Source organism: Streptomyces sp. NPDC041129, from assembly GCF_055592265.1.
Genome location: NZ_JBVIYV010000001.1, coordinates 1 through 457,284 on the forward strand (window position 1 = coordinate 1; position 457,284 = coordinate 457,284).

Genomic DNA, 457,284 nt, shown 5'->3' on the forward strand with positions numbered 1-457,284 from the left:
GGCCTGCTCCGCCACCTCAACCCCGACACCACCCCCACCCTGGCACAACTGCCCACCGGACAGATCGGCTTCAACTACCTCGGCCGGTTCTCCGGTGCCGAGATGCCCGAGAGCCTGCGTGGTCAGGGGTGGGCGCCCGTCGCGACGCTGGAGGGCGTGTCCGCCGAGTTCGACGCCGACATGCCCCTCGCGCACGCCCTCGACATCAACGCGGTCGTCACCGACTCCGTCGAAGGGGCCTCCCTGCAGGCGACGTTCGCCTACGCGACCGGCGTCCTGGCCCGCGACGAGGCCCAGGCGCTCGCCGATCTGTGGGTGGAGGCGCTGACCGGTCTCGCCCTGCATGCCGCCGCCGACGGTGCCGGCGGACTCACGCCGTCCGACCTGCCGATGGTGTCCCTGTCCCAGCTGGAGATCAATGTGCTGGAGGCCCGCCACCAGGACGTGATGGACGTCTGGCCACTGACGCCCATGCAGTCGGGTCTGCTGTTCCACGCGATGCTTGCCGGCCGCGAACTGGACCCGTATCAGATGCAGTTCGCGATGCACCTGGACGGCGTGGTCGAGCCGGCCCGGATGCGGGCGGCCGGGCAGGCGCTGCTGGACCGGTATCCGAACCTGCGGGTGGCGTACGGGTTCGGCTCGGACGGGGAACCGGTGCAGATCGTGCCGGCCCGGGTCGAGCTGCCGTGGGAGGAGATCGACCTGCGGGACCTGCCGGAGGGCGAACGGGAGGACCGGCTGCTGGAGTTGCTGGCCGCCGACCGGCGGGACCACTTCGACGTGCTGGCGGCACCGTTGGTGCGGATGAAGCTGATCCGGATCGGCGAGCGGCGCTTCGAACTGGTGCTGATGGCCCATCATCTGCTCTTCGACGGGTGGTCCACTCCGCTGCTCATGCAGGACCTGATGGGCCTGTACGTCGAGCACGGGGACGGTTCGGCGCTGCCGAGGGCCCGGAACTACCGGGACTTCCTGAAGTGGCTGACCCGGCAGGACCGCGAGCTGTCCGCACGCACCTGGGCGGACGAGCTCGCGGGCGTGACGGAGCCGACGCTGCTAGCTCCCCGCGCCCGGCAGGCGGACACGGACGGCGGTATGGGCCGCTATCAGGTGGGTCTGTCACCGGAGAGGGCAGCGGAACTGATCCGGCGTGCCGCCGAGTTGGGCGTGACCGTCAACACGGTCGTGCAGGGGGCCTGGGCGATTCTGCTCGCGCAGCTGACCGGTCGTAGCGACGTGCTGTTCGGTATGACCGTCTCCGGCCGCCCGCCCGTCGTGCCGGGCGTCGACGCGATGGTCGGACTGTTCATCAACACGCTTCCGGTACGGGTCCGTCACCAGCCGGGTGACTCGTTGGCCAAGGTGCTCGCGGATCTGCAGGACAGGCAGGCGGCGCTGCTCGACCACCATCACCACGGTCTCGTCGACATCCAGAAGGCCACCGGCCTGTCCTCCCTGTTCGACACCATCGTCGGCTTCGAGTCCTACCCGGTCGACAAGGAGGCGCTGACCCAGCCGATCGGTGACTCCGGGCTCACCATCAACCGGTCGACCCCCGTGGACGGCACGCACTATCCGCTCACCCTGATGGCGGCGCCCGAGCCGCTGCGGATGTCGCTCCAGTACCAGCGGGCCGTGTTCGACCCGGCCACCGTGGAGCGGATCTCCGAGCGCTATGTCCGGGTGCTGGATCAGCTCATCACCGACCCGTCCGTGGCGGTCGGCTCGATCGACGTCCTCACCTCCGCCGAGCGCGTGCTCGTGGTGGAGGAGTGGAACGACACCGGGCGGCCGGGGGCCGACACCACACTGGCCGGTCTGTTCGAGGCCGTCGTGGCGGCGTCGCCGGACGCGGTGGCCGTCACGGACGGAGCCCGGTCGCTGACCTACGCCGAGCTGGACGCCCGTGCGGGCGTACTCGCCGCCGAGCTGGCCGAGGCCGGGGCCGGTCCCGACCAGGTGGTCGCCCTCGCGACGCGGCGCTCCGTCGACTACGTGGTGGGGCTGCTGGCCGTGGTCAAGGCCGGGGGCGCCTACCTGCCCATCGACCCCCAGTACCCGGGGCCGCGGGTGGCGTTCATCCTGGACGACGCCCGCCCGGTGGTGATCCTCACCGACCGCGAGACCGACGCGAGGCTGCCCCGGTCGGAGGTGCCCAGGCTCCACCTCGACGCCGAGCGGTCCGCCGAGTCCCGCCCGGGCGCGGACCGGCGCCCGGTCCCGCTGCCGGAGCACCTGGCCTACGTCATCTACACGTCCGGTTCCACCGGTGTGCCCAAGGGCGTCGCCATCACCCACCGCAACGCCGCCGACATGGCCCTGCACGGCTGGCCCGAACCGGGCGGCCGGACCCTGCTGCAGTCCTCCATCTCCTTCGACGCGTCGGCGTTCGAGACCTGGCCGGCCCTGCTGGGCGGCGGCACCCTGGTGATCGGCCCGGCCGACGCCGGTGACGTCGACGCGCTGGCCCGCGTCGTCGAGGAGCAGCGGGTGACCGCCCTGTTCGCGGTGCCGGCGCTGCTGGAGATGCTCGCCGCGGACGATCACGAGCTGGTGTCCCTGGAACGGGTCGTCACCGGCGGGGACGCGGTCTCGGCGCGGGTGATCGAGGAGTTCCAGCGCAGGCACCCCGGAGTCGACGTCGTCAACGCCTACGGCCCGACCGAGATCACCGTCGACGCGACGTACCACACCGTGTCGGATCCGGAGCGACTGCGCTCCGGGGCCGTACCGATCGGCGCGCCGCTGCCCAACACCCGTGTCTACGTGCTGAGTCCGGGACTGGTGCCGGTTCCGCCAGGTGTGGTCGGTGAGCTGTACGTCGCAGGTGCCGGGGTGGGACGCGGGTACCGGGGACGGCCGGGACTGACGGCGCAGCGGTTCGTCGCCGACCCGTTCGACCCGGCCGGCGGCCGGCTGTACCGGACCGGCGACCTGGTGCGCTGGAACGACGACGGCGAGCTGGTCTTCGCCGGGCGCAGCGACGACCAGGTCAAGATCCGCGGCTTCCGGATCGAGCCGGGCGAGGTCGAGTCGGTGCTCGCCGGGCACCCGGCCGTCGGGCAGGCCGTGGTGGTCGCCCGGGACTCCGAGGCCGGCCCCGGGACCCGGGACCTGGTCGGGTACGTCGTACTGGACAAGGAGGCCTCACTGGTCCGCCGGGAGACGGCGGAGGAGGAGTCGGTCGGCCAGTGGACGGAGGTGTACGACGACCTCTACGCCCACAAGGAGGCGTACATCGCCGAGGACACCGGACCCGAGACGGCGGCGCCGGAGGTCGAGTTCGGTGAGAACTTTCAGGGCTGGCACAGCAGTTACTCCGGTGCGCCGATCGCGCTGAGCGAGATGCGGCAGTGGCGGTCCGCGGCCGTCGACCGCATCCGGGCCCTCGCCCCGTCCCGGGTGCTGGAGATCGGTGTCGGTTCGGGTCTGCTGCTGGCCCCGCTGGCCCCCGAGGTGGACGAGTACTGGGCGCTGGACTTCTCGCGCGCCACCATCGAGTCGCTCAAGAACCAGATCAGGGCGCTGGACGCGCCCTGGGCGGACCGGGTCAGGCTGGAGACCCGGCGGGCCGACGACATCGACCACCTGCCGGCCGGGCACTTCGACACCATAGTCGTCAACTCGGTGGTGCAGTACTTCCCCAACGCCGGCTACCTCATCGACGTCATCGGCAAGGCCCTGAAGCTGCTGGCACCCGGCGGCGCCGTCTATCTCGGCGACATCCGCAACCACACGCTGCTGCGCGAGTTCGCCACCGAGGTGCAGTTGGCGCGCGCGGACGCCGGCACCACTGTGGGGCAACTGCGGGAACGGGTGCGGCTGGAGATCCTGGCCGAACGGGAGCTGCTGCTGGCCCCGGAGTTCTTCACGGCCCTGCCCCGGCTGCTGCCCGAGATCGGCGCGGTGGACATCCGGCTGAAGGACATGGACGCTGCCAACGAGCTGAGCCGGTACCGCTACGAGGTGGTGCTGCGCAAGGAACCTGCCGAGGTGACCTCGCTGGCCGGTGTCTCGCCGGTCGCGTGGGACGGGTTCGGCTCGCCCGAGGTGCTGCGGCGGTTCCTGACCGAGCAGGGCCCGGAGAGCGTGCGGGTGAGCGGCATCCCGCACGCCGAGGTGCAGCCGGTGACCGACACAGTCCACCGGCTGGACACCGCCGCGGGGCGGCTGCCCGCCGCCGAGGTCCAGCGGCCCGACGGCGACAAGGCGACGCTCACCCCGGGCGACCTGCGCCGGCTGGGGGAGGAGCTCGGCTACCGGGCCGTCGTCACCTGGTCGGCCGTGCCCGGCCGGATGGACGCGCTCCTGCTGCGGACGGGTGCGGAAATTCCGCTCACGGACGTCTTCCTGCCGGCCGGTCCGGTGACCGTGCTGTCCGAGCACGTCAACGACCCGGACGCCGCGGGGCGCGTCGACGACCTGCGCCGCTTCATGGCCGACCGGCTGCCCGACTACATGGTCCCGGCGGCGTTCGTCGTGCTGGACCGGCTGCCGCTGATGCCCAACGGCAAACTCGACAAGGCCGCCCTGCCGTCCCCGGTCATCACCGGCAACGCCTACCGGGCACCGCGCACCGTGGAGGAGGAGGTGCTCGCCGGTGTCTTCGCGGAGGTGCTGGGCGTGGACCGGGTCGGCATCGACGACGACTTCTTCGCGCTCGGCGGGCACTCCCTGCGGGCCACCCGGCTGATCGGCAGGATCCGGGGCGCCCTGGGCGTCGAGGTCCCGCTGCGCGCCGTCTTCGAGTCGCCGACGGTCGCCGGACTGACCGCGTACCTGCGGCCCGGAGCCGGTACCCGGAACGCCGATCCGTTCGCGGTCGTACTGCCGCTGAAGGAAGACGGCACCCGCAATCCGGTGTGGTGCCTGCACCCCGGCGGCGGACTGAGCTGGGCCTATCTCGGCCTGTCGGCGAGCTTCCCGGACCGGCCCGTCAACGGCGTCCAGGCCCGCGGCTTCGACGGGGTGACCCCGCTGCCCGAGTCCATCGACGCGATGGCAGAGGACTACCTGGAGCAGATCCTCGGCACCCAGCCGGACGGGCCGTTCCACCTGCTCGGCTACTCGTTCGGCGGCATCCTGGCGCACCTGATCGCGGTGAAGCTGCGCCGGCGGGGTCTCGAGGTCGGCATGCTGGCTCTGCTGGACGCCGCCCCGCGGGACGGCGCGGACGCCTACGAACGGGCCGACTACGAACGGCTCATGCGTGCCGAACTGGAGAGGTACTTCGGTGCCATGCGCGGCGGCGACGACTACCTGCAGATGATCGACGTCGCCACGGCGATCATCACCGACCATCACGAGAAGCTGCAGTCCTTCGTCTCCCCGGTGTACGAGGGCGACGCCCTGCTGTTCACGGCGATGCTCGGGCGTGGACCGGGCGACTCGACCGGACGGGAGAAGTGGCGGGCGCACATCACCGGCACCCTCACCGAGCACGAGGTGGCGTGCACCCACCACGACATGCATCTGCCGGAGAGCGCCTCGTTCATGGGCGCGATCATGAACAGGGAGCTGGACGGCCGCGCATGACGGGGTGAGCGCGGGGCGGTGAAGCGCGACGAGGTGGGCCGGACGCCCGGCCCACCTCGTTGAACCTCGCGCGGAGAGCACCGCTAGTTGGCGAGGCCCCTCCGCTGCCGCCTGAGCAGCCGGCGCTCCTGGGCCGGGGTCAGTTCGTGCACCACGCGGACGCTGCCGCAGACGGCGAGCCCGGTGACGTTGATCCGGTGCCTCGCCGAATATCCGGTGTTCACCCGGTCCTGTTTGAATCCGCCGAGGACGCCGGTGCCCTCGACATGCACCTCGACGTCGTCCGGGACGACGATGTAGACGGTGCCGATCCACGAACTGACGTGAATCTCGGTCTCCGACCCGGTGAATTCCGCCTCACGCAGATCGATCACTCCGGAACCGATGACGGCGGTGCCCCGGTATGAATCACCCACCGTCCAGCGTCCCTTGCGGACGAAATCACTGAGAACGCCGGTGTCCTTGCCGACGGAGGCCGTGCGGCGGCTCCACCGGACCGGTTGCAGATCCTTTACGACGGCGTCGAGTTCACTCCTGGACCGGGCGCTGTAGACCACTTCCAGACGCTGTTCCAGCTCGTCCGGCGAGACGCGTCCGTCGGCCGTGGCCTCCTGGAGGACGGCGGCGGCCCGTTCACGGTCGGCGTCCGAGGCCCGCAGATCCGGCCGGGCGGAAAGGGGCTTGCTTTCGGGAGAATCGTCACGCGATTCTCCGGAGGGCTGAGGGGAGTCCATGGATCGGAGCATACGCTTCCGCCGACGGCCGGAGGTGACCCTTGAACAGCTCTTACCCAGAAGGAAGTTGACGCCCGAACGACCTCGTCGTCCGCGTCCCGGCGCGCCCCCTAGTGAGGACGCGGGCGCCGTTCCCCGGCGGTCGCGGACCATCCTTGACCGCCGTCGCGGCCGGGTCCTACCGTGAACGAAATTGACGACGGGAGTAATGGTCCATGCGAGCTGACGGAGTAAAAACGCATGACGTGGTCGGAATAGGTTTCGGACCCTCCAATCTGTCGCTCGCGACCGCTCTCGACGAACTCGGCGGGGAATCCGGCGGCCCGGCGATCGACGCGGTATTCCTGGAGAAACAGCCTGCGCTCGGCTGGCACCGGGGAATGCTGCTCCCGGGCGCGAAGATGCAGATCTCGTTCCTCAAGGACCTGGTCACCTTCCGCAATCCCGCGTCGCCGTACAGCTTCGTCTCCTATCTGCACGCCAAGGGCCGGCTGGCCGCCTACGCCAACCGCAACGAGTTCTTCCCGAGCCGCCGGGAGTTCCACGACTACCTCGAATGGGTCGAGGCCAGGTTCACCAAATACGTGACCTACAACTCCGAGGTCGTCTCGGTGCAGCCGCTGCGCGACGACCACGGCCACGTGGACCAGTTGCGGCTGCACGTCCGGGAGACCGGCTCCGCGGACACCACCCGGGTCGTGCAGGCCCGGAACATCGTCGTCTCCACCGGCCTGGTGGCACGGATGCCGGACGGCATCGGACACGGCCCCGGGGTGTGGCACAGCTCCGAGTACCTCACCAGGTTCCAGACGCTGGACGCCGCCCGGGTGCGCAGCGTGGCCGTGGTGGGCGCCGGGCAGAGCGCCGCGGAGATCGCCCGGCACGTCTACGACAACCTTCCCGACGCCGACGTGTACGCGATCCTCTCCCCGCTGGGCTACACCGTCGCCGACAACACCCCCCTCGCCAACCAGGTCTTCGACCCGGCCGCCGTGGACGACTTCTACTTCTCCTCCGACCGGGCCAAGGACGCCGTCTGGCACTACCACCGCAACACCAACTACTCGGTGGTCGACGACGAGTTGATCCGGGACCTGTACGAGCGCCAGTACGCAGACGAACTCGGTCGCAGCACGCGGCTGAGGTTCCTCAACCTCAGCCGCGCGCAGTCCGCCGAGACCTTCCACGGCCGTACCCGGGTCGCCGTCCAGTCACTGCGCTCGGGCGAGGTGGACCAGCTGGACGTCGACCTGCTGGTGTGCGCCACCGGATACGACCCGATGGACCCCGCCGCCATGCTCGGTGAACTCGCCGGTCTCTGCCTGCGCGACGAGCAGGGGCGGCTGCGGCTCGACCGTGACTACCGCTTGGCGACGAGCCCCGAGCTGCGCTGCGGCATCTACCTCCAGGGCGGCTCCGAGCACACCCACGGCCTGTCGTCCTCGCTTCTGTCCAACATCGCCGTCCGCAGCGGCGAGATCGCCAACTCCCTGGCCCGCTACTGCGCACGCCCCGCGGCCGAGGCGGACGCCGTGGCCGGCCGCACCGATCTGTCCGGCGTGAAGGTGGTCTGATGCTGATTCCCCCGATGTACCGGCCGCGCAGGGCGAGCGACGTCGTCGAGACCGTCCGCCGCAACCCGCTCGCCCTCCTCGTCTCGGGCGGCGACCGCACCCCGTACGCCACCCACGCGCCGATCGTCGTCGAGCGGCTCGCCGAGGCGCCCGGAGCGGAGGAGCCGCTGGCCGGAGCCACACTGCTGGGCCACATGAACAGGACGAACGACCATTGGGGGGCGCTCCAGGACGGCGCGGACGTCCTGGCCGTCTTCCAGGGGCCGCACGCCTACGTCTCCCCGGCCGCCTACGACAAACGCCCGGCTGCCCCGACCTGGAACTTCATCACCGTGCACCTGCGCGGACGGCTCGAGCCGATCGCGACCGGAGGGGCGACCCTCGACGTCGTCACCGGCACCGTGCGGGAGTTGGAGAAGGTCGCCGGCACCGGCTGGGACATGACCGGCTCGCTCGACTACTTCCGGAAGATCCAGCCCGGCGTCCGGGCGTTCCGCGTGCACGTCGAGTCGGTCGAGGCCATGTTCAAGCTCAGCCAGGAGCACACCCCCGAGGTCCGCCGCTCGATACGCGACCACCTGTCGGCGAGCGGCACCGGACTGAGCCGGGAGCTGTCGCAGGCCATGTGGGACGAGGAGTTCGCGCCCGGCGACCCGGGCGACGGAGCCCCGCGCGCCTCCGGGGCCGGCGAGCCGGTGGGAGCGGCCGACCGATGACGGACCAGCACACGCCGTACGGCGAACTCCCCACCAGCCTCGGCGCCTTCGTCCGGTCACTCCCCGGCAGGGGGCAGGCCGTGCTGATCGACGACCTGAGCGCCGAACCCGTCGGCACCGAGGCACTCGCCGGGCACGTCGCCGCCCTCTGCGGCACGCTGCGCGCGGCGGGCGTCGAACCCGGCGCGACCATCGCGGTCCGCGTCGGCCACGACGCCGCGTCGGTCGTGGCCCTGCTGGCGGCGGCCGCCTACGGCGTGGCCGTCCTCGCCGCGGCGGACGCACCCGCACTGCCAGCCGGACCCTTCGACATCGCCGCCCTGCTCACCACCGTGCCGCCGGCCGGCGACGACGCACCCGTCACCGTCGACGTGTCCGACCTGACGGCGCTCAAGCCCGGCGACACCGACGCGGTGCCGGAGCGGAGCCCGCGGGACCCGGCCCTGCTGCTGTGCACCTCCGGCACCACCGGCGACCCCAAGTGGGTGCGGCTGTCCCAGCGGAACCTCATCGCGGCGGGCACCTTCATCGCCGGATCGCTTGCGCTGACCCCGGCCGACCGCGGACTGTCGATGATGCCGCTGCACCACGGGCACGGCATCACCGCCGGAGTGCTCGCACCGCTGCTCAGCGGCGGCGAGTTCGTCATCGTCGACTCCAAGGACCTGGTGTTCCTGCAGGAGGCACTGCGCTGCCGCATCACCTGGTACTCCGCCGCGCCCACCCTGCACCGGTCCATGCTCGTGGCCCGGCGCTCCTGGCCGGACTGGTTCGACGGCTTCCGCCCCCGGGTGATCCGCTCCACCTCCGAGGCCCTGCCCGCCCCCGAAAAGGCGGCCCTCGAAGCCGAGTTCGCGGCGCCCGTGATCGAGGCCTACGCGCTGACCGAGGTCCCCGGGCACGTCTGCACCCAGACCTACGGCACGCGCACCGAACCCGGCTGGATGCCCCCGCAGACCGGCGTCGAGGTGCGGACCGTCGACGCGGACGGGCGGCCCACCGAACCGGGCGTACAGGGCCGGATCCAGGTCCGCGGACCGAACGTGATGCTCGGATACGTCGGCCACGAACCGGTGCCGCCCGGCGGCTGGTACCCGACCAGCGACATCGGTGTGCGCCGCCCCGACGGCACGCTGGCCGTGCTCGGCCGCGACTCCGACGCCATCAAACGCGGTGGCGAGACCGTCGTACCGTCGGTCGTGGAGTCGCTGGTCGAACAGCACCCCGACATCGAGCGGGCCCGCGTCTGCGGCATGCCCGACGACAGCCTCGGCGAGCGGATCTGCGTGGCCGTGATCAGCGGGCGCGGCCCGTCCGGGGCCGATCTGCTCCTGCGGGAACTGCGCACCATGCTGCCGACCAACCTCACCCCGTCTCAGCTCCGGGTCGTCAAGGAGTTCCCCGGCAGCACCGGCGGGAAGATCAGACGGAGCGACCTGCGTCCGCTGTTCGCGGAGTAGGCCATGGCCCCACCGAGCCGGCGGCCCGGTCCGGCGCGCACCGCGCCGGGCTCGCTCGCCGACACCACCCGCGAGGTGCTGCGCCTGGCCGCCCGGCACGGCGACCCCGCCCGGCGGTCCACGGTGCTCGTGCTCAGCGACGGCTCGTCCGTCCTGAGCCGCGGCGACCTCGGCGCCCGCGCGGTGCGCCCCGTACTGGAACGCAAGTGCGCCGTACTGGAACGCGCCACCGGGATGAACGCCCTCCCGCTCGCGCTCGCCCGCGCCGAACCCGCCGCGTACGCGGACACCCTGCGCCTGCTGCGGCCGAACTACGACGCGATCCTCCTCGCCGACATCGCCGCCCCGCACTGCTTCGAACTGCAGCGGCTGCTCACCGCCCCGCACCACGGCTGCCCCGTCCTCCACGACGACCAGCACGGCACCGCCGTCATGACCGCCGCCGCCGTGCGCACCGCGGTCGCCCGGTCCGGCCGCTCCCTGGGCGACGTGTGCGTCGTGGTCGTCGGCGCCGGCGCCGCCGGATCCACCACCGCCCGGCTGCTGCACCACCTCGGCGCGGGCGAGGTACGCGTGGTCGACTCCACGGGCCTGCTGCACCCCGGCCGCGCCCGCCTCACACCGGAGAAGGCGGAGCTGGCCGTGCTGACCAACCCGGGCGGGCTGCGCGGACCGCTGGGCACGGCGCTGGACGGCGCCGATGTGTGCGTGGGCCTGTCCGGCGCCCCGATCGCGGCCGCGGACCTGGCGCGGATGAACCCCAAGCCGGTCGTCGTCCCGCTGTCCTATCCTGACGTCGAGGTGCGGTACGAGGACGCCGCAGCCCTCGGCGCGACCTATCTGCCCGCTCTGGAGAACGATCTGAGCAACAACCTGGCCACGCCCGGTCTGCTGCTGGCCGCCTGTCGGCTGGGACTGCGGCAGCCGGCGATGCGCGACCTGGCGACCGCCGCCGACTGCCTGGTGTCACTGTCGGCGGCCCGGCCGGACGCGCCACCCGAAGCCCCGCCGCTGTCCGGCGCGGACCTCGGGCGGACCGCGCGGGCGATCGCGCGCGCCATCGCCGACGACCGGGCCGCTTCCGCGGCCCTTCCCGAAAGGTGAGTACGTGACGATGCCAGCGCAGGACCTGTGGTTCCGCCGCTACCATCCGGCGCACGCCCCGCGGGCCACGCTGTTCTGCTTCCCGCACGCCGGCGGCTCGGCCAGCTACTACCACCCGATGTCCAAGGCCCTGGCACCCGAGTTCGACGTCCTGGCCGTGCAGTACCCGGGGCGCCAGGACCGCTACGGCGAGCCCCTGGTGCCCAGCCTCGACGCCCTGGCCGACGCGATCCACACCGCGATCACGCCGCATCTGCGGGGACCGGTCGCGTTCTTCGGGCACAGCATGGGCTCGGCCGTCGCGTTCGAGGTGGCGCGCCGCCTGGAGAGCGCCGGACACCCGGCCCCCGCGCTGCTGTTCGCCTCCGGGGGCCGGGCCCCCAGCCGGGTCCACGACGAAGGCGTGCACCGGCGCGGCGACGCCGGCATCATCGCCGAACTGCGCGCCATGGGCGGCACGGACGCCCGCGTGCTCATGGAACCGGACCTGCTGGAACTGGTGCTGCCCCCGCTCCGCAACGACTACCGCGCCATCGAGAGCTACCGCCGGCAGGCGGACGTCCGCATCGGCGCCCCGATCGTGGTCATGTCCGCCACCGACGACCCCCGGACCACCGAGGAGGAGGCGCGGGCCTGGCACGGCCACACGACCGCCGGCGGCTCCGTCCACCTGTTCCAGGGCGGCCACTTCTACCTGGAGAGCCAGGGCGCACGCGTCGTCGAGGTGATCGGCGGCACGCTACGGGACCACCTGGCCGGCCGGTACCGCCCCGAAGTACGTGCCGGACAGGGCGCCCTGGGACACCCCTAAGGGGCTGGTGCCGCCCCATGCGACGGCGCTAGACATGGGCGCCATGACAGCGACGGCCAAGGTGCCCAGCACCAAGGGACGGGTGCCCTTTCGCGACCACGCCACCTGGTACCGGATGACCGGCAGGCCCGGCGGCGGACGCCCGGCCCTGGTCGTCGTGCACGGCGGCCCCGGCAGCACCCACGACTACCTGCGGAGCCTGGCCGGGATCGCCGTGGGCGGCTGGCCGGTGGTGCACTACGACCAGCTCGGCAACGGCGGATCCACCCATCTGCCGGACAAACCGCCCGAGTTCTGGACCCCGGAGCTGTTCCTCGACGAACTCGACAACCTGCTGACCCGCCTCGGGCTCGCCGACGACTACGTGCTGCTCGGCCAGTCCTGGGGCGGCATGCTCGCCGCCTGGCACGCCGCCGGACGCCCACCGGGACTGCGCGGCCTGATCGTGGCCGACGCGCCCGCCTCCTACCCGACCTGGCGCAGCGAGATGGAGATCCTGCGCGCCGCGCTGCCGGCGGGTGTCGACGAGGTGCTGCGCGCCCACGAGGCCGCCGGGACCACCGGCTCCGCCGAGTACACCGAGGCGATGCGCGTCTTCTACCGCAGGCACGTCTGCCGGCTCGACCCGTGGCCCCGCGACTACGACGCCTCGTTCATGGAGGTCGTGAACGACCCGACCGTCTACGCCGCGATGAACGGTCCCAGCGAGTTCCATGTCACCGGCTCGCTGCGCGACGTCTCCATCGAGCACCTCCTGCCCTCGGTCGCCGTGCCCACCCTGGTCCTGTCCGGCCGGTACGACGAGGCGACCGAGGCCGTGGTCCGGCCGTACCGCGAACTCGTACCGGGCGCCCGGCACGTCGTCTTCGAGGAGTCCAGCCACCTGCCCCATCTGGAGGAACCGGAGCGGTTCTTCCGAGTGCTCGCCGAGTTCCTCCTCGGCCTGGAGAAGGGATGACCGGCATGGATGCCGAACGGACCGGCACCGCCGCGGTGTTCCCCGGCATGAACCCGGTGCGCTACGCCGACCTCGCCCGGTTCCTGGTGGTCAACCCGGTGGCCCGCCGGCTGCTCGCCGAGGCGGACGGCCGGCTCGGCCACTCGGTGCTCGACGGCCTGGAGCACGCGGAGGGCGACTACGGCGAACACGCCCAGGTGGCGTTCATGGTCACCTGCGTCGCGCTCGCCGAGTGGGCGCGCACCGAGCTGGGCGTCGAGCCGGACGCGGCCGCCGGGCCCAGCTTCGGCGGCAAACCCCTGACGGCGTTCAGCGGATCGCTGCCGTTCGAGGACGCCGTGTGGATGACCGCGGAACTCGCCCGCTGCATGGACGAGTTCTTCGCCACCCAGTGCCAGGACGTCGTCACCCACTCGTTCGTCCGGATCACCGCCGGACAACTGGAGGAGATCCGCACCGAGCTGGACGCGGCCGGCCAGTGGAGCGACATCGCCTGCCACCTGGACCGCACCATGTTCATGCTGTCGCTGCGGGAGCGGAACCTGGAGTGGCTGGACAAGAAGATCCGCAGCCTCGGCGGCATGTCGCTCTACACCATGCGCCCGCCCCTGCACTCGGCGTCCTTCGCCGGGCTGCGCCGCATGGCGGAGGACCGGGTGCTGGGCGGGCTGGAGTTCGCCGACCCTACGCTCCCGGTCGTCTCCGACCAGGACGGCGCCGTGCTGCGCACCGGGGACGCCGTCCGCGCGATGCTGCTGGACTCCGTCGTCCGGCCGGTCCACTGGCCCATCGCCGTGGACGCGCTGCGCGAACTGGGCGTCGGGCGGGTGTGCGTGTGCGGGCCGGACGGTCTGTTCGGGCGGCTCGCCCGCACCCGGGAGAACTTCGAGGTGATCGCCGTCGACCCGAGACTGGCGCTGCGGCCCCCGAACCGGCGCTGAGCGCGGCGCCGGCCCGGGGATCAGGCGGAGGCGGGGGAGTCGAAGGACGCGGAGAGCGTCTCCCACAGCACCGCCGGGGTCCGGAAGCTGTCCAGGCTCAGCGCCTCCTCCCGGAACCGGACCTGGAACCGGCTCTCCAGGGCGCCGAGCAGCTCCACGGTGGCCAGCGAGTCCAGACCGTAGTCGCGCAGCGGGGCGTCCGGCCGCAGCGGCTCGTCGTCCGGCAGGTACGGAAGGAACTGCCGGACCGTCTCCTCGAACTCTTCTCGCATGTCAACTCCAGGCTGGTCGGGCGCCCTCGGCGCGCGTCGGCTGCCGCAGCACGCTAGCCCGGCCGGCCCGCGCCTGCCGACCCCTACCCTCGCCGGCCGCGGCCGGCCGACCCGACGGAGGACCGCGATGAACCGACCGGAGCCCAGCGGCCTGTACGCGCGCTTCCTGCGCGGCCTCGAACGCTCCCCCGAGGGGACCGCCGTCCGGACGGCCGGCCTGCGGATCACCTACCGGCAGGCCCATGAACAGGCCCTGCTGTGGGCCGGGGCCCTGACCGGGCAGGGGGCGCGCACGGTCGGCGTGCTCGCCGGGAAGAGCCCCACCGCCTACACCGGTGTGCTGGCCGCGCTCTGCGCCGGAGCGGCCGTCGTACCGCTGCGTCCCGACTTCCCCGCGGCCCGCAACAGCCGCATGCTCACCGCATCCGGTGCCACCGCCCTCATCGTCGACGAGGAGGGCGCCAAGACCCTGGGGGCGCTGGCCGAGGCGGGCGGCAGCGCCCTGTCCGGCCTGCACGTCCTCGCCCCGGACGGCGCACCGGACGACCCGGCGCCCTTCGCGGTACTGGCGGCCGACCCCGCACACGCACTCCGCGGACCACGTGAAGTCGCTCCCGAGGACACCGCGTTCATCCTCTTCACCTCCGGCTCCACCGGCCGCCCCAAGGGCGTGGTGGTCACCCACGGGAACACCGACCACTACTTCCGGCTGCTCGACGAGCGCTACGACTTCACGCCCGACGACACGTTCTCCCAGGCCTTCGACCTGAACTTCGACTGCGCGCTGTTCGACCTCTTCTGCGCCTGGGGCGCGGGCGCGACGTGCCTGGCGATCCCGCCCGCCGCCTACCGGGACCTGCCCGGCTTCCTCACCGAACACGGTGTCACCGTCTGGTTCTCCACACCGAGCGCCATCGACCTGGTGCGCAGGATGGGCGGCCTGACCCCCGGCGCCCTGCCCGGCCTGCGCCGGAGCTTCTTCGCCGGGGAGGCCCTCCGGTGCCGGGACGCCCGCGACTGGCAGGCGGCGGCGCCCGGATCGGCCGTCGAGAACCTGTACGGGCCCACCGAACTGACCGTCACGATCGCCGCGCACCGCTGGGCGGGCCCGGACTCCGAGGCCCTGGCCGTCAACGGCGTCGTGCCCATCGGCACCGTGCACGAAGGCCACCGGCACCTCCTGCTCGGCGACGACGGCCGGCCGGCGGATGACGAAGGAGAACTGCTCATCACCGGGCCCCAGTTGGCGCGAGGTTATCTCGACCCCGCCGACGAGGAAGGCCGGTTCCTGTACCTGGACGGCACCCGCTGGTACCGCACCGGCGACCGGATCCGGCGCACCGGCGACGGACAGCTCGCCTATCTGGGCCGGCTCGACTCCCAGGTCCAGGTGGCCGGCTGGCGCATCGAACTCGGCGAGGTCGAGCACGCGTTGCGCGAGGCGGGCCTGCCCGACGCGGTGGCGGTCGGCGCCGAGGGGCCGGCCGGAACCGTCCTCGTCGCCTTCTACACCGGACCCGCGGTCGCCACCGCCGACCTCGTCGGCCGGCTGCGGCGGCTGCTGCCCGACGGCGCCGTCCCCCGGCGCTTCCACCACCTGGACGAACTCCCGCTGAACGCCAACCGCAAGACCGACCGCACGACCCTCACCACCTGGGCCTCGCAGCTTCTCTCCGGGCCGGGCCGATAGGGGTTCCTAGGGGGTGTGTCCGGCCGAATCGCCACGCTAGCTTCGGCCGACCCGACATGCGTGGCGCGAGAGGCGGACATGGAAACCTTTGACCCTTCCCCGCGCGGCCCCCTCGTGCACACCCTGCTGGACGACGCGGCGGCCGAACGGCCCGACGCCCGCGCGGTGCGGGACGCGCGCGGCGGATGGACGTACCGTGAGACGGCCCGCCACAGCCACGCCGTCGCCGCCTGGCTGCGCGGCGCGGGCGTCGGCCCGGGGGACCGGGTGCTGGTGCAGTGGCCCACCGACCGCCGGCTGGCCGCCCTGCTGTACGGCGTCAGCCGCGCGGGGGCCGTCCTGGTCCCGGCCAACCCCGACACCCGGCCGTACCAGCTCCGGGCCATCGTCGAGAGCGCCGAGCCCCGTCTCGTCCTCACCGCCGGCGAACGCGACGTGGTGTGGAAGGAGATCGAGGACCTGCTCGACGCCGGCCCCGTGCCGGAACCCGACGGCGTCACACCGGACGACCTCGCCTTCCTCGTCTACACCTCCGGCAGCACCTCCGTGCCCAAGGGCGTGATCGAGCCGCACGCGCAGGTCGTGTTCGCCACCCTCGCGCTCGTCGCGGAACTCGGCTACCGGCCCGACGACGTCGTCCTGTGCCGGTTCCCGGTGTCCTGGGACTACGGCCTGTACAAGGTCCTGATGTGCGCCGCCGCCCGCTGCGAGATCGTCCTGGCCGGCGAGGAGTCGGACCTGACCCTGCTGCGCCGGATGCGTGAGGTCGGCGCCACCGTCGTCCCCGTCGTCCCCTCCTTCGCCACCATGATCGGCAAGCTCGCCGACCGTGAGCCCGGGCCGGCCGGCGGCAACCGGGTCCGGCTGTTCACCAACACCGGCGCCGCGCTGCCGCCGTCGACCGCGGACCGGCTGCGCGAGGCGTTCCCCGGCGCCGTCGTGGTGCGCCAGTACGGGCAGACCGAGTGCAAACGCGTCTCCGTCATGCCGCCCGCCGAGGAACATGAGCGGCCCGAATCGGTCGGCCGCCCCATCCGCGGCACCCGGGTGCTGATCCTCGACCCCGACGGCACCGAGGTGCCCACCGGGGAACTCGGCGAGATCGTCGCCACCGGACCGCACGTCATGCCCGGCTACTGGCGGGCACCGGAGATCAGTGCCCGCACCTTCCGCACCGACCCCGCCACCGGCGCCACGAGGCTCCACACCGGCGACTACGGACGGGTCGACGAGGACGGCTACCTGTACTTCCACGGCCGGGTCGACGACATGTTCAAACGCAAGGGCATCCGGATGAGCACCCTGGAGATCGAGGCCGCGGCGATGGACATCCCGGGAGTACGCGCCGCCGGGGTCGTCCCGCCCTCCGCCGGCCGCGACCTCGCCATCTGCGTGGAGACCGACCTCGCCCCGCACACCGTGCTGCGCGAACTCTCCCAGCGTCTCGAGCCGTTGAAGGTGCCCTCGCTGTGTCACGTGGTCGACGCGTTCCCGCTGACCGCGCACGGCAAGAACGCGACGAAGGAACTGGCCGCCCTGCTGGACCGGGTCTTCGCGGACCGGGCCCGGCCGGGCTCCGGCGAGGCCGCCCCCCGATGACCGGCGCCGTCACCGCGGCCGCCGGCCGACCGGCCGGCCCCCGGAACACCACGGCAGGCACCCCCGTCGTCGTGGTCAGCAGCCTGGCCTCGGACGCCCACACCTGGAACCTGGTCTTCCTGCAACTCCTCATCGAGGAGGCCGGGTTCGACGTGGTGAACCTCGGACCGTGCGTACCGGACGACCTGCTGGTCGCCGAGTGCCGCGCCCGGCGCGCCGCGATGGTGGTGATCAGCAGCGTCAACGGACACGGCTACCAGGACGGGATGCGGGCGGTCGCCCGGCTGCGGGACTGTCCCGAACTGGCCGGGGTGCCCATCGTCATCGGGGGCAAGCTCGGAGTTTCCGCACACGGCCGCGCCGAGCGCGCCGAGGCCCTGCTCGCCGCGGGCTACGACGCCGTCTACGACGACACCGGCGGCACCGAGTCCTTCCGCGGCCTCCTCGCCTCGCTCACGGCGGTCACGGCGTGAGCTTCGGCGCGTTCGTCCGCCGGCACGCCGCGGCGGGCGAACTGGTCGTACAGCCCCGCACCGGCTTCGGCGACCCGGCCGGGATGCGGTCCTGCCTCGCCGCCGTGCGCGAGGCCCGCGCGACCACCGCCGGCACCATCACCCTCGACAGCTACACCCGTCTCGGCGACCTGGAATCCGCCGGCCGGGCCCTGCGCGAGGGCAACCCGCTCAACGGCTACCCGCTGCTCAACCACAGCACCGCCACCACCACCGCGATGCTCGACGGCCTCGCCGGCCCGGACTTCCCCGTCCAGGTACGGCACGGCTCGGCGAAACCGCTGGGCATCGTCCGCGGCATGATCCGGGCCGGGCTGTACGCCACCGAGGGCGGCCCGGTGTCGTACTGCCTGCCCTACGGCCGCACCCCGCTCGCGGAGTCCGTCCGGGAGTGGGCCACCGCCTGCGAAGTGCTGGCCGCAGCGGGGGAGCCGGGCACCGAGCCACAGCTCGAGACCTTCGGCGGCTGCCTGATGGGGCAGCTGTGCCCGCCCGGCCTGCTGGTCGCCGTCAGCGTCCTGGAGGCGATGTTCTTCCGCGCCCACGGCCTGCGTTCGGTGTCGGTCAGCTACGCGCAGCAGACCAGCACCGCGCAGGACGAGGAGGCCGTCCGCGCGCTGCGCCGGCTGTGCGCCGAACTGCTGCCGGACACCGACTGGCACGTCGTCGTCTACGCGTACATGGGGATGTATCCGCAGACCCCCGCCGGCGCCCTTGAACTGCTCGCCGAGGCGGCCCGCCTTGCGGTCGCCACCGGCAGCGAACGGCTCATCGTCAAGACGGTCGCCGAGGCGCACCGGCTGCCGACGGTCGCCGAGAACGTCGACGCCCTCGAACTCGCCGCCCGCGCCGCCGCCGAGGCCGCGCACGCCGGACCGCCGGCCGCGCCGGCCGGTGACGGCGGCGAGACCTACGAGGAGGCGCGGGCCCTGATCGACGCGGTGCTCGACTGCGCGCCCGGCATCGGCGACGCGCTGGTCGCCGCCTTCGGACGCGGGCTGCTCGACATCCCGTTCTGCCTGCACCCCGACAACGCGGGCCGCGCCCGCAGCTACCTTTCCGCCGACGGCCGCCTGCGCTGGTCCGACATCGGTTCCATGCCGCTGACCGGCGCAGTGGAACCCCGGCCCGGCGGCGAACGGCTGACCGCGCGGGACCTCATGGCGGCCCTCTCCCACGTCCAGCGGACGTTCGACGGAAAGGCGCTGGAAGGGCCCGACGCCCCCTCCGCCCTGACCCCGGCTCCCGACCGAGCCCCGACCACCTGGTGAGGATGACGAAGGAATGACCGAGACCGCCTCCACCGAGCAGCTCGTCGGGGCCCTGCGCCGTTCCGTGCTCGACAACGAACTGCTGCGCCGGGAGAACGAGCGGCTGACCGCCGCCGTGTCCGAACCCGTCGCGGTCGTCGGCATGGCCTGCCGCTACCCGGGCGGCGTCACCTCCCCGGACGGACTGTGGGACCTGGTCGCGTCGGGCACGGACGCCATCGGAACGTTCCCCGAGGACCGCGGCTGGGACCGGGAGGCGCTGTACTCGCCGGTGCCGGGCACACCCGGGACCACGTACTCCTGCGAAGGCGGATTCCTCTACGACGCCGCCGACTTCGACGCGGACTTCTTCGGTATCTCCCCGCGCGAGGCACTAAGCATGGACCCCCAGCAGCGGCTGCTGCTCGAGACCTCCTGGGAGGCGCTGGAACGGGCCCGTATCGTCCCGGCGTCCCTGCGCGGCAGCCGCACCGGTGTGTACGCCGGGGTCATGTACCACGACTACGGCCCCGGAAGCAGCGACGGCAGCCTCGTCTCCGGGCGTGTCGCCTACACGCTGGGGCTTGAGGGCCCCGCCCTGTCGCTGGACACCGCCTGCTCGTCCTCGCTGGTGGCCCTCCACGTGGCGGCCCAGGGCCTGCGCCGCGGCGACTGCTCACTGGCGCTGGTGGGCGGGGTCACCGTGATGACCGAGCCGGACATGTTCGTCTACTTCAGCGGCGAGCGGGGACTGTCCTCCGACGGCCGCTGCAAGGCGTTCTCGGCCCGGGCCGACGGCGTCGGCTGCGCGGAGGGCGCGGGCGTACTGGTGCTGGAGCGGCTGTCGGACGCGGTGCGGGCCGGGCGCCGGGTGCTCGCGGTGATCCGCGGTTCGGCGGTCAACCAGGACGGCGCCTCCAGCGGGCTCACGGCCCCCAACGGACCCGCGCAGCAGCGCGTCATCGCCGCCGCCCTCGCCGACGCCCGCCTGACCCCGGACGACGTCGACGCGGTCGAGGGCCACGGCACCGGCACCCGACTGGGCGACCCGATCGAGGCGCAGGCGCTGCTGGCCGCGTACGGCAGGGGCCGGGACGCCGAGCGGCCGCTGTGGCTGGGATCGGTGAAGTCCAACATCGGGCACACCCAGGCCGCGGCCGGCGTGGCCGGGGTGATCAAGATGGTCCAGGCGTTGAGGCACCAGGTGCTGCCCCGCTCGCTGTACGCGGACGAACCCACGTCCGAGGTCGACTGGACGTCCGGCGCGGTACGGCTGCTGGCCGACGCGGTGCCGTGGCCGCGAGGCGGGCGCCCGCGACGCTTCGGGGTGTCCTCGTTCGGGATCAGCGGCACCAACGCGCATGTCGTGGTGGAGGAGCCGCCGGGGGACGGGGCGGACCCCGACGTTCGTGAGGAGGGTGTCCCGAGAGGCGGCGCCGCTGAAGCCGGGCCGGCGGACGAGGTGTCCGCGTGGCTGGTGTCGGGACGTTCGGTGGCCGCCCTTGCGGGCCAGGCACGGGCGCTGGCGGACTGGGTGCGGGAGCGTCCGGGGTTCCCGGTGGCGGCCGGGGCGCGGGCGCTCGCCGCGACCCGGTCGGTGTTCGAGCACCGGGCGGTGGTGTCCGGCCAGTCCGCCGGTGAACTGCTGGCCGGTCTGGACGCGTTGGCCGCGGGGCGGGACGCCCCGGGCGTCGTGTCCGGGCGCGCCGGTGCGGCCCGGCCCGTGTTCGTGTTCTCCGGACAGGGCTCGCAGCACCCCGGCATGGGAGCGGGGCTCGCCGCCCGCCACCCGGTGTTCGCGCAGGCCTACGCCGAGGTCTGCGCGGCCTTCGACGGATTGCTGCCCCGGCCGCTGGCGGACGTCGTGGCCTCCGGTGACGGACTGGACGAGACGGTCTTCACCCAGCCCGCCCTGTTCGCCCTGCACACCGCACTGGCCCGGCTCCTGGAGTCGTTCGGCGTCACCCCGGCCGCGGTGGCCGGGCACTCCATCGGCGAGCTGTCCGCCGCCCATGTCGCCGGCGCCCTCGGCCTTGCGGACGCCGCCCGCCTGGTCGCGGCCCGCGCCCGGGTCATGCAGGTCCTGCCGCCCGGCGGCGCGATGGCGTCGGTCGCCTCGGACCGGGAGACGGTCACGGCGATGCTCACCGGTGGCACCGTTCAACTCGGCAGCGGAGGCGGCGTGGTGAGCCCGGGGTTCCCCGGGGCCGACATCGCCGCGGTGAACTCGCCGCGTCACACCACCCTCTCGGGCGCCGCCGAAGCCGTCGCGGCGGCGGTGGAGTTCCTGTCCGCGCACGGGGTGCGCACCTCGACGCTGCCGGTGTCCCACGCGTTCCACTCCCGGCTGATGGACCCGGCCCTGCCCGCCCTGGCCGAGGCGGCCGCAGCCGTCGCGTGGCAGGCGCCGGCGATCCCGGTAGTATCCAGCCTGACCGGACTCACCCTGACCACCGAGGAGTTGGCGGACCCCGGACACTGGACCCGCCACGCCCGTCAGGCCGTCGACTTCCCCGCCGCGCTGACGACGCTCACCGGCGCCCACCGTGCCACCGCGCTCGTGGAGCTGGGCCCCGACCGCACCCTGACCACGCTGGCCGGCCACTTCCTCGACACCGCCCCGGACCTCGACGTCGCCGCGATCCCGGTGCTCCACCCCGCACAGGACGAGACCGGGACCCTCACCACGGCCCTGGCCCGCCTGCACGTCGCCGGCGCCGCCGTCGACTGGCTCCCCGCCCTGCCCCGGGCCGGCGAGCCGGACGGCGCGGACCCGGCCCTGCCGACCTACGCCTTCCAGCGCCGCCGCCACTGGCTCGGCACCGCCCCCGCCCGCACGGCCGGACTGGACGCCACCGGGCACCCGCTCCTGCCCGCCGTCACCACCCTCGCCGGCGACGGCACCCTGCTGCTCACCGGCACGCTCACCCCGCACGCCACCCCCTGGCTCACCCACCACTCCGTCAACGGCGAGCCGCTGCTGCCGGGCACCGCGCTCGTGGAACTGGCCCTGCACGCCGCGGGCCACACCGACACCCCGCACCTGCGCGAACTGACCGTGCACACTCCCCTCACCCTCAACGAGGGCCGGCCCACCACCCTCCAGATCCACACCGGTACGCCCGACCCCGGCACCGGTGAGCGTGCCCTGCACGTGTTCTCCCGCCATACGCCCGAGGGCCCTTGGACCAGGCACGCCGAGGGAGTGCTGGCGCAGGGTCCCGTGCCCGGTTTCGCGGACGTCGAGGTCCACGCGCCGGGTAACTGGCCGCCCTCCGGCGCCCGGAGCGTCGACGTGAGCGAGGCCTACGCCGAGTTGGCCGCTCAGGGACTCGGCTACGGCCCCTCCTTCCAGGGCCTGCGGGCCGCATGGCACCTCGGTGACGACGTGTTCGCCGAAGTCGCCCTGCCGGACGGCGTGGACACCACCGGGTACGGCATCCACCCGGCGCTGCTCGACGCCGCCCTGCACGCCGCCGCCCTCGTGGACGACGACGCCCGGCCCGGACGTCCGCTGATCCCGTTCTCCTGGGACGAGGTGGTGCTGCACACGCCCGGCGCGACCACCCTGCGCGTCCGGGTGCGCCGCACCGGCCCCGGCACATCGGCGATCACCTGCACCGACGTCCTGGGCACGCCGGTGTTCTCCACCGGGACCCTGGTGGCCCGGCCGGCGCAGACCCGCCCGGGCGGCCCGGCCCCGGTGCCGAACCAGAACCTGCTGGAGGTGTCCTGGGTGCCGGCGACGGGGCCCGACGCCGTGGCCCCGGCCCCGGCCCCGCTCGGCCGGGCGGTCGTGGGCCCGTCCGTGCCGGCGTTCGCCGGGCCGGCGCACGTACCGGTGTATCCGACGCTCGCCGCTCTGGCGGACGCGCTGTCCGGGGGCGCGGCGGAGCCCGAAGTCGTCGTCGTCCCGTGCCTGACGGAGGACGCGGCCGCCGGTCCGCCCCCCACCGATCTGCCGGCCGCCGTCCATGAGGCGGCGCACGGCATGCTCGCCCTCGTCCAGGCGCGGATCGCCGACGAGCGCCTCGCCGGGTCGCGTGTCGCGGTCGTCACACGCGGCGCGGTGGCCGTCGCCGGTGGAGAGGCGCCGAGCGATCTGGTCGGGAGCGCACTGTGGGGACTGGTGCGCAGCGCGGAGGCGGAGAGCCCCGGGACCTTCGTCCTCGTCGACGTCGACGGGCCGGTGGACGCGGCGCTGTTCGACGCCGCGCTGGCCACCGGCGAACCCCAGGTCGCCGTGCGCGCCGGTCGCCTGCTCGTCCCCCGTCTCGCGCGTCCCACCGCCCTGGTGGCACCGCCCGGCACCGAGCACTGGCGGATCGCGGCGCCCTCCGCGGACGCGCCCGAGGGCGCGGCCCTGGTCGCCGCCCCGGAGACGGCGCTGCCTCTGGAGCCGGGGCAGGTGCGGATCGGGGTGCGCGCGGCGGGACTCGACGCGCCCGATGCCTCGGTGGGCGCGGGATACGTCGAGGAGGTGGGGCCCGGGGTGACGCGACTCGCCCCCGGCGACCGCGTCCTGGCGCTGCTGCCCGGTGGCGCGGGGCCCGTCGCGGTCGCCGACCAGGGGCTGGTGACCCGGCTGCCGGGGGAGTGGTCGTTCGCCGCGGCGGCGGGGCTGCCCGCAGGCCGGATCCGTACCCTGGCCGGGGACCCCGGGCAGCTGTTCGAACGCGCCGGCGCGGGGCCGTCGGCCCCGTACCTCGGAGATCTCGGACGCGCCGCCGACGCGGCGCCGGCCGAGGGGACGGGGAAGCCGGTGCTGCACGTCCCCCGGCGGTTCGGCCCGGACGACACGGTCCTGGTCACCGGCGGCACCGGAACGCTCGGCGGGCACGTCGCCCGGCACCTGGTGACCGCGCGGGGCGTACGCCGGCTGATCCTCGCCGGCCGCCGTGGGCACGACGCGCCGGGCGCGGCCGAGATCACCGCCCAGCTCTCCGCCCTCGGTGCTGAGGCGCGGGCGGTGGCCTGCGACGTGGCCGATCCGGACGACCTCGCCGCGCTGCTGCTCGCCATCCCGGCCGGACAGCGGCTCGCCGGTGTGGTGCACCTCGCCGGGGTGACCGACGACGGCGTCGTGGCGGCGCTGACCCCGCGGCGGATGGACGCGGTCCTGCGGCCCAAGGCCGACGCCGCCTGGCATCTGCACCAGCAGACCCGAGGCCTCGACCTCGACATGTTCGTGCTCTTCTCCTCCGGCGGCGGCACGCTCGGCGCCCCCGGCCAGGCCAACTACTCCTGCGCCAACGCCTTCCTGGACGGCCTGGCCGCCCACCGCCGCGGCCTCGGACTGCCCGCCCAGTCGCTGGCCTGGGGCCTGTGGACGGGCCAGGGCATGGCCGAGCGGATGTCCTCCACCGACGTCGCCCGTATGGCGGGCTCGGGCGTCGGCGGTCTCTCCGTCGAGGAGGGCCTGGAGCTGTTCGACCTCGCCCTCGCCGCCGGGGGACCCCAACTGCTGCCGTTCCGGCTGGACCTGGCGGCCCTGCGACGGCCGGACGCCCACGTCCAGCCGATGTTCCGCGCACTGGCCGGCTCACCCCGCCGGCCCGCGGCCGGCGGGGTGGCTCCCGGTGACGCCGCCGCCCGGCTCCGCGAACGCCTCGCGGGACTCGACACCCGGGAGGCGGAGCGGGCGCTCGCCGAACTCGTCCAGGCCCATGTGGCCGCCGTCCTCGGGCACGGCTCGCCGACGGCGGTCGGGCTCGACCGGCCGTTCAAGGACGCCGGGTTCGACTCGCTGACCAGCATCGAGCTGCGCAACCGGCTGGCCACCGCCACCGGGCTGCGGCTGCCCGCCACCCTGGTCTTCGACCACCCGAGCGCCGCCGACGTCGCCGCGCACCTGCGGAGCCTGCTGCGGCCCGACACCGGGCCGGAGCGGGAGCCGGACGGCGACGAGACCTGGCTGCGCGACCTGTTCACCCGCATACCCCTGCAACGGCTCCGCTCCAGCGGCCTGCTGGACGGCCTCATGGGCCTGGCCGGAGTGGCGGGAGCCGACCGGTTCCTGGTCGTGGACGACGCCGACATCGACGAGATGGACGCCGCCGAACTCATCGACATGCTGATGACCGACGACGACTGACCGGCCCCTAGGCACCCCTATCCGGGCGGCCGCCGCGGGTCCGCGCCCGACCGGTAGGGGTACCACGGCTTTTCGCCGCCGACCAGGATTCCCCCATGCCACGAGCCCGTGACGAAGTGCTCCACGCTCGCTTGGCCGCTGAGTACGGGACCCCGCTGTACGTCTACGACCTCGACGACGTCGCCGAAGCGAAGGCGGACCTGTTCTCGTCGCTGCCCGAGGGCGTGGACCTCTACTACGCGTTGAAAGCCAACCCGCACCCCGACATCGTGCGGACCCTCGGCGAGGAAGGGCCCGGAGCACCGGGCTGCTGCACGGAGATCAGCTCCACCGGTGAGCTGGCCGCCGTCCTCGCGGCCGGACTGCCCGCGGCCGGCTGCCTGTACACCGGACCCGGCAAGACGGCACGCGAACTCGACGAGGCGATCCGGCTCGGCGTCCGTCTGTTCTCCACCGACTCCGTGACCGACGTCCGCCGGCTCGACTCGGTGGCCGTACGGCGCGCGGTCCGGGTGGGGACCCTGCTGCGCGTCAACGCCGCCTCGGCGAGCGCGACCACCAGCATCCGGATGACCGGTACGCCGTCGCAGTTCGGCTTCGACAGCGAGGACCTCGCCGGCGCGCTCGACGAACTGCGCGGCGATGCCGCGGGCTCGGGCTGCCTCCGCGCGGTGGACATCACCGGGATGCACTTCTTCCCGCTGAGCAACACCACCGACGAGGACAACCTGGTCGGCGAGTTCCGCAACACCCTCGCCACGGCGGCGGAGTTGAGCCGCGTGCACGATCTGCCGCTGCGGTACCTCGACATCGGCGGCGGATTCAGCGTTCCCTACGGCGTCCCCGGCGGCCGTACCCGCTACCCCAAGCTGCGCACGGAGCTGGAGGCGGCGCTGGACGTGGAGTTCCCGCACTGGCGGGACGGCTCCCCGCGCATCGCCTTCGAGAGCGGCCGCTACCTGGCCGGCGGTTCCGGCACGCTGCTGGCCACCGTCACCAACGTCAAGATCAGCCGCGGCCGGAAGTTCGTGATCACCGACGCCGGTATCAACACCTTCGGCGGCATGTCCGGACTCGGCCGGCTGCTGCCGGTCGCGGTCGAACCGGCCGGGCCCGGCCGGCCGGTCCAACGCGCCTCGCTCGTCGGCCCGTTGTGCACACCGGGTGATGTGCTCGGCCGGGAGATCGAGCTGCCCGAAGTGGCCCCCGGCGATCTGCTGGCGATCCCCAACGCCGGGGCGTACGGCCCCACGGCCAGCCTGCTGATGTTCCTCGGGCGGCCCGCGCCGACCGAGGTCACGGTCCGCGACGGCGCCGTCCTCTCGGCCTCGCAGCTCGTGCACAGCCGTTCGCCGCGATGACTGACCGAACCGAAAGCGAAGCATGCCGATGAGTGGGCCGAAGCTGCCTGAGAACCTCGCCGACCTGACCGGGCTCACCGCTCCGGAGCAGCAGCGCCGGCTGGTCGAACTGGTGCGTGAGGCCGCTCGCGCCGCGCTGCGCCGGATCGCACCCGGGCAGCCCGGCGGCGAGGACCCCGCGGCGGACGCGGACCTCCCGTTCCGCGAGCAGGGCCTCGACTCGCTGGCCCTGGTCGATCTGCAGGAACGGCTCAGCGCCGCCACCGGCCTCGTGATCCCGCCCGCCGTGGCCTTCGACCACCCGACGCCGGCACTGCTGGCCGAGTACCTGCGCGCCGAACTGCTCGGCCTCGCCCCGGCACCCGCACACCGCCCGGACCCGGCCGGCCCGGGGACCTCCGCCGGCGACCCCGGCGACCCGATCGCCATCGTCGGCATCGGCTGCCGCTTCCCCGGCGGCGTCACCGGCCCCGAGGACCTCTGGACGCTCCTGGACGAGGGCCGCGACGTCCTCGGCCCGTTCCCGGCCGACCGCGACTGGCCCCTGGACGGGTTCTTCGACGCCGACCCGGACCGCACCGGGACCAGCTACACGGACCGCGGCGGCTTCCTCGACACCGCCACGCTGTTCGACCCGGAGTTCTTCGGCATCGGCCCGCGCGAATCCGTCGCCATGGACCCGCAGCAGCGGCTGGTCCTGGAGACGGCCTGGCACGCGCTGGAGGACTCCGGCATCGACCCGCTGTCCCTGCGCGGCAGCGACACCGGCGTCTACGTGGGCGCCGAGTCGCACGAGTACGGCGTGCACACCGTGGACGCGCCCGAGGGCCTGGCCGGTCATCTGCTGACCGGCAACGCGCCGAGCGTCATCACCGGGCGCGTCGCCTACACGCTCGGCCTGGAAGGACCGGCCGTCACCCTCGACACCGCCTGCTCCGGGTCGGCCGTCGCACTGCACCTCGCCGTACAGGCCCTGCGGCGCGGGGAGTGCTCCCTCGCCCTGGCCGGCGGTGTCGCCGTCATGGGCAGCCCCGGCGTCTTCACCGCGTTCAGCCGGGCGCGCGGGCTCGCCGCGGACGGCAGGGTGAAGGCGTTCGCGGACGCGGCGGACGGCACCGGATTCTCCGAGGGCGTCGCCCTGTTCGTCATGGAGCGGCTCTCCGAGGCCCGCCGGCGCGGACACCGGGTGCTGGCGCTGGTGCGCGGTACCGCGGTGAACCAGGACGGCGCGTCGAACGGTCTGACGGCCCCCAGCGGCCCGGCCCAGCGACGGCTGATCCGCCAGGCTCTGGCCGACGCCGGTCTGGCTCCCGCCGACGTGGACGCACTGGACGCCCACGGTACGGGAACCCGGCTGGGCGATCCGATCGAGGCCGGCGCGATCCTCGCCACCTACGGGCAGGAGCGGCCGGCGGACGAGCCGCTGTGGCTCGGCTCCGTGAAATCCAACCTCGGGCACACCCAGGCGGCGGCCGGCGCCGCGAGCGTCATCAAGATGGTCATGGCCATGCGGTACGGCCGGCTGCCGCGCTCCCTGCACATCGACGCGCCCTCCGGACACGTCGACTGGTCGGCCGGTGCGGTACGACTGCTGACCGAGCCGGTGTCCTGGCCGCGCGGCGACCGCCCCCGCCGGGCCGGCGTCTCGGCGTTCGGCGTCAGCGGCACCAACGCCCACCTCATCCTGGAGGAGGCACCGGAGGCACCGGAGGCACCGGAGGCACCCGAGGCACCGGAGGCACCCGAGGCACCGGTGGCACCCGAGGCACCGGAGGACGACGGGCCGTCAGCCGCCACCCCCGACGCCCAGCCGGCCGGCCCGGCCGGGGACGTCGTCCCCGTCGTCGTGTCCGCGCGCGGCGCGGCCGCCCTGCGGGCACGGGCCGAGCAGCTCGCCGGAATCGGCGCGGACCCCGCCGACCTCGCCTTCTCACTGGCCACCACCCGTGCCACGCTGGCCGACCGCGCCGTGGTGGTCGCCGCCGACCGGACGGAACTCGAACGCGGACTGCGCGCCGTCGCGGCCGGGCGGCCGGCCCCGCACGTGTTCACCGGCACCGCCGCGCAGGGCGCCCTCGCCTTCCTGTTCACCGGCCAGGGCAGCCAGCGCGCCGAGGCCGGACGCACGCTGTACCGGCGGTACCCGGTGTACGCCGAGGCACTGGACGAGGCGGCCGCCGAACTCGGCCTGCAACTGGAACGGCCGCTCACCGACGTCCTGTTCGCCGCGCCCGGTTCGGCCGAGGCCGTGCTGATCGACCGTACCGACTACGCCCAGCCCGCGCTGTTCGCGCTCGAGGTCGCGCTGTTCCGGCTGCTGGAGTCGTGGGGACTGCGGCCCGACGCCCTGGCCGGACACTCGGTCGGCGAGTTCTCCGCCGCCCATGCCGCCGGGGTCCTGTCCCTGCCCGACGCGGCCCTCCTGGTCGCCGCCCGCGGCCGCCTCATGCGGGACCTCCCGGCGGGCGGCGCGATGACCGCGGTGGAGGCCACGGAGGACGAAGTCCTGCCCCTGCTCGGCGAACTGACCGGCATCGCCGCCGTCAACGCGGACCGCGCCCTGGTCGTGTCCGGCGCCGAGGCCGAAGTCGTACGGATCGCCGACCACTTCGCCTACCTCGGCCGGCGGGTGAAGCCGCTGCGCGTGTCGCACGCGTTCCACTCTCCGCTCATGACACCGGTGCTGACGGAGTTCCGGCGCACCGCCCGCGTCGTCGACTTCCAGCCCGCTCGCATCCCCATCGTGTCCACCGTCACGGGCCTGCCCGCGTCCGCCGCCGAGCTTTCCGAACCCGACTACTGGGTACGGCACATCAGCAGTCCCGTGCGGTTCCGCGACGCCGTGCGCGCCCTCGCCGGCCAGGGCGTCACCACCTACCTGGAACTCGGCCCCGACGCCGTCCTGTCGGCGATGGGCCCGGCCTGCGTGGCCGACCCCGCGCCGCTCGCCTTCGCCCCGCTGCTGCGCGCGGGCCACGACGAGCGACGCACCGCGACGGACGCCCTCGCCACCGCCGTCGCCCGGGGCGCCGACGCCGACTGGGCCGCCCATCTCGCCGGCCGCGGCCCGCGCCGCGTAGCGCTGCCGCCGTACCCCTTCCAGCGGCGCCGGTTCTGGCTCGCGCCGAGGCGGCCCGGCGCGGACGCGGAGGCGCTCGGCCAGAGCACGGTCGACCACCCGATGCTCGGCGCCGCCATCCGGACCGCCGACGGCGACGAGACGGTGCTGACCGGCCGTCTGTCGTCGGCCGCGCTGCCCTGGCTGGCCGACCACACGATCGACGGCCTGGCCCTGCTCCCGGGCACCGCCCACCTGGAACTCGCCCTGCGGGCCGGGGCGGAGACGGGCTGCCCCCTGGTCGAGGACCTCGCCATGGAGGCGCCGCTGACCGTTCCGGCGACCGGCGCCGTCACCCTCCAGGTCCGGGTGGGACCGCTCGACGAGAGCGGCCGCCGCTCCGTGGCGGTGCACTCGCGACCCGAGGAAGCGCCCGCCGGTGCGCCCTGGCTGCGCAACGCCCAGGGCACCCTGCGGACTTCGGCCGATGCGCCGACCGAGCCCGCCCCGGCCCAGTGGCCGCCGGACGGCGCGACCCCCGTCGACATATCGACTCTCTACGGCCAACTCGCCCAGGGGGGTTACCAGTACGGCCCCGCGTTCCAGGGGCTGCGTGCCGTGTGGCGGCGCGGTGCCGAGGTGTTCGCCGAGGTCACCCTGCCCGAGGGCACGGACGCCCCCGGCTTCGCACCGCACCCGGCCCTGCTCGACGCGGCGCTGCACGCCACGGACTTCGCCTGGGGGAGCGGCCCCGACGGCCGGCTGCGGCTCCCGTTCGCCTGGAGCGGCGCCCGTGCGGCGGTGACCGGGGCGACGACGGCCCGCGTGCGCGTCGTGGCCGAGTCCGACGACCGGGCCGCGCTCTCCCTGTGGGACCCGGCCGGTACACCGGTCGCGACGATCGCGTCCTACCGGGTGCGTGAGGTCTCCGAGGAGCAGCTCAGGGCCGCGAAGGCCGCCGCCCGTGGCCCGCTGTACCAGGTGGAGTGGACGGCCGTACCCGCACGGCCCGCCGAGCGGGAGCTGCCCGCCGGCGGGGACGCCACCGCCCCGGGGCGTCCCGTGGCCGTCGTGCCGGCCGTTCAACCGACCGCGGACGCGGGCCCGGACGCCGTGCGGGCCGTCACGTGCCGCGTCCTCGACGCCGTGCGCGCCCATCTCACGGACCCGGCCGGGGCCGACTCGGTCCTCGTGGTGGCGACCCGCGGCGCGGTCACGGCCGTCGAGGGCGACGTCCCGGACCCGGCCCAGGCCGCCGTGTGGGGCCTGGTCCGCTCCGCTCAGGCCGAGCGGCCCGGCCGGCTCGTCCTGGCGGACCTCGACGAATCGCCGGAGGGCGCACGGCTGTTGGCCGCCGCGGTCGCGGGCGGCGAGTCCGAGGTGGCCGTCCGGGCCGGCCGGCTCCTGGTGCCCGGCCTCGCCTCCGTGCCTTCCGCCGCGCCCGGCGACGCGCGTCCGCTCGATCCGGACGGCACGGTCCTGATCACCGGCGGCACCGGCGGGGTCGGCGCGCATGTCGCCCGGCACCTGGTGAACGCCCACGGCGCCCGCCATCTGCTGCTGGTCAGCCGGGGCGGCCCGCACGCGCCGGGCGCCCGGGCCCTGGCGGCCGAACTCGCCGCGCTCGGCGCGGACGCCACGCTCGCCGCCTGCGACCTGGCCGACGCCCGGCAGGTGGCCGCGCTGCTCGCGGACATCCCCGCCGACCGGCCGCTCACCGCCGTCTTCCACGCCGCGGGCGTCATCGACGACTGCCTGGTCACGGACCTCACCGCCGGGCGCCTGGACACCGTGCTGCGGCCCAAGGCCGACGCCGCCTGGCATCTGCACGAACTGACCCGGGACGCGGACCTGTCGGCCTTCGTGCTCTTCTCCTCCACCGCCGCGCTCTACGACGCACCCGGCCAGGCCGGTTACGCCGCGGCCAACGGCTACCTCGACGCGCTCGCCGGCCTCCGACGGGCCGCCGGGCTGCCCGCCGTCTCCCTGGCCTGGGGGCTGTGGACCGGCACCGGCATGGGAGCCGGACTCGACGCCGCCGCACTGGCCCGTATCCACCGTTCCGGCCTCGCCCCGCTCGACGCCGCCGAGAACCTCGGCCTGCTCGACCTGGCCCTGCTCGGCGCGCCGCCCGCGGCGATACCGGTACGGATCGACACCCGCGCCCTGCGCGACCGCACGGGAGGCGTACCCCCGCTGCTGCGGAAGCTGGTCGCCGCGCCCGCCCGCACCGCCGTGGGCGCGGTACCGTCCGCCGCTCCAGCCGCCCGCGAGCTCGCCGCACTTCCCGCCGCCGAGCGCGCCGACCGACTGCTCGACCTGGTGCGCGGGCACGCGGCGACCGTCCTCGGCCACCAGGACGCGGAGGCCGTCGGCCGCAACCGGGCCTTCACCGACCTGGGCTTCGACTCGCTGTCGGCGGTGGAGCTGCGCAGCCGTCTGCAGACGGCCACCGGTCTGCCCCTGCCCGCCACCCTCGTCTTCGACTTCCCCACCCCCGACGCGCTGGCCCGCCACCTCGGGGAGTCCTTCCCGGGCATCGCCGGCGAGCGGCCGGCCGACCCGGGGCCGACGCGTTCCGTCACCCCGGCCGCTACGCCGGACGAGCCGATCGCCATCATCGGCATGGCCTGCCGCTATCCAGGGTCCGTCGGCTCGCCCGAGGACCTGTGGCGGCTGCTCGCCGACGGGGCCGACGCCATCGGGCCGTTCCCCACCGACCGCGGCTGGCCGGCCGACCTGTACGACCCGGCGGGCACCCGCGCGGGAACCAGCGTCACCCGCGAGGGCGGATTCCTCTACGACGCCGCCGAGTTCGACGCGGACTTCTTCGGGATCAGCCCCCGGGAGGCCCGGGCGATGGACCCCCAGCAGCGGCTGCTGCTGGAGGTCGCCTGGGAGACACTGGAACGCGCGGGCATCGACCCGCACGCGCTGCGCGGCAGCGACACCGGCGTCTACGCGGGCGTTATGTACCACGACTGGGGCCTGCGCCTCGGGCCGATGCCCGAGGAGATCGCCGGATACCTCGGCAACGGCGGCCTGGCGAGCGTCGTCTCCGGACGCGTGGCCTACGCCCTCGGCCTCGAGGGCCCGGCCCTGACCGTCGACACCGCCTGCTCCTCCTCGCTGGTCGCGGTGCACCTGGCGGCACAGGCGCTGCGGGGCGGCGAGTGCGGTCTCGCGCTGGCCGGCGGTGTCACCGTGATGTCGACCGCCGACACCTTCGTCGACATGAGCCGCCAGGGCGGGCAGGCCCCGGACGGCCGCTGCAAGTCGTTCGGCGCGGGCGCCGACGGCACCGGCTGGAGCGAGGGCGTGGGCCTGCTGCTGCTGGAACGGCTGTCCGACGCCCGGGCCAACGGGCACCGGGTACTGGCGGTCGTACGCGGCTCGGCGGTCAACCAGGACGGCGCCTCCAACGGCCTCACCGCGCCGAACGGCCCGGCGCAGCAGCGGGTCATCCGGGCCGCGCTCTCGGCGGCCGGTCTCGCCCCGCGCGACGTGGACGTGGTCGAGGGCCACGGCACCGGGACCCGGCTGGGCGACCCGATCGAGGCGCAGGCCCTGCTCGCCACCTACGGCCGGGACCGTGATCCCGGGGACCCGCTCTGGCTCGGCTCGGTCAAGTCCAACATCGGTCACGCGCAGGCGGCGGCCGGTGTCGCCGGGATCATCAAGACGGTGCTGGCGATGGAGCACGGGGTGCTGCCCAAGTCGCTGCACTGCGAGTCCCGTTCCGGCCAGGTCGACTGGTCGCGGGGGGCGGTGGAGCTGCTCACGGAGTCCAGGCCCTGGCCGGGGCGCGGCGGCACCCGGCGGGCCGCGGTGTCCTCGTTCGGCATCAGCGGCACCAACGCCCATGTGATCCTGGAACAGGCCGAGCGCCTGGACGCCCCGGAGCAGCCGGGCACCGCACCGGCACCGGCCACGCACCGCACCGTCGTGCCCTGGGTGGTCTCCGGCCGTTCCGCCGCGGCGCTACGCGAACAGGTCGGCAGACTGGCCGAGTTCGCGGCGGACACGGATCCGGACCTCACCGCCCTCCTCGACGCCGGTGCCGCACTGGCCACCGGCCGCGCGGCCCTCGAACACCGCGCCGTCGTCCTCGGCACGGACCGGGAGACACTGATCCGCGGTCTGGCGACGCCGCCGCTCACCGACACCGTCCGCGACGGCAAGCTGGCCTTCCTGTTCACCGGGCAGGGCGCCCAGCGCCCGGGCATGGGACGCGAGGCGCACGCGGTGTTCCCCGTCTTCGCCGAGGCCTTTGACGAGGCGGTGGCCGCCCTGGACCGGCACCTCGACCGACCGCTGCGCGACGTCATGTGGGGAGACGACCCGGCGCTGCTCCGGCGCACCGAGTTCGCGCAGCCGGCCCTGTTCGCCGTCGAGACGGCGCTGTTCCGGCTGCTGACCTCCTGGGGGGTGCGCCCCGACCACCTGCTCGGCCACTCGATCGGCGAACTCACCGCGGCCCATGTGGCCGGCGTCTGGTCGCTCGACGACGCGGCGAAGCTGGTGGCCGCGCGGGGCCGCCTCATGCAGGCGCTCCCCGCGGGCGGCGCGATGGCCGCGGTACGGGCGACCGAGGCGGAGGTGGCGGCCCGGCTCACCGGGAACGTGGGCATCGCTGCGGTCAACGGCCCCGCTTCCACGGTGATTTCCGGCGACGCGGCCGAAGTACGGCGCATCGCCGCCGAGTTCGGCGACCTGGATGTCGCGACGACCGAGCTGAGGGTCAGCCATGCCTTCCACTCGCCCCTGATGGAGCCGATGCTGGAGGCCTTCGGCGAGATCGCGGGCACTGTGGCCTACGCCGCCCCGGAGCTCGCCCTGATCTCCTCCGTGACCGGCGAGCCGGCGGACCCGGCCGAGCTGTGCACACCGGGTTACTGGGTGCGCCAGGTGCGGGAGACGGTCCGGTTCGCCGACGGGGTCGCGACTCTGGCCGAGCGGGGCACCGTCACCGCGCTGGAACTCGGGCCCGACGCGGTGCTGAGCGCGGCCGGCCCGGAGAGCGCCGGGGACAACGACATCGCGTTCGCCCCCACCATGCGGCGGACCGCCGGCGAGGAGGAGTCGATCGTCGCCGGGCTCGGCCGGGTGCACGCACGCGGCGGCCGGGTCGACTGGGCGGCGTTCTTCGGGGGGCGCGGGCCGCACCGGCCGTCCCTGCCGACGTACGCGTTCCAGCGCCGCCGCTACTGGATCGACCCGGCTCGGACCCCGGGTGACCCCGGCGCGGCGGGCCAGGACGCCGTCGGCCACCCGATGCTGGCCGCCGCCGTCGCCGTACCGGAACCGGACACCGTGGTGTTCACCGGCCGGCTGTCCGCCACCGACCCGTCCTGGATCGCCGGCCACGACGTGCTCGGCGGCGTGCTGCTCCCGGGGACGGGCTTCGTCGAACTCGCGCTCAGGGCCGGTGAGTACGTCGGCTGCGAGCGGATCGAGGAGCTGACGCTGGAACGGCCGCTGCCGCTGCCCGCCGGTGCGCTGCTGCGGGTGAGCGTCGGCGCCGCGGCGGACGACGGATCGCGCACCGTCGCCGTGCACTCCCGGCCCGAGGGCTCCGACGACGGCACCTGGGTCCGCCACGCCACCGGCGTCCTCACGGCGCGCGACGACGCCGACGACGAGCACGCGGCGTTCGACGCCCTCGCCGCCTGGCCGCCGCCGCACGCCGTCGAGCTGCCGGTCGCCGACGCCTACGACCGCCTCCTCGCCCGGGGTTACGACTACGGGCCCGCGTTCCAGGGACTGCGCCGCGCCTGGCGATCCGGCGACGACGTCTTCGCCGAGGTCGAGCTGCCCGCCGAGGCCGCGGCCGAGGCCGCCGCGTACCGGCTGCACCCCGCCCTGCTCGACGCCGCGATGCACGCCGACCTGGTCGCCGACGGCGGGGACGGCGCGACCCTCCTGCCGTTCTCCTGGAACGGGGTCACCCTCCGGTCCGCCGGCCGCGGCGCCCTGCGCGTGCTGCTGCGCCGGCTGCGCGGCGAGGAGGAGACGGAGATCGCCGCCACGGACGCCGCCGGCGACCCGGTGCTGCGCATCCGCTCGCTGACCAGCCGTGCCGTGCGCCCCGAACAGCTCGCGCCGCGTACCGGCGGCTCGCCGTACCGGCTCGACTGGCTCCCGGCCGAGGGCCCGAGGGGTACGGTCCCGCGCCACGAGGTGTGGACCGCCACCGCCGCGCCCGCAGACGGTTCCGTACCCGAGGCCGCCGAGACGCTCGCCGCCCGTACCCTGGCCCGGCTGCGTTCCTGGCTCGCCGACGACACCACCGACGGCACGCTGCTCGTGGTGCGCACGGTGCGCGCGGTCGCGGCCCGGCCCGGCGACACCGTCGACGTCACCCAGGCCCCGGTCTGGGGCCTGGTGCGCGCCGCGCAGGCCGAACACCCCGGCCGCATCGCGCTCGTCGACGTCGACGCGATCACCGGCACGGACACGGACCCGGACACGGATGCCGTCTTCGACCCGTCGGTGCTGACGCTCGGCGAGCCGGAGAACGCGGTGCGCGAGGGAGCCGTCCTCGTGCCCCGCCTCGTTCCGGTGGCGCCGCCCGCCCCGGCCGAGGACCGTGCCGGCGCCTGGCGGGGCACGGTCCTGATCACCGGTGGGCTCGGCGGCATCGGCGGTCTCCTCGCCCGGCACCTGGTGCGCCGGCACGGCGTCCGGCACCTGGTCCTCACCGGCCGGCGCGGGCCCGGTACGCCCGGCGCCACCGAGCTGCGGGCCGAACTCGAAGCGCTCGGCGCGGACGTCACCGTGGCCGCGTGCGACGTCACCGACCGGGCGCGGCTCGCCGCGGTGCTCGCCGCGATCCCGGCGGAGCGGCCGCTCACCGCGGTGATCCACGCCGCCGGCGTCGCCGACCACGCGCTGACCACCGACCTCACCGAGGAGCGCCTCAGGGCCGTACTGCGGCCGAAGACCGAGGGTGCCTGGCATCTGCACGAACTCACCCGGGACCTGGACCCGAAGGCGTTCGTGCTGCTCTCCTCGGCGGGCGGCACGGCGCTGGCCGCCGGACAGGGCAACTACGCCGCGGCCAACGTCTTCCTCGACGCCCTCGCCGCCCACCGTCGCTCCGCGGGCCTGCCCGCGCTGTCGCTCGGCTACGGCATGTGGGCCGCCGACACCGGGCTCGGCGCCGTCACCGACGCCGACCTGGAGCGCATGGCCCGACTCGGGCTGCCCGCGCTCGACCCGGACGACGCCCGCACCCTCTTCGACACCGCCCTCGGCCTCGACGAGCCCCACATCACCGTGGTCCGCACCGACCGCCATGCCCTCACCGCGCGCGGCGACCGGCTCCCGGCGGTGCTCCGCGCCCTGATACCGCGCCGCGGGGCCGCCGCCCGGCAGCCGGCCCGTGCCGCACGGTTCACCGGGCTCGCCGGCTTCGAGCGGCGACGCGCGCTCCTGGAGGAGGTGCGCGGCACCCTGGCCGCCGTCCTCGGCCACCGGGACGCGGACGGGATCGACCCGGACCGCCCGCTGCGCGACCTCGGCGTGGACTCCCTGGCGGCGGTCGAACTGCGCAACGCGCTCGGTACCGCGACCGGCACCCGGCTGCCGGCGACCCTGGTGTTCGACCACCCGACCGTCCGGGCCGTCGCCGCGTTCCTCGACGAACGCCTCACGGCCACGCCACAGCCCTCCCCGGCGCCTGAGTCCACCGTCGCGGAGCCCACCGTCGCGGAAACCACCACCACAACGCCCGTCCCCGATACGGACCCCGACGCCTCCCGCCCCGAGCAGCGCCCGGAGCACACCGACGACCCGATCGCGATCGTCGGCATCGGCTGCCGGTTCCCCGGCGACGTACGGGGCGCGGAGGGCCTGTGGCGGCTCGTCGCCGAGGGCCGCGACGCGATCGGCGACTTCCCGGCGGACCGGGGCTGGGACACCGAGGCGATCTACGACCCCGAGCCGGGCGTTCCCGGCCGGACCTATGTCCGGCAGGGCGGATTCCTGCACGACGCCGCCGACTTCGACCCCGAGTTCTTCGGCATCATGCCGCGCGAGGCCGTCGCCATGGACCCGCAGCAGCGCCTGCTGCTGGAGACCACCTGGGAGGCCTTCGAGGACGCCGGCATCGACCCGCACACACTGCGCGGCAGCCGCACCGGCGTGTACGTCGGCATCATGTACGCCGAGTACGGCCGCCGCCCCGGCACCGCCCCCGACGACCTGGCCGGCTATCTCGGCAACGGCAGCGCGGGCAGCATCGCCTCCGGACGCGTCTCGTACTGCCTCGGTCTGGAGGGCCCGGCCGTCACCGTGGACACGGCGTGCTCGTCCTCCCTGGTCGCCCTGCACACCGCCGTCCAGGCGCTGCGCGCCGGGGAGACCACCCTCGCGGTGGCCGGCGGCGTCACCGTGATGCCGACCCCCGAGATCTTCGTCGACTTCAGCCGGCAGCGGGGCCTGTCACCGGACGGCCGGTGCCGCGCGTTCTCCGACTCGGCCGACGGCACCGGCTGGAGCGAGGGCGTGGGCCTGCTCGTGCTGGAGCGGCTGTCCGACGCACGGGCCAACGGGCACCGGGTGCTCGCGGTCGTACGCGGCTCGGCGGTCAACCAGGACGGCGCCTCCAACGGCCTCACCGCGCCCAACGGCCCGGCGCAGCAGCGGGTGATCCGGGCCGCGCTCTCCTCCGCGGGTCTCGCCGCGCGCGACGTGGACGTGGTCGAAGGGCACGGCACCGGTACGCGGCTCGGCGACCCGATCGAGGCGCAGGCCCTGCTCGCCACCTACGGCCAGGACCGCACACCGGGACGGCCCCTGTGGCTCGGCTCGGTCAAGTCCAACATCGGCCACGCGCAGGCGGCCGCCGGCGTCAGCGGTGTCATCAAGATGGTGATGGCGCTGCGCCACCGCGAGCTGCCCAGGACCCTGCACGCCGACGAGCCCAGCCGCCAGGTGGACTGGACCGAGGGCGACGTCCGCCTGCTCACCGCGGCACGGCCCTGGGAGGCGGCCGGACCGCGCCGGGCCGCGGTCTCCTCGTTCGGGCTCAGCGGCACCAACGCGCACGTGATCCTGGAGGAGGCGCCCCAGAGCCCCGCGGAGACCGCCGGGCGGACCGCGCCGGCCCCGGTGCCGCTGCTGCTGTCCGCCGCCTCGGCACGCCAACTCGCGTCCCAGGCCGAGCGGTTGCGGACCCTGCTCGTCACCGATCCGGAGCTGCGGACGGACGACGTCGGTCACGCGCTGGCCACGACGCGCGCCGCGCTCGGTCACCGCGCCGCGATCCTCGCGGCCGGCCGCGACGAGGCGCTGCGCGCCCTCACCGCCCTCGCGGCCGAGGGCACCGCGGACCCGGCCGTGCCGGTCCACCGCCGGGTCGCGGACACCGACGGGCTGACGGCCTTCCTCTTCTCCGGCCAGGGCTGCCAGCACCCCGGCATGGGGCGCGAACTGATCGCCGCTCACCCGGTGTTCGGCGCCGCCTACGCCGAGGTGACCGACCTGCTGGACCCCCTGCTGGACCGTCCGCTCCGGGACGTCGTCGCGGCCCCGGACGCCACCGAGCTGAACCGGACGGTGTACGCGCAGACCGCCCTGTTCGCGCACGAAGTCGCCCTGTACCGGCTGCTGGAGTCCTGGGGCGTCCGGCCCGCGATGGTCGCCGGGCACTCGGTCGGCGAACTGACGGCGGCGCACGTCGCCGGTGTGCTGTCGCTGCCCGACGCCTGCCGCCTGGTCGCCGCGCGCGGCCGGCTGATGCAGGCGCTGCCGCCGGGCGGGGCCATGGCCGCGATCCGGGCCGCCGAGGAGGACGTCCGCCCCCATCTCACCCCGGGCGTCTGCGTCGCCGCCGTCAACAGCCCCACCTCGACGGTGGTCTCCGGCACCGAGGCCGAGGTGCTGGCCCTCGCCGCCCGCTTCCCGAGGGCCACGCGGCTGAACGTCTCGCACGCCTTCCACTCGCCGCTCATGGAACCGATGCTGGACGAGTTCCGCGCCGTGGCGAAGGGAGTCGGCCTCGCCGAGCCGGCACTGCCGCTGGTGTCGACCGTCACCGGCCGGCTCGCCGCCCCCGGCGAACTCACCTCGCCGGACTACTGGGTGCGGCAGGTCCGGGACACCGTCCGCTTCGCCGACGCCGTACGCGAGATGTCCGGACAAGGAGCCGTACGCTTCCTGGAGCTGGGACCCGACGCGGTGCTCGCCCCGCTGACCACGGCCACCCTGGACGGTCCTCGTCCGCTCGCGGTGGCCGCCGCCCGCAAGGGCGCCGACGAGACGCGCACCCTCACCGAGAGCCTCGCGCTGCTGCACACCGACGGCGCCGCGGTCGACTGGCGGGCCGTCCTGGCCGGCACCGGCGCGCGCCGGGTCGACCTGCCCACCTACGCGTTCGAGGCCCGCCGGTACTGGTTCAACCCGGAACCGGTCCTCGCGGGCGCCACCGCGCACGGCCAGGACGACGCCGCGCACCGGCTGCTCACCGCGGTGGTCGCCGCGCCGGAGACCGGGGGAGTCACCCTGACCGGCCGACTGTCGCACGCGGCGCAGCCCTGGCTGGCCGACCACGACGTGCTCGGCACCGTGATGCTCCCGGGCACCGCCTACGTGGAACTCGCGGTGCGCGCCGGGGAGGAGGCCGGCTGCCCGGTCGTGGAGGAGCTGACCATCGAGGCCGTGCTGCCGGTACCGGAGCGGGGCGCGGTCGCGATCCAGGCCGTGGTCGGCGGTGCCGACGAGCACGACCGCCGCTCCTTCGCCGTGTACTCCCGCCAGGAGGGCGCCGGGCCGGAGGTGCCCTGGACCCGGCACGCCACCGGCGTACTGGCCCCCGCCGAATCCCCCGCGCCACCGGTCCCCGCCGGGCCGGCCGCCTGGCCGCCGGAGGGCGCCGAGGAGGTCGACATCACCGACGTCTACGACTACCTGACCGGCCAGGGCTACCACTACGGCCCCACGTTCCGTGGGCTGCGCGGCATCTGGCGCCGGGGCCGGGAGGTCTTCGCCGAGGTGGCTCTCCCGGACGAGGCGGCCGGCGAGGCGGCCGAGTACCGCATCCACCCCGCGCTGCTGGACGCCTCGCTCAGCGCCACCGACTTCCTCGGCGACCGCAGGCCGCAGGACGTCGGCGCGACGATGCTGCCGTTCGCCTGGACCGGGGTGAGCGTGCACTCCCGTGGCGCCTCCCGGCTCAGGGTCCGCATCGACTGGGCCGGGGCCGGGGCCGGCGCCCAGGCCGGCTCGGACGCCGTACGGCTGGAACTGGCCGACGTCGAGGGGCGGCCGGTGGCGACCGTGGAGTCACTGGTGGTCCGGGCCGTCACACCCGAGCGGGTCGCCGCCGCGGCCGCCACCCTGGCGGGCGCCCGCATGCGGGACACCATGTTCCGGCTGGGCTGGGACTCGCTGCCGCTCGGCACCGCGAGCGCGGACGCCCACGGCTGGGCCGTACTGCGCCCACCGGGCGGCACCGACTTCGAACTGCCGGAAGTCCCCGTCTTCACCGGGCTTCCCGGGCTCCTGGCACACCTGGAGGACGGCGCGCCGGTGCCCCCGGTGACGCTCTTCGCGTGCCCCGCCGGACCGCCCGCCCACGACGACGTGCCGGCCGCCACCGGCACACTGCTGCACTCGGTGCTGGACCTGCTGCGCGCCTGGCTGACGGACGACCGGTTCGCCAGGTCCCGGCTGGTGGTCGTCACCCGGTCCGCCGTCGACACCGGCACCGTCGACCCGGCGCACGCGGCGGTGTGGGGGCTGGTCCGCGCCGCGCAGGCCGAGCACCCCGGCCGGATCGTCCTCGCCGACCTGGCCGGCCACCGGTTCCCGGCCGCCCTGCTCGCCGCCGGTGAGGCCGAACTCGCCGTGCGCGGCGCCGACATCCGGGTGCCGCGCCTTGCGCCGGTGCCCGCGTCGGCCCCCGAACGGCTCTCGCCCTGGGACCCGGACGGCACGGTCCTGGTCACCGGCGGGACGACCGGGCTCGGTGCCGTCGTCGCCCGGCACCTGGTGTCGGCCCACGGGATCAGGCACCTGCTGCTGGTGAGCCGGCGCGGCGCGGCGGCCCCCGGGGCACGGGAGCTGGCCGAGTCGCTGACCGCGCTGGGCGCCACCGTCGAGGTGGCCGCCTGCGACATCGCCGACCGGGCCGCGCTGGCCGCCGTACTCGCGGCGATCCCCGCCGACCGCCCGCTGCGCGGCGTGGTGCACGCCGCCGGAGTGATGGACAACGCCACCCTCGGCGACCTCACCCCGGACCGGCTCGACCGTGTCGTACGGCCGAAGGCCGCCGGCGGCTGGAACCTGCACGTCCTCACCAGGGACCTGGACCTGACGGCGTTCGTGCTCTTCTCCTCGGTCTCGGGGCTCGCCGTCGCGGCGGGGCAGGCCAACTACGCGGCGGCCAACCGCTTCCTGGACGCGCTCGCCGCCCACCGCCGTGCCACCGGCCGCCCCGCGACCTCGCTGTCCTTCGGACTGTGGACCGTCCGGACCGGGCTCGGCCGTGCCGCGGGCCTGCCGGACCCGGTCGAGGCCGAACGCGACGAGCGGCGGATGGCCGCCGCCGGACTGCCACCCTTCTCCGAGGCCGAGGGCCTGGCCATGTTCGACGAGGCGGTCGCGCTCGACGAGCCGGCCCTGGTGCCGCTGCGCGTCGACACCGAACGCCTGGCCGGACTCGACGGCGCCCTGCTCGCCCCGGTGCTGCGCGGTCTCGCCGTACGCACGGGGACCGCGCGGCGGGTCACGGCGCACACCACGGGCGGCGGCGCACCGGCGGCCGCCCACCGGCCGGGCGCCGACGCCGCACTGCGCCGGCGCCTCGCGGAACTGCCCGCCGAGGAAGCCCTGCGGACGCTGGTCGACCTGGTCTGCGCCCAGGCCGCCGCCGTACGCCACGGTGACGCCGGGGACGTCGATCCCGACCGCGGGTTCACGGACATGGGCCTGGACTCCCTGGCCGCCATCGAGCTGCGCAACGCCCTGCAGTCGGCCACCGGCATCCGGCTGCCGGCGACGCTGATGTTCGACCACCCCAACCCCCGCGCGCTGGCCGGTCTGCTGGCCGAGGAGTTCGGGCTGACACCGAAGCCGGAGGAGGCGACGGGCGAGGACGACACGGACGCCGAGGTGGCGCAGACCGTCATGGCGCTGAGCGTCGACGACCTGGTCCGGGCCGCGCTCGGCGGCCACGAGGACGACTAGACGTGTACGGGGCCCTGGCCGGAGCGTGCACCGATTCCGCTGGGACACACGGAAGGCAGAACTGACCATGGAACAACTCGACTGCGTCGTCATCGGCTACAACGAGGGCGACTTCCAGGACTACCGCGCCATGTGCGAGGGCAGCGGCGCCGGTTCGCCGACGCTGCAGATCTACAGCAAGGAGTACCTGGAGGTCGACGGCCGCCACCTGTCCTGGATGGACGGGCTCAGCACGCTGCGCAACAGGGTTACCGGACGCAACGACCGCTACCACGTGGGCGAGGTGCACAACCTGGCCGGCCTGTACCTGAGCAACTTCCTGCGCAAGGCGGGCCTGAGCGCCGAGGCCGTCTCGCTGTTCAGCGCCGAACAGGAGCGCCTGGCCGACCTGCTGGAGCGCGGGCCGCGGGTGGTGGCGGTGACGACGACGTTCTACGTCAACATCATGCCGGTGCTGCCCGTCATCGACTTCGTGCGGGCGTACGCGCCGGACGCGCACATCGTCGTCGGGGGCCCACTGGTCGACAACATCTGCCTGGACGGCGTCGAGGGCATGGCCCAGGACCTCCTGCACGGCATGGGCGCCGACAGCTACGTCGTGGAGTCCCAGGGCGAGGGCGCGCTGGTCGAGCTGGTGCGGGCGGTACGGCGGGACGGACCGCTCGACGGCATCGCGAACCTGGTCACGCTCTCGGACGCCGGCCGCTGGGTCGCCGGGCCCAAGAAGCCGGAGGCCAACAACATCGACCACGCGGCGATCGACTGGTCCGGCTTCAGCCCGGCGCTGATCGGCACCACGGCCCAGACCCGTACCGCGCGGTCCTGCGCGTTCAAGTGCAGCTTCTGCGACTACCCGATGCGGGCGGGCGCGCTGACCACGGCCTCCGTGGACACGGTCCGGCACGAACTGCGCTCGATGGCCGAACTCGGGGTGAAGAACCTGGTGTTCGTGGACGACACCTTCAACGTGCCGCCCAAGCGGTTCAAGGAGCTGTGCCGCATGCTGATCGAGGAGGACCTGGGGCTCAACTGGTACTCCTACTTCCGCTGTTCGAACGCGCGTGACGAGGAGACGTTCGACCTGGCCGCGCAGAGCGGCTGCCGCGGTGTCTTCCTCGGCATCGAGTCCGGCGACCAGGACATCCTCGCCGCCATGAACAAGCTGGCGCAGGACGCCCAGTACCGCAACGGCATCGCCCAGCTCAAGCAGCGCGGCATCACCACCTTCGCCTCGATCATCGTCGGCTTCCCCGGTGAGAACGAGCGGACGGTGCAGAACACCATCGACTTCCTCAACGAGACCGGTCCGACCTTCTGGCGGGCGCAGCCGTGGTGGGGCAACCCCAAGGCCCCGGTCTACCAGCGCAAGGAGCTGCACGGCATCGAGGGCGAGGCCTACAACTGGTCGCACCACACGATGAACTCCCGTGAGGCGGCCAACTGGTGCGACGTGATGTTCGAGAAGGTCACCGAATCGGTCTGGCTGCCGCTGTACGACTTCGACTTCTGGGCGCTGCCCTACCTGGACGGCAAGGGCCTCAAGGTCGAGGACCTGGTGCCGATCCTGCGCGCCTCGCAGGAGATCATGCGCGAGCGGGACCGGGCGACGCCGGACACCGTGCGGCTCACGTCCCTGAACGACGAGCTGTACAAGGCCGTCGCCGCCGTCGACATGGCGCCGTCGCGCTTCGGGTTCGCCACCGTGTGAGGCGGCCCGGGACGCCGGCGGACGGCGGAGGGCCCCCGGCGCGGTGCGCCGGGGGCCCTCACATCGCCGTAGGGGCGATGCCGGTACGGCCTAGCAGCCGAAGTCGACGAGGTCGAACGTGGCGTAGTGGTCGGAGGTGTAGTAGTCCTCCTGGTTCTCCTCGCCGGTGACGATCCGGCGTGCGCCGCGCGTGGGGGAGCCCGGCGTGATGACTGTGTACTCGTGGTAGTAGCCGCTCTGCTGGCTCGGCAGCACGTTCTCCCGGTTCTGGAAGACGGTCCCGTCCTGCGAGTAGGGGAACGGCCCGCCCTCGTCGATCAGGTCGAGCGTGTCGTGTGCCTGTGAGGGGAGGTCGCCGTAACAGATGCTGCCGACGGAGGCGGCCGCCGCGTCCGCCGTGGTGGCGGAGACGGTGCCACCCACGAGGAGGGCGGACAGCACAGTGGCGGCGACAGTGATACGAGATGCGCGTGGGGGGAATCTCATGCCTTCATGATGACGCGCGTAGAGCGTGGCATGTCAATGACAAGCTTGCGGAGTTTCCCGTGAAGTCACGTGAAGTTTCCGCGACTTGACGCGCCGTACGCTCAGGAGTCCTGGCCCTCCGCGACCGCGAACAGCGCGAACGCCAGCACCAGCAGCGCGACGCTCGCGTACACCTCGTAGCCGTCGAGGAGACCGAGCCGCTGCACGAACCCCACATGCCAGTGAGTGAACTCGTGCACCAGGCCCAGCACGCCCTGCACCAGGGCGACGAAACCGATCAGTTCCAGCAGCTTCTTCATGGGACCACCCTGGCCCGGCCGTCCCGCACCACGCATCGGGCGCGGGATGGCCGCCGCCCGTCGAAGGTCCGCCCGGACACAGGGCGGGACCGACCGAAGTCCACGGCGCCGCGACTTTGGTCGCCGATCCGGCGTCCGGGGCTTTCGGGCGGACCGGGCCTGCGTAGATTGGCCGACCGTGAATGATGAGCAACCGGCTGACCTGACAAGGGAGTTCGAGGGACCCCGGTGGCTGTTCCCGTCCGCCCTGGTCCACGAGCTGGACCCGGCCGCCGGGGCGGCCTCCGGCCGGCGGCCCCGGCGCACCGCACGCGACTGGGTCGTCGACTTCTCCTGCTTCCTGCTGGCCGTCCTCCTCGGCGTGGCCGCCGCCCAGGCGCTGCCCCGGGAGCCCGGCCTGCCGCACTCCGCCGCCGTCCTCGACCAGCTGCTCGGCGCCGTCGCCTGCGCCGCCGTCTGGTTCCGGCGCCGCTGGCCGCTCGGACTCGCCCTCGCGATGATCCCCGTCGGGTTCCTGTCCAACACCGCGGGCGGCGCCGACATGATCGCCCTGTTCACGCTCGCCGTGCACCGGCCCTTCCGGCACGTGGCCTGGATCGGCGGCGCGGGCCTCGCCCTGGTCCCGCTCTTCTACTGGCTGCGGCCGGACCCCGACCTGCCCTATGCCGGCATCGTCGTGTTCACCGAACTGCTCACCGTGTCGGTCATCGGCTGGGGCATGTTCGTCCGCTCCAAGCGGCAGCTCATGCTCAGCCTGCGCGACCGCGCCCGACGCGCCGAGACGGAGGCTCGGCTGCGTGCCGAACATGCGCAGCGGCTCGCCCGCGAGGCCATCGCCCGCGAGATGCACGACGTGCTGGCGCACCGGCTCACGCTGCTCAGCGTGCACGCCGGCGCCCTGGAGTTCCGCCCCGACGCCACCCGCGAGGAGAATCGCACGGGCGGCCGGGGTCATCCGGGAGAGTGCCCACGAGGCGCTGCAGGACCTGCGGGAGATCATCGGCGTGCTGCGCGCGGGGGAGTCCGACGACGCGGCCGGGGGCCGGCCGCAGCCGACGCTGGCCGCGCTGGACGCCCTGGTCGCCGAGTGCCGCGAGGCCGGCATGAGGGTCACCCTCGACCACCGCGTCACCGGGCTCGAGAACGCCCCCGCCTCCCTCGGCCGCACCGCCTACCGCATCGCCCAGGAAGCCCTGACCAACGCCCGCAAGCACGCCCCCGGCACCGAGGTCACCGTACGGGTCGGCGGGGCACCCGGCGAGGGCCTGACGATCACCGTCCACAACCCCGCCCCGGCGGGCGAGGCGGCGCCCGTCCCCGGCTCCGGCCAGGGACTGATCGGCCTCACCGAGCGTGCCACGCTGGCCGGTGGCCGCCTGGACCACGGGCCCACCCGCGAGAAGGGGTTCGAAGTACGGGGATGGCTTCCGTGGAACGGGAGTTGAGGTGCGGCGGACCGCCCGGCTCCGTGATTACGTGACACCCATGACCGCGACACACATCAGACTCCTCCTCGTGGACGACGATCCGCTGGTACGGGCGGGCCTGGCCCTCATGATCGGCGGGGCCGGCGACATCGAGATCGTCGGGGAGGCCGCGGACGGCGGTGAGGTCGAGGAGGCGGTCGAGCGGACCCGTCCGGACGTGGTCCTGATGGACATCCGCATGCCGTCCGTCGACGGAATCACGGCCACCCGGATGCTGCGCGCGCGGGCGGACGCACCGCAGGTCGTGGTACTCACCACCTTCCACGCCGACGAGCAGGTGCTGCACGCCCTGCGCGCGGGCGCCGCCGGATTCGTCCTGAAGGACACCCCGCCCGCCGAGATCGTCGACGCGGTGCGCCGGGTCGCGGCCGGGGAACCGGTGCTCTCACCAGCCGTCACCCGGCAGTTGATGCGGTACGCGGCCGGAGGCGCCGTGGAGGCCCGGCGCGCACGTGCGCGTGACCGGCTGGGCCTGCTGAACGACCGCGAGCGCGAGGTCGCCGTCGCCGTCGGCCGGGGACTGGCCAACGCCCAGATCGCCGACCGGCTCTTCATGAGCGTGCCCACCGTGAAGACCCACGTCTCACGCATCCTCGCCAAGCTCGGCCTCGGCAACCGGGTCCAGATCGCCCTGCTGGCTCACGACGCGGGACTCCTCGACGACGACGGGCACTGAGCGCGCGCCCCGCGCGTTCAGACTGCAGAAACCGCTCCGGGGACGTCCCTGGAGCGCCTCGGGGGAGTCCGGAAGGGGAGCGATGGGCAGGCAACCGGTGATCGACCTCAGGGAGTTCGGGGACGCGTTCCGCACGGACCCGCATCCGTACTACGCGAAGTTGCGCGAGCAGGGGCCCGTGCACCGGGTACGGCTCGGCGGTGCGGACACCGGCCAGTTGACCTGGCTGGTCGTCGGCTACGAGGAAGCGCGCGCCGCCCTCGCCGATCCCCGGCTGGCCAAGGACACCGACCGGATCGGCTCGCCCCTGCTGGACGAGGAGAAGATCGGCAAGTACCTGCTGGTCACCGATCCGCCCCAGCACACCCGGCTGCGCTCCCTGGTCGCGCGCGCGTTCACCATGCGCCGGGTGGAGCGGCTGCGCCCCCGGATCCAGCGGATCACCGACGACCTGCTGGACGAGATGCTGCCGCGCGGCAGCGCCGACCTCATCGAGGCGCTCGCCTACCCGCTGCCCCTCACCGTCATCTGCGAACTCCTCGGCGTCCCGGACATGGACCGCGCCGAGTTCCGCCGGATCTCCACCGAGGTCGTCGCGCCGACCAGCGCCGACACGGAGTACGACGCGGTCCTCGCCCTCGCCCGGTACCTCCGGGACCTGATCGAGGACAAGCGGTGCGCCGGCCCCACCGACGACCTGCTCAGCGACCTGATCCGCACCACCGCCGAGGACGGCGACCGGCTCTCCTCGCGGGAACTGAGCGGCATGGCCTATCTGCTGCTCATCGCCGGCCACGAGACCACCGTCAACCTCATCGGCAACGGCGTCCACGCCCTCCTCACCCACCCGGACCAACTCGCCGCCCTGCGCGCCGACATGGGCCTCCTGGACGGCGCCATCGAGGAGATGCTGCGCTACGAGGGCCCGGTGGAGACCGGCACGTACCGGTACGCCGCCGAATCCCTGGAGATCGCCGGCACGGTGATCGAGAAGGGCCAGTCGGTGATGATCGGGCTCACCGCCGCCGGACGTGACGGCGACCGCTTCGCCGGCCCGGACCGGTTCGACATCCGCCGCGACGCCCGCGGCCACCTCGCCTTCGGCCACGGCATCCACTACTGCCTGGGCGCGCCCCTGGCCCGCCTGGAGGGCCGTACCGCCATCGGCACCCTCCTGGAGCGCGCCCCCGGTCTCGCCCTCGACGGCTCCCCGGGCGAGTGGCTGCCGGGCATGCTGATGCGGGGGATGCGCGGCCTTCCCGTGCGCTGGTGAGCCGCGGGTGAGCGGCCCGGGTTCAGCCGTACGACGGCTGGACCCGGTCCTGGATCTCCAGCAGTCGCACCGGGCGGCGCTCCCGCCGGGACACCTCGCAGGCCTCGGCGATCCGCAGCGCCTGCAGAGCCTCCTGGCCGTCGCACGGGTTGGGCCGCTCACCGCGCAGCACCTCGACGAAGGCGCACAGCTCGGCCTCGTAGGCGGGCCCGAACCGCTCCAGGAACCCGGTCCAGGGCCTGGAGGCGGCCGGCGGCCCGGTCGGCTCGGTGGACGCGACCGGCGTACGGTCGTCCAGGCCCACCACGACCGTGTCCCGCTCCCCGGCCAGCTCCATCCGGACGTCGTACCCGGCGCCGTTCAGCCGGGTCGCCGTCGCCGTGGCCAGCGTGCCGTCGTCGAGGGTGAGCAGGGCACCGCCGGTGCTGACGTCCCCGGCCTGGCGGAACATCGGCGGCCCGGCGTCCGAGCCGGTCGCGTACACGTCCGTCACCTCGCGGCCCGTCACCCAGCGCAGCACGTCGAAGTCGTGGATCAGGGTGTCCCGGAACAGTCCGCCGGACAGCGGCAGCCACTCCGGCGGAGGAGGCGACTGGTCGGACGTCGTCGCCCGTACCGTGTGCAGCCGCCCGAGCCGGCCCGAGCGCACCGCCTCACGGGCGCCCGCGTAGCCCGCGTCGAAACGCCGCTGGAACCCCATCTGCAGCACCGTGCCCGCCGCCTCGACCTCGGCGAGCGCGTGCAGTGTGCCCGGCAGGTCGAGCGCTATGGGCTTCTCGCAGAACACCGGCAGGCCGGACCTGGCCGCCCGGCCGATCAGCTCCGCGTGCGCCGCGGTGGCCGTGGTGATCACCACCGCGTCCACGCCCCACCGGAAGATCTCGTCCACCCCCGGCGCCGCCGTCTCACCCAGCCGGTGCGCCAGCGCCTGTGCCCGCGCCGGATCGGCGTCGGTCAGGATCAGCGACCCGACCTCGCGACTGCGGCTGAGCGTGTTCGCATGAATGGTGCCGATGCGGCCCGTACCGATGACCCCGATGCGCATGGAAACAAAGTGAGGGCGGACACAGGGCCCTGTCAATCGCAATGTCCGGACAACCGGACTACACGACTTCCCGTCATCCGGGCACGGGGCTACGCTCGAGCTCGTGCCCAAACCAGTTGTGGACCCGACCGTGTCACTCGATCTCCGTGTGGACCGCAGTTCGCCGGTGCCGTTGTACTTCCAGCTCTCCCAGCAGCTGGAGGCGGCGATCGAGCGCGGCGGCCTCACGCCCGGCAGCCTGCTGGGCAACGAGATCGAGCTGGCCGCCCGGCTCGGCCTGTCCCGGCCCACGGTCCGCCAGGCCATCCAGTCCCTCGTCGACAAGGGCCTGCTGGTCCGCCGCCGGGGCGTGGGCACCCAGGTCGTGCACAGCCAGGTCAAGCGCCCCCTGGAGCTGAGCAGCCTCTACGACGATCTGGAGGCGGCCGGGCAGCGGCCCGAGACCAGGGTCCTGGTCAACACCGTCGTCCCCGCCTCCACCGAGATCGCCGCCGCGCTGGGGGTGCCCGAGGGCAGTGACGTCCACCACGTCGAGCGGCTGCGCCTCGCGCACGGCGAGCCGATGGCGTACCTGATCAACCACCTGCCGCCCGGCCTGCTCGACCTGGAGACCGGCCGGCTGGAGGCCACCGGGCTGTACCGGCTGATGCGCTCCGCCGGGATCACCCTGCACAGCGCCCGCCAGTCCATCGGCGCCCGGGGCGCCACGGCCGCCGAGGCCGAGCGGCTCTCCGAGGCGGAGGGCGCCCCGCTGCTGACCATGCGGCGCACCACTTTCGACGACACCGGCCGGGCGGTGGAGTTCGGCGACCACACCTACCGTCCGAGCCGCTACTCCTTCGAGTTCCAGCTCCTGGTACGCCCCTGAGCCACCGGCCCGGCCACCCTGATCGCCGGGCCCGTACGCCCTTGACCGCCCGGCCCGCGCCACGTCGCAATGTCCGGACAAGGTGAGGGGCGGAGGCTCCCCGCCGGTGTCATGGGTGTTCCCCGTGTTCGATACTGGAGCGTTGGGGGCCGCCGAGATGATCGCCGGCCCCTCGCGTACGGACGGACACGGCAAGAAGGGCACGGCCTCGTGGCACGGTTTCGGACCTGGGTAGGCATCGCGCTGGCAGGAGCACTCTCGGTGTCCCTGGCCGGGTGCAGCAGCACCGGCGGCAAACGGGCGGAGGACGCCCGCAAGGCCGCCGCGGCCCAGGGGCGCGCGGCGGTGAACACCCCCCGCTGGACCTTCGCGATGATCACCCACTCGGGAGACGGCGACACCTTCTGGGACATCGTGCAGAGCGGCGCCAAGCAGGCCGCCCTCAAGGACAACATCAACTTCCTGTACTCGCACGACGACGAGGCCCAGCAGCAGGCCCAGCTCGTGGACGCGGCGGTCGACAAGAAGGTCGACGCCATCATCGTCACCCTCGCCAAGCCCGACGCCCTCAGGGCCGCCGTCGCCCGCGCCGAGAAGGCCGGCATCCCGGTGATCACCGTGAACTCCGGCTCCGAGGAGTCCAAGGCCTTCGGCGCCCTCACCCACATCGGCCAGGACGAGACCGTCGCCGGTGAGGCCGTCGGCGAGGAGCTGAACAAGCGCGGGAAGAAGAAGGCCCTGTGCGTCCTGCACGAGCAGGGCAACGTCGGCCACGAGCAGCGCTGCGACGGCGTGGCCAAGACCTTCCACGGCACCGTGCGGAAGCTGTACGTCAACGGCACCAACATGCCCGACACGCAGTCCGCGATCGAGGCCAAGCTCCAGGCGGACACCTCCGTCGACGCGGTCGTCACCCTCGGCGCCCCCTACGCCGACACCGCCGTGCAGGCGAAGAAGGGCGCGGGCAGCAAGGCGGAGATCGACACCTTCGACCTCAACGCCAAGGTCGCCGCCGAGCTGAAGGACGGCACCCTCGGCTTCGCCGTGGACCAGCAGCCCTACCTCCAGGGCTACCAGGCCGTGGACCTGCTCTGGCTGTACAAGTACAACGGCGACGTCCTCGGCGGTGGCCGGCCCGTGCTGACCGGCCCGCAGATCGTCACCAAGGACCAGGCAGCCGCGCTGGCCGAGTACACCGAGCGGGGCACCCGATGAACGCCACCCTCGACCAGGCGTCCGACGGGAGACTCCTGGGCGGCTCGCCGCTGCGGAAACTGCTAGCCCGCCCGGAGCTGGGCTCGGTGGTCGGGGCGCTCGCCGTCTTCGTCTTCTTCGCCTTCGCCGCCGACGGCTTCCTGCGCGCGGCCAGCCTCAGCACGGTCCTGTACGCCTCCTCGACCATCGGCATCATGGCCGTGCCCGTGGCGCTGCTGATGATCGGCGGCGAGTTCGACCTGTCCGCCGGCGTCCTGGTGACGTCCTCGGCGCTCGTCTCGTCGATGTTCAGCTACCAGATGACGGCGAACACCTGGGTCGGCGTGGGCGTGTCGCTGCTGGTCACCCTGGCGATCGGCGCCTTCAACGGCTTCATGCTCACCCGCACGAAACTGCCCAGCTTCATCATCACGCTCGGCACCTTCCTGATGCTGACCGGTATGAACCTCGGCTTCACCAAGCTGATCGACGACACGGTCTCCACCAAGAGCATCGCCGACATGGAGGGCTTCCCCAGCGCCCACGCCGTCTTCGCCTCCACCCTCACCGTCGGCGGCGTCGACTTCAAGGTCACCATCCTGTGGTGGCTCGGCCTGGTCGCCCTCGCCTCCTGGATCCTGCTGCGCACCCGCGCCGGCAACTGGATCTTCGCGGCCGGCGGCAACCAGGACGCGGCCCGCGCGGTCGGCGTCCCGGTCGCCCGGACGAAGATCGGCCTCTACATGGGTGTGGCGCTCGGCGCCTGGATCTCCGGCCAGCACCTGCTCTTCTCGTTCGACGCCGTCCAGTCCGGCGAGGGCGTCGGCAACGAGCTGATCTACATCATCGCGGCCGTCATCGGCGGCTGCCTCATCACCGGCGGCTACGGCAGCGCAGTCGGCTCGGCGGTCGGCGCGCTCCTGTTCGGCATGACCAGCAAGGGCATCGTCTTCGCCGAGTGGAACCCGGACTGGTTCAAGTTCTTCCTCGGAGCGATGCTGCTCCTCGCGACCCTGCTCAACGCCTGGGTCCGCAAGCGCGCGGAGGCCAACAAGTGACTTCTCTCGTCGAGCTGACCGACGTCAGCAAGCACTACGGCACCGTCCGCGCCCTCGAAGGCGTCTTCCTGGAGGTCAACCCGGGGGAGATCACCTGCGTCCTCGGCGACAACGGGGCCGGCAAGTCCACCCTGATCAAGATCGTCGCGGGCCTGCACCGGCACGACGGCGGCACCCTGCGCATCGAGGGCGAGGAGACGACCCTGTCCTCCCCGCGCGAGGCCCTGGACCGCGGCATCGCCACGGTCTACCAGGACCTCGCCGTCGTTCCCCTGATGCCGGTCTGGCGCAACTTCTTCCTGGGCTCCGAGCCCCGCAAGGGCGTGGGCCCCTTCAAGCGCCTGGACATCGACCTCATGCGCCGCACCACGCGCGACGCCCTGCTCCGCATGGGCATCGATCTGCGCGACGTCGACCAGCCCATCGGCACCCTCTCCGGCGGCGAGCGCCAGTGCGTGGCCATCGCCCGCGCCGTCCACTTCGGCGCGAAGGTCCTGATCCTGGACGAGCCGACGGCGGCGCTGGGCGTGAAGCAGTCCGGCGTGGTGCTGAAGTACGTGGCGGCGGCACGCGACGAGGGCCTGGGCGTCGTACTGATCACCCACAACCCGCACCACGCTTACCTGGTGGGCGACAGGTTCGTCCTGCTGCGGCGGGGCACGATGGTGGGCAATCACACAAGGGGCGAGATCACCCTGGACGAGCTGACCCAGCAGATGGCGGGAGGGTCCGACCTGGACGCTCTCCGCCATGAGCTGCAGCGGAGTTGAGAGGGCGCGTCCGGCACCGGTTCCTCGCCCCCTCGGTCCCTCGCCCCGTACCGCACCTGTCCCCGCGGTGAGGCAGAATCGAGCAACGATGAGCACCTACCGCGACCTCACCGCCCCCATCGGCTCCCGCCGAGCCCCCGTGCTCCGCACGGTCGGGACACGGGAACGCCGCTCGCACCTGACCGCTCCCCGCGTGCCCACGGTCGGCATCGACATCGGCGGCACCAAGGTCATGGCGGGCGTGGTGGACGCCGACGGCAACATCCTGGAGAAGCTCCGTACGGAGACCCCGGACAAGTCGAAGAGCCCCAAGGTCGTCGAGGACACCATCGCCGAACTGGTCCTGGACCTGTCCGACCGGCACGACGTGCACGCGGTCGGCATCGGCGCCGCCGGCTGGGTCGACGCCGACCGCAACCGCGTCCTGTTCGCGCCCCACCTGTCCTGGCGCAACGAGCCCCTGCGGGACCGCCTCGCCAGCCGCCTGTCCGTACCGGTCCTGGTGGACAACGACGCCAACACCGCCGCCTGGGCGGAGTGGCGCTTCGGCGCCGGACGCGGCGAGGACCACCTGGTCATGATCACCCTCGGCACCGGCATCGGCGGCGCCATCCTGGAGGACGGCCAGGTCAAGCGCGGCAAGTACGGCGTAGCCGGTGAGTTCGGCCACATGCAGGTGGTGCCCGGCGGTCACCGGTGCCCGTGCGGCAATCGCGGCTGCTGGGAGCAGTACAGCTCCGGCAACGCGCTTGTCCGCGAGGCCAAGGAGCTGGCCGCGGCCGACTCCCCGGTGGCCTACGGGATCATCGAGCACGTCAAGGGCGCCATCGACGACATCTCCGGCCCGATGATCACCGAGCTGGCCCGCGAGGGCGACGCCATGTGCATCGAGCTGCTGCAGGACATCGGGCAGTGGCTCGGCGTCGGCATCGCCAACCTGGCGGCGGCCCTGGACCCGTCCTGCTTCGTGATCGGCGGCGGCGTCAGCGCCGCCGACGACCTGCTCATCGGCCCCGCCCGGGAAGCCTTCAAACGCCACCTCACCGGCCGCGGCTACCGCCCCGAGGCCCGTATCACCCGCGCCCAGCTCGGCCCCGAGGCCGGCATGGTGGGCGCCGCCGACCTCGCCCGGCTGGTCGCCCGGCGGTTCCGGCGGGCCAAGCGGCGCCGGGTGGAACGCCACGAGCGCTACGAGCGGTACGCGCAGGCCCGCCGCGACCAGGACACCGCATGACCACATCGCTGCCGCACCAGGCCGCGCCGCCGGACGAGCCGCGCCGGGCCGTCGAGAACCCCCGCCACCGGGCGAAACGCAGGATGCTCACGCTGCTGATCATCGTGCTGCTCATCGGCGTCCCCGCGGGCTATCTGGTGATCTCCGCCAACCAGAGCCGCAGCAGCGGCAAGGACAAGGAGGCGAAGTACTCGGCGACCGGCCTCAGTCCGGGCTTCCCCTCCAAGGTGCAGCGCCGCCTCTACCAGGTGGCCGTGCCGCACCCCGCCGACTACATCGCCTACTACGAGACCAACAACTGGAAGACCAGCCGGCTGTACATACAGTTCCGCACCAACAGTGCCGGCCTGGACAGCTTCCTGGGCGCCATGGGCGTACGCCGGGACGAGCTGAAGAAGGACGCCAAGCCGATCAGCGCCCGCGACCGGAAGGTCTCCGGCTGGAACTTCACCGGACCCGGCCCGTGGTTCGGGCTGGCCCATCCGCAGAAGAACCCGGCGCCCACCCAGGACGTCCTCGTGAACATGGCCGACCCGAACTTCCCGATGGTGTACGTCGTCTCCCGCACGGTCCCGTAGCGCGGTCCAGGCGGCCACCGGGCCCGAGGAACCGGTGCCGCCCGGCAGCCGGACCCGGTTGTCGGACCCCGCCCGTAGAGTCGAGGACGTCCGGTCGGACCAGGACCCGGGCGGGAGGTGGCAGAACGTATGAGCGGTGGCACGGCCGCGGTCGCGGGACCCGCGGGAGGGCCCGGCCGGACCGGGAACCCGGTACCGGTGCGCCTCGCGTCCGTCTACCTGCCCGCGCCCCTCCCGCGCGAGAGCCGGATCGCCTTCTGGGACCCCGAGGGCGGACCGCTGCCCGCCGACGACGGGACCGGAGCCCCCGACGGGACCGGCGCGCCCGCCGTCGAGGAGCTGACCGTCGTACGACGCCACGGAGCGGGTGCCCGCCGCCGGCAGGTGCCCGCGCTGACCCTCCCGATCGCCGAGGCACTGCCCCTGCTGGTACGGGCCCGGCACGACCCGGCCGCCCACCCGGCCACCGCCTGCTGGGGCGCCGCCGCGCTGCACGCCCTGCGCCTCGTCGCCCGTGGCCGCCTGCTGCCCGGCCTGACCCCGGACGGCCACGACGCCTGGCGGGCCGGTCCGCTGGAACCCGGCGACATCACCCACCTGCGCGCGGTGGCCGCCGCCCTGCCGCCCGAGGGCCACGCCGTCCCGCTGCCGGAACCCGGCCCGCTGCGGCTGCCGGAGCCGGAGGCGCTGGTCCGTTCCTTCCTGGACGCGGTCGCCGACACCCTGCCCCGCACCCCCGCCGCCGCCCACACCGCGGGCCGCCCCTTCGCCGCACGGGAGCCCCAGTCCCTGCCGCACGCCCACGACTGGGCCGCGGAGGTCGCCGCCGGCATGGACGCGGGCGTAAGGATCTCGCTGCGCCTCGACCTGTCCGCCTACGACGTCTTCGACGCCGGGGCCGTCGAGGGGGCCCGCGCCGCCGGGGCGGCGATCGTCCAGGTGCACAGCCTCGCCGACCCCACCCTGATGACCGACGCGGCCGCCCTGTGGGCGGGCGAGGCGGACGCGGGGTTCGGCCCGCGCGCCCATGTGGACGCCGCCCTCGCCGTACGGCGCGCGGCCCGGGTGTGGCCGCCGCTGCACCGGCTCACCGAGCAGGACGTCCCCGACGTCCTCGCCCTGTCGGAGGAGGAACTGGGCGACCTGCTCGGCGTGGCCACCGCGCGGCTCGGTGCCGCCGGGGTGGCCGTGCACTGGCCCCGGGACCTCGCCCGCGACCTCAGCGCCGCCGCCGTGGTGCGCCCGGCGCCCGGCTCGGCGACCGACGGCACCGGGTTCTTCGAGAGCGAGGAGCTGCTGCGGTTCGGCTGGCAGCTCGCGCTCGGCGGGGAACCGCTCAGCGAGGCCGAGATGGACGCGCTCGCCGAGGCCCACCGGCCGGTCGTACGGCTCCGGGACCGCTGGGTTCTGGTCGATCCGGCCCTGGTCCGCAAGGCCCGCAAACGCGAGCTGGGGCTGCTCGACCCGGTCGACGCGCTGTCCGTCGCGCTCACCGGCACCGCCGAGGTGGACGGCGAGACCGTCGAGGCCGTCCCCGCCGGAGCGCTGGCCGCCCTGCGTGACCGGCTCACCGCCGGCCTGCACCCGGCCGAACCGCCCGCCGGACTCGACGCCACCCTCCGGGACTACCAGTCGCGCGGCCTGGCCTGGCTCGACCTGATGACCTCCCTCGGCCTCGGCGGCTGCCTCGCCGACGACATGGGCCTCGGCAAGACGGTCACGCTCATCGCCCTGCACCTGAAGCGGGCCCGCACCGCGCCGACCCTGGTGGTCTGCCCCGCGTCCCTGCTGGGCAACTGGCAGCGCGAGATCACCCGGTTCGCGCCCGGCGTCCCGGTCCGCCGTTTCCACGGCCCCGACCGCACCCTGGACGGCCTGGCCGGCGGCTTCGTCCTCACCACGTACGGCACGATGCGCTCCACCGCCGAGCAGCTCGCCGAGCAGCCGTGGGGGATGGTCGTCGCCGACGAGGCGCAGCACGTGAAGAACCCGTACTCCGCGACCGCCAAGGCGCTGCGCACCATCCCGGCACCCGCGCGCGTGGCGCTCACCGGCACCCCGGTGGAGAACAACCTCTCCGAGCTGTGGGCCCTGCTCGACTGGACCACCCCAGGTCTCCTCGGCCCGCTGAAATCCTTCCGCGCCCGGCACGCGCGCGCGGTGGAGAACGGCGAGGACCAGGAGGCGGTGGAGCGGCTGTCCCGGCTGGTCCGTCCCTTCCTGCTGCGCCGCAAGAAGTCCGACCCCGGCATCGTCCCCGAGCTGCCGCCCAAGACCGAGACCGACCACCCGGTGCCCCTCACCCGTGAACAGGCCGCCCTGTACGAGGCGGTGGTGCGCGAGTCCATGCTCGCCATCGAGACCGCGGAGGGCATCGGCCGGCGGGGCCTGGTCCTGAAACTGCTCGGCGCCCTGAAACAGATCTGCGACCACCCCGCGCTGTACCTGAAGGAAGAGGGCCGCGCCGACCGGCTGTCCGCCCGCTCCGGCAAACTCGCCCTGCTGGACGAGCTGCTGGACACCGTGCTCGCCGAGGACGGCTCCGCCCTGGTCTTCACCCAGTACGTCGGCATGGCCCGGCTCATCACCGCCCACCTGTCGGCCCGCGCGGTCCCCGTGGACCTGCTGCACGGCGGTACGCCGGTCCCGGAGCGCGAGCGCATGGTCGACCGCTTCCAGAGCGGCGAGACGCCGGTGCTGGTGCTCTCGCTGAAGGCGGCCGGCACCGGCCTGAACCTCACCCGCGCGGGCCACGTCGTCCACTTCGACCGCTGGTGGAACCCGGCCGTCGAGGAGCAGGCCACCGACCGCGCCTACCGCATCGGCCAGACCCAGCCCGTCCAGGTCCACCGCCTGGTCACCGAGGGCACGGTCGAGGACCGCATCGCCGAGATGCTCGCCTCCAAACGAGCCCTGGCCGACGCCATCCTCGGCTCCGGCGAGTCCGCCCTGACGGAACTGACGGACCGTGAACTGTCCGACCTGGTGTCACTGCGGAGGCCCTCATGACGACCGGGGAGCACCGCCCGGGCGACGCCGCCCGCGAGGCGCTGCGCGCGGCACGCCGGCGCACCGAGGCCGCGCGCCACGAGACGGCCCCGGAACCGGAGAGCCCGCCGGCCACCACCGCGCCCGGCACCGAGCCCGGCGCGGAGCGCACCATCACGGCTGAGCCCCGCCCCGCCGACATCGCGAGGGCGGCACTGCGAGCCGCGACCGCCGACCCGGCCCACGCCGACGCCCCGCGGTCCGCCCTGCCCGCCGAGGGGCGGCCCGACGGAGGCACGGCGTCCGCCGATGCGCTCCGGTCGTCCGGTGCCCCGGTACCCGCCGACGGGGTCCGGCCCGCTGAGTCGGCCCCGGCCGCCGAAGGCCGGCCGTCCGCCGGTGAACCACGGTCGCCGACGGCGGCTCCGCCTGCTCCAGGGCAGTCGTCCGACGACGGTTCACCGTCCCCGCGAGCGGCCGCTCCCTCCGACGTGACCGCTCCCTCCGGCACGGCCCCGACCGCCGACGCGCCGCCGACCGCCGGCGTGGCCCCTTCCACCGACTCGTCCCCGGCCGCCGGAGGGCGTCCCGGCGATGTCGCGCGGGAGGCGCTGCGTGCGGCTCGACGGGAGGCGGCGCTCGCCCGGGCGTCGGAAAGCGGTGCACGGCGCGGGGGCAGCGCACCGGCGCGCCGGGCCTCCGAGCCGTCCCGGGCGTCCGCCGGCTCGGGGCAGCCCGACGACCGGCCCCGGGCCGCACGCGCCCAAGCCGTCCAGGACATGCGGCAGTTCCTGAACAGCGCCTTCCGCATGCCCTCCTGGACCGACGGCCCGGACGGCCCCGAGACCCCGGATGCGCCTGAGACATCGGAACCTCTGGGGACCAGGCACGAGCCGGATGACATCGGCGCCCCCGCCCGCCCGGACGATCACACGGCCGCGCCTTCGCAGGTGCCCGGCACCATGGCCACGCCGCACCGGGACTCCGAACTCCGCCGTACCTTCACGGCGTTCCCGCCCCGTGCGGTCCAGGACGAGGACTCCGCGTTCGCCGGGACCTGGTGGGGCAACGCCTGGGTCGACGCGCTGGAGCGGGGCGCGCTGGACGTCAAGCGGCTCGTCCGGGGCCGGGGTTACGCGGACGCGGGCAACGTGGACGCGATCACGGTGACGCCGGGCCTGGTGCTGGCGTACGTGCGGGGGAGCCGCCCGCGTCCGTACCGGGTGCAGGTGCGCCTGCGCACGCTGGAGAAAGGTGACTGGGAGCGGTTCCTGGACACGGCCGCGGACCGGCCGGGTCACATCGCGGCGCTGCTCGACAAGGAGCTGCCCGAGTCCCTCGCCGACTGCGGTGTGCCCCTGCTGCCCGGCCCCGGTGATCTCGCCCCGCGCTGCAGCTGCCCCGACTCCGGTCACCCCTGCAAGCACGCGGCCGCCCTCTGCTACCAGACGGCACGCCTGCTCGACGCCGACCCCTTCGTGCTGCTCCTGCTGCGCGGCCGCGGCGAGCGCGAGCTGCTGGACGCGCTGTCCCGCCGCAGCGCCGCCCGGGCGGCCCGCGCCGCCCAGGAAGGAGCGCCGCGATCCCTGCCCGGCGTCCGCGCCACAGACGTCCTCGCCCCGCGCCGGCTGCCGCCGCTGCCCCAGCCGTCGCCCGTGCCGCCGCACCCCGAGCAGCCGCCGGTGTACCCGGCGGCGCCCGGCGGCCCGGACCCCCTCGCGCTGGACCAGCTCGCCACCGACGCCGCCGCCCGCGCGCACGCCCTGCTCACCACCGGACACGACCCGGTCGGTGAACTCACGCTGTGGCAGGACGCCGTACGGCTCGCCGCGGCCCGTCCGGGCTCCGGTCTGACCGCCGCCACCCGCGCCCTGTACGCGTCGCTCGCAGCGGCCGTCGGCCGCACCCCGGCCGACCTGGCCCGCGCGGTCGCCGCCTGGCGGCAGGGCGGCCCGGAAGGGCTGGCCGTCCTGGAGGACCCCTGGGACCCGCCGGCCGGCCGCTTCGACCGGGCCCGCCCGCTGCTGCTCGCCGCCGACCTCCCGGCGTTCCGCCCCTGGCGCAACCACCTCACCCACCCGAGCGGCCATGTCCAGCTCCGCCTGGGCCGCGACGGCCTGTGGTACGCCTACGAGTCGGAGCCGGGGCAGGACCACTGGTGGCCCCGGGGCACCCCCGACCCGGACCCGGTGGGAGCCCTGACCGGCCTGGGAGCCCCGGACGGCCTGTAGGCCGCGCTCCGGCGATCCGGGACGCGGTCCGCAGTCTCAGGCGTCCGGCGCGCACCTGCCGACCGGCCGGGCGGCGGCGCGCGGGATCGCCGAAGCCGGCGGACCCATCGCCGTGAACGGCCTGCCGTCCGGCGCCCCGGGATCCGCGGCCCACGAGCGCGGCCACGGCTGCGCGCGCCCCTGGTGGAAGCGGACGTAGCCCCAGCGGTCTGGCTCCGGACGCCCTCGGCAGCGGCTTCAGTACCGCCTTCCTGGTCTGCGGTGTGGCGGCCGCCGTCGCCGCGGCGCCGTCCGCCTTCGGCATGATCGGGGCGGGCACCCGTCGCCCGGGCGGCTGCGCAGGCACCTCGACCTGACGTCGGGCGCCATGACCGCGTGCCTGGACCGCCTGGAGCGGGCGGGGCACGTCCGGCGCGTCCGCGCGGCCGACGACCACCGGGTCGTACATCTGCACTACGCGGATGCGGCCAGAGGCGTCGCCCGAGACTTCTTCCAGCCCCTGGCCCGCGGCACCGAGGCCGCGCGGCAGCGCTTCAGCCCCGCCGAACTGAGCGTGGTCTGCCGCTTCCTCGTGGATCAACCGGGAACTCGCCCTCCTGCGCAGCGGCCCCGACGCCCGCCCGTACCGTCGGTGACCTGCGCGGACGCGCGACGACCAGCCCCGCAGGCGAGGCCTGCGGGGCTGGTCGGTGGGCGGACGCCCGCTACGGGGCCGTTCGCCGAGCGGCGGGACCCGGGTTCAGCACTGGGCGGAGGCCGGGAGCCCGGCCCGCGCGTCTCCGCGCAGGTACACCGCGCTGACGTAGCCGTATCCGACTCCCGTGCCGCCGTACGTGTAGATCCAGATGTTGTTCCGGTAGCCGTTGTCCACGATCATTTCGCCGTAGACCCAGCAGTACGCCGTGTACGTGTGGCCGAACTGCAGTGTGCTCATCCACGCGTAGCCGCTGCCGGGCCCGTAGCGGAGATTCACCGCGGTGTAGGGCGCGATGGTGTACGCGTCGGACGCCGCGACCGGCGCGCGGACGGCGGCCGGCGCCGGGGGCGTCGCCGCAGAGGCGCCGGGAGCGGCCGCGAACAGCAGTCCGGCGGCGAGCAGCGCTCCGGCCGCGGCGGCCCTGGCCCTGGTCCTCAGGAAGGTGGTCACAGTGGGGCTCCCCAACTCGTCTCGACGTGACGTGTGATCAGCACTGCGCGGACGCGGGCAGGTTGGCGTACTCGTCGCCCTTGAAGTAGACGGCGCTGCTGTAGCCGTCGGCGAAGCCGATCCAGATGTCGTTCGTGTAGCCGTTGTCGGTGATGGTCTGGCCGTGCGTCCAGCAGTAGGCCTGGTAGGAACGGCCGGCGGTCAGGGTCGCCAGGTAGGCGCTGTCCTTGGTGGGCAGCTTGCGGACATTGACGGCGGTGTACGGCACGACGGTGTACGACGTCTCGGCCGGCGCCGCGACGGCGGCGGCGCCCGGTACGCTCACCGCGAGTGCGGTGGCCAGTGCGGCGACGGCGGCGGTCCTTCTGCGCATGACGATTCCCCCTGGAGTGTCGGCGACGGCGACGGCCGCAGCCGGTCCCCGTCGCCCGTCCGGCTGGTCGGGGCGATCATGCTCATGCCCCGGCAGGCGGGGCAATGCATTCGATCCTGGTCGAAGGGTCCCCCGCGGGCATCTCGGCGGCAGCCGCCGGCCACCACGCCCCCGTGCTGCGCAAGGCCAAGCTGATCACCACCGGACGGGAGGGCAAGGCGGTGCTGCACGTCCTCACGCCACTGGGCGCAGCCCTGCTGGAAGCGACCGGGCGGATCGGCCGGCGCCGGCATCGGCCACCGGAGTCATGCCTCCCGCTGGGCGTCGATCTCGGCGATCAGGACCTCGATACGGGTCCTGATCTCGTCGCGGATCGGACGGACGGCCTCGACGCCCTTGCCCGCCGGGTCCTCCAGCGCCCAGTCGAGGTACTTCTTGCCGGGGAAGACCGGGCAGGCGTCGCCGCAGCCCATGGTGATGACGTAGTCGGACGCCTGGACGGCCTCGGGGGTCAGGACCTTCGGCCTGGCCCTGGAGATGTCGACGCCGACCTCCCCCATGGCCTCGACCGCGGCGGGGTTGACCCGGTCGCCCGGGATGGAGCCGGCGGAACGGACCTCGATCCGGTCGCCCGCGAGGTCGGAGAGGAAACCGGCGGCCATCTGCGAACGCCCGGCGTTGTGGACACAGACGAACAGCACGGAGGCGAGCGGGCTGGAGGACATCGGTACTTCCTTCGTCAGTGGATCAACGGGGGGCCGAGAGCCGGGCCATGCCGATCGCGAGGCGTTCGTCAGGCGGGACAGGGGGCGGGGACGCGGTCACGGCAAGCCCCTTCGGGGCATGGTCCCGACTCGTGCTGGGATGCAGGTCCCAAGGATCAGCCCAGGCTGGTATCAGTCTTGAGTGATGTGAGAGTATCAGTCCATGCTGACGTCAGTCGACACTGATCTGTTGCGCGTCCTGGCCGACCCGCTCCGCCTCCGGATCGTCACCCTGCTGGCCGAGGAGACGCTCTGCTCCACGCACCTGGTCCAGGAGACGGGGGCCAGACAGACCAACCTCTCCAACCATCTGAAGGTGCTGCGCGAGGCAGGGATCGTGGAGACGGAGCCCTGCGGCCGGTTCACCTACTACCGGCTCAAGGCCGAGGTCATCGCCTCGCTCGCCGGTCAGCTCGCCGGCCTCGCGGAGACCGCCCGCGCCACCGCCGAGAACAACGTCAAGCGGTCCTGCCCCTGATCCTCCGGCGCCCGTCCATCGCCGTGCCCTGTCGCCTTTTCGAACGCACCGAGGAGTCCTGTTGAGCGCCACCGAGGCCACCGAACACGACAGAGACGGGGAATCCGCCATGGCGGCGGACACCGAGCCGCGGCCCGCCCCGGGGGCGACTCCGCCGCAGAGCCCTCCATTGGTGGCCAAGGCCGCCGCCGAACTGGTCGGCACGGCGGCGCTCGTCGCGGTCGTGGTCGGTTCCGGCATCCAGGCCACCGAACTGACCAAGGACGTCGGACTGCAACTGCTGGCCAATTCCACGGCCACCGTCTTCGGCCTCGGCGTCCTGATCGCCCTGCTCGGCCCGGTCTCCGGCGCCCACTTCAACCCTGCCGTCACCCTGGCCGAGTGGTGGACGGCCCGCCGTGGCGGCGCCGGCGTCACCCCGCGCGAGGCGGCCGTCTACATCCCCGCGCAGATCGCCGGAGCGATCGCGGGCGCTGTCCTGGCCGACGCCATGTTCGGCGAGCCCCTGGTGAAGTGGTCCACCCACGAGCGCTCCGCCGGGCACCTGCTCCTCGGCGAGGTCGTCGCCACCGCGGGGCTGATCCTGCTGATCTTCGGCCTGGCCCGCACCGACCGGCTCCGCTTCGCCCCCGTCGCGGTCGCCTCCTACATCGGCGCCGCCTACTGGTTCACCTCGTCCACGTCCTTCGCCAACCCGGCGGTGACCATCGGCCGGGCCTTCACCGACACCTTCGCGGGCATCGCGCCCGGGTCGGTCGCCGGCTTCATCGGCATGCAGCTCATCGGCGCCGCGGCCGGCCTGGCCCTGGCGGCCGTCATCTTCATGCCCGGCCGGTCGGCCGAGGAGCAGCCGACCGGCTGACGCGCGCCTGGCTCAGCCGAGAGTGCCGAGCATCTGCCCCATCGCGGCGACCACCGACGGCTCCACCCGGTAGTACACCCAGGTGCCGCGCCGCTCGGAAGTCAGCAGCCCGGCATCCTTCAGCTTCTTCAGGTGGTGGGAGACGGTCGGCTGGGAGACGCCGACGTCGGAGATGTCGCACACGCACGCCTCGCCACCCTCGTGCGAGGCGACCAGCGAGAACAGCCGCAACCGCACCGGATCGCCGAGCGCCTTGAACATCCGGGCGGTCTTCTCCGCCTCACCGGCGGTCAGCGGGCGCTCGGTGAGGGGCGGGCAGCACGGCGCTACGGCGGCCGAACCCCCCTGCTCCAGCAACGGCAGCACCTTCGTATTCGACATATGTCTATGTTGACACATGTCGAACCAAGCTGACGAGGGCGAAGCTTATTCTTCGATGGATGTCTATATTGACGTTTGCCTATCCAGGTGCCATGCTGGCCGCACAAGCCATCGACAAACGTCGAAGCAAAGGGGAGACCCGTGAACGCGCCCACCACCGACCAGCTGCCCGTCGTGGTCATCGGAGCCGGCCCCATCGGCCTTGCCGCGGCCGCCCACCTCGTCGAGCGCGGCATCGAACCGCTGGTCCTGGAAGCCGGACCGTCCGCCGGCTCCGCCGTCCGCGACTGGGCGCACGTGCGGCTGTTCTCCCCCTGGGCCGAGGTCACCGACCCCGCCGCCGAGAAGCTGCTCGCACCGACCGGCTGGACGCGCCCCGACGGCGCCACCTACCCCACAGGCGGGGGCTGGGCCGAGAAGTACCTTCAGCCACTCGCCGACGCCCTCGGCGACAGGGTCCGCTACGGCGCCACGGTCACCGGCGTCGCCCGGGCCGGGCGCGACCGAATCGTCGACTCCGGTCGCGACGAACAGCCCTTCACTGTCCACATCCGGCTCGCCGACGGCCAGGAGGAGCGCATCACCGCCCGCGCCGTCATCGACGCCTCCGGCACCTGGTCCGCCCCTGGTCCGTTGGGCGCCGACGGCCTGCCGGCCCTCGGCGAGAAGACGGCCACCGGCCGCATGTCCTACCGCGTCCCCGACCTGGGCGACCCGGCTGTCCGCGCCCGGTACGCGGGCAGGCGCACCGCCGTCGTCGGCTCGGGCGCCTCCGCCTTCACCGCCCTCGCCGGCCTCGCCGACCTGGCCGAGGAGGAGGACGGCACGCACGCGGTGTGGATCCTGCGCCGCGGTATCAGCGCGAACACGTACGGGGGCGGCGATGCCGACCAGCTTCCCGCCCGCGGCGCACTGGGCCTGCGCGCCAAGGCCGCCGTCGAGTCGGGCCACGCCGGCGCGGCCACCGGCTTCCGCACCGAGGCCGTCGAACGGGACACCGACGGCCGCCTGGTCCTGGTCGCCGAGGACGGCCGCCGCCTGGACCCGGTCGACGAGATCATCGTCCTCACCGGCTTCCGGCCCGAACTGTCCTTCCTCTCCGAAGTCCGCCTCGGCCTCGACGAACGGCTCCAGGCCCCGTCCGCGCTGGCCCCTCTGATCGACCCGAACGTCCACTCCTGCGGCACGGTCCACCCCTACGGCGTCAACGAGCTGTCCCACCCGGAGCAGGACCTCTATCTGGTCGGGATGAAGTCCTACGGCCGCGCCCCCACGTTCCTCGCGATGACCGGCTACGAGCAGGTCCGCTCCGTCACCGCCGCCATCGCCGGAGACCGCGAAGCCGCCGAGCGCGTCGAGCTGACCCTCCCCGAGACCGGGGTGTGCGGCGGCGCCGGCCTGTTCGACGGCCCCGAAGCCGCCCAGGAAGGCGAGGGAGGCGGGTGCTGCGCGGCCCCGTCCACCCTGCAGACCGGCATCGGCGCCCCCGCCTCCGGCGGCTGCTGAAACCGACACCCACAGGCGGTTCGCCATGTCCCGCGTGCAGCTCGCCCTCCGAGTCCCCGACCTCGACGCGTCCATCGCCTTCTACAGCAAGCTGTTCGGCACCGGACCCGCCAAACTCCGCGACGGCTACGCCAACTTCGCCATCGCCGAACCCCCGCTCAAGCTCGTCCTCATCGAAGGCGCCCCGGACGAGCCGACACGCATGGACCACCTCGGCGTCGAGGTCGAGTCGACCGAGGACGTCCACGCCGCCACCACCCGCCTCGGCGAGGCGGGTCTCGCCACCGACGTCGAAAACGACACCACCTGCTGCTACGCCCTCCAGGACAAGGTCTGGGTCCATGGCCCCGGACGCGAACCCTGGGAGGTGTACGTCGTCAAGGCCGACTCCGACACCCTGGCCAAGCAGCAGCACAGCACCTGCTGCGCCGGTCCCGCCGAGGCCGAGACCGGCGCGAAGGAACCGCTCGCCGCGGACGGCTGCTGCTGACCGGGACGACCGCCTCCACACCCGCGGGGCCGCGACCGAGGCAGGGAACCGGTCGCGGCCCCGCGACGCGCAGTCAGGCGATCAACTTGACGTCCCGGTGCCGCTGCCTGCCGGTTCGGTGGTCCCGTCGGGGGCGGGCCGGTGACCGCGGGCGTACGTCCGCTGCGTCCGGTGAGCGCAGCGGTGTCCGGTTCTCGCCGGTCCGCGTTAAATGCCTGGACTGGGAACCTTCCTCGAGGGGAGACTCCGACTTCCGAACCTCCGGGAGTGTGATGGGGACAACAGATACGCGAGGGCCGACGCCGGGCAGGAGCGCGGTCGTTCTGGCACTGCGCCGCTATGGCCGAGAACTGATTCGACTACGACGGCTGGCCCTGCCGGCGCTGCTGCTGCCGGCCGTGGGCAACATCGGCATCCGCTACGTCGCCCCCCTGCTGATCGCCAAACTCGCAGGACAGGCCGCCGGTGACAGCGGTCTCCGTCTCACCTCGGCGCTGCCGTACGTGCTGGGCTTCGGCGTGACGCTGCTGCTCGCCGAGGCTGTGTGGCGGGTCGGCCAGCACTGCCTGAACCGCGTGGACGCCCTTGGCATGGAACACCTGTACGTGAGCGGCATGGATGAACTCCTCGCCAAGGACGCGGCGTTCTTCCACGACAACTTCGCCGGCTCCCTGACCAAACGGGTGCTGAGCTTCGGCAAGCGTTTCGAGGACTTCGTCGACACGGTGACGTACCGGATCGTGGGCAGTCTCGTTCCGCTGGTGTTCGGTGCCGTGGTCCTGTGGAGCTACGAACCGATGCTCGTCGCCGGCCTTCTTGTGATGATCGTGCTGACGGTGGTATCGGCGACACCTCTCATCCGTCGCCGGCAGAGGCTCGTCAATGACCGTGAGGCGGCGGTCGCCCGGGTCTCGGGCCACGTGGCCGACAGCCTCATGAACATGGAGACCATCCGGGCGTTCGCGGCCGAGCGGCGGGAGGCCGACGAACACCGCAGGCGTGTCGCGGACTCCCGGCGCCTGACACTGAGGTCGTGGGACTACGGCAATCTGCGCGTCGACACCCTGATCGCCCCCATGTCCGTGCTGACCAACGTGCTGGGTCTGCTGGTCGTCATCGCCTTCGGGGGCTCGGGCCAGGGAGTGGAGGAGGTCGTCGTCGCCTTCACCTACTACTCCAACGCGACCCAGATCATGTTCGAGTTCAACCAGATCTACCGGCGTCTGGAAAGCTCGATGACCGAGGCCGCGCAGTTCACGGAGCTGCTGCTGGATCCGCCCACCGTGCTCGACCCGGCGGAACCCGAACCGCTCGCACCGAGGGACACCGGAATCCGCTTCGAGGCGGTGACCTTCGCTCACACGGGTGCGAAGCCGATTTTCCAGGCACTCGACCTGGACGTGCCCGCAGGCGCCCGGATCGGTCTGGTCGGCAGGTCCGGCGGCGGCAAGACCACGCTCACCCGGCTCCTGCTGCGGATGTCGGACATCGGCGACGGACGCATCCTGATCGGTGGTCAGGACATCAGCCGGCTGCGCCAGACCGACCTGCGCTCACTGATCGCCTACGTCCCGCAGGAACCCGCCATGTTCCACCGCAGCCTGCGGGACAACATCGCCTTCGCCCGGCCCGGCGCCACCGACGAAGAGATCCACGCGGCGGCCGCGGCCGCGCACGTCACGGAGTTCGCCGACCAACTCCCCGACGGCTTCGGCACTCTGGTGGGGGAGCGGGGGGTGAAGCTCTCGGGCGGTCAGCGCCAGCGCGTCGCCCTCGCCAGAGCCATCCTGCGCGACGCTCCGATCCTGCTGCTCGACGAGGCGACCAGCGCGCTGGACTCGGAGAGTGAGCTCCTAGTCCAGGACGCCCTGTGGCGGCTGATGGAGGGACGTACGGCCCTAGTGGTCGCCCACCGTCTGAGCACCGTCGCCGGCATGGACCGTCTCGTCGTCCTCGACCGCGGGAGCGTCGTCGAGCAGGGCACCCACGAGGAGCTGCTCGCGGCGAACGGTGCCTACGCCAAGCTGTGGCAGCACCAGTCGGGCGGCTTCCTCGGCGAGAGCACCGAGTCCGTCCCCGCACGCCCCGTCCTGGAAGCCGGTTCCAGCGGGCTGTCCGGACCGGCCGACCCGCCGCCGGGCGGGGACCACAGGACGTCGGCGCCCGCTCGCCTCCCCATGTGAACATCTCGACCGGCCCATTCTGTTCGACGAGCCGACGCGTTCCGGTGATTCCGTCGTCGTCCTGCGGAGCGGCAGTGGCGAGGGGGAGCTCGGGATCCCCGAGCAGGACATGGCCGCTGCCTGTATGCACCTGGCGGGCGAAGGCGGGGTCGTCGTGGACTGGGTGAGGGGCAACACGCCCGCGCTGATCACACCGACGCACGGGGGGATCCGGCGGATGGAGCCAGCAGAGGAAGGGTGTGGCTGAGCCGCCGCGTCGGCTTCACGGACCGAGGTGGACCTTCGCAGGGACTGTCCATGTCCGATTGGTCCCTTTGGGTGTAACGTGCAAAGCGGGTCGGCGCACGCTCACGTGCAATGACCCGGAAGGGCGGCTCCGGCGGGTATGCGCCGGAGCCGTTGCCTGTCCCCGGGACCGCTCGCGGGGAAGCGAGTCGCGATGGCCAGGGCCGTACGGGCCGGCAACGTCCGAGGCCGAACAGATCCTCGTCGATACGGGCGGTGACACGCCGCCTACGCCGACCTGAAACCTCCTTCGGTCGTACTCCCGTCATCAGCTGATGCCCGCAGGACGCGCGCGACAGGCGACCGTCACGAGTCCTTCCTGGTGGCACGGATCGCTCAGGCCGTGGTCGGGTCACGCCGCGGTGCCGGGCGCGGTGCCGGCCGGGCTGAGGGACTTGTCGGTGCGGCCGGTGCCGGCCAGTGGTGCTGCCGCGGCGGGTGCTGCGGCCGCACGGCTGTCGATACCGGCGGGAGTGGGCCGAGGGCACCGGGACAATTCATATGCCGGCTCCCGGACCGCTCTCCCGCACGACGGCTCGCGAGCCCGGCCCAGCACTCCTTGGCTGTGGGACGTGTTCCTCGTGTTCCGTTCAGGCCGTCGCTTCCCGCCGGTCCGCCGGGCGTCGGCGAGGAGTACCCTGGTGATTACCGAGAGCATCTCGTACACCGGCTTCCACGCCGGGTCGTCCTCGGCGATTCATGACAACCGGGCCGGCTGTGACCGGCCCGGGGTTGGGTCCGCGCCATGTCCGCGACCATTCCGTTCACACCCGCGGTCGGAGGCCGGGTCCTTTCTCCGTCACCGCTCCGACTCACGCTGGCGCCGGCCGGCGCCCCTCCGGCCCTGATCGACGGTGCCTGGTGGCCCCGTTCGCGCAACCTGACGGAGCAGCTCCCGGCGCTCGTCGAATGTCTCGACTCGCTGTGGGGGCGGATCACCCGGGTCGCGGTGAGCCGCAGGTTCTGGCCGGTCATCCCAGGAAAAGTGCCCGCCCACGGCCACATGGTGCGCGTCAGCTGGTCCAACGCCGGGCAGGACCCGCACAAGCTGTTGCTGCTGTCCTACACGTTCGACTGCTGGAACCTGCTGGTGATCCCGCCGGAGACTGGGCCGGCCACCGCGGCCCGGCTCATGGCCACGGCCGTCGACCTGTCGCGGAGTCTCACGGCGACCGGCCTGATCCATGAGGCCGAAGGTTTCCGGGCCGCGGCAGAGGCAGCGGCCGGCTCGAACTCGCTCCGGCAGGCGATCTGGGACTCCGAAGGCGGACACGACGCCCGCCGCCCCGCCGCACGCACTCCTGACGGACCTGCCACCGCTCACGTGCCCACCGCGGTAGGAGGAGTGTGAGAGACATGGGCCTTCGTGACTGAGTGTGCTCCTCGCGGTGATCGTCTTCGGCGTGATCGTGATTCAGCTGTTCACCGCGAGCTGTTCCGCACCTGCGCGCGCCTCAGCCGGCGCGACGGGGACGACGGGAGTCCGCAACTGCTTGAACCATCCATGGGACCGGTCGAGGAAGACTGGTCGAGGCGGAGTACCTCCTCTTCCAGCGCACGGAAATCTATACCCGCTGGAGTAGACATTGGCCGTCGGTGTGGTTAAGGTTTCTGTCATAGCCGAGATCAAGGGAGGCCCGGCAGAGATGAACTGCCGGGCAGTAGTACGCAGTTGCAGTTCGCAGGACGGTGCGGTGGTGGAGTTCCGAAGCCAGAGCAGACGCAGGACGGGCAACGGAGCTGACTGCCGAAGAGTGGCGCTGTTCGAGGCCACCAGCAGTTCGCAGTGCCAGTAGTACGCAGTTCCCGTTAGTGAGTAGTTGATCAAGAGGGAAGAACGGAGGAGCCGAGCGCCATCAGGATCGCCCGGGCGGAAGTCTTGGACCCGGGTACCGCAGGACATCGATAGTGAGGTGGTCTCCGGTCGAGCAACCGCGATCCCCGCGCCCCCGACAGCGTCTCGGTCGGGTCTGCGGAAACAGAGGGCCGGTGCAGTATCAGGGCCGGCAGATGGTGTAGTAGTTCCTTCGGGGCCCTGGTGCCAGTACGGCGCCAGGGCCCCTCAATGCGTGCCACAGAACAGAGAGGTGCAATGACAGCAGACGACATGTTCGGCCGTCTCGATGACGACGACTACCCCGCCTACACCATGGGCCGGGCTGCCGAGATGCTCGGCACCACACAGGGCTTCCTGCGCGCCATCGGCGAAGCCCGCCTCATCACCCCGCTGCGCTCGGCGGGCGGACACCGCCGCTACTCCCGCTACCAGCTGCGCATCGCCGCCCGTGCCCGGGAACTCGTCGACCACGGCACGCCCATCGAGGCCGCCTGCCGCATCGTCATCCTCGAAGACCAGCTCGAGGAAGCCCAGCGCATCAACGCCGAATACCGCCGCGCCACCGAGTCGGCGAACCAGACCACAGCAGCGTGAGATGAGCGCCTTCCACATGGAGTGGGAGGCGTTCACCTCCAGTCCTTGGGACGTATTTCCGATTACTCATCACGTGGACTGTCTTGCCGCCCCGGCTTCCTGGGGTGGCTGCTGACTTCCGTGCCCGGCCGCGATGCCGGCGAGACCGCGACCGGGGACCGTACTGCCGGGCTGTGGCTCAGGCGTCGATGATGACGGGGATGATGAGGGGCTTACGGCGGTGGGTGCGGAACGCCCAGTTCGCCACGGCGCGGGCGACGAGTTGTTCGAGCTGGTGGGCGTCCCCGACGCCTTCCTCGGCTGCGGTGGCCAGGGTCTTCTCGATGACGGGGATGACCGGCTCGAAGGTGGTGTGGTCGTGGACGAAGCCGCGGGCCAGGAAGTCGGGGGGCTCGGCGAGGGCGCCGGTGTCGGCGTCGACGATCGCCACCACCGTGACGACGCCTTCCTCCGCGAGGGTGAGGCGGTCCTTGAGGGACGCCTCGGTGGCGCCGCCGACTTCCATGCCGTCCACGTAGACGTTGCCGGCGGGGACCTTGCCGGTGATGGACGCGCGCCCGTCGACGAGGTCGACGACGACGCCGTCCTCGGCGATCACGACCCGGTCGGGGTCGACACCGGTACGGATGGCGAGGTCGCCGTTGGCCCGCAAATGGCGCCATTCGCCGTGTACGGGCATGACGTTGCGGGGTTTGACGATGTTGTAGCAGTAGACGAGTTCGCCGGCGCTGGCGTGTCCGGAGACGTGCACCTTGGCGTTGCCCTTGTGGACGACGTGGGCGCCCCACCGGGTGAGTCCGTTGATCACCCGGTAGATGGCGTTCTCGTTGCCGGGGATGAGGGAGCTGGCGAGCAGAACGGTGTCGCCCTTGCCGATGCGGATGACGTGGTCGCGGTTGGCCATCCGTGACAGCGCGGCCATCGGTTCGCCCTGGGAGCCCGTGCACACCAGCGTGATCTTGTGGTCCGGGAGCTTCTCCAGCTCCTTGGTGCTCACGACCAGACCGGACGGGACCTTCAGATAGCCCAGGTCACGGGCGATGCCCATGTTGCGGACCATCGACCGGCCGACGAAGGCGACCTTGCGGCCGTGCTGGTGGGCGGCGTCCAGGACCTGCTGGATGCGGTGCACATGGCTGGCGAAGCTGGAGACGATGACACGGCGCGGCGCAGTGCGCATCACCTGCTCGATCGCCGGGTTCAGCTCCCGCTCGGAGGTGGTGAAGCCGGGTACTTCGGCGTTGGTGGAATCGGTGAGGAACAGGTCCACGCCCTCCTCGCCGAGGCGGGCGAAGGCCCGCAGATCGGTGATGCGGTCGTCGAGGGGGAACTGGTCCATCTTGAAGTCGCCGGTGTGCAGCACCATCCCGGCCGGGGTGCGGATCGCGACCGCGAGGCTGTCCGGGATGGAGTGGTTGACCGCCACGAACTCGCAGTCGAAAGGCCCGAAGCCCCGCCGGTCACCCTCTCGCACCCGTACCGTGCGCGGCCGAATTCCGTGCTCCTTGAGCTTGGCCTCCAGGAACGCCAGCGTCAGCTTGGAACCGACGACGGGGATGTCGCGCCGCTCGCGCAGCAGGTACGGCACGCCGCCGATGTGGTCCTCGTGGCCATGGGTGAGGACGACGGCCACGATGTCGTCCAGCCGGTCCCGGATCGAGGTGAAGTCCGGCAGGATCACGTCCACGCCGGGCTGGGTCTCCTCGGGGAACAGCACACCGCAGTCGACGATGAGCAGCTTGCCCGCGTGCTCGAAGACGGTCATGTTGCGGCCGATCTCACCCAGGCCGCCCAGGGCGATGACTCGCAGCCCTCCTTCGGGAAGGGGAGGGGCGGCTTTCAGTTCGGGGTGCGGATGACTCATACCCCTGACGTTACCCGGAGAGCGGGACGGCATGATCCGTTGTCTGTGTGATCTCTGTGTGGCAGCGGGTGATACGGCGAGGCCCCGCCGAGGAACATCCTGACGGAACCTCGGTGCGACGTACTTTCCCGATGCGTTCAGGCGCTTCCCCGATCAGCCGGCCGGTCACGATACGGAGGGCCGTCGCGCGGGAACGAGGGTAAGTACGCAGCCGCAGACGCGGGCTACCGGGTCGGTCCTGACTACATCGAGGCCCACCGCACCTTCGTGGCCGTCGGCGCCGGCGCGCATGGAGGCCGGGGCCTCGGGTTCTACTCGCTGGCACGCGATGTGACCGGGGAGGTCCCGGGCCTCATGGCACGATGCCGTCCGCTGCAGGGCGCGCCCTTCGGACGCACCCCCACCAGGTGTCCCCGTGCGGGCGTGCCGCTCTCCAGCACGCCGTCCAGCATCGCCTCGACCTCACCGGGCGCGGAAAGGTGGAACCCGTCGGTGAGGTGCCGGCCCATGATCTGTTCAGGGGGCGCGTGCACGGCCGTCGTGCTGCCGTCGATCCCCAGGATCCGCAGCTTCGTGTCCAGGATCATCAGGTCTGTGGGGGACTGGTGGCAGAAGTACCGGCAGGCGGGGCTGACAGCTGGGGGCTGCAAGGATGCGGCCATGGAGCAGATATTGAGTCGGCAGGAAGCATCAGAGGCTGTCCAGGACTACGGGTGGCGCTTCTTGCTGGGCACTTTGCGAACGTCGGTCCGGGTCAGATCGCTGGCTCAGGCGATGGGCTTGGCGGCGGACGCTGTCGCGGTGTGCGGCGACGACGCCGACCGGCACCTTCGGGTCGATGTCCGCCCCGATCGGGTCGTCTTCACTCTGCAGTCGTTGGACCGCGCAGCGGTTACTACCCGGGATGTCGAACTCGCGCGTCAGATCTCCGCCACGGCTGACAGGGCCGGGCTTCTGGTAGAGCCCGAAATCGGAACGGGGGCACTACGGTCCGTCCAGCTTCTGGAGATCGCGATTGATGCACTGAACATCGCCGGGATTCGGCCGTTCTGGAAGGCGGTGCTGGGCTACACGGATGAGGCGGGTGCCGAGGGACCGGAGGATCCGCTCATCGACCCGGTCGGGCAGGGCCCTGCCATCTGGTTCCAGCAGATGGACCGGGCGCGCCCACAGCGCAATCGCATCCACTTCGACATCTGTGTCCCGCATGACGAGGCGCCCCGACGGATCGAGACCGCACTGGCGGCTGGAGGCCGGCTTGTGTCCGCGACCCGTGCCCCCGCTTTCTGGGTACTTGCCGACCTGGAGGGGAACGAAGCCTGCGTGACCACATGGCAGGGTCGAGACGGCTGAAACTTCCTTCGACCGTGCTGCTCACAGCCACTCGTTGATGGCTGCCACCAGCACGGTCGCCTCGGAGCGGACGGCGAGCTTGTCGTATCTCGTGGCGACCGCGCGGTGGCGCTTGAGGCGATTGATTCCACGAGCCATACCGCTCGGGCACATCCCGCCAGGGAGCACCGGCACGGGTGCGCCACCGTATGCCGTCCATCGACTGCCCACCAGACTTGCGGATTCCCCCAGTTGAGAGGCCGTCTGACCCGCACAGAACCTGCGGAAGTCGCTATTCCCGCCACAGGCTTGGCGGAACAAGTCGGCCGGAGTCGGATACGGCGGAGGATGAACACGGCACAGGGACCCTCGGTTGCCCGAAGACGAGACCCGCGACCGGGCGCACCACAGGTGCACCGGCTCTGCGGCGGCACCCCGCGCAGGGACGGAAGTACAGCCACAAGGCGGGACCAGACGGTGGATCCGCGCCATGGTGCAGCCTCGACGACCCAACGTGACCTGGGCTTCACGCCCTGTCCCGCGGTTGCACCGATGCGCTGCTGAGAGACGATGGGAGGCGGGTGGGTCAGCTGCATGTACCGCTACATCTGAGGCAGGAGGCGCACCATGCCCGCTTCTCGCTCCGCCGCAACCCCAGTCCTGGAACCCTCTGCCCGGGAGCTGACGGAGGCCACGTCGCCACATCCGCGCATCTACGAGGTCCCGCCGGAGAACGGCCGCGAGATCCTCGATGGTCTCCAGGAAGGGGAAGGGGTGGCCAAGCCGGCGGTGGACGAGGACTGGGTGACCATCGACGCCGGGCAGTACGGCAACGTCCGCACGCGTATCATCCGCCCCCGGGGAACGATGAAAACCCTCCCGGTGGTCCTGTACATCCACGGCGCCGGATGGGTGTTCGGCGACGAGAAGACGCATGACCGGCTGATCCGCGAACTGGCGGTCGGAGCGAACGCCGCAGTGGTCTTCCCCGTCTACGACAGGGCCCCCGAGGCGAAGTACCCGACTCAGATCGAGCAGAACTACGCGGTCGGGAAGTGGATCCTCCAAAACGGCGGGGAACAGAACCTCGATGCCTCACGGATAGCGGTCTGCGGCGATTCGGTGGGCGGCAACATGTCGACGGTCTTCGCGCTGATGGCCAAGGAACGCGGAGATGTGCAACTTGCCGCCCAGGTGCTGCTTTACCCCGTCACCGACGCGAACTTCGACACTCCGTCCTACCAGCAGTTCGCCGACGGCTACTACCTCACTCGCGACGGGATGAAGTGGTTCTGGGACGCCTACACCTCGGACCCCAAGCAGCGCACCGAAATCTATGCCTCGCCGCTGCGGGCCGACATCGAGCAGCTCCGTGGCCTTCCCACCACACTGGTCATCACCGACGAGGCCGACGTACTGCGTGACGAAGGCGAGGCCTACGCGGCCAGGCTCCGCGAGGCGGGAGTGGACGTCACCGCGGTCCGAGTGCTGGGAATGGTTCACGACTTCCTGATGCTCGACAGCCTCCGCGACTCCAAGGCGACCACGGTCGCGCGCACACTCGCCATCGAGGCGCTGCAACGAGCACTGCACCCCTGAAGCGTGTCGCATTACGCGTGAGGCGGATGAGGCCCTCCTGCGGTCGGCGGTAGAGGTCGCGATCCCCGCCGAAACCTGAGGGCCTCACCCATCACAGAACTCGGCCGCGTCCTCGAAAGATCTTGAGTGGGGGATCATGGTCGGGTGACACCTCGTCATGAACTGTCCGGAGTCGAGTGAGAGTTCCTCACGTCTCCATAACTGCTGATCCAGCTTTACGGGAAGAACTGGCCGGACTGGGCAATGCCGAACTCCTCCGTACGTGTGCCCGGTTCGCGGACGCGAGCAGTTGCGCGGAGGCCGGTGAGGAGTCGGTGCTGCAACCAACTCATGTTGGGTTGGCTGGCTCACCGGATCGGCCAGCCCTCCGCCGCGGACTGTGGCGCACGGCCGACACCCTGGTCGTCGAGGTGCAGGACCGCGGACGGCTCACGGACGCGCTCGTCGACCGACGCCGTCCCGATCCGCTGTCCCCGGCCGGCGGCCGTGGCGTCTGGATGATGCACCAGTTGTGCGACTTGGTCGAGATGCGCACCCCGCCGTCGGGCCTGATCGTGCGTATGCACCTGGCGCTGGACTGAGGGGTGCGCCGTGACGGACGCGGCGTCCTGGGCCCAATCTGATCCACGCCGATCCTCACCTGCGACCTTCGCGATGTACCACCGCACACCGCGCGCCCTCCAGGACCCCCACTTCGAACCCGAGCCGTCGGGTTCAAGCGGAAACGATGTCACAACCGAAGCCCGATCCGCTCATGGCGTCCCAGATGGAGCACAGCAAGGACAGGGCGGCCCACCGGCGCTTCGGCCGACCGCAGGACCAGACGCTTCCGGAGGCGCACGGCACTTCTGGTGGCTCGACGCGATCAGCTCAGGTTGGCAGAGGGGTTGGGAGAGCGGTCGCAGGTCGTGCGCTCTGCACCGATCGGTTCACCGGTCCCGCCGCCGCCGGAGGCGGGGGAGGTTGAGCTGTGCTCGCCTGTGTGGGTGTGTGGGCTGTCGGTCATGGTGGTGACTGCTTCGGTGACGGTGGCATGGACCGGCAGGACTGCATCGACGCCGGTGAGGACGAGCATCCGCATCAGGCGGTCGGGGATGTTGGCGAGTCGGAGTGCACCGCCCGCCGCCTGGGCGGCGTGCCAGAGGCCGATGAGCGCGCTCAGACCGGCGGAGTCGCAAAAGCCGACCTGCGACAGGTCCAGAACCAGGTGCGGGCACCCTTGCTCGATGATTCCCGAGGCTTCGTGGCGCAGGGTGTCCGCGGTGCGTGTGTCCACGTCGCCGACGACTGTGGCGATCGCGAGGCCGGGACGGGGGTGCTGGACGGTCAGCTGCAGCGTGTCGGTCACGTCGGTCATCACTCCTGGCCGAAGTGTTCGGGCGCGGCGGCGGTGCGGGCGGTGGCAGCGACACTGCCGTCGGGTGTGGTGTGAGGGTGGGGGACGGACAGGGCCAGCAGGGCCACGTCGTCGCTGGCTCCGTCGGGCAGCGAGGCCAGCAGGGTGATGCTGTCCTCGACCAGGGAGGTGGCGGTGACGAGCCCGGTGCGCTGGTGGAGGAAGCCGGTCAGGCCGTCGTCACCGAGCATGGCGCCCTCGGTGGTGCGGGCTTCGATCAGCCCGTCGGTGTAGAGGAACAGGCTCTCTCCGGCCGTCAGCAAGAACGTGGTCTGGGCGAAGGGCGCCTGCGGAAAAGCACCGACGAGCATCCCGCCCTTGGGGCGTACGGCCCGCACCCAGACGGCACCACTGTCGTCGGGGCGCACGTGGTAGGCCGGCGGATGGCCGCCGGTCGCGACGGTGACGGTGAAGCCGCCGTCCTCCCGGGGCTCCAGAAGGCCGAAGACGACCGTGCAGAAGCGGCGGCCGGCGGTGACGTCGGTGAGCAGCACGGTGTTGAGCGCGCTCAGCACAGTGACGGGGCCGGCGTCGATCTGGGCCGCGGCGCGCAGGGTGTGGCGGGCCAGGGCGGTGACGGTCGCCGCCTCCGGGCCTTTGCCGCACACGTCACCGAGGAAGAACGCCCACCGGCCGCCGTCGAGGGGGAAGACATCGTAGAAATCGCCGCCCACGTCGTGGGCGGAGGCGGTGCGGTAGTGGCAGGCCAGCTCCAAGCCGGGCACCACGGGAAGGGCCGGGGGCAGCAGGGTGCGCTGGAGGGTGGACGCGAACGCGGCGATCGCGGCCCTGTCCTGCTCCGCCTTCTCCCGCGCCGCCCGCTCCGCCTCGGCCCGCGCCCGTTCCGCCTCGGCGTGCCGCCCCTCCGCCTCCCGACGGGCCTGCTCGTCGCGCAGGGCGCGCAGCGCCGACAGCCGCAGCTCCATCTCGTCCAGCACGATCGCGGCGAGATCGGCCAGGGTGGCGGTGTCCTCCTCGGTGATCGAGCGCGGCCGGGTGTCGAGGACGTTGACCGTGCCCAGCCGGTGCCCGTCGGGGGTGATGATCGGTGCGGCGGCGTAGAAACGCACCCCCATCTCTCCGGCGACCAGCGGATTGTCCACCGCGATGGGGTCCTTGAGGGTGTCGGGGATGACCATCGTGTCATCACGCAGGATCGCCGAGCCGCACAGGCCCGGATCACGGCCGATCTCCGCGACACCCTGCAGGCCGTGGGCGGCCTTGAACCAGATGCGGTCGGTGTCCACGATCGTGACGGTCGCCACCGGCACGTCGAAGAGCCGGGCAGCCATCGCCGCCACCCGGTCGAACGCCCCGTCGGGCGGAGTGTCGAGGATGTCGTAGCGGCGCACCGCCGCGATCCGGGCCGCCTCCACATCAGGGTCAGGGACCAGCTCGGGGCGGCGCCCGGGAGCCGGGTCGGTGGCCGATGCCTGCTGCATTATCGGCTTTCCTCTCCGTCGATGGGCTGCCGCCGTGAACGGCACGAACCGACGCAGCCTAAATCGACAACACGCCCGGAGGCCAATGCCGCCGTCGGCCGGGCTCCCGGGCGCGGCCCCCGTGCGATGTGCCGGGTCGGTGTCGGTGGGTGGAGCGCCTCCTTGGACGGGCTTGGTCAGCCCGAGCCGCTGGCGTTCGTTCTGCATGGCCCGGATAACAGCGCGCGGCCGAGTGAGCCGCGAGGGCACCGGGACGGGATCGGGGACGGCGAGGTGCCAGGCGGGGATGTCGACGAGCGTGATCTCGTACCCGTCAGGGCACCAGCTTCCGTACAGCTCCTTCGTCTCCGGAATCCGTCCGGATCTGCGCGGCGGCGACGCGGGACGGCCACTTCTCCAAGCCGGGACCGCTACCGCTCGTGACGATCCTGCCGCAGGCCCCCGCGGGCTCCTGCAACAGTTGCTCCGTGAACGTCACACGAGGCTGCGAGGGAGGGCTTGGCTTTCGCTCGGCGGCCTGAGTTGCCTGCGCTCGCGGGGACCGGGTGCGTGGAGTGGCGGCCCGAGTCTTTTGCGGGCGTGATCCGCGGGGAGGGTACGTGCCGTGTGCCAGGTAGTGCCGACGGGCGTTTGTCAGGGCGACGCTCCACTGCCCGGCCTTCCGGGACATCGTCACCAGGCCCCGGTTCTGCAGTGCTTGACAGGTGGCTTGTAGGAGCTGGTCTCCCATCTGTCGGCAGGGCACCCGGCTCCTGGTCACCAACGCCGCCTGCTCCGGCGGCGCCCCAGCGGGCCTGCGGCTGATTCGGGATCATCGTCTGATCTGCGATGTCTCCGATCTGAGAAGGTCAACGCCGAGTGAATCAATATCTGTTCCCGAGGGATCAGTTTTTGGAGGGTCGCGCAGCTGGAGTTTTTGCCGCGAAGAGCGGAGTGGAATTATCCAACGCACACGGGCGGCTCCGGCGTGCTACTGTCTATCTCAGTTGCAGTTGTGGTTCCCAAAACTTCAAGTGCCCCCGCCAGGCTTCTGCCGGGCGAGAGGACTTTTGTATTTCCGGTCATATCCGGGCGGGGTAATCATCGCGGCGACATGGCGTTTGCGCAGTGCGGACGCCGATGCACTGCCCCAAAGGAGATATGACATGGCTGCTGGTACCGTGAAGTGGTTCAACGCGGAAAAGGGCTTCGGCTTCATCGAGCAGGACGGTGGCGGCGCCGACGTGTTCGCCCACTACTCGAACATCGCCGCGCAGGGCTTCCGCGAGCTGCTCGAGGGCCAGAAGGTGAACTTCGACATCGCGCAGGGCCAGAAGGGCCCGACGGCCGAGAACATCGTTCCGGCCTGACGCTCACGCGCAATCCGTAGCTGGGGCCCGCATCCCTCGGGGTGCGGGCCCCAGCTGCACGCGTATTCCGCAGCGGATTTCGCCCGCGGGACGACTCGTAGGAACCCGCAGTACCACCACAAGCGGTTCCTCCCCCAGGGCGCAGGCGCGTCCTGAAGCGCTGCACCGCAGCGGGCGCCCGGATCTCAAGGTCCCCATCGCGTCACCCATTTCAGCACCTGTGCCCACGGATGTTTCCGCCGGCCAGATCTGCTTTCTTTTGTCACCGGTCCATACTTGTAATTCTCCGTGCCATGCATAGCGGCGGGAATTCCTTGATATGTGCCACATCGAGGAAGGTTCCGCATGAACCGCACGTATACGAACGACCGCTCCGCCCGCGCCCGTGACGGCCGTGCCGATGCCGGAAGGGGCGGCAGCGGCTACGGCTCGCGGGCACCGCGTCGTACCGGCGGCCCCGTCCGCTCCGGCGGTTACGGCCGTCGGCCCGCCGCCGTGCAAGGTGAGTTTGCGCTGCCCCGGACGATCACCCCCGCGCTGCCCGCCGTCGATGGCTTCGCCGATCTCGGCATGCCTGAGCAGTTGCTGGCCGAACTCGGCAGGCAGGGTGTGACCGCGCCGTTCCCGATTCAGGGAGCGACGCTGCCGAACTCCCTGGCGGGCCGTGACGTCCTGGGCCGCGGCCGCACCGGTTCCGGCAAGACCCTGGCCTTCGGCCTCGCCCTGCTCGCGCGTACTGCTGGGCAGCGTGCTGAGCCCCGTCAGCCGCTGGGGCTGATCCTCGTACCCACGCGTGAGCTGGCACAGCAGGTGACCGACGCGCTGACCCCGTACGCCCGCTCCGTGCGGCTGCGGCTGGCCACGGTCGTGGGCGGCATGTCGATCGGCAGGCAGGCCGGCGCGCTGCGCGGCGGAGCCGAGGTCGTGGTCGCGACCCCGGGCCGGCTCAAGGACCTCATCGCCCGCGGCGACTGTCGGCTGAACCACGTGGGCATCACCGTGCTGGACGAGGCCGACCAGATGGCCGACATGGGCTTCATGCCCCAGGTCACCGCCCTGCTCGACCAGGTGCGCCCGGAGGGGCAGCGGATGCTGTTCTCCGCCACCCTGGACCGCAACGTCGACCTGTTGGTACGCCGCTACCTGACCGACCCCGTCGTGCACTCCGTCGACCCGTCGGCCGGTGCGGTCACGACGATGGAGCACCACGTCCTGCACGTCCACGGCGCCGACAAGCACGCCGCCACGACCGAGATCGCCGCCCGCGACGGCCGCGTGATCATGTTCCTGGACACCAAGCACGCCGTCGACCGGCTGACTCAGGATCTGCTCAACAGCGGGGTGCGGGCCGCCGCGCTGCACGGCGGCAAGTCGCAGCCCCAGCGCACCCGCACGCTGGCGCAGTTCAAGACGGGGCACGTCACCGTGCTGGTGGCGACCAACGTGGCGGCGCGCGGCATCCACGTCGACAACCTCGACCTGGTCGTCAATGTCGATCCCCCGACCGACCACAAGGACTACCTCCACCGCGGCGGCCGTACCGCCCGCGCCGGCGAGTCCGGCAGCGTCGTCACCCTGGTCACGCCGAACCAGCGCCGAGGCATGGTCCGCCTGATGTCGGACGCCGGAATCCGGCCGCAGACCACCCAGATCCGCTCGGGCGACGAGGCCCTGAGCCGGATCACCGGCGCCCAGGCCCCGTCCGGCATCCCGGTCGTCATCACCGCACCTGTGGTCGAACGCCCCAAGCGCAGCGCCACCTCCCGAGGCCGCCGTCGCCCCGCCTCGGCGACCAGGCGCACCCCTGGACGCCAGTCCGGCTTCGGCGCGGTGGCCTAGAACTTTCGTGATCAGGAAGCCGGCCCATCTATGCAGGAGGCACCTTTTGACGCTGATTCAGACACAGTCCCAACCGGCGGACGCCGACCCCGCGCACAGGACAGCGGTGGAGGCCATGGACGCGGCCGGACCGCAGGTCTGTGACGACATGAGCGTCGAGGTAGCGCTGGCCGTCATGGCCGCCGCCCGCACGGTCCGACTGGTCGTCTGCGACCAGGACGGCCAGTGCACCGGCCTGGTCACCCATGCCGAACTCGCCGCCGTCCGTGACAGCTCCGACTACACGGACCGTGTCCGCCTGCGCGACATCCTCGGCGACCACGGTTCGTTCGCCTCACCCGTGACCACGATGGCCGAAGCCGAGCACGCGATGCGCACCCGTCGGCTCGGTGTCCTGCCGGTGGTCGACGAGCAAGGCAGCGCCCTAGGCATCCTCGCCCTCTCCCGCTGAAACACCTCGCCCGGACCGTTCTTTCCCTTCTCCCTGTGAGGTCACATGCGCTGCGTCATCGCCCGCTTCCCCTTCGAGCTCACCAAGGGCGGCGTGCTGGAATCGATGAAGGGCATCAAGCCCGAACCGGTCACCGGTGAATCGGTGGTCATCGGCCGCCGCCACTACCCCGTCAAGCAGGTCGGCCAGGTCATCACGCGCCAGGACCGCCGTGACTTCAGCGCCGCCGAAGTCCTGCGGGCCATGGCTGCGCTCGGCTTCACCTGCCGAGCCGTTCCCAAGGCAGCGCCCCTGGGCATTCTCAGCCCGATGCAGCATGCCTCCGCGATGCTCGGCACCCCCGTCACGGCCTGATCGGGTTAAGAGACGCGAGCCGACACCTGAGCAGCAGTGTGGGCCCGACCGGTACGCCGGTCGGGCCCACACGGTGTGCAGCGGGTTCCCGTCTCCGTTGCCCTTCAGGACCCGGGCGACATGGAAATGCAGACGCGTGGGCGCCCCCGTCCTCCTTCACGGGGGCGTCGAGACGGCGGGTGAACTCGCCCGAGTGGGCGAAATCCCACGGCACAGCCGACACCCTCTGCCTCCACAGCGCTTCGGCTGCCGGCCGACCGGGTGACGGCAGCGCCACCGGTGGCCGCGGCCAGGGACTTCTGGTTGCTCTGGCCGGAATCCACCAGGGCGGCAACGACACCCGGCAACTCGTCGGGCTGCGGTATGAGGCGGACCATGTTCGTCGGCCATCCGGCTGCTTGAGCGGTGACGCTACCGGGCAAGGAGGGCGCTCACGGTCTTGCCGCCGGAGGCCCGGCGGGTGGGCGCCGTGGCGTGCTGCTCGATCATCCCGGGATCGTCGAGGGCGGCCCCAGGGCCTTCTGCCAGGCTCGTCAACGGCCGACCTGGGGGCGTCACGGCTGGAAACGTCCGTGCCGGTCGGTGGTGTTCTCACGAGACGCAGTGTTGGCCGGTGCCGCCGACGGTAGCCGCGGCGCAGGGGCGGCGACGTCACGCCCAGCCCGACATGCCACGCGGTGGTGGGTCACTGTGAGCGCCGGACAAAGCCTCGCAGCTGCTTGAACCATACATGGGTACCGGTCGAGGCGGAGCACCTCATCTTCCAGCGCACGGAAATCTATACCCGCTGGAGTAGACATTGGCCGACGGTGTGGTTAAGGTTTCTGTCGTAGCCGAGATCAAGAGAGGCCCGGCAGAGATGAACTGCCGGGCAGCAGTACGCAGTTGCAGTTCGCAGGACGGTGCGGTGGTGGAGTTCCGAAGCCAGAGCGGTTGCAGGACGGCGACGGGACTGACGACCGGACCGGGTGGCCCGCAGTGATCAGGGGCCGCCATGAGCAGTACCGCAGTGGCAGTACCAGTAAGTGAAGGTTCGCAGTACCCAGCAGTGAAGTCAGTGAGCAGTACCTCGGTGAAGGCGTCGGCTGCGGGCGCGCGCACCGGGAGGTTCGGCAGTGGGGTTCCAAGCCAGAGCAGACGCAGGACGGGCGACGGGGCTGACTGCCGAAGAGTGGCGCTGTTCGAGGCCACCAGCAGTTCGCAGTGCCAGTAGTACGCAGTTCCCGTTAGTGAGTAGTTGATCAAGAGGGAAGAACGGAGGAGCCGAGCGCCATCAGGATCGCCCGGGCGGAAGTCTTGGACCCGGGTACCGCAGGACATCGATAGTGAGGTGGTCTCCGGTCGAGCAACCGCGATCCCCGCGCCCCCGACAGCGTCTCGGTCGGGTCTGCGGAAACAGAGGGCCGGTGCAGTATCAGGGCCGGCAGATGGTGTAGTAGTTCCTTCGGGGCCCTGGTGCCAGTACGGCGCCAGGGCCCCTCCACGCGTTCCACAGAGAGGTGCAATGACAGCAGACGACATGTTCGGCCGTCTCGATGACGACGACTACCCCGCCTACACCATGGGCCGGGCCGCCGAGATGCTCGGCACCACACAGGGCTTCCTGCGCGCCATCGGCGAAGCCCGCCTCATCACCCCGCTGCGCTCGGCGGGCGGACACCGCCGCTACTCCCGCTACCAGCTGCGCATCGCCGCCCGTGCCCGGGAACTCGTCGACCACGGCACGCCCATCGAGGCCGCCTGCCGCATCGTCATCCTCGAAGACCAGCTCGAGGAAGCCCAGCGCATCAACGCCGAATACCGACGCGCCACCGAGTCGGCGAACCAGACCACAGCAGCGTGAGATGAGCGTGCCCCTCCGCGTCGGCGGGCACCGCACGCATGGTCTGCCGTGTGGTGTGATCGTTTCCTGTGGTGACGCGGCGTGCGGCCGTGTAGCGTCTGCGTCAGCTGTCGTGGTTCGGAATACCCTCTTGCCCACGCCTTCGGTGTGGGCGTTTTGCTGTGCTGTGCCGCAGGGACCAGGGCGATCACCTCTGCCTTCCACATGGAGTGGTAGGCGTTCATCGACTGGAAGGCATCAGACATGGCAACGGGAACTGTGAAGTGGTTCAACGCGGAGAAGGGCTTCGGTTTCATCGCCCAGGACGGCGGTGGCCCGGATGTCTTCGCGCACTACTCCGCGATCAACTCCACGGGATTTCGTGAGCTCCAGGAGGGCCAGGCCGTGACGTTCGACGTCACCCAGGGCCAGAAGGGCCCGCAGGCCGAGAACATCACCCCGGCCTGACCTGACATACCCGCCCGAGGGATCGCGCACACTGCGTCCGGTGAGCGCCGCCCGTGTGGGCTTTGCCGACCAGGCGAAGCGCCTGCTCTTGTGCAAGGCGTGCACGAACAGGGGCCGCGCAGCCATCGCTGCGCGGCCCCTGATCTGCTGAGACGGGTGTGACCTCGGCCGAACTTCCTGACCTCAGTTGCTTCGGGCGTCGTCCGGTGCGGGCGCTGCATGCCCTGCGCCTCTGTGCGCGCAGTTCGGAGCAGTAGACGATCAGGTGCTCGTCCAGGCGGCGAGGAAGGCTTGCCGTCCATCCGGATCGTCCCATCTGCGGTCCGCATGCAGAACGCGCCAGGCGGTGAGCTCGAGATCTCGGAGCCACAACTCGCCGATGACCTGTGTCTTGAGGTCGGGCAAATGGTCGGACTCGGCGAGAGCTTGACCGATCACCTCTCCGGCCGCCACGCGCTGGGGCGGAGTCATCTCATCGATGGCCGAGAGGATCTGCCTGGCCAGGGCGGTTCCCTCTCCTTCCAGAGAACGCAGCACCTGAGCCTTCATGTTGACGGGTAGCAGGTACGCGGTGCCCGACGACCTCCACAGGTCCGACCAGAAGCGTTCGCCTGCCTGGGTGGGGGCAGGCAGCGCGGCCAGCAGCCCGAGGAGATGGCCGGTGGCCGCGTAACCATCGGAGTGGGCGGCTGCGACGACTGCGATGCCGGCGACGCCCTCCACATCGAGCCGGCCGGCCTCGAGATGCGGAGCCAGGTCGAGTTGGTGTTCCAACTGGTCTGCGAGGGCGGTGGATACGTGAGGGCGGACCTCAGGAAGCATCGGCGATCCTTGCGCGTAGGCGAGCGGAGATGCCCGTTCGGAAGCCCTGATCTTTCCCATGGCCGGCCGTTCTACTCGGCTTGGGCAGGCCCAATCGGCGGGAGGGTTGACGGGGCTGGAGTTCACGCGGTGGCGCGCCGGCCCGGGCCCGGCGATGACCCTGGGGTCCTGGACCGACCTTTCATGAATGCTGCCGGAGTGAGATCTTTTAGCATCACCGCATTGCTGCCAGTGACGCCCAGTCGCCCGAGGGAGAACGCAAGCAGTGTCCCGTTATGCCGCTGAAGTCGAATACGGTCACGCCGCCTCAGCGCGTGGAGAGCGCCGTGAAGGCGGGCTACCCGACGGACCGCAAGGCGGACACGCAGGGGAGAAGGCTCACTCGGTCTCCGCTCTGGCGGAGTGGGCGGCCGACCTCGCCGAACCGATCAAGCCCAAATAGGCCCGGCCCCGGGCAGCGCCACGCTGCCGCCCGCCCCGACCGCCACGCCCACTTCCGCCCCCTGCCCCGCAGGAACGCCTACGGACCAGGGGGCGGAAGATGAGTGTGCTCCGAGTGATTCCACCGGGAATCCGGCTCGTCCCCTCGTGCCCGTCCGGTATCACCTGCGGCGCCTTGGCGCCGTACAGGTCTGCTGGGAGTCAGGCAGGCTGACGGAAGCGCCAAGCGGCGCAGGGCATGGTGAACCCGATCCGTACCTGCCTGACGCCCTCCGAGAAGTGCACCACGGGCTCGCCGAGCGGCGCCTCCTTGAGGCCCGCCGCGGTGGTCAGTGTCTCCTCCAGCACGTCGACGGTGGCGCGGGCCAGCGGCCACGGCTCGTGCTCGACCGGCGTCTCCCAGAGCAGGCCGAGCCGGCGGGTGTACGCCCGCCAGCGCGAGGTCAGCCACACGTCGCGCTCCGTCGGCTCGATCGGGTCGCCGCGCCGGACGCGCAGGCGGTAAGAGGCGTCGCTGTTCCATCGCGAACCGGAGTACGAGACCGTGTTCCCGTTCGTGGAGACGCTGAGCCTGCCGGGGTTGTACGGCGCACCGATGGCGCGGGCCGCCAGCATCGGGGGGAAGGCCACCTCGATGGACAGGAACCACAGTCCGTCGCGCCCGTCCGGGTGCCGGACGTAGGTCCGCAGGTTGGTCTCCGCGAACGTCGGGAGGCCGGGCAGCGTGGCGGGGACGCCGTGCAACGTCCGCCATGACTTCATGACGAGCCGACAGCGCAGCACCTCCTCAAGCACGGATCCTCCCGTTCGGCGCGAGGTCGTCCTCGGCGTGGACACGCACGGCGAGGTACATGTCGCCGCCGTGATCTCCCCTCTGGGGAAGATCCTGGGCACCGAGTCCTTCCCGGCGACGGCGGCCGGCTACCGGCAGCTGCTCGTATGGGTCCGCAAGCGAGGGCGGGTGCGCCGGGCCGGCGTGGAGGGCACCGGCACCTTCGGCGCGGGGCCTGTCCCGCTACCTGCTGGCGCAGCAGATCCAGGTGTATGAGGTGAACCGGCCCGACCGCTCGGCCCGCCGGCTGCTGGGCAAGTCGGACCCGCTCGACGCACTGGCCGCTGCGCGAGGCCGCGCCCGGGCCCGGGCCAAATCCGGCGACGGCCCGGTGCACAGTGCCCGGTTGTCAAAGCTCGCCAAGGACTCCCCGGTCAAGGCCCGCACTCAGGCGATCAACCAGCTCAAGGCCATCCTGGTCATCGCCGACCCTGCTCTGCGAGAACAGCTCTCCAGCTTGGGCAACCGTGAGCTGTTCCGCACCTGCGCACGCCTCGGCCCACCCGACGGTGGGGGAGACGAGGACGCGGTGGCCCAAGCCACCCACCTGACGTTGCGCATGCTCGCCGAGCGCATCGAGCAGGTCACCGGGCAGATCAACGAGTTGAACCAGCGCCTGACCCAGCTCGTCGAACGCCACGCCCCACAGCTGCTCGTGCCGGTGGGCATCGGCCCGGACAGTGCCGTCACTCTCCTGATCACCATGGGAGACAACCCCGAGCGACTGAACACCGAGACGTCCTTTGCTGCCCTTTGCGGAGTCAGCCCCATCGAGTACTCCTCCGGCCGGCGGAGCACACGTCGGCTCAACTACGGCGGCGACCGCCAGGCGAACGCGGCCCTGTCGCATCGTGCCTCAAACGATACGCTGCCCGCGAGGTATTCAACCTGGTCAGACCGGTTGCCCGCACCCCCGCGTTATAGGGGCGTCCGTGAGACGTGAGAGGGTCTGGGGCGTGAGTGAGACACCACCGAACACCCTGCAATACCGCTTTGACGGGCCGGAAGACGCTCCGGTCCTGATCCTGGGTCCCTCACTGGGTACCACCTGGCACATGTGGGACCGGCAGATTCCCGAGCTGACGAAGCAGTGGCGGGTCTTCCGGTTCGACCTGCCGGGCCACGGCGGCGCACCCGCCCACGCGGCCCCTTCCGTCGGCGAGCTGGCGGCACGGCTGCTGGCCACGCTGGACGCGGTCGGCGTACAGCGCTTCGGCTACGCGGGCTGCGCCCTCGGCGGCGCGGTCGGCCTCGAACTGGCCCTGCGCCACCCCGAGCGTCTCGCCTCACTCGCGCTGGTCGCCGCCTCGCCCCGGTTCGGCACCGCCGACGAATTCCGCCAGCGCGGGGTGATCGTCCGCACCAACGGGCTCGACCCGATCGCCCGGACCTCCCCCGACCGCTGGTTCACCGGCGGGTTCGCCGCCGCCCAGCCCGCGATCACCGAGTGGGCCGTGCAGATGGTGCGTACCACCGACCCGGGCTGCTACATCGCCGCCTGCGAGGCCCTGGCCGGATTCGACGTGCGGCCCGAGCTGGGCCGGGTCGGCGTGCCGACGCTGGTGCTGGTCGGCTCCGACGACCAGGTCACCGGCCCTGCCGAGGCCCGCACCCTGGTCGCCGGCATCCCGGACGCCCGCCTCGCGGTCGTCCCCGGCGCCTCCCACCTGGTCCCGGTCGAGCAGCCCGCCGCCGTCACCGACCTGCTGGTCCGCCACTTCTCCACCGCCTGGCAGCAGCCCTACGACACCGGCCAGACCGCCCTGCCGGCCGCCCCGGTCCACCAGGCCGTCGCCGCGCCGCCGCAGGCGGTCCCCGTCGCCGAGATCGCCCCCTTCGTACCCCCGCAGCCGCTCGCGCCGCCCGACCGGTACCAGAGCGGGCTGAAGGTCCGCCGGGAGGTGCTGGGCGACGCGCACGTCGACCGGGAGCTGGCGCAGGCCGACGAGTTCTCCGGGGACTTCCAGGAGTTCATGACCCGCTACGCCTGGGGCGAGATCTGGGACCGGCCCGGCCTGGACCGCCGCACCCGAAGCTGCGTGACGCTCACCGCGCTGGTCGCCGGTGGCCACCTGGAGGACCTGGCCCTCCACGTCCGCGCCGCCCTGCGCAACGGACTCACCCCTCACGAGATCAGGGAAGTGCTGCTCCAGGCGGCCGTGTACTGCGGCGTACCGGCGGCGAGCAGGGCGTTCCGGGTGGCCCAGCAGGTCGTCCGGGAGGAGACCACACCCGCCGAGTGAGGCCCCCGGCCGCGACACGCGGCAGGATGGGTAGCCATGAAGCTCACCAAGAAGACGCACGCCTGCGTCCGCCTCGAGAAGGACGGGCGGACGCTGGTGATCGACCCGGGGGGATTCAGCGAGCAGGACGCGGCGGTCGGCGCCGACGCGATCCTGATCACGCACGAGCATCCGGACCACTTCGACGAGGGCCGCCTGCGGGCCGCGCTGGAGGCCCGCCCGGGCGCGGAGATCTGGACCCTGAAATCGGTGGCCGACCGGCTCGCGCCGGCCTACCCGGGCCGCGTGCACACCATCGGCCACGGTGACGCCTTCACTGCCGCCGGCTTCGAGGTGCAGGCCCACGGCGAGCTGCACGCGGTGATCCACCCGGACATCCCCCGCGTCACCAACGTCGGCTACCTGATCGACGGGGGCCGGGTCTTCCACCCGGGCGACGCCCTCACCGTCCCCGAGCGGCCGGTCGAGACCCTGATGGTGCCGGTGATGGCACCCTGGAACAAGATCTCCGAGGTCATCGAGTACCTGCGGGAGGTCGGGCCGCGGCGCGCCCTCGACGTCCACGACGCCCTGCTCAGCGATCTCGCCCGCCCGATCTACGACGGCCACATCGGCCGCCTGGGCGGCACGGACCACCGGCGGCTCGCCCCTGGGGCGTCGGCCGAGCTGTGAGCCGGGCCGGTTGTCACACCCGGCGGGTAGGTTGTGGGACATGCGCATCGCCACCTGGAACGTGAACTCGATCACCGCCCGCCTGCCACGGCTGCTCGCCTGGCTGGAGAGCAGCGGCACCGACGTGCTCTGCCTCCAGGAGGCGAAGATCGCCGAGGAGCAGTTCCCGTTCGAGCCGCTGCGCGAGCTGGGCTACGAGGCGGCGGTGCACGCCACCGGCCGGTGGAACGGCGTGGCGGTGCTCTCCCGCGTCGGCATCGAGAACGTGGTCAAGGGCCTGCCCGGCGACCCGGGCTACGACGGCGTGACCGAGCCGCGTGCCCTCGCGGCGACCTGCGGCCCGGTCCGCGTCTGGTCGGTGTACGTGCCCAACGGCCGCGAGGTGGAGCACCCGCACTACGCGTACAAGCTCCAGTGGTTGGAGGCCCTGCTGGCCGCCGTCGCCGGCGACGCCGCCGGCAGCCGCCCCTTCGCGGTGCTGGGCGACTACAACGTGGCGCCGACCGACGAGGACGTCTACGACCGGGCCGCCTTCGAGGGCTCCACCCATGTGACCCCGGCCGAGCGCGCCGCCCTCGCCTCCCTGCGCGGGGCGGGCCTCGCGGACGTCGTCCCGCGGCCCCTGAAGTACGACCGCCCCTACACCTACTGGGACTACCGCCAGCTCTGCTTCCCCAAGAACCGCGGCATGCGCATCGACCTGGTCTACGGCAACCAGCCCTTCGCCGGGGCCGTGAAGGACGCCTACGTCGACCGCGAGGAGCGCAAGGGCAAGGGCGCGTCCGATCACGCGCCGGTGGTGGTCGACCTGGACGTGTGATGCCACGCTTGGCCCATGAACATTCCGTTCCTGGGCCACCGGCACCACAAGAACGGCCGCTCGGCGCTTCCGGCCGACCCCGAGGCGATCGCCGCGCTGCTGTCCGAATGTGAACTGCTCCGCTCGCAGGCGGCCCAAGCGGGCGTTCGCCTCGACGACACCCCGGCTTCCCTGGAGGCGCTGGACCAGCTCGTCCCGCGCTGGCGCGACGACGCGGAGATCCTGCCCTGGCTGGGCAACGACGCGGGGCTGTACGTGGGCACGGTGGTGGTGCGCACCGTGCCCGGCGCCACCTGGCGGATCCGGACCGACGGGGAACCGGTCGTACGGCTCGCCTCCGGCCGTGAATTCGAGCTCGTCCGGTCGGGGCGGGAGTGGGCCGCGAACGGTGTCCCCGAGCTGTCCCAGCTCTACGCGGAGGTCGCCGAGGCCTGACACCGGTGCCGGCCGGCCCGGCGGGGGTCCGGGCCCGGTGGAGCGCGAACGGTGTAAATACGGCTAATGCCCGAAAAGTGCGTGTCGCCCCTCAGCTCCGCGGCCGTCTGGATAGTTTGCGGGACCGGGACACGGCTGAGAGTGAGTAGGGCTGCGGATGGCCGCCGATCCGTTGATCGAGCTGCGTGACGTCAACAAGTACTACGGGGAGCTGCATGTCCTGCGGGACATCGACCTCACCGTCGGCAGGGGAGAGGTGGTCGTGGTCATCGGCCCCTCCGGGTCGGGGAAGTCGACGCTGTGCCGGGCCATCAACCGCCTGGAGACCATCGAGTCCGGCACGATCACGCTCGACGGGCGGCCGCTGCCCGAGGAGGGCAGGGCCCTCGCCCGGCTCCGCGCCGAGGTCGGCATGGTCTTCCAGTCCTTCAACCTCTTCGCCCACAAGACGGTCCTGCAGAACCTCTCCCTCGCCCAGACCAAGGTCCGCGGGCGCGGCAGGGAGGACGCGGACCGCCGTTCCCGGGAACTCCTCGACCGCGTCGGCCTGCTGAACCAGGCCGCCAAGTACCCCGCACAGCTCTCCGGCGGGCAGCAGCAACGGGTGGCCATCGCCCGCGCCCTCGCCATGGAACCCAAGGCCATGCTGTTCGACGAGCCCACCTCGGCCCTCGACCCGGAGATGATCAACGAGGTGCTGGAGGTCATGCGGCAGCTCGCCCGCGACGGCATGACCATGGTCGTCGTCACCCACGAGATGGGCTTCGCCCGCTCCGCCGCCAACCGCGTCGTCTTCATGGCCGACGGCCGGATCGTCGAGGACCGAAGCCCGGAGGAGTTCTTCACCAACCCGCGCAGCGACCGCGCCAAGGACTTCCTGTCCAAGATCCTCAAGCACTGACCGGGGGAGTGCGACCCGTGTTCCGTACCGCCCGTGCGCCCCGCGCCGTCTGTCTCCTGCTGGCGCTGCTCGCCGCCGCCTGCGGCCGCGAGGGCAGCCCGCCCGGCAAGGGCCCGGCGCCCGAGAAGCTCCCCAAGTACCAGGTGAGAGAGGGGTTCACGCTGCCCGCTTCCAGGACCTGGGCCCGCGCGAGGAAGCGTGGTCACTTCGTCGTCGGCGCCAAGGAGGACCAGCCCTACCTCGGCGAGAAGGACCCGGCGACCGGCACCTACTCCGGCTTCGACATCGAGATCGCCAGGATGCTGTCCGCCTCCCTCGGCTTCCCGCCGAAGAGCATCCGGTTCAGGACGATCGCCTCCGCCAACCGCGAGACCGCACTGCAGAACGGCCAGATCGACTACTACGTCGGCACCTACACCATCAACGACAACCGAAAGAAGCTCGTCGGCTTCGCCGGTCCCTACTACCTCGCCGGCCAGTCCCTCCTCGTCCGCCGGGACGAGAAGGACATCCACGGCCCGGAGGACCTCGACGGCAAGCGCGTCTGCTCGGCAGCCGGTTCGACGCCGTACCAGCGCATCAGATCCGACTACCCGAAGGCGGTTCTCGTCGCCTACGACACCTACTCCGTCTGCGTCGACAACCTGCTCACCTACCAGGTCGACGCGGTCACCACCGACGACGCCATCCTCATCGGATACGCGGCCAAGGCCCCGCGCGAACTGAAGGTCGTCGGCAGGCCCTTCTCGAAGGAGCCGTACGGCATCGGCGTCCCGCACGGCGACACCGCCCTGCGCCTGGCCCTCGACGACGCCCTCCAGGCGCGTGAGCGCGACGGCGACTGGAGGAAGGCGTACGACGCGACGCTGGGCCTGTCCGGTGTGCCGGCCCCCCACCCGCCCGCGATCGACCGCTACCCGGCGAGCTGAGCGAGGACGGCATGTACGTACTGAAGGACAACTGGTCCATCTACTGGGAGGGTTTCCTCGGCACCCTCGAACTGACCGTCTGGGCCTCCCTGCTGGCGCTGGTCCTGGGCTTCGTGATGGCCTCGTTCCGGGTCGCGCCCGTCGGGTCGCTGCGGGTCTTCGGCACCGTCTGGGTGACCGTCCTGCGCAACACCCCGCTCACCCTGCTGTTCTTCGCGGTGCTGCTCGGACTGCCCCGGTTCGGGCTGGTGCTGCCCTTCCAGGTGTTCGCGGTCCTCGCCCTCGGCTGCTACACCTCGGCGTTCATCTGCGAGGTGCTGCGCTCCGGCATCAACACCGTGCCCAGGGGACAGGGCGAGGCGGCCCGCAGCCTCGGCATGAGCTTCGGGCAGACCCTGTCCCTGGTCGTGCTGCCCCAGGCGTTCCGGTCCGTGATCCCGCCGGTCGGCTCGACCCTCATCGCCCTCGCCAAGAACTCCGCGATCGCGGGCGCGTTCAGCGTCACCGAACTGCTCGGCACCTACAAGACGATCAACGAGCTGGGCTACAACATCGTCTGGACCTTCGTCTGGATCGCCGTGGGATACCTGGTCATCACCCTCGCCATCAGCGCCCTGTTCCACCTGCTGGAGCGGAAGTGGGGGGTGGCCCGATGACCGAGTCCAGCGCGCTCTACGACCTCCCGGGCCCGCGCACCAGGCGACGGCACACGCTGTACGGCGTGCTGTCCGCCGTCGTCCTCCTCGGGCTCCTCGCCTGGATCCTGTATCTCCTCCTCGACACCGGCCAGTTCACCTACACCAAGTGGCTGCCGTTCGAGTACCAGGGCATCCAGAAGCTGCTCCTGCGGGGCCTCGGCAACACGTTGAGGGCGTTCGCGCTGGCGGCCGTGCTCTCGCTCGCCCTCGGCGGACTGCTCGCGACGGGACGGCTCTCCGACCACCGGCCGGTGCGCTGGGCGGCCACGGTGGTGGTGGAGTTCTTCCGGGCCATGCCGGTGCTGGTGATGATCTTCTTCATCTTCGTGGCGCTGAAGGCGCAGCCGCTCACCGCCCTGGTCGCCGGACTCACCCTCTACAACGGCTCCGTGCTCGCCGAGGTGCTGCGCTCGGGCGTGCGCGCCGTCGAACGCGGCCAGCGGGAGGCCGCGTTCGCGCTCGGCATGCGCAAGACCCAGGTCATGGTGCACGTCCTCGCACCGCAGGCCGTGCGGGCCATGCTGCCCGCCGTCATCAGCCAGTTGGTGGTCGCGCTGAAGGACACCTCCCTGGGCTTTCTCATCACGTATGAGGAGTTCCTCCACGCGGGGAAGCTCATCGCGTCCAACCTCGACTACGATTTGCCGTTCATCCCCGTGGTGATGGTGATCTCGCCGATCTACATCGGGATGTGCATGCTGCTCTCGTGGTTCGCCGGCTGGGTGTCCCGCCGTGAGCAGCGCAGTCCCAGGACCGACGCGGTGACGGTCGTCACGGCCGGTCCAGGGGCGCTGCTGCCGGGTGGGGAACCCCCCACGGCCCCGAGACCGTAGGGGGGTGGCAGTTCACACGGGCCAGGCTCGTCCGGCGGCAGCCGGAGATCACTGCTCGCGCAAGGGGACGGACAGGTACGACGGGTCGTCCGCCGGCGAGGAGAAGGTCAGCTGCGCGCCGGACGGGTTGTGCTCGAGGTAGAGCGGGTCGACCGTGTCCACCACCAGCGCGAGGCGGTGTCCCGCGGGCACGTCGTAGGCGGTGGAGAACAGGTCCAGATCCACGTCGAACGGCTCACCGGGCGTCCGCCCGTGCCAGGTGAGCGGCGCGTTGGTCACCAGCTTGCCGAAGCCGAGCGGGCCCACGTCGTACAGGTAGGCGACCAGGGTGCCGCTCTCCGCGGTCGGGGTGAGCGTGGTGTGCAGCGCCGCCGTGCCGCGCACCCGCTGGGCCGTGCCGTACCGCTCCGACTGCCACACGGCCGCCCAGCGGCGCGGCAGCAGCGGGATGGAGGCGACGGGCGGCAGTTTGGCCACCTGGTCCAGGATGCTGGAGAGGAAGACGATTCCGCCGTCCGCGCCGGAGTCGATGTTGGCGTGGATGGTGGTGGAACCGGCGAGAGCGATCTTCCGGCGGGTCGCGCCGACCGACTTCCAGTCCGGGTAGCCCTCGTATCCCCCCGCGCTACGGGACTTGAGCTGGACCGGCTGCTCACGGTCGATGCCGTTGTCGGCACCCTTGAGGTAGTGGTCGAACCAGCGCCCGGTGTCCGTCCAGACGTCGTTGGGCAGCCCGAACAGACCGGGCAGCTCGGCGGTCGCGTGGTCGCCGGGGCGCAGCTCCAGCCGCTTCGGCACGGTCAGCTTCTGGTAGAAGTCCGCGTACTGGTTGGCGGGGAAGACCGTGTCGCCCCAGGCGTTGGCGAGCAGGACGGCGGCGCCGTTCCGGTTCAGCCGGTCGACGTAGGTCGCGGCGGAACGTTTCCGCCCCCAGTCGATCATCTCCTGCTCGTGGGACAGGTCGGCGGCGTAGAAACGGTCGAAGACCTGCCGGAGTTCGGGGCTCTCCCGCCCGGTCAGGGTGCCCACGCCGTCCAGTACGGCGCCCGCCTGGACGTGCTGGGTGCGGCCCGAGTAGATGGACCCGATCAGGTCGGCCCAGCCGCTGAGCGCGGCGACCGCCTTGATCCGCTTGTCGTGGGCGGCGGCCAGCAGGCTGATGCCGGCCCCGTAGGAGACCCCCGCCATGCCGATGTGGTGCTCGTCCGCGGGGGTGTTGGCCAGTGCCCAGTCGATCACCTTGGAGGCGTCCGCTGTGTCCGGCGGACCGGCCACTTCTATCTCGCCGCCGGACTGCCAGAACCCGCGCACGTTGTACGTCAGCACCACATACCCGGAGTCGGCGAGCTTCTGCGCCTGAGCCAGGTACTCCACCTGGGGAAAGCCCCAGCTCGTGGGCAGCACGACGAGCGGGTAGGTCCGCGAGCCGTCGGCGTCCGCGGGTGTGACGACGTTCGCCTTCAGCACGGTGCCGCCGGCGCCGGTGATGTCCACGAACCGTACGGACGGGGCGGCCTGGGCGGCCGGGGCCAGTCCGACGACGGTACCGGCGATCAGCGCCGTGGCGACGGCGCCGACGGCGGAGGTGCGCAGGCCGGTGCGACCGGTTCTCATGGGGTCACTCCTCACTCGATGACTCGTAAGGTGCAAAGTGACCCGACGGTAACCGCACGCCCCTACCGTAAGTAACCCGTCGGTAAGTTACGTACGGGTAAAGGTTGTTGAAGAGCTAAGAGGCCGCGGCCGCGGCGGCCTCCGGCAACGCTGCCCGGGCCGCCCGGGTCACGTCCGCCACCAGCTCCACCACATCGGGGCCGTACGCCTGCGAGTTGACCACCTTCAGCAGCAGTACGAAGGAACCGGAGCCGTACTTGCGGGCCAACCGCTCGTGGCCGCGCGCGAGATAGCGGGTCGCGGCCTGGTTGGTGATCGCCCGCTGCCCGCAGAACAGGAACACCGGGCGGGCCTCGCCCCGGTTGCCCGCGGTGAGCCGGGCCAGCAGCACGTACTCGCTTCTGCCGGGCTCCACGCGGTAGTCCTCGCCTCCGATGTGGAAGGCGCCCGCCTCCGGACCCGACTCCGCCTCGGTGTTCACCCCCACGCCCGGCAGCAGGGAGGAAAGGTGCGCCGCCATTCGGCGGTTCGAGCTGGGCCCGCCGAGGCAGAACTCCGTGCGCTCGCCGAAGCCCTGCTGCGTCGCGTCGTGCGCCACGACCTGGGCGTGCGCATTGCAGTCCTTGATCAGGGCGGAGAGCTCCAGCAGGGCGAACACGTCGTGCCGCATCACCGACAGCTCCGGGCCGCCCGCGTTGCGGTTGACCACCAGAAGCGACTCCGAGTGGTCCGGCAGCCCGAAGAAGGCCTGCTTGCGGCGGAGCCTGCGCCGCCACAGGTAGGTACGGGCGAGCCAGCCCAGCGCGGCACTGACGCCGGCCGCTATGACGCCCAGGACGATGTTGCGCACGTCGTCGTTCATGGCCGCGCATGCTAGCGGTCGCGCACGTCCGCTACGTACCCGTGTTCGAGGTGTGACGTTCGTGTGGCAGGTGCCCGAGGCGTACTGTCGGTACGGAGGCAATCTCGTTACGCTGCGCGGACTTGTCCCTGCGGGAGGTACGGATGGGTCGTCCTGGCACGCGGAAACTGGCGGTTCTGGCGGTCTCGGCCGTCGTGGTCACGGTGGGAGCGGCCGTGCCACCGGCCGCGAGGACCGGTGGCACGGCCGCGAAGGTGCCGGTGGCCGTCGGCTACGGCGGCGCCGTCTCCAGTGTCGACGCGGACGCCTCCGCGGCCGGCATCGAGGTGCTGAAGAAGGGCGGCAACGCGGTCGACGCGGCCGTCGCGACCGCCGCCGCGCTCGGTGTCACCGAGCCCTACTCGGCCGGTGTCGGCGGAGGCGGATACTTCGTCTACTACGACGCCAGGACCCGCACCGTCCACACCGTCGACGGCCGCGAGACCGCGCCGCTGTCCGCCGACTCGGAGCTGTTCACCGAGAACGGCAAGCCGCTCGCCTTCGCCGACGCGGTCAGCAGCGGCCTGAGCGTCGGAACCCCCGGCACGCCCGCCACCTGGCAGACCGCGCTCGAGCGGTGGGGCAGTGAACGCCTCGGCACGGTCCTGAAGCCGGCCGAGCGGATCGCCCGGCAGGGCTTCACGGTGGACGACACCTTCCGCTCGCAGACCGCGTCCAACGAGACCCGCTTCCGCTACTTCCCGGACACCGCGAAGCTCTTCCTGCCGAACGGCCGGCTCCCGGTCGTCGGATCCACGCTCAGGAACCCCGAACTCGCCCGCACCTACGAGGAACTGGGCCGTAAGGGCGTCGGCGCGATCTACCGCGGGGACATCGGCGACGACATCGTCAGGACGGTCGAGCACCCGCCGGTCGACCCCGCCTCCGGCTGGAACGCCCGCCCCGGCAAGCTGGCCGAGAAGGACCTCGCCGTCTACCGGGCCAAGCTCCAGGCGCCCACCAGGACCTCGTACCGCGGCCTCGGCGTCTACTCCATCGCGCCCTCCTCCTCCGGCGGCACGACCGTCGGCGAGGCGCTCAACATTCTGGAGCGGACCGACCTGTCGAAGGCGAGCCGGGCGCAGTACCTGCACCGCTACATCGAGGCGAGCCGCATCGCGTTCGCCGACCGCGGCCGCTGGGTGGGCGACCCCGCCTTCGAGGACGTCCCCACGAAGGAACTGCTGTCGCAGCGGTTCGCCGACTCGCGGGCCTGCCTGATCAAGGACGACGCGGTGCTCACCAGCCCGCTCGCACCGGGGGACCCGAGGCATCCGGCGGCCTGCGGCACCGGCGGCAGGACGGCCCCGACGACCTACGAGGGCGAGAACACCACGCACCTCACGGTGGCCGACAAGTGGGGCAACGTCGTCGCCTACACGCTCACCATCGAGCAGACCGGCGGCAGCGGCATCACCGTCCCCGGCCGGGGCTTCCTGCTCAACAACGAGCTGACCGACTTCTCCTTCACGCCGGCCAACCCGGCCGTGCACGACCCGAACCTGCCCGGACCGGGCAAGCGGCCGCGCTCCTCGATCTCCCCGACGATCGTCCTGGACCGGCACGACAGGCCCGTCGTGGCGCTCGGTTCACCCGGTGGCGCGACCATCATCACCACCGTGCTGCAGACGCTCACCGGTCTCCTGGACCGGGGGCTGCCGCTGGTGGACGCCATCGCCGCACCGCGCGCCAGCCAGCGCAACGCCGCCCAGACCGAACTGGAACCCGCGCTGTACGACAGCGACTTGCGGACCCGGCTGGAGGCGATCGGGCACAGCTTCAAGCTCAACCCCGAGATCGGCGCGGCCACCGGCGTCCAGCGGCTGCCGGACGGCAAGTGGCTGGCGGCCGCCGAGAAGGTACGGCGGGGCGGCGGCTCGGCGATGGTGGTGAACCCGGCGCCGTAACCCCGCCCCGCACGCTGCCGCCCCGCGATCCGGGCCTACACCTCGGGTGCGGGCGGCGGCGGTTCGTCCGGCCCGGTGTCCTCGCCCGGCCGGGCCTCCGCCGCCGGCCCGGTGCCCGCGGCCGACCGGGAATCAGCACCCTGCGGGGGAGCACCCTGCGGGGGAGCGGACGCTGGGGGAGCGGACTGCACGGGAGTGGCCGGCGCGGCTCGCTCCGCGTGGAAGTCCAGCCGCCCGTCCGCGACGTCCACCGTCACCCGGCTGCCCTCGGCGATCGTGCCGTCGAGCAGCAGCCGCGAAAGCTGGTTGTCCACCTCCCGCTGGATGGTGCGGCGCAGCGGGCGGGCACCGTACTCCGGCTGGTAACCGCGCTCGGCGATCCAGTCGACGGCCCCGTCCGTGAACCGCACCGTGACACCCTGGCCGTCCACCAGCCGGCGGGTGCGCTCCAGCAACAGGTCGGTGATCTGCCGCAGTTGCTCGCCGGTGAGCTGCCGGAAGACGACGATCTCGTCGATGCGGTTGAGGAACTCCGGCCGGAAGTGCTCCCGCAGCGGACGCAGGATCTGCTCGCGCCGCGCCTCCTCGTCGGCGTCGGCGCCACCCGGCCCGAAGCCGATCCCGGCGCCGCGCCGGCTGATCACGTCGGAGCCGAGGTTGCTGGTCATCACGATGACGGTGTTGGTGAAGTCCACCGTGCGGCCCTGCGAGTCGGTGAGCCGGCCGTCGTCCAGCACCTGGAGCAGGATGTTGAAGACGTCCGGGTGCGCCTTCTCCACCTCGTCCAGGAGCAGCAGTGAGTACGGGTGCCTGCGCACCACCTCGGTGAGCTGGCCGGCCTCCTCGTGGCCTACGTACCCGGGTGGGGCGCCGACCAGCCGGGAGACGGTGTGCCGCTCCTGGTACTCGCTCATGTCGAGGCGGACCATGCGCTCCTCGCTGCCGAACAGCGCCTCCGCGAGCGCCCGGGCCAGCTCGGTCTTGCCGACGCCGGTCGGGCCGAGGAAGAGGAAGCTGCCGATCGGCCGGTCCGGGCTGGCCAGCCCGGCGCGCGAGCGCAGCACCGCCTCGGCGACCACCGCGACCGCCTCGTCCTGGCCGACCACCCGCTGGTGCAGATGCTGCTCCAGGCCGAGCAGCCGTTCCTTCTCCTCCTGGGTGAGCCGGCTGACCGGGATGCCGGTCTGCCGGGACACCACCTCGGCGATGGACTCCGCCGTCACCTCGAGCTGTCCCTCGTCGGCCTGCCCGCCATGGCTGGACTCCGCGATCCGCCGCTTCAGCTCGCCGATCCGGTCGCGAAGCTGTGTGGCCTGCTCGTAACTCTCGTCGGCGACCGCCTGGTCCTTGTCCCGGACCAGTTGCTCCACCTCGCGCTCCATCGTGCGCACGTCCGTGCCCTTGGTCCCGGCGCCCAGCCGTACCCGGGCCCCGGCCTGGTCGATCAGATCGATCGCCTTGTCCGGCAGCCGGCGGTCGGTGAGATAGCGGTCGGACAGCTCCACGGCGGCGACCAGCGCCTCGTCGGTGTAGCGGACCTGGTGGTGGGCCTCGTACCGGTCGCGCAGCCCGCGCAGGATCTCCACCGTGTCCGGAACCGTCGGCTCGGGCACCAGGATCGGCTGGAACCGGCGGGCCAGCGCGGCGTCCTTCTCGATGCGCCGGTACTCCTCCAGCGTGGTCGCGCCCACGATGTGCAGCTCGCCCCGGGCGAGCGCGGGCTTGAGGATGTTGCCCGCGTCCATCGCGCCGCCCTCGCCGCCGGAACCGGCGCCGACGACGGTGTGCAACTCGTCGATGAAGACGATCAGCTGGTCGCGGTGAGCGCGGATCTCCTCCACGATGTTGTTCAGCCGCTCCTCGAAGTCGCCCCGGTAGCGGGTGCCGGCGACGACCCCGGTCAGGTCCAGGGCGACCACCCGGCGCCCGGCGAGCATCTCCGGCACGTCACCGTCCGCGATGCGCTGCGCGAGTCCCTCGACCACGGCCGTCTTGCCGACACCGGCGTCACCGATCAGCACCGGGTTGTTCTTCCCGCGCCGGGACAACACCTCGATGGTCTGCTCGATCTCCTGGTCGCGCCCGATGACCGGGTCCACCCGGCCCTGCCGGGCCATGTCGGTCAGATCGCGGCCGTACTTGTGGAGCGTCGGCGTCGAGGAGGGCCGCTGCCGCTCCGGGCGCGGCTGCGCGGCCTCGGGGGCCTCCGGTGGCAGGCCGCCCGCCTGGAAGCGCGCGGCGTTCAGGATGTGCCCGGCCGCCGAGTCCGGGTTCATGGCGAGCGCGCTCAGCACGTGCTCCGGCCCGATGTACCCGGCACCGCTCGCGCGTGCCATGTCGTGCGCGTCCAGCAGGGCGCGCTTGACGGCCGGGGTGAGCGACAGCGAGGTCGGGGGCGGCGCGTCGCCCGGCGGCTGGTGCGTGGGGCCGGCACGGTGGTCGATCTCCGTGGCCAGTGAGTCCGGATCGGCGCCGGAGCGGCTGAGCAGGCTCCGGGTGGGCTCGGCGGCGAGGGCGGCGCGCAGCAGGTGCTCGGTGTCCAGGTCGCGGCTGCCGTGCTCGGCGGCGTACTGGGCGGCCCCTCTCACCAGCTCACGGGCCGGCTGGCTGAGCAGGCGGCCGATGTCGATGTGGCGGGGGCCGCCGCGTCCGCCGGGGACGTCGGCGCCGGTGCCGCCGAAGAAGCGGGCGAAGAAATCTCCGAAGGGGTCCTCCGGGCCGTTGTAGCCGCTGGTCATCGTTTCGTTTCCTTCGCAGACGACGTGCGGAGCGGCCGGGTAACCCGGGGGTGGGCCGCTCATGCCACGATGACACGAGCTTCTGCGAAGGGCATGTGCAGGAACGCCCGCTCAGCAGAGGCTTCCGTTCCCGCACCCGGTGCGGTCGCCCCGCGCCCCTCAGGAGGCCTCGCGCGCCGTGAGGATCCGCGGGCCGTCGTCCGTGACGGCCACCGTGTGCTCGGCGTGCGCCGCGCGCGAACCGTCGGACGTGCGGAGGGTCCAGCCGTCGGCCGCCTCGTAGTAGGCGTCCTTGCCGCTCCCGATCAGCATGGGCTCGATCGCGAGGACCATGCCGTGGCGCAGCGGCACTCCCCGGCCGGGGCGGCCCTCGTTGGGGACGTCCGGCTCCTCGTGCATGCGGCGGCCCACGCCGTGGCCGCCGAAGCCCGCCGGGATGCCGTAGCCGGCCGTACGGCAGACCCGGCCGACGGCGTGCGCGATGTCGCCGACGCGGTTGCCGACGCGGGCCGCCTCGACGCCCGCCGCCAGAGCGCGCTCGGCGGTCTCGATCAGGCGCAGGTCCGCCGGGCGCGGGCGGCCGACCACGAAGCTGATCGCCGAGTCGCCCACCCATCCGTCCAGCTCGGCGCCGCAGTCGATGGAGACGAGGTCGCCGTCGCTCAGCCGGTGGCGGGTCGGGATGCCGTGCACGATCGCGTCGTTGACGGAGGCGCAGATCACCGCCGGGAACGGGGTGAGGGCGAAGGAGGGGCGATAGCCGAGGAACGGTGAGGACGCCCCGGCCTCGCGCAGCACGTCCCGTGCCACCTCGTCCAGCTCCAGCAGCGAGACGCCGACGCCGGCGGCCTTCCGTACGGCGGTCAGGGCCCGCCCCACCACCTGGCCGGCCGCGTGCATCGCGTCGATCGACGTGTTCGTCTTCAGATCCATCATGCCAATTACTATACCGGTATTTTAATGGGGTGCCCGTCGCGCGGCGGTATTAGAATGGGGTCATGGTGCGTACCCCCCTCACCCCTGAAGAGCGCGAACGCGGCGAGCGGCTGGGGCAGTTGCTGCGTGATGCGCGCGGCGGGCGGAGCATGGCCGAGGTCTCGGCGGCGGCGGGCGTCTCGGCCGAGACGCTGCGCAAGATCGAGACCGGACGGGCCCCGACCCCGGCCTTCTTCACGGTGGCGGCGCTGGCCGGGGCGCTCGGGCTGTCCATGGACGAACTGCTGGCCCGGTGTGCTGCCGTGGCCGTCTGACGGGCGCCGGGCGTCGGACGGCGTGCGCCGGGGGCGGGATCGCGCCGTGGGCCGCCCGCACTCTCGCCGAAAACTCCGCGTAGCGGGCCCGTAACACGGCTGGTGTTGCCTGACGGGCGGAACGCTGGCGATCGGGCGGGAGTCGGGCATGGCTGTGGAGCAACTTCCGGGTCCGGTCCGGGAGTTCGCGGGCTACCTGGACGGCCTGCTCGGGCGTCTGGATCAGGGCGCCGGCTGGTGCGCCGTCTTCTGGCAGCGGGACCCCGAGGGGATGCGCGCCTGTCTTCACGGCCGCGAGCTGCCGCCCTGGGACGTGCTGGAGTCACTGCTGCAGGACCTCGCGGCGGCCTTGGGCCCCGCCGTCGCCACGGCCGAGCGGGAACGCGCCCGCGCCCTGCACCTGGCGGCCGTCTCGGCGTACGACGCTCTGCCCGGTGCCCGCGACACCCTCGGCGACCGTCTCGACGTCATGCTCCGCGAGCAGCGGTACGCCGCCGAACGCCGCTCCGAGCTGACCAGCCGGCTCACCGCCGCCACCTCCCACGAGGAGGTCGAGGCCCTCCGCCTCGACCTCGCCTGGACCCACGACGACCACGGCCGCGCCACGGCCCGCTGTGCCGAACTCAGGACCCGGCTTTCCCGGCTGTCCCGGCCGGACGCGGGCGTGACGGAAACGGACGCCGTACCGCTCCCGGCGGACGCCTTCCGCCGGGAGCCCGAGCCCCAGCCCGGTGAGCCCCCCTCCGGCGGCACACCGAATCCCTGGTTCGCCGCACCGCCGGACGAACAGGAGTCCCGGCCCGGGGTGCCGCGAGAAGGACACGACCTCCGGACCCCGCCGGTGGCCGGGCAGGAGCCCTGGCCCGGGGTGCCGCGAGAAGGGCGAGACCTCCGAACCGGAGCCCCGGGCGCCGGGCAGGACGTCGGGCCAGGGGGTCCAGGGGGTACGGAAGCCGGGCAGGCCGTCCGGGCTCGGGGGCCGCGGGCCGCGCGCCGCCCTGGTTCCGGGGCCCCGGGCGCCGCTCGGGCCTCCTGGGCCGGCGCCCCGGACGCCGGTCGGGCGCCCGCTGAGGGCCCCGCCGCGCCCCGCACACCCTCCCGTACCCCCGACCCCGCCGGAGCCCCCGCCAAAGCCCGCAGGCGCCGCCGGGGCGGTGCCCGGTTCGCGGGGGCCGTCGAGGACGACGCCGTGCCGCCGCAGGCGCCCGTCGCGGCCGTGCCCGAGGCGTCCGGTGGGGGGCGTTCACCGCGAGGGGCCCGGTTCGCCGGGGCGGGGGAGCGGGAGGAGCCGCCCGAGCCGTCCTTCGAGGCGGTGGACGCGGAGGCGGTGACGGCCGTGGCCGGGGCCGTGGAGCGGCTGGTGCGGCTGCGGGCGGAGGGGCGCACGGGCGAGGCGCACGTGCTGCTGGTGGAGATCGCGCAATGGCCCGCCGCCCGGCTCCCGCTGCTCGCGGACGGCCTGAGGCGCGCCACGCTCGGCGCCGACTGGGACACCCTGCTGTGGGAGGCCGCCGCACTGCCCGCCGAGCGGCTGGTCGCCGCCGCCGGCGCGCTGGAGGCGGCCGGGCGGGTGGCTGACGGACGGCAGATGCTCCGGCAGGGCGTGGCCCGGCCCGCCGCGGAGATCGGCGCGGCCGTGCTGGAGCTGGCCGGGCAGGGACGGGACCGCGAGGTGCGGGCACTGCTGGACGCCTATGTCCGGGTCCGCACGCCCGAGGAAGCGGCCCGCAGTGTCGCCGCCGACCCGGACCGGCTCGTACCGCTCCTGCTGGAAGCGGCCGGCGGTGTCTCCGAGGAGCGCCACTGGGACCTGGTGCACGCCCTGCGGGTCGCCGGGTTCACCCCATGACCGGCCCCGCGATCACCCTAAGGAGTGTCAAACATGATCGACTCCGCGGGTTGGCGACGATGGTCTTGGCAAGGACGTCCGGGAGGCTTACTTTCGTCCCTCTACGGGCCGTTTCTACGGGCGTAGAGGCTCGGACGTAGCGTCGAAGGAGCAGCTCATGGCCAACGTCGTACGTGCCGCACTGGTCCAGGCCACCTGGACCGGCGACACCGAGTCCATGGTGGCGAAGCACGAGGAGCACGCACGCGAGGCGGCCCGCCGCGGCGCGCGGGTCATCGGCTTCCAGGAGGTCTTCAACTCCCCCTACTTCTGCCAGGTCCAGGAGCCGGAACACTACCGCTGGGCCGAACCGGTGCCCGACGGGCCGACGGTCCGCAGGATGCGGGACCTCGCCCGCGAGACCGGCATGGTGATCGTCGTACCGGTCTTCGAGGTCGAGCAGTCGGGCTTCTACTACAACACCGCCGCCGTGATCGACGCCGACGGCTCCTACCTCGGCAAGTACCGCAAGCACCACATCCCGCAGGTCAAGGGCTTCTGGGAGAAGTACTACTTCAAACCCGGCAACCTCGGCTGGCCCGTCTTCGACACGGCCGTCGGCAAGGTCGGCGTCTACATCTGCTACGACCGGCACTTCCCGGAGGGCTGGCGGCAACTCGGACTCAACGGGGCCCAGTTGGTCTACAACCCGTCCGCCACCCACCGCGGGCTCTCTTCCTACCTGTGGCAGCTCGAACAGCCCGCCGCGGCCGTCGCCAACGAGTACTTCGTCGCCGCCATCAACCGGGTCGGCCAGGAGGAGTACGGCGACAACGACTTCTACGGCACGAGTTACTTCGTCGACCCCCGCGGGCAGTTCGTCGGCGACCCGGCGAGCGACAAGACCGAGGAACTCCTTGTCCGCGACCTGGACTTCGACCTGATCGAGCAGGTCCGGCAGCAGTGGGCCTTCTACCGAGACCGCCGCCCCGACGCCTACGAAGGACTGGTGCAGCCGTGAACGACCTCTACGCCCGCCACCGGGGCGTCCTGCCCGACTGGCTGGCCCTGTACTACGACGAGCCGCTGGAGATCACCCACGGCGAGGGCCGGCACGTCTGGGACTCCGCCGGCAACCGGTATCTCGACTTCTTCGGCGGCATCCTCACCACGATGACCGCGCACGCCCTGCCCGAGGTGACCAAGGCCGTCACCGAGCAGGCCGGCCGGATCATCCACTCCTCGACCCTCTACCTCAACCGGCCGATGGTCGAACTGGCCGAGCGCATCGCCCAGGTGAGCGGCATCCCGGACGCCCGGGTGTTCTTCACCACCTCCGGCACCGAGGCCAACGACACCGCCCTGCTGCTCGCCACCACCTACCGGCGCACCAACACCGTGCTGGCCATGCGCAACAGCTACCACGGCCGCTCCTTCAGCACGGTCGGCATCACCGGCAACCGCGGCTGGTCCCCCACCTCGCTCTCTCCGTTGCAGACCCTGTACGTCCACGGCGGAGTCCGCAGGCGGGGCCCGTTCGCCGAGCTGGACGACCGCGCGTTCATCGACGCGTGCGTGGCGGACCTCAAGGACGTCCTCGGCCACACCCGGCCCCCCGCCGCTCTGATCGCCGAACCGATCCAGGGCGTCGGCGGCTTCACCTCACCGCCGGACGGCCTGTACGCGGCCTTCCGGGAGGTGCTGAACGCCCACGGCATCCTGTGGATCAGCGACGAGGTGCAGACCGGCTGGGGTCGCACGGGCGAGCACTTCTGGGGCTGGCAGGCGCACGCCCGCAGCGGCCCGCCGGACATCGTCACCTTCGCCAAGGGCGTCGGCAACGGCATGTCCATCGGCGGGGTGATCGCCCGCTCCGAGATCATGAACTGCCTGGACGCCAACAGCATCTCGACCTTCGGCGGCACCCAGATCACCATGGCCGCGGGCCTCGCCAACCTCGGCTACCTCCTCGAACACGACCTCCAGGGCAACGCCCGGCGGGTCGGCGGCCTGCTCCTCGAACGGCTGCGGGCGGTCGGCGCGGGTCTGCCCGGCGTCCGCGAGGTGCGCGGACGCGGACTGATGATCGGCGTGGAGCTGGTCAAGCCGGGCACCGACGAGGCCGATCCGCGGGCGGCCGCCGACGTTCTGGAGGCGACCCGCGACGCGGGCCTGCTCATCGGCAAGGGCGGCGGCCACGACACCAGCGCCCTGCGCATCGCCCCGCCGCTGTCCCTGACCGTGGCGGAGGCCGAGGAGGGCGCGGCGATCCTGGAAAGCGCGCTGAGGAGCACGTACCAGAGAGCGGATTGACGGCGATGAACACCACCTCCTCCCATTCCCGGCCCCCCGGCTGGCAGCCGCTGGAACCCGCCCTGTCCGTCCGGCAGGTGCTCACCCTGGAGCGGGTGCTCGCGGGGGAGCCCGAGGTGGTGGCCGGAGCCGGGCAGCTCGACCGGGCGGTGCGCTGGGTGCACGTCGCCGAGGCCGCCGACGTCGGGGTGATGCTCACCGGCGGCGAGATGGTGCTCACCACCGGAGTGCTGCTGGCCGGTGACGAGGCCAAGCAGGCCGAGTACGTCCAGTCCCTGCACCGGGCGGAGGCCGCGGCCGTCGTCCTCGGGCTCGGCCGGGCCTTTCCCGCGCCGCCCGAGGTGATGCGCCGGGCCGCCGAGCGGTGCGGGCTGCCCATGGTCGTGCTGCACCGGCCGTTCCCGTTCGCCGAACTGACCGAGGAGGTCCAGTCGCGTCTCGTACGGCGGAAGTTCGCCGCCGTGAGCCTGTCGGAGACCGTACGGACCGCGCTCACCGGGCTGATCACCGCGGGCGCTCCGCTGCAGCGCCTGCTCGACGAGGTCGCCCAGCACAGCGGCTGCCCGGTCGTCGTCACCAACCTCGCCCACCGCGTCCTCGCCACGGCGGGGGAGCGGCCGGCGGTGGACGACGTGCTGCGCGACTGGGAGCGGATCGCCCGCCAGGCATGGGGGCACCACCCAGGCCGTTCAGGCACTGGGGGAGGCAGCGAGGGAGACGGCTGGATCCGCGCCGAGCTGGGCGGACGCGAAGAGCGCTGGGGCCGGCTGCTGCTGTGCGGGTACCGGGGTGACCCGGCCACCGGGCGGCTGCTCGCCGACCGGACCGCCGAGGCGCTCGTGCTGCACCGCATGCTCGGCGGCGGCTCCGCCCACACCTGGGAGGAGGAGTCGGCGCAGAGCCTGCTCACCGACCTCGTCTCCGGGGTCGTGCCCGCCCGGCAACTGCTGCCCCGGGCAAGGGCGGCCGGGCTGCCGGTCAACCGGCGGACCTTCGTGCCCCTCGTCGTGCCCGGCGGGGACGCGGGCCGGCTCGACCGGATGCTGCGGCTGCTGGGTCTGTCCGGGCTGGTCGCCGAGCTGGCCGACGGCGCCACCGCCGTGCTGCTCAGCCTCGCCCGCGACCAGCACGCCGAGGCGCTCACCGCACACTTCGCGGCGCGGCTGCGGACGGAGAGCGGGGTGCCGAACGCCGTGGTCGCGGCCGCCGATCCGCGCACCGTGTGGGAGGACGTACCCGCCGGGCTGCGAGAGGCCCGGCATGTCGCCGACGCCGTCGCCGACTCCTCCGCGGTTCTCGACCTGCCGGCCGTCGTCCGGTTGCGCGACGTCCATCTGCGCGGTCTGGTACGGCTGTTGCGGGACGACCCGCATGTGCAGTCCTTCGCCGAGCGGGAGCTGGACGGGCTGCTGTGCGGCGCCGACCAGGAGCTGCTGAACGTGCTGCGGACGTATCTGGCGACGGGCCGCAACAAGTCCCGCACCGCCCAGCTGCACCACGTCTCCCGGCCCGCGCTCTACCGCAGGCTGGAGGCCATACAGGCACGGCTCGGCGTGGACCTCGACGACTTCGAGCAGGCGGCCTCCGTGCACATCGCGCTCCTCGCGCATGACGCGCAACAGGGGTGAAACATGCGACGACCTGGGAAAACGGCGGTGAAACATGAGCCGGCGAACACGTGACACGGTGACACGCCGACCGCCCGCGGACGTGACACGCTGCAACTCAAACCGGCCCACCGGGCTTCCTAGTCTCGCCGTACACCGAGCGACCGGAGGTCCCGATGAGCCGAGTGATCCGTGCCGCCCTCTTCCAGACCGCCTGGACCGGCGACAAGGAGTCGATGATCCAGGTCCACGAGCAGGCGGCCCGCGACGCGGCCGCGCAGGGCGCCCAAGTCCTCTGCTTCCAGGAACTGTTCTACGGCCCCTACTTCTGCCAGGTGCAGGACAAGGCCTTCTACGAGTACGCCGAGCGGATCCCCGACGGCCCCACCGTCCGGCGCTTCCAGGCGCTGGCGCGGGAACTGGGCATCGTCCTGGTCCTGCCCATGTACGAGGAGGAGCAGCCGGGCGTCCTGTACAACACCGCCGCCGTGATCGACGCGGACGGCTCCTACCTCGGCAAGTACCGCAAGACGCACATCCCACAAGTACGGGGATTCTGGGAGAAGTTCTACTTCCGGCCGGGCAACAGCGGCTGGCCCGTCTTCGACACGGCCGTCGGCCGGATCGGCGTCTACATCTGCTACGACCGCCACTTCCCGGAGGGCTGGCGGGCGCTGGGCCTCGCCGGTGCCGAGATCGTCTTCAACCCCTCGGCCACCTCGCGCGGCCTCTCCCGCTACCTGTGGCAGCTCGAGCAGCCGGCGGCGGCCGTCGCCAACGAGTACTTCGTCGGCGCGATCAACCGGGTCGGCGTGGAGGACCTGGGCGACAACGACTTCTACGGCACCACCTACTTCGTGGATCCCGAGGCCCAGTTCGTCGGCGAGGTGGCGAGCGACAAGGAGCCCGAACTCGTCGTCCGCGACCTGGACCTGGCCAAGCTCCGCGAGGTCCGCGACCGCTGGCAGTTCTACCGCGACCGGGCCCCCGGCGCCTACACGCCGCTGACCGCGCCCTGACCGAAGCGCCCACCCTGGGAGGAGAGGGACCATGAGCAGCCGTACCGTCATCCGCGGTGGTCTCGTCATCACCGCGTCCGACGAGATCCACGCCGACGTCCTGATCGAGGACGGCCGCATCGCCGCCCTCGCCGCCTCCGGCACCCCCGCCGCCGAGGCGTTCGGCGTCGGCCGGGTGATCGACGCCACCGGGAAGTACGTCATCCCGGGCGGCGTCGACGGACACACCCACATGCAGATGCCGTTCGGCGGCACCACCGCCGCCGACACCTTCGAGACCGGCACCCGTGCCGCCGCCTGGGGCGGTACGACCACGATCGTCGACTTCGCGATCCAGAGCGTCGGCGGCACCCTGCGCGAGGGCCTGGACGCCTGGCACGCCAAGGCCGAGGGCAACTGCGCGATCGACTACGCCTTCCACATGATCGTCTCCGACGTGAACCAGGAGACGCTCAAGGAGATGGACCTGCTGGTCGAGGAGGGCGTGACCAGCTTCAAGCAGTTCATGGCCTACCCCGGGGTGTTCTACTCCGACGACGGCCAGATCCTGCGGGCCATGCAGCGCGCCGGCGAGAACGGCGGGCTGATCATGATGCATGCCGAGAACGGCATCGCCATCGACGTCCTCGTCGAACAGGCGCTGGCCCGCGGTGAGACCGACCCCCGCTACCACGGGGAGGTCCGCAAGGCCCTGCTGGAGGCCGAGGCCACCCACCGCGCCATCAGGCTCGCGCAGGTCGCGGGGGCCCCGCTGTACGTCGTGCACGTCTCGGCTCAGGAGGCGGTCGCCGAACTGGCCAGGGCCCGGGACGCGGGGCTCAACGTGTTCGGCGAGACCTGCCCGCAGTACCTGTTCCTGTCCACCGACAACCTCGCCGAACCGGACTTCGAGGGCGCCAAGTACGTGTGCTCCACCCCGCTGCGCCCCAGGGAGCACCAGGCGGCCCTGTGGCAGGGTCTGCGCACCAACGACCTGCAGGTGGTCTCCACCGACCACTGCCCCTTCTGCTTCACCGGCCAGAAGGAGCTGGGCCGGGGCGACTTCTCCAAGATCCCCAACGGTCTGCCGGGGGTGGAGAACCGCATGGACCTGCTGCACCAGGCCGTCGTCGACGGGCACATCTCCCGGCGCCGCTGGATCGAGATCGCCTGCGCCACCCCGGCCCGCATGTTCGGCCTCTACCCGAAGAAGGGCACCATCACCCCGGGCGCCGACGCCGACGTCGTCATCTACGACCCGCACGCCGAACAGATCATGTCCGCCGAGACGCACCACATGAACGTCGACTACTCGGCCTACGAGGGCAGGCGCACGACCGGCCGCGTCGAGACCGTGCTCTCGCGGGGCGAACTCGTCATCGACCAGCGGGAGTACACCGGACGCGCCGGTCACGGCGCCTTCACTCCGCGCACCACCTGTCAGTACCTCAACTAGGAGTGGCGCCCATGGACTTCGGACTCGTCCTGCAGACCGACCCGCCGGCCTCCCGTGTCGTCAGCCTCATGAAGCGGGCCGAGCGCAACGGCTTCACCCACGGCTGGACCTTCGACTCCGCCGTGCTCTGGCAGGAGCCGTTCGTGATCTACAGCCAGATCCTCGCGAACACCACCAGGCTGCGCGTCGGGCCCATGGTGACCAACCCGGGCACCCGCACCTGGGAGGTCACCGCCTCCACCTTCGCCACCCTCAACGACATGTTCGGCAACCGCACGGTGTGCGGGATCGGCCGCGGCGACTCCGCGATGCGCGTCGCCGGCCGCAAACCCAACACGCTGGCCCGGATCAGCGAGGCCATGAAGGTCATCCGCGCCCTCGGCCGGGGCGAGGAGGCCGACCTGGGCGGCACGAAGATCCGCTTGCCGTGGGTCGCTCCCGGCGCCGAACTCCCGGTGTGGATGGCCGCGTACGGCCCCAAGGCGCTGAGGATGACCGGCGAGGAGGCCGACGGCTTCATCCTCCAGCTCGCCGACCTCTACCTCACGGAGTACATGGTGAAGGCCGTCAAGGACGCGGCCGTCGCCGCCGGCCGGGACCCGTCCGAGGTCACCGTCTGCGTGGCCGCCCCCGCCTACGTCACCGCCGACGACTCGCCCGAGGCGCTCGCCCACGCCCGCGAGCAGTGCCGATGGTTCGGCGGCATGGTCGGCAACCACGTCGCCGACCTGGTCGCCAAGTACGGCGAGCACTCCGCCCAGGTCCCCGACGAACTCACCGAGTACATCAAGGCCCGCCAGGGCTACGACTACGCCCACCACGGGCGCAGCGGCAACCCCGACACCCAGTTCGTGCCCGACGAGATCGTCGACCGGTTCTGCCTGATCGGCCCGGCCGAGAAACACGTCGAGAAGCTGAACGCCCTGCGCGAGCTGGGCGTCGACCAGTTCGCCCTGTACGACATGCACGACGCCCAGGAAGCCACCATCGACGCCTACGGCTCCCGGGTGATCCCTGCGGTCAACGCCTGACCGCCCCAACCCCGTTGGTCTCCCCCTCGCCGCCACCCCGCCGCGGCGAGGGGGCACAGGGCGCCCGCCCGCGCACCCCCCCATGCGCCGTCCGCACGGCCTCTCCCGACCCACCTCACCCCGATTGGCCCGCCCATGACCGACACCGCTCCCTCCGCCATACCCCTGTCCGGCCAGGTGACCCAGCCCGACGGGCGGGTCGAACTCGCCCCCGGCACCCGGCCGCCCGGCGGCCGGTACGCCAACGAGGACCTGCTCCCCGTCCCGGTGGACAGGCGCACCTGGACGACGTACAACTTCTCCGCGCTGTGGGTCGGCATGGCCCACAACACGGCCTCCTGGACCCTGGCCTCCGGTCTGATCGCGGTGGGCATGGACTGGAAGCAGGCCGTGTTCACCATCGCCCTCGCCAACCTGATCGTGCTCGTGCCGATGCTGCTCACCGGGCACGCCGGACCCAAGTACGGCATCCCCTTCCCGGTCTTCGCCCGCGCGAGCTTCGGCGTGCGCGGCGCCAACCTGCCCGCCGTGGTGCGGGCGTTGGTGGCGTGCGGCTGGTTCGGCATCCAGACCTGGATCGGCGGTGAGGCGATCTACTTCCTCGCCGGCAAGCTCATCGGCGGCGGCTGGGCGAACGCCTCGCACATCGGCGGCCACGCCTGGACCATGTGGCTGTCGTTCGCCATCTTCTGGGTCATCCAGATCGCCATCATCCACCGCGGCATGGAGACCATCCGCCGCTTCGAGAACTGGGCGGCGCCCTTCGTCCTGGTCGGCGCGTTCGTGATGCTGTGGTGGATGAGCAGCAAGGCCGGGGGCGTCGGTCCGCTCTTCGACCAGCCGTCCAAGCTGGGATGGGGCGGTGACTTCTGGAAGCTGTTCTGGCCCTCCCTGATGGGCATGATCGGCTTCTGGTCGACCCTGTCGCTGAACATCCCCGACTTCACCCGCTACGGCCGCAGCCAGCGGGCCCAGACCCGGGGACAGGCCCTCGGGCTGCCGACCACGATGACCCTGTTCGCCTTCCTCTCCGTGCTGGTCACCTCCGGCTCCCAGGCGGTCTACGGCGAGCCCGTCTGGGACCCGGTACAGCTCGCCGCCAAGACGGACAACGTGGTCGGTCTGCTCTACGCCCTGGTCACCGTGCTGGTGGCGACCCTCTCCGTGAACATCGCGGCCAACCTGGTCTCCCCGGCGTTCGACTTCTCCAACGTTGCCCCGCGCAGGGTGAGTTTCCGCACCGGCGCGCTGATCACCGCGGTCCTGGCCGTGCTGATCTTCCCCTGGAAGCTGTACGCGGACCCGCAGGGCTACATCTTCACCTGGCTCGGCCTGGTGGGCGGTCTGCTCGGCACCGTCGCGGGCATCCTCGTCGCCGACTACTGGATCCTGCGCCGCACCCGGCTGGTCCTCGCCGACCTGTACCGCGCGGGCGGCCGGTACTGGTACGCGGGCGGCTGGAACTGGCGGGCGGTGGCCGCGTTCCTGGCCGGCGGTGTGCTGGCCGTCGGCGGCGCCGACTTCCACCCGCTGATCGACGGCCGCCCCATCCCGGCGCTGTCGTCCCTCGCCGACTACGGCTGGGCGGTGGGCCTCGGCACCTCCCTGGTGCTGTACCTGGCGCTGACCTGGCTCACCGGGCGCAAGGAGGAACCGGCGGAGGCGCCGGTCTGAGACCGGCCCGCCCCGGCGGCTCCCGCCTGCCGGGGCCCCGCCCGCCACCGCCCACCGCTCACTCCGAGCCCCCAACGGCACCCGGTGATGCGCCTGTTGAGATACTCACCGCTTGTGAAGAGACGAGCGCTGCTGTGGTCCGCCGCCTGTCTGGCGCTGGCCTCCTGTCATGCCGGGATGGCGACCGCCGGCCAGGGGACGGAGCGGAACGGGCCCGTGCCCCCGGACCAGCGCGAGGCCGCGCCCGATCTCGTGGGCGACAGCCTGGACGGCAGGCCACTCCGGCTGGCCGACTACCGGGGGAAGGTGGTCGTCCTCAACGCGTGGGCGTCCTGGTGCGGCCCCTGCCGGGCCGAGGCGCCCGAACTCCGGGCCGCCCGTGAACACCTCGCCCATAAGGGCGTGCGGGTCCTCGGGCTCGACGCCGACACCGACCCCGCGGGCGGCCGTGCCTTCCAGCGGGAGCACCGTCTCGGCTACCCCAGCTTCCAGGACCCCTCCGGGCGGCAGATGCTGAGGTTCCCCAAGGGGACGGTTCCGCAGGGCGTGCCGTTCACCGTCGTCATCGACACCCGGGGCAGGATCGCGGCCGTACACTCCGGGCCCATCACCGAACAGGAGGTGCGCGACCTGGCGCTGCCGCTCGTCCGCTCCTGAGGGGCGGTCAGCCGGACGTGCCCGACCCCAGGGCGGCCACGGCGCTCTTCGCCGCCTTGATGGCGCCCTTGTTGATCTCGTCCGTGCTCGGAGCCTTCTTGCTCTCGAAGTCGCTGCCGTTGTAGGTGACGACCACCAGCGCGTTGGAGGCCCGTACCAGCACCACGCCCTCGCGGGTCTCCTGCTTGTCCTCGGTGGTGAGGTTCACGACCGAGTAGCCGGCGTCACCGACACCCGGTACCTCGCCTCCGCCGCTCTTGTCGGCGACGCGCTGCTGGTACTCCTTCTGCGCGGCTTCGTCCGACTCGGTGATCTCGAACGAGACGTCGAGCCAGCGGTAGTCGTAGCCCTCGAGGGCGTTCCAGGAGCAGGTGCGGCGCAGCTCGGTGTCGGTCGACGGGATCTCCTTGCCCGACGTCTTCGCCCCGGGTACCAGGGACTTGACGGTCGCCACGGGCACGCTGGAGCAGGGGGCCGGCGCGGCCTTGTACGACTTCGACACCGCGGTGGACGACGGCGCGGACGCCGAGCCGGTGGGCGTCTGCTGTGACGGCCGGTGGTCGGCGGCCGCCGGTGCGGCCGGACCCGACGACATCGCCCAGCCGGCGCAGGCGAGTACGACGACCGGCGTCAGGCGCGCGGTCAGGGCGAGCGGCAGAGGCAGTGAACGCACGGCGCACTTCTCGTGGGAGAGGGGGCGCGGAAGGGTCCCGCGGGGTGGGCTGGGACGACAGTGTCACATGACTGCCTGTGCGGCGGAAGGCCGAACTCGCTGTGTGCCCGGCCGGTGACTCAGGCCCATGGACGCCGTGTTGAAAATTCCGTCATGTCCGGTCAGGGGACGCGAGCGGTCCACTCCGGCGAGGTGAACTTCGTGCGCGCCAGCTCCTCGGCCCGCGCCAGCTCCCCCTCCGTCACCTCGCCGTCCACGAGGCCGTAGCGCCCCCGGAACGACTCGATCATCCGCTCGATCACCGCGTCCCGCGGCAGCCCCGTCTGCCGGCGCAGCGGATCGACCCGCTTCTTCGCGCTCCCGGTGCCCTTGTCGGACAGCTTCTCCCGCCCGATCCGCAGCACCTCGAGCATCTTGTCCGCGTCGATGTCGTACGACATGGTCACGTGGTGCAGCACGGCCCCCGGGCCGCCGCCCGGCCCGACGACCCGCTTCTGCGCCGCGCCCGCGATCTTGCCCTGGTCGGTGGCGATGTCGTTCAGCGGCTGGTACCAGGCGCGGATGCCCATCTCGCCGAGGGCGCCGAGCACCCAGTCGTCCAGATAGGCGTAGCTGTCCTGGAAGGACAGACCCTGCACCAGCGACTCGGGCACCGACAGGGAGTAGGTGATCGTGTTCCCGGGTTCCACGAACATGGCGCCGCCGCCGGAGATCCGCCGCACCACCTCGACGCCGTGCCGGGCGGCGCCCTCCGGGTCCACCTCGTTGCGCAGCGACTGGAAGCTGCCGATGATCACCGACGGTGCGCCCCACTCCCACACCCGCAGCGTGGGCGGCCGGCGGCCCGCCGCCACCTCGGCGGTCAGGACCTCGTCCAGGGCCATGTGCAGTGCCGGCGGCTGCGGGCCCTCGTGGATGAGCTGCCAGTCGTAGTCGGTCCAGTCCGTGGCGTGCGCGAGCGCCCGGCGTACCGCGATCCCGACGCCCTCCGCGGTCAGGCCGTACATGACCGTCCCCGCGGGCAGCGCCGCCTCGATCCGCGCGGCCAGCCCGGCCGCGTCGGTGTCCGCCGGGGCGCCCTCGAGCGCGCGGTTCACCGCGTCCAGCGCCTCGTCCGGCTCCAGGAAGAAGTCGCCCGCCACGCGCACATCGCGCAGCACGCCGTCCGCCGCCGCCACGTCCACGACGACCAGCTTGCCGCCGGGCACCTTGTACTCACCGTGCACTGCCTGGGCCTCCCTCCTCCATCAGGAGATCAACGCCTGGGGGCGCGGTGCTGTTCCCGTGGAGGAGGTGAAGGAAGGGCCACGGAAGCCGGGCCGGAAATCCACGGCGTCCGCTCCGGGCGTCTCCGATACTGGTGGGCCCGGCCCACACGCGCGAGCACCGAGGTGACAGATGCGGTTCACCACCCGGCCCACCCTCCAGGGCACCTTCGGCATGGTGTCCGCCACGCACTGGCTGGCCTCCCAGTCGGCGATGGCGGTGCTGGAGGACGGGGGCAACGCCTTCGACGCGGCCGTGGCCGGCGCCTTCGTGCTGCACGTGGTGGAGCCGCATCTGAACGGGCCCGCCGGGGAGGTGCCCATCCTGCTCGCGCCGGCCGGCGGCGAGGTGCGCGTGCTGTGCGGGCAGGGCGTCGCCCCGGCCGCCGCCACCGTCGCGCACTACCGGGAACTCGGTCTGGATCTCGTACCCGGCACCGGACCGCTCGCCGCCGCCGTGCCCGGCGCCTTCGACGCCTGGCTGCTGCTCCTGCGCGACCACGGCACCAAGTCGCTCGAGGACGTCCTGAAGTACGCCGTCGGATACGCCGGACACGGGCACGCGCCCGTGGAGAAGCTCGGCGCGACCGTGGAGAGCGTGCGGGAGCTGTTCGAGACCGAGTGGACCTCCTCCGCCGAGGTGTACCTGCCCGGCGGCCGGGCGCCCCGGCCCGGCGAACGCTTTCGCAACCCCGCCCTGGCCGGCACCTGGCGGCGGCTGCTGGCCGAGACCGCCCGGGCCGGCGACCGGGAGGCCCGCATCGACGCCGCGCGCGAGGTGTGGCGCTCCGGCTTCATCGCCGAGGCCCTGGTACGCCAGTCCCGGCGGCCCACGCTGGACACCAGCGGGCGGCGGCACACCGGCCCCCTCACGGAGGCGGACCTGGCCGGCTGGTCCGCCGGATACGAGGCGCCGGTGACCTACGACTGGAACGGCTGGACCGTGTGCAAGGCCGGCCCGTGGAGCCAGGGACCCGCCTTCCTCCAGCAACTGGCCCTGCTCCCGCCCGAGCTGCCCGCGTACGGCTCGGCGGACTACGTCCACCTGCTGATCGAGGGCTGCAAGCTCGCCATGGCCGACCGGGAGGCCTGGTACGGGGACGCGGCCGACGTACCGCTCGCCGCACTGCTGTCGGACGAGTACAACGCCGGCCGCCGCGCCCTCGTCGGCGAGAAGGCCTCCCGCGAGCTGCGGCCCGGCAGTCCCGGCGGACGCGCCCCGCGCCTGCCCGCACAGGCACACGCGCGCGCGGCCTGCGACGATCCCGGCTTCAACCCGATGGGCGCGGGCGAGCCGACCGTCGCGGACCTGACCGGCGAGGCCCAGGTGGCCGCCGACGGCAGCACCCGCGGCGACACCTGCCACCTGGACGTCGTGGACCGCTGGGGCAACATGGTCGCGGCCACGCCCAGCGGTGGCTGGCTGCAGTCCAACCCGGTCGTGCCCGAACTCGGTTTCCCGCTCGGCACCCGGCTGCAGATGACGTGGCTGGAGGAGGGGCTGGCGAACTCCCTCACCCCGGGCCGCCGCCCCCGCACCACCCTGACCCCGTCCCTCGCGCTGCGCGGCGGAGTCCCGGTCATGGCGTTCGGCACGCCCGGCGGTGACCAGCAGGACCAGTGGCAGTTGCACTTCTTCCTCGCCGCCGTGCTGCGCGCCCCGGTCCGCGGCGGCCTCGACCTGCAGGGCGCGATCGACGCCCCGAACTGGCACAACGACAGCTTCCCCAGTTCCTTCTACCCGCGCGGCCGGCGCCCCGGCAGCGTCACCGTGGAGTCCCGCACGGACCCCGGGGTGATCGACGGACTGCGCCGCCGGGGCCACGACGTCACGGTCGGCCCCGGCTGGTCGGAGGGCCGCCTGTGCGCGGTGGCCCGTGACCCGGAGACGGGCATCCTGTCGGCCGCCGCGAACCCGCGCGGGATGCAGGGGTACGCGGTCGGCCGCTGACGGCCGGTCCGGCACCCGCTCTTCATCCCGATTCCACCCGGTGTCCACCGGGCGGGCGGGGATTGTCAGTGGCGCGTGGTCTCATGGAGGACATGATCGACGAAACGGAAACCATCGAGGAGTTTCTCACCCGCGGCTCGGCCGACGTGGAGGAAGCGGTCCGCAAGGCCGCGGCGGCCGAGATCCTGCCCCGCTTCCGCCGCCTCGCCGAGCACGAGGTGGACCGCAAGAGCGGTCCGCACGACCTGGTGACGGACGCGGACCGGCTCGCCGAGCAGCGGCTCACCGAAGTCCTCGGCGCCCTGCTGCCCGGCTCGGTCGTGGTCGGCGAGGAGGCGGTGCACGCCAACCCGGCCACCTACGAGGCGATACGGGGCGACGCGCCGGTCTGGATCATCGACCCGGTCGACGGCACCCGGCAGTTCGTCCACGGCGACGAGGGCTTCTGCACGCTGGTCGCGCTCGCCCACCGGGGCGTCGTCCAGGCCTCCTGGACCTACGCCCCCGTACCGGACCGGTTCGCCACGGCCGTCCGCGGCCGGGGCGCCTTCCTCGACGGCGAGCGGCTGTTCGCGGGGGCGCCCGCGCCCGGCCGCGACCTCGCCGTCGCCACCTCCCACCCGGACTTCACCACCGACGAGCAGAAGCACGCCCTGCGCGCCCTGTGGACCGACGGCCTCGCCCCGCGCCCCTGCGGCTCCGCGGGACTGGAGTACCTCGCCGTGGCCCGGGGCGAGCTGGACGCCGTCGCGTTCTCCTGGGAGGCGGCCTGGGACCACGCGGCGGGCCTGCTGCTGGTCGAGGAGGCGGGCGGCGCCCACCTCACGCTCACCGGCGAGCCGTTCCGGGTGACCGGCGGCAACACACTGCCGTTCACCGCCGCCCGCGACGCGGCCACCGCCCGCCGCGTGGCGCACCTGCTGGGCACGGGCGGCTGAGGCACCCGGCCCCGGCCACCGCGGGGCCACCGGCATATCCTGATCACGAGTGGCCATCGGCTGACGAAGGAGTCCGAAGGTGCCGTCGATGCTCGATGCGGTCGTGGTGGGTGCGGGACCGAACGGACTGACCGCTGCCGTGGAGCTGGCCCGCAGGGGCCACTCCGTCGCCCTGTTCGAGGCGCGGTCCACCGTCGGCGGCGGCGCGCGCACCGAGGAGCTGACGCTGCCCGGCTTCCGGCACGACCCGTGCTCGGCCGCCCACCCCCTCGGCATCAACTCGCCCGCCTTCCGGGCCCTGCCCCTGGACCGGTACGGCCTCCAGTGGGTGCACGCGGACCTGCCGATGGCGCACCCGTTCCCGGACGGCAGCGCGGCCGTACTGGCCCGGTCCGTCGCCGAGACGGCGGCCTCCTTCGGCCCGCGCGACGCGGGCGCGTACCGCAGGCTGGTCGAGCCGTTCCTGGCCAAGTGGGACACCCTGGCCCGGGACTTCATGTCCCTGCCCTCGACCGCGCTGCCCCGCGACCCGGTGACCCTGGCCCGCTTCGGCCTCGCCGGACTGCCCCCCTCCACCTTGCTGATGCGCCGCTTCCGCGACGAGCCCGTCAAGGCTCTCTTCTCCGGCCTCGTCGCCCATGTGATGGCGCCCCTCGGCGGCTTCGCCACGGGCGCCATCGGCCTGGTCTTCGCACTGGCCGCGCACGCCCGCGGCTGGCCCCTGGCCCGCGGCGGCTCCCAGGCGATCTCCGACGCCCTCGCCGCCTACCTCACCGATCTCGGCGGCGCCGTCCACACCGACTACGAGGTCAAGCGCCTGGACGACCTGCCGCCGGCTCGCGCGTACGTGTTCGACACCTCGCCCGCCGCGCTCGCCCGCATCGCCGGCTTCGGCGGCCACTACGACCGCTTCCGCTACGGCCCCAGCGTCTTCAAGATCGACTACGCGCTGGACGGCCCGGTCCCCTGGACCGCCCCCGAGGCCCGCGTCGCCGGCACCGTGCAGGTCGGCGCGAGCCAGGCCGAGATCGGCACCGCGCTGTACGCCGCGTCCCGCGCGGGCCGCGCCCCCGACCGGCCGTTCCTGATCACCGTCCAGCCCAGCGTGGCCGACCCCACCCGGGCGCCCGAGGGCAAGCACGTCTTCTGGGCCTACGGCCACGTGCCGAACGGCTGGCGGGGCGACCTCACCGACGCCATCGAACGCCAACTGGACCGCTTCGCCCCGGGCTTCCGCGACCGCGTCCTCGCCCGCGCCACCACCGGCCCCGCCGAACTCGCCGCCCACAACGCCAACTACGTCGGCGGTGACATCGCCTGCGGCGCGGCGTCCGGGCTCCAGCTGCTGCTGCGCCCCAGACTGTCCCTGTTCCCGTATCACACCCCCCATCCGGCCGTCTTCATCTGCTCCTCGGCCACCCCGCCGGGCCCCGGCGTGCACGGCATGTCGGGGCACAACGCGGCCAAGGCCGTCTGGCGGAGACTGAGGCAGACATGACCACCATCACCCTCGTCCAGGGCGACATCACCCGGCAGAGCGCCGACGCGATCGTCAACGCCGCCAACTCCTCCCTGCTCGGCGGCGGAGGCGTGGACGGCGCGATCCACCGCAAGGGCGGCGCCGCGATCCTCGAGGAGTGCCGCGCGCTGCGCGCCTCCCGGTACGGCAAGGGCCTGCCCACCGGCCAGGCGGTCGCCACCACGGCCGGTGCGCTCGACGCCCGCTGGGTCATCCACACGGTGGGCCCGGTCTGGTCCGCCACCGAGGACCGCTCGGAACTCCTCGCCTCCTGCTACCGCGAGTCCCTGAAGGTCGCCGACGAAATCGGCGCCCGCACGGTCGCGTTCCCGGCCGTCTCCACCGGCGTCTACCGCTGGCCGATGGACGACGCGGCCCGTATCGCGGTGGAGACGGTGCGGAACACACCGACCTCGGTCGAGGAGGCGCGTTTCGTCCTCTTCGACGAGCGGGCGTACCAGGCGTTCGCCGCGCAGACCGGCTGAGTGCGCGCGGGCGGCGGGCCCGGCGGCCCGTGGCCGTGACGCTCGACCCGGCATGCAGGGCCGCACCGGGTGTCGAACAGGCCGACACGGTCCTGCGTGGTCCGCGGCAGCTCCGCCGACCACAGATGACCCACGCGGTGCCGTCTCCGACGCGCGGGCGGCACCGCCGCCAACCGCCAGCGCGCTCCCGGCGGAACTGGCTCAGCTCAGCAGCCGGCGCTTCTGGGCCTCGAACTCCTCGTCCGTCAGGACCCCTTGCGACTTCAGGTCGGCCAGCTGCTTGAGCTGATCGATCTTGTTGGTCATGTCGTCGCCGGCGGCCGGCTGCGCGGCGGCGGGCGCGGGCGGCGGGGCCATCTGCTGCTGTTGCTGCGCGTACTGCTGCTGTTCGTACTGCTGTTGCTGCTGTTGGCTGTCCTGCTGCGCCCACCGGCCGGCCTGCCGGCGTGAGACGCGGTTGGACACGGCGGTCGCGGTACCGGCGACGACGGCGGTGCGTGCGACGCCCCTGAGGAGTCCGGGCATGATCGTCATCTCCCAGTGTCGATGAGGGCCGGCCGGTCAGGCGGCCGCGGAACCGCCGGGGGGAACCGTCTCCTCCGTGGCGTCGAGCGCGGCCAGCAGGGCCTGGACGGGGATGCGGCCGCTCGCCACGAGCTGGGCGCCGCTGCGCCGGAGGGCGCGGGCCAGGGGAGCGGCCCACAGGTTCTCGTACACCAGCACCGCGGCGGAGTTGCCCGGCTCCAGCGCGTTACCCGCCTCGTCGATGTCGCCCTGGTCCAGCAGGCCGGCGGAGGCGCCTTCGAAGATCGTCAGGTCGATCTCGTCACCGAGGTCGCGCAGCTCCATCGCGACGACCGAGCCGTCGGTCTCCTTGCGGATGAAGGCCAGGTCGATGATGCGGACGATGCCCCGCTCGGCGAGATCGACCAGCAGCGGGAACGCCTCGCCCGTCATGCGGTTGCCGGGAAACTCGATCACGAGGTAGTCGACGGGGCCCATTTCTTCGACGCTGTCCATGCCCACTCCTTGGAAGCCGCGTTCGTCCGCCCCCAGCGCCAATTCCAGCACGGGGCGCGAGGCCCCGCACTTCCGAAGCCGTACGCGTCAACCGGTGAGCTGGTAGATGCTCTTGCCCACCAGCCAGAACCCCAGCACCAGGCAGAGGCTCACCAGCGCCTGGTCCTGGTGGCCCTCCATCCACGCGCGCAGCCTCAGCAGGCGGACCTTCGCCGCCGCCGGGGAGAACACCACGTACAGCTCCACGGTCAGCAGACTCGCGGTGGCGAGCAGACAGAAGCCGCACAGAGCGAGCCACGTAGTGAAGTGCGAGGTGTCGGCCTCCACCACCGACGTCGCCCCGGCCGCGACCATGCCCCAGGGCTGCAGCAGGACGGCGAGCCCCGCGGCCGCCCAGGGCGTACCACGGTCCTTCCGGGCAGTGAGCCGTGAGGACGAGGACTCCCGGACCGGGGCGTCGCCGGCCGACCGGCGGCGACGCCGGCGCTCGCCGTAGAAGAGCAGCGACAGCCCGATGAGCAACTTGAGCGTGAGGACGGCGGTCGAGGGCGGAGACCTGGGCGGTGGCGGCTGCCCGCCGGTGAAGGCGAGGACGATCGCGATCACCGCGACCAGGCAGGCCAGCCAGCTCAGGATGAACACCAGCCCCTTCCACACGCCCTTCGCCGAAGCCACCACCAGCACGAAGGCCATGAGGGGCAGCGGGTCGAGCGTGATGGCCAGGCCGATGAGCAGCAGGTCGAGCACCATGGCGGACCCCAACGTGTCGGTACACCACGAGCGTAGGCAGGGCCCGCCGGAACGACATCCCGTGGCCGCGGCCCCGGGCCGGTGGGTCATCTCCGGGGTGCCGTGCCGGGCGCCGCCCTCCAATCTGGACGCAGCGAAAGGAGCCACGCCATGCCGACACCCGCGCGGGTGCCGTCGGTGGGCCGGATGGTCGCCTGGGCGAAGTCGGCACACCGCCGGGCGGAGACCCGCTTCCCGGTGGTCACGCATCTCGCGGACCGCATGGTGTCGGTGAACATCTTCGACTCCGGCACCCGCCTCGCCGCGCAGTGCTTCCTGACCGCGGTGCCGCTGCTCTTCGTCGTCGCGGCCTACGCCCCCTCGTCGGTGCGCCATCAACTGGTCGAGTCGGTGCGCGCGGTGTTCGGGCTCACGGGCCCGGCGAACGCCGAGCTGGTGAAGGTGTTCGAACCCACGACGGGCAATCTCCAGGAGGCCACGGGCATCGTGGGCGGTCTGATGGTGCTGCTGTCGGCCACCGCCGTCAGCAGGGCGATGCAGCGGCTGTGCAAACGCGCCTGGGAGATCCCGAGAGCGGGCACCCACATCGCCCCGTGGCGGTGGCTTGCGTGGCTCGCCCTGTGGCTCGGGGTCCTGGTACTCCAGGGCCCGGTCCGCGACGGGTTCGGGGTGGGCGCCTGGCTGGGCGTTCCCCTCACGCTCCTCACCCAGGTGGGGCTGTGGTGGTGGACCCAGCATCTGCTGCTCGGCGGGCTGGTCGGCTGGAAGCCCCTGCTGCCGGGCGCCGTGCTCACGGCGGTCGTGCTCACCACGCTGGCGATGACCGCGCGCCTGTACATGCCGCGAGCGCTGAACAGCGCCCTGGGCGAATACGGCCCCGTCGGCTCCGTCTTCGTGCTGCTGTCCTGGCTCATCGTGGTCTGCGTCGCGGGAGCCGTCAGCATCAGCTTCGGCGCGGTCTTCGCCCAGGAGCCGTTCCTCGCGCACCGCCTCGGCAGCCCGCCGTCCCTGCGGGACCGCGACCCGCGAACCCCCTGAGGCGCGGTCACGCGGGAAGTTCCCCGGCGTCGCCCGTTCGGCCCGTCCAGCGCGGGGAGGGCCCACCGCCGCTCGCCCGTCCGGTCTACCCAACGCGCGTGGAAGCCACGGGCCTGACGGAATGGGGATGTTCAGGCCCCTATCACGCCGGAGGCCCCACGTGGCCGCCTCACCCGACCCGCACGCACCCGGCCCCGCCCCCCACCTCCCGGACCAGCCTCCGCCCGCAGCGGACCCCGGCCCCGAGCGCCCGGCCTCACACGCGCCGGATTCCGGCTCGCAGCACCCGAACGCGGACCCGTCCGCAGCAGGTCCCGGCTCCCAGCGCCCGGACCCGGTCCCCCCCGCGCCGGACCCCGGCCCCGAGCGCCCGCCCCCGGCCTCGCACGCGTCCGCGCCGGACCCCGGCCGCCCCGAGCCGGGGCCGGGCTCACCCGCGGCGGGCGCCGGCCCGCACGCCTCCGGCCCCCACGCGCGTGGGGGCGGCCCCGACGCCGGCCGGCACCCGCCCGGCGGGCCTCCCGGGCCTCCCGGACCGAAGCCCGCCGGCGGTGGCGGGGAGGGCGGGGCACGGCGGGGCAGGAGCGCGGGGCATGTGGCGCGCGCCGTCGCCTCGGCCGTGCTGATCGTGCTGACCTGTGTACTCGTACCCGTAGCGCTGCTCGCCACCTGGGTGCACGACATCGTGCTCGACACCGACCGCTACGTGGCCACAGTCGATCCGCTGGCCACCGACCCCGCGATCCAGGACGCCGCGGTCCACCGGATCACCGAGGCCGTCGGCGCGCACGTGGACGGTCAGCGGGCCGCTGCGGACATCGCCACCTGGCTGCAGTCCCAGGGCCTGCCGCCGCGCGCCGCCGACGCCATCAGGGGGCTGGGACCACAGCTCGACTCGGCCGTCAACCAGGCCGTGACGAAGACCGCCACCCGCGTCGTCGGGAGCGACGCCTTCGCCACGGTGTGGAACACCGCCAACCGCGCCGCCCACAACGCCGTCGTGCACGCCCTGACCGGCGAGGGACGCGGCGCGGTCGGCGTCAGCGACGGCACGGTCACCCTGGACGTGGGCACGGCCGTCGACCGGGTCAAACAGGAGCTGGTGAACGCCGGCCTGAAGCCCGCCGACAAGATCCCGCAGGTGAACAAGCAACTGGTGCTGTTCCACTCCGACGAACTGGCCAAGTTCCGCAAGGCAGCCCACCTCCTCGACGTCGTCGGCAACTGGTTCCCGGTGCTCGTCGTCGTGCTCGGCGCCGCAGGGGTGTTCCTGGCCCGCCGGCGCCGAAGAGCCCTCGCGCGCACCGCGCTGGGCGCCGCCTTCGCCTGCCTGGTGGTGGCCGTCGCCCTGGTCGTGGCCCGCCGCTACTACCTCGACCACCTGACGCCCCAGGTGCAGTCCAAGGCCGCCGCCGCGGCCGTCTTCGACACCCTGCTGCACTTCCTGCGGATCAGCCTGCGCACGGCCGTCGTCCTCGGCGTCGTCATCGCGCTCGGCGCCTACTTCGTCGGGCCCGGCCGGCTGCCCGTGGCCGTCCGCGGCGCGTCCGACCACACGGCCGACTCCGCCGCGCGCTGGGCGGCCGCCCACCACATCAGCACCGGACGGGTCGGCTCCTGGGCACTGGCCTACCGCCGGATCATCACCCTCGCCGTGCTGCTGATCATCGCGCTGGTCTTCGCGCTCTGGAACCGTCCGACCGTGCTCACGGTCCTGCTGCTGGTCCTCGTGCTGCTCGGCGTCCTGGCGGTGCTCGCGCTGCTCGCGGCGTCCGGCCGCACCCAGCTCCACACGGCACGCGGGGCGGCGCGCCCCTCCGGGGACGAGACCTGACGGAGACCGGACACCGCATCTCCGGCCCGTTCCCCGAGGACGCGTGAGCCCATGGCCCGCCCGGCCCGTCCCCGCGCGAACTGCGCGGGGACGGGAACACTGCGATGCTGATCGAGGAGAGCAAGCGTCCATCGGCTGTCGGACGGGGGTGATGACCCCGTGGCTGCGAGACACGAGAACACACGGGGACCAGCCGTCGGGTACGTCGACCCGCTGGGAGAGCCGTTTCTGCAGACCCGTTTCGCCCTGCCCGCCAGGCCGGCCACCTTCCTGCGCCGGCGGCGGCTGACCGAACACCTCGACCAGGCCCTCGGCACCCCGCTGACGATGGTCAACGGCTCGGCGGGCGCGGGCAAGACCCTGCTGGTCGCGGACTGGGCCGCCCGGCTCGGACAGCCGGTCGCCTGGTTCACCAACGAGGCGGAGGACCAGGGCTGCGGAGTGTTCTGGGCCTACGTCCTCCAGGCACTGCGCGCCGCCGGCGTACCCCTGCCCGCCGAGATCGGCTGCCCCGGGGACGCCGGCCGGGTGGAGCACACACTGCTGGCGCGCCTCGCCGACGAGCTGAGCGGCCGGGTGCGCCCCGCCGTCCTCGTGCTCGACGAGTTCGACCGGGTGACCGACCCGCAGATCGCGGAGCAACTGGAGTTCGTCCTGCACCACGCCGGCCCGGGACTGCGCCTGATCCTCGTCACCCGCACCGAGCCGCTGCTGCCGCTGCACCGGTACCGGGCCGCCGCGGCCATGACCGAGATCCGGGACGCCGAGCTGGCCTTCACCGCCGACGAGGCGGCCGCCCTCCTGGAGCGGCACGGCCTGCGGCTCTCCACCGAGGCCATCCGCGCCCTGGTGGAGCGCACCCGGGGCTGGGCCGCCGGGCTGCGTCTGTGCGCCATGGCCGCCCAGCAGCGCCCGGACCCCGAGACATATCTGGCGGACTTCGAGGCGGGCCGGAGCACGATCGCCGACTTCCTGCTCGCCGAGGTGCTGAAACGGCAGCCGGCCCGGACCCAGGAGCTGCTGTTGGACGTCAGCGTCATGGAGCGGTTCTGCCCCGAACTGGCCGAGGCGCTGACCGGCACCGGCGGCGTCGAGCCGGAGCTGGCCGGACTGCACACCCAGAACGCGTTCGTGGAGGACCTCGGGCACTCCTGGTACCGGCTGCACCCGCTGTTCGGTGAGATCCTCCGGACCCATCTGCGGGTCCGCTCGCCCGGCCTCGAACCGGAACTCCACCGGCGTGCCGCGCGCTGGCTGCGTGCCTCCGGTTCGCTGCCCGAGGCACTGGCGCACGGCGCCGCCGCGGGCGACTGGGAGTTCGCCTCCCGCGCCCTCGTCGACGACCTGGCGATAGGCCAGCTCTTCGCCGGCCTGCGCGCGGACGACCTCACGGGGCTGTTCGCCCGGATGGGACCCGAGGTCCCGGGCGCGGCGGCGGAACTGGTGCGCGCGGCGCGCGACCTGTCGGGGCGGGACGTGGACCGCGGCCTGGGTCATCTGCGCCGGGCCGAGGCAGGTCTGCGCGCCGAGGGCGGCCCGCGCGCCGGGGACGGCCGACGCCCCGGGAAGGTCCCGCCCGCGCTCCCGTCCGACGCGGCGGGCAGGCTGAGCTGCGTCCTGCTGGAGGCGCTGGCGGCGCGGCTGACAGGATCGCCCGGCCGCGCCGAGCAGGCGGTGGCGGAGGCCGGGCGACTGCGCGACGAGGTCCCCGCACACCTTCTGGAGAAGCACCCCGAACTCACCGCCCTGCTGCTCACCCACCTGGGTTCCGTCCGGCTGTGGGCCGGTCGCTTCGACGACGCGCGCGACGCCCTGGCCGAGGCGGCCGGATGCCCCGGCGGCGCGTCCACGGCGCTGCCCCGGGAGGACTCCCTCGGCCAGCTGGCCCTGATCGACTACCTGAACGGCTGGCTGGGCAGGGCGGAGCGCCAGGCGCTGGCCGCGCTGAACGAGACGGAACGGTTCGGTCTGGGCCGCCCCGCGGGCCCCGGGTTGGGACAACTGGTACTCGCCGCCGTGGCCGTCGAACGCGACGACCTCGTGCAGGCCCGCAGTCTGCTGGACGGGACGGCCGGCTCCGGGGCCGTCCGGCTCGACCCGGTGACCGCCGCCGGCCGGTCCCTGGCGACGGCACGGCTGCTGCTGGCGCGGGGCGAGCCACGGGCCGCCGCGGCCGTGGCCGACCCCGCCGTACCGGCCCTGACGGCCTCCCCCTGGGCGGAGGTGCACACCGCGCTGGTCACCGCCGCCGCCCACCTGGCCGAGGGCCGGCCGGACTCCGCCGCGAAGGTGCTGGACGAGGTGCCGTACGACGGCGAGCCCGCGTACGCGGCGGAGCTGGCCTGGGCCCAGCTCGCCGCCGGCAACCGGGACGCGGCGACCGGCCTCCTCGACCTGGTGAGCGAGGGGGACCGCGCCGGCCCCGGAGTCACCGTCCGGGCCGCGCTGGTGCGCGCGCGGGCGGCTCAGGAGGAGGGGGACGACGCCACCGCCCGAAAACTGCTGGCCCGGGCCCTGCTGGACGGCCGCGGGGATCGGCTGCGGCGCCCCTTCCTCGAGGCCGGACCGTGGATCCGGCACCTTCTGGACACGCCGCCCCTGCGGGCCCTGGCCGCCGGCTGGCTCACCCCCACCGGCCCCACCGCGCGTGCCCGTCCGGGCGCGGCTGCGGGGCCCGCGCCGCTGATCGTCGAGGAGCTGAGTGGACGTGAGCGCGAGGTGCTGGGCCGGCTCGCCCAGATGATGTCCACGGAGGAGATCGCCGCCGACCTGTACGTGTCGGTCAACACCGTGAAGACCCACCTGAAGAGCGTCTACCGGAAACTCGGCGTGAACCGGCGCGGCGACGCGGTGCGGCGGGCCCGCGAGCGCGGACTGATCTGATCCCGGCGGAAATCGGTGAGGTGGAGAGCGTGAGACATTGGCGAGCGCTGATGGTGCTGGGCACGGCCCAGTTCCTCATGGTGCTGGACACGTCCGTCATGAACGTCTCCATCAGCCAGCTGGTCGAGGACTTCCACACCGAGGTCACCGCCATCCAGGCCGTCATCACCCTGTACGCGCTGGTCATGGCGGCATTCATGATCATCGGGGGCAGGCTCGGCGACATCCACGGCCGCCGCCGTCTCTTCCTCCTCGGTCTCGTCGTGTACGGCACCGGGTCGGCCCTGACCGCCCTGGCGCCCACGCTGTGGGTCCTCGCCCTGGGCTGGTCCCTCATCGAGGGACTCGGTGCCGCGATGGTGCTGCCGGCCATGGCCGCCCTGATCGCCGAGTCCTACCGGGGAAAGGACCGGGCGGTCGCCTACGGAGTGATCGGCGGGCTGGCCGGTGCGGGGATCGCGGTCGGTCCGCTGCTAGGCGGCTGGGTGACGACGTACCTGACCTGGCGGCTGGTGTTCGCGGGGGGAGGTCGTGGTCGTCATCGCAGTCCTGTGCTGCCGCCGGTGGATCACGGAATCCCCTCGGACCGGACCCGCGCCCCGGATGGACGTGGTCGGCGCGGTCCTCTCGGCGGCCGGCCTGGCGCTGGGCGTGCTCGGGGTGCTGCAGAGCAGCACCTGGGGCTGGGTGCAGCCCCGCAACCCGCCCTTCACCGTCCTCGGCTTCGCGCCGACCCTGTTCGTCGTCGGCGCCGGGGTGGCCGTGCTGTCCCTCTTCGTGCGCTGGGACCGCGCACGGGAGGCCAGGGGCGCCGACCCGCTGGTGCACCTGTCGCTGTTCCGGGTGCCGCCCCTGCGGTCCGGGCTGCTGACCCTGCTGAGCCAGAACCTGATCCTGCTGGGGCTGTTCTTCACCATCCCGCTGTATCTGCAGGTGGTGCAGGGATTCGACGCCTTCCGGACGGGACTGCGGCTGCTGCCGGTGTCCATCACGATGCTCGTCACGTCGCTGACCGCCGCCCGGCTCGGCCGGACCCTGGGGCCGCGCCGGGTCGTACGGCTGGCCCTGCTGACGCTGACCGTGGCCATCGTGTGGCTGCTGGCCACCATCGATCCGGTCATCGACGACGCGCAGTTCGCCGCCGCCATGGCCGTGCTGGGCATCGGGATGGGCCTGCTCGCCTCGCAGCTCGGCAACGTCGTGCAGTCCAGCGTGGGTGAGGAGGAGCGCAGCGAGGTCGGCGGCCTGCAGTTCACCGCGCAGAACCTCGGCTCGGCGCTGGGCACCGCGCTCATCGGGTCGATGCTGATCGGAGCGCTGGCACACGCGTTCACCGCGGACGTGGAGAACGATCCGCGGCTGTCCGCCCAGACCAAGCAGCAGACCGGTGTGGCCCTCGAAGCCGGCCTCACCTTCGTGCCCACCGACCAGGTGCGCTCGGCGGCCCAGCACGCCGGACTGCCCCCGGCCGAGGTCGACGCCATCACCGACACGTACGCCTCGGCGCAGCTCGACGGTCTGAAGGCGGCGATCCTCACCACCGGCGCGATCACCCTCGCGAGCTTCCTCGTCACGCCCCACCTGCCGACCGCGCCGAAGCGCGGCACCGCGCGGCCGGAGCACGACGCTCCGGCCGGCGCCGGCGCCGGCGGCCCGGTGGAGTGAGCGCGAAAGGACGTGCCGATGTCCTCGACCCGCCCGAGCACCGGACGGAAACAGCGTGCCGACCGCCGCACACACGCCGACTACACCGGCGCCGTCTACGGATCGATGCTCGCCGCGTCGGTGGTCATCGGCGCGGGCGGGCTGGGCAAGTTCCCCCGGGTGCAACTGGTGCTGCTGCTGGTGCTCACCGGTCTCGTCTTCTGGGTCGGGCACGTCCACGCCACCCTGTTCGGAGCCCGGCTCGCGCAGCGGTCCCTGACCGGCCCGACCATCCTGCGGGTGTGCCGCGAGGAGTGGCCGATCGTCGAGGCGGCCGTGCCGCCGGCCCTCGCCGTCGCCGTGAGCCCGCTGCTGGGACTGGACGTGGCGGGTGCCGTGTGGCTCGCGGTCGCGGTCGCCGTGGCCGGCCAGGTGGGCTGGTCGGCGGTGGGCGCACGGCAGGCGGGAGCCTCCTGGCGGCTGGTGTCCGTCACCGCGGCGGTCAATCTGCTGCTCGGCCTGGTGATCATCGCTTTCAAGATCGCACTGACCCACTGACGCGCCCGCACCCGTCCGGTGCCCCCGGCCGCCGTCCCCGTATCACCTGTGCCGGGTGAGGCCCGGGGCCCCGGGGGCGGAGCAGGATCGCAGGTGAGACCGCAGGCGGCCCGCGGCGGGAGAGAACGGCACATGCGCTACGAGATCCGCGTCGATGGACACATGTCGGAGACCCTGACCAAGGCCTTCCCCGAACTTGACCATGTGATGATGTCCGGTCAGACAGTGCTGTTCGGCCGGATCATCGACCAGGCGCATCTCTACGGGCTGCTGGTCCGCTGCCAGTCGCTGGGACTGCGGGTCGTGGAGATGCGGCAACTCCCCGAGTGACGGCCGGGATTCGGCCCCGGCCCCGAGCGGACCCGCCCCCTCGGAGATCCCCGGCCGCCGGCCGCCCTCTCACAGATCCGCCGCCTCGATCCGCCCCGAGCGCGCGGCCTCGCCCAGCGCGGCGAAGTCGCGCTCGTTCAGGTCCGCGTACGCCTGCGCGAAGTGCGGCAGCGCGCGATCGAAGCGGTCCCCGCCGCCGAGGTAGGCGCCGATGGCGACGGGGTCGCCGGAGCGGGCGTGGGCCCGGGCGAGCGAGGCCCCGCACACCTGGCCTAAGAGGTTCAGCAGAGCCGGGTCCATGGTCTCGGGCCGGACGATGCCCTTCCAGTCCCGCAGTTGGCGCACGTAGAAGTCCCTGCCCCGTCCGTCGAGGCCGATGACATGGGTCCAGCCCAGGAAGATGTCGCTGGTCGTCTGGATAAGCCGCTGCCCGGCCACCACCCGGTGGCCCTGGTTGTCGTACCGCTCCCCGTCCGTGTACGGCGCGAGCACCGACTCCTGGGCCTCCTTGGCCTGCAGCAGCAGGGGATCGTCGTCGTCCCGGCCGAGCAGCAGCAGGATCCAGCAGCGGGTGCCGACGCTGCCGACGCCCACCACCTTGCGGGCGGCGTCCACCAGGCGGTAGTGGCCCAGCAGATGCCGCCGCTCCGAGGGCAGTGTGCGCGCGTACTCCTCCAGCAGCGACTGCAGGTACCGGTCCTCCTGCTCCGCCGGTCTGCGGGCCTCCAGGTCCCGCAGGGGAGTGATCAGCGGCGGGTCGGCCGCGATCCGCCGGCCCTGCGGCGTCAGCGTGGTCAGTTTGGCGAAGGCCTGCATGTGGGTGCGCGAGCGGGCGCGCGCGGTGGCCTGTTCGGTACGGCGCCTGGCCGCCTTGTCCATGGAGGAGGCCAGCAGTTCGCGCATCCGGTCGGCGTCGTCCTGGGCGTACCAGATGTCGAGCGTGCGCATGCGGGCGAACTCCCGCATCCGCTCCCGGTAGGCCCGCACACAGCGGACCACCGCCTCGTTCTGCTGCCTGACCGAGAAACCGTTGGCCCGGCCCGCGATGACGAAGCTGGCCGCCAGCCGCTTGACGTCCCACTCGAAGGGGCCCGGGAAGGTCTCGTCGAAGTCGTTGATGTCGAAGACCAGATGCCGTTCCGGTGAGGCCAGCAGCCGGAAGTTCAGCAGGTGGGCGTCGCCGCACAGCTGCACCTGGAGCCCGGTGCCGGGCAGCGGGCCGAGATCGGCCGCCATGACCGCCGCGGCGCCGCGGTAGAAGCGGAACGGGGACGCGAGCATCCGGCCGTAGCGGATCGGCACCAACTCCGGTACCCGCGTAGCCGACTGACGCGCCAGCACCTCGATCACGTCCGGCCGGTCCGGCGCGGGCTCGAAGACGCCCTGGCCCGAACGCGGTACGCGGGAGCGGGCGTTCCTGCCCTCGGCCACGCGGTCGGCCAGTGACCGGGAGACGGTGACGGCACTCGGTGCGGTCATGGTGTGCGCCCTCCTCGTGCCTCACCCCCGTGCCCCACCACCCCACCGTTCCGGCCGGTGGGAGGGATCACCCGTGGTGGGTGATCCCTCCCACCGGCCGGAACGGAATGCTGGCCGTCGAGGGGTTCGCGCGCCGCCCCGCCTGGCGGTACCGGAGACGCCCCGTCCGTCGCGCGAGGAGGAGCCATGACCGAGTCGCGTGGTACGACACCGGGCACCGGACCGTCGCATGCGTTCGGCGGGGCGGCCGCGGGACCGGGCCACGGACCGGGGGAGGCCATGACGGGCCTCGCCCGGTCGTGGCTCTGGATCCTGGGGTCGGCGCTCGTGACGCTGGTTCCGGGTGTCCTGATCCTCGTCTGGCCGGACGAGACCCTGCACATCCTGGCCGTTCTCATCGGCCTCTACCTGTTGCTCATCGGCGCGCTGCGGTTCGTGACGGCCTTCTCCCGGGAGGGAGCCGGGGAACGGCTGCCCGCGCTGCTCATCGCGCTGCTGTTCGTCCTGGCCGGGGTGCTCTGCCTGCGCAACCCGCTGCAGACCATCGCCGCGCTGTCGCTGATCGTCGGACTCGCCTGGCTGGCGTCCGGCATCCTCACGCTCTACACCGCGATCTCCGCCGAGGACCTGCCGCACCGCGGGGTGGTCCTCGGCGCCGCGCTGCTCGGCATCGTCGCCGGGATCGTGGTGCTGGTCCTGCCCACCGAGTCGGCGCGGGCGCTGACCCGGCTGCTCGGGCTGTGGCTCGTGCTGCTGGGTCTGGTCGAACTCGCGGTCGCGCTCGCCTGGCGGTCCGCGCTGCGCAGGGCGGCCACCGCACAGGCCGTCCCGCCGAGCGCCTCATGAGACACCCGGCGGGGTGCCCCGCCGCGCGGCTCCGGCCCGCCGCCGTGCGGCCGCCGGACGGTCCCGGCCCGCGACTGCGCCTACCGCCGGACGGCGGTAACGCACCGGCCACGATCACCCGCCTCGGGTGAGGCCACCCCGCCCCGCCCCCCGCACTCTGGGATCGGCACACACCGGCCCGGTCGGCCACGACAGGCCGGAGCTCCGGACTGAGGAGAGAAATGAGCGCGCAGACCTACCTCGCGTACGACTATCCACTGCTGAGCGCCTTCTGGACGATGCTGGTGTTCTTCCTGTGGATCATGTGGTTCGTCCTGCTGTTCCGGATCATCGTCGACATCTTCCGCGACGACGGCATGAACGGCTGGGCCAAGGCCGGCTGGACGCTCTTCGTGATCGTGCTGCCCTTCCTGGGCGTCCTCATCTACCTGATCGCCCGCGGCAAGGGCATGGGGAAGCGGGAGATGGAGCAGGCACGCGCGCAGCAGGCCGCGTTCGACTCCTACGTCCGGGAGACCGCGCAGGGCAGCGCGGACCGGAGGAGCAGCGCCGACGAACTCGCCAAGCTGTCCGAGATGCGCTCGCGCGGCGACATCAGCGACGACGAGTTCCGCAGGGCGAAGGAACTGGTCCTCAGCGGCGGCGGCACCGGCACGGGGACCGGCACGAGCACCGGCGCCGGGACGTCGCAGCAGCCCGCTGGCGGCGTACCGACCTCGTCCGGACGCTGAGCACCCCCCACCACAACGAATGGAGGCATTGGCATGACCGCACCGCGCACCAGCACGCACACCCGGACCGCCAAGCAGCAGTGGGCCGGTGGCCTCACCGCCTTCGCGGGCATCATGCTCATGATCGCCGGGCTGCTCAGCCTGTTCCGCGGCATCATGGCGATCGCCCAGGACGACGTCTTCGTCGCGACCCCCAACTACGTCTTCAAGTTCGACCTCACCAGCTGGGGCTGGATCCACCTGGTCCTCGGTGTGATCGCGGTGGCCGTCAGCTTCGGTCTGTTCGCGCCGTCGACGTGGGCACGGGTCGCCGGCGTGGCCATCGCCGGGCTCGTCATCATCGCCAACTTCCTGTCCATGCCGTACTACCCGGTCTGGTCGGTCGTGATGATCGCGCTGTCCGGCTTCATCATCTGGGCCCTGTGCGTCGTCAAGCGTGACGACGCCTCCGCGATGCCGTAGCACCAGGCCCACGGCCCGCCACCGGTCGGCGAGGAGGACGTATGGACAGGTATCCGCCCATCGCGGAGCACGGCATGGTGGGTGACCTCCAGACGGCGGCCCTGGTCTCGTCCGGTGGAACCGTCGACTGGTGGTGCACCCCCCGTTTCGACTCGCCCAGCGTCTTCGCCTCGCTTCTGGACAGCGAGCGCGGCGGTCACTGCCGGCTGGCGGCGGAGCATCCTGACGGCGACGGGATGTCGGTGCGTCAGCTCTACCTGTCCGACACGGCGATCCTGGTCACCCGGTTCCTGGGGCCCGGCGGTGTCGGCGAGGTCGCCGACTTCATGGTCCCCGTCGACTCGCCGGAGCCCACCGACCGGCACCGTCTGATCAGGATCGCCCGGGTGGTGCGGGGCACCCTGCCCTTCGTCCTCACCTGCCGGCCGCGCTTCGACTACGGGCGCGCCCCGCACACCCTCGCCCTCAGGGACGGCCACGCGGCCGTCCTGCGGGGCCCGGGCACGGACCTGCACGTCCAGACCACAGGCGGCATCACGCTGCGGGCCGACGGCGACGACGTCACCGCCCGCTTCACCCTCTCCGCGGGGCAGGCCGCCTCCGTCGTACTGACCACCGCGGCTGACGGAGCCCCGGCCCCTGAGGTGCCGTCCCTGTCCGGCGTCGCCGACGACCTGGAACAGTGCCGCGGCTTCTGGCTGTCCTGGCTGCGGTCCTGCACCTACCGCGGTCGCTGGCAGGAAGTGGTCAACCGCTCGGCGATCACCCTCAAGCTGCTCACGTACGCGCCGACGGGGGCACCCGTCGCCGCGGCCACCATGGGACTGCCCGAGCAGGCCGGCGGTGAGCGCAACTGGGACTACCGCTACACCTGGGTCCGGGACGCCTCCCTGTCCGTCAAGACCCTGATCGATCTGGGCTTCGTGGAGGAGGCACACGCCTTCCGCCGCTGGCTGCGCGACCGCGTCGAGGCCGGCGGCACCGCCTCCGGCGACCCCCTGCAGATCATGTACCGGGTGGACGGCGACCCCCATCTGACCGAGGAGACCCTCGACCACCTGGAGGGCTATCTGGGGTCACGGCCGGTACGGGCGGGCAACGCGGCCGCCGACCAGCTCCAGCTCGACATCTACGGCGAGGCCTCCGACGCCTTCGTGGTCGGCCGGGACGTCGGCGCGATACGGGGCTGGAAGGCGCTGAGCGGCGTGCTGGACTGGCTGGCGGACAACTGGGACCGGCCCGACGAGGGCATCTGGGAGACCCGCGGGGGCCGGCAGAACTTCACCTACAGCCGGCTCATGGCCTGGGTGGCGTTCGACCGGGGCATCCGCGCGGCCACCGAGTTCTCCCGCCCGGCCGACATCGCGCGCTGGACCGCCGCCCGCGACGCGGTCTTCGAGCAGATCACCGAGCGCGGCTGGCACGAGAAGCGGAAGGCCTTCGTGCAGCACTACGACACCGACGTGCTGGACGCCTCGCTGCTGCTGATGCCCCGGGTCGGCTTCCTCTCCCCGCACGACCCGGACTGGATCAGCACCCTGGACGCCATGGACGAGGAACTGGTCAGCGACAGCCTTGTCTACCGGTACGACCCCGCCGCGTCCCCCGACGGACTGCGCGGCTCCGAGGGCACGTTCAACCTCTGCAGCTTCCTCTACGTCGAGGCGCTCGCCCGCTCCGGCCGGCTCCTGCAGGCCCGGCACGCCTTCGACAAGATGCTCACCTACGCCAACCATGTCGGCCTGTTCGCCGAGGAGATCGGCCCCTCGGGCGAGCAACTCGGCAACTTCCCGCAGGCGTTCACCCACCTCTCGCTCGTGACCGCCGCCATGGCGCTCGACGAGGAACTGGGCCGTGCGAGCACGATGCCGAGCGACGGCGGCACCCGGCACCCCGGCGTCCACGGCTTCAAGGTGCCGCCCGAAGCCACGGACGGAGACACCGAAGGTGACTGACCAGCCAGTGCCGGAGAAGGCCCCGCCGGGGGAGCGGCGGATCCTCGCCGCGCTGGCACTCGCCCAGTTCATCTGCAGCTTCGCCGGCTCCAACATGAACGTGATGATCAACGACATCAGCAAGGACCTGGACACCACGGTCCAGGGGGTGCAGGTCTCCATCACCCTGTTCCTGCTGGTCATGGCCGCACTGATGATCCCCGGCGGCAAGATCACCGACCGCTACGGCCGCAAGCGGTGCTTCCTGGCGGGTCTCGTCGTCTACGCGGTGGGCGCGCTGCTGTGCGCCGTGGCACCGGGACTCGGTGTCCTCATCCTCGGCAACTCGATCCTCGAGGGCGTCGGCACCGCCCTGCTGATCCCGCCGGTCTACATCCTCACCACGCTGCTGTACCCCGACGTCACCTCCCGCGCCCGGGCCTTCGGGGTGATCATGGCGCTGGGCGGCATCGGAGCGGCGGCGGGCCCGCTGATCGGCGGGCTCATCACCACCGGCATCAGCTGGCGCGCGGCCTTCGTGTTCCAGGCGCTGGTCATCGCGCTGATCGTGTGGCTGAGCCGCGGGATCGAGGACCCCCTGCCCCCGGACCCGCACCGCGCGTTCGACACCGGGGGAGCGGTCCTGTCGGCCGCCGGTCTGGTACTGATCGTCATGGGCATCCTGGCGGCGGACAACGACGTCCGGCTGATGATCGCCCTGCTCGTCCTGGGCGGCCTCGTACTCGTCTGGTTCTTCCGCTCCACACGAGCGAAGGAACGGGCCGGCCGCGAGCCGCTGCTCTCGCTGAGCCTGTTCCGCGACCGCACCTCCAACCTCGGGCTCATCACGCAGAACGTCCAGTGGCTGCTGCTCATGGGCACGTCCTTCACGGTGGCCGCCTACCTCCAGGTGGTCCGCGGCTACGACGCCATCCAGACCGGGGTGATCTTCACGGCGGCCACCCTCGGGCTGCTGCTGACCTCGCTGGCCGCCGAGCGGCTGGCCGAGCGGCGGTCGCAGCGGACACTGATCATGACCGGCTTCGCGCTCTCCGTCGCGGGCGTGGCGGTCCTGGTCGCCCTGGTCGCCGCCTTCTCCACCGCCTGGGCCTTCGTACCCGGGCTGCTGCTCATCGGGCTGGGACTCGGCGTCATGCTGACCCCGTCGGTGAACGTCGTCCAGTCGAGCTTCCCGGAGGAGCGGCAGGGCGAGATCTCGGGGCTGTCGCGCAGCGTGTCCAACCTCGGCTCGTCCTTCGGCACCGCCATCGCCGGCACCATCCTCGTGGCCGGGCTCACCACGGGCGCCTACGCCGCCGCGATGATCACCCTCGGCGTGATCGGCCTCGGCGGCCTCGTCGCGGCGGCCCGCCTGCCCCGCGCGCCGAGCCGCACGGCGGCCGGGGCCGCGACGGCCGGCACCGCGCCGGGAACCGGGGCGGAAACCGCGCCGGGAACCGCGGCGGAAACCGAGTCGGGAACCGGGGCGGAAACCGAGTCGGGAACCGGGGCGGAAACCGAGTCGGAACCGCCGGTCCCGGACCCCGGGCGCCCCCCTGCTCCGCGCCGCCCGCACCGCGCGTGACATCATCGGCCCCGGTCAGGACCGATACCGAAAGCGGTGGCAGGAGCCGCACGAGGAGCACGATGAACCCCGGTCTCACCGCCGCGCCCGCGGTGGGCGCCTCGCTGCTGGACGACTTCTCGCTGGAGATGACCGGCAAGGACGTGCCGAAGCTGGAGGAGGCGCGCCACAGCATCCCGCGGGGCACGCGGATCAACGTCACCTTCCTGGCGGGCGAGGACCTCGCCACGCGGCTGGCCGCGGCGCGCGCGGTCAAGCGGCTCGGCTTCGTCCCGGTGCCGCACATCTCCGCCCGCCGCCTGCCCTCCCGGGCCCACCTGGAGGAGTTCCTGGCCGGCCTGGCCGCGGACGGCACCGCCGAGAACGTGTTCGTGGTCGGCGGCGACCCCGCCCGCCCCGAGGGCCCGTACCCGGACGCACTCTCCGTCATCCGCACCGGGCTGCTCCAGCGGCACGGCGTGCGCCACATCGGCATCAGCGGCTACCCGGAGGGCCACCCCGCGATCACCGACCCCTCGCTCTGGGCGGCGCTCACCGACAAGTCGGCGGCCCTCGACGCCGAGCGGCTCAAGGGCGACGTCATCACCCAGTTCGGATTCGACGTCGACCCGGTGCTCGGCTGGCTGGAGGCCGTCCGTGCCCGGGGCGTCGCCCTGCCGGTCCGCATCGGCGTACCCGGCCCCGCCGGCGTGCGCCGGCTGATGACCTACGCCACCCGCTTCGGCGTCGCCACCAGCGCCTCCGTGGCCCGCAAGTACGGCTTCTCGCTGACCAACCTCATGGGCACGGCCGGCCCCGACCGCTTCCTGCGCGCCCTAGCCCGGCACCACGACCCGGCCCGGCACGGCAGGGTGAAGGTGCACTTCTACACCTTCGGCGGGCTGCGGGCCACGTCCGAGTGGATAGCCCGGTTCCGGCACGGGGAGCGGACGGGCTGACCACCCCCGGGACCCCGGGGCGATTCGGCGGTTCCCTGGCCACCGCGACGTACGTGTCGGATTCCCGCCAGCGAGCGGCCCCCGTGGTGTCCGATCCTTGAGCCATGCAGACAGGGCAGACAGGGCAGACAGGGATGCACCTCGACCGGGAGCGCTGCGTACGCGCCGTGCGGTCCAAGGACGCGCGGTTCGACGGATGGTTCTTCACGGCCGTCCTGACCACCCGCATCTACTGCCGGCCGAGCTGTCCGGCCGTTCCGCCCAAGGCGGAGAACATGACGTTCCTGCCGAGCGCGGCGGCCTGCCAGCAGGCCGGGTTCCGGGCCTGCAAGCGCTGCCGCCCCGACACCAGCCCCGGCTCCCCGGAGTGGAACCTGCGCGCCGACCTGGTGGCCCGGGCGATGCGGCTGATCGCCGACGGGGTCGTGGACCGCGAGGGCGTCCCCGGACTGGCCGCCCGGCTCGGCTACAGCTCACGGCAGGTGGAACGCCAGCTCCTCGCCGAGCTGGGCGCCGGGCCCCTCGCCCTGGCCCGGGCGCAGCGCGCCCAGACCGCGCGGCTGCTCATCGAGACGACCCCGCTGCCCATGGCGGAGATCGCCTTCGCGGCCGGCTTCTCCTCCGTCCGGGCCTTCAACGACACCGTCCGCGAGGTCTTCGCCCTCTCCCCGAGCGAGCTGCGCGCCCGGGTGCCGGGAAACCGCGCGGCGAGCACCCCCGGCACCCTCGCGTTGCGGCTGCCGTTCCGTGCCCCGCTCAACCCGGACAACCTCTTCGGCCACCTCGCCGCCACCGCCGTACCGGGCGTGGAGGAGTGGCGCGACGGCGCCTACCGGCGCACGCTGCGGCTGCCGTACGGACACGGCATCGCCGCCCTCACCCCGCGCCCCGACCACATCGCCTGCCGGCTCACCCTCAGCGACCCACGCGACCTGACCGTGGCCATCAGCCGCTGCCGGCGCATGCTCGACCTGGACGCCGACCCCGTCGCCGTCGACGAGCGGCTGCGCGCCGATCCGCTGCTCGCGCCGCTGGTGGACCGGGCGCCCGGCCGCCGGGTGCCGCGCACCGTCGACGAGGCCGAGTTCGCCGTCCGTGCCGTGCTCGGCCAGCAGGTCTCCACGGCCGCCGCCCGCACCCACGCGGCCCGCCTGGTCACCGCGCACGGCAAGCCCCTGGACGACCCCGAGGGCGGCCTCACCCATCTCTTCCCGTCGCCCGAGGCACTGGCCGCCGTGGACCCCGAGACCCTGGCCATGCCCCGCACCCGCCGCACCACCCTCACCACCCTGGTACGCCAACTGGCCGACGGAACCCTGCACCTGGGCGTCGAGTCGGACTGGGCCGAGGCCCGGGCCCGCCTGCTCGGCCTGCCCGGCTTCGGCCCGTGGACGGCCGACGTCGTCGCCATGCGGGCCCTCGGCGACCCCGACGCCTTCCTCCCCACCGACCTCGGGATCCGGCGCGCCGCCCGGGAACTGGGCCTGCCCGCCACCCCGGCCGCGCTCACCGCCCGCGCCGAGTCCTGGCGCCCCTGGCGGGCCTACGCGGTCCAGTACCTGTGGGCGACGGACGGCCACCCCATCAACTTCCTGCCCGCCTGAGGAGTTTCACCATGAAGAAGCACACCGTCATCGACAGCCCCTACGGGCCCCTGACCCTCGTCGCCGAGGACGGCGTCCTGTGCGGCCTCTACATGGCGGGGCAACGGCACCGCCCACCGCGGGAGACCTTCGGCGACGCCGACGACACCCCCTTCGCCGAGGCCGGGGAACAGCTCTCCGCCTACTTCGCCGGCCAGCTCAAGGAGTTCACCCTCGAACTGCGCCTGTCCGGGACGGTCTTCCAGCGCGGGGTCTGGGACCGGCTGACCCGCATCCCCTACGGCGAGACCCGCTCCTACGGCGAACTCGCCGGCGAACTGGGCAACCCCAAGGCGTCCCGCGCGGTCGGCCTCGCCAACGGCAGGAACCCGATCGGCATCATCGTGCCCTGCCACCGGGTCGTCGGTGCCGCCGGCGGCCTCACCGGCTACGGCGGCGGCCTCGACCGCAAGCGCCGCCTGCTCGACTTCGAACGGGGAACGGCCCTGTTCTAGCGCCCGTCGGGGGACCGTTCGCGACCCTCCTCGGGCGCGCTCAGCCGGCCCAGCAGCGCCGGCAGCGCCGTGCCGATCGGCTCGCGGACGACCTCGTCGGCCAGATCGTCGTACGGTGTCGGCTCGGCGTTGACGATGATCAGCCGCGCCCCGTGGTCGGCGGCGACGCCCGCGAGGCCGGCCGCGGGCTGGACCTGCAGACTGGTGCCGACGGCGATGAAGATCCGGCAGGCCTTGGTGATGGCGACCGCCTCGCCCAGGACGACCGGGTCGAGCCGTTCGCCGAACATCACCGTCGCCGGCTTCAGGACGCCGCCGCACTTCAGGCACGGCGGGTCGTCCTCACCGGCCTCGACGCGGGCGAGGGCGTCCTCCATCGGCCCCCGGGCATGGCACCGGGTGCACACCACGCTCCGCGCGGTGCCGTGCAGCTCCAGCACCTTGCGGGCGGGCAGGCCGGCGAGCTGGTGCAGCCCGTCCACGTTCTGCGTGATGACCCTGACCGGCACCCCGGAGTGCTCCAGCCCGGCCACGGCCCGGTGCGCGGCGTTCGGCTCGGCGCCCAGTGCCTCGTTGCGGCGCCGCATCCGCCACGAGCGCCGCCGGATCTCCGGGTCGCCCATGTAGTAGTCGTAGGTGACGAGCTTCTCCGCCTCCGGATCCCGCCGCCACAGCCCGTTGGGGCCGCGGTAGTCGGGGATGCCGGAATCGGTGGAGATACCGGCCCCGCTCAGCAGGGCGACAAGGGGCTTGGTCATGCGGCCGAGGGTAGGACGGCGATCGAGGGCACCGCGAGCGGATATCTCCGGGTACGGACCCGGCGACGGGCGCGGGCTGTTAGCGTCCTGGCATGGCCAAGGTGACCGTCTCGCTCGACGCCCGGCTCGTCGTCGAGGTCATGGTGCTCGCGGGGGTCGGCAACCCGCAGGACGCCGTGGAACTCGTGGTCCGCGACTACATCGAGCGCGGGCACCGCACCGAGGCGCGCGTCGCCGAGCGCGAGGAGGCGCTGCGCGACGTGGACGCCAGGCCCCGGGACCCGGAGGGCTGACCCTCAGGCGACCCGGTGGCCGTTCTCCAGCTCCGCCGTGCCGGCGTCCTCCGCCAGGACGTCCAGCGCCGCCAGCACCCGGCGGCCGAGGGCGCCGGGCAGGTGGCCGGGGAGGTCCTCGACGGGCACCAGGCGCCAGGACAGCAGTTCCTCCTCCTGCAGCCGGATGGCGTCGAACTCCGCCCCGGTGAGGACTCCGCCGTCGTACAGGTACGCCACCAGCGGCGGCCGTCCCGTGCCGTGCACCCAGTCCACCGCCAGCAGCCGGCCGAGTTCCCGGTCAAGGCCGATCTCCTCGAGCGTCTCGCGGCGGGCGCCCTGGCGCGGGGTCTCCCCGTCGTCGGACTCGACGGTCCCGCCCGGAAGCGCCCACCCCTCGCGGTAGTTGGGCTCGACGAGCAGCACCCGCCCCTCGGAGTCCCGGAAGAGCGCGGCGGCCGCGGCGAGGACTCGGGGCAGGCTCGCGATGTACGCGGCGAAGGTGTCGGTGCTGGCCATCCAGGAAGGGTAACCGGATCGAGAGGCCCTAAGGCCCGGCAGTCGCGAGGCGCACGGTGCGTTCGGCCAGCGCACTGATCCGCACCCCGTCGAAGCCGAACACAGCACTGCGCACCGTGTCCTGGAGCGGCTCGGTCCACTGGGCGGGGATCGCGGCCGCGCCGGTCATCACCCCGGCCACCGAACCGGCCGTAGCGCCGTTGGAGTCGGTGTCCAGACCGCCGCGGACGGTGAGGGCGATGGTCCGGGTGAAGTCGCCGTCGCCGTACAGCAGCCCGGCGGTCAGGACGGCCGCGTTGGGGACGGTGTGGATCCAGCCGAGCCCGGCGGTCTCCTCGGACACCGTGCCCAGGGTCTCCTCCCAGGACAGGCGGGCGCCGTGCAGGGACATCACCCGGCGCACGGTACGGGCCAGCCTGCTGCTCGCCGGGATCACGGCCAGGGCGCTCTCCAGCGCGTCGCGCACGTCCGGCGCGGTGAACGCCGCGGAGATCAGCGCGGCCGCCCACATCGCGCCGTAGACGCCGTTGCCGGTGTGCGACAGCACCGCGTCCCGGCGGGCCAGCGAGGCCGCGCGGCGCGGGTCGCCGGGGCAGGTCCAGCCGTGCACGTCGGCCCGGATCAGGGCGCCGATCCACTCCTGGTACGGGTTGTCGTACGTCGCCGTCAGCGGCGGCTTCAGACCGTTCGCGAGATTGCGGTACGCGGCCCGTTCCGCGGTGAAGGTCTGCAGGTACGGCAGCCCGAGCAGCCACAGGTCGCCGACCTGCTCGGTGCTGAAGCCGAAACCGTGGGTCTCCAGCAGGTGCAGGCCGAGGATCGCGTAGTCGACGTCGTCGTCCCGGCAGCTTCCGTGGACGCGGCCGCGCACGCACTGGCGCCACTCGGGTCGCAGCACGGCGGTGTCGGCCGGGTCGGCGGGCTCGGGCAGGTAGTCGGTGAGCGGCAGGGCGTCCGCCCGGCGCAGATAGCGGTCGATGCGCTCGCGCGTCCACACCTCGCCCTGCTCGACCGGCTTGCCGAGCATGTTGCCCGCGATCCGGCCGAGCCAGCCGCCGTGGACGCGGTCGGCGAGGTCCGGCCCGTTGTCGAGGTCACTCATGGCTGGTGCCTACCCGCTTTCCCCGGCCGCCTCCCGGTCGTTCCCACGGTTCGGGCAGGGCATGGCGGCGCGGACGTCCTGCGGTTAGGGTCGCAGCGGCGCGACTGGCCCCGACGTGCGCGGGGCCCGGAGAGCAAGGGGAATGCAAGGTGGCGGACGCTGCAGTGAACGGGACCCGTCGGGTGCTCATCGCCGCGGACAAGTTCAAGGGCTCGCTGACGGCCGTGGGGGTCGCCGAGCGGGTCACGGCCGGGCTGCGCCGGGTCGTGCCCGGTCTCGAGGTCGAGGCGCTGCCGGTGGCCGACGGCGGCGACGGCACGGTGGACGCGGCCGTCGCGGCCGGCTTCGAACGCCGTGAGGTCCGGGTGGCGGGGCCGCTCGGGCAGGAGGTCACCGCCACGTACGCGCTGCGCGGCGGCACCGCGGTCGTGGAGATGGCCGAGGCGAGCGGGCTGCAGCGGCTGCCGGCCGGGGTGTTCGCGCCGCTGACCGCCTCGACTTACGGCTCGGGTGAACTGCTGCGCGCCGCGCTGGACGCGGGCGCGCGGACGATCGTGTTCGGCGTCGGCGGCAGCGCCACGACGGACGGCGGTGCCGGGATGCTGTCGGCGCTGGGCGCGCGGTTCCTGGACGCCGACGGGGAGCCGGTGCCGCCGGGCGGCGGCGGTCTCGCCGCGGTGGCGCGGGCCGACCTGTCCGGGCTCGACCCGCGCCTGGACTCGGTGGAACTGGTCCTCGCCAGCGACGTCGACAACCCGCTGACCGGACCGAAGGGCGCGCCCGCGGTGTACGGCCCGCAGAAGGGCGCCACCCCGGACGACGTGGCGGCCCTGGACGCCGCGCTCGCCCGCTTCGCCGAGGTGCTGGAGACCACCGTGGGCCCGCGTGCCGGCGACTTCGCGGCGGCTCCCGGCGCGGGGGCGGCCGGCGGCATCGGCTACGGCGCCCTCCTGCTCGGCGCCCGGTTCCGCCCCGGCATCGAGGTCATGTTGGACGTGCTGGGCTTCGCGCCGGCGCTGGAGCGCGCCTCGCTGGTGATCACGGGTGAGGGTTCGCTGGACGAGCAGACGCTGCACGGCAAGGCTCCGGCGGGGGTCGCCGCCGCGGCCCGCGCGGCCGGTAAGGAGGTCGTCGCGGTGTGCGGGCGGCTCGCCCTGCCCGAGGAGGCGCTGCGGCGGGCCGGGATCGGCCGGGCGTACCCGCTGACGTCCGTCGAGCCGGACGTCGCGAAGTGCATCGCGGACGCGGGGCCGATCCTGGAGCGGGTCGCGGAGCGGATCGCGCGGGATCTGCTGGACTGACCCGTCACCGCGGGGGTCGGCTCACCGTCGAAGTCCTGGAAGCGGCTGCCGCCGGTGAGGCGCCGCACCTCGCGGTTCTCGCACCACTGTTTCCTCCACGCCGAAACGGGTGTGGCCCGAATCCTCAGGACTCGGGCCACACCCGTCGGTGCCGGCGAGGGCGCTAGGGCAGCTGGGCCGCCCGCGACTCGCGGCGGTTGTCACGGAAGTTGTTCACCCGGCGGGCCGTGGCGAACAGCGGGATCACCGCGCCCATGACGAGCTGCAGCGCGCAGCCGGTCTGCAGGAGCAGCTGTCCGCTCGGGGCGTCGAAGGCCCAGGCGGCCAGGAGTCCCATCGACAGGACGATCCAGGAGAGCATCGCCCCGGCGAGGCGGCCGCGCGGCTTCGGGTACTCGACGCGGCTCACCATCAGCCACGCGGTGCCCAGGATCGCCAGCAGGGTGGCCACGAAGGGCAGCTCCAGCAGGACGATCGAGACGACCGTCAGCGCGCCGAACGGCGAGGGCATGCCCTGGAACGTGCCGTCCTTCACCGTCACGCAGCTGAACCGCGCCAGCCTGAGCACCACCGCGAGGAGCACCACGATCGCCCCCAGCGCCGCCACTCTCTGGTGCGCGTCGTCGGCGACCATGCCGTAGACGAGGACGAAGTACGCGGGTGCCAGGCCGAAGCTGATCAGGTCCGAGAGGTTGTCCAGCTCCGCGCCCATCGGGGAGGAGCGCAGCTTCCGCGCGACCAGGCCGTCGAACAGGTCGAAGACCGCCGCGCAGAGCATCAGGATGACCGCCGTGGCCGCGCTGTGGCGGCCCATTCCGGATTCCTGGCTGCCGGTGAGGTGCGGGATCAGGATGCCGGTGGTGGTGAAGTACACCGCCATGAACCCGCAGGTGGCGTTGCCCAGGGTGAGGGTGTCCGCTATCGACAGGCGGAGAGAAAGAGGCATCTCCTCCTCGTCGTCCACGTCGTCGGCCTCGGGCACCCAGCCCGCCTGGGTCTCCGGATCAATCACGGTCAATGCGAGTCACCCCAGCCACGGTCTTCTGTCCGACCTCGACCGCGACCTCCACACCCTCGGGCAGGTAGAGGTCGACACGCGAGCCGAAGCGGATCAGACCGATGCGGTCGCCCTGCTCGACCTTCGTGCCCTCGGGGATGTACGGCACGATGCGGCGGGCCACCGCGCCGGCGATCTGGATCATCTCGATGTCGCCGAGTTCGGTGTCGAAATGCCAGACTACGCGCTCGTTGTTCTCGCTCTCCTTGTTGAACGCGGGAACGAAGCCGCCGGGGATGTGCTCGACCGACGTCACGGTGCCGGCGAGCGGCGCGCGGTTCACGTGCACGTTGAGCGGGCTCATGAAGATCGCGACGCGGGTGCGGCCGTCCTTCCACGGCATGATGCTCTGCACCACGCCGTCGGCGGGCGAGATGACCCGGCCGGGGGCGATCTCGCGCTCGGGGTCGCGGAAGAACCACAGCATGCCCGCCGCGAGAGCGGTGGCGGGCACGGCGACGGCCTTGGCGGCGCCCGAGCGGCGGGCGCGGGCCAGGCTGAGGGCTGCGGTGGCGACGGTCGGAAGGAGCCACGGCGATGCTCCGCGCGCGAGGCGTGCGCCTACCAGGCTGTCGCGGTGTGCAGAGGTTTGGCTGTGGGGCATGGATGACCTTCGTAGCGGATGATGCCGCGCTCTGACGGGGGACGGCGGCTTTCCCGGGATCGTACCGGTCGCAGGTCACAACTGGGCAAGCCAGGAAGCCGAGTCGGCGGCTGAGGGGTATCGACGGGGTGTGATCTTCTTCTCGAAGAAAACACCCCGTTTCCGGACAATCAGCCCTGGAATCGATACTCTTCGAGCAGCCTGCGCCCGATGATCATTTTCTGGATCTCGGCGGTACCTTCACCGATCAGCAGCATCGGTGCCTCCCGGTAGAGGCGCTCGATCTCGTACTCCTTGGAGAAGCCGTAGCCGCCGTGGATCCGGAAGGCGTCCTCCACGACCTCCTTGCAGTACTCGGAGGCGAGGTACTTCGCCATCCCAGCCTCAAGGTCGTTTCGTTCCCCGGAGTCCTTTTTGCGTGCCGCGTTGACCATCATGGCATGCGCGGCCTCGACCTTGGTAGCCATTTCGGCCAGCTTGAACTGGATGGCCTGGTGCTGGGCGATGGCCTTGCCGAAGGTGTGCCGCTGCTGGGCGTACTGAACGCCCAGCTCGAACGCGCGCTGCGCGACGCCGCAGCCGCGGGCCGCCACGTTGACGCGGCCGACCTCCACGCCGTCCATCATTTGGTAAAAACCTCGGCCGGTGACGCCGCCGAGCACCCGATCGGCCGGAATCCGCAGGCCGTCCATGATCAGCTCGGTGGTGTCGACGCCCTTGTAGCCCATCTTGTCGATCTTGCCCGGAATGGTCAGGCCGGGGCGGACCTCACCGAAGCCGGGCTCCTTCTCCACCAGGAAGGTCGTCATCGACTTGTGCGGGGCCGTGCCCTCGGGGTGACCTTCGTCACTTCGGACGAGAACGGCGACGAGGGACGAGGTTCCGCCGTTCGTCAGCCACATCTTCTGGCCGTTCAGGACGTACTCGTCGCCGTCCTTGACCGCCTTCGACGTGATCGCCGACACGTCGGAGCCCAGGCCCGGCTCCGACATCGAGAAGGCGCCGCGGATGTCGCCGGCCGCCATGCGGGGCAGGAAGTGGTCCTTCTGCTCCTGCGTGCCGTGCTGCTTGAGCATGTACGCGACGATGAAGTGCGTGTTGATGATGCCGGACACCGACATCCAGCCGCGGGCGATCTCCTCCACGCACAGCGCGTACGTGAGGAGCGACTCGCCCAGGCCCCCGTACTCCTCGGGGATCATCAGACCGAACAGGCCGAGTTCCTTCAGGCCGTCCACGATCGCTTGCGGGTACTCGTCGCGGTGCTCCAGCTCGGTCGCGACCGGGATGATCTCCTTGTCCACGAAGTCGCGGACGGTGGAGAGGATCTCCTGCTGGACGTCGGTCAGACCGGCGGTCTGGGCGAGGCGCGCCATGGCTACTTCTCCGTCTTTTCCGAAGGGGCGTTCAGCTCCGGGCGGCCGGGCTGCTCGCCGCCGCGCTCCTTGATGTACGTCTCGGTGGGCACCATGACCTTGCGGCGGAAGACGCACACCAGGGTGCCGTCCTGCTTGTAGCCCTTGGTCTCGACGTAGACGATGCCGCGGTCGTTCTTCGACTTCGACGGCCACTTGTCCAGCACGGTCGTCTGGCCGTAGATCGTGTCGCCGTGGAAGGTCGGCGCCACGTGCTTGAGCGACTCGATCTCCAGGTTGGCGATCGCCTTGCCGGAGATGTCCGGCACGGACATGCCGAGCAGGAGGGAGTAGATGTAGTTGCCCACCACGACGTTCTGGCCGAAGTCCGTCGTCTTCTCGGCGTAGTTGACGTCCATGTGGAGCGGGTGGTGGTTCATGGTGAGGAGACAGAACAGGTGGTCGTCGTACTCCGTGACCGTCTTGCCCGGCCAGTGCTTGTACGTCGCCCCGACCTCGAACTCCTCGTAGGTGCGTCCGAACTGCATCGCCCTCAGGCCTCCGGGATCTCGAACTTGCTGGTGCGCTGCATGCCGGCGGCGCGGCCCTTGCCCGAGATGACCAGGGCCATCTTGCGGCTGGCCTCGTCGATCATCTCGTCGCCGAGCATCGCGGAGCCCTTCTTGCCGCCCGCCTCGGACGTGTAGTAGTCGTACGCGTCCAGGATCAGCTCGGCGTGGTCGTAGTCCTCCTGCGACGGCGAGAAGATCTCGTTGGACGCCTCGACCTGGCCCGGGTGCAGCACCCACTTGCCGTCGAAGCCGAGGGCGGCGGCGCGCTGGGCGACCGCGCGGTAGCCGTCGATGTTGCGGATCTGGAGGTAGGGGCCGTCGATCGCCTGGAGGTTGTTGGCGCGGGCGGCCATCAGGATCTTCATCAGGATGTAGTGGTAGGCGTCCGCCGGGTAGCCGGGCGGCTGCTCGCCCACGACGAGGGACTTCATGTTGATGGAGGCCATGAAGTCGGCCGGGCCGAAGATGATCGTCTCCACGCGCGGGGAGGCCTGCGCGATCTCGTTGACGTTGTTCAGGCCCTGGGCGTTCTCGATCTGCGCCTCGATGCCGATCTTGCCGACCTCGAAGCCCATCGTCTTCTCGATCTGGGTCAGCAGCAGGTCCAGCGCGACGACCTGCTGGGCGCTCTGCACCTTCGGCAGCATGATGCAGTCGAGGTTCTGGCCGGCGCCCTCGACGACCGTGACGACGTCCCGGTACGTCCACTCGGTCGTCCAGTCGTTCACCCGTACGACACGGGTCTTGCCCGTCCAGTCGCCCTCGTTGAGGAACTTGACGATCGTGTGCCGCGCCTCGGGCTTGGCCAGCGGCGCGCACGCGTCCTCCAGGTCCAGGAAGACCTGGTCGGCGGGGAGGCCCTGGGCCTTCTCCAGGAAGCGCGGGTTGCTTCCCGGTACCGCCAGGCAGGAGCGGCGGGGGCGAAGGCGGTTGACTGTCGTCATGCGGGGACCTCCAGGGGGTCGAGCTTGTTCGCTTTCCGGATCTCGTCGGCGATGCGGCCGATGATCCCGGTGATGTCGAAGTCCTTCGGGGTGAACACCGCGGCCACTCCGGCGGCCCGGAGCTCCTCGGCGTCACCGTTCGGGATGATGCCACCTGCGATCACCGGTATATCTGTGGCACCGGCCACACGCAGGCGCTCCAGCACGTCCGGCACGAGCTGCGCGTGCGATCCGGACAGGATGGACAGGCCCACGGCGTGGACGTCCTCGGCCAGGGCGGCGTCCACGATCTGCTCGGGGGTGAGCCGGATGCCCTGGTAGACCACCTCGAAGCCGGCGTCGCGCGCACGGACGGCGATCTGCTCGGCGCCGTTGGAGTGACCGTCCAGGCCGGGCTTGCCCACCAGGAAGCGCAGCTTGCCGACGCCCAGCTCGCGAGCGGTGGCGTCCACCTTGGCGCGGACCTCGGCCATGGCCGAGCCGGCCTCGGCGGTGACGGCCACCGGCGCGGAGGACACCCCGGTCGGCGCCCGGAACTCACCGAACACCTCGCGCAGGGCGCCCGCCCACTCGCCGGTCGTGACCCCGGCGCGGGCGCACTCCAGCGTGGCCTCCATCAGGTTGCCGGTGCCCTTGGCGGCCTCCTTCAGCCGGTCCAGCGCCTTGCAGGGGCGCGGGTGGTTGAAGGGCGGCTGGTAGCGGGTGTCCCGCCAGTTCTCCAGCGAGGCGACGACCCGGGCCTCGACCGCCGGGTCGACCGTCATGATCGCGGTGTCCAGGTCGGCCGTGAGCGGGTTCGGCTCGGTCGTCTCGAAGATGTTGACGCCGACGATCTTCTCCTGGCCGGACTCGATCCGCGCCCGCCGTTCGGCGTGCGAGGAGACGAGCTGCGCCTTGAGGTAGCCGGACTCGACGGCGGCCATCGCGCCGCCCATCTCCTGGATCCGGTCCATCTCGGTGAGGGACTCCTCCACCAGGGCGTTCACCTTCGCCTCGATGACGTGCGAGCCCTCGAAGATGTCCTCGTACTCCAGCAGGTCGCTCTCGTGGGCGAGCACCTGCTGGATGCGCAGGCTCCACTGCTGGTCCCACGGCCGGGGCAGGCCCAGCGCCTCGTTCCAGGCGGGGAGCTGCACGGCACGCGCGCGGGCGTCCTTGGAGAGGGTGACCGCCAGCATCTCCAGCACGATCCGCTGGACGTTGTTCTCCGGCTGCGCCTCGGTCAGCCCGAGCGAGTTGACCTGGACGCCGTAGCGGAAGCGGCGCTGCTTGGGGTTCTCGATGCCGTACCGCTCACGCGTGACCTTGTCCCAGATGCGGCCGAACGCCCGCATCTTGCACATCTCCTCGACGAAGCGGACGCCCGCGTTGACGAAGAAGGAGATGCGGGCCACCACGTCGCCCATGCGCTCCTGCGGCACCTGGCCGGAGTCGCGCACGGCGTCGAGCACGGCGATCGCGGTGGACATCGCGTATGCGATCTCCTGCACCGGCGTGGCCCCGGCCTCCTGCAGGTGGTAGCTGCAGATGTTGATCGGGTTCCACTTCGGGATGTGGGAGACCGTGTACGCGATCATGTCGGTCGTCAGGCGGAGCGAGGGGCCCGGCGGGAAGACGTGCGTCCCGCGGGAGAGGTACTCCTTGACGATGTCGTTCTGGGTCGTGCCCTGGAGCTTGGTGATGTCCGCGCCCTGCTCCTCGGCGACGACCTGGTAGAGCGCCAGCAGCCACATGGCGGTGGCGTTGATCGTCATCGAGGTGTTCATCTGCTCCAGGGGGATGTCCTGGAACAGCCGGCGCATGTCACCGAGGTGGGAGACGGGCACGCCCACCCGGCCGACCTCGCCGCGGGCGAGGATGTGGTCGGGGTCGTAGCCGGTCTGGGTCGGCAGGTCGAACGCCACCGACAGACCGGTCTGGCCCTTGGCGAGGTTGCGCCGGTACAGCTCGTTGGACGCCTCCGCCGTGGAGTGACCGGCGTACGTGCGCATGAGCCACGGCCGGTCCTTCTGACGCTCAGTCATCTATGACCTCCGGGTGCTCAGATGTTCCGGAAGCGGTTGATGGCGTCGATGTGCTTGGCGCGCATCTCCTCGTCGCGCACGCCCAGGCCCTCCTCGGGGGCGAGGCACAGCACGCCGACCTTGCCCTGGTGCAGGTTGCGGTGCACGTCGTAGGCGGCCTGGCCGGTGTCCTCCAGGGAGTACACCTTCGACAGGGTCGGGTGGATCTTGCCCTTGGCGATGAGGCGGTTGGCCTCCCAGGCCTCGCGGTAGTTGGCGAAGTGCGAGCCGATGATCCGCTTGAGCGACATCCACAGGTACCGGTTGTCGTACTCGTGCATGTAGCCCGAGGTCGAGGCGCAGGTGGTGATGGTGCCGCCCTTGCGGGTGACGAACACGGAGGCGCCGAAGGTCTCGCGGCCGGGGTGCTCGAAGACGATGTCGATGTCCTCGCCGCCGGTGAGCTCGCGGATGCGCTTGCCGAAGCGCTTCCACTCCTTCGGGTCCTGGGTGTTCTCGTCCTTCCAGAACTTGTAGCCCTCGGCGTTGCGGTCGATGATCGACTCGGCGCCCATCGAGCGGCAGATGTCCGCCTTCTGCTCGCTGGAGACGACGCAGATCGGGTTGGCGCCGCCGGCGAGGGCGAACTGGGTGGCGTAGGAGCCGAGGCCGCCGCTCGCGCCCCAGATGAGCACGTTGTCGCCCTGCTTCATGCCGGCGCCGTTGCGGGAGACGAGCTGGCGGTAGGCGGTGGAGTTCACCAGGCCCGGGGCCGCGGCCTCCTCCCAGCTCAGGTGGTCCGGCTTCGGCATCAGCTGGTTGGACTTCACCAGCGCGATCTCGGCGAGGCCGCCGAAGTTGGTCTCGAAGCCCCAGATGCGCTGCTCGGGGTCGAGCATCGTGTCGTTGTGGCCGTCCGAGGACTCCAGCTCGACGGACAGGCAGTGGGCGACGACCTCGTCACCGGGCTTCCAGGCGTTGACGCCCGGGCCGGTGCGCAGGACCACGCCGGCGAGGTCGGAACCGATGATGTGGTACGGCAGGTCGTGGCGCTTGGCCAGCTCGTTGGTGCGGCCGTAGCGCTCCAGGAACCCGAAGGTGGACAGCGGCTCGAAGATCGAGGTCCACACCGAGTTGTAGTTGACCGAGGAGGCCATCACGGCCACCAGGGCCTCGCCCGGACCCAGTTCGGGCAGCGGCACGTCGTCCAGGTGGATCGACTTGCGCGGGTCCTTGTCGCGGGTCTGCAGGCCCGCGAACATCTCCGTCTCGTCCTTGTGGACGGTGATCGCGCGGTACGACTCGGGGAGCGGCATGGCGGCGAAGTCGGCGGACGTGGCGTCCTTCGACTGGATCGCGTCCAGGATGTCCTTCACGGTCACGGTGTTGCCTCCGGCGGTGAGCGCCCTGAGGGAGGGGCGCTGGGGGATCGTCGGTGCTGCTGGGAGTGCTGCTGAGGGTTTTGAGGGTGTGCCGTCGGTTCGGCGGGGTGGTGCTTCGGCAGCGCTTTGTGGCGCGGGAGGTTGCCTGTGACGCAGGCGTCCGGGCGCGCAGGCCGTCCGGCTTGCGGGGACAGCCGACGCGCGAATGGTCTCTGCGCGCCGGCCGCCCGGACTCCCTTCAACGTATGACACCGCGTGTCATGCCGCAAGGCACTGAGTGCCAGAAGGTGCTCTCAGATGAAATCTTTACGTAACAAATGAGCGATGATCGATCGAACGGGCTCTGAAATCTCCTCGAAAAGGGCCCCTGACATGCCAAAACGGCCACCCCGAAGGGTGGCCGTCATCACAGGGCACGCGGTGCCTCAGCGCTCCTTGAGCGCCTCCTCGATGGTGCGCATGACCTCGTCGAGCGGGGCGTCGGTGCGGGCGACCGTCACCAGGACCTCCCCGTGGGCGGAGACCGTCGCAGGCGCCGTGGTGGCCGCCGGCCCGGGCGCCGGGCCGCGTCCGGCGCCGATGCCGGTGCCGAACGTCTTGCGCACGATGGCGAAGGCGTGGTCGAGCTGGGCCTCCACGTCGCCCTGGCCGTCGGCCCGCAGCCAGCGCCTGAGGACGTGGTTGTGGGCGGTGACGACGGCGGAGGCGGCGACCTCGGCGAGCAGCGGGTCGTCGTTGGCGTCGTCGGCGTGCGCGTGCTCGTCGAAGTGGCCGAGCAGATAGCGGGTGAACAGGCGCTCGTAGCGGGCCACCGAGGCGATCTCCGCCTCGCGCAGGGTGGGCACCTCACGCGTCAGCCTGTAGCGGGCGACCGAGATCTCCGGCCGGGCCGCGTACATCCTCATGACTTCCTTGATGCCGCGGCACACCGTGTCGAGCGGATGCTCGTGTGCCGGGGCGGCGTTGAGGACGGCCTCGGCGCGGATCAGCGTGTCGTCGTGATCCGGGAAGATCGCCTCTTCCTTGGAGCGGAAGTGACGGAAGAAGGTGCGGCGCGCGACCCCGGCCGCGGCCGCGATCTCGTCGACGGTGGTCGCCTCGTACCCCTTGGTCGCGAACAGTTCCATCGCTGCGGCCGCCAGTTCTCGGCGCATTTTCAGCCGCTGGGCGGCGGCGCGACTGCCTGCGGCACTTTCCGGCGCGTCGGGCGTGGCTGGTGTACGTGAGGACTTGGCGGGCTGGGGCATGACCCGAACGTACTGCATGTGTGCAGCAGGATGCGCAGGTCCGGGGGATCCCCCGCCCGCGAGGGGCGGGGGAGCTCCCGCTGGGTCGAGCAGTCCGCCCCAGTCCGTCTCCGTGCGGGACCAGTCGCCGACGCCGTCAGCGGCGGGCATACTCGCGGAAGCCGCGGCCGGTCTTGCGGCCGAGGCAGCCCGCGGCCACCAGGTGCTCCAGCAGTGGCGCCGGGGCCAGGCCCGGGTCGCGGAACTCGCGGTGCAGCACCTTCTCGATGGCCAGCGAGACGTCCAGGCCGACCACGTCCAGCAGCTCGAACGGGCCCATCGGGTAGCCGCCGCCGAGCTTCATCGCCGCGTCGATGTCGTCCAGCGTCGCGTAGTGCTCCTCGACCATCTTGATCGCGTTGTTGAGGTACGGGAACAGCAGCGCGTTCACGATGAACCCGGCCCGGTCGCCGCAGTCGACGGCGTGCTTCCTGATCCGGGCGCAGACCTCGCGGACGGTGGCGTGCACGTCGTCGGCCGTCAGGACCGTGCGCACGACCTCGACCAGCTTCATCGCCGGAGCCGGGTTGAAGAAGTGCATGCCGATCACGTCCTGCGGGCGCGAGGTGGCGCGGGCGCAGGCGACGACGGGCAGGGAGGAGGTGGTGGTGGCCAGCACCGCGCCCGGCTTGCAGACCTTGTCCAGCGCCGCGAAGAGCTGCCGCTTGACCTCAAGGTCCTCGGCGACGGCCTCGACCGCCAGGTCGACGTCGGAGAAGGCGTCGTAGGAGCCGGCCGGGGTGATCCGGTCCAGGGTCTCGGCGGCCGCCTCGGCGGTCATCCGTCCCTTGTCGACAGAGCGCGAAAGCGACTTGCCGATACGGGCCTTGGCCGTCTGCGCCTTCTCCTCGCTGCGGGCGGCGAGCACGACCTCGTAGCCGGCCTTGGCGAACACCTCGGCGATGCCGGAGGCCATGGTGCCCGAACCCGCGACTCCGACGGACCGGACCGGGCGACCCTCGGCCCCGGCGGCGCCGGCGGCCGGCGTCAGCGGGTCCGGCACGACCGTGGCGCTGCCCGGCGCCTCGTAGGTGTAGAAGCCGCGCCCGGACTTGCGGCCGGTCAGGCCTGCCTCGCTGAGCTGCTTGAGGATCGGGGCGGGGGCGTGCAGCCGGTCGCGGGACTCGGCGTACATGGCGTCCAGGACGGTGCGCGCGGTGTCGATGCCGATCAGGTCCAGCAGGGCCAGGGGGCCCATGGGCAGGCCGCAGCCGAGCCGCATCGCGGCGTCGATGTCCTCGCGGGAGGCGTACTTCGCCTCGTACATCGCGGCGGCCTGGTTGAGGTAGCCGAACAGCAGCCCGTCCGCGACGAACCCGGGGCGGTCGCCGACCGCGACGGGCTCCTTGCCCAGCTCGATCGCGAGGTCCGTGACCGCGGCGACCGCGGCCGGCGCGGTCAGCACCGAGGAGACGATCTCGACCAGCTTCATCGCCGGGGCCGGGTTGAAGAAGTGCAGGCCCAGCACCCGCTCGGGGCGTGCGGAGTCGGCGGCGAGACGGGTGACGGACAGCGCGTTGGTGCCGGTCGCCAGGATGGTCTCCGGACGCACGATGCCGTCCAGCTCGCGGAAGACCTGGTGCTTGATCTCGTACGACTCCGGGACCACCTCGATGACCAGGTCGGCGTCGGCCGCCGCGCGCAGGTCGGTGGAGAGGCGGACCCGGGCCAGGACGCCGGCGCGGTCCTGCTCGGTCAGCCGGCCGCGCTCGACGGCGCGGGCGGTGGCGGCCTCCAGGGCGGCGAGCGCCCGCGCGGTCTGGGCCTCGGCGACGTCGATGCCGATCACCTCGCGGCCCGCCTTCGCGAGAACCTCGGTGATGCCGGTGCCCATGGTGCCGAGGCCGACGACGGCGATCGTCTTGAGCGGGGACAGAGGGGTGTCGGACAGGGGAGTGGCCATCGCGGGACTCCAGGAATGAGGGTGACGACTGGGAACGCGCCGGGTGCGCCCGAAGGCGCACACCGGGGCGGAGATGAGTGCGGGTGTTGCCGGGCTGCTGGCGCACACGCCCGGTGCCGGCACCACGGGCGTGCACACGCCCGGGAACGGCGGAATCCGACCGGCCCTGTCCCGGAGCCGGGTCGTACTGCGGTACCGAGGTACCGAACCGACCGGCGCACGACGGCTGCGTCACCAAACCGTCGTGAGCGAAAACAGCGAGTGGGTAACTCGCTCGTCTGAGCTTAACCGGCCAGTAACGAGCGCGCCAGCCCCGCGCCGGAGCCGAGTTTGTGATGTAGCTCCCTCCGCCCCGGCCACCGGCCTACGCTGGCCCCGTGGACGAAGAGTTGCGATCGCTCACGGAACGCTTACGGCAGGAGTCACACGGCTCGCCCGGTTACGAGCACCTGCTGACGACCTCGGACCACGACGAACTGGCCGAGGTGCTCACCGCGCCCGGACAGCCGCTGTGGGCCCGGGAACTGGCCGCCTTCCGGCTGGGCCGGGCCGGCGACCGGCGCGCCTTCGAAGCGCTCGTGCTGCTGCTCAACCACCGCGACCCGCCCCGCTGCGCCTCCGCCGCCCATGCCCTCGCCCGGCTCGGCGACCCGCGCACGGCCCGCGCCGCCGCGGCCCTCGCCACCAACGAACTGCGCGTCGCCTACGCCCTGCACCCGGTACGGCTCCTGGTCGAGCTGCGCGCTCCGGAGTCCGTACCCGCGCTGATCACCACGCTGGAGCGCCGGCTGCGCCCGCACGACCCCTACCGGCGGGTGGCCCTCGCCTGCGTGGACGGTCTCGGCGCGCTCGGCGACGCCCGCGCGCGGCGGGTGCTGGGCGAGGCCCTGGCGCACCCGGCGCTCGCCGAGGCGGCGGTGCGGGCGCTGGCCCGCATCCCCCGCCAGGAACGGAAGTGACGCCGGGTCAGTCGCCCAGTGCCCGGGTGTACCGCACCTCGGGCACGAGTTCGCCGCCCGCCTCGAAGGGCTCCTCGGCGCCGTCCCAGCGGAAGCCGGCCCGCTCGTAGAAGCGGCGGGCGCGCGCGTTCTCCTTCAGCACCCACAGGGACATGCGCGGGTACCCGGCGCACCGTTCGACCGACTCCGCGAGCAGCGCCCGGCCCGCCCCGGTGCCGAGATGGTCCGGGTCGAGGTAGATGGCGTACAACTCGGCGTCCTCGGTGCGTACTTCACCGTCGCGGTACGGCCCGTACGCCGCCCAGCCGACCACCTCGCCGCCCCGCTCGGCGACCAGGTTCACCACGGCGCCGTTCCCCTGCGTGAACCAGGTCCGCCGCCGCTCGGCGTCCCGCGCCACGCTGAGCGCGTCGAGATACGGCTGCGGCATGAGCCCGCGGTAGGCGTGCCGCCAGCCCCGGACACGGATCTCCGAGACGCGGTCGCAGTCGTCGAGGGCCATCGGGCGGATGCGGAGGGAGGGGTCGTCCATGACCGCACCCTAGAGAGCCGATCCGCCCGGCGCCCGTAAATATCCGGCGGCCGGGCCGGCGCGGGGCCGGCCCGGTCCGAACGCAAGAACCTAGCCGCGGAAGCCCAGCAGCCGGTGCAGCTCCGCGCCGCGGGAGGCGGTCGGGGCCGCCTTGCCCGTCGAGGGCTCGGGGTCGGGCGACCTCTCGCAGACCGCGTCCGCCGTACCGGCCGTGCCGCCCTGGCGCGGGAGCGTGCCGCCGGACAGGTAGTCGGCCAGGTACCGGTCCAGGCAGGCGTTGCCGCTGAGGCTGATGCCGTGGTTGCCGCCGCCCTCCTCGACCACCAGGCGGGAGCCGGCCAGCAGCCGGTGGGCCGTCACGCCGCCCCCGTACGGCGTCGCCGCGTCGTCGGTCGCCTGGAACAGCAGCGCCGGCGGCAGCTTCGTGTTGGCGACGTCCACCGGCCGCAGCGCCCCGGTCGGCCAGTACGCGCACGGTGCGTTGTACCAGGCGTTGTTCCAGGCCATGAAGGGCGCCTTCGCGTACACGCCCCAGGTCTCCGTCCGCCAGCGGTCCCAGTCACGCGGCCAGGACACGTCACGGCACTGCACCGCCGCGTAGACGCTGTACCCGTTGTCGCCCGGCCCGTCCACGGCGCCGTAGTCCTGGTACACCTTCACCAGCGGCCCGGTTCTCCCCTCGTTCACGTAGGCCGCGAACGCCGCCGCGAGGTGCGGCCAGTAGCCGTTGTAGTAGCCCCCGGGGATGAAGGCGTCCTCCAGCTCGGCGGCGCCCACCTTGCCACCGGCCGGCTTCTTCGCCAGGGCCGCGCGCATCGCGTACCACGCGGCCTCGACCTTCGAGGGGTCCTTGCCGAGCCGGTACGTGCTGTCGTGCCGGGCGATCCACGCCATCAGGGCGCGGTGGCGGGCGTCGAAGGCGTAGTCCTGGCTCACGTTGTCCTCGTACCAGACGCCCGTCGGGTCCACGATCGAGTCCAGCACCAGGCGCCGTACCCGCTGGGGGTAGAGCTTGGCGTACACCGCGCCGAGATAAGTGCCGTACGAGTAGCCGAAGTAGCTGATGCGCGGGGCGCCCAGGGCCCGGCGGACGGCGTCCATGTCACGGACGGCGTCGACGGTGTCGATGTACGGCAGGACGTCCGCGTACTTGCGGCCGCAGGCGGCGGCGAAGGACCGGGCGCGCTCGAGGTTCGTCCGCTCCAGCGCGGGTGTGGCGGGCACTGTGTCGGGCCGCACCGGCGTGAAGCGGCCGGCCGAGCAGTCCAGCGCGGGCGTGCTCTTCCCGACGCCCCGCGGGTCGAAGCCGATGACGTCGTACTGGGCCGCCACCGACCTGGGCAGCGCCGACGCGACGAAGCCGGCGAGCTTCAGACCGCTGCCGCCGGGGCCGCCGGGGTTGACCAGCAGCGGGCCCTGGGAGGTCGGGGCGGTGTGCGGGACGCGGGACAGGGCGAGCGTGATCTGCCGGCCGGACGGCCGCGCGTGGTCCAGCGGCACCTTCAGCGACGCGCACTGCAGGGTCGGGTAGTCGTCGGTGCCGCACTTCTTCCAGCTGAGCTTCGGCGCCGGAGCGGTGGGGGCCGCCTCGGCGGGGACGGCCGTGACCGAGCCCGCCACCATGGCGGCGGCTGCGCACAGCACGGCTGCGCGTGTCCTCATGGGTCCTCCCGGGACGGAGGGTGACGCGAACCGTGTGATCACGGTCCTCGCCGGATCGTCCCGAAATCGGCGCCCCACAGAACCCGTTCCGCCGATACTTGACCCAATTGGGTCGAGGGATGCCCTCCAACGCTCTCAGAGGAGGGTGAGCTGGGTCGGCTCCGCGGGCGCTGACTCCTCGGCGGCCCCGGCCGGCTGCCGGATCCGCCGGGCCGCTCCCGCGCGCGTGGGGCCGATGCCGTACTCCTGGGCCAGCTCGTGCACCTGGCGGGTGATGCGGCGCTGGTACCACTTGGGCGCGTAGGCGCCCTCCGCGTACAGCCGCTCGTAGCGGCGCACCAGGTGCGGGTGGTGCTGCCCGAGCCAGGCCATGAACCACTCGCGCGCGCCGGGCCGCAGATGCAGCACCAGAGGTGTGACCGAGGTGGCCCCGGCCGCCGCGATCGCCCGCACCGTCTCCCTGAGCCGGTCCGGGTGGTCGCTCAGGAAGGGGATGACCGGCGCCATCAGCACCCCGCAGCCGATGCCGTGCTCGCCGAGGACGCGGACCACGTCCAGCCGTCGCTCGGGCGCCGGCGTACCCGGCTCCACGGTGCGCCACAGCCCGGTGTCGGTGAAGCCCACCGAGACCGAGATGCCGACGTCCGTCACCCGGGCGGCCCGGGTCAGCAGCTCCAGGTCGCGCAGGATCAGGGTGCCCTTGGTCAGGATCGAGAAGGGGTTCGCGTGCTCGGTGAGGGCCGAGATGATGCCCGGCATCAGCCGGTAGCGGCCCTCGGCGCGCTGGTAGCAGTCGACGTTGGTGCCCATCGCCACGTGGTCGCCCTGCCAGCGGCGCGAGGCGAGCTGACGGCGCAGCAGCTCGGGAGCGTTCACCTTCACCACGATCTGGGTGTCGAAGCCGATGCCCGTGTCGAGGTCCAGGTAGCCGTGCGTCTTGCGGGCGAAGCAGTACACGCACGCGTGCGTGCAGCCGCGGTACGGGTTCACCGTCCACTCGAACGGCATCCGGGAGGCGCCCGGCACCCGGTTCAGGATCGAGCGTGCCCGGACCTCGTGGAACGTGATCCCGGCGAACTCCGGCGTGTCGAAGGTGCGGGTGGTCACCGCGTCCGCGCCGAACAGGGCGGGGTCGGCCCGGCGGTGTTCGGGCTCGCCTGTGAGGTTCTCCCAGCGCATGACGCCTCCTCGGTAGCACTGCCGCACAGAATAGAACATCTGTTCCCATGATCGTGCGACCCCCGATTTGGGCGCCCGGGCACCGGGGTGGTTGGCTTGCTCCCTCTTCGAGAAAACTGGTCCTGGAGGAACGCAATGGCGCAGGTCGAGGCCACTACGGAGCGGGTCGTCGCGGCGGACGCGGAGAAGGTGTTCGACGCCCTCGCCGACTACAGCGGCACGCGGCAGCGGCTGCTGCCCGAGCACTTCAGCGAGTACGAGGTGCGCGAGGGCGGCGACGGCGAGGGCACCCTCGTGCACTGGAAGCTCCAGGCCACCAGCAAGCGGGTGCGCGACTGCCTGCTGGAGGTCAGCGAGCCCACCGACGGCGAGCTGGTCGAGAAGGACCGCAACTCCTCCATGGTCACCACCTGGCGAGTCACCCCCGCCGGCGAGGGCGGCTCCCGGGTCGTCGTCACCACCACCTGGCAGGGCGCCGGCGGTATCGGCGGCTTCTTCGAGCGGACCTTCGCGCCCAAGGGCCTCGGCCGGATCTACGACGCCGTCCTCACCAACCTGGCGCGCGAAGTCGAGAAGTGACCGGGCGCGTCCGCGCCTGACCTCAAACACCGTCCGGTGGCGGGGCGTTGTGCCCCTCACCGGTTCGAGTGGATTCGCATCTCGTCCGAGCTTGTGCCGTAACTCGCCGTACTTGTCCGCAGTTGTCGTCCTGCGCGGGAATTGTGTGACAGGTGCGACGAGGGGAGCGGTACGTGGGTGGGACGACTCTGGTGCGGGACGAGCCGGTCACCGCACGCCCCGGGACACCCGCGGCCCCACCCCCCGGGACCGCCGAACTCGGCGCGCGCCGGGTGCGGTTGGTCTTCCTCGGGCTGATGCTGGCGCTGCTGCTCGCCGCGCTGGAGCAGATGATCGTCGCCACTGCCCTGCCGAAGATCGTCGGTGAGCTGCACGGCCTGGACAAGATGTCCTGGGCGATCACCGCCTATCTGCTCACCGCCACCATCGGGCTGCCGCTGTACGGCAAGCTCGGTGACCTCTTCGGCCGCAAGGGCGTCTTCCAGTTCGCGATCCTGGTCTTCGTGGCCGGTTCCGCGCTCGCCGGGCGGGCGCAGAGCATGGACCAGCTCATCGCCTTCCGCGCCGTCCAGGGCGTCGGCGCGGGCGGGCTGATGATCGGGGTGCAGGCGATCATCGCCGACATCGTGCCGCCCCGGCAGCGCGGCCGCTACATGGGCCTGATCGGCGCCGCGTTCGGTGTCGCCTCCGTCGCCGGTCCGCTGCTCGGCGGCTACTTCACCGATCATCTGTCCTGGCGCTGGTGCTTCTACATCAACGTCCCCTTCGGCCTGCTCACCCTCGCCGTGGTCAGCGCCGTCCTCAAACTCCCCAGGCCCCGCGTCCGCGCCCGCCTCGACGTGCCCGGCGCGCTGCTGCTCGCCGCCGCCTCCACCTGCTTGGTGCTGCTCACGAGCTGGGGCGGCACCGAGTACGCCTGGGGCTCACCGGAGATCCTCGGCCTCGGCGCGGGCGCCCTGGCCGCCACCGTCCTCTTCCTCGTCGCCGAGCACTTCGCCGCCGAACCCCTCATCCCGCTCCGCCTGTTCCGGGACTCCGTCTTCAACGTCACCGGCCTGGTCGGCCTGGTGATCGGCGTGGCGCTGTTCGGCGCCGCCAGCTACCTGCCGACCTTCCTGCAGATGGTCGACGGGGCCAGCGCCACCGAGTCCGGGCTGCTGATGCTGCCCATGATGGCCGGCATCGTCGGCGCCTCGATCATCGGCGGACAGCTCATCAGCCACACCGGGCGGTACAAGCTCTACCCCGTCCTCGGCGGCGCCCTGTCCGCCGTCGGCATGTGGCTGCTGTCCCGGCTCGAGGTGGACACGCCCCGGCTGTACTACAGCGTCTGGATGGCCGTCCTCGGCGCGGGCATCGGCCTGGTGATGCCGGTCCTGGTCCTCGCCGTGCAGAACTCCGTGCGCCCCGCCGACCTCGGCACCGCCACCAGCGCCAACAACTACTTCCGGCAGATCGGCGGGAGCGTCGGCGCCGCCGTCTTCGGCACGCTCTTCGCCGGCCGGCTCACCGACGCCCTGCGGCGCGAGCTGCCGCCGCGCGCGGGCGCCGGGCTGCCCGACCCCGAGTCCCTGACCCCGCAGCTCGTGCACGCGCTGCCGCCGGCGCTGCGCGACGCCTACATCCGCGCCTACGCCGACGCGATGCCCCGGATCTTCCTCTACCTCGTCCCGGTGCTCGTCCTCGGCCTGCTCATCGCCATCTTCCTCAAGGAGAAACCCCTGGTGTCCCACAACGCCGCCGAAACCGAGCCCGCGTCCCCGACCACCCCCATCCCGCAGGCCCGCCATCAGACCCCGGCCGGGGCGTCCCGCTCGCCGTACGCCGCCGGAGTCCCCGTATGCGGCACGGTGCAGCACCCCGACGGGACCGTGGTGCCCCGCGCGGCGCTCACCCTCATCGACGTCGCCGGACAGCAGATCGGGCGCGGTGCGAGCGGCGACGACGGGCGCTACGCGCTCGCCACGCCCGGCGTCGGCTCGTACGTGCTGATCGCCGCCGCCGGCGGCCACCAGCCGCAGGCCGTCTCCGTCACCGTCGGCGAGCGGCCCGTCGAACTCGATGTCGTCCTCGGCGGCGCCGGACGCCTCGCCGGCAGTGTGCTCACCGCCGACGGCAGCCCCGTCCGGGACGCCACCGTGACCCTCACCAACGTGCACGGCGAGGTCGTCGCCAGCACCCGCAGCGGCCGCGAGGGCGGTTACGTCATCACCGAGCTGGTGGCGGGCGAGTACACCCTCGCCGCCAGCGCGCCCGCCTTCCGGCCCGCGGCGCTCCCGGTCACCGTCCAGGCCGCCCGGGAGACCCGGCAGGACGTCGAACTCGCGGGCGGGGCCGTGCTGCGGGGCACCGTCCGGGCGAGCGGCGGCCGTGCCGTGGAGGACGCCCGCGTCACGCTCCTGGACGCCGCCGGGAACGTCGTGGACACCCTCACCACCGGAGCCGACGGAGCGTTCCGGTTCGTGGACCTGTCCTCCGGCGAGTACACGGTCATCGCCGCAGGTTACCCGCCGGTCGCAACCGTTCTGCAGGTCGCGGGCGGCGGCCGCACGGAACGCGATCTGCAACTGGGACACGAGGACTGACGGGGCGGCGCCCGCAGGTCGCCGAGCCGCGCGCCGGTGCGGAACGGTGAAACCAATTCGGGGATTGCCGCACATCGCGACCGGACGGCCCCGTACCGTAGTGGCGGGCGGCACAGATCGTTTGCGAACAGCCGTGGGGAGAGAGGGCCTGGGCCATGGACCGTGGCAGCGAGCGGGACACACCTCCCGGCCGCGGCGCCGGCGACGCCGCGGCGGGCCGCATTCCGCTTGCCGTGGTGGTCGTCGACCGCGACGGTCTGGTGTCCCACTGGAGCAGTGGGGCGGGCCGCCTGTTCGGCGTCGGCCGGCAGGACGCCGTCGGGCGTCCCGCGGTGGATCTGCTGCCGGTGTCCGGCGCGCTCTCCGACGACCCGCACAGCGACGCGACGCCGGACGCCTACGGCCCCTACGAGGCGTACGACGGGCTAGGTCCCGACCTGGAGGCCTCCCTCGGCGGCCGTACCGCCTACCCGGCGGCCGGCCGGGCCCGCCAGTTCCCGCACAAGGACGGGCGGTCCGGTGCCGGGGCGGCCGACGGCGAGCGGATCGACGTGCTCTGGTGGGCCTACCCGCTGGTCGGACCGGGTCCGTTCCGGCTGCTGGTGCTCGCCGCCGACGCCGCCCGGCTGCGCGAGGAGCGCGGCTACGACAACGAGACGGCCGAGCACATCTCGCCCGGCTTCGCCCGCCACACCGAACTGCCCGCCTCCGACGAACTCGAGCGGCGGCTCCCCGAGATCCTGCCCAACATGGGCCCCGACCTCAGCGGCCGCATCGTCTCCCAGATCCTCGAACTGGGCTATCCCGTGCTGGAGTTCAGCCAGTTCGACCGGGTGCCCGTCACCCCGTACTGGGGAGTGCCGCGCCGCCCCGGCCGCAGCCGGACCGAGGCCGTCGTACCGCAGCAGCGGACCGGGCCCGTAGTCCCGGCCGGAGCCGAGCAGGACCTCGAGCACGCCGCCGTGCGCGAGCGGCTGGAGTTCCTCAACGAGGTCAGCTCAGGCATCGGCACCTCGCTCGACCTCGGCGAGACCATCCGCGAGGTCACCAGCGCCGCGGTGCCCCGCTTCGCGGACTTCGCCGGCACCCACCTGCGTTCGGCGGTGCTCGCCGGCGAGGGCTTCCCGGACGGCCCGCCGGACGCGAGCACCGTGATGCACCGCGTCTGGGTCGAGCACAACGACGAACCGGGCCGCTGGGACGACACCGTGCCGGTCGGCGAGACGTTCGCCTTCCCCGAGCACACCCCGTTCTACAAGTGCATGGTGACGGGCGAGCCGGTGCTGATCCCGCGGGTCACCGAGGAGCTGTCCAACCGCATCTCCGGCGAGTTCGAGAAGCGCGACCTCAGGCCGCTCATCGGCGGCCGCTCCCTGCTGATCGTGCCGCTCAAGGCGCGCAACGTCGTCCTCGGCTTCATGGTGCTGATGCGCCGCCCGGACCGTTCCGCGTTCGACGACATGGACCGCACCACGGGTGCCGAACTCGCCGCCCGCGCGGGCCTGGTGCTCGACAACGCCCGCATGTACACGTACCAGGAGAACGTCGCCGACACCCTGCAGGACAGCATGCTGCCGCAGGTCACCCCGCGGATGGCCGGCTGCGACGTGGCGACCCGCTATCTGCCCGGCACCCGGCTCGGCCGGATCGGCGGCGACTGGTTCGACACCATCAAGCTGCCCGGCTCCCGCACCGCCCTCGTGGTCGGCGACGTCATGGGCCACGGGCTGAACTCGGCCGCGATGATGGGGCAGTTGCGCACGGCCGTACAGACCATGGCCACCATGGAGACCCCGCCCGCCCAACTGCTGCGCAACCTCGACGATCTCGCCCGCCGGCTCGGCGAGAACTACCTCGCCACCTGCCTCTACGCGGTCTACGACCCGATCCGCGGCGAACTGCACCTCGCCAACGCCGGGCACATCCCGCCCGTGCTGGTACGGGCCGACGACGGCCGCAGCGAACTGCTCGACCTGCCGACCGGCGCGCCCATAGGAGTGGGCGGTGTCCCCTTCGAGGCCACCGTCGTCCGGGTCGCGCCCGGCGACCGGCTGGTGCTGTGCACCGACGGCCTGGTCGAGGTGCGCGGCTCCGACATCGGTGAGGGTCTGGCCGCGCTCTGCGAGTCCGCCGCCCACCCCGCGGCCTCCATGGACGACGCCTGCGACACCATCATCCGGGCCCTCAACACCCACGGCGGCCGCAAGGACGACGTCGCCCTGCTCATGGCCCGGCTCAACGGCATCCCCGGCGACCACGTCGCCGAATGGCACTTCGACGCCGACCCGCGACAGGTCGCCCGGGCCCGGAGCCTGGTCCGCGAGCGGCTGCTGGAATGGGACCTGCCGCAGGCCGTGGAGACGGCGCGGCTGCTGGTCAGCGAGGTCGTCACCAACGCCGTACGGCACGGCGGAGGCGGCCGGGTCGGACTCCGTGTGGTCCGCACCGACGCGCTGCTGTTCGAGGTCACGGACGACGAGCCCGCCCTGCCCAGCATGCTCGCCGCGGGGCCGTACGACGAGGCCGGGCGTGGGCTGCGGGTGGTCAGCAGGCTGGCCCGCGAGTGGGGTGCCAGCGCCACCGGGCACCGCAAAACCGTCTGGTTCGAGCAGGGCCTCACCGAAGGGCGATGAACGGGGGCGCGCCATCCGCTCCGCGCGCCCCCCGCGGTGGCCGTGGTCCGTACATCCGGTGAAGGTGGCCTCCGGCCCCTTGCCCCGCACACCGGGATCGCGATATCCCGATCACGCAACCGACCGTGGGGAGATCGCCGTGAACGTCTCGGACAACTATCGTGACAACTGGGAGAGTTACTGGCGGGAGACCGCCGACGGGACGGGAGAGGCGATCTGGGACTCCGACCCGTCCCTGAGCGCCGAGCCGCACAGCGAACTGCTCCTGCCGTACGCCGACACCGGGCGCACCATAGTGGACCTCGGCTGCGGCAACGGCACCCAGACCCGCTACCTCGCCACCCGGTTCGTCCGCGCCGTCGGCGTCGACCTCTCGCACGCCGCCGTCGAGCACGCCCGGCGCGCCGCGAACGGCGGCCCGGTCGAGTTCCAGCAGCTCGACCTGACGGACACCGGCGCGGTGCGGGAGCTGCACGAGCGGCTCGGCGACACCAATGTCTACATGCGCGCCGTCATCCACCAGAGCGAGCCGCACGCCCGCGCCGCGGTGGCCGCCGCGGTCGCCGAGCTCCTCGGCACCGAGGGGCGCGCGTTCGTCGTCGAGCTGACGTCCGGGTCCCGCGACGTCCTCAAGCGGGCCGCCGGCGGGCCCGAGGGGCCGGGGCCCAAGCTGCGCCGGGTCTTCCACCACGGCCTCAAGCCCGCCGACGCCGACGACGAGGAGATACCGCGCCTGCTCGGCGAGGCCGGACTCGAGATACTGGCCACCGGCGAGACCACCGTGCCGCAGACCGAGAACCTGGCCGACGGCACCCGCATCGACCTGCCCGCCCGCTGGTTCGTGCTGGCCGGCAAGTGACGAGGTCCCCGGGGCGGCGGTCCTGCGGACGGGGGTCGTAGCCGCCGCCCCGGGGCACCGCGTAACGTGCGGTGCATGAAGATCCTCATCAGCGCGGACATGGAGGGTGCCACCGGCGTCACCTGGCCGGCCGACGTGCTCCCGGGGACGCCGCAGTGGGAGCGCTGCCGGTCCATGTTCACCTCCGACGTGAACGCCGCCGTGCTCGGCTTCTTCGACGGCGGCGCCGACCAGGTGCTCGTCAACGAGGCCCACTGGACCATGCGCAACCTCCTCCTGGAACAGCTCGACGAGCGGGTGGAGATGCTCACCGGGCGGCACAAGTCGCTCTCCATGGTCGAGGGCGTCCAGCACGGCGACGTCGACGGCATCGCGTTCATCGGCTACCACGCCGGCGCCGGCATGGAGGGCGTTCTCGCCCACACCTACCTCGCGAACCAGATCACCGGGGTGTGGGTGAACGACGTCCGTGCGAGCGAGGGTCTGCTCAACGCGCACGTCGTCGCCGAGTACGGCGTCCCCGTCGTGCTCGTCACCGGCGACGACCTGGCCTGCGAGGACGCCCTCGGATACGCGCCGGAAGCGCTGAAGGTCGCGGTCAAGGACCATGTGTCCCGGTACGCGGCGGTCTGCCGTACCCCGGCCCGCACCGCCGCCGACATCCGCGCCGCGGCCAAGGAGGCCGCACAGCTCGCCGTCCGGTACGAGCCGGTGCCGGGCGGCCCGTTCACGGTCGCCGTCGAGTTCGACGCCGAGCACCTGGCGATGGCCGCGACCGTCGTGCCGGGCGTGGCACGCGTCGGCGAGCGCAAGGTGGCGTACACCAGCGACACCATGTACGAGGGAATCCGTGCCTTCAAGGCGGTCACCACGATCGTCTCGGCCGCAGTGGAGGAGCAGTATGGCTGACCAGCAGGCCCTGGACGAGGTGGTGGAGTTCACCTCCGGCCTGATCCGCATCGACACCACCAACCGGGGCGGCGGCGACTGCCAGGAGCGGCCGGCGGCCGAGTACGCCGCCGAGCGGCTGGCCGGGGCGGGCCTGGAACCGCTGATGCTGGAGCGGACCCGGGGGCGGACCAATGTCGTCGCCCGGATCGCGGGCACCGACCCGTCCGCCGACGCGCTGCTGGTGCACGGCCATCTCGACGTGGTGCCGGCGGAGGCCGCCGACTGGAGCGTCGACCCGTTCTCGGGCGAGATCCGCGACGGCGTGGTGTGGGGGCGCGGCGCCGTCGACATGAAGAACATGGACGCGATGATCCTCGCGGTCGTCCGCTCCTGGGCCCGGCAGGGCGTACGGCCCCGGCGGGACGTCGTCGTCGCGTTCACCGCCGACGAGGAGGCCAGCGCCGAGGACGGCTCGGGCTTCCTCGCCGACGAGCACCCGGAGCTGTTCGAGGGCTGCACCGAGGGCGTCAGCGAGTCGGGCGCCTTCACCTTCCACGACGGCTCCGGGCGGCAGCTCTACCCGATCGCCGCGGGGGAGCGGGGCACCGGCTGGCTGAAGCTGACCGCGCGCGGCCGGGCCGGACACGGCTCCAAGGTGAACAAGGAGAACGCGGTCACCCGGCTCGCCGCCGCCGTCACCCGCATCGGCGAGCACGAGTGGCCGCTCAGGCTCACCCCGACCGTGCGGGCCGCGCTCGGTGAACTCGCCGCCCTGTACGGCGTCGACGCCGACTTCGAGGACGTGGACGGGCTGCTGAGGAAGCTGGGCCCGGCCGCCAAGCTGGTCGAGTCCACCGTCCGTAACAGCGCCAACCCGACCATGCTGAACGCCGGTTACAAGGTCAACGTCATTCCGGGCGAGGCCGTCGCCTACGTGGACGGACGGTATCTCGCGGGCGGTGAGGAGGAGTTCCGCACCACCCTCGACCGGCTCACCGGGCCGGACGTGGACTGGGAGTTCGCCCACCACGAGGTCGCCCTGCAGGCCCCCCTCGACTCGCCCACCTACGCCAAGATGCGGGCGGCGGTCGAGGAGCTCGCGCCCGAAGGGCACGTGGTGCCGTACTGCATGTCCGGCGGCACGGACGCCAAGCAGTTCTCCCGGCTCGGCATCACCGGCTACGGCTTCGCACCGCTGAAGCTGCCCGAGGACCTCGACTACCAGGCGCTCTTCCACGGCGTCGACGAGCGCGTCCCCGTCGAGGCGCTGCACTTCGGCGTCCGTGTCCTCGACCGGTTCCTACGGACGGCCTAGACGATGGGGGACGAGATGAAGCAGCCGTACGGTTCCTGGCCCTCGCCGATCGACGCGGCGCTGGCCGCGGCGCACGACGGGCAGCCGGAGTGGGTGGGGTTCGTCGGCGACGAGGTCTGGTGGACCGAGCCCCGGCCCGCCGAGGGCGGCCGCCGGGCCCTGGTGCGTCGCACGGCCGAGGGCACCGAGGAGTCGGTGCTGCCGGCGCCGTGGAACGTGCGCACCCGGGTCATCGAGTACGGCGGCCGGCCGTGGACCGGAACGCTCCGGGACGGTGTGCCCCTGGTGGTGTTCGTGAACTTCGCCGACCAGCGGCTGTACCGGTACGAGCCCGGCGGCGAGCCGCGTCCGCTCACCCCGCTGTCGCCGGTGGAGGGCGGACTGCGCTGGGCGGAGCCGCGGGTGGACCTCGCCCGCGGCGAGGCGTGGTGTGTGCTGGAGGAGTTCACCGGGGACGGACCGGACGACGTACGGCGCGTCCTGGCCGCCGTACCGCTGGACGGCTCGGCCGCCGGTGACCGGGCCGCCGTACGGGAACTCGTCCCGGAACGGCACCGGTTCGTCACCGGCCCCCGGCTCTCGCCCGACGGCCGCCGGGCCGCCTGGCTCGCCTGGGACCATCCGCGGATGCCGTGGGACGGCACGGAGCTGCTCGTCGGTGAGGTCGGTGACGACGGCACCCTGCACACGGTCCGCACCGTCGCCGGCGGCCCCGAGGAGTCCGTCGCGCAGGTGGAGTGGGCCGCCGACGGCGCCCTGCTGTACGCGAGCGACCGCGGCGGCTGGTGGAACCTCTACCGTGACGGCACCCCGCTGTGCCCGCGCGAGGAGGAGTTCGCCGGGCCGCTGTGGAAGCTGGGCCTGAACTGGTTCGCGCCGCTGGACAACGGTCTGATCGCGGTCGTGCACGGCCGTGGCGCCGCCGTGCTCGGGATACTGGACCCCGAGTCCGGCGAGGTGGTCGACGCCGCCGGACCGTGGACCGAGTTCGGCTCCACCCTCGCGGTCCACGGCGAACGGGTCGTCGCGGTCGGGGCCGGCGCGCGCACCGGGCCGGAAGTGGTGGAACTGGACACCCGGATCGGACGCGCCCGGGCCATCGGCGCCCGTCACCGGGACGCCGTGGACCCGGCGTACTACCCGGAGCCCGAGACCCGTGTCTTCACCGGCCCCGGCGGCCGCGAGGTGCACGCCCACGTCTACCCGCCGCACCACCCCGGCCGCACCGCCCCCGACGGCGAACTGCCGCCGTACGTCATCTGGGCGCACGGCGGCCCCACCGGCCGCGTGCCGTGCGTACTCGACCTGGAGATCGCCTACTTCACCTCGCGCGGCATCGGAGTCGCCGAGGTCAACTACGGCGGCTCCACCGGGTACGGCCGCGCCTACCGGGAGCGGCTGCGCGAGCAGTGGGGCGTGGTCGACGTCGAGGACTGCGCGGCCGTCGCCCTAGCCCTCGCCGAGGAGGGCACCGCCGACCGCGGCCGGCTCGCCATCCGGGGCGGCAGCGCGGGCGGCTGGACCACCGCCGCGTCCCTGACCGGGACGGACGTGTACGCCTGCGGCACGATCATCTACCCCGTCCTGGACCTCGCCACCTGGGGACCGGGGGAGACCCACGACTTCGAGTCGCGCTATCTGGAGTCGCTGATCGGCTCGCCGGCCGAGGTCCCCGACCGGTACGCCGAGCGCTCGCCCACCGCGCACGCCGACCGGCTCACCGCGCCGTTCCTGCTGCTCCAGGGCCTGGACGACGTGATCTGCCCGCCCGCCCAGTGCGAGCGCCTGCTCGCCGGCATCGAGGGCCGGGGCGTACCGCACGCCTACCTCACCTTCGAGGGGGAGGGACACGGCTTCCGGCGGGCCGACACCATGGTGCGTGCCCTGGAGGCCGAACTGTCCCTGTACGCGCAGGTGTTCGGGCTGGACCCGACACCCGCGGTGCCGAAGCTGGAGCTGGGCACATGAGGGAACTCGACCGGCCGGAGCGGCTGGCCCCCGGCGCGCGGGTGGCCGTCGTCGCGCCCAGTGGGCCGGTGGCCGAGGAACGGCTCCAGGCCGGTCTGGACGTGCTGCGCGGCTGGGACCTCGACCCGGTGGTGGCGCCTCATGTGCTGGACCGGCACGGGGAGCTGGGCTACCTGGCGGGCACCGACGCCGACCGGGCGGCCGACCTGCAGCACGCCTGGTGCGACCCCGCCGTGGACGCGGTGCTCTGCGCCCGCGGCGGGTACGGGGCCCAGCGCATGGCCGATCTGCTCGACTGGGAGGCGATGCGCGCGGCCGGGCCGAAGGTGTTCGTCGGCTTCAGCGACATCACCGTGCTGCACCAGGCGTTCGCCACCCGGCTCGGTCTTGTCACCCTGCACGGTCCGGCCGCCGCGGGTGTCGACTTCATCAAGAACGCCCGGGCGCAGGAGCATCTGCGGGCCACCCTGTTCGCACCGGAGACGGTCCGCACCCTCGCCTCGGGCCGCCCCGCCCTGGCACCCGGGCGGGCCCGCGGGGTGACCCTCGGCGGCTGTCTCAGCATGCTCGCCGGCGACCTCGGCACGCCCCTGGCCCACCCCGGCGCCCATGGCGGACTGCTGCTGCTCGAGGACGTGGGGGAGCGGCCGTACCGCGTGGACAGGCTGCTGACCCAGCTCCTGCGCTCCGGCTGGCTCGACGGCGTCGCCGGGGTCGGGCTCGGCTCCTGGCACGACTGCGGACCGTACGGCGAACTCCGCGCGGTCCTCGCCGACCGGCTCGGCGGGCTCGGAGTACCGGTCGTCGAGGAGATCGGATTCGGGCACTGCGACGGGGCGCTGACGGTGCCGTTCGGAGTGACGGCCGAACTCGACGCCGACGCGGGGACCTTGACGCTGGACGAGCCCGCGCTGCGCTGACCGGGACCGGCCGGGTCGCACGCGGTGCGCGGCCCGGCCGGTGGCGAGACAATGCGCTGCGGTGTCCCGGCCGGTCACGCGTAGGCTGGCCGGATGCCGCACACCGCAGCCCACTACCTCGCCACCGGCCCCCGCGTGGGCATCCGCGCCTTCACCCTCGGCGACGGCCCCGAGTTCACCGCCCGGGCCAGGGAGAGCAAGGACCTGCACCGGCCGTGGCTGTTCCCGCCGGACACCGACGAGGGCTACGCGAGCTACGCCGGGGCACTCATCAAGGACCCGGCCAGGGCCGGGTTCCTCGTGTGCGAGAAGGACACCGGGGACATCGCCGGGTTCATCAACATCAACAACATCGTCCGGGGCGGCTTCCAGTGCGGCGCCCTCGGCTACGGCGCCTTCGCCCACGCGGCCGGCCGGGGACTGATGCGCGAGGGCCTCGACCTGGTGATCGGCTACGCGTTCGGTGCGCTCGGACTGCACCGGCTCGAGATCAACGCCCAGCCGGACAACGCCGCCTCCGTCGCGCTGGCCCGCGGCGCCGGCTTCCGCCTGGAGGGCTTCTCACCCGACATGATCTTCATCGACGGCGCCTGGCGCGACCACGAACGCTGGGCCCTGACCGCCGAGATGCGCACCGCCGACTGAACCCGCCGACCGGCCGAGGGAGACTCCCATGCGAACGCTCGTCCTGCTCGACGCCCCCTCCAACCTGGGGCTGCGCCCGCCGGCCCCCGGCACAGTCCCCGGCTGCTACAAGCTGGCGGGAGCCCTCCGGGAGCAGGGCCTGCTGCGGCGGCTCGGCGCACGGGAGGGCGGCGTCGTCGTACCGCCCCGCTACGACCGCGGTGACTGGCGGGAGGGCGACGGCGTGTTCAACGCGGCCGCGCTCGCCGGCTACACCGTACGGCTCGCCGACCGCGTCGAACGCCACCTGCGCGCCGGGGAGTTCCCCGTCGTCCTCGGCGGCGACTGCTCCATCCAGCTCGGCGCCTCCCTCGCCATGCGCCGCCTCGGCCGGTACGGGCTCGCCGCGATCGACGCCTCGCACGACTTCCGGCACCCGGGGAACTCCGGCCGGATCGGCGCCGCGGGCGGCGAGGAGGTCGCGATCGGCACCGGACGCGGCCAGGAGGACCTGACGAACCTGGAGGGGCTCCGGCCCTACCTCAGGGACGAGGACGTACGGTTCTTCGGCATCCGCGACGCCTTCACCGACGACCTGGCCGAACTCGCCTCGCTGAAGATGCCGGTCGCCACCGTCGGCGGTATCCGTGCCGAGGGCGCCGGGCCGGTCGCCCGTGCCGCCGCGGAGGCCTTCCGGGCACCCGGACTCGACGGCTTCTGGGTCCATCTGGACGCCGACGTCCTCGACCCGTCCGTGATGCCGGCCGTCGACAGCCCCGACCCGGACGGTCTGCTGCCGGACGAACTGGAGGAGCTGCTCCGCCCGTTGCTGGCGTCCCCGCGCTGCGTGGGCGTCAACGTCACCATCTACGACCCCGACCTCGACCCCCAGGGCACGGCGGGAGCCCTGCTGGCCGACCTGGTCGTGGCCGCCTTTGCGCAATCCTGACCGGCAGATCCCCTGGCCGACCGGCCGCACGACGGGTTCCATGGTCATCGTGACGAGGATCCGACGTGAGGTAATCACCCTGCCCGCCGCGCGGTTGGGCCCCGACAACCCCCTGCCCCCGCTCCGCCCCCTCGACGAGGTGCACCGCGTCGACGACCGGGACCGCGGGGACATGCCCCGCGACATGGCACGGCAGCTCGACTACGAGCCGCTGCGCAGCCTGCTGCCGGTGCGGGTGCGCGACGGGTACGGCAGAACCCGCGAACCCCGCTCCCTCCAGGCCCTGGTGATCGAGAACGACCGGCTGCGCGCCACCGTCCTGCCCGGCCTCGGCGGCCGGATCGCCTCCCTGGTCCACCTGCCCACCGGGCGCGAACTCCTCTACCGCAACCCGGTGTTCCAGCCCGCCAACTTCGCGCTCAACGGCGCCTGGTACTCCGGCGGCATCGAGTGGAACATCGGCGCCACCGGCCACACCACCCTGTCCTGCGCACCCCTGCACGCCGCCCGCGTCCCCGCCCCCGACGGCGGCGAGATGCTGCGCCTGTGGGAGTGGGAGCGGCTGCGCGACCTGCCCTTCCAGGTCGACCTGTGGCTCCCCGAGGGATCCGACTTCCTGTACGCGGGCGTCCGGATCCGCAACCCGCACGAGCACCCGGCGCCCGCCTACTGGTGGTCCAACATCGCCGTCCCCGAGGACCGCCGGGTCCTCGCCCCGGCCGAGGAGGCCTGGCAGTTCGGGTACGAGCGCCGCCTGCGCCGGGTGCCGGTCCCCTGCCACGACGGCATCGACCGCACCCACCCCCTCAACAGCCCCTATGCCGCCGACTACTTCTACGAGGTTCCGGACGGCCGGCGCCGCTGGATCGCGGCGCTGGACGCGGACGGCCACGGGTTGGTGCAGACCTCCACCGACGTGCTGCGCGGCCGGAAGCTGTTCGTGTGGGGCAGCGGCCCCGGCGGCCGGCGCTGGCAGGAGTGGCTGACCGAGCCCGGCACCGGCGGCTACTGCGAGATCCAGGCCGGCCTCGCCCGCACCCAGCTCGAGCACGTCCGGCTGGAACCCGAGAGCGAGGTGTCCTGGCTGGAGGCGTACGGCCCGCTCACCGCCACCCCCGACGGCCCCTCGTGGCCGGCGGTCGTGCGGGGCGCCGAGGACCGGCTGGCGGCGGCCCTGCCGAGGGCCCGCGTCGAGCAGGCGTACACCGACTGGAAGCCGTACGCCGACACCGAACCCGGCGAGCGGCTGGCCACCGGCTCGGGCTGGGGCGCGCTCGAGGTCCGGCGCGCCGACTGGAAACTGCCCGGCACGCCGTTTCCCGAGTCCACGCTCGGCGAGGCGCAGCAGCCCTGGCTGGAGCTGCTGCGCACCGGCTCGCTGCCGGAACCGCGCCGGGTCCGCCCGCCCGGCGGGACACTGGTCGCTCCACACTGGCGGGACATGCTGGAGACCGCACCGGCCACCCCGCACACCGAGTACCACCTGGGCGTCGCCCAGTGGCACGCCGGTGACCGTGCCCAGGCGGTGCGGAGCTGGGAGCGGGCCGTGCCGCTCGCCCCGTCGCAGTGGCCGCTGCTGCGCTGCCTGGCCGTCGCCGACCAGGAGTCCGGCCACCACGAGCGGGCCGCCGACCGGTACGCGGAGGCCTTCGACGACCTGTGCCGCGAACGGCGGGACGACGGGGAGGCCTGGACCGCGGCCGTGGCCGCGCTCGGCCGGGAGGCGCTCCAGGCGCTGCTGCGGGCGGGACGCACCGCGCAGGCCCGCGCCGTGTGGGAGCGGCTGCTGCCCGCCGTGCGGCACAGCGGCCCGTTCCGGCTGCTGGAGGCGGGACTGCTGCTCGCCGAGGGGCGGCGGGCGGACGCCCGGGCCGTCCTCGACGAGGGGTTCGAGGTGCCGGACCTGCGGGAGGGCGCCGACGTGATCGAGCTGCTGTGGGCCCGGCTCACCGACGAACCGCTGCCCGCCCGTCTCGACTTCCGGATGCGGCCGGACGCCGGCTGAGCGGGCGGACGGCTCAGCCGCTCTGGTCGACGTACTCGAAGATCGAGCCGTCCGGGTGCATCGCCAGCAGGTTCCGGCCCGCCGGGGTCGGCACCGGTCCGGCGATGACCCGGGCGCCCAGGTCGGTCAGCAGCCGGTGCGCCTCGGTCACGTCCTTCACGGCGATCGTCGCCGTCACCTTGCGCAGCACCTCCAGCTCCGCCTCGGGGCCGCTCATCAGGAGGAAGGAGCCGATCGCGGCCACCTGGACCCCGCCACGCTCGAACCGGAGCGCCCGGCCGCCCGCCAGCCGCTCGTAGAAGGGGATCGCGGTGTCGAGGTCGTCGACGCAGATACGCAGTGTGGCGCCCAGAATCTCCATGCGCACGAGCCTAGTTGGGACGTCAGGACCGGCACAGGCCGAGTCCCGGGCGGAGCACCGGCGATCCCGTTACCGCGCGGGCCCCGCGGGTAGGCGTATTCCATGGACCGTTTGGATCACCTGGAACATCTGGACAAGCACCTCGTCGAAGAGCTGGCACAGGTGGCACGCGAGACGGTACGGGACGAACTGCGCGAGCAGAGTCGCAAGCAACGCCGCACCGCCATGCTCTACGCCGCCTCGGGAGCCGTCGCCCTGTACGCGGGCGGCGCCCTCGCTCTCGCGGTGGGCCTCGCGCTGGCCGTGGGCCTGCCGGGCTGGGCGGCCGCACTGATCACCGCCGCGATCCTGGGCGCCCTCGCCTACGTGCTGCGCGGCGCCGCCCACCCGAAACACGGGCACGGCTCAGCCACCGCCCAGGTGGCGGGCGCCACCCGCCCCGGCACTCCCTACCCCCCGATGCCCACCGAGGCCCCGCCCCCGCCGGACGACATCCCCCACCACAGGGCCTGACCCCCGCCCCCGCGCCCCGAGCCGCGCAAGCCGGCGACAATCCCGGAAGGGGCGCGGGGAACCGCGCGCCCCTTCCGGTCACGAGCGGCCACGCGCCGCGCTCTCACCCCCCGAGCTGCGGCAGCACCTTCGTGCGGTAGAAATCGAAGAACCCCTTCTGATCCGGCCCGATCTGGTTCACGTACACCCGGTCGAAGCCCGCGTCGGCGAACGCCCGCAGCGCCGAGACATGCTCGTCGACGTCGTCGCCGCACACCGACTTCTCCCGCACCATGTCCTCGCTGACCAGCTCGGCGAGCTGCTCGAAGTGCCGGGGCGAGGGCAGCACCTGGCCCATCTCGCCGGGCAGCAGCTCGTTGTACCAGAGCTTCCGCACCGTCCGCACGCAGTCGTCGCGGTCGGCCCCGTAACAGACCTTCGTACCGCCGCTGACCGGCCTGGCCCCGCCGCCGCCCTTGCGGTACTGGGTGACCATCTCCTCGTCCGGCGTCATCGTGATGTAGCCGTCGCCCACCCGCGCGGCCAGCGCGGTGGCCTTGGGGCCGAAGCCGGAGATGTCGATCGGGACGGGTTCGTCCGGGACCGTGTACAGCCGGGCGTTCTCCACGGTGTAGTGCGTGCCGTGATGGTTGACCTCCTCGCCGGTGAACAGCCGGCGCATCACCTGGACGGCCTCCTCCAGCATCTCCAGCCGGACGTGCGCCGGGGGCCAGCGGTCGCCGAGGATGTGCTCGTTCAGCGCCTCGCCGGTACCGACACCGAGCCGGAAGCGGCCGCCGGTCAGCACCGCGCTGGTCGCCGCGGCCTGCGCCAGCACCGCCGGGTGGATGCGTACCGTCGGGCAGGTCACGGCCGTCTCGATGGGCAGCGACACGGCCTCCGACAGCGCGCCGATCATCGACCAGACGAACGGGCTCTGTCCTTGCGCGCCGTTCCACGGGTGGTAGTGGTCGGAGATCCACAGCGACTGGAAGCCGGCCTGTTCGGCCATGCGGGCCTGTTCGATCAGCTCGGCCGGACCGTGCTCCTCGCAGGCCAGGAAGTAACCGTACTCGGGCATGAAAGACACCTCCGCGCGACCGGACGGCCGGGGTCGCGACTGACGGGGACCGACGGGACCCGCGCCGGGTAACCGCCGCCGACCGGGCGAAACGCGGGCGCGACCGGCGTCCGGGTGAGCCGGGCGGCGTTTGGGTGCGGCGGCCCCGGTTACGCGGAAGGCCTGGAGGGAGCCACACCGCCGGAAGGACGTCCGTGAGTCGACCACGTGTCGTGATCGTCGGCGCAGGCTTCGCCGGGTACCGGGCTGCCCGCACCCTCGCCCGGCTGACCCGCGGCCGTGCCCGGATCACCCTGCTCAACCCGACCGACTACTTCCTGTACCTGCCGCTGCTGCCCCAGGTGGCCGCCGGGGTCCTGGAGGCACGCCGGGTCACCGTCTCGCTGCCCGGCACCCTGCGCGGGGTGCGGCTGGTCCTCGGTGAGGCCACCCGGGTCGACCTGGACCGGCGCACCGTCCATTACCGGGACCCCGAGGACGGCACCGGAACCCTCGGCTACGACCGGCTGGTACTGGCCGTCGGCAGCGTCAACAAGCTGCTGCCGATCCCCGGCGTCGCCGAGCACGCGCACGGGTTCCGCGGGCTCCCCGAGGCGCTGTACCTGCGCGACCACGTCACCCGGCAGGTGGAACTCGCCGCCGCGGAGGACGACCCGGAGGTCGGCGCCGCGCGGTGCACCTTCGTCGTGGTCGGCGCCGGCTACACGGGCACCGAGGTGGCCGCGCAGATGCGGATGCTCACCGATGACCTGGCCCGCCGCGACCTGCCCGGGCCGGCACGGCCCCGGTGGATCCTGCTGGACACCGCGCCCCGAGTGCTGCCGGAGCTGGACGAACGGCTCTCCCGCACCGCCGACCGGGTGCTGCGGGCGCGCGGCGTCGACGTCCGTACGGGCACCTCCGTGAAGGAGGCCACCCAGGACGGCGTACGGCTCACCGACGGCGACTTCGTGGCGTCGCGGACCCTGGTCTGGTGCGTCGGCGTCCGCCCGGACCCGCTGATCGAGGCCGTCGGGCAGCCGCTGGAGCGGGGCCGGCTCATCGTCGATCCGTACCTCCAGGTGCCGGGCCGCACCGAGGTGTTCGCCTGCGGAGACGCGGCCGCCGTGCCGGACCTCGAGCGTCCCGGCGAGTTCACCCCGATGACCGCCCAGCACGCCTGGCGGCAGGGCAAAGTGGCCGGGGAGAACGTGGCCTCCTCGCTCGGTCTCGGCCGGCGCCGGCGCGCCTACCGCCACCACGACCTGGGCTTCGCCGTGGACCTCGGCGGTGTGCAGGCCGCCGCCAACCCGTTCGGCGTCCCGCTGTCCGGACCGCCGGCCGGTGCGGTCACCCGCGGCTACCACCTGGCCGCCCTGCCCGGCAACCGCCTGCGCGTCGCCGCGGACTGGCTGCTGAACTCCGTACTTCCGCGCCAGACCGTGCAGTTGGGCCTCGTACGGTCCTGGTCGGTCCCGCTGGACACGGCATCCCCCGAGCTGGCCCGGGTACCCGGCGGCCCCGGACGGCCGGGCGGGAGCGCGCACGACGGCGACGGCGGCGAACACGCCGCGAGCCGGACGGCCGAGCGGCCCGCCGGGAACCGGCCGGCGGACGCCCCCGCGCCGGACCGGTCCGCACCAGCACCGCCCACCGACCATCCCGCCCCCGGCCCGGTCCGGCGTACCGACCCCGTGGATCCCGCGGACCGCCCGGACCCACCCGAACCAGCAGAAGGAGATTCATGAACACCGCCGAACTCGCCGAACTCGGCCAGCAGTTGCGCGTGGACAGCGTGCGGGCCGCCGCCGCGGCGGGCTCCGGGCATCCCACCTCGTCGATGTCCGCCGCCGACCTGATGGCCGTCCTGCTCGCCAACCACCTGCGCTACGACTTCGAGCGCCCCGAGCACCCCGCCAACGACCGCTTCGTGCTCTCCAAGGGCCACGCCTCGCCGCTGCTGTACGCCGCGTACAAGGCGGCCGGCGCGGTCGAGGACGGCGAGCTGCTGACCTTCCGCAAGCTCGGCAGCCGCCTCGAGGGGCACCCGACCCCGCGCCGGCTGCCGTGGGTGGAGACCGCCACCGGCTCGCTCGGCCAGGGCCTGCCGGTCGGCGTGGGCATCGCGCTCGCCGGGCAGCGGCTGGACCGCACCGGCTTCCGCGTGTGGGTGCTGTGCGGGGACAGCGAACTGGCCGAGGGCTCCGTCTGGGAGGCGGCCGAGCACGCCGCGTACGAGAACCTGGACAACCTCGTCGCCGTCGTGGACGTCAACCGGCTGGGCCAGCGCGGCCCGACCCGGCACGGCCACGACCTGGACGCCTACGCCCGCCGCTTCCAGGCCTTCGGCTGGCACACCATCGAGATCGACGGCCACGACGTCGACGCGATCGACCGGGCGTACGGCGAGGCCCTGTCGACGACCGGACAGCCCACCGTGATCCTCGCCCGCACCCTCAAGGGCAAGGGCGTCGCCTCCGTCGAGGACCGCGAGGGCCTGCACGGCAAGCCGCTGCCGGAGGCCGACGAGGCCATCGCCGAGCTGGGCGGACCGCGCGAGCTCCACGTCCGGGTCGGCGAGCCGGCCGCCGCGGCGACGCTCCGCTCCCTCAACACCGAGGTGGTGCGGCTGCCGCGGTACGACGAGGGCGAGGAGGTGGCCACCCGGGACGCCTTCGGCAAGGCCCTCGCCGCGCTCGGCGCCGCCCGGGGCGACGTCGTCGCGCTGGACGGCGAGGTGGGCGACTCCACCCGCACCGAGGTGTTCGCCAAGGAGCACCCCGACCGCTTCTTCGAGTGCTACATCGCCGAACAGCAGCTCGTCGCCACCGCCGTCGGCATGGCGGCCCGCGGCTGGGTGCCGTACGCCTCGACGTTCGCCGCCTTCCTCAGCCGCGCCCACGACTTCGTCCGCATGGCCTCCATCAGCGGCAGCGGTATCAACCTGGTCGGCTCGCACGCCGGCGTGGCGATCGGGCAGGACGGGCCCTCGCAGATGGGCCTGGAAGACCTGGCGATGTTCCGGTCCGTGTACGGCTCGACCGTGCTGTACCCGTGCGACGCCAACCAGACGGCCCGGCTGATCGCCACCATGGCCGGCCTCGACGGCGTCCGCTACTTGCGCACCTCGCGCGGCAAGAGCCCGGTGATCTACGGTCCCGAGGAGGAGTTCCCGGTCGGCGGCAGCAAGGTGCTGCGCGCCGGCGAGCAGGACCGGCTGACCGTCGTCGCGGCCGGGGTCACCGTCCACGAGGCCCTGGCGGCCGCCGACCGGCTCGCCCAGGACGGCATCCAGGTCCGGGTGATCGACCTGTACTCCGTCAAGCCGGTCGACAGCGAGACCCTGCGCCGGGCCGGCGAGGAGACCGGCTGCCTGCTCACCGTCGAGGACCACCACGAGGAGGGCGGCCTCGGCGACGCCGTCGCCGAGGCGTTCGCCGACGGCCGGCCCGTGCCCCGTCTGGTCCGGCTCGCGGTGCGCACCATGCCGGGTTCGGCCGCGCCCGACGAGCAGCTCCACGCCGCCGGCATCGACGCCGGGGGCATCGCGGCCGCGGCGAAGCTGCTGGTCGAGGAGGCGGTCGTGGGATGAGCGACGACGACGCGCGGACGATACGGGCGGGCCGCCGTTCGGTGCGCGTCCGGCGGCCCGGGAAGGTCCTCCTCCCGGGCGGCGCCGAGGGGTACACCAAGGGCGATCTCGCCGACTACCACCGGTCCGTCGCGCCGTATCTGCTGCCGCACCTGCGGGGCCGTCCGCTGATGCTGGAACGGTATCCGGACGGCCTCGACGGCCCCCGCTTCATGCAGAAGAACACCCCCGATCACTACCCGGACTGGATCACCCGGGCCGAGGTCGCCAAGGAGGGCGGCACGGTGACGCACGTCGTCTGCGACGACACCGCCACCCTGGTGTACCTCGCCGACCAGGCCTGTCTCACCCTGCACCGCTGGCTCTCCCGCACCGACCGGGCCGGCGGCCCGGACCATCCCGACCGGCTGGTCTTCGACCTCGACCCCGCCCCGGCGCCCGAGGGGCCCGGCGAGACCCCCGAGGACACCTTCGCCGCCGTCCGGGAGGCGGCCGAGGTGCTGCACGAGCTGCTGGAGGAGCTGGGCCTGCCCGCGGCGCCGATGACCACGGGCTCACGCGGACTGCACCTCGTCGTCCCGCTGGACGGCCGTCACGACTTCGACGAGGTACGCCGATTCGCCCGTGACGTGGCCGAGTTCGCCGAGGCCGCGCACCCCGACCGGCTCACCACCGCCGCCCGCAGGCGCGACCGCGGCGACCGCCTCTACCTCGACGTACAGCGCAACGGCTACGCGCAGACCGCCGTGGCTCCGTACACCGTCCGCGCTCTGCCCGGCGCGCCCGTCGCGGTGCCCCTAAGCTGGGAACAGGTGGCCGATCCAGGCGTCCACGCCCGCCGCTGGACCATCGCCGACGCCGCCGACCAGGCCCGCACCGACCCGTGGGCCGCACTGCCGGGCCGGGGACGTGCCCTCGGACCCGCCCAGCGCCGCCTCGCGGGACTGAAGGGCTGACGACGGCCGGCCGTGGCCGGTTCCGGGCCCGCTATCACCGTCTGTGACCTGCGGCTTCGAGAACCCCGACCCTCGGAATGTTTGGCCAAGGGATGAGCGGCCACACGCAGGGGAGAGGTGGCCATGACGAACACAAAGAGCACTCAGCAGTCACAGAATTCACAGGAGAAGCAGAACTCGTCCCAGGCGGACGACGACGCGCCGCAGGGCGCGGCCACCGGCCGGCGGCCGCGTCCCATGGAGGTGCTGCGCGAGGCGCGCGCCCAGCTCGCCGAGCTGACCGGGCTACAGCCGGAGTCGGTCTCCTCCTTCGAGCAGACCGAGGACGGATGGTCGCTCGAGGTGGAGGTCCTCGAACTGGAGCGGGTCCCGGACACCATGAGCCTGATGGCGAGTTACCAGGTGGAGCTCGACGAGGAGGGGCAGCTCACGGGCTATCGCCGCGTCCGCCGTTACGAACGCGGACGGGCGGACGCGCGCGGCCGTTAGGCCGCCCGTCTGCTCGTGCCCCGGCACCCACCGGCGCACCGCTTGTCCGATCACCGAGAAGGAGGAAGGGCCGGAATGACCGTAGTACCGGCACAACAGAGCGGCGGCGGAGGCGGCAGCAGCGGCCTCTACGACGTACTGGAACTGGTTCTGGACAGGGGGCTCGTGATCGACGCGTTCGTCCGTGTCTCCCTGGTCGGCATCGAGATCCTGAAGATCGACGTCCGCGTCGTCGTGGCCAGCGTCGACACCTATCTGCGCTTCGCCGAGGCGTGCAACCGTCTCGACCTGGAGTCGGGCCCGAACAAGAGCCCCGGCCTGCCCGAGATCGTCGGCGAGGTCACCGAGTCCGGCGCCCGCGGTAAGAGCAAGGGCGCGCTTTCGGGGGCCGCGGAGACCATATCCGGCGCCTTCAAACAGGCCCGTGAAGAGGGGCAGGAGGGTCAGAGGGAGTCCCGGCCGCGGGCCCGCAAGACCGCGGCCCGGCGTAAGGAGGAGTCGGAGTGAGCACCTACGTCTACGGAATCACCGCCCGCTCGCACCCGGCGCTTCCCGAGGGCATGTCCGGCGTCGGCGAGCCGCCGCTGCCGGTGCGCGTGCTGACGGCCGGCGAACTGGCCGCCGTGGTCAGCGACGCGCCCGAGGGGCTGCGGCCCAAGCGCCGGGACCTGCTCGCGCACCAGAACGTGCTCGCCGAGACCGGCGCGGCCGGCTGCATCCTGCCGATGCGCTTCGGCAGCGTCGCCCCTGACGACGACTCCGTCACCCAGGTGCTCGGCGAGCGCGCACAGCACTACCTGGAGCGGCTGCGGGAGCTGGACGGTAAGGTCGAATACAACGTCAAGGCCACGCATGTGGAAGAGGCCGTGCTGCACCGTGTGATGGCCGAGAACGCCGAGGTGCGTTCCCTGGCCGAGGCCAACCGCACTTCCGGCGGCGGAAGTTATGACGACAAGATCCGGCTCGGTGAGATGGTCGCGGCCGCCGTCAAGGCCAAGGAGGCCGAGGACGCGGCCGAGGTGCGCGGCGCGCTCGAAACGGCCGGCGCCGCCCTGAGCGTGGGCCCCGAGTCGACCGGCTGGCTGGTCAACCTGTCGTTCCTGGTGGCCCGGGACACCGCCGAGGAGTTCCTGGCCGCCGTCGAGCAGGTCCGCACCAGCCACCCCCATCTCGATGTGCGGGTCAACGGACCGCTCCCGCCGTACAGCTTCGTGGAGCCCGGCCCCGCCGAGCCCGCGGACAGCACGGCCGGCGCCGACGCCGGAGCGCAGTAACAGCGGACGGCCCGAACGGAAGGAGGGACGACCGTGGGACTGATCAGCGAGGTGCTGCTGCTGCCGTTCGCACCGGTGCGCGGCGCCGGATGGGCGATCGAACAGGTGTACCGCGAGGCGGAGCGCATCTACTACGACCCCGCCACCGTACGGGCCGAACTCGCGCGCCTAGAAGAGGAGTTGGAGGCGGGCGAGATCACCGAGGAGGAGTTCGACCGCCGAGAGGACGAACTGCTCGACCGGCTGGAGACCGCCATGCGCTCCGGCGAAACCACTGGCAACGGGACAACGCGATGAATCGAATGGGACTCGGCCTCGCGATAGGGGCCGGCTACTTCCTGGGACGTACCAAGAAGCTCAAACTGGCCCTCGGGGTCGGCTCCCTGGTGGCCGGCAAGAAGCTGAACCTCACTCCGCGGGCCCTTGCGGACCTGCTGGGTCAGCAGCTTCGCGACAACCCCCAGTTCAAGGAGATCGGGGACCAGCTCCGCCAGGATCTGCGCGGGGTCGGCAAGGCCGCCACCGGGGCCATGGCCGAGCGGCAGATGAGCGCGCTCGCCGACCGGCTGCACGGCCGTACCAGTGCGGTGCGCGACCAGCTCTCCGGCGTGGTGCCCGGCGGTGAATCCGAGTCGGAGGAGCCGGAGGAGCCGGAGGAGCCGGAGGAGCCGGAGGAGTACGAGGAGGAGGACGAGGGAGCCCGCGAGGACTCCGCGGAGCGGGAGGACGAAGAGCCCCCTCGCGAGGAGGACGAAGAGGACGAAGAGCCCCGTCGCGAGGCGCCCGCGAAGAAGGCCCCCGCCAAGAAGGCTCCCGCGAAGAAGGCTCCCGCGAAGAAGGCGCCCGCCAAGAAGGCGCCCGCCAAGAAGGCGCCCGCGAAGAAGGCCGCGGCGAAGAGCACGGCCGGCCGGCCGGCCGCCAAGAAGGCGGACGCGGCCCGCAGAACGGCCACGAAGAAGACGGCCTCGGCCGGCGGCAGCGGTAGCACCGGCCGGTCCCGGCAGTCGAAGGGCGGCGATGATCGATGACCGAGACCGTCGGATCCGCGACGTCAGCCGCCGGCAAGGCCGCGGGCGGAGCGGCCAAGAGCAACCCTCTGACCGATCTGGCGCACAGCGAGGCGGCGGACCGGCTCAAGGCGGAAGTGCAGGAATACCTGGCCGCCCAGGCCCAGAAGCTACTGACCGGCTTCGGCCGCAAGCTCGGGGAGACCACCGGCAAGCTGAACGACATAGCCGAGGGAAACAGTCCGGGCTTCGCCAAGCTCGCCCTGAACGCCGGCCGCAAGGTCGCCGAGGGCAAGGGCCCGCTGCGCTCCGCGCTGGAACTCGGTGCTTCCCACATCAAGGACACCGTCATGGACAAGGTGAAGGGCCTGGGGGGCGGAAAGGGCAAGCAGCGCAAGGGCGGGGGCAACAAGCCGACCGTCATCGTCGAGTCCGTCGACGTCGGAGTGCCCGTGCGCACCGCCTACGACCAGTGGACCCAGTACCAGGACTTCAGCACCTTCGCCAAGGGCGTGAAGAGCGCGAGCCGCGCCGACGACACGAACTCCGACTGGCAGGCCAAGGTCTTCTGGTCCAGCCGGAGCTGGAAGGCGCACACGGTCGAGCAGGTCCCCGACTACAAGATCCAGTGGACGTCGGAGGGCGCCAAGGGCACCACGAAGGGTGTCGTCAGCTTCCACCGGCTCGACGACAACCTCACCCGCATCCTGCTCGTCATCGAGTACTACCCGAGCGGCTTCTTCGAGAAGACCGGCAACATCTGGCGTGCCCAGGGCCGCCGGGTCCGGCTCGACTTCAAGAACTTCGCCCGGTTCATCACGTTCAAGGGCGAGGCGGAGGACAGCTGGCGCGGGGAGATCCGCGACGGCGAGGTCGTCCGCAGCCACGAGGACGCGGTGGCCGAGGAGGAGTCCGAGCAGGAGGAGCCCGAGGAGGGCGAGGAGGGCGAAGAGCCCGAGGAGGGTGAGGAGCCCCAGGAGTCCGCGGAGTCCGAAGAGGGCGAAGAAGGCGAGGAGGGCGAAGAGCCCGAGGAGGGTGAGGAGCCCGAGGAAGGCGCGGAGGCCTACGAGGACGAGGCCGAGGGCGAGCCCGAAGAGGAGGAGTACGAGGACGAGGCCGAGGGCCCCTACGAAGAAGAGGAGCCCGAGGAGGAGGAGTCCGAAGAGGAGCCCGAGGAGGAGGAGTACGAGGAAGAGCCCGAGGAGGAGCCTGAGTACTCCGGAGGCAGGAGCCGTCGATGACGACTGCCAGCCGGTTCCCCGAGCCCTACGGCCAGAGCGGCGGCGGGGCCAACCTGGCCGACATTCTGGAACGGGTGCTCGACAAGGGTGTCGTCATCGCGGGCGACATCAAGATCAACCTGCTCGACATCGAACTCCTCACCATCAAGCTCCGGCTCGTCATCGCCTCGGTCGACAAGGCCAAGGAGATGGGTATCGACTGGTGGGAGACGGACCCCGCGCTGTCCTCCCGCGCCCGCCAGAACGAGCTGGCCAAGGAGAACGCCGCGCTCAGGGAGCGGCTGGAGCGGCTCCAGGAACTGGCACCCGGAAGCGTGCCGACTGAGGAGGAGGCCCGATGAGCGCACTGCGGTACGTATACGCCGTCTGCCGCCCCCTCGACGCGCCCCTGCAGGCCGAGCTGACCGGTATCGGGGGCGCCCCGCCGGCGCTGCTGCACCACCACGGGCTGGTCGCGGTCGTCAGCTCGGTGCCGGAGGCGGACTTCGACGAGCAGGGGCTGCGGACCCGTCTGGAGGACCTGGACTGGCTGAGCGCGACCGCCCGCGCCCACCAGGGCGTGATCGCCGCGCTCAGCACGGTCACCACCCCGCTGCCACTGCGCCTCGCGACCGTCTTCCGGGACGACAGCGGCATCCGGGCGATGATCGAGGCCCGCGAGGACGACTTCCGGCGCGCCCTGGACCGGCTCGAGGGCCGGGTGGAGTGGGGCGTGAAGGTGTTCCTGGAGTCCGAGCCCGCCGAGCCCCCCGCCGCCGCGGCGGCGAAACCGGCCAGCGGCCGTGACTATCTGCGCAGCCGCCGGCGGCACAGCGAGGCACACGAGGAGAGGTGGCAGCGGGCGGAGTCGTTCGCGCGGTCGCTGCACGAGCGGCTCAGCCAACGCTCCGAGGACTTCCGGATGCATCCCGCGCAGAACTCCGCGCTCTCCGGGGCGTCGGGGCAGAACGTGCTCAACGCGGCCTATCTGGTGCCGCGCGCGGGCTGCGAGGAGTTCGTGGAGCTGGTGGACCGCACGAAGGACGAGACGCCCGGTATCCGGGTGGAACTCACCGGTCCCTGGGCCGCGTACTCGTTCAGTGGGGAGGAAGCGTGACCGTCGTCGAGCGACGTGAGATCGCCCTCGTGGACCTGCTGGACCGGCTGCTGGCCGGAGGAGTCGTCATCACCGGGGACCTGACGCTGCGGATCGCGGACGTCGACCTCGTCCGCATCGATCTCAACGCGCTGATCAGCTCGGTGAACGAGACGGTGCCCTCACCCTTCGAGGAGTTGCTGTGACCGCCCGCAACCGGCTCGACCTGGAGCCCGACACGGTCGAACGCGACCTGGTCAAACTGGTGCTGACCGTGGTGGAACTGCTGCGCCAGCTCATGGAGCGGCAGGCGGTGCGCCGCTTCGACACCGGTGAGCTCACCGAGGACCAGGAGGAGCGGATCGGGCTCACCCTGATGCTCCTGGAGGAGCGGATGGCCGAACTCCGGGACCGCTACGGGCTGCGGCCCGAGGACCTGAACCTGGACCTCGGACCGCTGGGGCCACTGCTGCCCCGTCAGTGAGCCGGGCGGCCCGGGGGTTCTCCCCGGGCCGCGGTCAGGCCGCCTTGCGGCACAGGATCTCGCCGTGCAGGACCCCGAACCAGGCGTCCTCCCGCCGGCCCCAGTCCCGCCAGGCCGCCGCCGCCGCCCGCAGCCGCTCCGGTGTGGCGTGCCCGCCCTGTACGGCCCTTTCGGCGTAGTCCGAGTCCACCGTGCGGTCGGCCCACAGCCCGCTCCACCAGGCCCGCTCCTCGGGGGTGGCGAAGGTCCACGTACTTGAGGTCGCCGTGACGTCCGTCAGCCCGGCGGCCAGCGCCCAGGCCCGCAGCCGCCGGCCGGCGTCCGGCTCGCCGCCGTTGGCCCGGGCGACCGCCTCGTACAGGTCCAGCCAGTCGTCCAGGCCCGGCAGCTCCGGGTACCAGGTCATCGCCGCGTAGTCCGCGTCGCGCACCGCGATGTACCCGCCCGGTTTCGTCACCCGGTGCATCTCGCGCAGCGCCGCCACCGGGTCGCCCACGTGCTGGAGCACCTGGTGGGCGTGGACCACGCAGAACGTGTCGTCGGGGAAGTCCAGGGCGTGTGCGTCGGCGACCGTGAAGTCCACGTTGGTCAGGCCACGCTCCTCGGCGGTCGACCGGGCCCGGTCCAGGATCGCGGGGGCCCGGTCGGCACCGGTGACATGGCCTTCGGGGACCAGCGCGGCCAGGTCGGCGGTGATGGTGCCGGGGCCGCAGCCGATGTCCAGGATCCGCATGTGGGGTTTCAGCACGTCGAGCAGATAGGCCGCGGAGTTGGCGGCCGTCCGCCAGGTGTGCGACCGCAGCACCGACTCGTGGTGCCCGTGCGTGTAGACGGCGGTGTCCTGCGCTTTCGGCATGGCTGTACCCCTTCGCCCCTCGTCGACGTGACCGGCGGCGGGGCCTCGCGGTCCCGTCACGCGGTACGCCGAACGGTACGCGCCCGTGCCGAATGATGAGACCTCCGTATCGCCATGTGGACGGCCGCCGCGACCGTACGGGGGAAGGACGGCCAGGAGAAGGCGGTCAGGACAGCGGCCGGTACACCGTCAGCGCCTCGGGCAGCTTCTCCACCAGCACGTCCCCGCCCACCTCGACCACCTCGCCGTCGTACGCCAGGGGCGTCCCGGGGGCGAGGCCGGTCAGCCGCAGCCGGCTCACCTGGACCGCCGCGTGGGCCGGGGACCGGGTGAGGGGGCCGGCCGCGGCGGCCGCCATCAGACGCAGCGCGGGCCTGCGGGTGCCGTGCACCACCCGGACGTCCAGCAGCCCGTCCGCGAGGTCGGTCCGGCGGCCGGGCGCGAGCCCCATCCGGTGGTAGATGCCGTTGCCCACGAAGAGCAGCCACAGCGGGTGGCGCTTGCCGCGCAGTTCCACCGTCAGCGGGTGCCGGTCGGCGCGCAGCACCTTCATCGCGCCGAGCATCCCGGCCGGCCAGCCCCCGATCCGGGACGACCAGCGCTCCCGCTCGCGCACCAGCTCCGGGTAGACGCCCAGGCTGAAGGTGTTCAGGAAGAGGCCCTCGTGATCGCCCGCCACGAACCGGCCGACGTCCACCCGGACCGCCTCGCCCTCCCGGACGGCGTCCGCCAGGGTCCGTTCGTCCTCCACGCCCAGGTCGTAGGCGAAGTGGTTGAGCGTGCCCCCGGGCAGCACCGCCAGCGGCAGACCGCGCCGCAGGGCCACCCCGGCCGCCGTGTTCACCGTCCCGTCGCCGCCGCACACCCCGAGCACCCGCGCCCGCGCGGCGGCCTTCTCCAGTTCCGCCTTCACGTCCTCGGGGGCGCACTCCACGATCTCCGCCCCGGGCAGCGCCGCGTGCAGCACCCGCACCCGGTCGGAGGTGCCCGAGGCGCGGTTGGCGACGAGCACCAGGCCCTCGCCGTCGGGCAGCGCCGGTGCCTCGGTCCGGGGCCGCGGCGGCGGCGCCACCTGGGTACGGGTCGGGACCAGGCTCCGTACGGCCAACGCGGCGCCCGCGCCCAGCGCCGCCCCCGCCAGCACGTCACTCGGATAGTGCACGCCCGTGTAGACGCGCGACATGGCCACGGAGAACGCCACCGGCGCCACCGCCGCACCCCACCGCGGCGACTCCAGGGCGACCCCGGTGGCGAAGGCGGCGGCCGAGGCGGCGTGACCGGACGGGAAGGAGGTGGTGATCGGCTGCCGCTTGAGCCGCCGCGACAGCGGGACCGTATCCAGCACCGGCCGGGCGCGGCGCACCGACCGCTTGCCGAGGGTGTTGATGGCCAGCGAGGCCACGCTCAGCGAAGCCACGCCCCGGGTGGCGGCCCGCCGGGCCCGCGGCGAACGGCTCGCAGCGATCGCGGCGGCCGTCGCGAACCACAGCACCCCGTGGTTGGCGCTCCGGCTGAGCCGGGGCAGCACCCGCTCGGCGCCGGGCCAGTGCCGGCTGGCCGCCAGCTCGAACAGCCGGCAGTCGTACTCGAGCAGCTTGGACAGGGTGCGGAGGCGGGGCCTCGGGACAGTGAGGTCGACGTCTGGGCTCATAGGGGTCCGGTTACCCTGAAGTGCCCGCTTCTTGTGCCCGGACACGCCGGTCACCGGCCCGCTGTCACCGGTCCGCCCGACGGGCGTGTGAGGAGACATCCCGGATGCGCCTGCTCCTGGTCCGCCACGGCCAGACCCCGTCCAACGTGGACCGGCTGCTGGACACCGCCGTACCCGGCCCGGGGCTCACCCCGCTCGGCGAGCGGCAGGCCGCCGAACTGCCCCGGGCGCTCGCGGACGAGGACATCGAGGCCCTCTACGTCTCCACCCTGCTGCGCACCCGGCTCACCGCCGCCCCGCTGGCCGCCGCCCGGGGCCTGGAGCCGATCGTCCGGGACGGCATCCGCGAGGTGACCGCGGGCGACCTGGAGATGCTGCCGGGAGACTCCCCGCGGGGCACCCTGTACCTGCGCACGGTGTTCGCCTGGGCCGCCGGGGACACCGCACCGCGCATCCCCGGCGGGGAGAACGGCGAGGAGACCCTCGCCCGGTACGACGCGGTGGTCGCCGAGGCCGCCGCGAGCGGCGCCGCGACCGTCGCCATGGTCAGCCACGGCGCCGCGATCCGTCTCTGGACGGCGGCCCGGGCCGGCAACGTCGACGTCGCGTTCGCCGCGGCCCGCCCACTGCGCAACACCGGCGTCGTCGTCCTGGAGGGATCGCCGTCCGACGGGTGGAAGGCGCTGGCCTGGGAGGGCGCGACGGTGGAACCGGCGGGAGAGGGAGGCCCGGCGGGGGAACCGGTGGACGCCGGATAACGGTTTGCCCCTGCCCCTGGGCGGCCCACAGAATGCCTCCTCATGGGACATCTGGAAGCCGCGCACCTCGAGTACCACCTCCCCGACGGGAGGACGCTGCTCGGCGATGTCTCCTTCCGGGTCGGCGAGGGTGCGGCCGTCGCCCTGGTCGGCCCCAACGGCGCCGGCAAGACCACCCTGCTCCGGCTGATCTCCGGCGAGCTGAAACCGCACGGCGGCACGGTGACCGTCAGCGGCGGCCTCGGCGTGATGCGCCAGTTCGTCGGCTCCGTACGGGACGAGACGACCGTGCGCGACCTGCTCGTCTCCGTCGCCCCGCCCCGTATCCGCGAGGCGGCGCGGGCCGTGGACCGGGCCGAGCACGCCATCATGGCCGTCGACGACGAGGCCGCCCAGCTCGGCTACGCGCAGGCACTGGCCGACTGGGCCGAGGTGCGCGGCTACGAGGCCGAGACCCTGTGGGACATGTGCACCACCGCGGCCCTCGGCATGGCGTACGAGCGGGCGCAGTGGCGGCAGGTGCGCACCCTCTCCGGCGGAGAGCAGAAGCGCCTCGTCCTGGAGGCGCTGCTGCGCGGCACCGACGAGGTGCTGCTGCTCGACGAGCCGGACAACTACCTCGACGTGCCCGGCAAGCGCTGGCTGGAGGGGCAGCTGCGGGAGACCCGCAAGACGGTGCTGTTCGTCTCCCACGACCGGGAGCTCCTCGCCCGCGCCGCCGAGCGGATCGTCTCCGTGGAACCGGGTCCGGCCGGCGCCGACGCCTGGGTGCACGGCGGCGGCTTCGCCACCTTCCACGAGGCACGCCGCGAGCGCTTCGCCCGCTTCGAGGAGCTGCGCCGCCGCTGGGACGAGAAGCACGCCCAGCTCAAGAAGCTCGTGATCAACCTCCGCCAGGCCGCCTCCGTCAGCCACGAGATGGCCTCCCGCTACCAGGCGGCCCAGACCAGGCTGCGCAAGTTCGAGGAGGCCGGACCGCCGCCCGAGCCGCCGCGCGAGCAGGACATCAGAATGCGCCTGAAGGGCGGCCGTACCGGGGTGCGCGCCGTCACCTGCGCCGGCCTCGAGCTGACCGGCCTGATGAAGCCGTTCGACCTGGAGGTCTTCTACGGCGAACGGGTCGCCGTGCTCGGCTCCAACGGCTCCGGCAAGTCGCACTTCCTGCGGCTGCTGGCCGGGCAGGAGGTGGCGCACGCGGGGGAGTGGAAGCTCGGTGCGCGGGTCGTGCCCGGCCACTTCGCGCAGACCCACGCCCACCCCGAACTCGCCGGCCGCACCCTGCTGGACATCCTGTGGAAGGAGCACGCCCAGGACCGCGGCGCGGCCATGTCCCGGCTGCGCCGCTACGAACTGACCGGCCAGGCGGAGCAGTCCTTCGACCGGCTCTCCGGCGGCCAGCAGGCCCGCTTCCAGATCCTGCTGCTGGAACTGGAAGGTGTCACCGCCCTGCTGCTGGACGAGCCCACCGACAACCTCGACCTGGAGTCCGCGGAGGCCCTCCAGGAGGGCCTGGAGGCCTTCGAGGGCACCGTCCTCGCGGTCACCCACGACCGCTGGTTCGCCCGCTCCTTCGACCGGTTCCTCGTCTTCGGCAGCGACGGCCGCGTCCGCGAGACCCCCGAGCCGGTCTGGGACGAGCGCCGGGTGGAACGCGCCCGCTGAGGACCCATGCGGAGGCCCGGGGACCGGGATGTTCGTACAGTGGATGCAGGAACGCGAGCTCCACGGCTTCCCTCCCGGAAACCCCCGGGTGCGGTGCATCCGGACGGGCACCCGAACCGCAGACACGACCACGACGAGCGGGGCACCACCATGACCGGAGTCGAGCCCAGCCGACTGGACGACCAGCAGCTCATGAAGGAGCTGGAGACGATCCACCGCACGCGCCACGACACCCTGCTGTACGGCTCCAACGACGCGCTGCGGGCCCACAACGAGCGGATGGCGCAGCTCGAGGGCGAATACCTGCGCCGCAACCCGCGCCGCCTGGTGAGCGCGGGCCGGACCCGCGAGGGCGCCCGTGAGCGCGGCTGCGGCGAGGCGGTGACTCCGGGCACGTCCGGCACCTGATCCGGACGCCCACGCGTGAGGGCCGGCCCGCACGGGCCGGCCCTCACGCGCGGTGGACGGGATCAGCCCGCCTCGCCGGCGAACACCTGCAGGAACGTGTCGCAGAACGCCTTGAGGTCATCCGGCTTGCGACTGGTCACCAGCTTGTTGGAGCCGTGGTCGCAGATCTTGACCTGCTCGTCCACCCAGGTGCCGCCCGCGTTGCGGATGTCGGTCCGCAGGCTGGGCCACGACGTCAGCACCCGGCCCCGTACGACGTCCGCCTCCACCAGCGTCCAGGGCGCGTGACAGATCGCGGCGACCGGCTTGCCCTGCTCGAAGAACCCCTTGACGAACGCGACGGCCTTCTCGTCCATCCGCAGGAAGTCGGGATTGGCCACCCCGCCGGGCAGCACGAGCGCGCCGAACCCGCCGGCCGACGTCTCACCCACCACCTCGTCCACGGGGAAGGTGTCCGCCTTGTCGAGATGGTTGAACGCCTGGATCTTGCCGGACGCGGTCGACACCAGCACCGGTTCGTGCCCGCCGTCCGAGGCGGCCTTCCACGGCTCGGTCAGCTCGACCTGCTCGACGCCCTCGGGAGCCACCAGAAACGCGATACGCATGCTCTCTCACTCTCCTTCCACAGCACGGAGAACGGCCTCACGGCCCGGGCGCACCGTCTCTTCCCCGCTCCGGGCGCCCGGGGCCCGGCTCAGCGGCCGCCCACCAGCGCCTCGGCCAGTTGCTGCACGTTCTCGTAGCGGCTCGAGCGGGTCAGTCCCGCCACCGCGTCGATCAGCGCGCCGGGGGCGTTGTCGCGGCGCAGTGCCCGGGCCAGCTCGCCCGCGTTGGCCGGGAAGGCGTGCCGCCCCAGGTGCCGTGCCAGCTCCAGCCGCACACTCGCCAGCGACGCGCCCGCCTGCCCGGGCGCCACGGGTCCGGCCCACACCTCCGGGTCGTCGTCAGCGGTGGGCTCCGGGTCGTGCCACTCCTCGGTGCGCGTCGGGTGCCCGGACCTGAGCAGGCCCTGCAGTTCGTGTTTCATCTCGTCGTCCCGGTGGACGTTCAGCCGGTCACTGCCTCGCTGCATGTTCTCCCTCCAGAGGGTCGAAGGTCCGCACCGCGTACCCGCCGGCCGCCGGCCGACACCGGCTTCCCGGCATCGGCTCGACCGCCGCCTCCATCTGCTCCCGGGAGGCGTGCGGCGGGACTCCGGGGCCGCGCGCCGGTCCCGTACCCGCCGAGTGACCTGAGGCGGGTACCGAAAACCTGCCGGGGCCCGGGACCGGGGGTGATGCGCGGGATGGGGCGGCGTCACCCGCCCGGCGGTCCATGTCCCGCGAATGGGGTCCGGCCGCGCGCGGTACGGCGCCGGGCGGGCTCTGATGGCAGTCGAGGGCACAAGCCGTGTCCCGCCGACCGTCTACCGCCGCTTCGCCGAGGAGCCCGCCCCATGCGCCGCACCGCCCGTGCCCTGTCCGTCGCCGTCCTGGCCGGCGCCGCGCTCGTCATACCCGGGCCCCCCGCGTCCGCTGACTCCGGAGCCGGGGAGAGCCCTGGCGCCGTCCGGCCCGAGGCCCCGGCCACCGTGCCCGGTCCGGTGACGGTGCCCGCCCCCTGTGACGGCGGCACCGGCGCGGGTGCCGTCCCCGGAGGGGTGTGCGCTTCGGGGGAGGGGCGGGAAACCCCCTCGCCGCAGCAGGGGTTGGGGCAGACGCAGGAACAGACGCAGGTACCGGGGGAGGGGGATGCGCCGGGGGAAGGGCAGGGGCAGTGGGACCAGCAGCAGGGGCAGGGCGAGGGAGACGGGCTGTGGCAGGGCCAGGACCAGGGAGAGGGGCAGGGCCAGTGGCAGAGCCAGAGCCCGGGCCAGAACCAGAACCAGGGACAGGGGTGTGGGGAGCGCGGTTCCTGTGAGGACGGCGGCGGAGACAACTGCCGCGCGTCCGGCGGGGACGACGACTGCACGCCCGCGCACGTGGAGCACGGGGTGGAGGCGGGGCAGGGAGGCACCTTCGAGGACTCGGTCCCGGCCCTGGTCGCCGGCGGTCTGCTGATCGCCGCCGCCTGCGCCGGCGCGGGCTACCGGCTCCTCGGCCGCCGGCGGACCGCGGGCGGCTGACGCCGGGCCGGTCCGGCACCGTGACGAGTTCGACCGCGATCACCGGCCATGGCGGGCCGCCCGGCGGGTACACACCCAACTGAGGGCACCGTCCGTGGGCAGCGGACGCACCAGCCGCACGGCCCGCGCCACCGAAGCCGCCGGAGCGTGCGGAGCCGCCGGGAGGCCGGTGGCGACGGCCGGCGGAGGAGAGCACGGACCGGACGGGACGGCGGACGGCACCACGACAGCGCGGAGGCGGACATGCGGCGGACGGCCCCGGAGGGACACGGCCCCGTCCGCTACGGGCCCCCGCTGCCCGGCGACGGCCTGCCCGTCCTGCCGGAACTCTCCGCCGTACTCGCCGCCGCCGCGGGCCGCGCCGAGGCCCAGCCGGTAGGCGGCACCCCCGCCCTGCTGGAGGCGGCCTGCGGCTACTGGACCCGGCGCGGACTGTCCTGCGTCCCCGACCGGGTGGCCGCCGGACCCGGCGCCCCCGCCCTGCTGCTCGCCGTGACCGCCGCGCTGGCCGGGGACGGCGGCGACGTGCTGGTGCCCCGCCCCTGCGCCGCCTGGTGGGCACCCTCGGCCCGGCTGCTCGGCAGACCCGTGTTCCATGTGCCGACTCCGCCCGAGAGCGGCGGCGTCCCCGACCCGTACGCCCTGCTGGAGACCGTCCGCCGGGTCCGCGCCGAGGGCGGCGACCCCCGGCTGCTGGTGCTGTCCGTGGCCGACGACCCCACCGCCACCGTCGCCCCGCCCGAACTGCTGCACGAGACCGTCGAGGCGGCCGTCGCCGAGGGTCTGCACCTGGTGAGCGACGAGACCTGGCGCGACACCCTGCACGACCCGCACGGGACCGTCCTGCTCAGCCCCGCCGAGATGCTGCCCGACCGGGTCACCGTCGTCACCGACCTGGCCGGTGCCCTGCTGCCGCCCGGCTGGCCCGCCGCCATCGCGCGCGTGCCCTCCGGAGCGGCGGGGGAGCGGCTCCACGCGCGCGTGCTCGACATCCTCACCGCCCTCGACGCCCGGATCGCCGCGCCTGTCGCCGCCGTCGCCGGATACGCCCTCGACGAGCCCGCGCCCGTCGCCGAGCGCCGCGAGGCCGCCGTACGCCTGCACGCGCGCGTGGCCGCCGCCGCGCACTCCGCGGTCGTCGCGGCCGGCGCGGTCGCCCGCCCGCCGCAAGCCGGCCGCCACCTGTACGCCGACCTCGAGCCGCTGGGCGAGGCACTCGCCGGCGAAGGCGTGACGGACGCGCAGGAACTGGAGGACTTCCTCACCGCCCGGCTCGGCATGCCCGCGCCCGGCGGCCACCGCTTCGGCGACGGGCTCGGGGAGCTGCGGGTACGGCTCGCCACGGGGTCCCTGCTGGGCGGCACGGACGAGGAACGCACGGAATCCCTCACGTCACCCTCACCGTTGGAACTGCCACACGTGCACCGCGCGTTGATCTCCTTGAGGTCGGCCTTCGACGGCCTCCGCGACGACGCTCAGCGACGGGAGCCTCCTCGATGACGCAGCAGACGCATGAGCCCGGGTCCACCGCCACGACGTCCACGACGACCTCCACGACCACGACGTCCATGACGACGTCCACGACCTCGTCGACCTCCACGACCACGACGACCCCCAGGACCACGACGACCCCCAGGACCACGACGACCCCCAGGACCACGACGACCTCCAGAACCGCGACTGCCTCGGCGGACCTGGCGCGCGGGTCGGGCAACGGGGCCGGCGCCCGCGCCCCGCGGGCCGCGCTCGCGCCCCCGTTCCCGCCGCTGGCCGAGCCCCGTCCGCTGGGCGAGCACCGGGTGTGGCCGCGTACCTTCCACGACCGGCTCACCGCGCCCCTGCCCGGCCTCAAGGCCCTCGCCCGCTTCGCCCGCGAGGGCGCCGTGCGTCCCGGCCCGGAGGGCCTCGCAGACATACCCCGGGTCCCGTACGCCCCCGGCCCGCTGCCGAGCGTGGGCACCGGCACCCTCGCGGTCACCTGGGCGGGACACGCGAGCTGGATCGTCCGGGCCGGCGGGCTGACCGTCCTCACCGACCCCGTCTGGTCCCGCCGCATCCTCGGTACCCCGGCCCGCATCACCCCCGTCGGCGTCCCCTGGGAGAGCCTGCGGCGCGTCGACGCGGTCGTCATCAGCCACAATCACTACGACCACCTGGACGCGCCCACCCTGAGCCGGCTCCCGCGCGACACCCCGGTGTTCGCGCCCGCCGGTCTCGGCCGCTGGTTCCTGCGGCGCCGGTTCACCCGCGTCACCGAGCTGGACTGGTGGGAGGGCGCCGAACTGTCCGGCGTCCGCTTCGACTTCGTGCCCGCCCACCACTGGTCGAAGCGCACTCTCACCGACACCTGCCACAGCCTGTGGGGCGGCTGGGTCCTCACCGACCCGGACGGACAGCGCCTCTACTTCGCCGGCGACACCGGCTACGGCCACTGGTTCTCCCGCATAGGCCGCCGCTACCCGGGGATCGACCTCGCCCTCATGCCCATCGGCGCCTACGACCCCCGCTGGTGGCTCAGCGACGTCCACTGCGACCCGGAGGAGGCGGTACGGGCCACCTTGGACCTGGGGGCGCGCAGAATGGCCCCGATGCACTGGGGCACGTTCGTGCTGTCGGCCGAGCCGGTCCTGGAGCCGCTGACCCGGGTGCGGACGGCCTGGGAGAAGGCGGGCCTGGAGCGCGAGGACCTGTGGGACCTCCCGGTCGGAGGCTCGCGCGTGCTTGAGTGAACCAGGTCCCCTGCGAAGCTACCGCTCGCCCCCTCGAAGGCGCCGCGCGGCACTCGGCATGGCGCTGACCAGCACGGTCAGCGCCACCGCCGCGGCCACCCCCTCCCAGGGCTCCGGGAACAGGGAGCCCCCCAGGATGCCGATCACCTGGTACGTCAGCGCCCACGCCAGGCAGGCCGGCAGATTGCCCCGGGAGAACCGCCGCAGCGGCCACTCGGCCAGCAGACAGGCCAGCATCACCGGTATCCGCCCCGCGGGGACGAGCCGGGACAGCACGAGCACCGCCACCCCGTGCTCGGCCAGCTTCCCCTGCGCCTGCTCGAGGCGTGCCTCCGGCGCCCGCGACCGAATCGCCTCAAGCCAGCGCGAACCGTTCTTCGACCGCAACCCGCGCCGCCCCAGCCAGTACAGCGCCGCGTCCCCCAGGAAGGCCGCAAGGGAGGCCGTGACGAACACCAGCAGCAGCGAGAACGGCGCCGTCTGATGGAACGCCACCACCGCCGCCGTGCTCACCAGGGCACCGGTCGGGACCACCGGGACCAGCGCCCCGATCAGCACGAGCAGGAAGAGCGACGGATAGCCGAGCGCCTGCTGCGTGGACTCCGGCGGCACCGACCGTGCCGACGCCGCGGCCAGCGTCACCGCGCCCGGCAGCCATCTCACCGCGCGACCTCCAGCCGCACCCGCTCCCCGTGCCCCAGCTTGTGCACCGCCACCTCCGGCGCGGTCACGGCCGCGAGGCGCACGAACTCGTCACCGGGCGCGTGGAATTCGTGCGGGCGCACGGCGTCCATGCCGATCGGCCAGTACGTCCCGTAGTGCACCGGCACCGCGGCACGCGGCGCCAGTCGGGCGAGCGCCCGCGCCGCCCGCCCCGCGTCCAGGTGCCCCGACCCGAGGAACGGTCCCCAGCCGCCCACCGGCAGCAGCGCCAGGTCCACCGGCCCCACCTGCTCGGCCATGTCGTCGAACAGCCCGGTGTCCCCGGCGAAGTAGGTCCGCGCCTCGCCCGTGACGACGTATCCGAGCGCCGGGGAGCGGTGCGGGCCGACCGGCAGCCGGCGCCCGTCGTGCCGCGCGGGCACCACCCGGACCAGCAGGTCCCCGACCCGCACCTCGTCCCCCGGCGCCACCTCGGTGATCCGCAACTGCCGCAGCCGGCGCAGTCCGGGTACCGCCCGTGGTGCGCCCCGGGGCACGAGCAGGCGCGTGCCCGGGGGGAGTGCGGCCAGCGACGGCGGATGCAGATGGTCGGCGTGCAGATGGGACACCAGCGCCAGGTCCGCGCGGCGGGCCTCGGCGGGGGGCACCGCGCCCCGGCGGCGGCGCAGATGCGCGAGCCGGGTGGCGAACAGGGGATCGGTGATCACGCGTATGTTCGAGTCCTCGAGTGTGCAGGTGGCGTGCCCCCACCAGGTGATCTCCACCGGCACCTCCTTCGCCTCCTTCACGCGACTCCCCGAAGCCTACGGGCAGGAGTAGGGTCGCTGGCGAAACCCGGAGGTGAGGGGGGACGCCATGGGACAGTTACGGGGTGCCTCAGGCGGGCTCGCGCCGGTGCGGGTCACCGCCATCGCGAGCCTGACGCCTCTGGAGGAGCTGGAGGCCGACCCCTTCCTGGTGGACTCCCGCAGCCAGCACGCCATGTGCGCCCGCTGGGCGGCGGAACGCGGTTTCGTCGTCGCGCGGGAACTTCTCGTCGGCGGGCTGCGTTTCGACCATTGCGCACTGTGGGACGGTGTGCGGCCCGGGGTGGACGTGTTCGTCGCACCCAGCCGGCGCGTGCTGGAGCGCGCCCTCTCCTCCGTGGAGGAGTTCACCGCCGAGTGCGCGCGGCGCGGGGTGCGCGTGGAGACGGTGGGGCGGGCCGAGCCGTCGTACGACGCGCAGATGAAGGCACGGGTGCACCGCAGACTGTCGATGCCGACGGCCGGTTACGACGGCCGCTGACGGCACCGGCATCGGTGTTCCTGTCGGTGCCGCGCCCCGTCCGGGAGCGCCCGGCCCCGTGTGACAAGGTGGAAGCCGGGGCCCGGTCGGTCGGGCGGGGCGGGACGTGAGGTGTGCGGGGCGTGCGGGACGTGCGGTGGCGAGGGGTCGCCAGTCAGATCGGACGGAGCGCCACGGTGTGGGCGGTCTCCACGCTCACCATGCTCGTGCTCGCCGGACTGCTGCCCGACTTCAGGCTCCAGTCCGCCGACGGTGACAGCGCCACCCACATAGCCATCACCGCCGCCTGCGGCGCCGGCGCCTTCGGTCTGCTCTCGGCCGTGGTGTGGCCGCTCCTGGTACGGCTGCTGCTGCTCGTGCCCGCCCTCGTCCTCGGCCTGCTGGTCTTCTTCCTCAACGGCTCGCTGCTGCTGCTCGCCCTGCGCCTCAATCCCTCCGGCCGTCCCGAGGCCGCCCCGGAGACGGCCGTCGTGGTGGCCGCCGTGATGTCCGCCGTCGCCTCGGCCACCGGCGCGGCCCTCGCCGTACGCGACGACGACGCCTACCGCCGCCGCCTGCTGCGCCTCGCCGACCGCCGCCGAAGAGCCGGGCCGCCCTGTGCGGACACCCCCGGTCTGGTCTGCGTCCAGCTCGACGGCGTCGGCCACGACGTGCTCACCGACGCCGTCCGCAGGGGCCTGATGCCGACCGTCGGCCGCTGGCTGGCGACCGCCGACGGCATGCGGCCCACCCACCGGCTCACCCCCTGGCGCACCGACTGGTCCAGCCAGACCGGCGCCAGCCAGCTCGGCATCCTGCACGGCAGCACCTTCGACGTGCCCGCCTTCCGCTGGTACGAGAAGGACCGCGGCGAGGTGATGGTGTGCAACCGCCCGACCAGCGCCGCCGAACTCCAGCGCCGCGCCGTGCAGCGGACCGGCGACGGGGGACTGCTCGCCGTGGACGGCGCCAGCCGCGGCAACCTGTTCAGCGGCGGCGCGGGCGAACAGGCCCTCGTCCTGTCCATAGCCATCCGCCGACGGCGCCGGGAGAACCGTTCCCGCGCCGGCTACTTCGCGTATTTCTCCGACCCCGCCAACGCCGTGCGCACGGCCCTGTCCTTCGTCGCCGAGGTGGTCCGCGAGATCGTCCAGTCCACCCGGGCCCGCGTCCGCAAGCAGCGGCCCCGGGTCGGCCGCGGCGGCCTCTACCCGTTCGTGCGCGCCTTCGCCACCGTCGTCGAGCGGGACGTCGTGGTGGCCGCCGTGCTCGGCGACATGCTCGCCGGCCGCACCGCCGTCTACGCCGACCTCGTCGCCTACGACGAGGTCGCCCACCACTCCGGGCCGCGCGGCCGGGACGCCGAGAAGGTGCTGCAGCGGCTGGACCGGTCCCTCGCCCTCATCGAGAAGGCCGCCGAGCACGCGCCGCGCCCCTACCGCGTCGTCGTCCTGTCCGACCACGGCCAGAGCCCGGGCGAGACCTTCCGCTCCCGCTACGGCCTCACCCTCGGCGACCTGGTCCGGGCCGGCTGCGGACTGCCCGTGCCGCGCCGCGCCGAGCGGACCCGCAGCGGCGCCGAGGCCCGCGCCGCGGTCCGGGTCGCCCTGGGCAGGCCCGAGGAGGCCAACGGCGACGGGCACCGCCCCGCCCGGGGCACCGAACCCGTCGTCCTGGCCTCCGGGAACCTGGGCCTGGTGTCCTTCCCGGACGTGCCCCACCGCATGACCCGGGAGGAGATCGACGCCCGTCACCCGGGCCTGCTCACCACCCTCGCCAACCACCCGGGCATCGGCTTCCTGCTGGTGCGCAGCGAGGAGCACGACGGCCTGGTGCTCGGCCCGTACGGCACCGAGATACCGCTGGCCCGCCTGGACGCGGAGCCCGGCCCGCTGGCCGGCTTCGGCCCCGGAGCCGCGGACGCCGTACGCCGCACCCACTCCTTCCCGCACACCGCCGACATCATGGTCAACTCCTTCCACGACCCCGCCGACGGCGAAGTCCTCGCCTTCGAGGAGCAGATCGGCTCCCACGGCGGCCTCGGCGGCGCCCAGTCCCGGCCCTTCCTGCTCTCCCCGCTCACCCTGTCCGCGCCGGCCGCCGACGGTGAGGAACCGGCCGGCGCCGAGCACGTGCACCGCGTACTGCGGCGCTGGCTGCTGGAGGTGGACGGCCCGCAGGTGCCGCTCACCCCGCGCGCCGAGGAGGAGCGGGCCGCCTGAACGGCGAGCGGCCCGGTCCGCGGGGTGCGGCGCCCCCGAGTGTGATCGGATGGGACGCGGTACCCGAACAACTCGGACCCATATGGAAAGGAAGAGCCGTGGCAACCACGCGCACCGCACACACCGTCTGGGAAGGCAACCTGCTCGAGGGCAACGGCGTCGTCACCTTCGACTCCTCCGGCATCGGCCAGCAGCCGGTGTCGTGGCCGTCGCGCGCCGAGCAGGCGAACGGCAGGACCAGCCCCGAGGAACTGATCGCCGCCGCCCACTCCAGCTGTTTCTCCATGGCCCTCTCGCACGGCCTGGCCGGCGCCGGTACTCCGCCCACCCGTCTGGAGACCAAGGCCGACGTCACCTTCCAGCCCGGCGAGGGCATCACCGGCATCCACCTCACCGTCCGCGGCGAGGTGCCGGGCGTGGACGAGGACGGCTTCCGTTCGGCGGCCGAGGACGCCAAGAAGAACTGCCCGGTCAGCCAGGCCCTGACCGGTACGACCATCACCCTGACGGCCGAGCTGGCCTGACGCCCGCACGTCCCGCCGATGCCGCGTGCCCACCGGGGTGCGCGGCATCGCCGTTTTCCCGGGCACCCGTGCATTGACAGCGTCGTACGCACGCTTTGTGCTGTAAGGGCGAAGACGCCCTCGCGGAAGCGGAAGGGGACGGACCATGACACGTGCGGTCGGGATCGATCTCGGGACGACGAACTCGGTGGTGGCCGTCCTGGAGGGCGGCGAGCCGGCCGTCGTCGCCAACGCGGAGGGCGCGCGCACCACCCCCTCGGTGGTGGCGTTCGCGAAGAACGGCGAGGTGCTGGTCGGCGAGGTGGCCAAGCGGCAGGCCGTCACCAACGTGGAACGCACCGCCCGCTCGGTGAAGCGGCACATGGGGGACGCGCACTGGCGCTTCCCGGACCAGGGCTCCATCGACGGCAGCCGGCTCCGGGCTCAGGAACTGTCGGCACGGGTGCTGCAGAAACTGAAGCGGGACGCCGAGGCCTACCTCGGCGAGGACGTCACGGACGCGGTGATCACCGTCCCCGCCTACTTCGACGACACCCAGCGGCAGGCGACCAAGGAGGCCGGGGAGATCGCCGGCCTGAAGGTGCTGCGGATCATCAACGAGCCGACGGCCGCCGCCCTCGCCTACGGCCTGGACCGCGGCGAGGAACAGACCGTGCTCGTCTTCGACCTCGGCGGCGGCACCTTCGACGTGTCCCTGCTGGACATCGGCGACGGCGTCATCGAGGTGAAGGCCACCAACGGCGACACCCACCTCGGCGGCGACGACTGGGACCAGCGGATCGTCGAGTACCTGGTCAAGAGGTTCAAGGGGCAGAACGGCATCGACCTCGGGGCCGACAAGATGGCCGTGCAGCGGCTGCGGGAGGCCGCGGAGAAGGCCAAGATCGAACTGTCCTCGTCCTCGGAGACGTCGATCAACCTGCCCTACATCACCGCCTCCGCCGAGGGCCCGCTGCACCTGGAGGAGAAGCTGACGCGCGCCCAGTTCCAGGAGCTGACCGAGGATCTGCTGGACCGCTGCAAGAAGCCGTTCCACCAGGCGGTCGCGGACGCGGGCGTGCAACTGTCCGCGATCGACCACGTCATCCTGGTCGGCGGCTCCACCCGGATGCCCGCCGTCACCGGCCTGGTGAAGGAACTCACCGGCAAGGACCCGCACAAGGGCGTCAACCCCGACGAGGTCGTCGCGGTGGGCGCCGCGCTCCAGGCGGGCGTCCTGCGCGGCGACGTCAAGGACGTCCTGCTGCTGGACGTCACCCCGCTGTCCCTGGGCATCGAGACCAAGGGCGGCATCATGACGAAGATGATCGAGCGCAACACCACGATCCCGACCCGACGTTCGGAGATCTTCACCACCGCCACCGACAACCAGCCCTCGGTCGGCATCCAGGTCTACCAGGGCGAACGCGAGATCGCCGCCTACAACAAGAAGCTGGGCGTCTTCGACCTCACCGGACTGCCGCCGGCGCCGCGCGGGGTCCCGCAGGTCGAGGTCGCCTTCGACATCGACGCCAACGGGATCATGCACGTCTCCGCGAAGGACCTCGCCACCGGCCGTGAGCAGAAGATGACCGTCACCGGCGGCTCCGCCCTGCCCAAGGACGACATCGACCGCATGATGCGGGAGGCCGAGCAGTACGCCGAGGAGGACCGCAAACGCCGCGAGACCGCCGAGACCCGCAACCAGGCCGAGCAACTCGTCTACCAGACCGAGCGGTTCCTCCAGGACAACACCGACCGCGTGCCCGCTGAGATCCGCACCGAGGTCGAGGAGGCGGTGACCGAGCTGAAGACCCTGCTCGGCGAGAACGCCGAGACGGCCGCCCTGCGCACGGGAGTCGAGAAGCTCGCCACCGTCAGCCAGCGGATGGGCCAGGCCATGTACGCCAACGCCTCGGCCGGGTCGGCCGGTTCGGGCGGTTCGGCCGGTTCCGCCGAGGAGCGGAGTCCGTCCGAGGACGAGGACGGCGTCGTGGACGCGGAGATCGTCGACGACGAACGGGACACCAGGGGCGGGGCCGCCTGAGCCGGCGGCCTGGCGTCACAGGGCCTCGCGGTGCTCCCGCAGCAGTTGCCGGGTGCGCCGCGCGGAGGAGGCCCGGGCGGTCATGTGGTCCAGAACCTCCAGATGCGTGGAGACCTCCTGGCGGGAGTCCAGATACAGGGCGCCGGTCAGGTACTCGGTGAACACCATGTCCGGCAGCTCCGGCTCGGCGAACCGGAACAGCGTGAACGGCGCGTACGTCCCCGGGTGCGGGCCGGCCGCGAACTCGGCGAGCTGGAGGGTGACCCGGTCCCGGTCGGCGTACTCCAGCAGCCGGTCCAGCTGGTCGCGCATCACCGCGGCGTCGACGCTCACCGGGCGCCGCAGCACCGTCTCGTCCATGATCACCCACAGATGGGGGGCGTCCTCCCGCTCCAGCAGCCGCTGCCGCGCCATGCGCAGCGACACGTGCCGCTCTATCGTCTCCGGCCCGGTCTGCCCGATCGTTCCGGCCTCCAGCACCGCGCGCGCGTACGCCTCGGTCTGCAGCAGGCCGGGCACGAAGTGCGGCTCGTAGGAGCGGACGATCCGGGCGGCGCCCTCCAGGCTCACGTAGAGGCTGAACCAGTCCGGCAGCACGTCGTGGAACCGCTGCCACCAGCCCGGCTGGTTGGCCTCCTCGGCCAGCCGGACGAACGCGGCCTGCTCCTCCCCGGCCGCCCCGTAGGTGGCCAGCAGCACCTGCACGTAGGGGATCTTCAGCGCGACCTCGGCCATCTCCATCCGCCGTACGGTCGCCGACGCCACCCGTAGCACCCGGGCGGCCTCCTCGCGGCTGAGCCCGGCCGCCTCCCGCAGTTCCTGCAACCGCTTGCCCAGCACCACCTGCCCCACGGTGGGCGCCGCCCGCCGCTCACTCACAGCCCGTCCTCCCCTACGCGCCGAAGCCCCCGGGCAGTCTGTCATGCGACGCCCTCGTCGCACACGCGGTCGAGCGGACCCGGCGCCGGGAGGGGGCGTCAACCGGCCAGCGTGTGCAGGTACTTGGTGGTGGCCGGGTCGGCGGGCAGGAAGGTCTCGATGGCGAGTTCGGCGACCGTCACGTCCATGGGCGTGTTGAAAGTGGAGATCGACGACACGAACGACAGGATCCGCCCGTCGTGCTCGATGCGCAGCGGCAGCGCGAAGTACGGGACCTGCCCGGCCGGTTCGTCACCGGGCGCGTCCTCGGGCACCGGGTACCCGGCGACCTCCTCGTACAGGGCCCGTAGCTGCTCCGAACGGTCCAGGGCGATCTGCCGCTCCATCTGCGCCAGCAGATGCCCGCGCCACTCGCGCAGGTTGCGGATGCGCGGCGCGAGGCCCTCGGGGTGCAGGGTCAGCCGCATCGCGTTCGGCGCCGGTGTCATCAGCTCCTCGGGGACCCCCTCCAGCAGCAGGGCGATGCCCCGGTTGGCGGCGACCACCGTGTACCCGGCGTCCACCACCAGCGCCGGGTAGGGCTCGTAGCCCTGGATGAGCCGTTCCATGCCGTCGCGCAGCGCGTCCAGCGCCGGGTCGTCCAGCGGGGTCTCCGGGTAGTGCGGGGCGTAACCGGCCGCCAGCAGCAGCGCGTTGCGCTCCCGCACCGGAACCTGGAGGTGCTCCGCCAGCCGCAGCACCATCTCCTCGCTGGGCCGGGACCGGCCGGTCTCGATGAAACTGATGTGCCGGGCGGAGGAGTCGGCGCGCAGCGCCAGCTCGAGCTGGGACACCCGGCGCCGCTCCCGCCAGGAGCGCAGCAGCCGGCCGGCCTGGCCCTTGTCGGCGTTCGTGGCGGCGGAGGCGGAGGGGCCGGTCGCGACAATGGTCATGCCGTCGACCGTAGTCGAGCGGCGCGCCCGATGACGCGTCCCGCCACGAAGCCGGTCCCGCCCCGCCAGGGGGAGCGGGCGGGGAGCCGAACGGAGTGCCCGCGCGGCCGAACGGAGTGCGTGACGCACCGGACCGAGACCCGGGCCGGGCGGACGTGGCAGGCTGAACGCGTACCCGCACGCTCCGGAGGGAGACCGTCACATGGCCGTGGAACCGCTGTCGCAGAAGGAGATCGAGGACCGGCTCGCCGAGCTGCCCGGCTGGTCGCTGGACGGCGACCGGCTCACCCGCGACTACCGGCTCGCCTCGCACTTCGCGGCGACGGCACTGGTCGTGCACATCGCCGGCATCCAGGACGAGCTCGACCACCACTCCGACCTCACCCTCGGCTACAACACCGTCCACCTGAGCGTGAACACGCACAGCGCGGGCGGCGTCGTCACGGAGAAGGACTTCACCCTCGCCCGCAGGGTGGAGGACATCGCCGCCGGCCACGGAACACACTGACGGTGTGCTCGACTACGACGAGGAAGCGGACGCCTACGACGCCTCGCGCGGCGGCGAGCCGCGTGCCGAGGCGGCGGCCGGGGCAGTCCTCGGCCTGATACCCGACCGGCCGGGCCGGCTCCTCGACATCGCCTGTGGCACCGGCATCGTCACCCGGCGCCTGGCCGCCGCCCGGCCCGCGCTGCGGGTGACGGGCGCCGACCTGTCCGCCGCCATGGCACGCCGGGCGGCCCACCGCCTGCCCGGCACCGTGCTGCGGGCCGACTGCCGCCGTCTGCCCTTCGCCGACGCCACCTTCGACGCGGTCACCGGCGTCTGGCTGCTGCACCTGCTGTCCGGCCCCGCCGAGGTGCGCGCCGTCGTCGCCGAGTGCGCGCGGGTCCTCAGACCCGGCGGGGTCTGCGTCACCACCGTCGACAAGGCCGAGGCGCACGACGTCGGCAGCGACATCGACGCCGTCCTCGTTCCCCGCCCCCGCCGCCCCGCCCAGGACGCCGCGGACGCCGTCACCGGGTACGCCGCCGCCGAGGGACTCGTCCCGGCCGGGCAGGCCGCCTTCCCCGGTCTCGGCCAGGGCCGCAGCCCGCGCAGCACCGTCACGGACCTCAGGCGCGGCTGGTTCACCCTGCTGCCCCCGGACGACCCCCGCACCGAGGAGTTCGCCGCCCGGCTCGCCCGCCTGCCGGACCAGGACCGCCGCCGCCCGGACCCGGTCTTCTCCCTGCGCGCCTTCCGCAAGCCGGCCGTCACCTGACGCCGAGCCGGCGGCAACTCCCGGGTGGGCGCCAACTCCCGGGCGGGCGGCGGCGACTGAGAGGCGAACTTGTCCGCCCACCCGGGAGCGGCCGGGCACCGGCCCCGACGACGTCTCCCGCAACGTGTACCGCGCCGTCGCGAAGGTCAACCCGGCGCCGGTCACCGGCTCCACGACCTTCCTCCACGCCGGGGCCCCCGCCCAGGCCGACCGCACCGTCCGCGCGGCCGTGAACGGAAATGCCGTCCGGCGCGCCGGCAGCCGTCAGACCCCGTGGCCCGGCCAGGCGTCGGGCCGGGGGGTCAGGATCGCGCGGACCACCGGACCGGACGAGGCCATGACGTCGGCCAGGAAGCGCAGGCGTCCGACGCCGAGCCGGGAGAGGGCCCGGCCGTGGTCGGCGGCGACGACGGCGCAGACCACGAGCAGCAGCAGCCGCCACCCGGTCAGAACCGGGCGGCGTACCGCGCGGGGCAGCTCGGCGAAGGAGGCGTGCAGCCGAGCGCAGTGGAAGGGCACGTGGCGCTCCTCGTCGGCGAGGACGCGGCCCGCCACCTCCGAGGTCAGCGGGTCCCCGGCGCCGTCGCGCAGCGCGCGGTAGTACCGCAGGGCCACCACTTCGGCGATCATCAGCACCAGCAGTTCGAGGCGCAGGCCCATCAGCCGCCGCAGCCGTACGAAGACCGTGTCGCTCCAGTGGCCGCTCAGCAGCGGCATCCCGCCCGCGGCCAGCAGACGGGCGAGCATCCTGGCGTGGTTCTGCTCCTCGGCGACGAACAGCCGGACCGCCCGCGCGTAGTCGGGGTCGCCCGCCTGGTCCGCCTTCGCCACGAGGTTGGCGCCGTCGCCGTCCTCCCCGACCTGGAAGCGCTGGATGCCGGCCCACACCGCGGGATGCAGCGCCGCGCCCCGCCCCCAGTCGGGATCACCCTGGGCGGCCCAGCGCTCCCGCTCGTCCTCGAAGTCCCGCACCCATTTGGCGAACTCATTGCCGTGCACCCGGTCTCCCCTCCCAGGGCACGACCGTCGTGCCCTGGACAGGGACGACGCCCGGGAACGGCGAAACGTTGCATCGCCGTCTCCGGGCGTGTGGCGCCGGTCCTGTCAGGTCACCGTGCAGCTCTGGTCGCCCAGCCTGAACGACGCCGGTTCCGTGTTGGTCACGGACCAGTCGCCGGTGAAGCCGAGGCTCACCGACGAACCCGTCGCCACCGTGCCGTTCCAGCTCACGTTCTCCGCCGTCACCGACGGGCCCGACTGGGTCCAGCCGGCGTTCCAGAGCCGGCCGATCCGCTGGCCGTCCGCGAAGGACCAGGTCAGCGACCAGCCGTTCCAGGACGAGGAGCCGGTGTTGGTCAGCGTGACGTCCGCCTGGAAGCCGCCCGGCCACTGGTTCGTGACGCGGTAGGCGACCGCGCAGGCACCGGCCGGCGGGGGAGTCGTCCCGCCACCGCCGTCCCCGCCGCCGGTGTCGGACGTGTCGCCGTAGACGACACCCCGGCCGTTGGTGGAGACGTACACGCGGCCGTACACCCTGGGGTCACCGGTGATCGCCGCGCCCGTCCAGCCCCACTGGTGCGCGTCGTCGTTGATCCGGGTCCAGCTCGCGCCCTTGTCGGTGGAGCGGAAAATGCCGCGCACGCCGCCGATCCGCGCGCTGGTGTACAGCGTCTGGTACGAGGCCCCCGCGGCCGCCTTCCCGAAGCCGACGGTGTCGGCCTGCTCGACGTCGGGAAGCTTGGCGAAGGTCTCGCCACCGTCGGCGGAGTGCCACAGCCCGTACGCTCCCTCGCTCGCCCCGCCCGCCAGCCACACATCGCCCTCGGTGCCGGGCAGCGCCTTGAACCGCACGCTGTCACCGGTGGGCAGACCGGTCGCGGCGGACGCGCTGAAGGTCGCGCCGCCGTCCCCGCTCACGTAGAACCTGCCGGACTTGAAGCCGTAGAACCTCTTCGGGACCACCCGGTCGGACTCCACGACCGCGCCGGCCGGGATGCCGCTCGACGCCGACCAGGACGAGCCGAAGCCCGTCGTGTACTGCACGCCGGCCCCCTTCGGGCTCCACACGAACCGGCTGCCGTCGGCGGCCGCCGCCACCGTTCCGCCTCCGCTCACGCCCGAGGGTTCGGTGCCGGCGAACCAGTCGGCGCCGTTGTCGGTGGAGAAGGCGATGTGCGGACCGGAGTCCAGGTCGCCGACGCGCACCACCGTGTCCGGGTTCGTCTCGGCGAAGTCCAGGCTGGTGGTCGTGGTGAAGGTGGGGGAGGTGTACATCATCGACGGCACCTCGGTCAGGTCCGTGTGCCGGAAGCCGCCGATGTCGCCGAGCGCGCTGAACAACCGGGCGCCGCCGGAGGGCGGTGCGGCCAGGTCGTCGACCGCGGTCTCCTCCAGGCCCCGCACCATCGGCTTCACCCTGAACCGGCCGCCGCCGTCCCAGTTCGTCAGGTCCTCGGTGCCGTAGAGGGTGGCGCCCGTTCCGTACATCATCCGGGACGAGTCGAACGGGTCGATCTCCAGGCTCTCCGTCATCCAGCCCAGTTTCGGGCTCTGTTCGGGCGGGGAGGGGTTCGCGCCGAAGGTGAGCCAGGGGGTGGTGGAGACGTCGATCGTGTAGCGGTTCGACCGGTCGGGGTACGAGGTGTAGTCCCACGCCCTGGTCCAGGTCGCGCCGCTGTCCGTGGAGCGGAAGATCTGGGTGTCCGGCCACCAGGAGCTGTAGGCGGTCGCCATGACGGTGCCGGGGTGCTGCCGGTCGACGGTCAGTCCGCCGAAGCCGTAGTAGGTGTCGGCCCCCGCCACCGGGCTGATGTCCGTCCAGGTCCCGGTCGCGGTGGCGTACCGCCACAGCTCGCCCTTGCCGCCGTCGTACGGCCCGCCCTTGTCGCTGTACGCGACGTACAGGAACCCGTTCTCCGCGTCCAGCACGCCCTTGTGCGGCAGATAGCCCGTCGGCTGCCCGGCCACGCGCTGCCAGGTCGCGCCCGCGTCCGTGGACCGGTACACGGCGTTGTCCTTGTCGGCGACCCCGACGTAGACCGTCTTCGTGGCGCTGCCAGCGGCACCCGTCGACTCGTCGAACGTGACCCAGGCGATTCCCTGGTTGTCGCCGGCGTAGCCGCTCGAATCGCTCGGGTCCTGCTGGTAGTCGCCGGGGTTGGGGAAGCTCGTCACCTGCGACCAGGTGGCCCCCGAGTCCGTCGACCGCCACAGCCCCTTGCCGCTGGGCGCGCCCAGGTACAGCACGCTGTCCTTGTGCGGGTCGACGGCGAGCCGCTCGCCCATTCCGCGCCCGGGCATGTTGCCGCCCAGCTTGAACGGCAGGTCCGCCTTGCGCCAGCTCGCGCCCCGGTCCGAGGAGCGCAGCACGGCCCCGTTCCCGGGGTCCCAGTCGTTGGTGTACGTGCCGACGGCCGCGTAGACCTTGTCCGGGTCCACGGCGTCCGAGGCAAGGCTGACCACGCCCGTGTGCCCCCAGTCGTTCCAGCCGACCGAGTCCAGCAGCGGGGTCCAGCTCCTCGTCGACTGCTGCCAGCGGTAGGCGCCGCCGATGTCGGTCCGGGCGTAGACCAGGTTCTTCTCGGTCCGGTTGAACACGATCCCGGGGACGAAACCGCCGCCGTCGATCCGGGCGTTGCTCCAGGTGTACGTGTCCGCGGCGAGCGCCGTCTCCGGCGTGGCGGCGGCCGGTGCGGGCGGGGTGCCGGCGAGCAGGCCTGCGGCCAGCGCCAGCACGGCCGTGAGGATGCGGGTTCTGCGCACGGTGGGGGTCCTCTCACGGGGGAGGGGGTGCAGGACCTGGGGACATGACGGCCGGGCGGCCCCCTGTGCGGATGGGGGCCGCCCGGCCCGGTGGCCCCGTCGTCCTGTGACGGGGCCGTGCACGCGGAGCGTCAGCGGGGACTTACTCGAGCAGCTCCGCGTACGAGCCCATGGCCAGGGCGATGTCCGCCTCGGCCCAGAAACGGTGGTACGTGAAGACGGGCGCGGCGCCGCCCTTGAGGTAGGCCTCGATCTTCGACCAGGCCGGGTCGTCCTTGTAGAAGGACCGGATCGAGGAGAACGTCGAGGACGAGTTGACGGTGTCGCCGTTCGGCATCCTGCCGCTCCAGCCGCTCGGCACGTACACGCTGTCGTTGAACCGGCTGTAGTCGCTGCGGGTCTCGGGGACGGCGATGCCGAGGCTGTCCTGGTAGTTGCCCCACATGCCGTCCAGCAGCGCCTTCGCCGCCGACTTCGCGTCCGTGTCGCCGGACCTGGCGGCGTAGTACGTGAGCGTCTTGGCGTACGCGGCCGCCACGCCGACGTCGTCGGTGTAGTCGGCGACCGTCACATGGAGGCCGCTGTTGGTGCCGGGGCTCGACGCGTTCCAGGTGTCGGGCTGACCGGTCCACTGGAGGGTGGAGGGAATCCGGTAGGTGCCGTCCGGGTTGACGGTGGTCTTGGACAGCGCCCACTTGACCCACTTGGCGAGGACGGCCTTGGCCTTCGCGTCGCCGGTCTGCTGGTAGTACTCGGCGACCCGCTCCATCGACCACGCCTGGAAACCGAACCACTGGTTGGACGGCGGGTCGTGGTAGACCGGCTGCCAGTCGTAGTACATGCCGTAGAACGTCGGCGTGCCGGCCGGCGGGGTGGCGTAGCGGCCCTGCCAGCTGTTGGTCGCGCCGCCCGCGATCGCGCCCTCGGACGACTGCAGCCACTGGTAGAACTCGAGCTGCCGGGTGAGTGACTTGCCCCAGTCGGCCGCGCCCGTCGCCGACTTCGGCTTCAGGTCGGCGTAGTTGCTCAGCGCGTACGCGGCGAGCGGGTTCTGGTAGCCGCCGTGCACATGGCTGGAGCCGATCCGCCAGGCCCAGCCCGCGCTGGTGTCGGCGGCGCCGCCCCAGGCGTAGTACCAGGACAGCAGGTAGTGCGAGGCGTCCTTGCCGGTACCGGCCGCGCAGGCGGACGGACCGACACAGTTGCCGATCTTCTTGAAGTACTTGTCGTACATCGCGTACCGCAGGTAGTCGCCCATCTTCGCGGCCTTGGCGACGGTCGCGGAGACGTCACCGCCCTTGCCCTGCGCCTTCGCCCACACGTCGGCCCAGTAGGCGGCCTGCACCGCGCGCGCGTCCGCGTCCGGGGCGTCGGTGTACTTCCACTGCTTGGCGTAGGAGGAGTCGCCGGTGAACAGGTCCAGATAGCCGTTGGTGCCGCCGTACTTGAAGGCGTCACAGGTCGGCTGCGGGACCGTCTCCCAGACGGACTCCTGCGGGCCGCGCTGGAACGTGTTGATGTACGACGGTCCGGTGGCCGTCGGCCCGGCCTCGCACTTGCCGGGCTCGTCGCCGTAGCCGTAGACGTTGTCGACGTCCTGGATCCAGTGCATGCCGTAGACGTCGTCCGTGCCGTACGCGCTCTTCAGTTCGCCGGCGATCGGGTCCGGGCCCACCGACACGCCCGTGTCGAGCTTCGCCGGGTACTCGTTCGGGGTGTCCTGCTCGGGCGCGTACGTGGCCGGCTTCGAGGCGTTGTAGAAGGAGTTCGTCGGCTGGTCGGCGTGGGTGGGGATCATGTACTTCTCCATGATCTCCCAGGCGCCGTTGAACTTGGACCAGTCGCCGGTGACCTTCCCGTACATCGCCTGCAGCCAGAGGAGATAGCTGTAGGCCTCGGACGTGGTCTCGTGACCGTAGTCGGGCGCCTCGACGATCAGCGTCTCCACCGAGTGGTACGGAATGCCCTCGGGGGAGAAGTAGCCGTTCGCGGGATTGGTGATCTTCCCGTACAGGTCCAGGAACCTGGCGTCGTACGCCTTGGACGCGGCCAGTTCCGTCACCGTGACCGTCGCCTTGGTGTGGCCGGTCGCCGAGGCGGTGAAGGTGGCGCTGCCGGTGCCGGAGGAGTCGGCGGTGACGGTCACCTTCTGCGCCGTGTTCCAGTTGGACGGCGTGAAGGTCAAGGAGGAGCCGCCGGTGACCGACAGACCCGTGTTGCCGCCCGTACGGGCGACGCCCACCGTCACGTTCGCGCTCGGCTGCGTGGAGAGCTTCACGTCGAAGGTGCCGGACTTGCCCTGCTGGACGCCGAGCTGGGTGGGCGAGGCGACGACCGCCGGGCCCGAGGCGACCGTGATGCCGATCGGCGTGGAATCGGCTGAGGCGCCGAGGCTGTCGTACGCCTTCGCCACCAGCGAATGACTGCCCACGGTCAAACCAGAGGCCGAGAGCGAGTACGGCGCGCTGGTGTCCGTGCCCAGCAGTGTGGTGTCGTCGTAGAACTCCACCTTGGCTATCGTCGCGCTGTCGGCCGCCGCGGCGGTCGCGGCGAGCGGCACCGCGTCCCCCTGTGAGTAGGTCGCGCCCGCGGTGGGACTGGTCAGCACGGTGATCGGCGGCTGGTGTGCGCCGGCGCAGGTGGTGCCGTTGACCGCGAAGGAGGCGGGCGCCGTGTTGGTCCCGCTGTACGTGAACTGGGCACCCGTGGAGACCGCGGCCCCGGCGGCGATGGTGCCGTTGTAGGAGGCGTTCTTCACGGTGACCGTCTGACCGGACTGGGACCAGCTGCCGTTCCAGCCGTTGCTCAGCTTCTGGTTGCCGGAGTAGCCGTAGGTCAGGGTCCAGCCGTCGATCGCGGCCGTGCCCCGGTTGGTGAGGGTGAGGTCGGCCGTGAAACCGGAGCCCCAGTCGTTGGTCTTGTAGTCCACACTGCACTGGACGCCCGCCGCGTGCGCGGCTGTGGCGCCGGTGGCGAGAGTCGTCAGGGGCAGTGCGAGCGCCGCGAGGGCGGCGGTCCACCATCGCCGCGCGGCTCTGCGTCTGCGTCCGGGATCCATGGTGCTGGTTCCTCCTTGGGGCTTGCGGCTCGAGGGGGGATGTCAAGGCTTGAACCAGTGGGAGCGCTCCCATAGTGAGGATGACCCCGGGAGCGGTCAAGGTGCTTGAAGAGTCGAATTGATTCGACAGGCCTCTCCCGGAAAAATTCTTCAACTCCCCTGTGCAATCACGTCACTTGCCGCTACCTTCCATCGCACCAGTGGGAGCGATTCCATTCAGTCGACGCGTCCGTCACGACGCGCCAAACTGCAAGGAGTCGCTCATGCGACACCCCCCGCGTTCAGTACTTTTAGCCGTCGCCGGTGCGACCGCGCTGCTCAGCGGCGTGCTAGTCCCGGTGGTCACGGCCGAGGGAGCCACACCCGCGTGCACGGTGGAGTACGCCGTCACCAGTCAGTGGGACAACGGCTTCCAGGGCTCCGTGAAGATCACGAACAACCAGGCCGCGATGAGCAGTTGGAAGCTCACCTTCGACTTCGCGGCCGGCCAGAAGGTCACCCAGGGCTGGAACGCCAAATGGTCCCAGTCCGGCACCACCGTGACCGCGGCCAACGAGAGCTGGAACGGCGGCCTCGGCTCCGGCGCGAGCGTCAGCGCCGGTTTCCTCGCCTCCTGGTCCGGCGGCAACGCCGTGCCGACGGCGTTCAGGCTCAACGGCACCACCTGCAACGTGGACTCCGAACCGACGACACCCCCGCCCACCGATCCGCCCCCGACCGATCCACCGCCGTCCGACGGCGCCGCGCCCGCCCTGCACGTCTCGGGCACCAAGCTGGTGGACGAGGCCGGCCACACCCGCAGACTGCTCGGCGTGAACCGCTCCGGCGGCGAGTTCATGTGCGTGCAGGGCTACGGCATCTGGGACGGCCCGGTGGACGACGCGGCGATCGAGGCGATCGCCGACTGGAAGGCCAACGCGGTCCGCATCCCGCTCAACGAGGAGTGCTGGCTGGGCCTTTCCAACGTCAAACCCGAGTACGGCGGCGCCAGCTACATCAACGCCGTCAAGGACCTGGTGGCCCGCGTCGAGGCGCACGGCATGACGCCGATCGTCGAGATGCACTGGTCCTACGGCCAGTACACCGGCGACTCGGCGGGCTGCTCCGACGTGCACGCCACCTGCCAGAAACCGATGCCCGACATGAGTTACGCGCCCTCCTTCTGGGCGTCCGTCGCCAGTACCTTCAAGGACGACAGGGCGGCGGTGTTCGACCTGTTCAACGAGCCGTACCCGGACCGGGCGACCTCCAGCAGCACGGACGCCTGGAAGTGCTGGCGGGACGGCGGCACCTGCCCCGGCATCTCCTACGAGGTGGCCGGAATGCAGGACATGGTGGACAGCATCCGGGGCGCCGGCGCGAAGAACGTCATCATGGCCGGCGGGCTCGCCTACTCCAACGACCTCAGCCAGTGGCTGACGTACAAGCCCAGCGACCCGGCGGGCAATCTCGCCGCCGCGTACCACGTGTACAACTTCAACACCTGTGCGAGTGAGAGCTGCTGGAACTCCACCCTCGCCCCGGTCGCGGCCCAGGTGCCGCTGATAGCCGGTGAGATCGGGGAGAACACCTGCTCGCACGGGTTCACCGACCAGGTCGTGAAGTGGTTCGACGACCGGAACCTGTCCTACCTCGGCTGGACCTGGAACACCTGGGACTGCTCCTCCGGGCCGTCCCTGATCTCCAGCTACGACGGCACACCCACCGCGTACGGCGCCGGCCTGCGCGACCACCTGCGCGCCCTCAACCCGTAGATCCCGACGGACGACAGAAGGAAACCCGCACTCATGAGTCCTACCAGAACCTCGCTGCTCGCCGCCCTGGTGCTGGTCGCCGGGGCCTCCGGGACGGCGCTCGTCGCCGGACCGGCCGGTGCCGCGGCCACCTCCGTCCCCTGCACCGTCGCGTACCAGATACAGAACCAGTGGGACACCGGCTTCACCGCCAACGTCACCGTCACCAACAACGGTGCCGCCAAGTCGGGTTGGTCGGTGAAGTGGTCGTACGCCGGCAACCAGAAGGTCACCAGCGCCTGGAACGCGAAGGTCACCCAGAGCGGTGCCGCCGTCACCGCCGCCAACGAGAGCTACAACGGCGCGCTGGTCAACGGCGGTTCCGTGAGCTTCGGCTTCCAGGGCACCTACAGCGGCACCAACGCCGTGCCCGCCACCTTCACCCTCGACGGGGTCACCTGCAACGTCGACGACGGCGGCAGCTCGGGCGGCGGCACCGGTGGCGACACGGGCGGCGGCACCGGCGGGGACACGGGCGGCGGCACCGGCAGCCACGTCGACAACCCCTACACCGGAGCCAAGGTCTACGTGAACCCCGAATGGTCCGCCAAGGCCGCCGCCGAACCCGGCGGCAGCCGCATTTCCAACCAGCCCACCGCGGTCTGGCTGGACCGGATCGCCGCCATCAACGGCGTGAACGGCGGCATGGGCCTGCGCGCTCACCTGGACGAGGCCCTGAAGCAGAAGGGCTCCGGCGACCTCGTCGTCCAGCTGGTCATCTACGACCTGCCCGGCCGTGACTGCGCCGCCCTGGCCTCCAACGGCGAACTCGGGCCGAACGACCTCGACAAGTACAAGACCCAGTACATCGACCCGATCACCTCGATCCTCTCCGACTCGAAGTACGCGGGCCTGCGGATCGCCACAGTCATCGAGCCCGACTCGCTGCCCAACCTGGTCACCAACGCCGGCGGCACCAACACCACCACCGACGCCTGCGTGACCATGAAGAGCAACGGCAACTACGAGAAGGGCGTCTCCTACGCGCTGGACAAGCTCGGCGCCCTCTCGAACGTCTACAACTACATCGACGCCGGTCACCACGGCTGGCTCGGCTGGGACAGCAACTTCAACCCGTCCGTGCAGGAGTTCCAGAAGGTCGCCACGAGCAACGGCGCCAGCGTGAACGACGTGGCCGGGTTCATCGTCAACACCGCCAACTACAGCCCCACGAAGGAGCCGAACTTCAAGATCACCGACACCGTGAACGGCCAGACCGTGCGCCAGTCGAAGTGGGTCGACTGGAACCAGTACGTGGACGAGCAGTCGTTCGCGGTCGCGCTGCGGGACAAGCTGGTCGCGGCCGGGTTCAACTCCGGCCTCGGCATGCTGATCGACACCTCCCGCAACGGCTGGGGCGGCACCGCCCGGCCCAGCGGACCTGGCCCGCTGACCTCCGTCGACGACTATGTCAACGGCAGCCGCGTCGACCGGCGCGTCCACGCCGGCAACTGGTGCAACCAGAGCGGCGCGGGCCTCGGAGCACGGCCCACCGCCGCACCGGCCGCCGGGATCGACGCCTACGTCTGGGTCAAGCCTCCGGGTGAGTCGGACGGCTCCAGCTCCGCCGTCAGCAACGACGAGGGCAAGGGCTTCGACCGGATGTGCGACCCCACCTACGGCGGCAACGCGCGCAACGGCAACAACCCCACGGGCGCGCTGGCGAACTCGCCGCTGGCCGGGCACTGGTTCTCCGCCCAGTTCCAGCAGCTGATGCAGAACGCCTACCCGCCGCTCTCCTGACCGGCTGAGTGTCCGCCGGGGCGCGGCCCTCAACGGCCGCGCCCCGGCGGATCCCTTTTTTGCGGCCCCGGCAACAGAACTGGCCCCGGCCCCGGGGCCCGGCGCAGGCTGTCCGCATCCGGACGAGAGCGCCCAGGAGGCCGAACCCATGGCACACGAACACCACAGCCACCAGCACCCGCACCAGGGCCACCACCACGGGGGTGACGTCGACTGGGGCACGATGGCCGCGATGCTGGAGACGGAGGCCGAGGTGTCCACACCGGCGTACTCCCGGGCGCTGGCCTGGCTGAGCAAGGAGGTGACCGAGCCCGGCCTGGTCGTCGACGCGGGCAGCGGCCCCGGGGTGCTCTCCGGCCTCTTCGCGGAGACCTTCCCCGGCGCCCGGGTGATCGCCGCCGACAGCTCCGAGCCGCTGCTGGAGCACGCCCGGGCCCGCGCCGCCCGCCTCGGCTACGGTGACCGTTTCGGCACCCTCGCCGGTGAGCTGCCCGGCGCGCTGCGGGAGCTGGAGTACCCCGCGGACCTGCTGTGGGCGAGCCGCAGTGTGCACCACCTCGGCGACCAGCGGGCCGCGCTCACCGCGTTCGGCGAGCGGCTCGCGCCCGGCGGCACCCTGGCCATCCTGGAGGGCGGCCTGGCCCCCCGCTTCCTGCCACGCGACATCGGCTTCGGCCGCCCCGGACTGCAGGCACGTATCGACGCCGCGCAGGAGGACCGGTTCGCCCGGATGCGGGCCGAGCTGCCGGACGCCGTCGCCGAGACCGAGGACTGGCCCGCGCTGCTCGCCGCGGCCGGCCTGAAGCACACCGGCACCCGCAGCTTCCTGCTCGACCTGCCCGCCCCGGTCCCGGACCGGGTCCGCGCCCACGTCGTCGCCGTGCTGACCCGGACCCGGGACATCCACGCCGAGGCCCTCGACGCCGACGACCGCGCCCTCCTCGACCGCCTCCTCGACCCGGCCGACGACCACAGCCTCCACCACCGTCCGGACGTGTTCGTCCTGGCGGCCCACACGGTGCACCGCGCGGTCCGTCCCGTCCAGCCCCGTCCGGCGTGATCCGCCGGACCGGCCCAGGGGCTGTTGCGAAAGTCCCGCCCGCTGACGGGGCTTGACCTGGAGAGCGCTCCAAGTGATGGACTCCCCGCGTTCACCGACATCCCAGGGGGAAACCATGAACGACTCTCCGGTCGCGCTCATCACCGGCGGCGGCAGCGGCATCGGCGCCGCCGTGGCCCGGCAGTTGCTGGACGCCGGGCACCGGGTCACCGTCACCGGGCGGGGCGAGCGGCGGCTACGGGACTTCGCCGACGGCCTGGGGAATCCCGCCGGGCTGCTGACGGTCGCCGGCGACGCGGCCTCCTACGACGATGTGCGCAGCGCGGTCGACCGCACGCTCGAGGAGTACGGCCGGCTGGACACGGTCGTCTCCAACGCCGGCTTCGCCACCCATGACTCCGTCGCCGACGGCGACCCGGCCGGCTGGACCGAGATGGTCCTCACCAACGTCCTCGGCCCCGCCCTCCTCATCCGCGCCTCGGTCGACGCGTTGAAGGAGACCGGCGGCCGGATCGTCCTCGTCGGCAGCGTCGCCGGTTTCGTGCCCACGCCCGGCAACCTCTACGGTGCCACCAAGTGGGCGGTCACCGGGCTCGCCGAGAACACCCGGCGCCAGGTCACGGAGTTCGGCATCGGGGTCACCCTGGTCGCCCCCGGCCGGGTCGAGACGCCCTTCTGGGACAGCTACGGCAGCCTGCCCCCGGGTCGGCTGCTGACCGCGGAGCAGATCGCCGGCTCCATCGTCTGGGCGATCCGGCAGCCGGCCGGGGTCGACGTCAACACCGTCGTCGTACGTCCGCTGGGTCAGCCCAACTGACCTGAATCGACGATCAGTTGTTCTGCAGGAACTGTTTGGCCAACTGGTCCCCGAGGGAGACGGCCGCGCTGTGGCTCTCGATGGGGGAGACCTTGGAGTTCTTGAACAGGATGTACGTCACGCCGGAGTCGATCCCGCCGGTGGCCGGGTCGGGGTCGATGCCGAGCGCCTTCGCCGTGGCGTACGAGGCCTCACCGATGATCGCGGTGGGGCCGGTGTCCCCGACGACGGCGTACTCGACCTTGCCGTTGTAGATCACGGCGACCACGCCGCCGCCCTTGATGCCGGCGCCGGAGTAGTTCCAGACGCTGCTGGAGCTGGGGACGACCACATAGGGCAGGGACTCGGCCTTCAAGGGCTTGCCGTCGGACTGGTGGAACGCGGTGTCGTCCTGGTACCAGGGGTCCCGGTCCTCGTTGCAGTTGGTGGTCCGCTGACCGTCGCAGTCGATGTCCATGTCGGCCTTCCAGAACACCGCGCCGTTCTTGCCGCACACGGGTACCGTCGCCGAGGTCTCCTCGTCGGTCCGGTACTTGCCGTTCGAGATCTGGGAACAGGACGTCACCTTGGCGAGCAGGTCGGCCGCGCTGACCGTGCCCTCCTGGACGGAGGCCGGCGGGGCGCCGGGGGTGGTGCCGGACGGGTCGCCGGGGGTGGGGTCGGAGGCGTGGGCGGGCAGCACTCCGGCGGCGAGGAGAGCGGCCCCGGAGGCCGCGACGAGGGTCAGTGAACGCAGGCGCACTGTGGGGGACCCTTCTGTTAGGAAAGTTTCCTTACCGGGCGCCTAAAAGGTCGCGCATGCGCATGCCCGCGTCAAGCTTCTGTGCGAGAGTCGGCGTTGTGTTCGGTTTTGCGGGGATTTGCCGCACACGGAAGACTGGTCATGTCGAGGCGAGAGGCCACAGGGCCGGCGGAGGCGAGATGTCATGTTCGTGCGCACCGTCTACGTGACCGGAGACCCCGCGAAGATCGACACGGCGGTCCGGGCCCTGAACACCGAGGGACGTGAACTGCTCGAGGAGCGCCCCGGTTACCTCGGGGCCGGCGTCTTCACCGACCACGAACTGGGCAAGCTGCTGGCGGTGAGCTGGTGGGCGTCCGAGGAGGCGCGCGTCAACAGCGACACCGTGATGCGGCAGCACAGGGAGGCGCTGCTGGAGCCGTTCGCGGGCACCCTGGCGGTGGAGAACCTCGAGGTGGCCGTCCACCGCTCGCTGCAGGTGCCGCGCATGGGCGGCGGGCTGCGCGTGTCCCGGGTGGAGTTCGATCCCGCGGACGCCGGCCTGTTCGTGGACACGTTCCGGTCGGCCGTCCTGCCGCGCCTGGAGACCCTGCCGGGCCTCGCCCGGGCCGCTCTGTTCATCGACCGGGAGCGCGGCCGCGGCCAGGTCGGCACCCTGTTCGTCGACCGCGCCTCGATGGCAGCCTCCCGGGCCGGCCAGGCGGCGGCCCGCCATGAGGGCGTGGCGAAGGCGCGGGTGAGCGTCGTGAGCCTGGAGGAGTTCGAGGTCGTGCACGCGGAGGTGCGCCTCGGCTGAATCCGCGGGTCCGGGAAACGGCCGCCCGCACCGCCCGCGCGGCGGTGCGGACGGCCGTTCGCCGTGCGGGGTCAGCCCAGGTCGAACGTGGCCGGGTCCGGCCCGATGCGCCGGTCCTCGTTCAGGGCGCTGATGGCCGCGAGGTCCTCGTCGTCCAGGCTGAAGTCGAACACCTGGATGTTCTCCTTGATCCGCGACGGCGTCACGGACTTCGGGATCACGACGTTGCCGAGCTGGACGTGCCAGCGCAGCACGACCTGCGCCGGAGTACGGCCGTGCTTGCGCGCGATGGCGACGATCGCCGGCACCTCCAGCAGGCCCTTGCCCTGGCCGAGCGGCGACCAGGCCTCGGTGGCGACGCCCTGCTCCGCGTGGATCTCACGGGCCTGGTGCTGCTGCAGGTGCGGGTGCAGCTCGATCTGGTTGACCGCCGGGACGACCGAGGTCTCCGCGATGAGCCGGCGCAGGTGGTCGGGAAGGAAGTTGGAGACGCCGATCGCCTTCACCCGGCCGTCGGCGTACAGCTTCTCGAACGCCTTGTAGGTGTCGATGTAGTTGTCCCGGGACGGCAGCGGCCAGTGGATGAGGTACAGGTCCAGATAGTCGAGACCCAGCTTCTCCAGCGACGCGTCGAACGCGCGCAGCGTGGAGTCGTACCCCTGGTCGCTGTTCCAGAGCTTGGTGGTGACGAAGATGTCCTCGCGGGGCAGGCCGGAGGCCGCGATGGCCTTGCCGGTGCCCTCTTCGTTGCCGTAGATCGCCGCTGTGTCGATGCTGCGGTACCCGGCCTCGAGTGCCGTGGCGACGGCCTGCTCGGCCTCGTCGTCCGGCACCTGCCAGACGCCGAAGCCCAGCTGGGGCATCTCGACGCCGTTGTTGAGGATGATCGGGGGGACCTTGCTGCTCACGAGCTCGTTGATCCTTCGGTTGTCGACAGGTGGTACGCCCATCGTCAACGATCACGGGTCCCGATGCATTCCTGACGGTTCGATCCGCGCCGGGAAATCCCGCCCGGCGCCGCCGGCCTGCGGCGGCTCAGGCCTGGTACAGCGCCTCGACCTCGCCCACGTACGCCTTCTCGATGGCCTTGCGCTTCAGCTTCAGGGACGGTGTCAGCAGGCCGTGCTCCTCGGTGAACGGCTGCGCCAGGATGCGGAACGTGCGGATCGACTCGGCCTGGGAGACCAGGGTGTTGGCGGCGACGACCGCCCGCCGTACCTCCGTCTCCAGATCCGGGTCGCGCACCAGTTGCGCGGGGGTGAGCCGTGGCTTGCCGCGCATCTGCAGCCAGTGCTCGACGGCCTCCTGGTCGAGGGTGACCAGGGCGGCGATGTACGGCCGGTCGTTGCCGACGACGATGCACTGGTTGATCAGCGGATGCTCGCGCACCCGCTCCTCCAGCACCCCCGGGGAGACGCTCTTGCCGCCGGAGGTCACCAGGATCTCCTTCTTGCGGCCGGTGATCGTCAGATAGCCGTCCTCGTCCAGGGCGCCGAGGTCACCGGTGGCGAGCCAGCCGTCGTGCAGGGTCCCGTCGGTGGCCTTCTGGTTGTTGAGGTAGCCCTGGAAGACGTTGCCGCCGTGCAGCCAGACCTCGCCGTCGTCCGCGATGTGCACGGTGACGCCCGGGATGGGCTGACCCACGGTGCCGTACCGGGTGCGCTCGGGCGGGTTGGCGGTGGCGGCCGCCGAGGACTCGGTCAGGCCGTAGCCCTCGTAGATCTGCACCCCGGCGCCGGCGAAGAACAGGCCGAGCCGCCGGTCCATCGCGGAGCCGCCCGACATCGCGTTGCGGATGCGGCCGCCCATGGCCGCACGCACCTTGGAGTACACGAGCTTGTCGAAGAGCTGGTGCTGCATCCGCAGACCGGCCGACGGGCCGGGGCCGGTGCCCCATGCCTTGGCCTCGACGGCGTCGGCGTACTTCACCGCGATGTCGACGGCCTTCTCGAAGGGCCCGTCCCGGCCCTCCTTCTCCGCCTTGCGCCGGGCCGAGTTGAACACCTTCTCGAAGATGTACGGCACGGCGAGGATGAACGTCGGCCGGAAGGCCTGCAGATCGGGCAGCAGGGCGGCGGCGTGCAACTGCGGCTGGTGTCCGAGACGGACCCCGCCGCGGATCGTCGCGACCTCGACCATCCGGCCGAAGACGTGCGCGAGCGGCAGGAAGAGCAGGGTGGAGGCCTCGTCGCCCTTCTTGGTGTGGAACACCGGCTCCCAGCGACGGATGACCGTGTCCGCCTCGTACATGAGGTTGCCGTGGGACAGCACACAGCCCTTGGGGCGGCCGGTCGTGCCCGAGGTGTAGATGATCGTCGCGACCGACTCCGGGGTGATCGCCTGCCGGTGCCGGTGCACCACCTCGTCGTCCAGGTAGGCGCCGCCGTCGTACAGCTCCTGCACACAGCCCGAGTCGAGCTGCCACAGCTCACGAAGCTGCGGCAGCCGGTCGATCACGGTGGCGATGGTCATCGCGTGGTCCTCGTGCTCCACGATCGCCGCCGTCACCTCGGCGTCGTACAGCATCCAGAAGCACTGCTCGGCCGAGGACGTCGGATAGATCGGCACCACCTGCGCGCCGATCGTCCACAGCGCGAAGTCGAACAGGGTCCACTCGTAGCGCGTACGGGACATGAGGGCGACCCGGTCGCCGAACCGGATGCCCCGGGCGAGCAGGCCCTTGGCCAGGGCGAGGACCTCGTCCCGGAACTCGGCGGAGGTCACGTCCCGCCACTGCCCGGACTCGTCCTTGCGGCCCAGTGCCACGTGCAGCGGGTCCGTCCGGGCATGCTCGAAGACGGCGTCGGCCAGTCCGCCCACCAGCGGCGCCGACGTCAATGGAGGGGTGGTGAACTCGTGCAATCCCTCGCTCCCCGTCCTTGCTTTTCGGTCACGCCCGCGATGCTCCGCACAGCGCCGTGAAAGCTACCCCACCCGTCAGCCGGGCGGGAGGGGCGCGGAAAACGAGCAAACCTCGCAGTCCTGCCCGCCGACGACCGGAAAATACCCTCACATGGGTAAGGGCCGGACACAATACTGACGAGTCAGTAACTTACGGGGCGGTAATCTCCACCGAATCTGTACGACGCGATTACCGCTTGCGGACCTGGCCAGAGTGCCGGAACGGCGGCCCCCGGGGCCATGGGGACCACCCCGTCCTCACCGCCCGGGCCGGCACCCGCGCCGGGGGACCGCCTCCTTCCGCGGTGCCGCACCGGCCGGCGCCGCCGCCCCGGTCCCGGCCCATGGCGGGCGCAGCTGACGTATCAGCGCCCGTCACGCTGACGGCCGTGCAGCCGGTCGCCGCCCGTCAGGATCGCCGCCGCCAGCGCGTTCGCCGCGGCGTCCGCTGCGCCCCGGCGTCTGCCGTGCACCAGGACGAAGTCGACCTTGCCCAGTTCCGGCAGGGCCGGGCGCTCCGGCAGCCGGAAGAGGCCCGGCGGGATCAGGCGCCTGGAATGGGCCATGACCCCCAGCCCGGCGCGGGCCGCGGCGACGAGGCCGTTGAGGCTGCCGCTGGTGCACACGATCCGCCACTCGCGGCCCTGGGCCTCCAGCGCCTCCAGGGCGCGGGCCCGGGTGATGCCCGGCGGGGGATACACGATGAGTGGGACCGGGCGGTCGGGGTCCAGGCGCAGGTTCTCGGCGCCGATCCACACCAGGTCGTCCCGCCACACCAGCTCGCCGCGCGGATCCTCGGGCCGCCGCTTGGCCAGCACCAGGTCCAGCTTGCCCGCCGCGAGACGCTCGTGCAGGGTGCCGGACAGCTCCACGGTCAGCTCCAGGTCGACCTCGGGATGGTCGTGACGGAAGCGCTCCAGGATCTCCGGCAGCCGGGTGAGGACGAAGTCCTCCGAGGCGCCGAAGCGCAGCCGCCCGCGCACCCGGGTGCCGGTGAAGAACGCCGTCGCCTGCTCGTGCACCTCCAGCAGCCGGCGCGCGAAGCCCAGCATGGCCTCGCCGTCCTCGGTCAGCTCCACCGAGTGGGTGTCCCGGGCGAAGAGCTGGCGGCCGGCGGCGTCCTCCAGCCGCCGCACGTGCTGGCTGACCGTCGACTGGCGCAGCCCCAGACGCCGGGCGGCCTGCGTGAAGCTCAGCGTCTGCGCCACCGCCAGGAAGGTGCGCAGATGGTTGGGGTCGTACACACCTGCAGCCTAATGGTCATCGCTGAACGTGATGACAGTCAGAGTGGTATGCCGGATTCCCGATCGGCGTACGGAGGAGGACGATGGAGAGAGGCCCTCCGGGCCCGTGGACGTACCCGACGAACAGCGAGTGGAGCCCCGTGAAACGCCCGCACTGGCCGAGCTGGATGCCGATCGACCCGTACATCGTGCTGCTGATCGGCACGGTGGGGATCGCGGCGCTCCTCCCGGCCCACGGCACGGGTGCGGACGTCGCCTCCGGTGCGTCCACGGCGGCGATCGCCTTCCTGTTCTTCCTCTACGGCGCCCGGCTCTCCACCCGCGAGGCGCTGGACGGCCTGCGCCACTGGCGTCTGCACGGCACGGTGCTGGCCTGCACCTTCGTGGTCTTCCCGGTGCTGGGACTGGCCGCCCGCGGACTGGTGCCGGTGCTGCTCACCCAGCCGCTGTACCAGGGGCTGCTGTTCCTGACGCTGGTGCCGTCCACGATCCAGTCGTCGATCGCGTTCACCTCGATCGCCCGCGGCAACGTGCCCGCCGCCATCTGCGCGGGCTCGTTCTCCTCGCTGGTCGGCATCGTCGCCACCCCGCTGCTGGCGGCCGCCCTGCTGGGCAACAGCGGCGGCGGGTTCTCCGCCGACTCGCTGGTGAAGATCGTGCTGCAACTGCTGGTGCCGTTCGTCGCCGGGCAGGTGCTGCGCCGGTGGATCGGCGGCTTCGTCGCCCGGCACAAGAAGGTGCTCGGCCTGGTCGACCGCGGCTCGATCCTGCTGGTCGTCTACACCGCGTTCAGCGAGGGCATGACCCAGGGCATCTGGCACCAGGTCAGCGCCGTCCGGCTGGGAGCGCTGCTCGCCGTCGAGGGCGTGCTCCTGGCCGTGATGCTGCTGCTGACCTGGTACGGCGCCCGGGCGCTCGGGTTCGGCCGGGCGGACCGGATCGCGATCCAGTTCGCCGGGTCCAAGAAGTCCCTCGCCTCCGGTCTGCCCATGGCGAGCGTCCTGTTCGGCGCCCACGCCTCGCTGGCCGTGCTGCCGCTGATGCTCTTCCACCAGATGCAGCTCATGGTGTGCGCGGTCATCGCCAAGCGGCGCGCCCACGACCCCGAGGCCGCCGAGGCACCGGCCGGGCCGGGCGCGGAGTCACGCACCAGGGTCGGCACCGGCTCCCGCTGAGGCGGGCCCGGCCGATGCCGGCAGCCGATCCGAAGTCCGTCGCCGACCGCGGATCCGGTGCCCGTCGTCAGCCGCGGGCTCCAGCGCCCGCCGCCAGCCGTGGACCCGGTGCCGCCGACGGCCGCAGGTCCGTTTCCCGTCGTCAGCCGTGGACCCGGTGCCCGTCGTCAGCCGCCGACCCGGTCCAGCGGCAGCCACAGCACGGTGTCCTTCGGGGACCGCAGCACCTTCGGGTCGGACAAATCCGGGTCGGACAGGGCGCGGTTCCAGACGCGCACCTCGTCGATCGCGCCGGTGAAGAAGGCGCGGCTGTCCATGCGCTGGCCGATGTGCACCCCGAAGGGGGAGTTGCGGCTGACCGAGCCCGGCACATCGGCGGCGGCCGTCCGCATGCCGTCGACGGACAGCGACAGCCCGCCGTCGCCCCGGCGCAGCACCGCGTGGTGCCACTGGCCGTCGTTGTACGCGGTCGCGGTGCGCACGTACGCGGTACGGGGCGCGGCCGCGCCGTCCCGCACCGTGATGAGGCCCTGCACCCTGCCGTTCGCCGGCTCGGCACGCAGCCACACCTGGGGCTGGCTGGTGCCGATGCCGCCCATCCACAGCAGCGGCTGCTCCCCGGCGGTCGCCGTGTAACGGAACCACAGTGACGCGGTGAAGTCCCCGGCGCCGAGCGGGAGCCCGGCGCGGAAGGGCAGGCGTACGGCGTCGTCGGTGCCGTCGAACCGGAGCGCACCGCCCGATACGCCGTCCGTGCTCCCGGCGCCGCCGAGCACCGCCGCGGGGCGGGCGTGCGGAGCCAGGTCGGCGGTCCGCGGATCCGGGCCACGGCGCGGGGCTAGCCAGTCCTCGGTGAAGCGGGCGAAGCGGATCTCGTCGCGCGCGTCGGCCGCCCCGCCCTCGTACAGCAGGCCCACCGAGTCACGTCCGGCCCGCACCAGGTCCGAGTAGCCGGACCAGTCCGTGGTGACGACGGTGCCGCGGTCCACGCTGTCCCAGGTCCGGCCGCCGTCGTACGAGGAACGGATCATCATCGTGCGGCGGCGGTCGGGATCGGCGGGGCAGGAGAGCAGGAGGCGGTCGCCCAGGCGCAGCACGGCGCCCTGCACCTGCGGCGTGTAGAGGTCCGGCAGGTCGTGAAAGGGCCCGGCGAAGCTGCCGCCGCCGTCCCGGCTGACGGCCTGGGTGCGGTGGCCGAGGTCGGTGCCGTCCTGTTCCCGGCCGCTGACCAGCACGGAGCCGTCCCGGCGCTCGGTGAGGGTCAGCTCGGAGGGCTTCTGCCGGAAGGTTCCGTCGGCGGCGATCGGCCAGGTGTCGGTGGCGCCGACGCGCCAGTGGCCGCCGTGGTCGTCGCTGACGACGAGCGCCGCGTGGTTGGCGGTGACCCGGCTGCCGTCCCAGGTCTCGGTGTTGACGCCGAACACCAGCCGGCCGGCGTACCGGCCGCGGGTCAGCTGGACGCCGTGCACGGGCCCGGTCGCGTACCAGGAGTTCCAGTCGGCGGGCAGGATCTCGGGGCTCAGGTCACGCGGCGGGGACCAGGTGAGGCCGTCGTCGTCGCTGTACTGCAGGTGCGGGGTGCGGTCGCAGGGCACGGCGCAGCCCGCGCTGTCGGTGCGGCCGGTGTTGTACGTCTCCGCGAGCCACACGCGGCCGGTGTCCCGGTCCACCACCGGTGCCGGGTTGCCGTGGGTGTCGCCGGCGCCTTCGTTGACCACCCGCAGCGGGCCCCAGGTGCGGCCGCCGTCGGTGGAACGCCTGAGCACGATGTCGATGTCGGCCGCGTCCCCGCAGTTGAGGACCCGGCCCTCGGCGAACGCCAGCAGCGAGCCGTCGGCGGTCCGCACGACCGCCGGGATGCGGAAGCAGGCGTAACCGGGGTCCTGCGCGGCCTTGAAGAGGATCTGCTGCTCGAACTCGGCCGATCCGGCGGTGGGTTGGGCCTGCGCCGGGTGGGAGTGGGCGAACGGCGCCACGAGCAGCGCGGCCGTGGTGACGGTGGTGGCCAGTGCGGATCTGAGACGGGCGCGGAGACCTGACGGCATGGTGGGGCCTGCCCTTCGTCGGCCGGACATTCGGACATCCCATGTCCAACGTGCGTCTTTTCGAAGGTAGTTGGGGCCCGGGCACCCCACAAGAAGCGTGCGCCACCGGAAGCCCGCGGTGCCGCTACGGCCGTAGGACGACCTTGCCGAGGTTGGCCCGTGCCGCGATCGTCTCGTGCGCCTTCGCCACGTCCTCCAGCGTGAACTCGCCGTGCACGGCGGGCTTGAGGGTGCCGTCGGAGAACAGCCGCCACAGCTCCCGCCGCCACCGCTCGTACAGCTCCGGCCGGCCGCCGGCGATCAGCGCCATCTGGAAGCCGATCACCGACTTGGCGCCGACCAGCAGGTCGTACGCCCGGATCGTGCCGCCGCCGGAGCTGTAGGCGACCAGCCGGCCGTGTGGGGCGAGCGCCGCGAGAGCGGGGCTGAGCAGGTCACCGCCGACCGCGTCCAGTACGCAGTCGTACGGCTCCCCCCACCGCTCGTCGCCGTACCGGACGCAGTCGTCCGCGCCGAGCGAGCGGACGAAGCCGGTCTTCGCCGGATCGGAGACGGCGCCCACCACCCGCCGCGCCCCCCGAACCCGCGCCAGCCGCACCGCGAGCTGCCCGACCCCGCTCGCCGCGGCCGTGACCAGCACCGCCTCACCGCGCATGGGCCCCGCCGCGTGCAGCGCGCCGAGGGCCACCAGCCCGCTGCGCACCAGCGCGACCGCGTCGACACAGGTCGCGCCGTCGGGGACGGGGGAGGCCATCGCCTCGCGCAGCAGGGCGAAGTCGGCGTAGCCGTGGCTGAAGCACAGCCCGGTCACCCGGTCGCCGGCCCGGAAGCGGCTCACGCCCTCGCCGACGGCCACCACCGTCCCGGCGATCTCGCCGCCCAGCGGCACCGGCTCGGCGGCCTCGGCCACCTTGCGGACGACGGGCAGCGTGACCCCGACCGCCTCGCAGCGCACCAGCAGCTCCCCGGCGCCGGGCTCGGGCACGGCGGCCTCCTCGATGAACAGCGGGCCGCCGGTGGATTCGTAGCGGACGCGACGCATCGCAGCCTCCAGACGCCGGGCACACCCCGGGCGGATCGTTGGGAACCCCCATGAATTCGTTGGCGGTCCCAACGGTACTGGAACGTTCGTTGGGAAGTCCAAGGGTTTCTGGCTAGGCTGCCGTCATGGCCGAAGCCCCCCTCCCCGCCATCCGCGCCCTGCCGAGCTGGGTCCTCGGCCGGGCCGCCGCCCGTGGCCGCGCCCTGGTCGCCGACGCCCTCGCGGCCGAGGGCATGAAGATGTGGCACCACGTGGTCCTCTCCGCCGTCCGCGACCTGGCGCCGGTCGCCCAGGCCGACCTCGGCCGCGGGGTCGGCCTCGACGCCAAGGACCTGGTCGGCGTCCTCAACGACCTGCAGTCCGCCGGTTTCGTCCTGCGGGCCCCCGACCCGAAGGACCGGCGCAAGAACGCCGTGTCCCTCACCGAGGACGGCGCCCGTCTGCTCGTCCGCTGCGAGAAGGCGGCCCGCGAGGCCAACGACGAACTGCTCGCCCCGCTGTCGACGACTGAACGCGATCAGTTCATGGGCCTGTTGATCCGGATTTCCGGCACCGTCGGCTGACGGCGGTTAACGTTCCGTCATGACCGCAGCTCCCGCGCTGGACCCCCGGCGCACCGCCCTCGTCCTCGTCGACCTGATGGATCGCGTCGTCGCGCTGCCCCTGGAGCCCCGCAAGGGCACCGAGGTGCTCACCACCGCCGAGGAACTGGCCGCCGCCTTCCGCGCGGCCGGGGCGCTCGTCGTGCTGATCCGGGTCGAACGCCCCGCGGTCGCCGAACAGCCGCCCGGCAGCGGTCTGGTGGCCGGGCTGCGCCGGGACGGCGACGTGGAGGTGGTCAAACGCACCCTCGGCGGCTTCCAGGGCACGGACCTCGACGAGCGGCTGCGTGAACGCGGCATCCGCACGCTGGTGTTCGGCGGCATCGCCACCAACCTCGGCGTCGAGTCCACCGCCCGCGCCGCCGCCGACCTCGGCTACGACCTGATCTTCGTCGAGGACGCCATGGCCGCGCTCACATCCCCCGAGCACGAGGCGTCGGTCCGGCTCGACTTCCCGCGGCTGGGCACCGTGGTCAAGGCGCGTGACCTGCGCCCCACGAGCGGCTGACCGGCCGGCCGACCGCGTCTCACGCGCGGCAGAGGCCGATCGTTCGCGTCTCCCGCGCGGCTGATCGGCCGGCCGATCAGCGGAGCCCCCGCGGCGCAGGGGGCGCTCCCCGCCGGCAGGGCCCCGCCGCCGTGCCGCGGGGAGCCGGTCAGCGCTGCGCGGCCGTAGCCGGCAGGGCGACGCGGTCCTCGCCCGCGTACACGTTCATCGAGCTGCCCCGCAGGAAGCCCACCAGGGTCAGGCCCGTCTCGGCGGCCAGGTCGACGGCCAGCGACGAGGGCGCCGACACGGCCGCGAGCACCGGGATGCCCGCCATCACGGCCTTCTGCGCCAGCTCGAACGAGGCGCGGCCCGAGACCAGCAGGATCGTGCGCGACAACGGCAGCCCGCTGTTCTGCAGCGCACGCCCGACCAGCTTGTCGACAGCGTTGTGCCGGCCCACGTCCTCCCGTACGTCCACCAGCTCCCCGTCCTCCCCGAACAGGGCCGCCGCGTGCAGGCCTCCGGTGCGGTCGAAGACCCGCTGGGCCGCCCGCAGCCGGTCGGGCAGGCCCGCCAGCAGCTCGGGGGTGACCCGGACCGGGGGAGTGTCGGCGATCGGCCAGCGCGTGGTGGTGCGGACGGCGTCCAGGCTGGCCTTGCCGCACAGCCCGCACGAGGAGGACGTGTACACGTTCCGCTCCAGGCTGAAGTCGGGCAGCGCCACGCCCGGGGCGGTCTTCACGTCGACCACGTTGTACGTGTTGGATCCGTCCGCGGTCGCCCCCGCGCAGTAGACGATGTTCAGCAGATCGGAGGCGGTGCCCAGCACGCCCTCGCTCACCAGGAACCCGGCCGCCAGCGCGAAGTCGTCGCCCGGTGTGCGCATGGTGATCGCGAGGGGCTTGCCGTTCAGCCGGATCTCCAGCGGTTCCTCGGCGACGAGCGTGTCCGGCCGGGTGGAGATCGCCCCGTCCCGGATGCGGAGGACCTTGCGGCGTTCCGTGACTCGTCCCATGTCCTGATCAGCCCCGGTTCTGTACGTGCTGGTAGCCGAAACGGCCCTTGATGCAGAGGGTGCCGTGGGTCACCGGGTTGTCGTGCGGTGAGGTGACCTTGACGATCTCATTGTCCTGCACATGGAGCGTGAGGTTGCAGCCCACTCCGCAGTGGGCGCACACCGTCGTCGTCTCCGTCTGCCCGGACTCGTCCCAGGTACCCGCCGCCCGCATGTCGAACTCCGACCTGAACGACAGTGCCCCGGTCGGGCGCACCTCGACGCGGTTCCCGCCGTACGCGCAGGCCGAGTCGGTCAGCGGCCGTCGTGCTCGACGGCGATCCGCGCGTCGAAGCCCCGGCCGGCGACCGCGATGGCGAAGGTGTTCTGCCACTGCTCCCCGCAGGCGTCGACGCACTTGTAGCACAGCACGCACTTGTCGTAGTCGCGCACGTACAGCTCGTTGCCGACCTCGGCTCCTCACCCAGCCGCGCGGCGTCGGGGCCGAACCGGTCCGGCTCCGCTCGTACTCCTTGATCCACTCGGCAGCCCCCGGGGTCGTCGACAGGTCGACCGAGGACGCGAGCAGCTCCAGGACGGTCTCGCGGCTGTGCCGGGCCCGTTCGGTGCCGGTGCGCACCTCCATCCCGGGTTCGGGCCGGCGGGAGCAGGTGGGGACGAGCGTCCGCGACCCCTCCACCTCCACCACGCACACCCGGCAGGCGTTCCCGGGCCTCATCACGACGTAGATGCCCAGCGACAGCAGCCCGCCTGACCGCCCGGGTCTGATCGTCCTCGCCTGGCTGTGGGTGGAGGCGCCACTCGCCTACGGGGTATACGAGCTGGTACGGAAGGCGACGCAGTTGTTCACGGGGTGAATGGTCGGGCGTCCGAGGGTGTGACGGAAGCCGACAACCCGGACGCCCGATTCCTGTGTCCTCGCCTGCCGCCGTACTGGCGGGTCACTGGCCAGACTGAGGGATCCCGCAACCCACGGCAACGAGGGGATCCCCGACATGCACGGCTCGCGCATCGCGGCCATCGGCCACTACCAGCCCGCCAGGGTGCTCACCAACGACGACCTGGCCGGCATGGTCGACACCAGCGACGAGTGGATCCGCGGCCGGGTGGGCATCCGGACCCGGCACATCGCGGGCCCCGACGAGCCGGTCGACGAACTCGCCGCGCACGCCGCCGCCAAGGCACTCGCCGCCGCCGGGCTCACGCCCGCCGACATCGACCTGGTGCTGGTGGCCACCTCCACCGCCATCGACCGCTCCCCGAACACCGCCGCCCGGGTGGCCGCCCGCCTCGGCATCCCGCGGCCGGCCGCCATGGACGTCAACGTCGTCTGCGCCGGGTTCACCCACGCCCTCGCCACCGCCGATCACACGGTACGGGCGGGCGCCGCGACCCGGGCGCTGGTGATCGGCGCCGACAAGATGTCCGAGGTCACCGACTGGAGCGACCGCAGTACCTGCGTGCTGGTGGGCGACGGGGCCGGGGCCGCCGTGGTCGAGGCGTGCGCGCCGGGCCAGCAGCCCGGCATCGGACCGGTGCTGTGGGGATCGGTACCGGAGATGGGCAACGCGGTGCGCATCGAGGGCACCCCGCCCCGGTTCGCGCAGGAGGGGCAGAGCGTCTACCGCTGGGCCACCACACAGCTCCCGCCCATCGCCCGGCGCGCCTGCGAGAGGGCCGGGATCGACCCCGCCGACCTCGCCGCGGTCGTCCTGCACCAGGCCAACCTGCGCATCATCGAGCCGCTCGCGCGGAAGCTGGGTGCCGTGAACGCGGTGGTCGCGCGCGATGTCACCGAGTCCGGAAACACCTCGGCGGCAAGCATCCCGCTCGCCCTTTCCAAGCTGCTGGAGCGGGGCGCGGTCCGCAGCGGCGACGCGGCCCTGCTGTTCGGCTTCGGCGGCAACCTGTCCTACGCGGGACAGGTCGTCCGGTGTCCGTGACGCACGCACCGGCGTGTGACGCGTTCGACTTTCAACTGCCCCTGGCCATTTGTGCACCGTAGACTGTAGACGATAGACAATTGATACTGGCTCCATTGGCGCACGGCTGTGCCGGCCTGCCGAGGAGGGGGACCGTGATGTTGTCGACCGGACTGCCGCAGGGAGCCGTACCCAAACTGGAGCGGCCCGGACCGCTGCGCGACCGCGTGTACGAGGCCCTGCTGGAACTCATCACCACCCGCGCCCTGCGGCCGGGCCAGCACCTGGTGGAGAGCGAACTCGCCGGACACCTCGGCGTCTCCCGCCAGCCGGTGCGCGAGGCGCTGCAACGGCTGAACACCGAGGGCTGGGTCGATCTGCGGCCGGCCCAGGGCGCGTTCGTGCACGAGCCGACCGAGGAGGAGGCCGACCAGCTCCTGACGGTCCGTACGCTCCTGGAGGCCGAGGCAGCCCGGCTCGCCGCCCTGAACGCCGACCAGACGGGCACCGACGCCCTCGAGGAGCTGTGCGCCCAGGGCGAGCGGGCCGTCACCGACGACGACGTGGACCGCGCGGTCGCCCTGAACGCCGCCTTCCACGCCAAGATCATGGACCTGGCCGGCAACACGGTCCTCGCCGAGCTCGCCGCCCAGGTCGACCGCCGGGTGCGGTGGTACTACACCCCGGTGGCCCGCCGGCGCGGCAGCCAGTCCTGGATCGAGCACCGCGAGCTGATCACCGCGATCACCGCCCACGACGCACCGCGCGCCGCCGACCTGATGCGGGAACACACCGAACACACCCGCCGCTCCTACCACGAGCGCGACACGACCTGACCGGGCCGGCCCCGCTCATCGGCGAGATCGGCGGCGACGCGGAGGAACGCGCGGCCGCGTACATCCGCGACCACGTCACCAAGCCCGTCGTCGGCTACATCGCCGGGTTCACCGCCCACGCGGACGCCGGCCGCACCATGGGCCACGCGGGCGCCATCGTCTCCGGCTCGGCCGGTACGGCCCGGGCGAAGAAGGCGGCCCTGGAAGCGGCCGGCGTCCGCGTGGGCGGCACCCCGACCGAGACGGCCCGGCTCGCCCGCGCCCTGCTGCGCGACGGCACGTGAGGTCACTCATAGTCGAGACGCGGTCACTGTCGCACATGTTGCCGCGACAGTAGCTTCCCTACTGTGCCCCGGCCCACGCGGTCTCTCCGCCGAAAGCCCCGGCGCCGCACGACGTCCTCCCCGCACGGCGGCGCGAGCCGTGCGGCCGGATCAGCCCCGTACCTCCCGCACGGCGGCGCGAGCCGTGCGGCCGGACCAGCCCCGTACCTCCCGCCCCCGACCGTGCACCGGAAGCGGAGCAACCGAATGGCACCCACCCTCACCCTCAAGAACGGCACTTCCTGGGCCGAGGCCTGGCAGCGCTGCCTCACCGCCGCCCCCGAGGCCTTCCGGGACGACCGCGTCCTCAACCTCTGGAACGCCGCCTGGCAGGCCGACGGCCGGGCGCTGCCCGCCATCAGCCCGGTCGACGGCAGCCCCATCGCCGGCCCTCCCCGGCTGGAGCGGGCCACCGCCCGCCAGGCCGTGGCCGCCTCCCTCGACCAGCACCGCGCCTGGCGGCACGTCCCGCTCGCCGAGCGCCGGGCGCGGGTCGCGGCCACCCTCGACGCCCTCACCGAGCACCGCGGACTTCTCGCCCTCCTCCTCGTCTGGGAGATCGGCAAGCCCTGGCGGCTCGCCAGGGCGGACGTGGACCGCGCCATCGACGGCGTCCGCTGGTACGCCGACGGCATCGAGCCGATGGTCGAAGGCCGGGCCCCGCTGGACGGCCCCGTCTCCAACATCGCGAGCTGGAACTACCCGATGAGCGTCCTCGTGCACGCCCTGCTCGTCCAGGCGCTCGCGGGCAACGCCGTCATCGCCAAGACCCCCACCGACGGCGGAGTCGCCTGCCTCACCCTGGCCTGCGCGCTCGCCGCCCGCGAGGGACTCCCCGTCACCCTGGTCAGCGGCAGCGGGGGAGAGCTGTCCCAGGCCCTCGTCCGGGCCCCCGAGATCGGCTGCGTCTCCTTCGTCGGCGGCCGCGACACGGGCGCCGCCGTCGCCACGGCCGTCGCCGACCTCGGCAAACGGCACATCCTCGAACAGGAGGGCCTGAACACCTGGGGCATCTGGAACTACTCGGACTGGGACGCGCTCACGGCCGTCGTCCCGAAACTCTTCGACTACGGCAAACAGCGCTGCACGGCCTACCCGCGCTTCGTGGTCCAGCGCGACTCCTTCGACGCCTTCCTCGCGGCCTACCTGCCGGCCGTCCGCAAGGTACGGGTCGGCCACCCCCTGGCGGTGGAGCGGGCGACCGACCCCTGCCCGGACCTCGACTTCGGCCCGCTGATCAACGCGGCCAAGGCCAAGGAGCTGCGCGACCAGGTCGCGGAGGCCGTCGACCGAGGCGCCGTCCCCCTGTACCGCGGCAAGGACACCGACGCCCGCTTCCTCCCCGGCCAGGACACCTCGGCCTACGTCCACCCGGTCACCCTGCTCAACCCGCCCCGCTCCTCCCCGCTCCACCACGCGGAACCCTTCGGCCCGGTCGACACGATCGTCCTGGTCGACACCGAGGCGGAACTGCTGGCCGCGATGAACGCGTCCAACGGCGCCCTCGTCGCCACCCTCGCCACGGACGACAGGGCCACCTTCGATCGGCTGGCCCCGCAGATCCGCGCCTTCAAGATCGGCCACGGCACACCCCGCTCCCGCGGCGACCGCGACGAACTCTTCGGCGGCTTCGGCGCCTCCTGGCGCGGCGCCTTCGTCGGCGGCGAACTCCTGGTCCGCGCCGTCACCCAGGGCCCGGCGGGCGAACGGCCGCCCGGCAACTTCCCGGAGTACCAGCTCATGCCCTGACGGACCGCCTCGCGTACCCGTTCGGTCACCGTCCGTACGCCCCGGCGGGCGGGTCCCACCAGGCTCCCCGCCCGCCGCCCACCACCCGGATACGCAGGTGAAACGCACTCCGAAGTCTTGGTATTGTTGTCCATGTCGCCGCGGGGAACACCCCCGGTCAGGCGGCAGACACCTTGTCCGGGTGGCGGAATGGCAGACGCGCTAGCTTGAGGTGCTAGTGCCCTTTATCGGGCGTGGGGGTTCAAGTCCCCCCTCGGACACTCACCGTGAGAGCACGGACATGAGGGCCACGACCTGCCGGGTCGCGGCCCTTGTCGCTTTTCGGGTGCGCCGGCGATGCTCGCGGAGCAGGCGGGCGCGTCTTCGCGCGGCACACGGCCCCCGTATCGTTGGCCTCATGAGCCGCTGGAAGGAGCTGACCGGGGAGACGTCCGGACAGGACTACGCCGCCCGGTTCGCGGCCCTGGCCCGCAGCGGGACGGACGTGCACGGTGAGGCCCGGTTCTGCGCCGCGCTGGTACCCGCCGGAGCGCGCGTGCTGGACGCCGGGTGCGGCACCGGACGTGTCATGATCCGCCTCGCGGAACTCGGGTACGACTGCGTAGGGGTCGATCTCGACGCGTCGATGCTGGCGGTGGCGCGGGAGCGGGCGCCGGGACTGCCCTGGTTCCAGGCCGACCTGACCCGGTTCGAGCCCGGCCTCCTCGGCATCGCGGCGGACTTCGATCTCGTGGTCGCCGCGGGCAACGTGTTCCCGTTCCTCGCGGCGGGCACCGAGGCCGCGGTGGTCGGGCGTCTGGCCGCGGCCCTGCGTCCGGGAGGCCTGATGGTCGCCGGCTTCGGCCTGGACGAGGCCCACCTGCCCGTTCCGCCCGGCATCACGCTGCCGGAGTACGACGACTGCTGCGCCGCGGCCGGCTTCACCCTCGTCGACCGCTTCGCCACCTGGGACGCGGACCCCTACGACGGCGGCGGCTATGCCGTCAGCGTCCACCGCCGGTGAGGAAACCTCTGCGGTCGCGGCCCTCGTTCCGCGTGCGTAAGCGGTCCGCGTCAGCCGCTCACTGATCCGCCTCCGGCCCGGCGGTGCCGGTCTCGGGTGTCTCGGGCTGGGCGTAGAGGATGTCGCGGGCCTGTTCCGCGGCGCGGGCCAGGCTCTCGCCGACGAAGTCGACGAAGCGGGCGATGTTCTCCAGGCGGGTGGCGGCCGGGGTGGCGGGGCCGAGGAGGGCGACGCCCCGGCGTGCGGTCTCGGCCAGCTCGGCGTTGGAGCGGGCGGCGGCGATCATGCCCTGGTACCAGACGTCGTTGTCGACTATGTAGCGCTCACGGCGGCGTTCGTCGCGTTCCCGGCGGATGAGGCCCTGGCTCTCGAGCTGGGTGATGGCCTTGGAGATCGATGCCGGGCTGACCTGGAGGTGCCGGGCGAGTTCCGACGCGGTGAGGCTGCCCGTGTCGTCGGTGTAGAGGCAGGTCAGCACCCGGGACATCATCTTCGGCAGGCCCTGCCGCATCAGGAGGGTGGTGAACGCCTCCTCGTACTCGCGCACCGCCTCGGCGTCGCGGCCGTGAGCCTGCGGGGCCGCCTTCGCATCCCGGGGGGTGGCCTGCCTGCGCCGGTGCGCGCGGTGTTCGGTCGCGCGGTGGGCGAGGTCGGCGCGGTAGGCGGTGGGGCCGCCGTTGCGCATCACCTCGCGGGTGATGGTCGAGGTCGGACGGTCGAGACGCCGTGCGATCTCCGCGTAGGCGAGCCCGTCGGCCAGTCCCAGCGAGATCTGCTGGCGCTCCTGCTGGGTGAGTCGGCCTCCCGGCATCAGGTCTCCTTCGTGTTCCGTGGTGTGTCCCACTATAGCGTTCACTCTTCCATCATTGCAACGCACTCCTCTGTTGCGTTGCGTTAGCGTCATAGCCGTTGCAACGAAATATGCCCTTTGGCCTGCGCTTACTGAATAGCAACGCAATAAGCATGTTGCCGAATTCGTGAACGCAACGTAGCTTTTACGTCGTCGGAAACAACGGGCCGCACGGGCCCGGCGACAACGGGAGAAGGAGCACACCATGCAGAAGTTCGACACCCCCTCCACCGTCTCCGCCGTCCTGGACATCCCCGCGGGGCACATCCGCTTCATCGCCGCCGACCGGACCGACACCACGGTGGAGGTACTGCCCGCCGACGCCACCAAGGGACGCGACGTGAAGGCGGCGGAGCGGATCGAGGTCGCCTACACCGAAGGCGTCCTGCGGATCGAGGCCCCGGCGGCCAGGAACCGGATCCTCGGCGACTCCGGATCCGTCGAGGTGACCGTCCAGCTGCCCGCCGGCTCCCGGGTCGAGGCGAAGGCGGCCCTCGCCGAACTCCGGGGCGTCGGACGCCTCGGTGACGTCGTCTTCGAGGGCGCGCAGGCCTCGGTCAAGCTCGACGAGACCGCCGGCGCCCGCCTCACCCTCCAGGCCGGCGATGTCGCGGTCGGCCGTCTGGGCGGCCCCGCCGAGATCAGCACCCAGAAGGGCGACATCAGCGTGGCCGAGGCCCAGCGCGGCGAGGTCACCCTGCGCACCCAGCACGGCGGGATCTCCATCGGCGCCGCCCGCGGAGTCTCCGCCTCCCTGGACGCCGGCACCGGCTACGGCCGGATCCACAACGCGCTGCGGAACGCCGACGGCGCCGCCGGCCTGACCATCCACGCCACCACCGCCTACGGCGACATCAGCGCCCGCAGCCTCTGAACCCACAGACATCGAACAAGGGGCACCTCTCATGACCGACCTGGCCATCGCGGCGAACGGACTACGCAAGACCTACGGCGACAAGACCGTCCTGGACGGCGTCGACCTGGCCGTACCGGAGGGAACGATCTTCTCCCTGCTCGGCCCGAACGGCGCCGGCAAGACCACCGCTGTCAACATCCTCTCCACCCTCATCTCGCCCGACCCCGACAGCGGCCCCGTCCGCGTCGGCGGTCACGACCTCGGCACGGCGGGGCAGGCCGTGCGCGCCGCGATCGGCGTCACCGGACAGTTCTCCGCCGTCGACGGACTGATCACCGGCGAGGAGAACATGCTCCTCATGGCGGACCTGAACCACCTCACCCGGCGCGAGGGGCGCCGGGTGACCGCCGAACTGCTGGAGCGCTTCGACCTCACCGACGCCGCGAAGAAGCCCGCCTCCACCTACTCCGGCGGCATGAAACGCCGACTCGACATCGCCATGACCCTGGTCGGCAGCCCCCGCATCATCTTCCTCGACGAGCCGACCACCGGCCTCGACCCGCGCTCCCGGCACAACATGTGGCAGATCATCCGCGAACTCGTCACCGGCGGAGTCACCGTCTTCCTCACCACCCAGTACCTGGAGGAGGCCGACGAACTCGCCGACCGCATCGCCGTCCTCCACGGCGGGAAGATCGCCGCCCAGGGCACCGCCGACGAACTCAAGCGCATCGTTCCCGGCGGTCACGTCCGGCTCCGCTTCACCGACCCCGCCGCCTACCAGAGCGCCGCCACCACCCTCCGCGAGGTCACCCGGGACGACCAGGCCCTCGCCCTGCACATCCCCAGCGACGGCAGCCAGCGCGCACTGCGCTCCATCCTCGACCAGTTGGACACGGCCGGATTCGAGGCCGACGAACTGACCGTGCACACCCCCGACCTCGACGACGTCTTCTTCGCCCTCACCGGGGGCGCCGCCATCCCGAACCAGCCCAAGGAGAACGCCCGATGAGCACCCTCGCCCTCGCCCTGCGCGACTCCTCCACCATGCTGCGCCGCAACCTCCTGCACGCCCGGCGCTACCCCTCCCTCACCCTGAACCTCCTGCTCACCCCGATCATGCTGCTGCTCCTGTTCGTCTACATCTTCGGCGACACCATGAGCGCGGGCATCGGCGGCGGCAGACCGGACCGCTCCGCCTACATCGCCTTCGTCGTCCCCGGCCTGCTGCTGATGACCATCGGCAGCACCGTGGTCGGCACCGCGGTCTCCGTCTGCAACGACATGACCGAGGGCATCATCGCCCGCTTCCGCACCATGGCGATCCACCGCGGCTCGGTGATCATCGGTCACGTCATCGGCAGCGTCCTGCAGTCCGTCATCAGCGTCGTCCTCGTCGGCGCCGTCGCCGTGGCCATCGGCTTCCGCTCCACCGACGCCACCCTCTGGGAATGGCTCGCGGCGTTCGGACTGCTCGTACTCTTCTCCACCGCGCTCACCTGGATCGCCGTCGGCATGGGCCTGATCAGCCCCAACGCCGAGGCGGCCGGCAACAACGCCATGCCGCTGATCCTGCTGCCGCTGCTGTCCAGCACCTTCGTCCCCATCGACGCCATGCCCGGCTGGTTCCAGCCCATCGCCCGGTACCAGCCCTTCACCCCCGCCATCGAAACCCTGCGCGGACTCCTCCTCGGCACCGAGATCGGCAACAACGGCTGGCTCGCCGTCGCCTGGTGCCTCGCCCTCGCCGTCCTCGGCTACCTCTGGTCCACCAAGAAGTTCAACCACGACCCCAAGTAACCGCCGTGACCCCGCGGGCCACACCCGCAACCCGTCCCACCCCAGGGCGGCGTACTTCGACAACCGTCGACGTACGCCGCCCCGTTCGTCTGCGCCCCCGACAGTTCCGCTCTTCCGCGCTTTCACGCACGCTGTAGCCGCGCCCCACCCGGCGTCGCCCGCCTCCGCCTTGACCGCGCCTGCCGCATCGAATATTCGCTACTCGCCGCCCGGTCTCTTTCCTAGACTCGGCATGCACCGCGCGCCCCACCGACACATCGGCGGCGCGATCTGTGCGTCCACTGAACCGTGATCACCGAGGGGAGCCCGGCCGTGCGTGACCGTACCGCCGTCGTCGTTCCCCCGTCGCGGTCCGAGGTGATCCTGGTGTCCTCGTCCGTCCGGTGCCCGCTGCGCGGCCGGTACCGGATGCCCGCGACGACCCACTGACCCGGTTCGACGACTCGTAGGCCGACAAGGCCGTTTCAGTTTCCCGGTGTCTGTTCGTCCGTCCTCGTCGGGGAAATCGCGCTGCCCTTTTCCTGATCCGCAGAAAGGCCACGGGCCGTGCGCACCAACCTCAGTACCCTCGCCGTCGTCCGCAACCTCGGCATCCTCGCCCACGTCGACGCCGGCAAGACCACCGTCACCGAGCGCGTCCTGTATGCGACGGGCACCACCCACAAGCGCGGCGAGGTGCACGACGGCACCACCGTCACCGACTTCGACCCGCAGGAACGCGACCGTGGCATCACCATCTTCGCCGCCGCCGTGAGCTGTGCCTGGGACGGTCACCGCATCAACCTCATCGACACCCCCGGCCACGTCGACTTCGCCGACGAGGTCGAGCGTTCGCTGCGCGTCCTCGACGGGGCGATCGCCGTGTTCGACGCCGTCGCCGGGGTCGAGCCGCAGAGCGAGTCGGTGTGGCGGCAGGCGGACCGGCACGGCGTCCCGAGGATCGCCTTCGTCAACAAGCTCGACCGCGCGGGCGCCGACCTCGACCGGGCCGTCGACTCGATCCGGGAACGGCTGCATCCTGCCCCGCTGGTCGTCCAGTTGCCGATCGGCGCCGAGGGCGGCTTCACCGGCGTGGTGGACCTGGTGCGGATGCGTTCCCTGGTATGGGCCGACGGCGAGAGTACGGCGCTGGAGGGTCCGGTGCCGGAGGCGCTGCGCGAGGAGGCGCTGCGACGGCGCCGGGCGCTGGAGGAGGCGGTCGCGGAGCTGCACCCCGCCGCCCTCGAGGAGTTCTGCGACCACGAGACCCTCTCCGCCGCCACCCTCGCCGCCACACTGCGCGACCTCACCCGCACCGGCGACGGCGTGGTCGTGCTGTGCGGCTCCGCCTATCGCAACCGAGGCATCGAACCGCTGCTGGACGCGGTGGTGGCCTACCTGCCGTCGCCGCTGGACGTACCCGCCGTACGCGGTGTGCACGAGGACACCGAGCAGCGGCGGGCCGCCGCCCCCGAAGCTCCGTTCGCCGCCCTCGCGTTCAAGGTGAACGCGGGCAGCACCGGACGCCTCACCTACGTACGCGTCTACTCGGGCGCCATCGCGAAGGGAGACACCGTGTGGGACCCGGGCACCGGCCGCACCGAGCGGGTGGCGCGGATCCTCAGGGTCATGGCGGACCGGCACGCCCAGCTGGACCGGGCGGTCGCCGGTGACATCGTCGCGCTGGCGGGCCTGAAGTCGGCGCGGCCCGGCTCGACCCTGTGCGATCCCGGCGCCCCGCTGCTGCTCGAACCGCCCGTGGCCGCCGAGCCCGTGGTGTCCGTGGCCGTGGAGGCACGGCGCGCCACGGACACCGGGAAGCTGGCGACGGCGCTGGCGCGGCTGGCGGAGGAGGATCCGTCCCTGGTGGTGCGCACCGACGGAGAGACCGGGCAGACGGTGCTGTCCGGGATGGGGGAACTGCACCTGGAGGTCGCGGTGGAGAAGGTCCGGCGCGACGGCGGACCCGAGGTCACGGTGGGCCGTCCGAGGGTCGCGCACCGGGAGACCGTCGTGCGCGGCGTGAGCGGTCATGTCCACCGGCACGTCAAACAGGACGGCGGCGCGGGCCAGTTCGCCCACGTCGTCCTGGACGTCGAGCCGCTCGGGACCGAAGTCGGCGCCACCGGCTTCGAGTTCCGGTCCGTCGTGGTCGGAGGGCGGGTGCCGCAGGAGTACGTGCGCGCGGTGGAGGCCGGCTGCCGGGACGCCCTGGCCGAGGGGCCGCTCGGCGGTCACCCGGTGACGGGGCTGCGGGTCACGCTGACCGACGGCTCCACCCATGTGAAGGACTCCTCCGACATGGCGTTCCGCACCGCCGGCCGGCTGGGTCTGCGCGCGGCGCTGAGCGCCTGCGCGATGACCTTGCTGGAGCCGGTCGCCGAGGTCACGGTCACCGTGCCGGAGGACGCGGTCGGCGGCGTCCTCGGCGACCTGGCCGCTCGGCGTGGCCGGGTCACCGGGTCCGGAAGGCGGGGCGGCGCGGCGGTGCTGACGGCCACGGTGCCACTGGCCGAGCTGTTCGGCTACGCGACCCGCCTGCGCAGCCGTACCCAGGGGCGGGGCACCTTCACCACGCGGGCGGCCGGTTACGCCCAGGCGCCGGTGAAGACGCCGGTCCGATAGCGGAGGCCCGGGCGGCCCGGGCTCCAAGCCGCGCGTAGACGCGGTCCCGAACAGGCCGCGCGCGGACCGCACGCGGGCCGCACCACGCATGAGCGCGAGGCGTGGTGCGGCCCGCACGAGTCCGGGAGCGTGGGGAGGAGCCCGGTCGGAGCCGGCAGGACGGAAAATCACCCTTGCCGGGCGATGCGGTCGCGCTCCGGGTCGGATGAGGTTAATGCCGGACACCCATCACCCGGCGGCCCGGAGGGGAAGGCGTGAGACGAGGATGACCGAGGACACGAGCCGAGGTACGACACGAGACGTGGCGCAAGGCATGGCGCTAGGCACGACACGAGGCACGAGGCGAAGCAGCACGCGTCATCGCCGCGACCGTGTACGGAGGGCGTGAGCCATGTGCCGTTGGCTTGCCTATTCGGGAACGCCCCTGATCCTCGAAGAGGTCCTGTACCGGCCGAAACACTCGCTGATCGACCAGAGCCTGCACGCCAAGATGGGCGTCGAGACGACCAACGGCGACGGCTTCGGCATCGGCTGGTACGAGGAGCACGCGCGTACACCGGCCGTGTTCCACGACGTCGGGCCGGCCTGGAGCAACCGGAACCTTCGCGAGATCGCGGGGCACGTCCGCGCACCCCTGTTCTTCGCCCACGTCCGGGCCTCCACCGGCACGGCCGTTCAGCAGACCAACTGCCACCCGTTCCGCTTCGACCGCTGGATCTGGATGCACAACGGCGCCATCGCCGGTTTCCACGCACTGCGCCGCGCCCTCCTCCTCGCCGTCGACCCGGCACTCTTTCCGTCGATCGAGGGCAGCACCGACTCGGAGGTGATGTTCTACCTGGCCCTCACGTTCGGTCTGGCCGACGATCCGGCCGGTGGTGTCGCCCGTATGGCCGGCTTCGTGGAACAGCTCGCCCGGGACCACGATCTCGCGCCGCCGCTGCAGATGACGATCGCGGTCGCCGACGGGGAACAGCTTCTGGCCTTCCGTTACGCCAGCGCGGGCACACCCAGGTCGCTGTACTACAGCAGCAGGGTGGAGGACATGCGGGCGCTGCACCCGGACACCGACTTCCTGCGGGCGGTGTCCGACGAGACCCGCCTGGTGGTGTCGGAACCCCTGGGCGATCTTCCCGGTGCCTGGAACGAGGTACCGGCGAACACCTACGGAGTCGTCCAGGAGGGCCACGACCGCCTCCGCGACTTCCAGCCCCAGGTTCCCTGACGGCAACCCACCACCCCCACCCGCACCCGCACCGGAACCGGCACCTCGCGCCCCGCGCTCAACCCGCACCCCCCGCCCCACACCCTCCTCACACCAGCCGCCCGTTCAGCGCCACCCGCCATGCCGGTGACGGCGCCGGCCGGCCGGGGGGCCGCGGCGGCTGCCCGCCGCGGGTGAAGAACGCGGCCAGCGGAAGCACCGCGGCGCCCACGGTGACCGCGTCCGGGCCGAGCAGGCCCAGTTCGATGCCGACCCGGCCGGCCGGGAACCGCAGGGCCTGCGCGAGGGCGTGCTCGCGGACCTGGTCCAGGAACGCGCCGCCCAGTTGCAGTCCCGCCCAGCCGCCGATCAGCAGGCGCTCGGGCTGGAAGAGGTTGATCAGGTCGGACAGGCCCGCACCCAGGTACTCGGCGGTCTCGGCGAGCACGGCGGCCGCCACCGGGTCGGGTGCGCGGGCGTCTGCGGGACGGGCCGCGGCGAGCAGTTCGGTCAGCGCCGTCTCCTCGTCGGCACCGTCCGAGGGGCGCCCGCCCGCCTCCCGCCACCGTGCCACCAGCGCCTCCGCGCCCGCGTACGCCTCCAGGCAGCCCCGGGCGCCGCACCGGCACCGGCGCCCGCCGACCCGTACCGTCAGATGCCCCCACTCCACCGCCCGTCCCTGGGCCGCCTCCTCCGTGACGACGCACGCGCCGACGCCCGAGCCGAACAGCACCACCACGGCGTTGCGGGCCCCGCGCCCGGCGCCGAACCACATCTCGGCCTGCCCCAGGGTCTTCGCGCCGTTGTCGATGAAGTACGGCACCTCCGGCGGGAGGTGGCCGGCCGCGGACCGCCGGAGCAGCCGCTCCAGCGGGACGGCGTCCCAGCCGATCGTCTGCCCGTGGACGACCGCGCCCTCCGCCTCCTCGATGATGCCGGGCACTCCCATGCCCACGCCGAGCAGCTCGCCGGTGGCCGGCCGGCCCGTGCCGAGCACTTCGGCGATGCCTTCGTGGACATGGCCGACGACCGCGTCGACGTCGTAGCCACGCGGCCCCAACGGCCGCTCGGCCCGCGCCAGTTCGCGCAGTCCGAGGTCGAACAGTTCCACTCGCACCCGTGTCTCGCCGACGTCGACCCCGATGAGGCACCCGCTGTCCGGCCGTATCCGCAGCAGTCGGCGCGGGCGGCCCGCGTCGGAGCCGACGCTGCCGGCCTCCTCGACCAGGCCGTCGGCCAGAAGTTCCGCCACGACGTTGCTGACGGAGCCCGAACTCAGTCCGGTCGCCGGGACCAGCGCCTGCCGGCTCATCGGCCCATCGAAATACAACCGTTGCAGAACGGCGCCCCGGCTCTCCCGCCGCAGGTCACGCACCGTACGGCCGCCCAGTCCTGCCACCCGACCTCCCTGGTTCGCTCACATTTCCGGCCCGCCGGACCGGATGCCGCTGCCGGATCCCTTGACGAGCGTTTCTCTTGAGGTTTAACTCACATCCTAAATTAAGCCATGAGGGGCTTCGGGAGCCGAACGGGGTGTCGGCCTTCACGATCAGCCCCGACTCCCGGAAAGGGACACCAGGAGCCATGCGCAGCATCCGAGCCGCGGCCGTAGGCGCCGTCACCATGTCTCTCGCCCTCGCGGCTACGGCCTGCGGAGGAGGTTCGTCGAGCGGCGGCGGGTCCAACGACTCGCCGAAGACGCTCACTTACTGGGCCTCCAACCAGGGCGCCAGCATCGCGGTCGACAAGAAGGTCCTGCAGCCCGAACTCGACAAGTTCCAGAAGCAGACCGGCATCAAGGTGAAGCTGGAGGTCGTGCCGTGGTCCGACCTGCTCAACCGGATCCTCACCGCCACCACCTCCGGCCAGGGCCCGGACGTGCTGAACATCGGCAACACCTGGAGCGCCTCCCTGCAGGCGACCGGCGCGCTGCTGCCGTGGGACGCGGAGAACTTCGGCAAGATCGGCGGCAAGGACCGGTTCGTCGACTCCGCGCTCGGCTCGACCGGCGTCCAGGGCAAGGACCCGGCCGCGGTGCCCCTGTACTCCATGGCGTACGCGCTCTATTACAACAAGGAGATCTTCGCCGACGCAGGCATCTCCAAGCCCCCGGCCACCTGGGACGAACTGGTCGCCGACGGCAGGAAGATCAGGGCGAAGGGCAAGTCCGTGCTCGGCGCGGAGGGCGCCAACGTCTCGGAGAACATCCACCATGTCTTCGTCTTCGCCAAGCAGCACGGCGCGGACTTCTTCACCGCCGACGGCAAGCCCGACTTCACCAACCCCAAGGTGGTCGAGGCGATCAAGCAGTACGTCGACCTGATGGCCAAGGACAAGGTCATCCCGACCGGCGACGCCGAGTACGCGCAGAACCAGTCCGTCAGCGATTTCGCCAAGGGCAAGCAGGCCATGCTGCTGTGGCAGTCCGCCGCCGCCAACCTGAAGTCACAGGGCATGAGCGAGGACGCCTACGGCATCGCCCCGGTGCCCGTGCAGTCCGGCGCCCCCGGCACCGGCGCGCAGACCAACTCCATGGTCGCCGGCATCAACATCGCCGTGTTCAAGAACAGTCACAACCAGGACGGCGCCACGAAGTTCGTGAAGTTCATGACGAGCGACGACGAGCAGAAGATCCTCAACAAGGCCTACACCTCCATCCCGCCGGTCAAGGGCGCCCAGGCGGACGCGGCCTTCAACTCGCCGTCCAACGCGGTGCTCAAGAGCACCCTCGGCACCAGCGCGGCGGCACTGCCGCAGGTCGCCTCGGAGTCGCAGTTCGAGACGGCGGTCGGTACGGCCGTCAAGGACCTGTTCGCCGACGCCGCCGCCGGCCGCGCGGTGACCACCGACTCCGTCAAGGCGAAGCTGGAGAAGGCCCAGCAGCAGATGCCGGCGGCGTGAGCTGAGATGACCTCCACCGCTCTGAAGGAGCCGGTGCGTCAGACGTCCCCCGGTGCGGCGCGCGAACCCCGCCGCCGCACCGGGCGGATCCGCCGCATCGGACTGCCGTACCTGCTGCTCCTGCCCGCCCTTCTGCTCGAACTCCTCGTCCATCTGGTGCCGATGGTCATCGGCATCGTGATGAGCTTCAAGGAACTCACCCAGTTCTACATCCGCGACTGGGGCAGCGCCCCCTGGTCCGGCCTCGGCAACTACAAGGTGTCGGTCGACTTCGACGCGCCCGTCGGCGAGGCGTTGCTGCACTCGTTCTTCGTCACGATCGGCTTCACCCTGCTCTCGGTCGGCCTGTGCTGGCTGATCGGCACCGCCGCCGCGGTCTTCATGCAGGACACCTTCCGCGGCCGCGGACTGCTGCGAGCGCTGTTCCTCGTGCCGTACGCGCTGCCCGTCTACGCGGCCGTCATCACCTGGGTGTTCATGTTCCAGCACGACAACGGCCTGGTGAACCACGTGCTGCACGACCAGCTCCACCTCACCGACAAGCCGTCGTTCTGGCTCATCGGCGACAACAGCTTCTACGCCCTGCTCACCGTCTCGGTGTGGAAGGGCTGGCCGTTCGCCTTCCTCATCGTGATGGCCGGCCTGCAGAACATCCCCACGGAGCTGTACGAGGCGGCCGCGCTGGACGGCGCCGGGATGTGGCAGCAGATCCGCCGCATCACCCTGCCCTCGCTGCGACCGGTCAACCAGGTGCTGGTCCTGGTGCTGTTCCTGTGGACGTTCAACGACTTCAACACGCCGTACGTGCTGTTCGGCAAGGCCGCCCCGGAGGCGGCCGACCTGATCTCCGTCCACATCTACCAGGCCTCGTTCGTCACCTGGAACTTCGGCACCGGTTCCGCCATGTCCGTCCTGTTGTTGCTCTTCCTGCTGGTCGTGACCGGCGCGTACCTGCTGTTCACCTCACGCGGACGGAGGGCCGCCGATGTCTAGCCGCGGCACTGTGATGCCCAACTCGCCGATGGCGCCGCCCCGTTCCTTCCTGTGGACGCGGCGGATCTTCCTCACCCTGCTCACCGGATTCGTGCTGGTGCCTGTGTACGTGATGGTCTCCAGCTCGCTGAAGCCGCTCGCCGACGTCACCGGCAAGTTCCGCTGGCTGCCCAGCGGGCTGACCATCCGCCCGTACATCGACATCTGGTCCACGGTCCCGCTCGCGAGGTACTTCGTGAACTCCCTGGTCGTGGCGGGCGCCGCGACCATCTGCTCGGTGGTCATCGCGGTGTTCGCGGCCTACGCGGTCAGCCGCTACGAATTCCGGGGCAAGCGCGTCTTCACGGTCACCGTCCTGTCGACGCAGATGTTCCCCGGCATCCTCTTCCTCCTCCCGCTGTTCCTGATCTACGTCAACATCGGCAACGCCACCGGCATCGCCCTGTTCGGCTCCCGGGGCGGTCTGATCCTGACGTACCTCACCTTCTCCCTGCCGTTCTCCATCTGGATGCTGATCGGGTACTTCGACTCGGTGCCGCGCGACCTGGACGAGGCCGCGCTGGTGGACGGCTGCGGGCCGCTGAAGGCGCTGCTGAGGATCGTGGTGCCGGCCGCCGTCCCCGGCATCGTCGCGGTCGCCGTCTACGCGTTCATGACCGCGTGGGGAGAGGTGCTCTTCGCGTCCGTCATGACCAACGACGCCACCCGCACCCTCGCCGTCGGCCTCCAGGGTTACTCCACCCTCAACGACGTCTACTGGAACCAGATCATGGCCGCCTCGCTGGTCGTCAGCGTGCCCGTGGTGGCCGGCTTCCTCCTCCTGCAGCGCTATCTCGTCACAGGTCTGACGGCGGGCGCCGTCAAATGACCGCCCTCCCGTACCACGAAGGGACTTCCGTGTCCGACCGCATCGACCTCGCCGCACTCCCGCACGACTTCCTGTGGGGCACGGCCACAGCGGCGTACCAGATCGAGGGGGCCGTCGACGAGGACGGCCGTTCACCCTCCATCTGGGACACCTTCTCGCACACCCCCGGGAAGATCGCGAACGACGACAACGGCGACGTCGCGTGCGACCACTACCACCGCTGGCGCGAGGACATCGGCCTGATGCGCCAACTCGGCACCAACGCCTACAGGTTGTCCGTCGCCTGGCCCCGCGTGATCCCCGGCGGCACGGGCGCCGTGAACGCCAAGGGCCTCGCCTTCTACGACGAGTTGGTGGACGCCCTGCTGGAAGCGGGCATCACCCCGGCCGTCACCCTCTACCACTGGGACCTGCCCCAGGCGCTCCAGGACCGCGGTGGCTGGCCGGAACGCGCCACCGCCCTGGCGTTCGCCGAGTACGCCTCGACCGTCGCCGAACGCCTCGGTGACCGCGTCAAGCTCTGGGCCACCCTGAACGAGCCCTCCTGCTCGGCCTGGATCGGACACCTGGAGGGCACCATGGCCCCCGGCTGGACCGACCTGACCGCGGCCGTCCGCGCCTCCTACCACCTGCTCCTCGGCCACGGCCTCGCCACCCGCGCGATCCGCGCCGCCGTCCCCGACGCGCAGGTCGGCATCGTCAACAACCTCTCCACCGTCTTCCCCGCCACCGACCGCCCCGAGGACCTGGCGGCCGCCCGCCGCCACGACGGCCACGTCAACCGCTGGTGGCTCGACCCGGTGCACGGCCGCGGCTTCCCCGCCGACATGCTCGAGACCTACGGTGTGGAACTGCCCGAGCAACCGGGTGACTTGGAGACCATCGCCGCACCGCTGGACTGGCTGGGCCTGAACTACTACTTCCCGGCCTACGTCGCCGACGACCCCGACGGCCCGGCGCCACGCGTCCGTTCGGTCCGCCGCCCCGACGTCCCGCGCACCGGCATGGACTGGGAGATCGACGCCGGCGGCATCGAGACCCTGCTGCTGCGCCTCACCGAGGAGTACGGCGCCCGGAAGATCTACGTCACCGAGAACGGCTCGGCCTACCCGGACGTGGTCCGCCCCGACGGCACCGTGGACGACCCGGAGCGCCAGGAGTACCTGGAGCGACACCTCGCCGCCTGCGCCTCCGCCGCCCGCAAGGGCGCCCCGCTGGCCGGTTACTTCGCCTGGTCGCTGCTGGACAACTTCGAGTGGGCGTACGGCTACGACAAGCGCTTCGGCCTGGTCCACGTCGACTACCGCACCCAGGTGCGCACGATCAAGGGCAGCGGGCACCGGTACGCGGACATCGTCCGCGTACACCGCGGTCAGACCCGCCGGGCCGCCTGAGTGCCTGAGGCCGCTCGACACGCCGGGCCGACTCAGGCCCCCTCGATGCGCCGGGCCGCCTGAGTCCGGCCCGGACGACCGGTGGGCGCGGGTGCGGGAACCCCGCGCCCACCGGTTCCGCACCACGCGTCTCGCTGAATCGTCTGGTCCGTTATGGCGCGTGGACTGTCATGTACGCGTCATTGATCGCACTGCCGGATCCCCACCCCACAGAGGAGAGCCGCATGCCATCCCGTATCCCGCGCAGCCTGCTCGCCGCCGCCCTGTCCACCATGGCCCTGCTGACCTCCGGCCCGCTCCTGGCCGCCCCCGCGCACGCCGCCCCGGCCGCCGCCGGCTGGGACACCGACCGCGCGGCCGCCGCATACGCCGCGAACCCCGCCGCCGTCACCGCCTCCGGCAGCGAGAACGCCGGCACCGCCCCCGGTCTCGCCTTCGACGGCAACGGCGCCAGCCGCTGGTCCAGCGACTTCGCCGATGACGCCTGGATCCGCGTCGACCTCGGCATCACCATGCGCGTCGACCGCGTCGTCCTGGACTGGGAGGCCGCCTACGGCAAGCGCTACGTCCTGGAGGTCTCCAGGAACGGCACCGACTGGACACCCTTCTACACGGAGACCGACGGCACGGGAGGTTCCGTCACGGCCCACACCTACCCGCAGGAGGTCACCGGCCGCTACGTCCGCCTGCGCGGCCTGGAACGCGCCACGCCCTACGGCTACTCCCTCTGGAACTTCAAGGTCTACGGCGGCGAACCCACCCCCGCCTCCACGACCCGCACCAACCTCGCCCTGAACCACCCGGCGTACTCCAACTACTACCAGCACGCGGGCAACTCACCGGCGTTCGTCACGGACGGCGGCTGGCCGGCCGACCTGAAGGCCGACAGCACCCGCTGGTCCAGCGACTGGAACGCGGACCGCTGGGTCTCGGTGGACCTCGGCGCACCGTCGACGATCGACACGGTGGACCTGTACTGGGAGTCCGCCTACGCGGTCGACTACCTCCTCCAGGTCTCGGACGACAACCGCACCTGGCGCACGGTCTACGAACCGTCCGCCGCGGACATCGCCGCACGCCGGGCGAACGTCAAGTCCCCCTCCGACGCGACGGGCCTGCACGACACGGTGAAGCTGCCGTCCCCGGCCACCGGCCGCTACGTCCGCATGCTCGGCAAGGAACGCCGCTCCTTCTACAACCCGGCCCCCGCGACCGCCCAGTTCGGATACTCCCTCTACGAGTTCCAGGTCTGGGGCGCCGGCGGCTCCGCCTCCGCCGCCTACCCCGCGCTCCCGGGCGACCAGCAGGGCGGTTACCGCACGACCTTCTTCGACGACTTCACCGGCGCCGCACTCGACCGCTCCAAGTGGCGCGTCGTCCGCACGGGCACGGAAATGGGTCCGGTGAACGGCGAGTCCCAGGCCTACGTCGACTCCGCGGACAACATCCAGACCCGCGACGGCAGCCTGATCCTGAAGGCCGAGTACTGCAAGGGCTGCACGAGGGCGGGCGGCGGCACCTACGACTTCACCTCGGGCCGCATCGACACCAACACCCACTTCGACTTCACGTACGGCAAGGTCAGCGCCCGCATGAAGCTCCCGGTCGGCGACGGCTTCTGGCCCGCCTTCTGGCTGCTCGGCAGCAACGTCGACAACCCGTCCGTCTCCTGGCCCGCCTCCGGTGAGACCGACATCATGGAGAACATCGGCTACGGCGACTGGACCAGCTCGGCCCTGCACGGCCCCGGCTACTCGGCGGACGGCAACATCGGCGCCCGCCAGACGTACACCGGCGGCGGCACGGCGGACCAGTGGCACACCTACGCCGTCGAATGGACCCCGACGGCCATGCGCTTCTACGTCGACGACCGCCTGGTCCAGGAAACGACCCGCAACAAGCTGGAGTCGACCCGGGGCCAGTGGGTCTACGACCACAACCAGTACATCATCCTCAACCTCGCCCTGGGCGGCGCCTACCCGGCCGGCTGGAACAAGGTGACCAGCCCCTACTGGGGGCTCCCGCAGTCCAGCGTGGACCGGATCGCGGGCGGGGGAGTCCAGGCCGAGGTGGACTGGGTGCGGGTGGAACAGAAGGGGTGACACCGGCCACACCCCGGGTCGGGCAGGCGGCGGGCAGGCGGCGGCCGGGCGGCTCACCGGCTGCCGCCTCGGGCCCGGGCCTGGGGGCGGCCGTGCCCGCTTCCGGCGATGGGTAACCTTCAGCACAGTTTGCCCATTATGCGCGGGCGAATGTGTATAAGTGGATCGAAGGGCGGTTGTGACCCTCGGGCAACCAGTCCCGGAGAATCCGAGATCAACGGCATGGGAGAAGAGTTTGACCGCGGTACGAATACGACGCACCAGGATGGTGGCTGCGGCCGGCGTACTCGGCGGTGTGCTCGCAGTGACGGCTCTGGGCGGTACCAGCCACGCCGCCACCGGCGGCAACGGTGCCGGTGACCAGCAGCAGACCCAGCCTCCGGTGGCTCCGTCGTCCCCGGCGGCCTCGGCGACCCCGGCCACTCCGGAGGCTTCGGCGACCCCGGCGGCGTCCGCGCCCTCGGCGGGTCCGGCCACCACCCAGGACGCCTCCGACGCCCGAATAAAGATCACGCCCCGACAAGGCGCCCACCACGTCGGAGTCAACGACCCCGTAAGGGTGACCGTCAGTGACGGGAAGCTCACCAAGGTCACCATGACCGCCGTGGCGACCGGCGCCGAGACCCCCGGCACCCTGTCCGCGGACGGCACGTCCTGGCAGACGGACAGCGCGCTCAAGCCGGCCACGAGGTACCAGGTCGCCGCGGAGGCCCAGGACGCCGAGGGACGCTCCGCCACCGAGAACGCCACGATCGTCACGGTCTCCCCGGGCAACGACTTCATCGGGCACCTCTCTCCCCAGAACGGCTCCACTGTCGGCGTGGGCATGCCGGTGACCTTCACCTTCGACAAGGCGATCACCGACAAGGCCGCCGTGCAGTCGGAGATCCAGGTCAGCTCCAGCAGCGGCCAGCAGGTCGTCGGCCACTGGCTCAACGACGGCCGACTGGACTTCCGCCCCGAGAAGTACTGGAAGCCCGGCTCGACCGTCACCGTCGACATGAACCTCGGCGGCGTTCAGAAGACGGTCACGTTCAAGATCGGCCGGAGCCAGATCAGCACGGTCGACGCCAAGACCAAGCAGATGACCGTCGTGCGGGACGGCAAGAAGATCAAGACCATTCCGATCTCGTCCGGCAGCCCCGAGCACCCGACGTACAACGGTCGGATGGTCATCTCCGAGAAGTTCCGGCACATCCGCATGAACGCGGCGAGTGTCAACCTCACGGAGAAGGACGGCAAGCCCTCGTACAACATCGCCGCCGTGCCGCACGCCATGCGCCTGTCCGACTCGGGCACGTTCATCCACGGCAACTACTGGGGCGCAGACTCGGTCTTCGGCAAGGTCAACACCAGCCACGGCTGCGTGGGGCTTAAGGACGTCAAGGGCGGCGGCGACAGCAGGAAGCCCGCCGCCTGGTTCTTCGACCACTCGCTGATCGGCGACGTCGTGATCGTCAAGAACTCCGACGACAAGACCAAGCTGGCGCCGGACAACGGCCTCAGCGACTGGAACGTGCCGTGGAACGAGTGGGTCGCGGGCAGCGCGACCAACTGACGTCAGGGCGTTTTCCACACCTCGACGCGCATCCCTTTCGCCGGGCGGCGGCCGACACCTTGTCGGCCGCCGCCACACTCTTCTCCGGCACCCGGTGCGGTCGCGTCTGACGGAAATCTTCACAGCCGACATGTGGCACACAAAGGACGTGATGCGGACCTGCCCCGGCCGGGATTGCTAATTTGACCGGGCACCGGATCGTCCGCTAGGGGGAATGGGATCCCGGCATGGCATGGGACGAGTGGGAGCGGTTGAAGGCCCAGGCGGCCAAGGTGGCGGCGGCCTGGGCCGTCGAGCCGTTGCCGGTCCCGGCGATGTCGGCCTGACTCTTCACGTCGTCATGGAGGATGTTGGCCTCATGGCCCACGGCGCCCAGATCGTCCTGGTGGGGCCACCAGGTCTCCGGTGCCTCCGCCGCCCTCGTCCGGCGGCACGTGGTTGAGTCGCATGTGGGAAGTCGCACGGGTTCCAGACCGGCGGTGCTCTGGCGACGACCGTCGACATGTGGACCTCGCAGGTCGAGGCGGTCCTGCAGGCGTGTGCGCACGTCTCCGACCATCTGGATTACACCAAGAAGCGGCACGCGGAGGACGACGCCAAGATCGGTACGGTCCTGCGTGGCGGTGACGGCTCAGCCACGTCCGTGTCCCAGCTCGACGAGTACTTCAAGTAGGGGACCGCTGATGGCTCTCACCTTCACCGACCTCGTCGAGGTCGACCTCGGCAAGCTCGCGAACGCCGTGTCCGACTGGAAGAAGGCCGTCGAAGGCCTGAAGAAGTCGGCGGAGAACGCGCGTAGAGGGATGCAAGGCAAATCGGAATCCGCGCGGTGGGCCGGCGTGAATGCCACGGTGACGAGGGGGTTCGTGGCCAAGACGGCCAAGGAGATCTCCGACCTGCACGCCGAGGCCAACAGCATCTACCAGGTCCTCGAGGACGGGCACACCGAGCTCGAGTCGCTGCAGCAGCAGGTGAAGACCGCTGTCCACGACGACGCCGCGAAGTTCGGGATCCGTGTCGAGGACATCGGCGGCGGCAGGGTCCGCTGCTTCTTCCCGCACGTGCGCGGGGACACCGACGAGCGCACCCAGGACCAGCTCGACCAGCGGCAGGAGCTGGAGGACCGGATCAACCGGATCCTCGCCCACGCCGCCGAGATCGATGCCTCGGTCGCCCGCGCCCTGACCAAGAGCCACGGCAACGACCGCTACAACTCGGGCCACAGCAAGTACGAGTCGCTCAACGACGCCGAGGTCGAGCGCGCCGTCGAACTGGCCCGTAAGGGCGACAAGATGTCCGACGCGGAGCTGCGCGAGCTCAACGAACTCCTGCGCTTCAACTCCGCCGAGTAAAACGGCGAGTTCGCCACCGAGTTCTACGAGGGACTCGGTGGACCGGAGAAGACGCTCCAGTTCTACGCCGCGATGTCGATCGACGGCACCGGCGGCGACGCGGGCAAGACCCGGCTCGACGCGGTGCAGGACCTGCAGAAGGTCATGGGGTACACGCTCGCCAACGCCACGGACCCCGACCACAGGCAGCATCTGTCCGACGACTGGGGCTCGCAGTTCCGGCGCCTGGGCACCCAGCAGATCGGCTGGGAACGCGGCCAGTGGAACAAGCCGTACGGCTACCAGGTGCTCGGCGGCCTGCTGCGCTACGGCAACTACGACTCCCGCTTCATCAACCCCATCGCGGAGCACATCACCCAGCTCCACAAGAAGGACCCGTACTTCTTCCTGTCGAACAAGCCTGCAGGCACCCCGGACACATACGGCTTCAACCCTTCCGGCAAGCTCGGCTCGGGCAACGATCCTTTGAACAGCGTCCTGGAGGCGCTCGGCCACAGTCCGGAAGCCGCGGAGAAGTTCTTCACCGGAACGCCGACTGCGTACAACGAAGACGGGACGGTGAAGAAGGGCGGTGACACTGGCTTCACCTCGTACCTCGACCTCTTCACCGACAAGGACTTCGAGTGGACGGTCGATACGAACGCGACGAACGTCCTGGCCGACGAGGACAAGACCAAAGCGGCCCTCACCTTCGGTCCTGAGGCCCTCGGCCACGCACTGGAGGCGGCGACCACAGGCCGGCCGTACGACAGCGACGCCTCTGCCGCTGCAGTTCAGCACACCGACGCGCAAGCGCATCTCGTGAGCGACATCGTCAACCAGTTCGGAGGCGACCCGGAACTCATCCGGCACAACGAGAACAGGGACCTGGACGGAGAGGAGACCGGTCCGCTGTACGGGCTGCGCGGAAGCCTCGGCGACATCAGCGCCGAGTACATGGGCGACTTCCAGCGGGCCATGTACGACGAGGACCCCAGCAGCGATCTCTTCCCCTCGTTCGGCGCCTCGGCCGACCTCGACGCGAACAACGTCGCCCGCTTCCTTGGTGAGGTGGGTCAGGACCCCGACGCCTATTCCGCCATCACCACCGCACAGCAGACGTACACGACCGATGTCGTGGATCACGTCATCAACGACCCCACCCACTCGACAGCATCGCTGGACGGGCGCGTGGGTGCCGCGGTGGCCCCCGGTTCCGCGATCGCCGGCATCATGAGCGACGCCCGGGCTCATGCGATCTACGAGTACCACACTGCTTCCGACGCGGATTTCAACGAGGCTGCGGCCGAGAAGCAGAAGTGGGTGAACCGCATCCTGGGCATGGGCCTGGAAAAGGTCGGTGAGCGCGTCCCCATCGCCGGCGCCCCTCTCGAATGGGCCTCGGAGGACATCCAGGAATCCATCATGAAGAGCATCGAGCAGGACACCTCCAGCGAGGCGGAGACGGAAGCCGGCGCGGAGTACACCAACGGCCGTGAGGCAGCTCTGGATTCCGCCCGGTCCGCCGTCGATCACGCTCTGCTGAACAACAACACCATCGACCCCGACACCGCCGACGATCTCAGGAGAGCCGCGCGCACATCGGCAGGACTCAGCCACTCCGACGGCGCGCAGTGGAAATCGGAGAGTAGCAAGCATTGAGATCCTCGTCGCATGTCAAACTCGGCATCCTGTTCCTCGTCGCTGCGGTGACGGTGGTCGGCTGTTCTTCGGAGACGCACGGGCAGGAGTTCACCGTTCCGAAGGCCCTCTGCGGGGTATCCGTACCGGCCGGTGCGCTAGCACACCTCCTGCCTGAATCAGGTGAGCGGCTCACTGTGGAGCATCGTGGAAGCCTCGACGACGGCTCCGCGCTGTGCGGTGTCAAGGTCGACGAGGACACGGTGCTGCAAGTGAGCGGGGAACGTATCGACGCCGGTGACTCGGCGCGGCACATCCTGCGCAGCCGCCTCTTGGTCCAGGAACAGAAGTCCGCGGACGGCAACTCGATCGCCTGTGCCGACCACGCGGCTGTGTCCGTGATCCAGTGCCGTGGCGCCGATGTCGAGGAGGAGGACGTCAGCACCCTTGTCAAGGTGCTGAAGCCCGCTCGCCCGAATGAGTCGGCGATGAGGGAGCTGATCCAGGGATACACGGCGTCGCTGAAGAAGCAGCAAGTGTGCAAGCGGGCCTCTTGAACGGCGACCACGGCGGCCGGGCGGGAGGTACGGGAAGATGGGGCAGCCGGTTCGGCCCCTGGTCGGCTGCGGCGGCCGTCGGAGTGCTCGCCGTAACCTGTGTGGTGGCGTGGCAGTTGTGGCCGTCCGACGATCCCGACGTCGCGGTGCCGGCGCGCGTCTGCGACGACGCCCTTCCCGGAGCAGTTGTCGCGGCCCTGCTGCCGGAGAAGGGGAAGCCGTTCACGCAGTGGCACGCCGGTGTCCTCAACCCGGAGCATCCGTACACCAGGAAGGCGCCCGGTACCTGCAAGGTGTACGCCGGCGGCAAGTCCGTTCGGATCGAACACAGCCTCTACGCCAAGGCGGACTACACCATGAAGGACGCAGCCCGCGACGCGAGTTCGACAGGCGCCACCAGGATCACGCTCGGTGAGGCCGAGGGATTCCACAAGGGCGATACAACCTCCCTCTTCGCCGACTGCTCCTCGGAGGGGGGCGAAGCAGTGGTGGAGGTCGATGTCACCTATCAGAAGACGTCCGACCTAGCGGTGATCCAGAGAACGGCTTCCCTCGCCGCCGACACTTTGCGGCTGGAAGCCCGGAAACTCTGGGATTGCGACGGCGCGGACAGCCTGCCGGAGGGCACGCCTCGGGTCGGCTGAGGGGCCGGGAACGAGAGGTGCCGACGGTTTCCGGCTGGACGCGACCACAGTCCTTCAGCTCCATCAGCTCTGGCGCCATCGCTGATCACGTGATGGCTGCGCCAGCCCGGCCCGTTGCTGGTCAAGGCTTGAGATTCGTAGGCGCGGGGGTTGTCATTTTCGGCCGTTGGCGTCAAAAGCCGAATGCACTGTCGGCCTGCGCAGGTCATCGGCGTGATGCGGTTATGTCTGGTTCATCCTGGTTCTTTTCGCTGAACCGGACGGGCTGATTCTCGCCCGTATGTGAAAGGAATCGACGGGAACCGTGTCGATCTTTGCCAGTTTTCTCTGACAACTTGTGCGAGTCCGGTGGCCGTTGGGGCTGTCGGCGCTTGTCTTCTTGTGGGGGAAAGCCATGCGCACACGTGCCCTCGGCACGTCTCTTCGCCATGCCCGGAAGAGATCAGGATCGGCCGCCGCGGTGGCGGTGGTGACGGTGGCCGCCCTGGCGGCGGCCGTGCTGCCGGCCTCGACCGCGGCCGCGGCGGACGGGAAACCGGTCTCGGCGTGGGGCAAGGACAGCCCGGACTTCAAGATGCCGCCGGTGAAGGTCGGTGCGAACCGGCCGGTGAAGTCGCAGCCGTCGGAGAATCCGACCGACGAGGCGTACGTTCCGTGGCTGCGCGAGCAGCGCGCCCACGCCAAGGGGCGCGCCTCGAACGGTTCGAGCCCCAAGAAGTCCGCCGGTGTCGCCGCGGACGCGTCACTGATGGTCTTCGTCCCGGAGGGGCAGGGCGGTGTGCCCTGGCACCGCACCACCAGCTTCGCCATCACCGACGCCCTGACGGCGAAGATCGACTACTCCACCGGCAACCTGATGCTGACGGCGACGGACTTCGACATCGCCGGTGTCGGACAGAGGCTGCGACTGGCGCGGACGTACAACTCGCTGGACGCGCCCTGGGGCCGGGTCTCGCAGCGCTGGTGGCAGCAGTACGAGCGCTACCTGTCCTTCTTCAGCAACGAGGTGGTCTTCTACGACGCCTCCGGCGCGACCGTCCGCTTCACGAAGAACAGCGACGGCACCTTCGCCACCCCCAAGGGCTACTCCGAGGACCTGAAGAAGAACTCCGACGGCACCTACACGCTGACGAAGTGGAAGTCGGGGTCGAAGGAGACCTACGACGCGAACGGCTCCCTGATCAAGGTCACCGACCGCAACCACGGCAGCGTCACCGTCGCCCAGCACGACGAGAGCGGCGAGAACAAGGGATTCAAGCTCACCGAGACCCGCTCGGGCCGCTGGATCGACCTCGTCGAGACCGGCGCCTCGCAGTGGCAGGCCAAGGACAACACAGGCCGCACCGCCGTCTACAGCCTCGACGCGAGCGGGAACCTGGTCACCACCACCGACACCGAGGGCAAGACCGTCACCTTCGGCTACGACGACTCGGGCCGCGTCGAGAAGATCACCACCGCCGAGGGCCGCGTCACCGTCTTCACCTACGACGACGTCAACCGCGTCACCTCGATGCTGCGCGCCACCGGCTTCAACGCCTCCGGCAACACGGGCCCGACCTGGACGTACACCTACAGCGCCGCCTCCCCGACGGCCGCCGGTACGACCACGGCCAAGGACCCGGAGCTGCACGCGACGAAGTACGAGCACGACGGCGACGGCCAGGTCACCGACGTGACCGACGCCCTGGGCCACAAGCGGTCGACGAAGTTCGACGCCAACCACAACATCGACACCGCCACGGACGCGATGGGCTCGGGCACCACCCCGGGCAAGGTCACCGACTACGGGTTCAACTCCCGCAACAACCTCGAGACCGTCGCCATGCCCACCGGCGGCAAGACGGTCAACTCCTGGCAGACCATCGCCGGCGGCGACGTACCCAAGGACTCCACCAACGCCGACGGCGAGAAGACGAGCTTCACCTACGACACGGTCGGCAACACGACCTCGGTCGCCCAGACCGGCACCGGCGGCGGCAGCGTCTCCTACGACTACAACCCCGCCACCCCGACCTGCGGCGGCTTCGAGGGCCAGCGCTGCGCGCAGAAGACGAAGATGACGTCGACGAAGACGGTCACCACCGACTTCCACTACGACGCCAAGGGCAACCTGGACTGGGCCAAGCCCCCGGCGCCGCTGGACAAGACGACCTACACCTACGACGCCCTCGGCCGCACCGAGACGATGACCGACGCGCGCGGCATCAAGAGCGTGTACGTCTACGACAACCGCGACCGCATCAAGACCGTCTCCTCCACCAACGACACGGTCCGCTACTGGTACGACGGCGACGGCAACCTGACCCAGCGCTCGGACGGCACGGGGACCGTCAGGTACGACTTCGACCCGCTGCAGCGCGAGACGGTCCGCCACCTCCAGGACGGCTCCCAGACCCTGCTCGCCTACACGGCGGCCGGCAACGTGGACTACTACCAGGACCCGGCAGGGACGATCGACTACACCTGGAACGAGGTCAACAAGCTCACCGAGCTGAAGGATCCGCAGGGCGCGGTGACCAAGTACGCGTACAACAACAACGACGTCCGCACTTCCACCACCTACCCCGGCGGCACGGTGCAGAAGGTCGACGTCGACGACTCCAGCCGCCCGAAGTCCATCAAGGTGACCTCCGACCAGGGCACCCTGGTCGACCTCGGCTACACCTACGGCTACGGCACCAACGCTGCCACCGACGGCAGCAAGATCCGCACCAGCACGGACAACGTCACCGGCCTGAAGCGCACCTACTCCTACGACGGCGCGGGCCGTTTCTCCTACGCCAAGGAGGAGAAGAGCGGCGCGATCGCCGACTCCTGGCAGTACTGCTACGACCTGGCCGGCAACCTCACCTCCCAGGGCACGGACCAGGGGTGCCCGCGCGGCACCACCTACACCTACAACGACGCCCAGGAGCTCACCGCCAAGTCCAGCACCAGCGGAAGCTGGTCCTACGACGCCATCGGCAACGAGACGGCCGGCGCCTCCACCGACGACTACACCCGCACCGGCGAGACCTGGACCGACTACTCCCAGATGTCCTCGATCACGGTGAACGGCAAGACGTACACCGGGCAGTACGGCTCCACCGACCAGAGCGAGCGCATCCGCCTCGGTGACACCTACTACCACAACGGCCCGCTCGGCCTCTCCGCGAAGTCGACCGCCGGTGTGGACATGGGCTTCAACCGCGAGCCCGGGGGCACGCTGAACTCCATGACCACCGGGGGCAAGACGTACTACTACCTCACCGACGCCATCGGCTCGGTGATCGGTCTGGTGGACGTGGACGGCAACAAGGTCGACACCTACACCTACAGCCCCCGCGGTGTGCGCATCCTGGCCCAGTCCTCCGAACCGGTCGCCCAGCCCTACCGGTTCGCCGGCAACTACCAGGATCCCACCGGCCTGTACCACCTCAAGGCCCGCTACTACGATGCCAACGTCGGCCGCTTCACCCAGCCCGACCCCTCCGGCCAGGAGCAGAACCCCTACCTCTACGCCGAGGGCGACCCCGTCAACCGCATCGACCCCTCTGGGCTCCTCGACTGGGGCAAGTACGGGATGGAGTGCGTCAAGGGCGGTGCCCAATCAACGCTCATCGGCCTGGCCACCGGCGTGACGGAGACAGGCGTGGGAGCTCTGGCCGCATTCGGCGAGGGGTGCGCCCAGAACGTGGCGGTGGAGGCAGTCGGTGACTACGTCGACCAGAACGCCGGAGATGCGTTGAACTGGCTCGGCGACGCGAAGGACTTGAAGGATCTCACCAAGGCAGGCCTGAAGGCCTTGTGACAGCCGATGTCCGGGACGGCTCGCCGAGCCGTCCCGGACGTGACCGTAGGAGACTGGATGAACAGCGTCAACTCTGTGGAAATGGCTCGCGGCGCGCTGGCGGGCGCCCTTCCGACATGGCTTCTTGTGGTGGTCGTCGTGGTGCTTCTGGCGGTGGTCGCCGTGCGCTTGCGGAGGAAGTGAGAATGGCCCGCTAACGCCTGGGACATGAAGAGAGCTGTGACGGCCAGCAGTGGCCGACGTTGCGAGTGGCTGCTTCCGAGACCATGGTGCGCTACGGCCCGACCACCCAGGCCAGAAGAAGGCGAACCCCTGCCTCTCCGCCGAAGGCGACTCCCTCAACCGCACTGACCCGGCAGGCACTCTCAGCCCTGGCGTGGTGAAGTAGTAGGTGAACGATGAGAGGTGGGCGGGGCCTTACCAGGTCTCCGCCCACTGCCCTTGAACCGACATACGTCTGTCAGGCCGTCGCGGGCGCCCGCAATGGTGATCCGACCGAGAGGGAAGAGCCGCGCCCTGTACACGGCGCCGGGCCACAGTGGGGGAGTGCCGTGCGAGCGACGCCGCACGACGGCGTCAGCCCCGGCTGCAACGCTCCCGAAGCTCCGCGAGGACGGCCTTCTCACGGGAGTTGACGTCACCGTCCACGGTGGCCACGCGCTCCGCCGCGTCGAGGACGTCGCCGAGATCGCCCGGCTCGGCGGTCACCCGCTTCCACACCTCGGCCGGGTCGATGTCGACGACGTGCGCGAGCTGCTCGTCGACCACCTCGTGCCGTTCCCGGACCAGCCTCACCAGATGCCGCATCAGCAGCGCCTCGTCGTCGGCGATCTTGGTGTTCGCCCTGATGACGAGCCATGCGACCCACAGCATCAACTGCGGGTGCCGACTGCGTTCGCTCATTCTCTCGGCGACTTCGATCACCCGGGCCTCGTTCCGGAACACGGCCCGCGCGTGCCGGCCGGCGAGGAGCGTGGTGTAGCGGTTCAGCAGGACGGCGAGGGGGACGCCGACGAGTGGGATACCGATCTTGATGACGTTGCGCTGCAGGAGGTGCTTCCCGACGACGGGGAGCGTCTTCCCGGCGGTGAGTACCGATCCTGAGTAGAAGCGCTTGACCAACGGTCGCACGAGGACTGGTACCGCCTTGGCGACACCTTCGCGGGCAGCCTCCCCGCTCTTGATCGTGAATGCCACGCGGATGAGCTTCCACAGGTCCTCGGGGTCGTGCACGTCGAGCGGGACCCGGTAGAGGACGGAGACGTCGTAGGCCAGGCGAAGCTGGAGCTGGGTGAGGAACGCGACGTCGACCATCATGGTCGCCACGGCGACGGGGACGGTCGCCGGTGAGGCACCGCCGAGGCTCCCGATGGTGGCGGCGACGGTCGCCGTGTAGGCCCCGGCCGAGAGCCCGCCTTCGAGCGCTGCGTACCGAGCCGCCATCTTGATCCGCTGATCCACGATGGCGTCCGCGGGCACACCCGCGTACCGGTCCTGGAAGTACTGCCAGTCGACCTTCTCGGTGTACGAGTTCATGGCATGAGCGGCGAGCTTGGTGAACCAGTTGCCCGACTTGATGTCGTCCGCGCTCAGGCCCTTGACGAAGTCCTTGATCTCGGCCTGCTCCTGCTCGACGACCTTCCGGTCGGCGGCGTCGTCGGCTTCGTCCGTGTCGGTGTCGGCGGCGTGCGTCGGCGCGTCTGTCATGGCGTATGCCCCCAAGCTGTTTCGCGGCCGGCCGAGCAGCGGGGCGCGGGCACCCCTCCGCCGTCCGCGCTCTTCAATTCGGCGAGCGGCACAACGGCCGCTCTGTCCTCCCCTGGAGGCGCCACCTTAGCGTGTCGTCAGACGACCGGTGCCGTGGCGCGTCACGCAGGTGAGGGTGTCCCGGCGGGGGTGGGTGACGTGAGGTGAGGTCACCATGACGGCACACGAGGAGAGCGACGCGGGCATCCTTCGGTGCCTCGGGCAGCAGTTGCGGCTGTGAGCACGTCGGTGGCGGTTCGAAGTGCGTGCGCGCGGTGATCACCGGAATGCGCGAGCCGACGATCGCCGCCGGACACCTCCCCCCGAGGGACATGCCGGCGAGGCCCATGAGCGGTCGCCAGTCATGATCGGTGCGGCCACGGCGAACCTCGAAGCCCGCGGATGGCGGCGCTCGTCCGGCACCGAGAGTGGCCCGTCCTCGGCTACTCCGGCGGCGTAGGCGTCTCCGCGTCGCGGTACATCGCCTGGACGTCCAGTTCCAGTTGTACGGTCGGGCCGACGACCGCGATGCCGCGGGCCAGCATGGAGCGCCAGTTCAGGGTGAAGTCCTCGCGGTGCAGCTCCGCCTTCGCCAGGGCCGCGCAGCGCAGTTCCTGCTCGTAGCCGCCGTTCACCGTGCCAAGGTACGTCGTGTCCAGGCCGACGGAGCGGCTGGTGCCGTGCATGGTGAGCGTGCCGTTCAGGGTCCACCTGGAGCCGCCCCGGTAGACGAACCGGTTGCTGGTGAAGTCGATGTACGGGTAGCGCTCGACGTCCAGGAAGTCGGCGGACCGCAGGTGGTTGTCGCGGGTCTTGTTGCCCGTGGCGATGCTGGACGCGTCGATGCGTACCGATACCTGGGAGTCGGTCACGTCCGGCGTGACGCGGATGCCGCCGGTGAAGCGGGTGAAGCGGCCGTGGACGTGGGCCATGCCAACGTGCTTGGCGATGAAGCGGATCGCGGTGTGCGGCGGGTCGAACAACCAGGTTCCGGGCGGCGGGAGTTCCAGCTGACGGGCGGGCAGCAGCGCGATGCGGGCCGGGGTGAGCGGGGTGCCGGCGGCAATCTCCACGTTGCTACGGGCCGGGGTGAGGCCCTCGGCCGATGCCATCACACTGTAGGCGCCGGGCGGCAGTGCCGCCGGGCGTCTCGCGAATCCATCACGGAGCCCACACCTGCCTCCGCCTCCCACAAAGGACGGACTGACGCGTTCGAGTGACGTTCTCCTACGCGCTGGACATGCGGAGGCTCGCGCCGGTGCGCCGGGAGCGCGGTCTCCCGGCCGTCAACTGAACCGGATTTCGATGCCGTACGTATCTCCCGGCGTGGAAGGATCGCTCACCGTGAGCGCTACGGAGATCCACTCAGTCATGTCCGCCATGTCCGCCATGTCCGCGAAGCGCACCCTCATGCGCCGCTCCGGAGCCGTCGTCGCCCTGGGCGCCGCCGGTGTTCTCGCCGCGGCCGGTGTCGCGTCCGCGCATGTCACCGTCCACCCGGAGAGCTACGCCAAGGGGGCCACGGACGGTGTGCTGACGTTCCGGGTGCCGAATGAGGAGGACGGTGCCTCCACCAGCAAGGTGCAGGTTTTCCTGCCGACCGACCATCCTGTCCTCGGCGTTCTCGTGCGCCCCCGCGACGGATGGACGCCGAAGGTGACCACCACCAAGTTGAAGACGCCGGTGAAGACCGATGACGGGACCATCACCGAGGCGGTCTCCCAGATCACCTGGACCGGCGGGAAGATCGGGGCCGGGGAGTACGAGGACTTCGACGTCGCCTTCGGGGAACTTCCGGACAGCACCAGCCAGTTGACGTTCAAGACGCTGCAGACCTACTCCGACGGCAAGGTCGTCCGGTGGATCGAGGCGCCCAGTGGCGGGGAGGAGGCGGACGATCCGGCACCCACGCTCAAGCTGACGGAGGGCGGCGAGGAGGCTGCCGCCCCCGCGGCTGCGAAGAATGGCGACACCGGCGGCCCGAAGGCGGCCGACGGGACCGATGACACCGCTCGGGAGCTGGGCATCGGCGGGCTTGTCGTAGGTGTGCTGGGGCTGGCCGCGGCCGCCTTCGCCATCGTGCGCGGGCGGTCCCCGAAGACCGACGCGTAGCCGACCCGGTCAGCGGCGGATCAGGCCCAGGTCCGTCGCCGTGGCCACGGCGGCCGTGCGGGAGTCGACGCCGAGTTTGGTGTAGGTGCGGGCCAGATGGGACTTGACGGTGCCCTCGGTGAGGTGGAGCCGCCGGCCGATCGCCTGGTTGGAGAGGCCCTGCGCGACCAGGGTCAGGACCTCCGTCTCACGCCGGGTCAGGGCGACGGCGGGTGCGCGGAGGCGGTTCATCAGGCGGTCGGCGACGGTCGGCGCCAGCGCGGTGCGGCCTGCGGCGGCCGTGCGTACCGCCGCCGCCAGCTCCTCGGGGTGTGCGTCCTTGAGGAGGTAGCCGGTGGCGCCCGCCTCGATGGCGGGCAGCGTGTCGGCGTCGGAGTCGTAGGTGGTGACGATCAGGACCCGCGGCGCGCCGGGGCGGGCGGTGATGAGGGCGGTGGCCTCGGCGCCGCCCATGCCCGCGCCGAACTGAAGGTCCATCAGGACCACGTCGATGTCACCCTCGGCGGCGCGAGTGACCGCGGCCTCGGCGGTGGCGGCCTCGGCCCGCACGACGATGCCGGGCTCGGTCTCCAGCACGGCGCGCAGCCCCGCCCGTACCACCGGGTGGTCGTCGGCCAGCAGCAGACGGACGGGGCTGTCGGAGGTGGCGGAGCACGGGCCGCCGGGTACGCCTGGGCTGAGGTTGTCGGTCACGGGTGGGCCTCGGGTTCGCCGGCTTCGGGCGCGTGTGCGCGCGGGGTCAGGGGGAGCCGGGCGGACAGGGATGTGCCCCGGCCCGGGGAGGAGTCGATGGTGAGGGTGCCGCCCAGCGCGTTCATGCGGGCGCGCATCGCGGCGAGGCCGAAGCCTCCGTCGTCCGGGTGGGGGGCCGGCAGCGCGGCGGGGTCGAATCCGGTGCCGTCGTCGGCGATGTCCACGGCGACATGGTCGTCCAGGTGGGTGAGGGTGACGTCCGCGGTGGTGGCGTCGGCGTGGCGGACGGTGTTGGCCAGGGCGGACTGGGTGATCCGCAGAAGGGCGACCTCGTGCGCGGTGGGCAGAGGAGCCGGGGCGCCGGTGAGGTGGAAGCGGACGGTGAGGGGGTGGCGGGCGGAGGTCGTGACGCACAGCCGTTCCAGGGCGCCGGCCAGCGTGGTGCCCTCCAGGGCCGGCGGGGTGAGGGCCGCGACGAAGCGGCGGGCCTCGGCGAGGTTGTCCACGGCCGCCTGACGGGCCTGGTCCACATGGCGGGCGGCGGCCTCTGGCCGCTCCGGCAGGGCGCGCTCGGCGGCGCGCAGCAGAAGCTGGATGCTGGACAGGCCCTGGGCGAGGGTGTCGTGGATCTCGCGGGCCAGTCGTTCGCGTTCGGCGAGCACCCCGGCGGTGTGCTGGGCCCGGGCCAGGTCGGCGCGGGTGGCCGTCAGCTCCTCGATCAGCCGGCGGCGCTGCTCGCTCTCCCGGTACAGGGCCTGGTACCCCCACACCACCGCGACGGCCACGGCGGCGCCCAGCGCCGGGCCGATCACCATCGCGACGCTGAAGGCGTGCTGGTGGGCGGCGAAGGCGGTGATCGCCGCGAGCGCGGTCGCCACGACCGCCGCCAGTGCGGTTCGGCGCGGCAGCAGGTGGAGCTGGAGGAAGTACAGCGGGAAGGCCAGCCAGACGCCGTCCGCCGACAGGGCCAGCAGCACCAGCCAGACGGCGCCGAGGCAGGCCAGCCACACCGTCGCCGACCGGCGTGAGCCGCGTACGCCGGGGAGCAGCGGGCCGGCCGCGTATACGAGGCCGCAGGCCAGGGCGGCGGCGACGGTCGCCCATGGGTGCGGCCCGCCGTCGGTCAGGGTCCGCCCGGCTGCCAGCGCGAGCAGACCGGCGATCAGCAGGTGCAGGCACCAGGCCAGGACCCGGCTGGTCGGGATCGGGGCGGGCATGGGGGGAGAGTTCACAGTGCGTCCAGGCTACGGAGGCGGACCCCCGAGGGGCCTCCATCGAAAGTTACAACCCGGATGCCGCCTTTCCGGCCGGTGAAGTGCGGTCCCTTGCCGGATGCCCGGCCGGGCGGCCGTCGGCGACGGTGGGGACGTACCGATTCGACCACCACTCCCGTCGTTGAGAGGACAGGCCACCCCGTGTTCGTAGCCTGGAGAGATCTGAGGTTCGCCAAGGGGCGATTCGCCCTGATGGGAACCGTCATCGTGCTGATAACCCTGCTGGTCGGGCTGCTGTCCGGGCTGACGGCCGGGCTCGGCAGGCAGAACGTCTCCGCGATCACCGGCCTGCCCGCGGACCGGTTGGCCTTCCAGACTCCCGCCGGCGGACAGGGCCTCTCCTTCTCCGACTCCACCGTCAGCGCACGCCAGTGGCGGCAGTGGGCCGAGGCGCCCGGCGTCGAGGGTGCCGAGCCGCTGGGCATCACCACGACCAGGGCGACCACCGGGGACCGGAGCACCGCGGTGTCCGCGTTCGGCGTCGAACCCGGCTCCTCGCTCGCCCCGGACGGCGGACGGATCGACGACCGGTCCGCGGTGCTGTCCGCCACTGCCGCCGGCGACCTCGGCCTCGCCCCGGGCGACTCCCTCACCCTGGCCGGGCACCGGCTGACCGTCGCCGCGGTCCGGGGCGACGCCTCCTTCAGCCACATCCCGGTGATCTGGACCAGCCTGGACACCTGGCGGCGGACTGCGCCGCCCACGGACGCCGCGGACGGCGCCACCGCCACCGTCATCGCCCTGCGCACCACCGCGGGGGCCGACCTCACGGTCACCGACCGGCGGGCCGGCACCAGGACGGTCTCCGTCGAGGACTCGCTGTCCGCGATCGGCTCCTACACCTCGGAGAACGGCTCCCTGCAGCTCATGCGCGGATTCCTGTTCGCCATCTCGGCCCTGGTCATCGGCGCCTTCTTCACCGTGTGGACCATCCAGCGCAGCGGCGACGTCGCCGTCCTCAAGGCGCTCGGCGCCTCTACCGCGAGCCTGCTCAAGGACGCCCTCGGCCAGGCCGTGGTCCTGCTCGTCGGCGGCACCCTGGCCGGCACCGGTATCGCCGCCGCTGTCGGCGCCCTCGTGGCCGGGTCGGACGTACCGTTCCTGCTCAGCCCCGGCACGGTACTGCTGCCCGCCGCGGTGATGGTCCTGCTCGGCAGCCTCGGCGCCGGCCTGTCCATCCGCCGCATCACCTCCGTCGACCCGCTGACCGCCCTGGGGAGCGCCCGATGAGCCTCGAGCTGACCGACATCACCCTCACCTACGCGGACGGCGAGACCCGGCTGACCGCCCTCGACCGGGTCACGCTCCGGGTCCCCAAGGGCAGCCTCACCGCAGTCGTCGGCCCCTCCGGCTCGGGCAAGTCCAGCCTGCTGGCCGTCGCCGCCACCCTGATCACCCCCGACGCCGGAACGGTCACCATCGACGGCACGTCCACCACCGGTCTGAGCCGCGGCGAACTGACCGAGCTGCGCCGTCACCGGATCGGCATCGTCTTCCAGCAGCCCAACCTGCTGCCCTCCCTCACCGCCGCCGAACAGCTCCAGGTCATGGCCAGGATCGACGGCCGCAGCCCCGGCCGGGCCCGTGGCCGGGCCCTCGAACTCCTCGAGGCGGTGGGCCTCGTGGACCAGGCCCACCGCCGGCCCCACCAGCTCTCCGGCGGCCAGCGCCAGCGCGTCAACATCGCCCGCGCCCTGATGAACGACCCCACCGTCCTGCTGGTCGACGAACCCACCAGCGCCCTCGACCACGAACGCGGCGCCGCCGTCATCGAGCTGATCACCCGGCTCACCCACCAGCGGGCCACCGCCACCGTCCTGGTCACCCACGACCGCACCCACCTGACCGCCGCCGACCGGATCGCCGAGGTCCACGACGGAGGCCTCCGCGGCCCCGCACCGACCGGCTGACGGTGCGAAAACGGAGGAGGCGTCCCCGGCTTCCAGGCCTCAGGCGCCCCGACCCCTGGCGCCCCGACCTCCGACCCCCAGCACCCTCAGCGCGCCGCCAGCTCCAGCTCCCGTATCAGCGGCTCACCGACCGCCCCATCGCCGACCGCCCCCTCGGGGGCCGTCCGCCCGTCGTCCGTACGGGAGTCGCGCCACAGCCACAGCATGTCCCGGCCGAACGACCACACCAGCGAGCCCAGTGACAGCACCACGATCGCCAGGTTCGCCGGGTGCGGCAGCAACTCGGCGCCGGCCAGCAGGAGGCAGATGCCCTGGAGCGCGGCGACCGTCTTGCGGGCGAAGGACGGCGGCAGTGGTGCGTTCAGCCAGGGAGCGACGCGGGCCGCCGCCACGAACGCGTAACGCATGCCGCCGATCAGCAGTACCCAAGGGCCCTGCTGCGTCGCCACGTACACGCTCAGCACCAGGATCAGGAACGCGTCGACCTCCATGTCGAAGCGGGCGCCGAGCTCGGTGGAGGTGCCGGTGCGGCGGGCCACCTTGCCGTCCACACCGTCCAGCAGCAGCGCCACCGCGGTGAGGCCGACCAGTAGCGTGACCGGTGGTGCGCTCTCGAAGGAGTCCGCGACCAGCGCGGTCACCCCGCCGACCAGCGTGGCCCGCCCCAGCGTCACCCGGTTGGCGGGGCCGAACGAGCTGAGCCGGGAGCGGTGCAGGGCGCGGGAGAGGACCGCCCAGGTGGCGAACGCGAAGACCAGCCCCGTCAGCCAGCCGGCCGGCCCCATGCCGATCGCCGAGCCGAGCAGGGCGAGCAGCAGGAGCTGTACGCCCGCTCCGACAGCGGTCTCCTGCTGGAGCCTCGCGTCATACGTGTTGTTCAGGGCCACCGCACACCCTCCGGCCGAGTGACAGAGTCGATCAACGCCGCGTACTGTGCGCGGCCTGTGCACAACTCGGTACGTGAACAACTTCCCGATCGTTCAGGAGGATGCCGATGAACCGGTCGGCCCGCGCGTTCTGGCTGAGCTCCCCGGGGGCCGGTGAGCTGCGCGACGTCACCCTCGCGGAGCCGGGCGAGGGCGAGGTCCTGGTCCGCACGCTGTACTCCGGAGTGAGCCGCGGCACGGAGACGCTGGTCTTCCGCGGCGGGGTGCCGGAGTCCCAACACGGCGTGATGCGGGCGCCGTTCCAGGAGGGCGACTTCCCCGCGCCGGTGAAGTACGGCTACCTGAACGTCGGTGTCGTCGAGGAGGGCCCGCGAGAGCTGATCGGCCGAACGGTCTTCTGTCTGTATCCGCATCAGTCCCGTTACGTCGTTCCGGTGAACGCCGTGACCGTGGTGCCCGACCGGGTGCCCGCCGAGCGGGCCGTGCTCGCCGGGACCGTGGAGACCGCCGTGAACGCCCTGTGGGACGCGGCGCCCCTGATCGGCGACCGGATCGCGGTGGTCGGCGGCGGCATGGTCGGCTGCTCGGTCGCCGCGCTGCTCGCCCGCTTCCCCGGCGTACGGCTGCAGCTCGTCGACGCCGACCCGGCTCGCGCCAAGACCGCAGAGGCGCTCGGCGCCGACTTCGCCACACCCGGCACCGCCCTCGGCGAGTGCGACCTCGTGGTGCATGCCAGCGCCACCGAACAGGGCCTCACCCGTGCCCTGGAACTCCTCGCACCCGAGGGCACGGTCGTCGAACTGAGCTGGTACGGCGACCGGCGCGTCGCCCTGCCGCTCGGCGAGGCGTTCCACTCCCGCCGGCTCACCGTGCGCAGCAGCCAGGTCGGCACCGTCTCCCCGGCCGCCCGTGCCGGCCGGGGTTACGCCGAACGGCTGGCGCTCGCCCTCGACCTGCTCGCCGACCCCGCCCTCGACGCCCTCATCACCGGCGAGAGCACCTTCGAGGAGCTGCCGGAGCTGATGCCCAGGTTCGCCTCCGGCGAGATCCCGGCCCTGTGCCACCGCATCACCTACCCCGGCAGCGGCCCGGCCTGATCAGGACAGCAGCGGTCTGACCTGAGAAAAGAGTGCGAGGAGGCTGAACACGGGGAACGGAGGAGCCGTACTACACGGCAATCCCCCGGCAGGTGACCGCCGGGGGCATCAGACGCGCCGCACCTGGAGGGTCGTCCGTTGTTCAGCATCACCGTCCGCGATCACATCATGATCGCCCACAGTTTCCGCGGCGAGGTGTTCGGGCCCGCGCAGCGCCTGCACGGCGCCACGTTCCTGGTGGACGCCACGTTCCGCCGCGAGCAGCTGGACGAGGACAACATCGTCGTCGACATCGGCCTGGCCACCCAGGAACTGGGCGCCGTCGTCGCCGAGCTGAACTACCGCAACCTCGACAACGAGCCGGAGTTCGCCGGAATCAACACGTCCACCGAGTTCCTGGCCAAGGTCATCGCCGACCGGCTCGCCGACCGCGTCCACAAGGGCGCCCTCGGCGAAGGAGCCAGGGGCCTGGCGGGACTCACCGTCACCCTGCACGAGTCGCACATCGCCTGGGCGAGTTACGAGCGTGCCCTGTGACGGAGACGACCGTGAAACCCACCGGGGCGCCCGGGAAGACCACCGGGTCGCCCGGGATGGCCACCGGGTCGCCCGGGATGGCCGCCGGGTCGCCCGGGAAGGCCACCGGGGCGCCCGCGGAGGCCTCGCAGAAGGCGCGGCTCGCCTACGTGCCCGCGCAGCCCACCGCCCTCGAGAACGTCGGGATCATCCCCATGTCCCTGCGCACCGTGCACTTCGTCATGCCGGGCGGTGTCGACGACCCGGCCGCGCCGAGCGGCGGCAACGCCTACGACCGCCGGGTCTGCCTGGACCTGCCGGGCTTCGGCTGGCAGGCCGTGCGGCACGCCGTGCCCGGCAGTTGGCCGCGCCCCGGCCGCGCCGACCGCGACGTGCTCGCCCGCACCCTGCGGGAACTCCCGGACGACACCGTCGTCCTGCTGGACGGCCTGGTCGCCTGCGGAGTGCCGGAGATCGTCGTCCCGGAGGCGGAGCGGCTGCGCCTCGCGGTGCTGGTGCACCTGCCGCTCGGCGACGAGACCGGCCTGGACCCGGCCGTGGCCGCGGACCTGGACGCCCGCGAGCGCGTGGTGCTGCGGGCGGCGGGCGCGGTGATCGCCACCAGCGACTGGGCCGTCCGCCGGATCGTCTCCCACCACGGCCTCGCCCCGCAGCGGGTGCACGTCGCCGCCCCCGGCGCCGACATCGCCCCCCTCGCCCCGGGCACCGACGGTGTCTCCCGGCTGCTGTGCGTCGCCGCCGTCACCCCGCGCAAGGGCCAGCACCGGCTGGTGGAGGCGCTGGCCGGGGTGACCGACCTGCCGTGGAGCTGTGTGTGCGTCGGCGGGCTCACCCAGGACCCTGAGTACGTCGACCGGTTGCGGGGCCTGATCGGCGAACGCGGCCTCGAGGACCGGCTGGTGCTCGCCGGACCCCGGGCCGGCGCCGAACTCGACGCGGCGTACGCGTCGGCCGACCTGATGGTCCTCACCTCGTACGCGGAGACCTACGGCATGGCCATCACCGAGGCGCTCGCCAGGGGGGTCCCGGTGCTGGCGACCGATGTCGGCGGGGTGTCCGAGGCGGTCGGCCGCGCCCCCGACGGCGGCGTCCCCGGCATCCTTGTCCCGCCGGAGGACCCGGCGGCACTCGCAGCCGAACTGCGCGGCTGGTTCGGTGAACCCGATGTGCGCCGCCGGCTGAAGGCCGCGGCCCGCGGCCGCCGTGCGGCACTCGACGGCTGGGCTGCCACCGCCCGCAGCCTGGCCGGTGTCCTCGGCCGGCTCCCCGAGGCACCGAGGAGGGCGGCATGACGGACACACGGACGGTGACCGGCGGCATCCCGGCCCAACCGGGCCCCGGCGGAGCCGAGTTCGTGCCGGACGGCGAGGAGGCCGCGATGGGTACCGGTGCACGCGAGAGCGACCCGGCCGGTGTGATCGCCGGCGCCGGGCCCGTGGCCGGCCCCGGCGAACGGGCCACCGTACGGCTGCGGGACGGTGAGCCGCAGGAGCCGCCGCGGTACGCGCCCGAGTGGCTGCGGCTGCGGGAACCGGCCGACGCGGCGGCGCGGGCCACGGAGTCGCTGGACCCGCTGCGGATCCGGCTGGCCAACCGGCCCGGCAGGGCGGGCGGGCCGGCCGTGCACGACCTGGGCTGCGGCACCGGCTCGATGGGGCGCTGGCTCGCTCCGCGGCTGGAGGGCGCCCAGCACTGGGTCCTGCACGACCGTGACCCTTACCTGCTGCACTTCGCCGCCGTGGGCTCCCCGCGCGCCGCCGCCGACGGCAGCCGGGTCACGGTCGAGACCCGGCGCGGCGACATCGCCCGGCTCACCCCGGACGCGCTGAACGGGGCCGGACTGGTGACCGCGTCCGCACTGCTGGACGTCCTCACCCGTGAGGAGATCGAGACCCTCGCCGCAGCCTGCGCCGGCGCGGGCTGCCCGGCCCTGCTCACCCTGTCCGTCGCGGGCCGGGTCGAACTCACCCCGCCGGACCCGCTGGACGCCGAGATCGCCGAGGCGTTCAACGCCCACCAGCGGCGCGACGGGATGCTCGGGCCGGACGCGGTCACCGTGGCCTGCGAGGCGTTCGCCGAACGCGGGGCGACCGTACGGGTGTACCCGAGCCCGTGGCGGCTCGGACCCGAGGAGTCCGCGCTGACCGCGCAGTGGCTTCGGGGCTGGGTGGGCGCGGCCGTCGAGCAGCGGCCCGAGCTGTCCGGGCGCGCCGAGCGCTACCTGCGCGAGCGGCTGGCCGCCTGCGAGGCCGGTGAGTTGCGGGTCGTGGTCCACCACAGCGATCTGCTCGCGCTGCCCAAGCCGGCGGGCGGGGCGTCGTCATGAGCGGACAGGCGGTGGAGTCCGGCGCCAGGCCGCGCCGGGGGAGGGCGGCGAAACCCCGTCTGGCGCGGGTGATCCCGCACGCGCGGATCAGGGGGGTGCGAGGCTGTGTCACGGCTCCCGCGGTGAGCGCGGTGACGGCGCCCCCGGAGCCGTCCGCCCCCGGGACCGCCCGGCGCGACACCCCCCACCGCCTGATCCGCAGACTCAACTCCCGTGCCGTCCGCACCCACTTCGGCACGGTCGCCGGCACGGCCATCATCGCCGTGCTGCTGTGGCGGCTCGGTACCGGTGTGCTCCTCGACGGCCTGCGGCGGATCGACTCGGCGTCGCTGCTGCTGGCCCTGGGCATCGGCGTGGTCACCACCGTGTTCAGCGCGTGGCGCTGGCAGTTGGTGGCCCGGGGGCTGCGCATCCGGCTGCCGTTCGGGCCGGCGGTGGGCGACTACTACCGGGCGCTGTTCCTCAACGCGGCCCTGCCCGGCGGGGTGCTGGGCGATGTGCACCGGGCGGTCCGGCACGGGCAGAGCGCCGGGGACATCCGGCGCGGGGTGAAGGCGGTCGTGCTCGAGCGGGTCGCCGGGCAGGTCGCGCTGGCCGTGTTCGGCGCGGTCGTGCTGGTGGTCCTGCCGTCGCCGGTCCGGGACGAGATACGGGGTCTCGCGGCGCCGGTGGCGCTGGCCGCGTTGGGCGCGCTCGCCGTCGTCCTCGCCGTCCGGCTGAACCGTGCGCCCTCCCGCCGCGGCGGCGCCCTGCGATCCGCGCTCGGCGAGGCCCGACGGGGCCTGCTGTCACGCGAGGCCGGGCCCGGAGTCGCGCTGTCCTCCGCCGTCGTACTGGCCGGGCACGTCGCGATGTTCGTCGTGTCGGCCCGGATCGCCGGATCGGCCGCGTCCGTGCCGGTGCTGCTGCCGATCGCGGTGCTCGCCCTGGTCGCGATGGGGCTCCCGCTGAACGTCGGCGGTTTCGGACCCCGCGAGGGCGTCACCGCCTGGGCGTTCGGCGCCGCCGGGCTCGGCGCGAGCAGCGGGGTGGCGGTCGCCGTGGTGTACGGGGTGCTGAGCTTCGTCGCGAGCCTGCCCGGCGCCGCCGTCCTCGTCGCCCGCTGGTACGCAGGGCTGCGCGGCTACCCCCGTACCGCCGCCGGGCCGGAGTCCGAGGTGAGCAGGTCGAAGAGCGCGCCGAACGACTCCACCAGGCCGGCCAGGAATTCCTTCCCCTTTTCCGCGGAACCCAGGGAAGGGCGGCCGATGACGCCGGATTCGGTGTAGGCGGACATTCCCACGGTAAGGAGATGACGACGGTCGTCAGCGGTGAAGTCGGCGGACTCGTAACCAGGGCGGACGAATTCGGGATGAGCGTGCAGCAGAATGGAGGTCTCGATCTCGCCCGCGTGCATGTCGGTGAGCAGGGAGGTGAGCACCCCGGCCCGCTGCCGCGCCGCCTCCCAGTCCTCGGCGGCCGGGAACAGCGCCATGCTCTCCCCGCGCGCGGAGGCCTCCTGGACGACGTTGCCCAGCACGTAGTTGCCGCCGTGGCCGTTCACCACGACCAGCGTCTCGACGCCCGAGCGGCGCAGCGAGTCGGCGATGTCCCGGACCACCGCGTGCAGGGTCACCGAGGAGATGCTGACGGTCCCCGGCCAGTCCGCGTGCTCGTGCGAACAGCCGATCGTCACGGGCGGCAGGAGGTGCACCGGATACGCGCCCGCGATCTCCCGGGCCACGGCACAGGCGACGAGCGTGTCGGTCGCCAGCGGAAGGAAGGGGCCATGCTGTTCGAAGCTGCCGACGGGAAGGACGGCGACCTGTGTTGAAACGCCCGCCCCCCGCATCCGTACGTCTTCCGTAGTGTCCGCCGGTACCACCCCGAAGCCGGCCGTACGCGCGCCCGAACCACTCATCTTTCCCGGCCCTTCGTCTCTGCTTAGGAATCAGATCATGACAGAAAACCTCGGTGTCCTCGGCGAGAAGTCCTCGCGGCGCTCGGGCGCGGAACGCGTCGTGAACGCGCCGCTGCCCACCGTGTACGGGCAGTTCCAGGCGATCGGCTACCTGGACCACGACCGCGGTGACGAACAAGTCGCCCTCGTGTACGGGGAGATCGGGACCGAGAACGTGCTGACCCGGCTGCACTCGGAGTGCCTGACCGGGGACGCCTTCGGCTCCCGGCACTGCGAGTGCGGCGACCAACTGGCCTCGGCGCTGCGCGCGGTGGTCGCCGAAGGCAGCGGCATCGTCGTCTACCTGAGGGGACACGAGGGCCGGGGCATCGGCCTGCTGGCCAAGCTGCGCGCGATGGCCCTCCAGGCGGAGGGTCTGGACACGGTCGAGGCGAACCTGGCGCTCGGCCTGCCCGTCGACGCCCGCGACTACGGCGTCGCCGCCGAGATCCTGCACGACCTCGGGGTGCGCTCGGTCCGGCTGATGTCCAACAACCCGCGCAAGCGGGAGGCCCTGGTACGGCACGGCATCCAGGTCGCCGAGCAGGTGCCGCTGCTGATCGAGCCGTGCGAGAGCAACATCACCTACCTGCGGACCAAGCGCGAGCGCCTGGACCACGTCCTGCCCCACCTGGACGCGGTCGCCCACGGGTCTTGAGCCGGCGGGGCAGGGCGAGGGGGCGGGCGACCGACGATGACGGCCCGCCCCCTCCCCGGTCTCGCTCGGTCAGCGGTGCTCTCCGATGCGGTCGACCACCTGGATGTCCTTGAGGGTCCTGGTCTCGTAGTAGTAGTTGGTCTGCTTCCACTCGCCGTGAATCTTCTTCGGCGAGCTGCCCTTGGTGCGCAGGCCCAGGTAGTCGTACGTCCTGCGGTCGAAGAGGAACGTGAACGACGCCTTGGGGTGCGAGACTCCGACGGCCTTGCGGCCGGCGACGTCCGCGTCGTCGTAGTCGAGCCGGATGTGGGGAAGCTTCGACAGCGCCTCGAAGGCGCCGGCCTGCAGCCCGGGGGGCATGACACGCGGTCCCATCAGCAGCATGCACCCCTCGAAGAAGGCCATCACGTCCGTGTTGGGTGCGCTGTCATTGCCTCTGAACCGCGCCAGCAGCTTGTCGGGATCGGTCGGCATCTGCTGGAGCTTGGAGTAGACGGTGGGAGGCCATCTCACCTCGTGCTTGCCGAGCGGAGGGTCGTGGTGAACCTTCCCGTACTCCTGGCGCAGGGACGGCTTCGAGCCGTCCACCGACATCCAGCTCTGGTCGGTCCACGTCCTGGTCGGCCCTCCCTTCACCGGCACCCGGGTGATGTAGGTCCGGGTGTAGAAGTACTGGTCGTTGCGCGGCACGGGCAGGTCGCTGCCCGCGGCGCGTGACCTGTCGGCGGCCCTTCGCAGCACGTCCGCCGCGCTGACCGCGCCCAGACGCGGCGCGCGGTCGCTTCCGCCGTCGAGTGCCAGGACCACGGCGCCCGCGGCCGCCGCCGTCATGCCGGCGAACGCGGTGCGGAGCACGATCCGCCGGCTCAGCCGGCCCGTACGGGGCGCGACGCCGTTCGACTCCTTCGCCATGGCGGCCTCCAGGCGGGCCCGGGCGGCGGTACGGGCCTGGTCGGACGGCCCCTCCCGGTCGGTGTCCCACGCGCGCACCCTCGTCAGTTCATCCATGATCGGTCCCCTTCTGAGGTGCGGTCGAGGTGGTCGGCTCCGGGCCGCCCAGTGCCCGGCGCAGCTTGACGCGGGCCCGGTGGAGGCGGGAGCGCACCGTGCCGACGGGCAGGCCCAACGCCTGTGCGGCCTCCGCGTAGTCGAGGTCTCCCCAGGCGATGACCAGCAGCACATCCCGGTAACGGGCGGGCAGTTCGGCGAGGGCGCCGGCCAGGGTGCCTTGCGCGTCCGCGGCGCCGATCCCGTCCTCCGGTCCGGCCTGCTCCTCCCGCTCCTCCGGCAGCGACGCCATGCGGGACAGCGCCCGCAGCCGGCGGGCCTCGTCCCGGCGGTGACGGCCGATCAGGTTGGTGGCGATCCCGTACAGCCAGGGCCGTGCGTGCGGGTGGGACAGGTCGTAGCGCCGCCGACGCTGGAAGGCGATCACGAAGGTCTCCGCCATCAGGTCGTCGGCGGTGTCGGAGCCCAGGCGCCGGGCGATGTAGCGGTGGATGTCATCGGCGTGGCGGTCGAAGATCACCGCGAACGCGTCGGGCGTCTCCCAGGACCGCTCGATGACCGAGCCGTCGGAGGTGCCGCTCTCGTCCGCCGGGAGGGCGAACGCGGCACCGGTGGCGGGCAGGAGGGTCACGTTCCACCTCTGCGATTCATTTCGCGTCCTCGGGTCTCGGAGTCGGAGTCGTGGTCGCCTGCTGTTCGCCGATGCCCGTACACAAGTTCCGGCCCTGGATGAGACTTGCGTCACAGAGGTCGTGCGCGGGTCGGGGCAGCAGGGTGCCCCGTGCGCATCCGATGACCTGGAAGCAGGCGGCGCAGGGCCGTGACCGGAGGTCAGCCGAGCAGGGCCTCGTGCACCAGGCGGCGCAGGTCCGGGAAGACCTTCAGGTTCTTCGGGCGGACCTGGGTCATGAACTGGACGGTCAGGTCGTGGGCCGGGGCGATCCAGAAGGCGGTGGTGGCGACGCCGCTCCAGCCGTAGGTGCCCGGGCTTGTGGGGGCGAGGGTGCGGGCCGGGTCGACGACGACGGAGACGTTGAAGCCGAAGCCGAGGCCCGCGTTGGAGCGCTCCTGGTGGACGGGGGCGCCGAAGGAGTCGAGCTGGGCGTCGCCGGGCAGTTGGTTGCGGGTCATCAGCGCGACCGAGCCGGGGGACAGCAGGCGCGTGCCGTCCAGCTCGCCGCCCCGCCGCAGCATCTCCATGAACCGGTGGAAGTCCCCGGCGGACGCGACCAGGCCGCCGCTGCCGGACAGGAACAGCGGCCGGCCCCGTACCGGCAGTCCCGGGATCGGTGTGATGCCGCCGTCCTCCGTCTCGCCGTACAACTCGGCGAGTCTGTCGGCCTGTTCACCGGTGATGTGGAAACCGGTGTCCGTCATGCCGAGCGGGCGGAGGATCCGCTCGGCGAAGAACTCGTCCAGCCGCTGCCCGGAGACCACCTCGATCACCCGGCCCAGCACGTTGGAGGCGACGGAGTAGTTCCACTGCGTGCCCGGCTCGAACTGCAGAGGCATGCGCGCGTACACCTCGACGGTCTCGGCGAGGTCCTTGCCCGGCGGCACCGAGTACTCCAGGCCCGCCTCGCGGTACAGCGCGTCGACGGGGTGCTTGTAGTAGAAGCCGAAGGTCATGCCCGCCGTGTGGGTGAGCAGATGCCGGATCAGGATCGGGCCGCGGGCCGGGCGGGTGCGCAGGTCCGCGCCCGAGCCGCCCTCGTGGACCCGCGGGCCCGCGAACGCGGGCAGGTGCCGTTCGAGCGGGTCGTCGAGGGACAGACGGCCCTCCTCCAGCAGCAACAGCACCGCGACGGCGGTGACCGGCTTGGTCATGGAGTAGATCCGCCACAGGGTGTCCGCGCCGACCGGCAGGCCGGCCGCGCGGTCCCGGTGGCCGTACGTGGTGAGGTGGGCGACGCGGCCGCCACGCGCCACGGAGACCAGGTAGCCGGGCAGCCGTCCCTCGTCGACGAGGCGGGCGAAGTGCTGGTCCAGGCGGTCGAGCGCCTTCGGGTCCAGGCCGGCCTCACCCGGGTCGGCTTCCTGTCGCAGCTGTGCCATCGCTCTCCTCCGGTCGCGTCGTGCCCGCGCGGCGCGACCCCCGTTCCCGCCGGACCGGCCGCACGGTCTCATCGTCGCGCAGGAACGCCGGGAGGGACCCCGTCCGCCGCGGTGTGTGTGATCGACATGACGTCCCGCCCCGGCAGCGCGCGGGCCACCGGCACGGCGGCCGCGGCCACCCCGGCGAGCACCAGCAGCGCGGTCCCCTCTCCCACGCCCATCAGCGCGGTGCCCGCGGCCACCCCCACCACGGGCCCGATGTTCAGCGCCGTCTGCTGCAACCCGCCCGCCACCCCGGCCACCGCCACGTCCGCACGCCGTACGACGACATGGGTGCCCGCCACCATCACCGTGCCGAACCCGGCGCCGAGCAGCGCGAAGGCACCGCCCTGGGCGAGCACTCCGGTGGCCCGGGACAGGACGAGCACGCCCACCGCGAGCACCGCCGTCGCCGCGGCCACCGCGCACCGCGCGCCCACCCGGCGCAGCAGACGCGGGCACAGCGGGGCGGACACCACCATCAGCACCGCCAGCGGCACACCGCGCACCGCGCTGTCGAACGGATCGAGACCCAGCCGGCGCTGCAGGACGTACGTCTCGACGAACAGGGTGCCGAAGAGGGAGGCCGAAACGGCGACGAGAACACCGAGCGCCGCGCCGACCGCCGGCGAGCCGACCACCTCGGGCGGCAACAGCGGACTCGCCGACCGCCGTTCGTGCCGGACGAACACGGCACCGGCGAGCACCGCACCCCCCAGCCCGGCCGCCGTGGCCGTCGTCGCGGCGGGCAGCGCGACCAGGGTGTGCACGAGACAGGCCAGGGACACGGCGAGGAGCAGGGCACCCGGTACATCGAGCGGGGCGCGGATCACCGCGGGCCGCTCCGGTCCCGACCGGACCAGGGCCGTCAGCCCGAAGCCCAGCGCGGGCAGCACGCTCAGGAAGAACACCGCCCGCCAGCCGAGGCCGCTCACCAGCGCCCCGCCCAGCAGCGGGCCGACGGCGGCCGCCAGTCCGATCGCACTGGTGCGCACCGCGAGCGGCGTCGCCAGCCGGTCCGGCGGGAAGGCGGCGCGCAGCATGCCGAGCGTGGCGGGCTGGAGCAGCGCCCCGAAGACCCCCTGCGCCGCCCGCAGTCCGATCACCCAGCCGATCCCGGGCGCCAGGCCGATGCCCGCCGACGCCGCGCCGAACCCCAGCATGCCGAGGGCGAACATCCGCCGCTGTCCGTACCGGTCGCCGACCCGCCCCGCGAACACCAGCAGGCTCGCCACCGCCACGAGATACGCGGTACTGGTCCACTGCACCTGCATGTACGACGCGTGCAGCGCCCGCTGGAGGGAGGGCTGCGCGACCGTGAGGACCGTGCCGTCCAGGGCGACGAGCACGGCGCCCGCCACACTGCTCGCCAGCGTCGTCCGGCGGTTCACCGGGCGTCCGCCGGGCCCAGATGGGCCAGCAGCGCCGCGTCCAGCAGGGGCGCGAAGTCGTCGACGCCGGTGGCGAGTTGCAGACTCCCCCAGCGCCACAGCTGGGCGATGCCGTGCAGGTTCGCCCACAGCGCACCCGCCACCCGCCGGGCGTCCGACTCCGGCCTGATCAGGCCGGTCAGCTCCACGAGCAGCCCGAAGAGGGGCAGGCTGGTGTCACGCAGGCCCAAGTGGCCGCTCTCCAGCAGATCATGACGGAACATCAGCTCGTACATACCGGCGTTGTCCAGGGCGAACGCCAGATAGGTCCGTGCCAGCGCCGTCACCTGCCCGCGTGGATCGGGTCCCGCGCCGTCGAGGGCCGCCCGTACCCGGCCGGCCAGGTCGGCGAAGCCGCGGCGGGCGATCGCCGACAGCAGTTCGAGGTGGGTGGGGAAGTAGCGCCGGGGTGCCCCGTGCGACACCCCGGCCCGGCGGGCGATCTCCCGCAGCGTGAGCGCCTGTGCCCCTTCGGTGGCCACCAGCGCCACTCCGGCATCGACCAGGCGGACCCGCAGGCCCGGGTCGGGATCAGATGTCATAGACACTGTCTACCAGGCGGTCGTAGACAGTGTCTACTCACCGTCGATGCCGTGGCCCCAGCGGGAATGCGCGGCCCGCCCCGCCGAGTTGACCCAGGTATGACTCAGGACGCCACGCAGGACGACGCACTGCTGAAGCTGCTCGGTGAGGGAAATGGAGGGGTGCTGGTCACCCTCAAGAAGGACGGCCGGCCCCAGCTCTCCAACGTCACCCACGTCTACTACCCGGACGAGCGGATCATCCGGGTCTCGCTCACCGACGACCGGGCCAAGACCCGTAACCTGCGCCGCGATCCCCGGGCGTCGTACCACGTCACCACCGCCGACCGGTGGGCCTATGCCGTCGCAGAGGGCACCGCCGACCTCTCGCCGGTCGCTCGGGATCCGCATGACGAGACCGTCGAGGAGCTCGTCCGGCTCTACCGGGACGTCTCCGGTGAGCACCCGGACTGGGACGACTACCGGGCCGCCATGGTCCGCGACCGCCGGCTGGTGCTGCGGCTGCGAGTCGAGCGGGCGTACGGCATCCCGAAGCGCTGAGCTACGGCGCCGCCGCGGCGGTCCGTGCCTCGATCGCCCGCAGCACCGCCACCATGTCCTCGCCGCCGTGCCCCAGTGACACCGTCTCCTCGAACAGGGCGTGACAGGCGTCCAGCAGCGGCGAGGCCAGGTGCGCCCCGCGGGCCGCCTCGGCGATGAGCCGATTGTTCTTCAGTACGTCCAGGGCGGCCGCCTGCACCGCGAAGTCCCGCTCGCGCAGCTTGGGTGCCTTCATCCGCGACACCCCGCTGGCCATGGGGCCCGCGTCCAGCACGTCCAGGAACAGCCGCCGGTCGAGCCCCTGCCGCTCGGCGAAGTGGAACGCCTCGGTCAGTCCGGTCACCAGGGTGATCAGGAAGAGGTTCACGGACAGCTTCATCAGCAGCGCGTTCGGCGCCGCGCCGCACACGAACGTCTCCCGGCACAGAGGGGCGAGCAGCGGTCGTACGGCGTCGACGGCGGACTCCTCGCCCGCCAGCATGGCCACCAGTGCGCCCTGCTCCGCCGGGACGCGGGACCCCGAGACGGGCGCCTCGACGTACCGGCCGCCGGCCGCCCGCACGTCGGTCTCCAGGGCGTGGGAGTACCCGGGGGAGGTCGTGCCCATGTGGACGACGACGCGCCCGGCGACCCGCGCGGCGAAGCCGGGGGTGCCTCGGCCGAGGACGCTGTCGACCGCGGCCTCGTCGGCGAGCATCAGCAGCACCGCCTCGGACCGCGCGAACACCTCGGCGGGGTCCGAGGCGACCTCGGCACCCGCCGCGCGCAGCGGCTCGGACCGCAGTGGCGTCCGGTTCCACACCACGAGCGGCGTGCCGGAGGCCGCCAGCCGCAGTGCCATGGGCCGGCCCATCACTCCGAGACCGATGAAACCGACGTTCACGACGTTCATGGGGCGCCCCTCGCTCCGGGGGAGTTCCGCGCGCGGGACCTCCGGGCCGATTATGACCGTCGTCATAGTAGCGGGCGTTATGACACCGGTCATAGAGTGAGGGATGAGGGTGATCGGAGGTCCGTCATGGCGGAGTCGCGGCACGGACCGCGCGAGCGGATGGTGTTCAGCGCGGCCCAGCTGATCCGGCGGGACGGGGTCGCCGCCACCGGTATGCGGGACGTCGCCGCCCTTGCCGGAGCACCGCGCGGCTCGCTCCAGCACTACTTCCCGGGCGGCAAGGAGCAACTGGTCAACGAGGCCGTGGCCTGGGCCGGCCGGTACGCCGGCAAGCGCGTCGCCCGTTTCCTCGCGGGCCTGGAAGAGCCGACGCCGAGCGGGCTGTTCGCGGCGATGGCCGCGCAGTGGAGGGACGAGTACCGGGTGGACGGCTTCTCCGCCGGCTGCCCGGTCGCCGCCGCGACGGTGGACCGCGCCTCGTCGGGCAGTTCCAATCGCGAGGCGGCGGCGGGCGCGTTCGCGGCCTGGCGCGGCCCCGTCGCCGAGGCGCTGACCGGAATGGGGGTCCCGGCGGCCCGCGCGGACTCCCTGGCGACCTTGATGATCAGCACCCTGGAGGGCGCGATCCTGATGGCCCGGGCCGAGCGGGACGTCGGCCCGCTGAACACGGCGGTCCGCGAACTCGGCCCCCTGCTCGACGCGGCGGCGGGCCGCGCTCGGTGACGCCGCGGCCACCTGCCCCCCGGAGGTCGCGGCCGCCTGCACGCGCGAAGCCGTAGTCCCCCCGCCCTCGGGGTGCCGAAGCCGCCTGCCCGCATGAAACGGCAGCCCCGCCCTGGGCGGGCCGCGAAGCCGCCTGCCGGCGTGAAGCCACGGCCCCCTGCCCGTAGGAGATCACGGCACCCTGCCCGTACGAGCTCACGGCCCCCTGCCCGTACGAGCTCACGGCCCCCTGCCCGTACGAGGCCACGGCACCCTGCTCTCGCGAAGTCGCCCCCCGCCCGCCTGAAGCCGCGGCTCCCCACCCGCGTGAAGTCGCGGCTCCCCGCCTTCGGGAAGCCGCAACCCTCGCCTGCGGGAGGTCGCTGCCCCCTTCGTCGTGGGAGCTGGGCGCCGACGGGCCAGGGCCCCGGAGCCCGTCGGCGTCCGGAGCCCGTCGGCGTCCGGAGCTCTGGCCGGGGGATTCAGGCCGACACCGCCTCCGGGTGCTGTCCCTCGCGGGCCGCTCGCTCGCCCAGCAGGTCCGACGGGACCTTGTGGGTCTCGCGGGCGGAGAGCGCCGCGAGGGTCGGCGGGACGCACAGCAGCGCGGTGAACAGGGCCACCGCCGACCAGTCGTCACCGCCCGGACCGGCGATCTCGGCGGCGAAGGTGACCGCGAAGCCGGCCGCCGCGAAGCCGATCTGGGTGCCGATCGCCATGCCGGACAGCCGTACCCGGGTCGCGAACATCTCGCCGTAGAACGCGGGCCACACCCCGTTCGCGGCGCTGTAGACGATGCCGAACGCCACGATCCCGAGGGCCAGGGTCAGCGGGTAGGAGCCGGTGGAGATCGCCCACAGGTAGCCGGCCATCGCCGCCGCGCTGCCCACGGTGCCGATCAGGTACACCGGACGGCGTCCGATCCGGTCGGACAGCGTCGCCCACAGCGGGATCGCGGCCAGGGCCACGACGTTGGCCAGCGCCCCCACCCACAGCATCGACGTACGGGACATGCCGACCGCGTCACCGGTCGCGTAGGCCAGCGCCCACACCGTGAAGATCGTGCTCACCGAGGCGACCAGCGCGCCCCCGATCACCCGCAGCACGTCGGCCCAGTGCTCGCGCATCAGCACCGCCAGCGGCAGCCGGACCACACCCTCGGTCGCCGCCTGCCGGGCGAAGGCCGGGGTCTCCTCCAGGCGGCGCCGGATGCCGTAGCCGACGACCGCGACCGCCACGCTCAGCCAGAACGGAACCCGCCAGCCCCAGGACAGCAGTTGGTCCTCGGGGAGCTGGGCGACCGGGATGAAGACCAGGGTGGCGATGAGCTGGCCGCCCTGCGTGCCGCTGAGCGTGAAGCTGGTGAAGAAGCCCCGCCGGCCCGGCGGCGCGTGCTCGAGGCTCATGGAACTGGCGCCGGCCTGCTCGCCGGCCGCCGAGATCCCCTGAAGGATCCGGCACAGCACCAGCAGGACCGGGGCGAGCGCGCCGACCTGGGCGCGGGTGGGCAGACAGCCGATCAGGAACGTCGACAGGCCCATCAGGAGCAGCGTGAAGACCATGATCTTCTTGCGGCCGAGGCGGTCACCGAAGTGCCCGAGGAACAGCGCGCCGACGGGCCGCGCCGCATAGGCGACGCCGAACGTGGCCAGCGACAGCAGGGTCGCGGTGGCGGGGTCGGCGGCGTCGAAGAACACCTTGGGGAAGATCAGCGCGGCGGCGCTGCCGTAGATGAAGAAGTCGTAGTACTCGAGCGCGCTTCCGATCCAGGCGGCCAGGGCGGCCTTCCTGGGCTGGCCGGGCGGGGCCTCGGCGGGAGCGGGGGCGGGTACGGACACGGCGGTGCTCCTTCGGGGAGACTCCACCCCACGGAGGCAGGGGGAGTGAGCGGCGGGGCGAAGGGCCGGATCACGGCTGCTAATTAACCCACTGGATAGTTAGTCGTGGTTGGGTGGGATGTTGCGCCCGTGTTTCCCCGCTGTCAAGAGCCGGTGCGCGACTCCGGTCGCCGCATGCGGGAGCGGGCGCGATCCGCGGTCGCCGCCCGGGGCCGCGGCTCAGTCCGCGGCCCGCTCCGCCGTGAGATAGGCGATGACCATGTCGCCGAGCATGGCGCGGTAGTGCTCGCGCTGCGCCGGGTCGACCAGGTCGCGGCCGAACAGCGCGCCGAAGGTGTGCCGGTTGGCGACCCGGAAGAAGCAGAACGAGCTGATCATCGCGTGCAGGTCGACGGCGTCCACATCGGCGGTGAACAACCCCGACTCCTGACCGGCGGCCAGGATCCGGCGGATCACCTCGAGGGCGGGGGAGCCGATCCGCCCGAGCTTCTCGGAGGCGGCGATGTGCTCGGCGCCGTGGATGTTCTCGATGCTGACCAGGCGGATGAAGTCCGGGTGCAGTTCGTGGTGGTCGAAGGTCAGCTCGGCCAGCCGCCGGATCGCCGCCACCGGGTCCAGGTGCTCGACGTCCAGTTCCTGTTCGGCCTCGCGGATCACGCCGTAGGCCCGCTCCAGAACGGCCGTGAAGAGCTGTTCCTTGCCGCCGAAGTAGTAGTAGATCATCCGCTTCGTGGTGCGGGTGCGGGCCGCGATCTCGTCGACCCGGGCGCCGTCGTAGCCGGCCCGGGCGAACTCCTGGGTCGCCACGTCGAGGATCTCGGCCTGGGTGCGGGCGGCGTCCCGCGTCCGCCCGCCGGGTCGTACCGGTTCGTCGACGCTGGTCATCGGGTTCCTTCGGGCGTAGGGCCAGTGCCGGTGATTGTAGAAGCAGGGGTGGCGCGGGCTGTACGGGTCTTCCCGAAGACGGCCACGGCTGATATAGCTAACGTACTAGTTCGTACATTAGTGAGCGCGCCAGGAGGTCTCCGTGGCCAAGGACTCGTATCTCGTCGGGCTGATCGGTTCCGGCATCGGCCCGTCGCTCAGTCCGGCCCTGCACGAACGGGAGGCCGACCGCCAGGGGCTGCGCTGTCTGTACCGGACCATCGACATCGACGGTCTCGGTGTCCCGCCGGAGGCGGTGGGCGACCTCGTCCGGGCCGCCCGTGACCTGGGCTACGACGGGCTCAACATCACTCACCCGTGCAAGCAGCTCGTCATCCCGCACCTGGACGGGCTCGCTCCCCAGGCCCGCGCCCTGGGCGCGGTCAACACGGTCGTCTTCGGGGAGGACGGCGGCGCGATGGGCCACAACACCGATGTCACCGGGTTCGCCGCCTCCTTCGCCCGCGGCCTGCCGGACGTGTCCCTGGAGCGGGTCGTGCAGCTCGGCGCGGGCGGCGCGGGCGCGGCGGTCGCCCACGCCGCCCTCACTCTCGGCGCCGGGCGGGTCACCGTCGTCGACGCCGTCCCGGAGCGCGCCGCCGCCCTGGCCGGGTCCCTGAACCGGCACTTCGGCGACGGCCGGGCCGCCCCGGCCACCCCCGACCGCCTGGCGGACCTGCTGGCCCGCGCCGACGGCATCGTGCACGCCACCCCCACCGGCATGGCCGCCCACCCGGGCCTGCCGCTGCCCGCCGAGCTGCTGCGCCCGCGGCTGTGGGTCGCGGAGGTCGTCTACCGCCCGCTGGAGACCGAGCTGTTGCGCGCCGCCCGGGCGGCAGGCTGCGCCACCCTCGACGGCGGCGGCATGGCCGCCTTCCAGGCCGCCGACGCGTTCCGGCTCTTCACCGGCCGCGAACCCGACAGCGCGCGGATGCTCGCGGACCTCGCCGAGCTGGCCGGCGCCGTGACCGCGCCGAAGTAGCGCCGACCGGACCGGTCGCCGCCCGAGGCAGCGCCTGAAGCAGTCCCGACGCAGTCCCGACGCAGAGAGGCACCCGGATGCGTACGTCCATCGCCACCGTCTCACTGAGCGGCTCGCTCACCGAGAAGCTCACCGCCGCCGCCCGGGCCGGTTTCGACGGTGTGGAGATCTTCGAGAACGACCTGCTCGCCAGCCCGCTCACCCCCGAGGAGATCCGGGCCCGCTGCGCCGACCTCGGCCTCACCATCGACCTCTACCAGCCGATGCGCGACATCGAGGCGGTGCCGGAGGCCGAGCTCAGCCGCAACCTGCGCCGAGCCCGGCACAAGTTCGAGCTGATGAACCGGCTCGGCGCGGACACCGTCCTGGTCTGCTCCAGCGTCTCCCCGGCTGCCGTGGACGACGACTCCCTCGCCGCCGGCCAGCTCAGCCGGCTCGCGGACCTGGCACGGGAGTTCGGCATCAAAGTCGCCTACGAGGCGCTGGCCTGGGGGCGGCACGTCAACACCTACGAGCACGCGTGGCGCATCGTGGAGACCGCCGGCCACCCGGCGCTCGGCACCTGCCTGGACAGCTTCCACATCCTCTCCCGCGGCTCCGGTCCCAAGGACCTCGAAGGCATCGCGGACATCCCCGGCGAGAAGATCTTCTTCCTCCAACTGGCCGACGCCCCGCTGCTCGCCATGGACGTCCTGCAGTGGAGCCGGCACTACCGCTGCTTCCCCGGCCAGGGCGGCTTCGACCTGGCGAACCTGCTCGGCCACGTGCTGCGCACCGGCTACGCCGGACCGCTCTCGCTGGAGGTCTTCAACGACGTGTTCCGGCAGGCCGACGCCGGCCCGACCGCCGTGGACGCCCACCGTTCCCTGCTGCTCCTGCAGGAGGCCGCGGGCGCGGCGGAGCTGCCCGCAGCCGTGGTGCCCACCGGCGTCGCCTTCGCCGAGCTGCTCACCGCGGACGCCGAACCGGTCACCGCCGTCCTCGCCGCCCTCGGCTTCACCCGCGTCGCACGTCACCGGAGCAAGCCCGTCGACCTGTGGCAGTCCGGCCGGGCCCGCGTCCTCGTCAACACCGGCCAGGCCGCGCGCCGGGACGGCACCCGGCTCGCCGCGATCGGCCTGGAGTCCCCGGACCCGGCCGCCGCCGCGCGCCGCGCCGAGGCCCTGCTCGCGCCCGTACTGCCCCGCCGCCGCGCCCCCGGGGACGCCCCGCTGGAGGCGGTGTCCGCCCCCGACGGCACCGAGCTGTTCTTCTGCGCCACCGGAAAGGACCGACTCCCGGACTGGCGGGCCGACTTCGGGGACCTGCCGGACCGCGGAGCCCTCGAGCCCAGCGCCACCCGGGTCGACCATCTCGCCCTCACCCAGCCCTGGCACCACTTCGACGAGGCGGCCCTCTTCCACCGCAGCGTCCTCGGCCTCGACGCCGAACAGAGCGTCGACCTGGCCGACCCCTACGGCCTGCTGCGCAGCCGCGCCGTGAGCAACGCCGACGGCAGTGTCCGGATCGCCCTGTCGGTCGGCGCCGCGCCCACCGACGACACCGCGCACGCCCAGCACATCGCCCTCGCCACCGACGACGTGGTGGCCGCGGCCCGCGCCTTCCGCGCGGCGGGCGGGCGGTTGCTGCCCGTGCCCGCCAACTACCACGACGACCTGGCCGCCCGGTACGAGTTCGAGGCCGGCGAGCTGGAGACGTACCGGGACCTCGGCATCCTCTACGACCGGGAGGCGGGCGGCGCCTTCCGGCACTGCTACACCGTGACCGTCGGCCGGGTCTTCTTCGAGCTGGTCCAGCGCGACGCGGGCTACCGGGGCTACGGTGCCGCGAACGCCCCGGTACGGCTGGCCGCGCAGCACGCTCTCCACTGAGCGCGACGCGGCCCGGGCCGTCGAGACGGCCCGGGCCGCGTACGCGGGACGCGCCGGCGGTCAGTCCTTCTTCGCCGACTCCACCGCGTGGCCGCCGAACTGGTTGCGCAGCGCGGCGATCATCTTCATCTGCGGGGAGTCCTCCTGCCGGGAGGCGAACCGCGCGAACAGCGAGGCGGTGATGGCGGGCAGCGGCACCGCGTTGTCGATGGCGGCCTCCACGGTCCAGCGTCCCTCGCCGGAGTCCTCCGCGTACCCGCGCAGCCTGCCCAGGTGCTCGTCCTCGTCCAGGGCGTTGACCGCGAGGTCCAGCAGCCAGGAGCGGATGACGGTGCCCTCCTGCCAGGAGCGGAACACCTCGCGGACGTTGTCCACCGACTTGACCTTCTCCAGCAGCTCCCAGCCCTCGGCGTAGGCCTGCATCATGGCGTACTCGATGCCGTTGTGGACCATCTTGGAGAAGTGCCCGGCGCCGACCCGGCCCGCGTGGACGTAGCCGTAGGGGCCCTCCGGCTTGAGCGCCTCGAAGATCGGCCGGAGCCGCTCCACGTGCTGCTTGTCGCCGCCGACCATCAGCGCGTAGCCGTTCTGCAGGCCCCACACGCCGCCGGAGACACCGGCGTCGACGAAGCCGATGCCCTTCACGCCCAGTTCGGCCGCGTGCTTCTCGTCGTCCGTCCAGCGGGAGTTGCCACCGTCGACCACCGTGTCGCCCTCGGACAGCAGGTCCTTGAGCTCGTCGACGACGCCCTGGGTGGCGGTGCCGGCCGGGACCATCACCCAGACCGTGCGCGGTGCGTCCAGCTTCTCCACCAGCTCTTCGAGGCTCTTGACGTCGGAGACTTCGGGGTTGCGGTCGTAGCCGATGACGGTGTGGCCGGCGCGGCGGATCCGCTCGCGCATGTTGCCGCCCATCTTGCCGAGACCGATGAGACCGAGCTGCATGATCTATTCACTTCCTGAGAGAACGGTAGGCGGCGACGAGGGCCGTGGTGGACGGGTCCAGACCGGGCACGGCGGCGCCCTCGGTCAGGGCGGGCTCGATGCGCTTGGCGAGGACCTTGCCCAGCTCCACGCCCCACTGGTCGAAGGAGTCGATGTTCCACACCGCGCCCTGCACGAACACCTTGTGCTCGTAGAGGGCGACGAGCTGGCCGAGCACGGACGGGGTCAGCTCGGGGGCGAGGATCGTCGTGGTCGGGTGGTCGCCGTGGAAGGTGCGGTGCGCCACCTGCTCCTCGGGCACGCCCTCCGCGCGGACCTCGTCGGCCGTCTTGCCGAAGGCGAGGGCCTGGGTCTGGGCGAAGAAGTTCGCCATCAACAGGTCGTGCTGCGCCGCGAGTTCACCGCTCAGCTCGTCGACGGGGCGGGCGAAGCCGATGAAGTCCGCCGGGATCAGCTTGGTGCCCTGGTGGATCAACTGATAGTAGGCGTGCTGCCCGTTGGTGCCGGGCGTGCCCCAGACGACCGGCCCGGTCTGCCACCGCACCGGGCTCCCGTCGCGCTGCACCGACTTGCCGTTGGACTCCATGTCGAGCTGCTGGAGATAGGCGGTGAACTTCGACAGGTAGTGGCTGTACGGCAGGACCGCGTGGGTCTGCGCGTCGTGGAAGTTGCCGTACCAGATGCCCAGCAGGCCCATCAGCAGGGGGGCGTTGGACTCGGCGGGCGCGGTGCGGAAGTGCTCGTCGACCAGGCGGAACCCGTCGAGCATCTCGCGGAACCGGTCCGGGCCGATGGCGATCATCAGCGACAGGCCGATCGCCGAGTCGTACGAGTACCGGCCGCCGACCCAGTCCCAGAACTCGAACATGTTCTCCGGGTCGATACCGAACCCGGTGACCTTCTCGGCGTTCGTGGACAGCGCCACGAAGTGCCGGGCCACCGCCTTCTCGTCGCCCCCCAGGGCGTCGAGCAGCCAGGAGCGGGCCGAGGTGGCGTTGGTGATCGTCTCGATCGTGGTGAAGGTCTTGGACGCGACGATGAACAGGGTCTCCGCCGGGTCCAGGTCGCGGGTCGCCTCGTGCAGGTCGGCGCCGTCCACGTTGGAGACGAAACGGACGGTGAGGTCGCGGTCGGTGAAGCCGCGCAGCATCTCGTAGGCCATGGCGGGGCCGAGGTCGGAGCCGCCGATGCCGATGTTGACGACGTTGCGGATCCGCCTGCCGGTGTGGCCGGTCCACTCGCCGGAGCGGACCCGGTCGGCGAAGCCCGCCATCTTGTCCAGCACGGCGTGCACCCGCGGTACGACGTTCTCGCCGTCGACCTCGATCACCGCGTCCGGCGCGGCCCGCAGTGCGGTGTGCAGCACCGCCCGGTCCTCGGTGATGTTGATCCGCTCGCCGCGGAACATGGCGTCCCGCAGCGCGAACACGCCGGTGGCCGTGGCGAGTTCCTGCAGCAGGGCCAGGGTCTCGTCGGTGATCAGGTGCTTGCTGTAGTCGATGTGCAGGTCGCCGACCCGGACGACGTAGCGTTCGGCGCGGCCGGGGTCCGTCGCGAACAGCTCGCGCAGGGAGGGCCGTCCCGCGGCCCGGTGGTCCTCGAGGGCCGTCCACTCGGGGCGGCGGGTGAGCTCGGGGAGGTCTGACGGTACGTCGGACATGTCAGGCGTGCTCCTTGGTGGCCGCGCCGCCGAGGGCGACGGCGTACATCTCGTCGGCGTCGAGGCGGCGCAGCTCCTCGGCGATGAGTTCGGAGGTGGGGCGGACCTTCAGGGCGAGGGTGCGCGGCGGCTGCCCCGGCAGGGTCAGCGTCGCCAGCGGCCCCTCGGGGCGATCGATGACGATCTCGCCGTTCTCGGTGCCGAGCCGGACGGCGGTGACCACCGGCCCCGCCGTGACCACGCGGTCCACCGGCACGTTCAGCCGGGCCTCCAGCCAGCGGGAGAGGAGTTCGGCGCTGGGGTTCTCCTGCTCGGCCTCGACGGCCGCCGACGTCACCTTCACCCGGGCCTGGTCGAGCGAGGCCGCCAGCATGGAGCGCCACGGTGTGAGCCGGGTCCAGGCGAGGTCGGTGTCGCCGGGCGCGTAGCTGCGGACCCGGCTCTCCAGGACCTCCAGCGGACGCTCGACGGCGTACAGGTCGGTGATCCGGCGCTGGGCCAGCGCACCGAGCGGGTCCTTGGAGGGGGTTTCGGGCGCGTCCACCGGCCACCACACGACGACCGGGGCGTCGGGCAGCAGCAGCGGCAGGACCACCGAGTCGGCGTGGTCGGACACCTCTCCGTAGGTGCGCAGCACCACCGTCTCGCCGGTGCCGGCCTCGGAGCCGACCCGGACCTCGGCGTCCAGCCGGGAGGCGGTGCGGTCGCGCAGGGTGCGGGCGTGCCGCTTGATGACGAGCAGGGTCCGCGAGGGATGCTCGTGCGAGGCCTCCTCGGCGGCCCGGAGCGAGTCGTAGGCGTTCTCCTCGTCCGTGACGATGACCATCGTCAGGACCATGCCCACGGCCGGGGTGCCGATGGCCCTGCGGCCCCGTACCAGCGCCTTGTTGATCTTGCTTGCCGTGGTGTCGGTCAGGTCGATCTTCATGGCCTGCGCCAGCTCCGTCCGTCTCGTGCGAGCATCTCGTTTGCCTCTTCCGGCCCCCAGGTACCCGCCGGGTACTGGGCCGGCCTGCCGTGCCGGGACCAGTACTCCTCGATCGGGTCGAGGATCTTCCAGGACTCTTCCACTTCCTGGTGACGGGGGAACAGGTTGGCGTCGCCGAGCAGCACGTCCAGGATGAGCCGCTCGTACGCCTCCGGGCTGGACTCCGTAAACGACTCGCCGTAGGCGAAGTCCATGGACACGTCCCGGATCTCCATCGAGGTGCCCGGGACCTTGGACCCGAACCGCACGGTCATGCCCTCGTCCGGCTGGACGCGGATCACGATGGCGTTCTGCCCCAGCTCCTCGGTGGCTGTGGAGTCGAACGGGGAGTGCGGGGCCCGCTGGAAGACCACCGCGATCTCGGTGACGCGGCGGCCGAGGCGCTTGCCTGTGCGCAGGTAGAAGGGGACGCCCGCCCAGCGGCGGTTGTCGATGCCGAGCTTGATCGCGGCGAAGGTGTCGGTCTTCGACTTCGGGTCGATGCCCTCCTCCTGGAGGTAGCCGACGACCTTCTCGCCGCCCTGCCAGCCCGCCGCGTACTGGCCGCGCACGGTGTGCCGGCCGAGGTCCTCCGGCAGCCGCACCGACTTGAGCACCTTCAGCTTCTCGGTGAGCAGCGCCTCCGCGTCGAACGCGATGGGCTCCTCCATGGCCGTGAGGGCCATCAGCTGCAGCAGGTGGTTCTGGATGACGTCACGGGCGGCGCCGATGCCGTCGTAGTAGCCGGCGCGGCCGCCGATGCCGATGTCCTCGGCCATGGTGATCTGCACGTGGTCGACGTAACTGCGGTTCCAGATCGGCTCGTACATCTGGTTGGCGAAGCGCAGCGCCAGGATGTTCTGGACCGTCTCCTTGCCGAGGTAGTGGTCGATCCGGAACACCTGGTCCGGGTCGAACACGTCGTGCAGGATCGCGTTCAGGTCGCGGGCGCTGGAGATGTCGTGGCCGAACGGCTTCTCGATGACCGCACGCCGCCAGGCGCCCTGCGGCGGGGAGGCCAGGCCGTGCTTCTTGAGCTGCCGCACGACCTTGGGGAAGAACTTCGGCGGCACCGAGAGGTAGAACGCGAAGTTGCCGCCGGTGCCCCGGGAGGCGTCCAGTTCATCGACGGCGTCCTTGAGCTGCTTGAACGCGGTGTCGTCGTCGAAGTCACCGGGGATGAACCGCATGCCCTCGGAGAGCTGCTGCCAGACCTCCTCCCGGAACGGGGTGCGCGCGTGCTCGCGCACCGCGTCGTGCACGACCTGCGCGAAGTCCTGGTCCTCCCAGTCGCGGCGGGCGAAGCCGACGAGGGAGAAGCCGGGCGGCAGCAGACCGCGGTTGGCCAGGTCGTAGACCGCCGGCATCAGCTTCTTGCGGGAAAGGTCACCGGTCACGCCGAAGATGACCAGACCGGAGGGGCCCGCGATGCGGGGCAGCCGGCGGTCACCGGCGTCCCGCAGCGGGTTCACCCAGTCGGCGGCCGGGCCGACCGGGACGCGCACGTCCTCGGTCGCGGCCGGCTTCTCCGGCTGCTGGGCGTCGGTCGTCATCACGCCTCAACTCCCTTGCTCTTCAACGACTCGGTGACGGCGTCCAGCAGCTCCTGCCAGGCCGTCTCGAACTTGGCGACACCCTCGTCCTCGAGCTGCTGGACGACCTCGTCGTAGGAGACGCCGAGCCGCTCGACGGCCGCGAGGTCCGCGCGGGCCCGCTCGTAGCCGCCGGTCACCGTGTCGCCGGTGATCTCGCCGTGGTCGGCGGTGGCCCTCAGGGTGGCCTCCGGCATGGTGTTGACGGTGCCGGGGGCGACCAGCTCGTCGACGTACAGGGTGTCCTTGTAGGCCGGGTCCTTCACCCCGGTGGAGGCCCACAGCGGACGCTGCTTGTTGGCCCGGTCGCCGGCGAGCGCCTGCCAGCGCCCGGAGCCGAACACCTCCTCGTACGCCTCGTAGGCGAGCCGCGCGTTGGCGAGGGCCGCCCGGCCCTTGAGCGCGAGGGCCTCGTCGGTGCCCAGGGCGGTCAGCCGCTTGTCGATCTCGCTGTCCACGCGGGAGACGAAGAAGGACGCCACCGAGTGGATCTCCGACAGGTCGAGGCCCCGCTCCCTGGCCTTCTCCAGACCGGCCAGGTAGGCGTCCATGACCTCGCGGTAGCGCTCCAAAGAGAAGATCAGCGTCACGTTGACGCTGATGCCGAGGCCGATGACCTCCGTGATCGCCGGCAGGCCCGCCCGGGTCGCCGGGATCTTGATCATCACGTTGGGGCGGTCGACCAGCCAGGCGAGCTGCTTGGCCTCGGCGACCGTGGCCTCGGTGCGGTGGGCGAGCCGCGGGTCGACCTCGATGGAGACCCGGCCGTCACGGCCGTCCGAGACGGTGTACACGTCCCGCAGGACGTCCGCGGCCGCCCGCACGTCGGCGGTCGTCATCATCCGCACGGCCTCGTCCACCGTCACACCCCGCACGGCGAGGTCGGTGAGCTGCTCCTCGTAGCCCTCGCCGGAGCCTATGGCCGCCTGGAAGATCGAGGGGTTGGTGGTGACGCCGACGACGCCGCCGGCCACGAGACCGGCCAGGCTGCCCGAGGTGATGCGGCTGCGCGACAGGTCGTCCAGCCAGACCGACACCCCCTCGTCGGCGAGGCGCTTGAGGGCTCCCGGGGTGGCGATTGCTTCGGTCACAGTGATCTTCTTTCCTATCGCGTCGGTATCAGGCGTGCGTGGCGGCCAGCGACTCGCGGGCAGAGGCCGCGACGTTCTCGGGGGTGAAGCCGAACTCGGCGAACAGTGTGGCCGCGTCTGCGGAGGCACCGAAGTGTTCGAGGGAGACAATCCGACCTGCGTCGCCCACGAAGCGGTGCCAGGTCAGGCCGATGCCGGCCTCCACGGCGACCCGGGCCTTCACGGCCGGCGGCAGCACCCGCTCCCGGTAGGCGCGCGGCTGCTCCTCGAACCACTCCACGGACGGCATGGACACCACCCGGGTGCCGATCCCCTCGGCCTCCAGCCGCTCCCGCGCGGCGACGGCGAGCTGCACCTCGGAACCGGTCGCGATGATGATCACCTCCGGGGTCTCGGTCGACGACTCGCGCAGCACGTAGCCGCCCTTGGCCGCGTCCTCGTTCGGCGCGTAGGCGGGCACGCCCTGGCGGGTGAGCGCGAGTCCGTGCGGGGCAGGGGCGGTGGCGTGCCTCTTCAGGATCTCGGCCCAGGCGATCGCGGTCTCGTTGGCGTCCGCCGGGCGGACGACGTTCAGGCCCGGGATGGCGCGCAGCGAGGCCAGGTGCTCGACCGGCTGGTGGGTCGGACCGTCCTCGCCGAGGCCGATGGAGTCGTGCGTCCAGACGTACGTCACCGGGAGCTGCATCAGGGCCGACATCCGCACCGCGTTGCGCATGTAGTCGGAGAACACCAGGAAGGTGCCGCCGTAGACGCGGGTGTTGCCGTGCAGGGCGATGCCGTTCATCTCCGCGGCCATCGAGAACTCGCGGATGCCGAAGTGGACGGTACGGCCGTACGGGTCGGCCTCGGGCAGCGGGTTGCCGGTGGGCAGGAAGGAGCTGCTGTTGTCGATGGTGGTGTTGTTCGACCCGGCGAGGTCGGCGGAACCGCCCCACAGCTCGGGGAGCACCGGGCCGAGGGCCTGCAGCACCTTGCCGGAGGCGGCGCGGGTGGCGACGGACTTGCCCTCCTCGAACACGGGCAGCGCGTCCTCCCAGCCCTCGGGCAGCTCGCCCTTGCTGATCCGGTCGAAGAGCCGGGCCCGTTCGGGGTGTGCGGCCCGCCACTCGGCGATCCGCTTGTCCCAGGCCGCGTGCGCCTCGGCGCCCCGGTCCAGGGCCCGCCGGGAGTGGTCCAGGACCTCGTCCGCGACCTCGAAGGTGCGCTCCGGGTCGAAGCCGAGGAGGCGCTTGGTGGCGGCGATCTCGTCCTCGCCGAGGGCTGAGCCGTGGGAGGCCTCGGTGTTCCGCGCGTTCGGGGCCGGCCAGGCGATGACCGTGCGCAGGGCGATGATGGAGGGCCGTCCGGTCTCGGCCCGCGCGGCCTCCAGCGCCGCGTGCAGCGCGGGGACGTCGACGTCGCCGTCGGCGGTGGGCGTGACGCGCTGGGTGTGCCAGCCGTAGGCCTCGTACCGCTTCAGCACGTCCTCGGAGAAGGCGGTGGCGGTGTCGCCCTCGATGGAGATGTGGTTGTCGTCGTAGACGAAGACCAGGTTGCCGAGCTTCTGGTGGCCCGCGAGCGAGGAGGCCTCGGCGGAGACGCCCTCCTCCAGGTCGCCGTCGGAGACGATCGCCCAGACGGTGTGGTCGAAGGGGGACTCGCCCTGAGGGGCGTCCGGGTCGAACAGTCCGCGCTCGTAGCGGGCGGCCATCGCCATGCCGACGGCGTTGGCGACGCCCTGGCCCAGCGGGCCGGTCGTGGTCTCGACACCGGCGGTGTGGCCGTACTCCGGGTGACCGGGCGTCTTCGAGCCGTGCGTGCGAAACGCCTTCAGATCGACCAGCTCCAGCTCGTACCCGGCGAGGAAGAGCTGGGTGTACAGGGTCAGCGAGGTGTGGCCGGGGGAGAGCACGAAGCGGTCACGGCCGGTCCACTCCGGGTCCGCCGGGTCATGACGCATCACCTTTTGAAAGATCGTGTACGCGACAGGTGCCAGGCTCATCGCGGTGCCGGGGTGCCCGTTGCCGACCTTCTGTACCGCATCTGCGGCGAGAAGCCGGGCAGTGTCCACGGCGCGCCGGTCGAGGTCGGTCCACTCGAAGCCTTCGGGTGTCTGCGTACTCATCTTCAAGAAGTCCTCGTTCAATGCGTGATTGCTGGCCGGACGCGTTCAAATCTAAAAGTCTGACTTTTTCGACGAAAGGTCGGGGTGTGTCAGCCTGTGGTGAATCTGGGACAGTGATCGCGCGAGCGGAACGGCACACGGAGCACATGGCGGACGAAACACCCCGAGCCGAGGGCGAGGGCGACGAGGGCATGGACGGCGACGCGATCAGAACGTTCCCCTTCCCGGCCGACCTGGCCGTCGGGGGCGTCGGCATGCAGATCGGCCCCATGGAGGGCGACCGCACCTGGCACGCCGACACCCCGCTGCACCGCGTCCACCGCATCGACTTCCACGTGGTCATGCTCTTCACCGGCGGCCCCGTACGGCATATGGTCGACTTCACCGAGTACCGGGCCGGGGCCGGCGACCTGCTGTGGATCCGCCCAGGGCAGGTCCACCGCTTCGCCCGGAGCAGCGAGTACCGCGGAACCGTCCTGACCATGCAGCCCGGCTTCCTGCCCCGCGCCACCGTCGAGGCCACCGGCCTGTACCGCTACGACCTGCCGCCGCTGCTGCGCCCCGGACCGGAACAGCTCTCCGCGCTCGAAGCGGCGCTCGAGCAGCTTCGCCGCGAGTACGAGGACACCGCTACGCTGCCGCTCAGCCTGCACACGGCCGTCCTGCGGCACACCCTGACGGCGTTCCTGCTGCGCCTCGCCCACCTCGCGGCCAGCTCTGCCGAGGCGCCCCGACGGCCGGCGGACAGCACCTTCACGCTCTTCCGCGACGCGGTCGAGAAGGGCTTCGCCACCCAGCACAGCGTCAGCGCCTACGCGGACGCGCTCGGTTACTCCCGCCGCACCCTCGTCCGCGCGGTCCGCGCGGCCACCGGCGAGACGCCGAAGGGATTCATCGACAAGCGGGTGGTGCTGGAGGCCAAGCGGCTGCTCGCCCACACGGACCTGCCGATAGGCCGCGTCGGGGCGGCCGTGGGCTTCCCCGACGCGGCCAACTTCTCCAAGTTCTTCCAGCTCCACACCGGCGTCGCACCGGTCGCGTTCCGGGCCGAGCTGCATTGACCCGGAACCCCGCTCGCACCGGGTGACCGCCGCGGTGCGGCGGTGGGCCTGCCTACGATGCGCGGGGAGCCGCACGGGAGGGCAGGGTGAGGGCATGAGGACTCGGGCCACGGCACTGGTGGTGCAGAACGGTCCGAACGGCGGGCCCGGCCGGTGGGCCGGCTGGCTGGCCGAGGGCGGCGTCGACGTGGACGTGGTCCGCGCGTACACGGGGCAGGAACTGCCGGACCGGCTGGAGCACGAGGCGCTGATCGTGCTCGGCGGGGGCTATCTGCCCGACGACGACACCCGGGCGCCGTGGCTTCCGCGGACCCGGACGCTGATGGGCCAGGCGCTGGAACGCGATGTGCCGGTCTTCGGGATCTGCCTCGGCGGACAGATGCTGGCGCAGGTGGCTGGCGGCGAGGTGAAGGGGGAGCACGGCGAACCCGAGTTCGGCAGCACGGTGCTGACCCTGCTCCCGCCGGCGGCCGAGGACCCTCTGTTCCGTGGCCTGCCCGGGCATCCGACAGCGGTCGAGAACCACGTGGACGCGATCGTGCGGCTGCCGGCCGGGGCGCGTCCGCTGGCGCGCAGCGAGCGCTGTCCCCACCAGGCCTTCCGGCTCGGCCGGTCGGCGTGGGGCGTGCAGTTCCACCCCGAGGCCACCCCCGAGCAGATCGCGCACTGGCCGGTGGAGCGCCTGTCCCGGCACGGCGTCGACCGTGACGAACTGCTCCGGGCGGCCCGGCGGGCCGAGCCCGCCGCGGCCCCGGTGTGGCGCGAGGTGGCGCTGCGCTTCGCGCGGCAGGTGCGGGAGCGCACCGCGCCGGTGGCCGGCTGACGGCGCCCGGGCCCGTCACCGGTGAGCGGTCACGGGCCCGGGCGGGTCACCTCGTCAGTGTCCGAAGTCGAACCAGTTGACGTTCACGAAGTCGGCCGGCTGGCCGCTGGTGAAGGTCAGATAGACGTCGTGCGTGCCGGTCACCCCGCTGATGTTCGCCGGCACGGTGCGCCACGACTGCCAGCCCCCGGTGTTGGCCAGCGCGAAGCTGCCGATCGGGGCGTTGCTCCGGCTGTCCAGCCGTACCTCCACCAGTCCGCTCACCCCGGACGCGGCCCCGCTCGCCACCCGGGCGTAGAACTGATGGGCAGCTGTGGAACCGAAGTTGACGCCCTTGTACTGCGCCCAGTCGCCGTTGGCGAGGGAACCGAGGTTCTGCCCGCCGCCGGAGTCGGTGGTGGACTCGGGGACCGCGCCGGACTGGCTGTCGTAGGACTCGGCCTGGATGGCGCTGTAGGCGTCCCGGTTGCCGGAGGGCGGGGGAGTGGTACCGCCGCCACCGCCGCCGGAGGACTGCAGGACCTGCACGTAGTCCACGGTCATCGGGTGGTTCGGCTCGGTACCGCTGTCGGGTCCGCCGCCGAAGGCCCCCGGGAAGCCGCCGCCCATCGCCACGTTGAGGATGACGAAGTAGCCGTGGTTGGTGGCGTTGGCCCAGGTGGTCGCGTCGACCTGGTTGGCCTTCACGGTGTGGAAGTTGACGCCGTCGAGGTAGAAGCGGATCTCCTCGGGGCTGGTCGAGCGGTCCCACTCCATCGAGTAGGTGTGGAAGCCGGCCTGACAGGTGCTGCCGGTGCAGGAGGTGGAGTTGCCGATGCCGGAGGTCTCGTTGCAGGGGCCGCCCGGGTTGGTGCCGCAGTGCACGGTCGACCAGTCGGTGTTCAGGCCCTGGACGTTCTCCATGATGTCCAGCTCACCCACGGCCGGCCAGTTCTGGTAGTTGCCGCGGAACGGTGCGCCGAGCATCCAGAACGCGGGCCAGTAGCCCTTCGCGGCGGCGCCGGTGACGTTGGGCATCTGGACGCGGGCCTGCACCCGCAGCTTGCCGCCGGCCGGGGGCTGGAAGTCGGTGCGCGTCGTCTCGATGCGGCCCGACGTCCAGTGGCCGGAGGCGTCCCGGCGCGGGGTGATGAGCAGGTTGCCGTTGCCGTCCAGCGCGACGTTGTCGGTGCTGGAGGTCATCGTCTCGACCTCGCCGGTACCCCAGTTGGCAGCGCCGCCCGGGTAGGAAGTACCGGTGTCGTACTGCCAGTTGGAGGTGTTGACACCGGAGCCGGCCGAGCCGTTGAAGTCGTCCAGGAAGACCTGGCTCCAGCCGGACGGCGGGGTGGGGGCGGACGCGCTTGCCGGGGCGGTGGCGGCCGTCGCGACCGCCGTGGCCAGACCGACCGTCGCGACGACCGCGACCAGCGTGCGGCGCAGCAGCCGGGGTCTGGACATGCCGGAGGAATCGCTCATGGGGGAGAGCCTCTCGGGTACGGAGGTGTGTGCGGGGAGACCATGGGAAGCGCTCCCATGATGTATTGAGAGCGCTCTCAAGGTGCCGCCAATGTGCTCCCCGGTTCCCCGGCCGTCAAGAGTTAAAGCAGAGAAACTCCTTTGAGGGCACGGGAGTTCACCCCATGAAGCCACCCGTACCGGGCAGACCGGCTGCCGCGGCGGGGCCCGGTCGAGGGCGGGGCGCCACCTGCCCCGCCGGTCCGCCGGTCCCGGCCCACGGCGCGGGGACTTGCCCGTCGCGCGCGTCGATGTGCGAGGGTGCAGGCGTGAGACTGACGATTCTGGGTGGCGGCGGCTTCCGGGTTCCGCTCGTGTACGGGGCGCTCCTGACCGACCGCGGTGCGGGCCGGGTCACGGAGGTCGTGCTGCACGATCCGGACGACAGCCGGCTGTACGCGGTCGCCCGGGTGCTGGACGAGCAGGCGGCGGCCGCCGCCGACCCCCCTCGCGTGACCACCACCACCGACCTCGACGAGGCCCTGCGCGGCGCCGACTTCGTCTTCTCGGCGATCCGCGTCGGCGGTCTCCGGGGGCGGGCGGACGACGAGCGGGTCGCCCTGGCCGAGGGGGTCCTCGGCCAGGAGACGGTCGGCGCGGGCGGCATCGCCTACGGCCTGCGGACGGTCCCGGTCGCCGTCGACATCGCGCGGCGGGTGGCCCGCCTGGCCCCGGAGGCCTGGGTCATCAACTTCACCAACCCCGCGGGCCTGGTCACCGAGGCCATGTCCGGCCACCTCGGCGACCGCGTGATCGGCATCTGCGACTCACCGGTCGGCCTCGGCCGCCGGGTGGCCCGGGTGCTCGGGGTGAGGTCCGAGGACGCCTGGATCGACTACGTCGGCCTCAACCACCTCGGCTGGCTGCGCGGTCTGCGCGTGGAGGGCCGAGACGAACTGCCGCGACTGCTCGCCGACCCGGGACTGCTCGGCTCCTTCGAGGAGGGCAGGCTCTTCGGCGCCGACTGGCTGCAGTCGCTGGGCGCGATCCCCAACGAGTACCTGCACTACTACTACTTCAACCGCGAGGCGGTGCGCGCCTACCAGGAGGCGGAGAAGACCCGCGGCGCCTTCCTGCGCGAGCAGCAGGCACGCTTCTACGACGAGGCCCGCCGTACGGACGTCTCCGCCCTCGGCGCCTGGGAGCGGACCCGCGCCGAGCGCGAGGCGACCTACATGGCGGAGAACCGGGAGACGGCGGGCGCAGGCGAGCGCGAGGCCGAGGACCTCTCCGGCGGCTACGAGAAGGTGGCCCTGGCCCTGATGCGGGCCATCGCCCGGGACGAGCGCACCACGCTGATCCTGAACGTCCGCAACCGGGGCACCCTCTCCGTCCTGGACGACGACGCCGTCGTCGAGGTGCCCTGCCTGGTCGACGCCAACGGCGCCCACCCGGTCTCGGCCTCCCCGCTGCCCGGCCATGCCACCGGGCTGGTGTGCGCGGTCAAGGCCGTCGAGCGCGAGGTGCTCGCCGCCGCCGGGTCGGGGTCGCGCGCCACGGCCGTGAAGGCCTTCGCGCTGCATCCGCTGGTCGACTCGGTCCAGGTGGCCCGGCGCCTGGTGGAGGGGTACACGGCCGTCCATCCCGGGCTCGGGTACCTGACGTAGCGCCGGCCTCCGCACCGTACCCGGCGCCGTGAACCCGTCGTGGGTCCCGCGCGGTTCTTCGGCACGTCGGGCCGGCCGGCCGCTCCCCGTGACCGCGGCCGGCCGGTCCGATCCCCCGTTCCCCCGTGGTGCCTCCCCCGTGCTTCCCCCGTATCCCCCTTGTTCCTGGTATTGAGAGCCGCGGGACCGCCCCCTGATACACCCCCCGGCGAAAAAAAATCCCCCCGGCCGTGAAGCCGGGGGGACGTGGTAGCGCGCCGCCGTGCTCAGCCGGTGAAGCCGGCCGTGATGGAGGTGAACTGCCAGTTGCTCTGGCTGATGCCGGAGCAGTTGCTCACCACGCCGCCGCCCGGGCAGGGCCGGTCGCGGTTGACCGCCCAGTAGGCGAGCCGCGCGATGTGGTGGGAGTTGGCCCAGTCACGGATCTGGGTCCAGATCGCCGGGGTGGTGTTCTCCTGCTGGTCGGACAGGCCGTTCATGCCGGAGATGCCGATGTGCGAGTACGCGGTCGCGTCGTCCCAGCCGAACGTCGACTTCAGCTTGTTCTTCAGGCCGTCGGCCGCGTTCACGGTGTTGCCGTACATGTCGGAGCCGCCGCCGAAGTCGAACGGCATGATCGTGAACACGTCGATGTTGGCGCCCAGCGACTGCGCCTGCTCGATGAGCCGGTTGCCGTAGTAGGTCGGGCCGGTGGTGGAGGTGCCGAAGGTGACGATGGTCTTCAGGCCGGGGTTGTTGGCCTTGACCGTCTTCAGCGCGGTGAGTATCCGCGCCTGCACGGCCTCGTTCTCGAACTCGTCCGTGTTCTCGATGTCCATGTCGATCGCCTTCAGCGAGTAGGCGTCGATCACCTTCTGCAGCGCCCCGGCGAGCGCGCTCGCCGAGGAGCAGTTGGCGCCGAGCTTGCTGCCCTGCCAGCCGCCGAAGGACGGGACGATGTCACCGCCCGCGGAGCGGATCTGGTTGATGGCGGTCTGGTCGACGCCGCCGGTCAGTGCCCGGCTGCCGTCCCAGGCCGGGTTGCAGCCGCCCGAGTCCAGCACGAACGCCATGGTGAACCACTTGACGCCGGTCGCGCTCATCACCGTGCTCGGGTTCGGCGGATCGCCCCAGCCCTCGTACAGATAGGGGGCCGCCTGCTTGAACCCGGTGCCCCCGCCGGTCCCGGCGTCCGTCGTGACGGACACGGAGTTGGAGGCCGGCGACACGTTCCCGGCCGCGTCCCGCGCCTTCACGGTGAAGGTGTACGAGGTGCTCGGCGACAGCCCGGAAACCGTGGCGGAGGTGCCGGAGACGCTGAGCACCTGGCTCGATCCGGCGTAGATGTCGTAGGCCGTCACGCCCACGTTGTCCGAGGCGGCGTTCCACTTCAGCGACACGCTGGAGGAGGACTTGCCGGTCGAGGTGAGCCCGCCGGGCGCGGTCGGTGCCTGGGTGTCCCCGCCGCCTCCGCCGCCCGGGCCGTCGAGCTGGATGTCGTCGGCGTAGTACGACCCCTGCGCGTACCAGCCGTGCACGTAGATGGTGGCGCTGGTCTGCGAGGCGCCGGTGGTGAAGGAGACACTGAGCTGGCTGTACGCCGACGGGGACGTGGTCCAGGTGGAGGCGCCGCCGTCGACGCCGAGGTACACGTACGAACCCCGCACCCAGCCGCTGAGGGTGTAGGCGGTGTTCGGCTTGACCGCGACCGTCTGGCTGCACTGTGCGTTGTCACTCGAACTCACCGCCCCCTGCAGGGCCTTGGAGCCGCCGTGCACGGGGGAGGAGACGACCGAGCCGAGGTTGCCGGTGCAGGTCCAGGGGGAGAGGCCGCCCGACTCGAAGCCGGGGTTGGTGAGGACGTTGGCCGCCTGTGCGGTGCCCGGAAGGGCGACGGCCCCGCCGAGGGCCAGGGCGGCGGAGCCGAGCAGGGCGAGGAGCCGGCGTCTGGGACGCCCGAGTATGTGGCGCACGCGATCTCCCTGTGGGGATGGGGGTGTTCGGGAGTGCAAGGGAATGCCGAAGGTGCGCCAACCAAGTTGGTATGGACCAATCGGGGTGTCAATAGGCGGAGTCCAGATTGGTCCAGGCCGGTGTGCGGGTGAGGGCGTCAGGCCGGGGCGGTGGCGGGAGCGCCGGCCTCCCTGGCGGCTCCGTCGGCGGGCGCCGGTACCGCGGGGAGCGGAGTCTCCGCCGCCCGCTGCTGGGGCACGGACACCGGCCGCAGCGTGCGCGGCGCCGACACCACCGTGTAGTCCTGGCCCAGGAACGGGGGCTCGATCACGCCCGGATCCTCGCCCAGCGCCAACTGCACAGCGGCCCAAGGGGCGTTGACCCCGCACAGCGAAAGCTGGTGCAGCCCGCCGGCCGGCCTGGTGTTGACGTCCAGCAGCACCGGGCGGTCGCCGTGCATCCGGAACTGGATGTTGGACAGGTAGTGCAGCCCGAAGCCCTCCGCGAGCAGCCGGGCCGGCGCCAGCCACCGCTCGCGCAGCGTGAAGCCCCGGCGGCGGCCGTTCTTGGTGCGCCCCACCGCCAGCCGGACCCGGTTGTCCGGCCCGGTCAGGCAGTCCACCGACACCTCCGGCTGCTCCAGCCGCGGCATCACCAGCCAGTCCACCGGCTCCTCGGCCCGCCGCAGCGCCTCGACCACCAGGTCGAGCTGGACGTACGGCCCCGGGAACCCGCTCAGGTGCGTCAGCGAGAAGGGCGCACGGGTGATCATCCGGAAGCCGACCCCGCCCGCCCCGGACGCCGGTTTGAAGCACGCCCGCTCCCCGGCCGCCTCCAGCTCCTCGACGGCCGTGACGAGTTCGTCCGCCGTGCGGACCCGCCACCAGGGCGGCACCGGCACGCCGACCGCCCGCGCCGCCTCGTACGCGGTCGCCTTGTCCTCGAACACGGCCACCGCCTCGGGCGTCGGTGCCAGCAGCGCCGTACCGGCCGCCCGGAAATCCGCGCGGTGCGCCACGATCGCCGCCTGGTGCAGCCGGGGCACGAACACGTCGATCCCGCGCCGGACGCACTGGTCGAGGGCGTACTCCACGTACGCGGCCGGCGACAGGCCCTCCGGTTCCAGCTCGGCGGTGTCGGCGGCGGCCAGTACGGGGGAGTCGGCGTCACCGTGCGTGGCGTGGATCTCGACCGCCCGGTCGCTGGGATTCCTCCGCAGCTGATCCATGAAGAAGACGTTCTCCGCGTACGTGCGGTTGAGCCAGACGCGTACGCGAGAGGGCATGCAGGCCGCCTTTTTCGGGGTTTTCGGGCAGGACGCAGCGGCCCGTGCCCGGGCAGGAGGGAGGAAGGGACACCAAACGGCCCTGCGAAAGGGGGAGTTAGGGGCGTCGATGTTGGGGCGATCATACGGCTTTCAAACGCCCGCGCGTGCAACGCGCAGGTTACGGATTCCCCCGGCCCGGACGGGCGGGTACTGGCCAAAGATCCCCTTGCCCCGGCCCCCTGAATGTGTTCTGGTGGTGCCCACGGCATGATCGGAAGGGGCACGGGGTGGAGTCGACGGCCGGGGCCGGACAGCTGCTGGCCATCAGCGATCTGCACATCTCGTATCCGGAGAACCGCGCGCTCGTGGAGGGGATGCGCCCCACCACGGACGACGACTGGCTGATCGTGGCCGGAGACGTCGCCGAGACCGTCGAGGACATCCGCTGGGCGCTCGGCACCCTCGCGGACCGCTTCGCCAAGGTCCTGTGGGCACCCGGCAACCACGAGCTGTGGACCCACCCGAAGGACACCGTCACCCTGCGCGGCGTCGCCCGCTACGAGCACCTCGTCGCCGTGTGCCGGGAGCTGGGCGTGCTCACGCCGGAGGACCCGTACCCGGTGTGGCGCGGCCCCGGCGGGCCGGTCGCCGTGGCCCCGCTGTTCCTGCTGTACGACTACTCCTTCCTGCCGGACGGCTGCGCCACCAAGACGGACGGCCTGGCCTACGCGCACAGCACCGGCATCGTCTGCAACGACGAGTACCTGCTGCATCCCGACCCCTACCCGACCCGCGAGGACTGGTGCCGCGCCCGCGTCGCCGAGACCGAGCGCAGGCTCGCCGAGCTGCCCGCGGACCTGCCGACCGTCCTGGCCGGGCACTATCCGCTCGACCGGCACCCCACGGACGTGCTCTGGTACCCCGAGTTCGCCATGTGGTGCGGCACCACCCTCACCGCCGACTGGCACCACCGGTTCCGGGTCGAGACGATGGTCTACGGCCATCTGCACATCCCGCGGACCACCTGGCACGAGGGAGTCCGCTTCGAAGAGGTGTCCGTGGGATACCCCCGCGAATGGCGCAAGCGCCCGGTACCCCCGGGGCAGCCGCGCCGCATACTGCCGATGGAGGTCGGACCCGGTGATCGAGGAGCTGCTCCCGGAGTCGGTGGTGGCCGTGGAGTCGCACGGTGACCAGGACACCGACGACGCCCTGCTGTACCCGCAGGAGCGCGCGCTCGTCGCGCGGGCGGTGAGCAAGCGTCGCCGGGAGTTCACGGCGGCGCGGGTCTGCGCCCGGCGGGCCATGGAGAAGCTCGGCGTGCCGCCACAGCCCGTCCTGACCGGCGAGCGCGGCGCCCCCGTGTGGCCGGACGGGCTGGCCGGCAGCATGACCCACTGCGACGGCTACCGCGCCGCCGCGCTCGTGCGCGCCGGTGACCTGGCCTCCCTCGGCATCGACGCCGAACCGCACGCGCCGCTGCCGGACGGCGTCTTCGGCACCATCGCGCTCCCCGCCGAGCAGGACCGGCACCGCGCGCTGTCCGCCGCCCGGCCGGCCGTGCACTGGGACCGGCTGCTGTTCAGTGCCAAGGAGTCCGTCTACAAGGCGTGGTTCCCCCTCACCCGTGCCTGGCTCGACTTCTCCGAGGCCGACATCGAACTCACCGCCGCCCCCGGCCACGACACGCGCGGAGGCTTCCACGCCCGGCTGCTCGTCCCGGGCCCGCTGGTCGGCGGCCTCCGTGTGGGCGCGTTCGAGGGGAGCTGGCTCATCCGGGACGGGCTGGTGCTGTCGGCGGTGACCGTCCCGCACCACTGAGCGGAACGGTCACCCGGAGCCGGACCTCACTCCTGCGGGCACCAGTGGGACAGCAGCCCGAAGAACTCCTCCTCGTTTCCCGCGAGCCCGGCCCGCGCCAGCGCCCCGTCCGCCTCGGCGAGCACGGCGGGCGGCACCAGGACGGGCCGGGGCCCGTCCGGCGGCCCGTCGAAGGCCGCGCGCACGGTGTGCAGCAGCCGCAGATAGGCCTGGACGGCGGTGCGCTCACGGTCGGTCAGTACGGCGGTGGTCATCGGTCGGCTCTCCCCGGTTCGGCGTCACGGATCACGCGCGCTGCGGCGCCGCGCGCCGCGTCGTACGGCGCACGACTCCAGCTTGCCGCCCACCACTGACAACGCGGTGTGGGCAGGCCGGGGTTCGCCCGCTCAGCGGACGCGATACCCCCTGTGGACATGGCACTTGGCGGTCGGAGCGGTGCCGGCGACCGGCGTGCGGGCCCGGCGGACCACCCACGTCCGCGCGATCCCCGGGCGGTCTAGGACTCGGGCCGCTGGACGCTCTCCAGCAGCATGTCGAGCCACTCGGCGACCTTGTCCCGGTGCTGGTCGGTGGGCAGTTGCGCGGCCCGCCAGGCGATCCCGCGGACCCCGTGGTCCTGCAGCAGCCGCTCCAGCGGGTCCTCCGCCGGCTCGGCGGCGGCCCGCTCACGGTCGGCGAGCCTCTGCAGCAGTTCCTGCTCGGTGCGCTGCAGGGCGCCCGCCAGCGCCTCGGCGTCCTCCGCGGTGAGGAATCCGGCGTGCACCCGGAAGAACCGCTGCAGCGCGTCGCAGTGCTCCATGGTCGGCCGCCGGTCACCGTTGATCAGCGCGCCCGCCTGCTGCCGGGACATGCCCGCGCCGTCCGCGATCTCCTGCTGGGTGTACCTGCGGCCGTTCGGCTTCAGCCGGGTGCGGCGCAGCAGGTCCAGGCGCTGCAGGAAACGGGCCTGGACGTCCGGTTCGCCCGCCGGGCGGCCGCTGAGCAGAGCCTTGACCACCGGCTCCGGAACACCGCAGGCGACGCAGAGCCGCCCCACGTCGAAGACCTCGGTGTGCGGCACGCCGAGCCGGTCGGCGAGCGCGGTGACGCGGGCGGAGACGGCCGACAGCTGTGCGGTCTCGGTGGCGCCCGGATCCTCGTAGCCATCCGTCACCGACAGAACTCCTACGTCTCTCGAAGGCCTCAGGTGCGTTCCGTGCTTCTCGCAAGCGGATGTCGTGAACTTCCCGGAGAGTAGCGGGTGCTTCGAACCCGCATCCAGGTCTCGCCACAACTGTGGCGAATTTCAGCCGTCAACCGGCATGAAATGCCACGATAGTTGACACGGCTCTCGTCCGGGCAGCAGGATCACATCGCCGCGCGAAGGCCGGCAGAGGCAAGAGGGGTGACCTCCCGATGGCACATCAGGCAGGAGGACAGTGGCCGGCGCCGCGGCCCGTCCCCGAGGGCTGCGAGGTCCAGGCGTACCTCCAGGACTACGCCGCGCTGGTGGAGGCCGTCCCCTTCCCGTCCCTGGTCGTCGACCACCGCTGGAACGTCATGCTGGCCAACGGCGCCTACGGGAACCTGTTCGGCGGTGTGCGCCCGCATCCGACCGCCATGCCCGGGGACAACTTCCTGCGCTTCGTGCTGTTCCACCCCGATGCCGGCGGCATCCTGGCTGACCACGAGCAGGGCTGGTGCCTGCCGATGCTGGCCCATCTGAAGGCCGCGACGGACCGCTCGGGCCACGACCACGAACTCCAGGCCATCCGCCGGGACGTCGGCCAGGACCCGATCATGGAAGCCGCCTACCGGCAGGGCCTGCCGCACTGGATCCGGGCCGTCGGCGAGGCCGCCACCCGGATCGACGGCGCCGTACGTCTGCTGCACCACCCCGACCCGCGCAGGGGTCCCACCGAGTGCCGGATCGTCGACGAGACGCCCCGAACCCTCGGGGAGATCGGCTTCACCCGGCTGACGATGGTGCTGCGCGACGCCCGCCGCCCGGCCGCCGCCACGCGCCGTCAGCGCCGCGCACGTGGCGCCGGTGCGCATCTGACGGTCGTTCCGGCCCCCATGGACTGACCCGGTTCCGTCGGCGTTCAGGTCGCCGACGGGACCGGGCCGGGAAGCTCCGCCTCCGCCGCCCTTCACCCGGGCGCGTCCGAGGCTCCCCGTGCGCAAGCCACGCAATCCGTTTGCGTTGCTTGCGTTTTTCTTGCGACCGCAGGCACACGAAGCCGCTTCTCTCGCACCCAGTCTGCCCTGTCGTTTCGACTATCCGCGTCACTGTCAAAGAATTACGGATTCTGCGCGACATCTTGTGAACGCATGTCGTCGGTGCTTGAGTGTGCGGCGCCCCGCAGGCCCACTGGCCTGCTGTCCCCCGACCCCCACCACGAAGGGACCGGCACATGCACCGCAGTACCGCCGCACATGTCAGGCGCATGCCAGCGATCGGAGCGGTCGTCGCCCTCGCCGCCGGCATGCTCGTCACCCTGGCCCCCGCCGCGCACGCCGCCTCCGGCGCCACGCTCCCCTTCACCTCCGTCGAGGCCGAGTCGGTGAGCACCACCGGCACGAAGATCGGCCCGGACTACACCCAGGGCAGCCTCGCCTCGGAGGCCTCCGGCCGGCAGGCCGTACGGCTCGCCGCGGGACAGCGGGTGGAGTTCACCGTGCCGCGCGCCGCCAACGCGGTGAACGTCGCCTACAGCGTCCCGGACGGCCAGTCCGGATCCCTGAACGTCTACGTCAACGGCACGAAGCTCACCCGGACGCTTCCGGTCACCGCCAAGTACTCCTACGTCGACACCGGCTGGATCACGGGCTCGAAGACCCACCACTTCTACGACAACGCCCGGATGCTGCTGGGCCGGGACGTCCAGGCCGGCGACCGGATCGCCTTCGAGGCGGCCGGTACCCAGGTCACCGTGGACGTCGCCGACTTCGAGCAGGTCGCCGCGGCCGCCGGCCGGCCCGCCGGCTCGGTGTCCGTCGTCTCCAAGGGCGCCGACCCCAGCGGGAGCGGCGACTCCACCCAGGCCTTCCGGGACGCCATCGCGGCGGCTGGGGGCGGGGTGGTGTGGATCCCGCCGGGCGACTACCGGCTCACCTCCTCGCTGAACGGGGTGCAGAACGTCACCCTGCAGGGGGCGGGCAGTTGGCACTCGGTCGTGCACTCGTCCCGCTTCATCGACCAGACCAGCTCGTCGGGCGGTGTCCACATCAAGGACTTCGCGGTCGTCGGCGAGGTCACCGAGCGCGTCGACTCCAACCCGGACAACTTCGTCAACGGCTCCCTCGGCCCGAACTCGTCCGTCTCCGGCATGTGGCTCCAGCACCTCAAGGTCGGGCTGTGGCTGACCGGCAACAACGACAACCTGGTGGTGGAGAACAACCGCGTCCTCGACACCACCGCCGACGGCCTCAACCTCAACGGCACCGCCAAGGGCGTCCGGGTCCGCAACAACTTCCTGCGCAACCAGGGCGACGACGCGCTCGCCATGTGGTCGCTGTACGCCCCGGACACCGACTCCAGCTTCGAGAACAACACCGTCTCGCAGCCCAACCTCGCCAACGGCATCGCCATCTACGGCGGCACCGACATCACGGTGCGCGGCAACCTGATCTCCGACACCAACGCCCTGGGCAGCGGCATCGCGATCTCCAACCAGAAGTTCCTCGACCCCTTCTCCCCGCTGGCCGGCACCATCACGGTCGACGGCAACACGCTGGTGCGCACCGGCGCGCTGAACCCCAACTGGAACCACCCGATGGGCGCGCTGCGGGTCGACTCCTACGACAGCGCGATCGACGCGACGGTGAACATCACCGACACCACGGTCACCGACAGCCCGTACAGCGCCTTCGAGTTCGTCTCCGGTGGCGGACAGGGCCGTCAGGTGCGCAACGTCAGCGTGACCGGTGCGACCGTACGGAACACCGGCACGGTCGTGGTCCAGGCCGAGACCCCGGGCGCGGCCGTCTTCCGCGACGTCACCGCCACCCAGGTCGGGTCCGCCGGTGTCTACAACTGCCCCTACCCGGCGAACTCCGGTGCCTTCACGCTCACCGACGGCGGCGGCAACTCCGGCTGGTCCAGTACCTGGTCGGACTGCTCCACCTGGCCCCAGCCCGGCCAGGGCAACCCCGCCCCCGACCCGAACCGGAACCTCGCCAAGGGCCGCCCGGCCACCGCGACCGGCTCGCAGGACGTCTACACGCCCGGCAAGGCGGTCGACGGCGACGCGGGCACCTACTGGGAGTCGGCCAACAACGCCTTCCCGCAGGCCCTGACGGTCGACCTCGGCTCCTCCTACGCGGTGCGCCGCGTGGTGCTGAAGCTGCCCCCGTCCGCCGCTTGGGGCGCCCGCACCCAGACCGTCACGGTGCTCGGCAGCGCCGACGGCTCGGCCTACTCGACGGTCGTCGGCGCGCAGGGCCACCGCTTCGACCCGGCCACCGGCAACACGGCCACCGTCTCCCTGCCGAGCGGTACGAACCTGCGCTACCTCCGGCTCTCCGTCAGTGCCAACACCGGCTGGCCGGCCGGGCAGTTCAGCGAGGTGGAGGCGTACCTGGCGAACTGAGCCCCGCAGGCGCGGAAACGTGCCTCCGGTGCCGCCGGCCGCCCGCCGCGGCCGGCGGCACCCGGCGGACCGCCGGGTTTCACATGGGTGCCATCAGATACTTCCCTGACGTTTGCTGCTCTTGGAACACTCGCTTCGCGCAGCTTCCGTCATCTGACGGCAGTAACCACGTCAGGATGAGAGGACGTTCACCCATGTCCGAAGTCAACAGGCGCCGCTTCCTGCAACTCGCGGGCGCCTCGACGGCGTTCACCGCGCTGTCCGGCAGCATCCAGCGGGCGGCGGCACTGCCCGCCCACCACCGCACGGGTTCGGTCCAGGACGTCGAACACATCGTCGTCCTGATGCAGGAGAACCGCTCGTTCGACCACTACTTCGGCAAGCTCAGAGGTGTCCGGGGCTTCGGCGACCCCCGCCCGGTCACCCAGAACGGCAGGTCCGTCTGGAAGCAGTCCGACGGCACGAAGGACATCCTCCCCTTCCACCCCGACGCCGACGACCTGGGCCTCGCCTTCATCCAGGACCTCCCGCACGGCTGGAACGACGGCCACACCGCGTTCGCCGGCGGCAGGTACGACATGTGGGTGCCCGCCAAGTCCCCGACGACGATGGCGTACCTGACGCGCGACGACATCCCCTTCCACTACGCGCTGGCCGACGCCTTCACCGTCTGCGACGCCTACCACTGCTCGTTCATCGGCTCCACCGACCCCAACCGCTACTACATGTGGACGGGGTACACCGGCAACGACGGCAAGGGCGGCGGCCCGGTCCTCGGCAACGAGGAGGCGGGCTACGGCTGGACGACGTACCCCGAGCGCCTCGAGCGGGCCGGGGTCTCCTGGCGGATCTACCAGGACGTCGGCGACGGGCTGGACGCCCCCGGCGGCTGGGGCTGGATCGACGACGCCTACCGCGGCAACTACGGCGACAACTCGCTGCTCTACTTCAACCAGTACCGGACCGCCGAGCCGGGCAGTCCGCTGTACGACAAGGCCCGTACCGGCACCGACGCGCGCAAGGGGGAGGGCTTCTTCGACCGGCTTCGCGCCGACGTCACCTCCGGGAAGCTGCCGCAGGTCTCCTGGGTCGTCGCCCCCGAGGCCTTCACCGAGCACCCCAACTGGCCCGCCAACTACGGCGCCTGGTACGTCTCCCAGGTGCTGGACGCGCTGACCTCCGACCCGGAGGTGTGGTCGAAGACGGCGCTGTTCATCACCTACGACGAGAACGACGGCTTCTTCGACCACGTGATCCCGCCCTTTCCGCCGGCCTCCGCCGACCGGGGCCGGTCGACGGCGGACCCCGGGCCCGACCTGTTCAAGGGCGACGGCAGCCACGCCGCGGGCCCCTACGGACTCGGCCAGCGGGTGCCGATGCTGGTCGTCTCCCCCTGGAGCAAGGGCGGTTACGTCTGCTCCGAGACCCTCGACCACACCTCGATCATCCGGTTCATCGAGACCCGCTTCGGCGTCCAGGAGCCGAACATCTCGCCGTGGCGCCGGGCCATATGCGGTGACCTGACCACCGCCTTCGACTTCTCCCGCAAGGACACCGCGCCGGTGGCGCTGCCGTCCACGGCCGGCTACCGGCCGCCGGACCACGACCGGCACCCCGACTACGTGCCCACCCCGCCCGTCACCCCCGCGCTGCCCGGTCAGGAGCGCGGCAGCCGCCCCACCCGTCCGCTGAAGTACGCCCCGGTGGTGGACGGTTCGGCGGACACGAAGGCCGGGACGTTCACCCTCGCCTTCGCCTCCGGCGCGCACGCGGGAGCAGCGTTCCTCGTCACCTCGGGCAACCGCGGCGACGGCCCCTGGACGTACACCACCGAGGCCGGCAAGACCCTCTCCGACACCTGGAACTCGGCGTACTCGGGCGGCTCCTACGACCTGGCCGTGCACGGCCCGAACGGCTTCCTGCGCCTGTTCAGGGGCCGCAACGGCACGGCCGGACCGGAGGTCACGGCCCGGCACACCGGTGACGACGTGGAACTCGCCTTCACCAACCGGGGCTCCGGCACGGCACGGCTGAAGCTCGTCAACGGCTACGGCGGCGACCCGGTCACGGTGACGGTGCGGGCCGGGGCCACCGTGCGGCGGACCGTCCGGCTCGCGTCCAGCCGGCGCTGGTACGACCTCACGGTCACGACGGACGCCGACCCGGCGTTCCTGCGCGGCTTCGCCGGTCATGTGGAGAACGGGCGGCCCGGCGTCAGCGACCCTGCCATCATCACGGAGTGAACGGGCGATGAACACCGCTCCGGGCGGACTGGTCAGGTACCGGTCACATCAGGGTAGTGTGCCCCGGTGACAACGCAATCGAACACTCCTGCAGGCTGGTACCCCGATCCGCACGGGGCGGCCCAGACGCTGCGCTACTGGGACGGCACCCAGTGGACCGAGCACACCAACCCGGCGCAGCAGGGCGCCGGCCAGGCTCCGCCGGCCGCTCCCCAGCAGCCGGTCGCCCACATCCCGCAGCAGCAGACCGGTGACGCCAAGGTGCAGCGTCAGGTCCAGAAGCAGGCGGGCGTCGCGGCCGGCGGTCCCGGCGGCGGCACTCTCTTCACCGAGCCGGTCCTGGTGGTGAACCAGAAGGCCAAGCTGATCGAGCTCACCAACGAGTACAAGGTCATGGATCAGAGTGGCCGTGAGCTCGGCGCGGTCACCGAGGTCGGCCAGAGCGCGCTGAAGAAGATCCTGCGCTTCGTCTCCAGCCTCGACCAGTTCATGACGCACAAGCTGGAGATCCGCGACGCCTACGGCCAGCCGCAGCTCGTGCTGACCCGGCCCGCGAAGATCTTCAAGTCCCGGGTCATCGTGACGCGCCCGGACGGCTCGCCGGTCGGCGAGATCGTCCAGAAGAACATGATCGGGAAGATCAACTTCGCGATGAACGCGAACGGCCAGCAGGTCGGCGCGATCAAGGCGGAGAACTGGCGGGCATGGAACTTCGCCATCGTCGACCACGCGGACAACGAGGTCGCCCGGATCACCAAGACCTGGGAAGGCCTCGCCAAGACGCTGTTCACGACCGCGGACAACTACGTCCTGCAGATCCACTACCAGCTGCCCGAGCCGCTGCTGAGCCTCGTCGTGGCGACGGCCCTGACCGTCGACACCGCCCTCAAGCAGGACTCGCGGGGCTGGGGCTGACCGGCCCCGCCGGGCCACGGTCCGAGGGACGTACGGCGGCGGCCGGTGCGCGCGGAAGATCCGCGGGCACCGGCCGCCGCCGTTTGCGGTTCAGAGCGCGGTGAGATGTCCCGGCTGCTCCGGCTGCCGGGGCACCAGGGCCGGTTCCGCCGCCGCCGTGCCCGGCTCCAGGGCCAGGACCGCCGCGACCGGGTGCTCGTCGTCGTGCCCGTCGGGTCCGCCGTGCCCGTCGGGTGCGGGTGTCGCCCGGGCCAGCAGGAGCACGCCCCAGGCGGCGGCACCGGCCCCGGCCAGCGCGAGCAGCACCCCGCCGGCACCGCCCCGCAGGCCCTGCCCGAGCAGGGTCAGGCCGATGACCGCGGCGGCCACCGGATTGGCCAGGGTGACCATGGCCAGCGGGGCGCCGAGGCCGCCGCGGTAGGCCGTCTGGGACAGCAACAGTCCGCCGGTGGAGAACGCGGCGACGAGGACGGCGACCACGATCACCTCGAGTCCCGGGCCGGAGCCGGAGTGGTCCGTGGCCGCCACCGTCACGGTCTGGGTGAGGGCCGAGGCGACCCCCGAGGCGAAACCCGAGGCGGTCGCGTGCCGCAGACCCGGCCGGGCACCGGGCCGGGACAGCAGGCCGATCAGCGTGGCGGTGGTACCGGCGACCACCAGTGCCTCGGGCAGGCTCAGTATCCGTTCGGGCGCCGGTCCCGAGGCCGTGACCAGCACCGCCGCGAGCCCCAGCAGTGTGAGCGCCGTACCCCGCCACTCCACCGCGCTGACCCGCCGCCCGGCGGCCCGCGCCCCGAGCGGCACGGCCGCGACCAGGGTGAGTGCCCCGAGCGGCTGGACGACCGTGAGCGGCCCGTACTTGAGGGCGACCACGTGCAGCAGAGCGGCGCCCGCGTTCAGGCCGACCGCCGACCACCACGCGCCGGCGCCGAGCAGCCGCACCAGGCCCGTGCCGAGGCTCCGGGAGGCGAGGCGTTCCTGGGCCACGGCGGCCGCCGCGTAGGCGACGGCGGAGATCAGGGACAGGCCGAGGGCGAGCAGGGTGGCGGCGCTCATCGGGCGGCTCCCGCCAGGACCGGCCCGCGCTGGGCGGGCAGCCGCGGGACGCCCCCGGCCGTACCGGACGTGTGCCGCGGCGCGCGGAAGACCGCGAGCGCGGCGCCCAGCATGACGGCCGCCGCCAGCGCGTCCACCCAGTAGTGGTTGGCCGTGCCCACGATCACCAGCAGGGTGACCAGCGGATGCAGCAGCCACAGCGCGCGCAGGCGGGAGCGGGTGGCCGCCATCAGGCCCAGCGCCACCATCAGCGCCCAGCCGAAGTGCAGCGAGGGCATCGCCGCGAACTGGTTGGACAGGTGGTCGCGGGCCGGCGGCCCGTACACCGAGGGGCCGTAGGACCGGGCGGTGTCCAGCAGGCCGGTGCCGGTCAGCATCCGCGGCGGGGCCAGCGGGAACGTGAACGGCAGCACCAGGGCGGCCGCGGTCACCGCCGCCAGCACCCGCCGGGCCCAGACGTAGTGCGCCGGGCGCCTGACGTACAGCCAGACCAGGAAGGCCAGCGTGGCCGGGAAGTGCACGGTCGCGTAGTAGGTGTTCGCCAGACGGACGAGGAGGTCGCCGTGCAGCAGTGCGGACTGCACGGAGGTCTCGTCGGGCAGGCGCACGGCCCGCTCGAGGTCCCAGACGCGGTGGGCGTTGTGGAAGGCGTCCGCCGTGTGACCGACGGCCAGCTGACGCCCGAGCTTGTAGACGAGGAAGAGTCCCGCGACGAGCAGGAGCTCGCGCAGGAGCGGCGGGCGCGCGGTCGCTGTCGCGTCCGGCTCCGCTGCTGCAGGCTCGGTTCGGGCATTCATCCCCCGGCCCCTTCGCTGACGGTCGTGCGGGTGGTGGTGCGGGCCGGGCCCCCGCGTTTCCGGGCCCGGAACTCATCGATACGTCCCCGTACCGATACGCTAGTGTACCGATACGCTGAAGTACCGGTACACTGGCGTATCGATTGAGGTACGACACACTGGAGACCCGGGCACGACCCGGAACGGAGTGAGGAGAGGCAACGCATGACGTCGCAGGCCGAAGACGGACCGGACACGGTCGCCGCCTCGCGCCGCTCCAAGATCACGCCCGAGCGTGAGCGGGAGTTCTTCGACGCCGTGCTGGAGCAGATCCGCGAGTGCGGCTACGACTCCGTGACCATGGAGGGTGTCGCCCACAGCACCCGGTGCAGCAAGTCCACGCTCTACCGGCAGTGGAAGACCAAACCCCAGTTCGTCGCGGCCGCGCTGCGGGCCAATCGCAAGGTGCGCTTCGCCGGCATCGACACCGGTTCGCTCGCCGAGGACCTGCGCCTGGCCGCGCGGGCCGCGGGTGACTGGTCCAACAAGGACACTCGGCTGATGCAGGCGCTGGGCCACGCGGTCACGGCCGACCACGAACTGGCGCAGGCGCTGCGCGAGGCCCTGGTCCTGCCGGAGATCGCCGCGCTGCAGGAGATGCTGGCGCGGGGCGTGGCGCGCGGCGAGGTGCCCGCGGACCATCCCGCGCTGGAGTACGTCCCGGCCATGATGTTCGGCGTCCTGCGCGTCCGGCCGGTGCTGAGCGGCCAGTACGCCGACGCCGACTACCTCGTCCGCTTCGTGGAGGCCACCGTGCTGCCCGCGCTCGGACTGACACCAGACCCAGGCCGCCGTTCACGGGATGACTGAACGGTGACCTGCCTGCGCCGCACCGTGGGGACGGGGGCGGCGCGCACCCCCCGGCCGGGTGGGGTTCCCCTTGAGCGGAGGGGCGCCCCACCCGGCCGACTTCTTCGCCCGGACGGACTCAGACGTCCTGGCCGCTCCCGCCGCCCGACGAGACCTTGATGCCCTTGAGGATCTCGTCGATGACCGCCACGTCCTGGCCGACGTCGACGCCGAAGCGCACCACGACCATCTGCTCGGCGTCGTTGGGCGAGGGGAAGGCCACCGACTCGACGTAGCCGTCGGCGCCCTTGCTGGTGACCGCCTTCCAGCGCACCGCGTAGCCCTTCTGCCCGGCCACCGTCACCGCCTTGGCCGCCAGCACCTCGTGCGACGTGATGCTGCCGTAGGTGGTGCCGCCGTAGGACTGCTTGGCGTTGGCCGCGATGTCCGCCTTGGCGACCTCCTCGGCGGTGTCGCCCTTCGTCTTGAGGGTGCGGGCGGGCCCGGTGTAGGCGCCGCCCGCGGTGCAGGTCTGGGCGCTGTTGCCGGGGCATTTGTAGGAGTCGCCGGAGGTCACCTGGGCGCCGAAACCGATCGACTCCCCGGTCCAGCCCTTCGGCACCGGCAGGCTGATGCCGTTCACCGGATCGGGCACCGTGCCGCCGCCCTGGACCTTCGGCGCCTCGGAGCCCCGCGGTGCGGGCGACTCGCCGGACCCGCCGTCACCGCCGAAACCGCCAGGCCCGCCGCCGGGTCCTTCCTGGCCGCCGGGCCGGCCGTCCTGCCCCTGCCGGGAACCCGCGCGCTCCGGGCCGCTGCCGCCGTCGTCCTTGGCGAGGGCGTACACCCCGACCCCGATGCACACCAGTACCGCGGCGGCGGCCCCCACGGCTATGCCCGTGCGCAGCCCGCGCCGGGCCGCGGCCGGGGGCTGGGCCGGATACGCCGAGTACGCCGGATACCCCGGCTGCACGCCGTACGGCTGGTACGCCGGGGGAGCCGGCTGCGCGCCACCGGCCGGCTGCTGCGCCGGGGGACCCCACGCGGCGGCCGTTCCGGCGGGGCGGGTCTGGTCCGTCCAGGCCTTGCCGTCCCACCAGCGCTCGGTGGGCGGACCGTCATTCGTCTGCCCGGGGTCGGGGTACCACCCGGGAGGAGTCACCTGCGTCATGCCCCCACCGTATGAGGCATCGGTGAAAGCGGGATGAGAGGATCTGCCGCCAACTTCGCGCACCAGGACATTTCTCCGGAGATTTCCTCCATCACCCCCGCCGGCGGCCCGGCCACCGTCACCGGGCCACCACCAGCCGCACCGGCCCGCGCACCGCCGGCGGCGGCAGCCGCAGGCCGTCCCGACCCGGTGTCACCGAGCCGAGCACGCTCGGGTGGTGGGCGCCGGTGCTGCGCGGATCGGTGCCGGCCAGGCCGTGTGCGGTGAGGAAGCCGAGCACGGCGAAGGCGTACGCCTCCTTCGCGGGGGCGGGCAGGCCCAGCTCGTCGGAGCCGCGCACCGAGACCCCCGGAAGCCGGTCCCGCAGCGCGGACATGAGCACCGGATTGCGGGTGCCCCCGCCCGAGGCCACCACCTCACCGGCCCCCACGCGCCGCACCGCGTCCGCGACCGTCCGGGCCGTCAGCCAGGTGAGCGTGGCGAGCGCGTCCTCGGCGGCCAGCGCTTCCACCCCGGCCGACCGCAGATACCCGGCGTGGAACAGCTCCTTGCCGGTCGTCTTGGGCGGTTCGAGCGCGTAGTACGGCTCGGCCAGCAGCCGGTCCAGCAGCGCCCCGTCCGGCCGGCCCCGCGCGGCCAGCGCACCGTCGGTGTCGCAGGCCAGCCGTCCGCCGCTGAAGTGCCGGGCCGCCGCGTCGAGCAGCGCGCAGCCCGGCCCGGTGTCGAACGCCGTGCCGTCGGGCGCGGTCAGGTTGGCGATGCCGCCGATGTTCAGCGCCACGGGCCTGCCCGGCCTGCCCCGCAGCCACAGCAGGTCGACCAGGCTCACCAGGGGCGCGCCCTGACCGCCGGCGGCCACGTCCCGGGCACGGAAGTCGGCGACCACCGGCAGCCCGGTCGCCTCGGCGATCCACGCGGGCTGCCCGAGCTGGAGCGTGCCGTGCACCCGGCCCCCGTCCACCCAGTGGTGCACGGTCTGCCCGTGCGAGGCCACCAGCTCGCCGCGGCCGGCGCACAGTTCACGGTCGGCGCGGACGGCAGCCGCGGCGAACGCCTGCCCGATCCGGGTGTCCAGCCGGCACACCTCGGCGAGCGGGACGGCGGCCGGCGGCAGCGCCGCCGCGAGGGCGGCACGCAGTTCACCGTCGTACGGCGCGCTCACCATCCCCAGCGGCTCCAGCACCAGCGTGTCGCCGTCCAGGCGCAGATCCGCCGCCGCCGCGTCCACGGCGTCGTACGACGTCCCCGACATCAGCCCGATCACCCGCACCTGTCAACCCGCCTTTCCCGAGGGCCGCCTGAGCAGCGCCGGCGTGCTGAGCGCGCAGGCCGCCGCCGCGTAGTAGGCGGGCACGTCCGGATTCCCGGTGCGCCGCACCGCCTCCGTGATGATCAGCCCCGCGCAGCCGGAGAACACCGCGTTGGACAAGGAGTGGGCGAGCCCCAGACCGGTCCAGCGCACCCGGGCCGGGAACTGCTCGGCCAGCAGCGCGGGTCCCGGCCCGGCCATCAGGCCCACCACCGCGCCCGCGGCGGCGACGGCGGCGCCCCGGGCCACGGCGGAGGTGCCGGGATCCTGAAGCAGATCGAACAGGGGCACCGCCATGACGACGACCAGCACCGCCCCCGTCAGCACCACCGGCCGCCGCCCGATCCGGTCGCTGAGCAGTCCCGCCGGCAGGATCGTGGCGGCGAACCCGGCGCTCGCCGGCACGGTGGCCACCAGCGCCTGCCGGACGTCCGTGTGCAGCGCCGACTGGAGGTACGACGGCAGGACGACGAGGAACGTGTATCCGGCCGCCGCCCAGCCCATGATCTGCCCGGCGCCCAGCAGCACCGTCCGGGCCACCGCCCGGGCGCCGCCGCCCGGCCCGGCGGGCGCGCGGCCCCGCTCCCGGAACTCCGGCGTCTCCTCGAGACCGGTCCGCAGCCACAGCGCGAGCAGCCCCAGCGGCAGGGACAGCAGGAACGGCAACCGCCAGCCCCAGGCGGCGAGCTGGGCCCCGGTGAGCAGCGAGGCCGTGGCCGCCGCCACCGACGTGCCCGCCAGCAGGCCCAGCGCCACGGTGAACGACTGCCACGCGCCATGCAGTCCACGCCGGCCCGGCGGGGCGTGCTCCGTCAGCACGGTCACGGCGCCGCCGAACTCGCCGCCCGCCGACAGGCCCTGAACGGCCCTCAGGAATGTGAGCAGCCAGGGTGCCAGGGCGCCCGCCGTCGCGTACGTCGGCAGCACGCCGATCAGCGTCGTGGCGGCCGTCATCAGGGTGATCACCCCGATCAGCACCGGCCGCCGCCCCATCCGGTCGCCCAGCCGGCCGAAGAGAGCGGCGCCGAGCGGCCGGAAGAAGAACGCCAGCGCGAAGGAGGCGTACGTCCGCACCAGCCCCTCGGTCGCGCTCCCGCCCGCCGGAGTGAAGAACCGCTCGGCGAGCACGGTGGCCAGGGAGCCGTAGACACCGAACTCGTACCACTCGACGAGATTGCCCACCGACCCCGCCGCCACCGCCCGCACCACCGGCACCCGGCGCGCCGCGCCGTCACGCGACCCGGGAGCCCCGTGATCGCCGGGCACTTCGGAAAGCTGCTTCATTCCCAGTCCTGTTGACGGTCCGTCCGCTGAACACCGGCTGGTCGGACAGGGGGCGCGTCGCCGGCCCGCGACTTTCTTCACCCGGCGGGGCAACACGTGTCCCGACCGGTCACCACACATCCCACCGGACGGCTACGCTCGGGGTCTGTACGTCATTCGGGCGACCCGGGGAGGTAACGGGATGACGGAGGGACGGCCGTCGGCGACCGGCTCGGCTCCCCTGTGGGAACGGGACACGGAGATCGCCACGGTCACACGGGCGCTCGACGCTCTGTGCGCCGACCGGTCGTCAGCGGGCAGTCTGCTCGTCTTCCGGGGGGAGGCCGGTCTCGGCAAGACCGCGCTGCTGAACGAGACCCGCCGCATGGCCGAACGCCGCGGCTGCACCGTGTGGTCCGCCCGGGGCGGTGAGACCCTGAGGTCCGTGCCGTTCAACGTGGTCCGGCAGTTGCTGCAGCCCGCGCTGGTCTCCCTGCTGCCCGGCGAGGCCCGGGAGTACCTCGGCGACTGGTACGACATAGCGGGACCGGCCCTCGGCATAGTGGACCCCCAGGAGGCCACCGCCGACCCGCAGTACGTGTGCGACGGACTCGTCGCCGCCGTGCGCCGGCTCGCCCGCCGCGAGTGGCCGCTGGTCCTGCTCGTCGACGACGCGCACTGGGCCGACCAGGAGACCCTGCGCTGGCTCTCCGCGTTCACCGAACGCCTGGACGACCTGTCCGTGCTGGTCGTGGTCGCCCGCCGTCCCGGCGAGGTGACCGGTGACAGCGCCCGGCACCTCGACGCGGTGGCCGCCGCCGCGGCTCGCCCCGTCAACCTCAGCGCCCTCACCCCGGACGCCACCGCCGGCCTCACCCGCGCCACCGTCGGCCGGCACGCCGACGACCCGTTCTGCCGCGAGGTCTGGGCCGTCACCGGCGGCAACCCCTACGACACCGTCGAACTCCTCGCCAAGGTGCGGGACAGCGAGGTCCAGCCGGTAGAGGCCCGGGCCGGTGAACTGCGCGCCCTGAACCGGTCCGCCCGCGGCGGCGGCCTCGTCGACCGGCTCAAGGGGCTCGGCATCGAGGCCACCCGGTTCGCCTGGGCGGCCGCCATCCTCGGCACCGGCATCTCCGTCGACCTCGTCGCCCGCCTCGCCGGTATGAGCACCGAAACCGCCCGGAGCTGCGCCGAACTGCTGGGTCACGCCCGTATCCTCACCGAGCCCGACACCTCGGCCGGCACCGAGTCCGTGGACGGCGAGCTGGAGTTCGTGCACCCGCTGATCGCCACCGCCGTGTACGACTCCATCCCGGCCGGTGTGTGCACCGCCATGCACGGCGTCGCCGCGCAGATCCTCACCGAGACCGGACACGGTGCCGCGGAGGCCTCCCGGCATCTGCTGAAGGTGCACCCGGACGACGACGAGGAACTCGTCGAGCAGCTTCGCGAGGCGGCCCGCGAGCACCTGGCCGTCGGGGCGCCGGACGCGGCCCGCCGCTGCCTGGAACGCGCCCTGCGGGAGCCGCCGCGCCCCGAGGTCCACGCCCACGTGCTCTACGAACTGGGGCGGGCCACCCTGCTGACCGCGCCCGCCGTCACCGTCGAGCACCTGCGCAGCGCCCTCGCCATGCCCGGTCTCGACGACGAGCAGCGGGTCGACGCCGTCGTCCGGCTCTCCCAGGCGTTGCTGCACAACGACCAGCTGGAGGAGGCCGTCCGTACGGTCGAGGCCGAGACCGCCCGGCACGCGGCGCCCCCGGTCCGGATGCGGCTCCAGGCCGTGCAGTTCATGTGGGAGGGCATCCACGGCGAGACCGTCTCCCAGGAACGGTCCCGGCGCCTGGCCGAACTGGCCGCCACCTGCACCGGCCGGGACAACTCCGAGCGCGCCCTGCTGATCCTGCGCGGCTTCGACGCCATGACCCACGGCGAGAGCGCCGAGGACGTCGTCGCGTCCTGCGACCGCGCCCTGGTCAACGGCCGCCTGGCACCCGGGCTCGGCTGGACCGACGGCGAGTGGGGCATCGAACTGCTGATGATGCTCGGCAGCGCGTACGCCTACGCCGACCGGCTCGACCGCGCCGAGAGCCTCTTCGCCGAGGCCCTGCGCGCCTACACCGGCGCGGGCTGGCGCGGCGGCCATCTCTCCCTGGCCAACGCCTTCCTCGGCCTCGCCTACCGCCGGCAGGGCCGGCTGCGCGACGCGGAGACCGCGCTGCGCGAGGCACTGGCGCTCGCCGAGCGCGTCGGCCGCGGCCTGCCGCTGTACTGGTCCGCGACCTGTGGGCTGGTCGACACCCTGCTGGCCCGCGGCGACGTCGAGGAGGCCTGGTCGATCGCCGGGCGGTACGGCTTCGCCCCGCCCTATCCGTCCACCATCGTGCTGCCCGACATCCGCTCCGTGCGCGGCCGGCTGCTGCTCGCCGTCGGTCGCACCGAGGACGGCATCAACGAACTGGAGGCCGCCGAGAAGACCGCCGCCTCCCGCGGCGGCCACAACCCCGTCCTCGCCCCATGGTCCCTCGACCTCGCCAGGGCCCTCGCCGTGCAGGACCCGGCGCGCGCCGCCCGGCTCACCGCGGACGCCCGCCGGCAGGCCGAGCGGTTCGGCACCGACACCGCCATCGGCGAGGCCCTGCGGCTGGCCGCCGTCCTGGAGACCGGCCAGCGCGCGGTGCGCCTCGCCGCCCAGGCCGTCGCCTACCTGGAGGCCTCGCCCTGCCAGTACGAGCACGCGGTGGCCCGGGTCGAGTACGGCATCGCGACCCGCTCGGTCGCGGAACTCGACCGGGGCCTGACCCTGGCGCGTTCCTGCGGGGCGGACGGTCTGGCGGCGCAGGCACGGGAGGTGCTGGAGACGGGGCGCGGACTGCGCTGAGGCCCGGTGCCGGCCGGGAGTCTCCTCCTCGGCCGGTACCGGCCCGCGAGCGTCAGGGGGGCCCTCCTCGGCCGGCAGCGTCGCGAGCGTCAGGGGGTCTCCTCCTCGGCCAGCACCCGCTGGGCCGTGGCGAACGCCGAGTTGGCCGCCGGTACCCCGCAGTACACGGCGGTCTGCAGCAGCACCGCGCCGATCTCCTCGGGCGTCAGCCCGTTGCGCCGGGCCGCCCGGACGTGCATGGCCAGCTCCTCGTAGTGGCCGTGCGCGACCAGCGCGGTCAGCGTGATCATGCTGCGTTCGCGGCGGGACAGCGTCGGATCGGTCCAGATCTCCCCCCAGGCGTAGCGGGAGATGAAGTCCTGGAACCGTGCGGTGAACGGGGTCTGCCGGGCCTGGGCGCGGTCCACGTGCGCATCGCCCAGCACTTCGCGGCGCACCGCCATCCCGCTCGCCGGAGGCCCGTCGAGCTGGGTGCGCAGGGCGGCCACGACGGCCTTCGGGACCTGTGCGGGCGCCAGATGGGAGGCGCCCGGCAGCTCCAGGAGCGTGGCGCCGGGCACCGCGTCCGCGATCTCCCGCAGATGCGCCGGAGGTGTCGCGGGGTCCTCCCGGCCCGCGACGAGCAGCGTCGGCACGGTGATCCCGCCGAGCCGCTCGCGCAGGTCGAAGGCGGCCAGCGCGTCGCAGCAGGCGGCGTAACCCCCGGGGTCGGCCTCCCCGTGGTCCCGGACCAGCCGGGGAACGGTGAAGCCGGGCGTGAACCAGCGTGCGTCGGCGCTCTCCACCAGCCACGCCAGGCCCTCCCGGCGCACCCGTTCGGCCCGCTCCCGCCACGGGGTGGCGCCGCCGAAGTGGGCGGAGGAGCAGATGACCGCGAGGGAGGAGAGCCGCTCGGGGTGGTGCGCGGCCAGATGCAGGCCGACCGCTCCGCCCAGCGACACTCCCGCGTACGCGAACCGTTCGACGCCGAGCGCGTCGGCGAGTGACAGTACCAGGGCGGCGAGGTCCCCGACGGTGGCACCCGGCCCGATCAGGTCCGCCGCCGAACCGCCGTGGCCCGGCAGGTCCCAGCGGACCACCCGGTGGGCGCCGGCCAGCTCGGGCGCGACCGCGTCCCACAGGGCGTACGAGGTGCCGAGCGACGGACCGAGCAGCAACGGGGGAGCGGACGCCGGTCCTTCGTCCAGGTGGTTGAGGAGTTGCACGGTCAACGACGCTCCAGAGCACGGTCGGTGAGGGCACCGGCGAAGCCGGTGTAGCGGGTGGCGTCGGTGAGGTCGTCCAGGTCGACCTCCTTCAGCTCGGCTTGCTCCGCGAGAAGTTCACGCAGCGGACGGTCCTCGTCGTGCGCGCGGCGGGCCAGTTCGGTGAGCAGTTGTTTCGCCCGGGCCCGGCCGAGCACGGGGGCCAGGGCGGCGGAGAGCCGTTCGGAGACGATCAGCCCCCGGGTGACGCCGAGGTTCCGGCGCATCGCGTCGGGGCGCACCCGCAGTTCCTCGGCCAGCCCGGCCGCGTGCGAGGCGGCGCCGCCCACCAGCCGGAGCAGGTCGCGCAGCGGCTCCCATTCGGCGTGCCAGGCACCGGCCGGCCGCTCGTCCTCGGCGGCGAGCGAGCCGTACAGGGTGGCCGCGAGCTGCGGGGCGCGCCGGGCGGCGGCCGCGACGAGCGTCGAGCGCACCGGGTTCGCCTTGTGCGGCATGGCCGACGAGCCGCCACCGCTGCCCTCGGTCACCTCGCCGGTCTCCGTGCGCGACAACGTCAGTACGTCCACCGCGAGCTTGCCGAGCGCCCCCGCCGTGAAGGCCAGGCAGCCGGCCAGGTCGGCGACCGGGGTGCGCAGCGTGTGCCAGGGCAACGCCGGTGCGGCCAGGCCGAGTTCGCGGGAGTAGGCCCGGACGAGGGCGTCCGCGTCGGCGGCGCCGTACACGCGGAAGGCCGCCAGGGTTCCGGCGGCGCCCCCCAGCTGGACGGGGAGCGAATCCCGGACCCGGCGCACGCGGTCGCGGGCGTCGAGGAGCAGCGAGCGCCAGCCGGCCGCCTTCAGCCCGAACGTCGTGGGCACCGCGTGCTGGGTGAGGGTCCGTCCGGGCATCGGCGTGTCCCGGTGGCCGGCGGCGAGGCGGGCGAGCGCCCGCTCGGTCCGGCCGAGGTCGTCGAGGACCGGGTCCAGGGTGCGCACGGCGACCAGCATCGTCGCCGTGTCCATGATGTCCTGGCTGGTGGCGCCCCGGTGCACGTACGGGCCGTGTTCCTCGCCCACCGCCTTCGTCAGGTCGGCGACCAGCGGGATGACCGGGTTGCCGCCGCCGCGGGCCCGCTCGGCGAGTGAGCGGACGTCGAAGCGGCCGGAGCCGGCCGCCTCCGTCACCGCGGCGCCGGCCGCGGCCGGCGCGAGAGCGAGCGCGGCCTGGGCGCGGGTCAGGGCGGCCTCGGCGTCGAGCAGGGCGCGCAGGTAGGCCGTGTCGCCCGTCGTCGCGGCGGCCGCCGTACCGGCCCACCCGGGGGCGAGCAGGCCGGTGTCACCGTCCTCCGGGAGCACCTCCCGCCCACGGGGTGGGGGAGTCACCGGAACTCCAGGAAGACCGTCTCGTCCTCGCCCTGGAGGCGGATGTCGAAACGGTAGGCGCCGTCGCCCTCGTCCCCGGCGATCAGCGTGCCGCGCCGGTCGCCCACCCGGGCGAGCAGCGGGTCGGCGGCCAGCGCCGCCTCGTCGCCGGGCAGGTAGATCCGGGTGAACAGGTGCACGAGCAGGCCGCGCGCGAAGACGCACACGCTCAGGTAAGGCGCGCTGTCCCCGCGCGCGCCGGGCCGCAGCGTCCGCGCGTACCAGTGGCCGTCCGCGTCGGTCTGGATGCGCCCCCAGCCGGTGAACTCCACGCCGTTGCGGCCGAGGTAGCCGCCGGTCGCCGGGTCCCGCCGGATGGAGCCGTCCACCTGGGGGACGGTGCCGTCCGGGCGCGGCCCCCAGAGCTCGACGAGCGCGTCGGGCAACGGCCTGCCCTCGCCGTCGAGGACGTAGCCGTGGACGGTGACCGTGTCGGGGTGCCCGAGCGGGGCGATGTCCTCGCCGCCGCGGAAGGGCAGCGCGTACCCGTAGAAGGGGCCGACCGTGTGGGACGGGGTGGGCAGCACGTTCTCCGGGCTGCCGGTGTCGGTCTTCGTCATCGCTGCGGTCAGCGTCCTTCCTCGGTCCAGGTGGCGGCGGGGCCGTCCAGCACGATGTCCCAGTGGTAGCCGAGGGAGAACTCGGGCACCGACAGGCCGTGGTCGTAGGTGGCGACCAGCCGCTGCCGCGCCGCGTCGTCCGTCACGGACTGCAGGATCGGGTCGTACGGGAAGAGCGGGTCGTTCGGGAAGTACATCTGCGTCACCAGCCGCTGTGTGAACGCCGCGCCGAACACCGAGAAGTGGATGTGCGCCGGACGCCAGGCGTTGACGTGGTTGCGCCACGGGTAGGGGCCGGGCTGGACGGTGGTGAAGTGGTACCGGCCCTCGGCGTCGGTGAGGGTGCGGCCGAAGCCCGTGAAGTTGGGGTCGAGCGGCGCGTCGTGCTGCTCACGCTGGTGGGCGTACCGTCCGGCCGAGTTGGCCTGCCAGATCTCCACGAGCTGGCCGCGCACCGGCCGTCCGTCACGGTCCAGCAGGCGGCCCGAGACGGTGATGCGCTCGCCGACCGGCTCGCCCCGGTGATGCCGCGTGAGGTCGTTGTCGATCCCGGTGATGTCGCGCTCCCCGAAGGCGGGGGAGTGCAGTTCGACAAGCTCGGGGTCCTGGGCGGTGTCGATGGCGACCAGCGGCCGCGTGGGGTGGCGGAGCACCGACGAGCGGTAGGGCGCGTAGTCCCTGCGCGGGTGGTGCTCGACGGGGGCGCCGTCGGCGACCCGCTTCCGGTACGCGGCGCGCTCGGCCGCGATCTCCTGATCGATGTCCTGCTGGGTGAGAGTCATCGCGATACCTGACGTTTCATTCGCGGTCGAGGACGAGGGCGAGGCCCTGGCCCACGCCGACGCAGAGGGTGGCCACGCCGGTGCCGGAGCCGCGGCGGGCGAGCTGGTGGGCGACGGTGCCGGCGAGCCGGGCACCGGAGGCGCCGAGCGGATGGCCCAGGGCGATCGCCCCGCCCTGGGGGTTGAGGACCGCCGGGTCGAACTCGGGCCACTCGGCGAGACAGCCGAGCACCTGGGCGGCGAAGGCCTCGTTCAGTTCGAGTACGGAGAGGTCACCGAAGCCCTTGCCGGCCTTGGCGAGGGCGCGCCGGACGGCCTCGACCGGGGCCAGCCCGAAGTACCGCGGGTCCGTCGCGGACACTCCGCTCGCCGACACCCGAGCGAGGGGTTCCCGGCCGAGGGACCTCAGCCCCTCCTCGTCGGCGAGGAGCAGCGCGGCGGCGCCGTCGTTCAGGGGGGAGGCGTTGCCCGCGGTCACGGTGCCTCCCTCGGCGCGGAACGACGGCCTGAGCTTCGCCATCGCGGCGAGGGAGGCGTCCGGCCGTACGCACTCGTCGGCGTCGAAGACGACCGCGTCGCCCTTGCGCCGCGGCACGGGCACGGGTGTCAGCTCGGCGTCGAACAGGCCCTTTTCCCGGGCGGCGGCGGCCTTGCGGTGGGAGGCGAGGGCGAACTCGTCCTGCCGCTCCCGGCCGATCCCGTGCTTGTCGGCGATCAGTTCGGCGCTCTCGCCGAGGGGGATGGTCCACCGCGGGTCCATGGCCGGGTTGACCATGCGCCAGCCGAGCGTGGTCGAGTACAGCTCGGTGTGCCCGGCCGGGAAGGCCCGGTCGTTCTTGGGCAGCACGTACGGCGCCCGGGTCATGGACTCCACCCCGCCCGCGACGGCGATGGACGCGTCGCCCACCGCGATGGCGCGGGCGGCCTGGATCACCGCCTCCAGACCCGACGCGCACAGCCGGTTGACCGTGGCGCCCGGCACCGAGGTCGGCAGGCCGGCGAGCAGGGCGGCCATGCGGGCGACGTCGCGGTTCTCCTCGCCCGCGCCGTTGGCGTTGCCGAAGTAGACGTCCTCGATCCGCGCCGGGTCCAGGTCCGGTGTGCGGGCGAGCAGTTCACGCAGGACGTGGGCGGCGAGGTCGTCCGGTCGCACCGAGGACAGACCGCCGTTGTAGCGGCCGATCGGGGTGCGGACGGCGTCGACGATGTAGACGGACTTCACAGCAGGTTCTCCGCGATGGTCAGCTTGGCGTCGGTACGGGCGACCACGTCGTCGACGCTCACGCCCGGAGCGGTCTCCACGAGGGCCAGTCCCTCCGCGGTGACGTCCAGGACGCCCAGGTCGGTGATGATCCGGTTCACACACGCCTTGCCCGTGAGCGGCAGCGTGCACTGCTGGAGAATCTTCGGGGAGCCGTCCTTGGTCGTGTGCGTCATGACCACGACGACCGTCCGGGCGCCGTGCACCAGGTCCATGGCGCCGCCGATGCCGGTGACCAGCTTGCCCGGGACCGCCCAGTTGGCCAGGTCGCCGCCCGCGGACACCTGCATCGCGCCCAGCACGGCCACGTCGATGTGCCCGCCGCGGATCATCGCGAACGACAGCGCCGAGTCGAAGAAGGAGGCGCCGGGCAGCACCGTCACGGTCTCCTTGCCGGCGTTGATCAGATCCGGGTCGACCTCGTCGTCGGTGGGGTACGGCCCCGTGCCGAGGATGCCGTTCTCCGACTCCAGCACCACCTCGACGCCGGGCGGCAGATGGTTCGGGATCAGCGTCGGCAGGCCGATGCCGAGGTTGACGTACTGGCCGTCCTCCAGCTCGCGGGCCGCGCGGGCGGCCATCTCCTCGCGTGTCCAGGCCATCAGGACCTCACCGTCCGCCGCTCGATCCTCTTGTCCGCCGCCTGCTCCGGGGTCAGCGCCAGCACGCGCTGCACGAAGACGCCGGGCACGTGCACCGCGTCCGGGTCGATCTCCCCGGGCTCCACCAGTTCCTCCACCTCGGCGACGGTCACCCGGCCGGCCATCGCGGCCAGGGGGTTGAAGTTCCGGGAGGACCTGTTGAAGACGAGGTTGCCGTGCCGGTCGCCCCGGGCGGCGCGCACCAGCGCGAAGTCGGTGCGGATGCCGCGCTCCAGCACGTACTCCACGCCGTCGAACTCCCGCACCTCCTTCGGCGGTGAGGCCAGCGCGACCCCGCCCGTGCCGTCGTACCGCCAGGGCAGACCGCCGTCGGCGACCTGTGTGCCCACACCGGCCGGGGTGTAGAAGGCGGGGATGCCGGCGCCGCCCGCGCGCAGCCGCTCGGCGAGGGTGCCCTGCGGGATCAGTTCGACCTCCAGCTCACCGGTCAGGTACTGGCGGGCGAACTCCTTGTTGGCGCCGATGTAGGAGCCGGTCACCCGGGCGATCCGGCCGGCCGCCAGCAGCACTGCGAGGCCGGACTCCATCGCCCCGCAGTTGTTCGAGACCACACCCAGTCCGGCCGTGCCGCGCTCGTACAGCGCCTGGATCAGTACGTTCGGCACACCGCTCAGCCCGAAACCGCCGACCGCGAGGGACGCGCCGTCCGGCACATCGGCCACCGCCTCGGCGGCCGTGGCGACCACCTTGTCCATCCGTGAAGCCCCATCTCTGCAAAATTAATCAGGGCACTGAGTATTTCAGCGAGGTGCCGCTCACGCTGCCACCGGAGGCCCGAACCGTCAAGACCCGGTAGAACCGCCGAACTCGCCCGCAGACAGCGGGGCTGTCGATGGGTATTGTTCAGTGCACCAACGATTCGAGCAGGGAGCGCACATGGCCGCGGTGGACCTCACCACCCATCCCGGACACCTGGCCCGGCGGCTCCAGCAGGCGCACTACCTGCTGTGGAACACGATGGTCTCGGAGGAGATCACCTCGCCCCAGTTCGCGGTCCTGAACGCGCTCGTCGCCGAGCCGGGTCTCGACCAGCGGACCGTGGGGGAGCGGGTGGGCCTGGACCGGTCGACCATCGCCGAGGTCATCAGCCGGCTCGGCCGCCGCGGCCTGCTGGACAAGGTGCGCGACCCGCAGGACGGCCGCCGCTTCCTGCTCCGCCTCACCGACGACGGACTGCGCACCCACCGCAGGCTGACCGTGCGCACCGCCCGGATGAACCAGGTCTTCCTCGCCCCGCTGACCGCCGGGGAGCAGGCCGTGTTCTTCGACCTGATCCGCCGGGTGGCGGACGCCGCCGAGGAACTGCGCAACCCGGCGGAGCCGCCGGCCCTCCGGCAGGGCTGACGGGCCGGTCGGCCTCAGGAGGCGGCGAACACCACCCACACCTGCCCGTCGGCGAAGTTCATCGGGCCGCCGTCCGCCGTCGTGAACTCCGTACCGTCCGTCGCGGCCGGCCGGGACCACCGCGCCTCGAAGGACCGCCCGTCCCGCAGCACCTCGGCCCTGCCCGAGCCGACCGTCTCGGTGTACGGCGTGTGGTTGCCGAGCACGTCGTGGTACTTCGAGGAGCGGACCCGCACGTACTGGACGACCACGGTCGGCGGTGCCAGGCGCCCGCCCTCCGTCGTCGTCGCCGGCGTGCCGTCCATCGCGACCAGCCAGCCGTCCCGCCGTCCGGACCAGGTGAAGGCGAAGCGCGCCGCCGGGTAGCGCACGGTGCGCGTGGCGGCGGGAGCGCCGCCGGAGGGTGCGGGACCGTACCGGAAGCCGGTGGTCAGGGCGGCCCGGCCGGGGATGGCGGGCAGCAGCTCGGCGGGGCGCAGATAGAGGTTGTGCGGCGCGGCCCGGCCGGCGCCCCGGTAGTACGCACTCGCGGTGTCGTCCGGCGACTCGGCCCGCAGCGGCGCCCGGCCGATCAGGGGCAGCAGTTTGCGCTGGGCGCCGGAGTAGGCCAGCGTCGGCTCGTGGAACTGGCGCAGCAGCTCCAGATCCGACTCGCGGGCGCTGCGCACCGGCCCGACCGACTTCGGCAGCCGGGTGGCGTACACCGCCATCAGCCGGCTCAGGCCGCCCTCGACCTGCTCCGCGTAGACCACGTCGGCCGCGCCGAGCCCGGTCTGCGGGCGCGCCGCGGACACGTTGTCGATCTTCACGGCGAGCGGTGATCCGGCCACGGGCGTGGGCGCCGGTGTGGTGGAGGCGCTCGGCGTGGGGGTCCGCGCCGGAGCGCGGGCGTCGTCGGCCGGCCGGTGCCGGGTGCAGCCCGCAGTGAGTGAGGCCGCCGTCGCCGCGGCGATCAGTGCCGCCGTCAGCGCGGCGCGGCGCGTGCGCGCCCCATGTCGCATGCCCACCGTCGTCTCCCCGTTCGTATGTGTCGATTGTGTGCTCGCCGGGACAGTGCGGGCCATACCCGGTCGGCCGGTTCCGCGCGCGTTCACTGGGCCGATCGGGCCCCTGGCGTGACCCCGGCGGGCGGCGGGGGAGCGGCCGGGGTGCCACCGGCGGGGCGGAGCGCGTGGTTCGCGTGGGCTCGCGCGGGTACCCGGGCGCCACCCCAAACCGGACGCACCGGGGCGAACCGGCGCGCACGCGAGCAAGGGAGCGCGACCCCATGAAGGCAGTCACCTGGCAGGGCAGGCGGGACGTGCGGGTGGAGGACGTGCCCGACCCGCGCATCGAGGAGCCCACCGACGCGGTCATCCGCATCACATCCAGCGGTCTGTGCGGCTCGGACCTGCATCTGTACGAGGTGCTCACCCCGTTCATGACGCCGGGTGACATCCTCGGACACGAGCCGATGGGCATCGTCGAGGAGGTCGGGGCGGCCGTGCCCGACCTCGCGGTGGGCGACCGGGTCGTGGTGCCCTTCCAGATCGCCTGCGGCAACTGCTGGATGTGTCTCACCGGACTGCCGACCCAGTGCGAGACCACCCAGGTCACCGGTGAGCACATGGGCGCCCCCCTGTTCGGCTACACCCGGCTGTACGGCGCGGTTCCCGGCGCGCAGGCCGAGTACCTGCGTGTCCCGCAGGCCCAGTTCGGGCCGATGAAGGTGCCCGAGGGCCCGCCGGACGACCGGTTCGTGTACCTCTCCGACGTACTGCCCACCGCCTGGCAGGCGGTCGAGTACGCCGCCGTCCCCCCGGGCGGCTCGCTCGCGGTGCTCGGCCTCGGGCCCATCGGCGACATGGCCTGCCGTATCGCGATGGCCCGGGGCGCCGAGCAGGTCTTCGGCATCGACCTGGTGCCGGAGCGGCTGGCCCGGGCCAAGCGGCGCGGCACCCGGACGTACGACCTCAGGGCCTTCGACGACGAGAAGGAACTGATCGAGGCGATCCGCGACGAGACCGGCGGCCGGGGCCCGGACGCCGTGATCGACGCCGTCGGCACCGAGGCCCACGGCGGCGCGACGGCGAAGCTCATCCAGACGGCCGCCGCCGTGATGCCGCGCAAGATCAGCGGCCCCATCGCCGAACGCTTCAGCGTCGACCGGCTCTCCGCCCTTCACATGGCCATCGAACTGGTCCGGCGCGGCGGCACCATCTCGCTCAGCGGGGTGTACGGCGGCATGGCCGACCCGATGCCGATGCTCACCATGTTCGACAAGCAGATCCAGATGCGGATGGGACAGGCCAACGTGCGCCGGTGGAGCGACCAGATCATGCCCTACCTGACGGACGAGGACCCGCTCGGCGTCGACGACTTCGCCACCCACCGGGTGCCGCTGTCCGAGGCCCCGCACGCGTACGAGATGTTCCAGCAGAAGCAGGACGGAGCCATCAAGATCCTGATGCAGCCGTAGGGTCCGTGCGGCCCTAAGGGGTCCCGCCCCGGGTGCCGAGGATCTCCGCCAGGTCGTAGCGCACCGGTTCCTCCAACTGGGCGTAGGTGCAGCTCTCCGGCGTTCGGTCCGGACGCCAGCGGCGGAAGCGGGCCGTGTGCCGGAAACGGGCGCCGTTCTCCATGTGGTCGTAGGCCACCTCGGCGACCCGCTCCGGCCGCAGCGGCACCCAGGACAGGTCCTTCTTGCCCGACCAGCGGCTCGGCGCCCCCGGCAGCCGGGCCGTCTCGTGCGCCGCCTCCTCCCCCCAGGCCGCCCACGGATGCCCGCTCACGTCGTCCATCCTCAGTGGCTCCAGCTCCTCGACCAGCTCGGCCCGCCGCTTCATCGGGAAGGCGGCCGACACGCCGACGTGCTGCAGCGCGCCCCGGTCGTCGTGCAGGCCCAGCAGCAGCGAGCCCACCACCGGTCCGCTCTTGTGGAACCGGTAGCCCGCCACCACCACGTCCGCCGTCCGCTCGTGCTTGATCTTGAACATGGCCCGTTCGTCCTGCAGATAGCGCAGGCCGAGCGGCTTGGCGACGATCCCGTCGAGGCCGGCCCCCTCGTACTGCTCGAACCAGCGCTCGGCCAGCTCGGCGTCGGTCGTCGCGGGCGCCAGATGGACCGGCGCGGCCACGCCGGCCAGCGCCCCGTCCAGCAGGGCCCGCCGGTCGGTGAGCGGCGCGTCCACCAGGGACCGGTCGTCCAGCGCGAGCAGATCGAACGCCACGAACGAGGCCGGCGTCCGCTCCGCCAGCGTCCGCACCCGGGAGTCCGCCGGATGGATCCGCTCGGTCAGCGCGTCGAAGTCCAGCCGGCCCTCCCGCGCGATCACGATCTCCCCGTCCAGCACGCACCGCCGGGGCACCCGCTCCTTGAGCGCCGCCACCAGCTCCGGGAAGTACCGGGTCAGCGGCTTGCCGGTACGGCTGCCCAGCTCGACCTCGTCGCCGTCGCGGAACACGATCGCCCGGAATCCGTCCCACTTCGCCTCGTAGTGCATGCCCGGCGGGATCCTCGCCACCGACTTGGCGAGCATCGGCTTCACGGGCGGCATCACCGGAAGATCCATGCGTCCGATTCTGCTCGCATACGCAACGCACCGCCCGGTATGCGCGCTGTGCGGGGTGCGCCTACCGTGGCCGCATGGGTGATGCGGTGCAACTGGAGGTGGCGGGGCGGACCGTACGGCTGTCCAGCCCGGACAAGGTGTTCTTCCCCGAGCGCGGCTTCACCAAGCTGGACCTCGCCCGGTACTACGCTGCCGTGGGCCCCGGCATCCTGCGCGCCCTGCGCGATCGCCCCACCACCCTCGAACGCTACCCGGACGGCGTAGGCGGCGAGTGGTTCTACCAGAAACGGGCCCCCAAGGGCATGCCCGACTGGATCCCGACCGCCCACATCACCTTCCCCAGCGGCCGCAGCGCCGACGAGATGTGCCCCACCGAGGAGGCCGCCGTGGTGTGGGCCGCCCAGTACGGCACCCTCACCTTCCACCCCTGGCCGGTGCGCCGCGGCGACGTCGACCACCCCGACGAGCTGCGCATCGACCTCGACCCGCAGCCCGGCACCGACTACGCCGACGCCGTCCGCGCCGCCCACGAACTGCGCGCCGTCCTCGACGAGTACGGCGGCCTGCGCGGCTGGCCCAAGACCTCCGGCGGCCGCGGCCTGCACGTCTTCGTCCCCATCGAACCCCGGTGGACCTTCACGCAGGTCCGCCGCGCGGCGATCGCGGTGGGCCGGGAGATGGAGCGCCGGATGCCGGACCAGGTGACCATCAAGTGGTGGAAGGAGGAGCGCGGCGAGCGCATCTTCCTGGACTACAACCAGACCGCCCGCGACCGCACCATCGCCTCCGCCTACTCCGTGCGGCCCCGCCCGCACGCCCCCGTCTCCGCGCCGCTGCGCTGGGAGGAGGTCGGCGTGGCCCACCCCCGCGACTTCGACCTCGCCACCATGCCGGCCCGCTTCGCCGAACTCGGCGACGTGCACGCCGACATGGACGACCACGCCTACTCCCTCGAGGCCCTGCTGGAGCTGGCCCGCCGCGACGAGCACGACCACGGCCTGGGCGACCTGCCGTACCCGCCGGAGTACCCGAAGATGCCGGGCGAGCCCAAGCGGGTCCAGCCGAGCCGGGCCCGCCGGGAGCAGGCCTCCTGAAGGAGCGGAACCCGGGCAGGCGAGGAGGCCCTGGCCCGGCGCCCGGCAGGCCCCCGCTGAGGCCCGTCCGGCCCGCCGGACCGCGGCTATCCTGATCGTCAGCCGCCGATGAGGAGTCCCGAAGTGACCGAGGCAGTGTCGCGTCCCACGCTGGAGGCCGTGGCCGCGCGGGCCGGGGTGTCCCGGGCCACCGTGTCACGGGTGGTCAACGGCGGGGACGGAGTCCGGGAGCCGCTGGTCGAGCGGGTCCGGCGGGCGGTCGAGGAACTCGGGTACGTGCCCAACCAGGCCGCGCGCAGCCTGGTCACCAAACGGCACGACGCCATCGCCGTCGTCATCGCCGAGCCCGAGGCCCGGGTGTTCGCCGACCCCTTCTTCGCCCTGCAACTGCGCGGCATCAGCAAGGAACTGACGGCCCACGACAACCAGCTCGTACTGCTGCTGACCGAGGGCCGCGCCGACCACGCGCGCGTGGCCCGCTACCTTGCCGGAGGCCACGTCGACGGCGCGCTCGTCTTCTCCCTGCACCTCGACGACCCGCTGCCCGGCCTGATCCGCAGCGCGGGCGTGCCCACCGTGTTCGGCGGCCGGCCCGACTGGAGCGACGGCGACGGCGCCCCCGGACCGGTGTACGTCGACAGCGACAACCGGGGCGGTGCCCGCGCGGCCGTGCGCCATCTCGCGGGCCTCGGCCGGACCCGGATCGCGCACATCACCGGCGCCCTGGACCAGACCTCGGCCGTGGACCGGCTCGACGGCTACCGGGACGTCATGGGCGACGCCGACCCCCGGCTCGTGGTGGAGAGCGACTTCACCCCGGGCGGCGGCGAACAGGCCATGCGGGAACTGCTCGACCGCTGCCCGGACGTGGACGCCGTGTTCGCCGCCAACGACCTCACCGCGCTCGGCGCCCTGCGCGTGCTGCGGGAGCGGGGCCTGCGCGTGCCCGAGGACGTTGCCGTGATCGGCTTCGACGACGTGCTGCCCGTCGCCGAGGAGTGCGATCCGCCGCTGACCACGGTCCGTCAGGACATCGAGGAGATGGGCCGGCTGATGGCCCGCCTGCTGCTCGCGGGCCCGGCCGGACAGGGCGGCCCGGGGGAGCACACGCAGCCACCGGCGGCCGGCGTGGTCCTGCCGACCACGCTGATACGCCGCGCGTCCGCCTAGGGGACGCCACTTCGCGGACACGGCCACCGCACCCGCGGTCCCGGCCCGCGTTCAGCCCTGGGACGACCCGCTTCTGATCACCGCGAAGCGGGCGCCGTACGGGTCGGCGAGCTTGGCCATGCGGCCCACGCCCTCCAGGGTGGTCGCCGGCATGCGCACCGTGCCACCGAGCCGCCGTGCCTTCTCGACCACGGCGTCGGTGTCCTCGACCTCGAAGTACGGCAGCCAGTACGGGCCGGCCTCCGCTTCGGCAGGGTCGTCGGCCAGCGGCACCATCCCGCCGAACATCGCGTCCTCCCCGGCCCCGCCGGCGTTGACGCAGGTGTACGTGCCGCCGGGGAAGGGCACGCCGGAGGTCTCCAGGCCGAGGACCCTGTAGTAGAACGCGGCGGCGGCCGCGATGTCCGCCGTGTACAGCTCGACCCAGCACAGCGCGCCCGGCTCGTTCGCCACGTCGACGCCCTTGGTCCGCCCGGGCTGCCAGATCCCGAACGGCACCCCCGCCTGGTCGGCGAGGACCGCCATGTGCCCCTGCCCCATCACGTCGAGGGGCTGGACCAGCACACCGCCGTGCGCCTGTTCGGCCGTCCTGGCGGTGGCCTGCGCGTCCTGGCTCTGGAAGTACACCGTCCAGGCCGGCGGGCCCTGCTCCGGTCCGGTCCCCATACCGCCGGCGACGGTCCTGCCGTCGAGCTGGAAGAAGCCGTAACCGCCGGCGTCCGGCCCCGCCGACCGGAACTGCCAGCCGAACAGACCGCCGTAGAAGGAAAGGGCGCCGTCCAGGTCCGGGGTGCCGACATCGACCCAGTTCGGAGCGCCGTTGACGAAACGGGTGGTGAGCATCTTCGCCCTCCTCGACAGGGGGACCGTGAACCGGGTCCCGTCCTCTGCACTGCCGAGTCTGGCACCGCCCACCGACAACCGCCGCCGAGGCCTCGCGGCGCGCCGGGCCCACGCGTGCGGCCGGACCCGCCGGGTCCGCGGGTTCCGCCGGATTCGACACCGGCACCGCGCGCCGCCGTGCACGGGCGTGTCGCGCGGCGCATCATCGGGACGGTGTACGCCTCCCGGCCGGGTGCCTGCCCCGGCGTCGACGCGGCGTTGATCCGGCGTTGATCGAACGTTTTTCGCCGCACGGCACGATCCTGGCCATGCACATCGACACGATCACCCCGGCCGACACCACCTGGCAGGCCCAGGCCCTGTGCGCGCAGACCGGGGCCGACTTCTTCTTCCCCGAGCCCGGCAGCTCGGTCCGCGAGGCGAAGCGCATCTGCGGCATGTGCGAGATGCGCCCCGCCTGCCTCGACTACGCGCTGAGCAACGACGAACGCTTCGGCGTCTGGGGCGGCCTGTCCGAGAAGGAGCGCCTCGCACTGAGGCGCACCTCCGGCTGACCCACCACGGACGGCTTCCTCAGCCCGCCGCCCGCGCCGCCATGCGGGCCTTGCGCGCCGCCAGCCGCTCGTCGAACCGGCTGGCCTCCGTGTCCAGCCCGCCCAGGAACAGACCCAGCTCCTCCTGGGCCTGCAGGCCCTCCGGGCCGAGCCCGTCCATCTCCATGATCTTCAGGAAGCGCAGCACGGGCTGCAGCACGTCGTCGTGGTGGATGCGCAGGTTGTAGACCTCGCCGATCGCCATCTGCGCCGCGGCCCGCTCGAAGCCGGGGATGCCGTGCCCGGGCATGCGGAAGTCGACGACGACGTCCCGGACCGCCTGCATGGTGAGGTCGGGGGCGAGTTCGAAGGCGGCCTTCAGCAGGTTGCGGTAGAAGACCATGTGCAGGTTCTCGTCGGTCGCGATGCGGGCCAGCATGCGGTCGCAGACCGGGTCGCCGGACTGGTGGCCGGTGTTGCGGTGCGAGATCCGGGTGGCCAGCTCCTGGAAGGCGACGTACGCGATCGAGTGCAGCGCTGAGTGCCGGTTGTCGGACTCGAAGCCCTCGCTCATGTGGGACATGCGGAACTGCTCCAGCTTGTCCGGGTCCACCGCGCGCGAGGTGAGCAGGTAGTCGCGCATCACGATGCCGTGCCGGCCCTCCTCGGCCGTCCAGCGGTGCACCCACGTACCCCACGCGCCGTCGCGGCCGAACAGCGAGGCGATCTCGTGGTGGTAGCTGGGGAGGTTGTCCTCGGTCAGCAGGTTGACGACGAGGGCGATTCGGCCGATCTCCGTCACCCCGGACTGTTCCTTGTCCCAGGCCTGGCCGTCCTCGAACAGGCCGGGGAAGTTGCGGCCGTCGCTCCAGGGCACGTACTCGTGCGGCATCCAGTCCTTGGCGACCTTCAGATGCCGGTTCAGCTCCTTCTCGACCACTTCCTCCAGCGCGTACAGCAGCCGCGCGTCGGTCCAGGCGGACGGGCTGCCGAGGTGAGGGGAGGTGATCGTCACGGGAACTCCAGGGGGACGCCGAGCAGAAGGGGGAGCGAAGTGGACGGTCCGGCGAGCGGTGCCGGGAACCTACGTGATCGTAGGCTACGAATCCGTAGGTTACGAAGCCGTAGGTTAAGGTCACCGTAAAGACCGCTGATCAGCCGCCCTGGCGCGGGCAGTTCACCGGTGTGCCGGACAGCCCCGGGACCCGCAGGTCCCGGGGCTGTCCGAGGCAGGGCGTCGCTCCGTCAGGCGTACAGCTCCCGCAGCCGCACCGAGAGGCACGTCACACATCCCTCGAGCTTCTCGAACTCGGAGATGTCCACGGTGACAACCTCGTGGCCGAGGTCGGTCAGCAGCTCCGCCGTCTTCGGGGCGCTCGCCGCCATGAGCAGCTTGTGGCCGCCGAGCAGTACCACGTGCGCGCCGGACTCCTCCGGCACCGACAGGAACCCCGGGAACAGCGACGGCCGGTCCACCATCGGGATGTGCCCGATGACCGTCCCGTCCGGCAGCGCGGTGACCGCCGACTTCAGATGCAGCACCTTGCTCACCGGCACGGCCACCACCCGCGCGCCCAGCGGCTCGAACGCGGCCCGGAGCTGCTGCACCCCGGCCGCGTTGGTGCGCCCGCCCCGGCCGACGTAGACGGTGTCGCCGACCTTGAGGACGTCGCCGCCGTCCAGCGTGCCCGGCTCCCAGATCCAATTCACCGAGCAGCCGAGCCGGGCCACCGCCTCCTCGACGCCCGCGGTCTCCGCGCGCCGGGACTCCGCGCCGGGCCGGGTGATCAGCGCCACGTTCCGGTACATGACCACGGTGTCCTCGACGAACACCGAGTCGGGGCAGTCGTCGGCCGGGTCGACCTCGATGGTCTCCCAGCCGTGTGCGCCGAGCGCCTCGACGTAGGCCTCCCACTGCTCGACGGCGAGGTCCACGTCGGCCTTCTCCCGCTCGATGTGCGTCACCAGCCCCTCGGCGAGCAGCGGGCTGGGGCGGCGGACGAGGGCCTTCTTGCTGGGCACGAGGGGCCTTTCCTGATCGGCGGTGCGGTCCGGCGCCCGGGACACGGGGCCGGACCGCCATCATGCAGCGCGGCATGGCCAGGACAAAACCCTCACCCTGCCTCGTTAGCAGGCTGTTCTCCTCCTGAGATCCCCGGCGGCACCGGCCCGCCCGGGTTCGCGAGCTCCTCGGGCGTGGTCTCCCTCAGCTTCCCTCCCTCCATCAGCAGCCAGCGGGTGATGCCGATCGACTCGAGGAACGGCAGGTCGTGGCTGGCGACGAGCAGCGCGCCCTCGTACGACTCCAGGGCCGAGGTGAGCTGCCGGACGCTCGCCATGTCGAGGTTGTTGGTCGGCTCGTCCAGCAGGAGCAGCTGGGGCGGCGGCTCGGCGAGCATCAGCGCGGCCAGGGCCGCCCGGAAGCGCTCGCCGCCGGAGAGCGTCCCCGCCTTCTGGTCGGCCCGCGCGCCACGGAACAGGAAGCGGGCCAGGCGCGCCCGGATCCGGTTGTTGGTGGCGCCCGGCGCGAACCGGGCCACGTTCTCGGCGACGGTCGCCTCGTCGTCGAGGACGTCCAGGCGCTGCGGCAGGAACCGCAGCGGAACGTGCGTCAGCGCCTCGCCGGCCACCGGCGGCAGCTCCCCGGTGATGGTCCGCAGCAGCGTCGTCTTGCCGGCGCCGTTGCGTCCGACGAGCGCGATCCGCTCCGGCCCGCGCAGATCGAGGATGCCCTCGACGCGGGACCCGTAGGCCGTCTCCAGCTTCTCCAGGGTGAGCACCTGGCGGCCGGGCGGCACGGCCGTGAACGGCAGTTCGACGCGGATCTCGTCGTCGTCCCGCACCGCCTCCACCGCCTCGTCCAGCCGGTCCCTGGCCTCGGCGAGCCGTTCCTCGTGCATGATGCGGTGCTTGCCCGCCGACTCCTGCGCGGCGCGTCTGCGCGCGCCCATGACGATCTTCGGTTCGCGCTTGTTCTCGAACATCTTCTGCCCGTACCGCTTGCGCCGGGCCAGCTTGACCTGGGCGTCGGCCAGTTCGCGCTTCTGCTTGCGCACGTCCGACTCGGCGACCCGCACCATCCGCTCGGCCGCCTCCTGTTCGACGGCCAGAGCCTCCTCGTAGGCCGAGAAGTTGCCGCCGTACCGGACGATCTCACCCGAGCGCAGATCGGCGATCTGGTCGACCAGGTCCAGCAGTTCGCGGTCGTGGCTGACGACCACCAGCACACCCGGCCAGGCGGCGACGGCCGCGTACAGCCTGCGGCGCGCGTACAGGTCCAGGTTGTTGGTGGGCTCGTCGAGCAGCAGCACGTCCGGGCGGCGCAGCAGCAGCGCGGCCAGCCGCAGCAGCACCGACTCGCCACCGGACACCTCGCCGACGGTGCGGTCCAGGCCGATGTCGCCGAGGCCGAGCTCGCCGAGGGTGACCAGGGCGCGCTCCTCGACGTCCCAGTCGTCGCCGACCGCCTCGAAGTGCTCCTCGGCGACGTCGCCCGCCTCGATGGCGTGCAGGGCGGCCCGCCGGGCGGCGATGCCCAGGACCTCGTCGACGCGGAGCGTGGTGTCGAGCGTGACGTTCTGCGGGAGATGGCCGATCTCGCCGGTCACCTTGACGGTGCCCTCGGCCGGGGTGAGTTCACCGGCGAGGAGTTTCAACAGGGTCGACTTCCCTGATCCGTTGACGCCGACGAGTCCCGTCCTGCCGGGTCCGAAAACGACGTCGAGGCCGTCGAAGACGGAGGTGCCGTCGGGCCAGGCGAAGGACAGGGACGTACAGGTGAGGGACATGGACATAAAGGCCTCGCGGTTGCTGGATGCGGTCTGGGCGGACGCGTGTCGAGACACCGCGAGGCGGAAACCGAAGGCCTGGGCAGCAGGGGCCCATGAGAAAGGCCTGTGCCGGAGGACGGCTCGGACGCCGAGGTCGTACAACCACGCACACCTCACCGGTGTGAGCGCGGTGTCTCAGGACCTCAGACGAGCAACGTCCTTCTCCAATCGGCGGCAACAGGACCTCATACAACGTACGAGGGGTGCGGGAGGCTGTCAACGCGATTGATCGCGGAGCCCCTCCCGTGTTCCGCGGTGACCCGGCCCGGTGACCCGGCGTCCACGTCGGCTTCCTGCCGGCGCCCGTCCCACCCCGGCTGTTCGACTGCCGTCATGACGCATCAGCACCCGCTTCTCGAGTCCGCCCGCGCCTTCCGCGCCCTGCACGAGCCCGGCCGTCCGCTGGTCCTGCCGAACGCCTGGGACGCCGTCAGCGCCGCCGTCGTGCAGGACGCGGGCGCCGCCGCGATCGCCACCACCAGCGCGGGGCCGGCCTGGGCGCTGGGCGCGGCCGACGGCGACCGGCTAGCCCGCGACCTCGCGCTCGCGGCCGTCGCCCGCGTCGCCGCCGCGGTGCGGGTACTGGTCAGCGCCGACATCGAGGGCGGGTACGCCGAGGACGCCGCCGGCGTCGGTGACACCGTCGCGGCGGTGATCGCCGCGGGCGCGGTCGGCGTCAACATCGAGGACGCACGCCACGAGCCCGGCGGTGAACCGCTGCGGACGGTGGCCGAGCAGGCGGAGCGGATCGCGGCGGCCCGGGCGGCCGCCGACCGGGCCGGGGTGCCGCTGTTCGTCAACGCGCGGATCGACACCTTCCTGCGCGGCGCCGGGGGAGTCGACCTCACCCTGGAACGGGCCGCCGCCTTCCTCGCCGCGGGCGCCGACGGGATCTTCGTCCCCGGAGCCGTCGATCCGGGGACGGTCAAGGCGCTCGTGGCGGGCATCGACGGACCGCTCAACGTGATGGTGGACCCGGGGCACCCTCGGTGGCGGAACTGGCCGGCCTCGGCGTCGCCCGGATCAGCGCCGGCGCGGGTCTCGCCCAGGCCGCCCACGCCCTCGTCCACCGTGCCGCGCGGGAGCTGCTGCGGTAGGGGACCTACGGGTCGCTGGCCGGCGGGTTCGAATACGCGGAGCTGAACGCGCTGCTCACGCGCGCATAGCGAGGGCGCCGTTCACGCGCGCGTGGCGAACGCGCTGCTCACGCGCGCGCAAGCAGGCGTGACCGCGTGCCGGACGTCAGCAGGCGTCCCGCATCAGGACGGCCAGGTCGTGGTCGAGGTCGAGCTGGAGGTGTTCCAGGCCGACCGGCACGAGGGCGGCGGTCGCCTCCAGGAACCGCCGTATCTCGCCCGAGCGCACATGCACGACCGCCGTGCCCTCGGGCGCGTGGAACTCCAGCACGGTGCGGTCGTAGCCGTACGGCCGGACGCGTACGTCCCCGTGACCCTCCGGGCCCTCGAGCCCCGCCGCGAGGAGTTCCCGGGAGAAGGTCCAGCAGACGTCGACACCCTCCAGGGTGGCCGGCGCGGGGAAGGACATCCGGACGGCGAAAGGATCGCGTCGTTCGTAGCGCAGCGTGGCAGGGATGCTCGGCATGCGTGGTGCGGCGGCGACGAGGCGGGCCTCTACGGGCTGCTCGATCATGGTGGACAACGCCTTGCTCCCTTGTGACGGCTGGACGCACTTCCGGTGTGGCACCCGGTACTGGAGGAGACGACGGATTCGGCCAGTCCGTGCACACGAGACACGAGTGACCTCGGTCACCGCCTTCATGCTTCGCGCACGGCGACGTGGCCGGGGCGGCCCCGCGGACGGTGCCGGGCCCTCTGGACGGTGCCGGGACGGTCCGCTAGCTTCGCCCGCCATGAGGCGCCTGGGGAGCACGCGACGCAGGGGACGAACGCTTCGGCTGCTGGCGGCGGGGGTGGCGTGCACGGCGGCGCTGGCCGCGCCGACGGTACCGGCCACCGCCGAGGCGGCCGCGCCGGCCCGGGGCGGTGCGCACTGGGCGGAGAAGGACAGCGGCACCCCGCAGGTCCGCTTCCGCGGGCTGGCCGCCGTCGACCGCCGGACGGCCTGGCTGGCCGGTACCGGCGGCACCGTACTGCGCACCACCGACGGCGGGACGAGCTGGCGGAACGTCTCCCCGCCCGGCGCGGCCGACCTGCAGTTCCGGGACGTCGAGGCGTTCGACGGGCGGCGCGCGGTGGTGCTGGCCATCGGCGAGGGCGAGGCCTCCCGCGTCTACCGCACGGACGACGGCGGCACGACATGGACGGAGTCGTTCCGTAACACCGACCCGAAGGCCTTCTACGACTGCCTCACCTTCTTCGACCACCGTCACGGCCTCGCCATGAGCGACCCGGTGGACGGCCGGTTCCGCATCCTGTCCACCGGTGACGGTGGCCGCTCCTGGCGCGTTCTGCCCTCCTCCGGCATGCCGGAGGCCCTGGACGGCGAGGCCGGCTTCGCCGCGAGCGGCCAGTGCCTGGTCACGGCGGGACCGAAGGACGTCTGGCTGGCCACCGGCGGCGCCGCCCGCGCGCGCGTGCTGCACTCCGCCGACCGCGGGCTGACCTGGACGGCCGCCGACACGCCGGTACCGGCGGGCGATCCCGCCAAGGGCGTCTTCGCGCTCGCCTTCCGGGACCGCGCCCACGGCCTCGCGGTAGGCGGCGACTACCGTCCCGACCAGTCCTCGCCGCGGGCCGCCGCGGTGACCGCCGACGGCGGCCGCACCTGGCGGCCCGTCACCAGCCCGCCGCCCGCGTACCGCTCCGGCGTCGCCTGGCTCCCGCACAGCCGTTCCGCCGCGCTGGCCGTCGGCCCGACCGGCACCGACCTCACCACCGACGGGGGCCGAAGCTGGCGCACCCTCGACACCGGTTCGTACGACACCGTGGCCTGCGCCCCCGACCTGAGCTGCTGGGCAGCCGGTGAGAAGGGGCGGGTGGCCCGGCTGGAACGCTGACGTATGCGTGCGGAACCCGGGTACTCGTTTCCCGTCACCGAGGACAGGAAGGGAGCGATCATGCCAGCCGGTTCCAGCCCCAAGCGCGAACGCCAGTACGAGCACATCAAGGAGAGCGCACAGGAACGGGGCGAAAGCGCCGGGCGCGCGAAGGAGATCGCCGCGCGGACCGTGAACAAGGAGCGCGCCCGCTCCGGCGAGTCCAAGACCGCCAGCCGCAGCTCGACGCAGGACATGTCGTCCAGCAGGCGCGGCGGCCAGCGGTCGGGCAACCGGGCCGGCTCCCAGGGTCCGACCCGCGACCAGCTCTACAACGAGGCGAGGCAGCGAGGCATCGAGGGCCGCTCGAACATGAGCAAGGACCAGTTGCGGCGCGCGCTGGACGACAAGAAGGGCTGACCGGCTCCGGTCAGCCCGCAGGCTGACGGTGGCGGTCCAGCTCCGGAGCCGTCTTCGTGGCGCGAAACTCCGTGATGCGGTACTCGCACACCCCGGCGGCGACGAGCGGGTCGCCCGCGGCGACCTCCTCGATGCGGGCGCGGTCCTCCGCGACGGCGAGGATCACTCCGCCGTCGCGGGGCTCCTTGCGCCCGGAGGCCAGGAACCGGCCCTTCTCGTACTGCTCGTCGAGCCAGGCCCGATGCGCCGGCAACGCGGCGTCCACGTCCTCGAGCGGGGCGGTGTACGTCAGCTCCAGTACGAACATGATCACGAGCCTACCCCGGCGCCCGCCGGGCCGTCCCCGGGTCGTACAGTCCTGTCCACCATGAGGACCGTAGGCGTGCCCGCGAACTGGCCGGCGACCGAGGAGGAGGCCCGCGCCGTACAGGACGAACTGCGCGGCCGGGTGGTGCTCGACGAGCCGGGGCCGCCGCCCGGATCGGGACGGGTGACCGGCGTGGACGTCGCCTACGACGACGAACGCGACCTCGTCGCCGCGGCGGCCGTCGTCCTGGACGCGGTCACCCTTGAGGTCGTGGCCGAGGCCACGGCGGTCGGCCGGATCTCCTTCCCGTACGTACCCGGGCTGCTGGCCTTCCGTGAGATCCCGACCGTACGCGCCGCCCTGGACGCCCTGCCCTGTCCGCCCGGTCTGGTGGTGTGCGACGGGTACGGCCTCGCCCACCCGCGCCGCTTCGGCCTCGCCAGTCACCTGGGCGTCCTCACCGGACTGCCGACCATCGGCGTCGCCAAGAACCCCTTCGCCTTCACCTACGACGAGCCCGCCCCTCTCCGCGGCAGCTCCGCCCCGCTCCTCGCGGGGTCCGAGGAGGTGGGCCGTGCCCTGCGTACCCGGTCCCACGTCAAACCGGTCTTCGTCTCCGTCGGCCACGGCACCACGCTGGACAACGCCCTGGCCCACACCCTCGCGCTGACGCCCCGGTACCGCTTGCCGGAGTCGACCCGCCACGCGGACTCGCTGTGCCGGCAGGCACTGAAGCGGGCGGTCGCCGGGGAGGGGACTGAGTACCGGGACTGAGTAGCCGTACGGATGTGCGGGGTTCCGGGTGATCGGCAGGGTGGGCCCATGACGACGCACCGTGCGCACAAGCCCCTCGCCGATCCGAACCGGCCCGTCGAGCGGGTCGTGAACGCCGCTCTCGTGCTCGCGGTGCTCGCCGGGCTCGGCTGGATCTGCGGCATGGTCTACACCCTGGTGCGCTGGCCCCTCTAGCGAGGGAGGGTCAGCGGCTCGCCGCGACGCGGAAGCGGATGCCGGCCCCGCGCAGTCGTTCGGTGAGCGCGTCGCCCATCGCCACCGCGGTGGTGACCTGCCCGGCCGTCGGCGGGAGGTCGTCGAAGGCGAGGCAGAGCGCCGACTCGGCGAACATCTTCGCCGTCTCGTCGTAGCCCGGGTCGCCGCCCGAGACCTCGGTGTACACGCGCCGCCCGCCGCCCTCGCCGACGAAGCGGACCCGGAACCAGCTCCGCGCGCGCTTCTCGGCGCTCGGTCCGTCTCCGGGCCTGAGCCGGTCCGAGAGCCAGCGCCGGGCGGGCGGCAACTGGGCGGCCGCCGCGACCGCGCCGACGGCGGCGACCCCGCCCGCGGCCACCGGCAGGTGCCGGACAGCCGCGTAGTGCCGGTAGCGGAAGTCGGGGCCGTACCGCTCCAGGGCCTTCGCCGAGCGGCGCACGATCTGCGGGTCGATGGTGGGCAGCGGCAGCGCCCAGGCGCCCACCTCCCGGGCGAACCGCGGGGCGCCCGCCGGTGCCGACACCCGGCGCCCCAGCAGCCGCGGCTCGTGCCGCCGGCGTTCCCGGGCCGCGGCCGCCATCTGCCCGCCGCGCGCGAACTGGTTCAGCGCGGAGGCCAGCGTGCCGCCGGAGAAGGTGGCGTCGGCCGTCACGAACCCGTCCACGGTCAGCGGCACGCCCTCAGGCAGCTGCCGGACCGTGAAGTGCACGCCCAGGTCGTGCGGTACGGAGTCGAAACCGCAGGCGTGCACCAGGCGGGCGCCGGTCTCCCGCGCGCGTGCGTCGTGCCGGACGTACATCAGGTCGACGAACTCGGGCTCGCCGGTGAGGTCGAGATAGTCGGTCCCGGTGTCCGCGCAGGCGGCGACCAGCTCCTCGCCGTACTCCAGGTACGGGCCCACGGTCGTGGCCACCACGCGCGCGTGCTCGGCGAGGGCCCGCAGCGTGGACGGGTCACGTACGTCCGCGCGGAGCGTCCCGATGCCCGAACCGCCGGGCAGCCGCGCCCGCAGCCGCTCCAGCGCGAGTTCGTCGCGGCCGGCCACCGCCCAGCGCAGATGCTCGGGGGCATGTGCCGCGAGGTACTCCGCGGTGAGCGTGCCGACGAAGCCGGTGGCCCCGAAAAGCACCAGGTCGTAGGGACGATCCGTCCTCTTTAGCCTGCTCATGTCACCCCTTGCCTCCGCAGCCCGTGCCGCTGTCGGTGGCTGAGGCTAGCGTGAGTGGTGCGGAGCCGGACGACCAGCCCGGGAATGACGGCGGTGGGCACTTGGCTAAGCGCTTGCTCGTTCAGGTCTTGTGCCGAGTGGAACGTGTTCTTAGCATCCTCGGTGTTACATCAGTTGTGTCACATGGGCTTGGGGGCAGGACGGCATGACGACGGCAGGGACGCCGGGCCACGGTCCGCTCTCGGGTGTGCGCGTGGTCGAACTGGCCGGCATCGGGCCGGGCCCGTTCGCCGCCATGCTCCTCGCCGACCTCGGCGCCGACGTGGTCCGGGTCGACCGCCCGGGCGGCCCGGGCCTCGGGATCGACCCCGCGCACGACGTGACCAACCGCAACAAGCGCTCGGTCGTCGTCGACCTGAAGGCACGGGACGGCGCCGCGCGCGTGCTCGATTTCGCCGAGCGCGCCGACATCCTGATCGAGGGCTACCGCCCCGGCGTCGCCGAACGGCTCGGCGTCGGCCCCGCCGCCTGCCACGCCCGCAACCCCCGGCTGGTCTACGGCCGCATGACCGGCTGGGGCCAGGACGGCCCCCTCGCCGACCGCGCCGGCCACGACGTGACGTACATCGCCCTCACCGGCGCCCTCGGCATGATCGGCCGCGCGGACGAGCCCCCGGCCGTCCCCGCCAACCTGCTCGGCGACTACGCGGGTGGCTCCCTCTACCTGGTCGTCGGCGTCCTGGCCGCCCTGCACCACGCGCGCGCCACCGGCACGGGGCAGGTCGTGGACGCGGCCATCGTGGACGGCACCGCGCACCTGTCGGCGATGATCCACGGCATGCTGTCCGCCGGCGGCTGGCAGGACCGGCGCGGCACCAACCTCCTGGACGGCGGCTGCCCGTACTACGGCACCTACGAGACCGCCGACGGCGGCCACATGGCGGTGGGCGCCCTGGAGACGCGGTTCTACGCGGAGTTCCTGCACCTGCTCGGGCTGGACCACCTGGCCCCGGCCCGCGACGACCGGAGCCGCTGGGGCGAACTGCGCGAGCAGGTCGCCGCCCGCTTCAAGTCCCGCACCCGGGACGAGTGGACGGCCCTCTTCGAGGGCTCGGACGCCTGCGTAGCCCCGGTGCTGTCCCTGCGCGAGGCCCCGCACCACCCGCACCTGGCCGCCCGCGGCACCTTCACCGACCACGGCGGCATCACCCAGCCGGCCCCCGCCCCCCGCTTCTCCGCGACCCCCACCACCGTCCGCACCGGCCCAGCCCGGCCCGGCGCCGACACCGGGACGGTGGCGCGGGACTGGGGCATACCTGACCTCGTCGACGACGACCTCGTCCCGGACGGCGACTGACCCCGGCCACCGGGCCACCCGACGACCCACCCCGCCCTCGGCGACCGAGCCCCGCTCGGCCCACCCTCCCGAAAGGCACACCAGTGAGCACCGAAGCGTACGTGTACGACGCGATCCGCACCCCGCGCGGCCGCGGCAAGGCGAACGGCGCCCTGCACGGCACGAAGCCCATCGACCTGGTCGTCGGTCTCATCCACGAGATCCGCGACCGCTTCCCCGGCCTCGACCCGGCCGCGATCGACGACATCGTGCTCGGCGTCGTCGGACCCGTCGGCGACCAGGGATCCGACATCGCCCGCATCGCCGCGATCGCCGCCGGGCTGCCGGACACCGTCGCGGGCCTCCAGGAGAACCGCTTCTGTGCCTCCGGCCTCGAGGCCGTCAACCTGGCCGCGGCCAAGATCCGCTCGGGCTGGGAGGACCTGGTCCTGGCCGGCGGCGTGGAGTCCATGTCCCGCGTGCCGATGGCCTCGGACGGCGGCGCCTGGTTCAACGACCCGATGACCAACCTGTCCGTCAACTTCGTGCCGCAGGGCATCGGCGCCGACCTCATCGCCACCATCGAGGGCTTCTCCCGCCGGGACGTCGACGAGTACGCCGCCCTGTCCCAGGAGCGCGCCGCCACCGCCTGGAAGGAGGGCCGCTTCGACCGCTCCGTCGTCCCCGTCAAGGACCGCAGCGGGCTGGTCGTCCTCGACCACGACGAGCACATGCGCCCCGGCACCACCGCCGACTCGCTCGCCGGGCTCAAGCCCTCGTTCGCGGACATCGGCGAGCTGGGCGGCTTCGACGCGGTCGCCCTGCAGAAGTACCACTGGGTGGAGAAGATCGACCACGTCCACCACGCGGGCAACTCCTCCGGCATCGTCGACGGAGCCTCCCTGGTGGCGATCGGCTCCAAGGAGGTCGGCGAGCGGCACGGCCTCACCCCGCGCGCGCGGATCGTCTCCGCCGCCGTCTCGGGCTCCGAGCCGACCATCATGCTCACCGGCCCCGCCCCGGCCGCCCGCAAGGCGCTCGCCAAGGCCGGGCTGACCATCGACGACATCGACCTGGTCGAGATCAACGAGGCGTTCGCGGCGGTCGTGCTGCGCTTCGTGAAGGACATGGGCCTGTCCCTGGACAAGGTCAACGTCAACGGCGGCGCCATCGCCCTCGGCCACCCGCTCGGCGCCACCGGCGCCATCATCCTCGGCTCGCTCATCGACGAACTCGAGCGCCAGGACAAGCGTTACGGCCTGGCCACCCTGTGCGTGGGCGGTGGCATGGGCATCGCCACCATCGTCGAGCGCGTCTGAACTCCCCGCGGAACCACGAGACCTCAACGGAGACGACTGTCATGACCGAGAGCACCACCATCCGCTGGGAGCAGGACGACACCGGTGTCGTCACCCTCGTCCTCGACGACCCCGACCAGTCCGCGAACACCATGAACCAGGCGTTCCGCGACTCCCTCGCCGCGATCACCGACCGGCTGGAGGCCGAGAAGGACTCCATCCGCGGCGTCATCCTCACCTCCGCCAAGAAGACCTTCTTCGCCGGCGGCGACCTGCGCGACCTGATCCGGGTCACCCCGGAGACCGCCCGGGACCTGTTCGACGGCGGCCTCGCCATCAAGCGGAACCTGCGCCGCATCGAGACCCTCGGCAAGCCGGTGGTCGCCGCCATCAACGGCGCGGCCCTCGGCGGCGGCTACGAACTCGCCCTGGCCTGCCACCACCGCGTCGCCCTGGACACCTCCGGCACCAGGATCGGCTGCCCCGAGGTCACCCTCGGCCTGCTCCCCGGTGGAGGCGGCGTCGTGCGCACCGTACGGCTGCTGGGCATCGCCGACGCGCTGCTGAAGGTGCTCCTCCAGGGACAGCAGTACAACGCCCGCCGCGCCCAGGAGAACGGCCTGGTCCACGAGGTCGCCGCCAGCCCCGAGGAACTGCTCGCCAAGGCCCGCGCCTTCATCGACGCCAACCCCGAGTCGCAGCAGCCCTGGGACCGGCCCGGCTACCGGATCCCCGGCGGTACGCCCGCCAACCCGAAGTTCGCCGCCAACCTGCCCGCCTTCCCGGCCACCCTGCGCAAGCAGACCAACGGCGCCCCCTACCCGGCCCCGCGCAACATCCTGGCCGCGGCCGTCGAGGGTTCCCAGGTGGACTTCGAGACCGCCCAGGTCATCGAGGCCCGCTACTTCGTGGAGCTGGCCGCCGGGCAGACCTCGAAGAACATGATCCAGGCGTTCTTCTTCGACCTCCAGGCCGTCAACTCCGGCGCCAACCGTCCGAAGGGCGTCGAGCCGCGCACCGTCCGCAAGGTCGCCGTCCTCGGCGCCGGGATGATGGGCGCCGGGATCGCCTACTCGTGTGCCCGCGCGGGCATCGAGGTCGTGCTGAAGGACGTCGCCCTGGAGGCGGCCGTCAAGGGCAAGGGCTACTCGGAGAAGCTGTGTGCCAAGGCCGTCGCCAGGGGCCGGACCAGCCAGGAGAAGGCCGACGCGCTGCTGGCCCGGATCACGCCCACCGCCGAGGCGGCCGACCTCGCGGGCTGCGACGCGGTCATCGAGGCCGTCTTCGAGGACACCTCGCTCAAGCACAAGGTCTTCCAGGAGATCGAGTCCGTCGTCGCGCCCGACGCGCTGCTGTGCTCCAACACCTCCACCCTCCCCATCACCGCGCTGGCCGAGGGCGTGGAGCGCCAGGGCGACTTCATCGGGCTGCACTTCTTCTCGCCCGTCGACAAGATGCCGCTGGTCGAGATCATCAAGGGCGAGCGCACCGGTGACGAGGCCCTCGCCCGGGCCTTCGACCTGGTTCGCCAGATCAACAAGACGCCGATCGTCGTCAACGACTCGCGCGGCTTCTTCACCTCCCGGGTGATCGGCCACTTCATCAACGAGGGCGTCGCCATGGTGGGCGAGGGCGTCGAGCCCGCCTCCGTGGAGCAGGCCGCCGCCCAGGCCGGCTACCCGGCCAAGGTGCTCTCCCTCATGGACGAGCTGACCCTCACCCTCCCGCGCAAGATCCGCAACGAGTCGAAGCGGGCGGTCGAGGAGGCGGGCGGCACCTGGACCGCGCACCCGGCGGAGGCGGTCATCGACCGCCTGGTCGACGAGTTCGGCCGCACCGGGCGCAGCGGCGGCGCCGGCTTCTACGACTACACCGAGGACGGCAAGCGGGCCGGGTTGTGGCCGGGCCTGCGCGAGCACTTCGGGAAGGCCGGACACGAGATCCCGTTCCGGGACATGCAGGAGCGCATGCTCTTCGCCGAGGCGCTCGACACCGTACGGCTCCTGGAGGAGGGCGTGCTGACGTCGGTCGCCGACGCCAACATCGGCTCGATCCTCGGCATCGGCTTCCCGGGCTGGACCGGCGGTGTGCTCCAGTACGTCAACGGCTACGAGGGCGGCCTGCCCGGATTCGTGGCGCGCGCGCGTGAGCTCGCCGAGCGCTACGGCGAGCGGTTCACCCCGCCCGCGCTGCTGGTGGCCAAGGCCGAGAACGGGGAGCGGTTCGCCGACTCCCGCTCATGACCCCTTGAGCCACTCGCTCAGCTCTTCCCGCAGCGAGCGCTGGAACGTCGACAGCAGCGCCTGCACCACCAGCGGGTGCATGTGCGCCGACAGGGACTGCACGTCCCGGGCGTCGCGCTCCGCCACCTCGCCGCGGAAGAGCTGGGCCAGCTCGCGGGCCGCGGCGCGCGAGTGCTCGACGAGCGCCTTGCGCGCCGCGAGGATCGCCTCCTGCGACAGCGGCACGTCCAGCAGCCGCAGGCCGAGCCGGAACAGCCCGGCGTCGACACGGAAGGTGTCCTCGTCCTCCTGGCGGACGACGTCCATCGCGGCCAGCCGCTCCATGTCCCCGGACGTGAGCGGCCGTCCCGCCCTCCGTTCGAGTTCCCGCCGCGACACGGTCTCCGGCGCGTCCGGCGCCCAGGACGCGACCACCGCGCGGTGGATGGCCAGGTCGTGCGGGCTGAGGTCCGGCGGCAGCTGCCGCAGATACCGCTCGATCGCCGCCAGGGTCATGCCCTGCTGCTGGAGCTCCTCGATCAGGGCCAGCCGCGCCACGTGCCCGGGGCCGTAGTGCCCCACCCGCCGCGGGCCGATCTCCGGCGGCGGGAGCAGCCCCCTGCTGCTGTAGAAGCGGACGGTGCGGACCGTGACGCCCGCCCGCGCGGCCAGCTCGTCGATGGTGAGGGCCGGCTCCCCGCCCCCGGTCGTGGCGTCCGTCGTCATGTGCAGCAGTATCGCTGTCTCACCAATCGTGTGAAACATGTGTCGACCATGTGAGAAGTGCCCCGGTGTGACATGGACCATCGCATACATGGTGATCTCCCTGGGAAGCTGCTGCCTTGGTCTGTACCGCGACACACCAGGGTGGTGCGGGCCAGGACCTGCTCGAACCCCGGGCCCACGAGGCCCGGGCGCACCAGGAAGTGGAACCACCCGTGAGCAAGGAAGCCGTGGAATCGGCACAGGCCACCGCCCGCCCCCAGGCGGACGGGACCCCCGCGGACGCGGGCGACGCCGGCTACAGCAAGGACCTCAAGGCCCGCCACGTCAACATGATCGCCATCGGCGGTGCCATCGGCACCGGCCTCTTCCTGGGCGCCGGTGGCCGCCTGCACACCGCGGGCCCGGCACTCGCCCTGGCCTACCTGGTCTGCGGCGTCTTCGCCTTCTTCGTCGTACGGGCCCTCGGCGAGCTGGTCCTGTACCGCCCGTCCTCCGGGTCGTTCGTGAGCTACGCGCGCGAGTTCCTCGGTGAGAAGGGCGCCTACGTCGCCGGCTGGATGTACTTCCTGAACTGGTCGACCACCGGCATCGCCGACATCACCGCGATCGCGCTCTACACGCACTACTGGAGCATGTTCACCGCCATCCCGCAGTGGGTGCTGGCGCTGATAGCCCTCGCGGTGGTGCTGGCGGTGAACCTGATCTCGGTGAAGATCTTCGGCGAGATGGAGTTCTGGTTCGCGATCATCAAGGTCGCGACCCTGGTCGGCTTCATGTTCGTCGGCATCTTCCTGCTCGCCACCCAGCACGAGGTCGGCGGCGAGAAGCCCGGTCTGAGCGTCGTCACCGACCACGGCGGTGTCTTCCCGCACGGGATGATGCCCGTCGTCCTCGTCATGCAGGGCGTGATCTTCGCGTACGCCGCTCTCGAGCTGGTCGGTGTCGCCGCCGGCGAGACCGCCGAGCCGGAGAAGGTCGTCCCGCGCGCGGTGAACTCGATCATGTGGCGCGTGGCCCTGTTCTACGTCGGCTCGGTCGTACTGCTCGCCCTGCTGCTGCCCGGCTCGGTGTACTCCGCCGACCAGAGCCCGTTCGTCACCGTCCTGTCGAAGATCGGCATCCCGGCCGCCGGCGACGTGATGAACCTGGTCGTTCTGACCGCCGCCATGTCCTCGCTCAACTCCGGCCTGTACTCCACCGGCCGCATCCTGCGCTCGATGGCCACGGCCGGATCGGCGCCGAAGTTCACCGCCCGCATGAACCGCAGCCAGGTGCCCTACGGCGGCATCCTGCTGACCTGCGCCGTCTGCGTGCTCGGCGTCGGCCTGAACTACCTGGTGCCCAGCCAGGCCTTCGAGATCGTGCTGAACGTCGCCTCCCTCGGCATCATCAGCACCTGGGTGATCATCATGGTCTGCCACCTGATCTTCGTCCGCCGCGCCCGCGCGGGCCTGGTGACCCGGCCGCACTTCCAGCTCAAGTTCAGCCCGGTCGCCGAGATCGCCACGATCGCCTTCCTGCTGGCCTGTCTCGGCATGATGTGGAACGACCCCGAGGTCGGCCGCAAGACCCTTCTGCTGATCCCCCTGGTCGCCGTCCTCCTGGTCGCCGGCTGGTTCGGCGTCCGCCGCCGCGTGTCCCAGAACACGGACCGGGAACTGTCCCAGCTGAAGTAGTGCTGACGGTGGGGCCACCGCCGGAGGTGGCCCCACGTCAGCTCCTGGACTCCACCGCCTCGGCGGCCGAGTGATCGAACTCGGTGCGCCCGCGTACATGCCCCGCATAGGCTGCGGTCCGGCGGGAGGCGAGTGGTCCCGGGTCGGGCCGCTCGGGTCCGACCGGCTGGTGCGGCGCGGGACCGCGATGACGGTGCACGACCACGGGGAGGGTGGGGGATGACCTCGCAGAGCGAAGCGATCGACGTACTCGTGCTGGGTGGGGCCGGGGTGGACACGATCGTGTACGTCCCGGAGCTGCCGCTGCCGTACGCCGACAGTTACGGGATCGACTCCGGGATCCGTACCCGTGCCGGGCAGACCGGCGACTTCATGGCCCTCGGGCTGGACGCGCTGGGGCTGCGCACCCACCACCTGGACCTGATCGGCGACGACCCGGAGGGCGACCTCGTGCGCGCCCTGCACCGGGACCGGGGCATCGGGCTCACCGCGCTCCCGGGCCCCGCCGGGACCAAGCGCGCGGTCAACCTCGTCGGCCCGGACGGCCGGCGGCTGTCCCTGTACGACACCAGCCGCGCCCACCCCGACGACCGCTTCCCGGAGGACACGCTGCGCGCGCTCGCCACGGCGAGCCGGCACGTCCACGTGACCATCACGCAGCCCTGCGCCCAGGCCCTGCCCGTGCTGGCCGGGACGGGCGTGCCCCTCTCCACCGACCTGCACGACTGGGACGGCGAGAACCCCTACCACGAGCCGTTCGCGCTCGCGGCGGACGTCGTCTTCCTCTCCGCGGCCGCGCTGTCCGACCCCGAGCGGACCGTACGGCGCATCGCCGAGCGGGGCCGGGCCGAGATCGTCGTCGCCACCGCCGGGGCCGAGGGCGCGTATCTGCTGGCCGACGGCGAACTGACCCGGATACCGGCGGTGGCCCCGCCCGCGCCGGTGGTCGACTCCAACGGCGCGGGCGACGCCTTCGCCGCCGCGTTCCTCTACGGCCGCCTCGCCGGCGAGCCGCCCCTGCGGTGCGCCCGCTACGGGGCGGTCGCCGGCGCCCACGCCTGCACGGTCCCGGCCACCCGCGCCGAGCCGATGGGCCGTGACGCCCTCGTCGAGCGGATGGCCGCCGCCACGGCGTGAGGCGCTCGGGCGTCAGTGCCCGTGCACGTCGTTCGTCGCCGCGATCCGCTTCCACGACCGGGGCCGCGCCACGTCCGTGCCCGCTCCCGCGAGCGACGCCGCGCGGGCCGCGGGCGCGGCCGGCTTCGACGGCTGGAACAGCCAGGTGTCGAACAGCGCGGCCAGCGGCCTGCCCGACACCCGCTCGGCGTACTTCTGGAAGTCGGCCACCGACGCGTTGCCGTACGCGTGCTCCTTGGGCCAGCCCTTCAGCACGGCGAAGAACGCGTCGTCGCCGATCTCCTCGCGCAGCGCCTGGATGGCGAGCGCGCCCCGGTCGTAGACGGCGGCGTCGAACTGGTGGTCCGGGCCCGGGTCACCGGGCGCGACCGTCCAGAACGCGTCGTCGGCCGGATGGGAGGCGTACACGTAGTCGGCGAGTTCCCGCGTGGTGCCCTCGCCCTCGTGCTCGGACCACAGCCACTGGGCGTAGCGCGCGAAGCCCTCGTTGACCCAGATGTCCTTCCAGCCCTTCAGCGACACGTCGTCGCCGTACCACTGGTGGGCCAGTTCGTGCACGACCACCGAGGTGTTGGAACCGTTCGCGAACTGCTTCGGGCTGTAGTAGACCCGGGTCTGGGTCTCCAGCGCGTACCCGGTGGTGGTGTTGGGCACGTAGCCGCCGGCCGAGGCGAACGGGTACGGCCCGAAGTAGCCGCTCAGCCAGTCCACGAGCTCCCCGGTGCGCTCCACACTCGCCCGCGCGGCACCGTCGTTGTCGCCGAGGTCCTTGCTGTAGGCGTTGAGGACCGGCACCCCGCCGTCGGAGGTGCCGGTGGTGATGTCGAACTTCCCCAGCGCGAGCGTGGCCAGATAGGTCGCCTGCGGCTTGTTCTGCCGCCAGTTGTAGGTGGTCCGGCCCAGCTTCGACGCGGTCGACTGCAGCGTGCCGTTGGAGATGGCCTGCGTGCCGTCGGGCACGGACACCGACACGTCGTAGGTGGCCTTGTCGCTGGGGTGGTCGTTGCTCGGGAACCACCACCAGGCGGCCTCGGGCTCGTCGGCGGCCACCGCGCCGTCGGGGGTGCGGTGCCAGGTGGTGAACCCGTAGGCGCTCTTCGCCGACGGCACCCCGCTGTAGCGGACCACGACGGTGACCGAGGTGCCCTTCGCCAGCGGCTTCCCCGGGGTGACGACGAGTTCGTGCTCGCCCGACCTGGCGAAGGCCGCCCTGGCGCCGTCGACCCGTACCTCGCTCACGTCCAGCAGGAAGTCCAGGTCGAAGCTGGACAGGTCCTGAGTGGTGCGCGCCAGGATGGTCGCGGTGCCCTGCAACTCGTCCGTCCGCGGCTGGTACCGCAGCCGCAGGTCGTAGTGCGAGACGTCGTAGCCGCCGTTGCCGTAGTTCGGGTAGTAGGGGTCGCCGATGCCCGGCGCGCCCGGGGTGTGGCTCGCGGCCGATGCCGGGATCGCCAGCAGGAGGGAGGCCGCCGCCAGTGCGCCCGGCGCGATGATTCTGCGGTGCACGTCAGCTCCAAGTCTTCGGGACAGGAAGTCTGTTCGGAGCCTATTCAGTCGCTGTGGCCCCCGGCCTGTCCATGGCCCCTGCCGTCACACGATCGCCATTCGGCCGCAATACGCCACCCGGCTGCCGTAAAGCCCTCTTCTGCACGGGAGTTGACGGGGGTACCGTCCGCGCATGCCGACACGCACGCGCTTCACGATCTGGAGAACGCTCGCGACCGCGGCCGTCGCAGCCCTGACGGCCGCCTTCCTCACCCCGTCCGGGGCCCATGCCGCGCCACGCGAGAGCAGGCCCGTCTACTCCTACGCACACGCCGTCCGCGAGGCCGTCTGGGTGGACACCGGCCTCGACGCGGACGACGACGGACGGACCGACCGGGTGGCCGCCGACATCGTCCGGCCCTCCGAACCGGCCCGCCAGGGCCGCAAGGTGCCGGTCATCATGGACGCCAGCCCGTACTACTCCTGCTGCGGACGGGGCAACGAGAGCCAGCTCAAGACGTACGACGCGCAGGGCCGCGTCGTCCAGATGCCGCTGTTCTACGACAACTACTTCGTACCCAGGGGCTACGCCTTCGTCGGCGTCGACCTGACCGGCACCAACCGCTCGGACGGCTGCGTCGACGTCGGCGGCCGCTCCGAGATCCAGTCCGCCAAGGCCGTGATCGACTGGCTGAACGGCCGGGCCAGGGCCTACACGACTCGCACCGGCTCCACGACCGTCAGGGCCGGCTGGACCAACGGCAGAACCGGCATGATCGGCAAGAGCTGGGACGGCACCATCGCCAACGGCGTCGCCGCCACCGGCGTACGGGGCCTGAAGACGATCGTCCCGATCAGCGCCATCTCCTCCTGGTACGACTACTACTTCGCCCAGGGCGCCCCGCTGTACGACGGCGGCCCCGACGAACTGGCCGGCTACGTCGAGAGCGACGCCGCGCACGCCCACTGCGCGGCCGTCCGGAAGAAGCTCGCCGACGGCAGCCCGCGCAGCGGCGACTGGACCCCGCTGTGGACCGAACGCGACTACGTGAAGGACGCGGCCCGGGTACGCGCGAGCGTGTTCCTCGCGCACGGCATGCAGGACCTCAACGTGCGCACCAAGCACTTCGGCCAGTGGTGGGACGCGCTGGCCGAGCACGGTGTCGAGCGCAAGATCTGGCTCTCCCAGACCGGCCACGTGGACCCCTTCGACTACCGGCGCGGCGCCTGGGTCGACACCCTGCACCGCTGGTTCGACCACGAACTCCTCGGCTACGACAACGGCGTCGACCGCGAGCCGATGGCCGACATCGAACGCCACCCCGACCAGTGGGTGACCTCGAGGGTCTGGCCGCCGCACGGCACCCGGACCACCACCCTGCGCCCGGCCCCGGGTGCGCGGGCGGGCGTCGGCACCCTCGGCCTGCGCCCGGCCACCGGCACCGAGACCTTCACCGACGACCCCGCGCTGAGCGAGACCGACTGGGCCGCCGGACTCACCACCCCCACCCCGGAGAAGGCCGGTTTCCTCACCGCACCGCTCACCCGCGACCTGCGCCTGTCCGGCTCCTCCCGGGTGACCGTCACCGCCACCCCGAGCACCACCTCGGCCCACCTGTCCGCCGTCCTGGTGGACCTCGGCCCGGACACCGTCCGCGACTACGCCGACGCGGCCGAGGGCATCACCACGCTCACCGACCGCACCTGCTGGGGCGAGAGCACACCGGGGGACAGCGCCTGCTTCAAGAAGACCGCGGCCCGGACGGTCCGGACCGACTACACGGTGTTCAGCCGGGGCTGGGCCGACCTCGGCCACCACGCCTCGCTCGGCAAGGGCGTCCCGCTCACCCCGGGCAAGGCCGTCACGATGACCCTGGACCTGGCCGCCACCGACCACGTCGTTCCCCGGGGCCACCGTCTGGCACTGATCATCGCCGGCACGGACAAGGACCTCATCGACCCGCCGTCCACCCGGCCGTCCCTCACCCTCGACCTGTCCCGCACGTCGGCCCGGCTTCCGCTGACCTCAGGCGCGGCGGCGTTCGCCGGGGCCACCGCAGGCAGCACGGCCGCCGCACCCGCACCCCGGCGGCTGACCGGCGTCGGCACACCGGACCTGACCGGGCACATCCCCGCGCCCTGACCCGTCAGGCGGCCGGGCCGGTCACCAGCCCGGCCGCCTCACGGGCGCACCCCCAGGCCACCGTGATCCCGGCCCCGCCGTGGCCGTAGTTGTGCACCAGCGGCCGCCCGTCCGGCAGCGACTCCCGCTCCAGGCGTACCGCGTCCCGGGCGGGCCGCAGACCCACCCGGTGCGCCAGGACCCGCGCACCGGCGATCTCCGGCCGGATCTCCGCGCACCGCGCGACGATCGCCCCGGCGGTCGCGGGATCCGGTTCCAGCGACCAGTCGCCCTCCTCCGCCGTACCGCCGAGAAGCAGCACACCGGGCTGCGGGATGAAGTACGCGGAGGCGGCGGAGGAGTGGTCGACGGAGGTGTACCAGGTCGGGATCCCCGGGTTCTCCACCACCACGAGCTGCCCGCGCACCGGGCGCACCGCCGGGTCCGGCACCAGCGAACGGGACCCCAGGCCGGTGCAGTTGACCACGGCACCGGCGGGCACGGCCGCCAGGTCGGTCACCTCCCGCTCCTCGACCGTGCCGCCCGCCTTCGCCAACCGCTCCCGCAGCCACGCCAGATGGACCGGCATGTCGATCACCGGCAGCCGTGCCGCCAGCCCCTCGGGCACCGCCCGCAGCCCCGGCACCCGGCCGGCCCACGCGCCCAGCTCGTCCAGCCGCGTCCCCGCGTGTACGCCCTCGACCAGGCGTACGCCCGTCCCACCGGGGCGGGCCGCCAGTTCCTCGTACACGGCGAGGGACTCCAGCGCCCAGGCACCGACCAGCGGTTCGGGCTCGATCCGGTACGGCCACCACAGCCCGCCGGCCACCGCCGAGGTCGTGCGTTCGGCGGGCTCGCGCGCCCAGACCCGCACCCGCCGCCCGGACTCGGCCAGCACCACGGCAGTCGTCAGCCCGGCGATCCCGCCGCCGACCACGATCACTTCGTCACTCGACTCGCGCTTCACACCCAGACGCTAGGCGAATATGTCATGCAGCGCTCACATGCGTCCCGGTGTGGGAATACTCACAGCATGTCTGCCGCATACGCGACCTTCGGCCTGGCACCGGCGACACGCGCCGGTGGTGTCCTCGCCGACGGCGGCTACGAGGCCCACCGCGATTTCGTGGACTTCGTCGTCGACGGCCGTCCCCTGCTGTTCCGGCTCTCCGACCTCGACGCCGTCTCCCCGCTCGCCTCCGACGTCCCCCCGGCCATCTTCACCGAGCAGGTGCGCGGCCTGCTGAGGGAGACCGAACCCCCGCTCCCCGGCGGCCGGTTCGTGATCTACGGCTGCCCCGAGTGCGCGGACCTGGCCTGTGGCGCGGTGACCGCGGTCATCGAGCGGGACGGCGAGGACTACGTCTGGCGGGACTTCGCCTGGCAGACCGGTGAACACGCCGACCTGGAACTCAACGGGTACCACGGCATAGGGCCGTTCCGTTTCCGCGGCGCCGAGTACCGGGCCGCGCTGGCCTCTCTCGTCGCGGACACCGGCGGCCCGCCCGCGGCCCGCCGCCGGGTGCTGCTGATCGGGGCGCGTGTCGCCGTGCTCGCCCGGCTGGCCGCCGCACTGCGCACCATCGGCATCGGCGCCGACATCACCCAGGACGCCAACGGCGTCCCCGCCGAGGAACTGCGCGGCTACGGCGCGGTCGCCTTCGGCCGTGCCGTGAGCGAGGCGCGACGAGCCAGCGTGATGGACGCGTTCGAGCGCGCCGGGGTGGCGGTCGCCCGGGTGGACGGCCTGGCCCCGATCGTCCCGCTGCTCGTCGCGCAGATCGAGCAGGCCCTGCACCGCGCTCCGCTGCCGCGCCGGCTCACCTCGCTGGCCGCCGCCGGAGGCACCGCGGACGTCGAGGTGACCTCCGCCTGCCGGGTCCGGGTGACCGCGTACCGCCTCGACCGGCTGCACCGCACCCACGCCCGGGACGTCTTCGACGGTCTCCTGGAGCCCGGCCGGCACCGCGTCCCGCTGGCCCCGGAAGCGGTCAAGGGGGAGTCCTTCGTGGTGGCCCGGACCACGGGGAGCGTCCTGGTGCGGCCGGTGGGCAGGTGAGCGGCGGTCCGCCGCCCCGCACCGCGGGGAACCGCGCTGAACGCGGGGTGTCCCGGGCGATTAGGATCGGCGCTCTGATGACTGCCACCCTCGTCGCCAAGAACCTCGCCGCCGGGCACGGCGACCGCTCCCTGTTCGCCGGGCTCGACCTCGTCGTCGCGCCGGGCGACGTGATCGGTCTCGTCGGTGTCAACGGCGCCGGCAAGTCCACGCTCCTGCGTATGCTCGCCGGCCTGACCCCGCCCGAGCAGGGCGAACTGCGGCTCTCCCCGCCGACCGCGTCCGTCGGCCATCTGCCGCAGGAGCCGGAGCGCAGGCCGGGGGAGACGGTCCGGGAGTTCCTGGCCCGCCGCACCGGCGTGGCCGAGGCACAGCGGGTGATGGACGAGGCCACCCAGGCACTGGTCGACGGCGCACCCGGCGCCGACGACGCCTACGCGGCGGCCCTGGAGCGGTGGCTCGGCCTCGGCGGCGCCGACCTGGAGGAGCGCGCCGAAGAGGTGGCCGACTCGCTGGGCCTCGCCGTCGACCTGGACCAGCCGATGACCTCGCTGTCCGGCGGCCAGGCGGCCCGCGCCGGTCTCGCCTCCCTCCTGCTGTCCCGCTACGACGTCTTCCTCCTGGACGAGCCCACCAACGACCTGGACCTGGACGGCCTGGAACGCCTGGAACGCTTCGTCACCGGCCTGCGCGCGGGCACGGTGGTCGTCAGCCACGACCGCGAGTTCCTAGCCCGCACGGTCACCAAGGTCCTCGAACTGGACCTGGCCCAGGGACGGATCAACCTCTACGGCGGCGGCTACGAGGCCTACCTGGAGGAGCGCGACGTCGCCCGCCGGCACGCCCGCGAGGAGTACGAGGAGTACGCCGACAAGCGGGGCGCGCTCCAGGACCGCGCCCAGATGCAGCGTTCCTGGATGGACAAGGGCGTCAAGAACGCCCGGCGCAAGGCCGGCAACGACAACGACAAGATCGGCCGCAAGTTCCGCAGCGAGGCCAGCGAGAAGCAGGCCGCCAAGGCCCGGCAGACCCAGCGCATGATCGAGCGCCTGGAGGTCGTCGAGGAGCCGCGCAAGGAGTGGGAGCTGCGCATGGAGATCGCGGCCGCCCCGCGGTCGGGAGCGGTCGTGGCGACCCTGCGCGACGCCGAGGTCCGGCGCGGCGGCTTCACCTTGGGACCGGTGTCGCTCCAGATCGACTGGGCGGACCGGGTGGCGGTCACCGGGGCCAACGGCGCCGGCAAGTCCACCCTGCTCGGCGCGCTGCTGGGCCGGATCCCGCTGGACTCCGGACACGCCGCCCTGGGCTCGGGCGTCCTGGTGGGCGAGGTCGACCAGGCCCGCCGGCTGTTCCACGGCCCCGAGTCGCTGCTCGACGCCTTCTGCGCGGCCGTGCCCGACACCGAGCCGGCCGAGGTCCGTACCCTGCTCGCCAAGTTCGGGCTGAAGTCCGATCATGTGCTGCGCCCGGCGGCGAGTCTGTCCCCGGGTGAACGCACCCGCGCCGCGTTGGCGCTGCTCCAGGGCCGGGGCGTCAACCTCCTCGTGCTGGACGAGCCGACGAACCACCTCGACCTGCCCGCCATCGAACAGCTCGAGTCGGCCCTCGACGCCTACGAGGGCACCCTCCTGCTGGTCACCCACGACCGCCGCATGCTGGAAGCGATCCGCGTCACCCGCCGCCTGGAGGTCGCCGCGGGCAAGCTGACCGAGCAGCCCTAGCCGCGCTCAGCGGCCGGGGCCGGGGTCGAGGACCCCGGCCCCGGGACGGTCAGCGGCGGCCGTTCTTCGGGTCCACCAGTCCCGCCCGGCGCAGCGCGTCGGCCATCGCGCTGTTGGCCGGAGCCGGTGCCTGACGGCCGCCCCGGTCGCCGCCACCGCGGCCCTGCCGCTGCCCCTGGCCGCCCTGCCGCTGCTGGGGCGGGCGGGCGCCGCCGCCGCGCTGCTGACGGCCACCGCCCTGGCCCTGGGGCGCGGCCTCGTCGTCCAGGCGCAGGGTCAGTGCGATCCGCTTGCGCGGGATGTCCACGTCCAGGACCTTCACCTTGACGATGTCACCAGGCTTCACCACGTCCCGCGGGTCCTTGACGAACGTCTTCGACATCGCCGAGACATGCACCAGACCGTCCTGGTGGACACCGATGTCCACGAACGCGCCGAAGGCGGCCACGTTCGTGACCACGCCCTCCAGGACCATCCCCGAGGACAGGTCGGAGATCTTCTCCACGCCCTCCTTGAAGGTGGCCGTCTTGAAGGCCGGACGCGGGTCGCGGCCGGGCTTCTCCAGCTCCCTGAGGATGTCCGTGACGGTCGGCAGACCGAAGGTGTCGTCCACGAAGTCGGCGGGACGCAGCGAGCGCAGCGCGTCCGTGTTGCCGATGAGGGACGCGACGTCCTGCCCCGAGGTCTTCACCATGCGCCGCACCACCGGGTACGACTCCGGGTGCACGCTGGAGAAGTCCAGCGGGTCGTCGCCGCCGCGGATGCGCAGGAAGCCCGCGCACTGCTCGTACGCCTTGGGGCCGAGCCGCGGCACCTTCTTCAGCTCCGCACGGGACCGGAACGGGCCGTTCTGGTCGCGGTGCGCGACGATGTTCTCGGCTAGTCCGGCGGAGACGCCCGACACCCGCGCGAGCAGCGGCACCGACGCCGTGTTGACGTCCACGCCGACACCGTTGACACAGTCCTCGACCACCGCGTCCAGCGATCGGGACAGCTTCACCTCGGACAGGTCGTGCTGGTACTGGCCGACCCCGATCGACTTCGGGTCGATCTTCACCAGCTCCGCCAGTGGATCCTGCAGACGGCGCGCGATGGACACCGCGCCGCGCAGCGACACGTCCATGTCGGGCAGTTCCTGCGAGGCGTAGCTCGAGGCCGAGTACACGGACGCGCCCGCCTCCGAGACCATGACCTTGGTGAGCTTCAGCTCCGGGTGCTTCGCGATCAGTTCGGCGGCGAGCCTGTCGGTCTCCCGGGACGCCGTGCCGTTGCCGATGGCGACCAGGTCGACCGCGTGCCGCTCGGCGAGCCGTGCCAGCTTGGCGATCGCCTCGTCCCACCTGTTGGCCGGGACGTGCGGGTGGATCACGTCCGTGGCGACGACCTTGCCGGTCGCGTCCACCACGGCGACCTTCACGCCCGTACGGAAGCCCGGGTCCAGGCCCAGCGTCGCGCGCGTGCCGGCCGGCGCGGCCAGCAGCAGGTCGCGCAGGTTCGCGGCGAAGACGTTCACCGCCTCGTCCTCGGCGGACGTCCGCAGCCGCAGCCGCAGGTCGATGCCCAGGTGGACCAGGACGCGGGTGCGCCAGGCCCAGCGGACCGTGTCCTTCAGCCACTTGTCGGCGGGGCGGCCGCGGTCGGCGATGCCGAAGCGGTGCGCGATGACGCCCTCGTACGAGGACGGCCCCTCGGTGGCCTCCTCCGGTTCCAGGACGAGGTCCAGGACCTCCTCCTTCTCACCGCGCAGCATGGCGAGAACGCGGTGCGAGGGCAGCTCGGTGAACGGCTCGGCGAAGTCGAAGTAGTCGGCGAACTTGGCGCCCGCCTCCTCCTTGCCCTCGCGCACCTTGGCGGCCAGCCGCCCGCGCACCCACATGCGCTCGCGCAGCTCGCCGATCAGGTCGGCGTCCTCGGAGAACCGCTCGGTCAGGATGGCCCGCGCGCCCTCCAGCGCGGCCTGCGTGTCGGCGACGCCCTTGTCCGCGTCGACGAACGCGGCGGCGGCCGCCTGCGGGTCGACCGTCGGGTCGCCCAGCAGCCCGTCGGCGAGCGGCTCGAGACCCGCCTCGCGGGCGATCTGCGCCTTGGTGCGCCGCTTGGGCTTGTAGGGGAGGTAGATGTCCTCCAGCCGCGCCTTGGTCTCGGCGCCGCGGATCCGCGCCTCCAGCTCCTCGGTGAGCTTGCCCTGCTCGCGCACCGACTCCAGGATCGCCGTCCGACGCTCCTCCAGCTCCCGCAGGTAGCGCAGCCGCTCCTCGAGCGTGCGCAGCTGCGCGTCGTCGAGCATCTCGGTCGCTTCCTTGCGGTAGCGGGCGATGAAGGGCACCGTCGAACCGCCGTCGAGCAGTTCGACCGCGGCCTTCACCTGCCGCTCCCGTACGCCGAGTTCCTCGGCGATCCTGCTTTCGATGGACCCTACGAGGGGTGTCGTCACGATCCCGTACCGCCTTCTCCACTGAGGTTGCGCGGCAATTGTGGCAGGTGACGCCGACAATCGGGGACCAGGGCGACACGCGGCGGGCCGCCTGGTCAGGAACTCAGGCGCCGCTCCCGCGAGCGGAGGACGAGGCCCCGCCGAACAGGCGGGCCAGGGCCCGGAACGGCAGCGTGACCACCGTCGCGATGGCCCCGCCGATCTGCCGCAACACGTCTGCGATGGCACGGAACATGGAACATCTCCCTTCTTCCCGGACCCGGTGCCCGGGAAGATCACGTGTTCCACGGGCGGCGCCGATCATGCCCGCCGAGTCGCGACCGATGGCAGAAAAGGTGGGGAACTCGTCATTGCGGCCATGCCGGCACCGGCGAAGAATCGGGGCATGCCGCAGCGCACCGTTCTCCTCGTCCTGTTCGACGGCGTGCAGAGCCTCGACGTCACCGGCCCTTTGGAGGTGTTCGCCGGGGCCGAGCAGCACGCTCCGGGGACCTACCGCGTCCGTACCGCCTCCCTGGACGGCGGCCCCGTGCGCACCTCCAGCGGGCTGGCCCTCGTACCCGACGGGGCGCTCACCGGGATACCGGACCCGGACACCCTGCTGATCCCGGGCGGGCAGGGCACCCGTACCCCCGATCCGCGGCTGACCGACTGGCTGCGCGCGCACGGCCCGCGCGCGCGGCGCCTTGTGTCCGTCTGCACCGGCGCGATCCTGCTCGCGGCCGCCGGCCTGCTCGACGGCCGCCGGGCCACCACCCACTGGGCCTACTGCGACAAGCTCGCCCGCGACCACCCGGCCGTGACGGTGGACCCCGAGCCGATCTATGTACGGGACGGGCACATCGCCACCTCCGCGGGCGTGACCTCGGGCATCGACCTGGCCCTTGCGCTGGTGGAGGAGGACCTCGACCGGGAGGTCGCGCTGAGCGTCGCCCGGCACCTGGTGGTCTTCCTGCGCCGGCCCGGCAACCAGGCGCAGTTCAGCGCCCAGCTCGCCGCCCAGACCGCGCGCCGCGACCCGCTGCGGGAGGTCCAGCGCTGGATCACCGAGCATCCCGCGGGCGACCTGAGCGTGGAGTCGCTCGCCGCCCGCGCCCGGCTCTCGCCGCGCCACTTCGCCCGCGCCTTCCGGGAGGAGACCGGCACGACCCCCGGCCGCTACGTCGACCGCGTCCGGCTCGAACACGCCCGCCGGCTCCTGGAGGACACCTGCGACGGCGTCGAGGAGATCTCCCGCGCCAGCGGCTACGGCACCCCGGAGGCCATGCGGCGCGCGTTCGTCAGGGCGCTGGGCACGGCCCCGGCCGAGTACCGGCGCCGGTTCCGCCCCGTCACCGTCAACTGAAAGGACACCCCCATGCAGATCGCCGTCGTCGTCTACGACCGGTTCACCGCCCTCGACGCAGTCGGGCCGTACGAGATCCTCTCCCGCGCCCCCGGCGCCGAGACGGTCTTCGTCGCCGAGCACCCCGGCCCTGTCCGCACCGACACCGGCGCGCTCGCGGTCGTCGCCGACCGCTCCTTCGACGAGGTGCGCAGCCCCGACGTCGTGCTCGTGCCCGGCGGGCCGGGCCAGAGCGCGCTGATGGAACACGGGCCGCTGCTGGACTGGCTGCGCGCCGCCGACGCCACCAGCACCTGGACCACCTCGGTGTGCACCGGCTCCCTGCTGCTGGCCGCCGCCGGACTCCTGGACGGCCGCCGCGCCACCTCGCACTGGCTGGCCCTGGACCAGCTCGAGCGGTTCGGCGCCGCGCCGGCGGAGGAACGGGTGGTGTTCGACGGCAAGTACGTCACCGCCGCCGGCGTCTCCGCCGGCATCGACATGGGCCTCGCCCTGCTCGGCCGGATCGCGGGCGACGAACACGCCCAGGCGGTCCAGCTGGCCACCGAGTACGATCCGCGGCCGCCCTACGACGCCGGATCCCCGCACAAGGCCCCCGCGCACCTGGTGGAGAGGCTGCGCGTGGGGAGCCGGTTCATCCTGCGGTAGTCCAGGTGAAGCGCGGCTGCCTGCGCTCCAGGAACGCGGCGACCCCCTCGGCGGTGTCGCCGCTGCCCCGCGCCTGCTCCGCCCAGTGGGCGTCCCGGTCGGTGCGGCCGTCGGCGAACTCCTTGGCGGCGGCCTGGGTGAGCTGGGAACGCGACGCCAGGATACGCGTCAGCTCGGCGACCCGCTTGTCCAGTTCGCCTTCGGGCAGCACCTCGTCCACGAACCCGGTGCGCAGCGCCCGTCCGGCGTCCATCAACTCGGCGGTGAAGAGGAGGTACTTGGCGGTGGCCGGTCCCACCAGCGACACCAGCCGCCGGGTGGACGACGAAGGGTAGACGATCCCGAGCCGGGCCGGTGTCACCCCGAACAGGGCGCCCTCCTCCGCCAGCCGCAGATCACAGGCGGCCGCGAGCTGGGACCCGCCGCCCACGCAGTGGCCGCGGATCGCGGCGAGGGTGGGCACCGGGAACGCGGCGAGGGCCTCCTCGGCCGCCACGGCAAGTCCCTGCGCCTCGAGCGGCGAACCCTGGAGCGTGGAGATGTCGGCGCCCGCGCAGAAGGTGCCGCCCTCGCCGGTCAGCACCAGGGCCCGCACGCCGGGATCGCCCGCCAGTTCCTCCAGCAACGGCGGCAGGGCCCGCCACATGGCGGCCGTCATGGCGTTGCGCTTGGCCGGATGACGGATCACCACGGTGGCGACGGAGTCGGTGACCTGGTGCGACAGCTGGGGCTCCATGAGCCCGGATGCTATCCACCCCGTCGTGGCGCCCGGCCGGGTGGGCGCGTTGGCGGGCGGACGCGGCGCGCGTCGCGGCGTGCGGCGCACGCCAAACCCGTACAACCCGAATAGTTCGTGAACCTTGCACGGGAGGAACAGGAACAGTCCCGCGTCTGCCGGTGTCATACGCAGCCGGTCAGAACCGTTCGATACCAGCTGACTTCTGTTCAGGCCGCAGGAGTGGAGCGCGTCGTTACCAACACTCGACGTGTGGTGACAATCGAGCGCGAGGGCGGCGACCGGGCGATGGACGACCACGGGCGTGGGGACGGCGGCCCGCGCCCGGCGGAAGGCGCCGGGCGGCCGCCCGGTCCACTGCCGTACGAGGGAGTCTGGCGGTTCACCGCGGCCGCCGTGGACGCCTCCGTCCCGCAGGCCCGGCACGCCGTACGGGATCTGCTGCTGAGGCAGGGCGTACCGGTCGGTGACGACACGGTGCACGGTCTGCTGCTGATCGTCTCCGAGCTGGTCACGAACGCGGTCCGGCACGCGGCGCTGCTGTCGCCGATGCTCGCCGTGGAGGTGGCCGTCGGCGCCGAGTGGGTGCGGGTGTCGGTGGAGGACAACCACCCCTACCGGCCCACCGCCCTGGAGGCCGACCACGGCCAGACCGGCGGCCGGGGGCTGCTGCTGGTGCGGGAGGTGGCCCGGGAGGCGGGCGGGGCGGTCGACGTGGAGCACACGGCGAGCGGTGGCAAGGTGATCTGGGCCGCCCTGCCGCTCAAGCCGGCGGCACCGGCGTAGCGCCTACCAGCCCGCGGACTGGCCCGTCAGTTCCCGGATCGCCGGGCGGGCCGCGTCCAGCACGGTCATGAACCACGCCGAGAACGGATCCCGGGCGTGCCGCTCGGCCAGCTCGGACGCCGTCACGAAGGCCGTCGAGCCGACCTCCTCGGGGTCCGGCGCCAGCGGTGCCTGCACCATGCCCACGAACAGGTGGTTGAACTCCTGCTCGACCAGGCCCGAGGCCGGGTCCGGGTGGTTGTAGCGGACCGTGCCCGCCTCCGCCAGCAGCGACGGCGAGACCCCCAGCTCCTCGTGGGTCCGCCGGGCCGCCGCGGCGAACGGCGCCTCACCGGGGTACGGGTGGCCGCAGCAGGTGTTGGACCACACACCGGGGGAGTGGTACTTGCCGAGCGCCCGCTGCTGGAGCAGCAGCCGGCCCTGCTCGTCGAAGAGGAACACGGAGAACGCGCGGTGCAGCTGTCCCGGCGGCTGGTGGGCGGCGAGCTTCTCCGCCGTGCCGATCGTCACGCCCTTCTCGTCGACCAGTTCCAGCAAAATCGCCTCTGCGGTGCCGTTCGACGAGCTGTGCGTCTCGGTGGCAGGTGTGATCGGCATACCCATCCTTCGCCTCGGTCTTGCGCCCCAAGTCTGCCGTACGAATCCGGCACTCCCGGCACTTCCCTGCACGTCCGCATGTCCTGTGCGGGGCGGTGCCCGAGTGGGACCCCGGTGATTCATCGTGCCCGGCGCCTCCCGCCGGGAACCGTCCGCCGGGCTCGAACACAAGTGCCTACGGCGTCGAGGAGTCCGCGGTCAGTGGCACAGCCGCGCCTCGTGCTCCGCGTGCCCGCCCGGCTCGAGCTGGAAGGTGCAGTGCTCCACGTCGAAGTGGTGGCCGAGACAGCCCTGGAGCTCGTGCAGCATCTTCTCGTGGCCGATGGCGTTCAGCACCTCCGAGCTGACCACCACGTGCGCGGACAGCACCGGCATGCCCGACGTGATCGTCCAGGCGTGCAGATCGTGCACGTCCTCCACGCCGTCCAGCGCCAGGATGTGCGAGCGCACCTCGGCCATGTCGACGTCCTTCGGGGCCGCCTCCAGCAGGACGTCCAGCGTCTCGCGCAGCAGCTTCACCGTCCGCGGGACGATCATCAGCCCGATGACCAGTGAGGCGATCGGGTCGGCCGCCTGCCAGCCGGTGGTCAGGATCACGGCCGCCGAGATCAGCACCGCCACCGAGCCCAGCGCGTCCGCGGCCACCTCCAGGAAGGCACCGCGCACGTTCAGGCTCTCCTTCTGCCCGCGCATCAGCAGGAGGAGCGAGATCGAGTTCGCGACCAGGCCGAACAGACCGAACACGATCATCAGACCGCCCTCGGTGTCCGCGGGCGTGAGGAACCGCTGAATCGCCTCGAAGAGCACATAGCCGCCGACGCCGAGCAGCAGCAGGCAGTTGGCCAGGGCGGCGAGGATCTCGGCGCGGGCCAGGCCGAAGGTGCGGTTGGTGCTCGGCGGGCGGTTGGCGAAGTGGATGGCGAGCAGTGCCATGCCCAGGCCCAGCGCGTCGGTCGCCATGTGGGCCGCGTCCGCGATCAGCGCGAGCGAATCCGCGAGGAGACCGCCGGCGATCTCCACCACCATGATCGTGAGCGTGATGCCCAGTGCCACCCGCAGCCGGCCGCGATAGGCGGCCGCGGCCGTACCCGTGGGCGGCACATGGCTGTGCGCGTGCCCGTGGTCGTGCCCTGCCCCCATGAGAGGACCACCCTTCCGTGTTGCGCGCGTGGTGACAGTCAACTACGGGTGGGGGGTATCGGGCAACGCGGCACTGAACACCGTTGTCATCTGCCTGACCTGCGCAAACAAGCGGCAGGTCAGGCGATGTACGGCTGCTTCGCGACCGTGCTCCGGCTCAGTCGCCGTGGTGCAGCCGCCAGCCCGCCCAGGCCGACTCGATCATCTCCCGCACTCCGAGCCGGGCCCGCCAGCCGAGCGTCTCCGCGGCCCGCTCGGCCGAGGCGACCGCGCGCGGCGCGTCCCCGGGGCGGCGCCCCTCCACCAGCGCGGGCCGCCGGTCGCCGGTGACCTCCCCGATGACCGTGACCATCTCCCGCACGGAGACGCCCTCGCCGCGGCCGATGTTCAGCGTCAGGTCGCCCGCGTGGTCCCCCCTGTCGAGCCGGCGGGCCGCCGCCAGATGGGCCCCGGCGAGGTCGGCGACGTGAATGTAGTCACGCACGCACGTGCCGTCCGGAGTCGGATAGTCGTCGCCGAAGATCCGCGGGGCCTCGTCCCGGGTGAGCCGGTCGAAGACCATCGGCACGATGTTGAACACGCCGGTGTCCGCGAGTTCCGGCGCGGCCGCCCCAGCCACGTTGAAGTAGCGCAGGCACACCGTGGAGATCCCGTGCGCCTGCCCGGCCGCCCGCACCAGCCACTCCCCGGCCAGCTTGGTCTCGCCGTACGGGTTCACCGGAGCGCAGGGGGTGTCCTCGGTGATCAGGTCCACGTCCGGGTTGCCGTACACGGCCGCCGACGAGGAGAACAGCAGCCGGTCGATCCCCGCCTCGGCGATCGCGTCCAGCAGCGTGGCCAGGCCGCCCACGTTCTCCCGGTAGTAGCGGGTCGGCCGCGCCACGGACTCGGCGACCTGCTTGCGCGCCGCGAGATGCACCACACCCGTCACGCCGTGCTCCGCGAAGACCCTCTTGAGCAGGTCCCCGTCCAGCGTCGAGCCCTCGACGAGCGGGACGCCCGCAGGGAGCCGCGCCGGCACGGCCGCCGACAGGTCGTCCAGCGCCACGACGCTCTCGCCGGCGCCGGTCATGGCCCGTGCCACGTGCGCCCCGATGTATCCGGCTCCGCCGGTGATCAGCCAGGTCATGGTCGTCCACCCTATGCCGAACCGGGCAGGTGTCCGCGATGCCGGAGGATGCCCGGGTCTGCGCCCTGCGGTTTGTGGGGCGGCCCTCGCATCCCCGATGATGATCGCGGCGAAGGAGCGGGCAGCCCCCGTGGACCGGGCCGTGAACGGCCGGTGAACACGGGCTTCCGCCCATCCGATAGCCTCTGCCGACATGCCGCCCGGGTGCCGCAGGCAAGGGCGCCCCACCACGCAGAAGACCGGCGCCTCCCGCGCCGGCACCCAGGGAGTGAGTTTCGGTTGTCGACCGCCATCGTCACCGGTCAGCCGGTCCCCGGATCGTCACTCGAGAACGATCTGCGGTCCCTCGGCTTCGACGTGCGCGTGGCCGCTGACGCCGCCGAGACCAAGACCCTGCTCGCCTCCGTACCCGCCGGACGGCGCGTGGCCCTGGTCGACGCCCGCTTCGTCGGCCACCCGCACGCCCTGCGCCTCGGCCTCACCGACCCGCGCTTCCCGCTCGCCGCCGTGCCCGGGGCCGTCACCGCCCAGCCGGAAGCCCGCCAGGCGCTGACCCGGGCACTGGCCCGCGAGACCGCCGAGGGCGGCGGCACCGCGGCCGGGGGTGCCCCCGCGCCGGCGAAGCCGAGCGCGCTCGACGCCGACTCCGTCGCCGACCGCGTCGTCAGCGCGCTCGACGCCGACGACGCCGGTGTGCACCACCCCGAGCTGGGCAGCCTGGTCGCCGCCGTCCCGGCCGACCCGCAGGCCCGCAACGAGGCGCGGCAGGCCGTCGCCGCCGTGGACGACGAGGCCGTACGCCTGAGGTCGGCCGTGAAGTCCCGCGACGGCTTCTTCACCACGTTCTTCATCAGCCCGTACTCGCGCTACATCGCCCGCTGGTGCGCCCGCCGGGGCCTGACCCCCAACCAGGTCACCACCGCCTCGCTGCTCACCGCCCTGATAGCCGCGGGCTGCGCGGCGACCGGCACCCGGGCCGGCTTCGTCGCGGCCGGCGTCCTGCTGATCGCCTCGTTCGTGCTGGACTGCACCGACGGCCAGCTCGCCCGCTACGCCCTGAAGTACTCCACGCTCGGCGCCTGGCTCGACGCCACCTTCGACCGGGCCAAGGAGTACGCCTACTACGCCGGCCTCGCCCTCGGCGCGGCCCGCGGCGGAGACGACGTCTGGGCCCTGGCGCTCGGCGCGATGATCCTGCAGACCTGCCGGCACGTCGTGGACTTCTCCTTCAACGAGGCAAACCACGACGCCACCGCCAACACCAGCCCCACCGCCGCCCTCTCCGACAAACTGGACAGCGTCGGCTGGACGGTCTGGGTGCGCCGGATGATCGTCCTGCCGATCGGCGAGCGCTGGGCGATGATCGCCGTCCTCACCGCGGTGACCACCCCGCGCATCACCTTCTACGTGCTGCTCGCCGGCTGCGCCTTCGCCGCGACGTACACCACGGCCGGCCGCGTGCTGCGCTCGGTGACCCGCAAGGCGCGGCGCACCGACCGGGCGGCCCAGGCGCTCGCCGACCTCGCCGACAACGGCCCGCTCGCCTCGTACGTGGCACGTGCCACCCGGGTTCGCCTCGGCGCACCGCTGCCGGTGGCCCTGGCCGGCACCGCCGTACTCGCCGTCTCGCTCTTCTCCGGCGTGGCCTGGGCGCCCGTCGCCGGTGCCGCCGTCTACGCCGTCACCGCCGGCCAGGCCCTGTACCGCCCCCTCAAGGGCGCCCTCGACTGGCTGCTCCCGCCGCTGTTCCGCGCCGCCGAGTACGGCACCGTGCTGGTACTGGCGGCCCACGCGGACGTGAACGGAGCCCTTCCCGCGGCTTTCGGGCTGGTGGCGGCCGTCGCCTACCATCACTACGACACGGTGTACCGCATCCGCGGCAACGCCGGAGCACCCCCGGCCTGGCTGGTACGCGCCATCGGGGGGCAGGAGGGGCGGACGCTGCTCGTCACCGTCCTGGCCGCGGCGCTCACCGCCTCGCAGTTCAAGGCCGCGCTCACGGTCCTCGCCGTGGCCGTCGCCCTGCTGGTGCTCGTCGAGAGCATCCGCTTCTGGGTGTCCGCAGGGGCGCCCGCCGTACACGACGAAGGAGAACCCGCATGATCGGCCTCGTGCTGGCGGCCGGCGCCGGACGGCGTCTGCGCCCCTACACCGACAGCCTTCCCAAGGCTCTGGTGCCGGTGGGCCCCGCGGGCATAGAGGGCGAGCCGACGGTCCTGGACCTCACCCTCGGCAACTTCGCCGAGATCGGCCTGACCGAGGTCGCGATCATCGTCGGCTACCGCAAGGAGGCCGTGTACGAGCGCAAGGCGGCCCTCGAGGCGAAGTACGGCCTCAAGCTCACCCTCATCGACAACGACAAGGCCGAGGAGTGGAACAACGCCTACTCCCTGTGGTGCGGCCGTGACGCCCTCAAGGACGGCGTGATCCTCGCCAACGGCGACACCGTGCACCCGGTGTCGGTGGAGCGCACGCTGCTCGCGGCCCGCGGCGAGGGCAAGCGGATCATCCTCGCGCTGGACACCGTGAAGTCCCTGGCGGACGAGGAGATGAAGGTCGTCGTGGACCCCGCCAAGGGCGTCCAGAAGATCACCAAGCTGATGGACCCCGCCGAGGCCACCGGTGAGTACATCGGCGTCACCCTCATCGAGGGCGACGCGGCCCCCGAGCTGGCCGACGCGCTGAAGACGGTCTTCGAGACCGACCCCCAGCAGTTCTACGAGCACGGCTACCAGGAGCTGGTGAACCGCGGCTTCAGGATCGACGTCGCGCCGATCGGCGACGTGCAGTGGGTGGAGATCGACAACCACGACGATCTCGCCCGCGGACGGGAGATCGCGTGCCAGTACTGACCCGGCTGATCCCCTCGCCGCTCGTCGTGGACATCCGCCCGGGTGCCCTCGACGACCTGGCCGGGGTCCTCGCCGACGAGCGCATCTCGCAGTCCGGCCGGCTCGCCGTCGCCGTCAGCAACGGCTCGGGCGCCCGGCTGCGCGAGCGCCTCGCCCCGTCGCTGCCCGGCGCCACCTGGTACGAGGTCGGCGGCGGCACCATCGACGACGCGGTCCGGCTGGCGAGCGACATAAAGGCCGGCCACTACGACGCCGTCGTCGGACTCGGCGGCGGGAAGATCATCGACTGCGCCAAGTTCGCCGCCGCCCGCGTCGGGCTGCCGCTGGTCGCCGTCGCCACCAACCTCGCGCACGACGGTCTGTGCTCGCCGGTCGCGACGCTCGACAACGACGCGGGCCGCGGCTCGTACGGCGTGCCGAACCCGATCGCGGTCGTCATCGACCTCAACGTGATCCGTGAGGCGCCCGTCCGTTTCGTGCGCTCCGGTATCGGCGACGCCATCTCCAACATCTCCGCGGTCGCGGACTGGGAGCTGGCCAACCGGGTCAACGGAGAGAAGATCGACGGTCTCGCCGCCGCCATGGCCCGGCAGGCCGGCGAGTCGGTGCTCAGGCACCCCGGCGGCGTCGGCGACGACGGCTTCCTGCAGGTGCTGGCCGAGGCGCTCGTCCTCACCGGCATCGCCATGTCCGTCTCCGGCGACTCCCGCCCCTCCTCCGGGGCCTGCCACGAGATCAACCACGCCTTCGACCTGCTCTACCCGAAGCGGGCGGCCGCCCACGGCGAGCAGTGCGGCATCGGCGCCGCCTTCGCGATGTACCTGCGCGGAGCGCACGAGGAGGCGGCGTACATGGCCCGCGTCCTGCGCCGGCACGGGCTTCCGGTACTGCCGGAGGAGATCGGCTTCTCGGTGGACGAGTTCGTCCGCGCCGTGGAGTTCGCTCCGGAGACCAGGCCCGGCCGCTACACGATCCTCGAACACCTCGACCTCAAGACGAACCAGATCAAGGACACCTACGCCGACTATGTCAAGGCCATCGGTAGCTGAACTCCGTCCGGTCGTCCACCCCGTCGGGGTGAAGGACCGGCGCAGCGGTGAGCACTGGGGAGGGCGCCTCTACATGCGAGAGGTGTCCCTGCGCGTCGACCGCTACCTGGTGAACACCCGGGTCACGCCCAACCAGCTCACATACCTGATGACCCTGTGCGGGGTGCTCGCGGCCCCGGCGCTGCTGGTGCCGGGGATCACGGGCGCCGTGCTCGGCGTGGTCGCCACCCAGCTCTATCTGCTGCTGGACTGCGTCGACGGCGAGGTCGCCCGCTGGAAGCAGCAGTACTCGCTCAGCGGGGTCTACCTGGACCGGGTCGGTGCCTACCTCACCGACGCGGCCGTCCTGGTCGGCCTCGGGCTGCGCGCCGCCGATCTGTGGGGCAGCGGCCGGATCGACTGGCTGTGGGCCTTCCTCGGCACGCTCGCCGCGCTGGGCGCCATCCTGATCAAGGCCGAGACCGACCTGGTCGGCGTCGCCCGGCACCAGGCCGGGAAGCCGCCGGTCCAGGACGCGGCGGCCGAGCCGCGCTCCTCCGGCATGGCGCTGGCCCGCCGGGCCGCCGCGGCGCTGAAGTTCCACCGGCTGATCCTCGGCATCGAGGCCGCGCTGCTGATCCTGGTCCTGGCGATCGCCGACCAGATCCACGGCGACCTGTTCTTCACCCGGCTCGGCACCGCCGTCCTCGCGGGCATCGCCCTGCTGCAGACCGTGCTGCACCTGGTGTCCATCCTGGCGTCCAGCAGGCTGAGGTGAGTGCCATGAAGGTCGGCGCGGTCATCATCACCATGGGCAACCGGCCCGAGGAGCTGCGGGCACTGCTCGACTCCGTCGCCAAGCAGGACGGCGACCCCGTCGAGGTGGTCGTCGTCGGCAACGGCTCGCCCGTCCCGGACGTCCCCGAGGGCGTCCGGACCGTGGAGCTGCCCGAGAACCTGGGCATCCCCGGCGGCCGCAACGTCGGCATAGAGGCCTTCGGGCCCGCCGGTCGCGATGTCGACATATTGCTGTTCCTGGACGACGACGGCCTGCTGGCCCGCCACGACACGGCCGAGCTGTGCCGCGAGGCCTTCACGGCCGACCCGGAGCTCGGCATCATCAGCTTCCGCATCGCCGACCCCGAGACCGGCGAGACCCAGCGCCGGCACGTGCCCCGGCTGCGTGCCTCCGACCCGATGCGCTCCTCCCGGGTCACCACCTTCCTCGGCGGCGCCAACGCCGTCCGGACCCAGGTCCTCGCCGACGCCGGGGTCCTCCCGGACGAGTTCTTCTACGCCCACGAGGAGACCGACCTGGCCTGGCGGGCCCTCGACGCGGGCTGGATGATCGACTACCGGTCCGACATGGTGCTCTACCACCCGACGACCGCGCCCTCGCGGCACGCGGTGTACCACCGCATGGTCGCCCGCAACCGGGTCTGGCTGGCCCGCCGCAATCTCCCCGCCCTGCTGGTCCCGGTGTACCTCGGGGTCTGGCTGCTGCTCACGCTGGCGCGCCGGCCCTCGGGACCGGCCCTGAAGGCCTGGTTCGGCGGCTTCAAGGAGGGGTGGACCAGCCCCTGCGGTCCCCGGCGCCCGATGCGCTGGCGTACGGTGTGGCGGCTGACCCGACTGGGCCGGCCCCCGGTGATCTGAGAAGCTCGACCGTACGGGCCCGCGCCCACGGCCGGGTCCGCCGCCCTTGAAGGCGCAACCGTGCAAGACGTACTCGATGACGAAAGCTTCCACTCGTGAGTGAGACAACGCATGACGCCGGAGTCGCGGTGAGCGCGGCCCCGTCGCCCGACGAGGGACTGACGGCGGCCGGGCTCGCCGCCAAGTACGGACTCGCCGTGAGCGGCGCCCGGCCCTCGCTCGCCGAGTACGTGCGCCAGCTCTGGGGGCGCCGCCACTTCATCCTCGCCTTCTCCCAGGCGAAGCTGACCGCGCAGTACAGCCAGGCCAAGCTGGGCCAGCTCTGGCAGGTGGCGACCCCGCTGCTGAACGCGGCGGTCTACTACTTCATCTTCGGCGTCATCCTGCACGCGAGCCGCGGCATGTCCCAGGACGTGTACATCCCGTTCCTGGTCACGGGCGTGTTCGTGTTCACCTTCACGCAGAGCTCGGTCATGACCGGCGTCCGCGCGATCTCCGGCAACCTGGGCCTGGTGCGCGCCCTGCACTTCCCGCGCGCCTCGCTGCCCGTCTCCTTCTCGCTGCAGCAGCTCCAGCAGCTGCTGTTCTCGATGATCGTGATGTTCGTCGTGGCGATCGGGTTCGGCAGCTACCCGGGCCTGTCCTGGCTGCTGATCGTGCCGGTGCTGGTGCTGCAGTTCCTGTTCAACACCGGTCTCGCGCTGATCGTCGCCCGCCTGGGCGCCAAGACCCCTGACCTCGCCCAGCTGATGCCGTTCGTCCTGCGCACCTGGATGTACGCCTCCGGTGTCATGTTCTCCATCAGCAAGATGATGGAGGGCCGCCCCGAGTGGGTGGTCCGGCTGCTGCAGGTCAACCCGGCCGCGGTCTACATGGACCTGATGCGCTTCGCGCTGATCGACGGGTACGGCTCCTCCAACCTGCCGCCCCACGTGTGGGCCATCGCCCTGTTCTGGGCCGTGGTCGTCTTCGCCGGCGGCTTCGTGTACTTCTGGAAGGCGGAGGAGAGGTACGGCCGTGGCTGAGACCAACCCGCAGGACACCCCGGACCCGCGCCCGACCGTCATCGCGGACGAGCTCCACATCGTCTACCGGGTCAACGGCGCCAGGACCGGCAAGGGCAGTGCCACCGCCGCCCTGAGCCGCATACTCAAGCGCGGCTCTGACGACGGGGAGCGCGGCGTGCGCAAGGTGCACGCGGTGCGCGGTGTCTCCTTCGTCGCCCGCCGCGGCGAGGCGATCGGCCTCATCGGATCCAACGGCTCCGGCAAGTCCACGCTGCTGCGTGCCATCGCCGGACTGCTCCCCGCCGAGAGCGGCAAGGTCTACACCGACGGCCAGCCCTCGCTGCTCGGCGTCAACGCGGCACTGATGAACGACCTCACCGGTGAGCGCAACGTCATCCTCGGCGGGCTCGCCATGGGCATGTCCCGCGAGCAGGTCAAGGAGCGTTACCAGGACATCGTCGACTTCTCCGGCATCAACGAGAAGGGCGACTTCATCACCCTGCCCATGCGGACCTACTCCTCCGGCATGGCGGCCCGGCTGCGCTTCTCCATCGCCGCCGCCAAGGACCACGACGTCCTCATGATCGACGAGGCGCTGGCCACCGGTGACCGCAAGTTCCAGAAACGCTCGGAGGCGCGGATCCGGGAACTGCGCAAGGAGGCCGGGACGGTCTTCCTGGTCAGCCACAACAACAAGTCCATCCGCGACACCTGCAACCGCGTCCTGTGGCTGGAACGCGGCGAGCTGCGCATGGACGGACCCACCGAAGAGGTCCTCAAGGAGTACGAGAAGTTCACGGGCAAGTAAGTCCCGATCCGTTTCGGCCAGGGCCCCCCGGAACCTCTCCGGCGGGGCCCTGCGTCTGCAAAGGAAGCGTCAACTCGCGCACGACATAGGAATCTTGACAGCAATCGGTGTGTTGTTGTGATGCGCGGGACACCCTGGCGGTCCAAGCTGCGTTGTACAACGTAAGCTGTACCGGTCCCGGAAAGCGGCAAGTGGGGCGATATTGCGCGACACCCTCCGCCGGGCCGCCCCGCGGAGGGCCAGGCGGCGTGTCCGAAATAGTGTGTATCGGATCGGCAGTGTAGAACGGGAGATGTGACGGCAATGGCTACGGAAACTCCCCAGCTCAGCGCAGCATGTGCCGTCCACGCCCCGGGCAGCCCGCGGTGAGGGGAACCCGCACGGCGCCGGACCTGGAGCGCGCCACCCTGGACAAGGCCGCGACCGAGAACTTCCCCGTGGCCCCCTTCTTCCTGCCCCGCGCCTGGCGCGACGACCTCATGGCCGTGTACGGCTTCGCCCGCCTGGTGGATGACATCGGCGACGGCGACCTGGCCCCCGGCGGCGCCGACGCCCGCGCCCTCGGCGTGCCGGCCGCCGAGGCCGGTGACCGGCTGGTCCTGCTCGACGCCTTCGAGGCCGATCTGCGCCGGGTCTTCGACGGCACCCCGCGCCATCCGCTGCTGCGCCGCCTGCAGCCCACCGCACACCGCCACTCCCTCACCCCCGAGCCGTTCCTCGGCCTGATCGCCGCCAACCGCCAGGACCAGCTCGTGCGGCGCTACGAGACCTACGACGACCTCCTCGCCTACTGCGAACTGTCCGCGAACCCCGTCGGCCGCCTCGTCCTCGGCGTCACCGGCACCGCGACCCCCGAGCGGATCCGGCTGTCGGACGCGATCTGCACCGCGCTGCAGATCGTCGAGCACCTCCAGGACGTCGCGGAGGACCTCGGCCGTGACCGGATCTATCTGCCGGCCCAGGACATGAAGCGTTTCCACGTCCAGGAAACCGACCTCGCCGCGAAAACCGCGAGCGCTTCGGTGCGCGCCCTGGTTGCATACGAAGCACAACGCGCCCGCGATCTGCTGAATGAAGGCGCCCCCCTGGTGGGTAGCGTCCACGGCAGGTTGAAGCTGCTGCTCGCGGGGTTCGTGGCGGGGGGAAGGGCGGCGGTCCGGGCGATCGCCGCCGCCGAGTACGACGTCCTTCCCGGCCCGCCCAAGCCCGGCAAGCTCCAGTTGCTGCGTGAGGCGGGCGCGACTCTGCGAGGAGAGGGGTGATCCGGACCGTGGAGTCTGTGCCGCACGTGTCCGCACCGGTACTCGCCGCCTACGGCTACTGCGAGGCCGTCACCGGGCAGCAGGCCCGCAACTTCGCCTACGGCATCCGGCTGCTGCCGACGCCCAAGCGGCGCGCCATGTCCGCCCTGTACGCGTTCTCCCGCCGCGTCGACGACATCGGCGACGGCGACCTGCCGGGCGAGGTGAAGGTCGCGCGGCTCGAGGACACCCGGGAACTGCTCACCCGGATCCGCGCCGGCGAGGTCGAGGAGGACCACACCGACCCGGTGGCGGTGGCCCTCGCCCATGCCGCGCGCGCCTTCCCGATCCCGCTCGGCGGTCTGGACGAGCTGATCGACGGCGTCCAGATGGACGTGCGCGGCGAGACCTACGAGACCTGGGACGACCTGAAGGTCTACTGCCGCTGCGTGGCCGGCGCCGTCGGCCGTCTCTCGCTCGGCGTCTTCGGCACGGAACCGGGCGCGCGCGGCGCCGAGCGCGCCCCCGAGTACGCCGACACGCTCGGCCTCGCGCTCCAGCTCACCAACATCCTCCGGGACGTCCGCGAGGACGCCCAGGGCGGGCGCACCTACCTGCCCGGCGACGACCTGGCCAAGTTCGGCTGCTCGGCCGGGTTCGACGGGCCCACTCCACCGCCGGGCTCCGACTTCGCCGGCCTCGTGCACTTCGAAGTGCGGCGGGCCCGCGCCCTGTTCGCCGAGGGCTACCGGCTGCTCCCCATGCTCGACCGGCGCAGCGGCGCCTGCGTGGCGGCCATGGCCGGCATCTACCGCCGGCTGCTGGACCGCATCGAGCGCGACCCCGAGGCCGTGCTGCGCGGTCGGGTCTCGCTGCCCGGACGCGAGAAGGCCTACGTCGCCGTGCGTGGACTGTCCGGCCTCGACACCCGGCACGTCTCCCGGCGGACCGTCAGGAGGCGTGCCTGATGGGCTCCCGGGAACCGTCCGGCTCCGACGGTCCGGCGCGACGGGCAACCCCGCGCTGCGGCGTGGCGTCCCTGACTGCGACGGCCTGCCGTGCACCGTTCATCCAGCACGGCCGGCACGCACGGAAGGACGCAGGATGAGCGACGGCTCCCGCGCCGCACAGGCGCACGCCGGTGCCCGGGCACCGGAGGCCCCGGCGCGGCGCACCGCCGTCGTCGTCGGCGGCGGTCTCGCCGGCGTCACCGCTGCGCTCGCGCTCGCCGACGCGGGCGTCGACGTCACGCTCGTCGAAGGCAGACCCAGGCTGGGCGGTCTCGCCTTCTCCTTCCAGCGCGGCGAGTTGACCGTCGACAACGGTCAGCACGTGTACCTGCGCTGCTGCACCGCCTACCGCTGGTTCCTCGACCGGATCGAGGGCACGGCGCTGGCACCGCTGCAGGACCGCCTGGACGTGCCCGTCGTCGACGTCGCCAAGCCCGAGGGCAGACGTCTCGGCCGGCTGCGGCGCGACCCGCTGCCCGTCCCCCTCCACCTGGGGCGCAGCCTGGCCACCTACCCGCACCTCTCGCTCGCCGAGCGCGCCGCCGTCGGGCGCGCCGCGCTCGCGCTCAAGGGGCTCGACCTCGCCGATCCTGCCCTGGACGCCCAGGACTTCGGCGGCTGGCTGGCCGCGCACGGCCAGTCGGCGCGCGCCGTCGAGGCCCTGTGGGACCTGGTCGGGGTCGCCACCCTCAACGCGGTCGCGGGCGACGCCTCCCTGGGGCTCGCCGCGATGGTGTTCAAGACCGGTCTGCTGTCCGACCCGGGCGCGGCCGACATCGGCTGGGCCAGTGTCCCGCTGGGCGAACTGCACGACCGGCTGGCCCGCAAGGCGCTCGACTCCGCGGGCGTCCGTACCGAAGTCCGTACACGCGTCACCTCCGTCCTCCTCAACGAGAACGGGGGCTGGAGCGTTCAGGTTCCCGGTGAGACGCTCCGGGCCGACGCGGTCGTCCTCGCCGTCCCCCAGCGCGAGACGCACGACCTGCTGCCGCCCGGCGCCCTCGACGCCCCCGGGCGGCTGCTGGAGATCGGCAACGCGCCCATCCTGAACGTGCACGTCGTCTACGACCGCCCGGTGCTCGCCCGGCCCTTCCTCGCCGCCCTCGGCACCCGCGTGCAGTGGGTCTTCGACCGCACCGACGCCTCCGGGCTGCGCGAGGGCCAGTACCTGGCGGTGTCCCAGTCGGCCGCGCGGGACGACATCGACGAACCGGTCGCCGTGCTCCGTGAGCGCTACCTGCCCGAGCTGGAGCGGCTGATCCCCGGTACGCGGGGCGCCGTGGTGAAGGACTTCTTCGTGACCCGGGAGCGCACGGCGACCTTCGCCCCCACCCTCGGCGTCGGCCGGCTGCGGCCCGGCGCCCGCACCAAGGCCCCCGGCCTGTACCTGGCCGGAGCGTGGACCGCCACCGGGTGGCCCGCGACCATGGAGAGTGCGGTCCGCAGTGGCGTGAGCGCGGCCGACGCCGCGCTGAGCGCCCTGGGCCGGCCCCGCCCCGCCCGCCTCTTCGCGTTCGAGGAGGCGGCCTGATGACCGAGCAATACGCGGCGGGCCCCCGCACCCCCGGTACCGCAACAACAGGAGAGACTGTGCCCACTGTGCCCCCCGCCTCGACGGCCGAACCGAGGACCGCGGTGGACGTGACCGCGCTGCTGGAGCGCGGCCGCACCCTGGCCACCCCGGTCCTGCGCGCCGCCGTCGACCGCCTGGCGCCGCCCATGGACACCGTCGCCGCCTACCACTTCGGCTGGATCGACGCCGCGGGCAACCCGGCCGACGGGGACGGCGGCAAGGCCGTCCGCCCCGCCCTCGCGGTGCTCTCCGCCGAAGTCACCGGCGCCGCGCCCGAGGTGGGCGTCCCCGGCGCGGTCGCCGTCGAACTCGTCCACAACTTCTCGCTGCTGCACGACGACCTGATGGACGGCGACGAGCAGCGCCGGCACCGCGACACCGTCTGGAAGGTGCACGGCCCCGCCCAGGCCATCCTGGTCGGCGACGCCCTGTTCGCCCTCGGCAACGAGGTCCTGCTGGAGCTCGGCACCGTCGAGGCCGGCCGCGCCACCCGCCGGCTGACCACCGCCACCCGCGCCCTGATCGACGGTCAGGCGCAGGACATCTCCTACGAGCACCGCGACCGCGTCAGCGTCGAGGAGTGCCTGGAGATGGAGGGCAACAAGACCGGCGCGCTGCTCGCCTGTGCCTCCTCGATCGGCGCGGTCCTCGGCGGCGCGGACGACGCCACCGCCGACGCGCTGGAGCGCTACGGCTACCACCTCGGCCTCGCCTTCCAGGCCGTCGACGACCTCCTCGGCATCTGGGGCGACCCGGAGGCCACCGGCAAGCAGACCTGGAGCGACCTGCGCCAGCGCAAGAAGTCCCTGCCGGTGGTGGCCGCCCTCGCGGCGGGCGGCGACGCCTCCGAACGGCTCGGCGAGATCCTCGCCGCCGACGCCAAGAGCAGCGACTTCGCGAACTTCTCCGAGGAGGAGTTCGCGGCCCGGGCCGCCCTCATCGACAAGGCAGGCGGCCGCGAGTGGACCGCCGGGGAGGCGCGCCGGCAGCACACGATCGCCGTCGAGGCCCTCGACGCCGTCCACATGCCCGACCGGGTGAGGGCCGCCTTCACGGCGCTCGCCGATTTCGTCGTCGTACGGAAGAGATGATCATTATCGGTCGAATAACCCTCGCGTAGTCGCCGGCCGGTGTCGCGGATGACGGCACCGGCCGACGGCGGACCCACAGCAGCACGACTCGCACGACTGCACGAAGGGGAAGCCATGACAGCGACGACCGACGGAAGCACCGGAGCGACCATGCCGCCCCGCGCTGCCGCGGCCAGCGAAACAGACCTCACCACGCCCGAGGCGGCCGGGGTACCAGAAGCCGCCGAACGTGCCGCGCGCCGCGCCACCGACTTCCTGCTCGCCCGCCAGGACGCCCAGGGCTGGTGGAAGGGCGACCTCGAGACGAACGTCACCATGGACGCCGAGGACCTGCTGCTCCGTCAGTTCCTGGGCATCCTGGACGAGGAGACGACGCGGGCCGCCGCCCTGTTCATCCGCGGCGAGCAGCGCCCGGACGGCACCTGGGCCACCTTCTACGGCGGCCCCGGCGAACTGTCCACCACCATCGAGGCGTACGTCGCCCTGCGTCTGGCCGGCGACGCGCCCGACGCCCCGCACATGGCGAAGGCCTCGGCCTGGGTCCGCGAGCACGGCGGCATCGCCGCCTCCCGGGTCTTCACCCGGATCTGGCTCGCCCTGTTCGGCTGGTGGAAATGGGAGGACCTGCCCGAACTCCCGCCGGAGCTGATCTACTTCCCCCACTGGATGCCGCTCAACATCTACGACTTCGGGTGCTGGGCGCGGCAGACCATCGTGCCGCTGACCATCGTCTCGGCCAAGCGCCCCGTCCGCCCGGCCCCCTTCCCGCTGGACGAGCTGCACACCGACCCGGCCGACCCCAACCCCGTCAAGCCCTTGGCTCCGGTCGCGAGTTGGGACGGCGCCTTCCAGCGTCTCGACAAGGCGTTGCACCAGCTGCGCAAGGTGGTCCCGCGCCGGCTGCGCAGGGCGGCGATGAACTCCGCCGCCCGCTGGATCATCGAGCGGCAGGAGAACGACGGCTGCTGGGGCGGGATCCAGCCCCCGGCCGTGTACTCGGTCATCGCGCTGCGCCTGCTCGGCTACGACCTCCAGCACCCGGTCATGCGCGAGGGCCTCGCCTCCCTGGACCGCTTCGCCGTGTGGCGAGAGGACGGCGCCCGGATGATCGAGGCCTGCCAGTCCCCGGTGTGGGACACCTGCCTCGCCACCATCGCGCTCGTCGACGCGGGCCTGCCCATCGACCACCCGCAACTGGTCAGGGCGGCCGACTGGATGCTCGGCGAGGAGATCGTCCGGCCCGGCGACTGGTCCGTGAAGCGGCCCCAACTGCCGCCCGGCGGCTGGGCGTTCGAGTTCCACAACGACAACTACCCGGACATCGACGACACCGCCGAGGTCGCCCTCGCGCTGCGCCGGGTCCGCCACCACGACCCCGAGCGTGTGGATCACGCCATCGGGCGCGCGGTGCGCTGGAACCTGGGTATGCAGTCGAAGAACGGCGCCTGGGGCGCCTTCGACGTCGACAACACCAGCCCGTTCCCGAACCGGCTGCCGTTCTGCGACTTCGGCGAGGTCATCGACCCGCCGTCCGCCGACGTCACCGCGCACGTCGTCGAGATGCTCGCCGCCGAGGGCCTGGCCAACGATCCGCGCACCCGGCGCGGCATCGACTGGCTGCTCGCCGAACAGGAGCCCGACGGCTCGTGGTTCGGGCGTTGGGGCGTCAACTACCTGTACGGCACCGGCTCCGTGGTGCCCGCGCTCACCGCGGCCGGTCTGCCCGGCTCGCACCCGGCGATCCGGCGGGCGGTGGCCTGGCTGGAGAAGGTGCAGAACGACGACGGCGGCTGGGGCGAGGACCTGCGCTCCTACAAGCACGTCAAGGAGTGGAGCGGCCGCGGCGCCTCCACCGCCTCGCAGACCGGCTGGGCGCTGATGGCGCTGCTCGCGGCGGGGGAGCGGAACTCGGAGGCCGTGGAGCGCGGCATCCAGTGGCTGGCCGCGACCCAGCGGGAGGACGGCTCCTGGGACGAGCCGTACTTCACCGGCACCGGGTTCCCCTGGGACTTCTCCATCAACTACCACCTGTACCGACAGGTGTTCCCGCTCACCGCGCTCGGCCGCTACCTGCACGGCGACCCCTTCGAGCGGCCGCCGCTCGCCCGGGCCAGGAGGGCCCACTCAGACGGCAGGAAGCCGCTGCCCGAGGCCACGGTGAGCTGAGGTGAGCACCCGGCCCGCCCCGCCCCCGCTGCTGATCGCCTGCGCGCTCGGCATCGAGCACCTCGCCCTGCGCACCGGCGAACGCGAAGGGGCGGGAGGGCCGGTCACCTTCGTTCGCACGGGCATGGGGCCCCGGGCGGCGGAACGGTCCGTAACCCGGCACCTGTCCGAGCCGGCGCTCACCGCCGCGGCCGTACTGGCCACCGGCTTCTGCGCCGGACTCGCCCCCGGCATGCACCCCGGCGACCTGGTAGTGGCCGAGGAGACCCGGGACCCGCGCGGGACCGTCCCGTGCGTGGCCACCGAACCGCTCGTCAAGGAGATCGCCCGCGTCCTTCCCGGGCGCACCGTCCACACCGGACCGCTCATCGGCTCCGACCACGTCGTCCGCGGCCCGGAGCGGTCCGCGCTGCGTGCGACCGGCGCGATCGCGGTCGACATGGAGTCGGCGGCCACGCTGCTGAGCGCCGTGCGCGCCGGCGAGCGCCCGGTTGCGGCCGTACGGGTGGTCGTGGACGCTCCCGAACATGAACTCGTCCGTATCGGCACGGTGCGCGGTGGAATATCAGCCTTCCGTGTCCTTCGCTCGGTTCTGCCCGCTTTTTATGAATGGCACCGTTCTTTGTCGCTCCCCCGGAGGTGAGCCAGATGGCCATGCCGTTGCGTCAGTCCATCAAGGTCGCTACATACCTGGCCGAACAGAAACTCCGCAGGCGGGACAAGTTTCCGCTCATCGTCGAGCTGGAACCACTCTTCGCCTGCAACCTCAAGTGCGAGGGCTGTGGCAAGATCCAGCACCCCGCCGGTGTGCTCAAGCAGCGCATGCCGGTCGCCCAGGCCGTGGGCGCGGTGCTGGAGTCCGGTGCGCCGATGGTGTCCATCGCCGGCGGGGAACCGCTGATGCACCCGCAGATCGACGAGATCGTGCGCCAGCTCGTGGCCAGGCGGAAGTATGTCTTCCTGTGCACCAACGCGCTCCTGATGCGCAAGAAGATGGACAAGTTCACGCCCTCGCCCTACTTCGCCTTCGCGGTGCACATCGACGGGCTGCGCGAGCGGCACGACGAGTCGGTCGCGAAGGAGGGGGTGTTCGACGAGGCGGTGGAGGCCATCAAGGAGGCCAAGCGGCGCGGCTTCCGGGTGACCACCAACTCCACCTTCTTCAACACCGACACCCCGCAGACGATCATCGAGGTGCTCAACTTCCTCAATGACGACCTGCGGGTGGACGAGATGATGATCTCGCCCGCCTACGCCTACGAGAAGGCGCCCGACCAGGAGCACTTCCTGGGCGTGGAGCAGACCCGCGAGCTGTTCCGGAAGGCCTTCGCGGGCGGCAACCGCCGCAAGTGGCGGCTCAACCACTCCCCGCTCTTCCTGGACTTCCTGGAGGGCAAGGTCGACTTCCCGTGCACCGCCTGGGCGATCCCGAACTACTCGCTCTTCGGCTGGCAGCGCCCCTGCTATCTGATGAGCGACGGCTACGTCCCGACGTACCGCGAGCTCATCGAGAAGACCGACTGGGACAAGTACGGCCGTGGCAAGGACCCGCGCTGCGCCAACTGCATGGCGCACTGCGGGTACGAGCCCACCGCCGTCCTCGCCACCATGGGCTCCCTGAAGGAGTCGCTGCGGGCCATGCGCGAGACCGTCTCCGGAAACCGGGAGTGACCCCATGACCGCCGTCCCCCTGGGCGTCCCCGAGGTGCCGGCCCGGCCGGTCGCGCCGCGCCGCGTGTCGCGGCGGATCCACGTCGGGCCGGTGGCGGTCGGGGGCGGGGCCCCGGTCTCGGTGCAGTCGATGACCACGACCCGCACGTCGGACATCGGCGCCACCCTGCAGCAGATCGCGGAGCTCACCGCGTCCGGCTGCCAGATCGTCCGTGTCGCCTGCCCCACGCAGGACGACGCGGACGCTCTGCCCGTCATCGCCCGCAAGTCGCGGATCCCGGTGATCGCGGACATCCACTTCCAGCCGAAGTACGTGTTCGCCGCCATCGAGGCGGGCTGCGCCGCGGTGCGGGTGAATCCGGGCAACATCAAGCAGTTCGACGACCAGGTGAAGGAGATCGCGCGGGCCGCCAAGGACCACGGCACCCCGATCCGGATCGGCGTCAACGCGGGCTCCCTGGACCGCCGGCTGCTGCAGAAGTACGGCAAGGCCACTCCGGAGGCGCTGGCGGAGAGTGCGCTGTGGGAGGCGTCCCTCTTCGAGGAGCACGACTTCCGCGACATCAAGATCTCCGTCAAGCACAACGACCCGGTCGTGATGATCGAGGCCTACAGGCAGCTCGCCGCCCAGTGCGACTACCCGCTGCACCTCGGTGTGACCGAGGCCGGCCCGGCGTTCCAGGGCACCATCAAGTCGGCGGTCGCCTTCGGCGCGCTGCTGTCGCGGGGGATCGGCGACACGATCCGTGTCTCCCTCAGCGCGCCGCCCGCCGAGGAGGTCAAGGTCGGCATTCAGATCCTGGAGTCCCTGGGGCTGCGGCAGCGGCGGCTGGAGATCGTCTCCTGCCCGTCCTGCGGGCGTGCCCAGGTCGACGTCTACAAACTGGCGGAGGAGGTCACGGCAGGCCTGGACGGCATGGAAGTGCCGCTCAGGGTCGCGGTGATGGGGTGCGTGGTCAACGGCCCGGGCGAGGCCCGCGAGGCCGACCTCGGAGTTGCCTCGGGCAACGGCAAGGGACAGATCTTCGTCAAGGGCGAGGTCATCAAGACCGTCCCCGAGTCGAAGATCGTGGAGACCCTCATCGAGGAGGCCATGAAGCTCGCCGAGGGGGCGGGCGCCGCGGATGAAGTGAGTTGAGGCAAGGCACGGCACGGACCGAGAGGGGGCCCAGCGTGACGATCCTGGAGACCATCCGGCAACCACGCGACCTGAAGGCGCTGTCCGAGGCGGAAGTCGGCGAACTGTCGGAAGAAATACGTGAGTTCCTGGTGCACGCGGTCTCGAGAACCGGCGGTCACCTCGGGCCCAACCTGGGCGTGGTGGAACTGTCCATCGCGCTCCACCGGGTCTTCGAGTCACCGGTCGACCGCATCCTGTGGGACACCGGCCACCAGAGCTATGTGCACAAGCTGCTGACGGGACGTCAGGACTTCTCCAAGCTGCGCGGCAAGGGCGGCCTGTCCGGCTACCCCTCCCGCGAGGAGTCCGAGCACGACGTCATAGAGAACAGCCATGCCTCCACCGCGCTGGGCTGGGCGGACGGCCTCGCCAAGGCCCACCAGGTGCTGGGGGAGAAGGGACACGTGGTCGCGGTCATCGGCGACGGCGCGCTGACCGGCGGCATGGCCTGGGAGGCGCTGAACAACATCGCGGCCGCCAGGGACCGGCCGCTGATCATCGTCGTCAACGACAACGAGCGCTCCTACGCCCCGACCATCGGCGGTCTCGCCAGCCACCTGGCCACCCTGCGCACCACCGACGGCTACGAGAAGGCCCTGGCCTGGGGCAAGGAGGTGCTGCTGCGCACCCCGGTGGTGGGCGGCACGATCTACGAGTCCCTGCACGGCGCGAAGAAGGGCTTCAAGGACGCCTTCGCGCCGCAGGGCATGTTCGAGGACCTGGGACTGAAGTACGTCGGCCCGATCGACGGGCACGACATCGGCGCCGTCGAGTCGGCGCTGCGCCGCGCGAAACGCTTCCACGGGCCCGTCCTGGTCCACTGCCTCACGGAGAAGGGCCGCGGCTACGAACCCGCCCTCGCCCACGAGGAGGACCACTTCCACACCGTCGGCGTGATGGACCCGCTCACCTGCGCGCCCCTCGCCCCGGCCGGCGGTCCTTCCTGGACCTCGGTGTTCGGCGACGAGATCGTCCGGATCGGCGAGGAGCGCGAGGACGTCGTCGCGATCACGGCGGCCATGCTGCACCCGGTGGGACTGGGCCGCTTCGCCGAGCGGTTCCCCGACCGGGTGTGGGACGTGGGCATCGCCGAACAGCACGCGGCCGTCTCGGCGGCCGGGCTCGCGACCGGCGGGCTCCACCCCGTCGTCGCCGTCTACGCCACCTTCCTCAACCGCGCCTTCGACCAGTTGCTGATGGACGTGGCCCTGCACCGCTGCGGAGTCACCTTCGTGCTGGACCGCGCCGGCGTCACCGGAGTGGACGGGGCGTCCCACAACGGCATGTGGGACATGTCCGTCCTCCAGGTCGTGCCCGGCCTGCGGATCGCCGCCCCGCGCGACGCCGGGCAGCTGCGCGCCCAGCTGCGCGAGGCGGTCGCCGTGGACGACGCGCCCACCCTGGTCCGCTTCCCCAAGGAATCGGTCGGCCCGGACATCCCGGCGGTCGGCCAGGCGGGCGGCATGGACGTCCTGCACCGCGGCGAGCACCCCCAGGTGCTGCTGGTGGCCGTCGGCGTGATGGCGCCGGTGTGCCTCCAGGCCGCCGAGCTGCTCGCGGCACGCGGCGTCGGCTGCACGGTGGTGGACCCCCGCTGGGTCAAGCCCGTCGACCCCGCCCTGCCGGGCCTGGCCGCCGGTCACCGCCTGGTCGCCGTAGTAGAGGACAACAGCCGGGCGGCAGGCGTCGGTTCGGCCGTGGCCCTCGCCCTCGGCGACGCGGACGTGGACGTGCCGGTACGCCGGTTCGGCATCCCGGACCAGTTCCTCGCGCACGCCAAGCGCGGCGAGGTACTGGCCGACATCGGCCTCACGCCCGTGGAGATCGCCGGGCGCATCAGCGCGAGCCTGGCCGTCAAGGCCGTCAGAGCCCTCGACGGCACAGCCAAGGAGAGTGAATGAGCACGGAGTTCGACCTCGGCGCCCTCCTCGCCGAGCGCGGAGCCGAACGCTACGAGCTGCACGCCAAGCACCTCAACCCGCAGCTCCCGCGCATGCTGCACACCATCGGCTTCGACCGGGTCTACGAGCGGGCCGAAGGCGCCCACTTCTTCGACACGGAGGGCACGGACTACCTGGACATGCTCGCCGGGTTCGGCGTGATGGGCCTCGGCCGCCACCACCCGGTCGTCCGCAAGGCGCTGCACGAGGTCCTGGACCTCGGCCTCGCCGACCTCACCCGCTTCGACTGCCAGCCGCTGCCGGGCCTGCTCGCGGAGCGGCTGCTCGCCCACAGCCCGCACCTGGACCGGGTGTTCTTCGGCAACAGCGGCACGGAGGCGGTGGAGACCGCCCTGAAGTTCGCCCGGTACGCCACCGGCAGGCCCCGCGTCCTGTACTGCGACCACGCCTTCCACGGCCTGACCACCGGCTCCCTGTCGGTCAACGGCGAGGACGGCTTCCGTGACGGCTTCGCCCCGCTGCTGCCCGACACCGCCGTACCCCTCGGCGACCTCGACGCCCTCGCCAGGGAGCTGAGGAAGGGCGACGTGGCCGCCCTGATCGTCGAGCCCATCCAGGGCAAGGGCGTGCACGAGGCACCGCCCGGCTATCTGCGCGCCGCCCAGGAACTGCTGCACCGGCACAAGGCGCTGCTGATCGCCGACGAGGTGCAGACCGGCCTCGGCCGCACCGGCGACTTCTACGCCTACCAGCACGAGGAAGGCGTGGAGCCGGACCTGGTGTGCGTGGCCAAGGCACTGTCCGGCGGCTACGTGCCGGTCGGCGCCACCCTGGGCAAGGAGTGGATCTTCAAGAAGGTCTACTCGTCCATGGACCGCGTCCTGGTCCACTCGGCCAGCTTCGGCTCCAACGCCCAGGCCATGGCCGCCGGGCTCGCCGTGCTGTCGGTCATGGAGAACGAGCAGATCGTCGCCGGGGTGCGGGCCACCGGTGAGCTGCTGAAGTCGCGGCTCACCGCGCTGATCGACCGGTACGAGCTGCTCGCGGACGTGCGCGGCCGGGGCCTGATGATCGGCATCGAGTTCGGGCGGCCCTCCTCGCTGAAGCTGCGCGGCCGCTGGACCATGCTGCAGGCCGCCCGCAAGGGCCTGTTCGCGCAGATGGTCGTCGTCCCGCTGCTGCAGCGCCACCACATCCTCACGCAGGTCTCCGGCGACCATCTGGAGGTGATCAAGCTCATCCCGCCGCTGATCATCGACGAGGCCGACGTGGACCGGTTCGTCGACGCCTTCACCGCCGTCATGGACGACGCCCACCACGGCGGCGGACTGATGTGGGACTTCGGGAAGACGCTGATCAAGCAGGCGGTGGTCAACCGCTAGAGCCGCCCGCAAGCCGTTTTGCCTCTGAGACAAGAAATTTGCCGCAGAGGCAACTCTGCGGCCTCAATGGAGGCATGAACGCCTCAGAGGACTCGCCACCGGCGGGCGAGGGCGACGACCTGCCCGCCGTGGCGCCGCAGCTCCGCGCCCTGCGCCGGCGCGCCGGCCTCACCCTGGAGGCCGCGGCCCGCACCGCCGGGCTCTCGCCCGCCCACCTCTCCCGGCTGGAGACCGGCGGGCGCCAGCCCTCGCTGCCGATGCTGCTCGCGCTCGCCCGTACCTACGGTACGACCGTCTCCGGACTGCTGGGCGAGCGGGTCGCCGACCGGGACGCCATCGTGCGCGCCGCCGACATGGAGCCCACCCGCGCGGGCGGCTGGACCTACTTCCAGGCCGGCGCGTCCGGGCGGGGCATGCAGGCGCTGCGCGTCCGGGTGCCTTACGGCGCGCAGGGCGACATCGTGCGCGTCCACCCCGGCGAGGAGTGGCTGCACGTCCTGAAGGGGCGCCTGAGGCTGCGCCTCGGTGACACCGCGCACCTGCTCGCCCCCGGAGACAGCGCGCACTTCGACTCCCTCACCCCGCACCGCCTGGCCGCCGAGGACCAGGGCGGTGTGGAGCTGCTGTTCGTCCACACCCTGCTGCAGAGCCCCACGGCCGCGCTGTGCCTGGGCTCCCTTACCGGAGAGCTGCCATGAGCGACTTCGAGGAGAAGTTCCCCCGCTCCCTGTGGATCCGGCTGATCATCTACATCGCCGTGGGCCACCTGTTCGCCGCGTTCCTCTACCTGCTCTTCGCGGTGGGCGCCAAGAGCTGACGGACGTCAGTCGAGCAGGCGCTCCCGCAGCCGCTCACGGGTCCGCGAGGTGAGTCCGAGGCCCTGCTCGAAGTAGGCGTCGAGTCCGCCCCACGTCGCCTCGATGCTCCCGAACGCCGCCTGCAGGTACTCCGCGCGCGCGTCGAAGAGCGGGCTGAGCAGCTCCATCACCTCGGGGGTGTACGCGGAGTCGGGGCTGCCGTTGCGGCGCACCTTGTAGCGGCGGTGCTTGGCGTTGGACTCCAGGTAGTCGGCGACGACCGCGTCGCGCTCCACGCCCACGGCGAGCAGGGTCACCGCTATGGAGATGCCCGCCCGGTCCTTGCCCGCGGCGCAGTGCATCAGCGCGGGGACGCTGTCCTCGGCCAGCGCGTGCAGCACCCGGGAGTGCTCGGCGGTGCGCTCGGTGACGATCGTCCGGTACGAGGCGACCATCCGGGCGGCGGCCTTGCCGTCCGCGAGGATGCCGCGCAGCTGGTCGAGGTCGCCGTCACGGACCATCTTCCAGAACTCGGCACCGTCCGCCGGGTCGCTCAGCGGCAGGTTCACGTTCCGCACCCCCGGCAGGGCGACGTCCGGGCCCTCCAGCTTCTGGTCGGCCGCGTTGCGGAAGTCGAACACCGTGTGCAGGCCCAGGGAGCCGAGGAAGGCCGCGTCCTCCTCCGTCGCGTGCGCGAGGTGGCCGCTGCGGAACAGCACGCCCGGGCGCACCCGCCGGCCGTCCTCGGTCGGCAGTCCGCCCACGTCGCGGAAATTGCGCACTCCGGCCAGCTCGGGCTCGGTCGACGGGACCTGCTGCGTCACGGGGGCTCCTCCCGGTCGGAACCCGTCGGCTCGGCTCGCCGGCGGGGGCTGCGTCGACGATACGACATCGATTACCTCGGGCAATGAGTTGTCCACAGGCGTTGCCACCGGAGCGCACCGGCCCCGATGATGTGCGCACCTGCGCGGATCTGTTGACACCTGTGAGGTCTCGATGGTGGACATCGCCGAGAACGGACGCACCTGGCTCCTGTCGGGGCCCACCAGCAGCTATGCCCTGCACCTGACCGAGGCGCACGAACTGCTCCACCTCCACTGGGGGCCCCGCATCGCGCTCGCCGACGCCGAGGCCCTGGCCCTGAGCCCGCTGCCCGCCTACCGGCCCTTCGAGTCCCCCCTCGACGGCCGCGAGGAGTACCCCGTCGAGGGCGGCCCCCGCTTCGTCCGCCCCGCCCTCAGCGTGCGCACCGACGAGCGGCGCGGCACCGAATGGCGCTTCGTGTCGTACGAGTGCGACAGGGACGGGACGGGAGACGGCGCCGACGGCGCGGAGCTGCGGCTGCGCTTCGAGGACGACGGACTGGCGATCACGCTGTACTACCGGATGCGCGGCGACGTCGTGGAGCGCCGGGTCACCCTGGAGAACGGCGGGCGCACGCGCGTGGAGCTGCTGCGCGCCGACGCCGCCACCTGGACCCTGCCCGAACGGGACGGCTGGCGACTGTCCCAGCTGCACGGCCGCTGGGCCGCTGAGTCCCTGCTCACGCGCGCGCCGCTCACCCACGGCGAGAAGGTCATCGGCAGCCGCCGCGGCCACACCGGCCACCAGCACCTGCCCTGGGTCGCCCTCGACGCCGACGCCACCGAGGAACGCGGCGAGGTCTACGGCTGCGCTCTGGGCTGGTCCGGCTCCTGGCGGATCGCCGTCGCCCAGCTCCCGGACGCGCGCGTGCAGATCACCGGCGGGGCCGGCCACGACGACTCGGGCCTGCTGCTCCTGGGGCCGGGGGAGTCGTACACCACCCCCGTGTTCGCGGGCCTGTGGAGCGACGGCGGCTTCGGCGGGGCCAGCCGGACCTGGCACGCCTATCAGCGCGCGCATGTGATCCCGGACGCCGAGCGGGACCGGCCGGTGCTGTTCAACTCCTGGGAGGCGACCTTCTTCGACATCTCCGAGGAGCAGCAGGCGGCGCTCGCCCGGCGGGCGGCCGGCCTCGGCGTCGAGCTGTTCGTGGTCGACGACGGCTGGTTCGGGGCCCGCACCAGCGACCGGGCCGGACTCGGCGACTGGACGCCCAACCCCGACCGGTTCCCGCACGGCCTCAAGCCCCTGGCGGACCAGGTGCACGACCTCGGCATGCGGTTCGGCATCTGGGTCGAGCCCGAGATGGTCAACCCGGACAGCGACCTGTACCGCGCCCACCCCGACTGGGTGCAGTACCAGCCCGGCCGCAGGCGGACGGAACTGCGCAACCAGCTCGTCCTCAACCTCGCCCGGGAGGACGTCCAGGAGTATCTGTGGGAGCGGCTGGACACCCTGCTGTCCGGCGCTCCGATCGACTATGTGAAGTGGGACTTCAACCGCTGCTTCACCGACGCCGGATGGCCGGGCGAGCCGTATCCGCAGCGCCTGTGGGTGGACCACGTCCGCGCGCTGTACGCCCTGCTGGACCGGCTGCGCGCCGCCCACCCCCGGGTCGCCTTCGAGTCCTGCTCGGGCGGCGGAGGCCGGATCGACCTCGGTGCGCTGAGCCGCACCGACCAGGTGTGGACCTCCGACAACACCGACCCGCTCGACCGGCTCGCCATCCAGCACGGCTTCAGCCAGATACATCCCGCGCGCGTGATGGCCGCCTGGGTCACCGACAGCCCGAACACCCAGCTCAACGGCAGGGCAACCTCCTTGCGCTTCCGGTTCGTGAGCGCCATGGCGGGCGTCCTCGGGGTCGGCGGCGACCTCACCGAGTGGACCGACGAGGAACTGGCCGAGGCCCGGGGCTGGGTGGCCCTCTACAAGGAGATCAGGCCGCTCGTCCAGCGGGGCGACCTGTACCGGCTGCGGCCCCCGGTGGGCGGCCTGAGCGCCGTCCAGTACGTACTCGGGGGCGAGGCGGTGGTCCTGGCCTGCCTCCAGGCGCAGAACTACGGAGAGCCGGTGCCGCGCCTACGGCTGCGCGGGCTCGACCCGACGGCATCGTATGAATGCCTCAAAACGGGCGAAGTGCATCGGGGTGCCGTCCTGCTGCACCACGGACTGCCGACCGGGCTGCGTGGCGACCTGGACGCGGTGGTTATCCGCCTGCGCCGCATCTGATGCTTCTGTCCCAATTGCCGCCTTCATTCCAACTCGGCCCGGAGTAAAGGCACCTGGGGGAGTGGTGCGTGAGGAGCGTCATAGCCGTGACCGTCCGCTGTTCGTCATGTCCACCTAATTCCCCAAGAGGGGCGGGAATTTGAATCGACGGCGCGGGTGGGAATTCACGCACGGTGACCACGAATTTCCCATTTGGATCTTCTGGCACCTGAACGCCGGGAATCGGGCGCTTGTTTCCGTGCGTCCCGCTCGCTTACGTTCGCCAGCAATCCGGACGGAACGCCGAATCCTGCCGCCGCCCGGAGTCCCACACACATGACCCGTGCCCGGCAGGAGCGGGGGACCCACCAGGTACGACGGCCTGTCCCGGTCTCCGCGACAGGCTCGGGGTGCAGCCGCGCACCGCGCGGCCGGGCAGCTCCAGCCCGAACCCGACAGCTCACCTCGCAGGCGCCGGAGAGGAATGCGTCATGCCCGCGAAGGGTAAGCACCGCCGTCCCAAGGCTCAGCGTTTCACCCGTTCCATCGCCGTCGCCGGAACCGGCGGCGCCGCACTGGCCCTGCCCCTGCTGGGCGCCACCGGGGCGCACGCCGCCACCGCGCAGCCCGTCTCCGCAAAGGCCGTGCAGTCCGTGGAGAAGACGGCGGCCGGCAAGACCGCCGCGCAGAAGGCCTCCGGCGTCCGCAGCTACACGGTGAAGTCCGGCGACTGCCTCGCGAAGATCGCCGGTGAGCAGCGCGTGAGCGGTGGCTGGCACCGGCTCTACGCGGACAACCGGCAGGCCGTCGGCGAGAATCCGGCGCTGATCCACCCGGGTCTGAAGCTGTCGCTCGGCAAGAAGGCCGCCGCCCCGACCCGCACCGAGTCCCCCGCCCCCTCGCGGGCCTCACGGTCTTCGGACGCCCGGGCGGCGGCCCCGGCGAAGGCCGCCCCGGCCGCCCCTGCCACGCAGGCGGTGTCCCGCGCCACCCAGGCGGCCGAGGCCGCCCCCGCCACCCAGGCCGCCCCCGTGACCGGCTACACCCTCCCGGTCGCCGCACCCACCGTCGGCACCGCCTACCACGTGGCGGGCAGCATGTGGTCCAGCGGCTACCACACGGGCGTCGACTTCGTCGTCCCCACCGGCACCTCCCTGAAGGCCATCGGCGCCGGCACCGTCGTCTCCGCCGGCTGGGGCGGCGCGTACGGCAACCAGGTCGTCATCAAGCTGAACGACGGCTACTACGCCCAGTACGCCCACCTCTCCCAGCTCTCGGTGTCGGCCGGTCAGACGGTGACCGCCGGCCAGCAGGTCGGCCTGTCCGGCGCGACCGGCAACGTGACCGGCCCGCACCTGCACTTCGAGATCCGCACCACGCCGAACTACGGCTCTGACGTGGACCCGGTCGCCTACCTCCGCTCGCACGGCGTCGCCCTCTGAGTCACCCGCGCCGAGGGACGCGCTGCGCGCAACCACCTGCCTGACACGCCTCCGAAGGCCGGGCCCCCGATCCCCGGGTCCGGCCTTCGGTGTGTCCGGACGGTTCCCTTGCCGGCCTTATTCCTGGATTGGCAAACTCTTTAAGGGTGTCTCATCTCACCGCTCGTCAACCCCTGCCTACGGTCGCGTAAGTCACATCCGAAGGTGAATCATGGTCCGACGTGGCAGACGATTCGAAGAGTGACAACACATCAGTGATCGGGTCGTACGTAGCGGTGGGGGACAGCTTCACCGAGGGCGTCGGCGACCCCGGGCCCGACGGGGCGTTCGTGGGCTGGGCCGACCGCTTCGCGGTCCTGCTCGCCGACCGGCGGCCCGAGGGCGACTTCACGTACACCAACCTCGCGGTCCGCGGGAAGCTGCTCGACCAGATCGTCGAGCACCAGCTCCCGAAGGCCGTCGAACTGGCCCCGGACCTCGTCTCCTTCTGTGCGGGCGGCAACGACATCATCCGGCCCGGCACCGACCCCGACGAGGTGGCCGAGCGCTTCGAGCGCGCGATCGCCCCCCTCGCGGCGGCCGCGGGCACGGTGATGGTGACGACCGGCTTCGACACCCGGGGTGTGCCGGTGCTCAAGCATCTGCGCGGCAAGATCGCCACCTACAACGGGCACGTCCGCGCCATCGCCGACCGGTACGGCTGTCCCGTGCTCGACCTGTGGTCCCTGAGGTCCGTCCAGGACCGCAGGGCCTGGGACAACGACCGTCTGCACCTCTCGCCCGAGGGGCACACGCGCGTGGCGCTGCGCGCCGGTCAGGCCCTCGGCCTGGAGATCCCGGCCGACCCGGAGCAGGCCTGGCCGCCGCTCCCGCCCCGGGGCACCCTGGAGATCCGCCGGGACGACGTCCACTGGGCCCGCGAGTACCTCGTCCCGTGGATCGGCCGCCGGCTGCGCGGCGAGTCCTCCGGGGACCACGTCACGGCGAAGGGTGCCCTTTCGCCGGTCGACATCAAGATGCGCATCGCGGCGGTCGCCTGACCCCGACGCGCGGCGTGAGTGCCCGTACCGCTGTCCCGGCGGTACGGGCACTCACGCGTGCCCGCCGGACCCGGCCCGCGTTCCCGGCCGGGGCGCTCCGGCCGGTGGATTCCACCCGCTACAGGCCCAGTTCCCGGGCCAGGGTGTCGTTCACCCATTCCTGTGCGCGGGCGCGTGGCACCGCGCCCGGGTAGGACGTCAGCTGTACGGCCAGGCCGTCGAGCAGGGCGGTGAGCCGCAGGGCGGTGCCCGTCGGGTCGGGGCAGGTGAACTCGCCCGCCGCCACGCCCTCGGCGATGACCTCGGCGATCGCCGCCTTCCACTGCTGGTCGAGGTCCCGGGTGACCGCCCGAAGGGCCGGCTCGCGCAGCGACACCGCCCAGCCCTCGATCCACAGCCGCCAGCCCTTGGCCTGGCCCGTGGGCGCGTACCAGCGCACGGCGGCGCGCAGCCGGCGCAGCGCGGAGGTCCGCCGGTCCAGCAGCGCGCGCAGACGCGCGAGATCGTCCTCGGCCGCGTAGGCGAAGGCGGCGGCCACCAGCTTCTCCTTCGTCGAGAAGTGGTACAGCACCAGCGCGTTGCTCACCCCGAGCGCCGAGGCCACGTCGGCGATCCTGACCGCCGCCACGCCCCGCGCCTCGATCTGCCCGATGGCGGCCCGCAGCATCTCCTCCCGCCGCTCGGCCACGCTCAACCGCACTCTCGCCACGCGGTCACACTAGTCCGTCCGCCGGACGCCGCCCCAGGGCCCCGACGGCCCCGGCGCCCGCCGGGGTCAGCGGTACCAGCCGAAACGCCCGGCGATCACCGGCAGCCGGTCCGCCACCAGGGCGTGGGCGGCGGCGCGCGGAGTCGTCCCGTCCGCCCGCGCGCGGTCCAGCACCGTGCCGGTCAGGGCACGCATCGAGCGGCGGATGTGGGCGAACGCCTCGTCGGCGTCCGGGCCGACGTCGCCGAACAGCGTCCACCACCACCAGGCGTTGGTGGCGGAGTTGACCACCACGTCCGGCAGCACCGTCACCCCGCGCGCGGCCAGCAGCCGCTCCGCCTCCGGCACTACGGGCATGTTGGCGGCCTCGACGATCCAGCGGGCGGTGATCCGCTCCTGCCCGGCGGTGTCGACCGCGTACGAGACCGCCGCCGGCACCAGGACCTCGGCGTCCGCCGACAGCCAGGCGTCGCCGGGCAGCTCACGGTCGGCCGGGCGCAGTACGGAGCGGTCGAGCGTGCCGTAGGCGTCCCGCGCGGCCAGCAGTGCCTCCACGTCGAGGCCGTCCGGGTTGGCGACGGTCCCCTTGACGTCGGCCACGGCCACCACCGTCAGACCGGCGCGCGCGAGGAAACGCGCCGTGGCCCCGCCCATCGTGCCCAGCCCCTGCACGGCCACCCGGGTGCCCCGGTACGGCACCGATGCCCGGTCCAGGGCCGCCAGCACCGACTCGGCGACCCCGCAGCCGCCCGCAAGCTCGTCCAGGCCGATGCCGTCCACCCGCACCGCGAAGGCGTCAGCGAGCCGCGCCCGGGCCGCCGGCTCGTCGTCCAGCAGCGGGAACACGGCCTGGACGGTGGAGACCAGGCCGGCCTCGACGGCGGCCCGGTCCACCAGGTCCTGGCTGAGGCCCAGATCCTCGCCGGTGGTCCAGCAGCTCTCGATGTACGGCCCCATCGCGCGCAGATAGCGCACCAGCAGCCCGTAGGCCGCCGGATCCCGCGGATCGCAGTCGATGCCCCCCTTGGCGCCGCCGAGGGGGACGTAGCGGGCCTCCGGGTCGTAGTGCAGGGCCTCCTTCATCGTCATGCCGCGCGCGAGACCGGTGACCTCCTCCAGCGTGCAGCCGGCCCGCATGCGCAGCCCGCCGCTGGCCACGCCCCGCACCAGCCGGTCGACGACCAGGAAACCCTGCCGCCCGGTGACGTGGTCGGTCCACACGAGCGACATGAGGGGGGCGGCGGTCATGGGGGCTCCCGGAGGTCGGCTACTGAACAGCGGGTCAGTATCCGCAGCCGCCGGGCCGCTGTCAAAGCGCCGTGCGGGCCGTCTCGGCCACCCGGTGGGGGCGGGGCGGTGCGGCGGGCGGCGCCGCGCTGTCGGAGGGGCCGACCATAATGGAGGACCTCAGCGACTTCACTGGAGGTAACCGTGACCGGTTGGCGTTCTAAGGGCCCCGGGCTCGGCGCGCTGCAGCCCGAGGCCTTCGGCGCGCAGCCGCGCGGTGAGCGCCTCGCCCGGATCCGCCGTTCCCCGCACTTCAGGGACGGCGTCTTCCAGAACCCGGGCTGCACCGCCCGAACCCGGCCCTCCGGCTCCACGCTCGACCTCGCCAAGGTGTTCCTGGACAAGGACACCCGGCCCCTGCGCTCCCCGGCCGGCACCATCCCGGTGCACGCCACCACCCTCGCCGACCTCGCCAAGCCGCCCACGACGGGGCTCCGGGTGACCTGGTTGGGCCACTCCAGCGTGCTCGTGGAGATCGACGGCCACCGCGTCCTGTTCGACCCCGTCTGGGGCGAGCGCTGCTCCCCGTTCCCCTTCGCCGGGCCCAGGCGGCTGCACCCGGTGCCGGTGCCGCTGGCCGCGCTCGGCCCGGTCGACGTGGTGGTCATCTCGCACGACCACTACGACCACCTGGACATGCCCACGATCAAGGCGCTGGCCGGCACGGACACCGTGTTCGCCGTGCCGCTGGGCGTCGGCGCGCACCTGGAGCACTGGGGCGTCTCGGCGGACCGGCTGCGCGAACTCGACTGGCACGAGTCCACCAAGGTCGGCGGCCTCACCCTGACCGCCACCCCGGCCCGCCACTTCTGCGGCCGCGGTCTGCGCAACACCCAGCACACCCTGTGGGCGTCCTGGTCCGTCGCCGGCGAGGAGCACCGGATCTACCACAGCGGTGACACCGGCTACTTCGATGGCTTCCGGGACATCGGCGCCGCGCACGGCCCGTTCGACGTCACGATGATCCAGATCGGCGCGTACAGCGAGTTCTGGCCCGACATCCACATGACTCCCGAGGAGGGCCTGCGCGCCCATCTCGACCTCCAGGGCGGCACCCCGCACGGCGTACTGCTCCCGATCCACTGGGGCACCTTCAACCTCGCCCCGCACCCCTGGGCCGAGCCCGGCGAGTGGACCAAGGAGGCCGCCGAGGAGGCCGGCCAGGCGGTGGCCCTGCCCCGGCCGGGCGAGCCCTTCGAGCCCGCCGGGAAGCTGCCCGCCGAAGCCTGGTGGCGGTCCGCATCGGCACCCGTCGCCCACCTCGGGCGCCGGCCCCAGGAGCCCTCGGCCGTCGCGGAGTTCAGCCGCACCGAGGTCGACCTGGCCGGCGAGAGGTGACGCCGAGACACCTGCCACGGCGAAGAAAAGGATGCGCAAGGATTCCGTAAAGGGGTGGTGCGACGTTACGATCCCGGCCTGTGAAGCGCATTCTCATGCAGGCGGGGAACGACCCCTTCAACGTGCCCACGATCGAAAGCACTTTGGTGCGCAACAGTATTCGGGGCAACGTCGGCAATCTCATGTACACCAATTCCGCCTACCGGCACATGTCCGTGCCGGACGCGGAGATTCGGGTCGACACGACGCACTTCGCCGAACTGACGGTCGCGGACGCGGACCGGATCAACGACGAGTGCGATGTCTTCGTGCTGCCGATGGCCAATGCCTTCAAGGCGAAGTTCATTCCGCACATGCACATCCTCGCGGACCTCATCGGCAAGCTGAAGGTTCCGGTGGTCGTTTTCGGAGTCGGCGCGCAGGCCAAACTCGATTACGGCACGGCGTTCCTGAAGCCCGTCGACGAGGCCGTCAAGCGGTTCATCGCGGCGGTACTGGACCGTTCGGCGTCCATCGGTGTGCGCGGTGAGTTCACCCAGCGCTACCTCAAGGAACTCGGTTTCCGGGACGTCGACGTCATCGGATGCCCCTCGGTCTACTTCCGGGGCCCCGGCTTCCGGATAGGACACCCGGGCGGGCAGGCGCTGCCCGAGGGGGCCCGGATCGCGCTGTCCACCGCACTTCGGCTCGCGAACGCCGAACTCGCCTCGGCCATCAACGACTCCATCCTGAAGCAGCACCCGGATCTCACCTATTTCGCGCAGGAGGGACGCGACCTACAGACGCTCTACTGGGGTGACACCGCGGTCGCCGCCCGGCAGTCCATGCCGATGCCCGACCTCAGCTCGCACCCGCTGATACGCACGGCCGACGTGTGTGTCCCGCTGGAGCCGCACAGCTGGATGGATGCCCTCACCCGGTACGACTTCGCCGTCGGAACGCGCATTCACGGCAACATCGCCGCTCTTGTCGCCGGTACCCCGGCGTTCGTGTTCGCCCATGACTCGCGAACGCTCGAGCTGTCCCGGTACCACCACATCCCGCACCGGGTCATCACCGACCTGGCGGCCGACGTCGATGTCGCGAGCCTCTATGGCGAAGCCGACTACACGGCGTTCGACGCGCATTACGCCGAGGGGTTCCGGCGGCTGCTGGACTTCATGACGAGGAACGGGCTGCGCAACGCGTACGAGCACGGGGACGGCGGTGAGGAATACGACCGGAAGGTCCGGGCCGCGGACTTCCCCCGGCCGTTCCGCCGTTCCGAGGCGGAGGGCGTGGAGGATCTGCTCTTCCGCATCACCATGCTCCGGGAGCAGAACAAGGCGATCGCGCGCCAGGCCGCCAGGGCCGAGAAGAAGGCCTCCGCCCAGGCCACCCGGATCAAGAAGCTCGAGGCGGCGCTCAACGCGCAGCGGGAGTCCAGCGAGAAGCGGCTCCGGGCCCTCGAGGCCCAGGCGAAGAAGCGTCTGCCCACGAGGGCGCGGCGCCTGGTCAAGCGGCTCGCGCCGAAGTGACCGGGCCTGCCCGTGGGTGACGGAAGGTGACCGATCGGCTGCCCGTACGCCCGTGCCTCCGACCCGTGGACACCCGGGCGACGGGATACCGGAACGGGCCTCCGGACGCCCCGAGGGCCGGTACGCACACCAGTGCGGACCGGCCCTCGCTGCTTGCTTCCGACCGTTTCCGACCAGGTCGGATCGGGTTCTTGCGACTTTGTCACTGAAGTCCAGCGCGGTTATCGGTCTGTCGTACGACGCCTCATACCAGAGCGGGACGCTGCCCGGGAGAGTTTGGCAACTGCCCACCGCACGTGATGCGCAGGCAACTACTGTGAGTGTTCGTCGCACGACACAGGGCCTGGGGCGAACCAGGCCGACGGACCAGTACGAGGACGCAGATGTCTCATCTCCGTGCACCGGCCGCCCGTGCCGACCGCCGTGAGGGCGGCCGCCACGGGAGACCGGTCGCCCGACCCGCTCCCGCACTGTCCGAGACGCACATACGGCCCCAACTCATGCGGCTCGCCGTGCTTCCGCCCGTCGCCGTCGCCCTCAGCGCCACCGCGGCCGTCCTGTTCAGCATCCGATCCACCGGCACGCGCCCCGGCCCCACCCTGTGGGCCGTGCTCGCCGGAGCGGTCGCGGTGACCGTGGCGGGCGTCCTGATCGCCGCCGTGGCCGCCGACCGCGCCGCCCGCTCGGTCACCGACCGCGTCGACGCCCTGCGCCGCGGCGCCGCCCGCGGCGAGGCAGAACTGCACGCCGTCGTCGAGGCGTTGAGGCAGGGCGAGGCCCCGGCCCGGCGGGGACCGGGCCGCCGGCCGCCCGCGGACGCCGACGACTTCGACCTGCTCGCCGCCGACCTGGCGCGGGCGCACGACGGCGCCGTCACCGCCGTCGTGCAGGCCGCCCAGCTCTCCAGCCAGGCGGGCAGCGAACAGAAGCTCGAGGTCTTCGTCAACCTGGCCCGCCGGCTTCAGTCCCTGGTGCACCGGGAGATCTCGATCCTCGACGACCTCGAGAACGAGATCGAGGACCCAGACCTGCTCAAGGGCCTGTTCCACGTCGACCACCTCGCCACCCGGATCCGGCGGCACGCCGAGAACCTCGCCGTGCTCGGCGGCGCCGTGTCCCGGCGGCAGTGGAGCAATCCGGTGGACATGACCGAGGTGCTGCGCTCGGCCATCGCCGAGGTCGAGCAGTACTCCCGGGTCAAACTCGTCCCGCCCATCGACGGCGAACTGCGCGGTCACGCCGTGGCCGACGTCATCCATCTGCTCGCCGAACTCGTCGAGAACGCGACGGTGTTCTCCGCCCCGCACACCCAGGTGCTGCTCCGCGCCAGCCTCGTCACCTCCGGGCTCGCCGTGGAGGTGGAGGACCGCGGGCTCGGCATGCCGGTGGGTGAGCAGGACAGGATGAACGCCCTGCTCGCCGACCCCGACCAGGTCAACGTGGCCAGTCTGCTGGCCGACGGCCGCATCGGCCTCTACGTCGTCTCCCAGCTCGCCCGGCGGCACGGCATCTCGGTGCGCCTGCAGACCAACATCTACGGCGGTGTGCAGGCCGTACTCGTCGTCCCCCAGGCGCTGTTGGGCACGGCGCCGGGCGTACCGGGGGGAGTCGGGGCGGCGATGTCTTCCCATCAGGACACGGCCGCGCAGAGCCGGTCGACGGTGCCGCCGGTCCAGGTCCCGTACTCCGTGACGGCACCTGGACCGGGTCCCGGCACGACGGACGCGGAACGAACCGCCGAGGCCGGTGCGGGCCGCGAGGAGTCCGCCTCCGTGCCGGGACCCGCCCCGGTCCCGGCCAACGGCAGGTGGCGCCACGCGCAACATGGGTCCGGGCCCGGCGGTGACATGCCGAACGGGTCCGCGCGGAACGGGAGTACACACGGAGAAGGGGTGCACGGCGCCACCGCCCGGAGTGAGACAGGGCGGGGAGAACCGGCGCCGGGCGACGGCGCACCGGCCCCGCTTCCCGTGCGGGCCCCGCGCGAGAAGCGGGCCAACCCCGCCGAGGCCGTACCGGGCATCGGCTCCGAGCACCGGCCGGTGGTCGAGTCCCACGCGGGTGTCCTGCCCGCCCCACGCGGCGGCACTGCCGTACGCGGCACCATGGGCAAGCCCCGACTGCCGCGCCGCCGCGCCCAGGAGCACATCGTCCCGCAGTTGCGCGGTACCCCAGCCCCGCGACAGGACTCCGACGTCGTCGCGGGCCACGACCCCGGGCTGATGGCCGCCTTCCAGCGCGGCATAGGACTGGCCGAGGCACAGGAGCACACGGAGCCGGATCCGCGGCCCGCCGCCCGGCAGCACGTGTACTCGCCCGCCGCCGAAGGCACCGGCCGCCCCGACGGGAGCGCACCGGCCGGATGACCCCCCTCCCCAGCCACACGGGCCCCGTTCTCCCCACCCCCAGCACCCCCACCTCCAGCGCTCCCGCTGGTCTTCGTACCCCAAGGAGTCGATCCACCATGGCGAGCGATGCGCCGACCGCCCAGGCATCCGACCTCGACTGGCTGCTGAGCGGCCTCGTGCAGCGCGTACCGCACACCTCCAGCGCGGTGCTCCTGTCCTGCGACGGACTGGTGAAGTCCATGCACGGCCTCGATCCGGACAGCGCCGACCACATGGCGGCCCTGGCCTCCGGCCTGTACTCCCTCGGCCGCAGCGCCGGCATCCGGTTCGGCGACGGCGGCGACGTCCGTCAGGTCGTCGTCGAACTCGACTCGACGCTGCTGTTCGTCACCACGGCCGGCTCCGGCACCTGTCTCGCCGTGCTCGCCGGCCGCGAGGCCGACGCCGCCGTGCTGGGCTACGAAATGGCGATGCTGGTCAAGAGCGTGCGCCCCTATCTGGTGACCGCGCCCCGCCAGCAGGCCGCCGAACCCACGGCGACGAGGCCTTGAGGGTGGCCGCAGCCGGCGACGGGCCCTGGCTCGACGACGCCGCCGGACGGCTGGTGCGCCCGTTCACGGTCAGCAACGGCCGCACCGAGCCCAGCATCGCCCTCGACCTCATGTCGCAGGTGATGTCCACCGGCGTCACCCCGCTCGGCTACCTCGGCCCCGAGCACGCCCAGGCGCTCGAGGTGTGCCGCGCGCCCGTCCCGGTGGCCGAGGTCGCCGCGCACCTGAAACTGCCCGCGGTGGTCACCAAGGTGCTGCTCTCGGACCTCGTCGACTGCGGGGCGCTGACCACCAAGCCCCCCGTCTTCCACCACACACCCACTGACCGGTCTCTGCTGGAGGCAGTGCTCGATGGACTACGACGACAGCTCTGACCCGTTCCCCACCGCGCTCAAGATCCTGGTGGCGGGCGGGTTCGGGGTCGGCAAGACGACCTTCGTGGGAGCGGTCAGCGAGATCGCCCCGCTCAGCACGGAGGAGCTGCTCACCACCGTCAGCGCCGCCACCGACAACCTCGACGGCATCGAGAACAAGGTCGAGACGACGGTCGCCATGGACTTCGGCCGGATCACCCTGGATCCGCGGCATGTGCTGTACCTGTTCGGCACGCCCGGCCAGGAGCGGTTCTGGTTCATGTGGGACGAGTTGTCGGAGGGGGCGCTCGGCGCGGTCATCCTCGCCGACACCCGCCGCCTGCAGGAGTGCTTCGCGGCGGTGGACTTCTTCGAGGAGCGCGGCCTCGCGTTCATCGTCGCCGTGAACGAGTTCGACGGCGGCTACCGCTACGACCCGGAGGAGGTGCGCGCCGCCCTCGACCTCCACTCCGGTATCCCCGTCGTCCCCTGCGACGCCCGCATCTCCAGCTCGGGCGTGCAGACCCTGCTCACCCTCGTCCGCCACCTCATCGCCCACGCCCCGGCGACCACGCCGAGCCACGGCGCCCACATGTGATCCCGCCACACCGCCCACGGAGCCGCCCCATGAGCCACGTCCACAGCGCCGGAGACCGGTCATGAGCTACGAGCCGCCCCGTCCGGTCCGGGGTCTGCTGCTCACCCCCGAGGACAAGGAGGCCCCCGCCCGTACCTCCAGACTCCGCGGGCTAGGTCTGGGGGAGCGGCCCGAACCCGCTCTCGACGCCTTCGCGGACCATCTAGCCCGGCTCACCGGTGCGCCGTACGCCATGGTCAACTTCGTCGGCGAGGACCGCCAGTTCTTCGCGGGCCTGCGCGCCCCGGTGACCGCGCCCGTGGTCCGGGAGGACGGCAGCAGGCCCGAGGTGGGCCGCGTACTCCCGCGCGACCACGGCTTCTGCCCCCACGTGGTGGTCCGGCGCAAGGCCCTGGTGCTGGAGGACGTCCGCGACTACCCGCGCTTCGCGGGCAACCCCGTGGTCGACGAGTACGGCATCCGCTCCTACCTCGGTGCCCCGCTCATCGACAGCTCCGGCATGGCGCTCGGCACCGTGTGCGCAGCCGACGTCGCCCCGCGGGCCTGGGGCCGGACCGGGCTGGAGGCGATCAAGTCGCTGGCCGCCGAACTCGCCGCGCACATGGAGGGATCGGCGCGGGACGGCCTGCCGCTCTGAACGGACTCCCGCCGAGCCCGGACGCGCGACGCAGGCCGCGCCCAGGGGGGCGTGAAGGAAAGCTGAGGCGGCGGTTAAGAAAAGCTCGATGGACCCAGGCGCGCGCGTACGGCAGATTGCAGGGTGATTCCACCCCTCTGACCCGGTGCGGGCTTCTTCGTCATGCCCGCGGGCCGGGACCTCACCCACAGGAGCCGTAGCGTTGAAGGCGCTGGTCAAGGAGAAGGCGGAGCCCGGGCTCTGGCTCACGGACGTCCCGGAGCCCGCCATCGGTCCCGGCGATGTGCTGATCAAGGTCATGCGGACCGGTATCTGCGGCACCGATCTGCACATCCGGGCCTGGGACGGCTGGGCGCAGCAGGCGATCCGCACGCCGCTCGTGCTGGGGCACGAGTTCGTCGGGCAGGTCGTGGAGACCGGGCGCGACGTCAGCGACATCCGGGTCGGCGACCGGGTCAGCGGCGAGGGCCACCTGGTGTGCGGCAAGTGCCGCAACTGCCTCGCCGGGCGGCGCCACCTGTGCCGGGCCACCGTCGGCCTCGGCGTCGGCCGGGACGGCGCGTTCGCCGAGTACGTCGCCCTGCCGGCGTCCAACGTCTGGGTGCACCGTGTGCCCGTCGACCTCGACGTCGCCGCGATCTTCGACCCGTTCGGCAACGCCGTGCACACCGCGCTGTCTTTCCCGCTGGTCGGCGAGGACGTCCTGATCACCGGCGCCGGCCCGATCGGCCTGATGGCCGCCGCGGTGGCCCGGCACGCCGGCGCCCGCAACGTCGTCATCACCGACGTCAGCGAGGAGCGCCTGGAGCTGGCCCGCAAGATCGGCGTGAGCCTCGCCCTGAACGTCGCCGCGACCACCATCGCGGACGGACAGCGGGAGCTCGGTCTGCGGGAGGGCTTCGACATCGGCCTGGAGATGTCCGGCCGCCCCGAGGCCATGCGGGACATGATCGCCAACATGACGCACGGCGGCCGGATCGCCATGCTCGGCCTGCCCGCCGAGGAGTTCCCCGTCGACTGGGCCCGCGTCGTCACCTCCATGATCACCATCAAGGGCATCTACGGCCGCGAGATGTTCGAGACCTGGTACGCGATGTCCGTCCTGCTGGAGGGCGGCCTGGACCTCGCCCCCGTGATCACCGGCCGCTACGGCTACCGCGACTTCGAGGCGGCCTTCGCCGACGCGGCCAGCGGCACCGGTGGCAAGGTCATCCTCGACTGGACCGTGTAACCCCTTCTCCCGCAAGCACCTTCAGGAGCTCCCCATGTTCGACTCCGTGCGCGACGACCTGCGCGCCACCCTCGACGAGATCCGTGCGGCCGGTCTGCACAAGCCCGAGCGGGTCATCGACACCCCGCAGTCCGCGACCGTCAACGTGAGCGCCGGCGGCCGCCCCGGCGAGGTCCTCAACTTCTGCGCCAACAACTACCTCGGCCTCGCCGACCACCCCGAGGTGGTCGCCGCCGCCCACGAGGCGCTCGACCGCTGGGGCTACGGCATGGCCTCGGTCCGCTTCATCTGCGGCACCCAGGAGGTGCACAAGGAGCTGGAGGCGCGCCTCTCGGCCTTCCTGGGCCAGGAGGACACCATCCTGTACTCCTCCTGCTTCGACGCCAACGGCGGTGTCTTCGAGACCCTGCTCGGCGAGCAGGACGCGGTGATCTCCGACGCGCTCAACCACGCCTCCATCATCGACGGGATCCGCCTGTCCAAGGCCCGCCGCTTCCGCTACGCCAACCGCGACCTCGCGGACCTGGAGGCCAGGCTGAAGGAGGCGACCGAGGGCGGCGCCCGGCGCAAGCTGATCGTCACCGACGGCGTCTTCTCCATGGACGGCTACCTCGCGCCCCTCGCGGAGATCTGCGACCTCGCCGACCGCTACGACGCGATGGTCATGGTCGACGACTCGCACGCCGTCGGCTTCGTCGGCCCCTCCGGCCGCGGCACCCCCGAGCTGCACGGCGTGATGGACCGCGTGGACATCATCACCGGCACCCTCGGCAAGGCGCTCGGCGGCGCCTCCGGCGGCTATGTCGCCGCCCGCGCCGAGATCGTCGCCCTGCTGCGCCAGCGCTCGCGCCCGTACCTGTTCTCCAACACCCTGGCCCCGGTGATCGCCGCCGCCTCCCTGAAGGTCCTCGACCTGCTGGAGTCCGCCGACGACCTGCGCGTCCGGCTCGCGGAGAACACCGCCCTGTTCCGCCGCCGGATGACCGAGGAGGGCTTCGACATCCTCCCCGGCGACCACGCCATCGCGCCCGTCATGATCGGCGACGCGGCCGAGGCCGCCCGCATGGCCGAACTGCTGCTGGAGCGGGGTGTGTACGTGATCGGCTTCTCGTACCCGGTCGTCCCGCAGGGCCAGGCCCGCATCCGCGTCCAGCTGTCCGCCGCGCACTCCACCGAGGACGTGGACCGGGCGGTCGACGCGTTCGTCGCGGCCCGTGCCGAGCTGGCGGTCTGACCAGCACGTACATGGGGCGATAATGGACCCCATGATCGAAGCGCGGCGGCTCCACATCCTCCGTGCGGTGGCCGACCACCGTACGGTGACGGCGGCGGCCGCCGCGCTCTACCTCACCCCCTCCGCCGTCTCCCAGCAGCTGACCGCGCTGGAGCAGGAGACCGGCCACCGGCTGGTCGAGCGGGGCGCCAAGGGCGTGCGGCTCACCCCGGCCGGCGAGATCCTGCTCAGCCACACCAACGCCGTCCTCGCCCAGCTCGAGCGGGCCGAGGCCGAGCTGGCCGCCTACGGCTCCGGGGAGGCCGGCACGGTCACCGTGGCCGCCTTCGCCACCGGCATCGCCGAGGTGGTGGCGCCCGCAGTGGCCCGGCTGGCCTCGTCGGCGCCCGGCATAAGGATCCGGGTCCAGGACGCCGAGGGCGACGCCAGCCTGCCGATGGTGCTGGACCGGCAGGTGGACGTCGCCGTCGCCGTGGAGTACCGGGGCGCCCCCGCCGCCGACGACCCCCGTCTGACCCATGTGGCGCTGTACGCCGAGCCCTTCGACGCCGTCGTCCCCGTCGGCCACCGCCTCGCCGACGCCGACGAGGTGCCCCTCGCCGAACTGGCCAAGGACCCGTGGATCGGGCCGTACCCCGGCAACCCCTGCCACGACGTGGTCGTCCTGGCCTGCGAGAGCGCCGGGTTCCAGCCCCGGATGGAACACTCCTCCGACGACTTCCGCGCGGTGGTCGCCCTCGCCTCGGCCGACGCGGGCGTGGCCCTCGTACCCCGCTCGGCCCTGCGCGGCATGGGCCTCGCCGGCGTCGTCGTCCGCCCGGTCGACGGGGTGGCCCCGACCCGTCGCGTCTTCGCGGCGGTCCGCCGGGGCGCCGAGGGGCACCCGCTGATCCGCCCGGTGCTGGAGGCCCTGGGCCGGGCGGCGGGAGTGAGCCTTCCGTAACACGGTTGTCTCATATCAGGGATAGTTTCCCGGATATGAGAACCGAAGTCCCCCACCCCGTCGACGCCCGGATCGGCGCCCGGCTGGCCGAACTCCGCGCCGGGCACGGCTGGTCCCTGGGCGAGCTGGCCGAGCGCAGCGGAGTGAGCCGGTCCACCCTGTCCCGGGCCGAACGCGCAGAGATCAGCGCCACCGCCTCACTCCTCAACCGTCTCTGCCATGTCTACGGACGCACCATGTCCCAGCTGCTCAGCGAGGTCGAGGCGGCGCCGAACCCGCTGGTGCGGGCGTCCGACCAGCAGGTCTGGCAGGACCCCGCGGCGGGTTTCGTACGGCGGTCCGTCTCCCCGCCGCACGACGGCCTGCGCGGCGAACTGGTCGAGGGCAGGCTCGCCCCGGGCGCCGACATCGCGTACGACCGCCCGCCCGTGCCCGGCCTCGAACAGCACCTGTGGGTCCTCGACGGCGCGCTGGAGGTGACCGTGGAGGACACGAGCCACGCCCTCGGCACCGGGGACTGCCTGCGGATGCGGGTCTTCGGCCCGACGCGCTTCCGCTGCCCCGGACCCGGCGAGGCGCGCTACGCGCTGGCGGTGGTGCGGCCATGAAGGTGCTGCGCTGGAGCGGCGCCCAAGTGCGCGAACGGTGCCAGGAGCTGGCGGATCTGCTGGCCGACACCGTGGCTGGGGGAGCCTCGGTCGGGTTCCTCGCGCCGCTCGGGCCTGCCGAGGCCGCCGGCTGGTGGCGGGATCGGGCCGACGCGGTGGCGGCCGGACGGCTTGCGGTATGGGTGGCCGTGGACGGCGCGGACCGGGTGGCGGCCACGGTCGGCCTGGCCCTGCCCGACAAGCCCAACAGCCGCCACCGCGCCGAACTCGTCAAGCTGATGGTGCACCGCTCCGCGCGCGGACAGGGTCTCGGCCGCAGGCTCCTGGCCACCGCCGAGCGGGCGGCCGTCTCCGCCGGCGTCACCCTGCTCCACCTCGACACCGAGACCGGCAGCCCCGCCGAGCACCTGTACCGCTCGGCGGGCTGGACCCCGGCCGGCACCATCCCCGACTACGCGGCGAGCCCGTCCGGCGAACTGCGCCCGACCACCCTCTACTACAAGCGGGTCGGTCCGCCCACCGGGTGACTGTCAGTGGCGGGGGCTAGCGTGCGTGGCATGCCGGACGCAGAAGACGTACGCCGTATCGCCCTGTCCCTGCCGGACACCACGGAGAAGACCGCTTGGAGCATGCCCACGTTCCGGGTGGCCGGGAAGATGTTCGCGACCCTCCCCGAGGACGAGACCTCCCTCGCCGTGCGCTGCCCGAAGGAGGAGCGCGACGAACTGGTGCTGGCCGAACCGGAGAAGTTCTGGATCGCCGGCCACGAGGCCCAGTTCGCCTGGGTGCGGGCGAGGCTCGCGGCGCTGGACGACGAGGCGGAGCTGCGCGACATCCTCGCCGACTCCTGGCGCCAGGCCGCTCCGCCCCGACTCCTGGAGCACCACCCCGAGTTGGGCGCGCCCGGCGCCCCCTGACAGGGCTCCCGAAAACGGCTCGGCGGGTACCGGCGCGACATGGCATGATCCCGCGCGGCGCACGAGGTGAGGGCGGGGAACCGGGAGGGGAGTACGCGGGATGACCGGAACGCGGGCACGGCACGTCGACGTCGCGAGCACGGGAGGGACGGGGCGGCGGCGCCGGGCCGGAGCCGAGGGCCCCGCGGTCTGGTCGCGGGACTTCGCGCTGTTCTTCGTGGCCCGGGCCGTCGCCCGGCTCGGCGACACCATGCTGCCCGTGGCGCTCGCCGCCGGCCTGCTGCGGCACGGGTACGGCGCCGGGGCGGTCGGCCTCGCCATGGCCTCCGCGTCCGCCGCCTTCGCGGGTCTCGTCGTCTTCGGCGGGGTGATCGCCGACAGGTTCAGCACCCGCAGGCTGATGATCGGCGCCGACCTGGTCAGGCTCGTCACCCAGTCCCTCGCCGCCGTCCTGTTCTTCTCGGGGCACGTGGTCCTGTGGCAGATCTGCGTCATCGGGATCGTGGGCGGCGCGGCCGCGGCCGTCTTCCAGCCGGGCGTGGCCAGCACCGTGCCCCGCCTCGCGCCCGACGTCCAGGGGGCGAACGGCGCCATCCGGGTCGCCGAGTCGGTGGCCCAGCTCGCGGGACCGGCCGCCGCCGGCCTCCTGGTCGGCTTCGCCTCGCCCGGCGGTGTGTTCGTCGCGCACGCCGCCACCTACGCGATCAGCGCCCTGTGCCTCCTGCTGCTGCGGCTGCCGCCGCTGCCCGGGGGCGCCCGCACCACCGGACCCGGCCTGCGCGCCTTCCGGGCCGATCTGGCCGAGGGCTGGCGGGAGTTCCGGTCCCGGACCTGGCTGTGTGGCGTGATCGTCATCTGGGGCGTGTACATGATCGCCACCTGGGGGCCGACCGTCCCGCTGGTGGCGGCCGAGGTCGTCCAGCACCACGGCCCGCGCGCCTACGGCCTGATCAACTCGGCCCTCGGCGCGGGCACCGTCGTCGGCGGCCTGCTCGCCCTACGGCTGCGCCCACGCCGCATGCTGCGCGCGGGGGCGCTCGCCCTGTTCGCCTTCTTCGGCTTCCCGGTCGCCGTCGGCGCCGGTCTCGGCGTACCGGCCATGGCGGTGGGCGCGGCCGTGGCCGGGGCCGGACTGTCCTTCTGGGGCGTCATGTGGGCGACCACCGTGCAGACCCAGGTGCCCGGGGACGTCCTCAACCGCATCCACGCCTACGACGTGGCCGGCTCCCTCGCGATGATGCCCGTCGGCCAGGCCCTCGCGGGGCCGGCGGCCGCCGCCCTGGGTGCCGGCCACGTCCTGCTGATCGCCGGCGGAGTGAGCCTGCTGGTGGCCACGGCACTGCTCGCCGTCCCGGCGATACGCGGCCTCACCCGGGCCGACGCCCCGGCCTCCCCCCGTCGCCGGTAATGGATGCGCGACCACCGACCCGAGTGCGGTATTGTTTCCCTGCGCGTTTCGACCGGGGAAACCCCAGGTCAAACGGCACCGGGACGTGGCGCAGCTTGGTAGCGCACTTGACTGGGGGTCAAGGGGTCGCAGGTTCAAATCCTGTCGTCCCGACCAGCTTCTTGCGATGGTCGGAGGTCGTCTTCTCAGATATGAGGAGACGACCTTTGTCGTGTCCGGGGCTCTTCCGTGCGCGACTCGCCCGCCCCGGCCCCCTCACCTGCCTTCCCGGCTTCCCCACCGACCTCCTCGTCGCTCATCGCGGCCGCCCCGTCGGCCTCTCCGGCGTCCGTGGCGGCCGTCCCGGTCGGTCCCCGGGCGAGCAGGGGATGGCGGTCGCCGGTGGTGATCTTGGGTGTCTCGGGTGCCGGCCCTCCCGGTTCCCGGCCATCACGCGCGCCCGGTGGTCCTTTGTCCGGTCCCGGCGCCCGCCCGCCGGTCACGCCGGAACGGTCCGGACAGTCCCTGGATCGAGCGGTGCATGCCGGCCTCCTGACACGATCCCCCGTGGCGGCTCGGTCGTCCTTCGACTGTGGCTTCGGCGGCCCCGGGCCTCAGCGGGAGCGGGCCGGGGTGCCGCGGCCGGAACGGCACCCGCCACCAACGTCAGGACACCAGCCCCACATGGGCCAGGGCCTGCTTCAGCAGCACGCCGTGCCCGCCCGGCATCTCGCCCTGCAGAGCCGCCGAGGCGGCCTCCTGCGGACTGAACCAGACCAGGTCGAGCGCGTCCTGCCGGGGGCGGCAGTCGCCGGTCACCGGCACGACGTACGCCAGCGAGACGGCGTGCTGGCGCGGGTCGTGGTACGGCGTGACGCCGGCCGTCGGGAAGTACTCCGCGACCGTGAACGGCTGCAGGGAGGCCGGCACCCGGGGCAGGGCGACCGGGCCGAGGTCCTTCTCCAGATGGCGCAGCAGGGCGTCCCGTACCCGCTCGTGGTGCAGGACACGGCCGGACACCAGGGTCCGGCTCACCGTTCCGTCCGGGCCGATGCGCAGCAGCAGTCCGATGCTCGTGACTTCGCCGCTGTCGTCCACGCGCACGGGCACGGCCTCGACGTAAAGGATCGGCATCCGGGCCCTGGCCATCTCCAGCTCGTCCGAGGACAGCCAGCCGGGCGTGGTTTCGGTCATGTCAGACATTGCTTGATCATACTTTCCGGGTGGGGCGCTCGCTGCGGTCGCGGGCCGGTTCGTTCGGGGGCAGTGCGTAGAGTCGGCGGGCGTTGTCGCGGCCCGTCCAGGCCGCGATGCGCAGGGCGTCGGGCAGGCTCAGCTCGTCGTCGTCCACCCGGTCCTGGAGCAGTGCGCCCAGGGCGCGCCGGAAGGACAGCGCGCCCAGGTGGTGGAACTCGGCCACACCGTAGGCGTCGGAGCTGTACAGCAGTTTGCGGAACGGGGTGATCTCCAGCGCCTCCTCCAGTACCGCCCGGCAGCGCGCCGGGCCGGTGTAGTGCAGGGCGAGTCCGACGTCCAGGTACACCTGCTCGAACACCGCCGACAGATAGGCGGCCTGGCGGTGGTAGGGCCAGCAGTGCAGCAGCAGGACCGGGACCGTCCCGGCGGTCAGCCGCAGCCAGTCCGTGAGCAGCGCGGGGTCGGCGTGGTGCAGCCGCAGGTCGGCGTCGCCGAAGCCGGTGTGCAGTTGCAGCGGCAGACCCAGGTCGACCGCGGTCCACAGCAGATGCCGTACGAGAACCGGGTCCTCGAGCCGCCCGCCGCGCGCCAGCCACCGCCCGGCCGCCCGGGTCACCTCGCCGTCCGCGGGCCGCTTCGGGGCGAGGTCGAAGCCGGTGCGGTAGGCGGCCACCGATTTCACCGCGATCACGCCGGGCCGTCGTACGGCCTGCTCGGCGGCCGACCGGAACGCGTCGGCGTATCCGCCGGCCGTGACACCCCCGGCCGCCGCCTCCTCGGCCACCCGCTCGAGTCGCACCACCTCGTGGGCGGTGGCGCCCGAGGCCTCGGCCAGCTCGGCGGGGGAGGTGACGGGGTGCGGGGCGTAGCCGGTGTCGACGCAGAACGCCTCGGCTCCCGCGGCGGCCAGGAAGCGGCGGTTGACCTCGCGCCAGCCCAGCTCGCGGCGCCGGGCCAGGTATTCGGCGGGAGGCGCGTGCCGGGGCAGGTCCAGCAGGGGCGCGCAGTGCCGGCGCACCGCCCCGCCCACCGGGCTGTCGAAGGCCGACACGCCGGGCCAGACATCGCCCTCGGTGATCAGCGACTCGAACCCGGCGGGCGTGAGGTCGGCCGTGACGGCGCCGTGGCAGTGGTGGTCCACCAGCGGCAGAGCGGCGAGGGCCTCGTGGACCGGCCCGGGCGCGGCCATGGTCAGTACGTCCAGCGGTAGGCCGCCGCGACCCGCGCGTCGTCCAGGCCGTCCACCGCCGCCGCCTCGCCGAGCCGTACGGCGGTCACCGCGTCCGCCAGGACCGGGCCCAGCGCGGCCCGCAGCACCTCGTCGGCCCGGAACTCCTCGACGGCCCCGGGCAGCGACACGGGCAGGCGCCGTACGCCGAGAGCCGCCGCCTCGTCCGGTCCGTACCGGGCCGGATCCCCGGTGATCTCCTCCGGCAGCGTCCGGGACGCCGTCAGGCCGTCCAGCCCGGCGGCGATCACGCAGCCGAACGCGAGATACGGGTTGGCGGCCAGGTCGACCGGCTTGACCTCCATGTTCGCCTCCTGGGCCCGGCGGCCCGTCGTGCCGGTGACCATCCGCAGCGCGGCCTCGCGGGTCTCCCGGCCCCACGCGGCGAAGACCCCCGCCCACTGGGAGGGCCTCAGCCGCAGATAGCTGGCCGGGCTGGGCGCGGTCACCGCCGTCAGCGCGGGCAGGTGCGCGAGCACCCCGGCCGCGAACGACTCCGCCTCGGCCGTCATGCCGTACCGGCCGTCGCCGCCGGCGTGCAGGTTCACCCCGTCGCGCCAGCACGACAGGTGCAGATGGCCGCCGTTGCCGACGCCCTCGGCGAGGACGGCGGGGGAGAAGGACACCCGCAGACCGTGCCGCCGCGCCACCGCCCGGATCGTCTGGCGCACCAGGACGCTGCGGTCGGCGGCGGCCACCGGGTCCAGCGCGCCCACCGAGACCTCGAACTGCCCGGCCGCGTACTCGGGATGGATCTGGTCGACGTCCACGCCCTGGGCCGCGAGCGCCGCGTACAGGTCGGCGGTGCAGTCGCTCAGCCCGACCTGCCGGACGGCGCCGTACGCCGGGCCGGTCACCGCCGGGACGAACTCCCCGTCGGGCGTGTCATCGAGCCCGAAGGTCCACTCGACCTCGACGGCCGCCCGGAAGGCGAGGCCGTGCCCCTCGGCGGCCCGTGCGACGGTCCGGCGCAGGAAGGTGCGGGAGCAGCCGGGGTGGGGCTCGCCCTCCTGCGTGATCCGGTCCACGGGCGCCCAGGCCCAGCCCGGCTGCCCGGCCAGCACCACCAGCCGGTCGAGATCGGGGTAGAGCCGCAGGTCGCCGTCCGGGGAGCCGAGGACGCCGGTGGTGACGATCGAGTCGTCGGCCAGGAACGTGTCGAAGACCGGCGACATGCCGACCCCCCAGGCCGCGGCCGCCTCCAGCCGGGCCGTCGGGACGGTCTTCACCCGGCCGACGCCCGCGGTGTCCACGTACGCGAGGACGACGCCGTGCACGCCCCGCGCGGTGAGCTCGGCGGTGAGCGCGGCGACCCGCTCCAGGTCGCCGGGCCGGCCACCGGGCACCGGGTCGGCAAGGGTGGTCATACGTCCTCCTCGACGGGCTCGGCCCCGGCCGGCCGGGGCGGCGGGGCCGGGCTCGGCTCCGGTCCGCGGGTCCGCTCAGGGTTTCACGGCCACCGCGCCGAACTGCGGTACCGCCGCGGCGTCGGGTTCGGCGCGCCACTGCGAGCACGGCACCAGGCCCGGCTCCAGCAGCTCCAGACCGTCGAGGAACGCGGCGATCTCCGCGTGGCCGCGGGCCGTGATGGGCGGGGTGGCGTTGGCGTTCCAGAACTCCATCGCGGCGATGTTGCCCTCGCCGCCCACCTCGGCGTCGAAGGTGGGGTGGGTGAGTACCAGGAAGCTGCCGGAGGGCACCGCCGCCATGATCCGCCGCACGATGTCCCGGGCCTCGCCCACGTCCAGGACGAAGTTGAGGATGCCCAGCATCATCACGGCGACCGGCCGGTCCAGGTCCAGGGTCTCGGCGGCGCCGCGCACGATGGCCTCGGGGTCGTGCACATCGGCGTCGATGTAGTCGGTGACGCCCTCGGGGGAGCTGGTGAGCAGCGAACGGGCGTGCACCAGGACGATCGGGTCGTTGTCGACGTACACGATCCGGGAGTCGGGCGCGACGCGCTGCGCGATCTCGTGGGTGTTGTCCACCGTCGGCAGGCCCGTGCCGACGTCGAGGAACTGGCGCACCCCGCGCTCGGCGGCCAGAAGGCGCACCGCCCGGCCGAGAAAGTCCCGGTCCGCCCGGGCCACCGCCCGGATCACCGGGAACATACCGGCGATGTGCTCGCCGACCCGCTGGTCGACCTCGTAGTTGTCCTTGCCGCCGATCCAGTAGTTCCAGACCCGCGCGTTGTGCGCCACGGAGGTGTTCAGCCTCGCCGGTCCGGCGGTCGGGGAATGCCCCTCGCTCACGTATCCGCCCCTCTCACGTGCGGTTGCCCGCCGTCATTGTGCCGCTCCTTGATCGCGCTGTCCCGGGAACCCCGGACCGTGACGGGCCGGGCACCCTCCGGTGTTCCGCGGCGCATGAGGAACACTGGATCAGGTACCCCTCCCCGATCCGGAAGCAGGACATGCACGCCACGCCCGCGCCCCTCGCCGACATCGCCGCGCCCGTCACCGGCTCCGCCGACATCCGGCTCGTCGTCACCGACATGGACGGCACGCTGCTGGACGACGCCAAGCGCGTCCCCGGCGGCCTGTGGCCGATGCTCGCCGAACTGCGCCGCCGGGGCGTGCTGTTCAGCCCGGCGAGCGGCCGTCAGTACGCCACGCTGGCCCGGGAGTTCGCGGACGTCGCCGAGGGGATGGTGTTCATCGCGGAGAACGGCACCTACGTCGTCCGCGACGGTGTGGAACTCAGCTCCGACCCGCTGGAGCCGGCCGTCGCCGCGGACGTCGCCCGCACGGTACGGCGGCTCGCCGCGGACGGCGTCGACGTGGGCGCCGTCGTCTGCGGCAAGCGGTCGGCGTACGTCGAGCGGTCCGACGAGGCGTTCCTCGCGGAGGTGCGCAAGTACTACGTCGAGCACCGCGTCGTCGAGGACGTCACCGCCGTCGAGGACGAAGTGATCAAGGTGGCGCTGTTCGACTTCGGTTCGGCCGAGCACAGCACGGCCCCGGCCCTCGGGGCGTTCGCCGCCACCCACCAGGTCGTCGTGTCCGGCGAGCACTGGGTCGACGTCATGAACCGCACCGCCAACAAGGGCGCCGCTCTGCGCGGCCTCCAGCGCGAACTGGGCATCACGCCGGCGCAGACGATGGTGTTCGGCGACTACCTCAACGACCTGGAGATGCTGGACGCCGCCGAGTGGTCCTTCGCCATGGCCAACGCCCATCCGGAGGTCGTCCGCCGGGCACGCCTGCTCGCCCCGGCCAACAACGACAACGGGGTGCTGCGGACCATCGCCGAGGTGATCGGGATACCGCTCCAGCGGGCCTGAGTCAGCGCTTCAGCCCGACCGCGCCGTACAGCGAGACCGGCGCGGCGTCGTCGGGCGCGTCCTGCGAGCGCCACCGGGCGACCGACTCGATCCCGGGCGGCAGCAGTTCGAGTCCCTCGAAGAACACGCCGACCTCGGCCCGCGAGCGGGCCACCAGGGTGACCCCGCCCGCCGCGTAGGCCGCGATGCCCCGCCGGACGTTCTCCGGCTCGAAGTCGGCCGTCATCGTCGACAGCACCAGGCAACTGCCCGGGGCCAGCGCGTCGACCAGCGTGCGGACCAGGTCGTGGGCCCCGTCCTCGTCGGCGACGAAGTGCAGCAGGGCGATCAGGGAGAGGGCGACGGGGCGGCCGAAGTCCAGGACACGGGAGGCCTGTTCGAGGATGGCGCCCGGATCGCGGGCGTCGGCCTGGAGGTACTCGGTCACACCCTGCGGGGTGCCGCGCAGCAGCGCGTGCGCGTGGGCCAGCACGATCGGATCGTTGTCCACGTAGACCACACGGGCGTCCGGCGCGACGGACTGGGCGACCTGGTGCAGGTTGGGTTCGGTGGGTATGCCGGTGCCGATGTCCAGGAACTGGCGGATGCCCGAGTCCCCGGCCAGCACTCGGGTGGCGCGGCGCATGAAGGCGCGGTTGGCGAGTGCCGCGCGCGGGGCACCGCCGTCGATCGCGGCGATCTGCCGGCCGAGCTGTTCGTCGACGGGGTAGTTGTCCTTGCCGCCGAGGAACCAGTCGTAGACCCTGGCCGGATGCGGCCGGGTGGTGTCGATGGCCTGGGCGGCCGGCTCGGTCCCCGTCACGTGCTGCTCCTCCGCTCAGGCCGGACCCCCTGGGTCAGCCGGGGGATCGGGAGCAGTGTGACACGATCATGAGGCGCGGCGCAGACAGTCTTCGGCCACCTCTCCGTCCAGCGCCGCCCGCACCAACGCCGCGGCCAGCACGGCCGGTTCGGTGTCCCCGGCGAGCCGCGCCAGCCGGTCGGCGTCCTTGGGCAGGCCGAGCCGGGCGGCACCGGACAGCGCCTTGCCGTCGAAGTACGGTGCGACATCCGGCCACACCCGCTGGGCCTCACGCAGGAAGATGTCGGCGCCCGCCGGCCCGATGCCCGGCTCCTCCTGCAGCAGCCGCTTGAGTTCGTCGGTGTCGCCGCCCGCCTCCTCGTGCAGCCGGCGCAGATCACCGCCCCAGCGGTCGGTCAACAGCTCCGCGCCGTCGCCGAGTTGCGTGGCCGTGCGTTCGTCGTAGCGCCGGTAGCCGCCCCGGCCCAGCGCGTCCACGCGCTGCTGCCAGTCCGCCCCGGCCATGCGCCGGGGACTGTCGAGACGGTCCTCGTGCAGCGCGCGGGCCGCGGCCACCGCGACCGAGGCCCGGATCCGGGCGCTCAGCAGAAGGGAGAGCACGAGCAGCCGGTACAGCGGCTGCGGGGTGTCCTTCAGCCGGATGTCCGCCTCCTCGGCGTACGTCCGGCCGCACGCGGACACCAGCTCGCGCACGACCCGTTCGTCGCGGTTCACGGCGCGTCCTACGGCTTGAGGGGGTCGTGCCCCAGCGTCATCAGCCGGTGCCGGCGGCGGGTGTCCTCCGGCGTCCGCTCCGGCTCGGGTTCGTTCTCCATGTCCACCAGGTCACCGACGGTGTCGACGACCCTGTGCATCACCTGCACGTCGTCGTCGGTCAGGTCGGTGCGGCGCTTCTGGAGGATGGCGAGGACGTGCTGCCCGGTGGGCGAGCCCGCCCGGTCGGGCAGCGGCTCGACCTCCTCGTCGGCGTCCCGGACCCTGAGCCAGGAGGCGAGTTCCGCCGAGGTCATGTTCACCACGCGGTGGAAGTCCTCCCACAGCGCGTCGATCTCGATTGCGTCCGCCATGGTTTTCCCTTCCGGGTGCGGGGCCGGCTCACCCGCGGCGGGCCGGCCGTCGAGCGTCGGGCGGTGCCGGATCACTTGCCGTCGAGGGGCCAGTTCTCGGCCTCGAACATCCAGCGCTGCTTCTCCAGGTCGGCCGTGATGGCGATCAGCAGATCCTGGGTGACCGGGTCCGGCTCGTCGGTCGCGGCGATGCGCTCCCGCAGCCGGCCGATCGCCGACTCGAGGGCCGACACCATCAGTGCCACCACCTCGGTGTCGCGCAGCCAGCCCTCCTTGGTGCCGGGCAGGGCGAGGGCCGCGGCGACGGTCTCGGGTCGCCCGTCCGGCGGCAGGCCGAGAGCGGCGGCGCGCTCCGCGACCGTGTCCGAGTGGGCCCGGGCGGTGTCGACCACCTCGTCGAGCTGGAGGTGGATCGAGCGGAACCGCGGCCCGACGATGTTCCAGTGAGCCTGCTTGCCGATCAGTGACAGACCCAGCAGGTCCACGAGGGTGTCCTGCAGGGCGGTGCCCGTGATCTTGAGCGCCTCGTCGGACAGCGTGCTCTTCACCACGGTCATGACGCGGTTCTCTCCTTCTGTCGTCTTCATCCGTGACGTGCCGGTCGATGTCGTTCCGTCCGGCTCGGTGCCGTGACATCCGGCTTCGTGGTGTCACGTCCGACGATGCGGGTGCCCGGCGCATGCCGGGGCAAACGTGCCTGATCAGCGGGGCAGTACCCGGTCCAGGAAGCGGATCAGCTCGGCGAAGACCTCCGCCCGGTTCGTCTCGTTGAACACCTCGTGCCGTGCTCCGGCGAAGATCCGCTCGGTCAGCCGTCCGCCGCTGAGCCGCTCCACGCCGGCCCGGCTGCCCGGCAGCGGCACCAGCCGGTCGTCGTCCCCGTGCAGCCACAGCACCGGCAACGGCCCGACGTCCCCGCCCTCGTCGACGGCGTCCAGGGTCCGGGTGAAGGCCTCCAGCGTCGGCCGCTTCATCGGGCCGTGCCACACCAGTGGGTCGGCGGCGTAGGCGGCGCCCACGGCGGGGTCGCGGGAGAGCGCGGCGGGGCTGATCGGGGTGTCCGGGATCTCGTCCAGGGCGAGCAGCCGCCCGGGCAGCTCCCAGGCGCCGATCACCGGCCCGGACAGGACCAGCGCGCTCAGCCCGGAGCCGTACCGCTGGGCGTACCGGGCCGCGATCAGACCGCCCATGGAGTGGCCGGCCATGACGAGCGGCAGTCCGGGATGCGCGGCGGTGGCCAGGGCCGCCACCCGGTGCACGTCCGTGACCACGTCATCGAAGTCCTCGATCACCACCCGCTCACCGGCCGACCGCCCGTGCCCGACGTGATCGGGGCCGAACACGGCCGCCCCGTGCCCGGTGAGCACGCCGGCCAGTTCGTCGTACCGGCGGACGTGCTCCCCGTAACCGTGCACCACGATGGCCAGGTACCGCGGCTCCGGGTTCGGCCACTCGGTCACGGCGATGCCGCCGAGGTCGTGCTCGCGGACGTCGGTCATGTCTCCTCCAGCCGGTTCGGCGCGGCTCACGGGGGGATCTTCCCAGGGGGCGGGCGGTCGGGCTATAGTCCAAAACTAGCAGTGCTAATTAAGAGTGCTGCCGAACGGACCCCGGTCCGTGCTGATCCACAACGTCGTCGGTCAGGAGTCCCAGCCGTGCGTCCCGTCCACTTCGCGGCCGCCCGCCGCACCCCCATCGGCAAGCTGCGCGGAGCCCTCTCCACTGTGCGGCCCGACGACCTGGCGGCCACCGTGATCCGCCGGCTGGTGGCGGACCTGCCCGCCCTGGACCCGGCCCGCATCGACGACGTCTACTGGGGCGCCGCCAACCAGGCGGGCGAGGACAACCGCAACGTCGCCCGGATGGCCGCGCTGCTCGCCGGCCTGCCCGAGTCCGTGCCCGGCGCCACCGTCAACCGGCTCTGCGCCTCCGGCCTCGAGGCGGTCACCGCCGCCGCCCGCACCATCGCCGCCGGCGAGGCCGACATCGTGCTCGCGGGCGGCTCCGAGTCCATGAGCCGCGCCCCCTTCGTTCTGCCCCGCCCCGACGAGGCCCTGCCGCACCGCATCGAGACCCATGACACCAGACTGGGCTGGCGCCTGGTCAACCCCGCCATGAAGGACCTGCACGGCCTGCTGGCCATGGGCGAGACGGCCGAGGAGGTCGCCGAACGGTACGGCGTCTCCCGCGCCCGCCAGGACGAGTTCGCCCTGCGCAGCCACCAACTGGCCGCCACCGCCCGGAAGAACGGCCACTTCGACGACGAACTCCTGCCAGTGGAGCGCCCCGACGGCATCACCGTCGACCGGGACGAGTGCGTCCGCGAGGACACCTCGCTGGAGAAGCTGTCCCGCCTCAAGCCGGTGTTCCGCGCGGGCGGCACGGTCACTGCGGGCAACGCCTCCCCGATGAACGACGGTGCGGCCGGACTGCTGCTGGTCAGCGAGGAGGCCCTGAACGATCTTGGCCTGGAGTCCCTCGGCCGGTACGTCGCCGGTGCCTCGGCGGGTGTCCACCCCGACGTCATGGGCATCGGCCCGGTCCCCGCCACCCGCAAGGTCCTTGCCCGGGCCGGCTGGACCATCGGCGACCTGGGCGAGGCCGAGTTCAACGAGGCGTTCGCCGCCCAGGCCCTCGCCTGCGTCGACGAACTGGGCATCGACCCCGACCTGGTGAACCCCACCGGCGGCGCGATCGCCCTCGGCCACCCGCTCGGCTGCTCCGGCGCCCGCATCCTCACCACCCTGCTGCACCGGATGCGGCGCACGGGCGCCGAGCGCGGGCTCGCGACCATGTGCGTCGGCGTCGGGCAGGGCAGCGCCGTGCTGGTCGAGAGGCACTAGCGTCGAGGGGCACTGGCAGGGCTTCGGCGGGGGCGACGGGGGCGGCACGGCAACTCCGTGCGCCCGACGCCTGCCGCTGAACCGCCCCCGGGTCACCGCGCGGCAGGACCGCGCCGTGGGACGGTCCATACGCCGCCGGACGCGTGCACATAGCATCGGTCGCCGTATGAACACGATGACGCTCTGGCACATATCCGGCTGGGGGTTCGCCGCCCTCGCCCTCGCCGCCCTGCTGGTGGGCTTCTCCAAGACCGCCGTCAGCGGGGCCAACACGGTCAGCCTCGCGGTCTTCGCCGCGGTCCTGCCCGCCCGCGCCTCCACCGGAGTGCTGCTGCCGGTCCTGATCGCCGGCGACGTGCTCGCCGTGCTCACCTACCGGCGGCATGCCCACTGGCCCACGCTGTGGCGGCTGTTCCCGGCGGTCGCGGCCGGTGTGGTGGCCGGCACGCTGTTCCTTCTGTGGGCCGACGACGCGGTCGTACGGACCTCGATCGGCGCGATCCTGCTGCTGATGGCCGGCGTCACGCTGTGGCGGCGGCGCCGGGCCGAGGCGGAGGCCGAGCCGGACGCCGTCACCACCCGGGCCGGCCGGATGAAAGCGCGCTCGTACGGCGTCCTGGGCGGGTTCACCACGATGGTCGCGAACGCGGGCGGCCCGGTGATGTCGATGTATCTCCTTTCGGCGGGCTTCCGCAAGCTCGGCTTCCTCGGTACGTCGGCCTTCTTCTTCCTCATCGTGAACGTGTCCAAGGTGCCCTTCAGCGCGGGACTCGGTCTGATCGACGGTCGCTCCCTGCTGCTCGACGCCGCGCTCGTGGTGTTCGTCGTGCCCGGCGCGTTGATCGGCAAATGGGCTGTGAGCAGGATCAACCAGCGGCTCTTCGAACAACTGGTGATCGCCGCCACGGTCGTCGGCGGTGTGCAGCTACTGCTGCGCTAGGCCCAGCAGCGCCGGGACGTCCGCGAAGGAGTCCACGACGTGGTCGGGGGTGCCGCCGGCGTTCTCGTGCGTCTCCGGCCGGTACTTCCCCGTCCGCACCAGGACCCCGGTGATCCCGGCCCGCTGCGCCGCGAGAACGTCCGACTCGACGTCGTCGCCCACCATCAGCGCTTCGTCCGCACCCGCGCCGAGCCGGGACAGCGCGGCCTCGAAGAACGCCCGGGACGGTTTGCCCGTGACCTCCGCCTCGACCCGCGCCGCCCGCTCGAGGCCGAGCAGGAAGGCACCGGAGTCCAGTTGCAGCCCGGAGTCGGTCCGCCAGTACAGATTCCGGTGCATCGCGACGAGCCGCGCCCCGCGCTGCAACTGCCCGAACGCCCGGTTCAGTGCCGAGTAGTCGAACTCCGGCCCCGCACCGCCCACGACGACCACGTCCGCACGGTCGTCGTCGACCACGGTGATGTCACCGAGGTCCGCCCCCACGTCCCCGCTGTTGAGGAGGGCACAGCGGGCGTCCGGGTAGTGCTCGGCGAGATGGACGGCCGTGGCGGCGGGCGCGGTCAGCACGTCCTCCACGTCCACCTCGAAGCCGGCCCCCGCCAGCGTCTTCGCGATCGACGCCCGGGAACGGGACGTCGTGTTGGTCACCAGGACCACACCGAGACCGGCCCCGCGGATCCTCGTCAGCGCCTCCACCGCACCCGGCAGCGGCTTCCAGGAGACGGTGAGGACGCCGTCGATGTCGATCAGGAGGGCACGCACGGATTCCATGGCCCGACGGTAGCCCTCCGCGCGGCCGACCGGCCCGAGCGACCTCGGTACGCTCACCCTCATGTCCCCGCACGTCCTGATCCTCGGCGGCACCACCGAGGCCCGCCGTCTCGCCGCGGACCTCGCCGCACACCCCGGTGTCCGGGTCACCAGCTCGCTGGCGGGCCGGGTCGCCCGGCCGGCACCGGTGGCGGGCGAGGTCCGGATCGGCGGCTTCGGCGGGCCGGAGGGCCTCGCCGACTGGCTGCGCGCGCACCGGGTGGACGTCCTGGTCGACGCCACCCACCCCTTCGCCGAGGCGATCACGGCGAACGCGGCCCGCGCGGCGGCGGCCACCGGTGTCCGCGCCCTGGTGCTGCGGCGCCCCGGCTGGCGGCCGGGGCCCGGCGACGACTGGCACTTCGTCCGCTCCCTCGAAGCGGCCGCCGAGGCGCTGCCCCGCCTGGGCCGAAGGGTGTTCCTCAGCACCGGCCGCCTGGGACTCGCCGCCTTCCGGCACCTGACGGACCTGAGCTTCGTCGTCCGGTCGGTGGAGCCGCCCGAGCCGCCGATGCCCCAGGACACCCGGGTGCTCCTCGCCCGCGGCCCGTTCACCGTGACCGACGAGACGCACCTCCTGCGCGCCCACCGGATCGACGTCCTGGTCACCAAGGACAGCGGAGGCGAGGCGACGGCCGCGAAACTGACGGCCGCACGGGACCTGGGGCTGCCCGTGGTCGTCGTACGCCGTCCCGCGCCACCGGCCGGTGTCACGGTGGTGCCCGACGTGGCCGGCGCACTGGAACGGCTGGGCCTCAGCTCTCCCCGGGGTTCCGGCGCAGCAGATACGTGTCCATGATCCACCCCTTGCGCTCCCGGGCCTCCGCGCGCACCCGCTCGATGCGGGGCCCGGCCTCGGCGAGCGGGCCGGAGACGAGGATCTCGTCCGGGGTGCCTATGTACGCCCCCCAGTAGATGTCGATGTCCTGCTCCGCGTACCGCCGGAAGGTTTGGTGCGCGTCCAGCATCACCACGACGTCGTCCACCCCTTCGGGGAACCCCTCGGCCAGCCGCCGCCCGGTGGTGATCTGCACCGGCCGGGCCACCCGGTTCAGTCCCGTGCGGTGCCGGGCCACCAGGGAGGAGACGCTGCTGATGCCGGGCACCACGTCGTACTCGAACTCCACCGCGCCCCGGTCCAGCACCTCCTGGAGGATGCCGAGCGTGCTGTCGTACAGCGACGGGTCCCCCCACACCAGGAACGCGCCGGTGCCGTCCTCGCCCAGTTCCTCGGTGATCAGCCGCTCGTAGATGCCCGCGCGCGCGGCGCGCCAGTCCTCCACGGCCGGGGAGTACGCGGTCCCGCCCGCCGTGCGGTCCCGCTCCGGGTCACGGGCCGTGACCAGCCGGAACCCGCCCTCGGGCAGATGCGCGTCGAGCATGTCCCGGCGGAGCCGGGTGAGGTCGCTCTTCACCTCGCCCTTGTCGAGCAGGAAGAACACGTCCGTGCCCCGCAGCGCCTTGACCGCCTGAAGGGTGAGCTGGTCGGGGTCGCCCGCGCCGATACCGATGACATGAATCTTTCGCACGCCCAGAGTCTGCCGCATGCCACTGACAGTGATCCCACCGCCTCCGCGGCGGCCGGGGGACAGGCGGTCAGGAAACCAGCCGAGGCGCCTCGGCCACCGCGTCGACGGGCCCCGGCCCACGCTCCACCCGCCGGGCCAGCTCCCGTGCCCACACGGCGAGCCGGGCCAGATCGATCCCGTGGGGCCTGTCCTCGCCCCGCGCGACCTCCCACTCCTCGACCGCGTCCGCACCGCGCCGCAGCAGCCGCGCCCCGCCGGTGACGTTGCCCCGGGCCGCGTGCGTGAGCCCCACGGCGAGCTGGGCGAGACCGCGCCACAGCGTGCGCTCCTCCTCGGGCCCCGCTTTCCAGGCGTCCTCGAACACCTCGTGGGCGTGGAAGGGCCGGCCCGCGTCCAGCAGCGCCTGCGCCTCGGCGACCGTCTCCCGCGCGGTCCGTACGACCCCCTCCGGCTGCCGTTCGACGCCCTCGGCCCCGTACGGCAGCGGCCGCCCCAGCCCGTCCCGGGGCCGGGCGTTGCGCGCCCGCCCGTCCGCGTCCCGGTCCCGACCGCCCGCCGGATCTCCCGCTGTCGTGCCCGCGTCTGTCATACGACCCATTGTCCCGGCACTCGCACCGGGGCCTCTTCGGCGCACCCCCGCACGTGGGGTAAAGTGCTGTTCGCGCGATCACGCGGGTCACCGCGAGTGAGCGCACCGGGACGTGGCGCAGCTTGGTAGCGCACTTGACTGGGGGTCAAGGGGTCGCAGGTTCAAATCCTGTCGTCCCGACTTGCTGAACAGCAGGTCGAGGGTCGTTCGAGAGCAGTCTCGGACGGCCCTTTCGTCGTGCCCGGACCCGGCCCGCACGCGGGGCGGGCCGGCACCGCGTGCCGGTCACCCCGGTGAAAGACCGGCGCAAGGTTCGGCGCGCGGCCGGCGCGTCCCGGCTAGCTTTCCAGGACCGTCGCCCCGGCCTCGCACGGATCCGGACGGCGCCGCGTCGCCGGTCACCGGGCCGGCGCCCATCTTCGCGGAGGTCACCCTTGAGGGTTGTCACGGTGTTGCCGGGCGACGGCATCGGTCCCGAGGTCGTCGAAAGCACCCTGCGCACGCTGGAGGCGCTGGACGCCCCGCTCTCCTTCGACGTGCTGGACCACGTGAACGCGCCCGCGTACCGGCGGCACGGGCGGGCGCTGACGGAGGCGGACCTGCGACGGATCGCCTCGAGTTCCGCCGTACTGCTCGGCGCCTTCGGTGATCCCTCGCTGGACGGCACCGACTACGTGCGCGGCGTCCTGCTCAGACTGCGGCTCGAGTTCGACCTGTACGCCAACTACCGCCCCGTCAAGCTGTGGCACGACCGGCTCAGCCCCCTGCGTGACTCCTCGCGGCGGGCCATCGACTGCGTCGTCGTCCGCGAGAACACGGAGGGGCTGTACAGCGGGATAGGCGGCGCCCTGCGGGCGGCCACCGAATGGGAGACGGCGGTGGACGCCGACATCAGCACCTACCACGGCGTCTCCCGCGTCATCGACTTCGCCTTCTCGGTGGCTACCGAGAAGGTCTGCATGGTCGACAAGGCCAACGCGGTGCGCTCGGGCGGGAGTCTGTGGCAACGGTGCTGGCGCGAGGCCGCCGAGCGCCATCCCGGCAAGCACAGCTCCCACCTCTACGTGGACGCCGCCGCGATGCGGCTCGTCAGCGATCCCACCGACTTCGAGGTCCTGGTGACGAACAATTCCTACGGCGACATCCTCAGCGACCTCACGGCCGCCCTCGCCGGCGGACTCGGCCTGGCCGCCTCGGCGAGCCTCAACCCGGCAACCGGCTTCGGCCTGTTCGAGCCGGTCCACGGCACCGCGCCGGACATCGCCGGGAAGGGCGTCGCCAACCCGCTGGCCACCGTGCTCACGGCGGCCCTGCTCTACGAGCGGCTGGACCTCACCGCCGAGGCCGACGCCCTCCGCCGCGCCGTCACGGCCGTGATCGCCAAGGGCCGGGTCACCCCCGACCTGGGCGGAAGGCTCTCCACGCGGGAGGCAGCCGCGGCCGTCCGCGCCGAGTTGTGAGTCGCCGGGCCGGCGCCGGCCCGGCGACGCGGCCGACCGGCGCCGCTGGTGACTCAGTTCGCCGGAGCGATCAGCGGCAGCCGGGACACGGCCGGCATGAGCCCTTCCCGAGGCACCTCCGTCCCGGCAGCCAGGGCCCGGCCGACCGGATAGGCGAGGGCGGCCGCGGGCAGGGTGCCGGGGCGGCCGCTGAGCCACACGTCGACGGCTCCCGTCGCGCGGTCCGCCCCGGAGGCCGTCCCCGCGCCCGTGAGCGGCTGGAGGCGGCGCAGGGTCTGCCGGGCGACCGCCTCGGCGCTGTCGTACAGGGTGACCCCGGCAGGCAGCCGCTGAAGGATGCGCGGGGCCACGAGGGGGTAGTGGGTGCAGCCCAGGACCACGGCGTCGCAGTCGGCGGGGGTGCGCTCGACGGCGGCCGCGATCGCCGCGTCGGAGGCGGCCGTGTCCCCGTGGTCGATCGCCTCGGCGAGACCCGGGCAGGCGACCCGTGCCACGGGTGTGCCGTTCGCGAAGTCGGCGATGAGCCGCTCCTGGTAGCGGCTGCCCGTGGTGCGGACGGTTGCCCACACCGCGACACTCCGGCCCGCCGCCGCGGCCGGCTTCACCGCCGGCACGGTACCGATCACGGGCAGGTGCGGCTCGAACTCACGGCGCAGGACGTCGATCGCGGTGACGGTCGCCGTGTTGCAGGGCACCACCAGGGCCCGCGCACCCCGCGCGGCGGCCGTCCGTGCCGCGGCCAGCAGGCGGTCCGTGACATAGGCCGCCGTCCGTGCCCCCCAGGGCGCGCCCTCGGGATCCGACATCAGCAGCAGATCGAGCCGCGGGGCGAGATGCCGCAGCCAGCCGGTCGTGGGCAGAAGCCCGAGCCCTGAGTCGATCAACGCCACTGTCACGGCGACGAAGTTATCAAACGGGCAGGTCCCCGGTGCCGTGCCCGGCCGGGCCGGGACCCGCGCGGGGGTGTGTGGCCCCGCCACCTCCAGCGGGCGGTCCTCCCGGCCGGGGCCTTCGTCGCCCTCCCCTCCGACCGGCCCGCCAGGTGCCCGAGCAACCGTGCCCGGGTGCGGACGCGGGGCTCTGCCGACCTCGTCGGCGCAGCTCACGGCGGCCAGTGTGGGCAGGGCACGGCGAACGGAAGGAACCACAGTGAGCGTTCAGACCGAGGAGACTCCGACAGAGTGCCCGTCGTCCGGTTCCCGGTGGTCCGTACCGGGCCACCCGGGCGGTGCGCGGGAGAGGGCGGTCCGGCAGCTGGCCGACGCGCTGTTCGCGTCCTTCCCGCGGCGGGACCAGCGCCGGAAGGGGGAGCTGTACCTGCGCGGCCTGCTGCTGGCCGACGGGCGCAAGACGATCCGCAACATCGGTGCCCATGTCGGCGGTGCGGCCATGGAGCAGGGCCTGCACCACTTCATCAGCAGCTCCACCTGGAACTGGATGCCGGTGCGGCGGGCACTGGCCGGGCATCTGCAGCAGATCAGCGCGCCGCACGCGTGGGTGGTGCAGCCGATGCCCATACCCAAGGCCGGCGACCAGTCCGTGGGTGTCCACCAGGGCGTGGACCCTGGCACGGAGCAGCCGTTCCACGGCCAGCGGGCCTTCGGCGCGTGGCACGTGTCCGACGCCCTGGGAGTGCCGGTCAACTGGCGGCTGTTCCTGCCCGAGCCGTGGCTGCGGGACCGGACCAGGCGCCGCCAGGCCGACATACCGGACTCCGTCGCCCCCGAGACGTGGGAGCAGTGCGCGGCCGCCTCGGTCCTGGAACCCATGGCGGCCCGGCAGATGGCGTCCCGGCCCGTCGTGCTGAACGTGCCCGTCGAGCGGATCGCGGACACGATCGGCCGGTTCACCGAGGCGGGCGTTCCGGTGATCGCACGGGTCGGCGGATCCGCTCGCCTGACGGTGCGTGACCCGGCGCTGGCCCCGTACGTCGGGAGGACGTACGGCGCTCAGCAGATCCTGGCCGCGGCCAAGGGCATGCGCCGCCGGATCGAGCGGCCGGGACCGGCCGGTCCCGGCGCCGCCCGCCGTGCCTCGTGGGCGGTCGCCGTACGGGTCGGCACCGCGGGGCGGTTTCCCGGGCTGCGCCGGGCGGGCGCCGGCCGGAACGTCCCGGGCCTGCTCCTGCTCGGCGAGTGGGATGACCCGCAACGCCCCCCGGTCGGATGCTGGATCACCAACACCGACACGCTCGCGGTCGGCGGCCTGCCGCGGATCACTCGGCTCGCCGAACGAGCGGGACGGGCGCTGACGGACGTCGGGGAGGACGTCGGCCTGAAGGACTTCGAGGGGCGCTCCTTCAGCGGCTGGCACCGCCACGTCACCCTCGCGTCCGCTGCCCAGGCCGCCGTCGCCCTGGGCGACCTCGCGGGCCACCGGACCGGCGTGGCGCCGCCGTGGTCGTGACCCGCGCCGTCCGGGGAGGGGCGCTAGCGGTGCATCGACCCCTTGACCCGCTGGAGCCGCAGCGCCAGCTGGATCTCCAGGGCGTTGCCCGGCTCCTGCCAGGTGGAGCCCAGGAGTTCGGCTATACGGTCCAACCGGCGCATGACGGTGTTGGTGTGGACGTGCAGCTGCTGGGCGGCCCGGGTCGGGCTGCCACCGGAGGTGTAGTACGCCTCGAGCGTTCCGACGAGATCGGTGGAGCGCCTGGCGTCGTAGTCGAGGACCGGACCGACGACGGAGGAGATGAAACCGTCGACATCGTTGTTGTCGGAGAGCAGCAGCCCGAGGAAGCCGAGGTCACCGGCGGCCGCGGTACGGCCCGTGCAGCCGAGGGCGGTCAGGGTGTCCAGACATCGCCGCGCCTCCTCGTAGAGCTCCTTGACCGAGCCGAGGTCCTGGGTCGGCCCGGCCGCTCCGCCCGTGACGGGGTGGCCGAGGACGGCGGACAGTTCGAGCGCGGCGGAGCGGGCGGCGGTGGAGGCGTCGACGCCGGGCAGGAACAGCACCAGGGACTCGCCGCGCACGGTCCGTATGCCGCCGTGCCGATGGGCGTAGGAGGCGGCCCAGACGCTGGCCTCGCCGGGTTTGCCGCATTCGGGCCGCAGGACCAGGACGATGTGCTCGGCCTCGGGATCGATCCTCAGCCGCCGGGCGCGTTCGGCCAGCCGGCGGGACGACTGCGGCGCGGCGGAGAGGAGGTCGTCCAGGTACTCGTCGCGTACGGGTCCCGCCGCGGCCGCCATGCTCCGGCGCTGCAGCACCAGGGCGACGGCCTGGCCGGCGAAGCGCAGCAACTGCCGGTCCTCCGCCGTGAGCGGGCCCTTCGCCCGCAGGAACAGCACACCGGGCTCCGTCGCACCGGTGCCGAGGCGCGCGGCCCAGACGGTTCCGGTGACGGCCACGGGTCCGTCGCCCGCGTGCGAGTCCACCAGCGCCTTGACCGTGGTGGCCTCGTCGATGGCGGGCACCCGGCCGGTGGCCGCCAGCGTACGGCCGTGCCCGTCCCGCACGGAGAGGGTGCCGCCCAGCGCCTCGGCGGCCGCCGTGAGAACGTCCGAAAGGTCGCTCCCGTCGAGCACCAGCTCCATGAGCCTGGTCTGCACCTCGCAGGAGGAACTCAGCCTGGACCGCCGGGACTCGAGGCGGTACGCCTCCCGCTCCGCCTCGGCCGCACGGGCCTCAGCCCGCTCCTGCCGCCGGGCCGACGCGATCGCCGAGGCCGACAGGTTGGCGAGCGCCCGCATCATGCTCACCTCGTCGGGTGTGAAGTGGCGTATGGCCCGCGACGCTCCGTACAGCGCCCCGAGGGTCTCCTCACCCTGGGCCATCGGCACGGCGAGGATCGCGTGGAGCCCTTCCGACCGCACGACCTCGTCGATGTCCGGGGAGTGCTCGAACCGTTCGTCGGCGAGATAGTCGTGGGTCCAGAAGGGAGCGTGCCTGCGCTGGGCCAGTTCACCCAGGCCCATGCCCCTGTTCATGGTGAGGCCGACGCTGAGCGCCGTCGTCTCACCGTCGGTCTGGTGCACGTACGAACTGCCGTCCGCCTGCTGGAAGCTGACGTAGGCCATGTCGAAGTCCAGGAGCAGCCGGGCGCGGCGGGTGACCGCCTTCAGCGCGTCGGGGCCGCTGTCCGCCATCTCCTGGGCCACGTCGACCAGGGCGGCGAGGGCGGCTTCCCGTTTGCGTTGTCGGTCCATCGAGGCACGGACCTCGAGGGCGAGCCGTGTGGCCTGCCGCAGTCCGGCCATCCGCTGCTCCGTGGGCTTCCGCTGTCTGGCCTCCCGCAGCAGATCCTCGAAATGCCAGTGCGGGGCCTCCTGAGCGAGAAGCTCGAGGACGGCCAACGCGGGTTGGTCCGCGCACCGGTCCGCGCCCGTGTCGTCCGAATCCACCAAGCGCCCCTTGCAGCAGGCATTCCAACATCTGAACTTCCTCATCGTACATGCAGGTCAAGCGCCGTTCAGGAACTTTTTGCCCCAGTGGACGCGCGGACCGTGCTGTGGCTTGGGGCAGGTGTTCCGGCCACCCTCGCGACGGGTGAGCGTTGTGGTGGGAGCACCTTCCGGCAGCTCTCCGGAGCTGATGACCATGGCAGCCACGGGGATGGACGGCGCGCACGGCGCTCAGGGTCACAAGGGATGTCGGATGGCGGAGCTGAAGAGCTATGTGCGGTCGCTCGAGCGCAGCAGGCAGGCGCTGGCAAGGGGGGACAGGACCGAAGTCTTCACACTGGCGAACAGGGAATGGGACCTGCTGGGTGGTGTGTTCGCCCCCACGTTCTCGGCGACGACCGAGGTGGCGCTCGAGGTGCTCGGTCTCGTCGGTGACGAGGAGCCCGGGTACCGGCCGAAGGGGTCGTTCCTGGAGATCGGGTGCGGGACGGGGGTCATCGCGGTGTCGGCCGCCCTCGCGGACTGCGAACGCGTGGTCGCCACCGACATCAACCCGGACGCCGTGCGGAACACGCGGATCAACGCCGAACGGCACTCGGTGGCCGACCGGGTGACAGCGGTGCACAGCGATCTGTTCGAGGCACTGGACGGTGCGGAGCGCTTCGACACCGTCTACTGGCACTCGAACTTCGTCCTTGCGCCGGACGACTACCGGTACGAGACGGACCACGAGCGCGCGTACGTCGATCCGGGCTACCGGGCGCACCGGCGCTACCTGATCGATGCCCCGGGGCTGCTGGCGGTGGGCGGGTCGGCCCTGCTCCAGTTCAGCGACCGCGGCGACCTCCCGTTGCTCCACGAGATGGCCGCGGAGTGCGGCCGCACGCTGCGCCTGCTGGACCGCCGCGGCTTCCTGGAGGGCGACGAGCGCATCGAGCACCTGCTCCTCGAGATCACGGCGACCGCCTGACGGCGTGCCACCTCGGCGGGCCCGGCGGGGAGCCGGGCACGCCCTCCCGGACGGCCTAGGGAAACAACCATGCGTACGCTGCTCGTCGACAACTACGACTCCTTCACCTACAACCTCCACCACTACCTGGCGGAGGTGAACGGCCACGAGCCGGTGGTGATCCGGAACGACGATCCGTCCTGGCACCGCGGAATGCTCGCCTCGTTCGACAACGTGGTGATCTCGCCGGGACCCGGCGATCCGGCGGTCGCCGCCGACTTCGGGATCTGCCGGGAGGTCGTCGAGCACGCGGACCTGCCCGTGCTCGGCGTCTGTCTGGGCCACCAGGGACTGGCCCTGGCGCACGGGGCCACCGTCTCCCGGGCACCGGAGCCGAGACACGGGCGCCTCTCGCCCGTCCTGCACGACGGCACCGGACTGTTCACCGGTCTCCCCTCGCCCATCGACGTGGTTCGCTACCACTCTCTGGCCGTGACCGGCCTGCCCGAGGAACTGCGGGCCGTCGCCCGGACACCGGACGGGGTGCTGATGGGGATCGAGCACCGTAGCCGGCCCATGTGGGGCCTGCAGTTCCACCCCGAATCGGTCCTGACCCGGCACGGTCCCGATCTGATCGCCAACTTCGCCGGTCTGAGCAGGACTTGGTGGACGACCCGCCCCCGGGAGCGGGTCGAGCTCAGCGCCGGCAGGACCGCCGCACCGGCCGCCACCGCGGGCGCGGGCGCCGGTGCGGCTCCGGACACCGGTCCGGCCCAGGGCGGCCGACAGCCGGGTGTCCTGCGCATACTGACGGAGCGCCTGCCGGCGCCGTGCGACGCCGAGACCGCCTTCGACCGCCTCTTCCGGGCCGGCCCGTACTCCTTCTGGCTGGACAGCAGCAGGCCCGACACGGACACCGGCCGCTTCTCCGTCATGGGGGACGCGTCTGGCCCGCTCGCCCGGGTGGCGCAGGCCGATGTGAACCGGGGCACCGTGACCGTACGGTCCGCCGGGACCACACGGATCGTCACCAGCCGGTTCCTGGACTGGATCGACCGTGACCTGAGGTCGGTCCGAGTCGAGGCGCCGCCGCTCGACTTCGGGTTCGCCCTGGGCTGGGTGGGCTACCTCGGGTACGAGCTGAAGGCCGAGTGCGGCGGGGACGCGGCGCACCGGTCGGAGGACCCTGACGCCGTCATGGTCTTCGCCGACCGCTCGGTGGTCTTCGACCATCTGACCGGTACCGTCCACCTGCTGGCGTTGACGCCGGACGACGACGAGGCGGCGGCACGCGCCTGGCTGCTCTCCGTACGGCGGGAGCTGGAGGGACTGGCCGGCCGGGGCGCCGGGGAGGCACCGCCCCCCGCCCGGCACGCCGAACTGCGGCTGCGGCACGATCGCCGCACCTACCTCGGCCTGATAGCCGAGTGCCAGCGGGAGATCGCCGCGGGCGAGACGTACGAGGTGTGTCTCACCAACATGGCCGAGGCGCATCTCGACCTGGACCCCTGGCAGGGGTACCGCTTCCTGCGCCGCAACAGCCCCGCCCCCTACGGAGCACTGCTCCGTTTCGGATCGCTCTCGGTCCTCAGTACCTCGCCCGAACGCCTCCTCCATGTCGGTGTGGACGGAGTGGCCGAGTCGAGACCCATCAAGGGCACCCGCCCGCGCGGCGCGACGCCGGAGCAGGACGCCGCACTGGCCGAGGAGCTGAGGTCCGACGAGAAGGACCGCGCGGAGAACCTGATGATCGTCGACCTGGTGCGCAACGACCTCGGCCGGTGTGCCGAGACCGGCTCGGTCGAGGCCGATCTCTTCCAGGTCGAGACGTACGCGACGGTCCATCAGCTGACGAGCCGGGTCCGTGCCCGACTCGCCGCCGGCCGCAGCGCGGTGGACTGCCTGCGGGGCGCCTTCCCGCCCGGTTCCATGACCGGAGCCCCGAAGATCCGCACCATGCGGCTCATCGACAAGCTCGAGGCCGGGCCGCGCGGTGTCTACTCGGGCGCCGTCGGATACTTCTCGCTGACCGGTGCGGCCGACCTGAGTGTCGTGATCCGTACGGCTGTGGTGACTCCCGGCCGCATCCGCTACGGCGTAGGCGGAGCCGTCATAGCGCTGTCCGATCCGATGGCCGAATTCGAGGAGACGGCCGTCAAGGCCAAGCCCCTGCTCAACCTGACCGGAGCGACGTTTCACTGAGCAGGGCGAAGGTCCCCGCCGACCGGCGTGAAAACGCCTTGCCACCCGGCCCGCGTGCGCTCCGGTGAACCTGACATAGTCCTCGAACGGCTGTGGCCAGCCGCCCCGGAATTGAGCAGAATTCTGGCAGTGGGACAGGCCGGAATTGCCTGGGCGGGTCCCGTCGTGGCAATCAGGCAGAGACGTTGGGGGACGTGTTGGCAAGAAATACCGGGCAGTCGGCCATGGTCCGTTCCATGGGCCACGGAGCCCGCGCCTCCCTCGGACCGGCCTGATCCACCTCCTTGCCGCGGGGCCGCCCCACCGACTTCTACGTCCCCGGGCGCGCCCACGCCGGCGCCGTACCCCCGGCCCCGCCCTGAACACCCGGTGGAGGGCGGTGTCCGGCATGCCTTCCGGGCACCGGTCACCCGTCGGCGCGGTCAGGGAGAGAGCGTCTCGCCCGGCGCGTGGACCGTGCGCGCCATCGGGCGGATCAAAGACGGCCATTCACAGTGAACTCAGGAGTGATTCGATTGACCACCTCCGACGTGCGCGACATCAACGAACTCCGCTCGGTGCTCGACCGGGACGGATACGTCGTCATCGAGAACGTGGGATCCGCCGAGAACGCCGAGGAACTGCTGAGCCGACTGGGCGGAATCCTGCCGCAGTACGACGGCCGTAAGTCCCACGAAATCGTGGTCACCCCGGGATTCGAGGATCTGCTGCACTCGAAGACCTCGCGGGAGATATTCGTCCACACGGAGGCGCCGGGCTGGGACCCCGTTCCGAAGTATCTGGCTCTGTACTGCCACGCGCAGGCACAATGCGGCGGCGGGCACACGACGATCTGCGACGGACGGGAATTCCTGGCCGACCTCAACGAGCGTGAGCGCGAATTGATGTACGACGTGGAAATCGACTTCCCCGGCGCCTACGGAAAGCAGGGGAAGAACGGCGAGGCCGAGTGGACGGTCCGCAAGGCGATGGTTTCCCGCGACGAGGACGGCGCCGAGGTGATCCGGTTCAGCTACACCCACCTCACCTTCGCGGACTACACGCCCGATCTCAGCGCGGACGTCTCCGTGGACAGCCTGCCGCTGGGGAAGGAGGGCGTGGCCCTCGCCGAGCACGGCACCGAGTTCTTCAACAACCACCACCTGCCGGTACTCATCCCCGATCACGCGCTGCTGATCTGGGACAACCGCCGCATGTTCCACGGCCGCAGCTCCTACACCGACCAGCGCCGGCACCTGACCCGCTTCTTCGTCGGCGCCTAGGCGGGAAACGGGCCCGCACCGGCCCGGATCAGCAACAGAGAGGAACCCCCCAGTGGCTTTCACCGATCCCCAGGAAGACAACGGCGCAACCTTCGGCACCGTGCTCTTCGACGCCGTGGACAACCCCGTCATCCAGCGCCTCGCCCTCAACTGGGAGCGGCGCGCCACGGTCAAGCGGGACGACCCCGACCTGCTCGACCTGTTCGATCCGGGACTGCCGGACTACCCGGACACGATCATCCCGTTCAAGGACCACCCCACCTACCAGGCGCTCTCCCCCGAGGACCAGGGGGACATCCTGAGCTGGGCGATGATCGCGCTGAACCGGAACACGATGTTCTCCGAACAGCGCGTGGTCAACCCGGCCTTCAGCCTCATCCTCCAGGGAGAGTTCCCCGGACTGTGGGGTGAGGCGCTGGAGATATCCCTGATGCAGTCCATGGTGGACGAGCAGTACCACACGCTCATGCACCACATCGCGAGCGGCATCACCCGCAAGCGGCGCGGAAAGGCGTACAAGGACTCCGACCTGCCGCTGCCGTACTACTCGCAGGTGCACATGCGGCTCAGCGCCGAGGCTCCGGAGCGCTGGCAGCGCAGTCTCCTCACGCTGTCCTTCGCCACCATCACGGAACTGTGCATCGGTGGCTACCTCGAACTGATCGCCAAGGCTCCCGGCATCCAGCCCATGAACCTGGCCCTCGCCGGGCTGCACCGGCACGACGAGGTCTGCCACGGGTCCATCAACGGCGAACTGGTCAAGGTCCTCTACCCCCAGCTCAACAAGGAGCAGCAGCGGTTTTTGCTGCGGGCCCTGTGCGACGCGCTCGAGGCGTACGCGGCGAACGACTACGGCACCTGGCAGACCGTCATGAAGCTGGTCGGGGTCGAGGGCGGCGAGGAGATGCTGCTCGACGTCCAGGGCGCCGGCCGCAAGGCGCTGTTGCGCGACTACAGCGGTCTGCACCGGGTGTTCGAGGACCTCGACGTGCTGGACCAGATCGAATTCGACTGGTCGAGCGTCAAGGTGTCCGGCGAAATCCCCTATCAGTGACCCTTCCGACCGGAGCGAAAAGGGAACTCATGGACAAGGCCAGCCAGGCGGCCGGCGAGTACCGCATCGCCCCCGACGTCGCCGAGAGCATCGCCGCGCGAGCCCTCACCGACGCGGGCGTGGGGCCCGCCGACAGCGCCGCCGTGGCCGACGCGCTGGTGCAGACCTCGCTGCGGGGCATCGGCACCCACGGTCTGCGGCTGCTTCCGCAGTATCTGAGCGACATCGAGCACGGCATCGCGAATCCCCGGCCCGTCTGCACCGTTGTGCGGGAGACGGGAGCCACCGCGGTCCTGGACGCGGACGCCGCCCTCGGCATCGTGGCCGGCCTGCGGGGGGCCGAGGAGGCGGTGCGCAGGGCGGCCCGGTTCGGCGTCTCCGTCGTGGTGGTGCGCAACTCCAACCACTTCGGCGCGGCGTCGGTGTACAGCCGGGCGATGGCGAAGGCCGGCATGATCGGATGGGTCATGACGTCCTGCTCCCCGCGGGTGGCTCCCTTCAACGGCAGCCAGGCACACCTCGGGACCAACCCGATCAGCGTGGCCGCAGGCGGCGGGGACCACGAGTTCGTCCTGGATATGGCCACCAGCCAGGTGTGCCTGGGCGAGATCCGTGAACGCGGACGGCAGGGTGTACCGCTGGACGCGGGCTGGGCCAACGACGCCGCGGGACGCCCCACGGTCGACGCCGGCCAGGTCGCCACACTCACCCCCCTCGGCGCCGGGCACAAGGGCCAGGGACTGGGCATGGTGGTCAGCCTGATGACGGCGGTGCTCGCCGGCTCCCCGCTGGACTGGGAGATGGAGCACATCGAGAGCGCCCCGCACGGCAAGGGCCGCGAGGTGGCCCACTTCCTGATGTGCCTGGACCCGAGCGTCTTCGCGGGCCGCGAGGCGTTCGACGAACGCATGCGGACGTTCGTGGACGACACGCGGCGAAGCCCCGCGTCCGGTGCCGAGCCGGTGCGCTGCCCGGGCGATCCGGAGCGCATCAAGGCCGCCCACAACACCGCCCACGGCATCCCCCTGGACCCCCGCACGGGACAGAGGCTGTACGGCCTGGCGGCCGACTACGGCATGGAAGACCTGCTGCCCACCGCCGGCCTCAGCTGAAGCCGGACAAGGAGACCTCGTGGTAACCCTCTCCCGATCCAAGTCCATCTGGATGGACGGCGAGTTCGTCCCCTGGGACGACGCCAACATGCACTTCCTCACGCCCTCCCTGCACTACGGCTGGGCCGTCTACGAAGGCATGCGCGCCCACCGCACCACCGAGGGCGTGGCGGTCTTCCGGATCGACGACCACATCGCCCGGCTGCGCAACTCGGCCCGGGTGTACATGATGGAGATCCCGTACACCGACGAGGAGATCGCGGAGGCGATCGTCTCGCTCGTCCGGGAGAACGGCTCGCAGCCGTGCTACATCCGGCCGAACATCTACCTCGGATACGGCAGCATGGGAGTCTCGCTGGACCTCTCGGCGGTCCGCGTGGCCATCGCCACCTGGCCGTGGTCGGACTATGTGGACCGGCAGGCGCTGGAGCGCGGCTGCCGGGTGATGACCAGCGGATGGCGGCGCAACCACCAGGACGCCATCCCGCCGCAAGCGAAGGCGACCGGCGCCTACATCAACTCCTGCATGGCCAAGATCGGCGCACAGCGGGCTGGTTACGACGACGCGCTGCTGCTGACCGACACCGGCCACATCGCCGAATGCTCGGCGGCCAACTTCTTCCTCGTCAAGGAAGGCGTCCTGCACACGCCCCCCGTCAGCGAGGGCATCCTGCCTGGAATCACCCGGTCCACGGTGCTGACCCTGGCCGCCGACGCGGGCCTCGAGGTGGTCGAACGCCGGATCGCGCGAGCCGAGGCTTACACGGCCGACGAGATCTTCCTGACCGGCACGGCCATCGGCATCGTCCCGGTGGCGTCCGTCGACGACCGGTCCACGACGGCCGCCGGCTGCGGGCCCGTCACCAAGTCCGTCGTCCAGGCCTACGAGGACGCCACGTCCGGCCGGCTGTCCGGCCACGCGGACTGGTGCGTCCCGGTCTGACCGGCGCCCGCCGCGGGAGCGCCGCCCGAGGTGGCGCTCCCACCGGGCGGGCGGCGGAGGCAACCGGCGACCGAACGAGGGGAGGCGAGGCATGAGCCGTGCGCACACCGCCGGCGGCGAGCCGCAGCGGCGGCCGGAACCGGCGCTTCCGCAGGCCGGACGCCGGGTCGTCGCCGTCGTCGACGCCCCGGAGGGCGGCTACGTCGACCGAGCCGACGTCGAACAGCGGGAAGTGGGCGCCGGGATCGACGTCCGGCTGGACGTCCTGTCCCAGAGCGAGGTGCCCGAACTGGCCCGCCGAGCCCCGGAGTGCGTCGTGCTGTGGCACCGCGTCGCGCTCACTGAGGAGTTCTTCCGGCTGAACTCCTCGTGCCGTGCGGTGATCTGCGCGAGCGTGGGCCACGACCACGTGGACGTCCGTGCCGCGCGGGCGAGCGGGGTGGCCGTCTACCACGTACCCGACTACGGCGTCGACGAGGTGGCGGACCACACGCTGGCACTCGCACTGACCTGCGTGCGCCGGGTCCGGGACCTCGACGCCCATGTGCGCGCGGGCGGCTGGGAGTGGCGGCGGGCCGAGGGGGTGCGCCGACTGCGCGGCGCCACCTGGGGCCTGGTGGGCTGCGGCCGCATCGGGCAGGCCGTGGCACGGCGGGCCGCGTCGTTCGGGATGCGCGTCGCCTTCTACGACCCCTACGCCCACCCCGGAATCGAGAAGGCCCATGGCTGGAGGCGGTACTGGCACCTGCACGGGCTACTGGCGGCCGGCACGGTCGTGAGCCTGCACGTGCCCCTCACCCCCGAGACGGCGCACATGATGGACCGGACCGCTCTGGAGGCGCTCGCGCCGGGGGCCGTCCTGGTCAACACCTCACGCGGCGCCGTCGTCCAGGAGAGCGCTCTGCGTCACGCCCTGGAACAGGGCCGGCCGGCGGCTGTCGCGCTGGACGTCGCCGAGCACGAACCCGGGGTGGCCGACTGGCTGCGCGGACACCCGAGAGCCCTCCTCACCCCCCATTCCGCTTTCTACTCCGTCGAGTCGATGACCGAACTGCGGCGGCGTGCCGCCCGCGCGGCGGCCCAGGTGATCCGCGGCGAGCCCGTGACCGAGGCCGTACGCGTCGTGTGAGAGCGAGCGCGCGATCCCCGTCCGCGACCCGTCCCGACCCGACCAGAGAAGAGTCGTCATGCCCGTCAGCAGCAAGGAAGCCGTGGCCCGCCCGGCCGGCTGGCAGGACTGGAAGTGGCAGCAGCGCCACGCCGTCCGCACGGCCGGAGGGATCAAGGAGTACTTCCCCGAGTGCCCGCCCGAGGTGCTCCGGGGCATCGACGAGCACGCCGCGAGCCGCCGGTTCCAGGTCACGCCCTACTTCCTCAGCCTGATCCGCGCCGACGGCGACGGGCGGCGCCCCCGCGACGACGATCCGCTATGGCGCCAGGTCTGTCCCTCGGTGACGGAGCGGGCCGACCCCTACGGCTACGACGGGGAGAGCGAGAACTGGGAGCTGGCGGAGGAGATGGTGACCCCCATCGCCCAGCACAAGTACGACAACCGGGTCATCGTCCGGTACTCCAACATCTGCCACGCGTACTGCCAGTTCTGCTACGAGGCGCTGCGCACCCTCGAACGGAACTCCTCGAAGCCGTCCTTCGACCGGCGTCACTGGCAGCGGACGCTGGAGTACCTCGCGGCCGACGACCGTGTCGAGGAGGTGATCCTGAGCGGCGGCGAACCGTTCATGCACAGTGACGAGCAGCTCGCCGGGGTGCTGGGCGAACTCCGTGAGGTCCGTGCGGACCTGGTGATCCGCATCCACACCCGCAGCCTCACCTTCAACCCGTTCCGCGTCACCGAGTCACTGACGCGCACGCTGAGCGCGCACCGGGTGCAGGCGCTGGGCCTGCACATCACGCACCCGAACGAGATCACACCGCCCTTCGTCTCGGCCCTGCGCCGACTGCAGAGCGCGGTCCCGCTCGTGTTCTCCAACGTGCCGCTGCTCCGCGGCGTCAACGCGTGCCCCGGCACGATGCGGGAGCTGTCCATGTCGCTGTACCGGCTGGGCGTGCACGCCGGCTACCTCTACCACTTCATGCCCCACAGCCCGCAGTCCGAGGTCTTCCGGGTCCCCGTGGACGAGGGACGCCGGATCGTGCGGTCCCTGAAGCGCCACGTCTCCAATCCCGCCGTCCCCGAGTACGTCCTGCCGCACCCGACCGGGAAGTACACGGTGCCCCTGGCCGACGAGCACGAGTACCCGCGGCACCGACGGGACGCCGACGGCGTCCGGGTCCTCGGCTTCACGAACTGGCGCGGAGAGCGCGTCACCTATCCCGACCCCGAATGACCGGCCGGGGCGGCCGCCCGGCACCACACCACCCCATTCCCCCCACACACGGCAGGAGACGAGGCATGTGCGACACCGTCGGTGGCGTCGTCGGCAGACAGCGGATCCCCTCGATGCGGCTGCCCCTGCGCGACCCCGCGCGGACCGGGCCGCGCACGGTGGAGCACTGGCTCGCCCGGTGCCTGACCGGTCCCGTCGACCTCCGCGGCGACGGCCACGACAGCACGGCGCTCCTGCGCACCGCCCGGGCCCAGCTCGACGCCGGGACAGCGGACCGGGACGCCGACGCCCTGCTCGACGTCCACCGTTCGCTGTACGCCGTCTACGAGGTCCTGCTCGGGCACCCGCTCGCCCCGGCCGCGCGCCACGAGCGCAGCGCGTGGTTCAACGTGTTCCGGGCGATGTGCGAGGACGCCCTCCTCGACGACGACCTCGACTCGCTGCGCGGCGACCTGCCGTCCGCCGTCGAGGCCGGCCGGTCCCACTACCTGAGGCAGTGGTTCCTCACGGCGTCGCGGCAGCGCAACCCCCTCGACCGGGCGGTCGAGCACCACCTCGAGCACCGGGCGACCCTCGAGGAGATGACCCGGTTCATCCAGGCCGACGGATACCTCAACTACCGTTTCTTCGACGCCCTGGTGCTGGCGCAGACGCACTTCATGGAGAGCGTCAAACAGGAGATCGGCCACCACCTCTGGGACGAGTGCGGCGCCGGTGACGGATCCGGGGCCCACACCGTCCAGTTCACCGAGGCGCTGCGCCGCCTCGGTACGTCACTGCCGCTGGTGCCGCCCTGGGAGGACTGGCGGCCCTACGCCGGCTTCAACCTGTACTTCATGCTCGGCACCAACCGCCGCCACCACTTCAAGGCGCTGGGCAGCCTCGCCATGCCCGAGCTGTTCGACGTGGACCGCGACGACATCGTCGTACGCGGCCTGCGAAGGCTTGGCCTGGACCCGCGGGACGGGTTCCGGTTCTTCGTGAACCACGTTTCGGACGACGCCGGACACGGGCCCGAGTGGCTGGACCGGGTCGTCACGCCGATCGTCCGCCACGACCCGGCCGCGGGCATGGAACTCGCGCGGGGCGCGGCACTGCGGATGCTCGCCATGCGCCGCTACAACGAGTTCCTCGCGGACCTCCTCGACGTCCGGCCGAGCCCGGCCGTCACCGGGGGGACCTGAGATGCCAAAATCCGCGCCCAATCCCTTTCCCTCCGTCGAGACGCTGGAACGCGCCACCGGTCTGCCCGTGCGATGGCGCCTCTCCACCAACGAGAACGAGTTCGGGCCCGCGCCGGCGGCCGTCGCGGCCCTGGTACGGGCGGCCCCGGAGGCGCACCGCTACCCCGACTGCGCGCACCACACCCTGCGCCGGCGCCTGGCACGGCTGCACGGGGTGGGCGAGGAGGCGATCCTCGTGGCGACGGGCATCGACGGCCTGCTGGCCCAGGTGTGCCGGGCACTGGCGCGGCCCGGCTCGCGCGTGGTCACGACCAGGGGCACCTATCCGACCTTCGTCCACTTCGCCGAGGCCGCCGGAGCCGTGGTCCACACCGTCGACTACCGGCGGGACCGTGCTCATCCCGAGGCGCTGGCCGAGGCCGCGCGCCGGCACCGGGCCGCCCTCGTGTACCTCGCCGAACCCGACAACCCGCTGGGCGGCGCACTGGGTGCCGAGGAGGTACGCCGGCTCGCCGACCGGCTCCCCGAGCGCACCACGCTGATCGTCGACGGGGCCTACGCCGAGTACCAGGCCCCTTCCCGCAGGCTGTCCGCGCAGGACGTCCTGGGGCGCCGCCTGCTGTGGCTGCGTACCTTCTCCAAGGCCCACGGACTCGCGGGACTGCGGGTCGGCTACTGCCTGTACGACCCCGACACGACCGGTGGCCTCGAACACGGCCTGGAGTACTACGCCGTCGCCCGGCCGAGCGAGGCGGCGGCGCTGGGCGCCCTGGACGACACCGGGCACCTGAACCGGACCGTCGCCCGGACCGCGGCCGGCCGCACGCACTACCGGCGGGCGCTCACGGACCTCGGCTGCCTGCCGCTGCCCTCGGAGACGAACTTCGTGAGCTTCCGGACACCCGGCGGCCCCGGCCGGCCCGGTGAGGTGTCGGACGCCCTGCGCCGGCAGGGGACGTACGTCCGTCCCGTACGTATCGCGGGCCGGCCGGACCTGCTGCGGCTCACCGTCGGCCCGCCGGCCCAGCGCGCCGCCGTCCTCACCCTGCTGCGCGACCTCCTCTGACCGCTCCGACCCATCGACCGAGCACCCCCCGGGTGCGGAATGCGAGCCCCGCCATGTCCTCCTCCAGCAGCCTGCCCTGGTCGCAGATCGCCGAGTCGGTCACGCCCGGCCACCCCGACAAGGTCGCCGACCAGGTGTCCGACGCCGTTCTCGACGCGTACCTCGCCACCGACCCCGAAGCACGGGTCAACTGCGAGGTCATGGTGACCCGGGACCACGTCCTGGTGACCGGTCAGGTGACCGCGGCCGGGACGGTGGACGTCGAGGCGGTCGTACGCGGTGTGCTGTCCGACGTCGGCTACCGGGACGTGGCCGTCCACGGCGTCGACGCCACGCGCAGCCCGGTGACGGTTCTCCTCGACCACCAGTCACGGGAGATCGGTGCGGGAGTCGACGAGGGAGGGTCCGGCGACTCCGGCATCGTGTATGGGTACGCCTGCGACGACACGCCGGAACGACTGCCGCTGAGCTGTGTGCTGGCCCACGCGCTGACCAGAGAGCTCGCTGGACTGCGGGAGCAGGCCCACGCGATCGGGCTCGGTCCGGACGGCAAGGTGCAGGTGGAGGTCGCGGGCGGGGACCGGCCCGCGCACGGCCGGGTCGTGCTCTCCGTCCAGCACACCGCGACCCGGCCGCTCGCGGAGGTACGGGAGTTCTGCGCTGAGCAGGTGGTGAAGCCCGTGCTGGCGACACGTCAACTGCCGGCCGAGTGGATCCAGGTCAACCCCGCCGGATCGTTCGTCGTCGGCGGCACGGCGGCCGACGCCGGGCTGACGGGCCGCAAGCTCATGGTCGACACCTACGGGGGCCTGGCCCGCCACGGCGGCGGCTGCTTCTCCGGAAAGGACGCCACCAAGGTCGACCGGTCCGGCGCCTACGTGGCTCGGCAGCTCGCGCTGACGGCGGTCGCGGCCGGTCTCGCCGAACGGTGCCAGGTGGGCATGGCCTATGCGATCGGGCGGCCCGAGCCGGTGTGGTTCGAGGCGGAGTGCTTCGGCACCGAGAGCGTAAATCCGGTGAAGCTCACCTCCGCGCTGCGCTCACTGACCGATCTGCGGGTCGGCGCCACCATCGAGCGGCTCCGGCTGCGGCATGCCCGGTTCCGCCCCACCGCCACCTTCGGCCACTTCGGACGTACCGACGGCTTCCCCTGGGAGCAGCCGGTGCGCGCCGACGAGCTGCGCGCACAGCTCACCTGACCGCGACCCCAGCCCGGACGGACCTCTCGACCACTGATGACACCGATGAAACGCACCCCCTCCGCGGACGTCCAGGGATTCACCTACGGATTCCTCGGCGTACTCGGATTCAGCCTCACCCTGCCCGTGACCCGCATGGGCGTGGGCTCGCTGCCTCCCGAACTCGTCGGCCCCGGGCGGGCCCTGCTCGCCGTGATACCCGCGGCGATCCTGCTGCTCCTGCGTCACCGACCACTGGTGCCACCGAGGCACCAGCTGCGCCCCGTACTCATCACCGCCCTGGGCACCGTCATCGGCTTCCCCCTCCTGACGGCGCACGCGCTGCGCTCGGTCTCTGCCGGCCACGCCGCTCTGGTGGTCGCCCTGCTGCCGGCCACCACCGCGGTGATGGCCGTGTTTCGGGGCCGGGAACGGCCCTCCGGCAGGTTCTGGGCATGCTGCGCCCTGGGCACCGCCGTCGTCCTCGGCTACCTCTCCCTGGGGTTCGGCGGCGGCCTGCACACCGGCGACGCCGAGCTGCTGGCGGCGGTCGTCGTCTGCTCCCTGGGCTACGCGGAGGGCGGCGTGCTGGCCCGCGACGTGCCGGGCTGGGTGGTCACCTCGTGGTCCCTGATCGCCGGCACCCCGGCGGCGGCCCTGGTGGTCGCACTGGCCTGGCCCTCGCAGGGCCCGTCCCTCGACGCGCGCGGGGCGGCCGCGTTCGTCTACCTCGCCCTGGGCAGCTCGCTGCTTTCGTTCTTCTCCTGGTACCGGGGCCTGTCCGCCGGCGGCGTCGCCAAGGTCGGCCAGGTCCAGCTCCTGCAGCCGGTACTCACCATGCTCTTCGCGGCCGTCCTCCTCGGCGAACCGCTGCGGGCCTCCACCGTACTGGTGGGTCTCGCCGTGGGCGTCGTCGTACTGGCCGCCCAACGCACCCGCACCGCAAGCAGTGGTGGCGACGCCACCCCGGAAAGGATCGTTCATGACCGTCGTGCAGGACTTGAGTGAGACGACAGCCCCCGTGTTCTCGGCCATCACCGCGAACCGCCTCGCCGAACTGGTCGGCCGGGCCGGCTTCACCGGCGATCAGGTCACCGCGATACGCGCCGTCGCGGAGGTGCTGCCGTTCCGGACGAACACCTACGTCGTGGACGAGCTCATCGACTGGGGAGCGGTACCGGACGACCCGATCTACCGTCTCGTCTTCCCCCAGGAGGACATGCTGCCCGCCGCGGACGTCTCCCGGATCGCGGATCTGCTGAGGACCGGAGCGGCACCCAAGGAGGTGACGGCCGCCGCCAACGAGGTGCGCCGCAGGCTGAACCCGCACCCGGCCGGCCAGCTGCAGCTCAACATCCCCAGCCACGCCGGGGAGCAGATGCCTGGGGTGCAGCACAAGTACCGCGAGACGGTCCTGTTCTTCCCGAAGCAGGGTCAGACCTGCCACTCGTACTGCACCTACTGCTTCCGCTGGGCCCAGTTCATCGGCGAGGCCGACCTGAAGATGGCCAGCGGGGACATCGGGCAGCTCAAGCGCTACCTGACCGACCATCCCGAGGTCAGCAACGTGCTGTTCACCGGCGGCGACCCGATGATCATGCGGGCCGGGGTGCTGCGCCGCTACCTCGAGCCACTCCTGGAACTCGATCAGCTGGAGTCCATACGCATCGGCACCAAGGCCCTCAGCTACTGGCCCTACAAGTTCACCACGGACCCGGACGCCGACGACATGCTGCGGCTCTTCGAGGACGTGTCCCGGTCCGGCAAGGACCTCTCCCTCATGGCCCACTTCTCACACCCGCGCGAGCTCGGGACACCGGCCGTCGAGCAGGCGGTGCGGCGGCTCAGGACCGCGGGGGCGACCATCCGGACCCAGGCGCCGCTGATGAGGTACATCAACGACGACCCGGCCGTCTGGTCCGCCATGTGGAGCAAGCAGGTCAGCATGGGCATGGTGCCGTACTACATGTTCATCGAGCGGGACACCGGCCCGCAGGAGTACTTCAAGGTGCCCCTCGCCGAGGCCCACGAGATCTTCCGCCAGGCCTACCGGGACGTGAGCGGGCTGTGCCGCACGGTGCGCGGACCGTCCATGTCCACGACCTCGGGCAAGGTCTGCGTGGACGGCGTTGTGGAGGTCGCCGGGGAGAAGGTGTTCGCCCTGCACTACATCCAGTGCCGGGACGCCGACGCGGTCGCCCGTCCGTTCTTCGCGAAGTTCGACCCCGCGGCGGCGTGGTTCACGGAGCTGGTACCCGCCTTCGAGGGGGACTTCCCGGCCGGCGCCGCATGACGCGCGAGCCCCACGCCCACCCTCCCGCCGAGGAACTGCTGACCATCGCCACGGCCGAGGCCCGGCGCTGGTTCCCCGGCCGGCCCCCGGACGTCTTCGTCCTCGGGAGCCTGGCACACGGCGGCTTCGCGCCCGAGGTCAGCGACGTCGACATCGCCCTGGTGCTCGACCGGACACCGGCCGGCGCGGCCGAACGCGTCGCCGCCCTGAAGGAGCACGTCCGTGGCCGGGTCCCGGCCACGGCGCGCCCGCTGGCCGGGCGGCTGTCGGTCTTCTGGAGCGACTGGCCCCACCTGCGGCGGGGGCAGGGCGTGGGGCGCATGCCCGCGGTCGACCGGGCAGACCTGCTGGACCACGGCGTGCTGCTCGCCGGGCGGGACCTGCGGCACCGGTGCCCGCGTCCCGTCACCGGCGAACTCATCGCCGAGAGCGCCGGCTTCGCGGCGCGGAAGTTCGGTGCCGAGCCCTGCCTCCGGCTGCTGCGCTCGCCGCAGCTGCTGCTCGGGGCCGGTGCCCGGGAGGCGACCCGGGCGGTGCTGGTGCCCGTCCGGATCTCCCGCACCCTGACCACGGGCGACGTCGTGCGCAGTGACACGGCCGCGTCCTGGTACGCGGCCCGGGGTCTGCCCGGCCACCCCCTGGTGACGGCGGCCGCCCGGTGGCGGTACGAGGGACTGCCGCCCGGAACCGGGGAGGCCGAGCGGCTGCTCCGGCGGGACCTGCCGCTGATCCACGCCCACCTGGCGGAACAGATCCGGCAGGTGCTCGGTGAGGAGGCCGCGGCGGCCTGCGACCGCCTGACCGCCCTGTCCCAGCCACGCCCGTGACGGGCCTTCCAAGGAGACATCTGTGCAGAGCCACTACGACGTGGTCGTGATCGGTGGCGGCATCGTCGGTCTGTCCACGGCGTACGCCATCACCCGCGCCGCGCCCGGCACCTCCGTGGCCGTGCTGGAGAAGGAGCCCGCCGTCGCGCGCCACCAGTCCGGCCGCAACAGCGGAGTGATCCACAGCGGCATCTACTACCGCCCGGGGTCCCTGAAGGCCACCTACGCGTTGCAGGGCGCCCAGGACATGGTGAAATTCTGCGCCGAGCACGGCATCACGCACCGGGTGACGGGCAAGCTCATCGTGGCGACCGACTCCTCGGAGCTGCGCGGACTCGACGAGCTGGCCCGGCGGGGGGAGGAGCACCGCATCCCGGTGCGCGTGCTCGGGCCCCGGGAGATCGCCGAGCACGAGCCGCATGTGCGGGGACTCGCCGCCCTGCACGTGGGCACCACCGGCGTGGCGGACTACCCGGCGGTGGCCCGCAGGCTCGCCGAGCTGGCCGGACTCGACGGAGCCGAGGTCCACACGGGCTGCGAGGTGCTGGGCCTCGACCGCCGGCCGGACGGTGTCGTCGTGCGCACCACCTCCGGAGACGTCCGGGCCCGGGTACTGGTCAACTGCGCGGGCCTGCACAGCGACCGGATCGCCCGGATGGCCGGGGACGACCCCGGTGTGCGCATCATCCCCTTCCGAGGCGAGTACTACGAGCTGCGGGAGCAGCGCCGCGACCTGGTCCGGGGGCTGGTGTATCCGGTACCGGATCCCGCCTTCCCGTTCCTCGGCGTCCATCTCACGTCGGACGTGCACGGTGGGGTCCATGTCGGGCCCAACGCCGTTCCCGCCTCCGCCAGGGAGGGCTATCGGTGGCGTGACGTCCGGGTCCGGGACGCCGCCGAGATCGCGGGCTGGCCGGGTCTGTGGCACATCGCACGCCGGCACTGGCGCCAGGAGATCGGCGAACTGTGGCGGTCCGCCTCCAAGAGGGCGTTCACGGCCGCGGTGCGCCGGATGCTCCCGGCCGTCACCCGGCACGACCTCGTCCGTGCGCCGGCGGGGGTCCGGGCGCAGGCGGTCATGGCGGACGGAACCCTCGTGGACGACTTCCTGTTCACCGGTTCCGGTCCGTTCGTCCACGTCCTCAACGCCCCCTCGCCGGCTGCCACCGCCTCGCTGCCCATCGGCCGGGCGATCGCCGCGCGCGCGGTGGGGCGGCTGGGCTGAGTTCCGCGGCCGCACGTGGTGATGCGCGCCCGTAGGGCGCCGGACAGCGCTTGGGGGTTGACATGAAGAACGCGAGCCGGCCCGTCAAGTTCGTGCGATGGCCTGCCGAGGCGAGTATGCGCAGCCATCTCAGAAAGGAGGGGATCCCCTGCCTTCTCGTGGTCGAAGGCGGCGCGCAGCCGCCGATCTGCACCGACGCGTCGGAGGACTGGATACGGGCGCCCGTCTCGCGGGAGGACGTACAGGCCCGGGTCAGGGCGTTGCAGCAGCGCACCTACGGGCGCCGCGTACCGGTGCTCGACCCGACCGGCCTGCTGCTGTACCGGAACAAGACGGTCACCGTCTCCAACGCGCAGGTCGAACTGATGGAGAAGTTCATCGAGCACTACGAGGAGGTGGTCTACCGCGCCGAGCTGGAGCGGCAGCTCGGCAAGCGTGTCCCGGCGCCGACGCGGAACTCCCTCGACCTGCACATCATGCGCCTGCGGCGGCGCATTTCCGTGGTGAACCTCGGTATCCGCACCGTGTGGGGACGTGGGTACATGCTGGAGCCGCAGTTCAGTGAGAAGGCGACCCTCTGAGACCCGGCCTCCTCGGCCCTGATCATCCTGGAGTCATGGAATGACCTATGTCATCGCGATGCCCTGTGTCGACGTCAAGGACAAGGCGTGCGTCGACGAATGCCCCGTCGACTGCATCTACGAGGGCCGGAGGTCCTTGTACATCCACCCGGACGAATGCGTCGACTGTGGTGCCTGTGAGCCGGTCTGCCCGGTCGAGGCGATCTTCTACGAGGACGACGTGCCGGCGGAGTGGAGGGAGTACCACAAGGCGAACGCGGAGTTCTTCGACGAAC

Annotated in this window: 388 protein-coding genes, 3 tRNA genes, 10 pseudogenes and 1 riboswitch (1 of these 402 only partly in view); of the genes and pseudogenes, 264 read left to right on the forward strand and 137 right to left on the reverse strand. The window is 72.4% G+C overall.

Features of this window, described 5'->3' with window-relative positions:
* Positions 1-5,538 (forward strand): amino acid adenylation domain-containing protein (locus ACZ6B1_RS00005; protein WP_468773433.1); only part of this gene is annotated, 5,538 nt, incomplete at its 5' end.
* A gap of 83 nt (positions 5,539-5,621) precedes the next feature.
* Here the strand turns inward: ACZ6B1_RS00005 and ACZ6B1_RS00010 are convergent.
* Positions 5,622-6,272 carry a DUF1707 SHOCT-like domain-containing protein gene (locus tag ACZ6B1_RS00010; RefSeq protein ID WP_468773435.1) on the reverse strand — a complete coding sequence of 217 codons (651 nt, stop codon included), beginning with the start codon at positions 6,270-6,272 and terminating at the stop codon, positions 5,622-5,624.
* Between the two features lie 245 nt (positions 6,273-6,517).
* Here ACZ6B1_RS00010 and ACZ6B1_RS00015 point away from each other — a divergent pair, with 245 nt between their 5' ends.
* From ACZ6B1_RS00015 to ACZ6B1_RS00045, 7 genes are read left to right on the forward strand one after another with little or no spacing between them, the layout of a single operon-like run.
* On the forward strand, positions 6,518-7,846 hold the full coding sequence (locus ACZ6B1_RS00015; RefSeq protein WP_468773437.1) for a lysine N(6)-hydroxylase/L-ornithine N(5)-oxygenase family protein: 1,329 nt from the start codon (positions 6,518-6,520) through the stop codon (positions 7,844-7,846).
* The gene (locus ACZ6B1_RS00020) at positions 7,846-8,562 is read left to right on the forward strand and encodes an FMN-binding negative transcriptional regulator (RefSeq protein WP_468773439.1); all 717 of its coding nucleotides are present in this window, start codon (positions 7,846-7,848) and stop codon (positions 8,560-8,562) included. Before ACZ6B1_RS00015 ends, ACZ6B1_RS00020 begins: the two co-directional genes overlap by 1 nt.
* Entirely contained in the window at positions 8,559-10,022 is a 1,464-nt protein-coding gene (locus tag ACZ6B1_RS00025; protein WP_468773441.1) for an AMP-binding protein, read from the forward strand. The genes ACZ6B1_RS00020 and ACZ6B1_RS00025 overlap by 4 nt, the downstream gene beginning before the upstream one ends.
* Before the next feature lie 3 nt (positions 10,023-10,025).
* Positions 10,026-11,126: a malic enzyme-like NAD(P)-binding protein gene (locus tag ACZ6B1_RS00030; protein ID WP_468773443.1), complete on the forward strand. Its 1,101-nt coding sequence runs from the start codon at positions 10,026-10,028 to the stop codon at positions 11,124-11,126.
* A gap of 10 nt (positions 11,127-11,136) precedes the next feature.
* Positions 11,137-11,937 (forward strand): thioesterase II family protein, encoded by an 801-nt coding sequence (locus tag ACZ6B1_RS00035; protein ID WP_468775978.1) that lies wholly within the window; start codon positions 11,137-11,139, stop codon positions 11,935-11,937.
* 43 nt (positions 11,938-11,980) lie between these two features.
* Positions 11,981-12,895, forward strand: coding sequence for a proline iminopeptidase-family hydrolase (locus ACZ6B1_RS00040; RefSeq protein ID WP_468773445.1), 915 nt, complete (start codon positions 11,981-11,983; stop codon positions 12,893-12,895).
* Positions 12,892-13,836 carry an ACP S-malonyltransferase gene (locus ACZ6B1_RS00045; protein ID WP_468773447.1) on the forward strand — a complete coding sequence of 315 codons (945 nt, stop codon included), beginning with the start codon at positions 12,892-12,894 and terminating at the stop codon, positions 13,834-13,836. Before ACZ6B1_RS00040 ends, ACZ6B1_RS00045 begins: the two co-directional genes overlap by 4 nt.
* Positions 13,837-13,856: 20 nt before the next feature.
* Here ACZ6B1_RS00045 and ACZ6B1_RS00050 read toward each other — a convergent pair whose 3' ends face one another.
* Positions 13,857-14,108 (reverse strand): acyl carrier protein, encoded by a 252-nt coding sequence (locus ACZ6B1_RS00050; protein ID WP_468773449.1) that lies wholly within the window; start codon positions 14,106-14,108, stop codon positions 13,857-13,859.
* 127 nt (positions 14,109-14,235) lie between these two features.
* Between ACZ6B1_RS00050 and ACZ6B1_RS00055 the strand changes: the two genes are divergently transcribed.
* The 8 genes and pseudogenes from ACZ6B1_RS00055 to ACZ6B1_RS00090 all read left to right on the forward strand — a co-directional run bounded on the left by ACZ6B1_RS00055 (position 14,236) and on the right by ACZ6B1_RS00090 (position 44,571).
* On the forward strand, positions 14,236-15,798 hold the full coding sequence (locus ACZ6B1_RS00055) for an AMP-binding protein (RefSeq protein WP_468773451.1): 1,563 nt from the start codon (positions 14,236-14,238) through the stop codon (positions 15,796-15,798).
* A gap of 78 nt (positions 15,799-15,876) precedes the next feature.
* Positions 15,877-17,397 carry a class I adenylate-forming enzyme family protein gene (locus tag ACZ6B1_RS00060; RefSeq protein WP_468773452.1) on the forward strand — a complete coding sequence of 507 codons (1,521 nt, stop codon included), beginning with the start codon at positions 15,877-15,879 and terminating at the stop codon, positions 17,395-17,397.
* Positions 17,394-17,870: a cobalamin B12-binding domain-containing protein gene (locus ACZ6B1_RS00065; protein WP_468773454.1), complete on the forward strand. Its 477-nt coding sequence runs from the start codon at positions 17,394-17,396 to the stop codon at positions 17,868-17,870. The genes ACZ6B1_RS00060 and ACZ6B1_RS00065 overlap by 4 nt, the downstream gene beginning before the upstream one ends.
* Positions 17,867-19,180 (forward strand): methylaspartate mutase, encoded by a 1,314-nt coding sequence (locus ACZ6B1_RS00070; RefSeq protein WP_468773456.1) that lies wholly within the window; start codon positions 17,867-17,869, stop codon positions 19,178-19,180. Before ACZ6B1_RS00065 ends, ACZ6B1_RS00070 begins: the two co-directional genes overlap by 4 nt.
* A 52-nt stretch (positions 19,181-19,232) precedes the next feature.
* A pseudogene (locus ACZ6B1_RS00075) lies at positions 19,233-25,253 on the forward strand (type I polyketide synthase); the annotation flags it as partial.
* A 95-nt stretch (positions 25,254-25,348) separates the two neighbouring features.
* A complete protein-coding gene (locus tag ACZ6B1_RS00080; RefSeq protein ID WP_468773458.1) occupies positions 25,349-26,614 on the forward strand; it encodes a type III PLP-dependent enzyme domain-containing protein in 1,266 nt (421 codons plus the stop codon).
* 28 nt (positions 26,615-26,642) lie between these two features.
* Positions 26,643-42,863, forward strand: coding sequence for an SDR family NAD(P)-dependent oxidoreductase (locus tag ACZ6B1_RS00085; RefSeq protein WP_468773460.1), 16,221 nt, complete (start codon positions 26,643-26,645; stop codon positions 42,861-42,863).
* 67 nt (positions 42,864-42,930) lie between these two features.
* Entirely contained in the window at positions 42,931-44,571 is a 1,641-nt protein-coding gene (locus ACZ6B1_RS00090; protein ID WP_468773462.1) for a PhpK family radical SAM P-methyltransferase, read from the forward strand.
* A gap of 90 nt (positions 44,572-44,661) precedes the next feature.
* On the opposite strand, the gene ACZ6B1_RS00095 is transcribed toward ACZ6B1_RS00090, so the two are convergent.
* Positions 44,662-45,057, reverse strand: coding sequence for a guanyl-specific ribonuclease (locus ACZ6B1_RS00095; RefSeq protein ID WP_468773464.1), 396 nt, complete (start codon positions 45,055-45,057; stop codon positions 44,662-44,664).
* A 101-nt stretch (positions 45,058-45,158) separates the two neighbouring features.
* Entirely contained in the window at positions 45,159-45,356 is a 198-nt protein-coding gene (locus ACZ6B1_RS00100; protein WP_468773466.1) for a hypothetical protein, read from the reverse strand.
* A 178-nt stretch (positions 45,357-45,534) separates the two neighbouring features.
* Between ACZ6B1_RS00100 and ACZ6B1_RS00105 the strand changes: the two are divergent.
* From ACZ6B1_RS00105 to ACZ6B1_RS00115, 3 genes and pseudogenes are all read left to right on the forward strand, one after another.
* Positions 45,535-46,801, forward strand: a pseudogene (locus ACZ6B1_RS00105) (sensor histidine kinase).
* 40 nt (positions 46,802-46,841) lie between these two features.
* Positions 46,842-47,519, forward strand: coding sequence for a response regulator transcription factor (locus ACZ6B1_RS00110; RefSeq protein WP_468773468.1), 678 nt, complete (start codon positions 46,842-46,844; stop codon positions 47,517-47,519).
* A gap of 82 nt (positions 47,520-47,601) precedes the next feature.
* A complete protein-coding gene (locus tag ACZ6B1_RS00115) occupies positions 47,602-48,792 on the forward strand; it encodes a cytochrome P450 family protein (protein WP_468773470.1) in 1,191 nt (396 codons plus the stop codon).
* Between the two features lie 22 nt (positions 48,793-48,814).
* Here ACZ6B1_RS00115 and ACZ6B1_RS00120 read toward each other — a convergent pair whose 3' ends face one another.
* Complete coding sequence (locus ACZ6B1_RS00120) at positions 48,815-49,837, reverse strand: Gfo/Idh/MocA family protein (protein ID WP_468773471.1); 1,023 nt, start codon at positions 49,835-49,837, stop codon at positions 48,815-48,817.
* A gap of 130 nt (positions 49,838-49,967) precedes the next feature.
* On the opposite strand from ACZ6B1_RS00120, the gene ACZ6B1_RS00125 reads away from it, so the two are divergent.
* From ACZ6B1_RS00125 to ACZ6B1_RS00165, 9 genes and pseudogenes are all read left to right on the forward strand, one after another.
* Complete coding sequence (locus ACZ6B1_RS00125; protein WP_468775979.1) at positions 49,968-50,705, forward strand: GntR family transcriptional regulator; 738 nt, start codon at positions 49,968-49,970, stop codon at positions 50,703-50,705.
* 210 nt (positions 50,706-50,915) lie between these two features.
* Positions 50,916-51,920 carry a sugar ABC transporter substrate-binding protein gene (locus ACZ6B1_RS00130; RefSeq protein ID WP_468773473.1) on the forward strand — a complete coding sequence of 335 codons (1,005 nt, stop codon included), beginning with the start codon at positions 50,916-50,918 and terminating at the stop codon, positions 51,918-51,920.
* On the forward strand, positions 51,917-52,957 hold the full coding sequence (locus ACZ6B1_RS00135; protein WP_468773474.1) for an ABC transporter permease: 1,041 nt from the start codon (positions 51,917-51,919) through the stop codon (positions 52,955-52,957). The genes ACZ6B1_RS00130 and ACZ6B1_RS00135 overlap by 4 nt, the downstream gene beginning before the upstream one ends.
* Positions 52,924-53,727 (forward strand): ATP-binding cassette domain-containing protein, encoded by an 804-nt coding sequence (locus ACZ6B1_RS00140; protein WP_468775980.1) that lies wholly within the window; start codon positions 52,924-52,926, stop codon positions 53,725-53,727. The genes ACZ6B1_RS00135 and ACZ6B1_RS00140 overlap by 34 nt, the downstream gene beginning before the upstream one ends.
* A gap of 88 nt (positions 53,728-53,815) precedes the next feature.
* Complete coding sequence (locus tag ACZ6B1_RS00145; RefSeq protein ID WP_468773476.1) at positions 53,816-54,961, forward strand: ROK family glucokinase; 1,146 nt, start codon at positions 53,816-53,818, stop codon at positions 54,959-54,961.
* A complete protein-coding gene (locus tag ACZ6B1_RS00150; protein WP_468773478.1) occupies positions 54,958-55,539 on the forward strand; it encodes a sugar kinase in 582 nt (193 codons plus the stop codon). Before ACZ6B1_RS00145 ends, ACZ6B1_RS00150 begins: the two co-directional genes overlap by 4 nt.
* Positions 55,540-55,668: 129 nt before the next feature.
* Positions 55,669-58,548, forward strand: coding sequence for a DEAD/DEAH box helicase (locus tag ACZ6B1_RS00155; protein ID WP_468773480.1), 2,880 nt, complete (start codon positions 55,669-55,671; stop codon positions 58,546-58,548).
* Entirely contained in the window at positions 58,545-60,758 is a 2,214-nt protein-coding gene (locus ACZ6B1_RS00160) for an SWIM zinc finger family protein (protein WP_468773481.1), read from the forward strand. Before ACZ6B1_RS00155 ends, ACZ6B1_RS00160 begins: the two co-directional genes overlap by 4 nt.
* A gap of 319 nt (positions 60,759-61,077) precedes the next feature.
* Positions 61,078-61,393 (forward strand): annotated as a pseudogene (locus tag ACZ6B1_RS00165) (MarR family winged helix-turn-helix transcriptional regulator); the annotation flags it as partial.
* 104 nt (positions 61,394-61,497) lie between these two features.
* Here ACZ6B1_RS00165 and ACZ6B1_RS00170 read toward each other — a convergent pair.
* The 3 genes from ACZ6B1_RS00170 to ACZ6B1_RS00180 form a co-directional block, all read right to left on the reverse strand.
* The gene (locus tag ACZ6B1_RS00170) at positions 61,498-61,905 is read right to left on the reverse strand and encodes an SH3 domain-containing protein (RefSeq protein WP_468773483.1); all 408 of its coding nucleotides are present in this window, start codon (positions 61,903-61,905) and stop codon (positions 61,498-61,500) included.
* Positions 61,906-61,942: 37 nt separating this feature from the next.
* Positions 61,943-62,278, reverse strand: a complete 336-nt coding sequence (locus ACZ6B1_RS00175; protein ID WP_468773485.1) for an SH3 domain-containing protein — start codon at positions 62,276-62,278, stop codon at positions 61,943-61,945.
* Between the two features lie 305 nt (positions 62,279-62,583).
* Entirely contained in the window at positions 62,584-63,003 is a 420-nt protein-coding gene (locus tag ACZ6B1_RS00180) for an arsenate reductase ArsC (RefSeq protein ID WP_468773487.1), read from the reverse strand.
* 202 nt (positions 63,004-63,205) lie between these two features.
* Here ACZ6B1_RS00180 and ACZ6B1_RS00185 point away from each other — a divergent pair, with 202 nt between their 5' ends.
* Both ACZ6B1_RS00185 and ACZ6B1_RS00190 read left to right on the forward strand, forming a co-directional pair.
* Complete coding sequence (locus tag ACZ6B1_RS00185) at positions 63,206-63,520, forward strand: ArsR/SmtB family transcription factor (RefSeq protein WP_468773489.1); 315 nt, start codon at positions 63,206-63,208, stop codon at positions 63,518-63,520.
* A gap of 61 nt (positions 63,521-63,581) precedes the next feature.
* Entirely contained in the window at positions 63,582-64,382 is an 801-nt protein-coding gene (locus tag ACZ6B1_RS00190; protein ID WP_468773491.1) for an aquaporin, read from the forward strand.
* A gap of 12 nt (positions 64,383-64,394) precedes the next feature.
* On the opposite strand, the gene ACZ6B1_RS00195 is transcribed toward ACZ6B1_RS00190, so the two are convergent.
* A complete protein-coding gene (locus ACZ6B1_RS00195) occupies positions 64,395-64,763 on the reverse strand; it encodes an ArsR/SmtB family transcription factor (protein ID WP_468773493.1) in 369 nt (122 codons plus the stop codon).
* Positions 64,764-64,904: 141 nt separating this feature from the next.
* Here ACZ6B1_RS00195 and ACZ6B1_RS00200 point away from each other — a divergent pair, with 141 nt between their 5' ends.
* From ACZ6B1_RS00200 to ACZ6B1_RS00220, 5 genes are all read left to right on the forward strand, one after another.
* A complete protein-coding gene (locus ACZ6B1_RS00200) occupies positions 64,905-66,269 on the forward strand; it encodes an FAD-dependent oxidoreductase (RefSeq protein WP_468773495.1) in 1,365 nt (454 codons plus the stop codon).
* Positions 66,270-66,294: 25 nt separating this feature from the next.
* The gene (locus tag ACZ6B1_RS00205; RefSeq protein ID WP_468773497.1) at positions 66,295-66,759 is read left to right on the forward strand and encodes an ArsI/CadI family heavy metal resistance metalloenzyme; all 465 of its coding nucleotides are present in this window, start codon (positions 66,295-66,297) and stop codon (positions 66,757-66,759) included.
* 272 nt (positions 66,760-67,031) lie between these two features.
* Positions 67,032-68,942 carry an ABC transporter ATP-binding protein gene (locus ACZ6B1_RS00210; RefSeq protein WP_468773499.1) on the forward strand — a complete coding sequence of 637 codons (1,911 nt, stop codon included), beginning with the start codon at positions 67,032-67,034 and terminating at the stop codon, positions 68,940-68,942.
* Between the two features lie 1,030 nt (positions 68,943-69,972).
* The gene (locus ACZ6B1_RS00215; protein ID WP_468773501.1) at positions 69,973-70,578 is read left to right on the forward strand and encodes a DUF5994 family protein; all 606 of its coding nucleotides are present in this window, start codon (positions 69,973-69,975) and stop codon (positions 70,576-70,578) included.
* Positions 70,579-71,319: 741 nt separating this feature from the next.
* Positions 71,320-71,658, forward strand: coding sequence for a MerR family transcriptional regulator (locus ACZ6B1_RS00220; RefSeq protein WP_468773503.1), 339 nt, complete (start codon positions 71,320-71,322; stop codon positions 71,656-71,658).
* Positions 71,659-71,836: 178 nt separating this feature from the next.
* Here ACZ6B1_RS00220 and ACZ6B1_RS00225 read toward each other — a convergent pair whose 3' ends face one another.
* Complete coding sequence (locus ACZ6B1_RS00225; RefSeq protein WP_468773505.1) at positions 71,837-73,522, reverse strand: ribonuclease J; 1,686 nt, start codon at positions 73,520-73,522, stop codon at positions 71,837-71,839.
* A 131-nt stretch (positions 73,523-73,653) separates the two neighbouring features.
* Here ACZ6B1_RS00225 and ACZ6B1_RS00230 point away from each other — a divergent pair.
* Positions 73,654-73,843: pseudogene (locus ACZ6B1_RS00230) on the forward strand (GNAT family N-acetyltransferase); the annotation flags it as partial.
* On the opposite strand, the gene ACZ6B1_RS00235 reads toward ACZ6B1_RS00230, so the two are convergent.
* Positions 73,834-74,184 (reverse strand): hypothetical protein, encoded by a 351-nt coding sequence (locus tag ACZ6B1_RS00235; protein WP_468776069.1) that lies wholly within the window; start codon positions 74,182-74,184, stop codon positions 73,834-73,836. The pseudogene ACZ6B1_RS00230 and the gene ACZ6B1_RS00235 overlap by 10 nt on opposite strands.
* On the opposite strand from ACZ6B1_RS00235, the gene ACZ6B1_RS00240 reads away from it, so the two are divergent.
* Positions 74,183-74,875, forward strand: coding sequence for a VOC family protein (locus tag ACZ6B1_RS00240; protein WP_468775981.1), 693 nt, complete (start codon positions 74,183-74,185; stop codon positions 74,873-74,875). The two genes, ACZ6B1_RS00235 and ACZ6B1_RS00240, sit on opposite strands and share 2 nt — an antisense overlap.
* Before the next feature lie 21 nt (positions 74,876-74,896).
* On the opposite strand, the pseudogene ACZ6B1_RS00245 reads toward ACZ6B1_RS00240, so the two are convergent.
* A pseudogene (locus tag ACZ6B1_RS00245) lies at positions 74,897-75,007 on the reverse strand (IS5 family transposase); the annotation flags it as partial.
* A 474-nt stretch (positions 75,008-75,481) separates the two neighbouring features.
* Between ACZ6B1_RS00245 and ACZ6B1_RS00250 the strand changes: the two are divergent.
* Both ACZ6B1_RS00250 and ACZ6B1_RS00255 read left to right on the forward strand, forming a co-directional pair.
* Positions 75,482-76,453 carry an alpha/beta hydrolase gene (locus ACZ6B1_RS00250; RefSeq protein WP_468773507.1) on the forward strand — a complete coding sequence of 324 codons (972 nt, stop codon included), beginning with the start codon at positions 75,482-75,484 and terminating at the stop codon, positions 76,451-76,453.
* A gap of 338 nt (positions 76,454-76,791) precedes the next feature.
* Entirely contained in the window at positions 76,792-77,034 is a 243-nt protein-coding gene (locus ACZ6B1_RS00255) for an ATP-binding protein (protein ID WP_468773509.1), read from the forward strand.
* A 284-nt stretch (positions 77,035-77,318) separates the two neighbouring features.
* Here ACZ6B1_RS00255 and ACZ6B1_RS00260 read toward each other — a convergent pair whose 3' ends face one another.
* Positions 77,319-77,810: an STAS domain-containing protein gene (locus ACZ6B1_RS00260; protein ID WP_468773511.1), complete on the reverse strand. Its 492-nt coding sequence runs from the start codon at positions 77,808-77,810 to the stop codon at positions 77,319-77,321.
* On the reverse strand, positions 77,810-79,291 hold the full coding sequence (locus ACZ6B1_RS00265; protein ID WP_468773513.1) for a PP2C family protein-serine/threonine phosphatase: 1,482 nt from the start codon (positions 79,289-79,291) through the stop codon (positions 77,810-77,812). The genes ACZ6B1_RS00260 and ACZ6B1_RS00265 overlap by 1 nt, the downstream gene beginning before the upstream one ends.
* 1,145 nt (positions 79,292-80,436) lie before the next feature.
* Here ACZ6B1_RS00265 and ACZ6B1_RS00270 point away from each other — a divergent pair.
* The 4 genes from ACZ6B1_RS00270 (at position 80,437) to ACZ6B1_RS00285 (ending at position 83,284) form a co-directional block, all read left to right on the forward strand.
* Positions 80,437-80,640 carry a cold-shock protein gene (locus ACZ6B1_RS00270; protein ID WP_003973099.1) on the forward strand — a complete coding sequence of 68 codons (204 nt, stop codon included), beginning with the start codon at positions 80,437-80,439 and terminating at the stop codon, positions 80,638-80,640.
* A 345-nt stretch (positions 80,641-80,985) separates the two neighbouring features.
* On the forward strand, positions 80,986-82,479 hold the full coding sequence (locus ACZ6B1_RS00275; protein ID WP_468773515.1) for a DEAD/DEAH box helicase: 1,494 nt from the start codon (positions 80,986-80,988) through the stop codon (positions 82,477-82,479).
* Between the two features lie 46 nt (positions 82,480-82,525).
* Positions 82,526-82,930 (forward strand): CBS domain-containing protein, encoded by a 405-nt coding sequence (locus tag ACZ6B1_RS00280; RefSeq protein WP_468773516.1) that lies wholly within the window; start codon positions 82,526-82,528, stop codon positions 82,928-82,930.
* 45 nt (positions 82,931-82,975) lie between these two features.
* Entirely contained in the window at positions 82,976-83,284 is a 309-nt protein-coding gene (locus tag ACZ6B1_RS00285) for an SCO5918 family protein (RefSeq protein WP_468773519.1), read from the forward strand.
* Between the two features lie 411 nt (positions 83,285-83,695).
* On the opposite strand, the gene ACZ6B1_RS00290 is transcribed toward ACZ6B1_RS00285, so the two are convergent.
* On the reverse strand, positions 83,696-83,821 hold the full coding sequence (locus ACZ6B1_RS00290) for a hypothetical protein (RefSeq protein WP_468773521.1): 126 nt from the start codon (positions 83,819-83,821) through the stop codon (positions 83,696-83,698).
* A gap of 967 nt (positions 83,822-84,788) precedes the next feature.
* Between ACZ6B1_RS00290 and ACZ6B1_RS00295 the strand changes: the two genes are divergently transcribed.
* Both ACZ6B1_RS00295 and ACZ6B1_RS00300 read left to right on the forward strand, forming a co-directional pair.
* Positions 84,789-85,127, forward strand: coding sequence for a MerR family transcriptional regulator (locus ACZ6B1_RS00295; RefSeq protein ID WP_468773503.1), 339 nt, complete (start codon positions 84,789-84,791; stop codon positions 85,125-85,127).
* A gap of 243 nt (positions 85,128-85,370) precedes the next feature.
* Positions 85,371-85,574 (forward strand): cold-shock protein, encoded by a 204-nt coding sequence (locus ACZ6B1_RS00300; protein ID WP_030212004.1) that lies wholly within the window; start codon positions 85,371-85,373, stop codon positions 85,572-85,574.
* A gap of 261 nt (positions 85,575-85,835) precedes the next feature.
* On the opposite strand, the gene ACZ6B1_RS00305 is transcribed toward ACZ6B1_RS00300, so the two are convergent.
* Together ACZ6B1_RS00305 and ACZ6B1_RS00310 are read right to left on the reverse strand one after the other, a co-directional pair.
* Entirely contained in the window at positions 85,836-86,396 is a 561-nt protein-coding gene (locus ACZ6B1_RS00305; RefSeq protein ID WP_468773523.1) for a hypothetical protein, read from the reverse strand.
* Positions 86,397-87,038: 642 nt separating this feature from the next.
* Entirely contained in the window at positions 87,039-87,632 is a 594-nt protein-coding gene (locus ACZ6B1_RS00310) for a DUF2071 domain-containing protein (RefSeq protein WP_468773525.1), read from the reverse strand.
* Here ACZ6B1_RS00310 and ACZ6B1_RS00315 point away from each other — a divergent pair.
* From ACZ6B1_RS00315 to ACZ6B1_RS00360, 10 genes are all read left to right on the forward strand, one after another.
* On the forward strand, positions 87,598-87,885 hold the full coding sequence (locus ACZ6B1_RS00315; protein ID WP_468773527.1) for an IS110 family transposase: 288 nt from the start codon (positions 87,598-87,600) through the stop codon (positions 87,883-87,885). The genes ACZ6B1_RS00310 and ACZ6B1_RS00315 overlap by 35 nt on opposite strands.
* A 1-nt stretch (position 87,886) precedes the next feature.
* The gene (locus tag ACZ6B1_RS00320; RefSeq protein ID WP_468773529.1) at positions 87,887-88,612 is read left to right on the forward strand and encodes a transposase; all 726 of its coding nucleotides are present in this window, start codon (positions 87,887-87,889) and stop codon (positions 88,610-88,612) included.
* Between the two features lie 13 nt (positions 88,613-88,625).
* Positions 88,626-89,912 (forward strand): bifunctional 3-oxoadipate enol-lactonase/4-carboxymuconolactone decarboxylase PcaDC, encoded by a 1,287-nt coding sequence (gene pcaDC, locus ACZ6B1_RS00325; protein ID WP_468773531.1) that lies wholly within the window; start codon positions 88,626-88,628, stop codon positions 89,910-89,912.
* Between the two features lie 36 nt (positions 89,913-89,948).
* The gene (locus tag ACZ6B1_RS00330) at positions 89,949-90,584 is read left to right on the forward strand and encodes an MBL fold metallo-hydrolase (RefSeq protein ID WP_468773533.1); all 636 of its coding nucleotides are present in this window, start codon (positions 89,949-89,951) and stop codon (positions 90,582-90,584) included.
* Positions 90,585-90,624: 40 nt separating this feature from the next.
* Entirely contained in the window at positions 90,625-91,404 is a 780-nt protein-coding gene (locus ACZ6B1_RS00335; protein WP_468773535.1) for an exodeoxyribonuclease III, read from the forward strand.
* A gap of 15 nt (positions 91,405-91,419) precedes the next feature.
* Positions 91,420-91,839, forward strand: a complete 420-nt coding sequence (locus tag ACZ6B1_RS00340) for a DUF6278 family protein (RefSeq protein WP_468773537.1) — start codon at positions 91,420-91,422, stop codon at positions 91,837-91,839.
* A 157-nt stretch (positions 91,840-91,996) separates the two neighbouring features.
* On the forward strand, positions 91,997-92,740 hold the full coding sequence (locus ACZ6B1_RS00345) for an amino acid ABC transporter ATP-binding protein (protein WP_468773538.1): 744 nt from the start codon (positions 91,997-91,999) through the stop codon (positions 92,738-92,740).
* A 17-nt stretch (positions 92,741-92,757) separates the two neighbouring features.
* A complete protein-coding gene (locus ACZ6B1_RS00350; RefSeq protein ID WP_468773539.1) occupies positions 92,758-93,669 on the forward strand; it encodes a glutamate ABC transporter substrate-binding protein in 912 nt (303 codons plus the stop codon).
* 11 nt (positions 93,670-93,680) lie between these two features.
* Positions 93,681-94,325 carry an amino acid ABC transporter permease gene (locus ACZ6B1_RS00355; RefSeq protein WP_468773540.1) on the forward strand — a complete coding sequence of 215 codons (645 nt, stop codon included), beginning with the start codon at positions 93,681-93,683 and terminating at the stop codon, positions 94,323-94,325.
* Entirely contained in the window at positions 94,322-95,200 is an 879-nt protein-coding gene (locus tag ACZ6B1_RS00360; RefSeq protein WP_468773541.1) for an amino acid ABC transporter permease, read from the forward strand. Before ACZ6B1_RS00355 ends, ACZ6B1_RS00360 begins: the two co-directional genes overlap by 4 nt.
* A gap of 48 nt (positions 95,201-95,248) precedes the next feature.
* On the opposite strand, the gene ACZ6B1_RS00365 is transcribed toward ACZ6B1_RS00360, so the two are convergent.
* A complete protein-coding gene (locus ACZ6B1_RS00365) occupies positions 95,249-96,814 on the reverse strand; it encodes an alpha/beta fold hydrolase (protein ID WP_468773543.1) in 1,566 nt (521 codons plus the stop codon).
* Between the two features lie 115 nt (positions 96,815-96,929).
* Positions 96,930-97,676 (reverse strand): hypothetical protein, encoded by a 747-nt coding sequence (locus ACZ6B1_RS00370; RefSeq protein WP_468773545.1) that lies wholly within the window; start codon positions 97,674-97,676, stop codon positions 96,930-96,932.
* A 143-nt stretch (positions 97,677-97,819) separates the two neighbouring features.
* On the opposite strand from ACZ6B1_RS00370, the gene ggt reads away from it, so the two are divergent.
* Positions 97,820-99,622 carry a gamma-glutamyltransferase gene (ggt, locus tag ACZ6B1_RS00375; RefSeq protein ID WP_468773547.1) on the forward strand — a complete coding sequence of 601 codons (1,803 nt, stop codon included), beginning with the start codon at positions 97,820-97,822 and terminating at the stop codon, positions 99,620-99,622.
* A gap of 35 nt (positions 99,623-99,657) precedes the next feature.
* Here ggt and ACZ6B1_RS00380 read toward each other — a convergent pair whose 3' ends face one another.
* Complete coding sequence (locus tag ACZ6B1_RS00380; RefSeq protein WP_468773548.1) at positions 99,658-102,360, reverse strand: ATP-dependent Clp protease ATP-binding subunit; 2,703 nt, start codon at positions 102,358-102,360, stop codon at positions 99,658-99,660.
* Positions 102,361-102,519: 159 nt separating this feature from the next.
* The gene (gene map, locus ACZ6B1_RS00385; RefSeq protein WP_468773549.1) at positions 102,520-103,296 is read right to left on the reverse strand and encodes a type I methionyl aminopeptidase; all 777 of its coding nucleotides are present in this window, start codon (positions 103,294-103,296) and stop codon (positions 102,520-102,522) included.
* A gap of 62 nt (positions 103,297-103,358) precedes the next feature.
* On the opposite strand from map, the gene ACZ6B1_RS00390 reads away from it, so the two are divergent.
* The 10 genes from ACZ6B1_RS00390 to ACZ6B1_RS00435 all read left to right on the forward strand — a co-directional run bounded on the left by ACZ6B1_RS00390 (position 103,359) and on the right by ACZ6B1_RS00435 (position 115,174).
* The gene (locus ACZ6B1_RS00390; protein WP_468773550.1) at positions 103,359-103,610 is read left to right on the forward strand and encodes a helix-turn-helix domain-containing protein; all 252 of its coding nucleotides are present in this window, start codon (positions 103,359-103,361) and stop codon (positions 103,608-103,610) included.
* A gap of 148 nt (positions 103,611-103,758) precedes the next feature.
* Complete coding sequence (locus tag ACZ6B1_RS00395) at positions 103,759-105,459, forward strand: hypothetical protein (protein ID WP_468773552.1); 1,701 nt, start codon at positions 103,759-103,761, stop codon at positions 105,457-105,459.
* Positions 105,460-105,616: 157 nt separating this feature from the next.
* On the forward strand, positions 105,617-106,459 hold the full coding sequence (locus ACZ6B1_RS00400) for a nitrilase-related carbon-nitrogen hydrolase (RefSeq protein WP_468773553.1): 843 nt from the start codon (positions 105,617-105,619) through the stop codon (positions 106,457-106,459).
* The gene (locus ACZ6B1_RS00405; RefSeq protein ID WP_468773555.1) at positions 106,456-107,751 is read left to right on the forward strand and encodes an aspartate aminotransferase family protein; all 1,296 of its coding nucleotides are present in this window, start codon (positions 106,456-106,458) and stop codon (positions 107,749-107,751) included. Before ACZ6B1_RS00400 ends, ACZ6B1_RS00405 begins: the two co-directional genes overlap by 4 nt.
* A gap of 5 nt (positions 107,752-107,756) precedes the next feature.
* Complete coding sequence (locus ACZ6B1_RS00410) at positions 107,757-109,379, forward strand: PucR family transcriptional regulator (protein ID WP_468773557.1); 1,623 nt, start codon at positions 107,757-107,759, stop codon at positions 109,377-109,379.
* A 155-nt stretch (positions 109,380-109,534) separates the two neighbouring features.
* Positions 109,535-110,377, forward strand: a complete 843-nt coding sequence (locus tag ACZ6B1_RS00415; RefSeq protein ID WP_468773559.1) for a nitrilase-related carbon-nitrogen hydrolase — start codon at positions 109,535-109,537, stop codon at positions 110,375-110,377.
* Between the two features lie 31 nt (positions 110,378-110,408).
* Positions 110,409-111,812, forward strand: a complete 1,404-nt coding sequence (gene hydA, locus ACZ6B1_RS00420) for a dihydropyrimidinase (RefSeq protein ID WP_468773561.1) — start codon at positions 110,409-110,411, stop codon at positions 111,810-111,812.
* Positions 111,813-111,823: 11 nt separating this feature from the next.
* A complete protein-coding gene (locus ACZ6B1_RS00425) occupies positions 111,824-112,843 on the forward strand; it encodes a TIGR03842 family LLM class F420-dependent oxidoreductase (RefSeq protein WP_468773563.1) in 1,020 nt (339 codons plus the stop codon).
* 135 nt (positions 112,844-112,978) lie between these two features.
* Complete coding sequence (locus ACZ6B1_RS00430; protein WP_468773565.1) at positions 112,979-114,517, forward strand: NCS1 family nucleobase:cation symporter-1; 1,539 nt, start codon at positions 112,979-112,981, stop codon at positions 114,515-114,517.
* A gap of 114 nt (positions 114,518-114,631) precedes the next feature.
* Positions 114,632-115,174 carry a TlpA family protein disulfide reductase gene (locus tag ACZ6B1_RS00435; RefSeq protein WP_468773566.1) on the forward strand — a complete coding sequence of 181 codons (543 nt, stop codon included), beginning with the start codon at positions 114,632-114,634 and terminating at the stop codon, positions 115,172-115,174.
* A gap of 7 nt (positions 115,175-115,181) precedes the next feature.
* Here ACZ6B1_RS00435 and ACZ6B1_RS00440 read toward each other — a convergent pair whose 3' ends face one another.
* Both ACZ6B1_RS00440 and ACZ6B1_RS00445 read right to left on the reverse strand, forming a co-directional pair.
* Positions 115,182-115,847, reverse strand: a complete 666-nt coding sequence (locus tag ACZ6B1_RS00440; protein ID WP_468773568.1) for a hypothetical protein — start codon at positions 115,845-115,847, stop codon at positions 115,182-115,184.
* A 161-nt stretch (positions 115,848-116,008) separates the two neighbouring features.
* Positions 116,009-117,073, reverse strand: coding sequence for a lipoate--protein ligase family protein (locus tag ACZ6B1_RS00445; RefSeq protein WP_468773570.1), 1,065 nt, complete (start codon positions 117,071-117,073; stop codon positions 116,009-116,011).
* Positions 117,074-117,245: 172 nt separating this feature from the next.
* Between ACZ6B1_RS00445 and ACZ6B1_RS00450 the strand changes: the two genes are divergently transcribed.
* The 4 genes from ACZ6B1_RS00450 to ACZ6B1_RS00465 all read left to right on the forward strand — a co-directional run bounded on the left by ACZ6B1_RS00450 (position 117,246) and on the right by ACZ6B1_RS00465 (position 122,005).
* Complete coding sequence (locus ACZ6B1_RS00450) at positions 117,246-119,063, forward strand: gamma-glutamyltransferase family protein (RefSeq protein WP_468773572.1); 1,818 nt, start codon at positions 117,246-117,248, stop codon at positions 119,061-119,063.
* Between the two features lie 92 nt (positions 119,064-119,155).
* Positions 119,156-120,001: an inositol monophosphatase family protein gene (locus ACZ6B1_RS00455; RefSeq protein ID WP_468773574.1), complete on the forward strand. Its 846-nt coding sequence runs from the start codon at positions 119,156-119,158 to the stop codon at positions 119,999-120,001.
* Positions 120,002-120,089: 88 nt separating this feature from the next.
* Complete coding sequence (locus ACZ6B1_RS00460; RefSeq protein WP_468773575.1) at positions 120,090-121,499, forward strand: phytoene desaturase family protein; 1,410 nt, start codon at positions 120,090-120,092, stop codon at positions 121,497-121,499.
* A complete protein-coding gene (locus ACZ6B1_RS00465; RefSeq protein WP_468773577.1) occupies positions 121,496-122,005 on the forward strand; it encodes an O-acetyl-ADP-ribose deacetylase in 510 nt (169 codons plus the stop codon). The genes ACZ6B1_RS00460 and ACZ6B1_RS00465 overlap by 4 nt, the downstream gene beginning before the upstream one ends.
* Positions 122,006-122,206: 201 nt before the next feature.
* On the opposite strand, the gene ACZ6B1_RS00470 is transcribed toward ACZ6B1_RS00465, so the two are convergent.
* From ACZ6B1_RS00470 to ACZ6B1_RS00480, 3 genes are all read right to left on the reverse strand, one after another.
* Positions 122,207-122,530, reverse strand: a complete 324-nt coding sequence (locus ACZ6B1_RS00470; protein WP_468773579.1) for an SHOCT domain-containing protein — start codon at positions 122,528-122,530, stop codon at positions 122,207-122,209.
* A gap of 36 nt (positions 122,531-122,566) precedes the next feature.
* Positions 122,567-123,025: a DUF6325 family protein gene (locus ACZ6B1_RS00475; RefSeq protein ID WP_468773580.1), complete on the reverse strand. Its 459-nt coding sequence runs from the start codon at positions 123,023-123,025 to the stop codon at positions 122,567-122,569.
* Between the two features lie 87 nt (positions 123,026-123,112).
* Positions 123,113-123,775 (reverse strand): GAP family protein, encoded by a 663-nt coding sequence (locus ACZ6B1_RS00480; protein ID WP_468773582.1) that lies wholly within the window; start codon positions 123,773-123,775, stop codon positions 123,113-123,115.
* A 150-nt stretch (positions 123,776-123,925) separates the two neighbouring features.
* Here ACZ6B1_RS00480 and ACZ6B1_RS00485 point away from each other — a divergent pair, with 150 nt between their 5' ends.
* The 6 genes and pseudogenes from ACZ6B1_RS00485 to ACZ6B1_RS00510 all read left to right on the forward strand — a co-directional run bounded on the left by ACZ6B1_RS00485 (position 123,926) and on the right by ACZ6B1_RS00510 (position 132,062).
* On the forward strand, positions 123,926-124,813 hold the full coding sequence (locus ACZ6B1_RS00485; protein WP_468773584.1) for a YhjD/YihY/BrkB family envelope integrity protein: 888 nt from the start codon (positions 123,926-123,928) through the stop codon (positions 124,811-124,813).
* Between the two features lie 595 nt (positions 124,814-125,408).
* Positions 125,409-126,647 (forward strand): hypothetical protein, encoded by a 1,239-nt coding sequence (locus tag ACZ6B1_RS00490; RefSeq protein ID WP_468773585.1) that lies wholly within the window; start codon positions 125,409-125,411, stop codon positions 126,645-126,647.
* 159 nt (positions 126,648-126,806) lie between these two features.
* Positions 126,807-129,530: a winged helix-turn-helix domain-containing protein gene (locus tag ACZ6B1_RS00495; RefSeq protein ID WP_468773586.1), complete on the forward strand. Its 2,724-nt coding sequence runs from the start codon at positions 126,807-126,809 to the stop codon at positions 129,528-129,530.
* Positions 129,531-129,559: 29 nt separating this feature from the next.
* Positions 129,560-131,195, forward strand: a pseudogene (locus ACZ6B1_RS00500) (MFS transporter).
* A gap of 18 nt (positions 131,196-131,213) precedes the next feature.
* A complete protein-coding gene (locus tag ACZ6B1_RS00505) occupies positions 131,214-131,732 on the forward strand; it encodes a hypothetical protein (protein WP_468773588.1) in 519 nt (172 codons plus the stop codon).
* A 132-nt stretch (positions 131,733-131,864) separates the two neighbouring features.
* Positions 131,865-132,062 carry a hypothetical protein gene (locus ACZ6B1_RS00510; protein WP_250400357.1) on the forward strand — a complete coding sequence of 66 codons (198 nt, stop codon included), beginning with the start codon at positions 131,865-131,867 and terminating at the stop codon, positions 132,060-132,062.
* A 69-nt stretch (positions 132,063-132,131) separates the two neighbouring features.
* On the opposite strand, the gene ACZ6B1_RS00515 is transcribed toward ACZ6B1_RS00510, so the two are convergent.
* Positions 132,132-133,541 carry a DUF2252 domain-containing protein gene (locus ACZ6B1_RS00515; RefSeq protein ID WP_468773590.1) on the reverse strand — a complete coding sequence of 470 codons (1,410 nt, stop codon included), beginning with the start codon at positions 133,539-133,541 and terminating at the stop codon, positions 132,132-132,134.
* 186 nt (positions 133,542-133,727) lie between these two features.
* Between ACZ6B1_RS00515 and ACZ6B1_RS00520 the strand changes: the two genes are divergently transcribed.
* The 8 genes from ACZ6B1_RS00520 to ACZ6B1_RS00555 all read left to right on the forward strand — a co-directional run bounded on the left by ACZ6B1_RS00520 (position 133,728) and on the right by ACZ6B1_RS00555 (position 142,135).
* Positions 133,728-134,387, forward strand: a complete 660-nt coding sequence (locus tag ACZ6B1_RS00520; RefSeq protein WP_468773592.1) for an HdeD family acid-resistance protein — start codon at positions 133,728-133,730, stop codon at positions 134,385-134,387.
* Positions 134,388-134,608: 221 nt separating this feature from the next.
* A complete protein-coding gene (locus ACZ6B1_RS00525) occupies positions 134,609-135,118 on the forward strand; it encodes an SHOCT domain-containing protein (RefSeq protein ID WP_468773594.1) in 510 nt (169 codons plus the stop codon).
* A gap of 33 nt (positions 135,119-135,151) precedes the next feature.
* Positions 135,152-135,580 (forward strand): DUF7144 family membrane protein, encoded by a 429-nt coding sequence (locus ACZ6B1_RS00530; protein ID WP_468773595.1) that lies wholly within the window; start codon positions 135,152-135,154, stop codon positions 135,578-135,580.
* Between the two features lie 41 nt (positions 135,581-135,621).
* Positions 135,622-137,535: a glycoside hydrolase family 15 protein gene (locus ACZ6B1_RS00535; RefSeq protein WP_468773597.1), complete on the forward strand. Its 1,914-nt coding sequence runs from the start codon at positions 135,622-135,624 to the stop codon at positions 137,533-137,535.
* The gene (locus ACZ6B1_RS00540; protein WP_468773600.1) at positions 137,528-139,099 is read left to right on the forward strand and encodes an MFS transporter; all 1,572 of its coding nucleotides are present in this window, start codon (positions 137,528-137,530) and stop codon (positions 139,097-139,099) included. Before ACZ6B1_RS00535 ends, ACZ6B1_RS00540 begins: the two co-directional genes overlap by 8 nt.
* Positions 139,100-139,161: 62 nt before the next feature.
* Positions 139,162-140,037: a methylenetetrahydrofolate reductase gene (locus ACZ6B1_RS00545; protein ID WP_468773601.1), complete on the forward strand. Its 876-nt coding sequence runs from the start codon at positions 139,162-139,164 to the stop codon at positions 140,035-140,037.
* A gap of 134 nt (positions 140,038-140,171) precedes the next feature.
* On the forward strand, positions 140,172-141,641 hold the full coding sequence (locus ACZ6B1_RS00550) for an AlkA N-terminal domain-containing protein (protein WP_468775982.1): 1,470 nt from the start codon (positions 140,172-140,174) through the stop codon (positions 141,639-141,641).
* An 11-nt stretch (positions 141,642-141,652) separates the two neighbouring features.
* Positions 141,653-142,135 (forward strand): methylated-DNA--[protein]-cysteine S-methyltransferase, encoded by a 483-nt coding sequence (locus ACZ6B1_RS00555; protein WP_468773603.1) that lies wholly within the window; start codon positions 141,653-141,655, stop codon positions 142,133-142,135.
* Here the strand turns inward: ACZ6B1_RS00555 and ACZ6B1_RS00560 are convergent.
* Positions 142,132-142,893 (reverse strand): SIR2 family NAD-dependent protein deacylase, encoded by a 762-nt coding sequence (locus ACZ6B1_RS00560; RefSeq protein WP_468773605.1) that lies wholly within the window; start codon positions 142,891-142,893, stop codon positions 142,132-142,134. The genes ACZ6B1_RS00555 and ACZ6B1_RS00560 overlap by 4 nt on opposite strands.
* A gap of 92 nt (positions 142,894-142,985) precedes the next feature.
* On the opposite strand from ACZ6B1_RS00560, the gene ACZ6B1_RS00565 reads away from it, so the two are divergent.
* On the forward strand, positions 142,986-143,186 hold the full coding sequence (locus ACZ6B1_RS00565) for a DUF2191 domain-containing protein (RefSeq protein WP_468773607.1): 201 nt from the start codon (positions 142,986-142,988) through the stop codon (positions 143,184-143,186).
* 3 nt (positions 143,187-143,189) lie between these two features.
* On the opposite strand, the gene ACZ6B1_RS00570 is transcribed toward ACZ6B1_RS00565, so the two are convergent.
* Together ACZ6B1_RS00570 and ACZ6B1_RS00575 are read right to left on the reverse strand one after the other, a co-directional pair.
* Positions 143,190-143,684 (reverse strand): NUDIX domain-containing protein, encoded by a 495-nt coding sequence (locus tag ACZ6B1_RS00570; protein ID WP_468773609.1) that lies wholly within the window; start codon positions 143,682-143,684, stop codon positions 143,190-143,192.
* 28 nt (positions 143,685-143,712) lie between these two features.
* Positions 143,713-144,786, reverse strand: a complete 1,074-nt coding sequence (locus ACZ6B1_RS00575; RefSeq protein ID WP_468773611.1) for an ADP-ribosylglycohydrolase family protein — start codon at positions 144,784-144,786, stop codon at positions 143,713-143,715.
* Positions 144,787-144,950: 164 nt separating this feature from the next.
* On the opposite strand from ACZ6B1_RS00575, the gene ACZ6B1_RS00580 reads away from it, so the two are divergent.
* Positions 144,951-146,087, forward strand: a complete 1,137-nt coding sequence (locus ACZ6B1_RS00580; RefSeq protein WP_468775983.1) for a glycerate kinase — start codon at positions 144,951-144,953, stop codon at positions 146,085-146,087.
* A 163-nt stretch (positions 146,088-146,250) separates the two neighbouring features.
* On the opposite strand, the gene pssA is transcribed toward ACZ6B1_RS00580, so the two are convergent.
* The 9 genes from pssA to ACZ6B1_RS00625 form a co-directional block, all read right to left on the reverse strand.
* A complete protein-coding gene (gene pssA, locus ACZ6B1_RS00585) occupies positions 146,251-147,069 on the reverse strand; it encodes a CDP-diacylglycerol--serine O-phosphatidyltransferase (RefSeq protein ID WP_468775984.1) in 819 nt (272 codons plus the stop codon).
* Positions 147,070-147,091: 22 nt separating this feature from the next.
* Positions 147,092-147,748: a phosphatidylserine decarboxylase gene (locus ACZ6B1_RS00590; RefSeq protein WP_250400346.1), complete on the reverse strand. Its 657-nt coding sequence runs from the start codon at positions 147,746-147,748 to the stop codon at positions 147,092-147,094.
* A gap of 170 nt (positions 147,749-147,918) precedes the next feature.
* A complete protein-coding gene (locus tag ACZ6B1_RS00595) occupies positions 147,919-149,124 on the reverse strand; it encodes an acyl-CoA dehydrogenase family protein (protein WP_194083261.1) in 1,206 nt (401 codons plus the stop codon).
* Positions 149,125-149,126: 2 nt separating this feature from the next.
* A complete protein-coding gene (locus ACZ6B1_RS00600; protein WP_468773613.1) occupies positions 149,127-149,651 on the reverse strand; it encodes a MaoC family dehydratase in 525 nt (174 codons plus the stop codon).
* A 5-nt stretch (positions 149,652-149,656) separates the two neighbouring features.
* A complete protein-coding gene (locus tag ACZ6B1_RS00605; RefSeq protein ID WP_468773615.1) occupies positions 149,657-150,619 on the reverse strand; it encodes an HpcH/HpaI aldolase/citrate lyase family protein in 963 nt (320 codons plus the stop codon).
* Complete coding sequence (locus ACZ6B1_RS00610; RefSeq protein WP_468773617.1) at positions 150,616-152,643, reverse strand: protein meaA; 2,028 nt, start codon at positions 152,641-152,643, stop codon at positions 150,616-150,618. The genes ACZ6B1_RS00605 and ACZ6B1_RS00610 overlap by 4 nt, the downstream gene beginning before the upstream one ends.
* A 17-nt stretch (positions 152,644-152,660) precedes the next feature.
* On the reverse strand, positions 152,661-153,998 hold the full coding sequence (gene ccrA, locus ACZ6B1_RS00615; RefSeq protein ID WP_468775985.1) for a crotonyl-CoA carboxylase/reductase: 1,338 nt from the start codon (positions 153,996-153,998) through the stop codon (positions 152,661-152,663).
* A gap of 431 nt (positions 153,999-154,429) precedes the next feature.
* A complete protein-coding gene (locus ACZ6B1_RS00620; protein WP_468773619.1) occupies positions 154,430-155,269 on the reverse strand; it encodes a TetR family transcriptional regulator in 840 nt (279 codons plus the stop codon).
* Positions 155,270-155,387: 118 nt separating this feature from the next.
* The gene (locus ACZ6B1_RS00625; protein ID WP_468773621.1) at positions 155,388-157,193 is read right to left on the reverse strand and encodes a 3-hydroxyacyl-CoA dehydrogenase family protein; all 1,806 of its coding nucleotides are present in this window, start codon (positions 157,191-157,193) and stop codon (positions 155,388-155,390) included.
* A gap of 377 nt (positions 157,194-157,570) precedes the next feature.
* On the opposite strand from ACZ6B1_RS00625, the gene ACZ6B1_RS00630 reads away from it, so the two are divergent.
* Entirely contained in the window at positions 157,571-158,152 is a 582-nt protein-coding gene (locus tag ACZ6B1_RS00630) for an adenylosuccinate lyase (RefSeq protein ID WP_468773622.1), read from the forward strand.
* Positions 158,153-158,159: 7 nt separating this feature from the next.
* On the opposite strand, the gene ACZ6B1_RS00635 is transcribed toward ACZ6B1_RS00630, so the two are convergent.
* The 3 genes from ACZ6B1_RS00635 to ACZ6B1_RS00645 form a co-directional block, all read right to left on the reverse strand.
* Complete coding sequence (locus ACZ6B1_RS00635; protein ID WP_468773624.1) at positions 158,160-158,684, reverse strand: GNAT family N-acetyltransferase; 525 nt, start codon at positions 158,682-158,684, stop codon at positions 158,160-158,162.
* A gap of 90 nt (positions 158,685-158,774) precedes the next feature.
* Positions 158,775-160,346 carry an alpha/beta hydrolase gene (locus ACZ6B1_RS00640; protein ID WP_468773626.1) on the reverse strand — a complete coding sequence of 524 codons (1,572 nt, stop codon included), beginning with the start codon at positions 160,344-160,346 and terminating at the stop codon, positions 158,775-158,777.
* A gap of 135 nt (positions 160,347-160,481) precedes the next feature.
* On the reverse strand, positions 160,482-161,525 hold the full coding sequence (locus ACZ6B1_RS00645) for an Rv2578c family radical SAM protein (protein ID WP_468773628.1): 1,044 nt from the start codon (positions 161,523-161,525) through the stop codon (positions 160,482-160,484).
* A gap of 135 nt (positions 161,526-161,660) precedes the next feature.
* Between ACZ6B1_RS00645 and ACZ6B1_RS00650 the strand changes: the two genes are divergently transcribed.
* The 11 genes from ACZ6B1_RS00650 (at position 161,661) to ACZ6B1_RS00700 (ending at position 176,853) form a co-directional block, all read left to right on the forward strand.
* Positions 161,661-162,104: an SRPBCC family protein gene (locus tag ACZ6B1_RS00650; RefSeq protein ID WP_468773630.1), complete on the forward strand. Its 444-nt coding sequence runs from the start codon at positions 161,661-161,663 to the stop codon at positions 162,102-162,104.
* 173 nt (positions 162,105-162,277) lie between these two features.
* A complete protein-coding gene (locus tag ACZ6B1_RS00655; RefSeq protein WP_468773632.1) occupies positions 162,278-164,689 on the forward strand; it encodes an MFS transporter in 2,412 nt (803 codons plus the stop codon).
* A gap of 155 nt (positions 164,690-164,844) precedes the next feature.
* Positions 164,845-167,322 (forward strand): ATP-binding SpoIIE family protein phosphatase, encoded by a 2,478-nt coding sequence (locus tag ACZ6B1_RS00660; RefSeq protein ID WP_468773634.1) that lies wholly within the window; start codon positions 164,845-164,847, stop codon positions 167,320-167,322.
* Positions 167,323-167,461: 139 nt separating this feature from the next.
* Entirely contained in the window at positions 167,462-168,181 is a 720-nt protein-coding gene (locus ACZ6B1_RS00665; RefSeq protein WP_468773636.1) for a methyltransferase domain-containing protein, read from the forward strand.
* 75 nt (positions 168,182-168,256) lie between these two features.
* Entirely contained in the window at positions 168,257-169,090 is an 834-nt protein-coding gene (locus ACZ6B1_RS00670; RefSeq protein ID WP_468773638.1) for a M55 family metallopeptidase, read from the forward strand.
* The gene (locus ACZ6B1_RS00675) at positions 169,083-170,387 is read left to right on the forward strand and encodes a M20/M25/M40 family metallo-hydrolase (RefSeq protein WP_468773639.1); all 1,305 of its coding nucleotides are present in this window, start codon (positions 169,083-169,085) and stop codon (positions 170,385-170,387) included. Before ACZ6B1_RS00670 ends, ACZ6B1_RS00675 begins: the two co-directional genes overlap by 8 nt.
* A gap of 15 nt (positions 170,388-170,402) precedes the next feature.
* Positions 170,403-172,355, forward strand: a complete 1,953-nt coding sequence (locus tag ACZ6B1_RS00680) for a prolyl oligopeptidase family serine peptidase (RefSeq protein WP_468773641.1) — start codon at positions 170,403-170,405, stop codon at positions 172,353-172,355.
* Positions 172,352-173,275 carry a S66 peptidase family protein gene (locus ACZ6B1_RS00685; protein WP_468773643.1) on the forward strand — a complete coding sequence of 308 codons (924 nt, stop codon included), beginning with the start codon at positions 172,352-172,354 and terminating at the stop codon, positions 173,273-173,275. The genes ACZ6B1_RS00680 and ACZ6B1_RS00685 overlap by 4 nt, the downstream gene beginning before the upstream one ends.
* A 93-nt stretch (positions 173,276-173,368) precedes the next feature.
* Positions 173,369-173,920, forward strand: coding sequence for a GNAT family N-acetyltransferase (locus ACZ6B1_RS00690; RefSeq protein WP_468773644.1), 552 nt, complete (start codon positions 173,369-173,371; stop codon positions 173,918-173,920).
* 28 nt (positions 173,921-173,948) lie between these two features.
* A complete protein-coding gene (locus ACZ6B1_RS00695; protein ID WP_468773645.1) occupies positions 173,949-174,848 on the forward strand; it encodes an arginase family protein in 900 nt (299 codons plus the stop codon).
* Between the two features lie 40 nt (positions 174,849-174,888).
* Positions 174,889-176,853 carry a DUF5107 domain-containing protein gene (locus ACZ6B1_RS00700; protein WP_468773647.1) on the forward strand — a complete coding sequence of 655 codons (1,965 nt, stop codon included), beginning with the start codon at positions 174,889-174,891 and terminating at the stop codon, positions 176,851-176,853.
* Between the two features lie 13 nt (positions 176,854-176,866).
* Here the strand turns inward: ACZ6B1_RS00700 and ACZ6B1_RS00705 are convergent, their stop codons facing one another.
* Positions 176,867-177,214 carry a VOC family protein gene (locus ACZ6B1_RS00705; RefSeq protein ID WP_358927799.1) on the reverse strand — a complete coding sequence of 116 codons (348 nt, stop codon included), beginning with the start codon at positions 177,212-177,214 and terminating at the stop codon, positions 176,867-176,869.
* A gap of 102 nt (positions 177,215-177,316) precedes the next feature.
* On the opposite strand from ACZ6B1_RS00705, the gene ACZ6B1_RS00710 reads away from it, so the two are divergent.
* Positions 177,317-177,727 carry a phage holin family protein gene (locus ACZ6B1_RS00710; protein WP_468773649.1) on the forward strand — a complete coding sequence of 137 codons (411 nt, stop codon included), beginning with the start codon at positions 177,317-177,319 and terminating at the stop codon, positions 177,725-177,727.
* Positions 177,728-177,830: 103 nt separating this feature from the next.
* Here ACZ6B1_RS00710 and ACZ6B1_RS00715 read toward each other — a convergent pair whose 3' ends face one another.
* The gene (locus ACZ6B1_RS00715) at positions 177,831-178,787 is read right to left on the reverse strand and encodes an LLM class F420-dependent oxidoreductase (RefSeq protein ID WP_468773650.1); all 957 of its coding nucleotides are present in this window, start codon (positions 178,785-178,787) and stop codon (positions 177,831-177,833) included.
* A gap of 194 nt (positions 178,788-178,981) precedes the next feature.
* Between ACZ6B1_RS00715 and ACZ6B1_RS00720 the strand changes: the two genes are divergently transcribed.
* The 13 genes from ACZ6B1_RS00720 to ACZ6B1_RS00780 all read left to right on the forward strand — a co-directional run bounded on the left by ACZ6B1_RS00720 (position 178,982) and on the right by ACZ6B1_RS00780 (position 188,884).
* Positions 178,982-180,514 carry an NAD(P)/FAD-dependent oxidoreductase gene (locus ACZ6B1_RS00720; RefSeq protein WP_468773652.1) on the forward strand — a complete coding sequence of 511 codons (1,533 nt, stop codon included), beginning with the start codon at positions 178,982-178,984 and terminating at the stop codon, positions 180,512-180,514.
* Entirely contained in the window at positions 180,511-182,358 is a 1,848-nt protein-coding gene (locus ACZ6B1_RS00725) for a transketolase (RefSeq protein ID WP_468773654.1), read from the forward strand. The genes ACZ6B1_RS00720 and ACZ6B1_RS00725 overlap by 4 nt, the downstream gene beginning before the upstream one ends.
* A complete protein-coding gene (gene ligD, locus ACZ6B1_RS00730) occupies positions 182,355-183,314 on the forward strand; it encodes a non-homologous end-joining DNA ligase (RefSeq protein WP_468773656.1) in 960 nt (319 codons plus the stop codon). Before ACZ6B1_RS00725 ends, ligD (ACZ6B1_RS00730) begins: the two co-directional genes overlap by 4 nt.
* Positions 183,315-183,437: 123 nt before the next feature.
* Positions 183,438-183,803: a gas vesicle protein GvpO gene (locus ACZ6B1_RS00735; protein WP_468773658.1), complete on the forward strand. Its 366-nt coding sequence runs from the start codon at positions 183,438-183,440 to the stop codon at positions 183,801-183,803.
* 75 nt (positions 183,804-183,878) lie between these two features.
* Positions 183,879-184,310, forward strand: a complete 432-nt coding sequence (locus ACZ6B1_RS00740) for a gas vesicle structural protein GvpA (protein ID WP_250400320.1) — start codon at positions 183,879-183,881, stop codon at positions 184,308-184,310.
* A complete protein-coding gene (locus ACZ6B1_RS00745) occupies positions 184,307-185,077 on the forward strand; it encodes a GvpL/GvpF family gas vesicle protein (protein WP_468773660.1) in 771 nt (256 codons plus the stop codon). The genes ACZ6B1_RS00740 and ACZ6B1_RS00745 overlap by 4 nt, the downstream gene beginning before the upstream one ends.
* Positions 185,078-185,110: 33 nt before the next feature.
* The gene (locus ACZ6B1_RS00750) at positions 185,111-185,374 is read left to right on the forward strand and encodes a gas vesicle protein GvpG (RefSeq protein WP_468773662.1); all 264 of its coding nucleotides are present in this window, start codon (positions 185,111-185,113) and stop codon (positions 185,372-185,374) included.
* Entirely contained in the window at positions 185,371-186,105 is a 735-nt protein-coding gene (locus ACZ6B1_RS00755; protein WP_468773664.1) for a DNA primase, read from the forward strand. Before ACZ6B1_RS00750 ends, ACZ6B1_RS00755 begins: the two co-directional genes overlap by 4 nt.
* The gene (locus ACZ6B1_RS00760; RefSeq protein WP_468773666.1) at positions 186,102-187,325 is read left to right on the forward strand and encodes an SRPBCC family protein; all 1,224 of its coding nucleotides are present in this window, start codon (positions 186,102-186,104) and stop codon (positions 187,323-187,325) included. The genes ACZ6B1_RS00755 and ACZ6B1_RS00760 overlap by 4 nt, the downstream gene beginning before the upstream one ends.
* On the forward strand, positions 187,322-187,666 hold the full coding sequence (locus ACZ6B1_RS00765; protein ID WP_468773667.1) for a gas vesicle protein: 345 nt from the start codon (positions 187,322-187,324) through the stop codon (positions 187,664-187,666). Before ACZ6B1_RS00760 ends, ACZ6B1_RS00765 begins: the two co-directional genes overlap by 4 nt.
* Positions 187,663-188,421: a GvpL/GvpF family gas vesicle protein gene (locus ACZ6B1_RS00770; RefSeq protein WP_468773669.1), complete on the forward strand. Its 759-nt coding sequence runs from the start codon at positions 187,663-187,665 to the stop codon at positions 188,419-188,421. The genes ACZ6B1_RS00765 and ACZ6B1_RS00770 overlap by 4 nt, the downstream gene beginning before the upstream one ends.
* Complete coding sequence (locus tag ACZ6B1_RS00775) at positions 188,418-188,606, forward strand: gas vesicle protein (RefSeq protein WP_143638825.1); 189 nt, start codon at positions 188,418-188,420, stop codon at positions 188,604-188,606. Before ACZ6B1_RS00770 ends, ACZ6B1_RS00775 begins: the two co-directional genes overlap by 4 nt.
* Positions 188,603-188,884, forward strand: a complete 282-nt coding sequence (locus tag ACZ6B1_RS00780; RefSeq protein WP_390058133.1) for a gas vesicle protein K — start codon at positions 188,603-188,605, stop codon at positions 188,882-188,884. The genes ACZ6B1_RS00775 and ACZ6B1_RS00780 overlap by 4 nt, the downstream gene beginning before the upstream one ends.
* Positions 188,885-188,918: 34 nt before the next feature.
* Here the strand turns inward: ACZ6B1_RS00780 and ACZ6B1_RS00785 are convergent, their stop codons facing one another.
* Positions 188,919-189,740, reverse strand: coding sequence for a class I SAM-dependent methyltransferase (locus tag ACZ6B1_RS00785; RefSeq protein WP_468773671.1), 822 nt, complete (start codon positions 189,738-189,740; stop codon positions 188,919-188,921).
* 166 nt (positions 189,741-189,906) lie between these two features.
* Positions 189,907-191,391, reverse strand: a complete 1,485-nt coding sequence (locus tag ACZ6B1_RS00790; RefSeq protein WP_468773673.1) for a phosphatase PAP2 family protein — start codon at positions 191,389-191,391, stop codon at positions 189,907-189,909.
* A gap of 104 nt (positions 191,392-191,495) precedes the next feature.
* Between ACZ6B1_RS00790 and ACZ6B1_RS00795 the strand changes: the two genes are divergently transcribed.
* The 3 genes from ACZ6B1_RS00795 (at position 191,496) to ACZ6B1_RS00805 (ending at position 194,219) form a co-directional block, all read left to right on the forward strand.
* On the forward strand, positions 191,496-192,149 hold the full coding sequence (locus ACZ6B1_RS00795) for a histidine phosphatase family protein (RefSeq protein WP_468773675.1): 654 nt from the start codon (positions 191,496-191,498) through the stop codon (positions 192,147-192,149).
* A gap of 42 nt (positions 192,150-192,191) precedes the next feature.
* The gene (locus tag ACZ6B1_RS00800) at positions 192,192-193,811 is read left to right on the forward strand and encodes an ABC-F family ATP-binding cassette domain-containing protein (RefSeq protein WP_468773676.1); all 1,620 of its coding nucleotides are present in this window, start codon (positions 192,192-192,194) and stop codon (positions 193,809-193,811) included.
* A gap of 150 nt (positions 193,812-193,961) precedes the next feature.
* Positions 193,962-194,219, forward strand: coding sequence for a DUF6158 family protein (locus ACZ6B1_RS00805; protein WP_390058128.1), 258 nt, complete (start codon positions 193,962-193,964; stop codon positions 194,217-194,219).
* A 62-nt stretch (positions 194,220-194,281) separates the two neighbouring features.
* On the opposite strand, the gene ACZ6B1_RS00810 is transcribed toward ACZ6B1_RS00805, so the two are convergent.
* Entirely contained in the window at positions 194,282-194,824 is a 543-nt protein-coding gene (locus tag ACZ6B1_RS00810; RefSeq protein WP_468773677.1) for a type 1 glutamine amidotransferase domain-containing protein, read from the reverse strand.
* A gap of 89 nt (positions 194,825-194,913) precedes the next feature.
* Positions 194,914-195,291 (reverse strand): DUF2795 domain-containing protein, encoded by a 378-nt coding sequence (locus tag ACZ6B1_RS00815; RefSeq protein WP_468773679.1) that lies wholly within the window; start codon positions 195,289-195,291, stop codon positions 194,914-194,916.
* A 363-nt stretch (positions 195,292-195,654) separates the two neighbouring features.
* On the opposite strand from ACZ6B1_RS00815, the gene ACZ6B1_RS00820 reads away from it, so the two are divergent.
* From ACZ6B1_RS00820 to ACZ6B1_RS00830, 3 genes are all read left to right on the forward strand, one after another.
* Positions 195,655-196,323, forward strand: coding sequence for a hypothetical protein (locus ACZ6B1_RS00820; protein ID WP_468773681.1), 669 nt, complete (start codon positions 195,655-195,657; stop codon positions 196,321-196,323).
* A 243-nt stretch (positions 196,324-196,566) separates the two neighbouring features.
* On the forward strand, positions 196,567-197,823 hold the full coding sequence (locus ACZ6B1_RS00825) for an aminotransferase class I/II-fold pyridoxal phosphate-dependent enzyme (RefSeq protein WP_468773683.1): 1,257 nt from the start codon (positions 196,567-196,569) through the stop codon (positions 197,821-197,823).
* Positions 197,820-199,052 (forward strand): MBL fold metallo-hydrolase, encoded by a 1,233-nt coding sequence (locus ACZ6B1_RS00830; RefSeq protein WP_468773685.1) that lies wholly within the window; start codon positions 197,820-197,822, stop codon positions 199,050-199,052. Before ACZ6B1_RS00825 ends, ACZ6B1_RS00830 begins: the two co-directional genes overlap by 4 nt.
* Positions 199,053-199,070: 18 nt before the next feature.
* Here the strand turns inward: ACZ6B1_RS00830 and ACZ6B1_RS00835 are convergent, their stop codons facing one another.
* Both ACZ6B1_RS00835 and ACZ6B1_RS00840 read right to left on the reverse strand, forming a co-directional pair.
* On the reverse strand, positions 199,071-199,715 hold the full coding sequence (locus tag ACZ6B1_RS00835) for a DedA family protein (RefSeq protein WP_468773687.1): 645 nt from the start codon (positions 199,713-199,715) through the stop codon (positions 199,071-199,073).
* Positions 199,712-200,485, reverse strand: a complete 774-nt coding sequence (locus ACZ6B1_RS00840) for an MBL fold metallo-hydrolase (protein WP_468775986.1) — start codon at positions 200,483-200,485, stop codon at positions 199,712-199,714. The genes ACZ6B1_RS00835 and ACZ6B1_RS00840 overlap by 4 nt, the downstream gene beginning before the upstream one ends.
* 85 nt (positions 200,486-200,570) lie before the next feature.
* On the opposite strand from ACZ6B1_RS00840, the gene ACZ6B1_RS00845 reads away from it, so the two are divergent.
* The 4 genes from ACZ6B1_RS00845 to dnaK all read left to right on the forward strand — a co-directional run bounded on the left by ACZ6B1_RS00845 (position 200,571) and on the right by dnaK (position 205,753).
* Positions 200,571-201,002 (forward strand): hypothetical protein, encoded by a 432-nt coding sequence (locus ACZ6B1_RS00845; protein WP_468773689.1) that lies wholly within the window; start codon positions 200,571-200,573, stop codon positions 201,000-201,002.
* Positions 201,003-201,124: 122 nt separating this feature from the next.
* Entirely contained in the window at positions 201,125-203,203 is a 2,079-nt protein-coding gene (locus ACZ6B1_RS00850; protein WP_468773690.1) for a phage holin family protein, read from the forward strand.
* A 98-nt stretch (positions 203,204-203,301) separates the two neighbouring features.
* Entirely contained in the window at positions 203,302-203,727 is a 426-nt protein-coding gene (locus ACZ6B1_RS00855) for an OsmC family protein (RefSeq protein ID WP_358927860.1), read from the forward strand.
* Positions 203,728-203,872: 145 nt separating this feature from the next.
* Positions 203,873-205,753, forward strand: coding sequence for a molecular chaperone DnaK (gene dnaK / locus ACZ6B1_RS00860; RefSeq protein ID WP_468773694.1), 1,881 nt, complete (start codon positions 203,873-203,875; stop codon positions 205,751-205,753).
* A 15-nt stretch (positions 205,754-205,768) separates the two neighbouring features.
* Here dnaK and ACZ6B1_RS00865 read toward each other — a convergent pair whose 3' ends face one another.
* Complete coding sequence (locus ACZ6B1_RS00865; protein ID WP_468773695.1) at positions 205,769-206,632, reverse strand: helix-turn-helix domain-containing protein; 864 nt, start codon at positions 206,630-206,632, stop codon at positions 205,769-205,771.
* A gap of 98 nt (positions 206,633-206,730) precedes the next feature.
* The gene (locus ACZ6B1_RS00870) at positions 206,731-207,564 is read right to left on the reverse strand and encodes a helix-turn-helix domain-containing protein (protein ID WP_468773697.1); all 834 of its coding nucleotides are present in this window, start codon (positions 207,562-207,564) and stop codon (positions 206,731-206,733) included.
* A gap of 202 nt (positions 207,565-207,766) precedes the next feature.
* Here ACZ6B1_RS00870 and ACZ6B1_RS00875 point away from each other — a divergent pair, with 202 nt between their 5' ends.
* A complete protein-coding gene (locus ACZ6B1_RS00875; protein ID WP_468773699.1) occupies positions 207,767-208,072 on the forward strand; it encodes a 4a-hydroxytetrahydrobiopterin dehydratase in 306 nt (101 codons plus the stop codon).
* A 4-nt stretch (positions 208,073-208,076) separates the two neighbouring features.
* Entirely contained in the window at positions 208,077-208,826 is a 750-nt protein-coding gene (locus ACZ6B1_RS00880) for a class I SAM-dependent methyltransferase (RefSeq protein WP_468773702.1), read from the forward strand.
* Positions 208,827-209,090: 264 nt separating this feature from the next.
* Here the strand turns inward: ACZ6B1_RS00880 and ACZ6B1_RS00885 are convergent, their stop codons facing one another.
* The 3 genes from ACZ6B1_RS00885 to ACZ6B1_RS00895 form a co-directional block, all read right to left on the reverse strand.
* Entirely contained in the window at positions 209,091-209,825 is a 735-nt protein-coding gene (locus ACZ6B1_RS00885; protein ID WP_468773705.1) for a ferritin-like domain-containing protein, read from the reverse strand.
* A 105-nt stretch (positions 209,826-209,930) separates the two neighbouring features.
* Complete coding sequence (locus ACZ6B1_RS00890; protein ID WP_468773707.1) at positions 209,931-212,588, reverse strand: cellulose binding domain-containing protein; 2,658 nt, start codon at positions 212,586-212,588, stop codon at positions 209,931-209,933.
* Positions 212,589-212,730: 142 nt separating this feature from the next.
* Positions 212,731-215,646, reverse strand: coding sequence for a glycoside hydrolase family 48 protein (locus ACZ6B1_RS00895; protein WP_468773709.1), 2,916 nt, complete (start codon positions 215,644-215,646; stop codon positions 212,731-212,733).
* A gap of 263 nt (positions 215,647-215,909) precedes the next feature.
* On the opposite strand from ACZ6B1_RS00895, the gene ACZ6B1_RS00900 reads away from it, so the two are divergent.
* From ACZ6B1_RS00900 to ACZ6B1_RS00915, 4 genes are all read left to right on the forward strand, one after another.
* Positions 215,910-217,400, forward strand: a complete 1,491-nt coding sequence (locus tag ACZ6B1_RS00900; RefSeq protein ID WP_468773711.1) for a cellulase family glycosylhydrolase — start codon at positions 215,910-215,912, stop codon at positions 217,398-217,400.
* 33 nt (positions 217,401-217,433) lie between these two features.
* Positions 217,434-219,182: a glycoside hydrolase family 6 protein gene (locus ACZ6B1_RS00905; RefSeq protein WP_468773712.1), complete on the forward strand. Its 1,749-nt coding sequence runs from the start codon at positions 217,434-217,436 to the stop codon at positions 219,180-219,182.
* A gap of 148 nt (positions 219,183-219,330) precedes the next feature.
* On the forward strand, positions 219,331-220,242 hold the full coding sequence (locus tag ACZ6B1_RS00910) for a class I SAM-dependent methyltransferase (protein WP_468773715.1): 912 nt from the start codon (positions 219,331-219,333) through the stop codon (positions 220,240-220,242).
* 115 nt (positions 220,243-220,357) lie between these two features.
* Positions 220,358-221,059: an SDR family oxidoreductase gene (locus ACZ6B1_RS00915; protein WP_468773716.1), complete on the forward strand. Its 702-nt coding sequence runs from the start codon at positions 220,358-220,360 to the stop codon at positions 221,057-221,059.
* Positions 221,060-221,072: 13 nt separating this feature from the next.
* On the opposite strand, the gene ACZ6B1_RS00920 is transcribed toward ACZ6B1_RS00915, so the two are convergent.
* Positions 221,073-221,801, reverse strand: a complete 729-nt coding sequence (locus tag ACZ6B1_RS00920) for a glycoside hydrolase family 75 protein (protein WP_468773718.1) — start codon at positions 221,799-221,801, stop codon at positions 221,073-221,075.
* Between the two features lie 184 nt (positions 221,802-221,985).
* Between ACZ6B1_RS00920 and ACZ6B1_RS00925 the strand changes: the two genes are divergently transcribed.
* On the forward strand, positions 221,986-222,597 hold the full coding sequence (locus ACZ6B1_RS00925) for a hypothetical protein (protein WP_468773720.1): 612 nt from the start codon (positions 221,986-221,988) through the stop codon (positions 222,595-222,597).
* Between the two features lie 71 nt (positions 222,598-222,668).
* Here ACZ6B1_RS00925 and ACZ6B1_RS00930 read toward each other — a convergent pair whose 3' ends face one another.
* The 3 genes from ACZ6B1_RS00930 to ACZ6B1_RS00940 all read right to left on the reverse strand — a co-directional run bounded on the left by ACZ6B1_RS00930 (position 222,669) and on the right by ACZ6B1_RS00940 (position 226,742).
* Positions 222,669-223,505: an aldo/keto reductase gene (locus ACZ6B1_RS00930; protein ID WP_468773722.1), complete on the reverse strand. Its 837-nt coding sequence runs from the start codon at positions 223,503-223,505 to the stop codon at positions 222,669-222,671.
* A gap of 127 nt (positions 223,506-223,632) precedes the next feature.
* The gene (locus ACZ6B1_RS00935) at positions 223,633-225,459 is read right to left on the reverse strand and encodes an AMP-dependent synthetase/ligase (protein ID WP_468773724.1); all 1,827 of its coding nucleotides are present in this window, start codon (positions 225,457-225,459) and stop codon (positions 223,633-223,635) included.
* Between the two features lie 404 nt (positions 225,460-225,863).
* Positions 225,864-226,742, reverse strand: a complete 879-nt coding sequence (locus ACZ6B1_RS00940) for a LysR substrate-binding domain-containing protein (protein WP_468773726.1) — start codon at positions 226,740-226,742, stop codon at positions 225,864-225,866.
* A gap of 140 nt (positions 226,743-226,882) precedes the next feature.
* Between ACZ6B1_RS00940 and ACZ6B1_RS00945 the strand changes: the two genes are divergently transcribed.
* Complete coding sequence (locus tag ACZ6B1_RS00945) at positions 226,883-227,917, forward strand: bile acid:sodium symporter family protein (protein WP_468773729.1); 1,035 nt, start codon at positions 226,883-226,885, stop codon at positions 227,915-227,917.
* A 167-nt stretch (positions 227,918-228,084) separates the two neighbouring features.
* Here the strand turns inward: ACZ6B1_RS00945 and ACZ6B1_RS00950 are convergent, their stop codons facing one another.
* Both ACZ6B1_RS00950 and ACZ6B1_RS00955 read right to left on the reverse strand, forming a co-directional pair.
* Positions 228,085-229,962, reverse strand: coding sequence for an exo-alpha-sialidase (locus ACZ6B1_RS00950; protein ID WP_468773731.1), 1,878 nt, complete (start codon positions 229,960-229,962; stop codon positions 228,085-228,087).
* Between the two features lie 124 nt (positions 229,963-230,086).
* On the reverse strand, positions 230,087-231,004 hold the full coding sequence (locus ACZ6B1_RS00955; protein ID WP_468773733.1) for a quinone oxidoreductase family protein: 918 nt from the start codon (positions 231,002-231,004) through the stop codon (positions 230,087-230,089).
* A gap of 125 nt (positions 231,005-231,129) precedes the next feature.
* On the opposite strand from ACZ6B1_RS00955, the gene ACZ6B1_RS00960 reads away from it, so the two are divergent.
* Together ACZ6B1_RS00960 and ACZ6B1_RS00965 are read left to right on the forward strand one after the other, a co-directional pair.
* Entirely contained in the window at positions 231,130-231,567 is a 438-nt protein-coding gene (locus tag ACZ6B1_RS00960; RefSeq protein WP_390058101.1) for a MarR family winged helix-turn-helix transcriptional regulator, read from the forward strand.
* A 19-nt stretch (positions 231,568-231,586) separates the two neighbouring features.
* Positions 231,587-232,114: an isochorismatase family protein gene (locus ACZ6B1_RS00965; protein ID WP_468773735.1), complete on the forward strand. Its 528-nt coding sequence runs from the start codon at positions 231,587-231,589 to the stop codon at positions 232,112-232,114.
* Positions 232,115-232,262: 148 nt separating this feature from the next.
* Here ACZ6B1_RS00965 and fdhD read toward each other — a convergent pair whose 3' ends face one another.
* Entirely contained in the window at positions 232,263-233,111 is an 849-nt protein-coding gene (gene fdhD, locus ACZ6B1_RS00970; RefSeq protein ID WP_468773737.1) for a formate dehydrogenase accessory sulfurtransferase FdhD, read from the reverse strand.
* Positions 233,112-233,118: 7 nt separating this feature from the next.
* Positions 233,119-233,829, reverse strand: a pseudogene (locus tag ACZ6B1_RS00975) (2Fe-2S iron-sulfur cluster-binding protein); the annotation flags it as partial.
* 10 nt (positions 233,830-233,839) lie between these two features.
* Between ACZ6B1_RS00975 and ACZ6B1_RS00980 the strand changes: the two are divergent.
* The 7 genes and pseudogenes from ACZ6B1_RS00980 (at position 233,840) to ACZ6B1_RS01010 (ending at position 238,944) form a co-directional block, all read left to right on the forward strand.
* The gene (locus tag ACZ6B1_RS00980) at positions 233,840-233,968 is read left to right on the forward strand and encodes an MFS transporter small subunit (RefSeq protein WP_468773739.1); all 129 of its coding nucleotides are present in this window, start codon (positions 233,840-233,842) and stop codon (positions 233,966-233,968) included.
* Positions 233,969-234,106: 138 nt separating this feature from the next.
* Positions 234,107-235,054: a beta-ketoacyl-ACP synthase III gene (locus ACZ6B1_RS00985; protein ID WP_468773741.1), complete on the forward strand. Its 948-nt coding sequence runs from the start codon at positions 234,107-234,109 to the stop codon at positions 235,052-235,054.
* A 137-nt stretch (positions 235,055-235,191) separates the two neighbouring features.
* Positions 235,192-235,869 (forward strand): GntR family transcriptional regulator, encoded by a 678-nt coding sequence (locus tag ACZ6B1_RS00990; RefSeq protein WP_468775987.1) that lies wholly within the window; start codon positions 235,192-235,194, stop codon positions 235,867-235,869.
* Between the two features lie 14 nt (positions 235,870-235,883).
* Positions 235,884-236,153, forward strand: a pseudogene (locus ACZ6B1_RS00995) (succinate--CoA ligase subunit alpha); the annotation flags it as partial.
* Between the two features lie 246 nt (positions 236,154-236,399).
* The gene (locus ACZ6B1_RS01000) at positions 236,400-237,941 is read left to right on the forward strand and encodes an aldehyde dehydrogenase family protein (RefSeq protein ID WP_468773743.1); all 1,542 of its coding nucleotides are present in this window, start codon (positions 236,400-236,402) and stop codon (positions 237,939-237,941) included.
* A gap of 175 nt (positions 237,942-238,116) precedes the next feature.
* Positions 238,117-238,201, forward strand: a tRNA-Leu gene (locus ACZ6B1_RS01005).
* Between the two features lie 137 nt (positions 238,202-238,338).
* Complete coding sequence (locus tag ACZ6B1_RS01010; protein ID WP_468773745.1) at positions 238,339-238,944, forward strand: class I SAM-dependent methyltransferase; 606 nt, start codon at positions 238,339-238,341, stop codon at positions 238,942-238,944.
* A gap of 58 nt (positions 238,945-239,002) precedes the next feature.
* Here ACZ6B1_RS01010 and ACZ6B1_RS01015 read toward each other — a convergent pair whose 3' ends face one another.
* Entirely contained in the window at positions 239,003-239,755 is a 753-nt protein-coding gene (locus ACZ6B1_RS01015) for a helix-turn-helix domain-containing protein (protein ID WP_468773747.1), read from the reverse strand.
* A gap of 244 nt (positions 239,756-239,999) precedes the next feature.
* Between ACZ6B1_RS01015 and ACZ6B1_RS01020 the strand changes: the two genes are divergently transcribed.
* The 5 genes from ACZ6B1_RS01020 (at position 240,000) to ACZ6B1_RS01040 (ending at position 246,279) form a co-directional block, all read left to right on the forward strand.
* Positions 240,000-240,668, forward strand: coding sequence for a DUF4097 family beta strand repeat-containing protein (locus tag ACZ6B1_RS01020; protein WP_468773749.1), 669 nt, complete (start codon positions 240,000-240,002; stop codon positions 240,666-240,668).
* A gap of 31 nt (positions 240,669-240,699) precedes the next feature.
* Positions 240,700-241,662, forward strand: coding sequence for an ATP-binding cassette domain-containing protein (locus ACZ6B1_RS01025; protein ID WP_468773750.1), 963 nt, complete (start codon positions 240,700-240,702; stop codon positions 241,660-241,662).
* Complete coding sequence (locus ACZ6B1_RS01030; RefSeq protein WP_468773752.1) at positions 241,659-242,450, forward strand: ABC transporter permease; 792 nt, start codon at positions 241,659-241,661, stop codon at positions 242,448-242,450. Before ACZ6B1_RS01025 ends, ACZ6B1_RS01030 begins: the two co-directional genes overlap by 4 nt.
* 546 nt (positions 242,451-242,996) lie before the next feature.
* A complete protein-coding gene (fusA, locus tag ACZ6B1_RS01035; protein WP_468773754.1) occupies positions 242,997-245,054 on the forward strand; it encodes an elongation factor G in 2,058 nt (685 codons plus the stop codon).
* A gap of 391 nt (positions 245,055-245,445) precedes the next feature.
* Positions 245,446-246,279, forward strand: coding sequence for a class II glutamine amidotransferase (locus ACZ6B1_RS01040; RefSeq protein WP_468773755.1), 834 nt, complete (start codon positions 245,446-245,448; stop codon positions 246,277-246,279).
* Positions 246,280-246,367: 88 nt separating this feature from the next.
* On the opposite strand, the gene ACZ6B1_RS01045 is transcribed toward ACZ6B1_RS01040, so the two are convergent.
* Complete coding sequence (locus ACZ6B1_RS01045; protein ID WP_468773757.1) at positions 246,368-247,657, reverse strand: ROK family transcriptional regulator; 1,290 nt, start codon at positions 247,655-247,657, stop codon at positions 246,368-246,370.
* Between the two features lie 185 nt (positions 247,658-247,842).
* Between ACZ6B1_RS01045 and ACZ6B1_RS01050 the strand changes: the two genes are divergently transcribed.
* From ACZ6B1_RS01050 to ACZ6B1_RS01110, 13 genes are all read left to right on the forward strand, one after another.
* Positions 247,843-249,159 carry an ABC transporter substrate-binding protein gene (locus ACZ6B1_RS01050; RefSeq protein ID WP_468773759.1) on the forward strand — a complete coding sequence of 439 codons (1,317 nt, stop codon included), beginning with the start codon at positions 247,843-247,845 and terminating at the stop codon, positions 249,157-249,159.
* Positions 249,160-249,165: 6 nt separating this feature from the next.
* Positions 249,166-250,152 (forward strand): carbohydrate ABC transporter permease, encoded by a 987-nt coding sequence (locus ACZ6B1_RS01055; protein ID WP_468773761.1) that lies wholly within the window; start codon positions 249,166-249,168, stop codon positions 250,150-250,152.
* A complete protein-coding gene (locus ACZ6B1_RS01060) occupies positions 250,145-251,020 on the forward strand; it encodes a carbohydrate ABC transporter permease (RefSeq protein ID WP_468773763.1) in 876 nt (291 codons plus the stop codon). The genes ACZ6B1_RS01055 and ACZ6B1_RS01060 overlap by 8 nt, the downstream gene beginning before the upstream one ends.
* Positions 251,017-252,414, forward strand: a complete 1,398-nt coding sequence (locus tag ACZ6B1_RS01065; protein WP_468773765.1) for a GH1 family beta-glucosidase — start codon at positions 251,017-251,019, stop codon at positions 252,412-252,414. The genes ACZ6B1_RS01060 and ACZ6B1_RS01065 overlap by 4 nt, the downstream gene beginning before the upstream one ends.
* Before the next feature lie 224 nt (positions 252,415-252,638).
* On the forward strand, positions 252,639-254,516 hold the full coding sequence (locus tag ACZ6B1_RS01070; protein ID WP_468773766.1) for a discoidin domain-containing protein: 1,878 nt from the start codon (positions 252,639-252,641) through the stop codon (positions 254,514-254,516).
* 265 nt (positions 254,517-254,781) lie between these two features.
* On the forward strand, positions 254,782-256,074 hold the full coding sequence (locus tag ACZ6B1_RS01075; RefSeq protein ID WP_468773768.1) for a L,D-transpeptidase: 1,293 nt from the start codon (positions 254,782-254,784) through the stop codon (positions 256,072-256,074).
* Between the two features lie 502 nt (positions 256,075-256,576).
* The gene (locus ACZ6B1_RS01080; protein ID WP_468773770.1) at positions 256,577-256,747 is read left to right on the forward strand and encodes a hypothetical protein; all 171 of its coding nucleotides are present in this window, start codon (positions 256,577-256,579) and stop codon (positions 256,745-256,747) included.
* A 10-nt stretch (positions 256,748-256,757) separates the two neighbouring features.
* Positions 256,758-257,426, forward strand: a complete 669-nt coding sequence (locus ACZ6B1_RS01085) for a hypothetical protein (protein ID WP_468773772.1) — start codon at positions 256,758-256,760, stop codon at positions 257,424-257,426.
* Between the two features lie 72 nt (positions 257,427-257,498).
* A complete protein-coding gene (locus ACZ6B1_RS01090) occupies positions 257,499-259,067 on the forward strand; it encodes a DUF6571 family protein (protein ID WP_468773774.1) in 1,569 nt (522 codons plus the stop codon).
* Positions 259,064-259,603, forward strand: coding sequence for a hypothetical protein (locus ACZ6B1_RS01095; protein ID WP_468773776.1), 540 nt, complete (start codon positions 259,064-259,066; stop codon positions 259,601-259,603). The genes ACZ6B1_RS01090 and ACZ6B1_RS01095 overlap by 4 nt, the downstream gene beginning before the upstream one ends.
* Positions 259,604-259,707: 104 nt before the next feature.
* Complete coding sequence (locus tag ACZ6B1_RS01100) at positions 259,708-260,247, forward strand: hypothetical protein (RefSeq protein WP_468773777.1); 540 nt, start codon at positions 259,708-259,710, stop codon at positions 260,245-260,247.
* A 574-nt stretch (positions 260,248-260,821) separates the two neighbouring features.
* Positions 260,822-264,037: an RHS repeat-associated core domain-containing protein gene (locus tag ACZ6B1_RS01105; RefSeq protein ID WP_468775988.1), complete on the forward strand. Its 3,216-nt coding sequence runs from the start codon at positions 260,822-260,824 to the stop codon at positions 264,035-264,037.
* 57 nt (positions 264,038-264,094) lie between these two features.
* On the forward strand, positions 264,095-264,220 hold the full coding sequence (locus tag ACZ6B1_RS01110) for a hypothetical protein (protein ID WP_468773779.1): 126 nt from the start codon (positions 264,095-264,097) through the stop codon (positions 264,218-264,220).
* Between the two features lie 393 nt (positions 264,221-264,613).
* Here ACZ6B1_RS01110 and ACZ6B1_RS01115 read toward each other — a convergent pair whose 3' ends face one another.
* Both ACZ6B1_RS01115 and ACZ6B1_RS01120 read right to left on the reverse strand, forming a co-directional pair.
* The gene (locus ACZ6B1_RS01115) at positions 264,614-265,744 is read right to left on the reverse strand and encodes a hypothetical protein (RefSeq protein WP_468773780.1); all 1,131 of its coding nucleotides are present in this window, start codon (positions 265,742-265,744) and stop codon (positions 264,614-264,616) included.
* Between the two features lie 482 nt (positions 265,745-266,226).
* Positions 266,227-266,976 (reverse strand): YceI family protein, encoded by a 750-nt coding sequence (locus ACZ6B1_RS01120; protein WP_468773782.1) that lies wholly within the window; start codon positions 266,974-266,976, stop codon positions 266,227-266,229.
* 196 nt (positions 266,977-267,172) lie between these two features.
* Here ACZ6B1_RS01120 and ACZ6B1_RS01125 point away from each other — a divergent pair, with 196 nt between their 5' ends.
* On the forward strand, positions 267,173-267,895 hold the full coding sequence (locus ACZ6B1_RS01125) for a YcnI family protein (protein ID WP_468775989.1): 723 nt from the start codon (positions 267,173-267,175) through the stop codon (positions 267,893-267,895).
* Positions 267,896-267,904: 9 nt separating this feature from the next.
* On the opposite strand, the gene ACZ6B1_RS01130 is transcribed toward ACZ6B1_RS01125, so the two are convergent.
* Both ACZ6B1_RS01130 and ACZ6B1_RS01135 read right to left on the reverse strand, forming a co-directional pair.
* Positions 267,905-268,519 (reverse strand): response regulator, encoded by a 615-nt coding sequence (locus ACZ6B1_RS01130; RefSeq protein WP_468775990.1) that lies wholly within the window; start codon positions 268,517-268,519, stop codon positions 267,905-267,907.
* A gap of 65 nt (positions 268,520-268,584) precedes the next feature.
* Complete coding sequence (locus tag ACZ6B1_RS01135; protein ID WP_468773783.1) at positions 268,585-269,805, reverse strand: sensor histidine kinase; 1,221 nt, start codon at positions 269,803-269,805, stop codon at positions 268,585-268,587.
* 198 nt (positions 269,806-270,003) lie between these two features.
* On the opposite strand from ACZ6B1_RS01135, the gene ACZ6B1_RS01140 reads away from it, so the two are divergent.
* Positions 270,004-271,092 (forward strand): ABC transporter permease, encoded by a 1,089-nt coding sequence (locus ACZ6B1_RS01140; protein ID WP_468773785.1) that lies wholly within the window; start codon positions 270,004-270,006, stop codon positions 271,090-271,092.
* A complete protein-coding gene (locus ACZ6B1_RS01145) occupies positions 271,089-271,772 on the forward strand; it encodes an ABC transporter ATP-binding protein (protein ID WP_468773787.1) in 684 nt (227 codons plus the stop codon). Before ACZ6B1_RS01140 ends, ACZ6B1_RS01145 begins: the two co-directional genes overlap by 4 nt.
* Positions 271,773-271,858: 86 nt before the next feature.
* Here ACZ6B1_RS01145 and ACZ6B1_RS01150 read toward each other — a convergent pair whose 3' ends face one another.
* Positions 271,859-272,659 (reverse strand): CDP-alcohol phosphatidyltransferase family protein, encoded by an 801-nt coding sequence (locus ACZ6B1_RS01150; RefSeq protein WP_468773789.1) that lies wholly within the window; start codon positions 272,657-272,659, stop codon positions 271,859-271,861.
* Positions 272,660-272,766: 107 nt separating this feature from the next.
* Between ACZ6B1_RS01150 and ACZ6B1_RS01155 the strand changes: the two genes are divergently transcribed.
* From ACZ6B1_RS01155 to ACZ6B1_RS01175, 5 genes and pseudogenes are all read left to right on the forward strand, one after another.
* A complete protein-coding gene (locus ACZ6B1_RS01155) occupies positions 272,767-273,756 on the forward strand; it encodes a zinc-dependent alcohol dehydrogenase (RefSeq protein ID WP_468773791.1) in 990 nt (329 codons plus the stop codon).
* Positions 273,757-273,894: 138 nt separating this feature from the next.
* The gene (locus ACZ6B1_RS01160; protein WP_468773793.1) at positions 273,895-274,293 is read left to right on the forward strand and encodes a 6-pyruvoyl trahydropterin synthase family protein; all 399 of its coding nucleotides are present in this window, start codon (positions 273,895-273,897) and stop codon (positions 274,291-274,293) included.
* A 77-nt stretch (positions 274,294-274,370) separates the two neighbouring features.
* A complete protein-coding gene (locus ACZ6B1_RS01165; protein ID WP_468775991.1) occupies positions 274,371-275,585 on the forward strand; it encodes a glycosyltransferase family 4 protein in 1,215 nt (404 codons plus the stop codon).
* 86 nt (positions 275,586-275,671) lie between these two features.
* Entirely contained in the window at positions 275,672-276,619 is a 948-nt protein-coding gene (locus ACZ6B1_RS01170) for a class I SAM-dependent methyltransferase (RefSeq protein WP_468775992.1), read from the forward strand.
* Positions 276,616-277,689 (forward strand): annotated as a pseudogene (locus tag ACZ6B1_RS01175) (lysylphosphatidylglycerol synthase transmembrane domain-containing protein); the annotation flags it as partial. The gene ACZ6B1_RS01170 and the pseudogene ACZ6B1_RS01175, both read left to right, overlap by 4 nt.
* Positions 277,690-277,742: 53 nt before the next feature.
* On the opposite strand, the gene ACZ6B1_RS01180 reads toward ACZ6B1_RS01175, so the two are convergent.
* On the reverse strand, positions 277,743-278,519 hold the full coding sequence (locus ACZ6B1_RS01180; protein ID WP_468773795.1) for a creatininase family protein: 777 nt from the start codon (positions 278,517-278,519) through the stop codon (positions 277,743-277,745).
* Between the two features lie 37 nt (positions 278,520-278,556).
* Between ACZ6B1_RS01180 and ribA the strand changes: the two genes are divergently transcribed.
* Positions 278,557-279,216 (forward strand): GTP cyclohydrolase II, encoded by a 660-nt coding sequence (gene ribA, locus ACZ6B1_RS01185; protein ID WP_468773797.1) that lies wholly within the window; start codon positions 278,557-278,559, stop codon positions 279,214-279,216.
* A 69-nt stretch (positions 279,217-279,285) separates the two neighbouring features.
* Here the strand turns inward: ribA and ACZ6B1_RS01190 are convergent, their stop codons facing one another.
* The 5 genes from ACZ6B1_RS01190 to ACZ6B1_RS01210 form a co-directional block, all read right to left on the reverse strand.
* Positions 279,286-280,224 (reverse strand): CU044_5270 family protein, encoded by a 939-nt coding sequence (locus tag ACZ6B1_RS01190; RefSeq protein WP_468773799.1) that lies wholly within the window; start codon positions 280,222-280,224, stop codon positions 279,286-279,288.
* Entirely contained in the window at positions 280,217-280,855 is a 639-nt protein-coding gene (locus tag ACZ6B1_RS01195) for an RNA polymerase sigma factor (RefSeq protein ID WP_468773801.1), read from the reverse strand. The genes ACZ6B1_RS01190 and ACZ6B1_RS01195 overlap by 8 nt, the downstream gene beginning before the upstream one ends.
* Positions 280,856-281,055: 200 nt before the next feature.
* The gene (locus ACZ6B1_RS01200; protein WP_468773802.1) at positions 281,056-282,279 is read right to left on the reverse strand and encodes a serine hydrolase domain-containing protein; all 1,224 of its coding nucleotides are present in this window, start codon (positions 282,277-282,279) and stop codon (positions 281,056-281,058) included.
* 68 nt (positions 282,280-282,347) lie between these two features.
* On the reverse strand, positions 282,348-283,709 hold the full coding sequence (locus ACZ6B1_RS01205) for an MFS transporter (RefSeq protein ID WP_468773804.1): 1,362 nt from the start codon (positions 283,707-283,709) through the stop codon (positions 282,348-282,350).
* Positions 283,706-284,290 carry a TetR/AcrR family transcriptional regulator gene (locus ACZ6B1_RS01210; protein ID WP_468773806.1) on the reverse strand — a complete coding sequence of 195 codons (585 nt, stop codon included), beginning with the start codon at positions 284,288-284,290 and terminating at the stop codon, positions 283,706-283,708. Before ACZ6B1_RS01210 ends, ACZ6B1_RS01205 begins: the two co-directional genes overlap by 4 nt.
* A 99-nt stretch (positions 284,291-284,389) precedes the next feature.
* On the opposite strand from ACZ6B1_RS01210, the gene ACZ6B1_RS01215 reads away from it, so the two are divergent.
* A complete protein-coding gene (locus tag ACZ6B1_RS01215) occupies positions 284,390-284,830 on the forward strand; it encodes a PPOX class F420-dependent oxidoreductase (protein ID WP_390058034.1) in 441 nt (146 codons plus the stop codon).
* Between the two features lies 1 nt (position 284,831).
* On the opposite strand, the gene ACZ6B1_RS01220 is transcribed toward ACZ6B1_RS01215, so the two are convergent.
* On the reverse strand, positions 284,832-285,722 hold the full coding sequence (locus ACZ6B1_RS01220) for an NAD(P)-dependent oxidoreductase (protein WP_468773808.1): 891 nt from the start codon (positions 285,720-285,722) through the stop codon (positions 284,832-284,834).
* Between the two features lie 126 nt (positions 285,723-285,848).
* Between ACZ6B1_RS01220 and ACZ6B1_RS01225 the strand changes: the two genes are divergently transcribed.
* Positions 285,849-286,445, forward strand: a complete 597-nt coding sequence (locus ACZ6B1_RS01225; RefSeq protein WP_468773810.1) for a TetR/AcrR family transcriptional regulator — start codon at positions 285,849-285,851, stop codon at positions 286,443-286,445.
* Positions 286,446-286,906: 461 nt separating this feature from the next.
* Here ACZ6B1_RS01225 and ACZ6B1_RS01230 read toward each other — a convergent pair whose 3' ends face one another.
* Entirely contained in the window at positions 286,907-288,262 is a 1,356-nt protein-coding gene (locus ACZ6B1_RS01230; RefSeq protein ID WP_468773812.1) for an MFS transporter, read from the reverse strand.
* Positions 288,263-288,481: 219 nt separating this feature from the next.
* Positions 288,482-289,147, reverse strand: coding sequence for a TetR/AcrR family transcriptional regulator (locus ACZ6B1_RS01235; RefSeq protein WP_468773814.1), 666 nt, complete (start codon positions 289,145-289,147; stop codon positions 288,482-288,484).
* Positions 289,148-289,289: 142 nt separating this feature from the next.
* On the opposite strand from ACZ6B1_RS01235, the gene ACZ6B1_RS01240 reads away from it, so the two are divergent.
* Positions 289,290-290,168, forward strand: coding sequence for a shikimate dehydrogenase (locus ACZ6B1_RS01240; protein ID WP_468773815.1), 879 nt, complete (start codon positions 289,290-289,292; stop codon positions 290,166-290,168).
* 77 nt (positions 290,169-290,245) lie between these two features.
* On the forward strand, positions 290,246-292,039 hold the full coding sequence (locus ACZ6B1_RS01245) for a TIM barrel protein (RefSeq protein ID WP_468773817.1): 1,794 nt from the start codon (positions 290,246-290,248) through the stop codon (positions 292,037-292,039).
* A gap of 60 nt (positions 292,040-292,099) precedes the next feature.
* Here the strand turns inward: ACZ6B1_RS01245 and gnd are convergent, their stop codons facing one another.
* Genes gnd through tkt form a run of 6 tightly spaced genes read right to left on the reverse strand, consistent with a single transcriptional unit; the run spans position 292,100 to position 300,398 of the window.
* On the reverse strand, positions 292,100-292,984 hold the full coding sequence (gene gnd / locus ACZ6B1_RS01250) for a phosphogluconate dehydrogenase (NAD(+)-dependent, decarboxylating) (protein WP_468773819.1): 885 nt from the start codon (positions 292,982-292,984) through the stop codon (positions 292,100-292,102).
* Positions 292,985-292,991: 7 nt separating this feature from the next.
* Positions 292,992-294,644, reverse strand: coding sequence for a glucose-6-phosphate isomerase (gene pgi / locus ACZ6B1_RS01255; protein ID WP_468773821.1), 1,653 nt, complete (start codon positions 294,642-294,644; stop codon positions 292,992-292,994).
* 1 nt (position 294,645) lies between these two features.
* Positions 294,646-295,572, reverse strand: coding sequence for a glucose-6-phosphate dehydrogenase assembly protein OpcA (gene opcA, locus ACZ6B1_RS01260; RefSeq protein ID WP_468773823.1), 927 nt, complete (start codon positions 295,570-295,572; stop codon positions 294,646-294,648).
* Entirely contained in the window at positions 295,569-297,164 is a 1,596-nt protein-coding gene (zwf, locus tag ACZ6B1_RS01265) for a glucose-6-phosphate dehydrogenase (RefSeq protein WP_468773825.1), read from the reverse strand. Before zwf ends, opcA begins: the two co-directional genes overlap by 4 nt.
* Entirely contained in the window at positions 297,164-298,294 is a 1,131-nt protein-coding gene (gene tal, locus ACZ6B1_RS01270; protein ID WP_468773827.1) for a transaldolase, read from the reverse strand. Before tal ends, zwf begins: the two co-directional genes overlap by 1 nt.
* 28 nt (positions 298,295-298,322) lie before the next feature.
* Entirely contained in the window at positions 298,323-300,398 is a 2,076-nt protein-coding gene (tkt, locus tag ACZ6B1_RS01275) for a transketolase (RefSeq protein WP_468773829.1), read from the reverse strand.
* A 146-nt stretch (positions 300,399-300,544) separates the two neighbouring features.
* Between tkt and ACZ6B1_RS01280 the strand changes: the two genes are divergently transcribed.
* Complete coding sequence (locus ACZ6B1_RS01280) at positions 300,545-301,459, forward strand: helix-turn-helix domain-containing protein (protein WP_468773830.1); 915 nt, start codon at positions 300,545-300,547, stop codon at positions 301,457-301,459.
* 94 nt (positions 301,460-301,553) lie between these two features.
* Positions 301,554-302,282, forward strand: a complete 729-nt coding sequence (locus ACZ6B1_RS01285; RefSeq protein ID WP_468773832.1) for a type 1 glutamine amidotransferase — start codon at positions 301,554-301,556, stop codon at positions 302,280-302,282.
* Between the two features lie 54 nt (positions 302,283-302,336).
* Here the strand turns inward: ACZ6B1_RS01285 and ACZ6B1_RS01290 are convergent, their stop codons facing one another.
* Entirely contained in the window at positions 302,337-303,740 is a 1,404-nt protein-coding gene (locus ACZ6B1_RS01290; protein ID WP_468773835.1) for a glycoside hydrolase family 16 protein, read from the reverse strand.
* Positions 303,741-304,048: 308 nt separating this feature from the next.
* On the opposite strand from ACZ6B1_RS01290, the gene ACZ6B1_RS01295 reads away from it, so the two are divergent.
* Positions 304,049-305,386, forward strand: coding sequence for a 6-phospho-beta-glucosidase (locus tag ACZ6B1_RS01295; RefSeq protein ID WP_468773836.1), 1,338 nt, complete (start codon positions 304,049-304,051; stop codon positions 305,384-305,386).
* 266 nt (positions 305,387-305,652) lie between these two features.
* Here ACZ6B1_RS01295 and ACZ6B1_RS01300 read toward each other — a convergent pair whose 3' ends face one another.
* Both ACZ6B1_RS01300 and ACZ6B1_RS01305 read right to left on the reverse strand, forming a co-directional pair.
* Positions 305,653-307,338, reverse strand: coding sequence for a carbohydrate binding domain-containing protein (locus tag ACZ6B1_RS01300; RefSeq protein ID WP_468773838.1), 1,686 nt, complete (start codon positions 307,336-307,338; stop codon positions 305,653-305,655).
* A gap of 137 nt (positions 307,339-307,475) precedes the next feature.
* Positions 307,476-308,603, reverse strand: coding sequence for an ATP-grasp domain-containing protein (locus tag ACZ6B1_RS01305; protein ID WP_468773839.1), 1,128 nt, complete (start codon positions 308,601-308,603; stop codon positions 307,476-307,478).
* A gap of 269 nt (positions 308,604-308,872) precedes the next feature.
* Here ACZ6B1_RS01305 and ACZ6B1_RS01310 point away from each other — a divergent pair, with 269 nt between their 5' ends.
* The gene (locus ACZ6B1_RS01310) at positions 308,873-309,778 is read left to right on the forward strand and encodes a metallophosphoesterase family protein (RefSeq protein ID WP_468773841.1); all 906 of its coding nucleotides are present in this window, start codon (positions 308,873-308,875) and stop codon (positions 309,776-309,778) included.
* Positions 309,726-310,406 (forward strand): 4'-phosphopantetheinyl transferase family protein, encoded by a 681-nt coding sequence (locus ACZ6B1_RS01315; RefSeq protein ID WP_468773843.1) that lies wholly within the window; start codon positions 309,726-309,728, stop codon positions 310,404-310,406. The genes ACZ6B1_RS01310 and ACZ6B1_RS01315 overlap by 53 nt, the downstream gene beginning before the upstream one ends.
* 26 nt (positions 310,407-310,432) lie before the next feature.
* On the opposite strand, the gene ACZ6B1_RS01320 is transcribed toward ACZ6B1_RS01315, so the two are convergent.
* Entirely contained in the window at positions 310,433-310,660 is a 228-nt protein-coding gene (locus ACZ6B1_RS01320) for a hypothetical protein (RefSeq protein ID WP_351668166.1), read from the reverse strand.
* Positions 310,661-310,902: 242 nt separating this feature from the next.
* Positions 310,903-311,559: a helix-turn-helix domain-containing protein gene (locus ACZ6B1_RS01325; RefSeq protein ID WP_468773845.1), complete on the reverse strand. Its 657-nt coding sequence runs from the start codon at positions 311,557-311,559 to the stop codon at positions 310,903-310,905.
* A 242-nt stretch (positions 311,560-311,801) separates the two neighbouring features.
* Between ACZ6B1_RS01325 and ACZ6B1_RS01330 the strand changes: the two genes are divergently transcribed.
* From ACZ6B1_RS01330 to ACZ6B1_RS01345, 4 genes are all read left to right on the forward strand, one after another.
* On the forward strand, positions 311,802-312,473 hold the full coding sequence (locus ACZ6B1_RS01330; protein ID WP_468773847.1) for an MmyB family transcriptional regulator: 672 nt from the start codon (positions 311,802-311,804) through the stop codon (positions 312,471-312,473).
* A 329-nt stretch (positions 312,474-312,802) separates the two neighbouring features.
* On the forward strand, positions 312,803-314,980 hold the full coding sequence (locus ACZ6B1_RS01335; RefSeq protein WP_468773849.1) for a discoidin domain-containing protein: 2,178 nt from the start codon (positions 312,803-312,805) through the stop codon (positions 314,978-314,980).
* A 194-nt stretch (positions 314,981-315,174) separates the two neighbouring features.
* Positions 315,175-317,223 (forward strand): phosphocholine-specific phospholipase C, encoded by a 2,049-nt coding sequence (locus tag ACZ6B1_RS01340; RefSeq protein ID WP_468773850.1) that lies wholly within the window; start codon positions 315,175-315,177, stop codon positions 317,221-317,223.
* Between the two features lie 66 nt (positions 317,224-317,289).
* Entirely contained in the window at positions 317,290-318,138 is an 849-nt protein-coding gene (locus ACZ6B1_RS01345) for an LURP-one-related family protein (protein ID WP_468773851.1), read from the forward strand.
* A 90-nt stretch (positions 318,139-318,228) separates the two neighbouring features.
* Here the strand turns inward: ACZ6B1_RS01345 and ACZ6B1_RS01350 are convergent, their stop codons facing one another.
* Together ACZ6B1_RS01350 and ACZ6B1_RS01355 are read right to left on the reverse strand one after the other, a co-directional pair.
* On the reverse strand, positions 318,229-319,194 hold the full coding sequence (locus tag ACZ6B1_RS01350) for a DMT family protein (RefSeq protein WP_468773853.1): 966 nt from the start codon (positions 319,192-319,194) through the stop codon (positions 318,229-318,231).
* Positions 319,191-319,991 (reverse strand): phosphatase PAP2 family protein, encoded by an 801-nt coding sequence (locus tag ACZ6B1_RS01355; RefSeq protein ID WP_468773855.1) that lies wholly within the window; start codon positions 319,989-319,991, stop codon positions 319,191-319,193. The genes ACZ6B1_RS01350 and ACZ6B1_RS01355 overlap by 4 nt, the downstream gene beginning before the upstream one ends.
* A gap of 204 nt (positions 319,992-320,195) precedes the next feature.
* Between ACZ6B1_RS01355 and ACZ6B1_RS01360 the strand changes: the two genes are divergently transcribed.
* The gene (locus tag ACZ6B1_RS01360; protein WP_468773856.1) at positions 320,196-320,840 is read left to right on the forward strand and encodes a TetR/AcrR family transcriptional regulator; all 645 of its coding nucleotides are present in this window, start codon (positions 320,196-320,198) and stop codon (positions 320,838-320,840) included.
* Between the two features lie 118 nt (positions 320,841-320,958).
* Here ACZ6B1_RS01360 and ACZ6B1_RS01365 read toward each other — a convergent pair whose 3' ends face one another.
* The 3 genes from ACZ6B1_RS01365 to ACZ6B1_RS01375 all read right to left on the reverse strand — a co-directional run bounded on the left by ACZ6B1_RS01365 (position 320,959) and on the right by ACZ6B1_RS01375 (position 324,583).
* Complete coding sequence (locus ACZ6B1_RS01365) at positions 320,959-321,990, reverse strand: DUF2510 domain-containing protein (RefSeq protein ID WP_468773858.1); 1,032 nt, start codon at positions 321,988-321,990, stop codon at positions 320,959-320,961.
* Between the two features lie 118 nt (positions 321,991-322,108).
* Positions 322,109-323,260 carry an anhydro-N-acetylmuramic acid kinase gene (locus tag ACZ6B1_RS01370; protein ID WP_468773860.1) on the reverse strand — a complete coding sequence of 384 codons (1,152 nt, stop codon included), beginning with the start codon at positions 323,258-323,260 and terminating at the stop codon, positions 322,109-322,111.
* Positions 323,261-323,263: 3 nt separating this feature from the next.
* Positions 323,264-324,583: an MFS transporter gene (locus ACZ6B1_RS01375; RefSeq protein WP_468773862.1), complete on the reverse strand. Its 1,320-nt coding sequence runs from the start codon at positions 324,581-324,583 to the stop codon at positions 323,264-323,266.
* A gap of 181 nt (positions 324,584-324,764) precedes the next feature.
* Between ACZ6B1_RS01375 and ACZ6B1_RS01380 the strand changes: the two genes are divergently transcribed.
* Entirely contained in the window at positions 324,765-327,446 is a 2,682-nt protein-coding gene (locus tag ACZ6B1_RS01380) for an ATP-binding protein (RefSeq protein ID WP_468773863.1), read from the forward strand.
* Between the two features lie 89 nt (positions 327,447-327,535).
* On the opposite strand, the gene pcaDC (ACZ6B1_RS01385) is transcribed toward ACZ6B1_RS01380, so the two are convergent.
* Genes pcaDC (ACZ6B1_RS01385) through ACZ6B1_RS01415 form a run of 7 tightly spaced genes read right to left on the reverse strand, consistent with a single transcriptional unit; the run spans position 327,536 to position 334,011 of the window.
* A complete protein-coding gene (gene pcaDC, locus ACZ6B1_RS01385) occupies positions 327,536-328,657 on the reverse strand; it encodes a bifunctional 3-oxoadipate enol-lactonase/4-carboxymuconolactone decarboxylase PcaDC (protein ID WP_468773865.1) in 1,122 nt (373 codons plus the stop codon).
* Entirely contained in the window at positions 328,654-330,012 is a 1,359-nt protein-coding gene (pcaB, locus tag ACZ6B1_RS01390) for a 3-carboxy-cis,cis-muconate cycloisomerase (protein WP_468773866.1), read from the reverse strand. The genes pcaDC (ACZ6B1_RS01385) and pcaB overlap by 4 nt, the downstream gene beginning before the upstream one ends.
* Positions 330,009-330,611: a protocatechuate 3,4-dioxygenase subunit alpha gene (pcaG, locus tag ACZ6B1_RS01395; protein ID WP_468773868.1), complete on the reverse strand. Its 603-nt coding sequence runs from the start codon at positions 330,609-330,611 to the stop codon at positions 330,009-330,011. The genes pcaB and pcaG overlap by 4 nt, the downstream gene beginning before the upstream one ends.
* An 8-nt stretch (positions 330,612-330,619) precedes the next feature.
* Positions 330,620-331,393, reverse strand: coding sequence for a protocatechuate 3,4-dioxygenase subunit beta (gene pcaH / locus ACZ6B1_RS01400; protein WP_468773870.1), 774 nt, complete (start codon positions 331,391-331,393; stop codon positions 330,620-330,622).
* Positions 331,394-331,409: 16 nt separating this feature from the next.
* Positions 331,410-332,615, reverse strand: a complete 1,206-nt coding sequence (locus ACZ6B1_RS01405) for a thiolase family protein (protein WP_468773872.1) — start codon at positions 332,613-332,615, stop codon at positions 331,410-331,412.
* On the reverse strand, positions 332,612-333,256 hold the full coding sequence (locus ACZ6B1_RS01410; protein ID WP_468773873.1) for a 3-oxoacid CoA-transferase subunit B: 645 nt from the start codon (positions 333,254-333,256) through the stop codon (positions 332,612-332,614). The genes ACZ6B1_RS01405 and ACZ6B1_RS01410 overlap by 4 nt, the downstream gene beginning before the upstream one ends.
* Positions 333,256-334,011, reverse strand: a complete 756-nt coding sequence (locus tag ACZ6B1_RS01415; protein ID WP_468773876.1) for a CoA transferase subunit A — start codon at positions 334,009-334,011, stop codon at positions 333,256-333,258. Before ACZ6B1_RS01415 ends, ACZ6B1_RS01410 begins: the two co-directional genes overlap by 1 nt.
* A gap of 181 nt (positions 334,012-334,192) precedes the next feature.
* Here ACZ6B1_RS01415 and ACZ6B1_RS01420 point away from each other — a divergent pair, with 181 nt between their 5' ends.
* Positions 334,193-334,660 (forward strand): MarR family winged helix-turn-helix transcriptional regulator, encoded by a 468-nt coding sequence (locus ACZ6B1_RS01420; RefSeq protein WP_468773879.1) that lies wholly within the window; start codon positions 334,193-334,195, stop codon positions 334,658-334,660.
* Between the two features lie 14 nt (positions 334,661-334,674).
* On the opposite strand, the gene ACZ6B1_RS01425 is transcribed toward ACZ6B1_RS01420, so the two are convergent.
* Positions 334,675-335,661 carry a DUF3048 domain-containing protein gene (locus tag ACZ6B1_RS01425; protein ID WP_468773880.1) on the reverse strand — a complete coding sequence of 329 codons (987 nt, stop codon included), beginning with the start codon at positions 335,659-335,661 and terminating at the stop codon, positions 334,675-334,677.
* A 266-nt stretch (positions 335,662-335,927) separates the two neighbouring features.
* Here ACZ6B1_RS01425 and ACZ6B1_RS01430 point away from each other — a divergent pair, with 266 nt between their 5' ends.
* Positions 335,928-337,118 (forward strand): zinc-dependent alcohol dehydrogenase, encoded by a 1,191-nt coding sequence (locus ACZ6B1_RS01430; protein WP_468773882.1) that lies wholly within the window; start codon positions 335,928-335,930, stop codon positions 337,116-337,118.
* A 13-nt stretch (positions 337,119-337,131) separates the two neighbouring features.
* On the opposite strand, the gene ACZ6B1_RS01435 is transcribed toward ACZ6B1_RS01430, so the two are convergent.
* The gene (locus tag ACZ6B1_RS01435; protein WP_468773884.1) at positions 337,132-338,211 is read right to left on the reverse strand and encodes an ATP-dependent DNA ligase; all 1,080 of its coding nucleotides are present in this window, start codon (positions 338,209-338,211) and stop codon (positions 337,132-337,134) included.
* 74 nt (positions 338,212-338,285) lie between these two features.
* Here ACZ6B1_RS01435 and ligD (ACZ6B1_RS01440) point away from each other — a divergent pair, with 74 nt between their 5' ends.
* Together ligD (ACZ6B1_RS01440) and ACZ6B1_RS01445 are read left to right on the forward strand one after the other, a co-directional pair.
* Positions 338,286-339,305, forward strand: coding sequence for a non-homologous end-joining DNA ligase (gene ligD / locus ACZ6B1_RS01440; protein ID WP_468773886.1), 1,020 nt, complete (start codon positions 338,286-338,288; stop codon positions 339,303-339,305).
* A gap of 123 nt (positions 339,306-339,428) precedes the next feature.
* Positions 339,429-340,475, forward strand: a complete 1,047-nt coding sequence (locus ACZ6B1_RS01445) for a LacI family DNA-binding transcriptional regulator (protein WP_468773888.1) — start codon at positions 339,429-339,431, stop codon at positions 340,473-340,475.
* A gap of 51 nt (positions 340,476-340,526) precedes the next feature.
* Here the strand turns inward: ACZ6B1_RS01445 and ACZ6B1_RS01450 are convergent, their stop codons facing one another.
* Positions 340,527-341,318, reverse strand: coding sequence for a VOC family protein (locus ACZ6B1_RS01450; protein WP_468773889.1), 792 nt, complete (start codon positions 341,316-341,318; stop codon positions 340,527-340,529).
* A gap of 308 nt (positions 341,319-341,626) precedes the next feature.
* Here ACZ6B1_RS01450 and ACZ6B1_RS01455 point away from each other — a divergent pair, with 308 nt between their 5' ends.
* Positions 341,627-341,872 (forward strand): WhiB family transcriptional regulator, encoded by a 246-nt coding sequence (locus tag ACZ6B1_RS01455; RefSeq protein ID WP_358932356.1) that lies wholly within the window; start codon positions 341,627-341,629, stop codon positions 341,870-341,872.
* 19 nt (positions 341,873-341,891) lie between these two features.
* Here the strand turns inward: ACZ6B1_RS01455 and ACZ6B1_RS01460 are convergent, their stop codons facing one another.
* The 3 genes from ACZ6B1_RS01460 to ACZ6B1_RS01470 all read right to left on the reverse strand — a co-directional run bounded on the left by ACZ6B1_RS01460 (position 341,892) and on the right by ACZ6B1_RS01470 (position 345,645).
* On the reverse strand, positions 341,892-342,866 hold the full coding sequence (locus ACZ6B1_RS01460; protein WP_468773891.1) for an acyl-ACP desaturase: 975 nt from the start codon (positions 342,864-342,866) through the stop codon (positions 341,892-341,894).
* 230 nt (positions 342,867-343,096) lie between these two features.
* Positions 343,097-343,873, reverse strand: coding sequence for a dimethylargininase (ddaH, locus tag ACZ6B1_RS01465; RefSeq protein ID WP_468773893.1), 777 nt, complete (start codon positions 343,871-343,873; stop codon positions 343,097-343,099).
* 92 nt (positions 343,874-343,965) lie between these two features.
* Entirely contained in the window at positions 343,966-345,645 is a 1,680-nt protein-coding gene (locus ACZ6B1_RS01470) for an ABC-F family ATP-binding cassette domain-containing protein (protein ID WP_468773896.1), read from the reverse strand.
* 369 nt (positions 345,646-346,014) lie between these two features.
* Between ACZ6B1_RS01470 and ACZ6B1_RS01475 the strand changes: the two are divergent.
* Positions 346,015-346,775, forward strand: a pseudogene (locus ACZ6B1_RS01475) (isocitrate lyase/PEP mutase family protein); the annotation flags it as partial.
* Between the two features lie 148 nt (positions 346,776-346,923).
* On the opposite strand, the gene ssgD reads toward ACZ6B1_RS01475, so the two are convergent.
* Entirely contained in the window at positions 346,924-347,340 is a 417-nt protein-coding gene (gene ssgD, locus ACZ6B1_RS01480) for a spore wall synthesis regulator SsgD (protein ID WP_468773898.1), read from the reverse strand.
* Positions 347,341-347,551: 211 nt separating this feature from the next.
* Here ssgD and ACZ6B1_RS01485 point away from each other — a divergent pair, with 211 nt between their 5' ends.
* Both ACZ6B1_RS01485 and ACZ6B1_RS01490 read left to right on the forward strand, forming a co-directional pair.
* A complete protein-coding gene (locus ACZ6B1_RS01485) occupies positions 347,552-348,658 on the forward strand; it encodes a WD40/YVTN/BNR-like repeat-containing protein (RefSeq protein ID WP_468773900.1) in 1,107 nt (368 codons plus the stop codon).
* Between the two features lie 60 nt (positions 348,659-348,718).
* The gene (locus ACZ6B1_RS01490) at positions 348,719-349,057 is read left to right on the forward strand and encodes a plasmid stabilization protein (RefSeq protein ID WP_468773902.1); all 339 of its coding nucleotides are present in this window, start codon (positions 348,719-348,721) and stop codon (positions 349,055-349,057) included.
* A gap of 10 nt (positions 349,058-349,067) precedes the next feature.
* Here ACZ6B1_RS01490 and ACZ6B1_RS01495 read toward each other — a convergent pair whose 3' ends face one another.
* Positions 349,068-349,364, reverse strand: coding sequence for a YciI family protein (locus tag ACZ6B1_RS01495; RefSeq protein ID WP_468773904.1), 297 nt, complete (start codon positions 349,362-349,364; stop codon positions 349,068-349,070).
* A 60-nt stretch (positions 349,365-349,424) separates the two neighbouring features.
* Between ACZ6B1_RS01495 and ACZ6B1_RS01500 the strand changes: the two genes are divergently transcribed.
* Together ACZ6B1_RS01500 and mmpA are read left to right on the forward strand one after the other, a co-directional pair.
* Positions 349,425-350,138, forward strand: coding sequence for an endonuclease V (locus tag ACZ6B1_RS01500; RefSeq protein WP_468773905.1), 714 nt, complete (start codon positions 349,425-349,427; stop codon positions 350,136-350,138).
* A gap of 48 nt (positions 350,139-350,186) precedes the next feature.
* Complete coding sequence (gene mmpA / locus ACZ6B1_RS01505) at positions 350,187-350,333, forward strand: morphogenic membrane protein MmpA (RefSeq protein ID WP_468773907.1); 147 nt, start codon at positions 350,187-350,189, stop codon at positions 350,331-350,333.
* 10 nt (positions 350,334-350,343) lie between these two features.
* Here mmpA and ACZ6B1_RS01510 read toward each other — a convergent pair whose 3' ends face one another.
* A complete protein-coding gene (locus tag ACZ6B1_RS01510; RefSeq protein ID WP_468773909.1) occupies positions 350,344-351,522 on the reverse strand; it encodes a saccharopine dehydrogenase family protein in 1,179 nt (392 codons plus the stop codon).
* A 205-nt stretch (positions 351,523-351,727) separates the two neighbouring features.
* Between ACZ6B1_RS01510 and ACZ6B1_RS01515 the strand changes: the two genes are divergently transcribed.
* The 3 genes from ACZ6B1_RS01515 (at position 351,728) to ACZ6B1_RS01525 (ending at position 356,399) form a co-directional block, all read left to right on the forward strand.
* A complete protein-coding gene (locus ACZ6B1_RS01515) occupies positions 351,728-352,879 on the forward strand; it encodes a CaiB/BaiF CoA transferase family protein (RefSeq protein ID WP_468773911.1) in 1,152 nt (383 codons plus the stop codon).
* A gap of 83 nt (positions 352,880-352,962) precedes the next feature.
* Positions 352,963-354,177: an acetyl-CoA C-acetyltransferase gene (locus ACZ6B1_RS01520; protein WP_468773912.1), complete on the forward strand. Its 1,215-nt coding sequence runs from the start codon at positions 352,963-352,965 to the stop codon at positions 354,175-354,177.
* Between the two features lie 41 nt (positions 354,178-354,218).
* A complete protein-coding gene (locus tag ACZ6B1_RS01525; RefSeq protein WP_468773913.1) occupies positions 354,219-356,399 on the forward strand; it encodes a 3-hydroxyacyl-CoA dehydrogenase NAD-binding domain-containing protein in 2,181 nt (726 codons plus the stop codon).
* On the opposite strand, the gene ACZ6B1_RS01530 is transcribed toward ACZ6B1_RS01525, so the two are convergent.
* The gene (locus tag ACZ6B1_RS01530) at positions 356,394-357,104 is read right to left on the reverse strand and encodes a MerR family transcriptional regulator (RefSeq protein WP_468773914.1); all 711 of its coding nucleotides are present in this window, start codon (positions 357,102-357,104) and stop codon (positions 356,394-356,396) included. The two genes, ACZ6B1_RS01525 and ACZ6B1_RS01530, sit on opposite strands and share 6 nt — an antisense overlap.
* Before the next feature lie 212 nt (positions 357,105-357,316).
* Between ACZ6B1_RS01530 and ACZ6B1_RS01535 the strand changes: the two genes are divergently transcribed.
* Together ACZ6B1_RS01535 and ACZ6B1_RS01540 are read left to right on the forward strand one after the other, a co-directional pair.
* Positions 357,317-358,780 carry an amino acid permease gene (locus ACZ6B1_RS01535; RefSeq protein ID WP_468773915.1) on the forward strand — a complete coding sequence of 488 codons (1,464 nt, stop codon included), beginning with the start codon at positions 357,317-357,319 and terminating at the stop codon, positions 358,778-358,780.
* 219 nt (positions 358,781-358,999) lie between these two features.
* On the forward strand, positions 359,000-359,917 hold the full coding sequence (locus ACZ6B1_RS01540; RefSeq protein WP_468773916.1) for a PfkB family carbohydrate kinase: 918 nt from the start codon (positions 359,000-359,002) through the stop codon (positions 359,915-359,917).
* Between the two features lie 12 nt (positions 359,918-359,929).
* Here ACZ6B1_RS01540 and ACZ6B1_RS01545 read toward each other — a convergent pair whose 3' ends face one another.
* On the reverse strand, positions 359,930-361,423 hold the full coding sequence (locus ACZ6B1_RS01545) for a M1 family metallopeptidase (protein WP_468773917.1): 1,494 nt from the start codon (positions 361,421-361,423) through the stop codon (positions 359,930-359,932).
* A 172-nt stretch (positions 361,424-361,595) separates the two neighbouring features.
* Here ACZ6B1_RS01545 and ACZ6B1_RS01550 point away from each other — a divergent pair, with 172 nt between their 5' ends.
* Complete coding sequence (locus ACZ6B1_RS01550; protein ID WP_468773918.1) at positions 361,596-363,545, forward strand: Xaa-Pro dipeptidyl-peptidase; 1,950 nt, start codon at positions 361,596-361,598, stop codon at positions 363,543-363,545.
* 4 nt (positions 363,546-363,549) lie between these two features.
* Here ACZ6B1_RS01550 and ACZ6B1_RS01555 read toward each other — a convergent pair whose 3' ends face one another.
* A complete protein-coding gene (locus tag ACZ6B1_RS01555) occupies positions 363,550-364,467 on the reverse strand; it encodes an FAD-dependent oxidoreductase (RefSeq protein WP_468775993.1) in 918 nt (305 codons plus the stop codon).
* A 90-nt stretch (positions 364,468-364,557) separates the two neighbouring features.
* On the opposite strand from ACZ6B1_RS01555, the gene ACZ6B1_RS01560 reads away from it, so the two are divergent.
* Together ACZ6B1_RS01560 and ACZ6B1_RS01565 are read left to right on the forward strand one after the other, a co-directional pair.
* Positions 364,558-365,583, forward strand: coding sequence for an oxidoreductase (locus tag ACZ6B1_RS01560; RefSeq protein WP_468773919.1), 1,026 nt, complete (start codon positions 364,558-364,560; stop codon positions 365,581-365,583).
* A 77-nt stretch (positions 365,584-365,660) separates the two neighbouring features.
* Positions 365,661-367,304 (forward strand): ABC-F family ATP-binding cassette domain-containing protein, encoded by a 1,644-nt coding sequence (locus ACZ6B1_RS01565; RefSeq protein ID WP_468773920.1) that lies wholly within the window; start codon positions 365,661-365,663, stop codon positions 367,302-367,304.
* Between the two features lie 49 nt (positions 367,305-367,353).
* Here the strand turns inward: ACZ6B1_RS01565 and ACZ6B1_RS01570 are convergent, their stop codons facing one another.
* Entirely contained in the window at positions 367,354-369,738 is a 2,385-nt protein-coding gene (locus tag ACZ6B1_RS01570) for a Tex family protein (RefSeq protein ID WP_468773921.1), read from the reverse strand.
* Positions 369,739-369,841: 103 nt separating this feature from the next.
* The gene (locus ACZ6B1_RS01575) at positions 369,842-369,973 is read right to left on the reverse strand and encodes an LPFR motif small protein (RefSeq protein WP_351668260.1); all 132 of its coding nucleotides are present in this window, start codon (positions 369,971-369,973) and stop codon (positions 369,842-369,844) included.
* 150 nt (positions 369,974-370,123) lie between these two features.
* On the opposite strand from ACZ6B1_RS01575, the gene ACZ6B1_RS01580 reads away from it, so the two are divergent.
* Together ACZ6B1_RS01580 and ACZ6B1_RS01585 are read left to right on the forward strand one after the other, a co-directional pair.
* Entirely contained in the window at positions 370,124-371,083 is a 960-nt protein-coding gene (locus tag ACZ6B1_RS01580) for a GlxA family transcriptional regulator (protein ID WP_468773922.1), read from the forward strand.
* A 12-nt stretch (positions 371,084-371,095) separates the two neighbouring features.
* Positions 371,096-371,731: a DJ-1/PfpI family protein gene (locus ACZ6B1_RS01585; protein WP_468773923.1), complete on the forward strand. Its 636-nt coding sequence runs from the start codon at positions 371,096-371,098 to the stop codon at positions 371,729-371,731.
* On the opposite strand, the gene ACZ6B1_RS01590 is transcribed toward ACZ6B1_RS01585, so the two are convergent.
* Positions 371,718-372,467 (reverse strand): enoyl-CoA hydratase/isomerase family protein, encoded by a 750-nt coding sequence (locus ACZ6B1_RS01590; protein ID WP_468773924.1) that lies wholly within the window; start codon positions 372,465-372,467, stop codon positions 371,718-371,720. The genes ACZ6B1_RS01585 and ACZ6B1_RS01590 overlap by 14 nt on opposite strands.
* 288 nt (positions 372,468-372,755) lie before the next feature.
* Here ACZ6B1_RS01590 and ACZ6B1_RS01595 point away from each other — a divergent pair, with 288 nt between their 5' ends.
* Positions 372,756-373,253: an ATP-binding protein gene (locus tag ACZ6B1_RS01595; protein ID WP_468775994.1), complete on the forward strand. Its 498-nt coding sequence runs from the start codon at positions 372,756-372,758 to the stop codon at positions 373,251-373,253.
* A 3-nt stretch (positions 373,254-373,256) separates the two neighbouring features.
* On the opposite strand, the gene idi is transcribed toward ACZ6B1_RS01595, so the two are convergent.
* The 3 genes from idi to galE all read right to left on the reverse strand — a co-directional run bounded on the left by idi (position 373,257) and on the right by galE (position 376,119).
* Positions 373,257-373,850, reverse strand: coding sequence for an isopentenyl-diphosphate Delta-isomerase (gene idi / locus ACZ6B1_RS01600; protein WP_468773925.1), 594 nt, complete (start codon positions 373,848-373,850; stop codon positions 373,257-373,259).
* 198 nt (positions 373,851-374,048) lie between these two features.
* The gene (locus ACZ6B1_RS01605; RefSeq protein ID WP_468773926.1) at positions 374,049-374,990 is read right to left on the reverse strand and encodes a cation diffusion facilitator family transporter; all 942 of its coding nucleotides are present in this window, start codon (positions 374,988-374,990) and stop codon (positions 374,049-374,051) included.
* A 157-nt stretch (positions 374,991-375,147) separates the two neighbouring features.
* A complete protein-coding gene (galE, locus tag ACZ6B1_RS01610; RefSeq protein ID WP_468773927.1) occupies positions 375,148-376,119 on the reverse strand; it encodes a UDP-glucose 4-epimerase GalE in 972 nt (323 codons plus the stop codon).
* A 279-nt stretch (positions 376,120-376,398) separates the two neighbouring features.
* Here galE and ACZ6B1_RS01615 point away from each other — a divergent pair, with 279 nt between their 5' ends.
* From ACZ6B1_RS01615 to ACZ6B1_RS01710, 20 genes are all read left to right on the forward strand, one after another.
* Positions 376,399-378,222, forward strand: coding sequence for a DUF5941 domain-containing protein (locus tag ACZ6B1_RS01615; protein WP_468773928.1), 1,824 nt, complete (start codon positions 376,399-376,401; stop codon positions 378,220-378,222).
* Complete coding sequence (locus tag ACZ6B1_RS01620; RefSeq protein WP_468773929.1) at positions 378,219-378,971, forward strand: phosphocholine cytidylyltransferase family protein; 753 nt, start codon at positions 378,219-378,221, stop codon at positions 378,969-378,971. Before ACZ6B1_RS01615 ends, ACZ6B1_RS01620 begins: the two co-directional genes overlap by 4 nt.
* Complete coding sequence (locus tag ACZ6B1_RS01625) at positions 378,959-380,020, forward strand: iron-containing alcohol dehydrogenase family protein (RefSeq protein WP_390056137.1); 1,062 nt, start codon at positions 378,959-378,961, stop codon at positions 380,018-380,020. Before ACZ6B1_RS01620 ends, ACZ6B1_RS01625 begins: the two co-directional genes overlap by 13 nt.
* Positions 379,998-380,777: a CDP-alcohol phosphatidyltransferase family protein gene (locus ACZ6B1_RS01630; RefSeq protein WP_468773930.1), complete on the forward strand. Its 780-nt coding sequence runs from the start codon at positions 379,998-380,000 to the stop codon at positions 380,775-380,777. Before ACZ6B1_RS01625 ends, ACZ6B1_RS01630 begins: the two co-directional genes overlap by 23 nt.
* A gap of 5 nt (positions 380,778-380,782) precedes the next feature.
* Positions 380,783-381,655: a glycosyltransferase family 2 protein gene (locus ACZ6B1_RS01635; protein ID WP_468773931.1), complete on the forward strand. Its 873-nt coding sequence runs from the start codon at positions 380,783-380,785 to the stop codon at positions 381,653-381,655.
* Positions 381,656-381,750: 95 nt separating this feature from the next.
* On the forward strand, positions 381,751-382,680 hold the full coding sequence (locus ACZ6B1_RS01640) for an ABC transporter permease (RefSeq protein ID WP_468773932.1): 930 nt from the start codon (positions 381,751-381,753) through the stop codon (positions 382,678-382,680).
* Positions 382,673-383,470, forward strand: a complete 798-nt coding sequence (locus tag ACZ6B1_RS01645) for an ABC transporter ATP-binding protein (protein ID WP_468773933.1) — start codon at positions 382,673-382,675, stop codon at positions 383,468-383,470. The genes ACZ6B1_RS01640 and ACZ6B1_RS01645 overlap by 8 nt, the downstream gene beginning before the upstream one ends.
* Before the next feature lie 335 nt (positions 383,471-383,805).
* Complete coding sequence (gene hpnC / locus ACZ6B1_RS01650; protein WP_468773934.1) at positions 383,806-384,732, forward strand: squalene synthase HpnC; 927 nt, start codon at positions 383,806-383,808, stop codon at positions 384,730-384,732.
* Positions 384,729-385,679, forward strand: a complete 951-nt coding sequence (gene hpnD / locus ACZ6B1_RS01655; RefSeq protein WP_468773935.1) for a presqualene diphosphate synthase HpnD — start codon at positions 384,729-384,731, stop codon at positions 385,677-385,679. Before hpnC ends, hpnD begins: the two co-directional genes overlap by 4 nt.
* Positions 385,679-385,819, forward strand: coding sequence for a DUF6380 family protein (locus ACZ6B1_RS01660; protein WP_468773936.1), 141 nt, complete (start codon positions 385,679-385,681; stop codon positions 385,817-385,819). Before hpnD ends, ACZ6B1_RS01660 begins: the two co-directional genes overlap by 1 nt.
* The gene (gene hpnE, locus ACZ6B1_RS01665) at positions 385,816-387,252 is read left to right on the forward strand and encodes a hydroxysqualene dehydroxylase HpnE (protein WP_468773937.1); all 1,437 of its coding nucleotides are present in this window, start codon (positions 385,816-385,818) and stop codon (positions 387,250-387,252) included. Before ACZ6B1_RS01660 ends, hpnE begins: the two co-directional genes overlap by 4 nt.
* Positions 387,252-388,385, forward strand: coding sequence for a polyprenyl synthetase family protein (locus ACZ6B1_RS01670; RefSeq protein ID WP_468773938.1), 1,134 nt, complete (start codon positions 387,252-387,254; stop codon positions 388,383-388,385). Before hpnE ends, ACZ6B1_RS01670 begins: the two co-directional genes overlap by 1 nt.
* A gap of 114 nt (positions 388,386-388,499) precedes the next feature.
* Positions 388,500-390,551: a squalene--hopene cyclase gene (gene shc / locus ACZ6B1_RS01675; RefSeq protein WP_468773939.1), complete on the forward strand. Its 2,052-nt coding sequence runs from the start codon at positions 388,500-388,502 to the stop codon at positions 390,549-390,551.
* A 1-nt stretch (position 390,552) separates the two neighbouring features.
* Entirely contained in the window at positions 390,553-391,194 is a 642-nt protein-coding gene (locus tag ACZ6B1_RS01680; protein WP_468773940.1) for a phosphorylase family protein, read from the forward strand.
* A 5-nt stretch (positions 391,195-391,199) separates the two neighbouring features.
* Positions 391,200-392,222: an adenosyl-hopene transferase HpnH gene (gene hpnH / locus ACZ6B1_RS01685; RefSeq protein WP_468773941.1), complete on the forward strand. Its 1,023-nt coding sequence runs from the start codon at positions 391,200-391,202 to the stop codon at positions 392,220-392,222.
* A 4-nt stretch (positions 392,223-392,226) separates the two neighbouring features.
* Entirely contained in the window at positions 392,227-393,360 is a 1,134-nt protein-coding gene (gene ispG / locus ACZ6B1_RS01690) for a flavodoxin-dependent (E)-4-hydroxy-3-methylbut-2-enyl-diphosphate synthase (RefSeq protein WP_468773942.1), read from the forward strand.
* A gap of 35 nt (positions 393,361-393,395) precedes the next feature.
* On the forward strand, positions 393,396-395,303 hold the full coding sequence (gene dxs, locus ACZ6B1_RS01695) for a 1-deoxy-D-xylulose-5-phosphate synthase (protein ID WP_468773943.1): 1,908 nt from the start codon (positions 393,396-393,398) through the stop codon (positions 395,301-395,303).
* Positions 395,300-396,685: an aspartate aminotransferase family protein gene (locus tag ACZ6B1_RS01700; RefSeq protein ID WP_468773944.1), complete on the forward strand. Its 1,386-nt coding sequence runs from the start codon at positions 395,300-395,302 to the stop codon at positions 396,683-396,685. The genes dxs and ACZ6B1_RS01700 overlap by 4 nt, the downstream gene beginning before the upstream one ends.
* A 74-nt stretch (positions 396,686-396,759) precedes the next feature.
* Positions 396,760-397,383: a helix-turn-helix domain-containing protein gene (locus ACZ6B1_RS01705; protein WP_468773945.1), complete on the forward strand. Its 624-nt coding sequence runs from the start codon at positions 396,760-396,762 to the stop codon at positions 397,381-397,383.
* Positions 397,380-397,502 carry a DUF6126 family protein gene (locus tag ACZ6B1_RS01710; RefSeq protein WP_190019420.1) on the forward strand — a complete coding sequence of 41 codons (123 nt, stop codon included), beginning with the start codon at positions 397,380-397,382 and terminating at the stop codon, positions 397,500-397,502. The genes ACZ6B1_RS01705 and ACZ6B1_RS01710 overlap by 4 nt, the downstream gene beginning before the upstream one ends.
* A gap of 6 nt (positions 397,503-397,508) precedes the next feature.
* Here the strand turns inward: ACZ6B1_RS01710 and ACZ6B1_RS01715 are convergent, their stop codons facing one another.
* A complete protein-coding gene (locus ACZ6B1_RS01715; protein WP_468773946.1) occupies positions 397,509-398,306 on the reverse strand; it encodes a tyrosine-protein phosphatase in 798 nt (265 codons plus the stop codon).
* A gap of 172 nt (positions 398,307-398,478) precedes the next feature.
* Between ACZ6B1_RS01715 and ACZ6B1_RS01720 the strand changes: the two genes are divergently transcribed.
* The 3 genes from ACZ6B1_RS01720 (at position 398,479) to ACZ6B1_RS01730 (ending at position 403,039) form a co-directional block, all read left to right on the forward strand.
* The gene (locus tag ACZ6B1_RS01720; RefSeq protein WP_468773947.1) at positions 398,479-400,578 is read left to right on the forward strand and encodes an alpha-galactosidase; all 2,100 of its coding nucleotides are present in this window, start codon (positions 398,479-398,481) and stop codon (positions 400,576-400,578) included.
* Between the two features lie 307 nt (positions 400,579-400,885).
* Positions 400,886-401,044, forward strand: a riboswitch (cyclic di-AMP (ydaO/yuaA leader).
* A 4-nt stretch (positions 401,045-401,048) separates the two neighbouring features.
* Complete coding sequence (locus ACZ6B1_RS01725; protein WP_468773948.1) at positions 401,049-401,999, forward strand: M23 family metallopeptidase; 951 nt, start codon at positions 401,049-401,051, stop codon at positions 401,997-401,999.
* Positions 402,000-402,253: 254 nt separating this feature from the next.
* Complete coding sequence (locus tag ACZ6B1_RS01730; protein WP_468775995.1) at positions 402,254-403,039, forward strand: SGNH/GDSL hydrolase family protein; 786 nt, start codon at positions 402,254-402,256, stop codon at positions 403,037-403,039.
* 118 nt (positions 403,040-403,157) lie between these two features.
* Here the strand turns inward: ACZ6B1_RS01730 and ACZ6B1_RS01735 are convergent, their stop codons facing one another.
* Positions 403,158-403,748, reverse strand: a complete 591-nt coding sequence (locus tag ACZ6B1_RS01735) for a TetR/AcrR family transcriptional regulator (protein WP_468773949.1) — start codon at positions 403,746-403,748, stop codon at positions 403,158-403,160.
* Positions 403,749-403,814: 66 nt separating this feature from the next.
* Positions 403,815-404,996: a glutamate dehydrogenase gene (locus ACZ6B1_RS01740; protein ID WP_468773950.1), complete on the reverse strand. Its 1,182-nt coding sequence runs from the start codon at positions 404,994-404,996 to the stop codon at positions 403,815-403,817.
* A gap of 183 nt (positions 404,997-405,179) precedes the next feature.
* Here ACZ6B1_RS01740 and ACZ6B1_RS01745 point away from each other — a divergent pair, with 183 nt between their 5' ends.
* The 15 genes from ACZ6B1_RS01745 (at position 405,180) to ACZ6B1_RS01815 (ending at position 418,874) form a co-directional block, all read left to right on the forward strand.
* The gene (locus ACZ6B1_RS01745; protein WP_468773951.1) at positions 405,180-406,373 is read left to right on the forward strand and encodes an MBL fold metallo-hydrolase; all 1,194 of its coding nucleotides are present in this window, start codon (positions 405,180-405,182) and stop codon (positions 406,371-406,373) included.
* 80 nt (positions 406,374-406,453) lie between these two features.
* Positions 406,454-407,890 carry a polysaccharide pyruvyl transferase family protein gene (locus tag ACZ6B1_RS01750; RefSeq protein ID WP_468773953.1) on the forward strand — a complete coding sequence of 479 codons (1,437 nt, stop codon included), beginning with the start codon at positions 406,454-406,456 and terminating at the stop codon, positions 407,888-407,890.
* 383 nt (positions 407,891-408,273) lie between these two features.
* Positions 408,274-410,256 carry a sensor histidine kinase gene (locus ACZ6B1_RS01755; RefSeq protein ID WP_468773955.1) on the forward strand — a complete coding sequence of 661 codons (1,983 nt, stop codon included), beginning with the start codon at positions 408,274-408,276 and terminating at the stop codon, positions 410,254-410,256.
* Between the two features lie 98 nt (positions 410,257-410,354).
* Positions 410,355-410,789, forward strand: a complete 435-nt coding sequence (locus ACZ6B1_RS01760) for a roadblock/LC7 domain-containing protein (protein ID WP_468773957.1) — start codon at positions 410,355-410,357, stop codon at positions 410,787-410,789.
* A 2-nt stretch (positions 410,790-410,791) separates the two neighbouring features.
* Positions 410,792-411,163 carry a DUF742 domain-containing protein gene (locus tag ACZ6B1_RS01765; RefSeq protein WP_250405478.1) on the forward strand — a complete coding sequence of 124 codons (372 nt, stop codon included), beginning with the start codon at positions 410,792-410,794 and terminating at the stop codon, positions 411,161-411,163.
* Positions 411,141-411,740 (forward strand): GTP-binding protein, encoded by a 600-nt coding sequence (locus tag ACZ6B1_RS01770; RefSeq protein WP_468773959.1) that lies wholly within the window; start codon positions 411,141-411,143, stop codon positions 411,738-411,740. The genes ACZ6B1_RS01765 and ACZ6B1_RS01770 overlap by 23 nt, the downstream gene beginning before the upstream one ends.
* 61 nt (positions 411,741-411,801) lie before the next feature.
* On the forward strand, positions 411,802-412,377 hold the full coding sequence (locus ACZ6B1_RS01775) for a GAF domain-containing protein (protein ID WP_468773961.1): 576 nt from the start codon (positions 411,802-411,804) through the stop codon (positions 412,375-412,377).
* 202 nt (positions 412,378-412,579) lie between these two features.
* Positions 412,580-413,608, forward strand: a complete 1,029-nt coding sequence (tdh, locus tag ACZ6B1_RS01780; RefSeq protein WP_468773963.1) for an L-threonine 3-dehydrogenase — start codon at positions 412,580-412,582, stop codon at positions 413,606-413,608.
* A gap of 34 nt (positions 413,609-413,642) precedes the next feature.
* Positions 413,643-414,842: a glycine C-acetyltransferase gene (locus ACZ6B1_RS01785; protein ID WP_468773965.1), complete on the forward strand. Its 1,200-nt coding sequence runs from the start codon at positions 413,643-413,645 to the stop codon at positions 414,840-414,842.
* A gap of 31 nt (positions 414,843-414,873) precedes the next feature.
* Positions 414,874-415,785 carry a LysR family transcriptional regulator gene (locus ACZ6B1_RS01790; RefSeq protein ID WP_468773966.1) on the forward strand — a complete coding sequence of 304 codons (912 nt, stop codon included), beginning with the start codon at positions 414,874-414,876 and terminating at the stop codon, positions 415,783-415,785.
* 35 nt (positions 415,786-415,820) lie between these two features.
* Positions 415,821-416,393 (forward strand): helix-turn-helix domain-containing protein, encoded by a 573-nt coding sequence (locus ACZ6B1_RS01795; RefSeq protein ID WP_468773967.1) that lies wholly within the window; start codon positions 415,821-415,823, stop codon positions 416,391-416,393.
* The gene (locus tag ACZ6B1_RS01800) at positions 416,390-416,920 is read left to right on the forward strand and encodes a GNAT family N-acetyltransferase (protein ID WP_468773969.1); all 531 of its coding nucleotides are present in this window, start codon (positions 416,390-416,392) and stop codon (positions 416,918-416,920) included. The genes ACZ6B1_RS01795 and ACZ6B1_RS01800 overlap by 4 nt, the downstream gene beginning before the upstream one ends.
* A gap of 30 nt (positions 416,921-416,950) precedes the next feature.
* On the forward strand, positions 416,951-417,310 hold the full coding sequence (locus tag ACZ6B1_RS01805; RefSeq protein ID WP_468773971.1) for an MmcQ/YjbR family DNA-binding protein: 360 nt from the start codon (positions 416,951-416,953) through the stop codon (positions 417,308-417,310).
* A gap of 100 nt (positions 417,311-417,410) precedes the next feature.
* Positions 417,411-418,718: an MFS transporter gene (locus ACZ6B1_RS01810; RefSeq protein WP_468773973.1), complete on the forward strand. Its 1,308-nt coding sequence runs from the start codon at positions 417,411-417,413 to the stop codon at positions 418,716-418,718.
* A 79-nt stretch (positions 418,719-418,797) separates the two neighbouring features.
* A tRNA-Pro gene (locus tag ACZ6B1_RS01815) sits at positions 418,798-418,874 on the forward strand.
* Between the two features lie 489 nt (positions 418,875-419,363).
* Here ACZ6B1_RS01815 and ACZ6B1_RS01820 read toward each other — a convergent pair.
* From ACZ6B1_RS01820 to ACZ6B1_RS01835, 4 genes are all read right to left on the reverse strand, one after another.
* Positions 419,364-419,891, reverse strand: coding sequence for an NUDIX hydrolase family protein (locus tag ACZ6B1_RS01820; RefSeq protein ID WP_468775996.1), 528 nt, complete (start codon positions 419,889-419,891; stop codon positions 419,364-419,366).
* 16 nt (positions 419,892-419,907) lie between these two features.
* Positions 419,908-421,083: an amidohydrolase family protein gene (locus tag ACZ6B1_RS01825; RefSeq protein ID WP_468773975.1), complete on the reverse strand. Its 1,176-nt coding sequence runs from the start codon at positions 421,081-421,083 to the stop codon at positions 419,908-419,910.
* 2 nt (positions 421,084-421,085) lie between these two features.
* Entirely contained in the window at positions 421,086-422,489 is a 1,404-nt protein-coding gene (locus tag ACZ6B1_RS01830; RefSeq protein WP_468773977.1) for a glutamine synthetase family protein, read from the reverse strand.
* Between the two features lie 75 nt (positions 422,490-422,564).
* Positions 422,565-423,374, reverse strand: a complete 810-nt coding sequence (locus ACZ6B1_RS01835) for an SAM-dependent methyltransferase (protein ID WP_468773979.1) — start codon at positions 423,372-423,374, stop codon at positions 422,565-422,567.
* A gap of 161 nt (positions 423,375-423,535) precedes the next feature.
* Between ACZ6B1_RS01835 and ACZ6B1_RS01840 the strand changes: the two genes are divergently transcribed.
* The gene (locus tag ACZ6B1_RS01840; RefSeq protein ID WP_468773980.1) at positions 423,536-424,405 is read left to right on the forward strand and encodes a Cof-type HAD-IIB family hydrolase; all 870 of its coding nucleotides are present in this window, start codon (positions 423,536-423,538) and stop codon (positions 424,403-424,405) included.
* Between the two features lies 1 nt (position 424,406).
* On the opposite strand, the gene ACZ6B1_RS01845 is transcribed toward ACZ6B1_RS01840, so the two are convergent.
* The 5 genes from ACZ6B1_RS01845 to ACZ6B1_RS01865 form a co-directional block, all read right to left on the reverse strand.
* The gene (locus ACZ6B1_RS01845; protein WP_468773982.1) at positions 424,407-425,207 is read right to left on the reverse strand and encodes an SAM-dependent methyltransferase; all 801 of its coding nucleotides are present in this window, start codon (positions 425,205-425,207) and stop codon (positions 424,407-424,409) included.
* 66 nt (positions 425,208-425,273) lie between these two features.
* Positions 425,274-425,921 (reverse strand): endonuclease, encoded by a 648-nt coding sequence (locus ACZ6B1_RS01850; RefSeq protein WP_468773984.1) that lies wholly within the window; start codon positions 425,919-425,921, stop codon positions 425,274-425,276.
* 8 nt (positions 425,922-425,929) lie between these two features.
* On the reverse strand, positions 425,930-426,274 hold the full coding sequence (locus ACZ6B1_RS01855) for a DUF3140 domain-containing protein (protein WP_468773986.1): 345 nt from the start codon (positions 426,272-426,274) through the stop codon (positions 425,930-425,932).
* Between the two features lie 71 nt (positions 426,275-426,345).
* The gene (locus ACZ6B1_RS01860) at positions 426,346-426,831 is read right to left on the reverse strand and encodes a Dps family protein (protein WP_468773988.1); all 486 of its coding nucleotides are present in this window, start codon (positions 426,829-426,831) and stop codon (positions 426,346-426,348) included.
* 144 nt (positions 426,832-426,975) lie between these two features.
* Complete coding sequence (locus ACZ6B1_RS01865; RefSeq protein ID WP_468773990.1) at positions 426,976-427,773, reverse strand: alpha/beta hydrolase; 798 nt, start codon at positions 427,771-427,773, stop codon at positions 426,976-426,978.
* A gap of 156 nt (positions 427,774-427,929) precedes the next feature.
* Between ACZ6B1_RS01865 and ACZ6B1_RS01870 the strand changes: the two genes are divergently transcribed.
* Together ACZ6B1_RS01870 and ACZ6B1_RS01875 are read left to right on the forward strand one after the other, a co-directional pair.
* Complete coding sequence (locus ACZ6B1_RS01870) at positions 427,930-429,117, forward strand: thiolase family protein (RefSeq protein WP_468773992.1); 1,188 nt, start codon at positions 427,930-427,932, stop codon at positions 429,115-429,117.
* A gap of 166 nt (positions 429,118-429,283) precedes the next feature.
* A complete protein-coding gene (locus ACZ6B1_RS01875; RefSeq protein WP_468773994.1) occupies positions 429,284-430,057 on the forward strand; it encodes a sulfite exporter TauE/SafE family protein in 774 nt (257 codons plus the stop codon).
* On the opposite strand, the gene ACZ6B1_RS01880 is transcribed toward ACZ6B1_RS01875, so the two are convergent.
* The gene (locus tag ACZ6B1_RS01880) at positions 430,043-430,828 is read right to left on the reverse strand and encodes a TIGR01458 family HAD-type hydrolase (protein ID WP_468773996.1); all 786 of its coding nucleotides are present in this window, start codon (positions 430,826-430,828) and stop codon (positions 430,043-430,045) included. The genes ACZ6B1_RS01875 and ACZ6B1_RS01880 overlap by 15 nt on opposite strands.
* 61 nt (positions 430,829-430,889) lie before the next feature.
* Between ACZ6B1_RS01880 and ACZ6B1_RS01885 the strand changes: the two genes are divergently transcribed.
* On the forward strand, positions 430,890-431,666 hold the full coding sequence (locus ACZ6B1_RS01885; RefSeq protein ID WP_468773998.1) for a cobalt-precorrin-6A reductase: 777 nt from the start codon (positions 430,890-430,892) through the stop codon (positions 431,664-431,666).
* Here ACZ6B1_RS01885 and cobF read toward each other — a convergent pair.
* Together cobF and ACZ6B1_RS01895 are read right to left on the reverse strand one after the other, a co-directional pair.
* Positions 431,623-432,396 carry a precorrin-6A synthase (deacetylating) gene (gene cobF / locus ACZ6B1_RS01890; protein WP_468774000.1) on the reverse strand — a complete coding sequence of 258 codons (774 nt, stop codon included), beginning with the start codon at positions 432,394-432,396 and terminating at the stop codon, positions 431,623-431,625. The genes ACZ6B1_RS01885 and cobF overlap by 44 nt on opposite strands.
* Positions 432,397-432,463: 67 nt before the next feature.
* Positions 432,464-432,985 carry a DUF309 domain-containing protein gene (locus tag ACZ6B1_RS01895; protein WP_468774002.1) on the reverse strand — a complete coding sequence of 174 codons (522 nt, stop codon included), beginning with the start codon at positions 432,983-432,985 and terminating at the stop codon, positions 432,464-432,466.
* Positions 432,986-433,091: 106 nt separating this feature from the next.
* Between ACZ6B1_RS01895 and ACZ6B1_RS01900 the strand changes: the two genes are divergently transcribed.
* Positions 433,092-433,165: transfer RNA gene (locus ACZ6B1_RS01900), tRNA-Pro, on the forward strand.
* A gap of 254 nt (positions 433,166-433,419) precedes the next feature.
* The gene (locus ACZ6B1_RS01905; RefSeq protein ID WP_468774005.1) at positions 433,420-434,445 is read left to right on the forward strand and encodes an isocitrate/isopropylmalate dehydrogenase family protein; all 1,026 of its coding nucleotides are present in this window, start codon (positions 433,420-433,422) and stop codon (positions 434,443-434,445) included.
* Between the two features lie 53 nt (positions 434,446-434,498).
* Here the strand turns inward: ACZ6B1_RS01905 and ACZ6B1_RS01910 are convergent, their stop codons facing one another.
* Positions 434,499-435,341 (reverse strand): glutamate racemase, encoded by an 843-nt coding sequence (locus ACZ6B1_RS01910; protein WP_468774006.1) that lies wholly within the window; start codon positions 435,339-435,341, stop codon positions 434,499-434,501.
* 358 nt (positions 435,342-435,699) lie between these two features.
* Here ACZ6B1_RS01910 and ACZ6B1_RS01915 point away from each other — a divergent pair, with 358 nt between their 5' ends.
* On the forward strand, positions 435,700-436,851 hold the full coding sequence (locus ACZ6B1_RS01915) for an IS701 family transposase (protein ID WP_468775997.1): 1,152 nt from the start codon (positions 435,700-435,702) through the stop codon (positions 436,849-436,851).
* A 23-nt stretch (positions 436,852-436,874) separates the two neighbouring features.
* Here ACZ6B1_RS01915 and ACZ6B1_RS01920 read toward each other — a convergent pair whose 3' ends face one another.
* A complete protein-coding gene (locus ACZ6B1_RS01920) occupies positions 436,875-438,785 on the reverse strand; it encodes a helix-turn-helix domain-containing protein (RefSeq protein WP_468774008.1) in 1,911 nt (636 codons plus the stop codon).
* A 253-nt stretch (positions 438,786-439,038) separates the two neighbouring features.
* Between ACZ6B1_RS01920 and ACZ6B1_RS01925 the strand changes: the two genes are divergently transcribed.
* The 17 genes from ACZ6B1_RS01925 to fdxA form a co-directional block, all read left to right on the forward strand.
* Positions 439,039-439,755: a 50S ribosomal protein L11 methyltransferase gene (locus tag ACZ6B1_RS01925; protein ID WP_468774010.1), complete on the forward strand. Its 717-nt coding sequence runs from the start codon at positions 439,039-439,041 to the stop codon at positions 439,753-439,755.
* A gap of 69 nt (positions 439,756-439,824) precedes the next feature.
* Positions 439,825-441,936: an aminodeoxychorismate synthase component I gene (gene pabB, locus ACZ6B1_RS01930; RefSeq protein WP_468774012.1), complete on the forward strand. Its 2,112-nt coding sequence runs from the start codon at positions 439,825-439,827 to the stop codon at positions 441,934-441,936.
* A 515-nt stretch (positions 441,937-442,451) separates the two neighbouring features.
* Positions 442,452-443,198 (forward strand): TauD/TfdA family dioxygenase, encoded by a 747-nt coding sequence (locus ACZ6B1_RS01935; protein WP_468774014.1) that lies wholly within the window; start codon positions 442,452-442,454, stop codon positions 443,196-443,198.
* A 52-nt stretch (positions 443,199-443,250) separates the two neighbouring features.
* Positions 443,251-444,252, forward strand: coding sequence for a diiron oxygenase (locus ACZ6B1_RS01940; RefSeq protein WP_468774016.1), 1,002 nt, complete (start codon positions 443,251-443,253; stop codon positions 444,250-444,252).
* A gap of 29 nt (positions 444,253-444,281) precedes the next feature.
* Positions 444,282-445,364, forward strand: a complete 1,083-nt coding sequence (locus ACZ6B1_RS01945; RefSeq protein WP_468774018.1) for an Ldh family oxidoreductase — start codon at positions 444,282-444,284, stop codon at positions 445,362-445,364.
* 19 nt (positions 445,365-445,383) lie between these two features.
* Positions 445,384-446,307, forward strand: coding sequence for a branched-chain amino acid transaminase (locus ACZ6B1_RS01950; protein ID WP_468774020.1), 924 nt, complete (start codon positions 445,384-445,386; stop codon positions 446,305-446,307).
* A 91-nt stretch (positions 446,308-446,398) separates the two neighbouring features.
* Complete coding sequence (locus tag ACZ6B1_RS01955) at positions 446,399-447,436, forward strand: C-terminal binding protein (protein WP_468774022.1); 1,038 nt, start codon at positions 446,399-446,401, stop codon at positions 447,434-447,436.
* Between the two features lie 58 nt (positions 447,437-447,494).
* Positions 447,495-448,655 (forward strand): KamA family radical SAM protein, encoded by a 1,161-nt coding sequence (locus ACZ6B1_RS01960; protein ID WP_468774024.1) that lies wholly within the window; start codon positions 447,495-447,497, stop codon positions 448,653-448,655.
* A 65-nt stretch (positions 448,656-448,720) separates the two neighbouring features.
* Positions 448,721-449,839, forward strand: a complete 1,119-nt coding sequence (locus tag ACZ6B1_RS01965; RefSeq protein ID WP_468774026.1) for an iron-containing redox enzyme family protein — start codon at positions 448,721-448,723, stop codon at positions 449,837-449,839.
* 1 nt (position 449,840) lies between these two features.
* On the forward strand, positions 449,841-450,905 hold the full coding sequence (locus ACZ6B1_RS01970; protein ID WP_468774028.1) for a pyridoxal phosphate-dependent aminotransferase: 1,065 nt from the start codon (positions 449,841-449,843) through the stop codon (positions 450,903-450,905).
* Positions 450,906-450,958: 53 nt separating this feature from the next.
* Positions 450,959-452,104 (forward strand): methionine adenosyltransferase, encoded by a 1,146-nt coding sequence (metK, locus tag ACZ6B1_RS01975; RefSeq protein ID WP_468774030.1) that lies wholly within the window; start codon positions 450,959-450,961, stop codon positions 452,102-452,104.
* A gap of 45 nt (positions 452,105-452,149) precedes the next feature.
* Positions 452,150-453,091 carry a DMT family transporter gene (locus tag ACZ6B1_RS01980; RefSeq protein WP_468774032.1) on the forward strand — a complete coding sequence of 314 codons (942 nt, stop codon included), beginning with the start codon at positions 452,150-452,152 and terminating at the stop codon, positions 453,089-453,091.
* Positions 453,066-454,376: a KamA family radical SAM protein gene (locus tag ACZ6B1_RS01985; protein WP_468774034.1), complete on the forward strand. Its 1,311-nt coding sequence runs from the start codon at positions 453,066-453,068 to the stop codon at positions 454,374-454,376. The genes ACZ6B1_RS01980 and ACZ6B1_RS01985 overlap by 26 nt, the downstream gene beginning before the upstream one ends.
* The gene (locus ACZ6B1_RS01990) at positions 454,373-455,203 is read left to right on the forward strand and encodes a hypothetical protein (protein WP_468774037.1); all 831 of its coding nucleotides are present in this window, start codon (positions 454,373-454,375) and stop codon (positions 455,201-455,203) included. Before ACZ6B1_RS01985 ends, ACZ6B1_RS01990 begins: the two co-directional genes overlap by 4 nt.
* A gap of 22 nt (positions 455,204-455,225) precedes the next feature.
* A complete protein-coding gene (gene lhgO, locus ACZ6B1_RS01995) occupies positions 455,226-456,428 on the forward strand; it encodes an L-2-hydroxyglutarate oxidase (protein ID WP_468774039.1) in 1,203 nt (400 codons plus the stop codon).
* 158 nt (positions 456,429-456,586) lie between these two features.
* Entirely contained in the window at positions 456,587-457,009 is a 423-nt protein-coding gene (locus ACZ6B1_RS02000) for a helix-turn-helix domain-containing protein (protein WP_468774041.1), read from the forward strand.
* 40 nt (positions 457,010-457,049) lie between these two features.
* Positions 457,050-457,284: the 5' portion of a ferredoxin gene (gene fdxA, locus ACZ6B1_RS02005; protein WP_468774043.1), read on the forward strand. The gene runs 86 nt beyond the window's last position; 235 of the gene's 321 nt are visible here — the first part of the coding sequence; its start codon is at positions 457,050-457,052; the stop codon falls past the right edge of the window.

What these genes read in the sequence shown, in the direction of transcription:
- ACZ6B1_RS00355 (WP_468773540.1), top strand. Translation starts at nt 93,681, where the DNA reads ATGTACGTACTGAAGGACAACTGGTCCATCTACTGGGAGGGTTTCCTC.
- idi (WP_468773925.1), bottom strand. Translation starts at nt 373,850, where the DNA reads ATGCCGATCACACCTGCCACCGAGACGCACAGCTCGTCGAACGGCACC.
- ACZ6B1_RS00950 (WP_468773731.1), bottom strand. Translation starts at nt 229,962, where the DNA reads ATGCCGTCAGGTCTCCGCGCCCGTCTCAGATCCGCACTGGCCACCACC.
- ACZ6B1_RS00725 (WP_468773654.1), top strand. Translation starts at nt 180,511, where the DNA reads ATGAACACCGCCGAACTCGCCGAACTCGGCCAGCAGTTGCGCGTGGAC.
- ACZ6B1_RS00790 (WP_468773673.1), bottom strand. Translation starts at nt 191,391, where the DNA reads ATGAGCCCAGACGTCGACCTCACTGTCCCGAGGCCCCGCCTCCGCACC.
- ACZ6B1_RS00640 (WP_468773626.1), bottom strand. Translation starts at nt 160,346, where the DNA reads ATGAGGACACGCGCAGCCGTGCTGTGCGCAGCCGCCGCCATGGTGGCG.
- ACZ6B1_RS00465 (WP_468773577.1), top strand. Translation starts at nt 121,496, where the DNA reads ATGACCACCATCACCCTCGTCCAGGGCGACATCACCCGGCAGAGCGCC.
- ACZ6B1_RS01455 (WP_358932356.1), top strand. Translation starts at nt 341,627, where the DNA reads ATGCACATCGACACGATCACCCCGGCCGACACCACCTGGCAGGCCCAG.
- ACZ6B1_RS00260 (WP_468773511.1), bottom strand. Translation starts at nt 77,810, where the DNA reads ATGACCGACGTGACCGACACGCTGCAGCTGACCGTCCAGCACCCCCGT.
- ACZ6B1_RS01605 (WP_468773926.1), bottom strand. Translation starts at nt 374,990, where the DNA reads ATGGGGGCAGGGCACGACCACGGGCACGCGCACAGCCATGTGCCGCCC.
- ACZ6B1_RS00530 (WP_468773595.1), top strand. Translation starts at nt 135,152, where the DNA reads ATGACCGCACCGCGCACCAGCACGCACACCCGGACCGCCAAGCAGCAG.
- ACZ6B1_RS01470 (WP_468773896.1), bottom strand. Translation starts at nt 345,645, where the DNA reads ATGTCCATGTCCCTCACCTGTACGTCCCTGTCCTTCGCCTGGCCCGAC.
- ACZ6B1_RS00010 (WP_468773435.1), bottom strand. Translation starts at nt 6,272, where the DNA reads ATGGACTCCCCTCAGCCCTCCGGAGAATCGCGTGACGATTCTCCCGAA.
- ACZ6B1_RS00700 (WP_468773647.1), top strand. Translation starts at nt 174,889, where the DNA reads ATGGTCATCGTGACGAGGATCCGACGTGAGGTAATCACCCTGCCCGCC.
- ACZ6B1_RS00065 (WP_468773454.1), top strand. Translation starts at nt 17,394, where the DNA reads ATGACCGGCGCCGTCACCGCGGCCGCCGGCCGACCGGCCGGCCCCCGG.
- ACZ6B1_RS01135 (WP_468773783.1), bottom strand. Translation starts at nt 269,805, where the DNA reads ATGCCCGCCCCGATCCCGACCAGCCGGGTCCTGGCCTGGTGCCTGCAC.
- ACZ6B1_RS00285 (WP_468773519.1), top strand. Translation starts at nt 82,976, where the DNA reads ATGCGCTGCGTCATCGCCCGCTTCCCCTTCGAGCTCACCAAGGGCGGC.
- ACZ6B1_RS00565 (WP_468773607.1), top strand. Translation starts at nt 142,986, where the DNA reads ATGGCCAAGGTGACCGTCTCGCTCGACGCCCGGCTCGTCGTCGAGGTC.
- ACZ6B1_RS00265 (WP_468773513.1), bottom strand. Translation starts at nt 79,291, where the DNA reads ATGCAGCAGGCATCGGCCACCGACCCGGCTCCCGGGCGCCGCCCCGAG.
- galE (WP_468773927.1), bottom strand. Translation starts at nt 376,119, where the DNA reads ATGACCTGGCTGATCACCGGCGGAGCCGGATACATCGGGGCGCACGTG.
- opcA (WP_468773823.1), bottom strand. Translation starts at nt 295,572, where the DNA reads ATGAAGATCGACCTGACCGACACCACGGCAAGCAAGATCAACAAGGCG.
- ACZ6B1_RS00020 (WP_468773439.1), top strand. Translation starts at nt 7,846, where the DNA reads ATGCTGATTCCCCCGATGTACCGGCCGCGCAGGGCGAGCGACGTCGTC.
- ACZ6B1_RS00875 (WP_468773699.1), top strand. Translation starts at nt 207,767, where the DNA reads ATGGCCGTGGAACCGCTGTCGCAGAAGGAGATCGAGGACCGGCTCGCC.
- ACZ6B1_RS00830 (WP_468773685.1), top strand. Translation starts at nt 197,820, where the DNA reads ATGACGCAGCAGACGCATGAGCCCGGGTCCACCGCCACGACGTCCACG.
- ACZ6B1_RS01165 (WP_468775991.1), top strand. Translation starts at nt 274,371, where the DNA reads ATGGCCGCCGGGTCGCCCGGGAAGGCCACCGGGGCGCCCGCGGAGGCC.
- ACZ6B1_RS00600 (WP_468773613.1), bottom strand. Translation starts at nt 149,651, where the DNA reads ATGCAGTTCGGACGCACCTACGAGGAGTTCGAGGTCGGGGCGACGTAC.
- ACZ6B1_RS01720 (WP_468773947.1), top strand. Translation starts at nt 398,479, where the DNA reads ATGGTGGACATCGCCGAGAACGGACGCACCTGGCTCCTGTCGGGGCCC.
- ACZ6B1_RS00100 (WP_468773466.1), bottom strand. Translation starts at nt 45,356, where the DNA reads ATGAAGAAGCTGCTGGAACTGATCGGTTTCGTCGCCCTGGTGCAGGGC.
- hpnE (WP_468773937.1), top strand. Translation starts at nt 385,816, where the DNA reads ATGAGCGACGGCTCCCGCGCCGCACAGGCGCACGCCGGTGCCCGGGCA.
- ACZ6B1_RS00485 (WP_468773584.1), top strand. Translation starts at nt 123,926, where the DNA reads ATGCCGACACCCGCGCGGGTGCCGTCGGTGGGCCGGATGGTCGCCTGG.
- ACZ6B1_RS00160 (WP_468773481.1), top strand. Translation starts at nt 58,545, where the DNA reads ATGACGACCGGGGAGCACCGCCCGGGCGACGCCGCCCGCGAGGCGCTG.
- ACZ6B1_RS01805 (WP_468773971.1), top strand. Translation starts at nt 416,951, where the DNA reads ATGCCGGACGCAGAAGACGTACGCCGTATCGCCCTGTCCCTGCCGGAC.
- ACZ6B1_RS01875 (WP_468773994.1), top strand. Translation starts at nt 429,284, where the DNA reads ATGAACACGATGACGCTCTGGCACATATCCGGCTGGGGGTTCGCCGCC.
- ACZ6B1_RS00910 (WP_468773715.1), top strand. Translation starts at nt 219,331, where the DNA reads ATGGCACACGAACACCACAGCCACCAGCACCCGCACCAGGGCCACCAC.
- ACZ6B1_RS00505 (WP_468773588.1), top strand. Translation starts at nt 131,214, where the DNA reads ATGTCCTCGACCCGCCCGAGCACCGGACGGAAACAGCGTGCCGACCGC.
- ACZ6B1_RS00620 (WP_468773619.1), bottom strand. Translation starts at nt 155,269, where the DNA reads ATGCAGTACGTTCGGGTCATGCCCCAGCCCGCCAAGTCCTCACGTACA.
- ACZ6B1_RS01990 (WP_468774037.1), top strand. Translation starts at nt 454,373, where the DNA reads ATGACGCGCGAGCCCCACGCCCACCCTCCCGCCGAGGAACTGCTGACC.
- hpnH (WP_468773941.1), top strand. Translation starts at nt 391,200, where the DNA reads ATGGCCATGCCGTTGCGTCAGTCCATCAAGGTCGCTACATACCTGGCC.
- ACZ6B1_RS00250 (WP_468773507.1), top strand. Translation starts at nt 75,482, where the DNA reads ATGCCCGCTTCTCGCTCCGCCGCAACCCCAGTCCTGGAACCCTCTGCC.
- ACZ6B1_RS00470 (WP_468773579.1), bottom strand. Translation starts at nt 122,530, where the DNA reads ATGCCCGGACTCCTCAGGGGCGTCGCACGCACCGCCGTCGTCGCCGGT.
- ACZ6B1_RS00210 (WP_468773499.1), top strand. Translation starts at nt 67,032, where the DNA reads ATGGGGACAACAGATACGCGAGGGCCGACGCCGGGCAGGAGCGCGGTC.
- ACZ6B1_RS00560 (WP_468773605.1), bottom strand. Translation starts at nt 142,893, where the DNA reads ATGACCAAGCCCCTTGTCGCCCTGCTGAGCGGGGCCGGTATCTCCACC.
- map (WP_468773549.1), bottom strand. Translation starts at nt 103,296, where the DNA reads ATGATGGATCTGAAGACGAACACGTCGATCGACGCGATGCACGCGGCC.
- pcaG (WP_468773868.1), bottom strand. Translation starts at nt 330,611, where the DNA reads ATGACGAAGACCGACACCGGCAGCCCGGAGAACGTGCTGCCCACCCCG.
- ACZ6B1_RS00555 (WP_468773603.1), top strand. Translation starts at nt 141,653, where the DNA reads ATGAAGAAGCACACCGTCATCGACAGCCCCTACGGGCCCCTGACCCTC.
- ACZ6B1_RS01965 (WP_468774026.1), top strand. Translation starts at nt 448,721, where the DNA reads ATGTGCGACACCGTCGGTGGCGTCGTCGGCAGACAGCGGATCCCCTCG.
- pabB (WP_468774012.1), top strand. Translation starts at nt 439,825, where the DNA reads ATGCGTACGCTGCTCGTCGACAACTACGACTCCTTCACCTACAACCTC.
- ACZ6B1_RS01210 (WP_468773806.1), bottom strand. Translation starts at nt 284,290, where the DNA reads ATGACATCTGATCCCGACCCGGGCCTGCGGGTCCGCCTGGTCGATGCC.
- ACZ6B1_RS00690 (WP_468773644.1), top strand. Translation starts at nt 173,369, where the DNA reads ATGCCGCACACCGCAGCCCACTACCTCGCCACCGGCCCCCGCGTGGGC.
- ACZ6B1_RS00805 (WP_390058128.1), top strand. Translation starts at nt 193,962, where the DNA reads ATGACCGGAGTCGAGCCCAGCCGACTGGACGACCAGCAGCTCATGAAG.
- ACZ6B1_RS01970 (WP_468774028.1), top strand. Translation starts at nt 449,841, where the DNA reads ATGCCAAAATCCGCGCCCAATCCCTTTCCCTCCGTCGAGACGCTGGAA.
- ACZ6B1_RS00545 (WP_468773601.1), top strand. Translation starts at nt 139,162, where the DNA reads ATGAACCCCGGTCTCACCGCCGCGCCCGCGGTGGGCGCCTCGCTGCTG.
- tkt (WP_468773829.1), bottom strand. Translation starts at nt 300,398, where the DNA reads ATGAGTACGCAGACACCCGAAGGCTTCGAGTGGACCGACCTCGACCGG.
- ACZ6B1_RS01760 (WP_468773957.1), top strand. Translation starts at nt 410,355, where the DNA reads ATGGCGAGCGATGCGCCGACCGCCCAGGCATCCGACCTCGACTGGCTG.
- ACZ6B1_RS00205 (WP_468773497.1), top strand. Translation starts at nt 66,295, where the DNA reads ATGTCCCGCGTGCAGCTCGCCCTCCGAGTCCCCGACCTCGACGCGTCC.
- ACZ6B1_RS01080 (WP_468773770.1), top strand. Translation starts at nt 256,577, where the DNA reads ATGTGGACCTCGCAGGTCGAGGCGGTCCTGCAGGCGTGTGCGCACGTC.
- ACZ6B1_RS01415 (WP_468773876.1), bottom strand. Translation starts at nt 334,011, where the DNA reads ATGGACAAGGTGGTCGCCACGGCCGCCGAGGCGGTGGCCGATGTGCCG.
- ACZ6B1_RS01880 (WP_468773996.1), bottom strand. Translation starts at nt 430,828, where the DNA reads ATGGAATCCGTGCGTGCCCTCCTGATCGACATCGACGGCGTCCTCACC.
- ACZ6B1_RS01025 (WP_468773750.1), top strand. Translation starts at nt 240,700, where the DNA reads ATGACCGACCTGGCCATCGCGGCGAACGGACTACGCAAGACCTACGGC.
- ACZ6B1_RS00870 (WP_468773697.1), bottom strand. Translation starts at nt 207,564, where the DNA reads ATGACCATTGTCGCGACCGGCCCCTCCGCCTCCGCCGCCACGAACGCC.
- ACZ6B1_RS01800 (WP_468773969.1), top strand. Translation starts at nt 416,390, where the DNA reads ATGAAGGTGCTGCGCTGGAGCGGCGCCCAAGTGCGCGAACGGTGCCAG.
- ACZ6B1_RS00685 (WP_468773643.1), top strand. Translation starts at nt 172,352, where the DNA reads ATGAGGGAACTCGACCGGCCGGAGCGGCTGGCCCCCGGCGCGCGGGTG.
- ACZ6B1_RS01355 (WP_468773855.1), bottom strand. Translation starts at nt 319,991, where the DNA reads ATGAATGCCCGAACCGAGCCTGCAGCAGCGGAGCCGGACGCGACAGCG.
- hydA (WP_468773561.1), top strand. Translation starts at nt 110,409, where the DNA reads ATGAGCAGCCGTACCGTCATCCGCGGTGGTCTCGTCATCACCGCGTCC.
- ACZ6B1_RS01065 (WP_468773765.1), top strand. Translation starts at nt 251,017, where the DNA reads ATGACCGCCCTCCCGTACCACGAAGGGACTTCCGTGTCCGACCGCATC.
- ACZ6B1_RS00955 (WP_468773733.1), bottom strand. Translation starts at nt 231,004, where the DNA reads ATGCGTCGCGTCCGCTACGAATCCACCGGCGGCCCGCTGTTCATCGAG.
- ACZ6B1_RS01985 (WP_468774034.1), top strand. Translation starts at nt 453,066, where the DNA reads ATGACCGTCGTGCAGGACTTGAGTGAGACGACAGCCCCCGTGTTCTCG.
- ACZ6B1_RS00225 (WP_468773505.1), bottom strand. Translation starts at nt 73,522, where the DNA reads ATGAGTCATCCGCACCCCGAACTGAAAGCCGCCCCTCCCCTTCCCGAA.
- ACZ6B1_RS01245 (WP_468773817.1), top strand. Translation starts at nt 290,246, where the DNA reads ATGCGTACGTCCATCGCCACCGTCTCACTGAGCGGCTCGCTCACCGAG.
- shc (WP_468773939.1), top strand. Translation starts at nt 388,500, where the DNA reads ATGACAGCGACGACCGACGGAAGCACCGGAGCGACCATGCCGCCCCGC.
- ACZ6B1_RS00195 (WP_468773493.1), bottom strand. Translation starts at nt 64,763, where the DNA reads ATGTCGAATACGAAGGTGCTGCCGTTGCTGGAGCAGGGGGGTTCGGCC.
- ACZ6B1_RS00535 (WP_468773597.1), top strand. Translation starts at nt 135,622, where the DNA reads ATGGACAGGTATCCGCCCATCGCGGAGCACGGCATGGTGGGTGACCTC.
- ACZ6B1_RS00380 (WP_468773548.1), bottom strand. Translation starts at nt 102,360, where the DNA reads ATGACCAGCGGCTACAACGGCCCGGAGGACCCCTTCGGAGATTTCTTC.
- ACZ6B1_RS01560 (WP_468773919.1), top strand. Translation starts at nt 364,558, where the DNA reads ATGTCTGCCGCATACGCGACCTTCGGCCTGGCACCGGCGACACGCGCC.
- ACZ6B1_RS00110 (WP_468773468.1), top strand. Translation starts at nt 46,842, where the DNA reads ATGACCGCGACACACATCAGACTCCTCCTCGTGGACGACGATCCGCTG.
- ligD (WP_468773656.1), top strand. Translation starts at nt 182,355, where the DNA reads ATGAGCGACGACGACGCGCGGACGATACGGGCGGGCCGCCGTTCGGTG.
- ACZ6B1_RS00305 (WP_468773523.1), bottom strand. Translation starts at nt 86,396, where the DNA reads ATGCTTCCTGAGGTCCGCCCTCACGTATCCACCGCCCTCGCAGACCAG.
- ACZ6B1_RS00400 (WP_468773553.1), top strand. Translation starts at nt 105,617, where the DNA reads ATGGCCAACGTCGTACGTGCCGCACTGGTCCAGGCCACCTGGACCGGC.
- ACZ6B1_RS01350 (WP_468773853.1), bottom strand. Translation starts at nt 319,194, where the DNA reads ATGAGCGCCGCCACCCTGCTCGCCCTCGGCCTGTCCCTGATCTCCGCC.
- ACZ6B1_RS00450 (WP_468773572.1), top strand. Translation starts at nt 117,246, where the DNA reads ATGCGGTTCACCACCCGGCCCACCCTCCAGGGCACCTTCGGCATGGTG.
- ACZ6B1_RS01190 (WP_468773799.1), bottom strand. Translation starts at nt 280,224, where the DNA reads ATGGATGAACTGACGAGGGTGCGCGCGTGGGACACCGACCGGGAGGGG.
- ACZ6B1_RS00715 (WP_468773650.1), bottom strand. Translation starts at nt 178,787, where the DNA reads ATGCCCGAGTACGGTTACTTCCTGGCCTGCGAGGAGCACGGTCCGGCC.
- ACZ6B1_RS01285 (WP_468773832.1), top strand. Translation starts at nt 301,554, where the DNA reads ATGAGGACTCGGGCCACGGCACTGGTGGTGCAGAACGGTCCGAACGGC.
- ACZ6B1_RS01590 (WP_468773924.1), bottom strand. Translation starts at nt 372,467, where the DNA reads ATGGAGCCCCAGCTGTCGCACCAGGTCACCGACTCCGTCGCCACCGTG.
- ACZ6B1_RS00295 (WP_468773503.1), top strand. Translation starts at nt 84,789, where the DNA reads ATGACAGCAGACGACATGTTCGGCCGTCTCGATGACGACGACTACCCC.
- ACZ6B1_RS01435 (WP_468773884.1), bottom strand. Translation starts at nt 338,211, where the DNA reads ATGGATCTTCCGGTGATGCCGCCCGTGAAGCCGATGCTCGCCAAGTCG.
- ACZ6B1_RS00095 (WP_468773464.1), bottom strand. Translation starts at nt 45,057, where the DNA reads ATGAGATTCCCCCCACGCGCATCTCGTATCACTGTCGCCGCCACTGTG.
- ACZ6B1_RS01235 (WP_468773814.1), bottom strand. Translation starts at nt 289,147, where the DNA reads ATGACCAGCGTCGACGAACCGGTACGACCCGGCGGGCGGACGCGGGAC.
- ACZ6B1_RS01110 (WP_468773779.1), top strand. Translation starts at nt 264,095, where the DNA reads ATGAACAGCGTCAACTCTGTGGAAATGGCTCGCGGCGCGCTGGCGGGC.
- ACZ6B1_RS00080 (WP_468773458.1), top strand. Translation starts at nt 25,349, where the DNA reads ATGCCACGAGCCCGTGACGAAGTGCTCCACGCTCGCTTGGCCGCTGAG.
- ACZ6B1_RS01895 (WP_468774002.1), bottom strand. Translation starts at nt 432,985, where the DNA reads ATGACAGACGCGGGCACGACAGCGGGAGATCCGGCGGGCGGTCGGGAC.
- ACZ6B1_RS00060 (WP_468773452.1), top strand. Translation starts at nt 15,877, where the DNA reads ATGGAAACCTTTGACCCTTCCCCGCGCGGCCCCCTCGTGCACACCCTG.
- ACZ6B1_RS01020 (WP_468773749.1), top strand. Translation starts at nt 240,000, where the DNA reads ATGCAGAAGTTCGACACCCCCTCCACCGTCTCCGCCGTCCTGGACATC.
- ACZ6B1_RS01660 (WP_468773936.1), top strand. Translation starts at nt 385,679, where the DNA reads ATGGGCTCCCGGGAACCGTCCGGCTCCGACGGTCCGGCGCGACGGGCA.
- ACZ6B1_RS01145 (WP_468773787.1), top strand. Translation starts at nt 271,089, where the DNA reads ATGAGCCTCGAGCTGACCGACATCACCCTCACCTACGCGGACGGCGAG.
- ACZ6B1_RS00475 (WP_468773580.1), bottom strand. Translation starts at nt 123,025, where the DNA reads ATGGACAGCGTCGAAGAAATGGGCCCCGTCGACTACCTCGTGATCGAG.
- ACZ6B1_RS01550 (WP_468773918.1), top strand. Translation starts at nt 361,596, where the DNA reads ATGCCGACACGCACGCGCTTCACGATCTGGAGAACGCTCGCGACCGCG.
- ACZ6B1_RS01500 (WP_468773905.1), top strand. Translation starts at nt 349,425, where the DNA reads ATGAGGACCGTAGGCGTGCCCGCGAACTGGCCGGCGACCGAGGAGGAG.
- ACZ6B1_RS00985 (WP_468773741.1), top strand. Translation starts at nt 234,107, where the DNA reads ATGCACGGCTCGCGCATCGCGGCCATCGGCCACTACCAGCCCGCCAGG.
- ACZ6B1_RS00090 (WP_468773462.1), top strand. Translation starts at nt 42,931, where the DNA reads ATGGAACAACTCGACTGCGTCGTCATCGGCTACAACGAGGGCGACTTC.
- ispG (WP_468773942.1), top strand. Translation starts at nt 392,227, where the DNA reads ATGACCGCCGTCCCCCTGGGCGTCCCCGAGGTGCCGGCCCGGCCGGTC.
- ACZ6B1_RS00570 (WP_468773609.1), bottom strand. Translation starts at nt 143,684, where the DNA reads ATGGCCAGCACCGACACCTTCGCCGCGTACATCGCGAGCCTGCCCCGA.
- ACZ6B1_RS00590 (WP_250400346.1), bottom strand. Translation starts at nt 147,748, where the DNA reads ATGCCCCACAGCCAAACCTCTGCACACCGCGACAGCCTGGTAGGCGCA.
- ACZ6B1_RS01945 (WP_468774018.1), top strand. Translation starts at nt 444,282, where the DNA reads ATGGACAAGGCCAGCCAGGCGGCCGGCGAGTACCGCATCGCCCCCGAC.
- ACZ6B1_RS01220 (WP_468773808.1), bottom strand. Translation starts at nt 285,722, where the DNA reads ATGAACGTCGTGAACGTCGGTTTCATCGGTCTCGGAGTGATGGGCCGG.
- ACZ6B1_RS01425 (WP_468773880.1), bottom strand. Translation starts at nt 335,661, where the DNA reads ATGCGACATGGGGCGCGCACGCGCCGCGCCGCGCTGACGGCGGCACTG.
- ACZ6B1_RS01775 (WP_468773961.1), top strand. Translation starts at nt 411,802, where the DNA reads ATGAGCTACGAGCCGCCCCGTCCGGTCCGGGGTCTGCTGCTCACCCCC.
- ACZ6B1_RS00635 (WP_468773624.1), bottom strand. Translation starts at nt 158,684, where the DNA reads ATGGACGACCCCTCCCTCCGCATCCGCCCGATGGCCCTCGACGACTGC.
- ACZ6B1_RS01810 (WP_468773973.1), top strand. Translation starts at nt 417,411, where the DNA reads ATGACCGGAACGCGGGCACGGCACGTCGACGTCGCGAGCACGGGAGGG.
- ACZ6B1_RS01840 (WP_468773980.1), top strand. Translation starts at nt 423,536, where the DNA reads ATGCACGCCACGCCCGCGCCCCTCGCCGACATCGCCGCGCCCGTCACC.
- ACZ6B1_RS00645 (WP_468773628.1), bottom strand. Translation starts at nt 161,525, where the DNA reads ATGCGCTGGGAGAACCTCACAGGCGAGCCCGAACACCGCCGGGCCGAC.
- ACZ6B1_RS01290 (WP_468773835.1), bottom strand. Translation starts at nt 303,740, where the DNA reads ATGAGCGATTCCTCCGGCATGTCCAGACCCCGGCTGCTGCGCCGCACG.
- ligD (WP_468773886.1), top strand. Translation starts at nt 338,286, where the DNA reads ATGGGTGATGCGGTGCAACTGGAGGTGGCGGGGCGGACCGTACGGCTG.
- ACZ6B1_RS00575 (WP_468773611.1), bottom strand. Translation starts at nt 144,786, where the DNA reads ATGAGTGACCTCGACAACGGGCCGGACCTCGCCGACCGCGTCCACGGC.
- ACZ6B1_RS01540 (WP_468773916.1), top strand. Translation starts at nt 359,000, where the DNA reads ATGACCTCGCAGAGCGAAGCGATCGACGTACTCGTGCTGGGTGGGGCC.
- ACZ6B1_RS00960 (WP_390058101.1), top strand. Translation starts at nt 231,130, where the DNA reads ATGGCCGAAGCCCCCCTCCCCGCCATCCGCGCCCTGCCGAGCTGGGTC.
- ACZ6B1_RS00240 (WP_468775981.1), top strand. Translation starts at nt 74,183, where the DNA reads ATGGAGCAGATATTGAGTCGGCAGGAAGCATCAGAGGCTGTCCAGGAC.
- ACZ6B1_RS01170 (WP_468775992.1), top strand. Translation starts at nt 275,672, where the DNA reads ATGGGTACCGGTGCACGCGAGAGCGACCCGGCCGGTGTGATCGCCGGC.
- ACZ6B1_RS01015 (WP_468773747.1), bottom strand. Translation starts at nt 239,755, where the DNA reads ATGCCGGGAGGCCGACTCACCCAGCAGGAGCGCCAGCAGATCTCGCTG.
- ACZ6B1_RS00340 (WP_468773537.1), top strand. Translation starts at nt 91,420, where the DNA reads ATGAACATTCCGTTCCTGGGCCACCGGCACCACAAGAACGGCCGCTCG.
- ACZ6B1_RS01525 (WP_468773913.1), top strand. Translation starts at nt 354,219, where the DNA reads ATGACCGAGAGCACCACCATCCGCTGGGAGCAGGACGACACCGGTGTC.
- ACZ6B1_RS01755 (WP_468773955.1), top strand. Translation starts at nt 408,274, where the DNA reads ATGTCTCATCTCCGTGCACCGGCCGCCCGTGCCGACCGCCGTGAGGGC.
- ACZ6B1_RS01430 (WP_468773882.1), top strand. Translation starts at nt 335,928, where the DNA reads ATGAAGGCAGTCACCTGGCAGGGCAGGCGGGACGTGCGGGTGGAGGAC.
- ACZ6B1_RS01090 (WP_468773774.1), top strand. Translation starts at nt 257,499, where the DNA reads ATGTCGATCGACGGCACCGGCGGCGACGCGGGCAAGACCCGGCTCGAC.
- ACZ6B1_RS01040 (WP_468773755.1), top strand. Translation starts at nt 245,446, where the DNA reads ATGTGCCGTTGGCTTGCCTATTCGGGAACGCCCCTGATCCTCGAAGAG.
- ACZ6B1_RS01955 (WP_468774022.1), top strand. Translation starts at nt 446,399, where the DNA reads ATGAGCCGTGCGCACACCGCCGGCGGCGAGCCGCAGCGGCGGCCGGAA.
- ACZ6B1_RS01420 (WP_468773879.1), top strand. Translation starts at nt 334,193, where the DNA reads ATGGCCGCGGTGGACCTCACCACCCATCCCGGACACCTGGCCCGGCGG.
- ACZ6B1_RS01770 (WP_468773959.1), top strand. Translation starts at nt 411,141, where the DNA reads ATGGACTACGACGACAGCTCTGACCCGTTCCCCACCGCGCTCAAGATC.
- ACZ6B1_RS01485 (WP_468773900.1), top strand. Translation starts at nt 347,552, where the DNA reads ATGAGGCGCCTGGGGAGCACGCGACGCAGGGGACGAACGCTTCGGCTG.
- ACZ6B1_RS01575 (WP_351668260.1), bottom strand. Translation starts at nt 369,973, where the DNA reads ATGTTCCGTGCCATCGCAGACGTGTTGCGGCAGATCGGCGGGGCCATC.
- ACZ6B1_RS01740 (WP_468773950.1), bottom strand. Translation starts at nt 404,996, where the DNA reads ATGACCGCCGCCCCCCTCATGTCGCTCGTGTGGACCGACCACGTCACC.
- ACZ6B1_RS00025 (WP_468773441.1), top strand. Translation starts at nt 8,559, where the DNA reads ATGACGGACCAGCACACGCCGTACGGCGAACTCCCCACCAGCCTCGGC.
- ACZ6B1_RS00430 (WP_468773565.1), top strand. Translation starts at nt 112,979, where the DNA reads ATGACCGACACCGCTCCCTCCGCCATACCCCTGTCCGGCCAGGTGACC.
- ACZ6B1_RS00670 (WP_468773638.1), top strand. Translation starts at nt 168,257, where the DNA reads ATGAAGATCCTCATCAGCGCGGACATGGAGGGTGCCACCGGCGTCACC.
- ACZ6B1_RS01215 (WP_390058034.1), top strand. Translation starts at nt 284,390, where the DNA reads ATGACTCAGGACGCCACGCAGGACGACGCACTGCTGAAGCTGCTCGGT.
- ACZ6B1_RS01030 (WP_468773752.1), top strand. Translation starts at nt 241,659, where the DNA reads ATGAGCACCCTCGCCCTCGCCCTGCGCGACTCCTCCACCATGCTGCGC.
- ACZ6B1_RS01410 (WP_468773873.1), bottom strand. Translation starts at nt 333,256, where the DNA reads ATGGCCTGGACACGCGAGGAGATGGCCGCCCGCGCGGCCCGCGAGCTG.
- ACZ6B1_RS00235 (WP_468776069.1), bottom strand. Translation starts at nt 74,184, where the DNA reads ATGGCCGCATCCTTGCAGCCCCCAGCTGTCAGCCCCGCCTGCCGGTAC.
- ACZ6B1_RS00595 (WP_194083261.1), bottom strand. Translation starts at nt 149,124, where the DNA reads ATGGCGCGCCTCGCCCAGACCGCCGGTCTGACCGACGTCCAGCAGGAG.
- ACZ6B1_RS01495 (WP_468773904.1), bottom strand. Translation starts at nt 349,364, where the DNA reads ATGTTCGTACTGGAGCTGACGTACACCGCCCCGCTCGAGGACGTGGAC.
- ACZ6B1_RS01960 (WP_468774024.1), top strand. Translation starts at nt 447,495, where the DNA reads ATGCCCGTCAGCAGCAAGGAAGCCGTGGCCCGCCCGGCCGGCTGGCAG.
- ACZ6B1_RS01180 (WP_468773795.1), bottom strand. Translation starts at nt 278,519, where the DNA reads ATGAGTGGTTCGGGCGCGCGTACGGCCGGCTTCGGGGTGGTACCGGCG.
- ACZ6B1_RS01510 (WP_468773909.1), bottom strand. Translation starts at nt 351,522, where the DNA reads ATGAGCAGGCTAAAGAGGACGGATCGTCCCTACGACCTGGTGCTTTTC.
- ACZ6B1_RS01305 (WP_468773839.1), bottom strand. Translation starts at nt 308,603, where the DNA reads ATGCCCTCTCGCGTACGCGTCTGGCTCAACCGCACGTACGCGGAGAAC.
- ACZ6B1_RS01010 (WP_468773745.1), top strand. Translation starts at nt 238,339, where the DNA reads ATGAGCCGCTGGAAGGAGCTGACCGGGGAGACGTCCGGACAGGACTAC.
- ACZ6B1_RS01075 (WP_468773768.1), top strand. Translation starts at nt 254,782, where the DNA reads ATGGTGGCTGCGGCCGGCGTACTCGGCGGTGTGCTCGCAGTGACGGCT.
- ACZ6B1_RS01380 (WP_468773863.1), top strand. Translation starts at nt 324,765, where the DNA reads ATGACGGAGGGACGGCCGTCGGCGACCGGCTCGGCTCCCCTGTGGGAA.
- ACZ6B1_RS01725 (WP_468773948.1), top strand. Translation starts at nt 401,049, where the DNA reads ATGCCCGCGAAGGGTAAGCACCGCCGTCCCAAGGCTCAGCGTTTCACC.
- ACZ6B1_RS01335 (WP_468773849.1), top strand. Translation starts at nt 312,803, where the DNA reads ATGCACCGCAGTACCGCCGCACATGTCAGGCGCATGCCAGCGATCGGA.
- ACZ6B1_RS00275 (WP_468773515.1), top strand. Translation starts at nt 80,986, where the DNA reads ATGAACCGCACGTATACGAACGACCGCTCCGCCCGCGCCCGTGACGGC.
- ACZ6B1_RS00270 (WP_003973099.1), top strand. Translation starts at nt 80,437, where the DNA reads ATGGCTGCTGGTACCGTGAAGTGGTTCAACGCGGAAAAGGGCTTCGGC.
- ACZ6B1_RS00120 (WP_468773471.1), bottom strand. Translation starts at nt 49,837, where the DNA reads ATGCGCATCGGGGTCATCGGTACGGGCCGCATCGGCACCATTCATGCG.
- ACZ6B1_RS00045 (WP_468773447.1), top strand. Translation starts at nt 12,892, where the DNA reads ATGACCGGCATGGATGCCGAACGGACCGGCACCGCCGCGGTGTTCCCC.
- ACZ6B1_RS01825 (WP_468773975.1), bottom strand. Translation starts at nt 421,083, where the DNA reads ATGGCCGCGCCCGGGCCGGTCCACGAGGCCCTCGCCGCTCTGCCGCTG.
- ACZ6B1_RS00135 (WP_468773474.1), top strand. Translation starts at nt 51,917, where the DNA reads ATGAACGCCACCCTCGACCAGGCGTCCGACGGGAGACTCCTGGGCGGC.
- ACZ6B1_RS00845 (WP_468773689.1), top strand. Translation starts at nt 200,571, where the DNA reads ATGGGACAGTTACGGGGTGCCTCAGGCGGGCTCGCGCCGGTGCGGGTC.
- ACZ6B1_RS00180 (WP_468773487.1), bottom strand. Translation starts at nt 63,003, where the DNA reads ATGTCCTCCAGCCCGCTCGCCTCCGTGCTGTTCGTCTGTGTCCACAAC.
- ACZ6B1_RS01155 (WP_468773791.1), top strand. Translation starts at nt 272,767, where the DNA reads ATGAACCGGTCGGCCCGCGCGTTCTGGCTGAGCTCCCCGGGGGCCGGT.
- ACZ6B1_RS00755 (WP_468773664.1), top strand. Translation starts at nt 185,371, where the DNA reads ATGAATCGAATGGGACTCGGCCTCGCGATAGGGGCCGGCTACTTCCTG.
- ACZ6B1_RS00610 (WP_468773617.1), bottom strand. Translation starts at nt 152,643, where the DNA reads ATGACTGAGCGTCAGAAGGACCGGCCGTGGCTCATGCGCACGTACGCC.
- ACZ6B1_RS01115 (WP_468773780.1), bottom strand. Translation starts at nt 265,744, where the DNA reads ATGACAGACGCGCCGACGCACGCCGCCGACACCGACACGGACGAAGCC.
- ACZ6B1_RS00345 (WP_468773538.1), top strand. Translation starts at nt 91,997, where the DNA reads ATGGCCGCCGATCCGTTGATCGAGCTGCGTGACGTCAACAAGTACTAC.
- ACZ6B1_RS00085 (WP_468773460.1), top strand. Translation starts at nt 26,643, where the DNA reads ATGAGTGGGCCGAAGCTGCCTGAGAACCTCGCCGACCTGACCGGGCTC.
- ACZ6B1_RS00760 (WP_468773666.1), top strand. Translation starts at nt 186,102, where the DNA reads ATGACCGAGACCGTCGGATCCGCGACGTCAGCCGCCGGCAAGGCCGCG.
- ACZ6B1_RS01670 (WP_468773938.1), top strand. Translation starts at nt 387,252, where the DNA reads ATGACCGAGCAATACGCGGCGGGCCCCCGCACCCCCGGTACCGCAACA.
- ACZ6B1_RS00460 (WP_468773575.1), top strand. Translation starts at nt 120,090, where the DNA reads ATGCTCGATGCGGTCGTGGTGGGTGCGGGACCGAACGGACTGACCGCT.
- ACZ6B1_RS00820 (WP_468773681.1), top strand. Translation starts at nt 195,655, where the DNA reads ATGCGCCGCACCGCCCGTGCCCTGTCCGTCGCCGTCCTGGCCGGCGCC.
- ACZ6B1_RS00900 (WP_468773711.1), top strand. Translation starts at nt 215,910, where the DNA reads ATGCGACACCCCCCGCGTTCAGTACTTTTAGCCGTCGCCGGTGCGACC.
- ACZ6B1_RS01710 (WP_190019420.1), top strand. Translation starts at nt 397,380, where the DNA reads ATGAGCGACTTCGAGGAGAAGTTCCCCCGCTCCCTGTGGATCCGGCTG.
- ACZ6B1_RS00425 (WP_468773563.1), top strand. Translation starts at nt 111,824, where the DNA reads ATGGACTTCGGACTCGTCCTGCAGACCGACCCGCCGGCCTCCCGTGTC.
- ACZ6B1_RS01700 (WP_468773944.1), top strand. Translation starts at nt 395,300, where the DNA reads ATGAGCACGGAGTTCGACCTCGGCGCCCTCCTCGCCGAGCGCGGAGCC.
- ACZ6B1_RS00480 (WP_468773582.1), bottom strand. Translation starts at nt 123,775, where the DNA reads ATGGTGCTCGACCTGCTGCTCATCGGCCTGGCCATCACGCTCGACCCG.
- ACZ6B1_RS01085 (WP_468773772.1), top strand. Translation starts at nt 256,758, where the DNA reads ATGGCTCTCACCTTCACCGACCTCGTCGAGGTCGACCTCGGCAAGCTC.
- ACZ6B1_RS00980 (WP_468773739.1), top strand. Translation starts at nt 233,840, where the DNA reads ATGCCCAGCGACAGCAGCCCGCCTGACCGCCCGGGTCTGATCGTCCTC.
- ACZ6B1_RS00515 (WP_468773590.1), bottom strand. Translation starts at nt 133,541, where the DNA reads ATGACCGCACCGAGTGCCGTCACCGTCTCCCGGTCACTGGCCGACCGC.
- ACZ6B1_RS00390 (WP_468773550.1), top strand. Translation starts at nt 103,359, where the DNA reads ATGGTGCGTACCCCCCTCACCCCTGAAGAGCGCGAACGCGGCGAGCGG.
- ACZ6B1_RS01885 (WP_468773998.1), top strand. Translation starts at nt 430,890, where the DNA reads ATGTCCCCGCACGTCCTGATCCTCGGCGGCACCACCGAGGCCCGCCGT.
- ACZ6B1_RS01925 (WP_468774010.1), top strand. Translation starts at nt 439,039, where the DNA reads ATGGCGGAGCTGAAGAGCTATGTGCGGTCGCTCGAGCGCAGCAGGCAG.
- ACZ6B1_RS01490 (WP_468773902.1), top strand. Translation starts at nt 348,719, where the DNA reads ATGCCAGCCGGTTCCAGCCCCAAGCGCGAACGCCAGTACGAGCACATC.
- ACZ6B1_RS00550 (WP_468775982.1), top strand. Translation starts at nt 140,172, where the DNA reads ATGCACCTCGACCGGGAGCGCTGCGTACGCGCCGTGCGGTCCAAGGAC.
- ACZ6B1_RS01320 (WP_351668166.1), bottom strand. Translation starts at nt 310,660, where the DNA reads ATGACCACCGCCGTACTGACCGACCGTGAGCGCACCGCCGTCCAGGCC.
- ACZ6B1_RS01000 (WP_468773743.1), top strand. Translation starts at nt 236,400, where the DNA reads ATGGCACCCACCCTCACCCTCAAGAACGGCACTTCCTGGGCCGAGGCC.
- pgi (WP_468773821.1), bottom strand. Translation starts at nt 294,644, where the DNA reads ATGTCCGACGTACCGTCAGACCTCCCCGAGCTCACCCGCCGCCCCGAG.
- ACZ6B1_RS00825 (WP_468773683.1), top strand. Translation starts at nt 196,567, where the DNA reads ATGCGGCGGACGGCCCCGGAGGGACACGGCCCCGTCCGCTACGGGCCC.
- gnd (WP_468773819.1), bottom strand. Translation starts at nt 292,984, where the DNA reads ATGCAGCTCGGTCTCATCGGTCTCGGCAAGATGGGCGGCAACATGCGC.
- ACZ6B1_RS01330 (WP_468773847.1), top strand. Translation starts at nt 311,802, where the DNA reads ATGGCACATCAGGCAGGAGGACAGTGGCCGGCGCCGCGGCCCGTCCCC.
- ACZ6B1_RS01340 (WP_468773850.1), top strand. Translation starts at nt 315,175, where the DNA reads ATGTCCGAAGTCAACAGGCGCCGCTTCCTGCAACTCGCGGGCGCCTCG.
- ACZ6B1_RS00410 (WP_468773557.1), top strand. Translation starts at nt 107,757, where the DNA reads ATGAACACCACCTCCTCCCATTCCCGGCCCCCCGGCTGGCAGCCGCTG.
- ACZ6B1_RS01365 (WP_468773858.1), bottom strand. Translation starts at nt 321,990, where the DNA reads ATGACGCAGGTGACTCCTCCCGGGTGGTACCCCGACCCCGGGCAGACG.
- ACZ6B1_RS00030 (WP_468773443.1), top strand. Translation starts at nt 10,026, where the DNA reads ATGGCCCCACCGAGCCGGCGGCCCGGTCCGGCGCGCACCGCGCCGGGC.
- ACZ6B1_RS00625 (WP_468773621.1), bottom strand. Translation starts at nt 157,193, where the DNA reads ATGGCCACTCCCCTGTCCGACACCCCTCTGTCCCCGCTCAAGACGATC.
- ACZ6B1_RS01125 (WP_468775989.1), top strand. Translation starts at nt 267,173, where the DNA reads ATGTCCGCGAAGCGCACCCTCATGCGCCGCTCCGGAGCCGTCGTCGCC.
- ACZ6B1_RS01855 (WP_468773986.1), bottom strand. Translation starts at nt 426,274, where the DNA reads ATGGCGGACGCAATCGAGATCGACGCGCTGTGGGAGGACTTCCACCGC.
- ACZ6B1_RS00050 (WP_468773449.1), bottom strand. Translation starts at nt 14,108, where the DNA reads ATGCGAGAAGAGTTCGAGGAGACGGTCCGGCAGTTCCTTCCGTACCTG.
- ACZ6B1_RS01375 (WP_468773862.1), bottom strand. Translation starts at nt 324,583, where the DNA reads ATGAAGCAGCTTTCCGAAGTGCCCGGCGATCACGGGGCTCCCGGGTCG.
- ACZ6B1_RS00300 (WP_030212004.1), top strand. Translation starts at nt 85,371, where the DNA reads ATGGCAACGGGAACTGTGAAGTGGTTCAACGCGGAGAAGGGCTTCGGT.
- ACZ6B1_RS00800 (WP_468773676.1), top strand. Translation starts at nt 192,192, where the DNA reads ATGGGACATCTGGAAGCCGCGCACCTCGAGTACCACCTCCCCGACGGG.
- ACZ6B1_RS00155 (WP_468773480.1), top strand. Translation starts at nt 55,669, where the DNA reads ATGAGCGGTGGCACGGCCGCGGTCGCGGGACCCGCGGGAGGGCCCGGC.
- ACZ6B1_RS00525 (WP_468773594.1), top strand. Translation starts at nt 134,609, where the DNA reads ATGAGCGCGCAGACCTACCTCGCGTACGACTATCCACTGCTGAGCGCC.
- mmpA (WP_468773907.1), top strand. Translation starts at nt 350,187, where the DNA reads ATGACGACGCACCGTGCGCACAAGCCCCTCGCCGATCCGAACCGGCCC.
- ACZ6B1_RS00370 (WP_468773545.1), bottom strand. Translation starts at nt 97,676, where the DNA reads ATGAACGACGACGTGCGCAACATCGTCCTGGGCGTCATAGCGGCCGGC.
- ACZ6B1_RS00055 (WP_468773451.1), top strand. Translation starts at nt 14,236, where the DNA reads ATGAACCGACCGGAGCCCAGCGGCCTGTACGCGCGCTTCCTGCGCGGC.
- ACZ6B1_RS01705 (WP_468773945.1), top strand. Translation starts at nt 396,760, where the DNA reads ATGAACGCCTCAGAGGACTCGCCACCGGCGGGCGAGGGCGACGACCTG.
- hpnC (WP_468773934.1), top strand. Translation starts at nt 383,806, where the DNA reads ATGTGCCGTCCACGCCCCGGGCAGCCCGCGGTGAGGGGAACCCGCACG.
- ACZ6B1_RS01580 (WP_468773922.1), top strand. Translation starts at nt 370,124, where the DNA reads ATGCCGCAGCGCACCGTTCTCCTCGTCCTGTTCGACGGCGTGCAGAGC.
- ACZ6B1_RS01060 (WP_468773763.1), top strand. Translation starts at nt 250,145, where the DNA reads ATGTCTAGCCGCGGCACTGTGATGCCCAACTCGCCGATGGCGCCGCCC.
- ggt (WP_468773547.1), top strand. Translation starts at nt 97,820, where the DNA reads ATGGGTCGTCCTGGCACGCGGAAACTGGCGGTTCTGGCGGTCTCGGCC.
- ACZ6B1_RS00315 (WP_468773527.1), top strand. Translation starts at nt 87,598, where the DNA reads ATGACGAGCCGACAGCGCAGCACCTCCTCAAGCACGGATCCTCCCGTT.
- ACZ6B1_RS00395 (WP_468773552.1), top strand. Translation starts at nt 103,759, where the DNA reads ATGGCTGTGGAGCAACTTCCGGGTCCGGTCCGGGAGTTCGCGGGCTAC.
- ACZ6B1_RS00765 (WP_468773667.1), top strand. Translation starts at nt 187,322, where the DNA reads ATGACGACTGCCAGCCGGTTCCCCGAGCCCTACGGCCAGAGCGGCGGC.
- ACZ6B1_RS00965 (WP_468773735.1), top strand. Translation starts at nt 231,587, where the DNA reads ATGACCGCAGCTCCCGCGCTGGACCCCCGGCGCACCGCCCTCGTCCTC.
- ACZ6B1_RS00455 (WP_468773574.1), top strand. Translation starts at nt 119,156, where the DNA reads ATGATCGACGAAACGGAAACCATCGAGGAGTTTCTCACCCGCGGCTCG.
- ACZ6B1_RS01055 (WP_468773761.1), top strand. Translation starts at nt 249,166, where the DNA reads ATGACCTCCACCGCTCTGAAGGAGCCGGTGCGTCAGACGTCCCCCGGT.
- ACZ6B1_RS00695 (WP_468773645.1), top strand. Translation starts at nt 173,949, where the DNA reads ATGCGAACGCTCGTCCTGCTCGACGCCCCCTCCAACCTGGGGCTGCGC.
- ACZ6B1_RS01450 (WP_468773889.1), bottom strand. Translation starts at nt 341,318, where the DNA reads ATGCTCACCACCCGTTTCGTCAACGGCGCTCCGAACTGGGTCGATGTC.
- ACZ6B1_RS01050 (WP_468773759.1), top strand. Translation starts at nt 247,843, where the DNA reads ATGCGCAGCATCCGAGCCGCGGCCGTAGGCGCCGTCACCATGTCTCTC.
- ACZ6B1_RS00710 (WP_468773649.1), top strand. Translation starts at nt 177,317, where the DNA reads ATGGACCGTTTGGATCACCTGGAACATCTGGACAAGCACCTCGTCGAA.
- ACZ6B1_RS00680 (WP_468773641.1), top strand. Translation starts at nt 170,403, where the DNA reads ATGAAGCAGCCGTACGGTTCCTGGCCCTCGCCGATCGACGCGGCGCTG.
- ACZ6B1_RS00145 (WP_468773476.1), top strand. Translation starts at nt 53,816, where the DNA reads ATGAGCACCTACCGCGACCTCACCGCCCCCATCGGCTCCCGCCGAGCC.
- ACZ6B1_RS00335 (WP_468773535.1), top strand. Translation starts at nt 90,625, where the DNA reads ATGCGCATCGCCACCTGGAACGTGAACTCGATCACCGCCCGCCTGCCA.
- ribA (WP_468773797.1), top strand. Translation starts at nt 278,557, where the DNA reads ATGACAGAAAACCTCGGTGTCCTCGGCGAGAAGTCCTCGCGGCGCTCG.
- ACZ6B1_RS00115 (WP_468773470.1), top strand. Translation starts at nt 47,602, where the DNA reads ATGGGCAGGCAACCGGTGATCGACCTCAGGGAGTTCGGGGACGCGTTC.
- ACZ6B1_RS00795 (WP_468773675.1), top strand. Translation starts at nt 191,496, where the DNA reads ATGCGCCTGCTCCTGGTCCGCCACGGCCAGACCCCGTCCAACGTGGAC.
- zwf (WP_468773825.1), bottom strand. Translation starts at nt 297,164, where the DNA reads ATGACGACCGACGCCCAGCAGCCGGAGAAGCCGGCCGCGACCGAGGAC.
- ACZ6B1_RS01830 (WP_468773977.1), bottom strand. Translation starts at nt 422,489, where the DNA reads ATGACCACCCTTGCCGACCCGGTGCCCGGTGGCCGGCCCGGCGACCTG.
- ACZ6B1_RS01785 (WP_468773965.1), top strand. Translation starts at nt 413,643, where the DNA reads ATGTTCGACTCCGTGCGCGACGACCTGCGCGCCACCCTCGACGAGATC.
- ACZ6B1_RS00815 (WP_468773679.1), bottom strand. Translation starts at nt 195,291, where the DNA reads ATGCAGCGAGGCAGTGACCGGCTGAACGTCCACCGGGACGACGAGATG.
- ACZ6B1_RS01865 (WP_468773990.1), bottom strand. Translation starts at nt 427,773, where the DNA reads ATGACCGACGTCCGCGAGCACGACCTCGGCGGCATCGCCGTGACCGAG.
- ACZ6B1_RS00220 (WP_468773503.1), top strand. Translation starts at nt 71,320, where the DNA reads ATGACAGCAGACGACATGTTCGGCCGTCTCGATGACGACGACTACCCC.
- ACZ6B1_RS00510 (WP_250400357.1), top strand. Translation starts at nt 131,865, where the DNA reads ATGCGCTACGAGATCCGCGTCGATGGACACATGTCGGAGACCCTGACC.
- ACZ6B1_RS00185 (WP_468773489.1), top strand. Translation starts at nt 63,206, where the DNA reads ATGCTGACGTCAGTCGACACTGATCTGTTGCGCGTCCTGGCCGACCCG.
- ACZ6B1_RS00735 (WP_468773658.1), top strand. Translation starts at nt 183,438, where the DNA reads ATGACGAACACAAAGAGCACTCAGCAGTCACAGAATTCACAGGAGAAG.
- ACZ6B1_RS00040 (WP_468773445.1), top strand. Translation starts at nt 11,981, where the DNA reads ATGACAGCGACGGCCAAGGTGCCCAGCACCAAGGGACGGGTGCCCTTT.
- ACZ6B1_RS00605 (WP_468773615.1), bottom strand. Translation starts at nt 150,619, where the DNA reads ATGACGACAGTCAACCGCCTTCGCCCCCGCCGCTCCTGCCTGGCGGTA.
- ACZ6B1_RS00215 (WP_468773501.1), top strand. Translation starts at nt 69,973, where the DNA reads ATGTCCGCGACCATTCCGTTCACACCCGCGGTCGGAGGCCGGGTCCTT.
- ACZ6B1_RS01200 (WP_468773802.1), bottom strand. Translation starts at nt 282,279, where the DNA reads ATGGCACAGCTGCGACAGGAAGCCGACCCGGGTGAGGCCGGCCTGGAC.
- metK (WP_468774030.1), top strand. Translation starts at nt 450,959, where the DNA reads ATGTCCTCCTCCAGCAGCCTGCCCTGGTCGCAGATCGCCGAGTCGGTC.
- ACZ6B1_RS01630 (WP_468773930.1), top strand. Translation starts at nt 379,998, where the DNA reads ATGTCAAGGCCATCGGTAGCTGAACTCCGTCCGGTCGTCCACCCCGTC.
- ACZ6B1_RS01980 (WP_468774032.1), top strand. Translation starts at nt 452,150, where the DNA reads ATGAAACGCACCCCCTCCGCGGACGTCCAGGGATTCACCTACGGATTC.
- ACZ6B1_RS01515 (WP_468773911.1), top strand. Translation starts at nt 351,728, where the DNA reads ATGACGACGGCAGGGACGCCGGGCCACGGTCCGCTCTCGGGTGTGCGC.
- ACZ6B1_RS00915 (WP_468773716.1), top strand. Translation starts at nt 220,358, where the DNA reads ATGAACGACTCTCCGGTCGCGCTCATCACCGGCGGCGGCAGCGGCATC.
- ACZ6B1_RS01225 (WP_468773810.1), top strand. Translation starts at nt 285,849, where the DNA reads ATGGCGGAGTCGCGGCACGGACCGCGCGAGCGGATGGTGTTCAGCGCG.
- ACZ6B1_RS01620 (WP_468773929.1), top strand. Translation starts at nt 378,219, where the DNA reads ATGATCGGCCTCGTGCTGGCGGCCGGCGCCGGACGGCGTCTGCGCCCC.
- ACZ6B1_RS00415 (WP_468773559.1), top strand. Translation starts at nt 109,535, where the DNA reads ATGAGCCGAGTGATCCGTGCCGCCCTCTTCCAGACCGCCTGGACCGGC.
- ACZ6B1_RS01635 (WP_468773931.1), top strand. Translation starts at nt 380,783, where the DNA reads ATGAAGGTCGGCGCGGTCATCATCACCATGGGCAACCGGCCCGAGGAG.
- ACZ6B1_RS00675 (WP_468773639.1), top strand. Translation starts at nt 169,083, where the DNA reads ATGGCTGACCAGCAGGCCCTGGACGAGGTGGTGGAGTTCACCTCCGGC.
- ACZ6B1_RS00785 (WP_468773671.1), bottom strand. Translation starts at nt 189,740, where the DNA reads ATGCCGAAAGCGCAGGACACCGCCGTCTACACGCACGGGCACCACGAG.
- ACZ6B1_RS00650 (WP_468773630.1), top strand. Translation starts at nt 161,661, where the DNA reads ATGGCGCAGGTCGAGGCCACTACGGAGCGGGTCGTCGCGGCGGACGCG.
- pcaH (WP_468773870.1), bottom strand. Translation starts at nt 331,393, where the DNA reads ATGACTCTCACCCAGCAGGACATCGATCAGGAGATCGCGGCCGAGCGC.
- dnaK (WP_468773694.1), top strand. Translation starts at nt 203,873, where the DNA reads ATGACACGTGCGGTCGGGATCGATCTCGGGACGACGAACTCGGTGGTG.
- ACZ6B1_RS00905 (WP_468773712.1), top strand. Translation starts at nt 217,434, where the DNA reads ATGAGTCCTACCAGAACCTCGCTGCTCGCCGCCCTGGTGCTGGTCGCC.
- fdhD (WP_468773737.1), bottom strand. Translation starts at nt 233,111, where the DNA reads ATGGGACGAGTCACGGAACGCCGCAAGGTCCTCCGCATCCGGGACGGG.
- ACZ6B1_RS00895 (WP_468773709.1), bottom strand. Translation starts at nt 215,646, where the DNA reads ATGGATCCCGGACGCAGACGCAGAGCCGCGCGGCGATGGTGGACCGCC.
- ACZ6B1_RS01070 (WP_468773766.1), top strand. Translation starts at nt 252,639, where the DNA reads ATGCCATCCCGTATCCCGCGCAGCCTGCTCGCCGCCGCCCTGTCCACC.
- ACZ6B1_RS01280 (WP_468773830.1), top strand. Translation starts at nt 300,545, where the DNA reads ATGGCGGACGAAACACCCCGAGCCGAGGGCGAGGGCGACGAGGGCATG.
- ACZ6B1_RS01820 (WP_468775996.1), bottom strand. Translation starts at nt 419,891, where the DNA reads ATGACCGAAACCACGCCCGGCTGGCTGTCCTCGGACGAGCTGGAGATG.
- ACZ6B1_RS01360 (WP_468773856.1), top strand. Translation starts at nt 320,196, where the DNA reads ATGACGTCGCAGGCCGAAGACGGACCGGACACGGTCGCCGCCTCGCGC.
- ACZ6B1_RS01790 (WP_468773966.1), top strand. Translation starts at nt 414,874, where the DNA reads ATGATCGAAGCGCGGCGGCTCCACATCCTCCGTGCGGTGGCCGACCAC.
- ACZ6B1_RS00705 (WP_358927799.1), bottom strand. Translation starts at nt 177,214, where the DNA reads ATGGAGATTCTGGGCGCCACACTGCGTATCTGCGTCGACGACCTCGAC.
- ACZ6B1_RS00360 (WP_468773541.1), top strand. Translation starts at nt 94,322, where the DNA reads ATGACCGAGTCCAGCGCGCTCTACGACCTCCCGGGCCCGCGCACCAGG.
- ACZ6B1_RS00770 (WP_468773669.1), top strand. Translation starts at nt 187,663, where the DNA reads ATGAGCGCACTGCGGTACGTATACGCCGTCTGCCGCCCCCTCGACGCG.
- ACZ6B1_RS00330 (WP_468773533.1), top strand. Translation starts at nt 89,949, where the DNA reads ATGAAGCTCACCAAGAAGACGCACGCCTGCGTCCGCCTCGAGAAGGAC.
- ACZ6B1_RS01795 (WP_468773967.1), top strand. Translation starts at nt 415,821, where the DNA reads ATGAGAACCGAAGTCCCCCACCCCGTCGACGCCCGGATCGGCGCCCGG.
- ACZ6B1_RS01105 (WP_468775988.1), top strand. Translation starts at nt 260,822, where the DNA reads ATGCCGCCGGTGAAGGTCGGTGCGAACCGGCCGGTGAAGTCGCAGCCG.
- ACZ6B1_RS00035 (WP_468775978.1), top strand. Translation starts at nt 11,137, where the DNA reads ATGCCAGCGCAGGACCTGTGGTTCCGCCGCTACCATCCGGCGCACGCC.
- ACZ6B1_RS00660 (WP_468773634.1), top strand. Translation starts at nt 164,845, where the DNA reads ATGGACCGTGGCAGCGAGCGGGACACACCTCCCGGCCGCGGCGCCGGC.
- ACZ6B1_RS01860 (WP_468773988.1), bottom strand. Translation starts at nt 426,831, where the DNA reads ATGACCGTGGTGAAGAGCACGCTGTCCGACGAGGCGCTCAAGATCACG.
- ACZ6B1_RS00990 (WP_468775987.1), top strand. Translation starts at nt 235,192, where the DNA reads ATGTTGTCGACCGGACTGCCGCAGGGAGCCGTACCCAAACTGGAGCGG.
- ACZ6B1_RS00740 (WP_250400320.1), top strand. Translation starts at nt 183,879, where the DNA reads ATGACCGTAGTACCGGCACAACAGAGCGGCGGCGGAGGCGGCAGCAGC.
- ACZ6B1_RS00810 (WP_468773677.1), bottom strand. Translation starts at nt 194,824, where the DNA reads ATGCGTATCGCGTTTCTGGTGGCTCCCGAGGGCGTCGAGCAGGTCGAG.
- ACZ6B1_RS01530 (WP_468773914.1), bottom strand. Translation starts at nt 357,104, where the DNA reads ATGACGACGGACGCCACGACCGGGGGCGGGGAGCCGGCCCTCACCATC.
- ACZ6B1_RS01585 (WP_468773923.1), top strand. Translation starts at nt 371,096, where the DNA reads ATGCAGATCGCCGTCGTCGTCTACGACCGGTTCACCGCCCTCGACGCA.
- ACZ6B1_RS00365 (WP_468773543.1), bottom strand. Translation starts at nt 96,814, where the DNA reads ATGAGAACCGGTCGCACCGGCCTGCGCACCTCCGCCGTCGGCGCCGTC.
- ACZ6B1_RS01595 (WP_468775994.1), top strand. Translation starts at nt 372,756, where the DNA reads ATGGACGACCACGGGCGTGGGGACGGCGGCCCGCGCCCGGCGGAAGGC.
- ACZ6B1_RS00925 (WP_468773720.1), top strand. Translation starts at nt 221,986, where the DNA reads ATGTTCGTGCGCACCGTCTACGTGACCGGAGACCCCGCGAAGATCGAC.
- ACZ6B1_RS01565 (WP_468773920.1), top strand. Translation starts at nt 365,661, where the DNA reads ATGACTGCCACCCTCGTCGCCAAGAACCTCGCCGCCGGGCACGGCGAC.
- ACZ6B1_RS00520 (WP_468773592.1), top strand. Translation starts at nt 133,728, where the DNA reads ATGACCGAGTCGCGTGGTACGACACCGGGCACCGGACCGTCGCATGCG.
- ACZ6B1_RS00150 (WP_468773478.1), top strand. Translation starts at nt 54,958, where the DNA reads ATGACCACATCGCTGCCGCACCAGGCCGCGCCGCCGGACGAGCCGCGC.
- ACZ6B1_RS00175 (WP_468773485.1), bottom strand. Translation starts at nt 62,278, where the DNA reads ATGCGCAGAAGGACCGCCGCCGTCGCCGCACTGGCCACCGCACTCGCG.